Raw genomic sequence first — 461,373 nt, 5'->3', positions numbered from 1 at the left:
TTTTTTAGTGCGTTTGTGATCCCATCATCTTCTATGGAAAACAGTCTGTTGGTGGGTGATTATCTCTTTGTGAGCAGGTTGCATTACGGCACTACCACACCGGTTACACCTTTACAAGTTCCATTAACGCATCAAACGATCTGGGGAACAAAAATTCCGTCATATCTTGAATGGATAAAATTACCTCAATTCAGACTGCCTGGTTTCACAGATGTGAAAAGGGGCGATGTCGTGGTCTTTAATTTACCCGTGGAGCATCCTGATCTGTATCAGAAGTTTAGCTCAGTGCTTCCAGATCTTCATCCTCATCCGGTTGATTTGCGGACCAACTACATAAAACGGTGCGTCGGGCAACCGGGCGATAATTTGCAGATTAAAAACGGTCAGGTTTATGTAAACGGACAGGCCGAGGAGAATCCGGCTCGCATGCAGGGAGAATACTTCGTTTCAACCGGTACCGCAGTGAATGAACTTAACGTTTTTAAAAAGAATGCAGTAACCGAGTATGCTCAGTTTACAGAAACTTTCAACGACAGTATTCCAGGCAATGATGAGTTTGGTTACATCGTGAAAACGACATCCGCGATAGCAGAAAAGCTTAAAGCATTTGACTTTGTAAAACGAATAGAACCGGTGCTGATGCCGGCAAATTTAAAAGAGCCGTATCTTTTTCCGGCATCAGAGTCTTTATCCTGGAATAAAGATCAGTACGGTCCATTGCTGGTTCCAAAAAAAGATCAGACAATTCAGATCACAGCTCAGAATGCAGCGATTTACGCAGATGTAATCAAAAGTTATGAAGGTAATGAAAATGTGTTATTCAAAGATGGACTGATCACCATGGAAGGTAAAATGTTGTCTGAATATACTTTCAAGCAGGATTATTATTTTATGATGGGTGATAACCGGCACAACTCAGCGGACTCAAGATATTGGGGCTTTGTGCCGAAAGATCACATTGTAGGAAAGGCAATATTTGTATGGATGTCTATTGATCCGGATCCTATGGGTTTTTTAACCAAAATCCGCTGGGACCGGATTTTCAGGGTAATTGATTAAGTTCATAGTTTTTGGTTTACAGTTCACAGTCTGCTTATGACCGTGAACTGTAAACTTTAAAACTCTACTCTTCCTGCGAATAGATCAGCGCAGTATATGGAGGAATGTGAAGCGATGCAAATTGCGGGCAATTGTCAAATTCTCCTTCCATTGTTTCCGTATCGTGTACTGCCAGATTAGAAAATTCCGGATCATATTCTGCCTTGTCGCTGTTAAAGCGCAGATGCCATTTACCTGCACGCGGGAAGCCAACCTTGTAATCAGTAAATGCTTCTGTTGAAAAGTTGAGAACGACAACAACACTGTCTTTGGGCCCGCCTTCGTGCCAGCGATGCATGACGATCACTTTTTTGTCGTTGTCGGCGCGAATGATCTCAACATCCTGCCCCTGTAAACCGGCAGTAACACCGAACCAGTTTCTGCGCAAATGAATGATATCGCGATGTAGCATCGCAAAACCATGGAATTCATCATAGCGGGACCAGTCTATCGGATCGCTGTCCGAAAACCATTTGTCTTCCAGTAAGGGTTGTCCCTGGAAAATCATCGGAATACCGGGAGAAGTTAATACAAGTGCCACGCCTAGTGCAGCACGTTTTTTGGAGTACCAGTTGTTTACGTCGCCGTTGGCAATTTCTTCTGCCACGCGCGCCTGCCCGTTGGCAACCTCATCGTGTGATTCTGTATACACAATGCGTTGGAAGGAATCCATGTTGTAGCTGTTGGTGATTGCTTCAACCACCTCGTTCATATCCCTGTCCTGATCATTTTGAGTAATAATGGCATCTCTCACCGTGTGTACAAATTTGGCATCCCACTGTGAGCCGTATCCCAACCCGCCGTTTTCAACAGAGTTGGTGATGAAATCAAGAGAATGCATATCTTCCGCTATCGTGATGCGGTTAGGAAATTGCTCACTTATATCTTTATTGATCCATTGCATAAGTGTCATTCCTTCCTGGATGTCATTTCCCGGATCTCCGTCTGCTTTCACATTTCGTATATACGGAACCATATCCATTCTAAGCCCATCCGCGCGGAAGTCTCTCAGCCACATTAATGCATTGTCATGAATGTATTGCCTTACTTCACCTCTGCCGTAATCCGGGCGAGTATTTCCCCATGGTGTTTCTGAACGCCAGTCGTTGTAAAAGTAAATTCCGCCTCCGTCATTTTCAGACCAGCCGTCGAACTGCCAGAGATCCATGTCCGAAGGGCCGAAGTGATTGTAAACCACATCCATAATTACTGCTATACCAGCTTCATGAGCGGCTTTTATGAATGCCTTTAGTCCATCTGGTCCACCGTAATCGGATTCCACAGCAAAAGGGCTTGCCGGATTATATCCCCACGACCGCGATCCCGGGAATTCAGAACATGGCATTAGCTCAACGGCGTTAAATCCAAGTTCTTTGAGATAGTCTAATTTTTCAATGGCAGTATACAATGTACCCACCTGATCTTGACCGGGAGAATTGAAAGTTCCTACATGGAGCTCGTAAATGACAAGCTCATGCCATGAAGGTATTTGAAATTCAACACCTTGCCAGTCGAAAGAATCATGGTTATAAACAATTCCGTTTCCGGCTGAATTCGTCATTTTTAACGCATAGGGATCATTTCTCATAAAATCTCCGAATGGCGTTTTGAGAGAAAACTTGTATTCGTCGCCCTCTTTGGAGTTCTCTACCAATGCTCCCCAAAATCCGTTATCTTCTTTATTAAGAGGATTTGTATCTTCCTTCCAATCATTGAAACTTCCAACTACTGATACACTTTCTGCATGGGGCGCCCACACGCGGTAAAAAATTCCTTCGGCATGACACGTCGCACCCATCCCGTCAAAATGTTGTAAAACACTGGTTTCATTAATCTCTGAGTTTTCCATATATGGTTTGAAAAAATAATTGTTATTTTTGAAGACTTTCGTAAGCCTATTCGTTGGCAATTGTTATGCCAGAACGTATACCGTTAGTAAATACAAAATTCTTCATCATCAAAATGAAATACACTGCACACCATTTATGTCATCATCAGAAACTGAAAAAATCAGTATACTTGCTCTGATCCATACGCCTTCAGTTGGATCAGTAACCGTTCGCCAGTTGATCAGCTATTGCGGTGGAGCTGAAAATGTATTTAAAGCAGATTATAGGAAACTCATCAAAATCCCGGGTATTGGTGAAAAAGTTGCCCGCTCTATTTTGAAAGGTGAGGCGCTGGCTTTCGCAGAGAAGGAATTCAAGGCATGTTCGGGATCAGAAACGCAACTTCATTTCTTTACTGACGACACCTATCCGGCCAGACTAAAACCCCTTTACGATGCCCCTATTGTGTTGTATTCGCGGGGAGAAATCGATTTTAACGTACGAAGATCGGTCGGTATTGTCGGCACGAGAGGGGTGAGTGAATACGGAAAAGCGGTTACGGAAGCGATTGTCAAAGATCTTGTTCCATTCAATGCACTTATTGTGAGCGGACTTGCCTACGGTGTTGACATCACGGCACATCGGGCGGCAATAAAAAACGACCTTCCGACGATTGGTGTGATGGCAAGTGGACTAGATGTAATCTATCCCTCGGCACATCAGCGCACATCCAAAGAGATGCAGGAGAATGGAGGTATTGTCACTGAAAATGCGCTTGCAACCAAACCCGACTTTATGAGATTTCCTGCTCGTAATCGAATCATTGCTGGTTTAAGTGATGTTACGATCGTGGTGGAATCAGCTAAGAAGGGTGGAAGTCTGATCACAGTTGAGTTTGCCCAAAATTACCACAGAGAGGTGTTTGCCGTTCCGGGGAGTTTGTATAGTCCACAGTCGGAAGGTTGTAACGAGCTGATCAGGGATAATAAAGCCGCCATTTTTACGTCTGTTGCCGATATGACTACTTCCATGGGCTGGGAGCTCAACGACAAAAAGGCGGAGCAGATCGAAGTATTTCCTGATGTAAAAAATCAGGCGTCCTTTGATGGCTTTACCAGAGACGAAGGAGAGGTGCTGTCTATGCTTAAATTGAAAGGAACGATGCAGATTGATGACCTTTCATGGCAAAGTGGAATGCATCTCAATAAACTTGCGGCTTTGCTGCTGAATCTGGAATTTCAGGGCATGGTAAGGTCCATGCCAGGTAAAAAGTACGCGTTGATATGAATACAGAATATTGAGTTACGGTAACAAAATATTATTTATTTTAGAACTTTATTTACAGCTTTCGCCCGCACCAAACAGAGATGAGACCTAAATTTCAGAGTATCAGCGATTCCGTTATTGAAAAGATTAGATCCGGCGAATTGCAGCCGGGGGACAAGATACCGTCTGAGAATGAACTCATCAAAAATTACAATGTAAGTAACACCACCGCTCGAAAAAGTTTGCTGGAAATTGAGAGTCGAGGCTGGGCTAAACGTATAAAAGGGAAGGGTACGTTTGTGCTGAACCGTACGGTAGATCACCATCTGATCAGAACATTGGGTTCTATTTACGCCACGCGCCGTGGTTTTCACGAAAGCCTGCTCGCCGAAGGTTTTAAACCTCATAACCTGGTGCTGGAAAAAACAGTACTTGATGATGGCATATCTTCTGAAATCGGAGGTAAACACTTTATCATTCAGGGGCCGGTTCTTAAAATTCATCAATTGCGATATGCCGACGATGAGATTATCAAGGATGAAACCAAGTATATATCGCTCGGTTTATGTCCCAAAATCAATCGTATGCCTACGGAAATCTCCTATTTCAAGGTTTATGAGAATACGTATCATTTAAGGATTGAAGAAGTAAAGCAGACCTTGAGTGTTGAAATTATGGCGCCAGATTCGGAAGCGAACAACTTTGAATTGTCGAAGTCCACACCCATGTTTATTCTGGATAGCGCGGTGATTTGCCCTGACGATAAAGTGGTGGAAATCGAGAGGTCCTTTTACAGGGGCGACAAATATAAGTTCGCCATCAGCGCCAATCCGGATTACAACGATGTTCACTAAAAATACGAAAAGATAGTTGCGGCTATAATGCTGTGACCGTCTTCATTGGGATGATTCACGGACGCCATCACGTGTTTCAGCTTACCCTGTTTCACAATTTCTTTAAACCGACTGTAAGGGTCGGATAGGCCTGTTCCGTATTTTTCAGCCAGCTCCCTGATCTGCCCGGCATATGGGTCCAGCGGATTTTGAGGATCGCTGATGTCTATTCGCTGGTCAGGGGAGGGTGTAACGAGTATCACTTTAATATTTTTGGACTGTGCCATACGAATCATATTTTCGGTGGCTTCTCTTGTTTTATCCAATCCTGTAAAACGATCATTCAGCGCATAGTCTATAACAATGACGTCAGCGTTGTGAGTCAGAACGTCTTTTTCAAAACGGCTGGCACCCTTCACAGAGTTTTCTCCACCAATAGCTGTAACAATGACGTTGATTACGGCATAAGGATATTTTTGTTTGAGTAATTTCAATACCAGATTGGGATAGGATTCTAAGGTGTGAACCTCGTGTTTATCCCAAAAACCTGCCGGAACCGAATGACCATGGAATACCAGATTGATGGTTCTGTTTTTTGGCCAGACGGCATTCAGTTCCTTTTTTACTTCTTGTAAATAAGCGCTTGTGTCCGCAATTTGAGCATGGATAAATAAAGGAAAGAATAGGCTGAGAAAAAAAGTAAAAACGCCGATGTAGCTGTTGAGGTAGTTTTTAAAATTCGCCATAATTCAGGTTGTTTTGTGCCATTGGTTAATCAAATTAGGTGAAGTTTTGGTGAGCAAATAGAATACTCACCACGATACCACCAGACTTCCGGTTACGTTTTCTACAACGTAGTATTTTCCCAATGCCGGATCACCTTCCTTGAAAGAAATTTGGCCGGTTTTCCAGGGGTAGCCTGCGTTCAGATAAGCGTGAAAGTCCTTGGCTTGAATGTGATCCTCAGCATAAATTCGGACGGTGGCATTTTTTAAGCCATTCACTACAAATCTTTTTGAAATTCCCATTTCTCCGGAATGCAGTTCTTTCAGAGATACAATCCCGCTATTTTGCTCAACAAATACTCTGGATTCCCGATTCCAGGAAGTTGGAAGGTTGTAGACAGAATGACCATCGTTTAGCTTGGTGTCGAAACCGAGTAAGAGCGGAGCACCTTGTGGGAATCTGAATTTATTTTGAATGGTTGTGTTGGGATTGTAACCCGAGAAAATGAATGCGTTGTTGCTCCGGGAAATAGTCAAAACAGGATTTTTCACCGACGGACTCTCTTTTGATATCCCCAGCTTTATTCCGAATTCCGCCAAGGCGTAGCGCAGAAGAAGAGGGCCTGTGAAAAGTTTGGTGGGATCATCAGGAGTGAGCAGTTTTCCACCAGTGAATTTACTCGAATTAGTACCCCGGATATACACTACTTTACCTCCTTTCCAAGAGGCCATTTGCCGAACCCAGGCAACATCGCGAGATTGGTTGGTCTGTGTCATACGGGAAAGAACTTTGCTGGAAACATCTTTTTGGTTTGAAAGCTGCGTTGCTACTCCACCTCCCGAAAAGAGCGCACTATGAAGGATTTTCGCCGGGTAAGGTGTCGTCATTATGTCTCCCGCATAGATGGAAGTGATGTTGAATTCACCCTCAAGAGGGGTAGTGTTCTTTAGATTTAAAAGATCCAGAAATGCTTTTCCTGCATGGTCAGCAGGGCCATATACCATTAATTTGCCTCCATTCTGCACAAACGAAATCAGAGACTTTTCGAGGTCTGAGTCTGCATCAGGAACAATCGTAACCAGAATAGATTCTCTGAATTTATCAGGTTCATTTTTGATGACCTTTTTAAATGATCCTGTCGATACAATCGTATTCAGTGGAAAGCCATTGTTGATAGCCTGACGGATCAGCCAGTCGCCGTAATAGATTTCGGGCAGTCTGTCCTTATACTTATAGGCCCAATCATGATACTCATCAAAAGGATACACCCAAACGAGCGGACCCGGTGCTGTGGGAGAGTCATACCGTGCTTTTAGAATGTGTGGTGTAACTTCATCCGGAACCTGGGTCGGCATGTTGCCATAGGAGTCGTCGATACTTAAAAAATTCAGATGTGAGGGTAATTTTACTTCGCCTTTTGCATTGATCCTCGATACAGACATTGGGAGATAAATGTCGTGTGGTTCACGACCGTAGCGATCGAGCCAGGGACTGTTGATCCACCATGGGTCGTGGGTATAGTATCTGAAAAGATAGCGTTCATCCGGCAATTCTGCCATTCTTGACATATATCCAACCATTTCCAATCCAAAATCACCATCCAACGCTGCCCAGGGCGAATTTGGCGGTGGGAGGATATTTTTGTCCTTGTAAATCGACCTCAGATCCACACCATCTCTGGCAAGATCAGTCCCGGTGGATAAATTCGTTCCTCTTGTTTGGATTTGAACATCAGGACATTCGGCTCGAAAAAATTTCCAGAAGTCGGAAATCTTGGATTTGGTTGCAGCAAGTTTCGCCTGATCAAATCCCTTGCCGTCGAAAATAGCACCGGTGGAAGACCAACCTTCTACGCCGAAACCAAATCCGTTACTCAGCCAGAGAAAATCAAAACCCATGTCATCCAGCAACCTTTGGCTTTGTCTACCCAGAAACGTTCCGAAAGGAGTTCCTTCGGGGATACCGTTAGGAAAACCCGCGTAAGATTCTTTGTCGGCTTTCAGTACCGAATAGCAGCTCACCATCGTGTTGTGTCCCATGGCACTTCCGCCCAGAATCTCAGGATGTCTTTTGTATTTAAAATCAGACTTGGCGAATTCCGGACCCGGATCAAAAGTTTCTCCCACTCTTATCGGCTTGCCTGTTACCTTTCGGCCCTCTTCCTTTAATGCCTGAACTATGAATTTAAGATCACCATAAGTAAACTCGGGAGGATTTTCGAGATACAAATAGGCCCTCTCGTGAATAGAAAGCTCCTTCGGCCCCGAGTTGACTGCATGTTTGGTATTCGGATTTCCTATGTAACGAGCCCATTCCAAAGGTTGCGAAGGTGTTCCTTTGTATTCCAAAATTTCCGAACCGTCGCCCGTCCAGAGCATAACCGAAACGGTATCGGCATGCCGCAGCAGTGCGTGCCATTGTACAAACATTTCTCTGGCTACATTCCGAATATAGGTTTTGTCATTCTTTTTGAAAGGTTTGAGGGAAGCTTCCAGTGTGATGTTATTGAAGTTTTTCCCTTTGAGAAATGAAACTTCCTGCGCGCTAGATTCGCCAGAGAACACGGTCCAGATTAGTATGGCTATTAACAGACAGGAAGATTTACCAAAAAATAAACGTATCATAGAAAAGATTTTTTACAGATATTGACTTTACAATCTAGTATCCCGGGTTCTGTCCTAAATTTGGATTAATATCAATTTCACGTAATGGAATTGGCATGATCATTTCATGGTCTGCGACTGTAAAATTCAAGCCGTTATCCTGAAAATATTTATTCATCACTATCTGAAACCGCCCGGTGCGCACCAGATCAAACCAGCGGTGCCCTTCCAGAAAAAGCTCCACTTTTCGTTCTTTGTCCACTGCCAGTGTAAAGTCTGCTTTAGACAAGCCAGTTATTGATCCCAGTCCGGCTCGGGTTCTTACCATATTGATGTAAGTATGGGCATCGGCAGTATTACTGGTCTCATTTAATGATTCAGCATACATTAGTAGAACATCGGCATAGCGTAGAGACGTGAAATTGATGCCTCCGTCGCCAACGATTCCGGTTGTAAAGTCTACGAATTTTAGTCCAAACAATTCCTTTTCATATTTACCATTAATGAGTTTTACAGAATCTCCAATGGAAGCAACTCTTCTCAAATCACCCTTTTCGTATCCATTTGCCATTTGCCGTGTGGGTAATACGCGGCCGGCACCCTGCATGTTACCCGGAAACATACCGACGTCAAATCGAGAGGGCATAAAAATGGTGGCAAAAGAATTTCCTTCGCCCACATTTCCGGAAAGGTATTTAATTTCAAATATGGACTCCTGTAATTCGTCATTGCCATTAACAAACAATTTTTTGTAATCAGGATTGAGGGAGTAAGTTTTCGAATCGATTACTTCTTTCAATACTGCTCTGGCGAGATCATATTGCTTTGTAGTAAGGTATACCTTGCCAAGCAAAGTTTTTGCAGCACCAACAGAAGCTTGTGATTTACTTAACCCGGTTACACCATTTAACAAAGTGGATGCCTCCGTCAAATCCTTAATGATCTGGCTGTACACCTCAGCTACCGGTTTTCGGGTCATGTCAAAATTCATAATCTCCTCCGGACTTCTGAACGCTACATCTACCATAGGCACATTCCCAAATAAACGTACCAGATAAAAGTAACTGTAAGCTCTAAGGAACAGCGATTCACCTTTGTACTGGTTCTTTTGATCGCTTGTTATATTAACAGCATCCAGTCGCGACAGAATATTATTGGATCTTGCAATTGTGGCAAAGGATGTACTCCAGACAGCGTTCAGATAGTCATTGGCGGCAGTTAAATTCATCTCGTCACACTCCGCCTCAGATACGGTAGGTGAGGTAGACCGTATGTCTGTATTGTCGGTAGTTAGATCTCCGAGGTGAATAATAGAGGTGTTATGCAGAGCCTGAAGACCAGCGTAGTTCCCCACCAGAGCCGTTTCAAAATCCTTGGCATTTTTATAGAATGCATTCTCACTAATCTGATATTCAGGTTGTAAGGTAAGGAAGTCAGAACAGGAAGCTACGGACACTCCCATGAATATATAGATGATGTATTTTTTCATTGCAAAATTTCTTTAAACTTTAAAGAGTTAATTTGATTCCTAATGTGTACGTGCGCGGAAGCGGATAATTGAGATAATCAATTCCTCCATTTACCACATTGTCGCCGCTGACGCTGGATTCCGGATCATAGCCGGGATAATCTGTAAAGGTGAAAACGTTCGCAACATTAGCATAAACATTTAAAGCACTGATTTTTAAATTGCTAGTCAGATTTTTCGGCAGATCGTAAGACAGTTTTATATTTCTTATCCTCGTAAAAGCATTGCTGAACAGGTAGTGAGACGAAGTTCCAAAGCCGAGCGCGTGGTTGCTTCTAATAGACCTAGGCATTATTCCGTCGCCGGGATCAGCCTCTGAGCGCCATCTTCTGTCTGTCAGTATAAGGTTGTTTTGCACGCCGTTATCGCCCAGAAGTGAGGCGCCTGCATCCAGATAAGTGTAAGCGCCATGCGAACCAACCACACCTACATTAAGGCTAAGACTTCCCAGCGTAAAATTGTTATCCATTCCCCAGGTAAAGTCAGGCCATGGAGACCCTACGATTTTCCGGTCGCTTTGGTTGATGACGCCATCGTCGTTAACATCCTCAAATTTGAGATCACCCGCCTGTGTTTTCGGATGCTGAAGAGCGGCACCATCCAGTTCAGCGCTGGTCATGAAAACACCCAGTTTGTTTATCAGGTAAAAGCTCGAAATCGCCTGACCAACTTCTGTGATCTGGTAGGCCGAATTGGCAATTCTTCCGCCTTCGGTGGCTAGCTTTAATACCTTGTTTCGGTTGTGGCTGAATGTAAAATTGCTGGCCCATTCGAAACGTTTCGAGCGCACATTCACCGTTTGCAAACCAAGTTCAAAACCCTTGTTTTCTATGTCACCGATATTTTGTGTAGAACTGTTGAATCCTGACGCCGCAGGCAATTGTACTGCAAGAAGCAGATCTGTTTTGTGGTCACGATAGGCGTCGGCTGTCAGAGTGATTCTGTCTTTAAACAGACTTAGGTCTATGCCAATATTGGTTTGTTTTGATTTTTCCCACGTCAGGTTATCATTGGACAAAGTACTGGGTATCAGACCTGGGTTGAGAGCTCTGTTTTTGACATATCTTGTAGCTGATAACAGTCCGATGTGGGTGTAATCGCCGATCTGGTTGTTTCCGGAAATGCCGTAACTGGCCCTAAGCTTCAGATTGCTTATGAAGTTCAAGTCTTTCATGAAATTTTCCTCTGAAAGATTGTAGCCTACCGAGAAAGACGGGAATGATCCCCAACGGTTGTTTGATCCAAACCGGGAACTACCGTCACGTCGTACCGTTGCAGTGAACATGTACTTGCCAGCATAGGAATACGTAAGTCTGGCCATGGTCGACAAGAGCGCCCATTCGTTGATAGCCTGAGTGCCTGCGTTTACAATTCCGGCTGTGATGAAAGGAACGTATTCAGTTGGGAAATCGGAAGCACCCACCGATACAATATCTCGTCTGTTCTTTTGAGCGGTAAAGCCAATCAACCCATTCACAAAATGTTTGTTGTTGAACACCTTCACATAGGTCAGCGTGTTTTCATTAAGCCAGTTAAGTGATTCGGCGCGTGAGGTACCTGCAGTTGCTGGGTAGTTTAGGGTACCAAAATTTGGCACAGCTGATGAGCGCCACAACTTGATATTGTTTGTACCAAAATTTACGCCGACGGAAGTCTTAAAAGTCAGTTCGTCTGTAATGTTAACTTCAACAAAATTGTTTGTTACTACGTCCATAACCTTCCTGCGGTCATCAGAGCCATCACTCACGGCAAGTACATTGGCAAGAAACCCAAGACCGTCGTTTACGTCTTCCTGATTGAAATAGTAATTCCCATTGCTGTCATATACCGGAATAGTAGGTGACGCTGCCAATGCGTTGGTGAGCAAACCACCAGCTCCATAATGTGATTCGGTATTCGCAAATTTTCCAAAACCATACGATCCGAATGTTGAGGTTCCAATTTTGATGCGTTTTGTAATTTGTGCGTCTACATTAACTCTCAGATTAAACCGGGTATAGTCGGTGTTGATAATGATTCCTTCCTGTGAGAAATATCCTCCTGAAATAAAATATTTAGCTTTTTCATTGCCGCCTGTGGAAGAGACCTGCACATTCCGAACCGGAGCCGTTCTGAAAATTGCATCCTGCCAGTCTGTATCCGTAGTTATGGCATCAGGTGTTCTGAATATTGGTCTTACCCTTGTATTGACACTTCTCAGTTCGTTGGGATCGGTGGCTTTACCTCCTGCATACACCCAGGCATTGTCCCTGCCGTCTGCCAGATAATTGGCATATTGCTTCGAGTTCAGCATTTCCAACTTGTGTGCAACTTCCTGAAACCCGTAAGAGGCATCGACACTAATTTGCGATTTGCCATAGGCTCCGCGTTTTGTAGTGATAATGACCACACCATTTGCTCCGCGAGAACCATATATAGCTGTTGCTGAGGCGTCTTTCAAAATTTCTATGGATTCAATATCCGATGGGTTGATAGAAGCGAGCGGGTTAACGCGGTTGCCTGTATTGCTAGCCATGCCGGCGGAAGAAAAATTATTACCTCCATAATTTCGCATATCGGAACCTCCGCCGCCAGTACCCATTGCAAAGCCATCTATTACATAAAGTGGCTGATTACCACCCGTTATAGAACTCACCCCCCTGATGAGAATATTAACGTTTCCTCCCGGGGCACCGGTGGTTTGGCTGATCTGCACACCCGGTACTTTCCCCTGAAGCATTTGGTCAAAACTACCGGCAGATGGCTGAATGAATTGTTCACTGGAAATTTTGGTAATAGATCCGGTAAGGTCCTTTTTACGAGCAGTTCCGTAACCTACTACGACCACATCCTGAAGTTGTTGCTGGTCGGCCGTCAGACTGACATTGAATAACGATCGATTTTCAACCTGTATCTCCTGAAAATTGTACCCAATAAAACTTACCACAATGGTAGCATTGGAAGAAACTGCCAGTTTGAAATTTCCGTCAATATCAGAAGTTGTTCCGTTGGTTGAACCTTTTTCGGCAATTGTTGCTCCAATAAGTGCCGTGCCATCTGTGCCGGACGTTATTTTTCCGGATATCGTAATCTTTTGCTGGGCAGAAACTCTTCCATTGGACATTACTACACTTAGTGAAGCAAAAAGCAGTAACCTTGCCCATTTTTGAAATAAAATGTGTTTCATTTTGCGTTGATTTTTAGATTAGACTTTTAAACAGGGTTTAGGAAAGGGAGAGAGACAAAGCCCTACTTGTCTTTTTCGTTTTAGCATTACGGGACTTAATTATTCCTGAATTATCACCGCTTCCAGATTCAGATAGGACGCGATTTTCGCAATGGTTTTTGCATGATGTCCGATGCCCAGTGCAAAATGGTGTGTGGGTCCTTCCTTCATCCATCTTTGTAAAAATGTTCTTACGTCTGGTTTGAAATAACCTCTTGTATTGGTGTTTCCGGTAGGAGGAATAGGTCCTTCTACCGACTGACCTTCTGCTATCACAAACTTGAATTTTCCGTCATACGTAGAGTTGATACTCAGCATCGTTATAGGACCTTCCTTGATCTTAAATTCAACACCTGCGCCAAAACCAGGCTTTCCATGGTATTTGGTCAGGCTGCGTAAAACGGGCTTGCCTTCGGCAATGGCTACGTTGTGAGGACCATCATGGCCTACAAGTACAAATCCCTCCTTAAAATCGACCGGATGGAACTCAGCAAAACTGCCGCCTATGCCCAAACGTTCCATTATCAGCATGGCAAAGCAGGTTTTCAGATCAGATTCGCCGCACATTGGAAATCCGGCTCCGGTTAGTAGTGAATTTCCTACGATCAGATTTGACATCACTGTGCGCGTGTCGCTATTGTCAGGACCTTCATAATAATATGCGAGTCCGTCCAGGTTCTTTTCTTCAATAAACTTTTCCAGTGCCACAGTTACTCTTGACGCGGTTTCAAGATCGGAATCCCTGAGTTTTTCTGAAATTGGATCAGAAACAGGCTCGGGTGTATCGAAAAAGTCAAGGATTCTTTCCTTGACGGGCTCAATTTCGTCACGGGTCGCATGCACGTATTGTGTTACAATCTCGTGTGCTTCGCATTGTACAATGTGGGCGCCAAAGTGCGCTGTAAGCATGGTTGAGTCGGAATGCATGTCCAGCATGGCTTCAATAGGATGACCTATATGCCCTATTCGAGAGGTTCGAAGATCATGCAGTACTGCTGCTATCCGGCAGTATTCTTCTATTTCGGCATCTGCCCGCGGATCATCATATAACGTTCCGATAATCATATCCGGCACCTTTTTGCCCATTCTTGCTGCTACACCGGCAAATTCCGGAAGCGAGCAAATGTCATCATTGTAAAGCTGCATGTAGGTTGATGCTCTGGAATAGTCCATGGCCTTGTCAGGTTGCAACGCCACAAGTACAATTGGCACATTGATGTTTCGTATGATCACACCAAAAGTGTTCGATGTTGCGTAGGTGACCATGTCGCAGAAGATCAGATCCAGATTGGCGGCGTTGAGTTTGGGTACCAGATCGTATGCTTTTTGCACATCATCTACCAAACCAAAATCGACTACTTCCGCGTATGATCCGTTTTGGATCTTTTCGACAAAAACAGCCTGTTTTTGAAGCATGGCATCCAGCAAACCGTCAAACTGATCCCAGTATTTGTAATAGGCCACGCCAAACACGCCAATGCGCGGTCTCGTTTGTTTGCGTTTTTTGATAATGTCGGTTTGTGCCACTGCATTCGGGATGAGAATATGGTTTTCCATAAGTTTGATCTATGTTTTTATTAATATTTCTTAACGCACTAAGTAAATTAGGGTAAAATTTTTTACGTTTCTATTTGTGGCTCTGCAAAGTCCTGACGAATGGACTCCTTATTGCTTGAAAATAAAGGCTTTATGTTGGGTATCAGGAAAATAAAACCAATAAAAGCGATGGGGTAGAGCAGTCCTGAGGCTATCCAAAGCGGTTTGTATGAATATTGCTCTATGATTTTACCTATCATAGGATTAAGTAACAAACTGGATATGGCTCCTGCTGTGCCTGATAATCCGACAACCGTTGAGGTCGCTTTCCGGCCAAATACATCTGAAATAGAGGTGATGTAATTGGTAATCCAGAAACCGTGAGCAAACATATAAAGAGCCATTATTGCCACTGCCAGTTCAACGGAATTGACATAAGCTGCCATGGGTACAGCCAAAGTGAGTGTTGCTGCAAAACCCATGATCGTTTTTCTGGCTTTATTGATACTGAAATTCCATTTAATCAATTGATCAGACAAAAAGCCACCGAAAATGTTTGAAATTCCCAGTGCGAGAAATGGAATCCAGAATAGGCTGCCAATACGTTCAAAGGATACACCACGTTCTTCACTCAGATACTTTGGAATCCAGAACATCATGAAATACATGACCGGATCCAACATAAAACGCATTAGAATAAATACCCAGGTTTGCCTTATTTTGAAAAGCTCTCTGAATGATAAGGCTTCTATTTTTGTGCTGACAGATTTAATAGCCTGGTTTGCAATATTAGATTTCCAGGGGATTAATAACCAAATTGCTACCCAGGCAATCCCAACCAAACCTGGTATGACAAACCCTGCACGCCATCCGTAATATTCAGATATCCAAATTGTTAACGGTGGTGCAATAACAGCCCCAATGGCTGATCCGCCTATGGCAATCCCATTTGCAAATCCCCTTTCCTTGGTGTCAAACCAGTCATAGACTGTTTTTGCTGCTCCCGGAAAACAGGCGCCTTCGCCCAGTCCGAGAAGAAATCGGAATGCCAAAAGTTGTGGCAGACTGTTCATGAGTCCGTGGAAAGCGTTAGCTATGGACCAGACGCCAACGGCCACAGCCAAGCCCGTTTTCGCACCAACACGGTCAATAAGCCAGCCTCCCAGTGTGAACATCAATGCGTAGCTGAGTAGGAAACTGGTGTTTACCCAACCGTATTCCACATCTGTGAACTGAAACTCTTCCTGTATTTTGATGATGGCAATCGACAATACCTGCCGGTCCAGAAAGCTCAGACCTGTGGCCATAAAGACCATTAGAACTACAAACCAGCGGATAGAGTTTAGTTTCATATAACTTAACGCACTAACTTATTTTTATTCAAAAATAAATCCATAAAATACAAAAAGCAAGAGATTGGTAATTAATCTTTAAAATTTAATATAAAAACGTGCTGGCAGTGTGTGTAAGAGTTGTAAGGTGATCCTCTAAAAGTTTTTACTGAGCATTTTTTAACTTTTATATTTCAATGTATGTTTCATTAAACGAAAGACTTTAAATTTAAGCTGCGTACCAATTCATCACTTCATGCCCGAGCGGAAAAGCACGATAGAAATTATTAAACAAGGAGAAGGGCTCACAATTGAGTTTAAAAGAATTATTGACAGTCCTTATAAGATTGCAAAGACCATTTCTTCTTTTGCCAATACCTCCGGTGGTGTTTTACTTGTTGGTATTGGAAACGACGGCGCTTTATTGGGTGTGTCTTCGGAACTGAATGAACTTCAAAAATTGGAACGTGCTGCGGGAAAACTGGTGGAGACTCCTTTACATATTCGATTTTCTACTGAAAGCCTGGACGGTAAAAAAATTCTGAGAGTAGAAATTGATGAAAGTCCTGATAAACCACATTACGCGCTGAACGAGAAAAATCAGCGCATCATTTACATTAGAATCAAAGATAAAAGTGTACCGATTCCGAAACTGCTCATACAAGGGGAGGGTGATGCTGATACGGAGAAGTTACTTGCGACCCGTCATGTCAAATCATTGATCAGTTATCTGAAATCTACGGACACAGTCACAGCCCGTGCTTTTTCCAGAATTATCAATACTTCGGAAAAACGTGCAGAAAGAATGCTGAATGACCTGGCTGCCAAACAAATTCTCTTGAAAGTCAATAAAGCCAAACCCGAAACATTCAGCCTTAAATGGTCGGAATGAAAAAGGGACTTGCAACAAAGCGTTGCAAGTCCCTTTTTGTAAAAACCGATATTAGTTGATTCCAACAAGTTCCAGTTCGAAAATAAGATCCTGGCCAGCCAATGGGTGATTGGCATCCAACACAACGTGCTGCTCAGTAACCTCACGGATTACAACAGGGATTACCTGTCCGCCATCCTGATGCATGTTCAACGTTCCACCCACTTCCAAAGGAATGTCAGCAGGAATTTGAGCGCGGTCAAAGTTCACTACCATGTCTTCGTTTACAGGTCCGTATGCTTCTGCGTTTGGAATATGGATTGTCTTTTTCGCTCCGATTTCCATTCCGGTCACGCCGTCGTCAAATCCTTTGATCACCATTCCGCTTCCCAGTTGAAAAGCCAATGGTTCACGCCCTTCTGAAGAGTCAAAAAGTTGTCCGTCAGGAAGAGTTCCTTTGTAATGAACCTGTACATTATCTCCTGCTTGTGCTTGCTTCATTTCAGTTTTATTCTTGATTGGTTAAAAATATCCCGGTTCAGTTTACTTACTTAAACCGGGGGTATACATTGATTAATATGCCCGGGCAAAAACCACACGTTTGGATGATGGTTTACCAGAATAAATGCAAACACCGCTTTCTTCTTCTGCGTTCAATGGAATGCAGCGAATGGTCGCTTTTGTCTCTTCTTTAATTTTTTCTTCGGTTTCTGAGGTTCCATCCCAATGCGCCAGAATGAAGCCTCCTTTTGTATCCAGAACCTTATTAAATTCTTCGAAAGAATCTACCGAAGTGGTATTTTCTTCACGGAATGCAAGCGCCTTGTTGTAGATAGATTCTTGAATATTGTCCAGTAATTCGCTGATAAAACCAGCAATACCTTCCAAAGAAACGGTTTCCTTTGTTTTGGTATCTCTTCTTGCAACTTCCACTGTGCCGTTTTCAAGGTCGCGTGCACCAATTGCCAGTCTGACCGGAACGCCTTTCAATTCATATTCAGCAAATTTATAGCCAGGCTTGTAAGCGTCGTTATCGTCGAATTTTACACTAATGCCTAGTTTTTTAAGCTGTTTTTTGATTTCGTCGGCTTTTTCTGCAATTGCTGCGAGCTGTTCCTCATTTTTATAAATCGGAACGATCACAACCTGAATCGGTGCGAGTTTCGGAGGCAGCACAAGTCCGCTGTCGTCGGAGTGAGCCATGATCAGTGCGCCCATCAGTCTGGTGCTTACACCCCATGAGGTTCCCCAAACGTATTCCAGCTTACCATCCTTATCCTGAAACTTCACATCAAACGCAGTTGCGAAGTTTTGCCCAAGGAAGTGAGAGGTGCCTGCCTGCAACGCTTTGCCATCCTGCATAAGAGCTTCAATACAGTATGTATCTTCGGCTCCTGCAAATCTTTCGTTTGCAGTTTTTATACCTTTTACTACGGGCAGTGCCATCCACTCTTCTGCGAAAGTTGCATATATATCAAGCATCTGTTTAGTCTCTGCAATTGCCTCGGCAGATGTTGAATGTGCCGTATGGCCTTCCTGCCACAAAAATTCAGCAGTTCTCAAAAACAACCTTGTTCTCATCTCCCAGCGTACAACATTTGCCCACTGATTGATCAGAAGAGGCAAGTCACGGTAGGACTGTATCCAATTTTTATAAGTACTCCAGATTACGGTCTCGGATGTTGGTCTTACAATAAGTTCCTCTTCCAGTTTCGCATCCGGATCCACAATAACGCCTTTTCCGTTCGGATCGTTTTTAAGCCTGTAATGTGTAACAACTGCACATTCTTTGGCAAAGCCTTCTACGTGAGAGGCTTCCTTACTCAAATAAGACTTTGGTATGAAAAGTGGAAAATATGCATTCTGATGACCAGTTTCTTTGAACATATCATCAAGAGCACGCTGCATTTTCTCCCAGATGGAGTATCCGTATGGCTTTATAACCATGCAACCTCTTACAGCAGAGTTTTCCGCAAGATCCGCTCTTTTGACTAATTCGTTGTACCATTCGGAGTAGTTTTCACTTCGGGTTGGCAGGGCTTTACTCATTCGTTGTATTATTTTGTAAATGTAATGGAGTATAACACGATACTACGCTCGCTTTTTCAGCATTGCAAAGATAGTTTTTTATGTTAACTTTGGAATTAATGTAACCGCATAGATGTTTATTCGTTGTGTGGAATAGATTTTATACTTATTTTAGCAAGAAAAAAATTAACCCTTTTAAGCCATGATTATGATAAATAGAGCAAAATATTTGTCTTTGCTAGTGCTGCTGGGAGCTTGGGGATGTACTACCAACCAATATGTTTCAAAATCGGGAGGTGGATATGACGATCTGTATGGCTCGGGTTCAGGTACTGGCGTCGTTACAAACGATAGAAATGCATACAGGAACACTGATGAGGATTTTTCCCGTTCAGATAATCCTGACTATTATGCGAGTACTCAGCCTGAAAATGAAGGCACGAGTGACTATTACAACGAATCCTACTTGTCGTCCAGAGGTGTGCAACGTTCACTGTCTGGTAATCAGGTAGGTTACAACGCAGGTTTCGTTGACGGATACAATGAAGCAAACCGGTTCTCACCATACAGTAATGCATTTGGTTTCAACAACGGACTGGGCGGATTTTGGCCTGGTAGCGGTTTCAGTATGAACATCGGTTTCGGAATGGGAAGCATGTTCAGAATGAATCCTTACATGGGTTTTGGAATGGGGTCCATGATGGGTATGGGTTACGGATATTCCCCTTTCGGGTACAATCGCATGATGATGGGTTACAGTCCATTCGGATATGATCCATTTGGTTATGGTGGATGGGGTAGCCCGTTCAACAGCATGTACGGATTTGGAGGAGGCTACGGAATGTATGACAGCTTCTACGGAGGATACGGATACAATCCATGGGCATACAGCCGTCCTGTGATCGTTGTAAATAACGTTGAGAGAAGAGGTGTGAGCCGCACTTACGGACCAAGAGTTGGGGGTTCAAGAAGTAGCGACAGATACAATTCAGGATTTGTTAACAACGGACGCTCAGCTACCTCAACATCTGATAGATCTGCAAGAAGGTCAGGAAGCGGAGATACTTACAGTTCTCCAAGAGCTGCATCACGTTCCTATGATAGAGGTTCAAGCGTTGGAAGTGCAGGAAGAGCTGCCGCAACTGAGGGAAGAACATATTCAAGAGGAACCAACGAAGGCAATAATGTATATTACTCTCGCCCTCGTTCATCGGCAACTAATGCTACAAACGGAAGGGTAGGCTCTGAGTCATATGCTGCGCCACGGTCTACCAGAAGTAGTGGTTCATCCTATTCGGCTCCTACAAGAAGTCAATCGGATTATAGTGCACCTTCACGTACTTACAACACGCCAAGAAGTGAATCTTACAGTGCACCGTCCAGAACATACAGTGCTCCTGCAAGAACAGCTCCGACGCCTAGTTACAGTGCGCCCTCGAGAAGTTACAGTGCTCCTGCAAGTAGCGGAGGCGGTGGAGGCGGAGCTTCCCGATCGTCTTCGAGAGGACCGAGATGATTAAGTAGTTGAGGATATATTTAGAATAATTTAGCCCTGCAAAATGTCATAATTTTGCAGGGTTTTCGTTTAAATTGCAGCATCAAATATTTTTTAAGTTTTACTTTAAGCCATGACAAAATCAATATCCTGTGGAGGGTTTATATTAGGTTTGTTTTTTGCTCTGCCTGCTTTTTCGCAATACGCAGGTGATGTATTCAGGTATTCAGAAGTCAACCAGAATGGTACCGCCCGATTTCAGGGATTGGGGGGTAATCACGCGGCGATAGGAGGCGATGCAAGTTCTCTTTTTGGTAACCCGGCCGGACTAGGATTTTATAGCCGTTCAGAAATTGCGATCAGCCCCGCAGTTACATCTGTCAACAACAAAACCACTTACATCGGAGACGTAAATTCTTCCGGCAAAGGTAATTTCAATATAGCCCATGCATCTGCTATTTTTACCAGCCAGCCGGGTTTCCAGAGAAAATGGAAACGATCATCATTCGGTATCGCCTATTCCAGGCAGCAGTCTTTCCGGGAGGTTTATAACTATACGGGCTATAATACGAAAAGTGCTTATGTGAACAAAGTGGCAGAAGATGTTAACCGTGGAGGAGGCATTTCTACCGCTCAGCTGGAAGCCGATTTCGATGCAGGTACAGCATCAATGGGTCCCCTTGCTTATTCTCTTCCTTCTGCCTATTACAACATGTACCTGATTAACCCGACAGGAGTTAATGGCCCGCCATACGTACCTCTGGATAATTCGAGCGCTTTGGAACAGGTCGGTTCTTACAGTGCAACCGGTGCTAATACGCAGTGGAGCTTGTCTTATGCCGGCAATTATGACGATAAACTTTATGTTGGAGCAACGATTGGTTTCAGCCGGATCAAGTATGACTATGACAGGCTTTTCACAGATATTTATGTGGATAGCCCTGATATCATCGCGGTAGACCAGCAGGACGGACTTAGTGTGCGAGGAAATGGAGCTAATCTTTCGTTCGGTGTAATTTACAAGTTGAATCCATCTTTGCAGTTAGGAGGTGTTTTGACATCTCCGACATGGAGTTCGATTAAAGAAACATTCTCGCAGGGAGTAGGTGCCGATTTCGTTGATGGTAAAATACCTGCCGGTCCGGAAGGCGCTTTAGTTCCTGCTCCGTATGACTTCATCCCCGTTAAGGCAAATGAATTTGTATATCGTATCAGCAGCCCGTTTAAGGGATCGTTTGGTGCAACCTATTTTGTGAAAGGTAATGGATTTATAACAGGTTCACTTGAATACGTTGGATACGGAGCGATGAGAGCAAATACAAGCTATTTAAGTGACGCGGATAATACTGCATTTAAAGATGAAACGGTACAAGAGATTAAAGACGCATATCGCAACACTGTTAACGTTCGTGTGGGTGGCGAATACCGTGCCGGACTTTTTCGAGGTCGTGTTGGAGCTGCCTATATAGCGGATCCCTACTTGGAACGCGCGGATATTGATCGTAGCAAATTGGTGTTTTCAGCTGGTGTGGGTGTACGTAATGATCGCTTTTTTGCTGACGTTGCGGGAACTTTGACGACGTTTAAATCAGCCTATACACCTTACTTCCTGAATAACCCCGCAGATTATTCTTCTGTAATTATTTCTAACAGAACCGTAAATGTAATGCTTACGGTAGGAACCTTCTTTTGAAGTTAAGGTCGTAAAAAGTAAAACCGGAATCTCGATGGGTTCCGGTTTTACTTTTTATAATAGAGAAGAAATTGCCTCAAGTATTTCTCCAACTTCGGTGACACCTGTAATCGTAATGTCCGCTCTGGAATAATATGGCCGTCGATCTTCTATTCTTTTACTTAGTTCTGATTCAAGAGCTACCACGCCTGATAGTATAGGGCGGTCATCTTTTCCATGATTGGAAATACGTTTTGCGAGTTCATTTGCAGGAACATCAAGAAAAATACTTATTCCCGACTTTTTGATAAAATCCATATTATCAAAAAAGCAGGGTGCTCCACCGCCAGAAGCCACCACCAACCTGTTGTTGGGAATGATCTGCTTTAATATCCTGCTTTCTACCTCCCTGAAATAGGCTTCACCTTTTTGTGAAAACAGAGAGGGGATGTCCATGCCCTGATCATGTTCAATCTGTTTGTCAAGATCAATAAAGCGGTATCCCAATTGCCGGGCAAGTTTTTTTCCAAGAGTCGTTTTCCCGGAAGACATCATACCGACAAGAATAATATTTCTCATTTATGCCTTAAATAAATACACCATTATTACTTAACCAGGTCGACCACTTCGGCAGCCTCAGGCGTATCGTTATAGTGCCATTTCCCTTTCACATTGCCATCTTTCAATAACCAAAGGCCGGGATTGGAACGTGAAATTGTTTTAAGCACGGTGGCGTCAACAAAGTAGAAAGGTATTGTCAATTGATGTTCCGTCATGAATTTCTGGATCTCGCCACTGTCTCCCGATGTAAGTACAATAGGTTCAATGCCTTTATTTTTAACCTGACTGATCAGTTTGCTAATATCTGGCAGAGCAGCTGTGTTGATGTCGGTAAAATTCTTGATGATCAGGAACAGCTTGTTTCCTTTGAAAGTCTCTTCTGTAAAGTCGCCTTCATCATTCCAAACCTTGTAATCTGTAATTTTTGGAAGGGCGTCTTCATTGAGAACAACCATTTCTTTAAATACAAAAGTGGTGTCGGACGGGTATTGCTCATATTTGGAAATCTTGCCATCCTTCTCAAAAATGTATTGGTAACGAAGCGGTTCCGACGGTTTCAGTTGTGAAGGAATATTGGCACCCACGCGATAAGGAAGCAAATCTACAAGCGGGAGATGGCGCAAAGCGTAAACGGCTATACCCAGTGACACCACAGTTGAAAGCACCACGATCATGCCGGTCGGCAGCGGTTTTATTTTTTTTCTGTAATAAACCAGAATAAGAATCAGAACGAGTAAAAATATGTCCTTGCCGAACGAGGTCCACGGAGTGAGTTTGATAGCCGCGCCGAAGCAGCCGCAATCTGTTACCTTATTGAAATAAGCGGAGTAGAACGTCAGGAAGGTGAAGAAAACGATGATCAGCAGCAGAAATATGGAGGTTGTTCTTGGTTTGTAAGCAACCAGCAGTGCAATTCCCAGAACTACCTCGGCAGTACATAAAAAAACAGAAAAGTACAGTGCCAGGGGTACCATGGACATGAAGAAATCATGAAACTGAGGCAGATCTGTTGCAAAAACTTCAAAGTACTCTTCGAGTTTGTATTGCGTTCCAACAGGATCGTTAAGCTTGATAATGCCCGAAAAAATAAAGAGTAGTCCGACTACAACCCGGGAAATCTGAGCAAGAATTTTCATTTCAAATATATTTTAACCAACGCTGTTAAGCGTTGATAGCTTATGGTGTTAAGTAAAGTATTAATAACTGCTTTAACAGTCAAATTGTATTGGGAGTCAATTAATTACTGTCAACTCCTAACTGCAATCTGTATACTTAAAATTAATTGGTATGCAACGCATTTGATTTTATGAGGCAGAAGACGGAGTAATTGATCATATCCTGGTATCCTGCTTTCACACCCTCTGACACAAGTGTAAAACCCTGATTGTCTTCTATTTGTTTGATTCTCAATAATTTCATAAGTATGATGTCTGTCATTGAGCTCACGCGCATTTCGCGCCAGGCTTCACCGTAGTCATGATTTTTATTGAAAAGTAATTGCTTCACTTCGTCAACCTGTGCGTTGTACAACTCTGTAAGGCCTTCATTATCAATTTCAGTCTTGCTGTCATCAAGCGAAATCTGTATCAATGCCATTACGCAATAGTTGATAATACCAATGAATTCCCCGGAGATGTCATCATCTACTTTCTGAATTCCTTTTTCCTGGATCGTGCGAATTCTTTGTGCTTTAATGAAGATTTGATCGGTAATGGAAGGTATTCGCAGAATGCGCCAAGATGTTCCGTAATCTTTATTTTTTTTTGTAAAAAGATCTTGGCAATACTGAAGGATTTCCTGATATTCCGCTTCTGTAGATTTCAAGGTATTTAAAATGTTAAAGCCTGGTAGTTTATCAATAATATATTTCAATTAAGAATGGATGCTCACAAGACTTGTATTGTAGAAAAAGTCATTGGTCCATTCCCTTATTTATATGGCGCAAGTTAGTAAAAAAACGATTAACCTGAGGGGAAGGCTTGTTGACCTGTCGGTTCCGTTGGTGATGGGGATTGTAAATTCAACTCCTGATTCTTTTTATAAAGGCAGCAGGATTAATTCTTCCGATGCCGTGGTTGATCGGGTTGGTGTGATGCTGAATGAAGGTGCATCGTTGGTTGACATTGGTGGTTATTCAACTCGTCCGGGTGCGCTTGAAGTTTCGTTAGAGGAAGAAACGGATCGGGTGTTGTCAGTTGTTGTACCACTTGCAAAGTATTTTCCGGAACTTATCATTTCTATTGATACATTTCGTTCTGATGTAGCGCGTGCTGCAATTCAACACGGAGCGCATATTGTAAATGACGTATCCGGAGGCGCATTGGATGAACAAATGTTTGACACCGTTGCTGAGCTTGGTGTCCCGTATATATTGATGCACATGAGGGGCACACCCGAGACTATGTCTCAACTTACAGATTATGACAATCTGGTCGTGGATATAATCAGGGAGTTGAAAGGTAAAATTAACACCCTTAGACAAAATGGAGTGGTGGATGTTCTGGTGGATCCGGGTTTCGGTTTTGCCAAGAATATCTCACAGAACTTTGAGATTCTAAAAAATCTGTCAGAGTTCGCATTATTGGGTTGTCCTGTTCTTGCGGGGCTGTCGCGAAAAGGGACAATTTACAAAACACTTGGTATTGAAGCAGAAGAGGCACTCAACGGAACAACAGTACTTAACACCCTGGCTTTGGAACAAGGCGCGTCTATTTTACGGGTGCATGATGTGAAACCTGCTGTGGAGGCGGTAAAACTATGGATGGCTACTCAACGTATAAATTAAAATAGTAATTTAGTCGCGAAATAATATTGATTTTCTTATGAATGTGGGTTTTTTAAATGTGAACTGGGCAGACATTCTGGATGTTTTTTTGGTCTCGGTTCTTCTTTATCAGGTGTATACGTTGGTTCGAGGGAGTATAGCAAGCCGTGTTTTTTTGGGTTATCTTTTTGTTTATGTATTTTATTTGGTAGTAAAAGGATTGGGTCTGGGTTTGCTCACGGCCATTCTTCAGTATTTTATGGGCGTTGGAGCAGTGGCGTTAATTGTCATCTTTCAACAGGAAATACGCAGGTTTCTGTTAATTATCGGAAAATCTACAATTCACACGAATAATGGATTTCTCAAGAAAATTTTGAGAAACTCTATCCTGGATGTAAAAGCAAAAAACCTGAAAGAAATCGTTGACGCAAGTAAAACCATAGCTGCTAACTTCACAGGAGCGCTGATCGTGGTTAATAAACGTGACGATCTGAGCAAGTTTATAGAAACCGGCGAGTTATTGGACGCGAAAATGTCAAAGCCGTTATTGGTGTCGCTGTTTAATCAGTACAGCGAATTGCACGACGGCGCGATTGTGATTGTAGATGGACGTATAAAGGCAGCGAGATGCGTTTTACCGGTTGCAGATGGTGTGGACGTGCCATCTTCACTTGGGTTTCGCCACAGGGCTGCCATGGGAATGAGCGAAGCTACGGATGCCGTCGTGATTGTGATCTCAGAACAAACCGGGCGGATCTCTGTGGCTGTGGAGGGGGAGTTGCATGGCAATATTCCTATCAATGAATTGCAGGGGCGTCTTGAAGAATACCTCGCGTCGGATGTGCAACGTATGCCAAAATAAAGTATTACATGTTTCTTAAATATATTTTCAGCATTATTTGGCATTTCAAGAAGGTTTTTTTATTTTTGCAAACCGTTTGAGAAAGAAAAAATATCATTAATTATAAAATGGCAAATCATAAATCAGCATTAAAAAGAATTCGCGCTAACGAAACGAAGCGTTTGCGTAATCGTTACCAACACAAGACTACCCGTTCATACATCAAAAAATTGCGTGAAACGACTGATAAGGCTGTTGCTGTAGAAGTTTACAAAACTGTTGCTTCTATGTTGGATCGTTTGGCAAAGAAAAATATTATTCATAAGAAAAAAGCTTCTAACCAAAAGTCGAAATTGGCCAGATTGGTTAATACACTTGCAGTAGCAGCGTAATTTTTCTTTACGAAGAATTGGTAACCCCGGTAAAATTTACCGGGGTTTTCTTGTTTACCAGCAGTCGTCGAAGTGTTATTTTGAAAAAATCTAACCGCTTAAAATTTGCGCTTTACGGTAGTTTCGCCTTAAATTGCATTTTTGCGAAGGCTTCTGAGAGATAATTTTGTGATCTTGTCAGGAGTTTTAGTAGATAGTAACTCGTATTAAACAACGATTATTTTTAACTAAACTTCTTAATTTATGAAAAAAGTCGCAATGTTTGCCGGTTTGGTTGCCATGGGATCTTTACCAGCTTTGGCTCAATCAACAGTCAATTTTAATGCAAAGGGCCTGGTTGTGATATCGGATGCGGACATGTCGGCCTCGGCATATGTTGATGGTAAACTGCTAAGGGATAATGCTGCAAAAGACCAGTTGACAACAATTAAATTTCCACTATTGAGAGGAACGACAGGAGTTGGATCCACACTTATTTCAAATTCTGCTTTGGGTTATGGAAAGTCAATTGCCGTTCCTACGGTAGGCGGTTTGGCTTATGTGTTGGAAAGTAGATTACGACCAGAAGATGGTGTAGCAGAATTTAAGGACCTTAATGGAGAATTCCCTGCCGGTGAAAAATTATATGTCGTTGACATTATCAATATGGCAGGGCCAAAGGCAAAGTTTGGTTTTCCTGTTGGGAAAAAACCTACTTCAATTGATATCAATAAGAATGAGCTGATTATATCAACCACTGAGAAAGGAAAAGAGCTGGTGTTTATAGAAGCAGCAGCAGATGGAAAGCCTGCACGCTTTTTGAACCTGCCTGCGGGAATCGATTCCACCAGCAAAATCAATGACCTTTCGTGGCATCCTTCCGGAGATTTCATTGCATTTACTTTGGATAATGCCAATGAAGTTGGTCTTTATAAGGTAATTAGAGAAGCAGGGAAATTGAAAAACGTTGAGATAGTCGGCAAGCCGGTTAAAGTTGGTGTTGACCCATCGTTCGGAAGATTCTCCGCAGACGGGAAACATTATTTTGTTCTGGATGCAAAAGGCGAGAAGGGCAAAGCATCGGGTGAGGGAGAGGTGTTCGTTGTGGATTTTTCAATGGATGGCTCAATAGAGCACAAAGTGGCCAGTCAGGTCGCAACCGGCGCAAATCCTGGTTCATTTGCAGTGAGTCCTGACGGAACACTGCTTGTAACTGTTAATTCAGGTAAAAGTACTTCTCCATGGACAGAAGCAGGAGCTGGTACCGGAAGTTCGCTCACGTTATTTAAAGTTGCAGCCGACGGTGCTCTTACAAAAGTAGCCAACTATCCATTTGAAGGTATAGCACCGCAAAGTGTGGTTTTTGATAAAGACGGATCCAATATTGCAGTCTCGGTAATGGAGTATCTGGAATATGGAAATGGAAACGGAGGCGTGGAATTCTGGACTGTAACAAAAGGGGAAACCCCGGCTTTGGCCAAACAGCCGGTTAAAGTGAGTGTGGCGAAAGGCGCACACAACCTGCGTGTAATTCCCTGATCCGGGTTAAGAAAGGTGATATTATGTATCCGCGGGCTGGTTCAATGAACCGGTCCGTTTTGTTTTTAAAATACCCATTATAATCAGATATTGAGCGGCAGCATATGTGCTCATTACCCATATTGTATTGAAGGGCACTGAAATTAGAAATCTGTCGATGGCTATAAGAGAATCGGAAAGCATAAAAAACAGGGCTCCGGCGAATACCATTTTGAAGGATGTGCGGGAAACGAAAGATTTTCTGAGCCATGCCATCCATGCCATCGACGCGATGCTCAATGCATAAATGGCAACGGCGGTGCGCATCACCGGATCTGGTAAGTATGGAAATAGAATGACATACAATCCCAAAGCAAAAACCAGAAACAGAAGTGCCGACTTAATATTTGTTCTGACGTAGATAGAAGAACTGATGTCGCTTCTAAATAAAACGATGTAAAGGAGTTGCATCATTAAAAAGCTGCCCAGACCTGGTATGAAAAGATCAACGCCCTGTATCATTAAAAGTATGTCTCCCAAAAGGGCGAATACCAGTGCGGCTAAAAATAGAACCGGTTTTTTTGTACTGGAAATTCTCTGCCTTTTCAGAACAAAGACCAGCAGAGACAAAATGATGAGTGGCTTAAAAATATAAACAAGCCAAACGAGTCCCGCCAAATCCGCGGAGATTTCTGTGACTGCAATGAGTATGTATAAAATTGTGAAAAGATGCTTGCTTTTCATTGGGTTTGAAAGGTTATGGCGGAATAAGATATGCGAAATCCCTATGAATTTCGTATTTTTGCGGCTTCATTCATAAAAAAAATAATTTTAAGATGATTACGGTTCAGAACGTATCGCTCAGATACGGTAAAAGGGTTTTGTTCGATGAAGTGAATATAAAATTTGTCCCGGGCAATTGTTATGGAGTGATTGGTGCGAATGGTGCGGGTAAATCTACATTTTTGAAAATTCTTTCAGGAGAAATTGAGCCACAGACTGGTCTGGTAAGTATGAATCCAGGCGAAAGGATGACCTTTCTGAAACAGGATCAGTTTGAGTTTGATGCCTACACGGTAATGGACACAGTGATTTTGGGGCACGAGCGCCTGTACAAGATCATGAAGGAACGCGAAGCCATATATGAAAAAGAAGATTTTACAGATGAAGACGGCGAGAAGGCGGCAAACCTGGAAGCCGAGTTTGCAGATTTAAACGGTTGGGAAGCGGAAACAGAAGCAGCTCAATTATTAAGCGGACTTGGACTTGGGGACGAACTGCATTCTGCTCTGATGAGTGACCTTAATGGAAGTGATAAAGTACGTGTACTTTTGGCTCAGGCGCTATTCGGTAACCCGGATGTACTGTTACTTGATGAACCTACCAATAACCTTGACGTGGAAACGGTGCTTTGGCTGGAGAACTTCCTTGCTGATTTCAAGAATACGGTCATTGTTGTTTCTCACGACAGGCATTTCCTTGATGAAGTTTGTACGCATGTTGTTGATATTGATTTCAGCAAAGTTCAAATGTTTTCAGGTAACTATTCATTCTGGTATGAATCGAGTCAGCTTGCTTTGAAACAACGGCAGGATGCGAACAGAAAATCGGAGGATAAGCGTAAAGAACTGGAAGACTTCATTCGCAGGTTCAGTGCCAATGCTTCCAAATCCAAGCAGGCTACATCGCGTGCTAAACTTCTGGAAAAACTTACAATTGATGACATCAAGCCTTCGTCAAGAAAGTATCCATACATTGCTTTTAAATCGGAACGTGAAGTTGGAGATCAGTTATTGCGGGTAGAAGGTCTTTCCAAAACTGCGGAAGACGGGACAGTTCTCTTCAAAGATCTGAGCTTCAATGTAAATAAAGGTGATAAAATCGCTTTCGTCAGTCGAAATGTAAATGCAATCAGTGGCTTTTTTGATGTGATCAATGAAATCGAAAAAGCGGATAAAGGTACTTATACCTGGGGCGTAACCATTACCAAATCCTATTTTCCAAAAGATCCGACCGCATTTTTTGATGTGGACTTAAATCTGGTAGACTGGCTTCGTCAGTATTCTGAAGAAAAGGACGAAAGTTTTATCCGCGGTTTCCTTGGCAGAATGCTTTTCTCAGGTGAAGAAGCTTTGAAAAAGGCAAAAGTGTTATCAGGAGGAGAGAAGGTTCGTTGTATGTTGTCAAGAACAATGCTTTCAAGTGCGAATGCATTGGTACTCGATGACCCGACTAACCATTTGGATCTTGAATCAATTACAGCTTTGAACAATGGGCTGATTGATTTCTCAGGTTGTCTTTTGTTCTATTCTCATGATCACCAGTTCGTTCATACCATTGCCAACCGTATCATCGAGATCGGACCAAAAGGTATTTTGGATAAATTGATGAGCTATGACGACTTCCTTAAAGATGAAACTGTGAAAGCGCAACGTCAGAAATTGTACTAACAGCCTTATTTTTAGATATTAAAGTAAAAAAGCTATCGATTTTCGATAGCTTTTTTACTTTAATGAAATTTGAACTACACAATATACTTTTCGTATTGCTTAATTACATCTGCCGGCGGGCCTTCCCACACATTGGGCGTGTTGCCTACATAACCAATATCGTCAATTCCGATTCTGGTGGTGTAAAAGCCGGAAGCTGTCAGATTGCGCATCAACGTGAAAAATGCCACGCCCTGGCTGTAAATAGGCTTGGCCTGCTGAGGATAGGCAATATCATCTACAATCTGTATTTGCTGATCCTTTGTACAAAGGGTAAATATCTTCTTAAACCGTTTGTTTGATTCATTGTCAAGCCATTTCAGACCTCCTCGAAGCGGTGTCTGGTTTTGCGGCATATCCTTTGCAATGAATTCGATAAAAGCTGGTACTCCAGCCTGCGATGCGCTTCCCGACTTTGCGTCCGCCGGAATAATAATATCACAAAGTACTTTAATCGTAGCAAGTTCCGCTACGGTAAAAAACTTCTCCTTCATCAATTTGGCATCGTGAATAGCTTCTTCTTTCTGGCGTCCACCGGGGATTTTGATGGGGGTTTCCGGTGGAATTTGTGTATCTAGTTCGCGTTGCTCGGCCATTGCTACCTGCGGATTGAGAGCTGCAATTCCTAACGAGCTAAGCGTAAGTGCTTTTAATGAATCTCTGCGTTTCATGATTTTGTATTGAGATAACGTTCAGATGATTAAATATTTTTCTTTTTTGTCTGGTCGATAATATAGTCAGATGCTCTCCATGCCAATGCAAGAATTGTCCACGTAGGATTCTTGTCTGCTTGTGACACAAATGAACCACCATCAACCACAAATACATTCTTCGCATCATGCGCTTGAGAGTATTTGTTAAGCGCAGACGTTTTCGGATCATCGCCCATTCTCACAGTTCCCACTTCATGAATGATACGTCCCGGAGCTGCTATACCGTAATTTGTATCGGCACCTGGTTTCACACCACTTGCCACACCGCCTAACGAATGTATAATTTCTTCAAAAGTATCGTGCATGTGTTTGGCCTGTTTGATCTCATAATCAGTCCATTTGTAGTGGAACCTCAAAACAGGAATACCATATTTATCAACAACAGTTGGATCAATCTCCGCATAGTTGTCATAACTTGGAACCGCCTCTCCGCGACCAGCCATTCCTATATATGCACCGTAGAATCTGCGGTAATCTTCTTTTAGCGAAGCTCCGTAGCCACCTGCTTGTTTGGTAACACCTGCTGCTGTTGGGTATTTTCCATTCATACCTTCAATGCCAGAGCCGAATCCATAACTCGGCATACCCATACCGCCACCGTATTCGATGTGGTAACCTCTTGGGAAATCAAGCTTTTTGTTGTCCAGCCACCAGGGCGTGTACACATGCATACCACCTACACCATCCTCGTTGTAACGCTTTCTATCCATCAAATGCGGAATGAATGCTCCTCTTGATGCACCTGTTGAGTCATGAAGGTAACGCCCAACCACACCGCTGGAATTTGCGAGTCCGTTCGGATGTCTTTCTGATTTTGAGTTTAAAAGTAAACGTGCAGATTCTCCTGCACTTGCTGCAAGCACAACTACTTTTGCCTTTATTGTATGTTCAGTAAGCTTTTCACGATCTACATAAGATACGCCTGTTGCTAATCCTGTAACAGGATCGGTCAGCACTTCGCGTGCCATTGCGTTATTGATCAGGGTTACGTTTCCTGTTTTTACAGCAGGAATAACCAATACCGAGGATGACGAGAAATCCGCATACGCCTGACATGCACGGCTACACTGGCTGCAATAGAAACATACCCCGCGTTGATCATTAATCGGTTTGGTTAGAATGGATAACCGGGAAGGTATAACAGGAATGTTTGATTTCTTACCGGCTTTCTGAAGAAACATTTCATGAAGACGCGGCTTTGGTGGTGGAAGGAAAATGCCGTCCGGTTCATTGTCAATATTTTCTACGGTTCCAAATACACCAATCAGCTTATCGACCTGATCATAATATGGCTTGACGTCATCGTATCCAATCGGCCAGTCGTCACCCAGACCGTCAACACTTTTTCTTTTGAAATCTTTTGGCCCAAACCGCAGCGAAATTCTTCCCCAGTGATTCGTACGGCCACCAAGCATACGCGATCGGAACCAGTCGAACTGTGTTCCATTTTTGTGCGTGTAAGGCTCGCCATCAAGTTCCCAGCCTCCCCATGCAGCATCAAAATCTCCAAAAGGACGGTGATTTCCCGCACCTCGTCTCGGCGACTCCCAAGGCCATTTTAATTGGGTAATGTATTTAGGATCAGCAGGATCAAAGTAGCCTCCTGCTTCCAGTAAAGCTACCTTTGCACCAGCCTTTGCAAGCTGATACGCCGCCATGCCACCGCCAGCTCCGGAGCCTATAATACAGACATCGAAAACAGCAGGTTGTTCTTTGATTTGAAACATAATTAAGGGTTCGTTAGAATACTATTAATTCATTAAATATAAACAGAGTTGAAATATCAGATGCTCGATTTGAAATATTTGTAAGCTATTTAAAAACAATCTAAATGAAGCTGCTTTAACTAATACTCCTTAATCGCTAAAACGGTTTAGTTTGGTTAGAAAAATTTAGCAAATTATTGCTGCTGTTCTTGCCACAGATAGCCTGAATGGCCTTTTTTCTTACCTTTGTTTTTTCAACAACAATTTATTTTGGCTACAACAGGTAATGATATCGCGGCTGCAAAGCAGTTTCTTGTAAAAGGAGATTTGGTTGCAATTCCTACCGAAACTGTATACGGACTTGCCGGAAACGCTTTAAGTGAAAAATCGGTGTTGTCTATTTTTGAGACTAAGAATCGTCCTTCATTTGACCCGCTGATCGTTCATACAGATTCTGCTGAAAAATTATCGGATTTCGTGTTTGATTTTGAAGGTCCTGCCAAAGAACTAGCAGCTGCTTTCTGGCCCGGACCGTTAACCCTGCTGCTGCCAAAACGTGACGTCATTCCTGATCTGGTAACTTCCGGACTTGATCATGTGGCTGTAAGAATACCGGATCATGCTCTTACACTTGAATTATTATGTCAATTGGAATTTCCGCTGGCTGCGCCGAGTGCGAATCCATTTGGGTATATAAGCCCCACGAAGGCGTCTCACGTAGAAGCACAACTAGGTGAGAAAATCCCCTACATTCTGGATGGCGGAGAATGTAAGGTAGGCATAGAATCCACCATCGTCGGATTCGTTGATGGCGTTCCGACTATTTACAGACTTGGCGGACTTTCTGTTGAAGATATAGAGAATGTAGTCGGTAAGGTAAATGTACTACCTCACTCTTCTTCCAACCCGCAGGCTCCGGGAATGTTAAAAAGCCATTATGCTCCCAGAAAGCCGTTTTTTCTGAAATCGAGAGAAGAGCTGGAAAACGCAGGGGATGATATCGCCGTAATGGTTTTTCAGAAACCCTTAAATAAATTCAGGCACCATCAGAAAGTTTTGTCTGCTGCCGGAGATGTGAAAGAAGCTGCTCATAATTTATTCACCTTTTTACGGGAACTGGATTTGCTGCCTGTGAGCGAAATATGGACCGAATATGTCCCTGCAAAGGGATTGGGACTAGCTATTAATGACAGACTTCGTCGTGCTGCGGCTTTGTAAGGAGTATGTTTGTAGTAACACGGGTAATAAAGGGTCATTTGAAAAAATGTGGATGGAAGTTCATCAAAAAAACTTCATCTGTTGCCCTGGTGATGGCAGTGTAGAGCCAACGAATAAATTCAGTATTAACCTGTTCTTCCGGCAAATATCCCTGATCAATAAATACAGCACTCCATTGGCCGCCCTGAGACTTGTGCGTTGTAAGTGCATAGGCAAACTTAACCTGTAACGCGTTCAGAAATGGGTCCTTTCGCATGGCTTCCATACGTTCCTTCTTGGATTTAATATCCACATAATCTTCCTGCACAGCATCATAAAGCTTCCGATTATCCTCGTTGGATAGGGAAGGAGAAGCAGAATGAAGGGTATCGAGAATAATCTTGGCGTCAAATTCCGGCTGTTTTTCGTAGTCCGTAAGTCGAAGTATAACGTCGGCAAAGCGAAAGCCATGCATCTCCTGCGTTCTCCGTATTTTTAGTAATTCAACAAAATCACCATTTGCGATAAATCCGGCGGGGGAGTCTTCATCCAATACACTGTAATTATTGCGGACAACCATAAGTCTGTCTCCGGCATCAAGTTCTTCCTCCGAAAAATTGATCATCCGTCGAATGTACTCGTTGTACTGCACAGCTGACTTATTCGATCTGGTGAGGATAATGGTGTTTTCTTCACCAAATTTGTCATAAGCATATCGTAAACCTTCTTCCAGCCTTTCACCCGTCATTTTGAAGACATCACGAAAAGATTTTGTCGTGATTTTAATGGCAGGTTCTTTTTCTGTGAGAAGACTTCTCAGCTCGGTTGCATTATAAAGGATTCCGGATTGCTCGTCTTGACGCATTACCTCTCTGAGCTCTTCCAGAAAAACGGACATGTCATATCGTTTTTCCAGATAATCCCGATCCAATGCAGGGCTAAGTTCCTGACCTACGGGCGGTAACTGAGCCACATCTCCAACAAGCATGAGTTTGTTTCCCGGGTTTTCAAATACATAATCAATCAGGTCGGAGAGTAAGCTTCTGTTACCAAACTCAGCCTCATCGGTAATCATTGATGCCTCATCTACAATAAACAGCGTGTTATCATGATAATTTTTCTGCCTTTGAAAGGACAATGAACCAGAGTGTGAATCCGAAGTCTGCTTGTATATTTTCTTATGGATCGTTAACGCCACTTTATCCGAATACCCCGACATCACCTTTGCAGCACGACCGGTAGGAGCAAGTAGTACGGATTTGTAGCCATAATTTTTGAGAACCTTAATCAACGTGCTGATGATCGTTGTTTTTCCCGTTCCCGCGTAACCTTTTAGCAGAAAGCAATCCCTATACCGTTCCAGCCCTTTTTTCTCAATAAGGAAATTGTCGGTTTGTTTAAAAAATCTGAGCTGGCCTTCCGTAGGTCGGAAGGGGAACTGCTTGGCAAGAAGCTGCGAAGGAAGAGCCCTGTTTGTTTCCATGATAGCGAATCTAAGGCAAGGAAAACTTAAATCAAAGTTTGTCTATGGTTACAAAAATATACAGGGATTTAATTGGACTTTAATGTTGCAAATGTCTATATTAGTTTTCGAGTTAACCTTACACCCAATAACCTGAACATTTATGCAAGTATTTCAAGTAATGGGCAACAAGCCTGTCAATGCGCTTTATTCTGTAACACAGAACAACACCGTTTTTGAGGCACTGGAACTGATGGCCGAAAAGAATATAGGTGCTGTACTGGTACTTGAGGCAGATGAATTGATAGGTATCTTTTCGGAACGGGATTATGCCCGTAAGGTAATTCTTCAGGGCCGCGCTTCCCGTGACACCATTATTAAGGATGTAATGACAAGCAAAGTTATTACAGTCGAAACGGATCAGAAGATTGAGGAATGTATGCAGATTATGTCTGACAAGCACATCCGGCATTTACCTGTGAATCAGAATGGTGAGCTGGTTGGAATCATTTCCATCAACGACATTGTATCCGCTATTATCCGGGAGCAGAAAGACCATATCAAGTCTCTGGAAAGCTATATTTCAGGAAATCCTTATTCCTAGAAACACCTCACTCAGTTAATATTATCTGATATTATATTGTACTTTAACGAAGCCGGATCCTTTAAAAAAGGGTCTGGCTTCATATATTATATTGTCAAATGTAGCGGGTTGTTTATCTTTGCCCCTCCCAAAATGTAAGCCGTTGGAAACACCTGTTGCTGCTGTTAAGGAATTATATGGAAATCAGGTGCGTATCAGAGTTTGCGGTATTTGCATGCGGGACAATAAGATTCTGCTTGTGAATCACAAACTTTACGGCGAGGGATCCGATTTTTGGAGCCCGCCCGGAGGAGGTGTACATTTTGGAGAAACCGTTGTAAAAGCAATGGGTCGTGAATTTGAGGAGGAAACAGGTCTTTTGGCAACGGTAGGAGAGCTCCTTTTTATGAATGAGTTTATTCAGGCTCCTTTACATGCGATCGAGCTTTTTTTCAGGATTGACAGCATAGAAGGAAATCTGACTTTGGGGACGGATCCTGAATTCCAGCAAAATGAACAAATTATTCAGGAAGTAAAATTCTTCGGTTTTGAAGAGTTGCAAAGAATTCCTGGCCGTTCCAAACATCGAATTTTCAATACGTTGAAGCGTTTTGAGGATTTATTTGAAAAAAAAGAGCTACTGTTTCACAGTACATTTAATATATAAGATAAGCTAAATATAATTTTTGTGACGAATTCTGATAACCAATCAATTGAAATTATTCCTACGCTGCTCGTAGGAGATAGCTCATTTGATTCCGACATGATACCGCTTTGCACACTTTGCATTGAAGTGGACGAAAGGCGTATCCGGTTCTGTATTGTCAGAGATGAAAACATGGAATGTATCTGGCTGGAGGATTATAATTTCGAAAAAGCGCTGGATCAAAGTGGTGTTTTTGAGCGACTGAAGAAAATTTTCACAGGGCATTTGCTGTGGTCTTCAAATCATTGGAAAAACGTAAGGATTGCTATTAATTCACACGCATTCAGTTTGATACCACGAATGATTTTCGACAAAGAATCGGTGAAAGATTATCTGGAGTTCGCTTTGGGAGCACCGGTTCCGCAGGACGAACGTGTGCTTTATCATGAGCTTCCTATCGTGAATGCATATAATGTTTTTAGTATTCCGGTTTTGTGGTACGATTGGATGATCAACCACTTTCAGCATTCCAGCATTACGTTTTATCACCTTACCAGCCCGCTTATAATTGGCTCCCTTGTAAGCCATGCCGAACATCAGGAACTCCGGATCGTGTCGGCTTATTTTGAGAAGGATTATTTTACACTGATTGTTAGCCAGGGCAAGCAACTTATTTTATGTAACCGCTTTCGTTTTTCTCAGCCGCAAGAGCTGGTGTATATCATCCTTTTCACGTTGAATCAACTGAACATTCATCAGGAAGAATTAAAGCTGCTCGTTTACGGAGAGATTGCGGCGACATCAGAACTTTACGAAGAACTGTCTAAATTCTTTCCAAACCTGCAAATAGGGGCGGGTCCTTCCACTTTGAAATACAGTCCTCAATGTGGTGAGATTCCAGGTCATCGTTATTTTGGATTGTTTAATACCTATCTTGTATCTTCCTGATCATTCCTATATTGCTGCTGCCGGCTGCCCGGTTTTACCCATTTTAATATTGGCTTTATGAAGCGTATTGCATTATTTCCGGGATCGTTTGATCCGTTCACCAAAGGACATGAAGATATTGTTCTCAGAGGTTTAAGGCTTTTTGATGAAGTGGTGATTGGAATCGGTAATAATGCTACCAAAAAGCGTTACTTCCCATTAGAAGTAATGAAGGAGCTGATTGAGCGGACTTTTGAAGGCCAGAAAAATGTGAAGGTAATTACCTACGATGATCTGACGGCCCATGCTGCCAGGCAACTCGGCGCTACATTTTTACTTCGCGGTTTAAGAAACACGACTGATTTTGAGTACGAAAATGGAATATCTCAGGTAAACAGATACGTTTATGAGGAGATTGAAACCGTTTTTTTAATTACTTCCCCCAACTTGGCTCCAATCAGTTCGAGTATTATTCGTGACCTGCATCGGTATGGTCAGGATGTAGACGATTTCCTTCCCTACTCGCTTTCGGAACTAAATAAACTCAACAAAGAAATGTAAGTGCATACTTTATGGCTCACTGAGGTATAGACTTTTCGAACCGTAGACCATTTTTACGATATTCTCCAACCATTAATTCAACTGCGAGGTTGTAACTATTAATACCCGCTGGTTGGTCATTGGCTTTCAGAAACAGGTCAAACAGAATGTTGCCTGTAAAATAGGGTATAGGATTATCATACTTTTGCCAGAGATCCTCAGCATAGCTTTGGTCACCGATAATTTCCTTGTCTATCCGACTGTAAACGGTCAGATACTTTTCTTCATCAGCATTTTTAAGTGCCTGCAAGGAGGTGTATAGCAACCAGTGATTGGCTGCATATCGAAAATCCGGATTGGGGTGGTGCATGCAAGCCAGATATGCAATGTAATTCGCTTCTTCTTCTGATGCGAAACCAAACTGGTGTGCCATTTCGTGGCATGTAACAAATGGTGCCTGGAATGCCGGCAGAATCTCATTCAGATTTGCTTCCGCAGTAAATGGAAAATATATTCCGCTGATATTGAGGTAAGACATGATTTTCTTATTAAAGCCAAGCTTTAATGATGGAACATCTACGGTTAACTCAGGAGCCGTTTTTGACAGATGCTGATAGCCAAGCGGAGCTCTTTTAAAAACACTATTAAAATTTGTTGGAGTACTGCGAATGGCAGGTAACTGCTGTCGGTAGTGCTTTGCAAGATGAGCCAGGCGAAGGCATAGTGCTTCCAGCTCCGGGGTATTAATATTTGCGGTATTTACTCCGCGAGTGGCCTGATACGGACGACGGTGATAGGCAAATCCCCAGAAGACCATGAAGATCCCGTAAAAAATGGATAGGTATCCAAGTCCTTTTATAAGGGTATTTTTGATGTTAAATCCGTGCCGCTTTCTGATTATTTGTATGACAGCGCGTGATCCTTTTGCCAGAAAGAAAATGAGCAGCACATAAAATAAGATGAGGCCCAGAGAGACATTGAGCCATCCCAGCGTGAACCTGAGTGGAAGCGTTAAGTACCTGAAAATATATGGGATGTAAATGTTTTCGATCCAATCCTGATTTTTAGATAGGAAATGGAAGATTACCAATTGAACGGGAAACAAAAACGCCAGAAAGCGTTCTATCTTCTGGCGTCTGGTTAGCATAAGTGTTATAATGTTATATTTCCTTGACGCCCTGGAGTTTTTTAAGGCTGTCGACCACATATCGGATGGAGCTGAAAGAATTAACCAATATTGCCTGGCCTTCTGCCTGGGTAAGCCAGCTTAATTTTTCAATTTGCTCGTCGGCCTGCGGGGTCATTCCCGAGTCATCTATGCAGTCGAGCACGTACCATTTTGTCTTCTTCAAAATCCTGTTGTTGTTCAGACTGTACGTGTGCCAGGTGGTACAAACTTTATCCCTGATAACAGCCTTTACACCAGTTTCTTCCTCAATTTCTCTTACTGCGGCCTCTTTGGAGTTTTCACCTTTGTCCAGTTTCCCTTTGGGCAAGTCCCACTTTTTCCTTCGGTACATAAAAAGCCATTTACCGTCCTTAACAACCACACCACCAGCAGCCTTAATTACCTTAAAAATCCCTTTGATCTTATCCTCTACTTCTGATTTTTCCCTCGTAGCCATTGTTATCGATAGCAGGTCCGCAGGCATTTCCTTTTCGAGTATGTTGATAGCCTGCACGGAGGTTGCTGCTGTTGCATTCAGAAAGAGCACGTGTCCCGTGAGCAGGTTTTTCTGAAGTTTTGTCAGCCGGAGATCTACAATATGGTCAAATTGCGCTGTTTCCGCCTCAGAAAGTTGATTTGCCCTTACAATTTTGAAAGGACGGTCATCGAAGAAAATAATCATTTAGAAGGTATTATGTGAAATCCCGGGTAAAATTAAGTAAAGAGTTTAGTTTAGACAGTGATTATTATTGATAAATTTGCGCTATTAATAAATTAATCGTTCTTGGAACTCCTAATAATTTTACTTTTAGTGCTTCTCAATGGTATTTTTTCCATGTCAGAGATAGCGCTTGTTTCCTCCCGGAAATCCCGTCTTGAAGCTGCTGCAAGAAACGGAGACTCCAGCGCCAAAGCAGCACTCAACCTGGCAAATTCACCAACACGATTCCTGTCAACTGTACAAATTGGTATTACGCTGATAGGTTTGCTTACCGGTATGTACAGTGGTGATAACATTACCTCGGATTTTGAAGCTTTCATTAACAAAATTGATTTGCTGAGACCATATAGCCACACGCTGGCCGTAGGATCGGTTTTGGTATTCATTACATATTTGTCGCTTGTTTTAGGTGAGCTTGTTCCAAAGCGAATAGGGATGGCCAACCCTGAGGCCATTTCAAAGTTTATGGCGACGCCCATGAACCTGCTTTCGAAAATTACGGCTCCGTTCATCGGTTTGCTTGGATTTTCAAGTGACATGATCATTAAAATTCTTAATATTAAACAAAGTGAGAATTCGGTCACCGAAGAAGAAATCAAAAGCCTGATTCAGGAGGGGACCTCGGGTGGTGTATTTGAAGAAATTGAGCAGGAGATCGTCCACAATGTTTTCCAGCTGGGCGATAGGAAGGTAACTTCGCTCATGACCAACCGCCAGGAAATTATGTGGCTCGACATTGAGGATACGGTGGAAGAGAATAAGGCAAAGATTTTTGAGTCCCGGCATTCGGTTTATCCGGTGTGTCGCGATACTGTGGACGATGTTGTAGGTTTGATTTATGTAAAAGATTTGATTGCCACTGACATAGAGGAGCAGCTGGCTAACATGACTTCCATTATGCGTGAACCGGTGTATCTGCCGGAAAGCAACAGAGCGTATCAGGCTTTGGAAAAATTTAAGGAGCAAAGGGTATACTTCGGAATTATCGTCGATGAGTATGGCGGTTTGCTTGGAGTAATCACCATGCACGATATTATGGATGCGCTCGTAGGTGATATCTCGGAGGATATCGAAGAAGCGTCTGAAATAGTGAAAAGAGAAGATGGCAGCTTTCTGATTGATGCACAACTGCCGTTTGACGATTTCCTTCAATATTTCAGTCTGAATATACAGGAAACCGAACGTAGGACACTTGCTGGTTTTAACACACTGGGAGGGTTTGTGCTGCATATTCTGGAAAATATTCCGAAGGTTGGGGAAAAATTCAGCTGGAAACACTTCGAATTTGAAGTAGTGGATATGGATCGTAGCCGGATTGATAAATTGCTAGTAATTAATAATAAAAAAGAAGATAAGGACGAATAATATGCCAAACAATCAAAATACCAGCAAACGTGTAGCAGAGTTACTTCTGGAAGCACAAGCCATCAAATTAAGTCCTGAAAAGCCCTTTCAGTGGAGTTCGGGTTGGTTATCGCCTATCTATTGCGATAATAGGGTAGCGTTATCTTATCCAGATACACGCACGTTTATCAAGAAAGTGCTTGCTGATCTTATCCGGACGGAATACCCGGATGTGCAGGCGGTGGTAGGAGTTGCTACCGGTGGAATTGCTCAGGGAGCTCTTGTTGCTGATTTGCTGGAATTACCGTTTGCATACGTTCGACCCGAGCCCAAAAAGCACGGCATGGGTAATCAGATTGAGGGGCGTCTTGAAAAAGGTCAATCTGTAATTATTATTGAGGATCTGATATCTACAGGTGGAAGTTCACTCAAAGTGGTGGATGTTTTGCGTGCAGCCGATGTAGAAGTAGCAGGTATGGTCGCCATTTTTACTTATGGCTTTGCGGTTGCCGAACAAAACTTTAATGAAAAGGGTGTAAAGCTCTCAACGATATGTAATTACGACTCATTGATTGAGACCGCGGTTGAGCATGAATATGTTACATCCGAGCAGGTAAGCAGCCTAAGTGCATGGCGTTTAGGTCCTGATACCTGGGGGAAATAATATTTAGCAGCTGTCGGCAGTCTTGTTCAGACAAGCCGACAGCTATTCCAATTAATCAATATTTCTGTGGTTGTATAGCTTTTCATACATCCCACCAAAGGCTTCTTCTTTTACACCATCCGATTTTAGAAATTCGTGCGGAAAGCCGAGTTCAATTTTACTTACCTCATTAAGCCTGGCCATTTGTTCAGCCGGAATTTCAAAAGAAAGACAACCAAGAGAATCCTCTAACTGACTGGCTTTTGACGCTCCTATAATTGGGATCATTACCTGCTGACGCTGACGGGCCCAATTGATCGCTACCTGGGCTGGTGTCGCACCGATTTGCTCCGCAATGTCCACGACGGTCTGCGCAATTTTGCTGCTATGTTTGTTTCTGCGAATGCTATCCTTTGGAACACGCCCCGCTTCTTCACGCAGGTATTTCCCGGTTAATGCTCCGCCACCAATGGCTCCCCACGGCGTTACTGCAAGATCCAGTGCCTTTGCCATTGGTATCAGATCCCGTTCAGGAGTCCGTTGCAGTAAAGAATATTCAAATTGAATGGCTGCGAATGCGTTCCACCCTCTGAAATCAGCAATGGTATTGGCTTGTGAAACGACCCAGGCAGGCGTATCAGAGATACCTACATAATGCACCAGTCCACGAGTTACAAGATCATCCAGTCCACGCATCACTTCTTCAACAGGTGTGGTGTTGTCCCACATATGGACCCAAAGCAGATCAATATATTCAGTATTGAGCCTTTTCAAGCTGGAAAGTACCGAACGCATCATATTTTTACGATGGTTTCCCGCAAAATTCAGATCGTCATTTCTGTCTTTAAGTGTGAATTTGGTTGAAAGTACCCAGTGATCGCGATCTGCCTCGATAAACTCACCAACAAATTTCTCGGAGGAACCTTCGGTGTATCTGTTGGCAGTATCAATGAAGTTACCACCGGCATCCCCGTAAGTATCAAAAATTTTAAAACTCTCATGTTTATCGGCTCCCCAGCCCCAGTCTGTCCCGAAAGTCATCGTGCCAAGGCAAAGTTCCGATACTCTTAAACCTGATCGGCCCAATAATTGATAGCGCATAAATAATGGTTTTTTACTTGTTCACGAACGATTTAACAATGTAAAGTTCTTGTATACCGTTACATTTAATGGTGCAAAGTTATATCCTTACCGGCCAAATGTATTTATATTGTGCCAAAATTCTAATCTTTTTTGAATGCAAAAATGATTGACGTCGCTTACCCCTATTTTGATATAAATTTAAGCTGGCTTTCGAATAACTACCGATTATTGCTGGAAGCTAACGATGAATCGGTGCCGTTGCGTGAACGCCTGCGATTTCTTGGCCTGTATTCGTCTCAAACAGAGGAGTTTTACAGAGTGAGAATAACAAACCTGCTTGCACTTGCAGAAGTAAGCGGAGACATACGAGCCAAGCTCAATATTTTTCCACAATCACTTTTTGAGCATGTGTATGAAACGCTGGAGAATCAGTTGCTTGAATTTAATGAGATACTAACCGGGGGTATACTGCCGTCGTTAATTGAGCAAGGCATTCACATTTATTACAATGAAGCATTTTCACAGGAACATATTTCTTTTGCCAGAAAATTTTTCATAAACAGACTTTTCAGGCATTTGCAGCCCATTTTCCTGGACGGACGAAGGAATTCCAAACTAGTTATATTCGAAAACCGTCAGCTATATCTCGTTGTGAGGCTTAATCGCCCGGACATACAGCCAGAGTCTATTTATGCCACTGTCAATGTACCTTCCGAACCATTTGGCAGGTTTCTGGAGCTACCGGAAATGGATGGAAAAAAGCATGTGGCATTCATGGAAGATGTAATCCGTGAAAATCTCCCGTTGCTGTTCCCAGGCTATCAGATTTTGGAAAGTTATACCCTCAGAGCTGAAAGGGATACAGAACTTGTGATCGAAGATGAATATCCGGTTCAGATATCGCAGCGAATTTTAAAACAGCTTGATAAGCGGAATTTTGTTCAGCCATCTCAATTCTTCTATCAGGCGGGTATGCCCATGGAGATGAGAAGTTACCTTTTCAATAAAGTGGGTATCCCAATGAATGAGTTTCACGAACGTGGTCCTTATTTGTACATGCAGGATCTCTCCACGTTCCCGTCACTTAGTAAAAAACTGGATTATCCATCCCAAAAGCCGCTGCAAAATCCTGACTTTGACGATCGGGTATCAGTGTTCGAAACCATTCAAAAGGGCGATCAACTTTTGCATTTGCCTTACAATTCATACGAACCCATCGCGCGTTTCTTCAATGAGGCGGCAACGGATCCATTTGTGAAGGAAATTCATGTGTCCTTGTACAAAACCAGCCCAAACTCGTTTATTCTTAATTCGCTGATTAGTGCAGCAAGAAACGGGAAACGTGTTATTACATATATAGAACTCAATAGCAAACTCGATATACAGGAAAATCTGCAATGGTCGCGTAGCATGAGGGATGCCGGTGTGAAAATTGTGCTGAGTGAACCTGGCCTTAAAGTGCATGCAAAAATGGCGCTGGTAAAGCGTAAGATGCAAAAAGGGTGGGAGCGCTACGCCTTTCTTAGCACGGGAGGGTTTTATAAGCTTACCAGCAGGGAAATTGTTGACCACGCACTGCTTACGAGCCATCGCGAGCTCACTAACGAACTTGAACTATTGTTTGGATATCTGTTTACCCAGGATGAACCAAAGAAGTATAAGTATCTGCCTTTTAATAATTTGATGGTTACGCAGTTTAATCTGCAAAAAAAACTGCTGGAACTGATTGATCGCGAAATTGCGAATTGCAATGCTGGTCTTAAGTCATTTGTAACGATTAAAGTTAACCAGCTTCAGGATCATATTTTGATCGATAAACTTTATCAGGCGGGTCAGGCCGGCGTGCCTGTCCATGTCATTATCAGTGAGAGCTGTAGTTTGATTTCCGGACTTCCTTCGCTTAGTGATAACATTGTGGTGAGCAGGCATTTGGACCGCTATACCGAAAACACAAGGATATTCCAGTTTGGTAACCGAGGAAATGATGAAATCTATTTGTCCTCCTGTGACTGGACTTACAGAAATCTTCACAGACGGATTGATGTCTGTTTTCCTATCCTGGATGAAAATCTGAAAGGGCAGATCAGGCAAGTCTTGCGAAACTACTTTAACGACAATCAAAAATCAGTTCGGCTGGATCTTTATCAGAACAATCTTCGCATTACCGATGAGACGCGTGTGAAAGTACGCGCGCAGGAAGCGAACTACAAGTTGGCAGAGCGTCTTGAGAAAAACATGCTTGCGAAATAGGGAAAGTACAAATCTTCTGCTGTTAATTTTTTTTATGATGAAATAAAACCAAATTCCCGCTGTACGTTAAGCCAGGGCATTTTGTGGAAATTCATTCCAATAAGAATCATAAGTTTTTTCTTTATTCCTTAAACCTGCTCTTGAGCAGTAAGGTCTATATGATTATATTTGAGACTATATAACTGTGTCTCAACAAATAAAAGGTTATCTGGTATGGGAATTGTAGAGCGTCGCGAGCGATTAAAAATTCAGGTTCGTTCAGACATCATTAAAACAGCAAAGGATATTGCCCGCGAAGATGGCTGGACGGCAGTTTCCATCAGGAAAATTGCTGAGGTCATCGAATACAGTCCTCCTATACTATATGAATATTTTGAAAGTAAAGATAAGTTGCTCGAAGCCGTAAGAATCGAAGGGTTTGATTATTTGCAGGGAGAATTTATCAAGATTAAAGGTCATTTCTCAAATGCAGAAAAACAGCTTGTTGAAGTGGCCCAATGTATCTGGAATTTCGCGGTCGAAAACCCAGAAGTGTTCCAGGTTATGTTTAACATAGAAGGTGCATTCTGCGACTCAAAAAAGGTATATTCCCAGACGATGAACATCAAGGGAAATCCGGTTTGGGAAATGATCTCACGGGTACGGCCTAAGGCAGGCGAACTCGTCACCAAAACCTATTACGAATGGTGGTGCATGACATATGGTTTTATTTCCATCACTATGACAACACAACCTCGTTACGCATTAGCGCAGGCCGAGTCGGTCTACATGGATAGTGTACGACGTTTTATAAAGAGTCTTCTGTAACCGAAGTTGTCGGTTGCTGGCGTACTTCCACTTTGCTTTGGTGATAAACCTGCGAAAATGGAGGTACGCTTCTTACTATCCAGGCATTTCCTCCGATCACTGAATCGTTTCCGATTACGGTTTCTCCGCCAAGAATGGTTGCGTTGGCGTACACAACCACATTGTCTTCAATAGTGGGGTGACGCTTGCGGGATGCCAAAGATTTGGAAACATGCGTAGCACCCAGCGTTACACCCTGATAAAGCTTCACGTTGTTGCCAATGTGGGTAGTTTCGCCAATTACAATACCAGTCCCGTGATCAATAAAGAAAGAGTGACCTATCACGGCATTTGGGTTGATATCTATACCTGTTTGGCTATGAGCGAATTCAGTCAACATGCGAGGTAACAATGGAATTTTAAGGTCTGCCATGATGTGTGCAATCCTGTAAGTTGCTATGGCAAAAAAGCCGGGGTATAGTGCAATCACTTCTTCAATGCTTACCGAGGCAGGATCATTATCAGTTATTGCTTTCGCATCTCTCAACAGCAGTTCATAAATCTCGGGAATTTCCAGAAAGATCTTGTCCAGAATCTCTTCCTTATCGCAGTCAAGTTGAGGCATCAGCGGATCCAACATGCATCCCAGCTTTTGACGAAGGTCACCATAAGCTTGTCTTACATCCTTTGTTTTTTCATTCTGCTGACAATCTTTACTGATTGGAAACAGAAAGTTGATCAATTGTTGAATGAATTTACCTGACTCCTGCCTGGAAGGCAGCTTATAACGGTAAGTTTCATTCTGTTGCGTAAGACGTTCAAAAAACGATTCCAGGTGGTTGGCTGTCATTAATTTACTTTTTATAATACCTCTCCTAAGAGATACTTATGATGGACTGGCATGTTATTTTACCTTTCAACAAATAAACGTACAGAAATGTTGAATTTTTAGTGGTTCGGTTAAAAAATTACAAAAAATTAACTTTTCGCCTTCGTTTTGTCGTATATTGAGATAGTAACTCAACTGGCCTTGCTGCAAAATTACCTATTTAGTTTCTATGACTGGCTTTAAATATTTTCGTTCCGCTTTTTTTGTTTTGACTATTTCTGTTTCGCTTTCGTCTTGTTTTTCAAGATATATTATTTCAGCAAAACAGGTTAGGAAACATTATGCGTCGAAGGAGATAAAACCACAGACTCAGGTAATTAAGAATGACACACTTTCGCTACGGCTGGCAACAGTTGGAGCAGACACGCTTCCAATGCTTTTACTGATACATGGCGCACCAGGCTCCTTATGGGGATATATGAATCTGATGGACGATCCTGATCTTCAAAAGCAGTTTCATATCGTTTCTGTGGATCGGGTTGGGTACGGAATGTCGCGTCTCAAAAAACGAAAATTTGTAACATCGATTGAACAACAGGCCAAGGCACTTTTGCCAGTATTTGCCCTGAATAAATCGAAACAAAAGGTGATTGTACTCGGACGCTCTTACGGGGCACCCATAGCAGCTAAACTTGTGTCAATGGTACCAGATGAAGTAAAAGAGCTGATTATGGTTTCGCCGGTGATAGATCCCGAAAAGGAGAAGTTCTACTGGTTTTCAAAGTGGGGTAAGAATTCATTCATACAACTTTTTCTACCTGGGGCATTTAATACAGCAACCGCAGAAAAGTACAGCCATGCCGATGAGCTGCGAAAGCTTTTGCCAGTTTGGGAGAGTTTGAATGTCCGAACAACTGTAATTCAGGGAGGAAATGACTGGATCGCAGATCCGGGTAACATCGAATTTGCAAAAAAACACATTAAGAGTAAAAAAGCGCAGTACATTTTTCTTTTCAACGCAGGGCATATGATTACACATACGCATGCTGATATGATTAAGGAAATGTTGCTTAGAAGCAGGTTATTTCAGGATAAAATGGCTATTCAGATAAAAGATTAGTTCTGAAATTTTGGAGATGAATTGGTTCCTTTTATAAATATTTAAGAAATTTGGCTTATTAAAGAAAACGACTGATCATCGACCAGCCGTTTTACCGAATTATAATTAACCTATGATAAATTCTTTGTGACATCGGGGTGTTCTCCGATGTTATTTTTTTGCGAGAACAATAAGTTGCCAAATTCAACCACTGTTCTACAAATTCATAAATGCGAAAATCGATCTATTCTACTATTGATGTAAGAATATTTGTAGATCTCAGTTTTAATGACGCAGTTTTTCCGACCCCACCACTAAAAGTTTAAAAAATAGTGCGGAACCAATGTATTTTTTGAATGTGGAAACGGCGGAATTTTTGGCATAAAAAAATCCCGCTGAAAGGCGGGATTGGTACTAAATCTTTGAGCACTTTGGTTTTACCGAAGAATCTTTTTTGACACGGACTCATTATCATTAGAAGCACGGATCATGTACACACCGCTTGCGTAATTTCTCAGGTCAAACTGATGCTCCATATTCATGTCTGCTACACTTGCTTTATGTTCCTGGCGTACGCGTCCTTGTAGATCGATGATCTGCAGAGTAATAATCGCTGGTTTTTTGCTGTATGCTTTTACAGTAACGTAGTCATTGGTAGGAACCGGAAATGCGTCGACAGAGATAGAGACCTCAGGCGAATTGGAACTTGGGATTGAAGTAATCGGGCCTGTGTTTTCTGCATTTTCATAAGGCGGTATCTCCACCGTTTCACCTGGCCTGTCCGTAACATTAATAATTCCTTCTCTGTAAGTTTCAGAAATGCGAACCCCGTTTCTCCATTCATACATGACCATAGCAAAAATATACTGACCTACTTGTGTTGGCGCAGTCCAAACGAGCTGTTTCTTAACCTGGTCAATTTTAAATGTTCCCGAAGCGCTCACTTCATTGGGGTATATAAAGCTATTGTCAACGCTTCTTACTGCGCAGGTTCCTGGTGATGGTTTACTCAATTTTTGGAGGACAAAACTCACACTATCGCCTTCAGCATCCGTAGCCTTAAGGTCTACTACGAAAGGTTGCTTTACTCCGGCGTTGAATGTAAGGCTTGGTAGAATCGGAGTAGAATTTGAAAGCGTTGTATGCAAAACTGTCCAAAGGAAAAGCGCCGTATTTTGAGAATTCTGAAAGTTGAGAATGTTGTTATTCCTGTTATCTACTTGAGTAGAAATCTGATAAATACCCTGTGAACCGTATGTGTGATTGGCGATGTAAGTTCCTAGTGAAGTTCCCGGACTAGCAGGAACTAGTGAAACGCGGCTTACAGTAATGGTTTGGCCATCTCCCGTGCATACGTTTACCTCACTTTGCTGTCCGGTCGCGCCTTGACCATTCACTGTATCAAAATAAAGAAGTACAGAAATCTCGTATGTTTGCCCCGAAAGTTGCCTAGCTCTTATTTCACCACCCTGTAAATGAGTAGCAAAGGCAGATAAACTGGAGAGAAGTGATAAAACTAAACTAACGTATATATTTTTCATGGACATTGAAGGGAAAGCTTTGCAAAAAATCCTTTGATTATTGAACGTCTAAAATGACTGATTTGATATTCAAAAATGAGGAAATAATCACAGAGAAAAGAGAAAAAATGACTGTTAGCTATTTTCTGGCTTCGTCTTTGTAAATCATTATCTGGCTATCGCCATTACCTCGAATATAACCCCGATACATTCCTTCGCTGTTGAATGGCATAGCGATGTTGCCGTTGCGGTCAAGTGCTATTATTCCACCTTCTCCGCCGATAGTTACCAACTTTTTCATCACAACCTCATCAGCAGCATTTTGTAAAGACAAACCTTTGTATTCCATCAGTGCGGAAATGTCATAGGCTACAACCGAGCGGATAAAGTATTCACCATGTCCGGTTGCAGAAACGGCGCACGTAGCATTATTGGCATAAGTTCCCGCTCCGATAATTGGTGCATCACCAACGCGCCCATATCGTTTGTTGGTCATCCCGCCCGTGGAAGTGCCGGCGGCCAGATTGCCGAATTTATCAAGAGAGACACAGCCAACTGTACCAAATTTTTTCCCTTCCGTAAATATCAGATCATTATCGTTGTACCCGGTTTTGGGCTTGTCTTTAAAATCTTTTTTAGGATGTTCGGTATGATCAAGTTCGACCTTTTCAGATTCCTTGGCTTTGAGAAGGGCTTTGTAGCGAGCTTCTGTATAAAAATACGATGGGTCAACAATTTCGAGACCTTGTTCCTTAGCAAAAAGATCGGCTCCTTTTCCAGTCATCATCACATGCGGTGATTTGTCCATCACAGCAATCGCAGCACGAATCGGATTTTTAATTGTTGTAACTCCTGCAATGGCACCCGCTTTAAGATTGCTGCCATCCATAACAGATGCATCCAGCTCATTTTTGCCTTCATTGGTAAATACTGCTCCTTTTCCCGCATTAAACAATGGTGAATCCTCCATCACCATAATAGCCGCTTCTACTGCTTTCAAACTGGTCCCTCCACCTTGGAGCACTTTGTAGCCTTGCTGTAAAGCATTATTCAACACAGACCGATACGCTTTTTCCTGTTCAGCCGTCATGTTAGCTCTGGTAATTGTTCCGGCACCACCATGGATTACGAGCGTGATTTTATCAGAAAAGTCTTGGGCGCAAATGGAATTTGATAGGAAGAGAATACAGGCAAATGTATAGAGCAGTTTCATAGGTTAGTTGTTAATTTCGGTTACTAAATCTACAAACATTCTTTGAAAAGAGGATACTCGAACGGTATGGAAATCGAGATTTCCAATAAGGTTTGGATATAAATCAAAAAAGCCGCCCGGATCTTCCGGGCGGCTCTCGCGTTATTCAGCAAATTACTTTTGCATTTGTGCTTCCACAACGGCAATCGCAACCATGTTAACAATCTCGCGAACAGAACTTCCTAGCTGAAGTACGTGAACCGGTTTTTTCATTCCAAGTAATATCGGCCCGATCGTTTCCAGTTCGGCAGCTTCTTTTAATAAGTTGTATGCAATATTACTTGCTGAAAGATTTGGGAAGATCAATGTATTCGCTCCTCCGTCAACCAAAGAACTAAATGGATGATTTTCTTTCAATAATTCCGTATTGAAAGCAAGGTGAGCCTGCATTTCCCCATCAATAATCATGGATGGATTACGCTTTTTGAGGATTGCTGCAGCAGCACTCATTTTTTCTGCATCCTTACCGCCAGCGCTGCCGTAGTTGGCATAAGTAACAAGCGCAATTCTTGGCTGGATGTTGAACCTCTCTATGGTTCTGGCAGTGAGTTCCGTAATCTCGACAATTTCATCAACTGTTGGATCCAGATTTACAGTAGTATCCGAGAAGAAAAGTGGTCCTTTTGGGGTAAGTAAAATATACATACCCGCAACCTTGTTCACATCATCCTGTTTTCCGATTACGTGTAACGCCGGTCGAATCGTATCAGGATAAGTTCTGGTAAGTCCGGATATCAGTGCATCGGCTTCACCATTCTCAACCATCATAGCACCAAAATAGCTTTTGAAGTAGATTGTACGGCGTGCCTCAATGGGAGTAAGGCCCTTGCGCTGTCTCTTTTCATATAGTTTGGCAGCGTAAACATCCACTTTCGCTTCGTTCTCTTCTGCCCTTGGATCAACGATAACTACATCGCTAAGATCCAGTTTACTTTCTAGAATAAGGTTCTGGATGGTTTCTTTATGTCCAAGCAGAATAGGAATAGCTATGCCTTCATCGCGAACCTGTTGGGCCGCACGTAGCACCTGTATGTTTTCAGCATCGGCAAAAACAACACGTTTCGGGTCTGTTTTAGCTTTGTTCAAAATCACACGTGACAACTGCTCGTTCCTTCCAAGTCTGTTCGAAAGTTCCTGCTCGTAGGCATCCCAATCCGTAATGATTTTCCTTGCTACACCGGTTTCAATGGCTGCCTTGGCAACGGCAGGCGCTACCGTGGTCAATAGGCGTGGATCAACCGGTTTTGGAATGATGTATGTTTTGCCAAATACAATGTTTGTTTCATTGTAAGCAAGGTTAACAATGTCCGGAACAGGTTTTCTTGCCAATTCGGCAAGCGCATGAACGGCAGCGAGTTTCATTTCTTCATTGATCTCCGTTGCCCGTACATCCAGCGCTCCTCTGAAAATGTAAGGAAAGCCAAGTACGTTATTAACCTGATTAGGGTAATCAGAACGACCCGTTGCCATAATTACATCTTCGCGTGCTTCAACGGCATCAGGATAAGGGATTTCAGGATTCGGATTTGCCATTGCCAAAACGATCGGATCTTTTGCCATGGATTTTACCATGTCTTTGGACACAACATCTGCTTTGGAAAGACCAAGGAATAGATCCGAACCAACCATTGCTTCTTCAAGAGAGCTATACTCTTTCTCTGTAGCAAACTGCTGCTTCATTTCATTTAAGTCTGTACGCGAGTTGTTGATATGTCCTTTTGTGTCAAACATCGCGACGTTCTTTGGATCAACACCCAGCGACAGATATAGTTTTGTACAGGAAACTGCTGAAGCACCAGCTCCGGATACAACCACACGTATGTCTTTAATATCTTTTTTAACCAGAACCAATGCGTTTAACATCGCCGCTGCACTTATGATAGCAGTTCCGTGCTGGTCATCGTGCATTACAGGAATGTTCAGTTCTTTTTTCAGACGGGCTTCTATTTCGAAGCACTCGGGTGCTTTGATGTCTTCAAGGTTAACACCTCCAAAAGTAGGTTCAAGAATTTTTACCGTTCTTACGAATTCATCGACATCCTTTGTATTTAGTTCGATGTCAAAAACGTCAATATCTGAGTATATTTTGAAGAGCAAGCCTTTACCTTCCATTACTGGTTTGGAGGCTTCCGGGCCAATGTCGCCCAAGCCAAGTACCGCTGTTCCGTTGCTAATTACGGCGACAAGATTTCCCTTTGCAGTGTATAAATAAGCATTTTCAACATTTTCGGCGATTTCAAGACAAGGCTCGGCAACACCTGGGGAATAGGCAAGGGAGAGGTCTCTCTGCGTGTTTGTCTCCTTAGTTGGAATCACCTGAATTTTACCAGGCCTTCCTTTTGAATGGTAGTAAAGAGCGTCTTCTTTTCTGATCTTTTTGTTCATACCTATAGGACAATTATTTGGCACTAAGGTACAAACATTCGTTTTATGGCATTAACAAAACTGTTAATTTGTCAAGAAATAGATAATATCTGATTATAAGTCCCTAAGCACCTTCTGAGTGGGAGAAACGTCCTTATCATTGAAAGTGTGAGACTTAGCCAGTTTTTTTTTCTCGTTCCTGACTGCTATATGTCTTTTCATATAATAAGCGAACACCATATATGCTCCGAACATGCCTATGTATATGTACAGAGATGCAGTATTGGTAATATTGCCGTGAAAGGCAAAGAACAAAGCAGAGTTGAGGATCGTAACCATCCAAAGGGTGAACGATGCCCAAAAGTGATTAAGGCCACTGTCTATCAGAATGTGGTGCATGTGATTACGGTCAGCTATAAAAGGTGAGCCGCCTTTCACAATTCTCACAATAAAAACGCGAAGTGTATCGAAAATTGGAACGATCAGCAATACCATCACAATGATTGGTGCATTGAAATATGCATTAGGGTCATGAAGGTAGCCAACGTTCAGAGAAAGGAATTCTACCGCAAAAATGGAAAGTAAATAACCCACAATCAGCGAGCCGGTGTCTCCCATAAAGATTTTACTTGTGCGGGAGAAGTTAAATCTTAAAAATCCAAGTAAAGATCCCGACATAGCAAACGCAAGGCATCCGAAAGAGAAGTGGTCGTTAAGAATAAACCAGATTCCGAATCCAAGGCCCGCGATAAGGCTGATTCCACCTGCAAGACCATCAATACCGTCTATAAGGTTAATGGCATTGATAATAGCGATAAAGACAAAAACTGTAAGAGGGATACTTACAATATCCGGAACTGCATCAATACCGAAAATACCGTAAAAATGATCGATCTTAAAGTTGCCCATGGCAACCAGTATCAGAGAAGCAAATATTTGAATGATAAGCTTCTTGGTAGGATCCACCGCCAGAATATCATCTTTTAGCCCAAGGAAAAACAGGATGATAACGCCTGTCATCGATAAGTTGATAATATTGGAGTCGAGCGTATTCTCTGAATGCGGCCAAAGGAAATAGGCGATCAATGACGAAGCGAAAATTGCAATTCCGCCCAGCGTTGGAGTTTCTGTTTGGTGTGAACTTCTAAAACCTGGCTTTGCCGTTAGATGCAAAAGGTTAGATAAATTGATGATAACCGGGATCGAAATAATCGAGAGGAAACATGCAATCAGAAACGATAGTATGCATTGATACACGTCATGGTGAATCATGCTGTTAAAGTTCCCTTCACTTAATATCTGTAGGGGTAATTTTATATCCATTTTATTGATGAATTATCTATATCTCTTTTTTGAGGAGCGCCAATCAAATTATATCAAATTTCCGAAAAATTATAAATATAAAATAGTGTAAAGCCCTGTATTTCAAAATATTTACTAAATGGTAACAAGCTTGGCAAACATTCTCACATAAATTGTAAAACCTTTCTGAGCGGTTTCAGCCACAAGGTATAAAATTGTGGTTTCAGACCATTAACCTTCCAGGCTTTCCTGTCATTTTTGTTAGCACTTATTCTATTCGCCACGGAACTGTTGCTTACGCCACCAGCTCGCATTTTAACCAGTATAAGCGGAACGTATACAAGTTTTATGCCAATCTTATGAACCATCCTAAGCATCAACTCATAATCTGCTGCACTGCCCATATCCAGTCGGAAATTCCCGTGCTGCTCGTACAAAGACCTTCTTAAAAAGAAAGTAGGATGCGGAGGCATCCAGCCATTTGTAAAGGCATTGGGTTTGTATGCTCCCGACTTCCAGTTTCTTTTTATGACATTGTGATCGGCTGCATCTACGTATTGTAAATCTCCGTAAGCGGCATCTGCATTACTTTCTGTCATTGTTGCCACAACACTGGATATCACATTAACTGAGCTGTAAAAGTCATCAGCGTTTAAGATGCCGACAACATCGCCCGTCGCCAGCTGTATACCCTTATTCATGGCGTCGTAAATGCCCTTGTCCCGCTCACTAACAAATTTATCTATTTTATCTCCGTAAGATTTGATAATTTCTATCGTACCATCCGTTGAATTTCCGTCCACAATAATATATTCAACGTTGCCGTAGTCCTGTGCCAAAACAGAATCAATACAGGAGCGGAGCGTCTTGGCACCGTTGAACACAACTGTTATAATGCTTATCTTCAATTTGTTATTTCTCTTCTTTTGACAAAAACTGCCGGATTTCCCTGATAAATGCTGTAAGGCTCCAATTCTCTTGTAGCTACTGAATTAACAGTCAGTACAGCATGAGATCTCACTGTGATACCCGGACAAACCGTTGACTGTGCACCTATCCATGCCCCATTTTCAATATTGATAGGTTTAACAATCAGATCGAACGTGCTTTTAGTAAAATTATGGTTTCCTGTTAGCAGGAGACAGCCCTGCGACAGACAAACATTTGCCCCGATATTCACCATTGTGAGGTTATCTATCCACACTTTTTCACCAATCCATGTGTCATTTTCCACAGATAGAAACCATGGATACTTAATATTGACTTTCGGTTTTATAACCACATTTCTGCCGATTTTAGCCCCGAACAATTCCAATATCAGCTTTTTGACAGACATTGGGAAAGGTATATATGTATTAACAAATACTCTGGAGATGATGTACCATAATAGTTGTTTCAGTTTTCCTCCCGGCTTATACCAGCTGTTATTATACGCGGACAGACTGGTTTGGATTTGCGAGGTCTTTTCCATATTCTGTCTTGAAATGTACAATAATGTCTTGTTTGTTCCTGCCCGCTCTTTGATACACTTCGTAAATCTTGGCATCAACAAGGAACCGGTACCAGAACCCTTGTAAAAAGTGCCATACGAGCCCTTTATTACCATCCAAAAATCCCAGTTTTATGATATATCTGAAAATAAAATATAGGAACGGACGTGTAAAGAGTGGCAGGCCGGCATATTTAATCTTTAAAAAGCGGGTTCGCTGCTCCTGATTACCCCAAAAGTTCGGTGTAACAGTTGGTTTGTCACCAAAGTTATACTTTATATTTAATAAATCTATAACCTCACGAATGGCGTAATTGTTATGTTTTTGCGTCCACCACGTCAGATTATTGAGATTGTGATCGACCAGGTCGTTTTGTAGTTGTGCAGTATTGCCAGCGCTTAGCTTGATATGCTCATCCATCCAGAGTTCTTCGCAAATTCCCAAGCCATTACGCCAGATCCGAAGCAACCAGATAGGGTAGTAGCCGCCGCGCCGGATCCACTGATTCATGAAAAACACACGGCGTTTTACATAGAACCCCGAAATGTCAGCAGGAGTATTGGCCAGGTCGTTATTGAGTTCAACTGCCAGTTCATGTGTAATGTATTCATCTGCATCCATACGCATGAGCCAGGATGTTTTGAACGGGTTATGATCAATTCCGAAGTTGAACTGGAAAGCGTAAGATACCCATGTATTTTGAACAACCACTGCGCCAAGCGACTCCGCTATTGCAACTGTGTTGTCAGAAGAAAATGAGTCCACAATGAAGATTTTATCCGTAACCTGCTGAAGGCTTTTAATGCATCTCTCAATGTGTTGCGACTCATTGTGCGTTAAAATGATGACGGATAAATCAATCATAAGTTACTTATAGGCGAATTTCTGTTCGTTACAGTGTGCTGAATACGGGCACAAAGGTAATCAGATTTTCTTTACTTTCTTGTATTCTTCCAATAACTGATTCGCGACCACTTTGATGTCGAAGTTTTCAGTTACCATGTTGTAGGCATTGTTTGCTATCGTTTGCGCGTAGTCAGAATCTTGTAATATTTTAAGAAGTCCCTCTGCTACTCCATCAGCGTTTAAGGGTGTTAAGTATGCTGCGTTGTACTTTTTAATGTAATCTCCGAAACCAACCCTGTCTGATACAAGCGCTGGTACGCGGGATGTCATAGCTTCCAGTACCGCTATTGAGAAACCCTCGGAATAGGAAGGAAGAACGAATAGGTCGGCATCAGATAGAGCTTCTTTTTTGTCTGTATCCGTTAACATTCCAACCAGCTTCACCTTTCCGGCCAGATTATTGTTTCTGATAAAATCTTCTGTTTCTTTCTGATAACCATCATCCGGGCCCGCCAAAATCAACATCGCATCCGGAACCGACTGATGCACTTTCAGAAATCCGGGTAGTAACAAATCCAGTCCTTTTTTGATATTTAGCCGGCCCATAAAAAGCACAACCTTCTGAGTAGGAGAAATGTTATGTTTTGATCGGAAAATACCTTTGGCAGGCAAACTGCTATACTCTGCCACCTTCATTCCATTGGGCACGATCACCATATTTTTTGGTCGATAGCCTAAATACCTGATCACATCCTGCTCTTCGTCCGTGTTATTGATTTGGATTAGGTCAGCTTTGCCAAGTAATCTTTTCTGATACAGTAAAGTAACAATCTGTTTTTTCCACTTGCTGTGCGCCACAGCCCAGTGATCTAGCAGACCATGAATCGTTACCACCAGAACCGCCTTATTAGGCAACAGGAAAGGTGCAAGGCTTCCAAAGTGCCAAATACCATGCATGTGGATCACATCATATTTATCGATATTGGCTTTGAGATATTGGTACATTTCAATCGAAAACTCCCTGTAATAATTACTTATGGGGGTAGTTCTTGCACATTCTATCAATGTAGCTCCCTCGGGAACCGGATAGCTTTTTTCACCGGGAGTCATCGGGCTGAGTATGTCCACCTGATGGCCGTAACGAAGTACTTCCGTGGTGTGGTCATAAATAATTCTTGCCGGACCGCCTATTGCCCATGTGTAGGCGCATATATTTAAAATTCTCATAGTCTATTAGAAGTGTGGCAGGTAGCTTGGTTCCTTCCTGTTGAAATTATTTAGCGTCATAAATTATGATAGCATTTCACCATTTCAGCGGCTACTTTTTTAGAGGAAAATCGTTCTACCAATTTTTTTGATTCCATCCCCATTTCATTTATTTTGTCAGGATGCTGCATGAAATAGAACAGTGCTTTATCTAAAGTTGGCTGTTTTTTTGGGTTGAATGTAAAACCGTTTACCCCGTTCGATACAAGATCCCCGGCACAGCCACAGGTTTCGGATACAATTACAGGCATGCCGCAAACCATGGCCTCATTCACCACAAGCCCCCACGGCTCAGACAAACTTGGTAGAACCAGTATGTCACTTTTTGCAAGCCAGGAAGGCACCTTATACCATGGGAAACCGCCAGCGAACTGAATGTTACCGGGAAAACTGCTCTTTGCTGCCAGTTCTTGCAGATGTTTTTTCTCAGGGCCTTCACCTACAAACAGCAGATTCCAAAATTCGCCGATGGGCTCTTCGTCCTGTAATTTCATAAAGCTCCCGAGTAACATTTCCAGATTCTTTTCTGGTGCGAGCCGCCCTACAAATACGAATGTGTTGTGTTTGGTATCTGCTTGTGAATTAGGCAATTGCTTTTTCGCCTGATCAAAGTTAGATTTTATAATGTCTTCATCAATCACAGCGGCATTATCAACTGCAATTTTGGAACGGTTTATTCCCAAATTAATAAGATAATCCGCCGAACTTTTACCAAAACAGAAGAAAGCATCCGCCATTCCCACAATCCATTTTTTTATTTTTTCTTTAATTCCTGAACGGTTGTGGTCTGCTGTGGAGGATTCCGATGAAAGCACAATTTTAACGCCTTTCCTCCGGGCGTATACCATTAAAATAACCTGAGCCCAATCAAACCAGCCAGTCACGTTTAAAACTGTTGGTTTAAAGGAATCAAAGGTCCGGATGAGAGCTCGTAGTCTTTCTGAAAAACCAACCTGATCCAGATTTTTTTGAAAAAGAACCTCGTAGGAATATTCGTATGGAAAACTTTTTTCGTCCTGCATACCGCTGCGGCTGGCTTCATGTAAAGCAATGTGTGCAACATGAAACTTGCTGTCGGGGTATTGCAGCTTCATATTGGCGCTTATCTCACTGAAAAGTTTTGATTTATAATGCGCCCATAACTGATTGTGAATAATGAGAACGCGCATTAAGGTTTCGCTTTTAAATATTCAGAGAAAATAGGGTACAAGTTATTGGCAAGAAATACCTGTCCTTCGTTGTTGTAGTGGACCACATCCAGGTTTCGGTAGTATTCCTTTTTAATGCCAAGATCGAATTCATTTACCAGCCGGATGTCCTTTTCCTTCGCGAATTCAATTATTTCATCACCCTGATCATTAAAATGTCCCAGTTCTATTTCGGATGTTTCGGGATGAAGATATATGAACATAGGAATTCCTGCATTTTTTGCCAGATCGTAGATTTGCTGGTAACCCGGGTTAAAACCTATACCTGGCTTCCTGATACCGGCATCGTTAAGCTCAATTTTTTTTATGGTATCTTTTTGGACGGAATCCGGCAGCGTCATTTTTACCTCTTCTTTTTTTCCTATTGTCTCCTCAGTCATATTTTTATCGGAATTGAATGAGGGAAGCAATGCCAGGAAATTATACCAGATCCAATAGCGATATCGATCCCAAACTTCCACCAATGCAACACTATATTGTTTGTCAGGCATTCCTGGATCTATCCCCACCGGACTTTGATGGGACATGATGTCGTGTGCGTCGTGGCTGCTTGTTACGAGGCCAATAACCTTTGCCTTAAAAAGACCATGTTTTTTTAAATAAGCTGCAACATTATCAGGCCCCCAGGAACCGGCAGAAATATTAAGGATCCTTACTTTTTTTCCCAATTCTTTTGTGAAACGCCTTTCCAACATGGTTGACCCGATATTGTCATGATCGGTGAGACTTCCACCGTTGATCACCGAGTCGCCAACCAAAAGAATCACAATGCTGTCCGATGGGGACAACTCCTCACTGCGCATAGAAAGACTATTGGTCAATATACGATTGCCGAATCGGTTTACTTCCTGATTCGGAGCATAGATGTATTCAAAGTCGGGATCATTTATGTATAGCGGAGAATTGCAAAAACCATACACTTTTCTAAGTACAATTTCAGTAACTCCGGCAATTAACAGGATTGCAATTAAAAATCTTAAAAAATATTTCAACATAAATGGTCCCAGGTCTGCGATGTGTGCAGATGCAAATTTAGAATTACTTTTCCCATTTACGATCCTTTAGGCGATCGACAGTATAAATAGTAAAGTATCATAACGATAAAACGGACTTACCGTTTCATAACATTTCAATTAATTCAATACGGTTTCCAAAAGGATCACGAAAAGAAAACCTGTTACGATCCGGAATTTTGCTCAAATATTTTACTGCAATGCCATGGCTTTTAAGCTGATACTCGGCATCTGCTAAACTTGTTACTTCAAAAGCAGGATGCCTTTGCGACAACTGCTGAATTCCTTCTGCGCGGATGTGAAGCTGAATGTCGCCAATTTGAAACCAAATGGCGCGATTGGGAATGGGGTAGCCCAAATCTGTAAGCTCTTCAAGACCAAGGACGTTTCCATAAAATTGCCTTGCATCCTGTTCTGCGCCTTCCGGAATGCAAATCATTACATGATCCAGGCGCTTAAATTCAATATTCATTATTTGTTGTATTTGAAGCTCAAAGCTACTGCCATAATTTGTACAAACCTTGGAATTCGCCAATTTTGAGTGCAGGTTTTAATCCATATTAATATCAATTTTTCGAACCTGATTGAATGCGATCGGATTGTTTTACCAAATCCGTATCCTGTTTCCCGTTCTTCCAGACTGCTTCAATTTTTCGGGTATTCATAATATCTGTGAGCGGATTGGCTTCCAACAGAACAAAGTCAGCTTTCTTACCAATCTCAATGGAGCCGTAATCTTTATCAATCCCTAACACCCTGGCGGCATTCAGCGTGCTTATGCGAATTACATCTAAAGGTTTGATTCCTGCTTGTACCATCAACTCCATTTCGTAGTGTTCCGAGAAACCCTGCGGCCGTATCGGGAAAGCTCCCGAATCTGTACCAAGCGCCACGATGATGCCGGCATCAAAAACTTTCTTCAAATTGATCAGTGCTGTTTTAGCTGCCTTTTTATTCTTTTCATAATCAGGAGAATTTCTGATTTTATCCTGATACGTTTTGTCAGAAATCATTTCATATACGCCTGGTTCAAGAGATCTCTTAAAAAAATCTGACGACATCCATTCCGGCTGGTCAGCGTAGATGTACGCATAATGATCAAGAGTTAGTGTCGGAATGTACGTTACATTCTTCTCCTTCATCAATTTAAGCAATTCATCATCTACTTCCTGATCTCTGATACTGTGACCAATGATGTCTAAACCTGCCATCACAAGCTTTTTGGCATCCTCAACATAGAACAGGTGCGCGGTTACCGAAATATTTCTTTTGTGAGCTTCCGAGATGATGCGTGAATAAATCTCAGGTTTCATTTTTGAAGCTTTTCCACCATGATCATCCACCCACATTTTGACGGTTGTAGGTTTGACTGCGGCAAGGTTATTCATCATGGCAGGTACCTGATCCTCGCTTTCAGGCCTCAACAGAAGATTCATCCACGAACCCGGGTTGCTGTCAGGAACATTAAAACCATATCCGGCTGAAAAAAGCCTGGCACCTGGCAGCAACCCTGCAACAGTGGAATCGCGTAATCCGTTTTCAAAAATGAGCGGACGATCCGTTCCCATCACCAAGACGGAATTGATACCGTAACCTTGATAATGTTCCAGTTGTCTGAGAATATTTTCTCTGGTGTAGTTTTCGGCGCTGGAGGTATTTCCTTTTAATGTGCCAACATGCGTGTGTGCGGAAATGAATGACGGGATCATGGTTTTCCCCTTCATATCAAATTTTCTACTGTCTTTCGATTCCAAACCTTTTCCGATCTTTAAAATACGGTCACCATCAATCAGTACGTCAACTGACTTTTGCGCAGGTTTGCCGGTGCCATCAATCAGGGTTACGTTTTGTATTAAAACCGTTTCCTGTGCAAATCCGGCACTGACCCACAGCGAGAAAAGTATGGAATAGGAGAGTTTCATAATTTAAATGCTATTAAGTTAATTTTAAATGAGCGGTTGAAATAACTGTTCCAATCGGTTTATGACGTGTTTAAAATAAAAAAGACCTGCAAAATGGATCGCAGGTCTTCCGGAATATGAAACTGAAACCTTACGCCCGCTCCGAAAAGTAGTGCAAAGCAGTTTCCTTGTCGCGTTTTATTTGTTCCATCAGCTCAGGTAATCCGTTGAATTTTTGTTCTGGTCTGAGATAATGTAAAAGTTCCAATTGTACGTTCTCTCCATATATTTCCCTGTCAAAATCGAAGAGATTGGCTTCAATGGTTTTGCTGGTCCCGTCTACTGTCGGGCGTGTACCGATATTGAGCATACCATTAAAAACTCCTCCTTTGTAGTTCGCTCTTACTACATACACTCCGTTTTGAGGAATAAGTTTGTACGATTCATCAGGATGTACGTTGGCGGTGGGGAAACCAATGGTTCTGCCAAGTTGCTTGCCTTTTACAACATTACCTGAAATCGTATATGGTCTGCCAAGCAGTTCGTTCGCATCCTCAATTTGCCCGGTTAAAAGTGCTTTTCTGATCCTTGACGAGCTAATTGCCAGGTCTTCGATATCCTGCCGGGGAATCTCTTCAACCTCAAATCCATATTGAGAACAGTTGTCTTTTAAAAACTCAAAACTTCCTTCCCGGTTCTTGCCAAATCGATGATCGTATCCGATTACCAGTTTTTTAGTTCCGATCTTATCTACCAATACCTGTTGAATAAACTCGTTGGAAGTAAGTTCTGAAAATGACCTCGTGAAAGGAATAATGGCAAGATGATTAATACCCAATCGGGCGAAAAGCTCAATTTTCTCCTCAATGGTGGACAACAGCTGTAAGGTTTGCCCGTTTTCGGATACCACAGTACGCGGGTGCGGCCAAAAGGTAAGGACAAGGGTTTCGCCGCCGGACTGCTCACTCAATTCCTGAAGTCTTGAAAGAATTTTTTTATGCCCAATGTGAACTCCGTCAAAAGTGCCGCTGGTAACGACTGCATTGTCGAGTCGCTGAATGGAATCCAGGTTATGGTAAATGTTCATTCGTCAACTGGTAACTTCAACTCAATTCTTTTCTGATAAATGAACTCCGTTAAATCAGCTGCATTTTTTAATTCAAATGCACCGATCCGCGTTCTGCACAAGGCGCTCAGATAAGCACCGCTTTGTGCCAGCTGACCAAAATCCCTCACGATACTGCGAATGTATGTACCTTTTGTACACACAATCCTAAAGTCAATAGATGGGAAATTAGTCGGGTCTATCTCAAATAAAGAAATTTCTACACTTCTCTTTTTGATTTCGGCGGTTTCCCCTCGTCTGGCCTTCTTGTACAATCTTTCACCATCAACCTTCACAGCAGAATAAATCGGCGGAACCTGCTCTATATGTCCAAGAAATTGTTGTCTTGTAGTTTCAAGCAATTCTGGTGTGATGTGATCAACAGGGTACTCGCCATCAAACTCTGTTTCAAGATCGATGGAAGGAGTTGTTTTTCCCAGGACAAAGGTTCCTGTGTATTCCTTTTCCTGAGCCTGATAGGTATCAATTTGCTTGGTCTTTTTTCCTGTACAAAGTATCAACAATCCCGTCGCCAAAGGATCCAGCGTACCGGCATGACCTATTTTGCTGAATTTGCAGGCCCGTTTAAGCTTGTTGGCAACATCAAATGATGTCCAGCTCAAAGGTTTGTTGATCAGTATTACTTCCCCCTCATCGGGTGTATTTATTTCCTTGTTCAATTCTATTTTCTTTTGGTAAAAACATTGTCAATACCGTCATCTTGATGATATTGATAATGCAATAATAGTTTAAAATAATAAACCACAGAGCAGTGCCCTGTGGTTTATTATTCCTGAATGTAAATTCTTAAACAATGTCCAGTTTGTAACCTGAGGCCAGAAGTCCCAGCAAAACCAAACCAAGTATGATGCGATAGTAACCGAAAATTTTAAATCCGTATTTGGTTAAAAAACTGATAAAAAATTTAATAGCCAGCATCGCAACTACAAAAGCGACCAGATTTCCCAGAAGTAAAATCTTGATATCTTCTGCCTGAATTGTGTCGTATGTTTTTAATAATTTGTAACCACCAGCAGCCGCCATAGTAGGAACCGCAAGGAAGAATGAGAACTCCGCCGCCTGTTTTCTTGACAACCCCTGTAACATACCTCCGATAATCGTAGAGGCTGATCTTGAAACCCCCGGTATCATTGCGATACATTGAAAGAAACCTATTTTCAATGCGTCGAAGTAAGATATTTCTCTTTCGGAGGTAGTGTCGTTGGCAATACGATCTATAAAAACGAGAATAATGCCACCAACAAGAAGGGAAACGGCTACTACAATGACGTTTTCCAGCATAGAATCGATCAGATCGTTCAGTAGGAAACCAAGAATTGCGGCCGGAATAAAAGCTACGAAAAGTTTAAAGTAGAATTCAGTGGACTGAAAGAAACGCTTCCAGTAGAGTACAACAACCGAAAGGATTGCGCCAAACTGAATGTTGACTGTAAACATTTTGGTAAATTCCAGATGACTAATCCCCATAAACGAGGACGCGATAATCATGTGGCCTGTGGAAGATACTGGTAAGAACTCGGTAATTCCTTCAATAATTGCTAAAATAATCGCCTGCCAAATACTCATGAATCCGTGGGTTTACGTAAAATAGCCCAAAACTCTATGATGAAGCCGGTAATTGTAATCAGAGGACCTACGGTAAGACCCAAAACGCCGAACCCAAATTCTTCGGTATCAAATGTCATGATTAGGAAACCACCCAAAATTACAGCCAGGCCAACAAGCATGGTGATGTAGTTGGAGGAAGAAAAAGGGAGATTACTTTTACTGTTGCTCATGTCTCTTCGTTGTTATAAAAATGAAAGTCTTTTAGTATAAATCATCCAGCGCCATACGCAGATAACGGGCAAGCGATTGATAGGTACTTGCAATGCCAATGGAAATCCCAAGAATCAAAACCGCACCTACTAGTATAATAATTTTATCGTATTCCTGCAGGATTGCCAGCCCTTCCACATTTCTTACCGCCAATTGTTGTAATCCGATCAATAAACCGCCGGCTACAATGCCGCCAACAAGCCCTTGTGTGGCTCCCCGGAGGACATATGGCCGTTGTATAAATCCATTGGTGGCACCTACCAGCTGCATGCTACGGATGAGAAAGCGCTGAGAATAGATAGCAAGTTTGATTGTGTTGTTAACAAGCAACACGATGATGATCAGCATAATAAGCGCAAAACTGGCGAGGATTACGTATATCTTTGTGACATTACGATTAATGCTGTCGGCCAGATCTTCCTGATAAACAACTTCGTACGTTCCGTTCAACTGTTCAAGATCTTTTTTGATCAGCTGCAATTTTGCTTCTTCAAAATAATCTTCCCCAATCTTTACCCGGTAACTGTCACGAAGCGGATTGTCTTCAAGAAAGGTGGTAAAGTTTTCTTTTGTTCCCTGTATAAATTCTTTTGCGGCCTCTTCCTTAGATACAAAAGTGATGGGTGGAACCTCTGTTGATACCAGAACGTAAGGTTTGGTTTTGATAATGTTCAATACAGAATCTTTACCTGTCTGAGTGATTTCTTTATCCAGAAATACCCTTACCTCAATATTCTGGCGGATAATGGAAACCAGTTTTTTAGATTGTATTACAAGCAGTCCGCAAAAACCAATCAGGAACAATGCCGCCGTGAGACTCATGACAATCATCGCATTTGGGTAACTACCGATCTTCTTCTTTTTAGGCATAAGCGTGTGAAATTTCGCAAGTGGAGGCCGGAAAAATTGTGTTTCCAGACTGACAAGGGCAAAAATAACAATTTAAATGACAATGAATCTTACTTAAGACGATGCTTAACTATTTTTAACTTTAACAAGTTTACTAGTTTCTACGGCCCATCTCATCCCGTATCTTGGCCGCTTTTTCGTAGTCTTCTTTCGAAAGAGCATCGTCGAGCATTCTTTGGAGCTCGTCAAATGAAACGTCGCGGAGTTGCTCTTTCGACGAACCTTTGGAAGGAAGTGTTTCTTTTATAGTCTCCTGATCGTCTTCATCCTCCTCCTCATCTGCCGACGAAGAAATAATGCCCGCCTCCGAAAGGATGGCCTCGTAAGTAAAAATAGGAATGTCGAATCTAAGACCGATGGCGATGGCATCAGATGGCCTTGCATCCACTTCTACCTCACGAAGTCTGTCTGTACAAACGATCTTTGCATAAAAAATCCCTTCTTTGAGATCAGAGATCACAATTTCTTTCAAAGTATAATTCATCCCGTCTGCAAAGGATTTGAAAAGGTCGTGCGTCATGGGTCTGTTTGGCACGATGTTCTCAATCTGAACCGCAATGGCTTGTGCCTCGAACACACCGATAATGATAGGCAGCCTGCGGTTGCCCAATTCCTCACCCAACACCAATGCAAATGATCCCGCCTGAGACTGGCTGGGAGATAGTCCCAGAATTTCTAACTTAATTTTTTTCACGTTTAAACTTTCTGCGCAGACGCAAGTTTTTGTTAACAGCTGTGGTGATATTTTCTTTACTTGGCTGTGAGATCAAAGTCACATCCTAGCTTAAATGGGTCGATATTCTATATTAATATTTGACTGAATTTCAGGATATTAACCAATAAAAAATCTGAACCGTTCCTTCTGGTTTATTTGAAGGCAAGGTTTTAAGGTTGCAAAAATAAATAACCCGTCCTGCATAAAAAAATGCCTGACGGGTTAAGTATGGTTACACCCGAAGGTGGGGTTTGACAAATATGCTTAATTGCTTGATAAATAGACTTATGAGTGATTTTGAAAAAATGAAATTAATTCAAAATCACGTCAGGCAACGTTTATTTTAAGTTTCTTGCAGCCTCAGTCAATTTTGGCAGGATTTCAAACACGTCTCCTACAATTCCATAGTCCGCGGCCTTGAAAAACGGAGCTTCGGGATCTTTGTTAATGACAACAATACACTTTGATCCGTTAACACCGGCAAGGTGCTGAATAGCTCCTGAAATACCACAAGCTATGTATAAGTTGGGAGCAACCTTTATACCAGTTTGCCCGATGTGCTCATGATGCGGGCGCCAGTCCAGATCGGAAACTGGTTTGGAGCAACCTGTAGCAGCACCGAGTGCGGAAGCAAGATCGAGCAAAGGTTGCCATTGGTCAGGACTTTTCATTCCACGCCCGCCAGACACAATGATGTCGGCCTCGGTAAGTGACAATTCCGAAGCAGCCTTTTCAACATTGGTAACCGTCGCTTTAAAGTCAGAATCTCTGAGGTTAGGAGAGAAGGCTTCCACAACTGCCTGTACGGTTGACAAAGCGTTTTCATCTATTTCAACCGCATTCTTTTTAACAACCAATATCTTGATATCCGATTTTATCTCTGTGGTGGCAAATGCCTTACCTGTATAAATGCTTCTTGTAACTTTAAAAGAACCATTGATTTCAGGTAATTCGGTTACGCCGGATACAACTCCTGCCTTTAGTTTCGCAGCTGCGCGAGCAGCAACGGCATCACCAAGGCCTGACTTGGAAATAATAATTACCTTACTTTGTTCCTGATTCACAGCCTGCACCAACGCATCGGCATAAGCTAGACTATTTTCGTGATTCAGTTTCTCTCCCGAAGCATGCAGGACTTTTGTCGCACCGTAATGTCCGGCTTTTTCAAGTTCAGAAGAATCTGCACTACCAAAGGCGAGTACTGTCGCTTCTCCGCCCGTTTTTTCTGCAACTTTGGATCCGTATAAGATCGCTTCCAGAGAAGTCTTTTTTATAACTCCGTTATCTAATTCTATAAATATGAGGACTGACATGATTTAGAAATTTTTAAATGAGTGAATTGATGAATGACTGTTCTTTTCGCAGCAAAACCGTAGGTTTAGCGTGAAAAGCGTTTTGCTACAACACCTTGGCCTCAGTTTGCAGAAGCTTTATAAGTGTTGCTGCTTCGTCCGCCGGTATCATCTTACAAGCGCCCTTTGGCGCTGGTAAAGCATATTTCCCCGGCGTGGTCATTTCATCGACGGATACAGGCTCCAACACCTGCAAAGGTTTTGTACGGGCAGTCATGATACCGCGCATGTTTGGTATTTTCCATTCCGCAATGGGCTCCTGGCATCCAAGCACCAGCGGTAATGATACCGTCAACGTTTCTTTGCCGCCGTCTATTTCCCGTGCAATGGTTGCGGTTGTTCCGTTTATTTCAAGTTTCATCACAGGTGAATAGGAGGGTATTTCGAGCATTTCACCAACCAAACCATGAACGACTCCACTATTGAAATCAATTGATTCCCGACCCATGAGAATCAAATCATAATTATTTTGTTTGGCTACATGCGCAATCTGGCTGGCGGTAAAGTAGGAATCCAGCGGATCGGCGTTGATTCTGATCGCGTCATCTGCACCAATTGCCAGCGCCTTTCGTATTTGAGGATCAGCGTCAGCTTCGCCTACGTGAAGGACAGTAAGTGTCCCGCCTGATTGCTCCTTAAGCTCAACGCCACGTGCTAAAGCATAGTCGTCGTATGGGCCTATGATGTATTGGACGCCGTTTTTATTAAGTTTGGTGTCGTTATCTGTGAAGGTTATTTTAGCTGTCGTATCTGGTACGTTGGTTATACAAACGAGTATTTTCATGATAATTTTTAACTTTTCTGAGAATAACTTTGTCTTTTCACAAATTAAGGAAAATCTTAAATAGTATGCAAGCATAATAATTTCAATGAAACAGTCACTTCTGGATAATTTACTGGCCTTTTATCAGGAAGAGCCAACCGATCCGTTCAACATATATGCGCTCGCACTGGAGTATTCTAAAACTGATGCAGTAAACGCAGCGCGCTTTTTTGATATACTGCTTGCCGAGCATCCGGCGTATCTGCCGACATACTATCATGCTGCGGCTTTTTTTGCTATGCAGGAAAACATTGAGAAAGCCGAAAAGCTGTATAATGATGGCATCGCTTTGGCTTTGAAACAGAACAATTTAAAGACGCATCAGGAGCTTGTGAGGGCTTACAGAGGCTTTTTAGACGAAATTGAGGATTAAACTGTTCAGTCCAAAATTTGCTCCGTACGAGAAAAGCACGTACCTTTACCCCTTATATAGGAAATACTACATGGCGAACTATTTACGGCTAATACATTTATTCTCTCCGCCAGACATAGTTTGATAGTTGTTTTTGAGTTCCTCGCTTAAAGCGTAAAAAATTATTCGTTAATATTTATGGAAAAGGAATCGTTCATTCCACTTGTTGTAAAGTGGGCACAAGCTCATGGTTTTAAGGAAATCCAGGCTAATATGGAAGGGTATGAAACCCCGAAATCTTACGAAAGAGCCGCTGATAATATAAAATTCACACCAGACGTAACTGGGGTGAACATGTTCAACAGGCACTATCTGGAAGTTTCTATGAAAACTGAACAGCTTAGAGGTAGCATTTCCAAGTGGAAACTTCTAAGTGAATTGGCAGGCATGAAAGGTGCTAAGCTATACTTAATGGCACCGAGAGGTCACGTGCGATTTACACGTGAGATGATTGAGCAATACAACATTCCTGCTGAGGTCATTAAGATCGATTAAGGCAGATATAATTTAAATCGGGTGGATGATAATTATCGTCCACCCGATTTTTTTGCTACAAGTAAGTGAGAAGCTCCTTCATGATCAAAGTCATACCTGGTTCCGCCGCCTGTGCTGCCGCAATTATTTTTGACAGTTCTGCTTTTTCCAGCGTTTCAGGAATTCCAATGTCTGTAATGACAGACAAACCGAAGCATCGCATGTTCATCTGTCTTGCTGCTATAACCTCCGGGACCGTACTCATTCCTACCACATCCCCGCCAAGCTGCCGCAATATGCGGTATTCCGAACGTGTTTCAAGCTGAGGACCCGTTACACTGACATATACACCGGTATGAGTAGTAATGCTGTTTGCTTTGGCAATGTCGGCCGCTCGTTCGACAAGAATATTATCGTAAACTTCGCTCATGTCCGGGAAGCGATCCCCAAACTCCGGAAAATGCTGTCCGGTGAGCGGATTCTGAGGCAGGAAAAGGCTGATATGGTCCTTAATGATCATCAGATCGCTAATCTTGTATTCGGGGTTGAGGCTTCCGCAGGCATTGGAAACCAATAGTGTATGAATCCCGAGCCACTTCATAACCCGAACCGGAAATACAACCTGCTGCATGGTATAACCTTCATAGTAATGAAACCTGCCTTGCATGCAAACTACCCTTTTCCCGGACAGTTCTCCAAAAATGAGTTTACCTGAATGAGACTCGACCGTGGACACAGGAAATCCAGGGATGTCGCTGTATGAAATTGAGAAACTTATGTCAATATCCTTTACCAGTGCCCCAAGTCCTGTTCCGAGTATAATTCCAAATTCAGGTTTGAATTGACCTGTTTTGTCCTTTATATACTGACTTGCAGTTTCAATTTGTTCTAAAAGCATTTTTTCTCTTTGTTTGATAAAAATCCCCGCGACTTTCTGTTCGCAGGGTTACTTCCCTTTAAGCTTGTCATTGAGCCAATTGCTCATGATTTCTCGTTCGTCGGCGTAAGTCCAATGTCCCGTGTCCTGATAAAGTTTCAGCTCTTTTGGGGCAGTTGTAACATTATATGCAGCATACATGGAGGTTGGCGGACACGTTTCATCATTGAAGCCCCACATGTAATAACCCGGCACTTTCACCCGTCGTGCAAAATTTACCACGTCGTAATATCCGATCGTATTCAGCTTTTCCTTGGTATTGTTGTATTCAACGCTGTTTTTGTCAAAATAATGAGGCCAGCCACCAGCTCTTCCATGTAAGTAACCAGTAACATCACTCAGCGCAGGATAAAATGCTCCAAGCCATTTAACTCTTGGATCCAGCGCGGCAGTGACAATAGATAACGCGCCACCCTGGCTTCCTCCGGTAACGGCAAGGTTTTGTCCGTCATATTGTGGCAGGCTCGTCAGAAAATCATTTGCTCTCACACATCCCAAGTATACTCTTTTATAATAAAAGCGGTCACGGTTATCGAGATTGTAGGACGGATAGCCATTGAGCAAACCCTGCCCCATATCGGTGTAGACAGAAGGGTCCATAATCACAGATACTCCGTGAATACCTATTTCCAGCGTGATAATCCCCTTTTCTGCCGAGGCTACATCGCCGTAGTAAGGTCGTACACCAGCTCCGGGAACGCGTAGCAGGGCTGGGTATTTTCCCTCTTTCTTAGGCATAGTGAGGATTCCGTATACACGTACATTCGTTCTGTTGTTTTGCAAATTGACATGATATACGTTCACATTTGCGGTGCATCTTTCAGGTAACAAAGTCATTTTTGCATCCATGGGAACTTCCGCGAGTTCCTTTTTTGCAGCTGCCCAAAAAGCGTCAAAGTCTTGCGGATCACTCACGGTTGGCTGAATTTGTAATGGATTAAAGCCTGCCGTAGCAAGTCCGCGGTATTCGGCACCATCTATAACAGCATAAGCAACACAACGAAGAAAACCCGGTGTCTTCATGGTTCCTCCATCGATTGTAATTTTACCATCTGTCGCTGTCTTAGTCTGTTTTATTGTGGGCTCTAACTTTTCAAGTCCGATTTCATAGCGAATGGGAACGTTCTTTACCAAATTGCCATTTCGGATTACAGAGACAGTAAACTGGACCTTTTCACCTGTTTTGTACGTCCAATCCTCGTGGTCGGCAGCTACAATTACATCAACGTAACGTTTGACCGGCTGTGCGTAAACAGTCGAGAATGCTAAAAAGAGAAAAACTTGTAATAGTAGGAAGCGATTTTTCATAGAGTTATTAATAAATCATTTAGATTATACTTGCAGGTAAAGGGAGAAAATAGCTAAATCTTTAAAAAGACTGCAACATTTTTTGCGATTAGCGGTAATTTGCCGGTGTAAATAACTCAGAACCAAATTGTGTTTTGAACTCCAAAAGTAAGATTTGATGATCCGAATTAACAAATTTATAAGTGAAACGGGCTATTGCTCACGCAGAGAGGCCGACAAACTCGTGGAGCAAGGTAAGGTTATACTCAACGGGCGCGTGGCAGTTTTGGGAGATAAAGCGGGTGAAGGTGATGAAGTCACAGTTAATGGTAAATCCTTAAACTTAAAAAGGGCAGGAGTGTATATCGCTTTTAATAAACCAGTTGGAATAACCTGTACAACCGAACGGCAGATAAAGGGAAACATCATCGATTACATTTCACATCCTGAACGTATTTTTCCTATCGGCCGGCTCGACAAACCTTCCGAAGGGCTGATTTTTCTGACCAGTGATGGTGATATTGTAAACAAGATTCTGCGGGCGGGGAATAACCATGAGAAGGAATATGTAGTAACGGTTGACAGGATTATAACTCCTGAGTTCATTCGGAAAATGGGGGCGGGGGTGCCTATTTTAGATACTGTAACCAAGAAGTGCTTTGTTCGTAAAGACAGTAATTATGTATTCACAATCATCCTGACACAGGGGCTTAACAGACAGATCCGCCGCATGTGTGAGTACCTGGGCTACTCTGTAACCAAGTTAGAGCGGGTCAGGATCATGAATGTTACGCTGGACAATATTCCGGTTGGAAAGTGGCGTGACCTTACCAGCGATGAAATGAAATTCATAAATAATGCTGTTGCCGATTCTGTAAAAACAGAAGACGGCTCTTATGTAAATGTCATAGATGACGGGTTATCAGATTAAAACCATCTGTAGATGGTGCTTTGAAGGGGATTTACGGAACTCCATTGTGTTATAGACTTCCCTGTGCTTTCCCATGATTTCTGGTACTTTTCTCTCACTTCCAAAATTTCTTTCGCTTGTAGGCTTGTTGGAATTTCGCCGGGAACGATGAGAAGGGGATTGAGAGATCCATAGCCACTTCCGTTTCTGATTCCTTCAACAGTCCATAACAAACATTCTGATAAAATCAGATACCGACGACCGTCAGGAGCGGGTAAAGACGACTTGGAGGAGATTGGGTTTCCGGGATAACCTGCAATGTGGCTTGTATCTTTGGCTAGTTCCAGAAGTCTGTCAATGTGTGAAGCATTGAACCTGGGTAATTGATATGGATCATGATTGCCTTTTTTAACAAGAGATATGAACTGATCCGTATCAGGATTAGCCGGGTCAAAGCTCTTTTTACAACCCAATGAAAGTAGAATGAGCAGGAAACATAGGTAAAGCTTGTTCATAACGTAGAGGCTCTTTGTGTTCTGAAATGATAGAGCAATATTGCGATGAATTGGTTGGAGAGGCCACGGCAGTTTTTAGGTAGTTTCATTATATTCTGCCAGTCTACGTCTTTCATTTAAAGAAAACCAACAATACTTCCTACCAGCCACTTATGAAATTTTTTCTCCTTGGAATTTTAATTTTCTCTTCCTTTTCGTTGCGCTCTCAATCCCTGTCTGTATGGAATAAAGCGTATGATGCTGAAAATCCTGTTGACTGGTTGGTAAAACCTGTTGAAGGTAAAGCGGCAATATACCAGTCCGCAGACGGAAAGGATATCGTTTTGTACAACAGTCTCTTAAAGAGAAGTTTTCGTGTGGCTCCGGATCTTGCGTGCATCAGTTATAAAAACCAAACGACAAAACAGGAGCTGATCCGTGCGGTGCAGCCAGAGGCTCGTGTTGTGATTAGTGGCAGAAGTTATCCGGTAGGAGGTTTGACAGGACAGAAAGAAAATGGTTATCTGTTGACTGAATGGGTGGATAAAATGACGGCTTCGGATAGCGCTTTTCATTTTATAAACTATTCTGTTTCAGAATTGAAAAATCAGCTGAACTGGAAAACCAATATGTGGACCGGTAACACTCAGTTGCCCACCGGGAAAAGGATAACCTTTCATTTTAAATCTGATTTTGCAGCACTAAAGAATCTGGAAGTACAGGTACATTATGCTTTGTATGATGGATTGCCGCTGCTGAGTAAATGGGTTACGGTTCACAATAACAGTGGAGGTGAAGTACTTGTAGATCAGATTGTAAATGAGATTCTGGCTATAACAGAAGAGGAGAGTGCTGTGGTGGGAAGCCCAGAGAAAATGGCCAAACCCAATGGGATTTACATCGAAAACAATTTTGCCTTTAACAATGCGATGCGTTATCCGCTCAGCGACCAGGCTACACACTGGAAAGTTGATCCAACGTATACATCGCAGGTTAACTATGATTTTCAAACTCCATGCCTGTTGGAAATTCACCCTAAAATACCGATTGGTGTGAAAGTGAAAAGTGGAAATTTTCTGGAATCTGTCAGGACCTACGAGCTTTTGCAGGATTCTTATGACCGTGAACGAAAAGGACTCGCCATACGCCGAATGTACCGGACAATAGCTCCGTGGGTTACCAGTAATCCGATATTCATGCATCTTGTCAGTAAAAATGATCAGGAGGTTAAAACCGCCATTGACCAGTGTGCTGCAACAGGATACGAAGCCCTTATTTTAAGTTTTGGCAGCCATTGCAACATGGAAGACACCACTGGCGTGAACCTGGAAAAATGGAAAGCACTGGCCGACTACGCACATAGTAAAAATATCCAGATCGGAAGTTATTCTCTTTTTAGCTCACGAAAGATTAGTGCTGAGGACGATGTAATTGATCCCAAAACAGGAAAGCCGGGGGGAGCGTTTTTTGGGAATGCGCCTTGCATGGGAAGTAAGTGGGGACTCACGTATCTTGAAAAGCTTAAAATCTTTATGAAATATTCCGGGTTCAATATCTTCGAAAACGATGGGCCGTATCCGGGTGATGTTTGCGCTTCTACAAGTCATCCCGGTCATGATGGACTACATGATTCTCAGTGGAAACAAATGGAATTGCAAAAGGGCTTGTACCGCTGGTGCAATGAAAACGGGATATATGTAAATGCACCGGATTGGTACTTTCTGGATGGAACCAACAAGATTGCTTTGGGGTATCGGGAAGTCAATTTTTCTCTTTCCAGAGATCAGCAGAAGATACTGAACAGGCAGAATATTTTTGATGCAACCTGGGCTGAAACTCCCTCGATGGTGTGGGGATTTGTTCCGCTCACTAAATATCAGGGAGGAGATGCAGATGCTATTTTGGAACCGTTGTCGGAGCATTTGGATGCTTACGAACAGCTGATGATGCAATACTACGGCGCCGGAATTCAGGCATGTTACCGTGGACCAAGGTTGTACGATACGGAGTCGACCCGAAAAACTGTGGTTAATGTGGTAACCTGGTATAAAAAGTATAGGGATATACTCAATTCGGATATTATTCACCTGCGCCGTGCCGATGGGCGTGACTGGGATGGTATTATGCATGTGAACCCGGCTCTGAAAGCAAAGGGGCTGGTTATGTTGTACAATCCCCAAAAGGAAGACGTGACCCGTGAAATCAGCATTCCGGTATACTTCACAGGCAAGCACGATCAGGTCAAGATTCGTGAAAAAGAAGGACATTCAAAGCCGTATAAAGTAAGCAGAAACTACGAGGTTAGTGTATCAATAAATATTCCTGCAAATGGATATACATGGCTGGTTTTAGAGTGAAATGATGCAGGATCTCTATTATTAGCACAAGTACAGTTGTTATTACAACCCATTGGAATGGTTTTTTAAAAGCCTTGGAAAACCATTTCCTATGAGTACTGAAATTTCCAAAATACTTCGCTGGGTCTTATTACTAATAGCCGTTCCGGTAGGCTTCTACCTAGGTAAACCTTTTCTTGCTCCTCTTGTCATAGCAATTGTACTTTCTATGATGCTGGTTCCGGTGATGGACTGGTTAATGAGCAAAAACGTTAAACGTGGCTGGGCCGTAGCTGGCAGCACACTACTTCTGATCTTATTCATGTGCTTCCTGGGAGGCCTTATTACGATTCAGGTCAAAATGATAGCAAAAGATTGGACCGAGATCGAAAAAACATCTCTGAGTCTGCTCGAAGACGCTCAGGCATTTATACAGGATAAGATTGGTGTGGATCCTGACAAACAACTGGAACAGGCCAAGGGAATGCTTGCAAGCCTGGGAAAGGGCGGACCGGCGGCATTGGGGACTGTTGGTACAAGTATAGCCAACGTCATTCTCATTATAGTTTACGTCGTATTGGTTTTATCCCAACGGGAGCGTTTTAAAGAATTTATACTCCTTAATGTTGATCGGTCCGAACAGGAACGCGTTCGCAAAGTTCTTAAAGAAATCAGAAAAACCTCCGGAGGGTATTTTTGGGGAATGTTCAAAGCCATGATCATCCTCGCCATTTTGTACGGAACCGGTTTTATGATCGGGGGAATTAAATACGCACCGTTATTGGCGCTCATTGCAGCTGTATTTTCTTTCATACCCTATTTAGGCAATGCCATCGGTGGAAGTTTGGCTGCCATGCTGGCAATGGTTTCAGGAGGATTTGATAGTGTTTTAGTAGTTGTGGGTGTTATGTTCGCTGCGCAGATGATCGACAATTACGTTACGCAGCCTTACGTCGTTGGCAAGGAAGTTGATCTCAATCCTTTCATGACAATTACCTCGGTAATCGGATTTGGGCTACTTTGGGGCGTTGCCGGAGCTGTAATAGCAATTCCCATATCAGGCATTTTAAGAGTATCTTTTCATCATTTCAAAGAGACAAGATCATTCGCTTTTCTGATGGGTAACGAAAAACCAAATTCTGCCCCGGAAGGTATCAGAGAACAGCGGGATAAAATGAAAAACCTGAATTAATCTGCAAAGGACCCGGAAGCGGACTGATTCTGTTTCCGGGCCTTTATCAAATAATAGTTGTGGGTACCTGCTTACCTGTTGCACAACTGCATTACATTTTTTCCAACTCCATAATTACCGGAAGCACCAGCGCTACCTCTTTTTCCAGTTGTGTTAGCAGTTCATGAACCAGAATGGAATCAAATGTATCAAGATGCTCTAATTCCTGAGCTATTGAGGTTACTGTCGTTAAAAATGCTGACGCAGATGCCCCTTTCAGACGGTGGGCAGTGGATTTAATTGCTATCAGGTCTTTGGATTCATACTGCAGTTTCAAATCTGAAAGGCTCTTGGCAAGAGACTCTCGTGTGAGCGCCAGAAACTCAGCTATAAACTCCTGATCGTACATATAAGTGCTCTTTAACTTCTCAATGTCGAAATGGGCATTTTGAGAAACCAAATCGGGTTGAAACAAATCCTGTCTCGCTAGGTCAGCGGTGGTGGCAAATTTGCTTATAACTGTCCGGATAGAGTCTTCAACAAAGGGTTTGGAGATAAAATCGTCCATGCCGGCTTCCAGGCATTTATCTCTTTCTCCTTTTACGTTTCCGGCGGTAAGAGCCACAATAGGGATGTGGTGATCTTTCATTAATTTCCTGATAGCAAAAGTGGCTTCATATCCATTCATTTCAGGCATTTGCAGATCCATGAAAATCAGATCGGGAATCTGCTTTTTACATATTTCCACTGCTTCCAGACCATTTGCAGCTTCAAGGATGTTGGCCTTGGGAGCTATTTTGCCTATGATTGTTTTTGCCAGGAACATATTAACCGGATTGTCTTCTGCAATTAGAACGGTCAGAGAGTTTGTGTTTATCTCGGTGAGTTCGTCAGTATGCTTCTGAATTTCAATACTTTCTCTTTGAGATAATCGAGACAAACATAAAAAGACGTCATTGAGCTTAATTGGTTTCATGAGCCGGTAATTCACTTTTAGCTCTTCGCATCCCTTGATGACCGTTGCATCATCCGCTGAACTGTTGAGGAGTACAATAGGAAGGTCGTCGGTGTGGCCAGGATATGTGCTTCTGATCTTACGGATCGTTTCCAGACCATCCATGTAAGGCATGTGATAATCCATCAACACAGCATCATACTGAACCGCGGTGTCCAGCGCTTCGAGTGCTTCAAATCCATTCCTGACCTGGTCCGATTCGATTTTGAGTAATTGAAGCATTTTTTCAACAATGAGCCGGTTGTTTTCATTGTCATCTACAATCAAAACTTTCTTGATGGATTCAACATTTTCCCACAAAATGGGCTCTCCGGGTTCCGATTGCATCACGAGGTCGAAAAAGAATGTGCTACCAACACCATGAATACTATTCAGCTGCAGGTAGCTTCCCATCATGGCAAGCAATTTGTTAGAAATTGTGAGACCAAGCCCGGTACCTCCGTATTTTTTTGTTGTAGAGCCATCTTCCTGCAAAAACGCATCAAATATTTTCGCCTGTTTCTCTTCTCTCACTCCAATGCCGGTATCCCGCACAATGAAGCGACACTTTATCAGATCACTAAACTCGGGATCATATTCAAGAATCTCGATTTTAAGTTCAATTTCGCCCGTTTCAGTGAACTTGGCAGCATTACTTAGTAAGTTGATCAGAACTTGTTTGAGGCGTATGTCATCCACCCACACAAACCTGGGCAGATTGGGCGGAATGTTGAGCAGCATTTCCAAACCTTTATTCTGAATTGGAAAAGAAATGATGTCAGCGGATTGGGAAGTAATGTCATAAATGTCACATTTGTCAATGTCCAGTTCCAGCTTACCTGCCTCAATTTTAGAGAAGTCGAGGATGTCATTGATAATGCTGAGCAGCGCATTGGCAGACTGATTCACTATTCCAAGATACTGTTTTTGCGTATCTGTCATCTTGGTTTTGAGGACCAGATCTGTAAATCCAATTATACCATTCAGAGGAGTTCGGATCTCGTGGCTCATATTCGCCAGAAATTCTGACTTGGCTATACTTGCCTGTTCAGATTGAAGTTTTGCCTGTTTAAGCTCTTCCCTCCGTAATGTTGTCTCAGTAATATCCTGCGTAAACATCATGATACCTCCCACAGAGCCATCGAATTGAAACCAGGGCCTCACTTCCCATTTGAGATATTGATCCGAAGACCATCCTATCGGTCGCCATCTTTGTTCGTTACTGGTAATGATTTCGCCGTTCAGGCATCGCTGGTGAATGCTTTTCCAATCCTCACCAATATTTGGAAACACTTCGTAGTGAGAAGCGGCTATAATATCCTGTCCATCAAGTTTATACTCTTCCAACCACTTGCGACTCACAGCGAGGTAACGAATGTCTTTGTCGAGCATAGCAACCGCTGCCGGTGCATGTTCCACAAATGCCAGAAGGCGGGCTCTTTCGTTAAACAGTTCTTTTTCCGCCTTTTTTCTGGCCGAAAGATCAGTCGCAACGCCAAGATATCCGGTGATTTTATCATTGTAGTCCCGTATTGTAGTAACAACCAGTGTAACAGGTACTAAGTTGCCATCTTTTGAGCAGTATGTCCATTCCCTCACTTCCGAAGTTTGCAGCTCTGCTATATGAACAAATATTCTGAAACCTTCGATAGGATAACCGAACTGTGCGGAAAGCTGGGCAGAGCGGAGCTCTAATTCTTCGGAAAGGTGAAGATGGTCTGGTTTATATTTACCAATCATTTCGGCAGAGCTATATCCCAGTAACTTTTCCGCACCTCGATTGAAAACCGTGATTAGTCCATCGACATCGGTAGCGATAATGCTTACTTCCGAAGCAGCGTTTAAAACGTCATCCAGCAATTTTTTGGAATTGACGATTTCCAGCTCCGCACGTTTTTTTTCGTCGATATCCTGAAACATGCCATACAGCTTTTTTCCTATCCCCGCGTCCGATTCAGCATGACCAATTGTGCGGATCCACTTTTGTTTTCCGCTGGCAGTCGTTAGTTCCAGTTCCAGATCAAAACTCTTACCTGTTGAAATAGCGTGAGTTATCGCTTCCGAAATTTTGTGATAACTTTCTTTCTTTCGATAAAAGCCCATGGCAGTTTCCAGGTCAGGCATAAAGTCCCGCTCAACCTCGTGGATTTGCCTCGTTATTTCTGACCAGTAAACCTGATTATTGACCAGATCCACTTCCCAACCGCCAACCCTGGCCATCTGACTGGTTTGAACAACTATTCGCTGAACTTGTTCCAGGTTTTTTGCCAATTTCTGGCTTTCTGTCACGTCCACAGAATTACCCACCACGTAATTCTCTCCATGTTCGTTTTTTATGAGAATGTTATGATAGCTCCATATCCGGTACGAACCGTTTTTATGCCTTGTGGTCATGAGGCCGCTTGCTATACCGTTTGTCTGAATATCTTCCAGGTATTTTACCAGCGTAAGGTGGTGCTTTTCAGGAATGAGGTCAAACAGGCTCATTTTCAAAACCTCTTGTTTGGTATATCCCAGCAGAGTTGCGCCGGCCGTGTTGACTGTGAGAAAATTGGCTCGCATATCATGCGTGCACATCAGTCCTTGCGAATTCTCAAAAAACGAGCGAAAATTATCTTCACTCAGCTTAAGTTTTTCTTCTTTGACCTTTTCCTCAGTTATATCCCGTCCAATGCAAAACAAATTGCCTGTGGATTGTTCAGGGGTAGTCACCCATTGGATGTACACATAATGACCGTCGCGATGGCGTATCCGATGAACTGTGTTGAGAGTTAATTTTCCGTTAACCAGGGCAGAGAGGTCGGAGGTCGTCTTTTCTGCATCATCAGGATGAACAAGATCCAAAAAGTGCCGGCTCAAAATATAATCTTTGTCCCAACCCAGCACTTCGCTAAAAGCTGGATTGATCTTTTTGAAAAACCCGTCCGTTCCGGCAATACAGATGAGGTCATTGGAAAGGTTGAAAAGCCGGTCGAAATTCTTGCGCTCTTCCCGTTTCCGTTGGTCAACGATGAGAGACATCGCCTGTTCTGCCAACAATTTTAAGGCTTGTTTCTGTCCGTCGTTGAGTTTTTTTGCCTCATTGCCAAATACACAAATTGTGCCTAATGCGTATCCGTTCGGGTCAATCAGCGGATACCCCGCGTAGAAGCGTACAAAAGGTTCGTCGGTGACATAAGCGTTGGATTCGAATCGCGCATCAAGCGTGGCATCTTCTACTTCCAGCAAGCGATCATCCATTATCGTGAATCTGCAAAAAGCAAGATCTCTACTGGTTTCCTGTAAATCCAATCCATATCCGGACTTAAACCACTGCCTGGATTCATCAATAAGTGAAACCATTGACATGGGCACGCCACAGATTATGGATGCCAGTTCTGTGAGCCGGTCAAAATCTTTTTCGTGATTTGTATCGAGTATCTGGTAACTGTGCAGGGCTTCGAGCCTTTTAGCTTCGTTATCCGGAAGAGGGGTGAAGTTCATTTCAAGGTTGAGTATTCTAATTGCTATAAATTTCAATATTTTTTTTTAATAAATAAAGAAGCGAATCCTGATAACACAGCCATAGTGATCTGGGATTACAGTAAAAACTATTGTATTAACAGTTTACTAAATGGATTTCAACCAGAACTTAACTCATGGAAATAAGTAACAATCAAACTAACAGACTGGATTCGATCAGTATTTTTCGTGCTGTTACCATGTTTCTCATGATTTTTGTCAATGACTTCTGGACGCTCGAAAACGTGCCAAAGTGGTTACTTCACAGTGCTGCGGAAGAAGATGCAATGGGTTTATCGGATGTTGTATTCCCTGTTTTCCTTTTTATTGTTGGTCTGTCGTTACCTTTTGCGATAGGAAATCGGATCAGTAAAGGTGATAGCAACCGGCAGGTTCTGGTTCACATTATGGAACGCACCCTCGCCCTTTTGCTGATGGGGATATTCATTGTTAATTACGAAAATCTCGCATCTGAGGGAATGTTAATCGGTAAATATGCATGGGAAATATTGATGGTGATTGCGTTCTTTTTGATCTGGAACCAATATCCTAAGCAAACGGAAACAGGAGGTCAATTTAAATTATTAAAACTCACAGGTTATGTCTTGCTGCTATTTTTGGCTGCAATATATAAAGGTGGAGATCAGCAAAACCCTGTCTGGATGAAAACGCATTGGTGGGGAATTCTGGGGCTTATTGGCTGGTCGTATTTAATTTGTGCGGTCACTTATCTTTATTTCAAACACAGTTTAGTCCTTATCGTTATCTCCTGGCTGATACTTGTAACATTCAATCTCGCTGACTTTGCGGGTTGGTTGTCAACCCTTGACAATGTACGAGACACGGTATGGATTGTAGGAAGCGGGGCTATTCCAGCATTTACCATGGCAGGTTTAGTTGCATCCATGTTATACCAACGTTATTATAATAAGCACAATGCAAGAATTTTTATTTCAATCCTCATTCTGCTAGGAATTTTTTGTCTTTTATATGGTTTTGGAACAAGGTCATTCTGGGGTATTTCCAAAATCCGTGCAACACCTGCCTGGCTGGGAATCTGCACCGGCATAAGCTTTATTTTTTACGGAATATTTTTCTGGCTGGTGGAGATTATGAATTTTAAAAAATGGGCGAATGTATTAAAACCAGCCGGAGAAGCTACTTTAACCTGTTATCTCATTCCTTACTTGTGGTATGCAATGGTTACCATTGCTGATATTAGTTTGCCTATATTTTTTCGAACAGGTGTGATTGGTTTGGTGAAGTCCGCGTTGTTTTCAATAACTGTGATTATAGTAACGGGCATTATTAATAGATTCGGTATAAAGTTGAAAATTTGATGTTTTGACTAATTTTTATGATCTAGGACGTAATTTTTGAATTCACAGGTGGTAAATCCCAAACTATTCGTCTTTATTAGAAACAAGTACTTTAAAAAACTGATTAAACATGAATGCAAGACGCGATTTTGTAAAAAAAGGTATAGCTGGAATTGTTGCAGGTGGTGCTTTAAGTATGACGGGCATTAGCACGACGCTTGCGAAAGAGAAAAAGGAAGATTTATTCAAACTGGGAATAGCAGGATACAGTTTTGTTCATTTTAAACTGGACGAAGCGCTTGCCATGATGAAAAAAACGGATGTGCATTATTTGTGTATCAAGGATTTTCATCTTCCATACAAAAGTACGTCCGAAGAAATAGCTGCATTTCACGAGAAATTGAAGCAATCCGGGGTAACCGGTTATGCTGTTGGTCCGATCTATGTGAAAACCACTCAGGATATAGATAACGCCTTCGATTATGCCAAACGTGTTGGTGTAAAACTGATCGTTGGAATTCCGAATCATGCTGACCTTCCTTATCTTGAAAAAAAGGTGAAGGAATATGACATTCGATTTGCGATTCATAACCATGGTCCTGAAGACAAACTCTATCCTAATGCTACTTCTATCAATAATCTAATCAAAGATCTGGATTCAAGAGTTGGTATCTGTTTTGACATGGGACATGACACAAGGGACAATCAGGATGCAGTGGCGGACCTTAACAAGTATAGTAAAAGAATTTTTGATATACACCTGAAAAACGTTACTTCTGCCACAAAAGATGGTACAACCTGTGAGTTGGGCCGGGGAATTATTGATATTCCTGCATTTGTTAAGATGCTGCGCAAGGTCAAATATACAGGTTCGTGCAGCCTTGAATATGAGAAAGATATGAAAGATCCACTGGCCGGTATAGCCGAGTCTGTTGGATATTTTAGAGGAGTTTGTATTGCGAGCTAGTACCAAAATGTGGTTTGGCGTGCGGTAATGTCCTATTTTTGCAGTTTATGCATGCATAACTTCGCATGTACATACTTTTACAATTTGATCATTTTGACACATAACACCTGATAATGATGCTTAGCACCACTCCATTTGACAAGACTGCGGCTTACAAGAGGCTAAAAACCCACCACAAAACAATTTCCCAAAAGGACATAAAGACGCTTTTTGAAGAAGATCCGGACCGTTTCAAGAAATTTTCGATTCGTTTAGGAGACATCGTTCTTGATTACTCCAAAAACAGAATTACTACCCGCACGCGGTCGTACCTGGTACAGCTGGCAGAGGAGGCAGGCCTTGCTGACGCCATTGAACAAATGTTTGAAGGTGGCAAAATAAATGCAACTGAGGGACGCGCTGTATTACATACTGCTTTGAGAAACAGATCCAATTCACCAGTGATGGTAGAGGGAAAAGATGTAATGCCGGATGTGAATGAAGTCCTGGCCAAAATGAAGGAGTTTTCTGGTCGGGTGCGTTCTGGTGCGTGGAAGGGATATAGCGGAAAGGAGATCACAGATATCGTCAATATAGGCATAGGCGGAAGCGATTTGGGCCCAGTAATGGTAACCGAAGCGTTGAAAGCATATAGCAAAAAAGGTCTGAATGTTCATTTCGTATCGAATGTAGATGGCACACACATTGCTGAAACAGTAAAATCATTGGATCCTGAAACGACGCTTTTCATGATTGCTTCTAAAACGTTTACCACACAGGAAACGATGGCGAATGCAATATCTTCCAGAAATTGGTTCCTTGAAAAAGCGAAAGACAGTGAGCACGTTAAGAAGCACTTTGTTGCCATTTCAACGAACAGGAGTGAGGTCGAGAAATTCGGTATTGATCCCGAAAATATGTTTGGTTTTTGGGATTGGGTAGGAGGTCGTTATTCGCTGTGGTCTGCAATTGGTTTATCCATTGCGTGTTTCATAGGCTACCAAAACTTTGAACAGTTGCTGGCTGGTGCGCATGATATGGACAAGCACTTCCGCACCACCAAGTTTGATAAAAATATTCCTGTGATACTTGCATTGCTAGGAGTCTGGTATAACAATTTCTTTGATGCACAATCTCACGCCATTTTACCATACGATCAATACATGCACCGTTTTGCTGCTTATTTCCAACAGGGAGATATGGAAAGTAACGGGAAATATGTAGGACGTGATGGTCAGCCGGTTAATTACCAAACAGGTCCGGTGATCTGGGGTGAACCTGGAACCAACGGTCAGCATGCATTTTATCAGCTGATACATCAGGGAAGCAAGTTAATTCCATGTGATTTTATTGCGCCAGCATCGAGTCATAATCCTTTGGGAGACCATCATAAAATGTTGCTCTCCAATTTCTTTGCGCAAACGGAGGCTCTTATGAATGGAAAAACCTATGATCAGGCGAAGGCCGAGCTTGAGGCCGCCGGCAAAAAGAAGGAGGAAATTGATTTCCTGACTCCGTTTAAAGTTTTCACAGGAAACAAACCCACGAATTCTATTCTGGTAAAGAAAATAACACCACGTGTTCTGGGTAGCCTGATTGCCATGTATGAGCACAAAATATTTGTTCAGGGAATTATCTGGAATATTTTCAGTTTCGATCAGTGGGGTGTTGAATTAGGGAAACAGCTGGCTAACAACATTTATCCGGAATTGCAGAATGACTGGCCGGTTACCAATCACGACAGCTCTACCAATGGCCTGATTAATCAATACAAGCGTTGGAGATAACGATCAATGACTAATATTTTGAAATAATAACCAAATAATACACCAACAGCGTCTGCCACGGCATCCCACCAGTCAAAGGAGCGATCAAATGGCAGAAGCTGTTGGTAAAATTCAAGAGCAAGCCCGTAGGCCATTCCCAATAGGATGTAGAAAAGAACTTTTCCACGGGTGGCTAGCAGCCAGAGAATAATCCACACACAAAAAAGACCAATATGTACAATCTTGTCGAAACCCATCATTGGGGCGGCGGGAATACTTTTGCCTGGAAGCGAACAGGCAATAAGAATTGCGAAGGTCCAGAGCCAGGCTGCCCAATTTCTGGTGGTTAAAAATTTCAGGAGTGAGGCAATCATGAATAAGGTATGATATTTACAGAAGCCGTAAATATAGTGAGTGATGTTTTACTTTCAGATTTCCGCCACGATTATAGAAATCCACGGAACTGATTTGTATGGCATTGGGAACGAATTTGAAACTTCTTTTAATAATTTATGAATTCTGGCAAGGCAAGAGTTTTACTGATTGACGATCATCATATTGTGCTGGAAAGCCTTTCGTTATTGCTTTCTTCTTTTGATGGAATGACTGTTTGCGGCGCATACAGCGACGGACGCGAAGCTGTCGAATACTATCAGGACAACGGTGCGGATATAATCATTACTGATATGCGCATGCCGATCATGAATGGTGTGGAGATATGTGCCGAAGTAAGAAAAATTAATCCGCAGGTTAAGGTTCTGATGCTAACCATGGTAGAAGATGCGAAGCAAATCAGAGAGGCAATAAAAATAGGTGTCAATGGCTATGTGCTGAAAATGGCGGATGCTGATGAGCTTTTACTCGCAATCAAAACGGTACTAGATGGCAAACGGTATTTCAGTGATGAGGTGGTGATTGAACTTGCTGTGGGAAAAGACGAGGCTCTCACTACCAAACCAGGAAGTTTTGCTAAACTGACACTACGGGAGCTCGAAATTCTAAGACTGGTCGGAAAAGAAATGTCCACCAATGAAATTGCTGAAAAACTTTTCATAAGCGTGCCAACCGTAGAAACACATCGCAGGAACCTGATGCAAAAAATAGGGGCGAAGAGTGTTGTCGGGATGGTTTTATTCGCTGTCAAACACGAGTTACTCGACTAGTATTCCAGCGGAATACCGATATAGGACATACCGGAGTTGGCCTTGACAAGTTTTCCATTCACTTTTTTCAAGTTCTCAGCGATCATCTTGTCCAATTCACACAGCTCAGCATTTTCCAGTGTGATGGTGAGCAGAGACTTGTTTATGCTGAAATTGATCCGTACAGCGGATGAGGTGAAAAACTTGGTTAGCTCGATATAAAACATCTTGTAAAAATTGAGAATGTCGTGCCTTTTCTCGCCAGAAATGATGGATGTGTAACCCTTTGGGAGCGGATCGAATTCGTAGTGTATCCCCGCAGGCTTCAAATAGATAAATGCGTTTTTCTGAATGTAAGTCCATAAACTTTCGACGTTGTCCTGATCAGAATCTGTTAACCATATCACTTCACTGATTTGCTCAGAAATACTTTTTGACGTGTCAACGATGCGTTGAAGATACGAGTTGGCATCCTCCCTGCTTTCTTGCGACATAGCAACTTGTCCTAAAAGCTTTAATCCAAAAAGTTCAGAGCCTAAGCTGTCGTTCATATCCCGCGCAATTCGGCTTCGTTCCTTTTCTACCGAAATCCTTTTTTCTGATTCGAGCGTTTGCTCACGAAGCCTATAATTCAGGTAGGCGCGTATCACCAGGAAAGCAATCGCTAAAATTGCCAAAGATACCAAAAGTACAAACCACCAGGTTTGCCAGAAGGGTGGTAAAATGACGATGGAAAGTTTCTGTACTGTTGATACCCACTGCCCGCCCAAATCTGATGCTTGAACCTGAAATTCGTAATTCCCGGCGGGAAGCATGGCATACCTAACCTGGTCCATTGTTCCTGCATATATGGTGTCCTTGTCATAACCTTTAAGCAAATATCTGTAACGGTTTAATCCTCCACTCCGATAGTCAGTAGATGTGAATTTGAGTGTGAAAGAGTTCTCGGAAAATGGCAAACTTATCGCGTGCTGTTCTCCAATATATCTGGTCGCGGTGTCAGGAAAGGTTTGGTCGAAAGACAGCCCTGTAAGATGAACCTTCACATGATCGCTTCTCAGATTCAAAAGTTTTGGTTTAATACGGTCAAGCCCTCTGGTGCTGCCAAAGTACAATTCACCATTTGTGGTTGCAAGCGATGATCTGGAATTATATTCACGGGGTGGTATTTCCTTGATGAAATCAAACCGCTCCGTTTTCGGGTTAAAACGCGTTAGTCCACGATTGGTACTTAACCATAAATTTCCAGCCAGATCCGGCTGTAAGCTATAAATGTATTCATGATGAAGCCCATCTTTCACATGCCAGCTTTTCGCGATTTTATTTTCTTTTATGTTCCATTTTACCAAACCACGATTCGTGCAGGCCCAGAAGAATGGTTCACGAGGATCGGCATAAAGATGAAGCACGTGATAGCCCGATAAAAGTTTGGAAATAGCCTTAAGTTTTCCGTCTACAATCTTAAATACTTCTGTACCGCGGTATCTGTTGGCTATATAAATTAAACCCGAAGTTTTGTCCATGTAGGAGGTGTACCCGCCCACAAACCCGGAGTGGGAGTATTCTACAACCTCCATTTTGGTTGTATCAAAAAGCATCAAACCCTTGTTACTTACCAAAAGAAGGAGGTCTTTGTCTATTGATAGCACATTTGTGACCTCACAAAAAACTGGTAGCTCAAAAGATTTAAACCGATTGGATGTGGTATCATAAAGTGCAAATCCGTTAAGTGTTGCTACCCATATCCTATTATCCGGGTCTTTGAATACATAACGAATGATATTTTGCGGCAAGCCGTCGGCTATGGAATAATGGGTAATTTCTCCGGAATGAGCGTTAAGTCGATTCAGTCCACCAAGCTCAGTACCAATCCAGATGTCGGCGTTCTGATCTTCGGCCAATCCACGGACCGAGTAAGCGCTTAGGTTAGAATCAGGATTCTTTCCATAGGTGTAGTAACTGAAAGCGGAAGCCACGCCGGTAATGATATCCAAACCCTGAGGATCAGTATTCGCGAAGACATCATTATTTTCATCAATAAAAATCTCGCTTACTTCATTAAATTTCAAACTGTTGGGTTCGTCATCTTCATGGTGGATGTGTTGAAGTATTTTGGCATTATCAGGATCGAAAATGAGAATTCCAGCCTGCTCGGTGCCAAGCCATAGCTTCCCGTTCATGTCTTCGGTAATGTCAAGAATGCTATGGTTGCTGGCGCCTGTTGCGGTGTTAAAAACCTTCACAGAATCAGTCATGTAGTCGAGTCGAATAAGTTTGTCGCCTCCAATCCAGACATTCCCTTTTTTATCGGTTGTAATACTTGTGAATGGGGAGATCAATTCCTCGGCATTTGAAGAAACCTCCGTGAAGTAATCAGTAACGTTTTGGGTTAAACGAGAATATCGTTTGATACCTCTTTCATGACCTATAAGCCATAAGTCGCCGTCTGGTGTTTCGGTAAAAAAGTTATTAAACTGTGAACGATTGTAAACCAGCTTGCGGGTAAGCAGTTTAGCTTTATTGTCTTTTAAAGTAAAGAGACCATTCTCAGCCAATAGCAACACATGTCCATTTTTGTCTTTAGCCACATGAATTGAGCCCTTTACCAAAGATGCTGCAATAAAGGGTTTTGTAAATCTGTTCTGTGCTCTGATGTATTTGTAAACTCCCTTGTGAGATCCGATCCAGACATTTCCCTGGCTGTCTTCTGCTATCCCCTGTACATTCGTCGATTCGCCGGATGCTCCGGAAAGAAAAACCTCTATCTTTTTTCCGTCAAACCTGTTAATGCCATCCTGTGAACCCAGCCATAGAAATCCGCGGGAATCTTTGAGCATGTGGTATATCGATCCCTGAGAAAGACCATCTTCCACGCCGATATGCCGGAAACGATACGTTCCCTGGCCATTTACTGATGTTACGATCAGTAATACTATTAATATCGACAAAGCTAGATAACGCATGAGTACTTTTTTATACTGAGATACCTGATTGGTTACTTACCCGATAATTCAGTTCAACGGTATAAATATCTCTTTCAATCGGCGCTAATCCTAGCTGTTTACAGCAAAATCATGGGTTTTTGGAGTGGATATCATGGTTTTCCATGATAGATGCCATCTTAAAATTGCGGACATTTGAATGTTGATAAACAAAGACGGTATACACACATTGATTCCGTTAAAAATATTAAAACCCTCCTCTCATCCGCTCCCTTATTATTGAACATAGTAAGGGAGACGGGTAGAACCTCCTCCGAAACAGCTGAAATTAAAAAACGTGTCAAAGATATCTCTGACACGTTTTAGCATTATTTGGTTTTTAGTTTCAAAAATTTTCAGCCATTATCAGCAAACTCCGGATAAAGAGTCATACCACCGTCGATGTAAAGCGTCTCACCATTTACATAGTCAGACTCATCTGAGGAAAGCCAGGCAACAGCCTTAGCCACATCCTGCGGAGTTCCAATTCTTTTATATGGAATTAACTGCAACAAGCTTTTGTATTTTTCGGGATCAGACCAAACCTCCTTATTAATGGTTGTTTTAATTGCACCCGGGCTCACCGAGTTTACTCTGATCTTATGGGGAGCGAGTTCCTGAGAAATTGATTTCATGAACATCATCACTCCACCCTTTGATGCGGCGTAGTTAACATGACCTGCCCAGGGAATGATGTCATGAACGGAGCTCATTAAAATAATTTTCCCAATTGAAAGTTCGCTATGGTTCGGCTCCGACGATTTGTCTTTTTCCTGAGCTACAAACTGTCTTGCTGCTTCACGGCAACACAAAAATTGACCGGTCAAATTTACATCAATCACTTTTTGCCATTCAGCGAGAGTCATGTCAAGAAAGGCAGCGTCTTTTTGAAGTCCTGCATTGCTGACAAGAATGTCAAGCCTGCCGAACTCATTAATCGTTTTATTAAACATTGCCTTTACTTCCTCTTCATGGCTGACGTCAGCTTTTACCAAAATGGCTGTACCGCCAATCTTTTCAATTTCATCAATGGTTTTTTGACCTTCATCTAAATTTGATGCATAGTTAACCACAACTTTTGCCCCAAGGCTGGCCAGATGTATTGCACATGCTTTTCCAATTCCTGAACTGGATCCGGTTACAATTGCAACCTGATCTTTAAGTTTTAAAAATGAGTCGGTCATATTATTTCGTCAATAGATTTAAGTTTCTTCCAAACCCTGCGGTTTACATTTTTAACTGCCCAATTTTTTGCAATTAAAATTGCCTTGGAAACAGCTTCACGAGGCGACATATTCTTTGTCCGCAGTAGTTCCTGAGCAATCGAAACCGCTTTCTCACGTGTTGTGGGAGATAAATACATCAATTCGGGTAATGCTATTCTAGCGTCCATATATTCGTCCGTGTTTGTAATTGAGTGTTTGGAATGTTGAAGTTTACCTTAAAACCTAAAAACTTAATGCCAGAGTCAGCCTGGCCGTGGCTTCTCTTTTGTTGACAAAAAAGTTACCCACTTTTGATATTTTGGTGTAAAAAAAATCCCCATCTAAATAAGACGAGGATTTTTTTATAGATGATTTCCCTTATTTAACTTCTTCGAAGTTAACATCTGTAACATCTTCGGCTGCATCGCTGCCAGCTGGATTTCCCTGAGGATTTCCTGCTTGTGCACCTGGCTGGCCTTCACCACCCTGAGCATACATCTCCTGGCTTGCTGACTGCCATGCAGTATTCAATTTTTCCATTGCAGCATCTATTCCAGCTACATCCTGGCTGCTGTGAGCAGATTTCAATTCGGTTAGTGCACCTTCGATAGTTGTCTTATTTCCTTCCGAAAGTTTATCTCCGAATTCTTTCAACTGTTTTTCAGTTGAGAAGATCAGACTGTCAGCTGCGTTGATTTTATCAATTTTCTCACGTTCTGCTTTATCAGCCGCTTCGTTTGCTTTCGCTTCTTCACGCATACGGTTGATTTCAGCATCAGTTAATCCGCTTGAAGCTTCAATTCTAATTTTTTGCTCTTTACCAGTTCCTTTATCTTTTGCAGATACGTGAAGGATACCGTTTGCATCAACATCAAATGTTACTTCGATTTGAGGAGTACCACGTTGTGCTGGTGGAATGTCCGACAAGTGGAAACGTCCCAAAGTACGGTTCTGGTTTGCCATCGGGCGCTCTCCTTGTAAGATGTGGATCTCAACAGAAGGCTGATTGTCAGCAGCAGTTGAGAAAGTCTCCGTTTTCTTAGAAGGAATGGTTGTGTTGGCTTCGATCAATTTGGTAGAAACACCACCAAGGGTTTCAATGCCTAATGAAAGAGGAATAACGTCTAGCAAAAGAACGTCTTTCACTTCACCTGTTAATACACCACCCTGTATAGCCGCACCTACTGCAACTGCTTCGTCAGGGTTAACACCCTTCGAAGGTTTTTTACCAAAGAATTTCTCAACTTCTTCCTGAACACGAGGAATACGGGTTGATCCACCTACAAGAATGATTTCGCTGATGTCACTATTTGAATATCCTGCGTTTTTCATTGCTCTCTTGCAAGGTTCCATCATTCTCTGGAACAATGTATCTGCCAATTGCTCGAACTTCGCTTTTGTCAAAGTACGAACAAGGTGTTTTGGAATACCGTCAACAGGGAAGATATATGGCAGGTTGATCTCAGTCTGAGTTGAGCTTGAAAGTTCAACTTTTGCTTTTTCAGCTGCTTCTTTCAAACGTTGCAAAGCCATTGGATCTTTTCTAAGATCAACACCTTCGTCTGTTTTGAACTCGTCAGCAAGCCAGTTGATAATCACCTGGTCAAAGTCGTCACCACCAAGATGTGTATCACCGTCAGTTGATTTTACTTCGAAAACGCCATCACCCAATTCAAGGATTGAAATATCGAAAGTACCACCACCCAAGTCAAACACAGCGATTTTCATATCGATATGTTGCTTGTCAAGGCCATAGGCCAGGGCAGCAGCAGTTGGTTCGTTAATGATACGTTTTACATCCAGACCTGCGATTTGCCCGGCTTCTTTTGTTGCCTGACGTTCCGCATCGTTGAAATAAGCAGGCACTGTAATTACAGCCTCTGTTACTTCTTGCCCAAGATAATCCTCAGCAGTTTGTCTCATTTTCTGCAAGATGAAAGCGGATACCTCCTGCGGAGTGTATAGGCGGTCACCAATAGGAATACGAGGTGTGTTGTTAGGTCCTTTGTCAACGCTGTATGCAACTGTCTTCATTTCGCTGGATACATCGTCATACTTTTTACCCATGAAGCGTTTGATAGAGCTTACAGTATGCTTGGGATTGGTGATTGCCTGACGTTTTGCAGGCGCACCTATCTTGCGTTCGCCATTATCCATAAAGGCAACTACGGACGGTGTAGTACGAGCACCTTCGCTATTTGCTATCACGACAGGTTCGTTACCTTCCATTACAGCCACACAAGAGTTCGTAGTTCCTAGGTCTATGCCAATAATTTTTCCCATTTTTTTATTTTATAAGTTATGTACTATTTGATTTCTAAAAGATGACGTTCTGAAAACCAACTCAGATAACCGTCTTGCAGGTATCTCTTAAAAAGCCCGTACCACAGGAGGATGAATTGATAGGATGTGACAAAGTGTCAGTCTGAAATTGCAACAGGAGTTTCAGATAAGGCACTTCTCCTACAAATTGCTGTTGAGGCTAACTGGCCTCCCGACATCTTGTAGAATACCCTTTTCTAAAACTCCTGTCAATAAAATAATTATAACACTCTTATTTCAAATTACTTGTCCCATGTAAGGATCACTTTGGCTTTCATTACCTGTTTCTACGTGCCCTGCGAAACGAATGGTCTGCTCGACTGGACCTTCAAAACTGACAGTGAAGTCATACCAATTGAAGTTTTTCTGCAAATCCAGCAAAATTGACGTTTCGGACGGCTTAGAAGAAGCTGCTTCCGTAACTTTACTTAGACCGGACGCCTTGTATAAGTTGTCGGTTATTGTGACCTTAGTCTTGCTTTTACTTCCGTTAAACACTTTAACCAGAATATTTCCCGTTGCTTTTCTATTTTTATCTAGTTGATAATCAATAGATATTGATTGATTGTCGGCTTTCCCGGTATACTCTCTCATAAAACCATTCGGACCGTAGACAACCAAATGATATTCACTGTTATCAAAGTCATCAAGTTTCCACTGATCTGATAATTGATCACCGGCTTTAACAGCATAATTTCTCACCTGTACCTGTTCGCCTTTTACGCCATAAGCATAAATCATGAACGGAGCTCCGACAGATCCTTTGCCAAATATGCCATTTCCGGCTTTCAACTTTATCTCAAATGCATTTTTGGCAGTATTTAGTTTTCCATCGGCATAAAGTTCATAAGGTATCGCAGAAGCGGGGCGTGTGCCTTTCTCCTGTTTTGGCATGATGGGAGCTGTAAGGGGATCCTGATTTATTCGTGCAACTTCTTCTGCCGTCAGTACTTTATAATCATTAGGTAATTTGCGAAACTGGGCGTTGTGGATGCTTTCCATAAACTCGACCCTGTCAACGAAGCGGGGCAGGGGAATATCTTTCCCGTCGTATGGCTTGAAGGTGGAAGTAAGGTCTCCGCAAATGGTACGTCTCCATTCGCTTATGTTGGTTTCCTTAATCTCTTTTCCTGATTTGTGGCTTACAAATTTTTCCAGGAATTGAAGAATTGAGGTGTGATCAAAAACTTCTGAACATACACTTCCTCCACGATTCCATGGTGAAGCAACCACAAGAGGAACACGATAACCGAGTCCGATGGGACTTTCCCGTGAGTCTTTCTTGGGTTTCTTTTTCATGTCCTGTTCCAATGTCACGAACTCGATTTTCGTATCGATACCTTCGGAAGTTTTTCCGGAGTTTTCCTTGTATGGATCAGGTACAACGAAGGGAGGAATATGGTCAAAGTAGCCGTCGTTTTCGTCGTAACACAGTATAAATATAGTCTTCTTCCAAATCTCCGGATTTTTTGTAAGGATATCCATGGTTTCAGAAACATACCAGGCGCCGTACCATGGAGCTGTTGGGTGGTCTGAAAAATTTTCAGGGGCTACCAGCCAGGATACTGTCGGAAGTTTGTTTGCCTTCACATCTGCCCTGAACTGATGCAGAATATCTCCCTGGGGAGCCTTAGCTTCATGTATGATGTCTCCATCATTGTAAGAAACCGTTGTAATCTTCCTGTAATCCGGATCTCCAGAGTTTGTTGTGAAAGCTTTTTGATGAATGTTCTTTTGTTTTTGCGAGAGTTTTTCAAAATTTTCCGGGCTCCATCTCACAATTTCTTCCTGTGCGAGTTTGAGAGAAGCTTTTTTATCTGCTACTGTTTTTCCCAGTTTTACAGCATCTTCTCCCGAGGCAGTTTTTAAGTTGTTTTCAGCGGCGGCAATCTCGGCCGGTAATTCCTTGATCCTCTTTTTGAGGTATGTCTGATAACCTGTATGAAAGCGTATCTGGTACTGACTGAACCATTCTATCGGGTTGTCTGTAAAATTGCTGAGCCATGAGTCCTCCTCTCCCTGAAATCCGGTATCAATGCTTAATTCGTTCTGATATATCCGCCAGGAAACGTTAGCGTCTTCCAGTCGTTCAGGAAAAGTTTTCCAGTTCGCCTCCCTGTCATCCGTCACATTTTCGTTTCTGACATTGGCGTAAGAATTCTCATCTGGCTTTTCCCGCAGCGTTCCTGTCCACAAATAAAGCCGGTTTGGTGTAGTTCCGGTTAGCGAGGAACAAAAGTTCTGATCACAAACGGTAAAGGCGTCGGCTAAAGCATAATAAAAAGGAATATCTTCCCGATTATAGAAGCCCTGTGTGAGAGGCATTCTTTTATAATCTTTATGTCCTGCTTGCTTGGCAATCAGCCATTTATCATACTTTCCATTGTTCCGCGCATCTACCTGGTTAGGCCAGGTATGGGGTAGGGAGCCCATCCAGGTTGCCCTGGACTCCTTCATATTCATCCGAAACGGCACATGAGTTTCGCCAAAAGCATTGGTCTGTAGCCAAACAAGGTTTTTATTTGGAAGGCGTATCGCACGCGGATCATTAAAGCCCCGAACACCACGCAAACTTCCGTAGCTATGATCAAACGAACGATTCTCCTGCATGAGGATGACTACATGCTCAGCATCCAGATAGGTAGTTCCGGGGGCGGGATTTATTGCAAGTGCTTTTTGAATCGAATTTGGTAACACACTGAATAAACCGGCGCCACCAGTTAACATAGCAGCCTTTTTTATAAAATCTCTTCTGGAATCCATAAAATATTTAAGAATGATGGGTCGTAGGAATACCTTTATTTTGGGCAAATGTACTATGCTTTATTTTATGAGATTGTTAAATGGTTGGTTTTTGTAAGCAGAAACCTATCAGTTTAAAAACAAAAAACGGGCTGCCACATTTTGGTGTGACAGCCCGCAAAAATTTTCTCTATTATTACTTTCCTCCGAAAAGTCCGCCTAGCAATCCGCCCAGATCAAGCCCGCCTTGTTGCTGCTGGTTGTTCGCAGGAGCAGCACTCTGGCCGCCACCCATGAAACTGCCACCTACGCGCACGAGGTCGTTCATATCAAGTTTGCCGTCGGCCAACGCATAACCGATCTGATTGAAATCGAAACCTGAAGCAGGCGATGCTGCCTGTGTTCCGCCTCCGCCCATCAAGCCACCTAGTATGCTGTTGAAATCAATACTTGAATCTCCTGAATTACTCACTTTGCTTATCAAACCTCCGATTACCCCAGGAAGTACAGAAGCAACGATTCCGCTTGCAGCGCTATTGTTGATACCGAATTTCTGCATAATTGAGCCAATTGCATTGGATGCAATAGATGCTACGATAGGATTGTTCATTAAGCCACCAGCAGTTGCACCGCTGTTACCTGAAAGCAATCCCATTAATCCCTGGATATTTCCGCTTTGAGCCTGTTCCTGCAATCCACCGGTAATGGATCCAAGAAGAGTCTGCATTACATCTTCATTTTGTTCGTTAGGAACGGCTGGGTTCTGAACAATTGCCTGTTGGGAATTTTGCTGGATGAGGCCTAAGAGTTGGTCTAACATTGAAGTAGTTGGTTTATCTGTACGGGTATCAGGACGTGTATTTGTTATAAAAGTAACGAAATCTGAAATGAGCACAAAAAAAATCCCGCCGAAGCGGGATGCTGTTTTATTTTACCTGATCAACGATTGCCTTAAATGCATCGGGATGGTTCATTGCCAAGTCGGCAAGTACTTTCCTGTTTAGCTCAATTCCTTTAGAATTAAGTTTGCCCATCAGAGCAGAGTAAGACAATCCGTGGATACGTGCTCCTGCGTTGATACGCTGAATCCATAGTGCACGGAAGTTACGCTTCTTCTGTTTACGGCCTTTGTATGCGTAAGCCAAACCGCGCTCAACGGCATTTTTGGCAACGGTCCATACATTTTTACGACGGCCGAAATAGCCTTTCGCTAATTTTAATACTTTTTTACGTCTTGCACGTGACGCAACATGATTTACTGAACGTGGCATAAATTTAACTGTTTTTGACGGTCGGCGCTCTTATGAGACTTTAAAGCCTTCTATCGGGTGGAACAAAAAACCGAAGTGGTATTTGATTTTACTGGCATTAAGGTATTACTACCCAAGCATTGCCAATACTTGCTTGTGGTTAGACACATCAATAAGACCTGTTTTAACCAAACCACGCTTACGTTTGTTTGATTTTTTGGTCAGGATGTGACTGTGGAACGCATGTTTGCGTTTGATTTTTCCTGTGCCTGTCAGCGAGAAACGCTTTTTAGCCCCAGAAACGGATTTCATTTTTGGCATGATAAAAATTGAAATAAATTGATAATAATAAAACAGCCCGCAAAATTAGTCATTTTCGGGTAAAATAAAAAACGTGCAAATGACATTAAGTCCAATGCACGTTTTTTGTTTTCATTTATATCAAATCCGATCCATGTAAAATCGGGGAATTTATTTTTTAGCAGGAGCAGGCGCCAGAATGATAGTCATTCTCTTTCCTTCCAGCTTAGGCTCCATTTCCAGCTTACCATATTCAGTAAGTGCTTCTGAAAATTTATTCAAAAGATTCACACCTCTCTCTTTGAACACGATGGTACGGCCAACGAAATGTACGTATGCTTTTACTTTTGAACCTTCTTTAAGGAAATTTATCGCATGCTTAAGTTTGAAGTCAAAATCGTGATCATCCGTATTAGGACCGAAACGGATTTCTTTTATAACAACTTTCTGAGCCTTAGCCTTAATTTCTTTCTGCTTCTTCTTCTGCTCATATTTGAACTTGGAATAATCGACAACCTTGCATACGGGAGGTACGGCAGTTGGTGCAATTTCAACAAGATCCAGATTTTGAGCTTTTGCAATAGCCTTTGCAGTATTAATATCTACAACACCTGCTTCAATATTTTCACCTACGAGGCGAACTTCCTTTGCGGTGATGCGTTCATTTATTTTATAAGGTTCTTCTACAACTCTGAAACGTCCACTTGGGGGTCTTAATGCCATATAACTTGGGATTGGTGATTTTTTGGGTTTTTGGTGAAAATCAAAAAAGTTAACATCATTAGCACAAAAATAGTGCCTTCAATGCGGAATAATAATAAAATTATCTAAAATGATCAAATTATTTTTGCTTCATTCCTGAAATACGCCGCAAATTCGTCCACTGTCATGCTTCCAAGATCGCCTTCGCCCTTCCTGCGTACCGACAATTTTCCTTCTGCCATTTCCTTTTCTCCTACAATGAGCATAAAAGGAACCTTGGTAACTTCTGCATCGCGAATTTTTCTCCCAATCTTCTCATCTCTGTTGTCTACAAATCCGCGAATGTCCTGATCCTGCAACTGAAGGAAAAGTTCTTCCGCGTATTCTGCATACTTTTCAGATATTGGCAAAATAGCAATCTGGTCTGGCGAAAGCCATAGCGGGAACTGACCAGCAGTATTTTCAATCAGTATCGCAATAAAGCGCTCCATAGAACCAAAAGGCGCACGGTGAATCATCACCGGACGGTGTTTCTGATTGTCAGAGCCAGTGTATTCCAGACTGAATCGTTGTGGCAACTGATAGTCGACCTGGATTGTTCCAAGTTGCCATTTTCTACCCAAGGCGTCACGAACCATGAAATCAAGCTTAGGACCATAAAAGGCAGCCTCACCCAATTCAGTAACGGTATTCAAGCCTCTTTCCGCAGCAGCTTCAATAATAGCGCTTTCCGCTTTTTCCCAATCTTCGTCTTTTCCGAAATATTTTTGTTTGTCACTCGGGTCACGCAGCGAAATCTGTGCGCTGTAATCGTCAAATCCAAGAGATTTGAAAACGTGCAGAACCAGATCAATTACCCGGATAAATTCTTCCTTCACCTGATCAGGACGACAGAAAATGTGCGCATCATCCTGAGTAAAGCCGCGTACACGGGTTAATCCATGCAACTCGCCGCTCTGTTCGTATCTGTATACCGTTCCAAACTCCGAATATCGGATTGGGAGATCCTTGTAGGAGCGGGGAGAGGTTTTGTAAATCTCAATATGATGCGGACAGTTCATCGGTTTGAGCATATACTCTTCGCCAATGTTAGGGGTTTTAATAGGCTGGAACGAATCCTTGCCATATTTTTCCCAGTGCCCGGATGTAACGTAAAGGTCTTTGCTACCTATATGAGGCGTAACCACCGGAACGTATCCCGCTCTTGACTGCGCCTTACTCAAAAAGGCTTGAAGACGTTCGCGAAGCATCGCACCCTTAGGCAGCCACAATGGCAAACCCTGTCCAACCTTTTCAGAAAAAGCGAACAGTTCAAGTTCTTTCCCAAGACGACGGTGATCGCGTTTTTTCGCTTCTTCCATCATGGTTACGTATTCTTCCAGCTCCTTTTGCTTTGGAAAAGTAATACCATAAATCCGGGTGAGCATCTTGTTCTCCTGCTTGTTGCGCCAGTATGCACCAGCAACGTTAGTCAGTTTTACAGCCTTTATTATACCGGTATTCGGTATGTGCGGTCCGCGACAGAGATCTGTGAAACCACCTTGCTCGTAAAGCGTAATGGATCCGTCTTCCAGTCCGTCGATCAATTCCAGTTTGTACTCGTCACCTTTCTCAGTGAACAGAGCGATAGCATCCGCTTTGCTGATTGGCTTGCGTACATACTCATTTTTCTGACGAGCCAATTCAAGCATTTTGGCTTCTATTTTAGGGAAATCGTCTGACGAGATCGTGTGTTCTCCAAGATCCACGTCGTAGTAAAATCCTCTTTCAAGAGATGGTCCCGTACCAAATTTCACCCCTGGATACAATGATTCCAGTGCCTCAGCAAGTAAGTGGGCAGATGAATGCCAGAAGGTAGCTTTGCCATCCTCGTCATTCCACGTAAGAAGTTTAACCAGAGAATCTTCCGTGATCTCACGGGAAGGATCCCAAACTTCGCTGTTTACTTTTGCTGCGATAACATTGCGCGCAAGGCCCTCACTGATACTTAATGCAATGCCCATAGCGGTAATACCTTTTGGGTAAAAACGTTCGCTACCGTCGGGCAGGGTAATTTTAACTTGAGACTCGTCTTTCATTCAATCGTGTACTGTAAGCGTTATAATTATTCAGCAGTGTCTTTTATACATTCTAATTGCAGTTCAGAACCGAACTGGTGATAGGTGGTTTGTATAATTGCCTTTTTTTAAAAGCAGACAATATGCAAATCTATTGAATTTTAACCTTTCGTGATGAATCAACAGGGATATTTATAATTCTGCGGGGCTGTATTAAATTGATTTTCACACGGGACGTATCAACGTAACGGTATTGATCCTCATTACTATCATTCGAATAATACGATTCTCCGCTTTCATTTCTCTTCATTCGCCAAATTCCGTTGTGAGCTGCACGGTCATCCGGATCGGAAGCAAGCGTGATACCGTAAAATTCTCTTGCTTTGGGATAATCTCCCGATTTTTCATAGCAAAAACCAAGCAGATTGTGTATCTGAGGATATTCGGGATTTAACTTTAACAATTGGGTAAGTGCAACAATCGCTTTGCCATAATACTTGTTTTTAATGCCTACATCTGCCATTTGCGCAAGAGCATCGCTGTATTTCGGGTTCACTGATATCGCTTTTTGGTAATATATCATGGCAGTATCTGGCTTGGACAGCACATTATATATTTGCCCCCGTTCGAAATAGAGCTCCGCAATCAGGGGAAATCTCTTTATAGCCTTGTTGTTCACAACCAGCGCCTGTCCGAGGTTTTGCAGTTTTCTGTTGATGATAATACTTTGCAAATATGCCCTGAGCATGCGTGGATTGTTATTCATGGCATAATCCATGCTGGTCAGGCTTGCAAGGGAATCGCCCTGTTTTGCTTGTAACATTCCCTGCACGTAATAGGCTGAGGCATCATATGGAGCAAGTTTCATAGCGTGATTGAGATATCTGCCGGCCTCTCTGAAACGATCCTTTGCCTGTAAAAGGTCTGCAAGAAGTACATACAACTCCGGACTGCCCTGTTGCAATACCTCCGCCCGCTCGGCGTCTTCCAGACCCTGATCCAAATCTCCGAGTTCCCTGTTGATTTTCCCCCGCAACAAAAAGTATTCGCCAATATTTTCCTGCTCATCTATTGCTGCACTTATGTCTTCAAGGGCAAGTTTATATTGCTCCTGATCATAGTAAATTCTCGCTCGCTTGAAATAATTGGCATCCAGATCCACACCTCTGTAAATCAGTTCGGAAAGTGATAGCAAGGCGTCTTTTTCCCATTGCGCCCGATTCTTTTTTACGACAGGTGGAATGCGGGTGTTATTACGCGCGTCGCTCTGGCACGATTGAAAAACCGTGGTAATAACAGGCAACGCCAGTAAAATGAGGTGATATATCAGCTTGGTTATTCTCATGCACATCCTTCGGGACGTTCATACATTTGTTGCATGCTCCCGGTCAGAATACAAAATTGGAAAATATGTTAGGATTTTAAATACTTTGATCTGAAAAACGAGAGAATACACCGAGCGGTAATTTTTTTCCGAACGAGTCAGGAATAAAAAGCTCTCCGAACTCGTGATGAATCTGATCTCCGAAATGTGCCTTAATGAGGTTTTCGACGATCAGCGCTGAGAAGCCAAGTGAATAGAGATTAATGATAAAGAAGAAATTTTTCTTCTTTAAAAGTAAAGCACATAGTCTCAGTATCTCGTTAAGATTTTCTTCCAAAAGCCACTTTTCACCATCTGGTCCACGACCATAAGCAGGCGGATCAAGTATGATTCCATTGTACTGATTTCCACGGCGCACTTCCCGCTGCACAAATTTCAGCGCATCTTCAACCACCCAACGGACATTGTCGAGACCGCTTAACTCCATATTTTCCCGGGACCAGCTAATCACCTGTTTCACAGAGTCCACATGGGTGACATCTGCTCCTGACGCCTTCGCAGCCAGTGAAGCAATTCCTGTGTAAGCGAAAAGGTTAAGAACAGAGGGTTTGTCTTCCGGAATTTGTTTTAATTTTTTTGAAATATAATCCCAGTTGGTTGCCTGTTCGGGGAAAACGCCGACATGTTTAAACGAAGAAAGTGCCAGTTTGGCTCTTAAATGGAGTGAGCCGGCTCTGTATTGAAAAGTCCATTTGTCGGGCATATCAGGTTTTGAGATCCATTGTCCTTTTTCCTGAGAATTTTTATCACGTTTAAAAGTAGCATTGGCCTGCTTTTCCCATTCCTGTACAGACAGCGTTTTGTCCCAGATAGCCTGGGGCTCCGGACGGGAAAGGATATAAGGCCCGAACCGTTCGAGTTTTTCAAAGCCGCCTGAGTCTATTAACTGGTAGTCTGTATGTTGTTCCGGAGAAAGTAAAAGCATTTTTTAATTGTAAATTATCAATTGTTAATTGTTAATGGCTTGTAATGAAAAAGTTAATGGATTGTTGACCAATGACCTTTGTAACATAAAGAAATCGACAGAAAGTCAATAGCCAACAGCTATTGGCTAAAAAGATATTTTATTCAGATAGAAAACATTACGTCTTCCGCGTGTTTGAGGATCGCCTGCCGCATTCACAATACGTTGTTCACCCCATGCCAGGTAAAATTTATCGTACCAATAATCAATATCATCGGTGCTGGTTTTACGAACCTTATCACCTTCTACATTGGTATCGTTAGGGATCACTTTATCATTGTCTATCACCTGGCTGCCTTTTATGATTTTACTTCTGATGGCACCGGCATGGCTGTAAACAAGCTGCGTATTTCCATTAAGAGCCGATTGAACCTTGATTTTTTCCCGAAGCTCCATACTCTTCACGTTATCAAAATTGATGCTGTTATCCCAGAGCAATTTTCCGTTCTGGTCTACATCTGCTAGTATTGCGTGGGTATAAGTAAAGCCATCAAAGACTTGTTGATTGAATCCTCGTCCGCCGTACATCGGGTTCCAGAGGTAAGGATTATAAAGTCCCATTCCAAACGGATAGCCAATCATTCCACCATAGCCCATTCCGCCCATCATGTTCGGGTTTTGGTAGCGGTACTCAGGATAAAACACTTCTGCAACGAGCAGGAAGTTATTTCCCTTTGGTACAATGTCGTGAACCAGCAAACGGTAATTCAGTTTTACATCATCACCACTCTCTTTCTTTTTACGAATGCGCCTTTCCATTTTTTCCTGCTGGCGCTCATTCATGAAATTGAAGAAATTCTTAAAATCAGTGAAGCTGTGGTATTGCGTGAATACAACCTCTTCGTTGATAATTTTGCTGATGTACAGTCCCTGCGATGCGGCAGTGCTGCTGCTTTGCATATTCCTGTAACCATAAGTGCCAATAACCATTCTCACAGAGTCGTTCAGAACTTGCAAACGGCCGCTGAGTAACGAATAATCGTCTTCCGGGTCCACGGATACCTGCGTGTATAGCTCGCCGGTTTCTTCGTATGCGCGTGCTACAATTTTCGTTTGACGCCCCTTTTTAACAGCAAAACAGACGTTTACGAGATGATTTACGGTGTCTACTTCAACAGTCTGAATTGCATTAGAGCCCTTTATAGCAGAAGGTAATACGCGCGTTTGCGACGTTGTGAGCAATGTGTGCATGAGAACAGGCTCATTACGAACCATGCCTGCCATGAAAACAGAATAGCCTAATGTTTTAAAATCGGTGATTTCAAAACGATCCAGGGTATTGATCATGAATGTCTCAACAAAGCCTGGTCCCACATTCACCTTCACAATCTGATATAGCGTGCTGCGGAATTTGCTAAAAAGCAGAAAAACCGATTGGCCGTCGTAGGACGAAGCGATGTAATCCAGATTGTCTTCAACAGGTCCGTCTATGGACCAAACCCGTTCCAGATTGCTGTCGAATTTTTGAACGTTGAATGTTCCTTTATCGGGTTTTGAAATCAGCAAAACTCCTTTTTCACCCAAAGGCATGGCCTGATAAGCGGAGTTGTTGTTAGCCAAAGGCAGTTCTATCCGTTTTACACTTTGCGACATCGCCGAGAGTGAAACGAACAGAAAAGTCAAAAGTAAAAAATGAGTCAGAGATAAAGAACGAGGTCTTTTAGTCATGTGCTAATTGCATAATAAAATCAAACTCTTCTGGCTTTACAGGCCCTACTGACAGCCTTGACAGCTTTACCAAAGCCATGTCTTCAAAACGCTTGTCTGCTTTTATTTGTTTTAAAGTCACAGTTTTTGGGAATTTCTCAACCGGAACAAATTCCACAACAACCCAGCGTGGATCGTCAGAAGTAGGATCGGGGTAGTGCTCCTTTGAAACTTTTGCAAGTCCGACAATCTCTTTCCCCTCATTACTATGGTAGAAAAGCGCAAGGTCGCCTTTCTTCATTTCAATCATGTTCAGGCGTGCAGCAAAATTGCGAACACCATCCCACATTGATTTTCCTTCTTTTTCGAAGTCGTCCCAGGAATAAGTATCTGGTTCTGATTTTATAAGCCAGTATTTCATTTGTTTAGTTCTTAGTTTTTAGTAAACAGTACACAGGCAAAGTTCCATGTAGGTTAGCCTTTTTCAATTTGTTTACCAGTCAGTATAATATTGTTTTTCAGTCCGTCGCTGTTCACTGTAAACTTTTTACTCCTTCAACCTAAAATCAAGGAAACTTCGTGAATTTGCTAAAATCCGGCTGGCGCTTTTCTATGAAAGCATTTTTACCCTCTTTTGCCTCTTCGCTCAGATAATACAACAGAGTCGCATTTCCTGCCAATTCCTGTATTCCGGCTTGTCCGTCAAGCTCCGCGTTGAAAGAGCTTTTCAGCATACGTATTGACAACGGACTTTTCTCCTGAATTTTTTTACACCATGCAATGGTCGTTGTTTCAAGGTCTTCCAATGGGACTACTTTATTAACCAATCCCATTTGAAGTGCTTCCTGAGCATCGTACTGGTCACAAAGGAACCATATTTCACGAGCTTTCTTTTGACCTACAACACGTGCAAGATAAGAAGCCCCGAAACCTCCGTCGAAGCTACCAACCTTGGGTCCGGTCTGACCGAAACGTGCATTCTCAGCTGCAATAGACAAGTCGCAAATTACGTGCAGTACGTGTCCGCCGCCAATTGCCCAGCCTGCAACCATCGCAATAACAGCCTTAGGTATTGAGCGAATCATTCTCTGAAGATCAAGTACGTTCAATCGTGGCACATGGTCGTCGCCGATGTAGCCACCATCACCACGAACCGACTGGTCCCCGCCCGAACAGAATGCTTTTCCTCCTTCTCCGGTTAGTATGATCACTTCAATGCGCGGATCTTCGCGGCAAATATGCATCGCATCAATCATCTCAGTTACCGTTTTAGGGGTAAATGCATTGTGCTTATGAGGACGGTTGATGCTGATTTTTGCGATTCCTTCGTGAAGTAAAAATAGAATTTCTTCGTATTCTTTAATGGTTTCCCACTGAACTGAACTGGACATATAAAAGCAATGAATGGATGATTGTATGGATAAGTGAATTTTGTATAAATGAAGTTTCATTTACATTCACTTTCTTAATTAATCCCCGAAATTACTGATTGTTTGTCTTTCCTTCAAAGAGTATTGAATAACTTTCGGCGACGGACAGGATTTGTAAGGTGCTTGCAGCGGTTATTCGGCAGTTGAGGCAACCAATATCCAGAGCCAGAATAAGATCGTAAAAAAGAATGGACAAGGAGTACATAAATTCAAATATCTGGAAAACGGACAAGGTGGAGTTCAGAGGTCAGGCCCGGCCCGATAATCCCTATTTTCAAAAAGCATATGATTTTATAGATCGTTGGCTTGGCGGTCAGCAGGAGCTCGAACTGCAAACTTCCGGATCAACCGGTGTTCCGAAAATTATCTCGGTCACAAGAAAGCAGCTAAGCAGTAGTGCGGCCATGACAGGGAAAACACTGGATTTGGGAAAAGGAACCCGGGCTTTGGTTTGTTTGAATGTAGCTTATGTAGCTGGTGTGATGATGCTTGTAAGGGGAATAGAATTGGGTTGGGAGCTAACTATAATAGAACCAACATCGAATCCGCTAAGAAGTTTTGAAGCAGATATCAAGTTCAATTTTGCCGCCTTGGTTCCCATGCAGTTGTCAGCGTCTCTAGACGACGTTTCAACGGAGAATCGCATAGGGCAATATGGTAAAATATTACTTGGAGGAGCTCCGGTGGGTGTTTCTTTGCTGAAACGGATTCAGAATTTGGAGATTCCTGTATACCAAAGTTATGGAATGACAGAGACAGTTTCTCATGTAGCATTGCGTAAGCTGAATGGAGAAAATGCAACAAACTCTTATCAGTTTTTACCGGGAGTGGAGGCCGGACTTGATGAAAGAAATTGTCTGTTTGTCTCCGGACCGATGACCAACGGAGAACAAATCCAGACAAATGATCTTGTTGAAATGACTTCGCCTGAGTCATTCATCTGGCTTGGACGGGTGGATAATGTGATCAATTCCGGCGGAGTTAAGATTGTTCTGGACACGGTTGATGAAAAGATTGCGGAGGTTTTCTACGAACTCAATTACCGTTATCCGTTTTTTGCCTGGTATCAGGACGATGAAAAATTAGGCCAAAAACTTGTTCTTTTTATCGAAACCGACGTAGTGGAGCTTTCAGAAGAAAGCCTTTTGAATGAAATAAGAAAACATGTTTCAACCTACGAAACACCAAAACATGTTTACTTTGCAAATCGGTTTAAAAAAACGCTGACCGACAAGATAGATAAACGTCGCACTGCGGAAGTGCTTTTAAATAATTTCAATGGATAAAAATCTTCAGATTCCCGGCCTGTATATTGTTCGTTTCCAGTCGGCACCAGTGGTGCCTGCGCCATTTTCTCATTTTTACACACTCGAACTCGACATACATTCGAAAGATGATGTAAAAGTCGATTTTGCTATCAAGTATACAGATCGCGAAGATTTGGATGAGGACGAAATTCTGGACGAAGGGTTTTCGCTGGACGACGATTACAGCTGGAAAGGTGCAGTTCCGGCGCTTTGGATTACAGAATTCCAGACTATTCTGGCTTCTTCAAAAATCATCCGTCAGCGTGAGGAAAAGGAGTTTGAGGATTTTGTGGAAATAGAACTTCTTGAAAATGACAAACGCGTAACGGTTTATCCGGTAGACAAAGAGCGTTGGGCATATTTCTTACAGGAGTTTATGCAGGCGATTTTTGAAGCAAGTGGCAAAGAAAAACCTTTCGAACTTAGTTTCCTGACCATAGATGGCGGTAAGTCAGATTTGATAGAACTCAGAGCAACCTTTGCAGACAAAGCTTTTGCATTGAAGAAAAACGGTGGAAGTGCCGAAAGTCTGAACTGGGCACAGCTGCAAAAAGTGATGGATGTAGTGTACAAAGCTGAGTTTGTTGAAGAAAATGCTACCGAATCCAAACCTTCAAAAAGTGGAAGTTACATTTCTGCCGGTGACGATCTTTGGTATCAATTAGGTGTTGCCGTAGTGGAACCAACTGCAAAAAGTAAAGAATTACCTAAGATTGAGGCTATGTTTCAGTCGCTCGGGAAGAAGTAGATTTCAAGCAAAATAGATTTCACGCAAAGCAAAAGAAGGTTTAGCAAAGAGCGCAAAGTTTTAATAGGCTACACGGAGGTGCACAGAGTTCAAAGGGGAGTTTCACAGAGAAGTTTTTCTTGTATACGGAGGAAATGAGAGCTCTACAATATCCACGCAAAGCGAAAAAGGTTTAGCAAAGAACGCAGAGTTATATTTTGCGCTCTTTGCTTTTTTGTCTTCCCTACTTTGCGTGAAAAAATCACAGCATGTGAGAAATTTCTTTTTGGATTTCATTTACCAAATGCCCGATTCTTTCAACAGATGGTGATGGAACGGGCAACTGGTGGCTCACGAAGGCTTTCACTTCCCATACTTCCAGCACATCCTGCAAGGTTACATGCATATCCACTATGCCTGCCACATCTGAGCTCAAAGTCAATAAACCTCTGTCATTTACTGCCGACTTGCTTTTTCTATATAACACTCCCTGATTGAGAATCACAAATACATAAGAGCCTCCTGTTTTTATCTCATACCAGTTGCGCACAAAGTTTCCAACCAATAAAGCTCCCGGAAAAGCAAAATCAGCTCCGCTTTCGAAAGCACGATAATAACCAGCAGGCAGATTTGGCAATTGAAATGAAGGGAGATTCACCAAAAACAATGGATTGTGGCACTGTGTCAGATATTCACTCTGTTGAATTTGAGAAACCCACTGAATCGTTGGATATTCCTCCTGTTTGACAATAACCTGCTGGCTGGGGCTAAATTGGTTATTAAAAACAGGAATTTGATTTGTTTCAATTTGGTTAGACGCATTCCGACTTCTTAGAACAGGAGGGATTTGATTCACCTGATTTGGCTGTGGGACAGTTTGTCGAAATTCTGTCCTTTGCGATTCTAAGTTGATGTTCTGGGGTGATTCCGGAATTACATTATTTTGAGCCTGATATTTTTCAGATGTTTTTGGCTCGGGCTCCAGGTAAGCGGGTTTCCGGGTAGGTGAGGGCGTCACTCCTGAATGCGAAACCGTCATCGGTCTGGATGCGTTGAAGGGCAGCTTCAGCTCGGGTTTTTCTTTAAGTTTCTGAAAATCGTTTTTTAATAAATTGTCAACAGTGATACCAAATGCCTCAGCCATATTCTCAAGATTAGTGAGATTAGGATTGGCACGGGCTTCTTCATAGGCACCCAGTAGCGATCGTTTTATCTCTATTCGCTGGGCGAATTGTTCCTGAGTCATGCCGTTAAGCTTGCGGAGATATTTTATATTGTTGCTGACAATGCTCATGAAAACGGCCCAAATTTTGAAGTAACATGCTAATTGACAAATTTTTTAGTAAAAAATCAATTCGGGAACCTCATTCGACCGTATTTATTTCAATATTTGGAAGTGTATTTTAAGCTAAACCGGCACATGACAGACCATAGCAAGCTGCTGAATATTTTTAGCAAACAACGCGAAAACCAATACCGGATCGCCGGATCAGATGCAGATGAGCGGATAGCTAAATTGAAAAAACTTCGTCAATTTCTTCTTGATCATATTGACGAAGCTTGTGATGCCACGCGACGGGATTTTGGCAAACCGGAAGCCGAAACGATCATTGGTGAATTGCTGGTTTTAGTAAGTGAGATCAGTTATGCTATTAAAAATCTTAAAAAATGGATGAGGCCGGAACGACAATCGGTTCCATTGACCATGATTGGCACTTCATCCTACATTCAATATGAACCCAAAGGTTGTGTACTTATTATTGCTCCCTGGAACTACCCGATTGCACTGGCGCTAAAACCGCTTGTGTCCGCCATTTCTGCTGGCTGCGTAGCCATCATTAAACCTTCTGAAATGACACCAAATGCATCTGCGTTTGTTCGGAAAGTGGTCGAAAATTTGTTCACAGCAAATGAAGTAGCCGTGATAGAAGGTGACGCAGATACTTCGACTGAATTATTAAAACTACCCTTTAATCACATCTTTTTTACAGGGAGCCCGGGTGTGGGGAAAATAGTGATGAAAGCTGCGGCGGAAAATCTAACATCCGTGACACTGGAATTGGGAGGGAAATCTCCCTCCATTGTAGATGAAACCGCAGACATTTTAGAAACGGCAAAACGGATTGTGTGGGCGAAGTTCTTCAATAATGGGCAAACCTGTATAGCGCCTGATTACGTATTGGTGCAGGATTCCGTTGCTGAAAAATTGGTGGCAGAGATGAAAAACGTGATTGCAACCACGTACAAAAGTTCAGGAAACGGCATTGAAAAATCTGCTTCATACGCCCGCATTGTGAACGAGAAGCATTTCAGCCGATTGTCTGAACTTTTGAATGAGGCAACAAGGCAAGGTGCTGTGATCTCGGAAGGAGGAAAAAGTAATGCTGCTGAAAGGTATATTTCACCAACGATTTTGACCTCTGTTACAAACGGGATGAGAATCATGCAGGAAGAGATTTTTGGTCCTATTTTGCCGGTCGTAATCTTCAAAAATGTATCAGAAGCGATCGAACATGTGAATGCCGGAGAAAAACCACTTGCACTGTATATCCATTCCAAAAGTGCTTCTGCTACCGATCGTATATTGGCAAGTACAAGCTCTGGCAATGCATTGGTGAATGAAGTACTGACGCAATTTGGAAATACAGAAATACCTTTCGGTGGTGTAAACAACAGCGGAATTGGCAAGTCAAATGGCTTTTACGGATTCAAAGAATTTTCTAATGCCAAAGGGGTGATGAAACGAAGATTTGGAACAATGAAATTTCTTTACCCTCCTTACTCGGAACGCCTTGTAAGCTTGTTGAAGAAAGGGTTGAGGTGGGTTTAGGGTATTCGACAGGAGAAAGTTATAATCAATCAAATTCAATAGTAAATGGCGAATATGACCAATCAAACAGATCTTTTTGGAGCCGCTCCGATTCGATGTGAATATTACCCGGTGCTGTTGCCGGATGAAGAAGGGATGGCAGCAGTAACAGCTCTTAATCAGATACTGGTGGAGCACGGAGTGAAACCTTCTCAACTCACAAAGTTGCCTCACATTTCAATTGATGGCGTGATTTGCCCTGAAAATGATGAAAAGGTTACGAATGATATCACGGCATTTCTTGCAACACAAAGTGCCTTGCCGATTGAATTTTCGGAGCTTGGTTATTATCCCGGCAGAGGCGGGGTAACGTTGAAACTCGGGATAAGGAATGCAGAGGTGATCAAAGAATTTAACAGAAATTTTATGGAGGCTATTAATGGTAAAGTAACCAAATTAGACCTGCACCTTACCCTGGCCAGATACGTCAATCCCGAAGTTTTGGAACGTCTTATGCAGATTGATATTGAACTGCCTGATTGTACTTGCCGGAGTGTCGCTATTTATAAGAAAGAGTTCAAAGCCAAGGGGGCTTATGAGGTGGTTGGGAGGGTTGGGTTTGGAGGTTAGTAGAATATCATCTTCACAGTAGTGAAAATGTCTACTAAGAACTTACCCAAAACAAGACCACTTATTAGCAGTGCCCAGTTGGATATTTTGTTTGAGAATCTGTAAGATATAGATGCTCTTAAACTTATGGTAAAAGCCAATAAGCTTGTTATAAAAATACCCAAAATCCAATTATAGATTACAATGTAGGTATCCTTTAACTGAATATCAGTGGAAGATTGTCCAATGTAAAGCCAATAAAGAAACGCAGAAAGGATAAGGGCAATGAGGAGGAATACGTAGGTTTTTTTCATATTTTCATGAAAAGTTTGGTCGTTGTATTTTCGCCTTCGTTTGTGTCTTCACAAACGAAATTAGCGATCACTCTTTAATCGTAGTGCCACCACTCGACCATACACGGTCGCCGGGCGGTCTGGAAACTATAATTAACAGGAACAGAAGTTGAACCTTGCGTAAATGTCTAATAAAAGCAGCTCAGTCCCACTTTGTGCAATACCTTGTTAGCCGTTGTTTTTATTTTTTTGCTATTTTTTCAAATATTTCGTTTAATGCATCTTCCATAACTGTGGCAGTATTTTCACCACTCTGATTTGTCACAATAAATACACCCAAATCGTATTTTGGAATAATGTAAATATAACATTGAGAACGTGGTACTCCTCCATGATGTACATAGAATGTGCCTAATTTTTTGTCATCTGTACTAATGTTCCAGAAATATCCGATACTAAATTCATTATCAAATTTGGCTGTTGTTTTGTGTGATTCCGTAACAATTTTATTGTTTTTCAGCTGAAAAGTAATATACTTAACCATATCAGGTATCGTAGACTTTATACTACCAGATGCCCCCCAAGGTAATTTAGGCATTGGAGAGGTAATTACAGTATTATCGGAATGATAACCAACTGCAAGCTTTTTTAGCTCTTGATTAGACAAACTGATTTTAGTGTTATGCATCGCAATATTTTTAGATAAGTAATCTGTTAATAGTTTTTCAAATGATGTTCTATAAACTTTTTCTAAAATATAAGCCATAAGTTCGGTGCCTGCACTGGAATAAGAATATTTGTAACCCGGTATCGTATCAATTTTTACTTTATGAAGGTCTTTAAAAAAATCTTCTTTTCCATAATTCTTATAAACTTCATTAAGTTTCCTGGGTGTGTTGTGATTTGTGAAATCTTGCAGAATCTTATTTGCCTCAAATGGTAGCATATTGGGAAACCCACTTGTATGGGAAAGCAAATGCTTGATAAGAATCGGTTGGTTCTTAAACTTCAAATTAGGATAATCTTCCGCTAAATATCTTTGAACCTCATCTTCAATACTCAATTTATTTTCAAAAACTGCTTTTGCGACAAGCATTCCAGTAAAAGTTTTGCTCAGTGAACCAATTTCATAAATTGTTTCACTATCGGGGCAGTTGGCCCTCCCTTTTTCTAATTCTCCATAATGACCAATAAACTCTTTTCCTTGATAAACTATTCCAATTGAAGTTGAATGAATCAGAGGCTTTTTAATCATTTTATTTGCTACACTATCAAGTAAAGTTTTGATATTAATGTTTTCTGTTGAAGTAATATTTTTCTCCGTATCTACTTTTAATGATGTCTGTTCCCAACAGAATACAGATGATACTAAGAAAATAAAAAGGGCTATGTTTCTCATATTTTAATCGGTGTATATTTTTTATTTCTACTGAAATTGATTTGATTATTAAAATTTCCTGTTCTGTGGTAAAATAACGGCGACCTCCGTAATATGGGAAATATTTGCAGACGAGCAGTCGTACTTTTGATATTTAATTAAAAATATCAAGACTTAATTGTCATTTAGGGTGATTTTGTTTAATCAGTTATGTATGAAGCTTACTGGCCGAAATTAGATACTCTGACTCAATCCCTCTAATAAAAAAAGCGGTTTGTGAGGACACAAACCGCGGCGAAAACTTGAATGACAGCAACCAGAGACCAACGATACTTGTCATTACCAAGCTCTAATCTGGTTTTATTCTCACTATTTTGTCTCCTCTCATTACAACAAGCTCTGTATTTTTTTGCTTTTTGAACTCAAGAAGTTTTTCATAGGTTTTTTCCAGTCCCACCAAAATTTTATTTCTGAGTTCAACTTGTTTTTCAGCTGTGGTCATGGTAGTATTTTAGATTATTGAATTTTGTACTATCAAAGATATTCAGTTCTTCAAGAGTTGTTTTTTCTGCCAAAAGCTCATGTCTGCCGTGCGAATTGTCAAAGATTAGTGCTCCATCCACAATTGGTAAATACAGTTCAAATAAATTTTGAATTCCTCTCAGGTAACGCCTTTCTATTACTTCTGATTCGATATTGTGACCGCCTTCTAAAACTCTGATCCTCACACGTTCCTTAGCTAATGCCACGTTTTGCAACCAAAAGAAGAGTAGCGTAGTGGTATAGCCTTTATCTTTCGCTTCTTCAATTTTGCTTTTGTAACTCCTTGTAGAAAGTGTTGTTTCAAAAGCAAAGCTTTCATTTGATTTTAAAAGCTCATTTATCCTATTAAGCATTATCCGCCCTGCCTCAAATGACACCTTTTCTGGCTGGAATGGTGATAAACCTTTTGCTATCTCATCAGCATTTACAAATTCCTTGCATTTGATAATTTCAGGTAAGATAGTAAATGAAGCAGTGGTTTTACCTGCTCCATTACAACCTGAAATGATATAAAGATTTTTTTCCACCATCATTTTTGTCTTACCTAATCATACTCACCCATAAATCTCCTTCCTTGCTGCTTTTAAGGTATTAGTCAACAAACCACAAATTGTCATCAAACCAACGCCGCCTGGAACTGGGGTGATGTAGCTTGTTTTTGGAGCAACGTCGGCGAAGTTTACGTCTCCTTTAATGGCAAAACCGCTTTTCTTGGTTGCGTCTTCAACACGGCTGATACCTACGTCAATTACAACGGCGCCTTCTTGCACGTAATCAGCAGTCACGAATTCCGGACGACCCAATGCGGCAACAAGAATGTCTGCTGTTTGGCAAACTTCTTTCAGGTTGGGCGTTTTGCTGTGAGTAATCGTTACAGTGCAGTTTCCCGGGTAGTCGTTGCGCTGCATCAGTATGCTCATGGGCAAACCCACGATCTGGCTGCGACCAATCACGACGCAATGTTTTCCGCTGGTTTCTACGCCGGCACGGATCAGCATTTCCAGAATACCGAACGGTGTTGCGGAAATGTACGCCGGCAAACCTTTACACATTCTGCCAACGTTTATCGGGTGAAATCCGTCGACGTCCTTTTTAGGATCAACGGCTTCCATAATGGTGTTTTCAGAAATATGCTTTGGTAACGGAAGTTGAACGATAAAACCGTCTACATCCGCATTGTTGTTTAGAGACGCCACGGCATCGAGCAATTCAGCTTCGGTAATACTTGCGTCGAATTTCAGCAGGGTAGAAGTGAAGCCAATTTCTTCGCAGCTCCGTATTTTTGATGCTACATAAGTTTCGCTTGCACCGTCCTGACCAACAAGTATAGCCGCCAAATGTGGTTTTTTGCCACCAGAAGCCACCCAGTTTTCAACTTCAACTTTAATTTCGGATTTGATTTGAGAAGATATCGCCTTCCCGTCTAGTAATTGCATTTTATTATGTTCTTGCTTGTATGTTACAGTTTTATTTCTTCAAGATGGTCAGGTGTTTGTCAAGTTTTGTTTCATTCATGTTTGACACTATATAACTAAGCCTGCCCTCCTGACGATCAATGACCATCGCCTTGCTATGAAATTCCTTTCAGTCTGTCCTTCAATATTTCCATTCCTATTGTCGCTTTTTCCTGGATAAAAGTCATATTGGGTTTGAATCTAATATCCGGTTTGGCCGGGTCGATCAGGAAAATGGGTCTGTTTGGTCTAACGTAATTGACGAGTCCGGCTGCCGGATAGACAGCCAGTGAGGTGCCTACAACAACGAATATATCTGCTTCCTCGGCTATCTCCACAGCGACATCCATCATAGGTACTTCTTCTCCAAACCACACAATATGAGGTCGCAACTGGCTACCCAACTCGCACACATCACCGGTTTTCAACTCCCAGGATGTCATTTCATATACCAGTTCAGGATTTTTGGTACTCCTGGATTTGAACAATTCTCCATGCAGATGAACCACATTGGAAGATCCTGCTACTTCGTGCAGATTATCGACGTTCTGAGTGATAATCGTTACCTCATATTCCTTTTCCAGTTCTGCAAGCGCGTAATGTGCCGAATTGGGTTTTACAGAAACGGCCTGCTTTCTTCTTTGGTTGTAAAAATCCAGAACAAGTTCCTGATTTCTGGCCCACGCTTCGGGAGTAGCCACGTCTTCTATGCGGTAATTGTCCCATAAGCCACCATTGTCCCGAAAGGTGCTTATTCCACTTTCAGCACTTATTCCTGCTCCGGTAAGAACCACTAGTTTTTGCATGGTGCTTGCTTGTTTATTTCACGCAAAGTTAAGGAAGTTAAAAGGCAAAGATCGCAAAATACACTTTGCGACCTTTGCCAATCTTATACCCTTTGCGTGAAACCTTATTCTTTAGTCTTCTTAGTAACTTTTTTTGCCGCCGGCTTTTTTGCTGCCGCTTTTTTCGGAGCTGCTTCCTTCTTTGGAGCTGCTTCTTTTTTCGGTGCAGCTGCTTTTGGCGCAGCCTTTTTGAATCCACCTCTACCAGCAGGTTTTTCTGGTTGCTCAGCCGCCAGTTTCAATACATCGTCGTAAGTCAGACTGGATGGCTCTGTTCCTTTTGGAATTTTAAGATTACGTTTCTCAAAAGCAACGTATGGTCCATAGCGGCCATTCAAAACCTTTGCGTTTTCGTTTTCTGCAAATTCCTTAATTGTCCGGTTACTTTCTACAATTCGCTTATCCTCAATAATAGCAATCAGACGATCTTCGGTAACTGCCATTGGGTCATCGTCTTTGGCAAGAGAGTAATATTTACCGCCATGTTTCACGTATGGACCAAATTTCCCAATGTTCACCACTAATTCCGTTTCCTCAAAAAGACCAACAGTTCTTGGGAGTTTGAATAATTCCAGTGCTTCTTCAAGCTTGATTGTTTCCATCAGTTGCCCTTTGAGTAAGCTGGCAAATTTTGGTTTCTCCTCATCTTCTGCGTCGCCGATCTGCACATAAGGGCCGTATTTGCCGATACGCACAGATATTTTCTTACCCGAGTTAGGATCTTCTCCTAATTCACGGGAAGTTAGGGTTCTGTCAAATTCCTCTTCTTTTACCTCTGTTATCCTTTTTTGGAAAGGAGTATAGAAGTTTTTGATCATTTGTTGCCATGCCAGTGTGCCATCGGCAATGTGGTCAAAATCCTTCTCAACGCTGGCTGTAAATGAGTAGTCAACGATTCCTTCAAAGTTGTTGACCAGGAAATCATTCACAACCATTCCGGTACTTGTCGGGAAAAGTTTGGCTTTTTCAGAACCGTAGGTTTCCTTGTTTACTTTGCTTTGTATCTTATCATTTGCAAGAATCATTTCCCTGAACTCACGCTCAATACCGGGACGATCTTCTTTCACAACATATTCTCTTCTTAAAATTGTTGAAATGGTGGGTGCATAAGTGGACGGTCGTCCGATGCCCATTTCTTCCAGCTTTTTTACCAAACTCGCTTCGGTATATCTTGGCGGATTCCTTGTAAAGCGTTCTGTCGCTTTCATGTCTGCAAGATTGAGCAACTGACCAATGTTCAGCGGAGGAAGCATCCCTTTTTGTTCCTCATCGCCTTCGTCATCGCTCGATTCCAGATACACTTTCAGGAACCCTTCAAATTTGATCACCTCACCTTGTGCAACAAGTTCTTCGGAAGTGGTCGAGATTGCGATGGTAGCTGTTGTTCTTTCCAGCTGCGCATCCGACATCTGAGAAGCGATAGCGCGTTTCCAGATCAGCTCGTAAAGACGCTGTTCGTTACGGTCGCTGCTACCGTTCAATGTATGAAAATCGGTTGGACGAATGGCTTCGTGAGCTTCTTGTGCCGACTCCGATTTTGTTTTAAAAATTCTCTTGTTGTAATATTCCTGACCATATTCTTTCACGATCTGGGTTTCTGCTTTTTGCAAAGCTTCTTCCGAAAGATTGGTAGAATCGGTACGCATGTAGGAAATCTTTCCAGCCTCATACAAACGCTGCGCAACAGTCATGGTTTGCGCTACCGAAAAGCTCAGCTTTCTTGAAGCTTCCTGCTGTAATGTAGAAGTAGTAAATGGTGGTGCGGGTGTCTTTTTAGCAGGTTTAACTTCCAGATTTTTGATTGAGAATTCAGCACCAATACACTTTTCCAAAAAGGACATTGCATCAGTTTCAGCAACAAAATTCTTAGGAAGTTCAGCGTTAAGTACTTTCCCGTTCCCCAGGTCAAAATGAGCAGTAATTTTAAAGCTTCCTTTGCTATTAAATGCGTCAATTTCTCTTTCCCGCTCTACTATAATACGTACTGCTACCGATTGTACCCGGCCGGCAGAAAGATTGGTTTTTCCTATCCTGATTTTTTTCCAAAGTACAGGCGAAAGTTCATACCCTACAAGACGGTCGAGTATGCGGCGAGCCTGCTGAGCATCAACCAGATCTACATCAATAATACGAGGTTTCTGGATAGCGTTCTGCAAAGCCGTTTTTGTGATTTCCCGGAACACAATTCTTTTGGTATTGTCTGGCAACCCAAGTGCTTCTTTTAAATGCCAGGATATCGCCTCTCCTTCGCGGTCATCATCCGTTGCGAGCCACACTTCTGCGTCTTTCGCAAGTTTTTTCAGTTCGGCAATCACCTTCACCTTATCAGATGAAATTTCGTAGGATGGCTGAAAACCATTTTCTACATCGACGCCCATGTCATGCTCAGGAAGATCACGTACGTGACCAAAACTGGACTTGACCGTGAAGTCTGCGCCTAAATAATTTTCAATGGTTTTGGCCTTCGCCGGTGACTCAACGATCACCAGATTTTTAGACATAATTTTGAATTTAATGTACCGGGTAGCACTTTGGACGCTCAAATATAGGGCAGAAACAAGCAAAAAATCAAAGTAGTTAGCAAAAGGTGGGTTATAAAATTGTTTTTTAAGGCCTTTTTTGAGCCATTTTTCAAAGGTTATTTCATAATAATCGACACAACAACAGAACAAAAAATACAGGGCTAATGTTAAAATAAGTAGCTAGTGTATAATGATACTAAATAACGGTAATTGCGTATATAACACCTAGGTATATTCTGTAATTTAGTATTTTCGCACGTTTTAATGACAACAGATAATCCCAATTTTGAGTAATGAATATTTATCAGGATTACATCAAAGAAATTGAAGAAAGAAAAACCCAAGGGCTTCACCCGAAGCCAATTGATGGTGCAGAATTGCTAAGCGAAATCATCGCGCAAATTAAAGATTCGGAAAACGAGCATCGGGAAGACTCTCTTAAGTTTTTTATTTACAACACTTTACCAGGAACTACAAGTGCAGCCGGTGCGAAAGCCAGGTTTTTGAAAGAGATCATTCTTGGCGAATCCGTAGTTGCAGAAATAACACCTGCCTTTGCTCTTGAGTTATTATCTCATATGAAAGGCGGACCTTCTATTGGCGTGTTACTTGACCTGGCTCTGGGCGAGAACAAGACAATTGCCAAAGAAGCTGCGGAGGTTCTTAAAACACAGGTTTTCCTTTACGATGCAGATATAGATCGTCTGAAAGTGGCATTCAAAGACGGTAATGAAATTTCAAGGGAGATACTTGAAAGTTACGCAAAGGCTGAGTTCTTTACGAAATTACCAGACGTACCAGAGGAAATTCAGATAGTTACTTTTATTGCCGGCGAGGGAGACATATCTACAGATTTGCTTTCTCCGGGTAACCAGGCTCACTCAAGATCAGATCGTGAACTTCATGGTTTGTGTATGATCACGCCAAAAGCGCAGCAGGAAATCAAAGCTTTACAGGAAGAACATCCTGGCAAAAGCGTGATGCTGATCGCCGAAAAAGGTACGATGGGCGTTGGTTCATCCAGGATGTCAGGTGTCAATAACGTGGCACTTTGGACAGGTAAACAAGCAAGTCCATACATTCCGTTTGTTAATATTGCTCCGATCGTTGGAGGTACAAATGGTATTTCTCCGATTTTCCTTACCACTGTTGACGTTACGGGTGGTATCGGTATTGACCTTAAAAACTGGGTTAAAAAGGTTGACGAAAATGGCGAGATTCTTCGTAACGAAAGCGGTGACCCTATTCTCGAAGAGGTTTACTCGGTTGAAACCGGAACGGTTCTTACCATTAATACGCAAACGAAAAAACTTTACAAAGGGGAGCAGGAACTGATCGATATTTCGAAAGCCCTTACACCTCAGAAAAAGGAATTCATAAGAGCTCGCGGTTCATACGCTATTGTGTTCGGTAAAAAAATCCAGACAATAGCAGCGAAAATTCTAGATATCGAACCTACACTTGTTTTTGCTCCGTCAAAGGAAATCTCAAACGAAGGGCAAGGACTTACAGCGGTAGAAAAAATCTTCAACAGAAATGCTGTTGGTATCACTCCGGGTAAGGTTTTACACGCCGGTTCGGATGTTCGTGTTGAGGTTAATATCGTAGGATCTCAGGATACGACTGGTTTGATGACTGCTCAGGAATTGGAGTCTATGGCTGCTACCACAATCTCACCCATCGTTGACGGTGCATACCAATCTGGTTGCCACACAGCCTCGGTATGGGATAAAAAGGCGCAGGCCAATATTCCTAAACTGATGAAGTTTATGAACGATTTCGGTTTGATCACTGCCCGTGACCCGAAAGGTGAATATCACGCTATGACAGATGTGATTCACAAAGTTCTGAACGATATAACTATTGACGAGTGGGCGATCATCATTGGTGGTGATTCACACACAAGGATGTCCAAAGGTGTTGCTTTTGGAGCTGACTCAGGAACGGTTGCACTTGCACTTGCTACGGGTGAAGCATCTATGCCAATTCCGGAATCTGTCAAAGTAACTTTCAAAGGTGACATGAAGGATCACATGGACTTCCGTGATGTGGTTCACGCGACACAAGCTCAGATGCTTCAGAAGTTTGGCGGAGAGAACGTATTCCAGGGTAGAATCATTGAGGTTCATTTGGGAACACTTCCGGCTGACCAGGCATTTACGTTTACTGACTGGACGGCAGAAATGAAAGCAAAAGCTTCTATCTGTATTTCTGAGGATGACACGCTGATTGAATCACTGGAAATTGCCAAAGGCAGAATCCAGATCATGATCGATAAGGGCATGGAAAATCATACACAGGTTCTTCAGGGATTGATTAATAAAGCGAACAAAAGAATTACTGAGATTAAATCAGGAGAGAAGCCAGCGTTGGTGCCTGATGCGAATGCAAAGTATTATGCTGAGGTCGTTATCGATCTTGATATAATCGTTGAACCGATGATTGCGGATCCTGATGTGAATAATAAGGACGTATCTAAAAGATATACGCACGATACGATTCGTCCGATATCTTTTTACGGAGAGGATAAAAAAGTAGATCTTGGTTTTGTGGGCTCATGTATGGTGCACAAGGGAGATTTAAAAATTGTTTCCCAGATGCTTAAAAACATTGAGGAGCAACAAGGTAAAGTTGAGTTCCATGCTCCGCTTGTAGTGGCAGCACCTACCTATAATATTGTAGAGGAACTCAAAAATGAAGGTGACTGGGATGTATTGCAGAAATATTCTGGTTTCGAATTCAACGACAGTGCTCCGAAAGTTGCTGCTCGGACTGAATACGAAAATATGATGTATCTGGAACGTCCGGGTTGTAACCTTTGTATGGGTAACCAAGAGAAGGCGGCGAAAGGAGATACCGTTTTGGCAACTTCTACACGTCTGTTCCAGGGAAGAGTTGTTGAAGATTCAGACCGTAAAAAAGGAGAATCTCTGCTTGCGTCTACACCAGTTGTTGTGTTGTCTGCAATACTGGGAAGAATTCCTAATTTGGAAGAATACAAAGCTGCGGTAGTGGGTATTGATCTGACTAAGTTCGCGCCTCCTACGAAGCAGTTAAGCAGATAATGATTTGGTTTAGAGTCTTGGTTGATGACTAGTGTTTAACAGATTCTATTCAATGTAATGAATGTCTTGCTGAGCTTGTCGAAGCATTGTCTAATTGCCCTTCGACAGGCTCAGGGTGGCACTCCCTCAGATGTTGCTTATCTCAATAGTAAGTTGTCGTGTTACACGACACTAGACAGATTCTGAACTAGATGAAAATACAGCATTTTATAGCTTTTGGCTCAGTTTTTGATGCGTATGGGTGTATAGACATATAACATAATTACTATGGCGTTTGACTTAGACATGATTAAGGGTGTTTACACCCGAATGCAGGAAAGAGTAGAAGCGGCCCGTAAAGTAGTAGGGCGGCCTTTAACTTTGACAGAAAAGATTTTGTATTCCCACTTGTGGGAAGGCTCACCATCTCAGACTTACGAACGTGGTAAAGCTTATGTAGATTTTGCTCCTGACCGCGTTGCGATGCAGGATGCTACTGCACAAATGGCACTACTTCAATTTATGCAGGCTGGCAGGCCGCAGGTGGCTGTTCCTTCAACGGTTCATTGCGATCACCTTATTCAGGCGGAGGTTGGAGCTGTTCAGGATTTGAAAAATGCTGAGGATAAGAATAAAGAAGTCTACGATTTCCTTTCGTCTGTTTCTGATAAATACGGTTTAGGGTTTTGGAAAGCCGGTGCTGGTATTATTCATCAGGTTGTGCTCGAAAACTACGCATTTCCGGGAGGAATGATGATCGGAACCGATTCACATACTCCTAATGCCGGTGGACTTGGTATGATCGCAATTGGCGTCGGCGGTGCTGATGCGAGTGACGTGATGTCGGGTCTTGCGTGGGAATTGAAAATGCCTCGTTTGATCGGTGTTAAACTGACCGGAAAACTGAGCGGATGGACAGCAGCGAAAGACGTAATTCTTTGGGTTGCAGGTCAGCTTACAGTAAAAGGTGGTACCGGATATGTGGTAGAATATTTTGGCGATGGTGCCGAAAGTCTTTCTGCAACAGGAAAAGGTACAATCTGTAACATGGGTGCTGAAATTGGAGCTACAACTTCAATCTTTGCTTACGATGAGAAAAGTGCTGCTTATCTGAGAGCAACAGAACGTGCAGATGTAGCTGATGCTGCAAATGCCGTTGCGAAATATCTTCGTTCGGATGATGAGGTTTATGCTGATCCTACGTCTTATTACGATCAGGTTATTGAGCTAGACCTATCTACTCTGGAGCCCCATGTGAACGGACCATTTACGCCGGATTTGGCTTGGCCGATTTCTAAATTTGCTACGGCGGTTAGGGAAAACGGATGGCCGGAAGTGCTTTCGGTTGGGCTGATCGGTTCTTGCACCAATTCTTCTTATGAGGACGTTAGCCGTGCTGCTTCTTTGGCACAACAGGCTGTTGATAAAAAATTAAAAGTAACTTCTGAATACACAATCACGCCGGGTTCCGAGCAAGTTCGCTTCACGGTGGAACGCGATGGGTTCCTGGATACTTTTGCGAAAATTGGTGGGGTAGTACTTGCCAACGCCTGCGGACCTTGTATCGGACAATGGGCTCGTCACGGAGCTGAAAAAGGTGAGAAAAACTCAATCATCACTTCTTTCAACCGTAACTTCTCCAAACGTGCTGATGGTAATCCAAATACGCACTCGTTCGTAGCCTCTCCGGAGATTGTTACTGCGATGGCTATTGCCGGTCGTCTTACATTTAATCCGCTTACTGACACGCTGACAAACGTTGACGGTGTTGAAGTGATGCTTGACGAACCAACCGGACTGGAACTTCCTACAAGAGGTTTTGACGTTGAAGATGCAGGTTATCAGGCTCCGGCAGAAGATGGTAGCAAAGTTCAGGTTTTGGTAAGTCCGACATCGGATCGTTTGCAACTTCTTGAACCGTTCCCTGAATGGGAAGGGACTGATCTTAAAGGCTTGAAACTGCTCATTAAGGCAAAAGGAAAATGTACAACTGACCATATTTCTATGGCTGGTCCATGGTTGAAATACAGAGGTCACTTGGATAATATTTCCAATAACATGTTGATTGGCGCGGTGAATTTCTACAACGAAAAAACCAACACAGTCAAAAATCAGCTGGATAACCAATATGCAGGCGTTCCTGATGTGCAACGTGATTACAAAGCGCATGGTATAGGAACAATCGTGGTGGGTGACGAAAACTATGGTGAAGGTTCATCCCGTGAACACGCAGCCATGGAGCCTCGTTTCCTTGGTGTTCGTGCGATTCTGGTAAAATCTTTTGCCCGTATTCACGAAACCAACCTGAAAAAACAAGGTATGCTGGCTTTGACATTTGTCAATCCATCCGACTATGAGAAAATTCAGGAAGATGACAGCGTTGACATCATTGGATTGGAAACTTTTGCAGAAGCAGTCCCATTAACAATTGTACTTCATCACAACGATGGCACAGTTGATGAATTCCCGGTAAACCATACTTACAATGCACAGCAAATCGAATGGTTTAAAGCAGGTTCTGCTCTGAACATTATCCGTAAAACTGTTGGAGCTTAGGTTGAAACAAAATATTTTGATTGCAAAAAACTCCTGGAAACGGGAGTTTTTTTGTTGTTAGGGGAGCAGATACGGGTTTACCAATACTTCTAACATTTCAACAAGTTCTTCATCCATATATTGATAGTTATCCGGAATACCAAGCACGATAATTTTTTTGTCAGCAAGAGGAAGGTTAAACTTTTCATGAAGAATATTACGGTGCTTCTTTTCCATTACGAATACAAGATCTGCCCACACAATTAGTTTTTCAGTTGCTTTTATTCGAGCACTTGAAGAAGTGCCCGCGGATTTGGCATAGTGAGGAAAGACATTAAATATCTTCTCGGCCGTCGGGCTTCTCCACTGGTTTCTACTGCAAATAAATAAGAGGTTCAATATGGCGATATCTTAGTACAAAGGGTGTTGGAAAAAAACAAAGATTATTGAACAACCACTTAAAATATTTTGTGTTGAGCATTCGGGCTAACTTTCCTCAAATACGATTGTACAAAAAATAATATTAGTCCAACTACAATTGAGACGTCAGCCATATTAAAAATACCGGTTTGAATAAAACCCAAATCGATGTGCAGAAAATCGGTGACAGATCCGTGAATAATTCGATCATAAATATTACCAATTCCACCACCAATGGCGAAGCTTAAAGCCAAAGCGCTCATTTTGGTTAAGTTCCTTCTCGTAACCAGGTAAACGATGCCATAACTCAATGCAAGCAGGGGAACAATTGACAGCAGAAAAAATTTAAGAAGATCCGGTAACGCACTACCAATACTCAGGAACGCGCCTGTATTTTCTACTTTCGTAAGTGTGAAATGATTTTTGATCAGACTGATGGTTTCATAGGTTCCAACTTCCTGTCTCACAATTGTTTTTGATATCTGATCGCAGCCTATGTTTGCGATTAGTACCAACATGAAAAAAATGTTATTTACAATTCGTTTTTTATTCATGGTGTGGGTCAAGTTCGCTAAGTCACAACGATGGAAATTGCATTACACAATCGAAGTAAATATAATTAATAAAATCGTCATATTGCCAGTCGGATCCATTCAGAGTGAGGCTCCATTCCGGTCTGTATACCGGAACGGAGCCTCACGAGCAATTTTTATAAGTTTATCTAACTATCACCAACCTTTTTGTTTCCAATTTGTTTCCTGTTTGAAGTTGAATAAGTAAAACTCCTTGTGCAGTATCAGGAATTCGAATTTTCTCATATTGATACCCATTCTTCTTTACAGTTTGTTGATGAAGAAGGTTTCCCAGAATATCCGTGACGGTCAGGTTTGATTCGGTATCCTGCGTGGTGAGGAACTTGACCGTAAATTCAGTGGAGGTGGGATTTGGCGAAACAGTTAGTGATTCTATTTCGCCTTCTACTTCTACTGACTCTTGCGGAGCATACCCAGATGCGATACGTGCGTTTGGTGTATTCCCCGATACGCAAATTTTATCCTGTCTGCATGATGGCCCTGTTAAACTCTGAATTCTAACGACATTGTTTCCGGTAGTAAGTGTAACGGGTATAGTTTCTTCCCTGAACACGATATTCCAGCTATGTGTGGCGGGAATTTGTATGCCCGAATTTTGAGAGGTTCCATTGACAGAGATGCTGATTGTCGGTTTTTCGTTTGCGGCATACCTTAGTTTGATCTGATACACCCCTGCTGTCGGCACATCATTAACAGCATAGTCTACATACTGGTTATTTCCATTCTGATCACCCCTGGTGCTGCCAGCCGATGCATTTGGATCGCTGGAAATAGAGCCGTTTCCATTGGCGAGCTCTGCTTCAAGACAGACTGAAAATGGTTGGGATGGCGTGTTACAGGTAGTTACAGTCACATTTGTTGTTGCGATTTTATCAGGACATCCTGCTTTCGATGCGGTAACTGTGTATGTAAAAGTTCCGTTAGTTGACGGAGCATTTGTATTCACAGAGCTTCCTGAAAGGTTAATTCCGCTCCCAGTCCATTTGTAAGTAACGCCACTGCAATCAGCACCGTTACAGTTTGCTGATAGATTTACCGGAGCAGAACATCCGGCAGAAGCTGGTGTCGCATTCGCTGCAACTGTAAAGTCACAATTGGCTGTGGTATTTCCCTCAACTGTAATCTTAACGTTGGCTGTTTTATTGCTGCACCCATTTTTTGTCGCAGTCAGCGTATAAGTGTACTCACCCGGATTGGTTGGCAACGTAAAGGAGGTTGAAGTTCCAGATGCATTCAGTCCGTTACCCGACCACGTAAATGAAGTTGCGCTACAATCGCTGCCAGTACAATTGGCTTGCAAAACGGCCTGAGAAGCGGGGCTATAATTTTGTTTGTCGCTGGTGGGAGCTATTGCGAAGTTACAGGTTGATGGAGTATCTGTATTCCCTGATACGCAAATTTTATCCTGTCTGCATGATGGCCCTGTTAAACTCTGGATTCTAACGACATTGTTTCCGGCAGTAAGCGTAACGGGTATAGTTTCTTCCCTGAACACGATATTCCAGCTATGCGTGGCAGGAATTTGTATGCCTGAATTTTGAGTGGTTCCATTGACAGAGATGCCGATTGTCGGTTTTGAGTTTGCGGCATACCTTAGTTTGATCTGATATACACCTGCTGCCGGCACATCATTAACAGCATAGTCCACATACTGGTTACTGCCATTCTGATCACCTCTTGTACGATCTGCCGATGCATTTGGATCGCTGGAAATAGAGCCGTTTCCATTGGCGAGCTCAGCTTCCAGGCACACTGAAAATGGTTCGGATGGATTTGTATTGCAGGTAGTTACAGTCACATTTGTTGTTGCGGTTTTATCAGGACATCCTGCTTTCGATGCGGTAACTGTGTATGTAAAAGTTCCGTTAGTTGACGGAGCATTTGTATTTACAGAGCTTCCTGAAAGATTAATTCCGTTCCCAGTCCATTTGTAAGTAACGCCACTGCAATCGGCACCGTTACAGGTTGCTGATAGATTTACCGGGGCAGAACATCCGGGAGAAGCTGGTGTCGCATTTCCTGCAACTGTAAAGTCACAATTGGCTGTGGTATTTCCCTCAACTGTAATCTTAACGTTGGCTGTTTTATTGCTGCACCCATTTTTTGTTGCAGTCAGCGTATATGTGTACTCACCCGGACTGGTTGGCAACGTAAAGGAGGTTGAAGTTCCAGATGCATTCAGTCCGTTACCCGACCATGTAAATGAAGTTGCGCTACAATCGCTGCCAGTACAATTGGCTTGCAAAACGGCCTGAGAAGCGGGGCTATAATTTTGTTTATCGCTGGTGGGAGCTATTGCGAAGTTACAGGTTGATGGAGTATCCGTATTCCCTGATATACAAATTTTATCCTGTCTGCATGATGGGCCTGTTAAACTCTGGATTCTAACGACATTGTTTCCGGCACTAAGTGTAACGGGTATAGTTTCTTCCCGGAACACGATATTCCAGCTATGCGTGGCAAGAATTTGTATGCCTGAATTTTGAGAAACTCCATTGACAGAGATGCTGATTGTCGGTTTTGAGTTTGCGGCATATCTTAGTTTGATCTGATATACACCTGCTGCCGGTACACCATTAACAGCATAGTCCACATACTGGTTACTGCCATTCTGATCACCTCTTGTACGATCTGCCGATGCATTTGGATCGCTGGAAATAGAGCCGTTTCCATTGGCGAGCTCAGCTTCAAGACAGACTGAAAATGGTTCGGATGGATTTGTATTGCAGGTAGTTACAGTCACATTTGTTGTTGCGGTTTTATCAGGACATCCTGCTTTCGATGCGGTAACTGTGTATGTAAAAGTTCCGTTAGTTGACGGAGCATTTGTATTTACAGAGCTTCCTGAAAGATTAATTCCGTTCCCAGTCCATTTGTAAGTAACGCCACTGCAATCAGCACCGTTACAGGTTGCTGATAGATTTACCGGAGCAGAACATCCGGGAGAAGCTGGTGTTGCATTCGCTGCAACTGTAAAGTCACAATTGGCTGTGGTATTTCCCTCAACTGTAATCTTCACATCGGCTGTTTTATTGCTGCACCCATTTTTTGTCGCGGTTAGGGTGTATGTGTACTCACCCGGACTGGTTGGCAACGTAAAGGAGGTTGAAGTTCCAGATACATTCAGTCCGTTACCCGACCATGTAAATGAAGTTGCGCTACAATCGTTTCCAGTACAATTGGCTTGCAAAATAGCCTGAGAAGCGGGGCTATAATTTTGTTTATCGCTGGTGGGAGCTATTGCGAAGTTACAGGTGGAAGTATTAGGTAAGCAGGTTCCTGAAGTTAGCATAGGGCAAAAATAATTGTCCAGCCAGGGCAATCTCTTGTTGATGTAGTTGTGAAGGTAAGTTAAACCAGAGGTCCGATCAGGGCTATTATATTGGTCTGAAGCAACTCGATTCTCCCTCTCATAGGCTAGCGTTGCATTGAGTGTATTGAAGTTGGATGTAAAATTATTTTTTAAATTGTTTTCGGAAAGCAGACTCTGGCGAAGATCAAACCATCTTGTCGCCAGCTTATTGTTGAAGTCCCCAGGATTCAATCTTATTAGTCGTTTAAACAATTCATTGGTTTTTATATCCTGATATTTGTTACTTCTTGAACCATCAGGATTGTATCCCCATGTTGCATCCAAATCCCAGGGGATAAAGAAATATGGTTCTCCCTGGTCGTATCTTCCTAAAAAGTAATTTTTCTCTAAATTATCTTCGGCTTGCATCAGGTTCATGAAAATGTAGTAGTCGATCACATTCTCAATTTTTAATCTATTCCAGATCAGGTTTTTAAAATCACTGTCATTAGACTGTATTACGTCAGTGAGAAAGTCATAATGGTTTTGCCAGGTACTGTAATCCGGATAGTCCAATTCCCAACTTTGCCATGACTCACTGCCTGGGGCAGCCTTCGGTACACCAATCCCGGCGAAAGAGGCAGACAATGACCAGTCGTCCGCTTTGTACAACTCACCTTTTGTTAATCCATTATCCTCTTTTTTTAACTGTAACTGCTTCCTATCCATATCCTCGGTAAATAAATAGATCCCCAGGTAGGAGTTATTTAGGAACACTTCCACATATTTGCTTCTAATCGAAGAAATAGCATTAGGTTCAGTATTGGAATAATACAACTTGTGCATGTTAATCCATAGATTATGAGAAACTGCGTTATTGGCCCGGATTTCCTCATTCCATTGCGCCAAAAGCAACCACCTTTTGTCACTTCTCAGTCCTAGCAAAGAATGGTCTTTGTTTTTTCCTGCATCATCTTTTAGTTGAACACGGTATGATTTCTTTGGAAAGAATGACGAACTGTTACCACGTGTTCTTATTGCCATAGGAGACTGGAACAGCTGGTTGGCATTATCAGCCAGGGACATCGTTCCAGGAATTTCTACTTCTCCATTTATGGCAGTAATATTTTCAACTGTAAGATTTAGTAGTGGAAGATCCGTAAAGTATAGGTCGTATGTAATGCTGTTATAAATGGCAGTATATTTGGAGCCATAATTTAAGGTCGTTACCGTATTAGGCAAGGTGTAAATTTTTCCATTCACTGAGAGTTTGATAGGAATTGTAGGATTTTGAAAAGTTGATAGTGGTTCATTGCAGACTATCATTTTTCGAGATTCATCTACAAAATAACGGGAAGGATCAATGGCGATTTGCGCTTGTAAAAACAAAGGAAGAGCCAAGGCGAATAATAGAAAGGATAGCTTTTTCATTATCGAGATGGTATGTTGCTAAAATGTTTACTGAATTGTAAAATTCTAAGTAAACATATCTATATTTTTAGTAACCACTTATACCATTAACTAAGTCGCCTGATTTAATGATTTGCAATAAAGAGGGAGAGTTAAAAAGAGAAGTTAAGGAGTAGAATGCAAGAACGCTACCGGAGAGTTGGCGAACCGATTTGAACAAGAATGGCTTTTTATCCCTCGTAGAATAATGTCATCAATATTGCGGGAACCATTGATCCATCTGGAGAAGGCGTGGGCACGACAACTTCGGGTACGAATTTAAATCCCATATTTTCATAACACCTGATTGCCGGAGTATTTTCCTCAAACACGAATAAATGTATAAAATTTTCTGGGTTGCGTTTTCTGCTTTCCGTAATCAGATGTTGAATCAATATTTTTCCAATTCCCTTTCCGCGATTTTCTTCACCTCCCACCAGCAGTCTTCCTAGGCGCGGTGAATTTACATCGCCCGTAATCAATTCACCAAATGCGACCGGATGACCTTCGTCGTCGCATAATAAATACGATTGTTTCAGCGGATGGGCGAGTTGATAATCTCTGACCTGCTCAAATTCCAATGGGTAGGACCAATTTCCACCGGCGAAGAGGAACAGCAATTTCGCATCTGTAACCCAACTTTTTAGCACCGGGAAGTCGGAATCGGCGTATTTTCTCAAAAACATAGTTACACTAATTTTTTGTTTTGACCTTTTCTGAACTTAATATTAGCTAAAAGTAATAGATATAAGCCTAAACTGATTAAAAAGCCATTTACTACCACTCCAAATGAATAAAATTATAATCACCGGTGCTTTGTGTTTGTTCAATTTGTTGGCAGTTGCTCAAAAAGTTGCCTATAAAGTATCCTTTCCTAATGTCGTTCATCACGAAGCGCAAATTGCACTGGAAGTAAGTGATTTTTCTCAAAAGGAGTTAATAGCACGCATGAGCAGGTCCTCGCCGGGGCGTTATGCTACACACGAGTATGGTAAAAATGTATATGATGTAAAAGCATTTGATAAATCGGGGAAACCTGTTGCGATAACTCGTCTGGATGGAGATGTATACAAAGTTTCGAATTTGACAGGTTATGTTAAAATTCAATACACCCTTTACGCCAATCATCCTGACGGAACCTATGCCGGAATTGACGATACAAGCATCATGCTCAATGCACCTGCTACCTTCATGTGGGTAAAAGGTTTGGAAAAGGCACCTATTGATGTTCAGTTCAATTTGCCAACCGCTAAGAAGTGGAAGATTGCTACACAATTAAAACCTGGTGCGACTGCCAACGAATTCTCTGCTCCTGATTTACAATATCTGATGGATTCGCCAATAAAAATCGGTGATCTGAATATTAAGAAATGGACATTGGCCGGTAAAGATAAAAAAGACTACAACTTTGACCTTGCTCTGGAAACCGAAGGTTCTGACTCATTGGCGAACATTTTTGCCAAAAAGATAGAGCGGATAACACAAGAAACTCAGCCGATTTTCGGTGAACTTCCGGCGTTTGATTACGGTAAATATACCTTCATCGCAAGTTTTAATCCGTATGTGAAAGGTGACGGAATGGAACATCGCAACAGTACGGTCATTTCGAGAGCCGGAAATTTTGACGCAGGAGATAATCTGCTGAATGTATTTGCTCATGAGTTTTTCCATGCCTGGAATGTGGAGCGTATTCGTCCGCAGAGCCTAGAACCTTTCAATTACGAGAAAAGTAATATGAGTCATGAGCTCTGGTTTGCGGAGGGTTTTACACAATATTATGGCGGTCTGATTCTGAAACGTGCAGGATTCAATTCGTTACCGAGCTTCTGCCAAATGGTATCCTCGCTTGTTAACACAAAAGAAAACACAGCGGGAGCGAAAAGAGTATCTCCTGCGCAGGCGAGCAATCAGGCCATTTTCGTGGATGCCGGAGTGGCTGTCGATAAAACGAATTATGTCAATATTTACACTTCCTATTATCCTTATGGGGCAGCAATCGCACTGGCGCTGGATCTCGAACTTCGTGCTCGCAAACTATCCCTGGATGATTACATGGCGGCTGTGTGGCTTAAATATGGAAAAACAGAAAAGCCGTATGTAATTGCTGATTTGGAAAAAGTACTGGCTGAGCTGACGAAGGATGAGAAATTTGCGACAAGTTTTTTCAAGAACTATGTAAATGGAACCAAGTCATTGGATTACGGTCCGTTAGTTCAAAAGGCAGGCATGACTTTGGCAAAGGAATTTCCCGGACAAGCATGGCTCGGAGATTACCAATATGAAAATGGAAAATCGTTGAGAATTTTATCCAACACACGTTTCGATACGCCATTGTATAAAGCTGGTCTGGATGTAGATGATCACATTGTTGGTATCGACGGGCAATCGGTAACCTCTAAGTCTGACCTGGACAAAATACTGGCTTCACACAAGCCCGGTGATCAGATCAATATAGAGTACAGTCACAGAGGCGTAAGCAAACCGGGTGTTTTGGTATTGGAGGAAAATCCAAGATTGGTGGTTAAAACAAACGAAGAACTTGGGTTGCCTGTAACGGAAGAAATGAAGAAGTTCAGATCAGGGTGGCTGGATAGTAAGATACAGTGATCTTTACAGACGCAGATGTGGCCTTTACATGCTATATCTGCTTTTCAGATAAATATTTCCAGTAACGTTTCGGAACGTGCTGTATGTGCAGCTTCATGTTTTTGCGAGCCGGAATATTGGTACTCCTGAAATAATCTTTCCATAAAAGAGAATACAATTCCTCTTTTGGATCGAGGACATTAGCAGGTAATGCGTTCAGCGCTGAGGACATTTCCTGGGTAAAATCAAACGTAACTTCCTCAACTTTATCAAGGTCATAGTATAAACCATACTTTCTTTTCAGATCAAAAATGATCCATTTCTGGTCTGCGTAACGTTCTCTGAAGTGATCCGAAATAAGTGGTAAAACATTAAAATCGGGATCGATGTGTGCGTAGAAAGTGCCATCTGCCGTTTGCTGAAACCGGATAAATGCTTCCATCCGATGTTTTTCACGATGTACTTTTCTGTCCATTTGAGAAACCGCCAGAACAGAAGCGTTACCATAATTATCAGCAGCTCCGGCCGGACTATCAATAATATAATGCGCAAAATCAAAAAGATCCTGGAATGTCTGGGGTTGCTCGGATAAATAGGCTTTGTAGAATCGCTTCATCCAGTCGGGATCCAGCTTTTGTCGCAAACCTTTCCACACCCGGTTTGCCTTCGTGTCCTCACTCATTACAAAATGACTTTCCTGAAAAGCATCAGGAAGATATAGTTTTTCACTTACCAATCTGACCTGCGATGCCTTACGCTCATAACTGTCAAAAATAGCTGTCAGTATGCCTTCCAACGTACCGTCAAATACATACGTTTCCATCAGAATAGCGAAAGCTGGTTTGCCGGGGTTTTTGAATACTTGCTGTTACTTTCGGACAAGATTAGGTCCTTAATGTGACCAGCTTCGAAATCCCGGAGCTGGATCAGGCTATCCGCATAACGAATAAAATGACGGGCGCGGTTGAATGAAATTCCTAACTTTTTCAGCTGGTCCTTGTGAAGTCTGCCAAACTTCCTTGCCTGAACAATTTTCAGCGCAGAGGTCACACCAATACCCGGAACACGTAGGATCATTCTGTAATCTGCCGTATTGATATCGATAGGAAACTGATCCAGATTTCTTAATGCCCAGCTTAATTTCGGATCAATATCTACATCCAGATTTGGATTTGCTTCATTTAAAATTTCTTCCACCTTAAATCCATAAAAGCGCATGAGCCAATCTGTTTGATATAGTCTGTTTTCTCTGATCAAAGGCGGCTGGCTGCCGATAATGGGCAGTCGTGTGTCATTGCTTATTGGAATGTATCCTGAATAATATACCCGTTTCAGTGAATAGTTCTTATAGAATGCATTAGCCGTATGCATGATTTCCTTGTCCGATTCGGGTGTTGCGCCAATCACCATTTGGGTGCTTTGGCCAGCCGGTACAAACTTGGGCGTGTTTTTGATCAGCGCTTTTTCATCCTTGTATTTAACAATACTGTTCTGAACTAGGGCGAGAGGTCTCTTTACGTCTTCATGAGATTTTTCCGGAGCGAGTAACTTTAATCCGCTTTCAGTCGGCATTTCAAGATTTATACTCATCCTGTCGGCATACAAACCTGCTTCGTGCAACAATTCCGGACTTGCACCGGGAATCGTTTTGAGGTGAATGTAACCATTGAACCTCTTTTCCACACGCAGTTTCTTTACAATGCGAAGAAGGCGTTCCATAGTATAATCGCCATTTTTAAAGATGCCGGAACTCAAAAAAAGACCCTCTATATAATTTCTTCTATAAAAATTCATGGTAAGCTCTACCACCTCGTCTACTGTAAAAGCTGCCCGTTTGATATCATTGCTGCTTCTGGATACGCAAAATGCGCAATCGTAAATGCAATGGTTGGTCAATAGTATTTTTAATAAAGATACACAGCGGCCATCTTCGGTGTAGGTGTGGCATATTCCCGTTCCGTCCGCATCGCCCAAACCTTTGTTGTGATTTTTTCGGTTACTTCCGCTGGACGAGCACGATACATCATACTTTGCGGCATCAGCCAGTATTTCCAATTTCTCACGGATCCTCTCAAACATATATAAGTCTTTCAAAAAATTGAGTAAGCTAAAATAATCAAGTCGGATAAACAGTTATATGAACGCCGGGATAATCTGATAGCGCATATTTCCAATATTTATTTTGGATTATTTCCAAGTAAAGGTACTAAAATCATTCCAATGAATCTGAGTCGGATCGGGATTATTCTACTCCCTGTTTGTTTAATGTGCATATCGCCAAGCAAGGCGCAGGTCAGCAGTTATAAAGGTAAAGTGAGCCAGCAGTTTGTAATGAATAAGGAGTCTGTCATTATTGATCAGTCTACCGGAAAGCGGATCACTTATGCGGCTTATGACGATATTTTAAAGAGAAACCCAGGGAAATACAGAACCCAGCCGGTGTTTGATAAGTATGGTCAGGCTTCTTCATATGCCTTGATCCGAAAGAATTCAGGCGACATTCATGCCAATGGCGGCGTTGTGATGAATTCGGATCTGATGCCGGAAGTAGGGGAGCATCTTCCCCCGTTTGTGATGAAGGGACTGGACGGGAAGGAATATAATTCCGAAAAGTTGAAAGGGAAATATATCCTGCTTGGCTTTTGGGTAAAATTTGAAAAGCCGCTCTACACCCTTGCCAGCACGAAAATTATTTCAAACTTTATTGCCGAAAATGAAAAGAAGGGGATAGAAATCATTTCTCTTGGGACAACGCTGAATACCGAGGAAGAATGTCGTGAAGCTATTCCACGAAGGAACTGCGGATTTGTACCAGTACCCGAATCTTATGGTTTTAATCACAGATATAAAATAGGGGAAACTCCTTATTTTATTTTACTTGATAAAAATGGCATTGTGAAAGCAATGGCGCCGCATACTGAATTTGCTGCAACAATAGGTGAGTTAAGTCTGAAATGACATGCTACCGATCCGTGTTATTTATTTTTGGATAAATTGGAGCATCGTGGACAAGGTGATTTGTTGCTGTTGTTCCCGTGGAATACCGGAGGAACGATCTCCCAGTTGAAAACCATAATATCCAAACTGCGAGTGGTTTGCGCCCTCTATTTTTACAAAGTGGGTACTGACCGGCAATTTATTCTTGTTCGCAATTACATCTTTCTCATCCGCAACGCCATCCCGATCTCCATAAATTTTCAACATTTTAGTGGTTGTGTTGGAAATATCTATGTCTCTCGGATGTGTGGTAGCCAATAATATCGCTTTGTCAATTTGACCAGGGTTTTCATGGACGAACTGAGCTACCATTTTAGCTCCCTGAGAATGACCTGCCAGCAAATATTTTTTATTCTTGTCTTTAAGTAATCCCAAGTCTTTTATCTTCTTGTAGCCGTATTTGGCTTGTCGCCAAGGCATTTTAATCAGATAGGTTTCAATTCCGTTTTCGGCGAGTTTGTGACAAAGCGGCACATATGCTTCCGGAGCAACGAGTGCTCCGGGATAAAACATCAATACCTCAGGACTATTCTTCGCAGGAGAAAAATGAATGAAATCGTCCATGTCTCTTACACTAACCTGCGTGTCGCTTTTAAGATCGTCTTCGTCCACACCATGTGCCTGCATGGAATATAACAGCCAGGCAGTGAAACAGAGACCTAGAAATACCCAAATGCGAATTATTTTTTTAAACGATCCGGATTTCATAACAGCGGTTTTCTCTAATAAGCGATTGTGTTTGGATTCTACTCCGAGCGCAGGCTTTTCACCGGGTCTGTAAGAGCTGCTTTGATAGACTGAAAGGATACTGTAAATAAGGCAACCAATGCAGTTAAGAGCCCGGCAAGCGCGAAAGTCCACCAGGACATACTTGTTCTGTATTCAAAGTTTTGCAGCCATTGAGTCATTCCGTACCACGCCAACGGCATAGCGATAATCATGGCTATGGCTACCAACTTCAAGAAATCTCTCGACAATAAGGCTGTAACGCTGGCGACGGAAGCTCCAAGTACTTTCCTCACTCCAATTTCTTTGGTACGCTGTTGCGCGGTGAAAGTTGCCAGACCAAATAGTCCGAGACAGGCAACAAATATGGTAAGTCCTGAAAATACGCCAAGAATCTGGCCTGTTTTTTGTTCAGCCTTATAAGTGTTGTTATATCGTTCGTCCAGGAAACTGTATTCAAAAGCGTTTTCAGGTTTGAATTTATCCCACTGGGTTTTCATATCAGCAATTACACCATTTACATCCTCAGTTTGCAGTTTGATAATGGTTGTTCCCGCACCTTTTGTGAGTGTCATTACCAATGGCGTTATACGCTCATGAAGCGATCTGAAGTGGAAATCTTTAACTACGCCAATGACCCGGTAGGTACTTTTTTCTCCTTCCGAGCTGAAACGGGAAATGGTGTGATTCAATGCATTTTTCTTCCAACCCAGCATTTTGACGGCTGTTTCGTTCAGAATTACACCGGAAGAGTCATTACCATATTCCTTTGAAAAATTACGCCCATAAGCCATTTCCATTCCCAAAGTTGGAATGTAGCTGGCATCTACTTCGTATCTGAGGGACTTTACCAGTGTATTGGTTTGCTCGTCAGGATACACCAAATAGTTGTTGTTGTATGAATTACCTGCGGGAATATAGCCAGACGTACTTATGCTTGCTATTCTGGTATCTCGCAGAAGTTCATTCTGAAAAGTCTCCTGATTATTTTGAAGCGGCCAGGTTTCCATCACAATTACTTTTTCTTTGTTGTAACCGAGTTTTTTGTTCTGGATGTATCGCAGTTGCTGGTATACTACTGTGGTGCCAATGATGAGCATAATCGAAATGCAAAATTGAACGACCACAAGTCCGCTACGGAGTCCGATGCTACCCTTGTTTGCCGTGAATTTGCCCTTTAAAATCGCAATTGGTTTAAAAGACGAAAGGAAAAACGCTGGATACGAGCCAGCCAGAATACCCACCATCAGACCGAAAAGTAATATGGACGGTATAAGCTGAGGAATGGAGCGTAATTGCAGCGAAAGATCTTTTCCCGACAACTCATTGAATAATGGCAACGCGAGAAGTGCTATGATGACAGCCAAAATAAGCGAAATGGAAGTGAGGAGTATGGATTCAAGTAAAAATTGCCAAACCAACTCCTTTTTCTCCGAACCCATCACCTTGCGGACACCCACTTCCCGTGCCCTTTTGGAAGCGCCGGCGGTCGAAAGATTCATGAAATTGATACAGGCTATCACAAGCATAATGATCGCAACCGCGCCAAAAATGTATACGTATTTGATGTCGCCTGAATTCCCTGTATCGTGTCCGAAGTCGGAGCGCAGGTGAATGTCGGTAAGTGGTTGCAGGTACAATCCCAGGTTGTTTCCCGTTTTACGAAACTCTGCCATGGTAAGCCCCATTGCCTTTTTCAGCTGCGGACCCATGTACTTTTCTACCGTTTGAGGCAGCTTGGCTTCCAGTTTTTTATAGTCGTATCCTTTTTGTAGGAGCAAATAAGTAAAGAATTCCGACTGCATCCATGAGGTGGATTTTGCCTCTTCCAGACCTGTCATCGATGTGAAAATGGCATATCGAAAATGAGAATTGCGAGGCACTTCCTCAATGATACCTGTTACCTTGTATGGCGTGTCGGAACCTTTAAAAGTTAAAACCTGGCCGATCGGATCCGTCTTGCCAAAATACTTCTCTGCTGTCTCCTTGGTCAAAACAACGGTATTGGGCTCAGAAAGTGCATTTTGATCATCTCCTTTAATAATTGGCAGCGTAAACACCTTAAAAAAATTAGGATCTACAAACGCCATGTCATCATCTCTAAACAACTTTTCTCCAATTAAAATTTTTGGCCTTCCCGCCTGACGTATACGCGTGGCTTCGAGGACTTCGGGATAGTCCGCTTTGATTGCAGGCCCTGTCGGAGGCATTACGTGTGATTCATTAATTTTTCCTCCCTGCATGGTTCCTTTGAACACCACACGGACAATCTGATCCGCTTTTTCATTATAGCGATCAAAGCTTAGTTCGTCCAGCACGTAAAGGCTGATCAGCATGCAGGATGCTAAACCGATGGCGAGACCAACAATGTTAATGGCCGAGAAGGCACGGTTGCGCAAAAGGTTACGCCAGGCAATTTTAAAATAATTTTGTAGCATGAGTGCTTGGGGTTACGGGCTTTGGACAACAGGCAAGGAGACGTGTATGTTCTCATGCCCGGTGCCCTATTCCCTCTGCTATTTGGCTAATAGATCGGTTACAAAGTTAAGCAACGTATTTCAGTACATTGCATAACATAGTTCTTTGTATAAAATATTAATGCCAAAGCCGAAAATCCCTTACTCCGCGTTGTGATGGCTGTTTGATGTAAGCTTGCTGTTCGGATTCGGACAGTTTTTGTACGGAAATGGTCGGGGAGAAGCGAGAAATTAGTCGTGGAAAATCTTGAAGATGGCTACCAATCCGTTCCCCTGTTCGAGGTGAACAAAGAAAACGCCGGAGCTGTATGGCTGCATATTTAGTTCCATTTCTGTATTGCTGACGTCGGAGCGGAACAGGATTTTTCCGGTGGTATCAATAAGTCTGAGTTTTCTTACCTGTTTGTTCCTGATGCTGATGTGCAGGCTGTGGCTTACAGGATTTGGATACATGGCAGCCCAGGCAAATTCCGGAAAATGAACCGAGCGGATTTGACTGTAAGCAAACGAGCCATCAGAGTCAACCATTTTGAGTCGGTAATAGTTGATGCCAGATTCTGGCAGATTGTCTGTTGTCTTATATTTTTGTTCCTGGTTTGAGGAACCTGTCGCTTCTGCCTTTGCAATTGAAATCCAGCTTTTGCCATCAACACTTCTTTCAATTACAAAGTGATCGCTATTGTTTTCCGAGGTTGTTACCCAGGAAAGCAAGGTTGTTGATTCTTGTTTTAAAGCTGTGAATTCCGTCAGAGACACAGGAAGTGCTCCCGAATAGTCCACGGTAACGGTTGCCACATTCGATTCCTGGCTGCTTTTATCGCTAACAATATATTTGAATTCATCTTGTCCTGAAAAATCCGTATCCGGTTTGTAGGTAAATTGTCCGTTTGATATCGTTACTGAACCATTTAATGCTTGTGTTTTAATAACAATCGTTTGCGGATCTAAGGCAGTACAGGAAGCTTCATCGTTATGCAGGGCATCAATAGTTACCAGTGTATTACGTGAGCCCTTCACATAATCGTTTACTGCCACTGGTTTTCTAAACTCTATTATGACGGTTACCGAGAGATCCGAAACACAGCCGTCCGTGTTAAGTGCAAGTGCCGTGTAATTACCTTCTTCGGAAACAACCAATTCGGCCCCTGAAAAACCTGGTATAATACTTCCGTCCCTATGCCATTCATAGCCGGTTGCTCCAACAGATTGCGCTTTTAGCCGGACATTGGTTCCATTGCAAATTACAACTTCCTTAGTCCCGCCCTGCCCAAAGGCAAGACGGGAAATCAACATGAGCCCAATAATTGATGCAATGGTTTTCATGAAAGGAGGAATGAAGCCTGATATTCGGAGTGATTTGGACTTATAGAATCGAGATGTCAGGAGATAGTGGTTTGGCCAATGTTTTCCTTATCTCTTGTACACTACTTGTAATTGCAGTAGGCACTTTTATGCTGCTGCCGTTGGATGGGTAGGAGCCAGTTGTTGGCAGGGAGTAAGCAACTTGCGTAACATATTCACCCACTTCTGTAACAATCAGCTTATTTGAGGTAGCTTCTGGAATATTTGTAAGAGTCTCCCCGGTCTTTTTTGCCCACTGATATGTAAAACCAATACCATATTCAGAAAGATTTGTTAGCAGTGAGCCTGTTACGAAAGTGGACGTAAGCTCGGAGCTAATACTTACTGCCTCGCTACAAAAGTTATCCAGATTTGCAGCAATCAACGTTGTAAGTTTTGGCAACACAATAATGGTGTGACTAACGGCTTCTGAATAGCAGCCACCCAGAAGTTGCTCCAAAACACTTAGTTTCAATGTATGCTTGGTTATTGTTGTACCTGCATTCAACAGGCTTCTAGTGAGTACACCACCCGGGAGAATATCTGCTTCAAGAATTTCCTGATTGTCAAGATCCCAGAGATATTTAACGAATCCTGTACCGGGTGTAATGGTGAATGATTCACCGCTCACAACGTAGAGATTTGAGGCCTTTAAACTTGTTGCTCCAAGCACAAGCATTAGAAAAAGGCACAATGAAGTAATCTTAGTTTTCATAAAATAATTGTTAATTGTGATAGATAGGTATGGTAAAAACTTGAATTCAGAATTAGGGTGTAAGACTTATTGCTGGTGACATAGGGGGTGCTTCCACGTTCACAATCACCTTTTTTCGGGTTGATGGTGAGCCGATGGTGCATGCCGCCTTGGTGGCTTCAACATAATATTCTTTTATTACGGGTGTGGTCAGACCGATCAGGTTAAGGGTGTTACCAACAGTTTTAACTACTCCGCCGTAAGCTTCTTCAAACCAGTTAAATCGTAATCCGCCAGTCACCATGCTTGCCTGATTGGAACTGACCAGCAAATTGGCTATGCCAATGTTGGTGCAGGCCGTAACGTTTTCAGACACAGGAGTCTCCGGAATTCTTCTTACATCGTAGACGTACAATGGGCTTCCGGTAGATATGCCCAATCCATTGATGATTACGGCTATTTCAACTCGGTCAAAAATGACAGGAGAGTTATTGCTACCATTGTTTGGCCTGAAATAAACTTCCACCATACCGTTATTTCCAAACAATCCTAACAAATCCAAAGCCAGAAGATTGTCCATAAGGGCGGAATTTCCTACTGACGTAGAACCACTATACGCTTGCACAGTTATTTTTTTGAGCAGGTTGACATCTAATAAGGAACTCCCTTTTGCTAATACAATTCTGACTACATCTCCGGGATTTGCATTACCATTAAAATGAAAGATTTGCTTCAATGTTCCTGTATTGACACCACTGATACTGAACGTCGAATAAGTCGAAGTGGTGGGCTCCCGATCAATAGCCCTTTCCGGATTGAGGATGTTGTTGTTGCCAAGTAATGTTAATCCACTACTTTGTTTGGTTGTTACGTTGGGTAGTCCGCAATCAGCACTGTTAAAAGGATAAGGGTTGGTTAAGTTGGTTGCATTTGGACCGTAAAAAGCACTGTACACCTTTATTTCCATGTTTTGGAGCAAACTGGGGCGCAAGGTTATACGGACTCCTTTAAAATTCAAACTCATTGATACAGCAAGAAATACGGATCCGTCGTCAAGAAAGTGTGTTTGGTATGAAGGTGTGGCAATCGAATTGTTGCTGGCATTGTAGGCATTGATTGATACGCTGCCGGCATAATTCACAGCATTAATATCTGTTCTTATGTAAAAGGTGACCGGGCTGTTAGCGGCACTAATGGTTTGATCGAAAGTAAAATGAATCGCTGCGGATTGCAGTGTACTTGCAGCTTTTAGTATTGCACCGTCATCGTTGGGTTTGTTTAAATATGCTTTGGCTGCGTCGGTAACAACGCCATAACCGGTGAGGGAGTTGCCGTCAACAATGCCGGTGGCATTTGTGGGATAGACTGCATCTGTCGGTTGGGCACAGAGCCGCCTAACCGACAGGGCATTCCACATCAAAACAATCAAAAAGATTGAGCTAATGAACTGCATCAAGATTTGGGTTATAACGTTGAGTGTTGTTGTCTGTGAATTAATTAGTGATGCAATCTTACGTAGAATTATTTGTACCTAAAAGTTATTTTTAATCTGCATGAAATAAAAAAATCAAAAATGCGTTCCATTGTCCGTTTTGGCACTTTTAGTGACATAATTTTTTATCGGAAATATGATTTATTTTTCTAACCGAAAATTTATACTGTTATATTTCTCTATTGGAGATTTTAATTTTATACTTATTTGTAAAACTTTCAATAAATTTTGCATTGTCATTTTCTGAGGAAAATATTTATCTTCTTTCGATTAGTGTATTACTAAGAGGAATAAAATCTATTATGTAGTTGTAATTCTATATTTTAGTAGAATATGAATTCCGCCTCATAAATGTTGTGAATTCAAATAACAGAAGGCACTGTTGAAGGCGCGTGAAGATTAGTGTCAATATTTCCCTTGCAACGGTAAAAAGTCAGATGCTTCAACTTTATTCAGGTATAATTAAGTTAACAGTTAAAGATTTATTCATGAATCGCCGTACAGTATTGAGTGCCATGGCCGTTGCATCCGCAGCTTCTGTTCTGCCAGCGCAGGCAGCTGCAAAAAGTAAACCATTTATTTATTCCCTCAACATGAGCACCTTACGTGGCCATAAGCTGGGATTCAAAAAGGAGTTGGAAGTGGCATCCAAAGCGGGCTACGGGTCCGTTGAGATATGGATCAATACCTTGCAGGATTACTTGAAAGATAGTGGATCGTTGCCAGAAGCAAAGAGGATCATAGATGATTTAGGGCTGAAAGTTGAAGATGCCATCGGCTTTGCTCCATGGATCGTAGATGATCAGCAGACCCGTTCCAAAGCCTTGGAACAACTGAAACTGGAAATGGATCAGTTGGCTGCGATTGGCTGCAAGCGTGTAGCTGCTCCACCCATGGGTGCCACCACTGGCGAGGCTTTGGATCTGGCGGCTGTGGCTGAAAGGTATCGGGCGATATTAGAACTGGGTGATAAAACCGGCGTGGTGCCACATCTGGAACTTTGGGGGTTTTCTAAAAACCTGAGTCGGGTGGGAGAGATTCTTTATGTTGCGGCGGAGGCTTCACATCCTTCCGCCAGGGTGCTCATGGACGTATATCATTTGCACAAAGGCGGCTCAGGCATGGATAGCGTAAAGAATGTGGGGAAACCGCTGGTCGAAATTTTTCACATCAACGATTATCCCGCTGCTCCGCCAAGGGAAGCCATTACAGATGCCGACAGGGTATATGCCGGTGACGGGGTAGCTCCACTCAAAGATCTTTTAAAGGCATTGAAAAATCCAGATAAGCCGATTATACTTTCCTTTGAGGTTTTTAACAAGGATTACTATGGACAAGATCCGCTGCTGGTCGCCAAAACAGGTTTGGAAAAGATGAAGAAAGTTGCGGCTGGGGTTTAACTGAAAATTGTAAAGTTTTTTTTGAGCAATAAAAAAGGAGATAGATAGAGGATTAAATTCTCTGGGTATCTCCTTTTTCACTCTGTGAACCTCCGTGTCACAAACAATTATTCCGTCAACTTACTAATCGGCGTCAGCTCAATTTTCTTAAACTCCACTTCCGAACCTTCCGCCTGCAAAGCCAGCTGTCCTTTTTGCGCAGTTGCATTGTATCCGTAATTCACCAAAACGCCGTTCAGCCAAACTTTGATGGTATTCTTCACGCACTCAATATGCATGGTATTCCATTCGCCAAGTGGTTTTTCCGTTCCGTCCGTCAGGTTGGGGATTCTTCTTAGTTTGTCGCCATTAACACCCCATTTATCTTTTGGACCACGTCGTTTCTCCATGTCGGGAACTGTAATATCTTCCTGTATACACCAAAAATCACCCGCATTTTGATGCATCATTTGCACTTCAATGGATTTGGGAAACATCTCATAAAGGGCTCTCGGTGTAGATACAAACACAAGGGCACCACAGTTGCCGGGTTTTCCTGCAAAACGATATTGAAATGTCCACTTAAAATTCTCGTACTGCGCATCGGTGATAAGATGCCCTCCCGGAGTTCCCAGACTCACCAGTAAGCCATTGCGTACAATAAATGGAGTTTGCATATCAGGCTTTTTATCCATTTCGGGCACATCCACATGCCAGCCTTTCAGGTCTTTGCCGTTAAAAAGGGTTTTGGTTTTTGCCTGTGAAAATGACTGTTCAGGAAATATACTTGCAGCAAAAATGAAGGTTACTATCAGTATGTTTTTGATCACTTTTTTAGTATTTAAGGTTTTAGTAAGAAAAGCAGAATAAGCGTAATACTAATGATGCAACATTTAAATCAGCCCAAAATCCCTGTTTCGTGACCGTCAAAACTCACGACGTTTTTCTCTTCCCAATATTTCTGAATTCCTTCTTCACCTTTCTTGGTAGCCCATTTGTTCAGCTCTTCCCTTTCTCTGTCGTAGTCCATAAACGGGACAGACATACCACAGGACGTTTGAACCACATCAACCTTCACATCAAAAATTTGCCTTGCACCAGGAAGTTCTGGAAAAAGGTCAATGTATTCATTCCATTCCGGGTCGAAAGGATGATACGATTTTCCATGGCCATACAGCCTCAATATCACTGGCTTCCCTTCAAATGCACAGAACATGATGGTGATCCGGTCATTTTCCAGAAGGTGTGTCGCAGTTTCATTTCCGCTTCCTGTCACATTAAGCCACATAACGCGGTTGCCATCAATAATGCGTAACGAATCCATTCCTTTCGGAGATAGGTTTACCGTGCCTGAGCTCATTGCCGTGGCTACAAAGTATATCTTCTGGTTTTGAATAAACGCCTGTAATTCTGGCGAGATATGATCGTATTTCTTTCCCATGATCTTCTTTTAAAACAATAAAAACAAAGATAATTTTGGTTTTTGTCATAACAGGCTTTCTCTCAATATTATTTGCTATCCGGTTCCGAAACTGAAAAGCTTCTGCAATAAAATGCAAAAGACCAGAAGCAACTCCGCCTCTGGTCTTCACTAACGTTCCTTAAAAGCTGGCAGTCGTTCCTGGACTCCTCTGTCTATTTAAACCGTTTACTGTGAACTGCAAAATCTACAAGCTAAACTTAATCCCACCATTGAATACAAAACCATCCAAAGGGGCATAGATATCACGGAAAACCGGATTCGAAATGGAGCCTGTGTAAATGTTGTCGAAACGGGTCTGACGGGCATCGTTGAAGTTTTCGAAATTGATATAAATCGAAAACTTCTCCCAAAGGCGCTCAACCATAAAACCCATGATCATATAATCCTTCCCGGTTTTGCCATCGCTCAGTTTTTGTTTGCTGAAATAATACGCTTCCAGACCGATCTTCCATTTTTCATCCGCCTCGTAAAATAAAACTGAATTGATCCTGTGTTTCGGAGTCAGGAAGTTATCCTGATGTATGCCGTTCTCGCTGATTCTGGCGTCTGTGAATGTGTAACCCAAAAATAGTTTGAAATCGCTGTAACCCAGTTTTACATTCGTTTCGCTACCACGAGTGTCTATATGCCCGTCGATGTTGCGGAAAACGTAAGACTGGTTCGTTTGCTGTTTCAGTATCAGCGGGTCGATCAGATAGGTGTAGAAAAACAACTGGTTCACGCTGAACGACAGTCTGTCGTCTGCAAAGGTCGTCTGATAGTTCACGTCCCAGTTTCCGCCATAACTTTTTTCAAGGCTGTTGGTATTTTTATCTATTCCCAGGACATTCCGGTACTGAATCCGCTCACTTTCTTCCGTAAAAATTGTAGGAGCTTTGTAACCCATCCCGCCACCGAGACGAGAAGTAAGGTTTGGATGAATTTTGAATAAAGCAGATACTCTTGGCAAAAATGCAAATCCATAATCGACCACGTAATCCGTACGAACGCCAGTTTCAAGGTTTAGCCACTTTGAAGCTTTCCAGGTATTCTGAACAAAGGCACCGAATGTGTTCATGTTGTAATTTCGAAGTGCGTTCAAAACTGGTTTGGTCTCCTTGAATTGGTCAGTCCACAAATTAAGTCCGCCTATCCATTCCAGTTTTTCGCCGTGACGTGCGTAAGACGCCTCGGAAAAAGTTGAATACTGCGTTCCGTCAAATTGATAACCAGGGGTATTTAGTTTTCTGTTAAAATAACTAACACTGGTTTTCAGTACAATATGATCACATTCACCAAAGCTGTGGTCGAGTGTAAACTGGGTGCTGAGCCTTTCTGTTTTGTTTCTCTCAAAATAGGTATGACCTTCTGCCGGCTCCTTTTTAATGTAATGCATATCACCGCCGACTCTGTTTTCAAAGGTTGTATTCACCCCAAAATTGATGCTTGTTCTTTCCTTTGGATAGAAAAATATCCTTGGATTAAACGAGAATCTCTCAAATTTCGGAATGGCAGAAAGATCAATTTTTGCAGGATCGTATGCAGCATTGCGGTTATGGGAAGCAAAAATTGTTGTTCCTACTTTGCCAAATCTTTGTCCGTAGAATCCATTAATGTCCAGCCCTTTGGCGCTCGTTCCGTTCAGGTGAAAACGCAATTCACGCTCTTCCTTCGGCGTTTTGGAAATAAGGTTGACCAAACCGGCAATGGCTCCGCCCCCGTATAGCGTGGACGCTGAGCCTTTGATAAGCTCAACCTGTTTCAAATCCAGTGGCGGAATTTGCAACAATCCCAATCCACTCGCAGCTCCGGAGTACAATGGAAATCCGTCTTTGAGAATTTGCGTGTATCTTCCATCCAGACCTTGTATACGTATGCTCGCATTCGCACTGGTGGCAGAGGTTGTCTGTACCTGAATACCAGTACTTTCGCTCAGGATCATTCGGATGTCTCCCGGTTTCATATTGGCTTTTTCATCCAGTTCCTCTCCCGCAATAAATTCAACACGGGTAGGGATGTCACTAATGGTTCGGGAACTTCGTGTTGAAGAAATTACGACTTCCTCCATTTCTTCGGATTCACTTTCCAGAAATATTTCCAGGGTATCTGAAAACGGAACGGTCAGAGTATCCAGACGCTGCTTGTAACCAATGAACCGGGTTTGTAAGGTCTGTTTGCCCGGGCTCACGTTGGTAAGTGTTGCCAAACCGGATAAGTCCGCTGCCGCGCCATTGGTAGAACCTTTCACCAATACAGTTGCTCCCGAAAGAGGCTCCTTGGTTTGTAAATCTTTAACTGAAATTGTAAGCGTATGCTGCGCCTTTGTCACATTGCAAAGCAATATGAACATCAAAGGCAAAATAAGTTTTTGCATTGAATAAGATTTAATGTTAGAAAATAAATGGAAACATTAAACCAGCTTTGGAGGCTGCCAAATGGCATAATAAGGTTCTGTCAGGAATTTTTCCCTGTGTGAAGGTTGAAGTTGTGTTTTGGTCAGAACAGCCTTTACCAGAAAACTGGTGGTAGAAGGAATGTTCACCAATTGACCACAGCAAGCACAAATGCAAAAAGGAGAGCAAATCTCCGTTTCGTGCTGATGGCCGTCGTGCTGCGTTGTTGAAATAGACGTCGATTTGCTGTCACTGTCATTACATTCCAGCCTGTCTCCGCAAGGCAGCAAGGCCAGCAAAAGCAGGTACATGGAAAGTAATATGGTGATCGATTTCAACATCAGATTTTAACTCAACTATTTCTTAAATTTTCTTTCCCTGAATACGAAAAGCATTCAAAATCGCCAACAAAGCTACACCAACATCTGCAAAAACCGCTTCCCAAAGTGTAGCAATTCCGCCTGCGCCGAGTATCATCACCAGCACTTTTACGCCCATAGCCAGACTAATATTTTGGTATACAATGCCTTTGGTTATTTTTCCTGCTTTTATGGCAGACACAATTTTTGATGGCTGATCATTCTGAATAACAATGTCGGCTGTCTCAATCGTTGCATCGGAACCAAGTCCGCCCATCGCAATTCCCACATCGGCCAGGGCAATCACAGGAGCGTCGTTCACGCCATCACCTACAAAAGCAATCTGTTTGCCTTTGTCTTTCAGTTCCTGTACAATAGCCACTTTTCCTTCCGGTAAAAGATCGCCGTAGTATTTGTCAATGCCAAGCCGATCGGCGACTTTTCCGGTAACAACCGTTTTGTCTCCGGAAAGCATAATCGTTTCAATTCCAAGCTTTTTCAGACTGGCAATGGTTTCGGCAGCGTCTTCTTTAACTTCGTCGGCAATGGTAATGTAGCCCGCATATTTTCCATGAACCGCCACAACAACGATCGTTTCGACAATGGCGTCCAGAGAATCAGGAAAGCTGATATTAAAACGTTGTAAAAGTTTAAGATTACCCGCCAAAACCTCACGACCTTCTACTGTTCCCTTCAATCCGTGTCCTGCAATTTCTTCTACGTCAGTAGGTTTGCTCAGATTTATCTCGCCCGCATGTTGCATCACGGCACGTGCCACCGGATGTGTAGAATAGCTTTCCAGCGAAGTAGTGATTCGCAAAAACTCTGTTTTATCCATTTCGGTTTCAACCTGCTGCACTTTAAAAACGCCTTTGGTAAGTGTACCGGTTTTGTCGGTAACCACCGTGTCAATTCTCGTAACAACATCTAAAAAGTTAGAGCCTTTTACCAAAATGCCATTACGTGAAGCGAGTCCGATTCCTCCGAAATAACCTAGCGGAATGGAGATGGTAAGTGCACAAGGACAAGCAATTACCAGGAACACCATGCCTCTGTACAGCCATTCCTGAAAACTATAATTCTCTACAAAAAAGAAGGGCAACAGGATAATCAACAATGCGAGTCCAAAAACTGCCGGAGTGTAAATCTTCGCAAGCCGGCTGATCAGCAATTGGGTAGGGGCTTTTCTGGCGGTAGCTTCCTGCACCATTTCCAGTATACGCGATAATTTCGAATCTCTGAACAGCGCGGTAACCTCTATCTCCACCGTTTTGTCGGAATTGATCATGCCGGCAAGCACCGTTTCATTTTGCTTTTTTGTATCTGGCTTGGGTTCACCTGTCAGTGCAGCTGTATTGAATGTTCCGCTTTCCGAACGTAATATCCCGTCCAAAGCAACTTTTTCTCCGGCTTTTACAAGGATGGTTTCACCAGGTTTTACATCTTCCGGCTTGGCGTTAATTTGCTGATGATCACGTAAAACCGTTACCGAGTCCGGGCGAATATCTAACAGTGCTTTGATTGAACGTTTCGACCGGCTCACCGCCAAATCCTGAAACAGTTCGCCGATTTCGTAGAAAATCATTACGGCTACACCTTCGCTAAACTCTCCGATGTAAAACGCACCGAGCGTGGCGATGGTCATGAGGGTGAACTCGTTGAATAAATCTCCACGCTTCACTTTTCTAAAAGCCAACCCGATCGTTTTGTATCCCGCAAGCAAATAAGCGGTCAGCATCATCACAATTTCCAGCGGCTTGCTGATCACCACATTTGTGCCAAAACTAACAATCAGAAATACCGCCAGAATGGTAAGACTGACCCACAGCGGCCAGCGACTCTGTAACAATCCGGGTCCATCATCACTTCCATGGTCGTGGTCATGATCGTGATCATCATCGTCATGCGAATGATCATGCCCATTATGTTTGTGTTTTTTTACCAAAACATCACTGTGATCGTGGTCACAGCAACTGTGAGCAGTATCCGTATTTTCTTCGTGTCTGTTGAGTTTCATATTATATCTGCTTCCAGCAAAGGCCTGGCTTCTAATTGAATGTACTATCTACCAAAGCCATTACGCTCGTTTGGTGTTGGCAAATGTAGATAAATAACCGGTGCAACAGGGTTACATGTACTGAAAATCAATTAGTTGCAATATCGTTGCGAGATGTAATGATATTGCATTGAGAAATGAATGGATTCAGAATTAAGCTGTTAGGCAGATCAACTTTCTTCAATGAGTTGTCCCAACATTTTTAAACCTGCTTCAATTTCCTTTGTGATCGGCTCCCCAACACTCACCCTGATGTAATTTTTATAGCGGCCATCCGTAGTGAAAATCTGCCCGGGAGCTACACTGACATTGTGTTTTAAAGCTTTGTTGAATAACTCAATGGAATTAATCCTGGCATTCAGTTCAATCCACAACACATATCCGCCTTTTGGCTGGCTGAGTTTGATATCCTTCGGAAAATATTCGGAAATGAGCTGTATGTACCTCAGACACTGTGTGTGAAGTGCTTTACGGAGATTACGCATGTGCAGATCATATCGACCCGTCTCGAAGAAAAGCGCAATCGCCGCTTGCGTCGGTGTCGCTGCCGATACCGTATGCATGAATTTGAGGCTGATCACCTTTTCCAGAAACTTCCCCGGAATGCACCATCCGACACGGTAACCCGGAGCCAGCGTTTTGGAAACCGATGAACATAACATCACAATTCCTTCCTTATCATAACTTTTGCAGGTACGTGGGCGGGTTTTACCAAAATACATTTCGCCGTAAATGTCGTCTTCGATAAGCGGAATGTGGCGACTCCCAAGCATCTCCACCAACTGTTTTTTACGGTGATCCGGCATAAGTGCGCCAGTCGGGTTGCAAAAATTGGGAACAAACAAGCAGGCTTTCACTTCTACTGTCTCCATCGCATTCGCCAGATATTCCAGATCAGCACCATTTTCCGGATCAACCGGAATTTCCAACACTTTCAGTCCCAGGCTCTTCATCACATTAAAAATTCCGAAGTAAGTCGGGCTTTCAATCGCAACCGTATCGCCCGGTTCCGTCACAGCTTTGAGACAAAACACAAGCGCTTCCATGCAGCCCTGCGTAGTCACAATGTCGTTCTCGGTAATTTGCCCATTCCAGTTAAAGGCATGTTTTGCAATCTGTTTTCGCAAGGTCAGGTTGCCTTGTATGTCCTCATACTGGGTGCAGCTGGTCGGGCTTACACGAAGTACTTCCGCCATTGCCTTATTCAGTTTAGCTCCGGGAATCAGCTTTGCAGAAGGGGAGGCAAGTGAAAGCCTGATGATTCCTTCCTGTGTAAGCGTTTTATACACGTGCCTGATCAGATCATCCACACTCGCGGTTTCTGTTTGAACCGGAGCAATGTTGGTAAGTGTTTGCGCCGGGTACTGTGCAGGCGTAAATTTTACAACGTAACCGGATTTTGGCCTTGCTTCAATAAAACCTTTGTTTTCCAGCTCCACATAAGCCTTATAAGCCGTACTGAGGCTTATTCCTTGCTCACGGCTCAGGGCCCTGAGCGACAACAGTTTGTCGCCTGCTTTGAGTATGTTATTTTCTATCTGGCTTGCAAACCGTTCCGCAATCTGTGCATAAAGGAAATCATCTCCTGTGTCAACACCAACCACATTTGTCTTCATCTGTTATGCTTAATAAATCAAAAACTGAATCTGTTTTCTATTTCCGAAAGCTAATAATTTTGCAGGAGAATTTAAATCTTTTGAGCATGAACAGTACAATCAAAGCATATGTCGCACTTGGTTTGGTTTGTTTTTTCTGGGGCACAACCTATCTGGCTGCCCGCATTGGCGTAGCTGGTTTCCCCGCACTCATTTTTATGGGAATCAGAAATGTATTAGCCGGAACACTACTTTTAGGATTTTTAGCGCTCCGAGGATCAAGTAGGGCCTGGACCTGGGCCGACATGAAATTGCAGATCATCCCGGGGCTTTGTATGATCACCTTCGGAACGGGCATTGTGGGATGGGCAGTGAAATACATTCCCAGTGGGCTGGCGGCATTGCTTTGCTCCATGATTCCGGTGCTCACCATTATGATCAATCTGGCTGTCCGAAAAGATCAGAAAATCAACTGGCAGATTTTCGCAGGAATGCTGCTCGGTCTTTGCGGTGTTACACTCATTTTTGGCGATAATCTCGATCTGGTGAATAATCCTGAAACCTTAACCGGAATCATTGTCGTGCTCATATCTGTGGTTTCCTGGTGTTTCGGAGGACTGTATACTCAAATTTACAAGTCCAAATCCGACTCTTTTTTCAATGCCGGGGTACAGATGTTTGCAGGAGGTATTGGTCTTTTCGTGCTCAGCGCATTCAATGAAGATTGGTCACATCTGCCTGCAATGAACCTAACCTCGTTCGCAGCGCTCATCTACCTCATTGTATTCGGATCCATCCTGGCCTTTGCGTCCTATTTGTATGCCATGTCCAAACTGCCCGCCGGTCTTGTTTCCATTTACGCATACATCAATCCGCTGGTCGCAATCCTGCTTGGTTTTTTAATTTTGGGTGAAAAAATCACCTGGTTCACCGTTCTTGCGTTTATCGTAACCATGAGCGGCGTATATATGGTTAGTTTTGGTTATAAAGTGCAAAAAAGAAAATTAGAACTTGTTTAGTCTATTGTTATGACAAATCTGGAATTCGCAACCTTGTACAACAGGGAAGTAAGTAAAGTGATAAGCGAAGTGAATGCTTATTCAACCGAGGAGCAAATGTGGGTTGTTTTGCCCGGAACGATTAATTCTGCTGGTAATCTTGTCCAGCACCTCATAGGTAATCTCAGAACCTACATCGTTCTGGTATTGGGAAAGGTACCTTACGAGAGAGACCGCGACGCCGAATTTGGCAAGCGATTATTCACAAAAAACGAACTCTTGTCCGAATTGCAGCTCGTACAGACAGTTCTTGCAGATACACTTGAAGGCTTGTCTGCCGAAGATTTACTCATCGAATATCCGCATGACATTCGATCTACGTTTACAAACCAGACTGTAAGCATGATTCTGACGCACCTGCTGATTCATCTTGGTTATCATTTGGGGCAAATAAATTACCACAGGCGTTTCGTTTGCGCTTCATAAAATAAAACAATTTGGGCGTGCCCCGAAAAGGGGCCGGGCTATTCACTCCAAGTCCTCGCACGCAAAGGGGCGTGCTCCGGGCTTTCCATTTCTATCCCTCACGCAAAAGTCGCTTAAAATGAATATCTCAAAATGATGAAAATCGAAATAGTAGATTACCAACCCGAATACGCCACCCACTTTGAAAGAATCAACAAAGCATGGCTGGAAGAATATTTCACAATAGAACCCATTGATAAATACGTTTTAGAAAATCCTCAGGAAGCCATTCTGGAACATGGAGGGCATATTCTTTTTGCCAGACACGAGCAACAGATCGTAGGTGCTGCCGCATTAAAGTTTGTAGAACCGGGCGTTTTTGAACTGACCAAAATGGGTGTGGATCAAAATCTGAGAGGGCAGGGTACAGGCAAAATTTTATGCGCAGCCGCAATAGAGAAGGCAAGGGAAATAGGAGCGAGCAAAGTAATTCTTTATTCCAACCGCATTCTGGCCAATGCCATCAACATCTATCTGAAAATAGGATTTAAAGAAATTCCTCTTGATACCGTCTACAAACGGTCGGATATTAAAATGGAACTGATACTAAAACCATGATGGCTTTAAAGAAAAAATGCTTCCTTTTTGGGGAAGCATTTTGCATGAAATGTGTGTGTGTTGCTTAGCAGTAGTGTGTGCCAATATTTTATGTAAAATCAGGCCCGATCAGTCATTGCTATTTTTCGGCTTGCGGCCTACCTTGGTTTTATTACGGATTTTGTCGGGACGCGGACGAATCTCTTTATCCTGAAAATATAGTTTCAAAGATTCAAGAATAATGTCTTTTTGCGTAAGTCCTTCCCAGTAACCATAATCCTTCATGTTTTCCATCAGGATATAATCACAGTCAAACGTAACCTTGGTAGGTGCTGTGTCCACTACTTCCACCGGGATCATGTCTTCCCGTTCTTCCTGAATGTCCGTTACAAGTGGTAGTGGTGCGAAATCAAATTTCCTCTCTTTTGCCATCTTTTTTAGTTATTAATGCGTTCCAAAATTTCTTTGGTGAGCTTGTAATAATCTTCTGCCCCATTGCTGTTCGGCGCGTAATCGAAAATTGTTGTCCCGCTAGCCTGTGCTTCTGAAAGAGCGATGTTGTCACGAATAAAAGAATTCATAAATGCATCACCCAATTGTTCCCTTGTTGCACTGATCAATTCGTGGCTAATCTTCTTTCTAATTTTTGGATTATACCGTGTTGCGAAAACGCCACCAAGATTTGTACTCGGACTGATTTTCTTAATTTCTGCCGAATAAACCAGGAAATTACGCAAACCTTCATAACTCAAAAACTCCGCCTGAAGAGGTACGTAATACTGATGGCAGGAAACCAATGCCAAACGCGTATTTCCATACAGTGCCGGAGGGCAATCGATGATCACAAAATCGTAGCGGTCCTTCACTTTTTCAAGTGCGATGCGCAGGTTAAAAGGAAAAATAGGCGCAGACTTAATCGTGTCTTCCCTATGAATCATTTCGGCCGATCCTGGTAATATGTCGATGTCTCCAACTCTCTTGACAATCTCATCGAACTCGTATTCGCCGGTAATAAAAGATCCGCTATCCTTCTTTAACCCGGCATGTGTAATACCGAAGCTTTTCGTCAGACTTGCCTGTGCATCCAGATCAATTACCAACACACGGGCATTCGCAAATTTGTTAAGACCAGCAGCAATGCTTTGTGCAGAAGTTGTCTTACCAACTCCTCCTTTGTTATTGACAATACTGATGATTTTCATTTAAAAGTATTATAAGTATAAAAAGTTAAACGTTTATTTAATGATCGGTATGTAAATAAACATAAAATAATTTTATCACTTATCTATTTAAATAAAAAGTGTTAAAAGTTTTTAACTGGCATAAATGTAGTAAACTTTTAAAAAGTATTCTAAATATTAAAAGATAAATATTTAAATATTTTACAATGTGCTGATTAATAAATGGTTGTGCGGATGTCAATTTTTAGGTCAGAGTGTATCAGACACGAGTGGCGTAAAAAAATGGATGCACAAAAAAACAGGCTCCAAAGTTGAAACCTGTTTTACTACAATCGATGATATGCTTATGTCAATTGCTGATATTCTAAGATGCTGGAATTGGTGCCTGTTTCTTACTCACGTACTTGTGTATGTTGAACATTAAAAACACTGTAATTACCAGAGCAACAAGTACCACATTACCAAGCAGAGGATAGTTTTCGATATATCCGGTACTGGTTTCAGTAACAATAAGTCCGGCAAGGAATGATCCGACACCGCCGGCTATTTGTTGAACGGACGCGTTTACCCCCATAAAAGCACCCCGATCCTGCGGTTCCGGCACGCCCGTCATGAGCGCGGAAGCAGAGATCATCCTGGCAGTAATTCCAACAAAAAGCACAACATTTAAAAGAAGGATGAGCCAGAATGGGGTCAAACCCAGATTACAATATATATAGGTCATGATGCCGGTAATCACAGAGCCGATCACAAACATTTTGTATTTACCTATTTTGTCGCTTAGCCATCCTATCAGAGGGCTGAACGCCAGCAGACAAATTCCTGTCATGAAGTATAGTAATGGCAGTTCGGAAGCCATATCGATTCCCAGGTTATGAACACCATAAGCGCTGCCAAACGGCATCAACATAAAACCACCTGTTGCCAGCAATGTAGTGGCCGCAAAAGCTCTTCGATATTGCGCCACATAAAGAATGTCCCGAAGCTTGTGAAATGCATTTTGTTGTGTCTGAATTTTTAAATGTCCAGTAATTGGTTTAAGATATATAAATATAAATATTCCAATAATTACACTCATGGCTACAATGGCTAAAAACGGCGCGTGCCAGTCGAAACGACTTGCCAGATATAAGCCAACTGGTATACCTGCGATTTGGCTCATTGCAAATGCGAGCTGCACGAAGCCCATCACGCGTCCGCGGAATTGTAGCGCGAAAAGGTCAGTAATGATGGCGTAACTTATAGAGCTCATCACACCTCCGAAGATACCGGTGACGATCCTTGCCATGAGCAGAAAATGATAATCCGGTGCGATTCCGCAAAGAAGCGTTCCGATAACAAATCCGGTGTAAAAGAAGAGCAGCATTTTTTTTCGGTCAAATTTGTCAGCAAATCCCGCTGCGATTAATCCGGAAGCGCCTGCACTAAATGCATAGGCCGAAACGACCAGTCCGAATTGTTCCGTTGAGATCGATAACTCTTTTAAAAGTATTACACTGAGCGGCTGCAAAACCATAAAATCCAATACAACCGTAAATTGGAGGAAGGCTAAAAGAGCGATAATAAAATATTGATACCTGGTAAGACCAGACGGCACTTGTTCTTGCATGTTTATTTGTTATTCTGATAGTGTAAAGATTGTTTTTTATTATGCTGATTGTGAATTACTTGTGTGGCAACAAAAGGCCGCATGTCAATATGATAAATCATCCGTTTCCCCTCATAAAAGGAGAGGGGAGCAGAATGGCATAGTATACTAACCTAATTTTGAATTTCTGGTTCAGTGATAATGAAGTTTTCTACAACTTTCTTGTTGTATCCCTTATAGCCTCCCTGGAAATCCCGACCTGCAACGTTTATAAAATCGGCCATTCTTGGGGAATTAAGTTGGTTTAGCAAAAAGTTGTAATCACCGTCGTATTTGAGAAAGTACCCTGAATAAACGGTGCAATCCGGATTCTCGGACAGGATGAAATTAGGAAACTTATTCATTGGCGAGAAAATTACTTTTTTACCGAAAGAAGTATCCAGGCCCTGTGCACGCCCAAATGCGTACCAGGCGACCTTATTCGGCTTTCCGTTGTCACGCATCAACAAAGACTGCTTCTCGCCTGATAAGTACTTGTAAGCGAGCGGGAAGAAACTCTCCAAATCACCTTCCGGAATGATTTTATTTTTGCCATCTAAATCCTTTTTGTATGGGAAAAGGATGTATTCAGTGATGGTATCTTCCGATGTTTTCAGCTTCGATCCTTTTATGATTGGCTTTAAAATGGAGCGTTCAATGGTGTAGCTGTCACCTTTTTTATTCGTAACCGAAGCAATACCGTCTTTTTCGCTGTGAATTTTAAAGAGGTACAGGTCGTCGGCAAGGGTGGTAATGCCCACTGAGATCTGGCAGATCTCCCCTAGTTTGACCCCATGAGACATTTCTGACTGAGTGACTGAAAGATGCCATTTGTTTTGGTGTTCCAGCTCAGAAAAGTGAATAAACCTGTGCAGATTGTCAGCATTCTGAGTGCCCACTTCGTATATGAAACCTGGGTTTGCTGATACTCCAAAGATGGTAATTGCAGCATAGGTCCCTGTATTTCCAAAAATGCGGACCGAACCGTAATTGGTTATTTGTTTCAGGCACTTACTGTTGCTGAAATAGGCCCGAAGCGGTCGTCCGGTTTCAGACGTAATGTAAGAATTGGGTGTAATAAATCCACATAATCCATTTTTAGTCAAAAGGTTAGCGGCTAATTGAAAAAAAGCTACATATGCATCCGTTGATCCGGATTGGCAAAACGTGTAGGTATTTCGAATGTGTTTTCTTTGTTCAGCAGGTAAATGCTGTATTCTGATGTAGGGCGGATTGCCAACAATGAGATCGAATTTTCGTTTGGTCCCTAACTCTTTCAAAGCGTCTTTTAGTAGGAGATTCCATTTGATTTTGAAAGGAAGATCTTTCAAAAGTTCATCAAGATTGCTACGGCATAATGCAATGGCATCCGGATCAATGTCCCATCCTGTAATACTAGCTAAACGCTTTTTGAGGTGCTGAACCGGTGTGGTCTCTATAATGTGTTTGGCAATCGGGACAAGAAAACGACCGTCGCCACAGGCGGGATCAAGTATTTTTTTGCTTTCGAAATCAGCTTTGTAAAATCCTGTATCACAGAGAATTTTCTCTACCACAAACAGAGGTGTATATATTTGGCCAAGTAGTTTTTTCTTATCGTAAGTACGTGTTTGTGAGGCCATTTATAGGGACGATAGCGTTGTAGCTCTCGTCTGTTATTCGTAACTGAACTTAGAGTAGCGACTCAAATATACTCGTATAATTCAGTTTTTCAAATGACATACTTTGAAGCCGGGAAGCTTTTGAATATAATTTGTTACCACAGGCGGAGCTATTTCTGAGAACAAGATCTCATAGGTATCCTGGTGAAATGTGAAATAAGTTTTGTCGCTTCTGATCCGCTTTGTACCTGCCTTGTAAAGTTTTCCCAGTTCACCTTTTTCAAGGGATTGCTTATCTATAAAACCAAGCAGGGATGCGGTTGTTCCGTTTTGCTCAGATTGGTGAAAGGAAATACAAAAGTAGTGTGACGTCTTGGATCCTGGCTTGTGAAGCTGTGAAGCCGGAATGTTGAGTACATAATCGGAAGCAAGATTGCCGGAAATCCGCTTCATGGATTTAATATCCAGAGAAAAAACGTCTTCGCCTGCCGAAATCAAAAAATCCTGTCCCCAATCCTGACCGTCGGTTGCACCAAAAGATCGGGTGGGGCGGGGAAGGTGATAGGTGTCGGCAAACACAACTTCGCCGAGACTTCCTGTAAAACGCATCATCCGGGTTCTGGAAAGTTCGGTTTCGTGCTTATCCCAAATGTTGGAGACATGGTGATGGCGAAGTGAGTGCTCAACCAGTTGTCGGGCAAAAAGCCTCTGATTTTCTGTTACAGAGATTTGGACGTACGAGCCATTGCTCAGAATAATTTGCTCCATGCAAATCTAATAGCTAGTAAAGTGAGCACAAAACCTATTAAAATGACGCTAAAAGGAACGTAAGTAAATGCTACTAAGCGGATTCTGTCGAAGAACCACATTACACCAATCAAGGCTGTGATGAGTGTGAGAAAACCCGAAATTTTGCCAAAACCAGGAATTAAGGAGAAAGGTATTTTACTTTTTACCAACATCAGTGACAAAACCATTGAAATGACAGGAAGAAACTGAAGTATGATATTTGCCTGCCAGATGCTTTGCCTTTCGAATAAAAATAAATACATATTCAGAGTTACTGCAAAAACGCCTGGTATACATATGGCATAAACCAGAACTGCATAAACATAACTCCAAAATTTGACTTCACGGCTGCCAGTTGACACTAATCCGATAATCCAGGTTACAATTGGCAATAGTAGAAAGTACAGCGCAACCGGCCAGGGATTTTCCGAAATGTAATTAAAAAGTTGAGATAGAGTCATTGAAACTACAAATAGGGTATAATAAATAAAGGAGAAATGTCGTACGCTAAAAATACTTAGCTGCAACATTTCTCCTCTTCTGTGGTTCAAGATTTTAAAGTGCTAACAAAAATCCAATTGTAAAGTTAGCATCCCAGTCGAATACAAACTGTTTACATTCGGTCGCATCTGTTATGGATTTATAAATGTTAATTCCCGCTTTTGACTTGGCGTTAGTTAATTTACTATATGCAAGTGGTGCGCTAAGCGTTGTAAATCTTTCTTTTCCTTTGCGAACTTCCTTTGCCATCTCAAATGGAACCCCACCAATGATGAAACAAGTATTTCTAAGGTCGGCAGGCACCTGTTTAGCTTTCGCACTCACTTCCTGATACACTTTTGTATCGTCGGTGCCATCCTGAAAGTACTTCGCCCCATAGGTTTCCAGAGCACTTACACGTCCGTTTTTTATCCAGGAAACTTTGGTGTTTCCTGATCCGATATCTACCACAAAGGCTTTGTCTGCATAATCCTGCGGTAGTACCGATTTCAGAGCAAGCTGACCTTCCTGTTCTGCTGTTACCTGGTTCACTACGTAATTGAGCGATTTCAACGCTTTGGTAATCTTCTGTGTCACTTCTGCTTTCGCTGCTCCTGAACTTACTACGAAATGTATTTCTCGCGCGCCAACACCATAATCAAGCATGGTCCCGATATACTTCTTAAGACCAATTCTTACATCTTCGTCCGTAGCCATGTTTTCTGTCACAAGGCTGTTTCCAAACTCCGATTTTTCCAGACTCCACCTTTTTTCGCTGTCTACCTTAATGATAAAGGAATTGAATCCGCTTGCTCCCAATTCTACGACGCCTTTGAGTTTGCCATTCACAGGAGCGGGAGGAGTATAGTTAAAAGCCTGTCTCGGTGTATCTGTAGCTTCTGTGTCACTGCCTGGGCTTTCTGCCGGGCTGGCTGCCTCGCTATTGGTGGTTGCATCTGTCATTGGTGACTGCGCCCGATCTGTCGCCATCTGTTCTATCGCGTTCTGCCCACCCAGATATTTGTAACCGAGAAATAATGCTCCCAGTATCAAAGCGGTTATCATTAGTCTTCCTGCAACTGTCAGTCTTTTCATATTGTTACAAATGTTAATTATGTATAATTTATAAATGTATTTTATTATTTAATTTAGTAAATTAATCCAGAAGTCCCTTATAGCTGGAGTCTTTGGGAGTACCAGTCGTTGTACTGCGGCTTGCCGATGTTTGTGGTGCATCCAGCTGAATCAGTTTAAACTCTCCGTGATTGTAAGCTTCCAGCATCGCCTGACCTTTGTCGGATAATAGACCGTTTTGTACGTCAACGCCGTTGATAAAGTCCAGTGATAGATCCATTGCTCTTTTCATTTCTCCCAATTTCTGGCTCATATCATCCTGAATGTATTCCATGGACTCGTCAAAATAGAATTTCTTGTCGGGATTACCCTTGAAAATACTTACTGCGGTGCGTAAAGCATTGGAGCTCTCCTTTACAATTCTATATTCAGCCTCTTTGAGTTTTACTTTAATTTCTGTCTCTTTGATAATGTAGTCGGCGCTTTTGTTCACTTTTTCCATGAATTCGAGGACGGTTTTCATGTTGCGTTGCAGCGGGAAAAGTTTCTCGTTCATTTCCTGCAATCCCGCGCCTTCAATGGTAGCCAGGGAAGCAGTTTCTTTCATTCCCGGCCTGTCCAGCATGGTGCCGGCTTTGTTTGCTTCTGCAAATTTCTGCTTGATCTGCTCATTGTTTTCATTGATATTCTTATTCAGTTTTACGAGCTGACCAGCAAGGGTGTTGATCTGTCCCTGCATCTTTTCGCGCTTCTCTTTCAGATCGTCGATGTAGATCTTCATAATAGCGATAGGATCAAGCTTGATAATAAGTCCCGTTATTTTTCTCATCAGCGTTTTGAATAGAAAAAATACCGCTGTGCGGACGTCTTTGCTTGTAAACAGGAAAATAAGCACAGCCAGAACAGCCATCAAGAAGCCCAGATACAACGTGTTCTGTGTTACCTCGATAAGAAAAGCGGCGATTTTATTCCAATAGTAAAGGACGCCTGCACCTGCCGCCCCCATAAAAAGAAGCGATGTGACACCCTCGGGCTTGCTCCAATACGAACGCCGTGAAGCATCTTCCTGAGAACCGCCAATTTGACTAAAATCTGGTGTTGCCATAGTTGAGTTTATTTATATTTTAAAATTTGTTAACAGTTAATCGCTTAATTAACAATAGTTTAGCTTTGTGAATTGTGGTTTTTGACGCTACTTAAGATACTTATTGATCTGTTCGAGGTCTGATTTAATTTGTTCAACGAAACTTTTGTAAGTGAGCTCAAAGCTGTCTTTGTTAAGATTTATTTTAGAACTTTGCTCGGTGATCTCACCGGAAATCTGTCCAAGCCTGTTTTTATTTTCCTCCATTTTTTTCTGAAGGTCGGCCATCTGTTGTGTGATAGAGGTGTTGCTGTCTTCCAGTTTTTTATGCTCTTGCTGCAAAGCCCCTACACGATCGTTGATTGCTTTTTCTACATCCTTTAAAAATGCTGCCCGATCCTTATCTAAAATGCCCAGATATTGCCCGGCAGAGGTGGTCAGTATGGCGGTGTCTTTAACGCCTCCCATTGCCTTGAAACTAGCCCATGCTGCCTGGAAAAGCTTATCTTCGGAGAGTCCGAGACCCTCCATGCTCTTGAGTGCCTGCTTGTATTCGAAATAATCCGGTCCGGGGAGATTGGCTTTTTCGAGAAGATCAACAAAATGATCCACAAACTTGCGATCTACCTGGGCTGTACCTGCTAAATTAGATACAGTAGGAGATGGAGCGGGCTGCGGAACTTCTTTGTTTGCAGGGGGCGTTATCGCAGTTTGCTCTTGCTCATCGTTTTCCTTGATAAAAAAGCTAAGGATCTTTCGTCCAATACCTTGTTCAGAATCTGCCATAGTCAGTAATAAGTGTTTAGATTCATCAATATCTTATCTCAATATTACTAAATTCCAAAGGATTTAATGATGTGGGTTAGTTACAGGTGGCAGCCTGCAATGATGGAATGTCGTAGACTTGGATGAGTTTTTCGGCAGACCGTTCCTAATTGTTACTTTTGCGAAAATTTAAAAAGCCGATATTGTCATTGGATGACATGTGTCATGATTCATTTCAGAATTGTTACCGACCTTGCGGACGGGTAAATTAATCAGGAGGCTGAACTTTATATGAGTAGTCAAGATCTTCACGAGATTTAGTAATTAGTATTCATTTGTTCCTATACTTATGTTAAAATTAGGTTTTAATAGTGCCATTCTTGCAGATTTCAGCTTTGAGCACGTAGTCCGTTTTGCAGGAAATCATGGTTTTTCGTGTGTAGAAATGATGTGCTGGCCGGCAGACAATACCGATAGCCGTCGCTATGCGGGTGTCACACATGTAGACGTGCTTAGTTTGACTGATAAAAAAGTAGCAGAGATTAAGTATACACTTAAAGAGGCTCAGATTTCTATCTCAGCACTAGGCTATTATCCAAATCCGTTGGATCCCGATCCAAACCGTTCCGAATTTTACATTGAGCATATAAAAGAGGTTATTCGCGGGGCGGCCAAACTCGGTATTCCTGTGATAACGACCTTTATAGGAAGAAATCCTGCAAAGAGTATAAAGGAAAATCTGGTGCAGTTTGCAGATGTCTGGCCGGCAATTGTAAAGGTTGCAGAGGAAAATAACATTAAACTGGCAATAGAGAATTGCCCGATGTTCTTTACAGATGATGAATGGCCGGGAGGAAAAAACCTGGCGATAAGCCCGGCCGTGTGGGACAGAATGTTTGAAATTATCCCAAATCCTGTATTCGGCCTGAATTATGATCCCTCGCACATGATATGGCAAATGATGGACGAGATAAAGCCAATTTATGCATACAAGGATAGACTGCATCACATTCACTTAAAGGATGCCAAATTGTATAGAGACAAACTGGACAGGGTAGGGATCATGGCTAATCCGTTAGAATATCATTCGCCCAAGTTGCCTGGGCTTGGAGATGTGAACTGGCGTGGCTTTTTCGCAGCGTTAACGGACGTTCGTTACCGCGGTCCTGTGGTGATCGAGGTAGAAGACAAGGCGTATGAAGGCAACGTAGACGATGTTACAACTGCAATACTCACAAGCCGTAATTATTTAAAGCAGTTTTTAGGTTAATTTTTAAAAGGCTAAAATTCAGTTACTTATGAATAAAATTTAACAGTGTTAAGTAATTATAACACTGCAATAAGCAGTCAAATCCCACATATATTGAAATCAGGAACAAAAAACGGGCGTCAGCAAAGTTGCTGACGCCCGTTTTTTGTTGATATTATTATTGAATCAACTTCGCTTTTGAAGAGAGTATTGCTGTGAGTGACGCAAGCAAAGCGACAATTGCAAATGACCAGCGCAGATCGGCGAATTGAGCTACAATACCAATCAACGGAGGTCCGATAAGGAATCCGATGAAGCTGATGGATGAAACCGCTGCAAGTGCCATTCCTGCCGACATGGTGGTTGATCTTCCTGCTGCACTATATACCAAGGGAACGACTGATGAAACTCCAAAACCAACCAGTAAAAACCCGATAGTAGCTGTGATCAGAAATGGGAAGATCACTGCAATTGCCAATCCTGTTCCCATGAGTAGACCACTTATTTGAAGCATCTTCTTTCTTCCGATGCGGTTAGCCAGGTAATCTCCTGCAAAACGTCCGCCTGTCATGGTTCCCATAAAAGCAACGTAACCTAGCATTTTCATTGATTCATCTACATGTACAGCTTCCTGGAAATAAACCCCGCTCCAATCGAACATCGCTCCTTCACAAACCATAGCACAAAATCCAATCAAACCGATTATAAGCAAATCTTTGTCTGGCTTTACAAACATCGGCTGAGCTTCACCTTGTTGCTTTTCGCTATCCGACATGGTGTGTTTGTAAGCAGTAAATATGATTCCAAATGCGATTACTGCAATCACAATGAAATGTATTTGCGGTGGTATGTTCACCGAAATAAACAGATAGCCAATCACTGCGCTAATAAAACCAGCAAGGCTCCATAAGCCGTGAAAGGAAGCCATGATAGATTTGCCGTAAACTTGCTCAACAGCTACTGCCTGTGTGTTGATGGCAATATTGGTCAGGTTTCCCCATAGACCGAAAGCAAAAAGTACTATAACCAATTGCTCTGTACGGGTAACAAAACCAATGAACGCCAGCGTAGTTGAGTAAAGTATGGCACCAATCAGCACCATTTTTTTACTGCCGTAATGCGTAACCATCCATCCGGAAATGGGCAAACTTGCCATTAATCCCAAAGGCAGCGCCAATAGAACAGTACCTAGTCCACCCTCTGTAAGGTGAAGCATGTTTTTAATATCAGGGATTCGGCTTGCCCAGGCAGCAAAGCTCAGGCCCTGCACAAAGAAAAAAGCTGCAACGGCAATACGCAGGTATTTTCTGGAATCTGATGGAGCAAATATTGAATAATTCATAGGAGTGAAATTTTACCGTCTTGTACTTCCGGTGTTAAAATCAGATATTGATATATAATTTTTTTTAGATTCTTTTCGTGTCAGGCTGTGTCGTTAGCTCCCATAAGGTTGATTGAAGAACTTCCAGCTGCAAAATTAACATATACTCAACCATATAGATTCATTTAAATTGTACTTTTTTAATAATATTAGAAAGTACTTGTTGTATATTTTCAAGAATTTTAATTTTTGTAAATAAATAAGATCACAACTACTGATTATGTAAGGAAACAGGCTATCAAATACTACCTTTTTTTGGCTTAAGTTGATCCTATTTGGTGTATTGGTTTTGATTGCAGAAAGGAGTGGAGCTTCAAGAATTTTGATGGGTCGCATAGGGGTTCATTTTTTCTGAATTGTCTGAAAGGAAACAACTCAGAAATCATGAAAAATCGATTTACAAAACTTACACTGACTTGGCTGGTGCTATTTTCAGGTGTTGTACATGCCCAGGAGAATGAAACCATCTTCAGGAAATCTCCAATTCAGCGTTCTGGCGGATACGTTGCGCTATCAAACAAATTCACTTCTATAAATGGCGAGTTTGCAAACATGCCCGGAATTTATGGCGGCTGGTTTATCAATAGGAAATTGATGCTTGGTGTGGGGGCAGCAGCGACAACCAACTACATTCCGGTTCCGTCTTCATTCAGCAATTTTCCTGGCGATAAAATGACCTATCAATATGGACAGTTCGGTTTAATGACCGAATATGTGGTTGCATCTACCAGGAAGGTCCATCTGGCAGTAAATTTGTTGACAGGCAGCGGGTTTACAATGCAGTACGACAGGAGGGATTTTGACGACTGGGATTTTGATGATTACGAAGAGGATCCCAACTTCTTCTTCCTGATGGAGCCCGGCGTTCAGGTGGAGTTTAACTTATTGAAGTGGATGCGTTTCAGTCCGGGAGTTTCTTACAGACGGGCATTTGGAAGTAACAGCAATGGATTATCGGATTCTGATCTTAGCAATATGTCTTACAACCTTACTGTGAAATTTGGTTTTTTCTGATTTGTTGGTTCTTAATATACTGATTACAAGCCAGTATGCTATTGCAAAGCACTGCTCGTTTAAAGCCTGTTCCGGACGCACCGGGGCAGGCTTTTTTTGTAATCAACATCAGGAGAATGATGAGTTTAATTACAGTCATTTTATTCGAAGCAATATTTAAAGTAAATTGAGAATTGAAAATGCTTATCGGTCCTGGGAATTGAGATAATTTACGATTTCTGAACCCTTGGGAACAGAAATTGTAGGGATGTTATAATGATCCCATTATTTAGATTAAACTGTGCGTTAATGAAATCCTTCAACTTTGGGCTGTTGCTCTCAATGATACTGCTTTCATCTTTTGGTGCAAATGCACAGAATAACATTTACGATGTTATTGTGGCGGGGCGTACGATTGGTTCTCTTAAGGTATTTGATAGCCAATCAGATACAGATACAGAAATTCAGAGGATTGAGTCGGATTTTAAAATTTTGTTTTATTCGGGGAAGTTTTCTACACAGGCAAGTTTTGTCCAGGGGAAATTAATGACTGCTGTTTCTGCCCATGAGGTAAACGGGGATGTGAAAGAAAAGACGCATACTAAAAACGTTGCAAAGACTTCTAATTACACCGTTTCATTTTCTGGCGAAGATGGGGAAAAGAAGCCTTCCAAAGAGTTTAATGAGCCAATCCTAAATACGGTGACGAGTCTATATTACAAAGAGCCGATTAATATTACTGAGGTTTACTCCGAGAGATACGGGCAAATGTGTAACGTTAAGAAGGTTTCGGATGGAAATTACAGTGTTTCCCTGCCCGATGGTAAGCAGGGTGTGTATACCTATAAAAACGGGCTTTGCCGGGAAGTTAAGACAGATCTCGCCGGTTTCAAGCTTCGCATTGTTCTGAATCCTGCTAAGAACTCTTTGTATTGATTATCGCAAAAGAGTTTAAAGTGCAACGGTTTTCAGATTCTTAACTTCCGAGTTATTCCTGACTTCTTCTGTAACGGTTTTAAGGAACACATCTCCAACCTTTACATCTCCAAAAATTTCTGTTTTGTTGTCCGCGCTTGCTCCCGATTTAACAGGGATCCAAACCGTTTTGTTTCCTTCTACTTTAATCAGATAAGTACCTTCCGCAGAATTCAACACGGCTGTTTTGGGGACTATGAACGAATCCGTCCCACGACTTAGCGGGATAGAAACTTCGGCAATCATTCCCGGCAGCAACTTTTTATCGTTATTAATCACATCCATTTCCACGCGTTGCGACCTCAGGCGTGTATCCAGTGCTCCTGCCATACGTGATACCTTTGCAGGAAAGTTAACATTAGGCAATGCTTTCACCTTGAAATTTACCTTGCTATCAGGAGTGAGATAGCTATTGTAAGCCTCAGGCACACTCACCACAAGTCTGAGCTTTCGCTGCTCTACAAGTGTGAATAAAGGAAATTCAGAGCCTTTTCCTGATGGCCCGACGAAAGCTCCTGCACTCACATTTCTTGCACTGATTACACCATTGAATGGCGCCCTTATTTCCAGATAGTTGCGGGTATCGCTCACTTCCTTGCTCACCGAGCGCGCGGCTTCCAACTGAGCCAGATCTGAATTTTGTTTGGCAAGGGCCAGATCAAGGTCATTTTGCGAGACGGTACCCGGCGTCTTACTGGTTTCCAAAAGTCTGTCATAACTTGCCTTACTGGCGAGGTAGATAGCTTCCTGGGATTTTAGGCGGGAAGTACTGCTGGCATATTGAGCTGAAAGTTCAGGAGCTTCCATGGTAGCGAGCAGTTGTCCTTGCCGCACTTCCGTGCCTACATCTACATGTAGCTTTTTTACAAAACTGCTCACTTTCGCATAAAGATCCACCTGCTGAAAAGCAATTAATTCTCCTGGTATCTGGAGATTTGATGAAAGTGTGCCCTTTTGAAGTACAAAACCCTCAGTAACAACTTCCTTTGCAGGCTCTTTACTTGCTATTTCTTCTTCCTTTTTTGCTTCACTTTTACCACAGTTTTGCAAGCTGATCATGCAAGTTGCAAGTAGAAAAGCAGATGTTAGTTTTGATGCGTACTTCATTATAATAAGTTTAGGCAGTTTGATATTTTACTGATTTACAGGAACGTAAAATTTGCTTTCTTTATCCTCCGGATCCAGCGATACGCTTTGTGTGGAAGCTTTGCCTTGCGCCCATGCAAATGCAAGCGGTAGGATGAACAAGGCCGCAAATGTGGAAGCAATTAGTCCTCCAACTACTGCACGACCCAAAGGCGAGGATTGATCACCGGCTTCGCCCAATCCGCTTGCCATCGGGATCATACCCATTACCATGGCGACGGCTGTCATAAGAATTGGCCTTAAACGCAAGGAGGCTGACTCTTTCGCCGACGCTATGGCATCCCCGTTATACTTTCGCAATTCTTCCGCATTGGTTACCAGCAGCACTGCGTTAGAAATGGACACACCCACGGACATGATGATTCCCATATAGGATTGCAGGTTGAGTGTTGAACCTGTAATCATAAGCAGTGCCAAAGAACCTAAAATTACAACCGGAACAGTTGCAAGTACAACTGCTGAAACTTTAAATGACTGAAAATTAGCAGCAAGCATCAGGAATATCACTACAATTGCTACGATAAGACCGTTCTGCAAACTATCGAGTGTATCCGTCAAAGTTTGACTAAGACCGATGAGTTCTACGCTTAATCCGCGGGGAAGTTCTCCAAGTGAAGCAATGGCCGACTGTACATCTGCTTTCGCCACACCAAGATCCTTGTCGTTGAGGTTCGCAGTTACAGACAAGATTGGAAGTGCGCCAAGGTTATCATTTTCTCCATATGTGGAATCAGGCGTAATTGTGGCAACGTCATGTAAAATAGGCCGGGTGGAGTTTCTGAGTAGGGGAATTTCTCCGATATCATTAATACTCAGCATTTTGTTCTCCGGTATCTGGACCTGTACCGCATAACTAAATCCACCTTTTTCATCTACCCATATATTTTTATCAGTATACCTGGAAGAAGATGTGGATGCTGTGAGTGATCGCGAAATATCGGTCATGTCCACGCCCAACTGCGCCGCACGAATCCGATCCACTTCAATATTTATGGATGGATATTTGTTCGACTGCCCCAACTGGACGTCACGCAGGTAGGAGATTTCTTTAAGTTTGGCAATAATCTTCCTTGCATATTCTTCATTGAGCTGCTTGTTTCTCCCCGACATTCTTACCTCAATAGGCGTAGGTGAGCCCTGGCTTAATATCTTGTCTGTCAGTTCAATGGGTTCGAATGAAAGTTTAAGATCCGGAACGGTTTCACTTACCCGTTTTCTTATCTTTTCCTTCAATTCATCAAGGTCAGTATGAAAGCCCTCTTTGAAGGCTACCTGAACCACTGCTTCCTGAGGGCCAGCCATCCATAAATAAATAGGACTGATTGAAAATAATCCCGGATGTTGTCCGACATACGCCGAAGTAACAGCCACATTTTCTTTACCTACAAGCTCATTAATAATGTCAATGGTTTTGAGCGTTTTCTGCTCGGTTCGCTCAATTCGGGTACCTTCTGATGCACGAAGTCTTACCTGAAATTGTCCGCCGTTTACCTTTGGCAACACGTCTTTCCCGATATTGGTCACCAAAAGACCAGCTATCGCTGTGGTAACAACCAGATAACCAATTACAATGGGTTTGCGATACGGCATCATACGGTTGATGAAACGTATAAATCGTGTTCTCAATCTTTCAAAAAAACTGATTTTGCCGTTGCTATCTAAATCGGCTTTTTCTGCCAGATGTTGCTTTTGCTCAGCACTGTTTCTTCCAATTCCGGCAGCTACAAACTCTTCGGCATCAGTCATTTCTGTACCATCAGATTTTTTATGATGTTTTACTTTCATGATCCAGTTGGCCATTACCGGTACAAAAGTTTGCGCCAGGAAATAGGAAACGATCATACTGAAACCAATGGCTAACGCGAGCGGAAGAAACAAAGAACCCGGAATGCCGCCCATTGTGAAAGCAGGGGCAAAAACGGCCAGAATACAGAATAGAATAAGCAGTTTAGGAAAAGCAATTTCCTGACAGGCATCCCAAATAGCCAGCGCCTTGGGTTTCCCCATATCGAAATGTTGATGTATGTTCTCAATGGTAACCGTACTTTCATCTACCAGGATACCAATCGCCAAAGCAAGTCCGCTTAGGGTCATGATGTTGATGGTTTGCCCGAAAAGATTTAAAAACAAAACACCCGCAATGATTGAAGTAGGTATGGTCAGGATCACAATAAGTGCGCCTCTTGCGTCGCCAAGGAATAGTAAAACCATTAAGCCTGTGAGGATCGCACCAATGACTCCCTCAGTAAGCAGACTCATAACAGAGTTCATTACATACACCGACTGGTCAAATTCGTAACTTACTTTCACGTCATCGGGTAGTGTACTTTGGATTTTTGGCAAAGCTTTCTTCAAATTCTGAACCACTTCCCAGGTCGATGCGTCCGCACCTTTGGCAATACTGAGGTAAACAGATCTCTTGCCATTGACAAGTCCGTAGCCAGAGGTGATATCAGCTGCATCCTCAACCGTGGCCACATCCCGGAGGTACAGATTCTGAACATTTCCCTTGAACAATGGTATGGTTTCAAAATCCTTTACCGTGCGAATGGTTGTGTTGGTAGGGGTAATATAGTTCTTGTCGCCGATACGAACATTTCCCGAAGGAGCAGTCTGGTTGTTCAACCTGATGGCTTCTACCAACTGATCCACTGTCATGTTGTGCGAACGAAGCAGTTCCGGATCCGCCTTCACTACAATGGTTCGCTGATTTCCCCCAAAAGGTGGCGCAGAAACCAAACCGGGGATCTGGGTAAATGAGGAACGAACATATACGTTTGCCAGATCAAGCAGCTCATTATTGGACCGCGTTTCACTGGACAATACCAACTGACCAACAGGCAGGGTAGAGGCGTCGAACCGGATTATGAACGGCGGATTGGAACCCGGAGGGAATATCGCCTGAAGACGGTTGGTAAATGCGCTGAGCTCGGCAGAGGCCTGTGCCATATTCGTGCCCGGATAAAAACTCAGTTTCATCAGGGTAAGTCCTTGTGTATTTTTGGTTTCAATAGTCTTGATACCGTTCACATACAAAAGAATGTTGACATACTGTTTTCCGAAAAAAGTCTCCATTTGATTGGGAGTATATCCGCCAAACGGGTGAGCAATGTACATCACCGGAAGATCCAGTTTTGGGAAAATATCTACCTTGATGGTTCGCACGGCATTTATCCCAAAGAAAAACAAGGCCGCTACTATCACGATGATGGTGATGGGCTTGCGAAGTGCGAAACGAATTAAATCCATATTACGAGGCTTATATATCAGGGAATAGTCTATGTGATTACCCCAGGGTGTAAGGTTAATGTTGTGTTACATTTTAGAGCTTCATAAACGGAGACAGATCCCCGGCAGCGGCGGCTTTCAGCAGTAATGCCTGCCAAACGTTTATAAAGGCAACGTCACGGCTGGTTTCTGCACGATTGAGTACGTATAAAGCCTGAGTGATGTCTACGATATTGCTGAGTCCGTTCTTATACAACACACTTTTCTGCAAATAAGCATCAGACGCAGATTGTACCTGAATAGGCGCCTCGCGGAAATTGGAAACAGCGTTTCTTATCTTATTTTCGGATAGAATCAGCTGATTTTTAATCTGATTATCGATAACACCATACTCTTCCTGCAAGGCATTTGACACAAATTTTTGCGCCATGACCTGTTGCCTTACGCGTAAAACACTTGTCATGTTCCAGGTTGCCCCTATGCCCAAAAGGTAGTTTGCTCTTACAGGTTTTATACCTTCGAAATAATTCTGCGTGTAGGCGTGCTGATTGGTAGCATAACTTGCAGAAAAACCTGCGCCACGTCCCTGGAAAACACCAAAGAGAGATAAGGTAGGAGCGCTTAATGTTTGAAAATACTTAGCTTGTTGGTTGCTCACGGCAATCCTTTGACTGTAATACTGTAAAAGCGGGTGATTAGAAATTGCTGCCGTATCATCAAGTAATTCCGGTATTTGCTTTATGAACAACGAGTCAAGATTGAACTGCTGGTTTGTAACGCCCATGAGCTGGGCCAGCTTGTTGGCTTGCTCCTGCTCATAATCACGGGCCTGGGTGATGGATATTTTTGCGTTAGATACCTCTGCATTAGCCAGAGATGAATCTACTCCCGGTATCAGGCCGTTTTTAGCTCTGGTGACCACCACGTTTTTCAATGCCTGTGCCCTTTGCAGGTTACTTTCCCATGACCTAATTAATCTCTGAGCTGCAAGCAGATTAAGGTATGCACCTGCAACTCTGACCCCATGCTGGAATTGTTCCTGTTGTAAATCGCTCTCATCCCGTAAAACCATTGATTCCGATACCTTGATTTTCTCGCGAGCACGACCAAAGGCAAAAAAGTCCCAGTTCACATTGGTGAGATACAGCGCACCAAATGCTGAATTCCAGTTCTGATCCGGCAGGGGAAGTCCGGAAGATGCGACAGAAAGCCCCATGCCATACAATGGACCGTTTTGTCCGTTGATGGTGCCGTAGTCCTGTTGAAGGGAGAGATTTAAATTGGGTAAATAATCTCTTTTGCTCTGTATAACAGTCGATTTTGAAGCATTTACATAATTTGCCTTTGCTTTAATAATTCCATAATTTGTTTGGGCAGTACTAATGGCATCCTGAATTGTCAGGGATTGCGCATGCGTAACAAAAGGAAATAAATAAAGAAGGCTCAGCAACCCGGCCACGCTAAGAAAGCCTTGTTTGTGCATATTCTGAAATAATTACGAATACAATGAATTATTAAATGTCAAGAAGATAGTGTGGTTTTATATTTGTCGGTTTTGCTATTTTGAAACAGAACCTGCGGTTTTGCAAAATTATACTTGTAACTGGTAGTAATATGTATGGTTTTCAAACAAAAAACTATAAAATTCAAACAATCATATTTTGTACGTTTCCCGGTATGATTTTGGGGTGATTCCTGTTTGTTTTTTGAAGATGTTGTTAAAATAGGCGGCATATTCAAAGCCCAGGCAATAGGCGACTTCTGTTATACTCCAGTTCGATTGGCGCAAAAGCACCTTCGAATGTTGCATTACTTTTTCTGTAATGTGTTCGGTTGTAGTCCTTCCGGTTACTTCTTTTAAAGCCCTGTTGAGGTGGTTTACATGGACAGACAGTTTTGCTGCATAATCACCCGCAGTTTTTAGTCGAAGTTTATGCTCAGGGGAGTCTATTGGAAATTGTCTGTCAAGCAATTCAAGAAAAAGGGAGGTTAGTCTGGCAGAACCGTCCATGTGCACGTCATTTGCGTGGCCGGGTTCCATTTTCATTGCTTCATGAATAACGAGCTCAAGATAGCTTCTGATAAGCGCGTACTTATGCACATAACCGGAATCCAATTCGGCAGACATCTTTTTAAATAATGTCAACAACTCTCTTTCCTGCATGTCGCTTACGAAAAGCACAGTAATCGAATCACCTCTAAAAACAGGGTATTCGGTCGCATTTTTGAACAGGCTGCCGCTGCGGATAAATTCTTCTGTAAAAAGGCAAAAGTAACCAGTTTGCTCTTCGGATATTGCCTGCCAGGAGTAGGGGACATTACGATTAAAAAATACCAGAGCGTTCTGGTTTATATCAATTTCCTGATCACCATAAAAAAGCTTCCCCTTGCCAAGCAGAAGGGAAATTTTATAAAAATCACGTCGACTATACGAGGTGTAGCGGTTACAAAATTCTCTTGAAAAAACGTTGAAGTGACCGTGCTCCCTGTTACTCAGGTCGGGAAGCTGCGTGAGGCTTTTGGCTGCCGGATGTGTCCGGTAGAAATCTTCTAATGTTTCATTGGTGCCCATTTTATAAAACTATGAAATTCAAATATTGGCAGCAAATACGGATCATTAAAAACGTGTTAAATCGGCTAATCTCTTTTCTGGATGATAGTAATTCTTGCTTAAAACAAAAAGACCGGCACGTGATGTGCCGGTCTTTGTTAACTTGGTTACTTGTCAGATTAGTCGATCGTTGGCAGCGTAGTGCTGTCCTTTGGATTGTAGTAATCTGCAACTTCCGTGTTTGGCTTCGAGACAGTTCCAGTCTGAGGTGTTTTGTAATTACGTGGTGAAACCAGCGGATTAATGTCAACACCTTCTTTCTGATACGTCTTCACAACTACAAGACTGGCAGGACGTGGAGCGTACTTTGGCGTACTGCTCACACTTTTTCCTCTGTTTTGTCTTTTGTAATAGCCTTCCACAGTATTCATGTTGGCTACTCTGACTGACTTATCTTCCTGAACAGTTTTAGCTTTCGCTGCTTTGTTAGGATGCTTGTAATTATGAACTGAAACGCCTGGATCTACAATTGACTGTGCACTTACTGCAACTGTTCCAAAAACGGCTAATATGATTGCTGAGACAAATTTCGACTTTATCATGATCTATGAGTCTTTTCTTGAACATTAAAATTAAATCCTGTTTTCAGGATGTATGCAAGAAACAACTTTTTCCCAGATCACCAAAATGTCCTAAATTGCATGAAAATGTTATAGTTTTCGGTTTGTAGTTCTGAATTTCACCTGTAAAACGTCAATTTTTTAAAATTGAATAAAATCGGCTTTGATTTTTGCTTGGTATTACTGAAAAAGTAGCAAAAGAGCGTTCTTTAGATTTAAAATGCAGATGAAAGAAAATTTAAATTTTAATTACTTTCTATTTTCTTTCTAATCACTTCTTAATATTTGGGCGAATTCGGGATTATTATTTCAATAGTGCATAGGCCGAAGTTCTGATCCCGCTGCATATTCTTTCAATGGGTAAGTCGTTCGAATCTTCACCAAATGGATCCTCAATTTCTTCTGCGATTACTTCAAGACTAGCCAGGATGTAGAACACAAACATGACAAAAGGTATAATCAAAAAATGAAGGCTGAAAACGTATCCGATGGGTAAAGTGAGGCAGTATGAGAAAATGAATTTTTTAATAAAGGAGCTGTACGACAAAGGAATCGGGGTATTCTTAATTCTTTCGCATGCCCCACAGATGTTGGTAAAGGATTCGAGTTCGCTATTTAGCAAGATCACGTGTTCAGGAAGCAATACACCTCTGCGCTGCAGGTCAACCGTTTTTGAAAAGATTGCCGCTGCAATTTGGTTCGGAACGTGATCTTCTATGTTTAGATCCGATCTTTTCATACAATAGGTGTCTTCAAACTCTGCCGACACATATTTGCCACGAAGGTGGTTTTTTAAAGAATAAGCATAATTGGGGATCATACTTTTATAAAAATCCCTTTCCGATTGATGCTCCTGACTCAGCAGTGCGCTTATTTTTAGGGCCAGGTTGCGGCTGTTGTTCATGAGCATGCCCCACTGTTTCCTGCCTTCCCACCAGCGATCGTAGGCAGTGTTGGTTCGGAATACAAGCAGCATTGATATCACGAATCCCAACAGGGAATGCATGATCGATATATTTTTAAGATCCGTTCCGTCGCTTAACTTAAAATAAATCAGCAGGAGGTAGGCCACCAGGCTGGAGTATACGCCAATGGCGATCATCAGCGGGAATAGCTTGCGAAATGTATCGCCCTTCTGGAAATAGAATATATACTTAAACCACTCCTTCGGATTGTAATCGATCATACAAGTTTAACTTTGTCAATAAGTTTAAAAAACTCCTTGAAGCATTTCGCAGTAAGCTGGGCATCTTCCAGTGCATTGTGTGTATCTTCCTCACGTTCAAAGCCGAAATAAGTAGCCACTGATCCCAGGCTCAGGGAGCGGGGAACGGTTTTACCGCTTTTTTCGAGGATTTGAAAGAAAAGATAAGATACCGTGTGCAAGTCCAACATCTTGTTGGAATAGGGCCATTTCATTTTTTCATTCCTATATGCAAACCTCAGAAAGTTAATATCGTTGATAACACTTTGTCCGCAAAGGATCACATTGGAAAGGTTCGGCTTGCCACTGTTGAGTTTCTTAATCCATTTTTCGAACTCTGGTATAACATCGTAAATCATGGGAGCGTCTTCCAGATCATCCAGCGACAATCCGTGTATCTCTTCGGATTTGACAGAGAAGGCTTCCTCGTTTTCCGGATACACATTTTGTAAATAAGTGCCTAGTGAGCGCCATTGATCGTCGAACAATTCTGCACCAAGCTGTATAATTTCATTCCAACCCGGCTCCGGGCCGGTCATTTCAATATCCAGTACGAGGAAAGCCATTAATTTATGAATATGTTATAAAATGGAAATGAATTGGTGTTATCGAACCTCAATCCTATACTTTTGTTGTAAAAGTAAAAAACAATGTGTTTTGCTGTCGTCTCATCATTCTATTTATTTGAAAAATGCCAGTTGATTACAACCAAATACCATCTCCTTGTTTTGTTTTGCAGGAAGAGTTGCTTAGAAAAAATCTGGAACTGATTGATTCTGTTCAAAAACAAGCGGGCTGTACCATTATTTTGGCATTGAAAGGATTTTCAATGTACAGTGCTTTTCCCATTGTGAAAGAATATCTGCGGGGTGCCACAGCAAGCTCGTTGAACGAAATAAAGCTGATCAACGATTTTATGGGATATCAGGCCCATACTTATATGCCAGCTTATCTCGACCAGGAATTTGCAGAAGTATTGGAAAGAAGCAGCCACATCACTTTTAACTCTCTCAGCCAGTGGGAGCGTTTCAGCGAACGCGTTACTCAGTTCAAAGCAAGTAATCCTGACCATGCCTTGTCGTGCGGAATTCGCGTAAATCCTCAATATTCCGAGGTTTCAACTGACATGTATAACCCATGTGTGCCTGGATCACGGCTGGGAGTTACGCGTGACAAACTACCTGATATTTTGCCGGAGGGTGTGGAGGGAATTCACTTTCATACATTGTGTGAAAATGGCTCCGATACCCTTGAACGGACGCTTGCTGCCCTTGAAGAACGTTTTGGCGATCTTTTACATCAGGCCAAATGGCTTAACATGGGAGGTGGCCACCTGATGACAAGGGGGGGGTACGATATTGAAAAACTAATAAATTTAGTTGAAGCAATTAAAGCAAAGTACAATCTGGATGTTATTCTCGAACCTGGATCTGCGATTGCCTGGCGTACAGGAGAGCTTGTAACTACCGTTCTGGATGTGATGGACAGTCAGGGAATTGATGTCGCTATTCTGGATACATCCTTTGCCGCCCACATGCCCGACACACTGGAAATGCCTTACAAGCCTGCCATCGTTGGTGCTGATATGGAGGCTGTTTCAGGAAAACCAACCTACCGGATGGGTGGTATGACCTGCCTTGCAGGAGACTTTATTGGAGACTATTCCTTTGATTCTCCATTAAAGGCTGGCGACAGAATCGTGTTTGAAGACATGATTCACTATACGATGGTTAAAACGACTACTTTTAATGGTGTTAACTTGCCTTCCATTGGTATGTGGACAAAGAACCAGGAATTCAGGCTGATTCGTAGCTTTGGGTATGAAAGCTTTAAAGACAGGCTTTCTTAGTAAGATTCCGATTTCCTGATTTTTGAAATATATATTTTAAGTTTTACACAGGGTGCATTTATTTAAGCTTGACTAACTCCATTCAGGAAGTAAAATACTTAGAGAGCATTACCTTTTGTGATTACTGCGAATGGAGAATTGCGATTTTGACATTAAAACTATGTTGCAGTTTCAGTTGGTTTTTTGACATACAAAAGAATCAGTAGTCAACAAAGTTGCTTCTGCATTCTTTTCAACAGTTGTGGTGTGAGCGTTTTGTAGTGCGCTCCTTAGCAAATAGAATGTATCTACCAAATGCCATCTTTTAGCAAGCCCCACAATTCTCAATTTAATAGTATTTATATCGTATTGATTAGTATTAATCCAATCATGTTTACCCATTAAAAAAATAATTTAAGATGTTAACCGCATAGACTCACAATTCTTTAAGTTGGTATCTGTAAATATTTAAGTAGGAGCGGATAAAAGTCTTTCGTTTTTTCCTGTACCTTTGTATCCCGTAATCATAGAAAAAAAGCAACGTCTCATGGCTTCTAAAGCACGAAAGACCGCTAAGTACATTTTCGTTACGGGCGGTGTAACATCTTCACTTGGCAAAGGAATAATTGCCTCCTCATTGGCTAAATTGCTGCAAGCCAGAGGCCTATCAGTCACAATACAGAAATTTGACCCATACCTGAATATTGATCCAGGCACGATGAATCCTTATGAGCATGGCGAATGTTACGTAACGGACGACGGTGCAGAAACAGATCTTGACCTGGGACATTATGAGCGTTTTTTAAATGTGCGTACTTCACAGGCAAACAACGTAACAACAGGACGGGTTTATCACAATGTGATTACAGCGGAAAGACGTGGTGATTTTCTTGGAAAAACGGTACAGGTTGTTCCGCACATCACCGACGAGCTTAAAAGAAATATGTTGTTGCTGGGTCAAACCGGAGATTATGATATCGTTATCACTGAAATTGGTGGTTGCGTAGGGGACATTGAATCGCTTCCGTTTTTAGAGGCGGTACGTCAGGTGAAATTTGAAATGGAAGAAAAGGACACGCTTGTGATCCATCTTACATTGATCCCATATCTGAATTCAGCGGGAGAGTTAAAAACAAAACCAACTCAGCACTCCGTTCGTATGCTTCAGGAGGCAGGTATTCAGCCTGACATTCTTGTCTGCCGCACAGAACATCCTTTGCCTTATGACATTCGTAAAAAAATTGCGTTGTTCTGTAACGTTCAGATCAATTCGGTAATTGAAGCAATGGACGCAGATACCATTTATGCTGTACCGTTGTTGATGTTGAAAGAAAGGCTGGATCAGCGTGCATTGTATATGCTTGACATTTATAATGACAAAGATCTGGATCTGGATGCATGGAAGACGTTTTTGTCAAGGTTGAAAAATCCTGTTGATTCTATCACCATTGGTTTGGTAGGAAAATACGTGGAGTTGCATGATGCATACAAGTCAATTGTTGAGTCGTTTATTCATGCAGGTGCAGCAAATGAGTGTAAGGTTAATATCGAATGGATTCATTCTGAAAGTCTGACAGAATCGAACGTACTTCAGAAACTGGAAAACCTGGATGGTGTTTTGGTTGCTCCTGGTTTTGGTGAAAGAGGTATCGATGGCAAAATTGCTGCTATACAATACGTACGCGAAAACAATATTCCATTCTTTGGTATTTGTTTGGGTATGCAAATGGCTGTAATTGAATATGCAAGAAACGTAATTGGCTGGGATACTGCACATTCTGTTGAAATGGATGCTGCAACGGAATATCCGGTAATACATTTAATGCAGGATCAGAAAGATGTTTCCAACAAAGGAGGAACGATGCGTTTGGGATCTTATCCATGCAAAATCAAAAAAGACTCACTTGCCAACCGCATTTATGGTAAGGTCAACATCAAAGAAAGACACCGTCACCGGTACGAATTCAACAATGCGTATCTGAAAAACTTTGAAGAAAAAGGTTTACTCGCAACGGGTATCAATCCGGATAACAATCTTGTTGAAATGGTTGAGGTTCCTTCGCATCCTTTCTACATGGGCGTTCAATTTCACCCTGAACTAAAAAGTACGGTAATGAACCCGCATCCTCTGTTTGTCAATTTCGTGAAGGCAGCATTGGTTTATTCTCAGGAAAAGAGGTCAGTTATTTCCTGAATGAGGTAGTAATCGACTGTTTATAAACAGCCAATCAGGAAAATCTTATTACCTTTGCCCTCCGAAAAAGGGTTTACTATTTCAATAATTTAAAGTTTAGAATGGATAAAAATTTTATAATCGGCTTGGTACTCATCATGCTAATGCTGATAGGCTATCAGATGCTGGTTCCAAAACCTGTGGAGCCAACACCGATAGAGCAGGTTAAAACCGAAACAAAAAATAACTCAGTTGCTAGTACAGCTGCTCCCGATACAACTGCTTTACAGTTAAATACAACAGATTCCAGTTCAGTAGCAGAGGTTGCTCCAAAAGAAATTGTTTTTGAAACTCAGGATGCCCGCATTGTTTTTACCAACAAGGGGGGGATTATGAAGGAGGTGATGTTGAAAAAATACAAAACCTATGATCAAAAACCGCTTTATCTTATTGCTGAAAATCACAATAAATTCCAGATAGATTTCCCGACTCAAACAGGTGATGTAAGATTAACAGATCTTTATTTTACTACGGATGCTGAGGGAAAAACGCTTGCTGAGAAAGATTCTGCTGTTGTAACCTATCGTACGACACTGAAAAACAACCAGTTTGTAGAGCAAACCTACGTGGTTCGTGGTTCGGGCTATGTGATTGATTACGGTATCAAGTCGAACGGCGTGGGGCTTGCCAACAAATTCGTTCAGCTTGACTGGAAAAACGACCTTTTGCAGTTAGAAAATGACATGCATAAAAACCGTGAAGTAGTTACCATCAACTATTTCACAGATGAATTGAATAGCCTTTCTGCCAGTCCGACAGCCAATGAGCAGGCTCAGACAGCCGATCCGGTAAAATGGTTTACTATTAAACACAAGTATTTTCTTGCTGGTTTAATTGCTGATAAGCATCCGTTTTCAAATGTTGCACTGAAAGCAGATGTTAATCCTGCCGACTCGGTTGTCGTGAAAACCATGAATGTAGCAGCAGGCATTCCTTTGGCTGCTGTTCAAAAAGGAGAGGCGAACTATCAGTTTTACCTTGGACCTAACGAGTATCACGTAGTTGATAAAGTAAAAGCAGTAGACTTTGATCAGAACGTATATCTGGGATACGCATTTTTGAAACCGATCAACAAATTTGTGTTGGTACCGCTTTTCAACTTCCTGGAAAAATTCATTTCCAATTACGGGTTGTTGATCATCTGTCTGGTATTATTTGTTAAAACATTGCTGATGCCATTGACTTACAAGTCATACATGAGCATGGCAAAAATGAAAATGCTGGCACCGGAGCTGGAAGAAATTCGTCAGAAAAATCCTGATGATATGGCTAAACAACAGCAGGATCAAATGGCACTTTATCAGCAGGTAGGAGTGAGTCCGCTTAGTGGATGTATTCCGGTGCTGGCAACCATGCCGATTTTGTTTTCGTTGTTCTTTCTGTTCCCCAATTTGATTGAACTTCGCCAACAGCACTTTCTGTGGTCCAACGATTTGTCAACTTATGACTCGTTTATAAAACTGCCTTTCACAATTCCTTTCGGAGTAGGAAATCACATCAGTTTGTTTACCATCATGATGACGGTTTCCAGTATCGGATACGCTTACTACAACAACCAGATCACGCCAACTCAGCCTGGTCCTGTGAACATGAAAGTGTTGAGTTACATTATGCCTTTGATGTTCATGTTTGTTCTTAACTCATTTCCAGCCGGTTTGACGTTCTACTACTTTGTTTCCAACGTTGTGACGATTGCTCAGCAATTATTGATCAAGAAGTTTGTAAACGAAGACAAAATTCGCGCTATTCTGGATGAGAATCGTAAGAAAAACGCAAACGGAGAGAAAAAGCAGACCAAATTCCAGAAGTATCTTGAGAAATCTTTGCAAGCCGCAGAAGAGGCTAAAAAGAAACAGGCTGACCTGGAAAAGCGTGTGAAAAAGAAGTAATTACCTTAGTTAAATATATAAATGGGCAATGTTTCAGTTTAGAAACATTGCCCGTTCTTTTTTCGCTACGAACGGTTTTCGTAATTTGTCCGATCAAACGAGTAATATTTACACGCTAATGAAATTTAAGTTTTTAATAACATTCATATTCTCATGCTGCCTTGGTGGAGCGCTCCATGCTCAGAAAGCAACCCTTGCAGAAACAAAATATAAGGCAGGCGTTAACGATTACAGCCAACAGCGTTTTGCAGCGGCAATGGAGAAGCTGTCGCCTCTCACGATTGCAAATCCGGATGTTTCTTATGCAACCGTTGCGCCTTATGCACATTATTATTATTCTCTCTCTGCCTATCAGTTGAAACGATATCGCGAAAGCAAGCAGATGTTGCTGCAACTGGTGAGCAGATATCCCGGCTGGACAAAAATAAACGATGCTTACTACCTGCTTGGTGCTAACAATTTTGCGACGGGGCAGAACAAGGAAGCTATTGAGTTTCTATTAAAGATCAAAGATTCTTCTCTTGCCAAGGACGTACAAACATTGAAACAGTATCATTTAAGCCAATTGAATGATCAGGCCAAATTACGTGAAATACAGAAGTTGTATCCCAATGACAGAGATGTAGCAGTGGTGTTGGTTCAGATGATTGAGAACTCAAAATCATCTTCAAAAACGGACTTGCAATTTGCATCTCAGCTTGAAAAACAATTTAAAATCAGCAGAAGTGAAAAGGCCGCTGTGGTAGAAGATGCTCCCAAGACAACCATTCCGAAAAGCGATAATCAATTGAAGAAAGGTTATTTCGATGTGTCTGTATTGCTGCCATTCAGGTTAGATGAATTTAGCACTTCTAAACGTAGAAGTAATCAGTTTGCCTACGACTATTACCTGGGGATGACTTTGGCAAAGGAAAAATTACGCAGCGAGGGAATCAATGTGAACCTCTGGGCTTACGATATCAGTAATGATCCCAAACCAATGAATGACGTTGTGTCAAATAATGCATTTCAAAAGTCGGATTTGGTTATCGGACCTCTTTATTCGGGTACTTTTGATGTAGCTGCCGATGCTGTTTCAGGATCCGGCATACTTATGCTGAATCCGTTATCGACAGACGCCGGTTTGATGAAAGCCGGGTCGAATATCTATCTCGCTCACCCAGGTATTCCTTATCAGATACAACGCGCGGCGCAATGGATGAAGGTAGCAGCTCCCGGCCAACAGGCGGCTGTATATTATGGCAGCGCGGCCAAAGACTCTATGATGGCATTTTCTTATGCAGAAGAATGGAAAGCCAAGGGAGGCAAGGTGATCGAAATGTTGAAAATAAGAGCGGAGCGCGAATGGCTGGAATCAAAAATCGGTACTTTCGAGGTAAACAAGCCATCTCATATTGCATTGTTTTCAACTGATGTCAATACAGGTTCAATTCTGATTGATGTAATCAACGGACGAAAATTACTCACTACGCCTATCATAGCCACATCGACAAGTTTTAATATGCAGCAGTCGCGGGTTGCGAAATACGGTGCGCGGTTATACTTAATTGAAACGGATTATGTAGACCGTCATAAAGAAGGTATCCGTGAGTTTCAGAAAACTTATTGGAACGCTACAAACACATTTCCTTCTGTATATTCTTATCAGGGATATGATCAGTTGCTGTTTTTTGGTCGCATACTGAATCAGTATAAAGATGACGTGCAACGAGGCATTCGATCCCAGAAGCATGTTGGAGAAGACTATCTTCTGTCAGGCTTTGATTTTACGAAATCCAATGATAACCAAATCTCCCCGGTTTTAAGATATAGCTCGGGAGGGAGATGGGTTCCGGTGAATTGAGGAATAAAGGAGTTAAGGTAGTGAAGGAGTTAAAGAAGTAAGTAGTTAGGGAGTTAAGAATGAAGAATTGAGAATGAAAAAATTAATCAAAGGTTAAACTAGCCTGAATGACTTAAATCCCTCAGCGCAGGGCAACACCCTGGGAGAATTGGATAGTATCGACCGACGAAGGAAAAATAACATATAATGAATATATCGACAAGTCAGGGGCTATTTGAAAAAGCCCAGAAATTTATACCCGGCGGAGTAAATTCTCCCGTACGTGCATTTCGCGCAGTAGGTGGTTCACCTGTTTTTATAAAATCTGCCAAAGGTCCTTATGTATATGATGAGGATGGCAATGAATATATTGAACTGATTAATTCCTGGGGGCCGATGATCCTCGGACATGCTCACGAACTGATTCAGAAAGCGGTATCAGATGCCATACAAAATTCATTTTCATTTGGTGCTCCTACGCGCAGAGAGGTTGAAATTGCCGAGCTAATCGTAAGTATGATGCCTTCGGTTGAAAAGGTTAGAATGGTCAATTCCGGTACAGAAGCGACGATGTCAGCGATCAGAGTGGCGAGAGGTTTCACAGGCCGCGATAAGATTATCAAATTTGAAGGTTGTTACCACGGGCATGGAGACAGTTTTCTGATAGCCGCCGGTAGTGGTGCTATCACCCACGGTTCACCGGATAGTCCGGGTGTAACGAAAGGTGTAGCCAACGATACGCTTACGGCACCATACAATGATCTGGAAGCAGTTCAGCGCTTGGTTGATGGAAATAAAAATCAGATTGCCGCGCTTATTCTGGAACCGGTTGTTGGCAACATGGGTTGTGTTTTGCCGGAAGATGGCTTTTTGCAGGGATTAAGAAAGATATGTGATGAAGAGGGGATTGTGCTCATATTTGATGAGGTGATGACCGGTTTTCGTCTGGCAAAAGGAGGAGCTCAGGAACGTTTCGGAATCACGCCTGACCTTACAACACTGGGTAAAATTATAGGAGGGGGAATGCCCGTTGGTGCTTATGGAGGCCGCGCGGAAATCATGAACTGGGTGTCGCCGCTGGGGCCGGTGTATCAGGCAGGAACGCTCTCGGGCAATCCGATTGCGATGGCCGCCGGACTTACCATGCTTACATATCTGAACGAACACCCGGAAGTGTACACACAACTGGAAACTTCGGGGAATAAATTAACGACAGGTTTCAAAAACTCGGTGACAAAATTAGGCCTTGATTACACGGTGAATCACATTGGCTCTATGTATACGCTGTTTTTTACTAATCAAAAGGTGACTGACTTCCCTTCCGCGAAGTCTTCTGACTTACCAGCATTCGGAAGATACTTCCACTCGATGCTGAATCAGGGAATTTATATGGGACCTTCTCAGTTCGAAAGTATGTTTTTGTCTACGGCATTAGAAGACTCGCATATCAACAGAATTATAGAAGCCAATGAAATTGCTCTGAAAGAAGCACTTAGCCTTTCTTAGTTATGAATACGGCAGCTGTGAGAAAATATTCGGTTATTATTCCTGTCTACAATCGTCCCGACGAGTTGAAGGAGTTATTGGGCTGTCTTGCTGTTCAGACTTTCACAAACTTTGAAGTAATTATCGTAGAGGACGGTTCAAAAGAAACGGCAGAGCATGTTGTTTCCTCATTTCAAAATGAGCTTGATATCCGTTATTTTTTTAAAATAAACGGCGGTCAGGGATTTGCCAGAAACCATGGTTTTGAGCGTGCATCTGGAGATTACTTCATTCTGCTCGACTCTGATGCTTTAATTGAGCCGGGCTATCTTACTATTGTGGATAGCCGGCTCAATTCGAGCTATATTGATTTGTATGGCGGACCCGATACGGATCACCCTTCATTTTCCCCGATTCAGAAAGCAATCAGCTATTCGATGACCTCCTTTTTTACAACCGGGGGCATTCGTGGGAAGAAGAATAACATGGGCGGAACCTTTCACCCCAGGAGTTTTAATATGGGGCTTTCCAGAAAAGTGTGGGAAGCGACAGGTGGTTTTTTGACCAGCAGAATGGGAGAGGATATCCTATTCAGTATTGCTGCAATTCGGCTTGGTTTCAAGTCAGCGTTAATTCCTGAGGCATTTATTTACCATAAAAGAAGAACAAAATTCGCCCAGTTTTACAAGCAGCTTAAATTTTTCGGAAGGGCGCGTATCAATATCGCACGCTTTTATCCTGATGAATTAAAGCTTGTTCACACATTTCCGCTTTTGTTCACTTTGGGTGTGTGTAGTATTCCATTCTGGTATTTTATATTCAAACCATTCTTTTACCTGGGACTGGCCGGATTAACGGTTTACGTTTTGCTGGTGTTTCTGGACGCAATGAAGACAACCGGAAGTTTGAAAGTAGCGATTCTGGGAGTTGCAGCGGCTTTCGTACAGCTTTTTGGATACGGAACCGGGTTTTTGCAGGAAGGATGGACGCGAATCTGGGAGAAAAAATCGCACAGGGAAACAGGTGCCGCGATTGAGTATCCTTCTTGAGAATGAAGAATGAAAAAATGAAGAATTGAGAGTGAAGAATTCCATGCTTCAACTCTTAATTCTTCATTATATTATTTTTTGCAAAAATAAACGATTTCTTCGCCCGGTAAAGCGTAACGTTTAACCTCTTCTTTTGAAAGTTCATCCATCACAAAACGATCTTCGATTACGGTGAATCCACCTTTTTCAAGTTCTCTGCCGTAGTTTCTTCCAAATAATCTCAGGTGGTCATTTTGAAGAAAATACTTTTCTCTTTCTTTCGGATCCGTGATCGTTGCGTCCTCGTATGTGGTTGCATATTTCATATCCTGAGGTGATTGAATCAACGCCCATCCTCCTGGTTTAAGAATACGGTGCAGCTCGCTCATTGCCAATATGTAGTCGTCTACGTGCTCCATTACGTGGTTGCAAAATGCCACATCGAAGGTATTGTCAGGGAAAGGGATTTGGTGAATGTCCATTTTTACCTTTGCCAGAGGTGATTCTATATCGCCGGTGATATAATCGAGATTGTCCATCTTTTCAAACCGATCGATGAAGCAATACTCTGGTGCTACATGAAGCACTTTAAGCTTGTCGGTGAAGAAGTTGGTTTTTCGTCTCAGATAAAGACCCATTAAACGGTGTCTTTCAAGAGAAAGGCAGCCCGGACAAAGTGCATTTTCACGGCTGCTGGTATTTCTTCCATAAGGTAGAAATTTCCGGTACTGGCTGTTACACACAGGACATTCTACTTTATTTCCCAGGTAGAAAATACTCAGAAAACGTGCTGCCCAATGACCCACCAATTGCAGGTAAGGACGGGGAATGTATCTTAAAACTAAACTTATGATGGCTTTCATTAAACCAATTGATTAAAAATTAATAATTTTAGGGTCATTTACAGGAAATAATAAAATAAATGATTCCATCGATAGATCCCAAACCACCAGGCAAAAAGCTTATAAAACGTATGTCAACACGTACAAAATGGATGATTCTTGCTCCATTTGGACTGTTGTTGTTCAGTTTTGGCCTTACTGTTCTCAGCGAAGCAGCGCATCAGCGTCGCATCGGAGAGCCTACGCAGGTATGGGTATTGTTGGGATTGTACAGTCTGATACTTATTAATGGCGGTCTGGTTCTTTTTGGCGAAGCTCTTCGCTTTCGAATTTTGCTGGATGTTCGCCGTGAAACCCGTCGCAGTATGCGGCAGCTTCTCCGTAAGGTAAACTCCAAGACAGTTCGTAAGTTACTCCCCGAAAAGAAAACAAAAAGCCCTACCAAAAGAGATTGACAGGGACTTGTTGGATAACATTGTATCGGAGAGGCTCTTAATTACTTCTTGTTAGCTTCAAACTGAGCTTTTATTGCCTCAACATCGACGTTCCGTACTTCTGGCTTACGTAAAAGGTTTTTAATTTTCGCGGTACGATTATTAGCTACTGCTTTATTTCTGCGACCTTTACGTTTTAATTCCGTAACTCCCATTTTAAAATTATTGTTTTGTGAAAGAGCCGCAAAATTAAGGATTTATGTGTAAATAATGAAGATAATAATCATAAATATTGCCAACCTGCCCTAACTTTACGGTTTTAAACGTCTTCTCAAACGATTTTTTACTCAAAGAGGTTAATTATTGCAGACCAGGAAGGGTTAATAGGACCTTTTTGTACGGGCGAGCTTTGAAGACAAAGATTTTTCGATATAATAATTACAAATGAGTAAACCATCCCTTGCCCGCGGAACCCGTGACTTTGGTCCGGAACAAATGGCAAAGCGCAATTTCATTTTTGAAACAGTTCGGCGCTCTTTTCAACGATATGGCTTTCTGCCTTTGGAAACTCCCGCTTTTGAAAACCTATCGGTATTGATGGGGAAATATGGAGACGAAGGTGATCAATTGCTTTTTAAAATTTTAAATTCCGGTGATTTTACTTCCAAGCTTGAAGACAAGGATTACACCGAAGGATATAAACCGCTTACGTCTAAAATCTCTGAAAAGGGATTGCGCTATGATCTGACTGTGCCATTTGCAAGATATGTTGTCATGAATCGCGGTACGCTGGCGATGCCGTTCAAGCGTTATCAGATACAGCCTGTGTGGCGGGCAGATCGTCCACAGCGAGGTCGTTACCGTGAGTTTTATCAATGTGATGCGGACGTAGTTGGGACAGATTCACTGCTTTGCGAGGCGGAGATTGTTAACCTGTTGCATGATATATTGCCTGCTTTGGGTATTTCTGATTTCACTGTCAAGATCAATAATAGAAAAGTACTGACGGGCATAGCTGATGTAATTGGTGCAGGAGGGATGGAAGGACCGCTTTGTGTAGCGATTGACAAGCTGGATAAAATTGGCAAGGAGAAAGTTGTGGAAGAGCTTGCGGAACGCGGCTTTTCGTCAGACAGCATAACCATGTTGGATCCTATTTTTTCATTATCCAACTCAGAAAAACCTTTTGAAGCGCTAAGAAACTGGCTTAGTGGTTCCGAAATTGGTTTGAAAGGGATTGAGGAGCTTGAAGAGGTCTGGAAAATGGTAGGCTTACTGGGGCTTGTGAATCCTAAAATTGAATTTGACGTAACGCTGGCACGTGGGCTTTCCTATTATACTGGTGCCATTTTTGAGGTTAAAGCAAATAATGTTCAGATCGGTAGTATTTCTGGAGGTGGGCGTTATGATAACCTTACGGGAACTTTTGGTGTGCCTGGAATTTCAGGTGTTGGTATTTCCCTTGGTGTGGACCGTATTTATGATGTGATGGAAGAGCTCAATCTTTTTCCAGAAAATCAGACGACGAGTACGAAAGTGATGATCTCTAACTTTGATAAAGAAGCATTTGAGTTTGGGCTTAGTCTTCTTCCAAAATTTAGAAAGGCCGGTATAAACGCGGAAATGTATCCTGATTCGGTAAAGTTGAAAAAGCAGCTCGATTATGCTGACAGGAAAAACATTGCATTTGTTGTACTTATAGGTTCAGACGAGATACAGTCGGGCAAGCTTACTTTGAAAAATATGAAAACAGGTGAGCAGCAAAAGTTAAGCATTGAAGAAATTATCCCGCTTTTAAGTTGATTTTCGAATAATATAAAACAGAAATATTTACAGGCTCTAAGTCGACCGCTGAAAGCCAATTGCCAAAATCATGAATGATATTTTAAGAATTGCAATACAAAAATCAGGAAGATTGAGTGAAGACTCTCTGAAATTGATCAAGGAATGTGGCATCCGTTTTGATAATGGAGGCGGTAAGTTGAAAACTTCTGCTACGAATTTTCCTGCTGAAATCCTGTTCCTGCGGGATGATGATATTCCGGGTTATGTGGAAGATGGTGTTGCACATTTAGGAATTGTAGGCGAAAATGTTTCGGAGGAGTCGGACAGAGATGTGGAAACGGTGCATAAGCTGGGCTTTTCAAAATGCCGATTGTCGATTGGTGTTCTTCGCGAACATGATTATCAGGGTGTTGCGGATCTGGAAGGAAAGAGTATCGCAACAACTTATCCACGTTTGCTCGGTAAATATCTGGCAGATAATAATGTAAAAGCGCAGATTCACGAGATCAGTGGTTCTGTTGAGATTGCCCCAAGTATCGGACTGGCTGATGCGGTGTGTGATATTGTTAGCTCAGGCAGCACGCTTTTAAGCAACGGATTGAAAGAGGTAGAGACCATTTTCCGTTCTGAGGCTGTGATGATCGCCAGCAAACATCTTTCGGAAGGTCAGCAGGAACTTCTGGATCAATTGCTTTTTCGTATCAAATCGGTTCAGGTTGCTAAAAATAATAAGTATATTTTGTTAAACTGCCCTACATCGGCTGTTGACAATATTATAAAATTCCTGCCAGGAATGCGTTCTCCAACCATTTTGCCTCTGGCAACGGAAGGCTGGTGCTCGTTGCATTCGGTGATTAACGAGAATGAATTTTGGGAAAATATTGAAAAAATAAGATTGGCAGGCGCAGAGGGTATTCTTGTGATACCAATCGAGAAAATGATTCTTTAAGATATGAATATTATTGCATTTCCCGATAGAGCCGAATGGCCGGTGTTATTGGCCAGACCGGTGCAGGATTCACGGGATATTGAGAAGAAGGTGATTCCCATACTCGACCAGGTAAAAACGCAGGGAGATGAGGGACTGAGGGAGCTTGCCAGGAAATTTGACAATACGGAACTTGGCGATCTTGCTTTTGATGAGGCCGATATTAAAAATGCCGGAAGTAAACTGGACGATGAGCTGAAAGCTGCAATTCGTCAGGCCTATGATAACATCTACAAATTCCATAAAGCTCAGGTACAATCTGTTGAAAAAATAGAAACAATGCCTGGCGTGACTTGCTGGCGTCGCAGTGTCGGTATCGAAAAGGTTGGAATTTACATTCCTGGTGGTACTGCTCCGCTTTTCAGTACGGTACTGATGCTGGGTATTCCTGCGCAACTTGCAGGTTGTAAAGAAGTTGTGCTGTGTACGCCATCAGATCATCCGGCTATTTTGTATGCGGCCGGGCTTGTTGGTGTTACCAAGGCTTTTCGTATTGGCGGTGCTCAGGCGATTGCGGCCATGGCTTACGGTACAGAGAGTGTACCGAAGGTTTATAAAATATTTGGTCCTGGTAACCAGTATGTTACAACCGCTAAAATGCTGGTGAGTAAAGAAGGCGTGGCGATAGATATGCCGGCAGGGCCATCGGAAGTTGCGGTATATGCCGATGATACTGCAATACCTTCTTTTGTTGCAGCCGATTTGCTCTCGCAGGCAGAACACGGAGCTGACAGCCAGGTATTGTTGGTTTCTACGAGCAAAAAACTATTGTCGGCGGTGAACCTCACGTTATCGTCTCAGCTGGATAGACTGCCCAGGAAAGATCTTGCAGCTAAATCAATTTCAAATAGCAAAGCGATTTTGGTTGAATCCGAGGAGGAAGCAATCGACTTGCTTAATGAATATGCTGCCGAACATTTGATTCTGAGTGTAGGTAATGCAGAGACTGTTTCTGAAAAAATTGTGAACGCGGGATCTATCTTCTTAGGAAATTATACTCCGGAATCCTGCGGAGACTACGCTTCCGGCACCAATCATACACTGCCTACAAACGGATACGCTAAGGCGTATAGCGGCGTTTCTGTTGATAGTTTTGTTAAAAAAATAACTGTTCAAAATATTACAACCGAGGGAATTAAGGCAATTGGTCCCACTGTGGAAGCCATGGCTGCCGCTGAATCCCTTGATGCACATAAGCGTGCTGTAAGAATACGATTGCAAAGTTTATTGTAAAAAGTTAAAACCCGGAAATATGTCGTATATTTGAGGACATATTTCCGGGTTTTAAAAAGCAATGATATGACAGCAATGATGGTGAACGAACGGTTAGGTGGTTATGGTGTTTTGAAACGCACCATAAAAGATAACTTCGATCTTGCATTTCTTGCAGAAAACGGGGTTCCCAAAGCAGCTATACAGCATCTTGCTGATTCAGCAGGATTGGACGTGAAAGATCTTATAGCGTTGCTTCCGGTAACGCCGAGGAATTTACTTCGTTACGAGGATACCGATTTGCTGAGTAATGTGGTTTCGGATCATCTCATATCCCTGGCTGATCTGATGTCAATAGGAACGCGGGTTTTAGGCAAAGAATATTTTCTTGATTGGCTCAACAGCAAGATACTTGCACTCAGTAATGAAAAACCAATAAATTTTTTGCGGACACATGCTGGGATTGAACTTGTCAAAACGGAACTAGGGCGTATTGAACACGGTATTTTTGCCTGATTTTACATTACGTTCCAAGCTAAAAAACCGATAGCAGATATACATGGAGTTATTCAGAATCACAAGGTCGGAATATCAGAATGATCTGAGTGGGATGGGAGCTTATTATCATGGAGGCAGGTGGAATTCGCCAAGAAATGCAATGGTTTACAGTTGTTCCCGAAGGTCGCTGGCCATGCTGGAAATTCTGGTACACTTGCAACGTCCAACACCACCACCAGACTATGTTGTGGTTGTGATCTATGTGCCTGATGCGATGAAGTTTGCAAAGGGGATTTATGTTATACCGGACTGGCAACTGGAACCGCAATGGACCAGAGAGACGGGAGACACCTGGTTGCAGGAAAAAAGCTCGCTCTTGCTTCGGGTACCGTCAGTGGTAGTGCGTAATGAATCTAATTATCTTATCAATCCCAATCATCCTGAGGCGGAATCGGTTAAGGTAATCAATATCGAACCTTTTGAGTTTGACAGCCGGTTATTCAGGGCTGGATAATCTAATTTAATAATCAGTCCTTTGCGAAGGACCAACAAGTGCGTTAATGAATAATTCTTTCGATTTAAATAAGATATTACGGCCGCATATTCTTAATCTGGCTCCATATTCATCAGCAAGGGATGAGTATACAGGTCATGTTGGGATATTTCTTGATGCAAACGAAAATCCATACGGTTCGGTAACAGACCAGGATTTCAACCGTTATCCGGATCCTTATCAGGCTGATATTAAAAGGAAACTTTCGCCTTTGAAGAACGTCCCGACGGATCAGATTTTTCTGGGAAATGGAAGTGATGAACCAATAGATTTGCTTGTAAGAGCAACGTGTACGCCATCAAAAGACCGTGTGATTATTTTGCCTCCTACGTATGGAATGTATGAGGTAAGTGCATCCATTCATGATGTTTATATTGATAAAGTTCCGCTTTCTGCCGACTACCAGATACGGGTGGATGCTGTGCTTGAAGCCATTACACCAGATACAAAGATCATTTTTATCTGCACACCGAATAATCCTACCGGGAATGTGATGGAGGACAGTGCAATTGAAACCATTCTGAAAAATTTCAATGGTTTGGTTGTTGTAGATGAAGCTTATGTGGATTTTACTGACAAACCTTCCTGGATCGACCGGCTTGCAGAATATCCGAATCTTGTAGTTTTGCAAACTTTTTCAAAATCATGGGGACTTGCGGGCCTGCGGGCAGGCATGTGCTTTGCTTCCACAGAACTTGTAAGGATACTGAACAAGATCAAGGCGCCATATAATATTAGTCAGCCGGCGCAGGCGGCACTGCTTGCGGGGCTTGAATCTGCCGATAAAATGCAGGAGATGGTGAAAGAAATTCTTGAACAAAGAGGGGTTCTATGTACCATGTTAGAAAAATTATCGTTGGTGAATAAAGTATTTCCATCAGATGCCAATTTCCTGCTTGTAAAGTTTGACGATGCAAAATCGGTGATGGAATATCTTTTAAAGGAAACCATTATTGTGCGCGACCGGTCAAAGGTGTTGTTGTGTGAAGGATGCCTTCGCATTACAGTGGGCACAAGGGAAGAAAATGAAACGCTGGTAGCAGCTCTTAAAGCGTACGAGCAAAGGAATGTGATTGTTTAAAGTATAAATAATTAGCACAAAACTTTATTAAAATATCCAACAAACAGTACTAAAATGAAGAAACTGGCACTAACTGTTATTTGTACACTATGCTTTGGCTTTGCTCAGGCGCAATACGACAACTGGGCAGTCGGATTTAAACTTGGTGAACCGACTGGTATCAATATCAGGAAGTATTTTAACAATATTAATGCAATTGATGTCACGGTAGGAACCTACGGTGTTTTTAAAGAAAAATATAGAAGTAACAAAGTGCGTCCCAATGTCGGACTATCAGTGCAAGCTCATTATTTGTGGCACAATCCACTTTTCAATTCAGAGAGTGTTCGTGTATATTATGGTCTGGGTGCACAGGTTAACAGCAGAGGTTATGACAGAATGAGTGGAAACCTCGTGACAGAAAAAGTTAAAGGCGCAATTTCACTTGGAGGGTCTGCTCTTGGAGGCTTTGAATATTTCATTCCAGAAAATAGAATTTCAGTTTTTATAGAGGGAGGAACTTATGTAGAGTTAGTACCTGCTCCGTTTTTTTTCAGTCCTAACATCTCGGGTGGGGTCAGATTCAATTTGTAATAACTGACATTGCCAAGAATGTTATAGTAAATTTCAAAAGAGCAGGCATTCGCCTGCTCTTTTGCGTAAATTGGCATCAGGTTTTACTTACTATTTCCAAAATTAACGCTACGTGTTTAAAGTATACAGTTCATCGGCAGGTTCCGGAAAAACCTATACACTGACGAAGGAATACATCAAACTTGCATTACATTCCAATTCAGATACTTACTTCAGACAAATCCTGGCAGTTACATTTACCAATGCGGCTGCCAATGAGATGAAAGACCGTATTTTGTTGATGTTGAGAACTTTTGCTGCATACAGCCCTGATGCCCAATTGCCACCGATGCTCAGAGATGTTGTACAGGAAATGTACCCGGATACAGTAACCGATGAAGCACTTTTTGAAGGAGCTTGTGAGCTTATTTCAGGTAGGGCACAACTTGTTTTCAGGCAAATACTGCACCGGTATTCCGATTTTTCGGTCATGACGATCGACAAATTCACTCAGCGGCTGATCAGCAGTTTCACCGACGAACTCGGGATTCCTTTTGTATTTGAAACACAACTGGATGGCGATTTGTTGAATGATGCGGTGGACCGGCTGCTGGCCAGAATAGGCCAGGAAGGTGAGGAAGTATTGACAGATATTGTTGAAAAATACTATCGTGAAAATGCGGAAGATGGGAAAAGCTGGGGTGCCTTGCCGGTCAAAATACGTGAGACTTCGGGTACTTTGCTAAGCGAACAAAGCTATCTTCAGATGCAGCGAGTGGCTGGCCTTCGGATGGAAGACTGGATCACGATCCGGAATCAAATGAAGCGGTTTGTTAAAGAGAGAGAGACCAAAGTTACGGATCTGGCGAAAAGAGGATTTGATCTCATACAGGAAGGCTTTTTGGTAGATAAGGATTTTTACCAGGGCGGGCGTGGCATTTATGGTTTCTTCAAGGACCGGTCAGAGGGCAAGAAACTCTGGGCAGAACCTAATTCTTATGCTTACAAAACAATAGGTGAGGAAACCTGGTATGGTGCCAAAACACCTGGAATTACACGTGAAAAAATTGAAGAGATTCGGCCGGATCTCGAAAACTGCTTTCATCAGATTGAGAACATTCGACAGGCAGAAGGAGGAAAAATCACACTTTACAACCTTCTCGAACGTCATATATATAATCTATCGCTGTTAGGTGAGGTACGTAAAGAGTTCGATGCGCTGCTGAAACAGAACAATCAGGTTCATATTTCCGATTTTAATAAGAAAATCCTTGAAATTGTATCACAGGAGCCGGTTCCCTTCATTTTTGAAAGGCTGGGAGAAAAATACAATCATATATTGGTGGATGAGTTTCAGGATACATCCAAGCTGCAATTTGCAAATTTATTACCGCTCATTGAAAATGCCCTGGCCGACGGTTATTTTAATCTGATCGTTGGTGACGCCAAACAATCCATTTACCGTTTCCGTGGCGGGGATATGGACCTTCTGCTACACCTGGCGCAGGATCAGGTAATGCTGCTCACTTCGGTATTGGGTGAAAGTGATTTCAATCAGGAGCGGCTTTGGAGCCTGGACAATTATCTGAAGGTTGACCACCTGCGTACAAACCGCAGAAGTTTCAGAGAAATAACAGATTTTAATAACCGTTTCTTCTCCTTTGTTGCCAATCTGCTCACTCCGGAATATCCGTTGGCAGGAGATGTCTATGACGAAAATTTTCAGCAACAGATACCCGACGGAGTTTCAGAAGGCGGGCATGTGCAAATGGAGTTTTTAGAAATGAACGACAATACCGATGAAGCCTCGGGTAACACACATGACGCTATTGTCAAACGAACTTTGGAACTGGTAGAAGAACTGCGCTCCACAGGATATAACTGGCGGGATGTTGCGATACTGTGCCGGAGAAAATCGGAGGCGACAGCCATTGCCAATGTGCTGAAAGAGGCTGGTTTCCCGCTCATTTCCGACGATGCACTTTTGCTTGCCTATTCCAGGTCAATCCACTTTGTAATATCTTTTATGAAGGTTTTACAAACTTCTGATCATAAACTTGCCCGCTACGAAACAGCATATCTGTTTCATCACGTCATACGAAAACAGAATCCCGGACCGACGGAATATGAAGCGATTCGAAAGGTGTGCAGTGAGCCCGGATTAGATAGTTTTCTGGAATATTTTTCAAGATGGGGGATTTCTCTTACGGCATTCCGTATGCGGCAATTGTCTGTTTTCGAGCTGAGTGAGAAACTGATCCAAACTTTCGGATTATTTGAAGCCCAAACAGACAAGGAATATCTATTTCGCTTTCTGGACGTGGTGCAGGAATTTGGTACGCGGCGAACCAATCATCTCGGCGATTTCCTTGCTTATTGGGATACGGCACGAACTAAACTTTCAATTACCATTCCGGCCGATACGGACGCGCTCAGAATCACTACGATTCACAAATCAAAAGGACTTGAATATCCTGTGGTAATAGTGCCCTATGCAAACTGGAAGTTTACACCCAACGCCAGTCTGGATCGCTTGTGGGTAGATTTAGACGAGGTTGATTATGAGGAGCTTTTCCTGCCGGGGGCACCAGACAGAACGGGTTTAACTGGCAAATTGCGGAGCTCGATGGTTTCAGTCCAGAAGGAGCTGGAAAATACGGTCATCGCTGAGCAGTATGTCAATGAAAAAACAAGGAAACTGGTTGAAACAATGAATTTGCTGTATGTGGCCTTCACAAGACCTATTCAGCGGTTGTATATTCTTGCTAAAAAAGAAAAAAACTGGCAAAGTGCTCCAAACGTAGGTATGTGGCTGCACGATTATTTGAGCCAGCCCGAATTTGTGCCAGGTTGGGAAGAATCGAAGGATTCTTATGTGCTGTATGAAGGAACGGAAGGCTGTCGTCATGCTCATGTGAGGAGCGATTTTGTGCCCTTTATTATGAAAGATATTCTGAGCAATGATCGAACCAATACGCTCAGACTTCGCAGAATGGCCGACCGTATATTCGATATAGAGACTTTTGAACCTAAATATGACCGTCTGCAAAAAGTGAGATATCTGCTTACCAGGCTCAGGAGCTTTTCCGACTTGCCCGAAACGATCACAAGCCTGATGGCAGAGGGGATTTTTACAAGAAATGAGGCGGGAGCCATACGGGAACAGGTAAAATATTTACTGGAAAATCCTTCGTTGAAAGAGCTATATGATGATAGTAACGCGTTAAAAATCAACAAAGATTTGCTGATACCTGGCGGTAAACTGTTGCACATCGACAGAATGGTGCAGCTTGCCGATGGCAATTACGTATTTATGTCGTTTGTAGGAGGAAATGGAAGCGATGAAAACAGGAGACATTTACGAAAACTGGTTCAGGCCTACAAAAATATAGGGAAAGAGTCCAGGGGCGTGATGATTACACTTGAAAATGAAATGGTTGAATGGATATAAAATGCTGATGAGTGCTATTTATGGAAATTGAAATAAGAAAAATACAGGAACGTGATAATGAGAAACTAGCTGGCATTATCAGAAAAACGCTTAAAGAATTTAAGGCTGACAAACCAGGGACAGTCTACTATGATGAAAGCACGGATCGGCTGAGCGAACTTTTCCAGGCAGACAAAAGCGTTTATTATGTAGCGCTGCTTGACGGGGAACTTGCGGGAGGTGCAGGCATATTTCCCACAGAAGGATTGCCGGCCAATACGGTTGAGCTGGTAAAAATGTATTTGAAACCCGAGGCAAGAGGATTAGGACTCGGGAAAACACTGATCTTAAAATGTATCGAAACAGCCCTTGAAAATGGGTATTCCAGAATTTACCTGGAAACCATGGCGGAGCTTGGAAAGGCTGTTCAAACGTACGTCCATCTGGGATTTGAGCAACTGGCCGAACCCATGGGAAGCAGCGGACATCACTCTTGTGAAATATGGATGTTGAAAGAATTAGATTAAATGCCTGCCCATCACTTTCCCAGTCGCTTCATCTCTTCTTCCGTGAAATTCTTCACCTGTTTTTCAAGTTCAAATTTTTCTTTGTTATAATCTCCTGATTTTCCTGGTGGGATGGAGAGGCTATTCCATTCACCTTCTTTTAGTTGTTTGGAATAAAAAACGATCTGGCCCACATGCATGGAGTAGTGAGCCAACTGCCGCTGAATGGCTTCCAGTACGGTATGCCCTTCATTACGTATGTAAATGACGTCTCCAAGCTGGTGCGGCAGCAATGTTTTTAATGCATCAAAAAGACATTCCCAACCCGCTTCCCATTTTCTCATTATATCTTCAAAATCCTGTTCAGGTTGCAGAAATTCAGCATCTCTGTTCCGCCATGGTTTTTCCCCGTCAGCGGTCAGGAAATCTGTAAATCGTGAGATCATGTTCCCGTGCAGGTGATTGATAATAACGGCAATGCTATTTATTTTATCGGCATCAGCAGAATAGAAGATTTGTTCTTTTTCCAGTTGATTCATGGCTTTTTCTGCCAACAATTTATAATACCTGAATAGTTTGATTGTTTCAGCCAGGTATGTTTCTTCAATATTACTTTTCATGAGAATCTAATGACAACATATGATTATACTTTTATTGCGGCACCTATTTTCAAAAACTCCTATATTCTAATGTTAAAATTATATAAAAAAGTTATATCGAATTACTAACTAACTGGTTTGACAAATTTGTAGACAAAATTTTCTAAATCCGGTATGTAATTCTACGTTTAGTGCTCATTTTTAGTGATCTTCGGGGAAAATTCAGACCGTCAGCGTCGTACTCAACGATATTTAAGCATCTATGCGTTTTTCTTTTCAGCAGCAGGTACTAACAGGTATTGCCTTCTCCATTGTCTTGGTGATCATCGTAGGACTAACTTCCTACAACTCGCTGGTCCTTCAACAAAAAAATGCTGAGCTGGTAAACCACACAAGGGAGGTAATGAATACATCAGCCTCGGTCAAAAATTCGCTGCTCACTGCTGAGTCTAATATACGTGGTTTGGCGCTAACCAGAAGCAACTCATTCGAAAATTCTTATCAGCAGGTAACAGAGAATATCTGGAGCGAAGTGGACCAACTCCGCCAGCTCGTAAGTAACAATCCGGAACAAACGGTTCGCCTGGATTCGCTGAGTATGCTGCTCAACAACAAGCTGGATATCATGAACAGCCAGCTGGATATGATCACAAATAAAAATCTGGATCAGGATTCGCTCAGGTTATTTATCCTGCAGGGAAAAATGCTGACCACGAAAATAGACTTTCAATTCAACAGAATTGAAAACACAGAACGTGTTCTTCTGATAGAGCGGGAACAGCAGGCATTAAAAAGTGCTTCCAATGCGAAAATGTTCATTGTTTTGGGGACTGCCGTTTTTATGCTCGTGATTTTTGTAATGTTCTATTTCATCCGCCAAACTTACAACGCCCAGATTTTATCGGAAACACAAACCAATAATCTAAATGCCCGGCTTGAAAAAATAGCAATCGAAGATCGGGAGAAGAACTGGGTTCTGAGTGCGGCAGTAGAAACAAGCGTGGCTATTCGTGGTCAGCCCACCATGTCCGGACTTTTGGTGAGCCTGGCTGCTAAATTGGCGGAACTTACCAATGCTGTTATTGCAGTGATGTATGTAAAATCGGCCTCCGGAAATCAGTTCGAGCTGGAAGTTACACATGGTGTGGAAAACCCCGCTCTGGTGCCGGCAATAGTAAACCCTGGTCAGGGAATTTTAGGTGAGATCATTCTCAATAAAACAGATCTCCGGGAGCTGGATGTAGCACCAGGATATTTGCAGGTAGTTACCGGCGCAGGAAAAGGTGAGCCTGGTAAAGTGTTTATAAAATCACTTGTATTTGAAAATGAGGTAATTGCCTTGATCGAACTGGCGTTTTTACAGGAGCCGTCGACAAGTGTGAAGTCACTTCTAAGTACAATATCCGAAAATATTGCGGTAGCAATCGTGGCCGCAAAGGCAAGAGAAATGATGCTCGAATTACTCGAGAAAACGCAAAGGCAGGCCGAGGAGCTGGAAACGCAGCAGGAAGAACTGAGTACAACCAACGAGCAGCTGACCCGACATACATCATTGTTGCAGGTCTCGGAGGAAGAACTTCGGGTGCAGCAGGAAGAACTGAGACAAATAAATACCGAACTGGAAGAGAAGGCCTTTATGCTTGAAGAGCAAAAAAGTACTCTCGTGGAAGCCCGGAATCAGATTCAGAACAAGGCCGATGAACTGGAAAAAAGCGGGAAATTCAAAAGCGAATTTCTGGCAAATATGAGCCATGAACTTCGGACTCCATTAAATAGCATACTGATCCTTTCCCGCATTTTACAGGAAAATAAAGCGCATCGCCTTAGCGAGGAGGAACAGCGATACGCCTCAGTGATTCATAATTCAGGAAGTGATTTGTTAACGTTAATCAACGACATCCTCGATCTTGCGAAAGTAGAATCCGGAAAGATTGATCTCCATTTTGAGCCTGTAAATGTTGATCTTCTGCTTGTAGAAATCAGAAACACCTTCCAGAAAGTATCCGAAAATAAGGGACTAGTCCTGGATCTGATTAAGGATCCGTCGGTGGATCCGGAAATTTACGTGGATCAGGTAAGGCTTTTACAGATCTTGCGAAATCTGTTATCAAATGCCATCAAATTCACCTCCGCACCTGGGGAAGTTTCACTGCATATTTCCCAGCAGGAGGGCTACTGGTACTTCGCCGTCGCAGATACCGGAATTGGGATCCCGGCTGACAAACAACAGGCTATTTTCGAAGCATTCCAACAGGCGGATGGCTCTACCAGCAGAAAGTATGGCGGAACAGGACTGGGCTTGTCTATCACCAAAGAACTTACCAAGCTGTTTGAAGGAACCATTACTTTGAAAAGCGAACCCAATAAGGGATCCATTTTTACTTTAAAACTTCCTGTTTATAAGGAAATTACAAGTGTTGAAAATGGATATACTCCATCGGAGGGCCTCCCCGAAGAAGTTCAGACTATAAGCCATTACGGTGACACAGAACACCGTTTGCTGCTCATTGAAGATGATCCATTTTTTGCTTCTGACATGGCAAATCGTGCCAGAAACAGCGGATTCGCTACATTGACGGCTGAGACGGGTCAAAAAGGTTTGGAACTCGTGTCCACTTTTAAACCCACCGCAATTATTCTTGACATGCACCTTCCTGATATTTCAGGAGAAGATCTGCTGCATCATTTAAAATCAGACCCTAAAACGAAATTGATACCGGTACACATGGTTTCGGCAGGAGACGGCGGTAGTTTCAATACAGAAGGTGCGATCGGCTTCATGCAAAAGCCTGTCGACAGGAAATCTGCCGAAGGTATATTCACGCTGCTAAAACTGGAAGGGAAGGATCTTCAAAAAAAGAGAATTTTGTTGGTGGAAGACGATGCTTTTCAGAGCAGGTACGTGGGGGATTTTCTCACAGACAATAACATTTTTGTCCTCTACGCTTTCTCTGCCGCCGAGGCGATGAAGGTGCTTACAACCGAAACGGTGCATGGAATCATTCTGGACGTTCGCTTATCCGACGGCAGTGGCCTGGATTTTCTCGATGAGATTAAGAAAATTCCAGCCTATACCAACATTCCCGTTGTTGTAAATACCGCGGAAGATCTCTCGCAGACTGATCTGACAAGGATTATGAAATACGCGCATCCGGTTGTGATGAAAACGAGAAAATCCAACGAGCGTTTGTTGGACGAGGTTAAACTCTTTTTGAAAAAAATCAAACCTGAAAGCCTTGAAGTTCCTGCATTTGAGCAAGGTTTCAGCAATCCGGTTGTGCACTCGGAAAGGGTTTTTCTTGGTAAAAAAGTTTTGCTCGCAGATGACGACATGCGTAACATTTTCGCGCTGAGTGTAGTACTGGAAGAGGCTGGTTTTACTGTTGTGATAGCTTCGAACGGAAGGGAGGCTATTGAGAAATTACAAGAAATGGATGATATAGAACTGGTGCTGATGGACGTAATGATGCCGGAAATGGATGGGATTGAGGCCACTAAAATCATTCGTCAGCAAAGCCAGTGGTCCGGCTTGCCTATTATTGCCGTTACCGCCAAAGCCATGCGTGGCGACCGCGAACAATGTATGGAAGCCGGTGCCAACGATTATATTTCCAAACCTGTGGATGTGGACAAACTGCTTTCACTTCTAAAAGTGTGGCTCCATTCTGCCTGAAAATTATGGTAACTATTGATTACTCAGCGCTGGAAATTCTGATTGCGACCATAAGGGAAAAATCCGGGTTCGACTTCTCGGGTTACACACGTCCATCATTACTAAGGCGTACTCAGTTGTACCTTACCAAACATGCAATGACTATGCAGGAGCTTTTTGCATCTATTGATCAGGGTGGAAAGGTTGTATATGATCTGATTCAGGATTTGACCGTAAATTATTCGGAGATGTTTCGGGACCCCGATTTTTTCGAAATGCTTGTTTCGGAAGTTTTCAGCTATCTGGAATCCTATACAGATCTCCGGATCTGGGTCGCGGGTTGTGCTTCGGGAGAGGAGGCCTTCTCACTGTCGATATTACTCAATGAAGCAAAGCTGGGAAAGCGAACCATCATATACGCAACTGACCTGAGCCAAAAAGTGTTGTCACTGGCAAGAGATGGCGTTTATTCACGATCTGCCATGCGCGGCTTTTCAGAAAAATATCTTTTGGCGGGCGGGAAAACGTCGCTGTCGGATTATTACCATGTTGCTTATGGCAAGGCAGTGATGAATCCTGAATTAAGGAAAAATATCGTTTTTTCGATCCATGACCTTACCGGCGACGGTGTTTTTAATGAATTTCAGCTCATAACGTGTCGTAACGTGATGATTTATTTCACGTTGGAACTACGCAGAAAAGTATTTCAATTGCTTTACAACAGTCTGGCACCACTCGGATTTTTATGCCTGGGAAAGCGCGAAACGTTGCGGTACTCAGGTCTGGAAGATCGTTTCAGAGTGATCAGCGGTTCTTTGAATATCTATCAGAAGATATCATAAATCTGCTGGGCAACACAACTAATTGATTCAAAAATGAGGGTAGTGAAGTACTCTTACTCAACATATGGAGAAAACAAAGATACTGCTTCTGGATGACCGTGAAGAAAATCTGCTGGCTTTGAAAGCCATTCTGAACAGGGATGACATTGCGATTTATGAAACAACTTCGACCAATGAGGCGCTGCGTATTGTTTGGGATAATGAGATTGCGGTTGCCCTTGTGGATGTTCAGATGCCGGGGATGGATGGATTTGAGTTTGCAGAAACGCTGGCTTCAAACCCAAAGACCAGGGAGATTCTGATTGTTTTTGTTACAGCAATTTCAAAAGAAACGACGCATGCTGTGAGGGGTTTGCAATCGGGTGGGATCGATTACCTGTATAAACCTTTGGATCCGTACATTACGAATGCGAAGGTAGATGCCCTCATACGTCTATCGAGAAGCCAGCGTGAGATACGAGCTAAAAACAGGCTATTGGAAAACTACGCGACCATTGTTACCAATTCCCCTGACATTATCGCAACGGTTGAACCGGAGACGGGCCGCATACTCTCTATTAATCCGTCGGTACAAACCATTCTGGGTATTTCTCCTTCCAGCATCATCAACAGCTCCATGCTCGATCTGCTGGTTGATCCTTTAGCTTCCGGACTGAAAGAAATCCTTGTGTCGCGATCGTATCTCGAAGGCAGCACGATTGTGACCGAAGACCAGTTCTACGGCTTGCTTCGTCAACCTGTATGGCTGGAATTACGAATTATGTATAAAAACAGACTTCTTTTTGTCAATCTGCATGACGTTGAAAAGCGAAAGGCGCATGAGCGACAATTGGTGGAAGCGCAGTCGGTAGCCGATAAAGCGAGGAAGGCGAAGGAGTCGTTTCTTGCCAATATGAGTCATGAGATACGCACCCCGCTGAATGGAATTCTTGGTATTGCCAATTTGCTGGAAGCAACTTCGCTGGAAGAATCCCAAAAAAATCTTCTGGAAATGCTTACCCAGTCTTCTGCTTCTTTATTGAATATTCTGAACGACATTCTGGATATATCAAAAATTGATGAAGGCAAGTTCTCTGTTGTGGCGCAGGCTACCGACTTGCGTACAATCAGTAAGGGTATCATGGATCTGATGAAATTCAAGGCGGATGAAAGCGGAATCATCCTGAGCAGTTATGTAGATGCCAATGTTCCTGAATGTTTGCTGGTGGATGGTCTCAGACTCAATCAGATACTGATGAACCTGGTAGGGAACGCGATTAAATTTACACCGGCGGGCTCGGTTGAACTGCGTATAGATCATGAAGGTAAGACAGGAAATGCGCACCAGATTAAGTTCTCTGTCATCGACACAGGCATCGGAATTTCGGAGGCAGGAATGGCCAATATCTTCTTGGAATACGGACAAGCTTCGGAAGACACTTCCCATCATTACGGCGGAACCGGGTTGGGATTAACAATATCTAAAAAGCTTGTGAAGTTAATGGACGCCGAACTTCAGGTGAGTAGTCAACTGCAAAAAGGCAGCCAGTTCTATTTCACATTGATGCTGACAGAAGATAAAAAGGCACCCGGTGCCCGAGTCCAAACACTATTCAATGAATTAAAACCTTTTACGGGTAAAAAAATATTGGTAGCGGAAGACAACAGGGTGAATGCCTTGTTATTAAAAAAATACCTGAACACCTGGGAAATAGAGGCGAAGATGGTTGAGAACGGAAAAGAGGCTATTGACGCGCTTAGCGGGACTGGTTTTGATCTCATTATTCTTGACACCAGGATGCCGGTAATGGATGGGTTTGAGACGGCAAGATACATTCGCAGAGAGATGAAGCTTGAAATTCCGATTTTGTCTCTCTCAGCCACGGTAATGGCAGAGGAAGTAGAAGAAGCTCTGGCCGCAGGTATGAATGATACGTTGTCCAAACCTTTTCAGCCTGTTAAATTGCATGAGAAAATAGGTAATCTCATATAAACAACCGCTTTCTTCTTTGGCTTACAACGATTTTAAGCCTGTAATCGTAATTATTGTTACGGAATTTTCGTTTGAAATAAGTTAAGCAAATTTTACATTGTTCAAGCTAAATGAAAAATAAAAGTAAAGTGTGGACCCTACTGTTACTTGCCGGTTTGGCAGGGTGCAGTTCATCAAAAACAATGACTTACGAGTCGAAATGGAATGCTCCGTTCACTTATGTAGATGAAGTAAAGCCCGATCAGCAGGATCAGAAGTCGAGATTGAAATATGGGATTATCAACGATGATCAGTACGTGTATCTCACGCTCAAAACAAAAGATCCGGTCACGGTACAGAAAATTCTGACCAACGGGTTCAAAATTTCTTTCAGTCCGGAAGGACAGAAGAAGGAAGCCTATTCGTTGCTTTTTCCGGTCATCATGAAAGAAGATCGCAAAGCACTTAAACGCATTGAAACCGATCTGCCTAATAGTTTAGGCCTTAACCTGCTTTTGGATTCCTACAATAAGGAAGCGCTCTGGAAAGATAAAAAAGGACAGCATTCGATCAATCTTGTGATAGGGGAAGGCAGTATCAAATCACACATATCGATGGATAAAAATGGTGAGCTTACCGAGCAGATCGCCATACCATTTAACCTGATGGCAGTGAACCCGTCGCAATCTTCCATGTTAGGTGTGAACATCAAAATTGACGGACAATCGTCTCAATCAGGATTTTCGCCAAGAATTGGTATCGGAATGGGTGGTGGAATTGGTATGGGCGGTGGCATGGGTGTAGGAATTGGAACCGGTGGTGGTAATCGCTATGGGAACGACGACCGCAGCGTAGACATTCGCCTTGAAGTACAGCTTGCCAGAGCGGATTACCGCCAATAGAATTACTATCAGTTCGAAAATGCCTGTTGGTGTATTCACCGGCAGGCATTTTTTTTGTATTACCAATACGATGGAACAGAACTCATTTCTGTTGGAATGTGATGCGGTTTTTGTTTTATTGCAGTTAACACATACTATAATGGTCGTGCAACGGTTTCATTCAAGGAGAAATCAATAAGATTGCAGGCTCAAAATCACAGCTTCGGCTTAGGTTAAAAATTGGATATCGTGAATAAAAGTACAGTAAAGAGATTTTCAAGCTTTCTTCGGTTTCGGCGCAACTTCGCAAAGTATAGTTTACGGAAAGCCCGCAGTTACGAAATTGTCATTTTCTGGCTGAAAAGTGTTTTGTCAAGAGCCCAGTTTTTGATTTTATCAGGTATTCTGGTAGGTTTTACGTGCGGTCTGGCTGGTGTAGTTCTCAAATCCCTGGTACATTATATTCACTACCTGATCACCCATAAAGTTTATTTTGAAGATCAGGTTTTCTTCTATCTCGTATTTCCATTTCTTGGAATAGTCATCACGAGTTTACTGGTTCTGGTTATTTTTAATGGTCAGGACAAAAAGGGAATACCCGTTATTCTTCACGAAATTGCAAAGAATTCCAGTGTGGTATCTTCTGTGAAAATGTACTCACAAATTGTGCAGAGTGCGGTCACGGTTGGCCTTGGAGGCTCGGCCGGTCTGGAAAGTCCCATTGCTGTTACCGGAGCGGCCATCGGTTCAAATTTCGCTCAGACCTACAAACTCAATTACAAGGAACGTACACTGCTGCTAGCTGCGGGTGCAACAGCCGGTATTGCTTCCGCATTTAATGCACCAATTGCAGGTGTCATGTTCGCGTTTGAAATATTACTCACAGGAGTGGTGTTCTCGGATTTTATCCCCCTTGTAGTAGCAGCCGTATGCGGAAGTCTTGTGTCCAAAATACTTCTTCAGGAAGGCGTTTTATTTCAGTTCACTAGCAGGAGCCCCTTCGATTATCGTAACCTGGGCTACTATGTTATCCTTGGTATTTTATGTGGACTTTATGCTCGTTATTTTGTTTTAATTACTAAATACATCGAAGGTTTTTTTCATGAGCTTAAATGGCATCGAATGAAAAAAGCCATGCTTGGAGGTGCAGTCCTTTCGGTACTTTGTGTGCTTTATCCGCCGTTGTTTGGAGAAGGATATGATACTATTAAAGCACTTACAAATGGAGAAGTGAGGAACGTAATGGAGAATAGTTTTTTTCGATTTGTCGGTTATCGTGAATGGGTGGTTCTCGTGTTTCTTACTGTAATATGTTTGTTAAAAGCATTCGCAAGTTCCATCACAATTTATAGTGGAGGTAATGGAGGAAATTTTGCTCCGTCTCTTTTTGCAGGAGGTACGCTGGGATTTGTTTTTGCATTGTTTTGTCAGCAATTAGGAATTGAAGAGGTGCCTGTTGCCAATCTTGTATTGGTGGGTATGGCAGGGGTAATGAGTGGTGTTTTATATGCACCTTTAACAGCTATTTTTCTGATCGCCGAATCCAGTTCAGGTTATGATCTTTTTATACCTTTAATGCTCGTAAGTGTTACCGCTTTTCTGATCGCAAAATGGTTTTCTTCTATTTCTCCCGATTTGCAAAAACTAGCGAATGAAGGTAAGATTTTTACTCGCGAACATGACCGTAATCTTTTGTCGATGTTGCAGACACTGGACCTGATTGACCGCGACATTCAGGTGCTTGATATAAATGGTACTTTTCCTGAATTAGCACATCTTTTAAGAACAGGAAAACGAAACGTAATTGCCGTTACTGATCAGGATAAAAAACTAGCCGGAATTATCTCAATGGACGATCTTCGCCCGTTCTTCTTTGATGAAAATGGATTGTCTGCCGCTACCGTTTCAAGCCTGATGAAAAAGCCTTCTGCTTTGATTTATGAGTTTGATGATGTGGTGTCTGTGGTGCAAAAATTCGACGAAACGGGCTCGTGGAATTTGCCAGTTGTAAAAGCCGACGGGGTATATGTTGGCTTCATCTCCAAGTCCGGCGTGCTCAACCGATACCGGCAATTATTGCAGGCGCATTCAGGATAATAATCTGCGATAAAAGTTCAAGACTGTTATTGCAACTGTCAAGCGTGTGCTTTTCATGCTTCTATCTTTTTTCTAGCCGAAACACTGCTTTAAAACTTTCCCTACACGCAATTCTCAGGAGTATTCCGCCGCGCTTTCCAAAGTTCAGTTCTGGGGTGTCTCTCAGATATAATGTGATTGTAGTTCTGATGGATGAGCCGGAATAATCATTTATCAAGAATAACAAACACTTTATTTCAAGTGTGTTACATTATTTATATATTTGTATAATACTTGAATATTCAAGTATATATCAACTATTAATCAACATTATGTCAAGCATATCTGAGTCTTTAAAATTTTTCCTTAATCTGAATGTCGTACAAGCGATGGCGGTGAAACGCTTTGATACAAAGCTCAGTAGCCATGGAATAAGTCTGAACGATTTCCTTATTCTGTACCACGTTTCTCAGGCTCCTGAAGAGAAGCTGAGAAGGATGGATCTGGCAGAGAAAATCGGCTTGACGGCATCGGGAGTTACGAGAATGCTGTCGCCGCTGGAAAAAATTGGTCTTGTAAGAAGAGAAGCTAACAGCCGTGATGCACGCGTAAGTTATGTGAAACTTGCACCTGCGGGAAGGCGAATTCTTAACGATGCTATGGCAACTGCCGAGTCTGCAAGCGAGCAGATACTAAATTCAGTCAAGACAAAAAAGGCAGAGGATTTCAATAAATTTCTGATCGAACTGGGAGGCACTGCAGAGTAATCTCAGGGAGATGATAACTTGTTCCTTTGGCATTTTAAGTGGCACGATACGTCCTCTGAATATTTTTCTAAATTAGATTTTGTTGATATTTTATCAATTTGGTTATTGTGTATTCCAGGCTGGAATTAAACAGTTCTATGTCGTGTGACATATTAATTATTGTTTTATTGAGTTATTCGTGTTGAATGTCAATTCTATGTTATCTTTTTTTGGCTGGTTAGCATGCGAGATTTTAATGCATGAATTGGCTAATTTTTTAGTTGTTTTATGTAACCCGACTACCTTTGTATTTTTAATTAATTTGGCTTTATATTTTATTAATAGCTTTACGAAAAATGTGATTTATTAATAGGTAAGATTAGCGAAATAATAAGTTATTGTCTTCGAAGTTATATTCTTCTTTGGTAGCTTCAATAAGTCATGTGGAAGTGTCATAAACCATTTCTAATTTATAAACCGGACAATAATTTAACATCTTTTTTAAGGAGTAGTTCTGTTGGAATATCTAGTTTTGTGACTATGTTATTTCTGCCGGCACGATCTAACCTCCTGGCAAAATTTTCCATCATCTATATTTCATTAAAAAGAAATCAATGCATGCAAACAATTTTCACCTGATACGATTTTTAGCCGCGGTGCTGGTAATTTATGGTCATTCGTACCCATTATCAGGGCGCAGCAACTTCGATTATCTGCAAGTGCTTTCGGGTGGTTTATTTCCGTCGGCGCACATGGGCGTATGCATATTTTTTTCGATCAGCGGTTACCTGATTTCAATGAGTCTTGTGAGAAGCACCAATTACGTTCGATTCATTTGGAAACGGTTTATCAGGATCATACCCGGTTTGATCGCTGCCATCTTTGTTACAATATTTTTGATCGGTCCGCTCGCTACTACACTTTCATTACAGGATTATTTTGGCACACCAGAAACCTACCGCTATTTCAGGACAATAAAGTTATTTCCTGTTTATCCCGACACGCTACCCGGAGTCTTTGAAAATTTGCCGGTGACGGGCATAAACGGATCACTTTGGACCTTGGCTTATGAGGTTAGTTGCTATGGTGCTTTATTGGGCGCTCACATCGTTTTAAGAAATAAAACGAAGTATCTGGTGCTGGCCTTGTTTGTAATGCTCTGGTGCTCGTTTTTGTATTGGAGAGAGGCACTGGAGATGAATCCTGTTACTTTGCGGCTAATACATTTGGATCTGGGTCATTTCCTTAACTTCGGGATGTATTTTCTGGCTGGCAGTGTCATCTATTTTTTTCAGAATTATATCCCGTACAAAGGCAGGTGGGCTCTGGCTTTGTTGGCGGCTCAGTTGCTTGTCTTTTGGTGCTCTTCTGTAAAGGGGTATTTTCCACTGGCTGCGGGCGGATTGGTGAGATATCTGCTTGTTCCATATGTCATTCTTTACTTAGGTTTCAAGAAGGGTTGGCTTAATAGGTTTGGTAACTTCGGAGACGTATCGTACGGGTTATATATTTACGCCTTTCCCATTCAGCAGCTTGTTGTGATGTATTTTTTGCCGGAAATGATTTCTGTTTCAAAAATGTTCATTTATTCTTTATTACTAACTTTACCCCTGGGATGGCTTTCATGGAAATTGGTAGAAGAGCCAGCTTTAAAGCTAAAAACATTGTAAAATGAAATTGAAAGTACCTTTTTTTTTGTGTTTGATATTAGTGTTTTTGGCTTTCTGGCAGTGTAAAAATGAACCGCATCCTGTGCTCGCAGGTACTGATACGTGCAGTAGCGTTCCGCTAAGTGATCCCGGGGTTTTTATTAGTAAAATGCCCCAGCCGGTATTTTCCGAGAAGAGTGGACCAATTGCCTACGGAACTAAGGTGTTGTTACATGCCGACAGTTTGCCGGCTCCCGGAGTTTACGAAATGAGTACGGATTTGGGTAAGACCTGGAAGGCATTGGAGTGTACGGTCGTATCATCCGTAGGTGAAATCTGGGGCAGAACAAGATATAAGAATATCGTCTCACCGGTTAGCAAAGTTTCCTATTCAATTTTTTACAAAAAAGTGTTGATAGTAGGAAATAGCATCACACTTCACGGGCAATTGCCGCAGGTTGGCTGGTATGGAAACTGGGGAATGGCTGCTAGTGCCGCTGATAAAGACTATGTACATCTGGTTTCGGCAAAGCTGAAAAAATTGAATCCCAATGTAGAGATACGATTGATGATTGCCGTCGATTTTGAACAGAATTACCGGACATATGATTTTACGAGCTTGAAAAATTTTACAGATTTTGCTCCGGATATGGTGATTATGCGCATTGCTGAAAATACGAATCTGACTACCATTGCAGACTATGAAAACAGATATGACAGACTGATTACAGAGCTTATATCTAAAAGCACGGTATCCAAGGTGATCTGTTCGACAAGTTTTTGGTCAACCACGGAGGAGGCGAGCTGGCGAATCAGAAATATCGCAACGAATCGGGGATATATAGTCGCTGATCTGGAACCGTTGTGGAAAGACAAAGACAATAGCGCACTTGCCAATTTTACGGATACGTCTGTAGGAAGGCACCCGTCAGATAAAGGAATGCAGGCTATTGCTGATATAATCGGTAAACACTTTTAGATCGTAGCAGAGCTATCCTAAAAAATCTGCAGGGCATAATAGAGCGATGTTGAAAGTGTTATCCGGTCACTTTTCCTGATATTTATTAATTTGACCTAGTATATTTGGAGCGAATAAACAAGAGTTCCGAATGCCTGAAAATTTGCAAAATTCTATTGACGTCGCGTTACATGTATATGGGAAACCGCTTATGACAGCGGTGGCAATAAGTTCGTTGCTTGCTCACTCGGGCAAGTGGATAAATAAAATCTATCTGGTTCCGGAGCGCGAACAGCCATACAACGAGGAGTATGATTTCATCGTCGATCAGTTTAAAGATAAAGTTATTTTTTACCGTCCCTGGTTTTATTTTGGGCTGAAACCAGGTAAGGAGCGTTTTTTCTGGCTTAAACAATATCGATGGTCAATCAGATATCAGTACGCATTTGAAAAAAGCAACGCCAGGTATCTGTACTTGATTCACAATGATATGCTGTTCCATGATGACATTTTGGGCTTGTATCTGAAGCAGATCCAAAGTGAGCAATTTGCGGGTGTGGGACCAATAGGGATGTGCTGGAACTGCCCGGCGAGCTACGCAGGTTTATGCGATTCGGATTCGTACAGTTCATACCAACCCAACGAAGAGGAGTTTGCCAGCCTGGTGGATCAGTATCCGGCTCCCAGGAAGCAAGTCTACGATTATTTCAGAGGAGGGAGGGAGGTATGGCCTTTGCCGGAATGCAGGCTCAACGAATGGTCGGCTCTGGTAGATCGCCAGCAGACAGCGCCTTATCAGTGGCCCCACGACAAGGAAATCATGTTTGGCCAAATGTATATGGATACGGCTGTAAGGTGGTTTCATCACATGAACAACAAAGGCCTGAGATTTAAGAATGTGCCCATTGCTGGTTATGCCACACACGTGTGGACGGGGCAGGAGGGAGAACTAAACTCGGGTGTGGATACCTTGAGTAACCATGATCTTTATCTAAGGGCCGAGAATATGTCGTACCAAAAGCTGATCAGCGAATATGGCTTTTCTGAGAAGAGCCTGTCTCGTCACCGGCCCAAATAAGGTGGGCCGGACGTTTTCATATAAATACTTTGAAGGGAACTCCCGGATTGTGTTTAAGCTTCACCAGAGTATCCCTTCAATACTGGCAAGTTCAACCTCTGAGAATTCGGTATTTTCGAGACATTTAAGAGAGTCTTCCAACTGAGAAACACGGCTGGCTCCAATGAGAACAGAGGTAACCCTCGGATCTTTGAGCAGCCAGGAAAGAGCCATTTGTGCTAATGTCTGGCCTCGTTCAGAAGCAATTTCATTGAGTTTTTTTATTTTTTGAATCACTTCCGGTGTAATCTGACCCTCCTGCAGGTAACCGGAAGCTCTTGCCGCACGGGAATCTGTTGGAATCCCTTTCAGATATTTATCAGTGAGCATACCCTGGGCAAGTGGAGAAAAAGGGATACAACCTACGCCGTTCCGTTCAAGTACATCGAGCAAACCACCTTCTACCCAACGTTCCAGCATGGAATATTTAGGCTGATGAATGAGGCACGGAGTGCCGAGGTCTTTCAGGATTGCAATTGCCCTTTCTGCTTCCTCAGCTTTATAGTTGGAGATACCCACGTATAAGGCTTTTCCCTGACGGACAATGAGGTCCAGCGCACCCATCGTTTCTTCCAGGGGAGTATCCGGATCAGGACGGTGGGAATAGAAAATATCGACATAATCCAGCTGCATGCGTTTCAAACTTTGATCAATGCTTGCAAACAGCGACTTTTTCGAACCCCATTCTCCATATGGCCCCGGCCACATCAGGTATCCGGCTTTGGATGAAATAATCAGTTCGTCGCGATACCCGCCAAAATCCTTTTTTATCAGCTGACCAAAATTTTCTTCGGCAGAGCCCGGAGGGGGACCGTAATTATTGGCCAGATCGAAATGGGTTATTCCTCTGTCAAATGCGGTACGCAGTATTTCCCGATAGTTTTCAAAAACATCGACACCACCGAAATTATGCCACAAACCAAGCGAAATAGCAGGTAGTTTTAGACCACTCTTGCCACATCTGCGGTAAGTCATTCTCTCGTAACGTTCGGGGTCTGGCTGGTAGTTCATATTTGCAAATCGGTTATTTGAAAGGTAAAGTACACATTGTATTGCATGCGATCAATCAAATCAAAACCAAAATCCGATTTGAAATGCAATCCGTGGTTTCTCTTCGCTTTTTTCCTTTGGAATAAATGCGCCAACCGCCAGGGTCAGAATGTCAACAGGTGCGAGCCAGATCCCACCACCATAGTTGAGGTGAAGCTTCTGTGAATCGTAATCATCCATCCAAACTCTTCCATAATCGAAACTGCCAAATACGCCGTAGGTGAGCGGGAGTGTAGGGTTGTAGCTACTTCCCAGCCGGACCCGCAGGTCGGTGTCGTGCCAGATACTGCTTTTTCCATAGAATCTTTCGGTCCGGTATCCTCTCAAACCCTGTTTTCCTCCAATTGTTGGCATTTGAAAAAATTCATAACCCTCACCAAAATTGATTCCTGTCCCGACTTGCGTTGCGAGAATAAAATTTTCCTTCACGTCAAGCGCTTTGTAGAATGAAAAGTTGGCGCGCCATGCCCCAAAGTGGTAGTTGGTTTTAAGATTGGTTGTCCAGTGCAGGTCGGAGTTGAAACGAATACCCGAATGCGGAGCAAAAAAGTTGTCAACACTGCTGAAATTAAACAGCAATTTAGCACCGGTGTAATACTTGGTACCAAAAATCTCATCATCCAGCCCGTTTTCAGCCGAGGTTATGAATCGGCCGGCAGTTTTTTCAAGATGATTTGTTTCAAAATACGGGCCAAGTGCAATAAAACCACTATTGCCCGCAAATCGTTTTTTTATAGCCGGAAACACATGAAAAGCACTTTGTCGTACTCTGTAAAAATTAGGGTCGTCAACAGGTCGCTCCGTTTCGTTTCCGATACCCGCGTAATTGAAAGCATAACTTGGACCACGGTAGTAGGTGTCCAGATAGAAATCAAACTTTTTAAATGCGTTTATGAAGTCGCCCGTATAATTCACTTTGAAGGCTTTGGTATGAAAGGCATAACTTCCGCCAAAGGTCTGCACCGAAGCATAGGGTTCCTTTTTAAATCCATATTTGGTCATGTGTACACTTCCTCCAAGGAAAAGTCCGTCATCCGGATTGAAACCAAGTATTGGAATGGGCAGCGTTATGTCATAGTTGCTATCGCTGCTTCGCCGGACATAAACGTTGTATCGGTATGCCGAGGACCGTTTATCGCTGGTTTCCGGGCCAGGAATTACCGTGTTTTTTTTGAGATCATCATACACAATGGTTTTTTTGCCTCCTGAACGAACGTTTGAACTATCCGAAAACACATCCTTTCCCAAGCCTCCGATTGCCCGGATTTTTATTCCCTTGGAAACATCACCGCGAATAATGAACTCATCATCATCTCCATTGCCATACAGATTTACCGCTTTCGTTACATCCGATTCGAAAACCCTGTGATAGGTTTGCTGTTTCTGCCGGCCATTTTTACCTGTTTCAAAAACCGTCACGCTGGTCTGACCATTATCCAGACGTTCTACCACAAAACGTTCTTTCTCTTCCGTACCGATTACATTCACAGACCGGCTCACAAATTCGTAGTGCTTCCGGGCAATTTCCATCAGGTTGTCCCTTCTTGTTTTGATATTGGCAGAAATCGCACCTGAGGACATTCTTTTTGCCTCAGCCGGCCAATCCTCGAAGGCACCGGCAATAACGTCGTCAGTAAGGTTTTTTTGGATGAAAACGACCTGTTCCTGCCATTGTTCCCAGGAAAGTTCATTCAGAAAAGTGCGATCTACAAGTCTTGCGCTCCATGTTGTCCACTTCACACTGCTGATTTCCGGATTAAAACTTTGCAGCTGTCGGAGGAAGGGCAGAGTCAATCGTGCGACTCCGGTCACCACACCATCATACAACGAAAAAGCCTGATCCCGATCTCTTGGAATCGGTCTGTACAAATTTCCTCCGTCATCCTGCTTCACTGACGCCCATGCCCACTGGTCGTCGTGACGGTCCCAGTCTCCGATCAGGAAGTCAAAAAGCCGTGTTCTGATCATCCATTGTTCATCTACTTTATTCTTGTTGTTTTCAAGTATCGCTTCAACCACTTCGGGGGTGCTCAGGATTTTATCGGCATTACCAAAAAACGGAGCATCTTTCCATTTTTTTCCATTGGGTCTTTCTTCAAACAAATTCATTGTACCTCCAAATACAGGATTGTAAATATCCAGTCCGGGTTGAGCGGGTACGTAATACAATTTTGGATTGGTATGGTAAACGCTGATCGCATCGGCCAGAACGGGCATGGAAAGCGGTGCAAAAGGGTTCGTTGACAGGAAATTGTCTTCTACCAAAAATTTGGCCGCTACCATTTTGTTAAACGGGAAGGGCAAGAAACGGGTCACGTCTTTGGTTAGTCCGCGTAACACATACTCTTTACCATCTGCACTTTTGAGTCGCAATGAGTTTGTCTGGTTGCCGCCGCCTTGCTTCACAGGTGTGAGCCCACCTTTGGTAATGTTCAAATCCAGAACGGGAAACTTGTATTCTTTAAGATACAGATTGCGGTTGTGTTTCCCGAACACGTAATTGTGAAATTTGCCCACAGGTTTTATCTCCGTTTTACTCACCAGCTGGCTCACCGAATCACGATGCATTTCATATTCGGCAAAAGCAGTGGCTTGATCCGGAGGCGAAACTGTACTTTTGTCCTTTATCTTTTTCTGAAAAATCACCTTTGCATCTTTGCCGTCGGAACTTACTTCCCAGTATTTTACCCAGGTTTCGTCTCCTTCGTAAAAGTTGAGTGTACTGAATCCCAGCGCAGTTGTGGCAAACTGTGATCCTTTCCCCATACCCACGGGACTGTTTTTGGAGCCACTGCCGCTCACAATAAATTGTTGGCCTTCGTTTTCTATGAATTGAAGTGTGTGCTCGTGTCCGCTGGCAAAAATGAAATTTCCGTTTTTTTTCGCACCAGCCAGCATGGCCGTTCTAAGATCTTTGTAATGTTTGTTGGCCATATCCTGCCGGGAGCCAATTGTTGCCCTGAACAAGGCACTCAGCGTACCCAATCCTGGGAGTGGAATGTATAGTTTGGGATTCATTTCTGTCAGCGGGAACAAGTGCTGTTTCAGTGTGAATCTGCCTCCATGCGGACCGTAGGTATAAGGCGGATGGTGCATGGCGATTACCACATTTTTGTTCCGGTACTTCCTGATCACGTTTTCAAAAACAAATTTGAAATGCTCCCTGTTTTTGATCTCGCAGCCGTCATTCACGCCTGAATCTTTGTCCCAGTCGGTCAGCCACCATTGTGAGTCCACGACAATAATGACCACATTATCATTCAATTCTACCACTTCAGGGCCCGAGCAGCCATTTAAAGGAAGAAAATAATCTTCGTAATCGTCCTTGTTTGTTTTTCCGCGGCGCTGGTTCAGATACTTCTGAATGTACTTTTCCTGACGTTTTACACCTTTCACGCCCCAACCACGCCAATCATGATTTCCCGGCAAAAAAACCGGGTGACCTTTAAAATCGTGAAGTGTTTCCAGCTGGGAGTTAATCCGGTATTCAGCAACTTTGCGGTTTGCGGAATCCTCGGAAGGCGGCATGCCATACTCATAAATGTTATCTCCCATAAACAGCGCCGAGCTGTTTTTTGACTCTTTTGAGAGTCTGCCTTTGAGGTATTCCAAAACCGGTGCCGGGTGTTCGGGTGAATCGTTCCCGGCATCACCAATCAGATACATGGTGTGTTTAAGCGTCGATTCTGCTGGAAGTTCCTGTGTTTTCCATTGCGTTGCCTGCGGTGTATACTGTGTTTTGTAACTGGCGCATGAAGCGAAAATTGTAATAAAAATAAGTACAGTTATATATCTATATATCAATCTCATGATTAAAGGGTATTGAAATTATTGCCCGTATAGTCAATTCCCATCCTGTTACAAAAACCAGGATGGGAATAGGTATTGAAGTGGAACAGGTGACTATTACTTTCCTGTCCGCTTAAATTTAAGAATATTCCCTTCCGACAGATCGTCGCCTTCATTTGAAATGTACATATTGCCTTCTTTGTCAAAAGCGATTCCTTCCGGTTGTGTAAACATGTTGGAGCTGAGTGCAACCACATCTGTAACTTTCCAATTGCCATCGGCGATAACAAGCATTTTATTCACAGCCGATACCATGTACCACTTACCGTTTATCGGATTCAGAGCAAGAGCAGATGGCCGGAACCCCCTTTCGACCTTGCCCGTAATGGCTCTGATCTGATCTACATCAATACTGAAAGTCCGGACGTTTTCGGGCGTTTTTAAATCAATAATATATCCTGTAACACTCTTTTTGGAATCGTCTGCCACGCAGTTTTTACAAAGTATATAAATGCTCCCGTTTTTCTCGTCGCCGTACATTCCTTCATATTCACCTTTGGAAACCAGCTTTTTGTATTCCTTCACATTCTCGGCTTCTTCAAAGGCCGTTTCTGCAAGAGGAAAGGAATAGAGCATGCCGTTGCTTTTCAAAATAAATACTTCATCCCCGATTATCGTCAGATCCTCAAAGTCGCCTTTTTTTGCAAACCGTGTGTGCTTTTGGACTTTCACATCCCAGCCAAGGCGAAATACTTTTCCGTCCTCATCCTGAACCGCATAAACTGTATCGTTTTGTCCTTTGTTAAATGTAATTCCCGATATTTCAAACAAACTCTCTGGCATGTTGAATTTATCAGGATTATGAAGATCGTATTCAGTGTACTTATCCTTCGGTTTGTCTGCTGGTGTGCAGCTGGTTAGCGTAAATGCAACCAATAAAGCGGTAACCAGCGGTTGAATATTTTTAATCATGTTATTTAATATTGATTACTGATGATGGTTATCAGCTTTTTAAATTATTGATATGTGCTCGCCTGGTCGTGTCGAACTGAGTGGTCATTATATTCATAAAAGAACAATGTAACCGGGTCGCCGGTGCGGTCGAAATCAGATCCATGATATAAATTATTGCTAATCAATTATTTACAAAAAGCGTCAATGTTAGCCCGGTGAAAAGCATGAAACGTCTATCCAATTGCAACTAGGAAGCGCGACCGTAAAAAACCGATGCAATAACAAAGGCGATCACGGACGCCACAATTCCAAACATAAACACGTTGTAAGCCACGCGCAGCAACCGGTATTTTCGCCCTAACACCATTCCCTGTGAATAGACATCTTTCGTAAGACTTCCATATAGAAACTCCCTGTCGTTCATCATTCTTTGCATGCCATTGGAATAATCGTTGTACGACATCCGGTAAAAATTTCCGAAAAAAAGTAGATTCACGTTTTTGGTATCAATGTCTTCCTGCGTGAATGTCCCGTGCGGAATAGTGGGGCGCGTCGCCAGGATGGAAAACACCATGGTGATCACGCATATTGTAAGCAGGATCATTGTCGGAAGAATCAGGTAAGCATTATCTTCCAGCTTCCTGATCAAAATACTGAGAAGCACCGAGATAATGATCGAAGTAGTCGTGATCATGATATGTGCCTTATTATCAGCCATATCGCTAAGTCTCTGGTGGTTGTTGGAGCTGATCCTGAACATGGTCTCAATCCCTTTATCGGGACGGTCCGATTTTACTTTTTTACCTTCTGACGGTTCGGCCACCAGCATTGGTTGCTGCTCAGGAATTGACTCGTTTATTACAGCAGGCTTTTGCTCATTTCCATCCTCGTCTCTTTTTGCTTTCAGTTTAGCCAGGTTCTTGCTTTTCTGTTTATCAAGTAATTCGCGGCAATAGGCAGTCTTAAACGTATGGTTTTCCAAAAGCTCAATTGTGCTTTCCCGCCACACCGCTTTGTCAATCTTTTTATCACAGCGCTGTTCAGCTTCCTTTCGCATGAGTTTGTTACGCTCGGCAAACTCCTTCGTTCCAAAATGAAACAGATCCGCATCACATACAATCTCTTCAAGTAGATTCCTGGGTTTTTGCGGGACAACCGTCGCCAGAATGCAACCTTTCACCTGGCTGATAATTTCTGCCGGTATACCGTCTTCTGTCAGAAATTCCGCTGCCAGTTCTGCACCACGCTGCTCGTGCCCTCTTGCTTCTCCAGAATTATACCCGGTATCATGAAACCAGGCCGCAGCACTCACAATGAAAGTGTCTTTCTCATCAAGCTGATAAAAATCCGCTATTCGGGTCGCATTAGCTACAACGGATTCCGTATGGGCAAGGTTATGATAAGTCAGTTCGGAAATGGTTTTATTAGCTAAAAACTGATTGACATAATGCCTGACCTTATCGAGCCGATGGTTGTAATTCATACTTTAAATGATGTTCGGTTTGGAAATTGAAATACTTACTGCCATTCTGAGTCTACGTTCACACCAATGCGAAGGGCTTTGAGACCATTTACACCCTGTAATTCTTCAAGATCCAGGAATTCAAGATCGTCCAACAGCGTATTTTTTTCCTGTAAATATCTGATATAATCTACATATTCCTCGGCCGATTTATTGTTAAAATAAACCAGTGCTATTTTGCCGGGTTGGGTGAGACGCTCTCCCGTATCTCTTACATGAACTTTGTCAATCCGCTTTTTGATCACCTGATAACGGATGTTATAGGCACCTTCTACGTCAAAACGTCTTTCGTCATCGCGAAAGCTGATATCAATGGTTCCCGAATTGATGAAGATGAGCTGCGTTGTCAGCAACGGCTTGGGCATATCGGGCAGCAGCGAGTGCGTGATGCGCGCAATGGCCGCCATAGAAGTGAGCTGCCAGAGTCTTATATTTTTCAGATAAAGATTACTGAACGCTTTTTCCGGCTCAATGGACTGGCCAATGTAAATGTCGTATTCTATGCCATCTGTTCTGAACTTTTCAAAATAGGTTGGGTACGACTGCTGAATTTCTGTTTTAAAAAGATCCAGATATAGGTTCACCGAGGAATTGATCGTCTGCATAGACGTTTCCAAAGCACGCCTGTTTTGGTAAGCTTCGCCATTCGCTTCGTCAGTCAGTCCGAAATACCGGTCTATTGCAATCGCAATTTCATCTTCCTCATCCTCCGCTTCGTCAATACCTGCGTATGCGGGAAGCCTGGACTGTTTTCCTGCATGGTTTTCTCGGAAATGTCTGAGAAAGGGATGTACTTCATTGTCAAAGAACTCACGAATTTTCATTTCATCGTTGTCCGTACTTTCATCCGTGATCCAGGCAAGCATTTTTTTACATTTGAATGCCATTTCATCCGCTAGTCCGAACCCTTGTTTTCTTTTTAAAACGGCGAAGGTATCGATGAGTACGGAGAACTGTAAACGAAGGTCTTCCCGGAGCGCTATGTTCCTTTCATTTGTAGAATTTCGGATGTCGATGGCACCGTATAGCGGATAAACGTCCTTAAAACCAATGCTTTCAATCGCAGCACCAGTCGACTTTTCCGCTTTATCCCGGATGTAGTGCCAGGCTGCATCCCTGAATTTCCATTGAACTGCGGGCTGTAAAGAGGTGAATTTATCGCGGATCACATTATCAATACTGCTATTGAATTCGATGATGTTGTTTTGAAATATCTGTGCAATCAGCGATAACGCCGGATCAATTCTGGATAAAACCTTTTCATCAATGGCTCCTTCGCGTAGTGAAAATAATTCCAGCACACCGGTTACTTTGTTATCGAAATACACCGGTACTATGGCGTAAGATTCCACTCCATAACCTTTAAGTGTTTTTACAAAAGGATGTTTGAGATCTTCTTCCCCAATTTTCCTCATGAAAATCACCTTGGGATCTGCAAAATAGCTTTCGGCAACAGAGAGATATAGCTCCTCGGAGACATCAGCAACAGTGGTAGCGTTGGTAACCTGACTTTGTAGAATTATATTTCGATTGAATATCAGTTTGTTATTTACTTTCAAAACTGGTGTAAGTCCAAATTCAATATCGGAACTTTCCACCAAGGTTTTCAGCGTGTCCGTAATGTGCTTATGGTACGTTTTTGAATCAAAGTTGTTCCGGTCAAGTATCGTACTTTTCAGATTTTCAACTGCGTGCTCCTGCGTCACATCTGTGAGCGTAAGAACTGAAATTCCCTCAAAACGAAACAGCGACAACGGCAACAGAGTGAGGAGTTCAGATATATCTGTGCTCTCCTGTAACTGTCTGCGGATCGTGTCGGCATCCAGCTCAGGCAACGGGCCCTTCAGGATTACATCTATAAACCGGGTATCGATATTGATCCGGTAAAATTTTTGAAGCCTCGACTTCCCCTCTTTCAGTGAAACGAGCATATCTCCGTAATGCGCCACCGGGAAATCGTAAAATTTCTCGAAGATCATGGAGTAGATCATCATCACTTTTTGCCTCACCGATCCCTGATGGACACTTTCCAGATCGCACCTCAAATTACCAGTGGAGCTCTCTGTCAACAGATCATAAAAGGCATCTGTACCAAAAAATATGGTAGGATTGATGGGTGCGCTGAGTGCCCAGAGGATACTTTTCTCGTCGGCGATCGGTGGAATAAGCATACCATAAACAAGATCGAGCTGAGCTTTATAATGGCCTATATCAGGAGTTGCGATCGGATTCAGAAATGCGGGATCTGCAAGCAGGCTGTCCAGCACCATTTCAAAAAACTTTTTTCTGACAGTCGTTTCAGTGCTTATTCTTTCCCTCAGGTGCTCTATATATTTTTTGAAGGAAATGGCAGTGTCGATCTGCATCATTTCCAAAGGAGAATCTTTGGTAACGTCTATAATGAAAGATTTCATTGGTCTTGTGGTCTTCTAACTTTTGTAAAATTCAGGCAATAAACAGGTTGTATGTAAGTGGTTGGCCATAATTTAATTACTACGTCGGTCAGGAACATACGTTTTCCTTGTTGATTAAAACTGCAACAATATTTAAAACGATAGAATTCACTACAAATCTCTCAAAATCAAAGAAATTTACACCAATTATTAGATCCGCCATAATCCTGACATATTTTAAGGTAAGGTTTTTATTTGTGAAAAACGGTTACAATTTTAAAATGACAGATTTCACCAACATCGAATACCTGAAAACAGGAAATATTCGCCAGCGGCATGCTCATAATTTGCTAACCAAAAATCGTATTCTATCACTTTTGCGGGAGTTTGACCCGCTGCTTGTGGGTACCATCCCGATAGGCATTGATTTGCCTGACAGTGACCTTGATATTGTTTGTTGCGCTGAAGACAAAGATTACTTTCTTCAAAAAGTCAGCAAACTTTTTGGCAACACCAAGGATTTTAGAATAAGTCATCGGGCTGTTCATGAAGCAGTTGTAGCAAATTTTTGGATCGATGGTTTTGAACTTGAAATATTTGGGCAAAACATTCCAACCCGGCAGCAAAATGGGTATTGCCACATGTTGATGGAATATCGTCTGCTGGTTGAACTTGGAGAAGAGTTTCGAAATGAAATTGTCAATCTGAAAAAGAAAGGCTACAAAACTGAACCAGCTTTTGCAAAAGCACTCGGACTGGAAGGCGATCCATACGAGGCTGTACTAACATTTGATCCGCAAGACATCATCAGGGCCGGTTGGCATTCATAAGGAGTTTGTTCTACAAATATTGGGGGAAAATAAGTACTTTGCTTTTTCATTCTTGCAACCAAGGACCAACACAGCAGACGTTTAAATACATGGATTATTTTCTGGTTTCGTTTTTTCTGATCCAACACATTCGTATTACGCTTCATACCAAGGAGAAAATGCCGTATTGGGATAAGATTTTGGATTATGCCAAATATGTCTCAATAGCCTTGATGAGTACCTATTACGTTGCAAGTACTCCAGATTGGTATGGCTGGGTTTGGCATCCATTCATGATCTTGCTGATCTTTACAATTTATAAAAACGAAGAATTCTATTCTGTAAGAGGGGTTGTGCAGTCGATCATTCCTTTTGTAGCAGTATCAATTCTAAGTGATCTGGTGAGGACCATTGCACCGGCTTTCCATGGCGAGTATGACGATTACTTTACTGCGATCAGGTTTTTTGCATTTGCACTGTGTTTCATTATCTGGTTTTATGCGAGAAAGCAACAAAAAATTCTGTTGAAAGAAAGGGAAGAAAGATTGCAGGAAGAGAAAGAAAGTAAGGCTCAGAAAGAATCGCTGGAATACCTCGTAGCGGAAAGAACCTATGAACTCACATTGCAAAAAGAGGAGCTTCAGAAAGCGATTGAGGAACTGAAATCTACACAAAACCAGCTGATACAGAGCGAAAAGATGGCTTCACTTGGTGAGTTGACAGCCGGTATTGCCCACGAAATACAGAATCCGCTCAATTTTGTAAATAATTTCTCGGAAGTATCGGTGGAGCTTTGTCAGGAACTGGAAGAAGAGATTGATAAAACGACCATCGGAGAAAGAGATAAGGAATATATCAAGGAAATTATTAGTGATCTGAGCCAGAACCAACAAAAGATCACGCATCACGGCAAACGTGCAGATTCCATTGTGAAAGGAATGTTGCAGCACTCCAGAGCTTCTTCGGGTGAAATGGAAGCCGTTGATGTCAATGCCTTGGCTGATGAATACATGCGGCTTGCGTATCATGGTTTACGTGCGAAAAATAAAGAATTCAATTCGGCACTGGTAACGGATTTTGACGCATCCATTGGGAAAGTGAAAGTGCTGCCACAAGATTTAGGACGTGTTTTTCTGAATTTGTTCACCAATGCTTTTTATGCTGTTGCCGAAAAGAAAAGAAAATTGGCAGAGACAGATCCGAATTCGGATTACAAACCGGAGGTGAAAATCTCGACAAAAAAATTTGCTGATAAGCTTTACATCCGTGTATCGGATAACGGAACCGGGATGCCGGAGCATGTAATAGCGAAAATCTTCCAGCCGTTTTTTACTACCAAACCAACCGGACAGGGAACCGGACTCGGGCTTTCCATGAGTTACGATATTGTTACAAATGGTCATGGCGGTACACTGGATGTAGATTCAATTGCTGGTGAAAGGACGGAATTCAGGATTACTTTGCCGGTTGGGGAAGAATAAGGAATTAAGAATGAAAAGTTAAGAATTGAGAGAATAGAATATGAAAATACTGGTAGTTGACGACGAGGAAGATGTGAAATCGCTTTTTGAACAGAAATTCAGAAAGGAAATACGTAGTAATGTTTTTGAATTTTCATTTGCTTTTTCAGGAGAAGAGGCACTTGCTTATCTGGCAAAGCATCCTTCGGAAGTAGTGATGATCCTATCGGACATCAATATGCCGGGAATGAGCGGAATCGAACTTCTGAAATCCATACGTACTGATTTTCCCGCGGCTCCGCCACAGGTGATGATGATAACAGCTTATGGCGACAGTAAAAATCATGATGAAGCTATGAAACTGGGAGCGGACGATTTTCTTACCAAACCTGTCAATTTTGTTGAGTTGAAAGAGAAATTGCTGTTGGTGAATAATTGAAATACGAGGTCGCTACCGGCCTGAGAGATTGTGTGAAAAAACCTTATGAAAGCTAAAATACTTGTAGTTGACGACGAAGCTGACCTTCAATTGCTGATCAAACAGAAGTTCAGAAGACAGATTCGTGAACAGGAATACGAATTCATTTTTGCCGAAAATGGCGTAAAAGCATTGGAAACGCTGGAAGCAAATCCAGACGTAGATATGGTGCTGAGCGATATCAACATGCCGGAAATGGACGGCCTAACGCTGCTGATCAGGCTGGGAGAGGTTAGTCCGCTGCTCAAATCGGTAATCGTGTCTGCCTATGGTGATATGGACAATATTCGCACCGCCATGAACCGCGGAGCGTACGATTTCCTTACAAAACCGATTGATTTCAAGGATCTGGAGGTGACGATGGAAAAGACCCTTAAATACGTAGCTCAGCTGAAAGAAACGCTTAAAGCCGTTCGCGAAAATGATATTTTGAGAATGTACGTCGACTCTTCTGTGCTTCAGTTCATGACCCAGGATACTTTTGGCAAATCACTGATGGTGAGCGAAAACATTGAAGCTACCGTTGTCTTTATGGATATGTGTGGCTTCACTTCCATTTCGGAAAAAGAGCCGGCAGATCACGTCGTGAGACTGATCAATAAGTATTTTGATGTAATGGTTAAGGAAATTATTGCGCAGGGAGGCTTGGTCGATAAGTTTATGGGCGATGCAGTTATGGCCGTTTTTCGTGGTGAGTATCATCTCGACCGGGCGGTGGAATCCAGTCTGGCTGTACGAAACCAGATTAATAATTTTGAAGAGAAATTATCTGATCAGTCGGAATACTTTCCCAAGGTGGCGATCGGGATCAATTCCGGGGAAATGGTGTCGGGTAACATTGGTTCGGCGGCACTTAAAAGGTTGGATTACACGGTTATAGGCGATGTGGTGAACGTTGCGCAACGTCTGCAATCCATTGCGAAACCGGGGCAGGTCGTTGTGCCAGAGTCTTCCTATCTTCAAATAAAGGAGGCCTTCAAATGTAATCTGATCGAAGAGGTTAGTCTTAAAAATAAGGCGAAACCGGTTCGGGTTTATGAAGTTGTGGAATAGTGAGAAATCCGGTCTGAACGATTTTTATCGGGCCGCGCAGGTCGGTTTGAACGGTAGTAAGGAAATAAAATGTAAATTTTCTGAGTAATGAACACAGCCGCAGCTGGGGAGTTTATTCTGGCAAAGTTGGAGAAAGATCTGCCGCAGGATCTTTTTTATCATGGCGTTCACCATGTTCTGGATGTGACATGGGCAGCGCTTTCCATTGCGGCTCAGGAATCGGTTACGGATTCCGAATCACTCGATCTGCTTAGAACCGCCGCCCTGTATCATGACAGCGGATTCATCTACAAATACAAAGATCATGAAGAGGAAGGCTGTCGGATTGCATCGGAAGTCCTTCCTGGTTTTGGATATACAGCCGATCAGATCCAAATGATTTGCGGTATGATTATGGCCACAAAAATCCCCCAAAATCCTAAAACACATTTGGAAGAAATCCTTTGTGACGCCGATCTGGATTACCTTGGTCGGGACGATTTCAAAGCAATTGGCGATACACTTTTTAAGGAGCTAACCCACCGCGGATTGGTGGCCGACCTGCAAACCTGGAACGCCAGACAGATAGAATTTCTAAGCGCTCATGAATACAAGACAGATACTTCCCGAAGGAATAGAGGCAATGTCAAGCAAAAGCATTTACAGGAATTAATGGTATTTAGTAAAGTGAAAAATGACGCTTAAAGCAGTTGTGATGCTGAGTAACTATTTCGTGCTCGACAAGCTCTTTGAGAATGACATGATCTGTGTCAGGTTGAGCGGAGTCGAAACCCGGGCGACCAAATTAGGATCATTGATAATCAGTACTTTATAAATGTGTCAATGGCAGCGGAGCGGCAGCCGGTCCGGTCGAAGCACGGGCTGTGATGTAAGTGACTTATTAGTAATAATTTATACTTGTTTGCTCGCACTTCGACTCCGTTACCGTCAACGTATTTTTCAAATGGTTGGTTAGTAGGAGCTTACATAGTTCCCCGGATTTCGACTCCGCTCAATCTGACAAGCATTTTAGGCGTCATCGCACCGGCGACCCGGTTGTACTCAATCTGACAAGCATTTCTATTTGACGCTCAACAGTCTCATTTTTTCGTTCTGCACCCTGATCCGCTGGCAAAGTATACGAAGTACATTTCTAAGAATTTCGTCACGTTCTTCCATCAGTTCAAAGAAGTCTTCCTGATCGATACGAAATAATAATACATCGGATTCCGCGATGGTTGTAGCCGATCTTGGTTCCGTGTCCAGCAGTGCAAGTTCACCAAATATTTCTCCTTTGTCGAAAAGGGCAAGCTGTTTTGCTCCATCGTAAATGCCAACTTCACCCGCATAAATAATGTACATGCTATCACCCAGGTCTCCTTTTGCAAATATTTCCTGCGATTCCGCATACGTCACTTCTTTCATAATAGGAGCAATAGAACTCAGTACATTTTCGGGCGTATGAGAAAACAGCTGAGTATTTTTTAAGACGATGATCCGTTCCATTTCGGAAATTTGTGCGGCGGCTTCTGCGTGTTTCATATCTTTTTCAGGGGTAATGTCAAATTGGGAAGTTGGTTGAGAAACGTCTGATTTTAGTCTGGCCGTTTCTCGGATCAGACTAACAGCATTGTTCAGAAGGCTTGAAGACAGCACCGACCCGTTGGGCAGCTTTTGTATTGCCAGTGCAATCGTCCATACCGTAAAACCGCGTGTTTGCTCGCTAAGTATGGTGTCGACAAAAGTAGTTTGCTCATTTTCTTCACCAATGTACTGCCGAAGAACTTCGCGCTTTCTGGCAATGTTGATGTCTTCAAATAAAGCATGCAGAACGGGATACAGCGTACGTGGCAAAAGACTCTCAATCATTTCAAGAGAATTGGCTCTTTTTTCTTTGGATGCATGCCTTATTCCTTTCCACGCATTTTGAACAGACTCTTTGTCATAGAGCATCATGAAAATATAAAACAACCTTTGACTGGTTAGATTCAATTCATATTCGAGCGCATTCTGCCAGGTGATATCGTCACCGGCAGTTTCAATTTCTCCCAGAAGCCGATAAGATTTGAGAATCTCAACATTGATGAAATTTGTCGCAAGTTGCTTCTGTTCAGTAGTTAATGAATAATTTGACAGAGATTTTAGCGCAGATAAATGTAAAGAACTATTAATATGATTTAAATGTATTGAACTTTTATTTAGATATATACTTTCTAAAAGATCAAATAGGGTTTGTTGCAGAAAAGCAGACTGATTTTTTTCAGCAACTCTGACCAGATCGTTGATCTTTTTGCCGGAGTGATCGGAGTCAAGCCATTGATTTAATACATAATTTCCGGCATCTCCTGATTTAATAAGTGCATTTATAACCGACCTGGATAGGAAGCCCGACAGGTATGGTTTGATATCCTCGGTTAGTGTTTGCGGCGATTGGGAAATCAGGACTTCCATCGCCTGTGCTTTTACGGTGTCGGAGCTATTGGAAAGTAATTGTTTTATTGCCGATTCATGCGTCTCTATTCCGATAATACTCAGGCATGAGAGAGCAATTTTCTGAGATGCTTCATTTGAAGAAGCCAGTAATCTGCGCAATGTGCCATGAACCAGCGACAGGGATTTGCCGGCTTCCCAGCAACCAATGATCGCACCCTTTACAATATCAGGATCGGCGTGAGCAAGGTATCGCGAGAGCTTTTCGTCCGAGAGCTTTGAAGATGAAATGCGCACTGCAAGAGTTTGACAGGCTGTGTCGGGTTCAGACTCGATGTAAAGGAAAAAGAACGGACTCAGTTCTGGTTTTTCCATGGCCGAAAGTGCTTCAAGTGCCTTGAATCGCACCTGTACAAACGGATTTTTAAGTAAAGAGTCCATGCTCTGTCTTAAAGTAGGTTCACTGTTTCGTGCAAGCCAGTCAATTGCGTTAATCACCTCTTCTTTTCGTTCACTTTTGAGGTTTTCTGTAATGATCGGCAGTGCTTCGGCAGGAGCGGGGAGCTCTCCGCTCCTTATAAATCTTTTACTTATAGCACTCTTTAATTCGAGCGTATAGGCACGATATGCCTTGCGGAAAATGAAGAGGGCGGCAAGGGCAAATAGCAGGGAAAGGTCAAAAGTAAGGCTGATATCCGAGAGCTTGTTGGTGTATATAAGCCAGAGCAGAACACCGGCGATTAACATACCCAGAGGCTCGTAAAATCCCTTGGCAAGGGTATGTCCTTTCAAACGGTTTTTGGTTGACAATGGCTGGAATAAAACCAAAAATACCGGATCAAAAATGGTTCTGCGGACAATTTCGAACAGGAGGTAAGCCGCACAATAATAAACCAGAAGTGAAGGCTCGTCTTTTCTGAAATAGGACGACACCAGCAAGCCCAGAGAAACCAGAACGGTAGTCAGGGGCAGTAGATAGAGCGTGTATTTCACACCAAAACGTTCTACTGTTTTACCAGAAAAAAGAACCTTTACAAACGTGCTGACCAGATATGTGCCTGTTAGCAATGAACCAACAAAGACAATGACGTCGTGCTGGCTGTGAAATTTGTATTTGACATTTACAAAAAAATGATACTCGATCCAGGTTGCAGCGGCTGCCACAGCCACCATTCCAAGGCATAATGCCGTAAGCAATTTGTTGCCTCCAAAGTATTTCTGAACCAGTTTGGAATCAGAAAAGATGGTTTGGCGCGGTCTGGCGTGATGCGGGTTCGGGATTTCGGTATGTCTGAATGTGAGAATTTGTGTATAAAAAGCCAGTGCGAAAAATACCAGGGAGATCATCAGCAGGATCATCAGTACTGATGGGGAATGTATAAGCACGGCTAAAACAGCACCGAGGGCTTTGGCAGGCATATCTCCCGAGCCAATCACACTGAATAGCCTTTTACTCTGGCGCACATCGAACACCAGTGCGGAAAGTCCCCAGAATTCAAGATTGATCAGCAGATATATCACTCTATAACCCACCATAATGGCAATAGCTGTGGCAATTCCATGACCAAGCCAAAGTAGAATCATCACCGCCAGAACCATAAACAGCGATGCAAGCATGGTACCGAGGCTCAGCCTTCGCAGCACAAGATGGTGCTCGTAATATTCGTAAATTTTTCCGGCGGCCATTACCGTAAGCGCTGCTGCGATGTAGGCTATTGGCAATGAATATTCGGGGTGATTTTCTAATAAAAGAACATTGGCTGAAACATAAACAAGGGTTGTTCCTACGTTTATGAAAAAGTTATGCAGGAAAAAAAGTAATGTCTGTTTATTTATCTTGGCTAAAATCCCGCTCTTGATGGATGTCATATAGTTTAAAATGCTGTCGTCATTACCGTAAAATAAGCACTAATTCTTCCTTTTAAAAACTCAAAGAGATATCTGAGAGGAAAAATCATGTGTTAGCCACGAATAACCAAAACGGAGGGAGAAAATGAAAGCCATAAACTGTGTGACTCAACGGCCTGCTTCCAGCTCAGGTAGCTTATCATCATCAGATCCTGTTGTTGCAGGAAATCCTTTTCCAGGGCTTTTTCGCTGTGCAGTGTTACTCGGCCCGGAGCCGATTCTTCCATTTTACCTACCGCCTCTTGTAGTGATGTGAGTTGATTCAGCAAACCCGAAGGATCCATAATTGTAATTTGGATGTCAGGATTGGCCGCCATTCTGATAGCAAAATTGAGCAGGAATATGTCATCAGGCGCGAATAGGGGAATAAACACCTGCTCGGTTTTAGTCATATTTTTCTCAATAAACAATGCGACGGGCACCTTCACGGATTTGATCACATGACTGGTTCGCTCATCGAAAATATCTTTATGAAACAGTTTCTCCTTTCCCGTAATGGTATCAAATAGCCTTACCGGACTGATAATTTTGGTGGTGATTCCCAGCACTTTACCAAGAATAGTGCCTTCAAAAACACTATGCCCAATTCCCATCAGCAACAGGTCGTAGCCACCCGTGTTTGCAGTTTCGATAATATCGTGTTCAATATCCTGAGAAGGCTTAAATAAGGTAGTGACAGGCAATTGCAGTTTGTCGGCCTCTTCGATAATTGGCTTGAAAGTCTCATACTGGTATTCCTCTGTATTTACCTGGTTGAGATAGCTGCTTGGCGAAAGATGCAATGCAGTCATCTTCTTATCTGAATCGGGACTGAGAAAGTAGTTTGCCAGCCGCAGCATTTTTCTTCCTCCAAAAGGACTGGCAAAAGCCATCAAAATAGAAAATCCCAATTTCGGCATCACATCGTTTCCCCCTTCGGATTTTGTTTCCGGCATCAACTTATCAATGAGATCCAGCGCCGGACCTGTCATACAAGTAGTAGCAAGTGCCATGATCACCATCATAGCGAAGATTTCGGGAGAAAGAACGCCAATGTCATAGCCGATATTCAGTACAACGAGTTCCATAAGCCCGCGGGTGTTCATGAGTGAGCCTATAATAAGACTATCACGCCAGCTCTGTTGTACAAATCGGGCTGCAAGTGCGCTGCCGACAAATTTCCCAATGACAGCAGCTGCAATAATCCAGCCTGTTATCTGCCATAAATAGGGATCATTGATCAGTCCGATTTGTGTTCTTAATCCTGTAAAAACAAAGAATAACGGTAGCAACAATACCATCGAAACGTCTTCCACTTTTTCAATGAATATATTTCTGAAATTGGTATTGTCAGGCATGATCACACCAGCCATAAAAGCGCCGAAAAGTGCATGAATACCAATTACCTCGGTGCAATAGGCAGAACCCATGAGCATCAGGAAAAAGACCCCGACAACAGGTTTTGTCAGTCCTTCCTTGTAGCTGTAATGATCGCCGATTCTTTTGAGAAAGGGTTTTACCACGTTCAGCATAAAGAAAACGTAGGCCAGGGCAAGCAGAATGGTATAAACGGAGCTTACGAATGAACCAGCCTTTACAATGGCTATAACGGCAGCCAAAATGCACCATGCCGTGATGTCGTCAGTGGCGGCGCAGGTAATCACCATCATGCCGAGTTTGGTTTTGGACAACCCACGCTCCTGTACTATACGTGCGAGCACCGGGAAGGCAGTGATACTCAGCGCAATACCAATAAATAAAGCGAAGGAAAGGAAATTGATGCCTTCGGGAGCAAAGTCCTGGTACATAAACAGGGCAAGACCGACTCCTAGTGCAAATGGCAATATAATGCTGGCGTGACTGATAACGATTGCCTCCTGTGCTTTGGTTTTCAGGATTTTAAGATCGAGCTCCATGCCTATGATAAACATAAATAGGATCAGCCCGATCTGGCTCAGGAATTGAAGATTACCAAGGGATTTTAGGGGAAAAAGGAATCCAGAAAATTCGGGAAAGAAAATACCGACTACCGAAGGACCAAGAAATATACCTGCCGCGATTTCACCGATAACCGACGGCTGCCCGATCGTTTTACAAAACCAGCCAAATATCCGCGCAGTGAGAATGATGGTGATGATTTGAAGTAAAAGGATGGCAAGCGGATTGGTAAGATCGTGGAAAAGCGTATCGGTAAACTGGTCAAATGAAGAAAGGTTTTGTCCTTTTTTGTTTAATGCAATTTCAGGATTTTCGAGTAATTGTCCCTGGGTGATAAACCAGTAAAGCAGTCCCGAAAGTGCTCCGATTGTAATTGTGTAGAATAGTACGTTGCGTATGTTCTTCATAAATTAGTGGGGAGTGAAGTTCGCAAAATACTAAAATTATGAATTGGAGCAGCATTTTGGGCTTTATGGTTTGGTTAAGGATGCGTATTGCAAACGATATCGAAAGTTTTAAGGTAGATTATCAGCACTCATTCAACCGAACAAAATGGCAGATTTTTTTATAATAAAAGTTTGAAGTATAAAGTTGTTAATTTTATATTCTATTAATATAAAAACACTCCATAATATGGGAAAATTTACGTTGGCAATTATGGTGCTGGTGGGCGCCGTTTCGGGTGTTCAGGCCCAAACTAAACAGGACACCCTTGAAATCAAGAGAGCAGCTCTGGCTTATATTGAAGCACAACATGTTCCAAATCCGAAACTCATGGAAAGCGCCTTGCATCCCCGTATGGTTAAGAGATCTGTTTTTAAGAACAAGGCAACGAAAAAAGAATTTGTTTCTGAATATTTTACCGAGAACATGATCATTCTAGCGGAGAGCTACAATGTCAAGGGTGACAAATTCCCAAAGAATCCCAGAAAAGAGGTCAAACTGTTAGATGTTTCAGCTCTGACGGCCTCAGTAAAGTTAATTGCCGATACCTGGATCGATTACATGCACCTGGTTAAAGTGAATGGTGAGTGGAAAATCATCAATGTTTTGTGGCAGTACAATGACGTAGCTGAACATCAATAGAACCTTTTTGTAACTCAATTTTGAGTTAAATAATGGTTGAGAGGCTGCAAAATTTCCGAAGACAGCAATAAAAAATACCCCGTTTTCAAGTCCCAATGCGGGTACGGGAAAACGGGGTGAATAGGGTTACTTTACCTTCTGTTACTTCGTAACCTTCAATTTGCCCTGCATCAGCGAATAATGTCCCGGGAAGGTACATACATACTGATACGTTCCTGTTTGCTTCGGAGCTGTGAAGTATAATGCTTCTGATTTTTCCGGCTCTACAATGTTGCTGTGAAATAAGACATCCGGCGTGTTTGGAACATAATGCATCTCAGATCCTTTCAAACCCAAATTAAGGCCGGCTTCACCAACGGCATTCACAGTACCTGGCTTGGTAATTACCAGGTTGTGCAGCATATCATCGTTGTTATTGAATACGATTTTTATCCGGCTACCTGCTTTTACCTGAATTTCAGAAACGTCAAATTTCAGTCCGGGTACAGTTCCGATTATAATTACCTGATCAGGTCCGTTTGTCCAGCTTGCAGGCATTTCCGCCGTGCGTTTTGCTGTTGGAGCAGCATTCGTTTCGGGTGCCGGAGCGGTGTGTACACTGTGATCCATACCTGCTTTTACCGTAGTTGTAAATTGAGAACTGTTTGCCGGCGTACCCGCAGCGATCTCGTTTAATGTATAATATCCGTTTCCGTGAAGCAAATTGCTGCCTTCCGCGCTGCGGACGCCGTCTGCCTTGATCTCATGCACATAACCCTTACGCAATACCGCCGGATCAACAACCAAACGCACTTTAAGACCGTCTTCTGAAACAATAATTCCTTTCAAAGGAACTTCATCCGTATTGACAATCGGGCTTCCGTAGGTATGGTGGTACTTGTAGGTGAAGCTGCTAAGTTTGTAAGCATCCTGCTCGGCAGCGGATTTTTTATCAATAGGGCTTGTAAAAGTGATCTCAAAACCGTCCGGCATAGAACGCACCGTTTTCATCTCGAAAGGCATTTTTCCAGTCCAGACCAACCGCTGAATACCAAATTCAGATTTACCGGTAGCAGACCATCCACGACTGGTTTGTCCCACGAAAATAGAACCGTCAAGTCCCCATTCAAGTCGTAAAATTCCGGACATAAATCCTTCACGGAATGGAAAAACCGTTCCCTGCCATACACCATTCACTTTTTCGAGATCCACGCGTGAAATGATGCTGTGCCCTTGGTCACCTACGAACATCTGTCCTGCAAAAGGTCCGAACGCGCCATTTGTAGCATCTTCTACAAAACCGGCAGTGGATATCCCGATGATGGTGTGTGGAAACCAGATAGCAGGTGCTTTGAGGCCAGGAGTACGTTTTGCAACATCGTACAGTGGTTCGCCCGTATCGGGTATATCCTCCGGTTTTAGCTTAACCGGTGATCCTTCTTCACCGCTCCACCTTAGCCCGGCAGGGTTTCCTGCGAAGTCTCCTTTTTCAAGATGGGTCATGCGTCCCGAGCCGACCCAGTCCCCCTGGTTCTCTGTGTAAAAGATATCTCCTTTGTACGAACCAAATGCAGATGGAGAGCGCAAACCTGTCGCGAAGGGAGTCAGCTTCCCATCATCGCCCAATTTCAGCATCCAGCCTCTCCATTTCGATTGGCTCGCTCCACGTCCCACCCAGTCGAGGTTAAGTGTAACAAGCATTTCACCATTTGGAAGTTTTACGGGACCGTAGGAGTACTGGTGATAATTGCCGGACAACGGCCATTTTGCAAACGAATCGTAAACGTCTGCAACGCCGTCATTGTCGGTGTCTACGAGGCGTGTTACTTCACCTCGTTGCGAGATCAGGAAGTCTTTTCCACGGTAAAGCAATCCCAACGGCTCGTGGAGCCCGGATGCAAAACGTTTGAAAGAGGGGCGTCCATCTCCTTTCAAATACGGGTTCGAGATCATCCAGACCTCACCCCGGCGTGTGGATGCGGCTAAGCGCCCGTCGGGCAAAGCCTGCAAGCCACCGACTTCCATTTTGATATTTTCAGGAATTGGTATGGTAATAATTCTGTAATAATCATCTTCTTTTTTCTGTGCAAATTGAGCCTGCGCGCCAAAATAGCCTAAGGAGATGAGTGTTGTTAAAAGTATATTTTTCATTGGTCAGGTATCAAATAAAGTCGGAAATTTTAAAACTGCAATGCTTACCAGAACATGGTGTAAGAAGTTGCACCGGATATGGGCAGGATCAGTTCTTTTCCTTCACCGGAAGGGCGTATCATTGCTCCTGCTTTTTTATCAAGCTGGACATAATAGCGGTTATCAATCTGATAAAGACCTTTTTCAACTAAAACAATGTCTTTCCCACTGCCTAATAAAGCGTAAATATTTCCTTTGGGAGTACCCTCCACCTGAAAACTTCTTGTAATTCCGTTACTTCCGGAAACCATCTTATCACTTATGGTTGCTCCACCAATTGCATAGCGGAATGCAGGTATGCCTTGTCCGTCCAGTTTATAACCAAGGAAATTAATGTCCGATGAGTCTTTCCATGCAGCCCTTGCATTTTCAAGAACTGCCAGACTGCTTTTTCCGGAAACAGGCACCGTAAGACCGGCAGGAAACAAAAGTTGTGGCTCACCGCGTTCGTACCACATTTCGGTAACGTTGGCAAATTGTCCTCTCCAGGCCTGCAATAGTGCGCCCCGACTAAGATCAACGGTATAGTTCCAACCTTGCGGGCTACCAACAGAGATACAGTGCGTACGTTTGTTTTTCTCACCATCAAGCAGGATAAAAGAGCGAACCATTTCCGGCCTCATGTCCGGAGTAACACTGATGTAAGGTTTTGGTTCAGGTTCTGGTAGTGAAGACAAAACGTGCAGATCGTATGGACGGATTCCGGCTTTTTCCACCCTGAGACCCAACGCTGGCTGTCTCCATGGAAAACGGGAGTAGTGTAGTTTGAATTTATGCTTTCCTTGCGTCAGTGCAACCGTGCCGGAGTGATTTTCCTGCGAAGAACTTTCTCCTGTGTTGATCACATTTTTTCCATCCACATCAAGCGAAAATACATTTCCCTGATAGATCGTTGTAAAAATGTAATCTCCTGCTTCTGTGGCTTCAATGTCTCCTTCGTAAAACAGGTGAAACTCACGCATCCCGTTGGTAACTTCCTGGGTAAGTGTAGTTGCCTTGCCTTCGTGGCTAAGTTTTTCGTATGTTTTGCTGTCCCATTTGTCGGAAAATACTTTGTAAGTAAGGTTTTCCAGGATAACCGGTTTGCGACTAGCCAGCAATTGATAGCCAATATTTCGGAAAGCGATTGTTCCTTTTTTTACTTCAAACGATATAGGTTCTGTTGTAACAGGATTGGTCAGAGGCAGATACACCGTTTCGAGAACAGTGACTCCGTTTAATGAAAGCTTATTTAATCTGGCTGAATTTGGCAACTGAGGAACGGCAGCATCGTAAGCCAGTTCGAGAGATTGCCATAGTCCCGGGGCTTTTGCGGCATTTTGAATTGGAAACTGACCAATGTAGCCCGAGGTTAACGAATTAGTCTCATTACCGCCACCGTTGTCCGAAATCAGTACCTTTTGGTTTCCAGGAAGTATCACATACCCCTCAGCACCTGGCGACACCATGAATTCAACAGAAAGACGAAGGTCGCCGGCTTTAACTTTTGAGGTGATGCTGCTGCCCGGAGTTCCCACCAAAATACCTTCTCCGGGTGTTAGTGTAGCTTTCGAAGTGCTTACCGGGTTAATGGAGAAACCCGACTGCACAGACCAATTTGACGCTTTCTTTTCGAATGCACTCAGGTCTTTAAGCGGTAGAGGAGTATAGTTGCCTTTGCCGTTTTGCCCCATTACAGCGAGGGGGGACGCCAGTAAAAGCAAGGAAAACTTGCGAATAAATGTTTGCATTGAGAAGTATTAAGTGTAAAGTTTACAATTATAAGCGAAGTTCGCACTTTTTTCTACTAATATATCGTGAATATTTAGGAATTTTTAAAAGAAACCGACTGGTAGCAGAAATCCTGGATTTGAATGCAATGCCAAACACTTGGTGTAAAACGAACAAAGGCCATCCCGAAGATGACCTTTGCTAAGTTTTCTGAATGTTTTAATGAGCTTCAAGCCAGTTGGCACCAATTCCGATCCCGGTTTCCATTTTGACTGGTAATGGGATGGCGGTTCGCATCAGTTCATCTACTTTTTCTTTTAAGAGGACGATCTCATCCCGATGCGCATCAAAAACCAATTCATCATGCACTTGTAATATCATGCGTGATTTCAACTTTTCATTTTCAATAAAATCATGAATATTGATCATAGCTACTTTGATCATGTCTGCCGCAGAACCCTGAATAGGTGCATTTATGGCATTTCGTTCCGCATAACCACGGTTGGTTTGGTTGCGGGAGTTGATATCCGGCACGTATCGTCTTCTTCCCAGAATAGTCTCCACGTATTCACGCTCGCGGGCGTCATTCACAACTTGATCCATGTATCCTTTTACAGCCGGGAATTCTTCGAAATAGGCCTTGATAATCTCTGCGGCTTCGCCTCTCGGAATGGCCAGTCTTTGACTAAGACCAAATGCGGAAATTCCATAGATGATACCAAAATTTACCATTTTGGATTTCCGGCGCATGTCTGACGTTACTTCTTCCAGTGGCACCTTAAACACTTTACTGGCCGTTGTGGAGTGAATATCCCTTCCCTGATTAAACGCTTCGATCATACTTTCATCCCTGCTGAACGCAGCCATGATCCTCAGCTCAATTTGCGAGTAATCCGCCGACAGTATCTGGAAATCATCGTTGTCGGGAACGAACGCTTTTCTGATCTCGCGTCCTCTTGGCGTTCTGATTGGAATATTTTGAAGATTCGGATTGGTAGAGCTCAGCCTTCCTGTTGCTGCTACTGCCTGGTTGTAAGAGGTATGAATTCTGCCCGTGCGCGGACTAACCAATGTTGGCAACGCATCTACATAGGTAGATTTCAACTTTTGCAATTCCCGGTAATCCAGTATTTTCCTTGCAATTGCATGATCATTTTCAAGGTCTGACAGGATTTCCTCACCGGTTGCGTATTGTCCTGTTTTTGTCTTTTTCGGTTTGTCAATCAGTTTCATCTGATCAAACAGTATTTCACCCAATTGTTTGGGGGAGCTGATATTGAAAGGCTGCCCAGCTATCTCAAATATTTCAGATTCAGTTTGGCGTATATCGCTTTCAAGCACGGCTGACATTTCTTTCAGTGCATTAATGTCGAGTCTTACACCCTTGCTTTCCATCCCCGCCAAAACAGTAACCAAAGGCATTTCAACGGATTGAAACAATTTCTCTGCATTTACTTTCGGTAATTGCGATCGGAAAATCGTATTCAGCTGTAATGTAATATCTGCATCTTCGCCGGCATACTGCGTAATCTCAGGAATGCCCACATCGCGCATGGTGCTTTGTTTAACACCTTTTTTACCAATGAGAGAAGTGATGGATACAGGCTCGTAATTAAGGTACGACGCTGCCAGGATATCCATACCATGTCGCTTGTCAGGTTGAAGCAAATAATGGGCAAGCATGGTATCGCTGAGTTTCCCCTTCACTTCAATGCCATAATTTTTCAGGACCAAAAGGTCATATTTAATATTCTGACCAATTTTTTCAATGGTTTCGTTTTCAAATACGCCCCTGAACCTTTCTACAATTTCCTGAGCAAGCGTCTGATCAGCAGGAACAGGAATATAAAAAGCTTCGCCCGCAAGGTATGCAAATGAAATACCCACAAGTTCGGCATCCACCGCATCTAAGGAAGTTGTTTCTGTATCAAAACAAATGGCCTCCTGTAAACTAAGATAATGAGCCAGGCTCGTCATCAGTTCAGGTGTGTCCACGGTGTGGTATCTGTGCAGTGTATTGTCTATAGTCCGTTTGGTTACCGAATGTTCACCCTCATTTTCCGGATCATACGGCACCACATTCGGATCTGAAATATTTTCGCTGATAATTGCCGGCTGCTGTCCGATTTCTTCGGTTGGATTACCAAACAAGTCCATCTGTCCGGTTTTGTTTACCGGTTTGGCCTTGGCAGGCGCAGGAGTGAGGGTTGGTTGTGCAGTGCCCAATACGCGTTGCCGGAGTGTCTTAAATTCCAGCTCATCAAATAAGGAGATGATCTTTTCAGTATTTGGAGCGCAAACCGTGAGATCCTCCGCATCAAACGGAACCGGAACATTGATATCGATCGTGGCCAGCTGTTTGCTCAGGATCGCCTGGTCTCCAAATTCCCGGATCTTTTCCCCCAGTTTGCCTTTGATCTCATGGGCGTGCGCCAGCATGTTTTCGAGCGTGTCGTATTCAGCTATTAACTTCTGTGCAGTTTTTTCTCCAACGCCTGGTATACCCGGAATGTTATCGACTGCATCACCCATCAGACCAAGAATATCAATCACCTGATCGATCCGTTTTATCTGCCAGCGATCCAGGATTTCCTGAACACCCAGCTTCTCTGCACCCTTGCCCATGAACGCCGGTTTATACATGTGCACGTACTCTTCCACCAACTGGCCATAGTCCTTATCGGGCGTCATCATGTATACCTCGAAGCCTTCTCTTGATGCTTCCTTGGCAATGGTCCCGATGATATCATCGGCTTCAAAACCGTCCAGTACAAGGATCGGAATACACATCGCTTCGAGTAACTTTTTTACCAGAGGAATAGCTACTGTGATGTCTTCCGGCTGTGCTTCACGCTGGGCTTTGTATGCCTCATATTGTACATGTCTGAACGTGGGAGCAGAGGTGTCAAAGGCCACACCGATGTGGGTCGGTTTTTCTTTTTGCAGGACTTCCAGAAGCGTATTGGTAAACCCAAAAACGGCGCTGGTATTTAAGCCCTTTGAAGTGATTCTTGGAGCCTTGATAAATGCAAAGTGTGCGCGGTAAATCAACGCCATTGCGTCGAGCAGGAAAAGCTTGTGAACGGGTTTATCCATGAGAACTGTTAATTTCGAAGTTCAAATATAATGGTTGCGCAGGACGATTCAGATTTACATATCAATTTTGTAGTGAATGAAATATAATAAGTATTATTTTAATTAAACATTTTATACATTTATAAAGTATTTCATGTATAAAATGAATTATATTTTATAAACTATATTTTAAAATTAAATGTATTGTACTTATTAAAATAATTAAACTTTAACAGAATACTTTACATTTAATTAAAAAGTTTGTTTTTAGCCTCTGTGAGAATTATTTAGGGAGATTTAGTTGTTGTGATTTTTTAGTATTAACCAATTTTAGAGTGAAGCAAACATATAAGTGGCCGGTGGCTGTGCCGCCGCTAGCAGAACAAAAGGCATATGAAACCGGGATGCACGGGGATCTTAGGAATGATGAATACTACTGGATGGGTGATTTTTTTAGAACCGGGCCGGATAGCGATCTGGTCGTAAATCACCTTAAGGCGGAGAATGAATATACAGAAACGATGATGGCAGGGACAAATAAGTTTCAGTCAGATCTGTTTTCTGAGATGAAATCCCGCATCAAAGAAACGGATGAATCGGTGCCTGTTTTTAGTAACGGATACTACTATTACACAAGAAGCGAAGAGGGGCAACAGTACTTCAAATATTGCAGAAAAAAGGGATCACTTTCGGCACCTGAGGAGATGCTGCTGGATGTGGATGCGATGGCGGAAGGTCACTCTTATTACTCCGTTTCCGGCTTCAATATTAGCCCTGATAACAGACTCCTAGCCTATGGTGTCGACACGGTTTCGAGGCGGCAATATACCATCCATGTCAAGGATCTCGAAACAGGGGAATTACTCTCCGATTCGATATTTCCGACGAGCGGTGGTTCGGAATGGGGCAACGACAATCAGACCCTGTTCTACACGGCTACCAATCCTAAAACCCTGTTGAGTGAAAAGATAAAACGACATAAACTTGGTACGGATGAGACGCTGGATGTAGTGGTTTATACCGAGCTTGACAACAGCAATTACATCGGTGTTGGTAAGACAAAATCGGAGCAATTTATCGTGATCGCTTCTTCCGCGACGATGTCATCTGAGTATATGATTTTGAATGCCGACACACCGGAAGGTGATTTCACTGTATTTCAGCCGAGGATGAAAGATGTGCTGTATGACATCGAACATCAAAATGATAAATTCCTGATCGTAACCAATAAGGATGCGCTCAATTTCCGGTTGATGGAAACACCGCTTGACAAAACCGGTGTAGAGAACTGGAAAGAGGTAATAGCAAACCGTGAAGATGTTTTGCTTGAAGGAATTGATGTTTTCAGGGACTTCCTGGTTGTGACTGAAAGGAAAAATGGCTTGCTGCAACTTAGAATCAGGAATAACGGAAGCGGGGAGGAGCATTATGTTGATTTCGGTGAACCAGCTTATGCAGCCTACACAGGATCCAATCCGGAGTTCAATACTACTTCGTTGCGTTACATCTATACATCGCTTACAACGCCTAATTCGGTGTACGATTATGATATGCAGACCAAAGCGAAGGAATTAAAGAAGCGGCAGGAAGTTGTGGGAGGATACGAGCCGGCTAACTACGTGACCGAAAGACTTTACGCTACCTCACACGATGGGCAGCAGATTCCAATCTCGCTGGTGTATAAAAGCGGATTTGACAAAAATGGCGAATCCCCTTTACTGCTTTACGCCTACGGGTCTTATGGAAACAGCATGGATGCGGGTTTCAGCTCCAACAGGCTTAGTTTGCTGAACCGCGGTTTCGTCTTTGCCATCGCACACGTGCGGGGTGGACAGGAAATGGGGCGCCAATGGTATGAAGATGGCAAATTGTTTAAAAAGAAGAATACGTTTGACGATTTTATTGCCTGCGGAGAATATCTGATCGCTGAAAACTATACCTCCAAGGCGCATCTATACGCCGAAGGAGGAAGTGCAGGGGGGCTGCTGATGGGCGCTATTGCCAATATTCGTCCGGATTTATGGAATGGAATTATTGCTGATGTTCCGTTTGTAGACGTGGTAACCACGATGTTAGACGAATCAATTCCGCTGACAACCAATGAGTTTGATGAATGGGGAAATCCGAAAGAAAAGGAATTTTATGATTACATGAAATCTTATTCTCCTTACGATAACGTCGGGGCGAAGGACTATCCGAATATGTTGGTCACTACCGGTTTACACGATAGCCAGGTACAATATTTTGAACCAGCTAAATGGGTAGCAAGGCTGCGTGTGCACAAGACGGACAACAATATACTTTTGCTTAAAACAAACATGGAAGCAGGCCATGGAGGAGCATCAGGAAGATTTGAGTACTTGAAAGAAATTGCGCTGCAATACGCATTTCTTTTCGCCTTGGAAGGAATTACTAACTAGCTAATAGCTGTTGGCAACTAGCTCTTGGCCATTAGGAGTCGATGTCATAATCAATTTATCTCCGATACCGAGATTTAAATAAAAAAGCAAAGACCGCACATATAACTTTGCGGTCTTTGCTTTTCACTTCTTTTCAACTTTGCGTGAAATTACCCGGCATTAAATCTGCCCCAGAGACTGTTCAATATCCGCGATGATATCGTCAATGTGCTCAATTCCAACTGAAAGACGAAGCTGAGTAGGCAATACGCCGGCTGCAATTTGCTCTGATTCTGATAGCTGAGAGTGCGTTGTCGACGCAGGGTGGATGATCAGTGTTTTTGCATCACCTACGTTTGCAAGATTACTGATCAGTTCCAACTTGTCAACGAATGCTTCTGCAACCTTTTTGTCTCCCTTAACAGCAAAAGATAATACACCTCCGAATCCTCTTGTAAGGTATTTCTTCGCAAGATTGTGATACTTATTGCCTTCAAGACCAATGTAATTTACACTCTCAACCTTTGGGTGGGTTTCAAGCCATTTAGCAAGTTTCAGTGCATTTTCGGCGATTCTTTCAACCCGAAGCGATAGTGTTTCCACACCTTGCAGGAAGAGGAAGGAATTGAAAGGAGATAGGGAAGGCCCCCAGTCGCGTAAACCTTCAACGCGCGCTCTGATGATGAACTGAATATTTCCAAACGGTCCCCCAATACCAAACACATCATTAAATACCAGTCCATGATAGCTTGGTGAAGGCTCGGTGAACTGTGGGAATTTACCATTTCCCCAATTGTAAGTTCCCGCATCCACAATCACACCACCTATGGAAGTCCCGTGCCCGCCGATCCACTTGGTGGCTGACTGAACAACAACGTGTGCGCCGTGCTTAATAGGTTGGAATATTGCTCCTGCTGCTCCAAAAGTGTTATCCACGATCAGGGGCAGGTCGTGCTTATTGGCGAGTGCTGCAAAAGCCTCAAAGTCCGGAACGCTGTAACTAGGGTTACCGATAGTTTCCAGATAGATGAATTTTGTTTTCTCATCAATCAGTTTTTCAAAGCTCGACACATCATCGCCATCAGCAAATCGTGCCTCAACGCCTATATTCTTGAATGAATTTTTAAACTGATTAAAAGATCCGCCATATAGGAATGAAGTAGTAACGAAGTTATCTCCGACGGAAGTAATATTATTGATAGCGATAAACTGGGCAGAATGTCCTGATGCGGTTGCCAGAGCTGCAACACCGCCTTCAAGCGCGGCAATGCGTTTTTCGAAAACATCGTTGGTCGGATTCATGATCCGGGTGTATATGTTGCCAAACTCTTTTAAAGCGAACAGGTTAGCAGCATGCTCAGCGTTATTGAAAACGTAGGATGTAGTCTGGTAAAGAGGTACTGCACGAGAATTAGTCACAGGATCGGGCTGTTGTCCGGCATGCAGTTGCAAGGTTTCAAATTTCATTTTCGTGAGAATGTTTAAGTAAATAGATGCTAAAAGTAACCATATTTCTATAAAGTATATAGAAATTATAGTCTTTTATTTTAAGTATAATTTATAAAATAATACCAATATTAGGCATCATTTCCGTCTTAATGGCATTATATCCCTATAATTTTTAAAAGATTGTCTACCTGATCTTGTAATAATAAAACAGTCTGGTCATCCTGAACAATGCCGTCGGAATTAATTTTTGATTTTACATTTGGAATGGCCAGAGATGACTTCTCGTTGCGTGATGTCCCCAAGGCTGTGAGTGTGAGCAGGAGAGAGGCCAGTGCTTTTTCACCTCCCGAATTGAGTGGCGACGCACTGATAGCAGCCACCGGTTTTTCATTAAATTCACCAGTTGACACGGTCCAGTCAAGCGCATTTTTCAATGTTCCGGGCACACCGAATGCGTATTCCGGTGTGCATATGATTACCCCCGCAGCTTTTCCGATTTTTTCCTTCATCGACTTTACGGAATCACTTTCTAAATCTCCCGGACTGAATGGCGGAATAAGATGAAGTTCGCCAAACAGATCGAAACTTACGTGTGCGGGCAGAAGTTTCGCAAGGTTTTTGAGAATAATAGTATTTGTTGAACTTTCACGAAGGCTGCCAGAAATTCCGAGTATCCTTATCTTTTCCATCTGTTTACTTCTTAATGTTGTAATTTCTTACCTATATCACTTATTAATTCCTGCACATGGTCTTTTAGAGACGAAGGCTCCAAAATGGTTGCATTGGGGGCGATCATGAGATACCAACGTGCAAAAATTGGCAGGGATTCGGTGAGAAAGGTCATTTCCAGATATTTGTCGGTCAATTTCTCAGACACAAAACCATAGTAATATTTCTGATGACCAATGTATCTCATTACGGATTTATCTATCTTAATCACAACAAGTTGCAGATTTTCCTTTTCCCTGAATTGGTTCAAAAAGTCATCAAGCGGAGCGTGTTTGTAGCGAAATGATTGCTCTGAGATTTCAATATTCGTAATTCTGTCCGATCTGAAGTTTCTGTACGCGTTTCTCAGATGGCAGAAAGCGATGGTATACCAGTAATTTGTTTCATGATAAATACCAACCGGTTCTATCAGCCGATCACCTGGCTCTGTTACACCCATGGCGGTGTAGCTAATTTTTGCAACCTTCTTTTCGGAAATACTTTTTAGCAAAGAGTCGAGTGTGTGGCTGTTGGCAGAGTTAAACGCATAGTTATTTCGTCTTACCTGAATGTGATTTTCCAAAGATTCCACCATTGTCTTATCGCTGTTTTTCAGCACAGACTTGATCTTAAACATGGCGGACTGATATTGAGACATGGTTTGCAGATCCGTATATTTTTCCATTAGCTTTTCAGCTGTAATGAAAGTACGGGCTTCCTCTTTTGTAAACATAATCGGCGGCAAACGATAGCCATCCATGATCGAATAACCAACGCCAGCCTCTCCCATGATGGGCACACCAGCCTCTGCCAGCGTGTTCATATCTCTGTACACCGTCCGCAAACTGATTTCAAACCTGTCGGCCAGGTCCTGGGCTTTTACAACCCTGCGTGATTGAAGTTGTATAAGAATTGCGGTAATACGGTCAAAACGGTTCATTCAGGCTAATCTGGTTTGCGGGAAAAGACATTCTCCTGCAACAAAATTAGCACTAAGCCGTCACTTCTTTTAATTTAAACTCCTCAGAAATTAATTCAAATGATCGTATTCTGTCTTCCGCCGTTGCTGCCATAGTAGATATGATGATTTCATCTACCTCAAAATCCGTTGCAAGTCTGGTAAGTTGTTCCTTCACCGAGTCTGGTGTTCCCGAAATGATGCGTCCGCTATTGTACCGGATACGTTCTAATTCGCCCATGTTAAATTGATATTTCTGGACTTGTTCGGCATCGGGGAAAGGTCCAAACTTACCGCGCTCAAATTCTACAAGTACGTAATCCATCATCTTTCGCATTGCCAACGCCTTCTCCTCGGTTTCGCCGCAAAGAACGAATACTGACAATAGAGCCTGTGGCTGGGCATATTGATCCGACGGACGAAAATTTTTGCGATACGTATCAACAACTTGCGGGGTTACGAAGCCATTAATGAATTTGGCCACAGCAAGCCCCATGCCATATTTGGCGGCAATATTGCTACTGCCTCCGCTAGAACTTAAAATCCATTGCATAGGGATCGTTGGCGACTGCGGGGTGGCATAGATAAAGCCACGCTCGGTGCCGGCTGTATCTCTGAAAAAGTGCTGCAAATGATCTAGCTGCCTTAGATAGCTGCTTTCGCTAAAATCGTTGGAAGGATTTAATAAAGAAGATGTGATACGGTCTGTGCCTGGCGCGCGACCCATACCAAGGTCTATACGTCCGGGGAATAGAGTCTCAAGCATCCGAAAATTTTCTGCTACTTTCAGTGCACTGTGGTTGGGAAGCATTATGCCGCCGGAACCGATCCGAATCCGGGAGGTAACGTCGCCCAATTTCACCATCAGGACTTCGGGAGTGGATCCGGCAATAAATGTAGAATTGTGATGTTCGGAAACCCAAAAACGATTGTAACCAAGCTCCTCAGCAACTTTGACAGTTTCTATTGTTTCCTGAATCGCTTGTGAGACCGTAGTGCCTTGTCTTACAATGGATTGGTCTAGAATGCCTAGTTTTATATTTGTCATGTATGTTGTACTTTCTTTCAAGGACAACACGAACATCTTGTTTTATATTCCCGACAGGAGAGCAATTTTGGCTATCATCCGGTATAGTGAATTGATTATAAACGAAGTTAAGCTCGACGGTTTTATTCAAGACGCTCCCAGTAAGTACTTTTTCCAAACAAAGAAACGCCGACGTAGCTACGTATCTCCAATTTCTTATTTTTCATCTTGATGATGCAACTATATGTTTTCCCACTTTTAGAATCGTACAAGGTTCCACGGTCCCACAATCCATTTGTAAAAGCGAAATTATTTAGTATTGTAGCGTCTATAAGATTTCTGCCTTTGTGCTTTTCGTCGGGATTCTTGCCGTCTTTTTTGGAAGTTTGTCCGTCCGCTTCAAGTAGGTTTGCAGCCCATGTCACCTTCCCGAAATAGGAATTTCCAGTTTTGTAAATCTCGATTTTTTCATCCTTTTCCTCATTCAGCCATTCACCTAGAATTTGATCAGCCTCGTTATTCTGCGCAAAAATAAGCAGAGGTAAAAGGAATATAATAATGGATAAAACTAATTTCTGCATGGTTGGGTATAATTGTGTCCGTCTTATTGATGAATTTTTAGTGTGAGAATATTTCAAATTTTAACCTAAATACAATTTTTAAAATTTAGACTCGCAGAAATCTAAATGGCTGTTTAAATGTATTAAGTCCTATAATTTATCAGTGTATAATTTTCTTATCAACGTTAATATTTGATTTTATTTGTACTATTCCAATTTTATAATATTGGTCGTACTTAAAAAAGTTCAATCATACGGTTTTCTATGCTGCAATATACAACAGATATCAGCAATATTCTAAACAGAACTATTTCAAGATCAATGATGGAATCCCTGATCTGATGGAAATCTTGAGAGGAGGGAAGCGCTTGCACTTGTTAATCTACCGGTCTTGTCATTCTTATTTCTAATTGTTCAAGAATGTATGGCCAGGCTTTTGTGTGAACCAGCCGTTGTGCTTCATTGGAAAATCCCTTGTGCGTAAGTGTGAGAAGCGTGCCAATTTCACTGGGAATTAAGTTGATGGTAATAACCGTTTCCGTTCCATTCGTTTCTTCGGTAATCCAGGTGAACTCAATCAGCTTGTCCGGTTCCATTCTCAAAAAACGGCCATAGTGTGGAATCCGGGATCCGTTGGCATATGTTTCAAAGAAATAAGGCGTATTTGGTTTTCCTTGTGATATGAAGGATCCCGGTGAGGCAAACCATAAATCCAGTTGAGAAATCCATGCATGATACAACTGGTTTGCAGACAAACTCATTTTTCGTTCAAAACTGGTTTGCATAGGTCTTGAACTTAGATCAGGCGGACAAATTATTTCAACTATTGCTTCCATGTGATGAGGTTTTGAGGTCCATGAATTCTTTTCCAATTTTCTTCTTGTTAGACTTTCCCAAGTTCCAATGCAGATCAGATACCACCAAAACTGTGCCCTGATCGCTTTTTTGGATTTTTCTGGTCATGAATTACCATTTTTAGCGACCTTTGAAAATTAGCTGGCTGAACTCGGGGTTTACTACCGAACATAACGAAACGATTTTGAAAATATATAAAGGATTAGCGGAGGCTACGGTCACTGCGCTTCGAGACATTTTTGTTAAAAATCGCCAGGCTGACCGCGTGGTAGAACAATTGTTGAAATCGAATAAAAAATGGGGTGCAAGGGACAGGTCATTCATTGCAGAGAACACTTACGAAATTGTAAGGTGGTGGCGTCTTGCTAAATACGTAGCAGGTGTTGACCGGGCAACGGATATTGAAGAATTCTGGATGATTTTTGGCGCATGGCAAATCGTCAAGCCTTTACATTTGGGTGGAGAAGTATCTGGTGATTTGCCTGAATGGCCGGAATTTAATGAAATAATTAAGCAGCATGTGCTGGATTTATACAAGCAAGCTTTGCAGGTTAGAAAAATCGCAGAATCCATTCCTGACTGGCTTGATGAGACCGGAGAAAAGGAGCTCGGCGATAAATGGGACACAGAGCTGGGTGCCTTGAATAAGCAGGCACCGTTAGTGTTAAGGGTGAACACATTAAAAAGTGATATAGCGACTGTCAGGCAGGTTCTTGGCGAGGAAGAAACGCAGGTTTTATCTCAGGTACCCAATGCCCTCACGTTAAAAAAACGAAAAAATGTATCAGGGATTGATGCTTATAAACTTGGCTTTTTTGAAGTTCAGGATGCTGGTTCTCAACTAATTGCTCCATATCTGGATGTAAAACCCGGCATGAGCGTTGTAGATGCGTGCGCAGGAGCAGGCGGAAAAACGTTACATCTGGCGGCCTTACTGGAAAACTCTGGATCTGTGCTGGCGATGGATATTGAGGGAGATAAACTCACAGAATTACAACGGCGTGCAACGCGCAATGGTGTGGTGAACCTGGATACGCTCCTAATTACATCGGACGAAGTCATTGACCGCCTATCCGAAACCGCGGATCGATTGCTGCTGGACGTACCGTGTTCTGGTCTGGGTGTTTTAAGGCGTAATCCTGACAGCAAATGGAAGCTAAAACCTCAATTCATTGAAACAATCAAAAATGTGCAGTGGCATATTTTATCTACGTACAGCCAGATGGTCAAGAAGGGTGGGAAGATGGTTTATGCTACCTGCAGTATACTTCCATCCGAATCCGAGGAACAGGTTGCGAAGTTTGTGAAGAAAAATGGCAAGCAGTGGAAGTTGATTTCAGAGCACAGAACATCCGTTGCTAATGATGGTTTCGATGGTTTTTATATGGCCCTTTTGCAAAAGAAATAGGGATATCATATTGTAAAAGTTATATTAAGTGTCTTTGATTGGTGATTGTAGCGTAAGCTTGTTCGAAAAACTGAGTTGTTTATAATTGGCTTATTACTAGTTATTTAATATTTATTTTCATTGATTAGAAAAAAATTTGTCAGATGTTATATAATCTAACTTAGTTAGATTTAATTGTAATAAATACTGTTAAATGCATATAAAATATTTATATTTAATTAGTTATGTGAATCTTGTATCCAAGATGGAGTTTGGCTGGTGATATATTTTATAGAAACCTTTTGATATGTAAGGTTGGTCATGGTTATTGCTTTTGTGCAATCCATAGCAGGCTACTAATGATGAGCTTATCCTGAATTTCGTTGGAAAACGTTTGGGATAAGGAGCGATTTGTTCCACCCTCGTAATCTATATCATTGTGCCCCATGTTGAAATAAACCATTTTGTAATTTCGATTGGTCCATACAACCGGGTAATCTCCCGAATGCCATATCTCATGAGGTTTTGGCCCGGTTCCAAGTGGGAAACTGCTGGGATCTATATAAGCAAGAATTTTGATGTCTGCGTTCTTGCGCAGATCGTTTTCCCATCTATACCATTCATTAGGTGTTGCGGTAAATATGTCGGGAATGCCTTGTAAAGCAGGATGGTTTTTGTTTTCAATTCGCAACGTTGCCGATGTTGGGCGCCAGGTATTGCTTTTGTACTGACCTGACCCCAAAAAGATGTTGTGGTACCAATCCCAATTGTTGGGAAATGAAGAATTGGCAAGACAAAAGGCTGAAAAATGAAAACCAAGCCAACCACCACCGTTTTTCATATAGTTTTCAAAGGCAATGCGCTGGTCTGGGGATTCCGGACGGGTATCCAGGAATATAAGCACGTCATAGTTTTGGATATAAGACGTATTCAGCATTGCCCAGTCGCTGGTGGCTTCATAGCTGAACTTGTGCACTTTCCCGATCCTGGTAAACCAGTCATTGGCTTCTGTGACGAAACTGATGTGTGCAGCATCATTTTTCCCTGTGTAAAAGGCCAAAACCTTAAATTTGGTATTTTGGGCGCTTAGCTCAAAAGACAAAATGATCAGCAACAATAGATGAAACGCAAATCGGGAGATGTGTAGAGAATGATGGGGACTGTTCATTGTGATATGATTGATTTAGCTTTTCATTTTTGCAGTCGTGCCCGTATGAAAATAGATATGAAACATGATGTATAAAACACGAATGTTTTAAAACACTACTTACTTTTACAAAATCTGTTTAGTACCGTTAATGTAAGAATATGAATTTCGCTTTGATTTCGAACCTAGCCGCTGTTTCAGAAAAGCAGGTCAGGAACACAATACAATTGTTTGAGGAGGGCGCAACGCTGCCATTTATTGCCCGATACCGTAAAGAGGCAACGGGCGGGTTGGATGAAGTGCAGATTGGTGCTATTAAAGAGGCTTGGCAAAAGCAGCAGGAAGTGGAAAAGCGACGCGAGGCAATCCTGAAAAGTATTGAAGAGCAAGGGAAGCTTACTGTTGAGCTCAAAAAGCAGATAGAGGGCGTCTATTCGATGGTCGAATTGGAAGATTTATATTTGCCCTACAAACAGAAACGAAAAACAAGAGCTTCCATTGCGATAGAAAAGGGCTTGGAGCCATTGGCAAGGCTGATATTTACAGGCAAAGAAAACGACCCGGAAAAGGGTGCAAAAGTTTTTGTGAAAGGACAGGTTGGCTCAGTGGATGATGCATTGCAGGGGGCAAGAGATATCATTGCTGAATGGGTTAACGAAAATCAGGACGCAAGAGGACGTATCCGGAATCTTTTCCAACGCAGTGCGATCATTACTTCGAAAGTAAAGAAGAAAAAGGAAGAAGACGGGGCTAAATACCGCGATTATTTTGAATTTTCAGAGCCACTTTCGCGGATTCCGTCTCATAGGTTGCTGGCTTTGAGAAGAGGTGAGGAGGAGGGTTTTCTGAGTGTCGACATCTCGCCGGACGAAGATCAGGCACTGCAAAGTTTGGACAGGATCTTTGTCAGAGGAAGTGATGCCTGCAAGGATCAGTTGGAGCTGGCAATTGAGGACGGTTACAAGCGTTTGCTTAAACCGTCCATTGAAACCGAATTCTCTAACTTATCGAAGGAAAAGGCGGATGTGGCGGCTATCCAGATTTTCACTGAAAATCTGAGGCAGTTGTTACTCGCGTCTCCACTCGGTCAGAAAAATGTTATCGCTATTGACCCTGGTTATAGAACCGGCTGTAAAGTTGTGGTTCTTGACGGACAGGGTAATCTGCTGGCAGACAAAGTCATTTACCCGTTCGACAGAGCGCAGGATTCGGCAGCTACGTTAAGCGGACTCATCGAAAAATATGGGATAGAGGCAGTAGCTGTGGGTAATGGGACAGCCGGCAGAGAAACAGAAGATTTTGTCAGGAAATTATTGGAAGGTGCGAAGCTTACCGATAGCGTCGGACTATTTATGGTCAGTGAGCAGGGGGCGTCCATTTATTCGGCTTCAGATGTGGCGCGTGAAGAATTTCCAGATAAAGATGTAACCGTCAGAGGCTCTGTTTCTATTGGAAGGAGATTAATGGATCCCCTTGCTGAGCTGGTAAAGATTGATCCCAAATCGATCGGTGTGGGGCAGTACCAGCATGATGTGGACCAAAATTCATTGAAGAATGCTTTGGACACAGTCGTAGAAAGTTGCGTGAATTCCGTAGGCGTAAATCTCAACACGTCAAGTAAGCATTTGCTGCGGTATGTTTCGGGGCTGGGACCAGTTCTGGCGCAAAATATCGTAGATTTTCGTGCTAAAAACGGGAATTTCAAATCCAGGCAGCAATTGTTAAAAGTGCCGAGGCTCGGAGCAAAGGCTTTCGAACAGGCAGCCGGCTTTTTGAGGATTGAAAATGGAACTAACCCGTTGGATAACAGTGCTGTACATCCGGAAAGTTATCCAATCGTAGAACGGATGGCAAAGGATGTAAACGCAAACGTTAAAGATTTACTTCAAAAATCCGAACTGAGAAAGCAGCTGGATCCAACCAGATACATCAGTTCGTCAATCGGGCTGCCAACTTTAAAAGATATTTTGCAGGAATTAGAAAAGCCATCAAGAGATCCGAGAACTCCGGTAAAGAAATTTGAGTTTGACAGCTCAGTAAGGAAGCCGGAAGATCTGCGTGTAGGAATGCTTTTGCCTGGCATCGTAACCAACATCACGGCATTTGGAGCTTTTGTCGATATCGGCGTGAAGCAGGATGGGCTAGTTCACCTTTCGCAAATGGCCGACAGGTTTGTGAAAGACCCGAACGAAATTGTGAAACTTCAGCAAATTGTAAACGTAAAAGTGACCGAGGTGGACTTAGGCAGAAAGAGAATTGCCCTCAGCATGAAAGGAATTTGATGACGGCACGATAATTTCTAAGACCTTGGCAGCGCTATTCACATTCTTACAAAGCAACCGTCATGCGGGAATTATATTTTAAGCAGCAATTGCCTGTTTCACTGGATGAGGCCTGGTCATTTTTTTCTAACCCGGCTAATTTGCAGGCAATAACACCGCCTCACATGGGCTTCACTGTAACTTCCCGTTATCATGGGGAAAAGATGTATGCCGGTCAGATTATACGTTATATTGTGAAGCCCATACTGGGTATTCCCCTGAAATGGTGTACTGAAATTACGCGGGTTGAACCCAAAAAGTATTTTGTAGATGAGCAACGGTTTGGCCCATATGCATTTTGGCATCACCAGCATCATTTCACCGAGGTGAATGGCGGCGTTTTGATGGAGGATATCCTTAATTATAAAGTTCCTTTGGGTATTTTGGGTAATGTCGTCGATGCGTTATTCATTCAAAGGGAAGTCGATTCAATTTTTAAATATCGGAGAGAAATTCTTACCAGGAAATTTGTGTAAAATTCAGGCAACAATCGTTTCTGCGTTGTTGCCTGAAACTTTTTCTAGCGTCTGAGGCTGGAAGTTTCCTCTACTATTTGTTTAATAGCCTTTGATACGTTCATCCAGTTATCCTCTGCTTTCACAACTTCTGCGTCATCTTCAAGGTTGTCCTGGGTAATTGTAAGCGTTGTTTCGTCATCGTAATGTGAAACATGATATGTCACGTGTGCATAATTGTCTTCGAAATCCTCGGTTCCGGACAAGGAGCTCCAATAGCTATAACTAAGAACCCTTTCCGGATTGATTTCAAGTATGGTTCCCTTATCGATGTATGGCTTGCCTTGCCATTCTCCATTAAAAGTGATAGGACTTCCGAGCTTCCAATCTGTCACCGTATCAGTACCGTGAAAGTAACGTTTGATGATAGACGGATTAACCAGCGCTTCCCATACTTCGGCGGGAGTTGCATGAATGGATGTGGAAGTTGTGGCAATTAGTTTGCGATTCATATGAAATGGGTTTATGGTTTATCACCAATTTACAGAAAAATCATGCCATAACCCAATCAAAACATTCGCTGCTTCGCAAGAAAAGAGGGGAACTTGAAGTCGAAAACCGCTTTGGTTATTCCCCGATTTGGACGGATGTCATGGTAAGTGATCCCATTACAGCGACATCATTAAAAAGGGATGCGTGTTCTGTTTTCGTCTGCAATCCGAGTGTGTACATGAGCGGAAAATAGTGGCCTGGAGTCGGTATGGCGTAACGTGCGCCCGGGCCAAGTTGCTCGTACTCTATCAGGGGTTTATGGTTACCATCCTCAATAAGGTCTTTCATTTTTAACTTTAATTCCAGCGCCCAATCATAGCCATATTCAGGCTCGCTGGCTTTATCCCAGGCTATCATCCGCAGGTTATGTATCAGGTTTCCACTTCCGACAATAAGCACACCTTTCCTTCTCAACGAACTTAATTCATTTGCCAATGTATAGTGATAACCGGCAGGTTTGTCATAGTCGATACTCAATTGCAATATTGGAATATTCGCATTTGGATACATATGCCTCACTACTGTCCAGGTTCCATGATCCAGTCCCCAGTCATGATCCAAGCCTACATTTGTGCTTTTAATTAGCCGCGAAGTTTCAAGCGCCAGATCCGGACTGCCAGGCGCCGGATATTTAACGTCGAACAACTCCTGCGGAAAACCACGAAAGTCATGAATTGTCTGTGGCGACTCCATCGCTGTAATTTTCGTCCCTTTTGTAAGCCAATGTGCCGATATAACAATCACTGCCGATGGCATTGGGATATTCTCTCCCAGTCGCTTCCACTCATCGGTAAAAAGATTATTCTCAATACCATTCATTGGAGAACCATGTCCAAGAAACAGAGCTGGCATCAGGTCGGAGTAGGGCAATGCACTTCCGAAATTTCTCAAATGCTTTAAATTCATATCTAAGTTGTTGATTATCATTCTTACTTATAAAAAGTACAATACATTTAATATTAAATGATGTATCATACTTTTTATACTTTAAATAAAACAATAAGTTTAATGTGAATTATAAATACATCACATGTTATTAATTTAGATACTTTTATACTAATGATATATTATATACTTTACATAAATACTAAAAGTATAATACTTTATAATAATTTAGTAATAATATAAAGTATGTGGTGTATTATTAATATCCAACTGTAAATCTCTGTTTAACGAATTTTGGGGATTCCAGCTCGTCGACAATTGCAACGGCGAGATCCTCAGCAGCAATGACACTTTTTCCTTTATCATCAAATACCGGATTGTCTAATCCCGTACGATAAGTGCCTTTCTTGAAGTGGGAAGTGCCTGGATGCATTTCGATCGCCGGACTTAAAAAAGTCCAATCAAGATGTGTGTCTTTTTTTAAAATATTGAGGTAGTCTCTCGCTGCACCTGCACCAGCTTTATACGCTTCCGGAAACTTGGGAGTGTCCACAAGTTGCAATCCCGGAGCCACTTCCAGGCTTCCAGCACCACCGATTACAAGGAGCCTTTTTACGCCTGCTTTCGTCACACCTGATTGTATGGTTTGCGACACCGTTAAAAACTGGTTGTATAGGTCAGGATTAGTCCATCCGGCATTGTAAGCACTTACCACAGCATCGTGACCTTTTAACACGTCAATCAATTCTTCTTCTTTGGACACGTCAGCTTTTACTGCATTTACATGTTCATTCGAAGTGTCGATTTTCGTGATATCACGTGCGATAGCAGTTACCTGATGTCCGCGCTTTGTAAGTTCTGTAAGAACCAGGGCTCCGACAAAACCAGTGGCTCCAATTAGGGCTATTTTCATTGTTATGAGATTTATGGATTATAAAAATTAATTCTGTTAAAACTGTGCACTAAACTCGGCCAGTGTTTTCCGCGCCAGGCTATTCACCAATGCTTTCTCCGACTCCTCGTATAGGTCGTCCAGATACTGGTTAATTTGTCGTCCCACCGGGCAGGCTGGATTTGGAGAGTTGATAGACTTTCCAAGTAAATCTTTGTCCCTTACCGCACGATATATATCTGCCATAAGGATATCTTTTGCACTTTTTGCCAGGCGGCTGCCACCCGATTTTCCTTCTTTGCTGTTAACCAAACCTTTTTCGCGTAAATTGATCAACTCTTTGCGCACAAGCACCGGATTTATGTTGATGCTCCCGGCCAGATATTCGGAAGAAACCCACTCGTCTGTGGCTGTTGCCAGCAGGCTTAATATGTGAACAGATACTGCAAATTTACCGCCCATTATACTGTAATTATTTTTGTTACAGTAATAGTACAATGCTTTTGATTACTTAGTTCCGTTAAATTTAAAAAGGCAAAAAAAACGGATTGCCATTTGTTGACAATCCGTAGGCTTGTAGCATGAAATATTAGTATGCGCTAGCATCGCCCCGGTATTTGCCTGTTAGAAATCCACCGGCAAGAACATCGTAATTGATGGCACCCGGATTGTGTTAGGTGCAAATTTTTTTCAGCTGTTTTCAAAATTTTGTCTCTCATCTAAATTGTATTTTTACTGTAATGACTGATAGGAAGGTAGTCCGTTTGTCTTAATTGCAGCGAGAGATTCAATCAGTCTTTCAGGAGACAGGTTTGAAGCTCCAATCCAACGAATTTTTCCGGATTTTATCAATTCAGAATAGGCACTGAGCGTCTCTTCTACCGGCGTGCTTTCATCATCGCAATTTGTCTGATACAAATAAATGCAATCTGTTTTAGCCATCTCATAAAAGTGCCCACGGTTTTGAGAAGGTATGACTTGTTCAAATCTTTTTTGCCTTGCCTCATGTCTACACCAATCTTGCTACCCATAATTACATCATTCCGATTCCCTTAAAACTTCATCCAGCTGCCATTATTTCTTCGGATTCACCACCGATGTATCCCTTAACCAACCAGGGAATTGGCATCTGCTGTATCAATAAAATTGAAGCTTGCATCAACATACCTTCGGAAATCTGGTAAGATTTTTGTGTATCAATGGTCCAACCAAAAACATTTTCACCGGTTTTAAGGGGTGCAATCTCCAAATAAATAGTTTTAACTTCCTTTTATTCAGATGATTTACTTTAAATACTTTATACTTTTAATTTTTTATTAAAAATATTATAATATTATATGTAAAGTGCTTTTAATTAGTAATATACATTTCAAATAATTTATATTTATTATACTTATTAATAGTAGTTATATTTTAGTATATAATGGACATTTAAAATGTTTAGTATGTAACAAACATATTAAATGTATTATACATTAAAATATTATGGCAAGTATTAACTATATCGTTTTTCTGTTTCTGGTCTATTGCATAAAATTATATTGATTTACAAAACGGAGCAGAATTGAAAAGTAAGCGGTGTGTGTAAGTTGAGAAGGGGTGGCGCCCTAGTCTTCGATCATGGATGATCCGAAAATAAGACATGCCATAATCAAGCTTCAGGCGATTAAAGCGGGCTTGGTATACAATCCGAGCAACTTCAGCAACTGGCAGCGTGTAGCTGAATGGGTATAACTAGTACTTTTGGAAGAATAGAACTTTGAAATTTATCTGTCATCCAGTCACTAAATCCGGAAAGTTTAGGGAGTCTTACCAGCCCATGCCCGAACATGCTCATGCCTGCTGATGTCGGGCCAGAAAAAAGCATATTGAAATGAGTTTGTAATATGTATAGAACGTTATGGTTATAATCTTCAACCATTCGATGTGCCTGCTGGTTTCGTTTGTAGCTCTGATTTTGCAGTTTAGGTAGCGGGAAGAATACAGTTTGTGTCCAGCCTCAGGTTTGAATCGAAGGCTGGAGTATAAGTTTTTAAAATTAGTTTAAGGATTATTTTATGATGGTAAGGCCGCCTTTAAAAGTCCTGTTGGTATATTCAATCAGGTAGTAGTATTGCCCGGCTGTAACGTCATCAGGGCACCAGTTTTGCCCCACCTCTCTTGTGAAATATACCTGTTTGCCCCATCGGTTATAGATAGCAACTTGCTTGAAAAAGTTTTCACAGTTGCCCAAAGGTAAGTTGTCAAGTACCAGGCAGTCGTTTTTACCATCGTTATTTGGAGTGATTACATTGGGAATTTCGGGCATCTCAAAACCATCTTCATCGATTACGGTTACAAGTACCGTAGTTGTATCGCTTGCTGCTCCACAGTTTTTATCCTGTGTTACGAAATCGATTGTAAAAACCTGCTGCTTTTCTCCCTGCATGATGGAGCACTCGGGCGACCATAAATACGGGCTGGTTAGCATTTGAGTTCCCGACTTGTTTTCAAAGCTCATTCCCATTTTTTGCATATCAAACCCACGACCCGAAGCTGTCAGGGTAATGTTATTGGTATCAGGATCAGTAGCGGTAACATCGAATTGAATGGAGCCGGATTTACCTATCGTATACGAAACAGCCACTTGTCCGAGGTTGGTGGACACGGAAGGCGGGTTGTTTGGTGATTCGTCAACGATGAAATAAATGGGTTTTGAAACTGGCAATGGGTTACCCTCGCAACGCATGTCTTCCAAAACAAAATCGACGATCAGTGTATCGCCTTTACGCGCATTACAGGGAGGTGTCCAGGTGAAATTTTGCTGAATCGCCTCTTTCCCGGTAACTGGCCGGAAAGTCATTCCCTGCGATGTCATGGAGAAGTCCTGGCCTCGGGCTGATAATTCGAGGTCATCTTTATCCTTATCTTTCCCAAAAACAGTGAAACTGACTGGTTTACCAACCGTGACATAAACATAATCTCCCGGCAATGATGTGGTGATTGCAGGAGGCGTATTCAGGCTGTTCTCGCGGCGGATGTAAATCGTCAAAGTGTCCATCAACGGCACCGGACAGCTGTTATCCTCAGCAATGAGTTCAATTCTTATCGGCCGATTGTCATAGGTAACGAAACATTCATCCAGGCATATATCGAAACGCATGGTGTCATTGGAAACAGTCGTTCTGAATTCTGCGGGTAGGAGGGTAAAATAGTCTTTTGAGTTGTTTACTGCTCTTCCCTGAACTCGGATTAAGTCATTAACGGTAGAATCCACGATCATGATTTCGAAGCAATTCGGATCATCTTTCTTCATCGTGATGATTTCATTTCCTGAATAAAAAGTACTTTTCCCTTTGGGCCGGAACAACAGGTTAGGAGATTCCATTTTGGGACAGTCGACCACTTTTAGCTGGAAGTCACGTGTGAGTGAGCCAATTTTTACTTTATTTCTATATTCGTCCACCTGAACCGTGAATACATAAAGCCCTGTACTTCCCGGGGTGACAGACAGTATGCCGGTTTTGTTGTTGACAGTCAGAGGTTTTGGTCCCGGAATAATGTTGGAAACCGAAATGCCGTCGATGAAATTGAGACGCGGATAACTGGAAGATCCTCGTCCCTGCGCACTGGGAACGTCTTTGGTCGAATACCCCTGCATAGGCGTTACGAGGCTGTAAACCAGACTGTCTCCATCGACATCTGTTCCTCCGAAATCGAAGGTAAAAGGAGAATTAACACATGCATAATCGCCCTGTATGGCCGGAAAAACCGGAGAGGAGTTACTGAATGCGGTGTTGTTACGTACCAGCGGAGGGAATTCGAGATAGAATAAACTTCCGGCATCTCCGGGATCTTTAATATTGGTAATGGTTCCATTCCGGCAGCATCGATCCCATATCATATAGTAGCCCTGTGGATCGTTGAAGTCATTGATATTGAGCATCACATCGGAGGCATAAGTAATCATATATGTCTCCAGGGATGAGATTCCGCAAGCCGGGTTGGTGTAATTCACCGATTTTCGTTCTATTTTTGGGGCCTGAAGATAGCCCATAGAAGCATTATCTCTTTTTCGGAATACGTAGATGACCGCCGTCGGGTCTTCCGCGCCGGGATTCCCATTGATCGCGTCGAAGTACATGGTAAGCCCCATTCGATAATTGTAGATGGAACCTTTGTTTTCGGTGATAAATAGCTGGCCGCCGACAATGTGTGTTGCGTTGGCTTGGAAAAAGGTAAACAGAATCAGAAATAAGAGTATAAACTTATTTTTCATGACCAGGAAAAGGAAGTAAAGATTGTCCGGATAAGTATTCGGTTAAGTATTATAAAAAAGAAATATGTCTAAGAATAACAAATATCAATACGTTGAAATTACGGATTTCGCGGCAGAAGGCAAATGTATATTTAAATCAGAAGACGGCGTAATTTTTGTAGAAGGAAATGTTGCTCCTGGTGACATAGTAGATCTCGAAGTTGTCCGGACCAAGAAAAAACTGAAAGAAGCTGTTGTTACCAAAGTTCATTCAAAATCTGCTTTAAGGACGGATCCATACTGTCTGCATCATCTGGTTTGCGGTGGGTGTAAATGGCAGCACATTGCTTACGAGCATCAACTGCGCTTTAAAAGACAACAGGTTGTTGACCATTTTGAACGCATTGGTAAAATTAAGGACGTTACCATCAATGAAATTGTTGCAGCACCGGCAACCGAATACTATCGTAACAAGCTCGAATTTACTTTTTCTAACTGGCGCTGGCTTACGAAGGAACAGATGGAGTCGGGGGAGCAGTTTACCAAACACGCCCTTGGCTTTCACGTACCTAAAAGATTTGATAAGATATTCACAGTTGATCATTGTCATTTACAGCCTGATCCGTCGAACACGATCAGAAATTCCCTTCACCATTTTGGGGAGTTGCATGGTATTCCTTATTACGATGTACGTTTTAATGTAGGCACACTCAGGAACGTAATTATCCGTACAGCCAATTCTGGTGATGTCATGGTAATTGTTCAGTTTGGTGAGCAAAATGATGAAGCTATTGAAAAAGTGATGGAGTATCTGCACAAAACGCATCGGGAGATTACGTCTTTGAATTACATTGTTAATCTCAAAGGAAATGATTCTTATCAGGATCAGGAAGTAATCCATTATGCAGGAGAGACAACGATCAGAGAAACGATGGAAGATCTAACCTTTCTGGTAGGACCTAAATCTTTTTATCAGACGAATTCAGCCCAGGCTTACACACTCTTCAACATTACCCGTGAATTTGCAGGGCTCACCGGCAACGAATCTGTCTACGATTTGTACACCGGAACAGGAACGATTGCAAATTTTGTGGCGCGGCGGGCAAAGAAAGTTGTGGGAGTGGAATATGTGGAAGCTGCCGTTGCGGATGCGAGAATCAATTCGCAGATTAATGGAATTACCAACACCTCGTTTTTTGCTGGTGATATGCGCCGCATCATGAACGAAGACTTTTTAAGAAAACACGGTCGCCCGGATGTGATTATTACAGATCCTCCGAGAGCAGGAATGGACCAGCCAGTGGTTGAAACTATTTTGAAAGCGGCGCCGGACCGAATCGTATATGTGAGCTGTAACACGGCTACACAGGCGCGAGACCTTGCACTGATGTCGGATGAGTATGAAGTTACAAAGGTGCAGCCGGTGGACATGTTTCCGAATACACATCATGTAGAAAATATAGCTCTTTTGGTGAAAAGGGCATAAAGGAGCGGGGCAAAGGAGGTGGGAAATATCCACATGCTCTTTGCCCCGTTCTCATTAAAAAGGAACGTCGTTATCAGGGCCTTTGTAGTCGAAATTACTCAGGTCGTTTGCACGGCTTCTTAAAGTGCCGCTTGCCGGAGGTGCTGAGGCACTTTCAAATGAAGCAATAGGATTACTGGTAACAATTGGCCTGTCCATGGCGTATGGCACAGGAGCAAACTGAGAATCTATATCTGCAAACTTTGTGTACTTGCCAATAAATCTTAATTGAATTGTATCAAGTGATCCTGCCCGGTTCTTAGCCAGGATTACTTCGCCGATACCTGCCACAGAGTTTCCCGCTTCGTCTTCTGTAATTCCGTAATATTCAGGACGGTAAAGGAAAATTACCATATCCGCATCCTGTTCAATAGACCCGGATTCACGTAAATCAGATAGTTGGGGCCTTTTCTCACCACCACGTGTTTCAACGGCGCGGCTTAGCTGGGACAGTGCGATTACAGGGACATCCAGCTCTTTTGCCAGATTTTTAAGTGATCTTGAAATCATTGCAATTTCCTGTTCACGGTTACCGGCTCCCTTTCCACCTGTGTCGCCAGTCATGAGCTGAAGATAGTCAATAACGATCATCTGAATGTCGTGCTGCGCTTTCAACCTTCGCGACTTTGCGCGTAATTCGAGAATGGAAAGGGCAGGAGTATCGTCAATAAATATGGGGGCATTGGTGAGCTTGTGGATCCTGTGGTGCAGCTGTTCCCACTCGTGAGGAGCAAGGCTACCCTTACGGATCTTTTCACTATCAATTTCAGCTTCTGCTGATATAAGACGATTCACCAGCTGAACTGAGGACATTTCCAGAGAAAATATAGCCACAGGCATGTTGAAATCAACTGCCGCATTACGCAGAGAGGAAACAACGAAGGCCGTTTTACCCATACCAGGACGGGCGGCCAGAATCATTAATTCTGTTTTCTGCCAACCGGAAGTGAGCCTGTCAAGTGCACTGAAGCCTGATGGCACTCCGGTGAGTCCGTCAGTATTATTCTTCTTCTGATCAAGTTCTTCTAATGCCTGACGCATTAAAGAACCCATATCGGAATAGTTTTTCTTGATATTGGATTCAGAAATTTGAAACAGGGATTGTTCTGTTTTGTCAAGCAGCCTGAAAACGTCTGTAGTGTCTTCAAATGCTTCTTTAAGTATCTCAGAAGATATTTTGATCAGCTCCCTTTTGATTGCAGCCTGAGAAATGATACGGGCATGGAATTCGATGTTGGCGGCAGAATTGACCTTTGAGGTCAGCTCCATGATGTAAGCGGCACCGCCTATAATTTCAAGTTCACCGGTACTTCTGAGTTTTGAAGTAACAGTCAGCATGTCGATCGGTTCAGAGTCAGCAAAAAGTGTGATAATTGCTGTGTAAATTCTCTGATGCGATTCTTTATAGAAACTATCCGGCTTAAGAATATCGGCAACGGCCGTGAGTGCATCTTTTTCTATCAGAAGTGCTCCCAGTATTGCTTCTTCCACCTCGATAGCCTGAGGCGGGAGTTTCCCAAAGGTTTGGTCTGTCCCGTTTGTGCGTGTCGAAGCTGGCTTACGGGCTGCAAATGCCTGTTTGGAGCCAGTTTTAGAATAGTTGTTTGCTGAATTGTTGTTTTCCATGTTATCACAAAATTAAGCATTGGAAGGCATGGAGAAAAGAAGTATTTTTTTTGAAAGGAAGAGAATTTGAGCAAATAAAGTGGGTGTACTGATACTGAATTAGTTGACAAATATTTGAATGGGATCGGGAGTCAAATTAAAACTTGTAAGAGATTCGATGAATCTTAATTTCGTAAATCTTGGTTATTATTACTAAATTTTAGAACATTTAATAAAACACTAAACCTACAATTCATTTGCTGGAAAAAATCATAACGCTCGAAGACGTTTCAATGGTCGATTTTCTTGGAATTCATAATTCTAACATCAAAGAAGTAGCGGCCGCTTTCCCGGAAAGTAAAATTATATCGAGGGGCAACGAGATCAGGATACAGGGTACTGCACCTGAAATAATGCGCATTACTGATGTTATGGATTCACTATTGGCCCATTATCAGAAATACGGAAAAATTACGAATGAAAATGTAAAGGTTTATCTGAATGGCTTGACATTGCCCGCTTCTTCCGGGAAAAAAAACGCGGAGGATGATGACGATGTGATCATTTATGGTAACAAAGGACTTGTGGTGAAGGCTAAAACGGCCAACCAGAAGTTACTTGTTGAACAGGCTGCTAAATATGATCTGGTGTTCGCTGTTGGCCCGGCAGGAACGGGTAAAACCTATACAGCCGTTGCCATAGCGGTGAGGGCATTGAAAAATAAAGAAGTAAGAAAAATTATAATAACCCGTCCGGCGGTGGAGGCAGGAGAAAATCTAGGATTTTTGCCTGGGGACCTGAAAGAAAAAATAGATCCGTATCTGCGTCCAATTTATGATGCGCTGGATGATATGATTGCTCCTGAAAAGTTGAAATTGTATCTGGAAAGCAGAGTAATTGAAATTGCTCCGCTAGCCTACATGCGTGGAAGAACGCTTAACAATGCGTTTATTTTGCTGGACGAGGCTCAGAATACGACTCCGATGCAGATGAAAATGTTCCTGACCCGGATGGGACCAAGTTCAAAGGCCATTATAACAGGAGACAAGTCACAAATAGATTTGCCAAAAAATCTGAGATCAGGTTTGATCGATTCCCTTGCTGTTTTGAAGGGAATCAAAGGAATCAGTTTTGTTGAGCTGGATGGATCCGATGTGGTGCGTCACCGCCTGGTAAGAGATATTTTGGCAGCTTATGAAAAATCGGAGCAGTAAATGGCTTTTTAAGTCAGTCATGCTTTTAATGCTCGCTATCACAGCAAATGCGCAGCGTTCGGATTCTGATCTGAAACGCTGCGCAACTGCTGAGCTTGATTCTATAAGAACAGGTCAAAACCCTGAGCTGCTGCTAAGGAGGCAGAAAGCTGAGGAGGTTATTCAGGAACACATACACCGGCATAATGCAAGAATCCGGACCTCGGCAGAAGCTGTTATTACAATACCTGTGGTGGTCCATATCGTACACAATCGTTCGGATAATCGCATTGGAGGCTTAGGTAACAGTAATATCTCGGAAGAACAGATACAAAGTCAAATCGATGTTCTTAATGAGGATTATTCAAACACCTCAGGCCGCAAAGGGTTCTACACTGATTCACTTTCGGTTGATACAGGGATTCGTTTCCGGCTCGCAGGAATTGTCAGAAATTCTACCCGACAGGAGAATTTTGATTACAGAACTGCTGATAAACAGCTCGCTGCATTATCGCCACCCTGGGCAACGAACCGATATCTGAATATCTGGGTCTGTAACTTTTCGAGCGAATATCTTGGCATGGCTCAGATGCCATCCATTGCCGAAGCCAACGGATCAACTCCTGGCCTGAGAGTGGGAGACGAGGAGGATTCTGATCCGCTGACCGATGGCGCAATTATTGACTGGCGATACTTTGGCAGGGACTTGTCTGGCGAAACAAGCGGAATATACAATTTGGGACGAACCACCACGCACGAAGTAGGTCACTGGCTGGGATTGTTACACATTTGGGGAAACAGAACTTGTGGTACCGATTATTGTGATGATACGCCCCGGGCGCGTGACAGGAATTTGAGTACCGACCTCAATTGTGAAGCTAAATATTCCAACTGCGACGGTCCGTTGTCCAGAGATATGATTGAAAATTACATGGATTATTCTCCTGATGCATGTATGAGTGTTTTTACCAACGATCAGAAAAACAGGATGCACGCAGTGCTGGCGGTAAGTCCAAGACGTGCTCAGCTGGTTGAACATATAGGACGAAGTGAATCCAATTTAGTAGTTGATCTTTATCCCAATCCTGTTGAAGGATATCTCAATACAAATATATACAGCCCCGGGTATGCTGGATTTGAAATCAGTGTATTTAATAATTCAGGGGTGGAAATGTTAAAAGGTGCTTACAATCAGACTTATATCAACGTGAAGAACTTTCCTGCCGGTGTTTATTTTTTAAAAGTAACTACCGACAAAGAAACTGTTACTAAACGTTTTTTGGTCCGATAAAATCTATGCTGCCGCGCGCGCCTTTTATTACTCTTGTACTGTTTTTCATTTCAGGAATTCTTTTTGGAGAATACCTCATGCCGAAGACCACCTGGACATTTCCGGTAGTAGCGGTATCATTGGCTCTGAGTGTTTTCGCCTCAGTTTGGTTTTACCTGATGCGTAAAAATGCTGTTGGTTACAGTGTTACAGTATTTTTTGTGCTCGCCGGAATGACCTCCTTCATGATACACGATCAAAATTTGCAGTATGATCTGGAAGTGGTGGATTTGAGTCAATGCGATGCCTATCAGGCTATTGTGAAATCATTGCCTGAGAAACGCACAAAAACAATTCGACTGGAAATTGCCATACAAAAATTTCGGTTTCAGGGAATCTGGAAAAATCATCAGGTAAAAGCCCTGGTTAGCATTCCGCTTGATGCCGATGCCATTCCTGAGCCGGGACAGATGCTCACCGTTTCAGGGGCTCCCGAGCGTCCTATGTTTCCTCTGAATCCTGACGAATTTGATTACAGGAGGTATTTATGGAACAAGGGGATTGTGTGGACCGACTACCTTTCAGAAGGATCCTATCACATTTCAAAAGAGGAAAATCATTCCTCAGGCATAGCCATCTGGACCACAGCCGTATCTCAGTGGGCAGATAAGACTTTCAGAAAGCACATTCAGGACGATGCGTCTTACGGTCTTGTGAAGGCAATGTTACTTGGCAGGAGGGACGACCTTCGTGCTGATCAGGTCGACGACTATACCACCTCCGGAACCGTTCATATTTTGTCGGTATCAGGGATGCATGTCGCCATAATTTTCATGGTTCTGTCTAAAATATTGGGTTGGCTGAAAAGACTTAGAGGTGGTAGGTTCCTTTACCTCATTATTTTAACCACCTTGTTGTCATTTTATGCCCTCGTTACTGGTTTGCCGCCGTCAGTACAAAGAGCTACTGCCATGTGTATTGTTTTTATCATTGCGGAGACTTTTGGCCGTAAACAAATGTCGGTCAATACACTGGCTATATCCGCCCTGTTCATTCTGGCTGTTGATCCGCACGCCTTGTTCGATCTGGGTTTCCAGCTCTCATTTTTAGCAATGATGGGTATTTTCCTGCTGTATCGGCCTCTGGAAGGTATTTGGCAGCCATCGAATTTTGCGCTGAAATATATCTGGCAAATTACTGCACTTTCGTTCGCAGCTCAATTGGCAACATTTCCTTTAAGTTTATATTACTTTCATCAGTTCCCATTCTATTTCTGGCTGGTGAATCCATTCGTGATCTTTTTCACCAACATACTTCTGCCGGCTTCTATGGTGATGCTCCTTACCAGCGTAATTCCGGTTATATGGTTGCAAAATATTTCCGACGGTATTGTTCAATGGTCGGCGTATTTAACAAACATTTCTGTTGCGATACCTAAGTTGATGCCAGGTTATCTGGTCCATAATCTATACCTGGATGTAGTGGAGGTTTGCTTACTGTATGCTTTTATGTTTGGACTTTGGTATGCTTACCAAAGTAGAACATTCCGTACGATTCGCTTGTCAGTTGCTTTGGGAGTAATGTTTGTCTTTTATGGATTGTCTCAAAGTTTGCAACTTTACTATTCACCTCGGGCCATGATCCACGCTGTGCCGAAGCATTCTGTTATCAGTTTTAAAGAAGGTGATAAGTTGTTCATCGTAAGCGACTCGTCATTTGTGTCGGATCCGGATGCGTATAATTTCAGAATAAAAAATTATGCGGTAAGCCAGGGTGTTCTCGAAACCGTTTATCTGGCAGGAGGGAAGCATTATAGCGGGAAGGAATTTTCTATGCGTGCAGTCGCTGGGGGCGAAATGATTGCCTGGAACGGGAAAGTTTTAAGGCGCGGTTTTCAGGTCTCAGCAGCACTAGATTATGCACTGATATCAGAAGGGAATCCTCCTGAACAGCCGCCGCTTTCTACCAACACAACTTTCCTTCTCGGAGGAGAAATCAAGGGCGGAAAATCTGTTAAATGGGAGAATTACCTCTTAGCGCACCATCAGCCGTACCACGATCTGAAAAAGGGTGCGTTGTTATTGCGTTGAGTATATTTTAGCCAGCTCCGATGTAATCTTGCGGTCCCAGGCTGCCTGGGCTCCTGCATTTAGTCCATGGCCGGTTTCTCCATCATAAGCTTCCTGTTCCCGGTTCATTTCACGGAAGGTTTCGATAAACTGATATTGAATTTCACTGTCAAAATCTTCAATGGTAAGTTCTGCCTTTTCCAGATTTTGCTTAAACCGTTCAACTACAATTCTTGTAACATCGAAATGAAGCTGTTCGTGTCGTAAAGTGCTTGCTGTCCGGGATTCCGCACGACCCCAGGACATGCTTTTTACCATAAATATTTTGAGACCAACCTCTACCACAAGATCATCACCCTTTGGATAGGAACGACCTTCGTATGCAAAACTTGTAAAAACCGCGGCGGCGTACCTGCTTCCGGGTTTTCTGTTCTGTCCTTTAAAATCAGCCCATATCAAAGGCCTTTTCGGATCGTAGAAAACGGTGTCCTGCTGATTGCTACCCCTTGTTTCTTTGAAGACAAGTATCAGATTCCTGGCCAGCGATGGCACTTTACCTTTGTTGTTGGTCATCCACGTGTTAAAATGTATGATTGCCTGGTTGAGAATCTGTTCGGAGATTTTTTCGTAAGCCTGATCTGTTTCCGGCCTTGTGTAATTAGCGGTGGTCTGGAAATTGGTAAGTTCCACAGGCTGCATATTGCGATACCACCTGAATGTCACACTCAGGCTCATTTCGCCGGTAATCCTGTTTGAGCCGGTCTTCTTTTCACTTATCCTGAAATCCTTCACAGTGATATACAGAGGAAGATAGGTTTCATTATTTTTAGGTGCGGCAAATGACCAGTACGATAGCAGACTTCTTTCCGCAGGCGATGACAGAGCAAGGTTTACCTCCCGACCGGCACTTACCACCCTTCCAATAGAAGCGCCTGGTTCCTTTCGTTTGTCCTCGACCTCCTGCACAAAGAATTTGTAGGATTTTAACAGCGACGGAGCTGGTTTTGGAAGATTTAAAATAATTCTGGCTGGTTGGGAATGGACATACCCGTAACTCAACATTAGAATCAGGAATACCAGCTTACTTTTCATTTTATATGTTAATGTATATTGAATCCAAACCGTCCTTTTTCTAAGTTTGTACCTAATTTTCAGGACAACATCGTAATGACATTACCTACAACGAATTTAAAGCCGGAATTTGATGACATCTTCATGGAATTGGCAAAAAATCTGGCTCAGCGTTCACATTGCATTAAAGCGCAGGTAGGAGCAGTGCTTACCAAGGATACAAGGATCATATCAATTGGTTACAACGGCCCACCGGCAGGAACTCATAATTGCGATGAGGAGTTCCCCGAACACGGTTGTCCCCGGGATGCCAAAGGAAGTTGTTCATTAGCACTGCATGCAGAGCAAAATGCTATTCTTTTTGCAGTAAAAAATGGTTCGAATATAGAGGGTTCAACTTTGTTTGTCACACTGGCACCATGTATTTCATGCGCAAGGGTGATTTATACAATGAAAATAAAAAAAGTAATATTTCTTAATTCCTATGCAGCTTATAAAGGAATTGCAGTGGAAGAAGGAGTAGAATTCCTGAAACGATTTGGCGTTGAGGTAGAGCAGTATAAGGTTGCGGGGTTATGAAGTCAAGAAGTTAAAAGTAGGTAGGAAGGTAGATGTAGTTAAGAAGGTAAAGTCCCTTGTTGGATCTTGATTTCGAGCAGAAATTTCACATTCACGCTCTGAGCGCCAGGTAACTTCTATAACTTCTTAACTACTTTAACTCTAAATTTTTAGTGATGATGCACGCCACCTTCTCCGTGAACGTGACCGTGGCTTATCTCTTCTGCCGTTGCAGCTCTGATGGAAAGTATCTGACCCTCAAAATGCATTTCCTTACCGGCAAGGGGATGATTGAAATTCATGATTACAACATCGTCTTTTACCTCAACGACCTGTCCGTGCATACGTTCACCATCTTCGTTGGTCATTGGTATAATGTTTCCAACCTGCAATAATTCAGACTGATCAACGTCTTCCATCTGAAAAACTTCTTTTGGAAGATCAACAACCGCCTCCGGATCGTATTCGCCATAGCCATCCTCAGCGCCGACAGTAAAGTCGAAAGTATCGCCAACAACAAGCCCTTCAATTTGATTTTCAAATCCTTCGGGAAGACCGCTGATGCCCTGGATGAAATACATCGGATCCTGTTCCGTTACTACTTCCACCACGTCCATTTCGCCGTCCGTATCCGGAATGCGCAGACTATATGTTAACGCTACTACGTTATTTTTTTCGACTTTCATTTGCTTGTCTGGTTAAAATATTGATTGTTGTAAAATAATTGTTCCCGGAGGTCGTCCTGAAACCATTAAAGAAGCAAACGTACGGCAATTTTGCCAAAATGTCAGACTTATGAATTTTTTAGCACACTTATTGCTTTCTGGAAACAAGGATGGAGTTGTGATGGGAAACTTTGTCGGAGACTTCGTAAAAGGGCGGCTTACTGATGACAAGACCCAAAACTGGAATCCGGATTATGTGATCGGCCTTAAACTACATAGATTCATTGATTCATATACGGATACGCACCCGGTGGTACGGGAAGCCAAGAAAAAAGTGGCGGAACAACATGGAAGATTATCCGGAATTATCATTGATATTTATTTTGATTACTTTTTAGCTAAATTTTTTCCTGACTTTTGTACTGAAACGCTTTGGGAATATTCGCACAGAATGTATTCAATGATCGAAAAAAACGACTATCTGGTTCCTGAAAGCATGGTTCCTATGGCCAGGGCCATGATCCGGCAGGATTGGCTTAATAGTTACAATACCTTTGAAGGTATTGCGCTGACTTTTCACAGAATGTCTCGGAGAACAGGTTTTATGGAACCGATTTACAACGCTACTGACGAATTAAGGAGAAACGAAGTATTTTATGAAGAAAAATTCAGGATCTTCTTTCCCGAATTGAAAAGAGAAAGCGACAGGTTCGTTCGGGAAAATGAATGAATTAAGGCGATTTGATATAAAGAATTAATAAAATAGAGATTTACCATGGCGCAGACGCCTGACGTTGTATTAAAAGAGATAAAAGCAAAAAAGTACAAACCCCTGTATTTTCTTCACGGGGACGAATCCTTCCACATCGAAACCATTGCCGAAGAACTGGAAAAACGCATTGTACCGGAATCGGAAAAAGGGTTTAATCAGTTTGTATTGTACGGGAAAGATACTGACGTTGCCGGCGTGCTCAGTTATGCCAGGAGGTACCCGTTTATGGCTGAACGTCAGCTTGTACTGGTAAAGGATGCGAACAAACTTGGAGGTATTGAACAGAAAGAACAACAGGCACGACTGGAAGATTATGCTTTAAATCCGCTTTCAAGTACGGTGCTTGTGCTTTGCTATCAGGCCAATGCAGACGAGCGCAAGTCTTTCATCAAGGCTTTCAACACGCATGGAAGTGTTGTTCAGTCCAAGAAAATGTACGACAATAAGTTACCGGAATGGGTATCCGCATTTTGTCAGGCGGAGGGAGTTAAAATAAGTCCGAAAGCGGTTCAGATGATCGTTGACAATATTGGCAATGACCTGAAAAGGCTGACAAACGAGATCAGAAAAATCATGGTTAATTTGAAACCTGATCAGGGAATCGATGCAGAAGCGGTGGAGAGGTTTGTGGGAATAAGTAAAGAATACAATGTATTTGAATTTCAAAAAGCACTGGCAACCCGGGATGTACTGAAAGCAAATAAAATCGCATCTTATTTTTCAGCAAATTCGAAAGACAATCCTTTGGCTCCGATACTGATCATCTTGTACAACTTTTATTCCAAAGTGCTTTTGTATCACGCCAGCAAGGATAAGTCGGAAAAGGGCATAGCAAGCGAGCTGGGAATAAACCCTTTTTTTGTTAAAGATTATGCCGCTGCTGCCCGGAGTTATCCCATAGGAAAAGCTGCTATGGTAATACATTATCTGAGAGAAGCGGACAGCCGTATGAAAGGGCTCGATGGCGTTTCTGTTCCGGAAGGAGAATTGCTTAAAGAGCTGGTTTTTAAGATAGTACATTAGCTCATTGCAATTTGCTATGAGCTAATGGCACTCAGGCCAGGACAGAATCGTCTTTTCGCTCTCCAATTTGCTGGCGCCACATTGCGTAGTACAATCCTTTTTCGCCTATGAGCGACGTGTGGCTGCCCGTTTCTACAATTTTGCCTTTCTCCAATACGTATATCCGGTCTGCATGCATAATCGTTGATAACCGGTGGGCAATCATTACAGTAATATGCTGACGCTGATCCGTTATCGTTCTAATCGTGTTTGATATCTCTTCCTCAGTAAGTGAGTCCAATGCAGACGTTGCTTCATCGAAGATCATCAGATTCGGGTTTCGGAGCAACGCACGTGCGATAGACAAACGTTGACGTTCACCTCCCGACAGTTTAAGTCCGCCCTCACCAATGACCGTTTCAATACCATTTTCAGCTCGGGATAAAAGATTATAGCAAGCTGATTTCTGCAATACGTCTGTAATCAGTTCGTCCGTAGCGGCAGGGTTTACGAATAGTAAATTTTCTTTGATCGTTCCAGAAAACAATTGCGTATCCTGCGTAACAAAGCCGATTTTATGACGCATTTCGTCAAAATCAATTTTGCTTCCATCTATATCGTTGTAATACACCGCTCCATTATTGGGGTGATACAAACCTACAAGTAACTTCACCAACGTTGTTTTGCCAGAACCTGACGGTCCCACAAATGCGATCGTCTCACCACGGTTTACGTTAAACGAAATATCTTCCAAAGCAGGTCGGGTTGCAGACTGATGTTGAAAACGGGCATGTTCGAATCGCAAGGACTTGATTTCCTGTATAATTTCCGGGTTGGTCGGTTTGTGTTCCACAGGTCGTGCAAGAAGTGTTTGCAGGTTGCCCAGCGACGCTTCTGCTTCTCTATATGACAAAATCACGTTGCCTAATTCCTGTAAAGGTCCAAAAATGAAAAACGAATAAAACTGCATCATCATCATTTGACCAACGGTAATCTGATCGCGGAAAACAAAAAACAAGAGTGCAAACATGATACACTGTTGAAGGAAATTCACGAAAGTCCCCTGTATAAAACTGATAGAGCGAATGCTTTTGACCTTTTTCAGTTCCAATTTAAGAATCTTAAAAGTGGTCGTATTCAGTCTTGATATTTCTTGCGAAGTAAGCCCAAGGCTTTTAATCAGCTCAATATTTCGAAGAGATTCGGTGGTGGAGCCGGCAAGGGCCGTTGTTTCATTGATAATGTTTTTCTGAATGCTTTTGATTTTTCGGCTCAAAACACTAGTAAGGAAGGCTAGAACAACAGATCCAACCAAATAAATAAGCGGAAGCATGGGGCTGAGCTTAAAAGCAACTACAACCACAAACACAATACCGACCAGTGTCGCAAAAAGTACGTTTACGAAGTTGGTTATAAACTTTTCACAATCTGCGCGCACCTTTTGTAATACCGAAAGTGTTTCGCCGCTCCTTTGATCTTCGAAATCCTGGAAAGGCAACCGTAGCGCATGTTTGAGACCATCGGTATAAAGGTTTGCACCGAATTTTTGAATAACCACATTCACTACATAATCCTGAAACGCCTTTGCAATGCGCGAAACCATTGCTGTGCCAATGATAAGAAGCAATCCAATGAGAATTCCTTTATAAAATTCATTGTCACGCCCGTTGTCTCGGAAATACTTCGCTTTGTTTGCGAAAGGGTCAATAAGGTAATTCCCGAGTATGTAAGGATTGAGCAGCGAAAAAATCTGATTGATGGCCGCAAGTACCAGGGCAAGAAGAATTAGTGCCTTGTAGCGGCTCAGGTAATGTATTAATAATTTCATGTTGTGGTGATGAGTGAAGATTTCGCATGGAAACCTGCTATTGGTGTTAAACCGAAAGTTTTGAAATTTAATTCTTTGAGCCAACAAAAAAAGGCACTCGGTGTGAGCGCCTTTTAAAATGTAGCGGGGAGCAGAATCGAACTGCCGACCTTAGGGTTATGAATCCTACGCTCTAACCATCTGAGCTACCCCGCCGTAATTGTGGTGCAAAAGTATGTTAAAAATATTTCTTGTGCAATCTCTTTTGCTAAATTGCGATGAAAAAAAATATTTGGGTAAAAAGCAGAGACAATATTGCTGCTTTTTATAACTGAATTATGCTATATTACAACTTTTAAAATCAGTCGATAAAGCATTTGCTGGTCAGGTTAAACCCTATTACTTTTTGATAGTATGGAAAAATATAAATTTGTAACCGAGTTTGAATTACGATCATCGCCAAAAGTGTTGTTTCCATATATATCGACTCCGTCGGGTCTGGAACAGTGGTATGCCGAGAAGGTGACTGTTTTGCCTGACCATCGTTATGATTTCCAGTGGGACGGCGACAGTCACATTGCCAGACAGACAAGTTTGCGTGTGAATAAAGCCGTAAAATTTGAATTTGAGAACACAAGTGAAGACGACCTGGATAATGATCATGTGGAACTTAAATTGGAGGTTAGCGAGTTAACCCAGACAACCTTTCTACGGATTGTAGATTATTCAGGAAATAGGGATGAGGCGGAGCTGGATTCATTGTGGGACGGCTTTATTGTTAATTTGAGAGAAATAGTAGGGAGTTGATGAAAAAGCTTGATAAGCTTATTTTAATGTCCTTTTGGGGGCCTTTTATAATTACAATGTCGGTTGTGGTTTTCGTGTTTTTGATGCGGATCATGATCTTTTATATTGACGACTTCGTTTCCAAAGACCTCGGTCTGATGGATTATGCACAGTTGTTCTTCTTTTTTAGTCTCATAACTGTTCCCACTGCACTACCGTTGGCCATGCTGCTGTCTTCGCTCATGGCTTTCGGAAACCTTGGTGAGTTTTTTGAGCTCACAGCCATCAAAAGCGCGGGTATTTCTATTGTTCGTGCTATGGCTCCACTGTTCATTGTGGCAGTCGGTATCAGTATTTTCTCTTTCTATTTCAATGATCGGGTGTCTCCCTGGGCCAACTTGAAAGGCTATAGTCTGCTATATGACATCAAGACGACCAAAGCTACGTTGAAAATCAAGGATGGTATATTTTACAATGATCTTCCCGGTTACAGCATCAAGGTTGATAAAAAGGAAGAAAATGGCAAGCTGATCGGAATGGTCATTTACAAGCATTCCAACAGATCCTATGAAATCGGAAATACCGAGATTATTCTTGCAGACTCAGGTCGGATGTACTCCATTAATGACAATCGGTATCTAGTGATTGAATTATATAACGGTACGCATTACACAGAAGTGGTAGGGTCCGGAGCTTCGACCTCCTATATTTCTTCACCGTCTGCTTCCACAGCTGTTGTTAATAATTTTCAGCGGAATGATTTTAAACATTTTAAAATGACTGAAAGTTTATCATCGTTCGGGATGAAACGAACCGATGAAGGACAGTTTAAGTATCACGAGTTTATGAAAAATATCGGAGATCTTACTGCCACAGCAGACTCATTAAGAAATAGTTACGATCAGACCAAAAAGGATCTTATCCCGAACAGTCAGCAGTATTATACATACAATTACAAGACTAAGTACGACAGCACCTTAAAGGCAGGTAAGTGGATTGACTCGCTCCTGGCGAGATCAGTTAACGACAGTTTGAAGAAGGAGATTTTTACCGGTGCTAAAAATTCGTCGTCCAGCATGCTGAGTTATGCCAATTCTCAGGCGGACTATCTCCAGACAAAACTTAAAGATGCGAATAAATATGACCTTGAAAAACATCACAAATATACACAGGCGTTATCGTGCCTGATCATGTTCCTGATTGGTGCACCGCTGGGAGCTATCATCAAAAAAGGTGGATTTGGTGTTCCTGTTCTGATTTCGATCCTGTTTTTTATCCTGCTTTATGTCCTCACCAACCAGGGCGATAAGTGGGTAAAGGAGGGTTTTCTGGCTGTTCCGGTGGGAGCGTGGCTTGCTAATACAATCCTTTTATTTACAGGGCTCTACTTCGTGGACCGCGCGAGAAGCGATTCCCGACTGTTTGAGAAAGACGTTTATGTAATGTTTGTGAAGAGAATGAAGGCCAGGTGGGTGAGTAGATTTGGTAAAAAGGAACTTATACCATCATAGTTAAATTATATTTTTATTACAAAGATAATTCTGTAATTTTGCAACCTTATTTGCAGCAGGGTGCTGTAAAATATTTATTAAAAATTTAATCTGTCGTTACAATCATGTATTTAACCGCGGAATGGAAGAGAGAGATCTTCGAAACTAAGGGATTTAAAAAAGAAGGCGGAGACACTGGATCTGCTGAATCTCAAATTGCGTTGTTTACTTACCGTATCAATTATTTGAACGAGCACTTAAAAACGCACAAAAAAGACAACGATACCAGATTAGGCTTGCTTAAAATGGTAGGAAAGCGTAGAAGATTGTTAGACTATCTTTTCAAAAACGACATTACCCGCTACCGTGCGATTATTGCCGAATTGAACATACGTAAGTAGTTATGGATCAGGGAACTTCTACTAAGATAGTTCCCTGATTTTTTGCAGGAATTTATCAAGCAACTTTCGGAACGTAATTCGGCGTTTCAGCAGCATTCAAACAACATATATTTATGCTATTTAATATAGTTAACAAAACTATACCTCTGCCAGATGGCCGGGAAATCACAATTGAAACAGGAAAATTAGCGAAACAAGCCGATGGTTCGGTGGTAGTAAGACTGGGTAATACCATGATCCTGGCTACTGTAGTTGCTAACAAAGACATAAAAGAGGGACTTGATTTTTTACCACTTTCGGTTGATTATCAGGAAAAATTTGCTTCTGCTGGTAGAATACCTGGAAGCTTTATGCGTCGTGAAGGAAAACTTTCTGACCACGAAGTATTGGTTAGCCGTTTGGTTGACCGCGTATTGCGTCCGTTATTTCCGGATGATTACCACGCAGAAACTCAGGTTAACCTGGTTTTGATCTCTGCTGATCCAGAGGCTTTACCGGATGCACTTGCTGCACTTGCTGCATCAGCTGCTTTAATGGTTTCTGACATTCCTTTCGCAGGACCAGTATCAGAAGTTCGTGTTGCTAAAATCGACGGAAAATATGTTGTCAATCCAGGTGCAACTGAATTGGAAAAAGCAACACTTGAATTGATGGTAGGCGCAACGTACAAAGACATTGCGATGGTGGAAGGTGAAATGGACGAAGTTTCTGAGGACGAAGTTATCGAAGCTTTGAAAGTTGCACACGACGTGATCAAACTGCAATGTCTTGCTTTGAAAGAGTTTGAAGCAGAAGCAGGCAAAACTGTAAAAAGAGAATATATTGGTGACGAGCAGGATGCTGAACTTGAAGCAAGAATAAGAACATTTTCTTACGACAAAGTTTACGCTGTAACGCAATTAGGCTCTCAAAATAAAAATGTTCGTAAAGACGGATTCAAAGCTGTTTGGACTGCATTCACTGAAAGCATCACCGAAGAAGAGGTTGTAAACCTGGCATTGGCTAAGCGTTATTTCAACGATATCGTTTGGGAAGCATCACGTCGTTTGGTTTTGGATGAAAGAAAACGTCTGGATGGTCGTCGCTTGGACGAAGTTAGACCTATCGCTTCGGAGGTTGATTTCCTTCCTAACGCACACGGATCGGCATTGTTCACCCGTGGAGAAACTCAGTCGCTGACAACAGTTACCTTGGGTACAAAAAATGATGAGCAGATTATTGATACACCATTGAAATACGGTTACAGTAAATTCTTGCTTCACTACAACTTTCCTGGATTTTCAACCGGCGAGGTAAAGCCAAACCGCGGACCTGGTCGTAGAGAAGTAGGGCATGGTAACCTGGCTTTGCGTGCATTGAAAAAAGTGCTTCCTGCCGTAGAAGATAATCCTTACACAATTCGTATTGTATCTGATATCCTTGAATCAAACGGATCTTCGTCAATGGCGACTGTTTGTGCTGGTTCATTGGCTCTTATGGATTCTGGTTTGAAAATTAAGGCACCTGTTTCGGGTATCGCAATGGGCCTTATATCTGATGAGGCAACTGGTAAATACGCAGTATTGTCGGATATTCTGGGTGATGAAGATCATCTTGGAGATATGGACTTTAAGGTAACTGGTACCGAAAAAGGTATTACTGCCTGCCAAATGGATATGAAAGTAAATGGTCTTTCGTTTGAAGTTTTAACTGAGGCGTTGCTTCAGGCAAAAGCCGGAAGGTTACATATTCTGGGCGAAATGAATAAAACTATAAAAGAAAGTCGTCAGGAACTGAAACCTCACACGCCTCGCGCCGTCATAATCAAGATTGACCGCGAAATGATTGGAGCGGTAATCGGGCCGGGTGGTAAAGTTGTTCAGGATATTCAGAAAGAATCCGGAGCTACTGTTTCTATCGAAGAAAAAGATGGTGCCGGCTTCGTAAGTATATTCTCTGCTGATAAGACTTCAATGGATAAAGCAGTTGCACGTATTAAAGGGATCATTCTGGTACCGGAAGTAGGTGAAGTTTATTCAGGAAAGGTTAAGTCAATTATGCCGTTTGGCGCATTTGTTGAGTTCCTGCCAGGTAAAGATGGATTGCTTCATATTTCTGAGGTTAAGTGGGAAAGACTTGAAACAATGGATGGCGTACTTGAAGTTGGTGAGGAGATTCAGGTGAAACTGGTAGAGGTAGACAAGAAAACAGGGAAGTATCGTTTGTCACGTAAGGTTTTACTTCCTAAGCCAGAGAACAAAAACGCGTAAAACGGTGTTTTTCTAAACGAGGGCATTACATGATGCCGTTATTTATACATATTAATATAAGAATGTAGATGAGACAGCTAAAGATCAGTAAGCAAATTACCAACCGTGAAAGTCAGTCATTAGATAAATATTTGCAGGAAATCGGTAAGGTGGATTTGTTAACGCCGGATGAGGAGGTGACGTTAGCTCAAAAAATAAGGGATGGTGATCAGCTCGCACTGGAAAGACTGACAAAAGCGAATCTTCGTTTTGTAGTTTCTGTTGCTAAACAATATCAAAATCAAGGTCTTTCATTGGGAGATTTGATCAATGAAGGTAATTTGGGTTTGATTAAAGCTGCTCAGCGTTTTGACGAAACACGTGGTTTTAAGTTTATTTCATACGCTGTATGGTGGATCCGCCAGTCTATTCTTCAGGCATTGGCAGAGCAGTCACGTATCGTGCGCCTTCCGCTGAACAGGGTAGGTTCTCTGAATAAAATTTCAAAGACTTTCTCTGAACTTGAACAGAAATTTGAGCGTGAGCCTTCTCCGGAAGAACTTGCGGAAGTATTGGAAATATCATCTTCGGAAGTAGTTGATACCATGAAAATTTCCGGAAGACACGTATCTATGGATGCTCCTTTCGTTCAGGGTGAAGAAAACAGCCTTTTGGATGTTTTAGAAAATGATCTTGAAGACAAACCAGATAGCGGTCTTGTAAATGAGTCTCTGCGCAAAGAAGTACAAAGAGCACTTTGCACGCTTACTCAAAGAGAGGCAGATGTAATTGCACTTTATTTCGGATTAAACGGAGAACATGCAATGACACTGGAAGAAATTGGAGAGAAATTCAATCTTACCCGCGAGCGTGTTCGTCAAATTAAAGAAAAAGCCATCAGAAGATTACGTCATGTATCCAGAAGCAAAGCTTTAAAGACTTATCTTGGATAATACGAGTTCAATAAATGAAATTAAAATAGCCTCTCTTGGAGGCTATTTTTGTATAAAAGCAAAATGGCAGTTTTACAACCACTAGTTGACCTCGCAGCGATTTGTTATTTGCACGGGGTACGTCATGTAGTTCTTTCACCCGGATCCAGAAGTGCCGCTTTAACACTGGCTTTCTCACGCCACAAGGACTTTGAAATGCATCCGGTGATGGATGAGCGATCCGCTGGCTTTATAGCGCTGGGTATCGCACAACAAACCGGTGTGCCGGTTGTATTGATTTGTACATCCGGCAGCGCGGCATATAATTTCGCTCCCGCCATTGCAGAAGCTTTCTTTCAGCAGATACCGCTACTCGTTTTGACTGCCGACAGGCCGAAAGAATGGACACATCAATTCGATGGACAAACGATTTATCAGACTGAAATATATGGAAAGCATGTAAAGAAATTTTTTGAATTTCCTTCGGATTATGCTCATTCTGACGCTATTTGGGCCATTAACCGGATCAGCAATGAGGCAGTTAATCTGGCAGGAAACCTTCCTTTTGGTCCTGTTCACATCAATGTACCTATACGGGAGCCATTTTATCCTCTGGATACTGACAGCCTTCTGGCCCCTACCAATCTAAGAATAACCGTCCAAACGGTACCTGAGCCCGCTCTGACAATAGATGACTGGAATGTGCTTCTGGATGAATGGGACGATTCTGGGAGGATATTGATAGTGGGTGGTCAACATCAGAGGTGCGAAAAATTAAATCATGCTCTTTCTAAAATTACAGAGGAGCTGGATGTGCCGGTGGTTGCAGATAGCATTGCCAACCTTTCCGGAAGTGAATTGTTCATACATCATCATGATCTGATACTTGCGTCTAATAAAAATCAGGAGGAGCTCGTTCCCGACTTGCTGATAACCTACGGACTATCTATGATGTCCAAAGAATTAAAAACATTTCTGAGGGATAATCCTGCCAGGAAACACTGGCACATTGGCAATGATGGTGTCTGGGCGGATCCTTTAAAATCTGTCACGCGTCAAATCGCTGTAAACGCGTCGTGGTTTTTTGAAACCATTTTCGAAAAGATTGATTATCAGTTATTTGTTCAAAATGCGGACGCTGAAAACGATCCATCATATATGGATAACTGGCGCAAAAAAGAACAGTCAGCTTGTCGGGAACAGGAAGATTTTTTAACTAACCTAACGTCGTTAACTGATTTATCAGCTATAAATAGCGTTATTTCCAACCTGTCCGGATCAAATCAACTACACGTTGGCAATAGTATGCCGATCCGATACGTGAATGCCTTGGGTAGAACCGACAAGCTTGCTGGCTTATTCTGTAACCGGGGAACCAGTGGTATCGACGGTTCTTTGAGCACTGCAATAGGAGCTGCGTTGGTCAATAATGTGCCTACTACGCTAATTATTGGAGATGTATCGTTTCTCTATGATCGAAACGGACTGTTGTTAAAAACACTTCCGTCAAATTTAAAAATTGTTGTAATTAACAATGGAGGCGGGAATATCTTTCGGATGATTGATGGTCCAGCAAGGCAACCTGAGTTAGAGGATTATTTCGAAACAAAACATAGTTTCACCGCAAGAAGAACGGCAGAAGATGCAGGGTTGGTATACATGTCAGCATCTTCGCCTGACTCCTTGGAGCATTCGTTACATGAGTTTAATCTTTTAGAGCAAGCGGGATTACTCGAAGTATTTACCGATCCGGAAGAGAACAGACTTACATGGAAAAAATTTAAAAGCATTACGAGTGACTGATATCATTTGCAGTTTTTTTCAAACTCGGCGATGGCAATAGGGTCTTTTAAAACGATTCCCTGTTTCCATATTTTGCAGGCTGCAACCTTATCATTTTTTTCCAGAAGTAGTTTTCCTGTCAAGCCATACAGTTCGTCAACAGGTTCGGCAATGTCTATGGCTTTTTTGAACTCAATGAGCGCCTTGTCGGCTTGTCCTGACTTTTGGTAGTATATTCCCATATTCCTCAGGGCATAACCATTGCGTGGATCAATATCCAGAGACCTGTCTATCAACTTCGAGGCTTCTTCTAATTTCCCGAGTTTCAGGTAAGCGTAACCTTTATTGTTCAGGGCAAACGCATTGGCAGGATTTAAATTTAATATTCGATCAAACATATTGACCGCATCGTCCAATTTGTTTTCATGAATCGCTATAAGTCCCAGATTGTTTAATGCCTCAATTTGGGATGGGCGAATAGCCAATGCATCCTTGAAGTCCTTTTGAGCTAAAACGATGTCCCCCTGTTTGTAATAGATTGCCCCTCTGTTAACAAGCGCCTCAACATTGGCTTTATCCAGTTGAAGAGCCCTGTCGTAATCCGAAATAGATAGGGAGGGCTGGCCCTTTGCATCCGACAGGTTACCTCGAACCAGAAAGAATCTGGACGAATCTTTGTATTCTTTCTCGATTACCCTGAGATCATTATCTGCATCGATCAGTTTTCCTAAAACAAGGGCCGTTTCCGCACGTACCAAATTTGCCTGTACGAAGCTAGGATCAACCTTGATTGCTTCTGTTAAAACCTCATAGGCATCAGCAGGCCGGTTTAACTTGAGCAGGCATAAACCTTTGTTAAGATATGCGTCCGAAAACTCGGGATTTTTATCGATGGCCTCGTCGTATAATCTCAAAGCTTCGGTATAATTCTTTTGTACGAAAGATTGGTTTGCCTTTAAAAAGAAGTCAGCAGCATCCTTTTTGCTTTGTTCTGAACATGACAAAATTGTTAGTACTATTAATATTAGTAAATATGGTCTTAAAAATGAGAAATTCATTACAGTTTCGAAATGATTACTTTTGGTAAAATTTATTACAATGAGATACATTAAAGATATAACAAACAGCAGGTTCAAAATTGGTGTTTATCAATGGAACAATAAATATATCATCAAGATTGAAAACGGGATGTATGAGCAAACATACAAAATCGACCAATACGAGGTGGCAAATGTGGAAGAAATAGAAAAGTGCATAGATGAAGTTTTTCTTGGCGTAGTAGCCAAAACCTTTGATACTATGGAGGGGGATTTTACCCAAACCTTGTTAAGAAATGAGGTAATATTTTGAAAAGTGTAGTAGAGAAAAACTACCTTCGCATACTACGTATACGGTTTTAAGATGGTTTTCGTTAGATACCTGATCCGTTTTTACGTAAAAGTGGCTTTGCAACTTGACTCTTAGATATTTATATGGTTAAAAATATTAAATCGTTTCAACAATCCATCAAATCAACCCCTATGCTTTTTAAACATGGCACTTATACCCTTGGGTTATATTTAGCTTTTGGTGCTTCCTCGGCTATTGCTCAGAGTACTCTGGGTTTTACCGAACCTGAGGCGCACTTTCGAAATGGTCTTGAATACTATGAGAAGTCGAATTTTGTAGCCGCCCGTCAGGAATTTGGCGAATATATAAACACACAGGATAAATTACTCAGTACAAGTGATTACAATAAGGTTACAGCGGAATATTATATAGCCGTAACGGGGTTGTATCTGAACTATCCGGAAGCGGAGGTACAGGTAGATCGCTTTGTTAAGAATCACAGAGAACATCCCAAGGCCCAGCAGATTTATGGTGATTTGGGTAAGTATTATTATGAAGGTGGAGAATACGAAAAGGCCATCACATACCTTGAGAAAGCTGTAAAGTTGCCAGGAGGTGGTGCCAAAAAAACTGAGAATACCTATCAGCTTGCCATGTCCTATTACAACACAAAGCAACCTGATGCGGCTTTACCATTATTTAACCAGGTGAAGACAGATGCAGCTTTTGCTAACGCTGGTGATGCTTCTTTTTACGCAGGGGTGATTAATTATCAGAAAAACAACTTTGATGAAGCTTATCAGGACTTCTCGCGAGTGGAGAACCATCCGTATTATAAAAATGAAGTTCCTAACTGGATTATATCATCTTTATATCAGCAAAAGAAATACGATCAACTGTTACAGTATGGAGAAAGGACACTGACACAGCAACGAGGAAATACTAAACTGGATGATGTAGCGCTTTACGTCGCTGAGGTGTATTATGAGAAGGGGGACTATCCAGCTGCCGTAAAGGCGTATGAGCGTTACAATAAAATGAAGTCGGGTACCATACCTCCTGCGATTGCATTGCATTATGGTCATTCATTGTTTAGGACCAATAACTACGACGGCACAATTCAGGCGTTAAAGAATGTTGGAGCGGGCAAGGATTCTGTTTCGCAGTATGCTTCATATTTGTTGGGTATCAGCTATTTAAAGACTAATAATTCAAGTTATGCTTTAACGTCATTCGGTAATGCTGCTAAGCTAAACCATAACGAAGTTGTACGAGAAGAGGCCTCTTACAATCACGCCAAAATTCAACTTGAAACCGGTAATAACAATGAAGCAATAAAGGAATTCAATGCCTTCATGAGCCAGTTTCCCCAGAGCAAACATATTGAAGAAGCAACCGAATTAGTAGCCGAGGGTTATGCGGGTGCAAGTAATAATGCAGGTGCAATAAAGTACATTGAGGGGCTCTCAAAGCGGAATGCTAAAATTAATGGGACGTATCAGAGGTTGACATATAACCAGGGTGTCGTTGAATTTAATCAGCAAAAATTTGATCCGGCCATCGTGTTGTTTGACAAGTCGATCAAATTCCCGATTGACGAGCAAATATTCATTGCAGCCAGTTTCTACAAAGCAGAGTCTGTTTACGGATTGAAGAAAGTGGATGAAGCAGTGGCGCTTTATAACCAGATTACTAAAAATCCCAAAGCGGGAATTTACGCCAGGAAGAGTTTGTATGCGTTGGGATACGTTTATTACAACCAGAAAAAATATAGTCAGGCACTGGGTTACTTTAAGGATTTTGTGAGTAATCTGGAAGGAATAGATAGCCAGATTATTGAAGACGCCCATGCCCGTTTAGCTGATTGTTATCTTGCTGCTAAAAATTATGAGGAGGCTATTCGTACGTATGAGAAAGTGGCGAATAACGGAAAAACTGATAAGGATTATGCTATTTACCAAAAGGCAAGGGCTTATGTTTACATGAATCGTGAACAGGAAGCGCGCAGGCAGTTTGAATTATTGATCAGTTCTTTCCCTTCTTCGCGATATCTGGATGATGCTTACTTCCAGATTGCCGATATTGATTTTAAAAATCAGAGTTATTCTGCGGCAGTGAAGGGATATACCAGGATGATCAATGAAAAACCTAAGAGCTATCTGATACCGGCGGCCTTATTACGCAGAGCACAGTCGTACTATAACTTGCAGGTTTATGAGCAGGCTATTGTAGATTTTAAGAAAATCCTGACAGAATATTCCGATTCTCCTTCGGCTAGCAGTGCATTGGAAGGTATTCAGGAAAGTTACACCGCTGTCGGTCGTCCGGAAGAGTTTACTCAGGTACTTGGCGTGGTTCGTAAAAACAATCCGGGCAATGAAAAGCTGGAAGAAGTAGAGTTTGACAACGTAAGAAATCTTTATTATGCAGAGAAGTATGAAAATGCAAAAAATGCGTTATTGGAATTCCTGAACAGTTACCCGTCCAGCAAACATCAATATGACGCACGTTATTTTGTAGGTTCATCATTTGATAAGACCGGGAAGGTTAATGAAGCGCTTCAATATTTTGGTAAAGTAGTCCAGGAGAACCGGTCAACATTTGTGGCAGCAGCAGCGCAAAGATCGGCTGAATTGGAAATTGAACGAGGAAATTATAATAATGCGGTTTCCAATTTCAGGGTCTTGCTACGCAATGCTGAAAGTAAGAAAGAACAGGCACAGGCATGGATCGGCTTAATGGATAATTACTACACCCTTAAAAGCTACGATTCTACGCTGTATTATGCACGAGAGGTAATAACTGCGGGTAATATTATTCCGGGCGGACTGGGTAAGGCGCAGCTGTATCTCGGTAAAGTGCCTTATGATAAAGGTGATTTGACCAAGGCTGCTGAGGAATTCAAAAAAGTCGCTGCTACGTCTAAGGATGAATACGGTGCCGAGGCGAGTTATTGGAACGCGTCTATTCTTTACAAAAACAAGAAGTATAAGGAAGCGGAAAATGCGATTATTGAAATGGGTAAGAACTTCGAAGGTTATGATTACTGGAGGGTTCGGTCGTTTATTTTGCTGGCGGAGGTTTACGTTGGGTTGAACGAGATGGGGCAGGCTAAGGCAACGCTCAATTCGATCATTGACAATTCAGATGACAAAGAAGCCGTAGAACTGGCCAAGCAAAAGCTGGCTCAGATAACGAAATAGAATGATTAACCCTGTTTAAGCATAACAGTAACAAATATTATTTATGATGAATTCAAGCGTATTACGTGGATCAATATTTCTTCTGACCCTTGGTTTTTCAACGAACTTCGCTCTTGCACAAAGAGGTGAGATTGAAAGCCAGACCTATGAGATTGTTAAAGAAAAAAGTATTGAATTTGCCCCGGCGAACCGCATATTTGACAAAGTGCAACCGGTGCAGGCTTCCACTGGTCAAAAGAAAGTTTCGTATGAAATTTTGGATCCTAATATCAGTATTTCCTCGCCCAAACTGACGCCTGCGGTTGGGGTATCTTCTGATGAGAAGGAAAGATCGGAGATGCCCGGTGTGTTAAACAATTACATTAAACTGGGTGCGGGAAATTACGGAAGATTTCTGGGTGAAGCTTTTGTAGGCGCCAGAACTTCCGAAGACCTTGTTTTTACTTCTCAGGTCAAACATCTTTCCGCTGCAAATGGTCCGGTGGATGGTAAGAATTCCGCTAATGCTGCTACCAACTTGAGAGTAGGTGGAAAATACATCCGGAGTACTTATAAAGTGGAAGCCAATGTAGAGTATGATAGAAAAAACTATTATTTCTACGGTTACCAGCCACAGCCCGAAGGTGTTACAGTGAACAGGGACAGTTTACGCCAGACGGTAAATCAGTTTGGGATCAATCTTGGTTTCGAAAATACTGATGCTTCTGTGGCGGTGGATTACTCTGTTAAAACGAGTCTTAATACATTGTCGGACCGGTACAATGCCTCTGAACTGGATTGGGGAACCAAGTTAATGGCATCTGTGCCAATCTCAGAGTCGTTTTATGCGTTACTGGATGCAGATGCTTTCATTTCGCAACGGGTCGACAGGTTGACGTACAACAGGAATTTGTTCCGGGTAAAGCCTACCTTCAAGTACACTACAGATGTATTTACTGTAACCGCCGGACTTAACGCTGTTAACGAAACAGACAGTCAGCTTAATATCAATAAAACCAAGGCATTTCCTATTATTAATTTCGACGTGATTCCTTTCACAGGTCTGCACATCTTTGCAGGTTATAACGGAGATATTGTAAGAAATACTTTGAAAAGTATGTTGAGCGAAAATCAGTGGCTTGGTCCCAATGTGCTCATTGTCAATACTGAAAAAACTGCGGATATTTATGCAGGTGTGAAGGGAGAAACAGGAGATGGTTTCAACTATGAAGGTAAGGTATCTTATTCTAGGTACCGTAATTTTTACAGTTTCAATAATTCACTATCGGATACTTCCAAGTTTTCGGCGATATACGATCCAGGCAAAACAAAGGTGCTGACCATTTCCGGACAAGCAGGGTATAATTTTAACGACTTATTCAAAACATCCCTGAAAGTGAACTTCTTTGATTATTCCGTTGGCGTAGTTGAAGAACCGTGGCACAGGCCTGATCTCACGTTAAACTGGTTTAACGCATTAACAATTAGTAAAAAGCTGTTTGTAACTGCTGATTTTTACATGCTGCGAGGGATCAAAGCGAAAAACTTTCAGTCGGGAATTGTTACAAAAATGCCCGTTGTAGCTGACCTGAACTTAAAGATTGATTACCTGTTAACCAAGAACTTCTCTGCGTTTGTATCCATCAACAATGTGTTCGGGAAAGAGTACCAGAGATACCAGTACTATCCCCAACAGGGATTAAACTTTATTGGTGGATTATCTTTTTCTTTTTAACTTCGCCAGGTACAATCGGATAAAAGCTCCATGATAGCTGTTGAAACTGTAATAAAAAAAATGGTCAGTGATTATGAATTCGTGATCATTCCTGGCTTTGGCGCCTTGCTTTCAAGGCAGGTTCCGGCCTTCTATGATAAGGATTCAGGGATATTCGCACCACCTGTTAAAAAGCTCGCATTCAATGAGTTTTTAAAGCTGGATGACGGTTTTTTAGCTAATTACATTTCCAGAGAAGAAAAGATAGCTCATACTGATGCGGTCACACGTATCAGGCAATATACTGATAATTTGAAGTCTGCCCTCACAGCGAAAGGAGAAACCAGTATTGAAGGGGTAGGTAGCTTTAACACCAATGGTGAAGGGAAACTGGTATTTGAGCCAAGTATTGCAAATTGCTTTAAGGATGATTGGTATGGGTTTTCCAAAGTCTCAGTCCAGCCGATTCAGCTGAAAGAGACCGTCAAAATTGAGGCCCCTCAGCTTTCTTTAAAAGAAAGTGACGTTGAAGTACTTGAACTTAATTCGCGCAGTAAGGTGACTGTGAACTGGTTAAAGTGGGGATCCGCTGCTGCCCTTGCAGGTTTGATGTTCTATGTCAGCGTTTTTCTTATCACTTCCGGCAATGTCAGCAACAAAAGTACACTCAATCCTTTTGATTTTTCAGACGAAAAGAGTGAAACAACTGTTGTAGATCAGCCTGAGAAAATAGTAGTTGCAGAAGAAAAAGTGCCTGTTCCTGTAGTGGTTGAGAAGACTCCTGAAGTTATTAAGAGTGCGGTGGCGGCAAGTCCGGAAGTTAGTGAGGCGGTGTCTGTGAAGCCGGTTGTGAAAGCAGATCAGGGAAAAAGATTTTATTTGATTGCAGGGACTTTCAATGGCAATAGAAGGGCTAATATTTTGCTGGCAGATTTACAGCAGAAAGGATTTTCGAAAGCCTTGGTATTGCCAGCGAGAGAGGGAAGCAAGAAAGTAAAGGTTGCAGTTCAGGGATTTGAGCAGGAAAGTGAAGCTTATGCTGCATCTGCCAAACTAAAATCCGTAATAGGAGAACCGGGCTGGGTTTTGGAGTTGAAATAATAAGCAAGGAAAATATATTCCAGATCAAAGAGGAGGCCGATGGCTTCCTCTTTGCGTTTTATACGAAAGTTTTTAATTTTACGTTGTTGAGAAAAATAACCGACACTAAAACAATGATTGCATTACAGGCAGAAGACCGTCAGAGAATAGCCGTTTCCTGGGCCCTGTCCATAGGAATTACTGTGGCAATGCTTGGCATATTCTTTTTTATACGTCTCAACAGTTCTTTGCCTAAGGTCGAACCCCTCGAACTTTTCGTTGAAGTTAATTATGGAACGAGCAAAGTTGGTAAAGGCGACATACAGACGTACAATAAACCAAATGATTCCAAGGTTGCTGAAAATATGAAGGCTGATGCCGACGAGGTTAAAAAGGTGAAGTCGGTTGCTACTCCTAAGCCTACGCCACCGACACCTCCGAAGGTGGAGTCGGTAAAGCCAACTAAAACAGTAGCTGAGCGACCGGTAATTACTTCCAAAGCTGAGAGCCCTGTTGAGGCGCCCGAAAAGACGGAAACAAAAAAATCTACGGGAAGCGCAACTTCGTCTGCTCCTGTTGTTAAACCTGCACCCGAAAAAGCGGTTAACAAAGATGCCTTGTTTACAAAGTCTTCGGGAAGCAAATCCGGAAGTAATGGTACCAACGGAACCAAAACTGGTGTCGGTGGGAATAACAATGGAGATGATGCCGAAGGTGTTGGAGACAAAGGATCCAAATCAGGAAGTTTATTTGCAAAAACATATAAAGGAGAAGGAAGCGGAGGCGGAACTAATGTAGGACTTAGCTTGTCTGGCTGGGGAATGTCTCGTAAACCTGTTGTTGATGATAATTCCGACGTGACAGGCGATATCACTTTTAAGATTACCGTTGACAAGAACGGTCGCGTAAAGAGCATCATAACGCAAAATACTACGGTTACAGACTATGCTGTTGTCAATAAATACAAGAGCGCAGTGCGGGCATTAACGTTTGTACCGAAATCTTCAAATGTACCAGATGAATCGACAGGTACGATTACGTTTAAAATACGATCACAGTAAATTCAATGAATTATCAGGAAACAATAGATTACCTGTACAGTAGATTACCTGTTTTTCAGAATATTGGGGCCCGTGCTTATAAGCCGGGCCTTAATACTACGCGGGAACTTTGCAATCTATTAGGTAACCCTCAGGATAAGTATCAAACAATACATGTAGCTGGCACCAATGGAAAGGGTAGTACATCCCACATGCTCGCGGCCATTCTACAAAAAGCGGGGTACCGTGTCGGATTGTATACATCACCCCATTTGAAATCGTTTACTGAGCGTATCAAGGTGAATGGTCAGGAAGTTGATGAAGCTTTCATTGTAGAGTTTACATCTGATAATTTATCTAACATTGATAATTTAAGACCATCTTTCTTTGAGGTTACTGTCGCAATGGCGTTTTCTTATTTCGCTAAGGAGCAGGTGGATGTAGCTGTGATAGAAGTTGGAATGGGAGGCAGGTTGGATTCCACCAACATAATTACGCCAATATTGTCTGTAATTACGAATGTGAGTTTTGATCATACGCAGTTTCTGGGAGATACACTCGTAAAGATCGCAGGTGAGAAAGCGGGCATTATCAAGGAAAATGTACCGGTTGTGGTGAGTGAATATCAGGATGAGATTGCTTCCGTGTTTGAAAATATAGCGCATGGGTTGAAAGCTCCACTGTATTTCGCCTCTCAAACCGTCTCCACAGAAAGTTTAAACACCAGCAAAGGCAAGCTGGTCGTAAATGTAACAGACGCTGGTGATCCTGGCTTTTCTTATGATAGTCTAACCATAGACTTGTCTGGGTCATATCAGTTTCAAAACGTTCGGGGAGTGCTTAAATCAGTCGAAGTTTTGAAATCCCAAGGTTTTTCTATTTCAGACAATTCTGTTTACGAAGCCCTGGCACACGTGGTCGACCTTACTGGTCTGAAAGGTCGTTGGCAAAAATTAGGCGATAATCCTGTCATTTATTGCGATACAGCCCATAACGTAGCAGGCCTTTCGCAAGCTATTTCTCAATTTAATAGTCTTAGTGGAAACAAACGCAGATTTGTCATTGGATTTGTGGGAGACAAGGATATTAGTACAATGCTAAGTCTGTTTCCAGCGGATGCAGATTTTTATTTTACCCAGCCATCCAATTCAAGAGCACTCCCCGTTTCTGACTTACAAATACTCGCTTCCAATTATGGCTTAAAAGGAAACGTTTTTGAGAATGTAAGTGACGCCATACAGGCAGCCATAAATGATTCAAATAGTGATGATTGCATTTACGTAGGTGGTAGTACGTTCGTGGTTGCAGATATAGACGGTTTATAGTTTCAGTAATACAGATAATTAATAATGTCAAGAAGGAAGTTATCGCATTATGAATTTAGTGCAAAAGCAAGAAATGTAATTGAAGCAGGAAAGCCGCTTTACACCACAGTTAAGGGAAAGTGGAACGAGCTCTATTTCAATAATAACAATCCAGTCGTTTTGGAATTGGCCTGTGGTAAAGGTGAATATACGATAGGTTTGGGAAAGGTATTTCCTGACAAGAATTTTATCGGAATGGATATTAAAGGTGACCGTATTGCACGCGGAAGCCTTGCGGCAAGCGAGAGTAATCTGGATAACGTGGCTTTTTTGCGTGCAGGCATTCAATATTCTGACGAGTTCTTCGAAGAAAGAGAGCTTGATGAAATATGGTTGATCCACCCGGATCCGCAGGTGCGGGATAGAGATGAGAATAAAAGGCTAACCAATCCTAAATTTCTCGAAATGTATTCTCGCTTCTTGAAGAATAAAGGAATGTTCTTTCTAAAAACGGACAGTACTTTTTTGTATGAATACAGTTTAGAAACTATTGGAGCGTCTCCAGGCTTTGAAATTTTGGAACATACGGATGATCTTTACAACTCTACGCTTCTTGCAGAACATCATGGCGTGAAGACACACTATGAAAATATCTTTGTAGGAAAAGGTTATTCGATCAAGTACATTAAAGCAAGGCTTAAATACTAAACAAAGAAAAACGGGCTGCCAGATGTAAATCTGATAGCCCGTTTTCATTTACTTAGAAAAAACCTTATTTGATAAGTTTCGCGAAGTAATAAACTGTACGTACAAGCTGAGATACATAAGACATCTCGTTGTCATACCAGCTAACTGTTCTAACGATTTGAGTATCACCAACTTTCTGAACTCTTGTTTGAGTTGCATCGAAAAGTGATCCGTAGCTGATACCGATGATATCGCTGCTTACGATTTCGTCTTCTGTGTAACCATAGCTTTCGTTCGCTGCATCTTTCATAGCTGCATTGATCTCCTCAACAGTTGTTTCTTTACCAAGAATAACTGTCAATTCAGTTAATGAACCTGTAAGTGTTGGTACACGTTGCGCAGAACCGTCAAGTTTACCTTTCAATGAAGGAAGAACCAAACCGATTGCTTTTGCAGCACCAGTACTGTTAGGGACAATGTTTTGAGCAGCTGCACGAGCTCTTCTCAAATCACCTTTTGGGTGCGGAGAATCCTGTGTATTCTGATCGTTGGTATAAGCGTGGATGGTTGTCATCAAACCATTAACGATACCGTATTTTTCTTCCAAAACCTGCGCCATAGGAGCAAGGCAGTTGGTTGTACATGATGCACCACTGATGATGGTTTCAGAACCGTCAAGAATGTTGTGGTTAACGTTATATACAATTGTTTTAAGATCGCCAGTAGCAGGAGCGGAGATAACAACTTTCTTAGCTCCGGCAGTGATATGAGCAGACGCCGATTCTTTGCTGGTGAAGAATCCAGTACATTCCAATACCACATCAACTTCATGTGATCCCCATGGAATTTGAGCTGGATCTCTCTGAGCGTATATTACTATGTTCTCTCCGTTAACAACGATTGAATTGTCTGTAGATTTAACATCTGCATCAAAGCGGCCTTGTGCTGTGTCGTATTTAAGAAGGTGGGATAAAACCTTAGGACTGGTTAGATCGTTTATTGCCACGATCTCGATGCCTTCCATATTGTAGATTTGACGATAGACAAGGCGACCGATGCGCCCAAAGCCATTAATTGCAACTTTTACTGTAGACATGTCTTGTTTGATTTTGTTATTTCTTAACGGCAAATTTAAGAAAAAGGAATGGGATGTCAAAAGAATAGAGAGGAGGTATATCTTACAGTATTACATTATATTTACTACTAAAATTAGCAAATTGTAAGTAGTAATGTAGTTTTACGCCGAATTTGATGACTTTTATTTGTCTGGTTCTTTGGCTATCTTTATAGAATGGCAAGGATTTTGTAGTGTTACTTATCAGACTCCCGACACCATTTGCATGGACCTGTTCATTGTTAAGCTAACTGGAAAAAGGACGTGTATGAGGGCTCGGTTTGGATTGAAAGTATCGCTTATCTGACATTTTTGTTAAGCGGCAAAAGCTAACAAATAATATCCTTTCTCCTTGCGTAAGTAATCTAATTTTCAATTCGTTAAATATATTACATTAAACATTTTAATTAACATGAACTTCGCAAGTAAGATTGAAGAGGTGTGGTCAAATCGTGAATTACTTAAAGACCCTTCAGTTGTTTCTCTCATTGGTGATATCATAGAAGAAGTAGATAAAGGGCGGCTACGTGTGGCTGAGCCGCAGGCTGACGGAAGCTGGTTAGTAAATGAAGCACTAAAAAAGGCGATCATACTTTATTTCCCAATTCAGCAAATGAAAGTTACTGAGGTTGGGATTTTTGAGTATCACGATAAAATGAAACTAAAAACTGGCTACGATCAGCTTGGAGTTAGAGTTGTACCGCCAGCTGTGGCTCGTTATGGTGCTTACATTTCTAAGGGAGTAATTCTAATGCCTTCGTACGTTAACATTGGTGCATATGTAGATGAAGGTACAATGGTTGATACCTGGGCAACTGTCGGAAGCTGCGCACAAATTGGTAAGAATGTTCATCTAAGTGGTGGTGTAGGCATTGGCGGTGTTTTGGAACCAGTTCAGGCATCTCCGGTCATTATAGAAGATGGTGCTTTCATAGGATCAAGATGTATCGTTGTAGAAGGTGCAAGAGTCGGCAAACGTGCTGTTTTGGGGGCTGGTGTCACAATTACCGGTAGTTCTAAAATAATTGATGTTACCGGAGACTCTCCTGTTGAGTACAAGGGATTCGTCCCGGAAGATTCGGTTGTTATCCCTGGTAGCATTCCTAAGGAATTTGCGTCAGGTATATATCACGTACCATGTGCATTGATAATTGGCAAGCGCAAACCAAGTACGGATTTGAAGACATCCTTGAATGATGCCCTTCGGGACAATCAGGTAGCGGTTTAGTTTAATATATTTTCGTATGAAGTAAAGCAGCGTCATTTTGGCGCTGCTTTTTTGATGTACAATGTTAAATGTATTAAAGTATAATGTTAAATCAATAATTTAGATTGATATACTTTTGATAATTTACATTAGTTTATTTTTATTGAATATTATAAATTACTAAGTTTGTCAACTATTGTGGTTGTAACAGGGTTGATTTAATATACTAATGGATCTGAGTGAGAAAATTAAATTGATATTGAACGGGAAGAATATTTCGCCTTCAATCTTTGCAGATGAGATCGGAATACAGCGTTCTAGTATGTCGCACATTTTGGCTGGAAGAAATAAGCCAAGTTTGGACATTGTGCAGAAAATAGTTAAAAGATTTCCAGAACTGGGAGTAAACTGGATTTTGGATGAGCAAGAATTGCCTATGGTTTCGGAAGCTGTAACTTCTTATCAGTCAGTTCCAGAACCTGCTTTAGCAAGCGAAAAAAAGGTCAATAATGCTGCTCCACAATCAACCACAAAAAATGAAACGCCAGAACCAGTTGTACAGGAAAGTGTCGTAGGCAGAGAACAACAGCCCACAACAGAAAAGACGGTCACGAAGGTAATGATGTTTTATTCGGATGGAACCTTCGAAGAGTTTAAATCTGCAATTCGATAAAATCTTGTGTAATGGCCATTATCGCAATACAAGTATTTCACCTTTGTAGCTTGTTGCGTCAGCCTCAATGATATATGGGTATGATCCTGCCGGAACGAGCTGGTTCTTGAAGGTTCCGTTCCAGGGTAGGTTGTAGCCTTGTGAAGAGAAAATCACCTGTCCCCATCGGTTATATATCCGTATGTGTTGAATTTGATCTTTGGAATTAAAGATTTCAAATGTGTCATTGATGCCATCGTTGTTGGGTGAAAATGCTGATGGAATGTGCATTACATCACGTACTTTCACTAATACCACTCGTTTTGTAGTGCAGTCATTAACCGATGTGACAGTAACTGTGTAGTAAGTTTTTTCTTGTGGACTCACGGAAATATTCTTTGTGTGTGGATCGCCTGTTAGCGTGTTTGATGAGGTCCAGGTAAAAGATAGATAGGTATCATCAATATTTATGGTTGGAACTAGCTCAGCATCGGTCCCCTTCATAATCGTCAGGCTGTCGGGAAGACTAATTACAATTTTTTCCAATGGTATAGTTAGTGTATCATGTCCTATACAACCCGTATTTTTATTCTCAGCTAACAGCTGATAAAGTCCTGGTTCATTGATGCTAACAGATGGAGTATTGCCTGCAAAGGAATTGTTATTTAACGTCCAGGAATACGTTAATTCATTGGTATTCAATGGGGTATTTGCAGTCAAAATAGTGGTTTCATCTGTACACAGAATATCTTTTGCTGTTGATATAGAAATTTCCGGAAGTGCACTAATGTACACGCGGATGGCCGCCGAAGTTGTATCACGGGTGCACTTTTTACTATAGCTCTTAATGACTGTGTAGGAGCCGGTGTCAGTAACTGCAATGGTAGCATGTGTTGCTCCTGGGATGTTTAGGCCGTTTAGTTGCCATTGATAATACCAGTCTGGATCAACAGAAGTTTCGAGCGTCGTTGTTGTTCCAGGGCAAATACTTACTTCGGTAACAGATTTGTTTTCCTGCATTATAATTGGAGGTTCGGGGGCATCATCGGTGCAGTCAATAACAAGCAATTGAAAGTCCCGTCTCACTACACCAATACGTTTGCCGTTTTTGAATTCTTCGCATTGAATGGCAAAAACATATAGCCCTATGTAATCTGAATTTACTCTAAGCATACCGTTTTGATCGATGCTAAGAGGACTGCTCCCCGGAATTACATTTGCAAGAGATGTACCGGGAGTCCATTCCACAGACGGATAATCACTTTTCGTGGAGCTATTGCCATTGGGTTGTCGCGTATTTGTATGTCCTCGTAATGGTGTGGTGAGCGAATACCTAAGCTGATCCCCATCGGCATCGGTAGCGGACATGTTCATTGTGAAGTTTTTCTTGTTACAAATATATTGGCCATTTGGCAACGTAAATTCGGGAGATGAGTTGTTGGTTATAACCGGCGGGAATTCCAGATAAAATACCATCCCGCTCGAACCTGGCTCCATAATATTGTTGATATCCGAATTACGACAACAGCGTTCCCATACAAGATAGTAGCCATCTGGCTCATTGTATTTTTGTGGACTCAATACAACAGTTCCATGATAGACTCCCACCACCGTATTCAGTGACCTATATGTCGCACAAGCCTTATTTTGATATTCAATGTTGGAGCTTGATGTGAGGTCCACCGTAACCTGTTCCATGAGGGCACGGGTGCGTTTGTTGTAGATGTATAATGTTGCTGAGGGATCTCTATTGCCACCACTGTTGCCGACTGGAATAGTTAAATTGTTTTGGTCCCAGTATTGTATAAGGGATATTTCAAAACGATTATTACCCAAACCGTTCATTCTGAGCTCGCCACCCACGATGTGATTACTTAAAACCGGGGAAGTGATAAGTAAAAGACAATACATTAAAAGTTTTTTCATACGTTGATATACCAGAAATTATTATTTCCTAGGTATTGTAAATTTATAATAATTTGTATTACTATATTAATTTTGTTCATTTTAATTTATTGAGAATATGGTAGTTATACCTGCTTTCAAAAGTAGATCGAGCTACTATGAAATGATCGTTTGCTTCAACACCAGTAATGTTAATGTATCGCACTAACCATGCTCGTGGCTCATTCCACAGTTATTAAGGAAGTATACCGACAGGGGGATTGGGCTTATAGAAGTATAATCGGAGGAATTGTGGCTTGGCAAGATATGGATTAGGCCCTCCAGCAACGAATTGATGAACATAAACCTACTCACCACTCTCAACCGTGTTACTGCAATCAACTGAAACATTCTGGCTTTGGCAATTACTGGGGAGACTGCATCCATTGATGGTCCATTTTCCAATAAGCTTATTATTGGTAGCACTTGTCCTTGAAATTATTGACTGGAAAAACAAGTCCGACAAGCTTAAAGAGGCGACCAAAATATTAGTTTGGATCGGTGCTGGAAGCGCTTTGATAGCCGTGGCTTTTGGCTGGCTTCTGGCAAATGAGGGAGATTATGGAGGCGATGACCTGGAAATCCACCGCTGGGCAGGAATGGCCACCGCTGCACTGTCGGTACTTAGTGCATATCTAATCGGAAGAAAGCATGTTTCGGCTTTTCGGTCAACATTATTCTTAACTGTATTTGGAGTATCGTTTGCAGGACATTATGGAGCGATGCTTACACATGGCGACGATTATTTGACAAGTGTTTTGCCCTCATCAGATTCAAAATTATCTCCTGACGCGCAGGATGCAGATTTTGTACTTACCAATGCCGGTGCATTAAATGATCAGCAATTGCAGGATCTGAATGTGGAGGTTAGGACTATTCTGGCTCACAACTGTTACAGTTGTCACGGAGAAGCCAAGATGAAAGGTGATCTTCGGCTTGATAGCAAGGAGGCAATTATGAAAGGTGGAGAAAATGGAGTGGTTGTGGTACCCGATCATCCGGATAAAAGTGAGCTTATCAGACGCATATCGTTACCAAAAGGGCATAAGGAAGCCATGCCGACTAAGGGAAAGAGATTGACTGAAAAGGAAGTTAATGTGCTTAAATTCTGGATTGAAAAAGGTGCGAAATGGCCTGATGGTAAAGAAAAGAGCATATATAGAGTTGCGGCGTTGGAACCCCGCATGCCTGTAATTCCCAATGCGAGTGGAGATATTATTCTTCCGGTAGACAGATTTGTGAATGTATATTTTCAAAAGAATCAGATTACGTGGAAACCGGTTGTTGACGACCGAACTTACATACGCCGGGTTTATCTGGATATTGTCGGATTGCTCCCTGCACCAGAAAGGGTTGAAGCCTTCGCTGCCGACGGCCGTCCTGACAAGCGTGAATTGCTCGCCAAAGAACTACTGAGTCGTAATGATGACTACGCACAACATTGGTTATCGTTTTGGAATGATGCACTCAGAAATGATTATTCCGGAACGGGTTACATCACTGGTGGAAGATTTGATATCACGAAATGGCTCTATACAGCTTTGGAGACAAACAAACCATACAATGGATTCGTCAGAGAATTGATTAGTCCGGTTAAAGGTTCTGAGGGTTTTATCAAAGGGATCAAATGGAGGGGAACGATAAACAGTAGTCAGAGAACCGAAATGCAGGCGGCTCAAAATGTGTCTCAGGTTCTGCTGGGCCTCAATTTGAAATGCGCTTCTTGTCATGATAGCTTCATTAGTGACTGGAAACTGGAAGATGCCTACGCTTTTGCAAACATCTTTGCTGATACGCTTCTGGAAATAAATCGATGTGACAAACCGACAGGAAAAATCGCTGGTACCAGAAATCTGTTTCCGGAACTTGGGGAAATAAGCATTAATGAAAGTACTGAGAAACGGTTGCGACAACTGGCGGACCTACTGGTGCAGCCGAAGGATGGGCGACTATACCGAACGGTAGTGAACAGGATATGGGCGCAGTTACTGGGACGTGGAATTGTTGAGCCTGTTGATATGATGGACAATATGCCTTGGAGTCAGGATTTGCTTGATTGGCTTGCTGCGGATTTTGTAGCAAATGGATATGATATGAAAAAACTCATCTACACGATTGTTACTTCCAAAACCTATCAGCTTCCTTCAACCTCTGTAAAAGAAGCTGAAGATATCATGGCAAGCACTTATAAATTTACGGGCATGGTACGCCGTAGATTAACAGCCGAGCAATTTGCCGATGCCATCAGTTTGTCCTTCAATCCGATATACGGAGATACATCAATTGTATCCAAATTACTTCCGGAACGCGTAAATACAAAGCTTCCTTTCGCACGTGCGGCATTGGTTAAAAATGATCCTTTTCTCACCGCACTTGGTCGGCCAAACAGAGAAACTGTGAGCACCAGCCGAACCTCGCAAGCCAATCTTTTGCAGGCGTTGGAATTGACCAACGGAGATAAATTTACACAGACATTGAAGCGAGGCGCAAAAGAATGGAAGGCTAAATATCCTACCTCCGATTCTCTTGTTACTGCCCTTTATAGAAACGCACTTGGTCGAAATCCTTTACTCAAAGAGCTTACCACTGCCCGGAAAATTTTGGGTAGTAAACCCGATGAAGAGGGTATCCAGGATCTGGTTTGGGCACTTGCCCTCATACCGGAATTTCAGCTTATTTATTAACCATATTATACTTTTAATTAGTATTTAAAATTTTATAAGTTTTAGACTAATGATAATTATAGTAAGTATTATTTCTTGTTACAAATAGATTGTTTAATATGTATTTAAAATATTAAAAGTATTAATAATAATATACATATTAAATGTATAGTTAATATATAAAGTGATTTGTAAGTAACTGATTTTTAAAAGTTTAAGTTTTGGCTGATATGACAACAAGATGGAATAGGAGGGAGTTTTTGCAAAAAGCCAGTGCTGCTACTATGGCTGCCCTGGCGGCAGGTGCTCCATTGTCAAATATTTTGTCGAGCTGTAAGGCTGGATCTTCTTCAAGTGCAGACACCGTGATCCTGCTTTGGATGGCTGGTGGAATGGCTCATACAGAAACTTTTGATCCAAAACGTTTCACTCCCTTTGAGAAAGGAATGGAAGGGAATCGCGTTTTGAGTACATTCAAATCCATGCCAACTGTGCTTGATGGAATCCACTTTTCAGACGGTCTGCAATCCATAGGAGGGGTGATGGATAAGGGGACACTCATCCGCTCATACGTTGCGGCGGACATGGGGCACATCCTGCATTCGCGTCATCAGTACCATTGGCATACCTGTTATGAACCGCCTCAAACCGTCGCTGCGCCTCATCTAGGCTCCTGGATTGCGAAGGAACTTGGACCGAAAAATCCTGTGATTCCTGCCTTCATAGACATTGGCCAGCGCTTCACAGTAGGCGAGGCTGAGGAGCTGAAAGCGTTTCATACTGCCGGGTTTCTTGGTAACGAATTCGGACCTTTTTTTATACCCGATCCAAGTCAGGGATTGGATAGTGTGAGACCGCCGGTGGGCATGGATGCCAAACGTTTTGAGAGAAGAAATCAACTCTATAACGAATTAATTAATAACAGTCCGGTCGGAGAATTTGGCAGCGATTATCAGCGTGAGTCGCTCAAACGTTCCATGGAGCAGGCGTATGCATTGCTGAATTCCCCAGAATCGAAAGCCTTCGATTTAAGTACCGAGCCAAAGGCAAGTTATGACATTTACAATACTGGTAAGTTCGGGCTGGGCTGCCTGCTTGCACGACGGCTGACTGAGCAAGGAGCGCGCTTCATCAGCGTTACTACCGAATACGAACCCTTCAAAGGGTGGGATACGCATGAGAACGGCAATACCAGATTGGTTGAAATGAAGAAGCAAATTGACGGACCGATTGCACAGCTGATTAAAGATCTGGATAAACAGGGAATGCTTGACAGAACCATGGTGGTTTTGGCAAGCGAGTTCAGCCGGGATATGATGGTGGAAGGCCGACCGGATGCAAAAGTGCTGGAACAGGTCGCCCAACCGGATATTTTATCGGATATGAAATTCTACGGTATGCACCGCCATTTCACCGATGGATGTTCGATGCTGATGTTCGGTGGAGGAATTAAAAAAGGATTTGTTTACGGAAAAACTGCTGATGAGCGACCTTGTAAAACCATAGAAAATCCTATTAAAATAGACCAGGTTCACCAGACAATTTACCACGCTCTGGGTATACCGGAGGATACCCAATACGAAGTTGAAAAACGACCTTTTTACACAACTCCTGATGGAAAAGGCAAGCCAGTGATGGAGCTGCTTTCCTAGCATAACTCTATTTTAAAAAAATCCCGGACAAGCTTTTGTTGCCGGGATTTTTTTTGTGCATATACAGCTATAATTTATATTATTCAAATACATCAAACTATAAATATTTATTTTATTAAAAAGAATCTTGATTAATAAATATTTTGACAAAACCGGACAGAGCAGGATAGTCCGGTTTTTTATTAGCCATACTATTGCTGTATAATTAATAAAAGGTAAAATTATATTCTAGAAACAGAGTTGTCACTTATGAGAGATATTCAGTTCTGTAATCAAAGCTTCTTGTATTTCCCTGTAAGGCCTGTTCCATATAGGTCACCGATATAGAACACCTGGAATTTGCACAAATATCCTTTCACCGCTTCACTTCAATAGCATATTGTGTCCGAAGGATATTTGCATTATACAGATAAAAATTATTCCTAAACCTTTATTTAAATCTTTTACGCTAAATCAACGCCTATGTAAAATTTGAACTTTCTCATAGCCCCGTCGAAACGGGGGAACAAATTCAAAAGTTAATCTCAATTATACTAAACCTCGAAAAAACTATGATTAAATCTGGACAATTATCCTCCATTGAGGCGAAAAGCAGGACTGGAAAAAGCGGGTGGATCGCTCTGATGACCGCTCTGGCTTTAAGTGCTTCTGTTTATAACAGCGCTAGTGCTAAATCGATTTATTATTTAGAATCTAATATTAAAGCAGACAGAACTGTAACCGGAAAACTAACTGACGAAAATGGGGATGGCATACCAGGCGTTAGTATCGTTGTGAAGGGTACTACCACCGGAACAGTCTCTTCGGTAGACGGCGCTTATTCTATATCTGTACCTGATGCTGGTGCAACCCTTATTTTTTCTTCTGTTGGATACATCTCCCAAGAAATACTGCTAGGTAGCCGTTCAAACGTTGATGTTAAACTCGTAACAGATTCAAAAGCACTTAGTGAGGTTGTTGTTGTTGGGTATGGTAGCCAGCTAAAAAAGGAAGTCACTGGTTCAGTGCAGACGGTTGGCGCAGCGGATATCAAGGATTTGCCGGTTACGCAGGTAACTCAAAAATTACAGGGACGTTTGGCGGGAGTGCAGATCAATCAGGCAACTGGTAAGCCAGGGCAGGGTATGTCTGTACGTATACGTGGTCAGGTATCTGTTTCTGCAGGTAGTGATCCTTTGTACGTTATTGATGGATTTCCGATTACCGGGAACATCGGAGCCTTAAATCCTGATGAAATCGAGGACATCACAATTCTTAAAGATGCTGCGTCTACCTCTCTGTATGGATCCCGAGCTGCGAACGGGGTAGTACTTATTACCACGAAAAAAGGAAAACCTGGTGAAACGAATGTGAGCCTGAACTCTTATTACGGTTTCCAAAAGGTTCCAAAAAAGGGTAGGGTAGAGATGTTGAATGCGGAAGAGTTTGCTCAATTCAAAAAAGAGTATTACGAGGACATGAACCAAGCGGTTCCGGAAGAGTTTAAAAATCCTTCAGATTATGCTGGTAAGGATAATGACTGGTATGGTGCGTTGCTAAGAACTGCTCCTATCCAAAGTCACAACCTTACGATTACCTCTAACAAGGAGAATCTGAAAACGTCACTGATTGCAGGGGTTCTAAATCAGGATGGAGTGGTAATCAATAACAACTACAAACGCTATTCGCTTCGTTTGAACACGGAGTATGATATTAATAAATATGTAAAAGTTGGTATCAACATTGCGCCACAGTACGTGTATGACAATACACCAAGAACGGATGGAGATAGAGGAACAGGTATTCTTTTCAATGCGTTGCATACCTGGCCGGTAATGCCCATTCGTGATGCAAATGGTGATTTGACGAAGTTTAATGAATTTCCGAGCAGTACAGGTAATATTTTCAAGTATCCAAACTGGGTTCGTGCTGCCAATGAACTCGTCAACGAGAATAGGAATACTAAACTGTTAGGTAACACTTATTTGGTGATTAGTCCGATCAAAGGTCTTACGCTTAAAACTACCCTGAATATTGAGTATGAAACCAATAAGTTCTTCTTTTTTAACCCGTCTACTGCAACTAGTTCCATCAACGTTGCAGTTCCAACGACTGCCGCAACAACCCGTCAGAGTTTAGTAAACAGTGGTTGGCTAAACGAAAACCTGGCTACTTACACAAGGAGTTTTGGAGATCATAATTTCGAGTTGCTGGCAGGTTTTACGCAACAGCGTTATCGCCAGGAATTTGAAACAATTAATGCCAATACTTATACCGATGACCGATTACCAACCATCCAGGGAGCTCTAAATATTAATCGCCCGGGTACAATAAATGCAATTAACGCATGGTCGCTTACTTCCTATCTTTCTCGCTTATCGTATAACTTTAAGGGTAAGTACCTTTTTACAGCCTCCATGCGTGCTGACGGCTCATCCCGGTTCGGTGCTGACAATCTGTGGGGTACTTTTCCTGCGGTTTCTGCAGGTTGGATTATGTCGGATGAAGCTTTCTTTGAAAGCCTGCCACAGGTGTCGATAGCAAAAATACGTGCCAGTTATGGAATGATTGGTAACAATAACATAGGAAACTATACCCAGTATGCCTTGGTGAATAGTACAGCCAATGCTGTGTTCGGTTCCACTGTTGCACCGGGTGCCTTTGTTACTTCTCTGGCTAATCGGAATTTGAGTTGGGAAACCACTAAACAATTTGATATTGGCTTAGATCTGGGTTTGTATAATGATAGAATTCAATTTGTTTACGACTACTATACAAAGCGTACAACCAATCTCCTGTACAATGTACAAATACCTCAGGAATCAGGTTTCGGAGGTTACAACGATAATATTGGAGAAATTAAATTCTGGGGTCATGAATTCTCTCTGACTACTCGTAATTTGGAAGGAGAGTTGAAATGGAAAACCAGTGCCAACATCTCATTCAACCGCAACAAGGTAATGGAACTTGCGCCCGGTATTGATCGTGTATACGGAACCTTCCATATCACTCAGGTAGGTCAGCCATTCGGGCAGTTCTATGGCTTGGTAAAAGAAGGTTTCTACAAAAATGCCGAAGAACTTAAAAACTCACCCGTAGCACCAGGACAGTCGGCCATTGGTACGATCAAATTCAGAGACGTGAACAATGATGGTAAAATTTCATACGGAGGTGATCAGGACGACCGTACCATTATTGGTAGCCCATTTCCTAAATTCACTTATGGTTTGACCAATGAATTTAGTTACAAAAACTGGGATTTGTCGATCACTGGTTCGGGTTCACAGGGTAATCAACTTTGGGTGAGACACCTTTACAGTACAGCCAATCTGGATGGCGTATTCAACATGGTAGCTGGTGTAAAAGATCGCTTTCGGGTGAAAAATGGCCCGATTGATCCTGTTACGAATACAAGCTCCGCTACAACAGTTATCTCCGAAGGGAGCGGTATGTATGGTGCCACTAATAACGGGGGTACATATACAGGAATTGAGCGGGATTGGAATAGCTCTCACTTCTTGGCTGATGCTTCTTTCTTTACGATCAAGAACATAACACTTGGATACGATATAGGTAAGGTTGGTAAAGTGTTTAAATCTGCCAGGGTTTATGGCTCTATTCAGAACGTGTATATTTTCACGAAGTACTGGGGAGGTCCTAATCCCGAAACGAGTGGTAACGGAGCAGGTAATAATGATGGTGGTAACCTAAGTCAGGGAGTTGACTTCTCCAATTATCCGGTACCTCGTACTTGGACAATGGGGATCAACCTTAACTTTTAAATTACACCAGAGATCAATTCCAAATTAAACTCAAATTAGAAATGAAAGCAAAATATATAGCGGCCTGGCTTTTAGTAGTTGGCCTCAGCGGATGCCGAGAAAATTTTTTGAACGTATTACCAGAAACATCTTTAAGCACAGACGTCTTTTTTTTAAATGAAATAGATTTCCAGCAAGCAGTGAATGCTGCATACGTACCTCTGAGAGGTATTTACAATGGTCCTGCCTGGATACTAGAAGAGATGCATTCTGACAATTCGTATTATGCACGTAATACCTTGTACGGTGCAGTGGATGCCACAGAAAACGTAGCAAATTTTGCTGTTCCCACTACCAACGGCATTACAGCAAATGGCAATGTGTTGGCCCAGTATCGCCAAAATTACCAGATCATTGCACGTACCAATCAAATTCTGGCCTCTATTGATAAAGTGGATTTTGCTGCTGCTTCAAAAAGTAACCTCAAAGGACAGGCACTGTTTCTAAGAGCATTTGCTTATTTTGATCTGGTTCGCATCTTTGGCAAAGTACCTATGCACTTAATACCGGTAACTGGTCGTGAAGATGCTGCTCTACCACTGTCTACTACGGATGAACTTTATAAACAAATTGAAAAAGATGCTCTTGAGGCTATTTCTTTACTCCCTAACAAAGCGAAGCAGGAAGCCGGCCGCGTGACCTCAGGTGCTGCTAAAACGTTATTGGCAAATTTATATCTGACGCAAAAGAAATGGGCGCAAGTTCAGCCACTCATGGAAGATGTAGTGAAAAATGACGGATATACCCTAATGCCGGATTATAACAATGCATTTTCGTTTACTGAAACAAATAAAAACAATCAGGAATCTGTTTTTGAGGTGCAATATAAAGAGGGATCAGAAGGATATAACGGAAGTGTGATTTATAGCTTTATTCCTTCTCCAATAACTGCTGCGGAATTGAAACCGATTACAGGTACTTCAAATACGCAAGGGACTTCACAGGAAAGTAACAATATCCCAACCCCGGATATCATTGCGGCTTTTGAAGTAGGTGATAAGAGGAAAGATGTGAATATTGGGTACGTAACACTTAGTAGCAGTTTGGCCGAAAATAAGACTTATCCGTATATTAAAAAATATGCCAGAACTCATTCATTGCATGGTAATACAGGTCAAAACTGGCCGGTATATCGCTACGCCGAAGTGTTACTTTTCCTTGCTGAGTCGCTGAACGAACTGGGGAAACCCGGGGAGGCTGCAACTTATCTGAATCAGGTTCGTAGCAGAGCTGGATTGGCAGCAACGAAAGCTGCTTCCCAGGCCGAAATGCGGGAGGCTATTTTTAAGGAAAGAAGGGTAGAATTGGCTTTTGAGAACAAACGATGGTTTGATTTGACGCGTACTGGTCGTGTGAAAGAAATCATTAGTGCTTATGGTGAGCGTGTCAAAGCCAATCCGGCTGCATATTATTTCCCCAAAGGTCATGCGGCACCAAGTAATGCTTTTACTAATTTGGATGACTACTATGGCCTTCCCGCCGATGAATCTGCACTAACTCCGCATTTCTAAAAGTTGAGTTTGAAGTCTGATTGTATTGATTAACCAGAGAGCTTTAGAGCAATTACAAGCCTAGGATCTCTGGTTAATTTTGTTAGAATTTACTTAAAAATCCAGAAGTCCAGACACAACAGGATAGTGACCTAACATAATACACTTATAATTGTATCCATTATACTTTCCCAAGTTTTATTTTGTTTTATTTGAGAATAGTGCTTGTGAAAAGGAAAGATTCTCTCGGTTGTTATCACCAAATTCTGTTATAAATCTTAATTACTTAAACTCTGAACTGTAAAATGTACACAAAGAAAAAATGGTTAAAACTATCAACCTCGCTAGCCGTAATCGTGGCCGTTGGAGTTGGTAGTGGGGTGCTGTTGAGTAACCGGTCCGCAAAACATCAGCCACCGGGATCCTCAAAGGTGGACAAAATAAAATTACCCGAAGGCTTCAAAGCAGAGCATTTGTATAGCCCTTCCGAAGAAAAGAACGGATCCTGGGTGTCGATGGCATTCGATGACAAAGGAAGAATGATTACCTCTGATCAGTACGGTGGGCTTTTTAGGCTGGAACTACCGGCCATTGGCTCAGACGAAAAACCAAAGGTAGAAACGCTGAGGGTAGAGGGAGACACAGCAAAAGTTGCTATGGGCTACGCTCACGGTTTGCTATATGCTTTCAATAGCTTGTATGTAATGATTAACAACCGTGAAAATCCCAAATTTCCCAAGGGAAGTGGATTATACAGGTTGCAGGACACCGACAATAACGATCAGTATGATAAAATCACTTTAATAAAACCTTTGAAAGGTGAGGGCGAACACGGTCCACACAGCATTGTACTATCACCTGACAAAAAATCGCTTTACGTTGTCGCTGGTAATTTTACGGATCTGCCTAAGATGGATATCTATCGGTTACTGCCTAACTGGAAAAATGATAACCTTTTTCCGTTCATTAAGGATCCGCGAGGACACGCCGGTGACCGACATGCGCCTGGTGGATGGATAGCGAAAACGGATCCTGAGGGAAAAAGCTGGGAGCTGGTGAGTGCGGGTTATCGTAATGCATACGACATCGCTTTCAATGAAGCAGGGGATCTTTTCATTTATGATTCAGATATGGAGTGGGATTTTGGTACACCCTGGTATCGTCCAACAAGAGTTTGTCATGCAACAAGTGCCGGTGATTACGGATGGAGAACAGGTTCTGCCAATACTTCCCCGTCATTTGCCGATTTCCTTTCGCCTGTGATGAATATAGGGCAGGGATCTCCAACAAACCTTATTTATCTGGATAAAGCCAGATTTCCTGCAAAATATAAAAATACGCTATTGGCTTTTGACTGGAGTTTTGGTATAGTGCACGGATTACATCTCAAACCACAAGGATCGACATACACGGCTGACCATCAGGAATTTTTATCCGGAGCACCTCTTCCTTTAACTGATGGCGCAATTGGTCCGGATGGAGCTCTATATTTCCTTACTGGGGGGCGTCGTCTGGAATCCGATCTTTATCGGGTTTACTACGAAGACTATAAGAATATTCCTGCGGGCGCAAATACAGTGACGCCAGTAATTACAACTGAACATAAGCAGCGTACGGAACTGGAAAAATTCCATGTTAAAGCAGATCCTAAAGCTGTTGCAACAGCATGGCCTTATCTAAAAAGTGCAGATAGATTTTTACGTTTTGCGGCCCGGCTAGCAATTGAACATCAACCTGTTACCGAATGGCAGGATAAAGTGTATGCTGAAAAAGATCCGCAGACATTAATTTACGCCTCTATAGCACTGGCACGTAACGGGGACTCAACTAAAATAGGAGCGCCAATTTTGAAAGGTCTTTCAAAAATTGACTACACGAAACTGGACGATTTGCAAAAACAGGCATTGCTACGTGCGGTTGAGATCACACTGTACCGAACAGGACAGCCCGACGAAGCAACCAAACAAGCCGTAATTTCATACCTCAATCCTAAGTTTCCGTCTGCTAGTGCTTTGCAAAACCGTTTCCTTAGTAAGATTCTGATTACTCTTGAGGCACCAAAGGCAGTCGAAAAAACGATTTCTCTGATCGAGAAAAATGAGAAATTTGATGATAAAGACAATGAAATGGTAACTGCTTCGGCCGATCTGATTTTGAGAAATCCACAGTATGGTTTGGATTTAGCTGGTTTGTTGGAAAAGATGCCGCCACAGCAGCAGATGTTTTATGCAATGATGCTGAGTAGTGCTAAAACCGGCTGGACTCCAGAACTGCGAGAAAAATATTTCAAATGGTATCATAAAGCATTTAGTTATCAGGGTGGTCGCAGTTACATTGGTTTCATTGACAAAGCCCGCCAGCTGGCTTTGAAAAATGTACCGAAAGATAAGGTGGAATATTATAACAAATTATCTGGTGCTGAGTTACTTACGGGTTCTGGTAATGATCTTGCCAAGTTGTATTCTCCAAAAGGTCCTGGTCGCAGCTGGAAACTGAATGACGCAGTTACGGCAGTACAGGACAGTCTTTCAAATAGTGATTTCGAACGCGGCAAAATGATTTACTCAGCCGTTCTTTGCAATCGCTGCCATACGATACAGGGCGAGGGGGCTGATGTAGGACCAGATTTAACGCAATTAGGAACTCGTTTCTCGGCAAAAGATATGTTGGAAGCAATCATCGAGCCAGATAAGACGATCTCGGATCAATTCGGTTCAATTGCATACACACTTAAAAGTGGAGAATCGGTTGTTGGCCGCCAGTTGAACGAAGATGCCAATTTCTATTACATTGCGCAAAATCCTTTTGATTCTAAAACGGTAAGAAAACTAAGCAAGAAACAGGTAGTTTCAAGTAAGCTTTCCACGGTTTCTGTGATGTTGCCTGGACTAATTAATGGTCTTAATCCTACTGAATTAAGGGATCTCGTCGCTTATCTTATGTCTGGGGGAAATAAGAATAATCCTATTTACTCAGAAAAAGCAGGTACTGGAAAAAAGACGGGAAGATAAGAATTATAGAGTAGAATCGCATTAAATATTCTTAATAAAGTGGTGCCGTAGCATTGACATATAGTCAGGTACGGCACCACTTTTGTTTGGATTGCAGTGAAGAAAAAATCAATAAAGTTTAAATATTTGAAGCTTTTTATATAAAATTTTTATAGCTTCGAATGCTTTATTTTAACTGTTTGTATGACATTTCATTTATTTTCAATACGTTGATTTGCAGTACGTTACTTAGTTTTAAATATAAAAGGGTAGGGGCTATCCAGATTTATTGAACCATATATTAACTTAAAACGGTACAGAAAAATGACCTTGGTTTCCAGTAGAAGGGAAGTATTAAAAAGTATAGTGGTCGGCGCAGTTGCTCTTCCGCCTTTGACGTTGAGCTCTGTGTTTGCAAAAAATAATGAGGTACTTGGTCAAAATTTAAATGGAAAAATCAACCATTCAGTTTGTAGATGGTGTTACAGTAAAATTCCACTTGAAACTCTGGCACAAGAGGCAAAAAAAATTGGTATAACATCCATTGAATTGTGTGGACCAGAGGAGTGGCCAGTTCTAAAGAAGAACGGATTGACTTGTGCATTACCTTGGGGAGAAGGAGCGACGAGAAGTTTGGATAAGGGATTTTGTGATCCGGCAAACCATGAAGCATTGATAAGAGATTTCACAGATGTGATTCCCAAAGTGCAGGCTGCCGGATATGACAAGATAATATGTTTCTCCGGAAACCGTCGGGGAATGAGCGATATTGATGGGATGAGAAATTGTGCAATGGGAATTAGAAAATTGTTGCCTCTTGCGGAAAAACACAACGTCACGTTGGTAATGGAATTGCTTAATAGCAAGGTAGACCATAGAGATTACATGTGTGACAAAACTTCCTGGGGAGCCGGGTTGTGTGAAATGGTAAGTTCCGATAAGTTCAAGTTACTTTATGATATTTACCATATGCAAATTATGGAAGGCGACGTAATTGCAACCATCCGGAAGTATCATAAGTACATTGCTCATTATCACACTGGCGGTGTACCAGGAAGAAATGAAATTGACGAAAGCCAGGAACTTTATTATCCGGCTATTATGAAGGCAATTGTCGAAACCGGATACAAAGGGTATGTTGGACAGGAATTTGTACCAAGCCGGAAAGACGATATTGCTTCATTGAGTCAAGCTGTAAAAATTTGTGACATAGCATAAACCTTAAAACAATGAAATCAAAATACAGCAGACGGAATGTAATGAAAAGTATTGCGGCGCTTTCTGGAGTTGCGGTAGTCCCACATTCTCTATCAGCAGCAATAACGAGAGCGGAAACTATTTTAGGTCCTGAATTGAAAGGGAAAATTAATCATTCGGTATGCAAGTGGTGTTATGGAAAAATACCCCTTGATACCTTTGCTCAGGAATGTAAGAAAATGGGGATAAAATCCATTGAACTTCTTGGACCTGACGAATGGCCGGTTCTTAAAAAATACGGATTGACCTGTGCCTTGCCGAATGGTGCTGGAATGGGAATTGAAAAAGGTTTTAATGATCCGGCAAATCACGACGAGCTGGTGAAAAGTTACGAGGAGCTTTTTCCGAAATTGCAGGCCGCTGGTTATACAACAGTTATCTGTTTTTCGGGAAATCGCCGTGGTATGTCAGATATCGATGGAATGAGAAATTGTGCGGTCGGATTGAAACGCCTGATACCGTCAGCTGAAAAATACAACATTACATTAATCATGGAATTGCTTAACAGTAAAGTTAATCACCGGGATTACATGTGTGATCGTACGGAATGGGGAGCCGGACTTTGTGAAATGATTGGTTCGGAAAAATTCAAATTACTCTATGACATTTACCATATGCAAATTATGGAAGGTGATGTAATTGCAACCATCAAAGAATACCACAAATATATTGGGCATTATCACACGGGTGGTGTTCCGGGAAGAAATGAAATTGATGAAACACAGGAACTTTATTATCCTGCCATCATGAAAGCAATTGTTGAAACTGGTTACAAAGGCTTTGTGGCTCAGGAGTTTATACCAAAACGTGCTGATCAGTTGGCATCCTTAAAACAAGGTGTTGAGATTTGTGATGTAGCCTGAAAGTTTTAATGCAAAAATGGCTACAATTTAGATTTAGGTCTAAATTGTAGCCATTTTTTGTGCACTTTTAATAAAAAGACCATTAGATCAATTTTAGCTAAGCGATTCAAATAGGTTAAAATTTACCCTTAAATAATTGAAAACTAATATTTTAAGGGCGATTTTGATAGAATTGATAGCCGCGAGAATTGAACAGAAATTTATTTCTGCATAATGGTTCGGTTTGATTTAATCTCATTGAGTTCGTATTACGAATACTTAAGAAAATGTGGATATTAGTTTGTTGTATAATTTATATTATGTTAAATAGATTTTCGTAAATGAGAGGAGCGCCAATCCGGTGCTCCTCTCATTCTATGCTTCTAAAAAATATTAGTCAATGCAGGTAATTCCTTTACCTTCAAGTTGAGCGATAATGTTGGTTGCATTTTCAAGTGCTTCTTTTGCTTCTGCCTCATCTTTTGCCTTGATAGCTTTTTCAAAGAATGGCTTTGATTTTTTGAAACGACCACAAACACGTCCTTCAATTTCTTTACCGCGTGCCTGGTAATCTGTCATGTTCATATTATCAACTTCCTTTTTCAGCTGAACCGCTTCGTTGAAGTAAACTGCTCCAAGGTTGTACAATGCATCGTAATTGTTTGCATCAATTTCCAAAACCTTTTTATAGTTAGCAACTGATTCAGTAGCCGCCGTTGCCTGCTTCGCTTTCAAGTCAGCCAACTCTTTTTCAAGAGCAGCATTGTCGTTACCTTTTGCAGATTCCTGAGCTTCTTTAATTTTTGCCTCAGTGTCAGCAATTGCAGCCAGTGATTCTTTTTTCTTTGTATTCACATCTTCCAACTGACGCTTAAGATCTGCAGTCGGTTTCTTTTTGATCAACGCAGAAATACGCTTAACCTCACCATCGAAAACTTCTACTTTACCTTTTTCACTGTCAATGGTTTTCTTAAGGTTATCCACCTTAGATGTTCCTGAGCCCAGCTTGTCCTGAATTTCCTTGATTTTGCTAAGCGTTTTTGTATTTGTGTTGTCATACAAAATTGCAAGGTTCACGAGGTTCTGAACATTCGTAGGATCTGATTTGCTCAAAGCTGTCAACTCATTGATGGCTTGATCTTCTTTTCCTGATGCTAGCAAAATGTTAACCACTTCCGATTTTAGGTCCTTGTTACCTGGCGATTTTTCCAATCCTTTGTTCAGGATTTCAATCGACTTGTCGAAGTTATTATCAGCGCGGTATAATTGGGCCAAACCGTAGAATACGCTTGGATCTTTTCCACCATTAGCAATGTAATTTTCGAACTGCGTTTTTGCTTCGTCTTTCTTATCGATCTGTTGTGCAGCAATACCACCGTACAACGCCGCAGTTGTATCTTTCTTGTTAATCGTCTGAGCCAGTTGGAACATTTCCAAAGCGCCTGTAAGATTTTTAGTCTGATACTTTTCAGCACCTTGCTTTACAAATGCATTGAAAAGAGATGTACCTTCTCCTCCACTCAAAATATTTGTTGCTTCCTTGGATGACTTCCCAGGCTCACCTTTTTTCGTCAAATCAAGTTCAACTACTTTTTTGTAAGATTCAAGGGCAGTTTTTGCAGCACTGGAATCTACTTCCGAACCTGACATTGCTATATTTTCATATAGTTTTGCTCTTTCCATCCAGAAAGCAGCTTTGGCACTATTTTTAGGATCGCTTACATCTTTATCACTTTTCTCTTTATCCTTACGAAATTGATCTACCATCGCCTTATTGATAGCGTCCTGCGAAAATGCAGATAAGCTACAAAGGGTAAGTGCAGACACAAAAAACATTTTTTTCATAGATCTTAACTTTTATTGTGATTGGTTAATTCGAAAAGCTAAATATAAATTAATAAATACAAATTCTACAAAAATCATACCTATTCTGCGGCATCCTCTTCGTCAGAATCATCTTCACCTTCCTCCTCATCCACTTCTTCCTCGTCGACAATTTCCTCTAAATCGTCATCCTCAGAGACAATAATATCAGGTGATTTTTCAGCAACGATTACATTTCCATCTTCATCCAATTCTTCGGCCTGCTTTTCATCCGGATCTTTCAGGATACGCGTCACAGAAGTAATTTCATCAGAACTACTTAGTCTGATCAGTTTCACTCCCTGAGTATTTCTTCCAGCCTGACGAATATCAAGAACGCTCATTCTGATCGCAATACCATTTCTGGTTATAATCATCAAATCGTCTTGTTCAGTTACCTCACGAATTGCTACCAGTTTACCAACTTTCTCGGTTGCATTCATGGTTGAAACTCCTTTTCCTCCACGTTTAGTTACACGGTAACTATCTATGTTAGAGCGTTTTCCGAATCCATTCTCAGAAACAACAAGTAACTGCGCATCTTCGCGATTGATACATACCATTCCGATTACCTTGTTCTCAGGATCAGTCAGGTTAATACCTCTCACACCAGCGGCTGTTCTTCCCATTGGCCTCACTCCTTTTTCATTGAACCTTACCGCACGTCCCGCACTCGATGCGATAACGATATCGTTGTCACCATTAGTAAGTGCAACATTCAACAAGCGGTCGCCTTCATGAATTGAGATCGCAATGATACCATTGGTACGAGGACGAGAGTATGCTTCAAGCAAAGTTTTCTTAATTGTACCTTGCTCAGTACACATAATGAGGTAATTATTCTTGATGTAATCCTCATTAGTCAACGTTTTAACGTTGATCACTGAACGTATGGAATCTCCATTTTCAAGGCTGATCAAATTCTGTATTGGTCGGCCTTTGGAAATTTTGCTTCCTTCGGGAACTTCGTAAACCTTCATCCAGAACAACTTACCGTATTCGGTAAAGATCAACAGGTAGTTAAGCATGGTTGCAGAGAACAAATGCTCCGTAAAATCAGAGTCTTTTGTTTTTACACCACGAGAACCTACTCCACCTCTTGTTTGTGTACGGTATTCGGCTAACGGAGTACGTTTGATATAACCTTCATGAGAAATTGTGATAAGCATTTCTTCATCAGGAATCATGTCTTCGTCACTGAATTCTTCGGCAGCAAACTCAATCTGAGTGCGGCGTTCGTCTCCGTAGCGATCTTTAATTTCTCCTAATTCAGTTTTAATGATCTCATATTTCCTCCATTCATTGGCAAGAATATCTCTCAAATCAGTAATCAGAGCCATGATTTCCTCATACTCTTTTACAATTTTTTCTCTTTCAAGGCCTGTAAGACGTTGTAAACGAAGTTCAAGAATTGCTTTTGACTGAATTTCGCTAAGTGCGAATTGCTCCATCAAACCAACTTTCGCAGTTTCAGGATCACGTGCGCTTCTGATCAGATTGATTACTGCATCCAGATTATCCAGTGCAATAAGTAAACCTTCAAGAATGTGAGCACGTTTTTCGGCTTCGCGAAGTTCGTATTCTGTACGACGTGTGATTACAACAATGCGGTGTTCTACGTAATGCTTGATCAGATCTTTCAGATTCAGCATTACCGGACGGCCTTTTACAAGAGCAACGTTGTTTACCCCAAATGAAGATTGAAGTGGCGTATACTTGTAAAGGTGATTTAGAACGATGTTAGGAATTGCATCTTTTTTCAAATCAAAAACGATACGCATTCCGTCTCTATCCGATTCATCGCGGATGTCGGAGATTCCGTCAAGTTTCTTATCATTAATAAGTCCTGCGATTCTTTCGATCATCGCAGCCTTATTGGTCATGTAAGGAATTTCGGTAATGATGATCTGCTCTTTACCCGTTTTAGAAACTTCAAAATTCGCTTTTGAACGAATAACAATGCTTCCCCTACCGGTTTCCATAGCAGATCTTACACCCTGGTAGCCATATATCGTTCCACCAGTTGGGAAATCAGGAGCTTTTACATGCTCCATCAATTCAGGAATGGTAATATCAGTGTTGTCGATATATGCCAACACGCCATTTACAACCTCGGTAAGGTTATGAGGTGCCATGTTTGTTGCCATACCTACTGCAATACCAGACGAACCATTAACTAAAAGGTTCGGAAATTTTGCTGGCAAGACCGAAGGCTCAGACAACGAGTCATCAAAGTTGGGTTGAAAGTCAACAGTGTCTTTACCCAAATCGTTTAATAATTCATCAGCCAGTCTTTTCAAACGAGCCTCTGTATACCGCATTGCGGCTGGGTTGTCACCATCAACGGAACCAAAGTTTCCCTGACCGTCTACCAATGGATAACGTAATGACCAAGGTTGGGCCATACGTACCATAGTATTGTAAACAGATGAGTCACCATGAGGGTGATACTTACCTAAAACTTCACCTACTATACGTGCAGACTTTTTATGAGATCTGTTGTAGTTGACCCCTAAATCGGACATACCGAATAATACGCGGCGATGGACAGGTTTTAAACCATCTCTTACATCGGGAAGCGCACGGGAAATAATAACGGACATCGAATAATCGATATACGCTCCACGCATTTCGTCCTCAATATTGATGGGGATAATGTTTTCACCAGGAGATTCTGCCATAAATAATCAGAAAAGAATCGAAATTTAAGTGAGAAGTTGATTTTATACCAAGCCTCACATGATTAATCCAAATTGTACAATTTAAAACTCAAATTTCGTCATTTTTGACCACTCTAACAAACTATCTTTAAAGCTATTCTCAGGGCATTTTTGTATCAATATGATATACCGCATCTTACGATTTTATGATTTGAAAAAAACTTAAAGTCATTAACTACATTAAATTTTTGGCGTTACCTTCTTATTATTGAAAGTTCACATCGTTAATCCCTAGCCAATGCCGTTATTACTGACCTTTCTGGCAATCGTTTGTCTTATATTATTAATTGCCTGGTTAAAAATCGACACATTTATTTCCTTCCTCCTGGTATCCATTGGTCTTGGACTCGCCAGTAGTCTGGACGTTGCCACCATTGGAAAAGCGATACAAAAAGGCGTTGGCGGAACCCTGGGTGATCTGGTTTTAATAGTAGGCTTTGGTGCGATGCTGGGTAAAATGGTAGCAGACAGCGGAGCTGCGCAGCGTATTACAGATGCCCTCATCGGGATTTTTGGAAAGAAATACATACAATGGGGAATGGCTCTGGCAGGTTTCGTGATTGGTATACCCCTGTTTTACAATGCAGGTTTTGTAATTGTGATTCCGCTCATTTTCATGATCAGTGCTACTGCACGCTTGCCTTTGTTATATATAGGTATTCCCATGTTGTCGGCACTTTCGGTTGCGCATGGTTATCTGCCTCCGCACCCCTCGCCTGCTGCCATTGCCAGTCAGCTCAATGCCGATTTGGGTAAAACGTTATTCTACGGACTGATTGTTTCCATTCCTGCCATTGCAATTGCAGGACCTATTTTTGGTTCAACTTTAAAGCGGTTTCAGCCAAAACCTGATGAAGACCTTTTCAATGTAAAGCCAAGACCAACATCTGAATTACCTGGTTTGGGAATCAGTATAGTAACTGCTCTTCTACCTGTTTTTTTATTAACAAGTATGTCGGCAGTGAAAAATGTGATGCCAGGTAATGCCTTCGTTGCTTTGTTGGCAGAGCCCTATTTCGGAATGCTGATTTCCGTTTTGTTCGCAGCCTATGCGTTGGGAATACGCCGTGGGATGAATATGAAAGCGGTGACCAAATCTATGGAAGAAGCTTTTAAGGGAGTATCTGTTATTCTGCTGATCATCGCAGGAGCTGGTGTTTTTAAGGAAATGATGACCGCAGGCGGCGTGAGTAACTACATTGCGGAAAGTCTGAAAAATGTGGATATTTCTCCTTTGCTTCTGAGCTGGGGAATTGCGGCAATCATTCGTGTTTGTGTTGGCTCAGCTACCGTTGCCGGGCTTACAACGGTAGGAATACTTTCTCCACTTTTAATACATTCCACCGTGCCTCCCGAATTGCTGGTACTGGCCATTGGTTCAGGCAGTTTGATGTTTTCTCACCTTAATGACGGTGGCTTCTGGCTCTTCAAAGAATATTTCAATCTTAGTATCAAAGACACGCTTCTTACATGGTCTGTTATGGAAACAATTGTTTCGGTGATGGGTTTGATTGGGGTTTTACTGTTAAATTTGTTCATTTAGCAGCGCCTAGATAATTTATGCTGCGTGAAGATATCATTGATCATTATAAATTAACCTTATGAATCCTGAATCCAGTTTTGAAAAACTTGGCCTTACCTTGCCACCAGCACCTGCGCCAAAAGGTGTATACAAACCATATCTGATAGTAGATGATCGCTGGCTTTATGTTTCCGGTCACGGTACGGTGCAAAATGACGGTACACTCATCATCGGACGAATTGGCCAGGACATGGATATAGAGGCTGGGAAACAAGCGGCTGAACAAGTTGGGCTCACTATATTGTCAACCATAAAAACGAACCTTGGCACTCTGAACCGGGTAAAAAAGGTGATCAAAATTTTGGGAATGGTGAATTGTACCGCTGATTTCGAAAGACATCCTTACATTATAAATGGATGTAGTGAACTATTCGCCAAAATTTGGGGAGAAGAAAATGGAATTGGTGTGAGAAGCGCCGTCGGAATGGGTTCGTTGCCGGACAATATTCCGGTGGAAATTGAAGCGATGTTCGAATTACATTAAGCAGCGTAGCATCAACTCATGTTTCAAATTCTTCACTCCTAATTCTTCATTGTTAAATGTGGTATAAGCTCAACAATCCTGAAAAAGTATTTTCGCCTTCGCTCCTGTTTTACAAAGACAGGATCGAAAGTAATATTGACAGAATGATCAATGTTGCTGGCGATGTGAACCGTTTGGTGCCGCATGTGAAGACACACAAAACCGCCGAGATTGTCAAATTACAGCTTCAAAAAGGTATCTCCAAATTCAAATGTGCAACAATAGCGGAAGCTGAAATGCTTGCAGAAGCCGGTGGGAAATGGATTCTTATCGCTTATCAAATGGTTGGGCCTAACATCGGTCGGCTACTTGAATTAAAGACCAAGTTTCCAGACTCTGTGTTTTCTTCATTGATTGACAATGAAAAGTCTGCGCAGATGCTCGAAGAGGCCGGTGTTGCTACTAGTTCTATTTTTAATGTCTTCATTGATGTAAATAATGGCATGAACCGCTCCGGCCATCAGGCAGACCACACTTTGTTATCCTTGTTTCATTTCTTAAAAGGTTTATCACAGGTTCATGTTTCGGGTGCTCATATTTACGATGGCCATATCAGAAACCCTGAGTTTTCCGAGCGAAAAGCAGCCAGTGACGAGGCGTTTGAACTAACGCTTCCCTTGCTGGATCTTATGACCAAGAACGCGGATAAAGATGTTATGGTTATTGCAGGTGGTTCGCCTTCGTTCAACATACATACCTTGCGTTCCGATGTCTTTCTCAGTCCCGGAACAAACATACTTTGGGATTGGGGTTACGGCTCCCGTTTTCAGGATCAGCCATTTTTACACGCCGCGCTTATTCTTACCAGAGTTGTTTCAAAACCTGCAGTCGGAATAGTAACGATTGACCTGGGCCACAAGAGTGTGGCAGCCGAAAATCCTATTGATAGCCGCTTCCAACTTTTAAATCTGAATAATTACGAGGTTATCAGTCAAAGTGAAGAGCATGGTGTTTTGCAGGTTGGTAATCAGGAATGGGAAAAAATAGAAATTGGGGATATCTACTATGCCCTTCCCTATCATATATGTCCAAGTGTTGCCCTTCACGATTATGCGTCGGTTATAGAAAATGGTGAGGTTACCGACGAATGGAGAATCATAGCCAGAAATAGAAAAATTACGATTTAAACCACCCATTTATATGTTTCTTTTTGATGCGCATCTTGATCTTTCCATGAACGCCCTGGAATGGAACCGTGACCTTACTAAAGGGCTATCGGAGATACGGGACAGGGAAAAGAACTTGTCCGACAAACCCGATCGTGGTAAAGGTGTGGTGTGTTTTCCAGAGATGCGGAAAGGTAATATAGGTATGTGTGTAGCAACCCAGATCGGGAGATTTGTGGAGCCGCAAAGCACACTTCCCGGATGGCATTCACAGGCGCAGGCCTGGGCTCAGACCCAGGGTCAGGTTGCCTGGTATAAGGCGATGGAAGAAGCCGGAGAGATGGTGCAAATACGTGATTTAGTCACCCTAAATAATCACTTGGCTCTTTGGCAAAACGCATCTTCCACTGAGGGGTTACCAATTGGTTACATTCTAAGCCTGGAAGGCGCCGATTCACTTCCGAGTGTTTCTCACCTCCAAATCGCTTATGATTACGGATTACGTGCACTCGGCCCGGCCCATTACGGGCCAGGTGTGTACGCCTTTGGCACTGATTCCGATCAACCTTTATCTGACAAAGGTAAAGAACTGATCAGGGAAATGGAACGCCTGGGAATTATCCTGGATGCAACACATTTGTGCGACAGTGCTTTCTGGGATGCAATGGAAGTATACAATGGTCCTGTGTGGGCCAGCCATAATCTTGTAAGGGAACTTGTGCCTCATAACAGGCAATTTTCTGACGAAATGCTCAAAGAACTGATTAAGAGAAATGCTGTGATTGGAATGGCTTTCGATGCATGGATGATGATTCCGGGTTGGGTTCGCGGGAAGTCCACACCAGAAAACACCGGACTGAAAATTGAACATATTGTCAATCACATTGACTATATATGTCAACTGGCGGGAAACACAAACCATGTCGGTATTGGCTCGGATCTGGACGGAGCCTTTGGTAAAGAGCAGGCGCCGGGAGACCTGGAATCTATCGCTGATTTGCAAACTGTTGGTTCTATACTTAGAGAGCGCGGATATAAGGAGGAGGACATTGAACAAATCATGTGGAAAAACTGGGTTGATTTCTTAAATCGTAGTTGGAAATAGACCGGTAATTGAACTTTCTTGCTTCAAAAAATGGTCAATCTTGCCTCCTGCACTTCGACAGATAATATTTAACATTGCCTTAATACAATTATCATCAAAGCTTCGCAACTTTCCGGATCGTTACGCGGTTATAGCATTCAGCCAGCATAGAGAACACAAAATAATCATTGTTTTTTATTTGGAATGATTATAAATTATCTTCATCTTTGATAGGTAAAGCAGACAGTAAGAATCAGAATTGACCGACATAAATTAATGAGCTCGATATATAAAATTTCCTTTCGTACCAATCTAAAAAACAGCCGGTCGTTCCAAAGACTGCATGATTGCCTCAAACGATTAAATGTAAAACACTGGGCTTATGATTTTCAGGATTTGCTCCTGACATTGACCTCTGACCTATCCGATTTTACAAAGATTGAGGCAGCGCTAAGTTCCGCAGGTTGCAAGTGTCATTTCGTGAAGTTAGAAAATCTGAATGAAGGACATTCTCTTTCCCTGACGTGAAATTTGACGTTATAAAACGAGAAACGGGCCATTTTAAATGGCCCGTTTCTCGTAAATTAAATTAATCATTCAGGAATGGTGGAAACCATAAAGCTTAAAAAGTGAAAGACCTCTTCCTGATTTTTGATGTGATTACGAGCGGCAGATAAATCGTCACCGATTTTGATGGTATAGGAAGTGTCCGGCAATGCCTCGAACATATCTTCATCAGTCGTATCGTCACCAATAGCGAGAATGAAGTCGTAATCACTGCCATCTACAAAGCTTCTTGCCGCGGTTCCTTTATTAAATGCGGTCTTTTTAACCTCCACAACTTTGTTCCCGTCAATAATCTGAAGATTAAGTTCTGGCTGTATGAAATTCTTCAATTGCCATGATAATTCCTGAGCTCTTCTTGAAGCATATTCTTTATCATCCGCTGTCCGGTAGTGCCATGCAAGTGACGTTTCTTTTTCTTCGACAAAAGCACCCGGACATCTCTTGGCATACATATTCAGAATTGGTTTGATACTATCTTTCCAGTTTTCCTCGTAACTCTCATTCAAAGTCCATTCTTCGCTTCCTTTGGTTTTAATTAAAGCACCATGCTCAGCAATAATATGCACCGGAAGATCCCGGAAGTGCGTGTCAAGAAAACGACGGTCACGGCCACTGATGATGACAACGGTGTCGCGCTTGGCTATTTCCATAATCAGCTTTTTTACATCTTCTGATACAATTGCCTTCGACGGGTCGGCAACAATTGGTGCCAGCGTACCATCATAATCAAAAAACAATATTCTTTTGGAAGAGGCTTCATAAGCTTTTCTTATATTATCTATTCCTTTGTTGGTCAAAAAAACTTGCTTTAACCTTTCGTGTTCTTGTTCTAACATAAGCATTTGGGTAAAAAAATCATTTGTCCATGCGAATACATCATAATCACGGATGCGTTCCCGCATGGCACTCATTCGTTTTTCCTGTTCTTCGGGGATCATCGCAAAGGCCTCGCTGATAGCATCTGCTATTCCCTGATTATCGAGCGGATTTATAATCAGCGCCTCCCCCAATTCTGCCGCCGCGCCGGCCATTTCGCTTAAAATTAGTACGCCCTGCGAATCCTTTCTACTGGCGACATATTCTTTACAAACCAGGTTCATGCCGTCCCGCACAGGTGTGATCAGCGCAACATCACTTGCAGTGTACATTCCGACAAGTTCATGGTAAGTCATCGAGCGATACTGGTAGATGATCGGTTGCCAATATATATTGCCGTAATTGGCATTAATGGCTCCAACCGTCTGATCGATTTCCATTTTCATATGTTGGTATTGCTCAATGGTATCCCGGGAAGGCACAACCACCATCACGAAGGAGACACGTTCGTGCCATTCAGGATGTTGTTCCAGAAATCGCGTGAATCCTTGCAACCGATGCAAAATCCCCTTTGAATAATCGAGACGATCGACGGAAAATATAATTTTCTCTTTCAGAGATTCACGAGCCTCTTCTCTGGCTCTGATCACTTCTGGCTCATCGTATGCTTCATTGAATTTTTGGAAATCAATACTGATCGGAAACGAGTCGACTTTGACAATACGATTGCTCATATTGATATAATGGAGCTTGTTTCCGTAGCCAGAAACAAGTCTGGCTGCTTTCAGGAAATATTCTACATAATCATTGGTATGAAATCCTACAACATCAGCACCGAGTATTCCATCTACAATCGCCTTACGCCACTTTACAGGGAACATCCGGAACAATTCATAAGATGGGAAAGGGATGTGAAAAAAGAATCCAATCTTGTTGTCAGGATATTTTTGTCTGATAAGATCTGGCAGAAGCATCAGCTGATAATCCTGGACCCAGACAACATCTCCTGGTTGGATCACTTCATCCAGTTTATCAAAAAACAACTGGTTGGCAGTCTTGTATGCTTCGAAATAAGCATCGTCGAAACGGGCAAGAGATGGGAAGTAATGGCACAACGGCCAGACTAAATTATTGCAAAATCCCTCATAGTAGTTTTCATTTACATCGTCCGGAATAAAAACAGGGTGAGCCTGAAAGGACTCATTGGCCAACGACTGACCTTCTAGTTCTTCCTTGGTGTTTTCACTGAAACCAATCCATTGGATTTTTTCTTCAGAAGAAAAGACAGAATCCTCCTGGTCGCTTACCAGAGAAAGTACGGCTGATACAAGTCCTCCTGAATTTTGCACCAGGTGAGATTGATCATCTTCGCGAACAATTTTAAAAGGTAGTCGATAGGCAACGATAATTAGTCTTCCTGAATTTTTAGTGTTTTTTAATTCTTTCATAGTTTTCAAAGCATCCGAATTCCGGCCGCGTTTGATTAGTAATGGAATAAAAAGTCCTGCAAATACATATCTTGTAATTGCTCTTTTAATTCTTGGAAATTCATTTAATAACTGACCTGCACAAATCATGCCAATAAGTATACATTGGCTGTATCTTACAATAAAACAAGCGAATTGTTACAGTTTAGTAGTTTTCGGAGACGTATGCATTAGATATACAACCAATGAGCTCGAAAGTATGCAGAGCTCCGGGGTATTCCTGACTCTATATTGCCCTTTGATAATCCTACAATTATTTCGTTAGTATTACAGGCTCAACCCTATAACCCTGATTACGAAGTAACATTATCAAGCCAGTTTTGTAATAAAGATGACTTAGCCCTACCGCGATGAGACATGGTCTTTTATTGATATTCTCTACAATTTTAGGGATCCAGTTTTTGTTCCTCTGTTCCATAGGGACGAAGTCGAAGTCGGTTGAAGTCTGAAGACTTAAATCGCTCTCATTTAGCTTGTAGTCGAACTCCATCTTCTTGTATCTGCTTGTTGCGTCATCCACATCCTGCATTTGATAGATATTCCAGCCAGGCTTGTCACTATTTTTGATATACCCCAGTGCTCTCCCTAAATATTGTTTTGCATGGTCTATTTGTGATGAGTCAAAATCAGAAATAGGTATTCTATCCAGACGGTCTCCCTCTCTGCCCAATTCTACATAAATATCGAACAGTTCTTTATCCATGAGTTTTGTTACTGCGGTTGAGTTCTCACTGTTAGAAGCCAGGGTAGTCAGTATGGCACCTTCCATCTCAGCGATTGTCAAATTCTCTGCATCAATATTATTTTTGATTCCTTCGCCAACTCTGGCGACAAAAAATGAATCAAGAGTGCGAAACTGATGCTTGTCGAGTAAAGGTAACGCCTTTAGCACTTCACGGATGTGTGGCTTTATGGGAACTTGATGCGTTGTAAATGCTTCGTTTAAAATAAACTCTGTACTATCGATAACTTTTTTCATCTCCGAATATTCCAAAATCCATTTAGCATCCGTCAAATGGAATGTTCCCAGAATGTAGGATGGCTTGGAGCAATCCGGACCAGTTATTTTCCAAAGGACAGTTGCCGGACTAGACCTTTCCAATTGAAAACGGTCATTTCCGGTTGCAGCGATGAATACCAAAGTACAAATAACTACAAGGAGTATAGGAAATGTAAAGCGTTTCATTAGATCTGATGAAGGTAATATTCGGATGAGTTGAGTAAGAAATTTGGCAATGCCTGATATTGCTAATACAAAATTTCCTCTTTTTTGAATTTTTTCAAAAAAACATCGTCTGAAGGGCATAAAAAAACCTGACAAGATATGCCAGGTTTTCAGAGCCTCCAGTCGGGATCGAACCAACGACCTACTGATTACAAGTCAGTAGTGCTATCCTGAAACACAAACACTAATTCGTTTATTTACAATACTTTATCTCAAAATTTTCATTTTAAAATTTGTCTTAAAATTGAATTCCGCATACATTTCCGCATACATTTATAAATCTTGGATTATTTTCAATTTTAGCTCTTGGAATTCCTTCTCGGAGATCACTCCTTGCTTTTTCCATGCGATCACTTTTTCCAGGTCAGATAGATAACTGGTTTTATTCTTTACTGACGATGCCTTAGTTTCCGAACTTACCAATGCGCCTTTTTTGCGAGGCATGAGATCAGTAAAGTGTGAGGTGGGAACGTCAAAATAACGTGAGAGTGAATTTATGGATTCGTTGGATAGTGAGAGTAGATTTCCATTTTCGACTCTTGAGATCAGAGTCATAGATATTCCAGATGCAACAGCCAAATCTTGTTGGGTCAAACTTTGGCTGAGCCTTAATTTTTTGAGCCTTTTGCCTAGCGTGTCTACTTCTGGTTCATCGTCGTCGTCTCGTAGTTCTTCAGGGTCTAAGTCCAGAACCTTTGCTACTATATATAAGCTCTTTTCTCTTATACCACCACCAGATAACCAAAGTCGAACAGCTTCTCTGGTGAAGTTTCCTTTTCTGGCAAATTCTGTTACCGTTAAGCCAGCATCATCAAGAGCTTTTTGAAGTTTCTCAGCAGAAGTCATAATTTGAATATAAAATTTAATTAAAGTTTTTATTAAAGTTTACTTGTATTGCAAAATATTAAATATACATTTGCATATACATAAGCGATACATGCAAATATACATATTATTTGTATCGCTAGACTACTACTATATATTAAATATAGGTTGGTACTTATTAAACGGTAAATAATGAGTAAATCTTTTTCAGAGGTAGTGAAGTCGGTCGTTGATCAGGTGAAAACTACAAAAGGGGGTGTAAAGAAATTGATTGAGGCAACAGGTAAATCAGCTGGCCTGATTACTCACTGGAAAACTGGTAGATATATTCCTACCCTTAGGGTACAGGTTGAATTTATTACCAAGTCGAATAATTTGATCCAAGAGCTAAGGAAAGAAGAAAAGGACAATTTGGAAAAATATGAAGAAATAAGTAACTCAATTACAGCTTGATATGGAAATTGATTTGGTTCGCAAAATTGTCGCTGAGGAGGTTGCTAAGTATAACGATGTCTATCTGAGTGTTGAAGAAGCAATGGAGTTGTTAAAGTCAACCAGCAAAAAAAGTTTTTATGAGCAAAGTAAAAAATTTACTAGGTACAAGCCACTAGGTAGAATTATTTTTAAGAAAAGTGAGATAATTGAACATATAGAGCGTCATAAGGTTGAACCACTCCCCTCTTCGTTGGAAAAAGTTTCTACTCAACGCCAACCAAGGATTATTTTTACCTCATCTAAAAGTTCAAGAAAATGAATATTGTAAACAGTGAATTCATAGACAAATTACAAATAAGTCAAGATGCGCAGGATGTATTAAGAGGATTGTTTACACAAATAAACATTACTGATAATGTTAGCCATATTAGAGATTTTAGATCACTTGATCTAAATAAATCATGCTCTGATAATAAACTAAGTCCTATGGCAATTTTTCTTTCAGTTAATGAATTGCTTGAAGAAGGTTTGTTGGAAATTGACACAGATTGTCTTCCCGGGGACTGGATTGTAAATATTTTGATTGATAATCTTCTTTCAAGGGCAAAGGATGATATCCAGAATCACATTAAGCAAATGGGAGATTTATACAATGTTATTTCGGTCGCTTACCAAGAGAGCCTGAATAATACTCAGTAATGAGTGAATGAGGAGGGGAATTTCTACATGCCGGAGGGCTTCCTTCGGCACTGTTTCCAAAGTTAAATTAAGCCAATTTTATATATGTCAACTACCAAAGTACTCACTCTGGACAGCCTTGTTGTGTCCAATTATAAAAAGCTGAGGCATCAAGAGACACATTTTTTCACTCCTGAATGTACCATAATCGGACCAAATGGCTCTGGTAAGTCCACACATTGGGATGTCTGGCACTGGTTATGGACTGGATATGATCTGGAAGGTCGTTTCAATCATGAGGTAAAGCCTTGGCTTACCGATGCCAGAAATACGGAGGAACGTGTAGTCGTTTCCGTTACTGGAAATATTACTTACGATGGTGAGAAAATATCACTTCGTCGGGAGCTGCATGAGCTATGGAAACCTGAATCTGACGAGGATCCCACAGAGAAATATGATAGCGATACGACGAAGTATTGGATAAATGATTCGCCGATCAAAACCAAAAAGGAATGGGAAGCCCGGTTGAATGCGATCTATCCCCTTTCAGCATTTTCAGCTGTGACTAATCCGGATGCGTTTCTTCGGATGAAACCAGAAGATATGCGTAAAGTGGTGATTGACTTAGTTGGTGGAGATATTACAAATGAGGAGATTATTGCAACCAATCCGGATTATACCAAACTGGTTACGAACACTCTTAAAACCAGAACGATTGATGGTTACAAAAAAGAAATTAATGACAATATCTCTGCCGGAAAAAAAGAGCAGGATGCGCTACCTGAGCAAATAAAATCCAAGCAAAACGAAGTTGCAAAATTGATTTCTGACAACGATTTTAACCAAATCGAAAATTCGATATCTATCAAGAAAGAAGTGCTGGCTGCTACTGAGGCTGAATTAGAAGGTTTGAAATCTTCTGACGAGGGTAAAGGCAAGATTGTAAGAGAACAGGAGATAGCGGATCTGAAAGCTGACCTCCAACGTTTCAGCCAGAATTTCAAAACGGAAGTCACTAATGGTAATTCTGAGCTGCTGACAAATAAAGCGTCAATCCAGCGTCAGATTGATTCAAAGCAAACAGATCTGACAAATGTTAATAAGGATATTACCAGATCGACTTCAAAAATTGCTGATCTGAATAACAAGAGGGTTTCTTTGAGATCTGATTTTGAAAAGTTAAATGTCCTTGAATTTCCAAGTCCTGAACAGGTTGTGGCTGGTGATCATGAACATGGGCCAGAGTGCCAGACTTGTAAACGGGGATTCTCAAATGAAGAATATGCCAGCTTTGAAGGTGTTTTGCGCGCTGCATTCAATGAGAAGAAAAAAACAGATAAAGCTAAGATTCGAGAAGAGGGTCAGGCTGTTACTGGTGAAATAGCTTTCGAGGAGAGTGTTCTTGAATTAGCCGAAAAATCAAAAAACACAATCCAGAAAGAAATTGACGATCTGACTGTTCAAATAAACGCTATCAAGTTGGATGAACGCAAGCCTGAGGATCAAGCGGAATACATTGAACAGTCCGCTATTATTAAAGCAAAAAAAGAGGAGCTGGAAAAATTTGATACCTCTGCTTATGATGCTTCTATAAAAGAAGTAGAAACCAAAATATCAGGGATCAAAACCGAAATATCGGATCTGACCAGATCGCTTGGCAAGAAAGATTCAATTGAAGTTATCAAGAAAAGCATTGCAGAACTGGAAGCCAATATTGAAAAGGTAAATGCGAAGGTTTTGGACTGGAAAAAGGCGAAATCCTTCTTTGAAAAATTCCTTAAAGATCGAGCAAGCATTCTGGAAGGTCGCGTGAATGGAATGTTTGAGCACATGAAATTCACCATGTTCAGATTCTTGAATGATGGTACACCGGAAGTGACCTGTATCCCAACTTATCAAGGTGTCTCCTATCCTAACGTAAACACAGGATTCTTACCGATGCTTTACGTAGATGTTGCAAATGCTTTCACTAAGAGGTACGGAACGACATTACCTATATTCCTGGATAACATGGAATCAGTTGGCAAGCGTCCGGAAACAGAATGCCAAGTAATCAATATCGTGTACCCAAAATATGATCCAGATGTGAAAACCATTGAGGTCATTGAGGGAGAGTATAAACCTAAAAAGTCAAAATAATGAGTACCCAATTACAGACAACTCCACCCGCTGGCACAACTCCACCAGTTAAGGCTACAAAGTTGGATAGATTCAAAGTAGCAATGAAGTCTGAATCTATTCAAGAGCAAATGTCAAATGCTCTGAAAGAAAATAAGGATTCATTCATTGCATCCATGATTGATCTTGTATCTGGCGATAGCAAGCTAATGCAATGTGATCCAGCAGCATTGATTGCCGAAGCTCTTAAAGCAGCTGTTCTGAAACTTCCAGTGATAAAGTCACTTGGTTACGCATGGATCATTCCCTACAAAAAGAAGAAGAAAAACGATCAAGGTCAATGGATTGAATATCTGCAACCTTCCTTCCAGCTTGGCTATAAGGGCTACATCCAGCTGGCACTGAGGTCAAAATCTGTGAAGCATATCAATACACGGGCAGTTTATGAAGGTCAGTTTATTGATGAGGATTATCTGACTGGTGCTTTTAAATTTCAGCACAAAAAAACCAGTGATGTAATAGTTGGATACATGGCTCACGTTGAGTTGCACGATGGTTTTTCTAAAACTCTTTACAGCACAGTTGATCAGATCAAAGATCACGCAGCAAAGTACAGTAAATCATACGATCCAAAAGATGCAAAGAATATTTGGGTAGTAGAATTTGACGATATGGCATTGAAAACCGTATTAACGGATCTGTTGAGCAAATGGGTAACATTATCTGCCGAGTTGCAAATTGCTTTGAGTCAGGATCGGGAGAATGACCAAAAATCATTTGTTGATGAAGATGGTAAGGTTCGTAGCGAGGATGCAAACTTAACATCAGTCACATTTGATGATGTTGATATCGTTGGCAGCAAGGTGACTCAGGATCTACCACCAGCCACAGAGAAAGAAACAGTACCAATTACAGTTAATCCGAATCCGGTTACAGCTCCCAGGCAAAATGCAGCTACTCCACCGGCAGCGGAGGAAGAGGAAGTGGATGATAACGAAGCTGGGTTCTAATGCAGCTAATCGTATTAGGATCCGGAAGTCTTGGAAACGGATACGTTCTAAAAGCCAGTACCGGGGAAACGTTAGTGATTGAGGCAGGTTGCCACCTATCTAAATTGGAAGAGGCAATGAATTGGGATTTTTCCGGTATCGCTGGCTGCATTATCAGCCATAGGCACATGGATCATGCACAGTGGGCAAAGGATTACAAAAAAGCAGGTTTGAGAATGTACATGAATCAAGATACGATGGATCACTGGCAAGTTGAAGGAACGCTTCTGGCAAGTACCCAACAGTTGATGATTGGGAACTTCAAAGTCAAACCTCTGGAAGTAGCGCACGATGTTGAATGTTTAGCTTTCCTAATTGATCATCCAGAAATGGGTCGCATGTTCTTCATCACAGATTCCAGCTATTGCCAATGGAATTTGAGTGCTGCCAAGATTCAGAACTGGATGGTTGAGGCAAATTACGATTTCCCAACACTCGAACAGGTCAGACAAGCTGGAATGATCGACAAAGATAGATATGACCGAATTCTGAACGGCCATTTCAGTATCCAAAATTGCAAAGACTTTCTGGCTGCAAATGATCTTTCTCATACAGTGAGAATTGTACTACTTCATGCGTCACGTCAGAATGGGAATACTGTGCAATTTAAGAGGGAAATTGAAGATCAAACAGGCAAGGACGTATTCATCGCGAAGGCAGGATTAGTAATACCAAGTTTCGGACCAACCCCATTTTAATTATGAGAAATACAAAAAGTGATATTGTAGATAAGATGCTTGAAAAAGATCTTGTAGGTATGGATAAGCCAAAGATCACCAAGGTGGTTAACACTCTTCTGGAAGTTCTCAAAGGAGAACTGGTTGCAGGAAATAGCGTAACGTTCAAACATTTTGGATGCTTCAAACCATTGTACAAAAAGGCGAACGAAGGTGCAAACTTCCATAATCCAGGAACTAGAGTTATCATTCCAGGCAGATACAGAGTGTCCTTCACGGCAGCTGATAGTTTCCATGAAAAAGTCAACATTGGCAATAGAGAATTAGAATAATGGAATTAACAGGAACAGTCATTGATTTTCTACCAGAAGTATCAGGACAAGGCAAAAACGGAACTTGGCGCAAACAGGAATTCATACTTGAAATTCCTGGACAATATTCCAAAAAAGTATGTGTTGCCCTTTGGGGTGACAAGATTGATCAGTCTGGCTTGCAGTTAAATGATTCAATTACCGCTTCGATTGAAGTAGAAAGCCGTGAATACAATTCACGCTGGTACACAGAAGTGAAAGCATGGAAGATTGCTCGCAATGGTTATAACTATCAGCAGAATCCTGCTCTGGATGAACAACCACCTGTTGCTGATTTTCCTGATGCGGATGATTCAGATGATCTTCCATTCTGATAAAATGAAAAGGTGGCGGAATTGGTAGACGCTGAAAGTGAAGTCTCTTATAGATTGGTTGGCATTGTCAGTAGCCGTAAAATTAAAATCACATATTCTGACCTGAGTTTCTGGAAGTGTCCAGTATAAAAACAATCCCAAAACTCCAATCATGTAGGTTCAAGTCCTACCCTTTTCACAACATCAATGCAGTAGCTAAATGATGATTCAGCGCGCAATTACAGGGATGAGGGGCTGATCACTCCGAACCGACGAACGAGGTTTTCCGGTGAGCCGTATCACCGGAATTTTAAAACCTTCTATTAACCAAAACAGAAAATAGCAATGACACATGAAGAAGTTATCCAAAGGTTAGAATATGCCTTAGCAGAAGTTAAAGATAAAAAAATTGAAGGAGTAGCATTTTTCATTGCCGTTGATCTGGATGAAAACACTAGACAGATAGCGTCCGCACTGGATATGTCGAGCCATGATCTGATGGAAGCACACAAGGCTATTACTTCGATTTTGGCTGAGGATATTGCAAAAAGGAATCCCGCAATACAGCCAGTGCTAGATATGCTGCAAGATATGACGGGCGATAGAAGCCAAAATATGAAAATAAAACCAATGCCGACAGTGTCAAATTTTGAAATAAAAGCCCAGGAGGCCAGACAAAAAGGAATGACGCTGGAAGAATTTGAAGCCAGCCTTCTGGCAGGAGAGTAGTTTAATAAGTATCCATTTTATAAATGTTTAATGTATGGCAAGTTGGTATAAATCAGTAATCCAATACCTTAAGGAAGATAGTGCAGGAGCATTACAGACAATTAAGGAGTCTTATCTTTTCGATGCAGTTTCTTTTGCAGAAGCAGAAGCAAGATGTTATAAAAAGATTGTTACAGGAGCAAGCGATTTTTCTGTAATTGAAATTTCACGAGTTAAACTGGCAGATTTGTTTGTTTATGCTGATGGAGATAAATGGTATAAAGCCAAGGTAGTTTTTTTCTCTGTTGATGAGAAAAGTGGAAAGGATAAAAAAGTAACAAATTTTATATTAGTTAATGCGGACTACATCGATCAGGCATTACAACGTATAACGGAAAGCATGAGAAACTTTTTAATTCCTTACGAAACGACGGATATCAATTTGACCCCGATATTGGAAGTATATCCTTATACATCTGATGAAAATTTTGATGAAATACGTCATAAATTGAAACCAATAGATGAGTTAACTTCATTTTAATAGTCTTTTGTAGTGTGTGTAGATAGTTCGGATTAGCCCGGACTACTTGGTTCGGGTTAATTTTCTCTTTCAAACTCTATCAAAATGCAGCAACTCGCCAACGAGCGTTTCGTGATACTGCTGTGGTACGTTGCAGTACTTGTGGCTATCTATTTCGCAATAAGAATCATTAGAAGTTTTTTCAACTAATGGACGACAATTCGATCCTCACCACCACAAAATATAAGGGATACCGGCTTGCGGATGTACCGGAATCATTCCTTCGCTTTCAGTACGAAAGTAAAAGCAGCAAAATCAAAGGGGAGCTTCGGAAGTACATCGAAAGGAAATTTTACAACTCAATCCCATAATGGTTGACTAAGCGTATATAATAAGCCGTTAGGAATGAAAACGTGTGATGAATTAGGTTGTAACTATGCCGTATGGGGGCGGGGTAAGTGTAAAGGACATCAACGTTTGTTGCCCCCAAAACCGAAAAAGGAAAAGGTAGAATATCCACGGATGAAGCCGAAGGTGGCAAAAGAAAAGAAACCTAAACCAATTTCTAAAACCAGTAAAAAGTATGCAAAAGAATTATCGATTTACCACAGGGATCGTATTCCGTTTCTTGAAGCTAATCCGATTTGCCAGTTTCCTGGGTGTGGTTGCCCATCAACTGATCTACACCATGCCGGAGGACGAGGGAAAAACCTGAATGTGAAAAAACTTTGGCGAGCCTTGTGCAGACCTCACCATGATTGGGCGGAGAATAACCCGGTAGAAGCCAAAAAAATAAATTTATCTGTCAGCCGATTAGCGAAGTGAGAAAATGATTACAAAAATAGACCATGAAGTACGCAAGGCGCTTGGAATATCAGTGATTGCCTACTGCGTTGCGGATTACGTTCACAGATCAAAGCTGGATACAACTGCTGAGGGGATAGCTGGATACTTGGAACTATCTATACTGGATACTTGGGAAATAATAGAAAGTTTGAAACCATCAAAATTGATTGAGATCGGACAAAGGTCTGGAAAGTGCTCGGTTACTGCCAAATGGAAAGAAGCGGTAAAACCAGCTCCCAAAAATAAAGAGCGTGCCGGTGATCCTCTTAACCATGAATTAAGACTTATGATTGAAGAAATCAAGCCTGGTTATTACTGGATGGGTTATACGGATTATCACCACGCTGACTTGATGCTCGCTAACCTTCGCCATAAGTTCAGGATCAAATATCACCGTGAAGGTTCGAACGAGGAAATTTTAGCATCAGTTAAAAGGGTGCTCAGTTCCCTGCCAAAACTTGACTTCTGGAAGAGCGTTTGGGATGTGAAAAAGCTGGCCAATAATCTTGATTCTATCATTGGAAAGATCATTGAATTGTCTGAGAAAGAATCAAAAGGTAAGATCGTGGAATCGGCTCAATCAATCAAACAAGCAAGTTCGGAGTTCGTCCCAAAAACAAATTTCTAATGTCAAATTTACAGATTTACGGTGCCAGTGGTATTCCAGTAGAGGTTGAAAAGCAACTTCAACCGGTTGATCGGAAGATTGTTTCTCTTGCCAGGATTGACAGATCCCATAATCCAAAAATGAGTGAACAATCGGCTGGCCAATGGAAAGAGTTAATTGATAACATCCTTCTGAAAGCACAGGTTAAACTTTCATTGAAGCCAAAAACGAAAGAGGAAAATACACTTCTCATGGCGTGTATCAATGAGGATCTTGGAACTAAGTTTGGTCCACTGACGAGATTGGAAGTGTATGCTGCCTTGGATGCTGGTTTGGATGGTAGATTCTTGAAAGAGGGTGAATCACACGTATTCTTCAATCCTTCAAATTTAGTACAGTGGATCAAAGCATGGATAGTTGAAGTAAAACAGCCTGTAATGAGCCGTGTGAGTTCTTTGAAGGTTGTTTCAGAGGAAATCCCTGCACCGTCAGAACGTGAGCAAATGATTAATGCATTTCGGTTCTTTATACAAGCCGTCAAAAGTTCGAGAGAATCCGTCTCAATATATCAGGACTATGGTGGAATTGTTTTCTCGCTTCTTACAAAATTGGAGCTTATTGATCCGGTGTCGAAAGAGGATATTGAGGCAGTAGCAGTTCACCAGCTACATGAAGCCCAAATAGAAAGAGATAAATCCAAAATCAGAAATCTAAAACAGGTTCTTTCTGATATGGATTCCAGTCCAATAAGTGCAGTAAATAGTGTAAAGTCAATTGCAGAGCGTAAAGCAATTGAAAATAAAATCCGGATGATCATTTCCTGGGAAGAAGAGGATATCGTGGATTATCTGACATTGGTAAATGACACACTTAACGAATACTTTAAATCACTACTACAATGAGCCTATTCACAATTGATTATTTCGAACTTCTGTTTTTGGCAGAAGTTTGCATCCCTCCTACTCCAATTGCAAGAGCTATGTTCTGGGAGCGATTGTGTGGTGAATACCACGACAAAATGAAGCCTGAGGAAAGAAGGGGAATGTATGAAGCACTCAAACCACGATTGAAACCAGAAAATGAGGACTGTCAGCTTTTCGAAGCCAGATTTAATCCAGAAAATCAGTACCTCGTTGAAACACAGTTTGAGGATATAGCAAGAGAAATCGAGTGCTTCAAATTCAAGGATAATTTTCATACCAGTAAGGGGTGCTCAATAATTCCAGAATACATAATCAGCATCAAACCAAACTTTAACACACAATGAGAAAACTAGTAATATCTCCGAATAATCTACCCCAAAAGTTGCCACTGAACACCTTTCTTTTGGCGCTTATTCTGCTTCATCTTATTGGAGCTGCTGGCTGGCTCATTGGTGCGGTTGCCATGGTTATGGCCGTGTACTGCGTGTCAGAGCTTCTTCGCAAGGATGAGGAAATTGAACTGGATGTATTTAAGCACGACAATAAGGCTATCAATAAACATCACGTACCTGAAAACAAAGAAGTAAATCATGAGTAAACTTAAAATACTTGCACTGGATCAAGCAGAAAAGACAGGTTGGTGCTGCGGAACAGACCTATACGGTGAGTGGAATTTTAAAGTTCTCCGCGATGAATCTTCCGGAATGAAACTGATTCGCCTCCGTAGCAAATTACAGGAGCTGCACGAGGCTCATAATTTTAACCTTATAGTTCATGAGCGTACTGGTGGCCGGTTCAAAGACGATATCGCGAGTTCAGCGAAAATGGTTTCAGTGATTCAGGTTTTTTGTGAGGATAATGGTATTGATTTTACCGCGGTTTCTGCAACGGAGATTAAAGAATTCGCAACCGGTTCTGGCAAAGCAAAGAAAGAGGATATGGTTAAAGCTGCCAAAGAAAAGTACGGCTTTACTGGCACTTCCGATAATATAGCAGATGCAATTCATCTGTATCACCTCGCACAAGAACGGTACAATAAGTACGTATAAAACCATAAACCATGCAAGCTAAACAACAATTATTCGCACGCCTAAATGGCGGCAAGCGTTCACGCGTACAGCAAGTCGCAGCCGAATCCCGTGAGGAGTTAAAGCAAGCCAAAGAGAAAGAGGTCTTCATTGATCGTGGCAAAGTAATAAAAGTCAACCGTGCTGCTTATAGCAAGGAGCAAACTGAGGCAGTGTTTCATTGTCTTGCTCACATAGTTGCAATCCGTGACGCGCAATTCAAGTTGAAAGGAACTGAGTTCTATTCGGCCAGTTTGGAACGCGAAATGGATAAAATTTCATCGACAAAGTTGATGCCAATTTTCAAGCAAAATCCTCCTGGATATATAGCAGATACCACAATGGCAATGGCAGAAGTATTCTCTCAAATGTGCGACTTCTCTTTCCAATTGTCTTTGCAGCCTGAAAAGGTTCAGGAACGCTTCGAAAAGGAGTACAAGAATTTACTTATTAGTTGTGGCATCACGATATCCAAGTAATCATGCCAATAGATTACTCAAGATACCCGCCTGGCTGGAAGAAAGAAATTGTTCCGGCAGTTCTCAAACGAGCCAATAACAAATGTGAGTGCTGTGGATTGGAAAATGGCTCAACCGCTTATTCAATCAAGCTGGATGTCAAGGATGACAATGGCCGGTACAAAAAACGAACCATCTGGTTTCGATCAAAGGAGGATGCAGAACGAGAATGTGATCCTTACTATGAAGTGAAACCAGTTAAAGTAGTTCTCACTGTCGCTCACCTGGATCACGACGAAACCAATTGGGATGTTTCTCTGGATCGGCTCAAAGCAATGTGTCAGTTGTGTCATTTACGATACGACAGTAAAGAAAAATTTAGGCGATACGCTACCAAATATCAATAATCAAAATGGAAACAATAACACTTCATTCCACAGTCCCGGAATCTCTGGGAGAGTTTCACCTGAGTAATAAGGAATATTGCCAGTACTTATACTACCCGATAAAGCTCGCCGGCAGTTTCATACTTGAAATGGAACCAAGATTGCAATTCCTGAATCACTTGGTAACTTCAGCGCTTCTCAATGAAAACAAAGGCAAGGATTTTGACTGGTTGAAAAAGCAGTACGTCTATCTCACTGTAAAGCAAACTCTGGTTCCTAAAGGTATTGATCAGAATCGTCCAGGTTTTCATTCCGACGGCTTCGGAACAAATGATGTCCAGTATATCTGGTTTGATAAATTCCCTACTGAATTCATGATAGGTAATTATACGGTACCAGTTGATGATGTCGAATCAATGAGAGAATTTGAAAAGTTTGGAAACTGGATTTCTGCTATGAGAAAAAGTGATGGAACTTGGCACCAAAAAGAAAAAAATGGATTCTTCCACCAGCCATCACCATTCCACCTGTACCGGATAGATCAGAATCATATCCACAGAACCGTACCTGCACCAGAAACTGACGTTCGACTTTTTGTGAAGCTCACAATCAGTGAACATCGCTACGCCCAGGAAGGAAACAGCCACAATTACGGCCTGAACTACGATTGGGAAATGACACATCGCAAAACAGATCGCAATCAACCTCACCAGAAATAACCATGATAACAATTCATAAGTACATTCTTCCTATGCTGGAAGAAACAGAAACAGAAATGCCAGCTGGCGCCCGGGTGATTAGAGCTGAAATGAATGAAGGTTTCGTTAGTTGTTGGGCAATGGTATCAACCGATGCTGTGATGGTTAAAAAGAAATTTCGGCTTTACAAAACAGGTCAAGAAATCACAGCCGATACTAACAAGTTGAAGTATATCGGCATTGCAAACGTCCATGTGGGAATGGATCTGGGTATGCACGTTTTTGAAGTAATGTCATAGAGCGTATAAAGTAAAGAGTTAGTGAATGATCAAGTACGAAGATCTGGCAGTGGGTGACAAGATAGTGATCATCCACTACTGTCCAAAATCTCTGAATTCAATAATCGAAATACCTGCTAGAATAACCAAGGTAGGTGATTCTCAACAGCGCTGCATTCGGGTAGACAGCGAGTACCAGAAAAATCAATTAGTGTATGTCAAAGACATCAAGCATGAAGAAAAACGGAATGGGTTCTCACCAGAGCCATAATATGACTACGGATGAATGGCTAACTCCTCCGGAAATTGTCAAAGCTCTTGCTCCAATTGATTTGGATCCTTGTGCGCCAATTATTCAACCATGGAAGATAGCCGATAAGTGTTTTACAATTATCGATGATGGTCTGAATCAACCTTGGGAGGGATTCGTGTACTGCAATCCTCCTTATGGAAAAATGGCAGCAAAGTGGCTTGAAAAGTTAGCAAATCATGATAATGGTATTGCCCTAATTTTTGCCAGAACAGAAACAGAAATGTTTTTTGATTGGGTGTGGCCATACGCAGATTCACTTCTTTTCATAAAAGGTAGATTGACTTTTTGGAAAGTAGATGGTACGCCAGCACCATATAACGGTGGTGCTCCTTCGGTGATGGTTGCTTATGGTAAACATGCAAGAGCAAGATTAATCAAATCTGGAATTCCCGGACAATTATTAAATCTGAGATAATGGAACTTAAAGAAATCAAATCCGTAACGCTGTACAAGTTTTCGGATAACCAGAGCAAGCAAATTGGGATCTACGTCGAGCCAACAGGACCAGGTACAGGCAGGCTGATCATATCTACTCAATACAGAATCTTCCAGCGCTATTTCGACGGTTGCAATCCTGATATCCACACATTTCTTACAAAACAAACATTGGAGTCCATAGTTGGTGGATTATGTGATGAAGATCGGGATTACGATTACCTGATGAAATACCTCAAAGATGTCTGGCCGCTGTTCGTGGCGCAAATCAAAAATTCAACAATCAATTCTTAACAATCAAATTTCACAATCATGCAAAACGAAGAGAAAAAAGAATTTTGGGCCTTAATTTCTCTGATGGGTCACGTGACGCTGGCCGGCCATTTATCTGAGTACACAATGGGGGGGTGCTCATTTTTGAAACTTACAGTTCCCGAAACATCCAAACAACCTGAATGGACACGTCTTTTTAAAGACAATTCTGTCTACAGTATTGATCCTGTTACGGAGGAAGTAGCCAGGTACAAAGCAGAGCGATTGGATATTGCACCAATGTCCATATGGGAAGCAGACACTATGCTAAAAAAGCATCTTGAAGCAACAGGAAAAGTGATCATTCGTAAATCGGATCTTCCAGAAAGTTTTGCTTTGCCAGAGTCAGGTACGCATAACACGGAATTTAACGATGACGACGACGAAGGTCCATTTTAATCACTCGAACTGTTCGGAAATACCGGACAGTTCACATCACCAAACCAAAATTTTGCAATCATGAAAATTAATGTAACCGTAGATCTTGATGATTTCTTTTCAGAGGATAATGAAACATCATTCAGCGAAGAAATAAAGAATGATATCTCATATCGTGTCAAAAGTGAGCTTTATGGAATCTTTAAAAAGGAAATGCAGGATAAGTTCAACACTGGAATTATTGAGGAAATAAGAGCACATAAGGATGTTCTATTTGCGGAGACTATTGCTAAGATGATCCTTGAAAACAAAATCAAAAAGCAATATAGTACAGATGAAATGATCCCTGTTGCGCAGTGGATTAATGAAGAATTGGAACGATCAACACTTAACGATCGGAACGTAAATGAAATTCTATCGAAGCTGGTCAAAAGTACTGTTGAGCAGATAAGCGCCGAATTGAAAAACAGGTATGACCTTCTTTTTGCCTCTCAAATAGTTACTAAGCTCAATGCGAACGGGTTTCTGAAAGAGGATGTAGCCAAAATTTTGTTAAGCATTCCATCTTAAATAACCACTTCTATGAATTTTAAACTGATAAACCTTCCAAAATACGATGCACAGGTATTCTGTGGAAGAGACCTGGATGATGATGATGGAGAACTTGTGGAAATCAGAGCAGTCGTGAACACATTGGACGGTGATGATTTCTATCAGGAAAAAATCTTTGTTGATAGTGCATTCCATGCCAAAGTTTTCGTGGCTGGCTTTAACGGCAAGAAAGCCGCGCAATGGTTGGATGAACAAATTGAATCATGCGAATAGACAACGAACTCCTCCTGGAAGCTGTGAACACTTTCGGGAGGGACAATCAGATTAACATCATTGAAGAGGAATGTATTGAGCTGGCCACAGCCATTATCAAGATGCGCCGGAAGCTCACAGTGTCTTCAATGGAAAATCTGATCGACGAGCTGGCAGACGTGGCCATAGTAATGGGTTACGCTCCTATCCTATTTGATGAAGCTGCTATTCAGGAAAGAATCGACTTCAAACTTGAACGGCTTCGAATGAGAATCAATTCACGCAAGTCAAAAACTTGCTCAATCAACAACCAACAAAATGAAGAAACTATTTAGAATACTTTTTTGGCCATTTAAAACGGTGGGAATACTATTCGTTTGGTTCATTTTCCTTCTAATGTACAGCATAATAGCATTCTTTTCGTGGGTATATGATGATGAAGATTATCCTCAATACAGAAAGGATCTGGCTGATTTCTTAAAAATTAACCCGTTCAAAGACTGATGATACTACCATTCAGCCAGAAGTATAAGGATGGAACTCCGAACTACTTCCCCGAGAAAATAATAAACTCACTCAATTTGCCAAGAAATGAAAAGGCGAAAGTATTTCAATTGCTTTGCGATCACCACCGGCCAAATCAAGATGAATTCCTTGCTGGATCCTGCAATCCATTATGGAAGCACGAACCCAAGGTACACACCTTCCGAGAGGATAAGAACGAGCGATGGAAGCCAGGTCGTAAAATTCACTTTGTAGTTAATTGCAGAACCACCAGCATGTACACCTTTATCGAGGCCACATGCAAGTCCACGCAGAAAATTGAGATCATCCTTTCCGGATTAATTTCCAGACTACCTGAGATAATTGTGGATGGTCGCACACTTGACAAAGCAGAAACATGGCGGCTCCTAAAAAATGATGGCTTTGGCGGAGACCATTCACTGGACCACTTCAATTCGTGGTTTACGAAACCATTTTCTGGGAAGATTGTGCATTGGACAGACCTGAGATACTGATATGAGTTACCTGGAATACATCCTGAAATGGATCGAAAATGATCAGAACTACGAGAAGTTCATCACCATATTGGTATTGACAGTTTTGGGCCTTGCAGCAATAGCAGAAGCAGTTTTTGACAAAAAGAAATCATGAGAAGATTAGTTGATATTTTGGTTGATGCCTCAGATGGCAAAATACCTTCGCACGAGGAATGTTATTGGGCGCTGTTGATGCTCAAATCTGTGAACCACTTTCAGAAACGAGATCTTGAGGGTATTGAGGAAAGGTACCTTAAGTTTAAAGAAGATCCTTCTGATAAAAACCTGAAACTTCTATCAACGACATTAGGAATGCGGTTGGCTGGATTAGGAGAGAAAGCCCACAGAACAATGAGAACGGATCCACTTACTTATCTGGGTGATTCTGGTAATCCTTTTACTGAGGAGAACAAAGCGTGGAGTGATATGGGAGATAAAATTTTAAGTAAAGCCTTAAAGAAAATCGATGAAAAGAAAGATCATTAAGTGGTTTCAGGATATTCTGGGAATAACTGAACTGAAAGAGAAGTTGATTGAATGTGATCGTCAGATGGCAGTAATTGCATTGAAAAATGTAGGACTGAAAATGGAGCTTAAGGAGCTTAAAAGTACACTCGATGTTGGTGTAGATTATCATAGTGTAAGATCTCCAAGCTGGGCAATCGTCTGTGTGAATGGGAAGGCAGACTACATTAAATTGTTCACATTCAATCCTGGTTATGCAGACGAGATTAAAAGGTTTCTCAAAAACTTTGAGCCACAAAATATCACGATTGATCGCCCAATGGGATTACCCAAAGACATATTCATTAGAAAATAATGGCCGACTTCGTACTTGATAAAAGCGATCCGAATTACCGCGAACATTACAACCAGTTGATGTTTGCTCTGAATTCTAACAGCCCTCTAATTGTCCACATCAAACGTAAAACAAAAAAAAGGTCAATCCAACAAGGAAAGTATTACTTCGGTGTAGTTCTAAAGTATATAGAAGAGGAAACTGGATTGCATCCACTTGTGCTACATTTTTTATTTAAAGCTGAGTTCATCCCTTGGGTGGTTTTTGAAGATGATTTTGAATTGTCAACAAAGGATTTGGATATAGAACAAATGTGGGATTACATCGAGTTGGTCAGGAATTTCGCTGAAACGTTTTTACACGTAACTATTCCGGATCCATATTCCGTTCATAGGTAACAAATAAAGCCCGGGCAGAACGTCCGGGCTTTTTTCATGATACGTATTTTTGTTTGCTTATCCACCAACCTCAGGTGCTCTTGTTGCTGCCGTACTAGTACTTGGAATATATGACGTTTCGGTACCACCTAATTCCATTTGAGCGCACCCCATATAGAAGCTACCTGTAATTCCTAATGCAGAACCATTCATATCTACTAATTTAACTCTAAAGTTAACAGCAGTTGACTGTGTTAATATTCCTGATGTAGTTAAACGAACAATTCCATTGGGCAATGTTCTCACAGAAAAGGAATTAAGTGTAAATTGACCTACTGCTTGGTTAGTGCCTATGCTATTTGTAGTGAAATTATACCAACATTGTAATTGATTTGCATTTCCATTTCCGTTATCATACAATAAAAAATAAACCCAATCGCCAACTCCTTTTTTTAGATCAGCCGATACTGTATAAGTACCTCCGTTAGTTACGGATATTAACTGCAAAACAGAAGAAGATTGTGTAGTTTGATCCACTTTCGACATGTCAATAAGTCCACTTGCACCTACCGTAGAATTTTGAGTTATTGTTGTGCCTGATCCTTTTACCCATGTAGGTGTGGCTACTGCATTTGAGAATAATAACAAATTTGTTGCACCATTTCTTTCAAAAAACGCACCTTCTAATGCCAGAGTTGTAGGATTGTATTGAATCCTCGGAACATTAATTGCAGCAATTTTTCGGAGGCCAGCAGAGTTGTAATAAGTCGCAACACTGTTTCTCGAAAATCCTCGATTTTGCGAGGTCATTCCAAATAAATAGCTCATAATTTACGCTGATAAGTTTCCAACCAATAACCACTCGTTTGTACCTATTTTTTTCAACGTTGCAGCCGAGTACTGGCCGGCAAGTTTTAAGTTTCCGGCAAACGATCTAATTGTTACACCAGCTGCTCCAACAACGGTAACTTGCCCAACTCCAACTTGAGAAAGATCAATTTCAGCTCCAACGGGATAAGCAACAGTAGCATTTGTAGGAACGGTAAGTGTGATAGCAGCTGAGTTGTTTAGCGTTACATGCAATCCCTGGTCTGCAAGTACTAAGGAGTAAGCGGTTCCTGTTTGTGCGTTGATTTTTCTAAAACCAATATCATTAGTTAAAGAATCACTTAAAAGTTTTTTTACAGCTCCATAATCAGGAATCCATCTATCATTTACTATACCTGCTGCTGCATAATTACCTGCATACTGTAAACCAAATAAGTTTTGAGTATCTGTTATTATAATCCTATTAAGATTATTAAAATTAAGTGATTGTGATTTCCCATCTGAATAGACACGATAAATCTCTATGCTACTATTGTTTGTTTTTACACTGTGTTGATTACCAGTTGTATCTAATGTTGATATTTCGTTTCCTGATGCACTTACAACAATTTGTGATGATATACTATCAAAAGCGGACCCAGCGATATAGCTCATATATATACTACTACTACCTGCTTGAAGGTTGGTAGTAATAAAGTTGACTTCATCACCTGTTGAATTGGTACTTGTAAATGAACCTGTTCCTTGGTCGTTATACTGAGTAAGATGGTTAGAAAAGACTTGATTATTATACCAAACTTTAGATCCTGTAAGATTATATTGATCTGTATCAATAGTTACATAATTAGTTATTTCACCTTTATCGCCAACTTTACTAATAGACGCAACCATTCTATTATTAGTCCATAGTGCTGGATTAGATATTTCAGGGGTAGAATAGTCAAGGAGTTCTATACTTAGTCTTATGGTAGTGCTACCATAACTGGTTGCTTCCTTAATTTTAAACGCGGTAAAAATCAATGGATCGTATTCATTATATAAATAAAGAATACTTTTCACATCCGAAGTCCCCTCTCCTGCAAATAACCACCAAGGTGCAATATCAATCCCGTTGATAGCTACCTTATTAACATACATGAAAGTTGCAAGGTTTAAATCGGGATTATCAACCCGAATTTGACCTTGTGCAGGTGAGTATTCTGGTGATATGTCAGAATAGACATAGGTGCCACCACCAGTAACAGGTGCCCGAAATGTTCGGAACCATTCTAATTCAGTTCCAATAAACCCAGCAGCAACGGCAAGTTGGTAAGCGGACTTTCCATCAGCACCCACAAGAGACAATATCCATTCGCTTAATGTTCCGGCATAGCCATCTGCAACGGCAAGCTCGTATGCTGATTCTCCATCTTCACCATCTTGGCCAGCCAACGATTGCAGCCACTCAACAAGGGTACCAGCAAATCCATCTTCCACTGCCAAATCAAATGCTGACTTCCCATCATCACCAGGATCGCCCGGAGCGCCCGGAGCACCAGGAGCACCTTTCAAGTCTGCAATAGCAATCAGATCAATCCATTCAGGATCGCCAACATATCGCCACTGAATGTGTGTTTCCCCTTCATGGAGTTCTACTTGCTTTCCATTAAGTCCTCCTGATTCGAGTGCATTTTTAAGTGCTCTTTTTGCTTTATTAAGGGCACACATCGCGTTCGAAATAGCATTAATTAAATCTGCCGACATTTTTGAAACTGGTTTATATGTTGATTTTGGACTTTGATTTTAAATGATGTTGGCGTATTCCTTTTTTGCATCAAAGCAAGGGCAATACTTTATCCATTCGAAGTATTCAATGATACCATTCTTGTTTTTGTCTGGTGAGAAGTCGCGGTGCCCCTGTATGATCGCTTTGGGGAACATCTTCTTCCATTTTTTCAGGTATCGAAGGATTGTTGCCTTTTGCTCAGGCGTTCGATTATCTACTGGCTTTCCTTTTTTATCAACTCCACCGATGTAGGCGATATTGATAATTTGACTATTGAAGCCAGCCACACCATTCGAAATTTGATCAATTGGCACCAATTCGTGCGCGGTTCCATCAGCTTCTACAATCACGTGATAACCTTTCTTTGACCAACCAAGGCTTTTTTTCCAATATTGCTCTATTGCAGGTACTTTCTGGTTTTGTGGCCCAGCTGAACAGTGTACCACCAAATAATTAACATTTCTCATTTGAATAGCCCTTTCCGTTTGGGATTAATCACCTGGACATTCACTTTTCGAGTAGTATCTGAGGTGAGCGCCTTTGCTATCTCCTTTCCAAGTGTCCGAATATCCTGACCATTTAGATTGACCAAAACTTCATTATCTCCTACGACTTTGACGTAAATCGTGTCCTTGTTTTGTTCACTAGAATCCACCACCACGGCAAGCGAATCCTTCAACTCGATTGTCTCATGTTGAAGAATATTAACCTCGTTTTTTAGGTTGTTGATTACAGAAACATTTGCTTGCTGATTCTGAATAAAAACCTGTTTTGTTCTATCATATCTGGATTTTCCAGATATTAATAAGGTAGCAGCACAGACCGTGACCACAATCCAGAATTTGCTTTTGAATTCCATATCAGTTCTCATTTCTGTGTGAATGATTTGACCTGCCAATCAGATCAATTTCTCTTGTGTGACAATCCCTTAAAAGGGTGTCATACTTATCTTGCAGTGCAATGTTTTTGGCTTTTTCTTTCTGATTTTCATTGAACAGGTACCATAACACGAATGATACAATTGCACCAGTTGTAATTTGTTCTCCGATAAATGGTAATGCTACGGGTTCAACTTGTGCCAAAATTTGTGCAATCATCACGCTCACTATCATATACTTACTATTTTTTTGTTACTAACCCGTGAACCACTTTTATTAGGATTGCTGCCCCTACTCCGGTACCGAACCAAGTCAGCTTGTTACCATCCCCTTTTTTACGCTGAGTAATAGTGTGCAGCACAATTTTTGGAGGCACCACTTTGGCTTCCATTTTCGCCTTATTTATCCCTTGCATGAAAAGAATGAACTGGTATTGCCGATCCGAAATAGCCACCCCTGAATCGTAAGGGAATGGCTCATTTCGGTAGTGGTATGTCACCTCACCTGTTTCCTGAGCAAATGCCTGAAAAGACAGAAATAGCAGAATTGCGATAAGTGCTTTCATTTGCGTTTTCTTTTTAGTGCATCAATGGATGGGAACTGATAAACCAGTCCCGGGTTTAGTTTTAACGCAAGGGTTTTGAGTGAATCCAGCGTCTCATTTACGTCCACCAGCTGGGTGAGGTAAACCATTTTCTCTTCCTGGCATATCATCTGAGCCCTCCCTCTGGCCGTGGTGTCCATTACGAAAACTTTGACCTGTTCTGTCAGGACTTTGTTTTTATTTTCCAGGTTATCGTTTCGCCAGAGCAACGCGCCAAATGCCAATACGATAAATACAGAAATAAGGATTACCGGATTGTTTTTTAAGAAACTGAATAGCTTTATCATAATGATACGATGTCGGTGAATGAATTACAGCTTGTACTATTTTTATCACGGATCCATACTCGGTACTCCGATCCTGTCACCAGCCCGTCGAACGCAATGCCTATCCCAGCTCCGGGTTCAGGTGCGTAGTCTTGAATCCAGTTGACAGTGTTGTAGTCAGATGCACTTTTCAGTTGGATACCGAATTCATATTGGCCAGTAAGTCCTCCTGTCCATTGATTCACATAAATTCTACCTCCTGAACCAGTGGTAGCATCAAGAATATTAATGGTGCATAATTTTTCCGATCCGGTGTATTCGGTAGCCGGTTCAGTAAATGGATTACATGAAGTTTTGAAAGCCCAAACGGTTCCTCCAGATCCTCCACAATCGCCATTCATACGGAAGGAAATTTTATCACCGTCAGCGAGCCTGATCAAACCATAAGTTTTAGCTGGCTGATAAGAGCAATTACCCGGAACAACACAACTATTCGGCAGCGGGCCAGCACAGAATGTATCATGCCATACGACATTGTTGACAAGAGCCTGAAATCTGTCAGGGAACTGTTCTGTGTCCCATTCCCAATAAATGTCCTCAGTTGCGCCGGTATTGTTAATCCAATAATATTCAGCAGATCCACCAATTTCAGCGGCCTGATATGTGGCTGCACAAATGTTTGGAATTGGTGTGCCTGTTGGCGGCTCAACCGTTTCACATTCTATCGGTGTGATTGTTTGTGTAACCTCGAAAAATCTTTGACAAGTTGGCCCATTGTAACCGCGAAGAATCACAAATCTGCTACCATTGCCGAATACTGGTGTATCAAGCGGTACCGTCAAAGTTGGTCCTGTTACCAGGTGATCACTTGTCTGGCAATCGCCACAATTGGCAAAATCCAATTCATTATAGCAGAGCTTAACCCTTGTGATATTTTCGATGTTGAATAACTCAAATCTGGCAGGAATAAGCTCACCTTCTTCTGTACACGTAGGTGCAATGTAATTGGCAGCAAAGCGAGGTGTGGCTAAATTGGTAAGATTGATTTGTTGCTCATCCTGGCAACAACCTTCCATGCCAATAACTTTAACAGTGGCATCTATTGGATAATTACCGTCAACGATGGGAAGATTGATCGTAAAAGTGTTGCTGGTTGTTTCTACCAGAGCAATGTAAGGTGATGTAGGTAAGTTCGGATCTTCAATTTCCTGACCTTCGGAATCCAGGAGATAAACTTTCACCTCATAGGTGTTCTGAGCTACCTCAGTGAGATAGCTCAGATCATCTACGCTTACATCTATACGAATGCTGTTCATCGAGGAATTAAGAATTTCAGGATTCCTGGTAATCTTGGCCCCCAGTATGTTGGATTGTGGCCAGCGCCGTTGTCGATCACAGTCTTCCAATTCGTGGAATTGTAACCTTTGCCCTGCATAATGGAATCTACCTGACCTTGCGGTACTAAATAGTTGGCATCGAGTGATTCTGTTCCTGAGTCGAAGTACACTTTCTTACTTCCGCTTGGTGCGGGGAAGTAATTCTGGATATAACTCACAACATCATCAGTCAAAAGGTTGGCTTCTGCGTCAAGCAAAGTCCCTTGGTAGTGGGTAGAAACACAGGCAGCTCTACCGAACACATCTGACCTTTCACCGAATGCGTAGGCAGCAAATAGCCCGCCCATACTTGCTCCAAGGATAACTGTGTTGGCGTGATCTGTTAGTGTTGAATAAGTTGAATCAATGTAAGGTTTCAACTCATTGATCATCCAAGCCAGCTGCTCATCAGCAAGTGGGCCTCCACCATTGTTGGTGGATATTGTTCCCTGATCTGCTGGAGACATTGAGAAAAATGGCTTGTTTGGCAATAAAGTCCTCATTCTATATTGAGTATCTATTGCAACGACTATACAGTCCTTTATTTCCTGGGAGTTAATCAGGTTTTGTGTCCGCGTATCAAATTCCCAACTTCCGTCCGGATAGCCATTTTTTGCGAACAGGGTGTAAGAGTCGTTCGCGTATACAACAGCGTATTCTTTGGTGTTACTGTAGTTTGCCGGTAGCCAGACCTCACCAATTCTGCCACCTAAATTAAAATTTTCAAATCTTGCAGGAGTTGATGTTCCTTCAACAAACGGAGTTACGCCACCAAAAAAGTCATCATCGGTGATCTTCACATACTTTGTCCACGGATCAATATTCCATAGGTAACTATCGCCAGTGCGGTAATCAGGAACAACGTCCACAGTTAAAGTATTGGCAGAATTAATAACAGGACGTACATACGGTTTGCCAATATGAGTTTGATGAAGATCTTGAAGGTGATTTCTCATCTTCGCAATCTCAGCCGGGAAGAATGCCATGGCAAAATCAATCGAATGACATCCACGGTTGTAAAGATCCGTCATAGTGCTCTTCATTAGGTTGAGATCCAGTGGACGATCTTGTGATGGTATTCTAGGGTCATCAAAGAATGAAGTATCCAAATCGTTTGCGTCGAGTTCGGCTATGCTGTGGCCATTGGGGAACGTGCCAAGGTTGATTGCATTTACCATTAATTTCTCCTTGTGAGCGTATATTCCCTCACCAGCTGACCCATACATGCCATCTGAATTTGCGGCGATGAAGTTGAAGTTCGGATTGTTGGTTGAAGGCATTTGGCCGCCGTCGAAAGCTGCGTAGTAATACAGAACTTTCAGATTCGATACAGATCTTACCGCATTAGCAAAATTATCAAAGTACTTACGCATACTGTACGTAAGGAATCGCCCGAACTCTAATCCCAACGGGTGATTAAAATCCGGATGTGGCCAAGGTATTCCATTGATTGTTGGTGGATGTCCAGGAGTTGTAAGTCCACGCGCCGCTACCCAGGCATTGAATCGGGTCAAGCTATCAGGAGACAAGTCAGTCATTTGTGAGTTTGCCCCTTGGCCATTATTTGGCGCTGCGTAAACCAACTCTTCAGTGTGACCGCCGGCCAAAATCAAATGTCCAGCACGCGAATACGTAGCTAATTTAGTAGCTAACGCTTTAGCAGTATTTGCTATAATTGCATTGGTTCTGTCACATCCGTAAGACGGTGATATCTCTTGGCTAATTGATGGACCCGTCGCCAATTTATCACCCAACGCACCACGTTGTTTTTCATCTTCATGAATCATAGGATCATCATCCCTTCTCAAAGCCCAAAACTTATAAGAAAGTGAAAGTCCCCTTTCATTACAGAAATCAATATTCTTTTGAATAATGTCGTTTCTGTAATTTCCTTCCGTTGGTTCATACAGGTACCATTGAATACATACAGAGATTCCGGTAATTCCCCAGCCCCAATCGTATTGAAAAGCTTCTATCCTTTCAACCCAACTTTCCATTAAACCAGATGGAGTATTTGGATCCAGACCATTCCCGGTCGTATTCATCAAAAGCTCGAATATTCCATTCTCTGGATTGCCGCCTCCACCAGTTGGAGTTACAAAAACCTTGGATGATACACAGCAATTTGTGTCATTGTCCCGGTATATTTTCGCCTTCGCCGTAAGTGCATTCGCATTGGTTATTCCTAAAATTTCAAATGAAAATTCATTAGAAGTTGTAGTTACCTGATGCGTGCTTACATTAGGAATACTGCTGTGGTTTAAGGGCTGATCTTGTAGGTCAAAAAACTTAACTACAAATTGATACTTGTTGGTATCAATCTGCACGAGTTCTGACAATGAATCAACCTTTACTGATATTTGAAGTTTGCCCATTACAATAATTTTATTTCAGTGATTGTACCTGTTTCCTTGCATGCTTGTTTTGGCCCTGGGAATGCTTGTGAGTCAAATCCAGTACAGCTGGTAGCCTTGAACTCCAAAGTGTATTCTTCGTCGTGAAGATCTTCAAGTAGATTCAGCGTAACGACATTGCTTGTATGCCGTACTTTTTCTTCATGGATAAGCCTTCCGTTTTTGTTTTTAATTTTCAACTCAGAGACAAAAACATTTTTGCCGTGAAATGTCACAACAACCTGACGTGAACCAAATACTGATATTTCCCGAATCTCTGGACCTTCGTCGCATTTCGGCGGCAATGGAGTTTCTGGATCTACTGGATCAACTGGCTTAGGATCCACTGGTACTTCAGTTTCTTCTCCAATTTCTGACCTCACGATTGCCCGGATCCAGTTTTTTACCGCGGCCATCAGCTCGCGTATGAGTTTCATGATTACGTCTTCCTCTTCCATGATTATCTGGTTACATGTTTTTTAATGAATTCTATATCACAATGCAGTGCTTTGAAGTATTGCTTAATGATCTTCAGTTCTGCACATATATCGCAACTTGGCAGTATGGTGATCTCCACTGTTGTTTCTCCCACCTTAGTAGTTCCGCAAAATGCTTCATACTTAAATCCTCCAACTCCTGTGAAGTTTAGAGCTGGAGTAAAAGTGTACTGGCCAGTCGTTGGATTGAAATTTGACACTGTTCCATTGAACTCACTTCCTGCCACGAGAGCAAAAGAAACTGGCTCTGTACAGGTGAAAGTGTCGTTATCTTCAATCGTCCCTGAAATTGGCGTGTTGATTGGCGTAGTTTCCCTATCAGGATTAAGAATCGAACCGGCCACTGTAATGCGCACTGTTGCAGTGTCAATTACAATTCCATTGCAAAGTAGGTTGTACCGGAACTGAGCCTGTCCAATAAAACCAACTGCCGGTAAGAAGGTGTACGCTCCGGTTACAGTATTGAAATCTGTAACTGATCCATTTTGTGCGGATCCTGATATAACCTGATACGTAACAGGACCGTCACAGGTAGCAGTATCGTTTGTGCTTACATTTCCATTGACGGGTTCATCCCGATAAGTGGTATTGGTATCATCCACCGCATCGCCTCCAAAGAATGAGAGCTTCACAGTCGCTGTATCCATTGGAACAGCATCTCCCAATGTCAGGCCACATAGAATTCGATATTGATATTGTGCGGGCCCAACGTAATTTGCATTTACTGGTGTGAAGGTCGCAGCACCGGTATTCTGATCGAATGCCGAAACTGTACCGTTTTGCGCTGAACCGGCAACTAACTCATAGAAGGTATTACCAACTGTACATTTTACGTCATTGGTCGAAACATTGTGAACGATCGGTGTTCCTTTTGGTCCAGAAAATGAATCGTCGATAGCATCAGCCGTTCCGGAAGCCAAATTCACAGTGATATTAACAGGAGTTGATTCCTGGCAACCCGGTAGGTTTGATACGCTTGCGTAAGTGAACACAACAGAAGTCCCCGGGCAATTGGCTGGAATGTCAATGCGCAGGTTGCTTATGTCAGCCAAAGCGATTGTCTGTTCGTCAGCAACCGCAGCACCATTCAACTTTAATGTTCCACATGCAGGCAGCGACTTGATTTTGTAGCTGGCAACATTACAGTTGGTTGGCGCTCCACCCGACAAAGGAGGAATCACATTGTTCAGCGTTCCTTTGTTTGCGTTGCTCGTCTTAGGATCAGCTGTCAACTGGCATGGAGATATTGTGGCATTTGCAACCGCTGTGATTTGACCACCGAGCTTAACCTGAATTGCATAATTTCCAGGCGTTGTTGGCAACGTCCATGTGGAATCGATCCCGGCAACAGATGGATCGGGTGTAATTGATCCACCATTAGTTGGAAGGGTGTAATCAACTGTCTTTTCAGCTGTATAGAACGAGGTGCCGTTTTTCTTAACGATGTAAGATCCCGGTGTCGATTCTATCTCAATAATATCACCATTGGCGAATGTGCCAAATGGTTGCTCTTCTGCATCACCGATATAGTCGATAAGGTACAACTCTCCGGTACTAAAAATGGCTTCCAGGTAACCGAACCGAACTGTTGAGTATGCAGTATCATCAATTATTTCTATTTTAATTTCACTCGTGGGCGAGTACAAATTATTAGAGAAGTAAATTGAGTTTTCAACAGGATCTGCCTTCCAATCCCCATTTGTTGAAGTGAGTGTACCTAATGAACCCGTCTGTTTGAAAAATTCATTGACATTAAGAGGGGTTCCGTTAACGCTGAGATTGAACACTTCATCCCCTTCCCTTCCGCCAATAAATACACGAATCCTATCCTTGTAAGTAGCTTTGATTGGTGAAGTGTTGTTACAAGTACTTGCGTTAGATGTGGTCAGAACCAGATCAATAGGCAATGTAATTACAGCAATACTGTCGTCAGCAGAACAGTTAGATTTTAGCCTAACGCTATCGCCGCCCTTTAAGAATACTCCGGCAGGTAAAAACACGTTGAAATATCCAAATCCGAAGAATTGGGGTGCTGCAATTGGATATTCAGTGCCGTCTATTACAAGAGATAGAGAATTTGGGATGTAATCACCTTCACCATCTGTCCAACAACCGTCGCCTACACGTTCATTGGTGATTAGCAAATCACCTTCGATACTTTGTCGTGTTATGTATGTTGCCATTATCCTCTTATGATTATTCTGATTGTTTTCAATAGATTACTAATGAGTAAATCCCTGGTTTTGCCGGAAGCCTGAAAACCGGAACCTGAATACTCGTATACTTTCAAGCTCCTGTTGTACACACTCGCTTCTTTTATCGCTTCCTGACGGTCAGTGTCCGTCAGGATGAGTCTTAATTCTTCCATGGTTAATCGTCAATAAGTGTTACAGATAAAATTTCAAGTGTGCAGCACGCGCCAAAACAAGGATTTGGGATTCTCACATTTTTCGTTTCGTAGCAATCTTCTGATCCATTGTACATTCTCACAAAGAAGTCTCTGAATTCCTGATCTGGTAAGAATCCGATGTTGTCAAGAGCTACGATTGGTCCCGAACCTGTTACAGCTGGTGATCCATCATAATTTGGGGTGCAAGTCCAGCCGGCATCAACACATATCTGGAATTTGTTTGCGTTCGCACGGTTGATTATTCGGAGCTGCCCATCATTGTTGGATTCAGTTCCTGTGCAAGTTCCAGCACTGAATTCAAGATCAAACGTTGGCTTCACGCAGGCAGTAGAACACGTTTTTCCAGGAACGATCTGCGCGTCTGTCGTGTAACATTCGCTGGAATTGAATAGCCTGAAAGAATACGTTTTGTTTTCAGCATGACCAGGCAAATTCAGGATGCTAATTGTAGATCCAACCACATCTGTTGCTCCTGCATAATCAGGACCAGTGTAAGTACTTCCTTCTGAGTAACCCCATTTATAAGCACCTACAACTCCATCAATGGTGATTCTCGCATCATTATTTACAGTGTTTCCTGCGCATGTTGCCTCAGTTGCAAACTTGTTGGTGAAGGTTGGGGAGCTTTCGCATTCACCATTGCAAATAGAAGGTGCAACATTCACCGTAACATCCTGTACACAATTATCACTACCGTTGAATTGACGAATAGTTACCGGCAATGTGGTTGATTGACCAGGAAGGTTTATTATCAAAATTTCCGAACCTGCCAGTTGAACTGCATCTGCATAACTTGGCCCGGAATACACTGTTCCTATTGAATGACCATATCTTGTTGTCTTTCCTACACCTGTCAATTTTACGCTGGCATTATTCTGAATTTCAGAACCTTCGCAGGTAGCTGGATTTGAAACCATTCCAGAATATAGTGGAAGCTCACATTCTGTACTTACGAAACACGGATTGTGGAACCTGAATGACATGTCAGAGAAGCACTCAGCTTTCAGATTGTACATTCTTACAGAGTAATCCTTATACTGTTGACCGATCGTGAATGAAATACTACCGAACAATTCTATTGGCCCGGTTCCCGTAATCGGAGTAGCGGCATTATAGTTTGGGGTGCAAGAGAATGTAGAATCCTGGCACACCTGAAAACGTGTTCCGTTATTGTACAGGGAAAGCATAAGTTTCCCATTTGGATTGGTTGCTCCTTCAGTCCCTGAGCAAGTAGGATCGATCTTTGAAAGTGCGAAAGTTGGTGTAGTACATTCACCACCACTACCACCACAAGAAATACTTGAGTCACGCCAATCGAAATTGCCACAACCATCTTGTCTCTTTGTGAATATTTTGTTGCTACGGCATTCAGTTTCTTGTGGAACTACATCCACCCAATTTGGAGTACATCCACCAGAGCACGGAGTCGTTGTGGTTCTCCACCCGAATATTCCACAAGAATTGTGAGTACGAATTCGCTCAAAACCGTTGTAACACTCTTTTAATTGTGGTTCTATATCCTCCCATTTCTCTGTGCATCCGCCAACATTGCACGGCATTCCTGAATCTCTCCAATCAGTATTACCACAACCATCCTTTCTTTTTATAAAAGTTCGGTTTGAACGACACTCTGTAACTTGTGGAGATTCATCAACCCAGTTTGGAGTGCAGGCAACATTCACTGTTACCAATACATTCTGAATGCAGGACATATTACCAGCCTCGCGTGCAAAAAGACGATGCTGACCGTTTGGTAGGATGAACGTTGGATTTAATTGCCATAGAATAGCATCCTTACTAAATTCGATTATACCTTCACCATTTATTGGATTGAGTGTAACAGTATTGCCAGATATAATCGGATTGGCAAGTTGTAGACGACATTTGGGTTTAGCTCCAAGAATATCTCGAAGAGTATCAACCAACTCTTCGCATACATTACGTTTTGGCGCACAACGCACGATTACTGTCTCCTTTTCAATGCAATCAAAGCATGGAGGAGGTGGACAGCAGCATTTTTGTTGGTGGCATTTATTGCATCCCATTATATTCCGAATTTATCGTGTAGGTAACATTCCTTCTGTTTTAGCTGGCTTGTATTCCAGTATGGTAGGAATGTATGAATGAACATTATCTCAAAAAGCGCATCCTCAGTGCCCTTCGATGATTTTCCTTGTTTCGCCAAAGCAACAGCTTCGCAATCCATCTTACATGCAGATTTCTCAATTCGTGTCCGGAGGTTTGTGGCTGATATTACTCTCATGGTTTTATGCTATCCAGAAAGTTGTCAATCTGCCTGATACTGGAAGCAATACAGTCACATCCACAGTGAGGTGAGTGTGTCTGTAGTAGACTCAGCTTTGTCCAGGCCAGCGAAAATTCACGCATAGTTTGGAGGCGCTTCTCTTCGCTTTTAAAGAAGTCATAAGCACCACATTCATTTGGCAAAGTTAGTTTATGAGCGATCTCAATGAACTTTCTTTCCTGGGCACATACCGAAACGATTTGTTTTACTTTCAATCCGATTGACTTATCCCGACTGGTGAGTGGATCCCATACGAATATCTCCTGCCGAACGATTATGCATCCAGAAGGGAAACCCGTAAGGAATCCATGACAATCTGCTTCGAGCTTGGGGCTATCATCGCAGTCCTCGCATCCACAAGGAACGGGGCCACAATCGTTGCAGTCGGAATTTGAAGCGGTATTGATAGGGATATCACCAGCGTGGATGATCCAGTCTGGTTTAGTCTGATTGTAGGAAGAAATCAATTCGTATGCCTGACCTTTTCCAAAATCAAGCGTCACAATTGTCTTTGTGACCTCTTCTGCGTTTGGATTCAAACCACCATAACCACCTAAATTCTCATTCGAGTATTTGGGCGTTGTATCCTTAAAAACAAAGGAATTACATTCGTTTTGAGTGATTTGAAAATCCGGGAAAATCATTGATTGTCTTTTTTTTATGAAAGTACCTAGTTACCACAATGAGCTTATTGTGTCATATTAATTTTTTCAGGCAACTCTCCTACCCATTTTCAAGTATGTAGATGTTTCTGAATGATATTCAGTTTCGTTGTAATTTTGCCCCAGCATTATGTATGTACCCTGATTGATCTTATTCTCATTAAGAATGGTCACAATGCTATCTTTCGTGAGGTGTAACAGGAGAAGAACTAAGTGAAAAGCAGAACCAATATCTGTGTTTGTAGCACCTCCCCAAATTAATAAGGATTCGAGTATTGGAACACAAGTGCAATTCTGGTATCTGCCATCATTGAAGTACTGATTACCAAGGTAGGTCAACTCATTCTTGATTTTTGGTGTCACCTTGATGCCCGGATCCTCGTCAATGAAATACAATCGTTGGAGATCCTTCTTTTCCGTCCTCAAGAAGATGATAAAGCCGTCAGCATTGTACTCATACAGTGTTTGCTTGATATTCCAGAAGAGCATCCCTTTGTAAAATTCTTCATAAGCCACAGTCATATCAGCATCATTCCCAAGATATAAACCGACTGGCATATCAGAACGAATTGGATACATAGTTGGCTGCCGGTATATTACCATGGCATTTCTGGAAGCATCCTTATCTACTTTCTTGTTTGGGTTTCTGGATTTATACCTATCATCAATTGCAGCGATATGAAGGTTTTCGTACAGTTGGTTTGGTAAACCTTCCATATTGATCAACCAGTCACCGTCTCCTGTTTCAGTAAATTTTACCACACCAGTGGATCTGCCATTAACATCCTTTTCATAGTACAAAATACCGCGGCGCCATAAGGTGTCGAGGTAGTTTGTTTTAACCTTACTGATCTGATTATTAATGGTTGCCGAGTTGTAAGCTAATTGAAGGTTCGGGATAAATGCCTCTTCGGGAGTCAATGGGTATTCCATCAACAGCTGCTGGTATGTTACCGGATCATCCAGTTTTTCGTCACGTTTTGCCTGGATAGTTTCCAAAGCCTTTTCGACCAACGATCTTCCTGTATGATAATCAATATGATCTCGTAAAACCTTCGTTGAAGGGGTAAAGTGGCATGTAGCTTTGAATATCTTGGGACTCTCAAAAATATCCTTGTAGGCGGTGGTTTTATTAATAATTAAGTTGGATGTACCACCAATCAGTGTCATCCCCCATCTTGACTTTCCAGAAGCAATACAGGGTTCATTTTCATTTATGTAGTTTTTAAGAGAATCACCTTTCCATAGACCGGCTTCAACTGCAATCATAAGGTGCATCCTATCACCTTTGTACACCCCAGCACTCTCTGTACCAATAACATGGAACATGCATCTGTTGTGTAATCTTTTGATTTTATTGCCTTTGATCTTCTCCCCAACACTAAATAAGTCAGAGCTGTTATTGACAATCGTCAGCTGTTTGCCTTTCCATCTTCTGAACATCGGGTGCAGAGCTTCCCAACTGGTTTGGAACGCAACAGACTCTCTGCCTACCTGATCTGGATTTGGGTACGCATTCCCGATCGGGTTTTCTGGCTCAAAAACAAAGGTGTATAATCCTACTCCCAATAAACTAAGAGTGGTCCAGGCAATACCCCGAGGTTTTGCTTCAACGTGGTTTCTGGCTTGCGATAGTTTTCCGTTGGGTAGTCTTCTGGCCTTGTTGCCCCAAATGATGTTGAATATTTCTTCATCATTATCTCGATACAACGGAGGTACATTGTCCCAGACTTCGGTTTCTGGATCCTGCAATTTCACTTTTACGAAATTGAGGTAGAAATATAAGTAGCCATTTAAATAGTGACCATCTGGCGCAATCCAGCCATATAAGCATCGATTTATTTGCTCCTGCCACCATTTGAACGCGTCATTGTTTCTGTCAAGAGGAGGACAATCCGGCACCGTTTCACGCAAAACCGGACGGTACAATATCTGAACCGAAATTGTTGAGTAATCAATAACTTCCGGAATTTGATCAATGACGATATCCTCTACTAAATCTTCCACTGTTATGCCACTATTTTAGCCAAAAAGTAAATCTTCTCAGAAGTGCCATTTTCAAATTCAACAAGAACTCCTTTTTGAACATTCTGACTATTTTGACCAGATGCAATTACACCTTCGGCCAGCTGACCAGGTGTGTATTTTACAAGTACGCTATCTCCAATGTCTCGTGGTGTTGAACATCCGCAATCCGCAGTCATGCTGGTGATCTTCGGGCATTCGGGTGTCTTTATGAAATACACATCAACTGTAACACCTGATTTTCTCGTTCCAATATTAAGGGTGGTTGTTCTCGTTGCTGGATTATAGTCTCTGAAATTTTGCATGGTTTTTATGATTTATATATTCTAACGGCTTATTATATACGCCACTAGAAATTCATGTAACTTTTCAATTCATTCCATTTTTTTCGACCTACAAAAGGAGGATAGCATTTCTTCAATCCTCTCATTTGGCAGTCTGTTTCCTTACCTGCGCTGCACCCTTTACTCGAAAAGAAAAGAGATGGTGTATCGCATGTACAGCAAAGGCAACTTCCGTTGAAGTAGCAAATCTTCGCATCGTGATCTCTTCGTCTTTCGAATTGCTCAATGATGTGTTTTCGTAAAATCCATTTGAATCTATTGGATCTGTATGCCATCAATCGGAAATTTCCCTGCAAGTAGTACCAGGCATCCAAAGGCGATTTTCGTAAATGGGATATTGTTTCTTTAAGTGTCATAGTTTGTTTATTCGATGGCTATAAGGGATGAAAGCCCCTGAACAAGTCCAGGAGCTTTCGAGGCCATAACCATGCAAGGAAAAGGCTTTATCTTAGCATCCTACACAACCTCCTGCACCTTCCACCTCAGGACATCCATCTGGTTGATTGCAAGGAAGGTCATCTGCGCCACAAGCACCTGTATTTACTACGTCAGCAACAGCTGGTTCAACCACTTCCGGAGCTACTGGAAGTATTGCTGATTTGCTTGTCAGTGTGTAGTAAGATTTGCCATCAGCATGGATTACTCGGCTGATAGAAATTATTTGTTCAGTGTAATCGGCGCGCACTGCTTCAAGAGCTGCCTCATCCCCTGCATCCGTACGGATGATACAGTATTTGTAAATTGGGAAATCATCGCAATCTGTTGATACCAGTACTTTGTTGTACTCAGTAGTACCCGTAAGAATATTTTTCAAACGTGTGAATGCAGTGTTACTTGCTGCAATCGCCGGATCAAACAGGATGATCGCATGAGTCAGAACCAATTTAAACGGATAAATTTCGCTTGTTGGATTACTGGTTACAGAACCAACACCTTCATCGAAAGGACGTTTATCCCAAAACCACATCTCTAATCCTGCCAGGCATTTGTTAGGATCACAAGCACCAAGAATTTCTTTAGGGAACCAGTCCTTTGTCGATTTTGCAGTGAAACTTTGCTGATAGTTCGGAACAATTACGTCCGGTGGAGTCAATCCTTCAAAACCAACAATTCTAAAGTCTTTGCCGGCAATTTTGGATTCCAATTCAAGAAACCAATCAGTACCAACATTTACGACTGTTGCAACGGCTGGTGAATTTTTATTCTTATTGATCAGCGCGGCAAGTTTGCGTAGTTTCTGGCAGCAAGTTTCAACACAACCACACTGGAAGTAAACTTCGAACGGCTCAACCCAACGGTCTTCTTCGTTCATAGGAAACTCACAGCTTGATTCGTTGTAAAGTTCGATATAAACCCTTTCGCCATTTTCTCCACAGTTTGGTTCGCAACATTTGAAGCGCACCTTCTTTTTCAGTGAAGGATTGCAGCAACGAATTTTTGTTCCAGCTCCACCTTTTAAAATGCTATCAATGTCAAGTGACCAGACTCCTAGTGTACTTGGGCCATTGTATCCAATTCCTTTTCCTGAATCAAACGATTGTCCCCCCTCGAAGGAAAGAACTCCGGCTCTTAAAACAGGAACTAAAGGTGAGCTACCATCATAGTATACTGCAATATTGGGAGCATAACCGCAGTCACCAATTTCTCTTCGTGGGCCTCCGTAAGATGAATCTCTCATTTTTATTATTATTAATAATTGTTAAATCGCACTTGTTTGAATCTCCTGCGCCATCCCTTGGAATCTACCGTAGTTCTCAATACTCAATTCGTATTTTTTGACGGCAATGTCAATAATTTCATATTGTTGAGTTTCCTCTTCCTCTGTGAATCCATTTCTGTCAGTCAACAAGCCAAATGGCTCAGGAGCTTTTAAGTAATGAACCGTTAAGTTCTGAGGCACCGTGGTACTATGTACTTCCAGATAAGCACCGCTTCCATCATTACCTTCAACATACATCGGTTCAGTGTCGTCTGGTTGATTCCATGGATCCTGACCTATTGCATTCATATTGTCAATGGTTCGTGGCACAATAGGGAGAGTGTATGTCGTTTGCTTACCATTACAAGCAAAAGTGTAGTCACCATGGACTGCCGTTTTGTACAGAAGTCTGTCTGGTGCTACATCCTTAAATCTCACTATTTTAGTCGATCCGAAATCTTTCTCCCGGATGAAAGGCCACAAGTCTGACCTTACTGATTCTGTTACTTCGAAGTCCTTGAACTTTAACTTCATCCATTCCAATCTTGCTTCTTCATACCTTCTTTTGAAATCAGGTGGTGTTTCGTGCGGACTGTTGGACTTATCCCATTTTACCTGGGCATATTTGTACAGTTCAAGATTGGTTAGTTTAGCCATTCATTATAGATTAGCTCTTTCTTTGAAATCTTCGTATTGCTTTGGATTTTTTACAAAATGTTCCGCAAGCTCAGTTTTCGTGAACTGTGGCGTAGGTATTCCAGGGAAGTTGTACCTAGTTGTAGCACCCTGTCCGGTACGTTCAAAGAAACCTTCATCAACCAGCTTTGGAATGTTAGTCTTTATCTCAGCAAGTAAAACATCCGGATCAATCGAACCATCAAATTTTTGCGCTGCTACCGATCCGGTCTGAGTTTTAAATTCAGCCAAATTTGAAGTTTCAATTGAAGGAACATACTTCATTGGTTGTGGATCCTTGTCATAAACAAGTCTCTCAAGAGTTGTTCTTTCCGCATGATCACCTTCCAAATAGAAAGCTGCCTTATCGATATTCTCAGCATAAATCTTCCCGTCTTTACGTTTTACCGTACCGTCCAAGTCAATCGACATCAAACCTCTTTCAACGCAGGAATCAATCAATGAAAGCACTTCGAAAGAACGATCTTCATACACATAATCACCTTTGGTTTTGAACTTCAAAGGATCAGTTTTAGCCAGAATAGTGAGCGTGTTGAAAACATACTTCTCTGTAATGCCATTAACTGGACCGATAATACGTCTGTACAGTTTTGCCAAAAGAGGAATGTTCTTTTCGTTCTTACGAATAAAGGTTTCAACTTCAAACGATATGGCAGACAATTGCAATTCTTCCTCAATTTCAACTTCTGGATCGGAGATAGAAATATCTTTTTTCCAATCAGGATTTTGAGTTAGAAAGAGATTCAGCATCGCAAAATTGTGCTGATCAATTGGGTTTGATTTATCGAAGGTGATCAGGCCATTGATAGACAATGGAGCTACCTGAGCCATTTCGTCCTGGAAGTGCTTCATCTCAAGAGCGCCATCTTTACCAGGATATACAAAAGATCCGAACTCCACAGAATTCTGGGAGCCAGCTTCCATTACCCTTAACGGGAATTCGGATCCTACGGTTACAGTTACTAATCCACTCATAGTTGTATTGTTTGCATGGTTTGTTATTACTATTTACTAGCTGAGTGACAGCTTACATACCCCACGAGGGTCAATGTATGGCGCAGTTTGCCATAGTGCGTGGTATTCGTCACCATCAACCAGAGACTGCACTTGATAACGTGAACTGTTTCTGATCACTTCTTCAAAAGTTGCTTCTGTCATTGACATTGCTTGCGCACCTGAGAATCCGTTTCCGGCACCAGTGATACCACGGCTCACACCAAATACGAAACCTCTGTTTACCTTCTGGTTGCCGAATCCTTGACCTTCTTTTGCAAATAGTTTTGCAATTTTTGATTTTGGACGACCACCAATTTCGCTAGTTGCTGAGAAGAAGAAGATGTCATTCGAACGAGGACTTCCCTTCATACCATCATAAGTGGTAAGGTCATAGTCTCCGTTTGAAAGCAGCATGTTTTTACCGATGTCGTAGATGTAAAGTGAATTACCAAGAGCATCAACATATTTCTCAACTTTGAATCCAACAACGATCGCATCATCTTTATCCGGAGATATTGTGATACGTACAGGAGAATTCGCAAGTCCACCCTGTTTCAGTACATTACGCAACCATTGCGCTCCATTTCCACGACACATAGCAAAATACTTATTGCTTGTACCTGGCATGTAGAACAACGTCTGAAGGATACGGTCAATCTTCTGGATACCGTTCAGGTAATTATCCTTATAAGAGTGCGTCCATTTGAAGGAAGCCTGATCAAGCTGCTGCATGATACCAGCATAACTTGGACGTTCTGGATAAGAAGAGTTGTTGTTACGGCCACCAATTTCAAAGGTGTTTGGGTTGAAGTTGGCAGTAGAATAAAGGATCTGGTTTTCCATAGAAGCCAAAACCTGACGGAACCATTTGCGTGGAAGTCCAGTATTATACTCTTCTTCGCTGCTGCCATCCAAAGCACGTGAAGCCACGGTGATCATTTCATCCGACATATAATCACCAGTAATTGGCAATTTGTAACGGGTAATAGGCAACGGGTTGTAGAATGTGTTGGATTGGTTTGCGTCCCCAGACAGTAAGTTAGAATCCGGAGAAGCCTCACCTTTGGAGTTACCAAAACGGTGGTTAATTGGAGCACCAACTTCAAACAGTCTTCCGCTGAAAATTTCACCTGGAAGTCCACTCATTTGAAGTGTATATTCCGCTTTACCGTCAACCAATACACGTCTGGAAATAACACGAGCAAAACCGCGTTCGTCACGAAGGTGAACGTTTTCATCTGCATCCAATACAGGCCCTTGTAAGGTTACCTGAACGTGAGCATTTGCAGGAATATCGTCCGGCACTTTGCTATTGTCAACTACACGTAAAGGTTCACGTTTCTCGCAGATCTCCTTAATTTTTATGTAGTTGGAAGCAATACCAACAGTTTTCATTTGGAACATAGGATCACTATGCTCACCGATTGCCATGTTTTCACCAAAACCAAAACCAAGCATAGACATGATTGATCCTGGATTTTCGGACATCACGATAGATGTGAATATGTTGCTATCAAGTAACATATCGTTCTTGAAAGGCATATCCAGAACCAATTTACGTGGTCTGCGCTTTACGGTTTGACTTAATAATGGGTTCGCCATGATTATTAATTGTTTTTAAAGAATTTCTGTGCTTCGCTTGTGGAACCGTAGTTCCGGCCTCTGATATCCAGTAGATTGATCCATTCAGCAAGTGCTTTTGGATCGGACATAATGGCCATCATAATCTCTTTTTGAGCTGCCTCTTTTGGGGTTGGAGGAGTTTGCTCATGCCACTCTTTGTTTTTACCAGCGCTGATATAATTGGCTATGTGAGCACCAAGCTCTTCACCCAATTCTACCCCACCCGGTTTGAAGGTTTTTAACTCGGCTGTAAGGTTTGCTTTGAACTCATTTAGCTTTATAAGTTCTTGGCTAGCATGTCTCTGAGCGTCATGGTATGCATTCTGAACTGCATTTTTGTAACCATTCATAATCTCACCGTAGCGAGCTTTACCTTTGGCGTTCAGTTCATCTTCATCGAAGTACTGATCAACTCGGGCCTTTAGATTTTCTTCAAAATTTGGATCATCCTGGTCCAGTCTACTTTTGATGTTTTCAGAAATCAAGAATCTGGAAGGGTATCTTCCTTCAACTACATCCTCCAATATTTTGAAGTTTGGCTGTTGATCGAGGTATTCCCAAATTGACTGTCTTGTGAATAATTCGTTTTCAAATGCATCCCTTGTATTGATATGGGAGAAGCTTGAACCCAGTTCTTCAATAGCACGCTTGGTGTAGTCCGTTTTATCGTCCTCCGTTTTCTCGAATTTTTTTTCAAGTATTTCCTGATATTCCTTCATGTATTCAGGAGTAGCAGGTTTTGCAGGTGATTCAACTTTTGATTTTGTATCAATACCGGTAGGCTCGCCAGCATTCATAATATTTTTGAGCTGAGAAATATCCCTCTCGCTAATATTTGATTTTTCGACTGGTGAATAATCTGTTTCTGTCCCAATCCCAAAAGCGGAATTAAGTGCAGCTAAATCTGGCATACCTTCCATAATTTGATAGTTTTTTGCATGGTTTAATGCCCAAACTTATCCGGTATTACAGGTGTGATTATTGTGTCATATTAATTTTTTTATTATAATTTTGAATAGCATTATATTAAGTAGTTGGAAAAATGGACACAGATCAATCAATGGAGGATGTGAGAGAATTGAAAGAATCTATTCAGTTGATAGAGAACGGTATGGAGGAATTATTCTACACGCTTATTGCGCAGAGGGTTAGAAGAAAATCAATTGAAGAAATTGTAGAAATCTCAGTTTTGGATTTTTTCAAAATAGGCAGAATTGCCTTTCATGGAAAGTCTTTTTTGAGGCGTGGACAGCCTGCTAATATTCCAGAGGAGGAAAAGAATATCTTGGAAGCAAGAAAGTGGTTTGTAAGTATTATGCGCTACATCCTTTTGAAAAATACATTTTCACTAAAGTTAAATTATCCATTCTATCACCCGAATATTGAACAGCGACACCGGGCTGATTTTTTGGGATCTATAAATCCAAAAACCCAGAAGGACTACGATAATCGTAAAGTCTTTCTGGGTCTCGGGCAACTAATTAAGAGGACTTGCCTGGAAGAGGGCGTATTTGACGAAAGAATTGATCAACTATAATTGCATCACAGCATTCCAGTTATTTTCCAAATAGTGTACAACTCCTTTACCCGGCTCATAGTCCGGGTATATTTTTTTGAAGTCTTCTGTGGCCGCGGCGTAAGTTTGGTTTTCAATTAAATCCATTTTAGCCATGTACGCAAGAGCAATGGACGGACCTCTCGAATGACCTTGATTACAGTGAATAAGAACCTCTTTCGTCTTGGATGATTTTTCAAGAAAACGAAACGCTGCGCGAAACATCGGATCCCCAAATTTCGGGCTGAGGGGGAATGCTGCGTCGATTATGTTGAGGTAAAGGTGATTGTCCTTCTCAGATACCAGATACTCTGGATGATCCTTGTCAAGATTACCTGTATATCCAACTCCTGCGCAGTGGCATGGAATCTTACATGCATGTATTACAGCAAAGTTTCCATCAACTACCGACCGGCAATCGTGCTCGGTCCCTACATTAATTCCTTCTGAAACATTAAGCATGGTTTTTAGTTTAAGTTAGTCCTCAAAATCATCATCATAAAATTCATCATCTTCAAATTCTTCCTCAAAGTCCAAATCCTCATCTAATGTTATATCGGAAGCCTTTAAACCTTTTGGGGGCTTCAATCCATTCTTGATTCTTTTTACAATAGGATCAGTCCAAGTTTTCGGAGGTCCACCAAATACTCCAAATACTTTGGAGAAGTTGTAAACAGCATCCGAAATATTTTTATCGTTTTCCTTTTCCGATTTATCGTCCCAAATATTTGAAGTAAGTCCATAAATACCTTGAGTGAGGCTCCAAGCTTGAACAATTACATCTGATCCAGGAATATCAAAAATTTCATCAGTCCACTGTTCGTTATCTATGGTTGATATCATATATTGAGCAACTTGAGAAAATAAACCTGGTGCGAGACCTGTACCATATCTCGCTACATCCCACATGAATTTCTCTTGGTAGTATCCTTCTTCCTTATCCTCTTCCCCAGCCAACCAGCCCCGCAATACACTAACTCCCATATTCGCAGAAGCCATCCACATAGTATTGATAAGTAAGTTAGAGACAAGAGCACCAGTCATTCTGTTTTGCAACAATTTTTTATCCGCTGCACTAGCAGTGTCCTTGTATTTATAATATTCGATAGTTGCACCGGATAATTGGTTCCATAACTTTTGAGTCTGACCACTATACATTGCAAGAACTTTATTACCGAATGAAGGATTTCGCTGCATCATGGTTAAATCAGCAGGATCACTCATCTGATTGGTGAGATATAGCGTTTCTGTGACAGCCTTGGCAATTTTATCCTGAATATGATCATCAGTTATAGATTCACCAGGCCTTAATTCGTCCAATGCTTGTTGTTCCGCAGCAACCTTATATCCAAGTATAACCGCGCGGTCCAATCTCCTTATATTAGCCATGCCGTATTCTTCAAACATAGAATCAAAATAATTCCAAATCTGTTTTACTCTCTTACGGCCGGCACTTGTAAATCTCAAAGAACCCAAATTTCCGGTTTCAGTGTACTGGCTTTGTCCGTAAATTGTGCGTTGAATAACAGTAGCCCAGCGTTTTCTGTGGTTATCCAATTTATCACCAGTCAGACCCTCTCCTAATAGATCGCGAATCAATCCAGCCTCAGCAGTATCGAAACCTCCTGGAATTTTCAATCCTTTGCCAGTTGCCTCAACAATAGTTCCTCCGGCAAGCCTGTCTGAGGTTGATCCTCTAAATGAAAGATTAGCCATGGTTGACCAAATTTTCCTGTTACCAAACATGTACTTGTTATCAATGTAGCCAAGTCCCATTGCTGAGAACCATGTTCCAATCTGTTTTGTGGAGATACCAAGGTTACTCCGGAATATATTACCTGTGTACTTATGCATCAGGTAAAGTAAGGGACGTAACACTTCCTCGTTTTTGGAAATATCAAATTGAGATTGGCGATAATTTTGAAGGTTTTCTATTGTTCCATTCAAAATATCATTCAATCTTGTCTTCATCTTTCCATCATAATCTGTAATAATGGACTGTTGGAGGTTTTTTAAGTTGTGAACCAATTTAGTGCTGCCCAAAATATGGCTCACCGATTCTTTGTAATAATCGAAGCTATCGAGTACATCACTTCCATAAATTGCATCTGGCCGTGCCGTTCTTTCGTTGAGCAATTTTGCATCTTCTAGGTTTGGCGAAAAAGCATTTACTCTGTTTTGAGCGCTTACATTCGAAACGGTTTGGATTGGCGAGTAGTCATTGATTACAACAAATGGAGTATCTGGATTTATCGATTCATCGTTTTCCTTTTGAATCATATCGCGAACAGCTTTGTCATTGAAGGCAGCACGAACCTTTTTATAAGCTGCACGAACGTCAGCTGGACCGCTGGACATAAGATAATCTTCCATTCGATCCATTTCAGATTGATGGAACAATCCATATTGTTTGCCATCTTTCACCAACTCCAATTCACCTTTTGAATTGGCTTCCATCATTACATCCTTTTTGAAATGTACACCTTTGTGAACAGATTCAACTTTACCTTCATTTTTCCAAAATAATGTTGAATCATCAGGATCAATATCGTACTGGCTATCAATAACAGCAGAAGTGTGGTTTTCGACTCTTTCCACTCCTGACGAATCTTTTACCTTTTTTGTATTATAGGCATCACCCATGCTACGTTGAGACTGGTGATTTGCAACTATATCCATCACCACCGAAATAGGCAAAGAAACATTCCTTGTTACTGAACTTCCCTTAGATCTGTCCCATTGAATCACACTTACTGGAAGTTTCTCAGCTGTTTCAAGCGTGCTGGCATCTTTGTGAATTGAGTATTTACCAAGATCACGGCGAACATCTTCATAAACCCTTCCCATAATATTCATGGCATGATTCCGGTTGTCAGATGCGGCTCGTTTCACATCATGGATAAGGGATTTCAATAACCCATCTTTACCATCTATGGTTTTAACGAAGGTTTCAATATTATTCAGCCGGTCAAAACCAGAATCAATCAACCATTGGGCCGCCTTATAAAAGACATTTCCTGTTGATCTTAGTTTTTCAAGCCATTGTTCAGTTTGAAGGATTGTCTCAGATACTCGTCCATGTTTGCCACTTTTCCCCTTCAAAGGAATAAGTACCATTTTACCATCACCCGTAAAGAAAGAATTATTTTCTTTTGAAATATCTCTGGTCCAAACATCGTCATTCCTTACCTGGGATTTTACACCTGTTATCGGATCAACAACCGTTTCAAATTTCGCACCGATATACTTCCATCCATATCGCTCAGCTATTTCATTAATAATTTTCTGATCGGCTTTCGAAAGTCCTTTTTCTACAATAGTTGTAGTCACCGCACCGCCGGTTACAGTTTTCTTTATCTTATCTTTTTCCAGTTTTCTGAAAACGCCAGCATTAATCAGCTCCTTTCTGGCAGCATTTTGTAATTCTGTGTTCGTTCCTATTGTTTCTCCGGATCCTGGAGCTGCAAATACAGTTGGCGTGTGGTGGAAAAGAATGTCTCCTATACCACTTGTGTTAGATTGTGAATCACTTTCAATATTTTGATTGTCAGGATCTGTATTACTAAAAAATGGTTCACCATTGTTTTTTAATGCACCTTCGAGTAACTTTGTCATAGATATAGATTCTGGATTATTAGTGGGCTGGCCTCCCGAAAGGGCGCCTTCCTTCCGGTTTTGATTCCGGCGTTCTAATTCAGGATCTATATCACTACTAGATATAGAGTTTGATGGCATTAGTGGGCTGGCAAGATTCGTTCTGTCTTCCTTCCGGTTTTGATTCCGGCGTTCTGCTATCAGCTCTATATCTTGTACTTCATAAGTATAAAATCTATCTCCTTCTTTCAGGACAGTCTTAACGGTGGTTTTTACTCGGTATATATCATCATTACTTTTTATCGCTCCGTATAGCCTTTGGATTAAAGGAATATTGCCGTCACCTGATCTATCTGCATACGATTCTCCCAGTACACTGTTTTGTAAAAGTTCAGGCAAAACACTTATGGAGTTAATATGAAGCTTATGGCTGACTGATTTTCCTAATGCGGATGCACTTAGTGACTTATCAATGCTGGTTCTACTGACGGTAATAATCTCTCCTGTGTCTTTATTACTAAATCCTTTACCGATTAGATTTTCCTTTGCAAAATCTTTTGCATCTGCAATGTTTTTAAAAGTGGTTTTTACTTCTAATACAGGAGTGTTTTTTGAAGACAAATTTTGCTCTAAACCTTTTTCGATTAAATTTTCACTCAAAATGTTTAGAATATCATCACTATTGATCTGTGATATTGTTTCACCAGAAAGCAATTCAGAAACAACACCACTGGTAAATTCGTCTAATGTAAGTTCTGCAATTTGCTGAGAAGTTAACTTTCTAAAACCAAGGTAATCTTTGATGTTGTCAAACAGCTGGAACATCCAATCTTTGAAAGATTTCTTTCTGGTTGGTGTAACAAAAGATTCTCCCTTATCACCAATAGCGGTAGCCAGAGCTTCGTCCAGTAATTGCTCCTGTGTAAGTCCCTGGTAATTTGGATCGTTTTGAAGTCTTTTGAAATATGAACTGTCCCGCACCAGAGCCATCCCTTTTGCATGTAGCTCAGGATTGTTCATCTTGGCCCACATATTCCAAATGTGCCCAAATTCGTGGATGGCTGTATTCGTATTAAGCGTTTCCGGATTCAGGTTAATGGATCCGTCCACTGGATTGATATAACCGTAAGGAAGATTATCCTTTGTGAATACCTGTCTGGCTGTTGGGATTGAATTCAAATTGTCCAGGTACTCCTGTTGAGTCTGGGCAATATTTACTTTTATTTTCGGGAAAGCCTTGGCAATCTGCGCTAATACACGTCTGGTGGTCTCAGGATCGGTCTGGCCGGCTGTCGTTCTTGAGAATGGAACATAATCAGGATCTTCATTGGATTTCCTGACGTTCTTTAAGAACTCATCTTCCTCAATATCATCGGGATTAGTGTTATTTTCATCCGGAACAAAGTCTGGATCAACTGCCTCTTCGGGCAATGCATTAAGTCTGTCAGTAAGTTCTTTCAGTCCTGGGTATGATAGGATTGTCTCTTCAATCGCATCTTTATAGTCAGATGTTTGAAACTGCTCTCCAAAGTTGGTTTCTTCCCAAAGTTTGTGAGCCAATTCATCAACAGTAAGGCCATAATCGGCAGTACTGGATACCATATTTTGACGTTCAGTATTACCAGTACCTTTGAAAAGTGTATTTACATCTTTGGTGTTTACTTGACCGTTGGAAACAAAATACTGGTAAACTTCTTCGTAAATATTGGCAGGGAATTTAGCAAGAGCTTGAAGTCTTTCTGGGTCTTTAATTTTTCGTTTATCCTTCCTGATTCCTTTTTGCTTGCTCTTTACCTCAGTAACTGGTTTTTCTAAATCTCCCTCAGTTTCCGCAGTTCGTTCCTGGCCATCACTGCCGTCATTGGGTTGTACATCAGTTTCTTCGTATAAGTTACTAATTGCTTTCTCTCTTTGTCCGTGGCCTTGTGCAAGTTCTCCAAGGCGTCCGATAATTGTGTCAGTGAGTCCGGTGACGCTTTCTGTGCTTTCATCGCTTTCCGATGTCTGCTCTGAACCATGTTCAGAAAGTCCAGATCCTCGTCGTACCTCTGCCTCTTTTGCCTCAATATCGCTAATAACCTCTCCGCGTTGTCTCTCTTCAGTGTATTCAGATTCGACTGAATATGGCTCTTCGGTAGAGTCGTCAGTTCCTTGTCCGTCAGTATCTTCATTTTTTGTTTGCTGATTTTCAGATGAAGTTAATTCTTCCGAATCATTTTTCAAATTTTCTTTTGAAGGTCTCAGTTCAGGTGCTTCTTGATACGATTTTTCATCAGCCAGAATTGTTAAATCCTTTTCTATTGCTGCAATCATATCGTCAATCTGACTCAGAGTATATTCTCGCTTGTTTGATTTTCTGGTTGATTGCCATTTTTTACGTAAACCAAGTAATTCGGATATTGCCGAATCGATCCTAACTGGATCAAGGTTTTGTTCTCCCTGTTCAATATATTCGATTGTTTCAATACTTGAATCAGATGCCGAATATTCATTCTCTACCGAAAATGGGCGGTTCAGTTTTTCTTGCTGAGCTAAGATTGTTCCTTCTTGCGGATCTACATCGCCTTGATCCTTAATTTCTGGTTGAGTCGATGATTGAGTATCTAATTGTGTACTTATCGGTGCCAAACCAACGGCAGCATTGAACTGATCTCTGGTCATTGGTAATATGCCTTCCGCAGCAGCTCCGGGCTGGCTTGCAATTTGATTGTAAAAATCAAGATTACTTCCCAATTGAGTTTCCAGATCGGCAGCCATAGCAGGGTCCGAACTGGCAGCAACAACAAACGCTTTTGTTTCGTCAATCAGATCGATTGAATCCAGAGACAAAGAGAATGGTTGGCTGATATCCCTTGCTGTCGTTGTAGCACCAGATTGTAAATTACTTGCAGTTTCTTTGAATAATCTCAAATCATCAATTGGCTTGATATCATACAGATCTCTTTCTACCGGTGTATAATCTTTCCCAGCAGACAGTTGCTGACTGACACTTACTTGATTAGGATTTGGTGTTACAATCAATTTCTTTACTGAATTGTTGTTTTCATCTTTAAAGACGACGGTACCATCCGATAAAGTAGTTTCAATGGTCGGCTCAAATTCACTTTCAGGAAAAAAATTGCTTGAAAGAAAATCACGACCAATTTTTTTTCTGGCATTGTCAGTGCTACTTATTTCCGGAATAGCCTGTTTAATTACATTTTCTGTGCTAAGAATATTGGCTTCAACTTCTTCCTGAGCTGCATACTTGCCGGATATGGTATTCATTTCACCAAGTCCGTCTGCCATTTGCGCTTTTGTAACTTCGAGCTTTGTTATGGCAACCGGCGATCCACCACTGGAAATAAGGTTGTCGATTTCAGATTGGATTTCACCAATCCCTGAAATTGCCTGAGTAATTGCACCAAGTTTCTCAGAGTTTTGATTTCTGGTATCTGTTACATGAAACATGGCTAACCGATCCTCTGCTGAGAAGCCAGGTAAATCTTTGAAATCGAAGAAAGTATCGTAAAGCTGTGAAGCTTTATTCTGAACTGCATTAAATTTCTCTTGATCAAACTGTCCCTGAGAATTATTGAACTGACCATTTCTGGTGGCGACTTCCATCAGTTTATTTACACGGGAACTGGTTTTTAATTCATCCAGTGTTATAGAAGGATTGGCAGTAAGTTGCTCTTTTATATCAGCATTGATGTATGCTCCAAGTGTTTCGTTGAGTTCTTTTGAATTCGGTGCAAACTGACCAATAACACCACCAAGAAAACCGCCGAGTAGTGCGCCGTAGGTTGCATTTCCAAGAGTCTCTAACGCATTCGTCTGGAATTGACCATTACCTTCAAGTGTTCCATCCGCTGTGGAAATTGCGTTATAGCCCCTTTGTCCTCCATAACTTGCCCATTCCTGCAAAAATTCGGTAGCCATTTCTGTTCCACCTGCTTGCGCAGCCTTCTTCATGCCATTTTTAACAACGGCTTTGTATGCAGCAACAGTACTTTTATCTTTCAGCTCATCAACTGTTTCTTTAAAAGTTTTTGTAACTACATCTTCAAAAACTTCACGCGTAATTCCTTTTTTTGCCAATTCAGAAATTGCTCTGGCACTTTTATCGGCAGCGACTCTTTTAATTACTTCTTTTCCTGCTTTTCCTTTCAGTGAGTTGAGTATCCCAATATCTCCAACCATTTCTAAGGCACCTTGTACTAGACTGGTTCCAGTTGAATAAGCGATAGCCTCCATGCCTGTAAGGCCGGCTTTGGATGCTTCATCGCTATTTTGAGAATACATCTGTGAGAAGTTCATCAAGAATCCTACTTTTTTGTTGGGAGCTAAAAGGCTTAACATACTTCCTAATCCACCTCCTACCCCAGCCATCCATTTCTTAGGATCACTATCAAAACTCAGTTCAAATTCCCCTTTTTCGTTTTCGAAAGAAATTGGATTCCGACTTGTTTCTTTATCAACTTCGGCTTTTATTCCATCAAAAAAAGCTGATATTTTTTTATCAGCTACCGCCTTTCTGACATTTGCAGTTTTGGCATTATTAAGCAATTCTTCATTTTCGCCGGGAATGAGTTCGCCTAATTTATCACCCGTGGTTGCAATATCTACAATAACTTTACCAGTCCCTTCTGCGAGATTGAGTATTGAATTGTACAGAGGAGCTAAAAATGCGCGTGTATACGAACTTCTATCCTCTTTTATTGTCGATACGTTTTTTGCAGGAGCCTGTTGTTGAATGGAAGGGTTTTCTGAAACTTCAACATTTTGAATTCTTGTTTCCCTTCGGTCAGAGATATCTTGCTGACGACTTTGAATAGATCGATTAACGTCATCAAGAATACTTTTGTATTTTGTTGTGCCGCCTACCTGATCAAACATTGTGAAGGCTTTTTGAATAGCATCTGCTTTGGTCTCACCACCAATCGAAATACGCTCATTCAATTCGCTTTGCCACTTCGCTGGGTCAATACCACGTTGGGACATTACTCTCTTAACATCATCAGGAACATTAACAGATTTAATGTTTCCAAAATAATCATATCCTTGACTTTCAGTTTGTTGTTTGCCCATTTTTAGTTTTCGTAATCCCAATCTGCAATTTCTACCGAGGGTGCTGAATTGAATATTTCATTTGTCTGTTTCTGGCCACCAATTTGTTTCGACAAGTCAAAATTTAACATTTCATTGTTCCAGATATCCGGAAGGCCGGTGTAGCCTTTGATTCTGTAAAATTCTACACCCTTTCCATTTTTATCCTTTTTGACTTCGGTTTTTAGTCCATTAACAGCATCCTTAGGAGCATCGTCTTTCCTAATGAGAACTTCGTAATACTTCCATGCTCTTTTGGGTGGACCGCCTTGTGTAGTGCTGGCAACTTTATCTCCACCATCCAGGTAGATATAGGGATCGCTTTTAATTACTGTATGTTTTATTTTGCCCAGATCTACATATTTTGGAGATCCATCGGTAGTGAGAATGCCAGGTATTTCACCAGTGTACCTTTTCTTTCCATTAACCACTCTTTCGGTTATTCCAACACTTTCGTTGGCAGCTTCACTACCTCTGGAGAAATCATACTTGGTCATTTTAATCGTTGCTTTGCCAGCATTCTTCTCAAAAAGATCAGATACTTTAATACCTAAATTTGGTATTGCCGAATCAATAATGTTTGTGGTTTTATCGAAACTTACTAATTCATTTACAGTTAAAGGATTACCCAAAGTTCTTTCATTGTAAGTCTTAGCATTATTGACCTTATCAGCTTCCTCATTCTGCGCTTTTGCGAGATTGGCGGCAGTGCTGGCAGCACGGCTTGCAATTGCTGATTCCTTGTCCATAACACCAAGATCAAACATTTGCTTATCTTCAATGGAGTACTTTTTGTATCCAACATTCTTATTTTTGTAATCCCGGAACCAGAGATCCTGTGCGGCTCTATCACCTTTTTCTGATCTCAAATAACCAAGAACATCCTCCGCAGGAACGGAAGCGAGTTGATCATACTTGCTTCCATAAGGATTGTCCAACTTTCCAAAATGGTCAATCACGCTGCTTTTGGGATCGTAACTACCATCAAAATTGAAGGTGGGCGCTGCACCGGAATAGTAATTCAACATTTCCTGTTCAGCTGTAACATAAGAACCATCTGGACCTAATTTCCCAATAAGGTTGTGGTTTTTCTTAATGGCTTCCTTTGCCATAGCGATCATTTCCTTATTCTGTTGGGCAGCATTGTATAGGTCGGATGATTGCAATTGTGATGTTGTATTTTGCAGCCAATTCATTCCTTCAACATCAATGAATTTCTGAGTATCACCATTGTATTCAGTTTCAATCCGCTTGGCAACTTCTTTCTCACGATCAAGAACCCAACTTTTTATTCTACGCTGGTCTGGACCTTCAAACGGAAGAGATTTCAACTGAGCCAACGTTTGTTGAGAAAGCTGAATTTTCCGTTCCTGTTCTTGCTGGTCAACTCTTGCCTGTTCAGTTAAAGCCATTGCATATTGCAACTCCCTGTCCTTCTGCGCCGACATTTGAGCATAAGAAGTAGGTGGAGCAAGCGCTCTCAACAATGATGAAGAATTGTTGTAATAACCTCCGATCGGCATGATATTATCTTGGTAATATGTTACTAAATCTGCTTTGCAACGGGTTGTTGGTTGTGGTCGACAAAGGAATTGAGCCTGGTGTTGCCGTTGCGGGAGTTGTAGGAACTATCAATGACTGTTTGAAATTTTCAGCCTGTAATTTCATCAACTCAGTATACCGCTTTTCACGCTCCAACTGTGCTGTTTGTAATTCATTGTACAATGTATCTGGCCCGTAAGATTCACGATACATTTGCTCTTGCCACATCTTCTGGCTTGCATCCTGCGCCATAGCAAGGCCGGCTTGCTTTGTCTCCATAGCATTGGCATAATCTTGCTGGAACATTTGCTGATCAATTCCCATATCAGTCATTACCATGTTCTGGTAACGTCCGAAGTTTTGGCGACGAAGAGCAACGTCCTGTTGTGCTGCCTTTAAATAGCTGTTGTCTAAATTCTGGGACAGACTATTCATGGAAGCGAGCACAGCACCTTGGTTTCCTCCATTGCCTACGACGCTACGAATTGTACCAACCCCCTGAGCATAGTTATTGACCAATCCTTGATTCACCGCAGCTTGCTCTTCCGGGCTGAATCCCTGATCTTTTTGTGAATACACCTCATTCCTCATTTTTTCGTACTCAGGTGTTGGAACCCATTTAGGAATGGGATTCGACGCGAGCAAAGCACCTGTAACACCAGTAAGTGCATTCAATCCCTGTCTAATATTACTCTGACGAGTAAAGCGATCATCCCTTGATTCTTGGTCAGTTTGATTCGACACAGGAAACGGGCTTTCTAACGTGGAAGCACTTTCACCACTTTTGTTCCATGCGGAAGCAAACGCGGACATATTATCATCATTTACTCCTCCCAAATCTTTTCCAGTTTTTGGATCAATGTTATTGAGAATCGTCAGTTTGCCTGTTTTCGGGTCAGTAATCGTGTTTACATCTACAGATGGGTCAACATATACTGCGTTTCCTTTTTTATCATAACCACCGATCTTCCTTAATGGCTGTATTTCAGGCAAGAACTTATCTAATCCAATTGACTTAACAATCTGTTGAGTGTCGCCGGATACGGGATCTTTGATGTCAATTCCTGAAACTGATATTTTTCTATAGTTATTAGGATCCTTGTTAAAGGCCTCGAATGACTTCAATACAGTTTCGTCAAGCTGGTCAAATTTTGCACCTGTTACGTTTCCAGATTTATCTTTCGTTACTCCATAAGTTGGCAACGTAGATAATTTCTTTTTTCTGGCCCAATCGTTGTACATCCTTTTGGCAGCAATCAGATCAGAGGTTGAAATTTCATCTTTATTGTAGGAAGTTCCCACCTGCATGGAGTCTGAAAAGACTTGTGGTGTATTTGATGGATTACTTTTCACTTCATCAGAACCTGACAAAGTAGAACTCTTATCTAATCTTCGTGCAGCTCTTCTATCTTGAATTGAAGTGTTAGGGATAATCACAGCACCACTTTGTTGACTTTCCTTAATAGTCGGTATTACAGGAGTTCTTGACGTTGATACGGTCTCTGTCTTTTTCGCAGAAGCTACAAACTCAATACTTTCTGGAAATGCACCATTACTAAATCCTGAGCTTTTGATTCCTGAATCACTTTTTGGTCTTATACCGTAATTGTTATTTTTCGGATTTCCAATTCTATAAGTGTCAAATTTGTCGGAAGTTATATTACTTAATTGCTTCTCTCTATTGGTTAATCCTGCTATTGATTTTTTTGCATCAAGTATTTTTTCAGATACTTTGTCTGTATCAGGTAAATTTAATAGCCAATTTTTTATTGGGGTATCTACATTTGCTCTATTAAATTGATCAGTAACATATTTTATACTTTTTGCTACATTTTCTTTCTCTTTCTCAATCTTTAAGAGCTCATTTTCTTTTAACTCTGCAATCTTTAGGAGCTTGATTTTTTCTGCACGTTGAGTTTCTGATATAGTCTCTGATTTATGGATTGATTCAGCCTCCTTTCTCAATCTTGCAGCATCATCCTTGCTCTTTTTTAATTTGGCTTCAAGTCCATTCAATAATTTAGTCAAATCCTCAGGTGAAGATTGCCCACCCTCCGCATAAGCCTGATAAGCCACATTCGACCTACCACCAAAATCAGCATGAGTGCCTAATTCTGCAAATACATGTTCACCAATCAGACGCTTCTTAGCTTCCACATCCCGGTCTGAGTGCATTACTCCTTTCAGAATAAGATTACTCTCCTGGTCAAGTATTCTTTCGCCGTAACGACCTTCACCCCACTTCATAACATTCAGAATATCAAACAAGCCAGTCTGGTACGCAAGTCCTTTATCAATCATGAAGTAGTCCTCAGTCTTGTCGCGCTTCCCGTACAATTTGTAATCCTTAGGATTTTCAACCTCAACACTTTCGCCGCCGATCTTAAAGACTCGACGGCCCTTTACTTTTTTCCAGTTAAATCCGGATTAGTTGATTGTCCGCCACTTTTGAAGAAAACGAAAGGACTGATATTTTTCACAGGTTTTTTCTTTGGGAAAGTAACAGATGTTCCCTTGCCTGGATCAAGTAGAGTTCCTTTATTTTTCTGAACAGTAAAACCTTCTGGATTAACACTTGGAACACTGTTGTAGAATGCTCCTACTCTGGTTTTACCTACAACCTTAGCATCACCAGAGCCATATCCTGATCCTGAAAAAGTAGCCTTACTATTTATTTTGGCAAGCAATCCTTCGCGTGCTGATCCTTTGAATGCATCTGGACTGATTGGCAGCATACCGTGCAATCCAGCACCAACGATCATATTAAAATTTAAGCTATTTACAGTCTCGTTGTTATCCAATTGATAAAATTCTCGGATTGCGTTCACTTCCCGATCGCCGAAAACTTCTGCTGGTGCCGACTGTCCACCACCTTCGAAGAAAACATAAGGGGTAGAAACGCCACCCTTTCTAAATTTCTTGGTTGCCATAGTATTGTTTTGTTTTAAAATGTTGACTGAATTGGCAGCTCTTCCCGCATTGTTTGCTGCCGATTTTAATGGTCTGAAATAATATTGACTGAGTATAGAACTGGCCTCTTCAGGTGTAGAGAATTGTGAAGCTCTCTGAATATCCTTTCTCTGGTTTGCTTCATCAACAAGAAAGTCAAGCTGACCAAACAAATCATCCACCGGCTTTCCGTGTGTTTTCATGTAATTGAAAAGAGCAGTTTTTCTACCCTTACCAGGTGTAGGATCTCTCCATCCTGCAATTCCATAGCCGGTTCCATTATCGTGAACCTTGGAAGGATCCAGTCCGGATTCTTGCATCAGATTCCCCAAAAACGCAGCGGCAACAGTTGGGGTCAGTCCTTTGTTTTTAGTGAGGTACTGGTAAGCTTCACCAGACTTACCCATCACGCCGGCCACGTTCCGTGAAGGTGCTGCAACCCTTGTGGCATCTGGTTGCATTACCCGACTTGCGCTGTTTTGCTCAGTTTCAAAATTTAAAAAGTTTCTCACCTTCGCTTCATCCTTAGAAACAAAATCACGCCAAGCTGCCGTAGGTTCACCACCATTTGCGAACATTTGGCTGTATGCTGCTCCGCTATTCTGACTGAAAATATTATAAGGTATCGTAGAAGGTAATCCCTTTTTTGAAGATTTGTCACCCAGAGAGAAGATACCATCCCCTATTTGTCCGGTCATTGAACTATCTTTTGATAAAATCGAATTACCAGCCTCATTCAAATATCTCCCTCTCGAATAGTTATTAAAATCTGAGTTTGGGAAATTAGCTTTAGTTCTTTGATCAATTACAGGAAATTGGCTATTTTGAGAATTATTAGCGAATCCGAATATCTTCCCCAATGTACTATTTTTATCAAATTCTACTCCATTTGCCTGACCAACCATTCCAGCAATAGTACCTGCGACATTCCCCAAAGCGTTAACTACGCCATCGTTTCGTTGCTCGGAATTCGTAGTTTGTCTGTAAAATGACTGTGTATCAGTTCCATTCATGATTTTATCACCCCACGAATTTAGTCCGGTATTTATCAAATTTCCTGCTTTTACTCCAAGGCCTGTTGCTAACCCATTCGTAAACCATCCTGCAACAGCACCAAGAACAACTGGTAAACCTATATCTGCTACTTTACCCCAGGTATTAGACGTTCCATCAGAATTGGCTCCACTTATAGCGAGCTTAGTTTTACCCCACCAATTAGATTCAAAGGTTCGAGGCTTTGGTTGCATTGGTGAGTTGTAAATCTGTGTATTGAAAAGTGCCATTTTTATTTCATTAATTTTCTAACGCCTTGCATTATACGCTTGTTGGTTTTTATCAGTACTGGATATGATGTGAAAGTCGGAACAGGGTATCGATACTTGTTATAGCCACCTGTTGGTCAATACCATCTATATCCTGCTGAGAATTATCTATGACAATTTCCAGCCTGAGAACTTTGCCTCTTAGCCTTTCCTTTAAACCTTCCCAATCGTATTCATGCAATGGTAGTTTTAAACTACTCTCTCTGTAATCAGCACGATCATCTGGATAAACAAGCGCGCCGGATACCTTTTCAGTGAGAATTAGATTGTGCGAATTCTCTTTGCATTTGCCAATAATTTCAGATATTCTTCTGAAACCTTCTTCGTTTACATTGATAACAGCATTGTCGTACACCTTCTCAGCATTCGGTTGAGGGTTAACTTCAATTATAATTCTAGTTGGATGATACTGTTCGTACCATTGTCCATACTTACCGTGGTTGTGGATGTAAACCTGATTTTCTTTTCCTACTTCCGGTCTGGTACTAAGCAAGTAACGACCATTGTTGAAGTAAATATAAGGAGTAAAAGGTTGAAATCCATGAAAGAGGTTTTGATTGAGATTGTAATGAATTGTGAACGATTTTAATTCATTGATACGATCATCGATATTTCCTGGCACCTGCATTGGGATCTGGTGGTGGAACGTGATTAGCACATCTTCATTCTCTTTATCAACGGCAGCCACAATATCCACAAAAATTCCATTTTCAGGATCGTGTTCAATGCTTCTGTCGAAGTAAATGGTTTTGGCCATGATCGGATCGTTCAATCCGTCTTCTTCGCTTTCCTTTTTCAATCCAGCCTGTGAGAATACAAGAATCTTACCATTTCTGGCATCGGTAAAACCAAGCTGGTTCTCTCGGGCCCAAGCGCTGTTTGGATGTTGAGTACCGTAGGTTTTGGAATAGTATTGAACGCCAGAGAACACGTCCGCGCTCTTTACAAAAATATCTCCCGTATCGGAAGGGATCATAGTTTTCAGATTTGTTTGCAGAAGCCCAAAACCACTTTCCTGAATACAATACAGGTAATTGAAAGCCTGAACAAATCTCTGGATTGAGCCATGTTCTCCTATCGCATCACCGTAATCATACACAAGACGTTGCCGGTAGGAATCTTCCAGCTCACCATAAACCTTCTTAGGTGACCACCAAATCGTACTTGGTCGACTGGTTACGATCTTAACGTCCGCAGGTTTAGGTGTATAAAATTTGGCGGTTTCTTGCAATAAAAGTACTTCGTTGTAGGACCAATCCTCTGGCTGAATCGGTTTGATCCCATTAGATAAGTGCTTGTTTTCTCCTGTACATGAAGTTCGCATTGGCATCACAGCATTAGCTGCAAACTTTCTACCGTAGAGTAAAGAAAGATTGTATTTTGACTCAATCGGAGCAATAAGAGATACTGAGTAATCAGGATAGGCATTACTGAACTGAACGCAATTTTGATAATCAGGGTATAGCCTCGTAAAGTCAAAAAGTGTGTTGTAGCAATCTCCTCCCCAAACTTCAATATTATTAAAAACGTAATCCTTAACGGTTCCGTTTGCATTGAAAGTCTTAGCAGCTTTGTTCAGAATCTCTTCGGTAATCGGCTGAAAGTGTCCGGTTGAGAAATACCTTCTCTTTTCAAGTGAACTTTCATCATTATCGGTGTAGTAAACATCAGGTGTTACTTTCCAGTTGACAATAGAGAAACTTGCTTTTGAATTCGGGCTTTCAATGGAATCCACCAATTTCCAATCCATTAGTTTCAGGATAACGGAATTTGGTTGCTGAGTTGCTTTCCATTGACCTTGTGAACCTAGTCCATTATGAGGAAAGAATGCCTGTACGTGAACTCTGTAATCATTCTGATCAGAAGTCTCTGGATCAAATTTTGGATAAATATGAACAGAACTCTGATCATGAATCATAGCCAGTTTAATTCGTGATTGAGAACCGATTTTCGCACGCGAATTCTTTATTTTTACCATCTCGTCAGCAAAGTCAATCGGCGATGTCTTGTATAACTTACTGTAATGGTGACTTGAAAATATATCAACTGTCTCGGAATATGCTTTATGAACAAACCCAACCTTTTCAAATTTACCCTTGGTTAATTCTTCTGATAATTTTTCTTCTATTAGGATGTCCGGGCTGTGGTAATTGAAGAAGGATCCTGCGCTAAACGCTGGCCATGATAAATGATGTTCCTTGTTTTGTAAATAAGTCGATCCATCAATTCCAGCGAAATATCGATGAGCGTCTGGTATATCTAATGGAGTAGGATTTACGCTGTAATTGTTATTCCAAAATATCATAGGATGAACATAAGCGTCATTTTGTGTCACCGTAGAACCGTTTGGGCTTATATTACAGTTGAATATCAACCCCTGATTAGCGATTCTTTTAATTCGTTCAGTACGTACAATCATAAATCCAGACACATTCAACTTACCGAACTTATCATAAAGAATTTTACTCGGTAAACTTATGTTTGAGAGCATAGCTCCCATAATCCGAAGATCGAAACTCCCATCTGGATTTTGCCGGCTCAATGTCCAGTCTGTTACATTTCCTTCCGGATCTTTCGTATCATACTGGTTTGGAAACGTGTAATCCGTAATATGCTGAGCAAACAATGGATTACCTTTTCGATCAATTACAACAAGAGCAAATGGCTGAGTTTCGCCTCGAAAAAAACCTTTGTAAAGAAAGTTAAAGAGCTGCCCTTTGTAGTTGACGTAATCCTTTTTTACTCCTGCTCCGTAAGTCTCGTTATCTCCGGTAAAGTTGCTTAAAGTGAAGCTAGGTATCTCTGTGGTAGAATTAGTAATTGGATCGTTATCATCTCTCCCAGAAACCGGATTGAATTTTGCCGTAAATTTTGGCTCCCTCGTACTGTCTGGATTGTAGTATCGTGCAATCGGTTTCACCTTCACTTGGGACAAATCCAAAGTCATATCTGGCAGCAACTCAATGTTTCCATCCCACATACGGTTCTCCTGCTGCGCAATGGTACCAACAGACATTTGCGTTTCAAAGCGCTGATTTAATTCTGCCTTTGTGATTGCAGTGCCCGTATGGCCAATTATATCAACGGTCATTTCCGATCCGGTAATATCTAAGGTTTTATATTCGGTTGCCTCCTGAAAAGCTATTGATGTAGTATGATAAATGTAACCCACAACAATCTTATCCCAACGGGTGTCGATTCCCGTTAGCTGCCAGCGGAGTCCTTCATCTGTCATGATGTTGGATTCTCCCATAGTTCGGTTGTGGTGATTGCTCTGGTATCCAACTATTTCATCATAAGTAATGCCAGCAGTAACCACAGAACCGTCCATTTTTTGGTCAGTTACAAATACCGATCTTGAATCTGGACTCCAAACAGAAGAGTGACTATTATCTGAAAGATATTTGATAACCAACTGGTATTGCCCGGACTTGCATCTTCCTACAATTCTTTCCTGAAATTTCAATCTTGGAAAAACAAGATCCATGCGTTCATCAAAGGCATGAACTGACATTGATTTCGGATAAACAGAAATTGCGTCACATCCCTGCTTATGAATGGGTTTTGCTTGTTTATCGAAGAATAAAGCAAGGTTTATCACCCGTTTCTGGTTGTGTCCATCGGTCCAGTAAAACCTGCGTGTGAATTCATTTTCGTAAACATAGAATCCATGGGCATAATATCTCTGCTTGAAATTCAGCTTATCACCATTCGGATCAAATCTATCATTGAATAACGTGGTGTATTTTACATGATTTGCGCCAAAAATATTGTCATTTAGATCAAAAATGCCAATTTCACTATTAATACCATTGGTAAGAAGCATCAAAGTGCCTTCATTGGAATTAATTGATCCAATCAATTTGTATCCGTCGCAAAGAGCGATTTCAAAACGGTTTCCGCGCGCATTTACGATTGCCAAAGAAACTCCGTTTTTGACATTTTCTTCCAGGGTTTTTGATGGATCATTGGTGCTGTTCCATAGCAATCTAGCGGAAATCGCAAATCGATAGGTGCTATTTTGCTGAATGTGGCGATCCATATCACCTTTCATTCCACCCAGAAATGTATTCGTGAATACTTGCTTTTGTGACATTACAATACTCTTCTTAAGGTTCTATAATCTGCGGCGCCATACTCATTGGCCATTCCTCTTGCTTCAAATATTGACATGTCTGCGATCTGCTTCATGATCGGACGCTCCTGCCAACGTGGGTGTTGTGGGTTATTCAGGACGTTTATTCCCTCGTATATTGCATGATCATAACAGGATTTGTAGATCACCTCAGGAATCATCAATTCACCATCCTCGTCTTTGTAAAACATGTATGCTGCCATATACAAAGTCCCGTTCGGAAACCGTGGAAACTTCAATTCAAAAGGTGATTTATAAAATGCCAGACTATTGTTCATTCTCTGACCGTGCCTTAATCTGAATCCATGAGTGAATATTCCTGGTGATTGAGAAACATCCAGCACCTCCACCACTTCGGAAGGAATTCGGTATTTTCCATCCCTTACCTCAATTTCAATATCATCTCGATACTCACAAATCAGATCGTAACCGATTTTTCGGAACACGTACCGAACCTGCTGCATCACAGAAAGTCTTATCTCCTCTGCCGACGCTTTTTGGATAACTTTATTAACCTCAGCTAATAGGTAGTCAATACTGTACGCTTGCATTTATTAAGGGGTTTGTGTTGTTACAAACTGGTTTCCATCTTGGGAATTTCCTCGCAAATCCCTCATTTGTGTTGTGTTCAAAAGTAAAGGCGTGAACTGTTGTTTCACTTTTGCTTTTATTATGGATTTCATGTATTCTGCCACATTCCATTCAGCATTCCACACATCGAAACAAAGTCCATTTGAGTTGGTTGGACTTTCAGGAATACCCATCACAGTGATTTCACACATTGCCTTATAGTCGGTCGGAAGTCTGACGTACAGGTTGTTTCCAGAAAGGAAATAACTTGGCTTTGTGAGCACGCTATCAGTGGCATTGATCTCCTGTATGTTATTTGTAGTAGTGAAGGGTAAGTCCATATCTGTGTTACCAACATACTTGATGTAACTCTGGCCGCGCCATTCCATCATTTTGGGAAGTGTCGCTTTCTTAAACTTCCCTCCGGTTTTTGTACACTTGCAATAGAAATCAGTATTATCCTTCAATGGAATACACGGGAAAATCTGAACACGCTGCGCATTTGGCTCAATACCCAATGCCATGTTCAATTTATCTTCCTCCCATTGAGCCAATCCATACTGGTGCTTAATCTCACTTTCAATGAGCCGGATTGGATATACGTTGTCGTCGGTTGTGATACCACCGGACATTTCATTCTTTATCTCATACGCAAGCGCGCGAAGTGAGCCTTTACTTACCGTTGGATATCTACGTATTGACATATTAATCTTCGTCTTCTTCTTCTAAACCGATACCTCCGTCCTTATTCATTATAAAATCATTGAGTGAAGCCACAACCTGGACTTTCATCGTGCTGGCAATTTCATCTGCAATTTCTTTCTGGTTTTTTTGAAGTGTTTTAATGTTAGCAAGCAAAAGGTTTTGGGCTTGTGCCTGCGCTTTCAATTCACTCGTGTTACCGGTTTTCCATGAAATATTTGCCTGTATCTTTAGCTCGGCAATTTGTTCTTCATAATAGCTGTGCAATTCCAATTGAGGTACCTTGGCAAGTGCATTAATTGTCTTTATTGCTGCCATGATGAAGGGATTTTTATACATATCCCGGTGCCGTGACTTTTTATTATCTACGAACTTCCCTTTACTCAGATCGTACAAATCATCTGAATAGACATCGTCGTATACAAACTTGTCTCGTAGTTCCAGATCCAGTTCGTTCTTGTAAGGACTACCATCCCAGCCAAACAATACAGTATAGTGAAGTCCATGGATTCCATAATGCTTATAACATTCCCGTAGCTCCCTGACCATTAACATTTGGTCCAGTGCGAACATGGATATTCCGGTATCTGGATTTATAGCAATCTTCATAATTAATAATTTTTGGGTCCCTCAAAAAAATCCTCAATTGACGGCATATCCTGCTGATCTTGAAGTTTCAGCCATAGAGCATCCGACTTTTCCGAATCCAGCACCGGAAGAGATGGATCTGTCTCAGGTTTCTTTGTACCTCTTTTATTGGAAAATCTTCGGTATGACTTTGCCATTATCGTTCAGGTTGACGTTCAAATTCCTGAGCTATTCTTTCCTGCAAAGAAGCCTTATGAGTTTCCTGATCCATTATGAGATCATGGTTGACGAATTTTTCTTCCATTTGCTGGTTGTATTTGATGTCAGAAAGATTTCCCTTGTGGTCCTCAGAGCTGGCTCGCTCTTGCATATCCATTCTCTTAACTTCAATCATACCCTGGTTTCTGGTTTCCTGAACGGCAATTGGCACCTGCATTTTCTGAGCTTCAAACTGTGCAGCCTGTTGTTGTGCAGCCTGTTGAGCCTCCTGCTGTTTAGCCATCATTACGCCGATCCGTTCTTTGTTTTCACGGAATATCGCCATGGCTTCATTCGGATTGTCAGTGATCAAAATGTTGATCAAAGGTTCAATCATATCTATACCGCCAGAAGCCAAAACTGAGGTTACAGCCTGATCAATCTTGTTCTTCTTATTTGCAAGATCAATTCCAGATTCCAGGAAGATGTCAAAATCAGCAAGGATCAAGTCCGGACTCAATCGAAGCAATTCCTTCTCACCGTTCGAAAGAGTTACGTTGATAATATCCTCACGTGCAAAAACGAATTTGGCAACATCCGCACAGCGTTGAAGCACCTGGTTCATAAACAGAGAATGCTCCCAGAACTTCATTTGCTTCAATAAGCTCTGATTGGCAATGTTCAATTGTGTTTCTTTGGCACCAGAATACTTCTGTGCTACCCCCTGAGCTTGCGGTGATGAACCGATCATGTTTTCGTACAGCATCTTCATCATTCCAATCATGGCCATGATGTTCTGGACTTCCTCTATGTTGTTTCCAAGTTTGAGAATATCCAAATGCTTGGAAGCTGCCTGGCTCGCACCATTCATTTTTGATGAATTGTACAGCGCTACACCTGATCTGCGGGCATTGTACATAAATGACATTGGATCAAGTCCCGATGCCGTATCTATCAATAAAGCAGAACTCAATCCAATCCCGATTGTTATTTCCTCTACCCTATTGAACATGATGTTAGTCAGGTAAGCGAAAGTATATCCAACAAGTGCAAATGATTTATCGTAGCTGATCTGTGCCACTATGGGAAGTCCTACATAAGAACCGCGTCCTTTTCTTTCGGGAGTATACTCATATCTACCTACATTTATTAAAGTTCCGTGGCCAAGCCTGGTGGCTTCCCATAGTTCACTCTTAGGTTTATCTACAACAAATGCACCCTTTGGAGCTTTCTCGTCAATTCCAAGTTCCGTAAATGAAGGGATTAGATCGCGGCTGTAATCATTTTTAAGCCACTTCTCCCAATTCGTTTTGTTAATTTGTTTTCCGTCAAATTCCACCACGTATCTGGTAGGAACGATCATTTTGAAGTAATTTTTTTGCTCCAAAACTGAATAATTCAAAGCGTCAACCGTTTTTTGAAACGGGTAAAAACACGAATTCATGTAATTAAATCGACTCCAAGTTACTGGCTGGTAAGTCGGATCATTCTCATACATGTCGCTGGTACTGCGGTTCGCCCTGTGGAAGTATTCTGAGAAATAATTCCTATCAGGATCGTAATTTCCTAACCCCATACCTCCCTCACGTATCCTTTCCATTGCATCCAATATGCCTCTGGCCCCTGTCCCGGTGTTCAGCTGCATACCGTACTTATTCATAATTTCTGTGAATGATAAATAATCAATCGCAGAGGCAGCTATCACTGCGTCATCTTCAAGTGTTTTTACCCTTTTTGAAGCAATCCAAGATACCTGGTGCGGTTGCAAGTGCTTGAATCTCACATCTCCATTAATCACCTCGATCATCGCGAACTCCGCATTTACATCAAATTTGGTATCGAAAGCATCGCGGCTTAATTCCAGAAAGTTATGTCGGTAGTTTATATCTTGAAGTAGCTTGTAAATGATGTTTTCCATCTTTTCATGCTCATTCAAGCGATCGAATATCTCTTTTTTCGATCCGGTCATATTGACCTTAGGATCCTTAGCGAATCCAATATCAACGCCTTGTTCTCCAAGAAATTCAGCAAAAAGGTTTGTAACAAGTTTCGCACCGGTTTTTGATCTTTTTTTGATCATATCATGGCTGAACTGATTACTTACATTTTTGCTGGAGAATTTAAATGGATGAGAAGTGACCTCTCCAAGTAAGTGACTTTTCGACGCGTAGTAGAAGTGATTGTCTCTGATCGGAATTGCGCCACGCTCCCCGTATGTATTCTCGGCAGTATGGTATTCCTTTTGATTTAACTTGCCTTTTACAGCATCTATCAAATAAGGCTGATTGTCGTTATCGAAATTATATAACGTATTGCCATTCAGTAACATATAATCACTTATGTTCCTTATTTTATCAAAGAATGCGGTCTGGTTTGTTTCATATTCCTTTTTCCAAAGGATTACTGGCTCCTCAATTCGTTTTGCTTCCCGACTACCTTTTACCGGACGATTCCACCGGAACGGGTTACTATTCTCATGAAACTGATTAGCCAGTGACGGAATTGCTGTGTGATTCATTATATAATGCCATGTATGCCAAGACAATATTAATAAAAATGAACACAAAAAACTACATGTAACTTGCAAATGTAAAGTTTACTTGCTACGTTTGTCACGTTCAATTTCAAATGTTAATGGTGACGCAGTAGTATTTGAAATCTTCTTTGAAGGTCGTTTTAGATTGCGTCACCAATTTATTTCGGCCTTTTTTCAATATCTGGTTTTTCGTCATATCAATCAGAACTTGTTTAAGCCGATCATTTGAAAAAGTGGTTGGCTTTTTTATGTTCTATGAAATCTAACATCTACATATCCCTTGCATTGAAAGCGCTTGAAGCGCCGGATAAGGGAATGTACTTTCTAAGTTTCTTGAAGGTGAGAACCGTGGCCCGGAAAAGAGCCGGCACTTTCACTGAGCAGATGTTCATGGATGTGGCAAACCTCAACAAGCGTACAGCTCGCACTCATTTGATAAAAATGATCCTGGGGAAGTATGTTGAGAAGGTTGGAATTGACAAATACAAGATTTGCACTCAGCGGAGCCAATTCGACGGTTACACCACTGAATACATATATCAGATTTCGGACGAAGTTCTCCTGGCTTACAGCTGGCGAAACATTGCGTCGTTCCGAAGTCTGCTTGCAGAGATTATTATTTCCAGAAATAGGAAACACAGGCAGTCAGCACGGAAGAACACGAAGTACAACAAGTCACAACTGAATCTAATAGACGGAGGATTCGATCTCAGAGTGAGTTTGGCGTATGGAAAAGCATTGACCGGACTATCTATGTCCACTCTTTCCAAATACAGAAAACGACAGACGGTTTCGGATTACCAATACAATCTATTCGTGTATCCAGATGCCGAAGAAGCTATGCAGATGAATGAAGTTCAGGAGAAGATTCAAAGCCTGAAAGGAAAGCATTTCGTGCATAGAGGTAAGTTAGTTATAAGTGAGATCTCAATAAGGCTTGAAAAGACAGTCTATGGGGAAGAATTTATTATTAAGCCATCCAGAATAAAATCATCAAAACAAGCTCGGAAGAATACCTCCGGTATTCTGTTCCATAAACCATGCATCGTATGAACAACGCACTTAAAAACAGAATTGTAAGGAAAATCTTAATCACAAAAGCATTTGGCCACTATGAGTCAGAGGAGGTTCTATATGAGTTTCCAAACCGCGAGAATGTATTCTATTCCCATGAAAGCCCGCGGTTTGATAAAAAGTCAGAGGATAATGATCTGAAAATTATCAATCTGGCTTCCTACGGCCGATACCTGGCAGACAAGTACATCTGGATTGATCCAATCCGTCACTGTAAAAGTCCTCTGTTTCTTTCCTATCTGAAAATTGGCAGGAAGAATAAAGCTAAAAAGTTTCTGGAACGACACGATCAAATAGTTGCAGGTCAAATCGCTCCGGATCTAGCTGTAAAGCCAAAACGTCCACGGAAGGTAGCCCCAGTCAAAATAGTGTATTGATTATGAAACCAGAACTCACCTTAGAACTAAAAGCAAAATTCATCGCTCTGTATTTCGGGCAAGATGTTTGGCGAAACGATAACAGTCTCTTTTGTAATTCAGTTGTAAATGGCCGTCGATTCACAGAAGGAGTTGACGCGAATGATTACTTGTTGCTTCGGCCACTTTCACAGATCAGCGACGAAGAGGCCATTGAGGTTGCGAAAATTGTCTGCAAAAGACACAATAGGCATTATAAGACATCTGAAATTGACTACCAGATCAATAAAAAGAGAAAGTTCGATATTGAATTGATTGTGAAAGGCCATCCTAGGTACATCGTTCAAATTGATAGTGACGGGGTTGGATTTGTTGATTACTATTTAGGAGGAGCGGGAAGAATAAACTATTACACTCCTGGGCAATTTGAATCAACCGATTACCTCCGATCAATCGGTATAGCCATCCATTTTTTGGGATATTCAGTAGACGAATTGGAAAGCGCCGGCTGGATAAAATTGAAATAATGAAACTACCACATTCAGAAAAGCTACTGATTATGAAACTACCAACCTCAGATAGGATTTACAAGCACTTCACTCATATGCGGAGTGTAGCTGTCCGAGAACTGGACAAAGCAGATAAGGACGACAAGGAACTAAGAGCAATGATCTGCGGGAAACTTGCAGTCTTCGCTGAACTAGAAATGTGGTTTAATAATCAGGCAAAGAAACTATGATACAAATATTCAAATACGAAGAAAGATCAATTCAATTCGAGGTGATTGATGGTAAGGTTATGGCCAATGCTACGGCAATGTGTCAGGCATTCGGGAAGCGCCCAAATGACTGGTTAAACCTTGCCGGTACAAAACGTTACATGGAGGCCGTTACCAGAAAAAATGGTAACGCTGATATTGAGTTAGTTACAACAAAAACGGGAGGTGATGTACAAGGTACTTGGATTCACGAACGCTTGATTCTAAAACTGGCTCAATGGCTGGATGTTGATTTTGAACTTTGGTGTGACGAGCGAATCGCTGAATTACTAAAAACCGGTAATGTTAGCATCCAAAAACCTTTGAGCCCGCTTGATTTTCTTCAAATGCAGCTTGATTTGATGAAAGCTACCGAAACACGTTTCGATAAAGTTGAGTCGAAAATTGAAATTCTTGAAGCTCAAAACAAACAACGTCCTTCTTTTTTCACAATTGCTGGATACGCTTCGCTTCATAAAATTCCAGTTGGGTTAAAGCTGGCTACTTCACTTGGTCGTAAAGCCTCAGTTATTTGTAAGAAGCGAGGTATAACACCAGACAGAATTGAAGATCCAAGGTTTGGTGTAGTTGGCTCCTATCCTACCGATGTGCTGGAAGAAGTTTTCAGTCAGGATATTACTTACCCTGTTAAAATCTAACGCATGAAGAAGCTAATTAATCAAACCCGGTACCGATGCGACTTCTGCCGGAAAGAATACTGTACGGAAGCTGCAACTGCAAGGCATGAGCACCGATGCGGATCCAATCCACAAAATGAATTTGCTTGTGGATGCTGTGTTTTTCTGAAAGAGGTTGAGAAGGAAATTGAATCTGAATACACAGATTATAATGGGGAGCCGATAATCAGAAAGAAGCGAGGTTTTTTCTGCCTCTCCAAGCAGCAGCGGTTGTATCCAGTAAGCGCCGAAAGAAAAGGATTGGTGGATAAATATCCCGAAACCTTTGAAGGTGAAGAGATCATGCCAAAGGAATGTAGCAGCTGGGATTTCTCTAAACGAGCCGTTATGCCGGAATTACCCACAGGAGTAGTTGAGTACACTAAATAAACTAAAACCATAGAAATCATGACAGCACAGGAAGCAAGGGAAAAATCAGAAGAAACAATCAAGTTTATCGAAGGTGGTCAATTGGAAAGATTAATGGAGCGAATAGGAAATGCAGTTAATCATGGCTATTTGTCTATCGATTCTCGTGAATCACTGACACCGGATACTATTAACAAGTTATCTGAAATGGGTTACAAAACCGAGAAACGAAATGTAACCAATCCTTACCTATCATATAAAGGAGATTTAATTTCATGGTGATTTAATTGACAAATCGTGCACAAAAAAATAGGAATAACAGGAGGCACCTTAAACACATTTTCAAACATGAAGTCAAACGAGAAAGAAATTGCTAAGGAGATATTACTATCCGAGATTGGTTGCCTTATTCTCCGGGATGTAAACCTACGAATTGAAGTCAGATCGCACGTTCGCAAGCTGAACCAGACATTGATCAACCGCTTATCAAAAGACGAGTATCAATCCTTCCTTTCCTGCAAAAACACTATTACCACATTAGCTGATAAGTTGCTTGCTTGTAAGGATGCTGAAATGGTGACCAGGGTCTTGGCATTCATACAAAGGCTCAATGCTGGTGAAATATACGAAGCTGTTGAAGGTGTACCCACTATTGTCGAATAAATCCTGACACCATGCCAATAATCAAAATAAACTCTACAACCAGAATCTCCAAAGAGGGAAAGACCGCCCAGATTCAGGTTTTTGAAAATGGAAAGTGGATCAGGAAAGCGCATAGAACGCTGGACGGTACGGAGCACTGGCCCACGGTGCAGGAAGAATTGATCAACTCAATATAAAACCGAAACCATGAGAGTAATTGAAGAAGGTAAAATACCAGAAAAGGAAACCAAGAAAAGGTGCTCACAGTGCAAGACGAGATTTGCCTACACTCCTGCGGATGTGCAATCCGATCGGGATGGTAAGTACGTGGTTTGTCCGGGATGCAAAACGTTCATAGATGTCACTCCGCCATTTACCGGTTATCATTAAACAACATTACCATGAAAATCATTAAAGAAGGAAAACTCGATGGAGAAAAACCGAAGATTACCACTTGTTGGAAATGCAAGGCTGAATTGGAGTATACAATTTTTGATACAAAGTCTGGCAGAAACGAATTGTACATAGAATGTCCATGCTGTAAATCCTTTATTGATGTATGAAAACAATAGAAATTGAAAAGACGGTCAAGGTTAAGGAGAAAGTTGAGATTGTCAATGCTGTGAATAATTTCCCTTTGTTTAAGATTGCTATGGCCGATATCCTTGACTACAAATGTGAGTTATGCGGAGAATTGGTAAATAAAAGGGAACGGAAATCAGATACTTGTCATCCATTGGTTTATAAAACCTGCACTGTCCTGGAATTATCAAACGAGGATATATTATTTGTTCACACTCATTGCTATCAACAGCTACCATGAAAACAGCGAGACAAATAGCTTATAAATATGCACCTCCATTTGGCAACGGACCAATAGCGTTAGAGATCAACAGTAATCTAAAATCTGAGATAGAACAGTATGGGAGAGAAGTCGCTCAAGACGCTTTAAATCTGGCTGCGGAGAATGCAGAAGTAGAGTTCGAAACGAATAATGATTATCCGTTCGGTAAGATTATCGAAGGTGCTATTGTAGATAGACAATCAATTTTAAACACTGAAATCATTTTACCATGAGAACATTCTTACAACACCTGCAAGCGAAATACGGCACCGAGGATGATATGGATTACATCTTGCCACGATTAACCGAATTGGAAATTAAGTCCTGTGTAAAGGCTTACACCAGGGAGGCGATCATTAAACACCTGAATCGGGCTGCCGAGAATGCGACTTTTGATCTTGATAGAAGCATTGGACCATATCCGGTTCCAACTATTAACAAAGATTCCATAATCAAAACAGAAATTATATTGTCCTGATGGAAAAGAAAGTGCTATTCAATGTATTGGAATCAATACGGAAGGGAGGGACAGGAAGTGAAGCCGCTCCTGATAACGGCTACTTAACTGCCCTTAATGAAATAGGAATGATCAATCGAGGATGGGATACTGAATTAACCACCCTTGGTAGGGAAACTTTGGAATGGCTGAGAAATTCAATTCAAAAATGACGAAAGAGGAAAAAGAAAAAGCCGGCGTCCTCAAACGATTTATGATTGAGCACTTCCCGTTTACTGCCCTTCGTAAATCTGGATTCTTTAAAGCTGAAATGAAAGGAGATTACGAGGCCCAGGCTGCGCGCGTCTGTCAATTTTTCGGATACGAAACGGTCTATGAGTATGGTGCCATTGAAATCAGTTGCCATTTATCAAAGGTGAAGCCAGCTCCGGATGATCCATTTGTTACAGTTTTACCAAGTATTTACGAATAGATATGATATCACCAGAAATAGAAAAAATAGTTGAGCTTACTCGTTACGCTCCTATCTCAGAAGAAGGTAGGCTTAAAGTAGCGAAACAAATTCACGCGTTATACAATCCAGAAAGGAAGCCATTCTCAGAAATGGTGAACAATGATGTTCACTTTCGCCACTACTATAATGAATCCATGATTGCTATGGGTGAAGATGCCAATGATAAGGATTATGAAAGATTCAAGGAAGGATTTATTCGAGCCAAGGGGAATGGTGTTGAATCTATCAACTTTGTATTTAAATTGGCTGACTTAGCGAGAAGCATGGGGTATGATATGGATCCAGAAAAACAAAAATAGTGAACGCAACTGCATTCACTATTCCCAGAAAACCCTTCTATACAGCAGTAAGTCTGCTTAAAGTATTAGGACGGTTATTTTAAAAAAAGTAACTTATTTGTTATGAAAATATCATCCAGACAAACCAGGCTTTTTTACTTCGTGAAAGCCGCCCACGGCGAACAGAAACGAAAGTATACGAATCTGCCTTACTGGACTCACCTCTGGTCTGTTGCGGAAATTGTAAGTGGATATCCAGATATTGAAATGGGAATTGAGATTGCTCTTTGCCATGATTTGCTGGAAGATACACCGTGTACGTCAAAAGAGCTAGATGAATACCTTTTGGATAATGGTTATCATGACTGGCAGGACCGAATGAAGATTGTTCGAGATGTCTCTCACCTTACAGATGAATACACATCCGAGACGTACCCTGAACTGAACAGGGCCACAAGGAAAAATCTGGAAGCGAAGCGACTTATTGGAATTACACCAAATGCTCAGTCTGTAAAGTACGCTGACATTATTGATAACACCAGTTCCATTGTCCAGTATGATCTTGGATTTGCAAAAGTTTACTTGCAAGAAATTTCAGCCAAAATCTATAAAATGGATAAGGGAAACCCGGATCTTTATAAGCGCTGCTTGGAAACGGTAGAAAATGCAGTAAACAATCTTGTTGAAAGGTAAATTTGTTTCTAATCGATATGGTAAAGGTTTTGTTTTGGTCGATTGTGATAATTGGAGGTTTGGTTTATATTTTCTCCAAAATTATTATGTGGTATAATGATCTAGAAAAATGAACTACTATGACCCAAGAAAGAGCACGCTGCGTAAGCTGAAAATATCTGCCATTATCGTATTCCCGATTATTATCATTGCGGCCATTCTGGAATACTTCGGGTTGATCACAAGGTAGAGTCTAGCCACTTTGCGTGCTCTTTTTTCACCTCGTCGTGATCAATCAGGTTTTCTGGATGAAAACTCTCAGTGTAGGACGTTTCAAGATCCTGAATCTGTTCTGGTGTCAGCTCGTTCCACAATTCTCCTGTATCTGGTTCTTCTGGCATAATATGTTACAAATACCTTGATTCTCTGGCTGGTTTATCGTAACCAGAATCATATAGAGTGATATAAAACTTTCCGTCTAGCTCTTCGATTTTCTCTTTATCAAAAGTCAGGTCTTTTCTTTTAAATAATTCCAAGTGCTTGGTCATAAAAGCGGCAGCGTCCGCAACCGTTTCACCAGCATCCGGAATAAGCTCCTGTCTCGCACCATCCTGCCACTGCTGATGGTCAAAGTTTGTTTCAAATGATTTCATATTAGAATAGTGATGCTTGTTTTGGTTCAAGTGGTGTTGCTTTTAGCTCAATGTGGCTTCGATCCCAAAAGGCCATATGTGGAACTTTTGGATCCAACCATTTTTCGTACTCGTCGGGGTTAAGCACGACTAGCATGCGTTCACCATTGTTATGAACCTCCTTCATCAGAGTGTTAGCCTCGGTTGTAACAATTGTATAACAGTAAGTAATAAGTCCAGTTGAAGGATCTTTCCATTCCGTGAATAAGCCGGCTGCACAAAAAACACTATCATCTGGTTTCGTTACCAAATACTTGGTCTTAGCGCTTTTATTCGCATCAGGATTTGCCCATTGCCATTCGTACATTCCATCCATGGCCACAAGGCAGCGGTTGCCAATTTTCTTTTTGTAGCTGGCTTTTTCTTCAAGTTCTTCAATTCTGGCATTCAAACATCCAGCGCGCGCTTTTTTTGCTTCTGGTGAATTCTTATCTTTTCTATTGTAGGTAAGATAATCGGCAAGTAATCCCCACTCATACATATGTATAGTCTTCCGATCGTCAAATCGTACAACTGGTGTTTGAGGGAAAGTGAATCCATTCACCTCCTTATATGGTGTGAAAGTGTCTGCTTCAAGGAACTCTGCTTTCATTCGCTTTGCGACAGAGATGGCGTCAGCGGTAAGTTTGGTGTGATAGCACATAATATGTTAAATCAATTGTAATGGCACTGACAATTTCCCTTCTTTGACTAGTTTATCCCAATATTTCTCCGCTGTTATTTCTGCCTTAATGAAGTCTTTTGCCCAAAATGTACCCGCTAACCATTCGTATTCATCTGTGACACCGTGCGATGGCTCCATTAGTCGCGTGACATATCCACTGTATGGGCTTTCGTATCCACAGCTTTCAAACAACATCCCATCCTTCATTGATACTGTAAATGGTCGCACGGTGGAGGTAAGTTGTTCTTTGTATTGATCCAACTCAACTTGTAATTCATCTTCTGAAACTTGGGTAACCTCGGGTCTCACATCAGGAGAAGAAAGATATTTTGCTAGTTTTTGCGCAAGTTTCTCATCAGTAAAGGCAGCGTGTTGCACGGAGACTGCGCGCTCAATATTCAGCTCACTTCTAAAAGCTCGAATAGATTCAATAGTTTCTCTCACCACATTAAATCCAAGCTTGATAGCTTCATCTTCAGATTCCCTGATACCTACTAAATCATCATTTAGCGTTTCGTCATCTAGTGGCATAGGCTTTTGTCCTGGTGTATAAACAAGCCAAACTTTATTCTCCATTTTGTTGCTTGATTAAATTCAGCTGATTTCTGGCATTCTCAATCGCATCTTCCAGTTCAAACGCCCAAAAGGTACCTGTGAAAGTATCGTGCTGAGGGGAATAAACAGGATCCGACAGTAAGACGCTTCCTATTTCCAGACCATTATCAATCTCAAATATTGTACCATCACCTAGTAGCGCGATATCCCAGGCACTGAGTCCCGCTTCCAGCTGTGGGAGGTACTTATCAATATCGATGGGGATTTCGCCATTTATTTCAGTAGGGTCACTGTGGCTACCTATTCGTTTCGAAAGCTCAATGGCGTTCTCCAAAGTGGAAAAGCTGGCCACTGGCTCATCGAAATGCTCCACGCCAGAGTATACGAAATATCCTTTACTCATCGCTATTCAGTTATATGGTAATTTGTTCCAAAAGTTACGAGAACAAATTTTATAATTACAAATTATCTATAATTTTATGCCATGAGCATACAAGAGCACGAACAAGAGCTGGCAGACCTTGCCATTTATTTCCAGACAGCGAAATTTCCAGCTGTTCCTTTCAAATTGAATAAATACATTGTCGTGCATGATCCGGCACTTTTAATAAGTGGTGATATAAGTAGGATTCAGATGTTTAAGGGAAATGACACAGTGCGGGATTCCCTTTTCAAACACCTACGCGAATTGAAAGCCATTTGTGAGGAAACTACTTCGCATGAATAGTAATTATCTCATCTAATCGCGTGGTGTACCTGGGAGATAATCTTTCCTGTTTCATTTTCCAGGTACGCCCAAGGTCTTGTGAAGCCAATTTAATTTTGGGTGAGCCAATTGCTTTATTCAACTTATCAACCACGGCAAATATTGCTGCATGTCGTGGATCCGAATTCTCAAACAGCATCCGCTGTGCAGAATCCGCAGGCGTAATATCCAAAACGATTACACCAGCTTTCTTATACCCATATCCTTTCCTGAATATTTTCTTTAATCCGTACTCAGCGAAGTGAGCTATTTCCATGCTGGAATTCGTGGGGTATGGGAGCTTCACAACGATGTTCCGGGCGTACTGAGCCTGGTCCGTGCGAAATGAATTCGTGTGTACAAACACCATTAGTGCATTGCAGCAAGAATCCTGTTTCCGGAGTTTGGCTGCGCATGTAACAGAGAATGTCACAACACGCTCACGGATATCCTCGTATTCTGTGTAATTTTTATCAAAGGATCTGGTGGTTGCAATATTCTGCTTCTTCTTTTCCTCTTCCAAATCCAATGTGCGCTCACCTGCCAATTCCTTTTTCAAGCGGAGTCCGACTATGGACATATGCTTTTGAACCCAGTGGTCACTCATCTGAGTGAACTGCAATGCATTGTTTACACCTAATGCCTGCAATCTCTTGGCGTGCTGCCGGCCAATTCCCCATACATCCCCTATCTCGGTCCAGCGAATGGCTTTTTCCAGTTTGTAAGGATCACTGATCACATATACTCCACCGGTGGCGTTCTGAAATTTCTTAGCAATTTTATTTGCGACCTTGGCCAGCGCTTTTGTCGGAGCAAAACCCACAGATATTGGAATACCGGTTCCCTGCGTCACGACTCGACGCATCTCCTCCCCGATCTTCTGTAAGTCAAAATGTTTGAACCCGTCAAACCGAAGAAATGCTTCATCAATCGAATAAACCTCCACGTCCGGGCAGTACGTTGCCAATATGTTCATCACCCTTGCGCTCATGTCTCCATAAAGAGCATAGTTGGAACTAAACACTTTCACACCCTCCTTCTCAAACGTTTTTTCGAATTCAAATGCCGGCGCTCCCATCTTTATACCCAACGCTTTCGCTTCATTGGATCTCGCAATTACACAACCATCATTGTTCGATAGAACCACGATTGGCACGCCATTCAACTCAGGTCTAAAAACCCGTTCACAACTGGCGTAGAAGTTATTTGCATCGACAAGGGCGAACATACATTGGTTGTTTAATGGTTGGCACACAAATGAATTTTTTGTAACTTTAATTCTAATAAATACACTCTCATCAATATGTTGACTGAAGCCACCAATGAAAGCGAAGAGGTATGGAAATCTATACCAGGATATGAAGGCATTTACGAAGTATCAAATCATGGACGTGTACGTTCATTAGATCGTAATACGATTGCGTTTATGCCAGGTGTTGGTAATTACACACGGTTTTTTAAAGGCAAAATCCTCAAACAATCACATTTTATTGGAAGCAAAAGCTCTCCTGGTTATTGGTGTGTGGGATTAAGGCCGTTAAATGGTGTCCGTCTCCCATGCCTTGTACATCGCCTCGTGGCAATGACATTCATTCCAAATCCTGAGAACAAACCAACAGTCAACCATAAAGACGGTAATGGCAAAAACAATCACCTGTCCAATTTGGAATGGTGCACTAGAATGGAAAATAATCAGCACGCCATTCAAACAGGACTGCATGACCCGCACTACACAAAAGATAGACCTCGTGGAGAAAGAACCAACACGGCTAAGTTGACTGCTGATCAGGTTAAAGTGATTAAAAAGCTTTTGCCCACCCATACCTTGAAGGAAATTGGTGCAATGTATGGAGTTACTAACCATGCTATTTTTAGAATTAAAAAAGGCTTGAATTGGAAACACATTCAATAATCTCAGTTTTTTAGTAAACATCTTACAAGTATTTAATTGCGTTGATCACCACACCCCAAATGATCATGTCATTATCCTCGGTGACCTGGATCGGCGGGTACTTGTCATTCTCGGCGATCAGCCAACACGTTTTCTTGTCAAAGGTGATGCGCTTGACTGTGAAATCGCCATCAATAAAACATACAACGATGCTCCCCTGCTTAGCCTTTAAGCTTTTGTCAATTATCATCAAATCGCCATCGTCAATGCCTGCTCCTTTCATCGAGTCGCCTTTGACTCGTCCGAAGAAAGTAGATGATGGATTTTGAATAAGCTCCTTGGTTAGATCGATGTTCAAGTCAATGAAGTCGGCGGCCGGTGAAGGGAATCCAGCGCTAATTCCAGGAATAAACGGCAAGATGCGCGCTTCCTGATCCCCTACGGGGTATATGTCCAAGTGGACACTGGTGTATAAAGGTATTGCTCCCATCTGCTATATGGTTTTTCGTCCCTACAAAGGTGAACGAATTGCAACCACATTGTCAAGAAAAATATGGATTATTTCCTATATAGTGGAATATGTCCAATTTTCAACTTGTGTTTGGGTGAAGTTTTAAATTCCCATTCAAGCATATTCAAGTATACTTCTATCTTTGGAGGAGTTCATGTTTAAAAATTACATAATCCGTAAAAATATGGCGAAAAGACCATCGTCCACAAGTAACTACGCGTTCGATTTAGAATTTCTAAACGAAGAGCTTATAACCTATTTTCAACAGCATCGTAAAAGTGAGAGTCCTGATTCTCTATTGTACAAAGGTTTCAATATGAGTATTTTATTCTACTCAACAACTATGGTTGAAGGCGCTTTGTGGAGATTTTTGAAATTTTTGATTAACCATTATAGTGGGCGGCAGGATTTAAATACTGAACGAAACATGGTGATACAAGAATTTAATAGCATAAATGCCCCAAAAGATATTATCAAGACCAGGATAAAACAGATACAGAGATTTAGTGGCCTTGACTTATCTAACGATATGACTAATCCTTATTATAAAGACATAATCGTTCTTCCAGCTATTAGGAATGTAATAGCTCATGGAGGTGTGATAGCCCTAAGTCAGATTGAAAAAAATCCAGGCTTTTTTAAGTTTCAGAAAACTGATCTACTGGAAGTATTAATGAGATCAGATTCCATACCGGAAAAAGTACTGCATAGAATTGGAGAAGGCGATTTGCCAACAATTACAGGGGCTTTTCTAGGCGATAAAAATGTAGACTATTTTTCAGAAAGGTCTATTTCTTTTAAAAAGTTATTGGAACAGGAAAAAGTAACGATGACGAGTTAAAATATTTGGATAAACAATAGATAAGCCCGACCATTATGATCGGGCTTTTTTATTGAGCCTCCAGTCGGGATCGAACCAACGACCTATTGATTACAAGTCAATTGCTCTACCAGCTGAGCTATGGAGGCCTTTTACTGGCCAATATCGGTTGTTTTTCCGTTATCGTGGCGCAAAAGTATGTCCGGGAAGTTTATGATGCAAGCGTTTGGTAAAAAATAGTTTATTAACAATAAATTCTATTGAGTACCGGGCGATATAATTCCTGTACTGATATTTCCGTTTTCATACTAACAAGGTTTTAGCGCTGACAATATCAAATTCAAATTTATCCATCGTGGAAAACGATCTGGAAGTCCGGCGCTTGCTGCCGAATATCTGGGTAATCTCGATGTGGTTCTTTTTCTGCACCTGCCCGGTGATGTCATAGAATCTCCCATCGATCTCAGTGATCACGTGGTTCAAATCAAACCATGCCTTTGCTTCCGGAAAGACTGTCCGTAATATCTTGAACAGATTCAGGCAGCTTCCGAACAGAAATATGTTCTTCATCTCACTGTGGCTCCCACGTATTTCAGCGATCAATCGGAGTATCTGACGGTGTTTCACTGACTTCATTCGTGATCATCTTTTTCTGCATTGATATTCAATGATTTCAGAACATCCCTCACCCTGGAAATTTCGAAGTGGAAATGCTCAGTTTCCTTTGTCTCCATGGATAAATAGTATACTATTGAGGTTTCGCGAACCCTAAAACCAGTTACAAGCCGTTCGTATTGATCAATATCAGTCTTTAAATAAACCGTTTCTCCGATATCAAATTTGTTTTCTAAAAGCATCATTCAGGCTGTTGATTAGGATCTAAAATGGTTCTTTCTGAAATTCTCATGTATGAAGAATCACCATGCTCAGCGATTATATTGATTGACCGAGTGGCATTTTTTATTACTCCTTCGACCGATCCATTAATTCCTTCACTACTATAACATTTGAAATTCTGCCTGTATAAATACCATTTACCCTCAAACTGAAACCGGTAATATGTATCAAGGTGTGCGAACATTAACCCACTTGAATCCTCCCTTTCTGTTAAATCATATTCTGGCCAAATATTCATGATTGTCTGTCCTTTTTTGGTAAATTCTTTAATCTCACTGCGGAGCTGCTGCAACTCTTCCCGGGCCTCGCGAATTACACCGAATGTAATCTTTGCCATAAACCAGATACATCCAATTGAAACCGGTATAAGGATGATCAGCGATAAATACTGTTGGTAGGTCATGGTAAGTCAATAATCAGTTGAAATTGAATATTCCCTTTTCTACTAAAATTCTATTGAGATCTTGATTTCGATAATTATCTCTGACTTTTTGCTTGTATCGTTCAGCATTCCCACTTCTCTTAAAAATTCGCTGAGAAATCCAGTACTTTCGTTTGATGTCTCCATTGGATTCATGACAGTCTGTGCAGCTATCTGGAACGTCAGCAACAACTACAAGAATGTTTCCGGCGGGTAGATTACAAGTCCCTGTTAATATGTGCCTCTGCATGGTGATTCAAAAAAATGTGTCAGGTGATTTACCAGCTTTTCTGATTTCCCATTGCTTAATTTTCAACAAGCAATGCCAAGGGCTTTGATAATACCAGTATTGCTCACCTACTCCCACTTTTTCCTGTTGTGTCCAAAATCGTATTGAATACATTTGCATCGCGCGCCGAAAATTGAAATCCCACAGGAAGGAAAGTATCACCATGAGCGAAATGAATACATAGAATATCAATCCCAATGAACTGTAAAATAAAAGGTCGAACGTATAGCCCAGGCCTATGAAGAGATACTTCATTTCTTTTTGGGTTCTTCTTCGAGATATATTTGTTCTGGTGAAGGCGGAACAATTCGGCTTTTTTCAACGTATGGTAGTGACGAAAATTCCCTACCAATTTCTTCCAACGCGTCCTGGTCCTTCTTTGAAGCATAATCACTAAGATCCTTGAATGGAATACCTGAGATAGTCTCTTCCTGCTTCGGATCAAGATATGCAGTATCGCTAACAATCGGAGCTTTGGGCCCGTTGTCGTAAATAACTCTTCCAGTCCTACGAGCTGTTTCCGTTAAAGATCTCGCATAATCCTCCATCGTATTTTCAGGCTTCGCTGATTCCGGTAGCTGGATATCCAAATTGTCCTCCTGTGCAGTTTTATTTATCGTTTCTTGAATAAGAATTAAGAAGTCCAATAATGGCATTGTTGTTTGATACTTGTCCCCATTCTCGTCTATAATAACATAACCCTTATTTCTGTTATCCTTGGAAATGCTTATTATTTTACTGAAAATATTGGTTGCGAAGCATTGATGATAACCTTCATCAACTTGCTTAGCTGTATATAGCTCCAATGGTGTACTCAGCTCAACCTTATATATTTTTTCAGTTGTCATCAGTGGAGAATCTTTCACCAACGGAGCACCTGTATCATAAAGATCTTTCGACTTCTCAAACTCCTGTTTCGCAAGATTATGAACCTCGCGATGAATTACATTGCTTATCGGACCAGAAAACGTCGGCTCAGGAAGCCAATCTGATATACTCCGAAACATCGAAACTTTCTTTACCAATGAATCTTCACGCAACCGTGGGGCATCCGGAAAATCTCTCGTATCAACAACACTCCCATCCTCACCAATCCCAGCCTGGCCGGAAACTAAGAGATATAGTGCGACAGCACTCGATTTTTTCGGCGCTGCCTCACCCGTCTCTTCCTCCTTAAAATCAGCACAACACTCAGCAACCATCAGCTCCAATTCATCAGGCGTTTTGTCTGTCGTATATTGCAAACCGTTTGCCGAAAGCACCAAACCTACTCCTGGGTCAGCAGCCGTACTCCCAATTGAATCAATACTGTAAAGACGAATAACCGTCCATACAGACGATCCATACTCCTTAACATTCACAACCAGCGGCCGCTTCATTACCATTCCTTCCATACTATTTCCTCTTTTGTAAAGATTTTAAACTGTCAACATCCTTCTTCAACTGAGTCATATACTTGTATATATCACTCTGTGAATGTATAATCGAAACCAATGTATCCGTGCGAGCATCCAGCTGGTCACTCACCTCATGAACATACAACCGCGTTGCCTGGACCTTACGGGTTAAATTGAACACTATGATCACCAGAATCCAAAACATAGCTATAAAGCCGATCAGTATTAACCGCCAACCCCATTTCTCCTCTTTCATATCAGCTTATTGATGAATTGAAAGGATTGTTATGCTTTTTGTACGCCTCAATCGATCGATACATCTCTGTCAATGCCAATATCTCATTCGGCTCCACAGGATTCCTACTATCAATCTTCTCCTCAATCAATTTCGCATACTTCTCATACACCTTACGTACCGGCCCAGAATCGTCAAACGACAACTCCGTAATCCCTGAATTACTCCCTGAATCCATAATATTCTCAGCATGTTTTGTTTACGACAAATATATATAAACACAAGCAAACTTTAATATATTAATTATATCTAAATCTACATATAATCTGTATTTCGAGCTACATAGCTCCAATCCGAACAAAATATAACTTTTGTAACCCAAAGGACACTTTCAGAACTTGTTTGTAACTCCATGTTTGATGGGGACGAATCTCCCAGTGTGAGGGCCGCGCGTGGGCAGAACCGGACGCTTTTTTCATACCCCCCGGTCAAGCCAAAAGCCGAGGTCGGAAAAAGGAATCCATTAAAACGGCAACAGGGAAAGCTAATGTTGTTTTGATGATTAATAAAAGGAAGGCTATTGATAACCAAGGGGTATAGAGTATGCTCCTGTTTTCAAATAATACCAGCAGCAGCCACGGCATTTTAATAAATACTGTTTGCAATTCCATAAACACCCGTTCGAGGTATTGCAATAGAGCACTACGTTTGCACACAGAGAACAAACCAAGGCAACAGGACAGGCACAGACAGCAGAACGAATACCAGAGTGCCGAACAGGCAACGATCATCGATGCGACCAGCTAAACAACAAGAAAGCCCACCGACAACGCCTGCGAGCTTTACAACTATTAACCAAATTTATCAACCTTGTTGTACTAATCAATGATCAAGTGCCGCCAAAACAGACATAAACACTTTTTTTTGTTGTATTATTCTTATTCTACCGTCTGACGTTTGCTTGTACGATCCAATCTAAGGCAATTGTACAGGAAATCTATTCCGCAGGAGAGAATGCGGCAGGATCAAGATAATCTAACCTGTTACCCTTCCATGCAAACACAGGATTCACTAAATACTGTGATGTCCTGTTTGGCACTTTGAATAATAGACCCTGTTTGACGCAACGCTCTAAACCTCTGAAAGTTACAGAGGTGTACTTATCCTTTGTAAATTTCCTCATTTCAGATAAGTCTACCGGAATAGGGATATTATTAGCCTTTAACATTCCCAATACATAGAAGTAATATTTAAAATCCTTTGAAAGTAAGTCCTGAAAACACAACATTAGGCGCATTGAATCTACCTGCACAGGTTCAGTGTCATCTACTAAGGTTTCGACACGCCTAAACACCGAAAAAGGGCTATAGTCGGGGTGATTTGCATAATCTTTTGGATTGATATTTAATTCAAACACGCCTAGTCCGTCATATTTGCGCTTGATGTTTCCCATCTATAACTATTTGTTATCGTTTTTGGTCATTTTTGCTCGTTTTAGTCATTTTTAGGCTCAAAACTTGCGTTTTTATCTAAAAACTATCACAGCCCCTACAAAATTACACTTCTAAGCTATGGATCGGTTGTGTAGTTCCATATGTTACAGAATGGTTACAAGCATTCAGAACATTGCATCTATTTCTATTCCCTTCGATAATAGAGTTGTTGAGAATTTGTCAAGAAAATACGAAAATATTTTTATATGATTATTCTAAGTTATTAGTACGTTATTGAAGCACAAATTAACTTTAACTTAGACAAAAGAAAGACTTTAATGAAAACATGTAATTTGTATAAAATATTTTGTTAAAGTTAGCTTGCATGTATGCCTGATTAGACATATATTTACATAACAATTAAGAATAACACTTTACTACAACGGGGTTTTACCCTGAGTGGAAGAGGTATGTTCTGACCAGGGGGTTATCCCGTGCGAAAGGCGAAAACTAGCATTGATGAAGTTCTTTGACGTATTGACCGTGTAGCGGAAAGATTAGCAGACTTGATATAAGCCCTACGAACTAGGCATTCTGACTAATCAGGAAATTAAAATAGCCTGTGTATATCCTTATCGGTGGTGGACTTAAAACCGGTTTCAGGTTGCCCGTGTGCGTTACGGGCGGTATAAATGCAACGTGTGTGCCCTTCGGGGTTTGTGTCCTTTCCTTTTCTGTTGGTGGTGGGACTGAAAAAAACAGATTTACTTATTTATCTGTCCTTCTGGGGTTTGCGGTTCGAATCCGTAGCAGGTGCAAAGATTATCACAATTTAGATTTTCGATTATGAATACAATGGTACTACCTGTGCCTTTGCGGTTGAAGGGTAAAAACAAGACGGACGAACAAATTATAAACTTTCACGAACTGCAAAAAGGTGAGGTTTTCAAGTTTGAAGGAACAAAAAAGGTCTTTGAGTGTGATGGACGTACAAAAACGGAAATTACATACTTTCCTCACGATAATGTCTGGGGCGATTACAGACAAACAAAAAAGACTTCAAAACGTAGGGTATTGATCAACTTTGAATATTAGGAATGGCAACTACATATGAATTTTTTGAAGATGGCGCGGTCTGGAAATTTTCAGAACGTGACTACAGTTACGTTGGTACTCACTCGATTGATATATACGATTACGACAAAAAGGTATATCATACTGAGTTTAGAGAGGCATTTGTACGGTTTAAAGATGGTGAACAACCTGTATTTGAATGGCTGGTAGTTCCTCTTTCTATTTCTCGCTTTGAAAAATGCGGTAACGTGGTTACTGAGATTGAGAAAGGTGTTTATTCAGTAAAAGGTGAGTATACAGATTTAAGGCTGGTATTCAATTTTGAAACTGAAACGGTGGGAATTGTACACTTGAATAATTTTCTAATTGGTCAAACAAACGTATCATTTTCTGAGGTGTTGAACTCGTAAAATATGAAAAAGTACTATCTGTTCTGCCTACTCTGCGCTGTGTGCGTGGTGTGGGCTGCTGCTGAATTAAATTATAGTGGTGCGGTGTGGCTGGCTTCTATGTCAGACGGTTCAGATTCTGGCATTGAGTGGGCTATGGCTTCACGTGGGTTTGAAGTGTGCGCAATGGATGCGGTTGAGCCTACAACGTGGGCAAAAGTTAAAGCGTTATTCACCTTCTAAATTTTCTGATTATGAGCGCAATTTCTGTAATAAACGAACATAAGGAGCAAAAAGTAAGTGCTCTAATTGCTGAATGTGGTGTTTTCTTTGCATTCAGCAAAAAGCAATTTGAAGAAAACAAAACGCCATTACAGGATGGTGAAAAATATCGGGAAGTGTTAGGCGGTGGTTTTGTTCCTAGCTCTAAGTATGAGCGATTAAGAACTGGTTTGGACGAAATAGAAAACTGGTACAATACTACTATTAAAGATGGTGGTTTGTTGGATGCTCAAATTTTGTATGAGCTATGTAATCATGAATGTTTTTATACCGGTGAGTGGCACTCATTAGCGAATGACTTTGGCTTTAAGGTAGAGGACGTTCGGCGGGTATTTTATGGGAATCATGAACAATACGCATAATGAAACATCTAATTACGGATTCTACCGGCTTGCTGTATCTGGATGGTAATTGGAATGCTGAAGTGTGGGTTTTTCGTTGGGTTGAAAAAAAATCAGAATGCATACTTTTTGCAAATTATGATTATGCTGAATACTTCGCCGATAATAACAAACAAGCTCGTGAATTTCTGGCTGAACATGTGGAAAAATTAGGTTTAACGAAACTCATAAAACCTTATGAAACGGGCAAAATTTGACAAACTGTCTGCCGTTGAACAATCAGCGATTAGGGAGCTAATACGGGATACTCCAACGGCGGTAAATACGAAATCGAAGGAAGAAATTAAAAGGCATTCTGATTTGCCTCTGTTCTCCTCTGGTGATCAACAAACAAAGCTTTTCTAATTATGAAAAAATTGTCTGAATGCTCAAATATGGACGAATATATTTTGGCGAATTTTCCGGTTACTGAGGTGCATATTTCAACAATACGTCAAGGTGATACGATTCTGCACACGGACGGTAAAGTTAGAACGGTTTGCAATTCTAATATATCTCGGGGTGGCTTCGGTGATACCCTTTTCAATGATTCTTACAAAAGCGGGTATCAGCTCGTAAAAAAGGTAATGATATGAAACTGTACTTTCGTTTCCTTGAGGCGTGCGCTTGCTTTGTTGTAGGTGGTGCGCTGGTTGCTCTCTGTATCGTGTTAGATGCGATTGCAAAGTAAAAGCCGGTAACTAGTACCGGCTCTGCTCTTGAAGCTCACTTAACATTATTTCTTTGTCCCTTCAACGTAGAGACTTTTCTTAATGCCATAGTCAGCCAAAACCTGCTTTATTAGTTGGACCGATATTCTATTTTTTGAAAAAGTACCAACTTCTGTTGGTTCACCGTCAACATAGATCTTTATTTGATCTCCGTCTTTTTTTAGAAGGAATGGCCAGCTATATCTATAAAATCTGCCATCGAAATCCACATCGATATGATCAATATTTATCTTGGTGACTTCCATCTTAGCGTAATCACCATCACCGTAACGCGGATTACTAACGCCGTCTGAAATCTCACTAGTGACAGTGTACTGACCTGCCATTAAGCCCGCCATGTCTGCCGGAATGTTATCGGAATCCGAATCTTTACATGACAATAATAATAAAACTAAAAGGAAGGATACGAGCTTTTTCATTTGGTTTGTTTGTTTATTGACAATTACATTTATAGTCTATTATAAAATCGTGAAAGCGTTCTCCGTATGTTCTACGGCCTGCACTGCCAGTGTAAAACGCATTCCAATTCTGAGCGGGAATATCACAGTACAAATATTCCTTTGAATTAATATGGTAATCGTCGGTAAACATTTCAGCAACTACGAAAAGTCTACCTTCCAGACTATACAATTTTACTTTTTTTAACCAATCGTCGGTGCTTGACATTTCAGATTTAATTACAACCTTCTCGTAATTACCCCGACCCTTTACAGCGTTTAGGGCTTCTTGACAAGATGGTTTACCCATTCCGTCAACGGTTCTTTTTAACTGCTGCGCTTGTTGGTTGTAGAGTTGATTTAAATATTCCTGCTCTCTATTGTTCTGCTCAATCATCATTTGTAATTCTCTGTCTTTTTGTCTGGACATAGCATTGTAATCAAAAGAAGGGCTTCCGGCTCGTAATAGTGAACTGTTATTATATGTCTGTGTTCGTCTTGTTTGAGCGTTGATTGAAAGTGAAAACAGGATGAAAAGAGAAAGTAAAGTTGATTTTAGCATGTTATGATTATTTTTTAATATATCCTTCTCTTATCCAGAGTATTACAAATAATAAAACTATTAATCCTATTAGTGAGTAGAAAGAAGATAAAAAATGATCAGCTGAAAAGATGCCAGTTTTGTAGTAATACCCATCAAAACTATCACCGTTCCAATCTGTTTCTTCAAATTTTTCATCCTGGAAGAACCTACCCAATAGTAAGGATACTAACGGTGTTAAAATTGACATTAACCTTTTGTTTCCAATTGATAACTTTTTCCAAAATAATATAATTCTATCCATCCTGTATTAGTACGTTTATCGCTTAGACGCATATCCCATAAAATCGTAACGCCTTATACCATAAAGTAAATAAATTATTTTTTTTCTTGCTTGGCAATTTATTATTCGGTACTTTTGAAGTGCCTAATGACATACACAGGGAGCGATCCCTGAAATAATCTTTCTGGGTTTTTTTATGCCCAAAAAGTTCTAAATAGCCAATATACGGGCTGTTTCTTCCGGAAGGTTTGAAAACCTTCAGATTCCCCTGTGGATGTCTTAGGCACGGATTGGAGCAGCCCGTATTTTGTTTGCTCCGTAACAAATCAATCGCCTAAGACATGTTACAATCAACCCACACCACCAGTGCACCAGCTGCACCAATCGCCAAAACAAGAAAGCCACGTGCAAAAGCTCCCCGCAAAATGAACAGGTGGGGTAAGTTGCACTTCGAATTAGATCAGGCCGAAGTAAAAGAAATGCAGGTCGACAGATTAAATGAGATTCTGAACGGTTTCTTTGATGGTTACGGCTCTAACTCATTGCAAAGCATTGAAGTAGTTGTAAATTCAATTCCTCCGGCTGATATGGATCAGTTTACGCTAAACCATGCTCTTATAGTTTCTAAAATTGGGCTTTTCCTTGCTCAACTGCATGAAAACTGGAATAAGCTAAATTCCTAAAAACAACCAACCACTAATCAACATTAATTTTTGAATTCATGGAAACATTAATTTCGTTTCATGGGCAAGAACTGCCCGTACGTAAAGACAAAGACGGGAATGTGTGCTTAACTGATCTTTGGAAGTTGGCAGGATCTGACGATAATAAAAAAGTCCAAAAATGGATGAGACAAGAACAGGCAATTGGATTTTGCCGCGCTCTTATGGGACTTTTAAAAGTGGATTTGAAATCCCTTTTAAAAACGAAGGCTGGAAAAAATGGTGCTACGTGGGCACACCCGCAAATAGCGTTAGAATATGCACAATATCTTGACCCAAATTTAGGTGTCGTTGTCAACCAGAATTTTCTCGAACGGATAGAAGAAGAGAAAAACCCCGACTTGATCGGCGAACGCTACCTTAAAACTTGGAAGAAAAAGGGTAAATCTGACGATTGGTCTGTAAAGCGATTGAAAGGCATATCAACCCGTAATCAATTTACTTCGGCATTAAAAGCACACGGGGTTGAGCGTGACGGTTACCGCAATTGTACTAACGCTATCTATAACCCATTGTATGGGGGAACTTCCAATGTTGTTAGAGAAAAGAAAGGATTAACAGAAAAGGACAATATCAGGGACAATCTATCAGATATTGAATTGACTGCAATCGACCTAGCGGAAATGCTTGCTACGGAGAACATCAAGAAAAACAATCTTCGAGGAAATGCCCAATGTGAATTAGCGGCAACAAAAGCCGGGCAATCAGTAGCCAGCGCCATCTTACAAAATAGATCAAAGTAAAAGAATTCAACCTTTACTCCCCCTACTGAACTACTTCACAAAAAAAAGCCGGACAGGTCTCAAGCTGTCCGGCTGTCAATAAAAAAAATCACTAACCATTAAATTCTTCTATAAAATGGAAACGATTACACAAGCCAACGAAAAAAAATCAACTCGAGTATATAAAGGTTGGGATGGATGGCAGGCAGAAACCAAAGAAACGGTGAACGGTCAAACATGGCAGATTACAACTTCCAAACGTGCAAACGGTCTAATTGCATGCTCCTGCTACCCTATTACGGTTCTCGAAGACAGTGTAACCGTGTCAGTATCTCAAATGATGGGCGAAACCATTACCCTATTCAGTGAAAAAGGAACGGGTACGGAAAAGAAAATTAGAGAAGTTCACCAAAGAGGGATTTTAGAATTTGATACCTGTGATAAGGTCCAAAACAGAGTTAAGAAGTACGAAATCAAAGTAGGGCAAGTACTGCAAGCATATTCTGGAGGTCAATATTCTGATGATGGTCATAAGTATGCTATCGTTTCAATGAATGACCGGACAGCAAAAATCGTTGGTCTTGAAACATTGTCAATCAGACATACAGAAACCTATGCACTAAAAAGCATAGAGAATATTTTCGGAATAGGTACCTATTATTTACCTGGGGAATTTCTGGAAACTGACGAACTTTTGGACTTAATGAATCGAGCAAATGAGAAAGAGCAAGCCGACGAAAGAGAAAAGTTTGCTAAAAAAACTACCGTGAATGCTGAACGTGCTGCAAAAATCGAAATCGGTGCAAAGGTTTTACCGGCTCTTCCTGAAGGTGTAGTTTCTGTAATTGTTGCTGAACTTCGACAGGACGAAAGTGATTCAATGACCGATTATTTTGCACACAGTACGAGTAAAGTTCTATACTTGGCTTTCTCTGGCCATAAGAAAGATTTGTTTGCAGAAATGCGTAAAGCGTGCCTAAACTCAGACGTTAAAGAAATCAAGGCATATGCAGCGGTTCCAACTGTTGACAGAAACGGAGAACCAAAAACAGATAATAATGCTGACTGGTGGCACCCTGCCGACGAACACAGAGAAAAGTATTCAATGGGTGACGGTTATTACTTGGGGGCTTCTGCTTACTCTGGATGGGTCATTAAGAAAGAAACTTACGGTTTCAATCTTGAAGCTTTGCAAATAGCTATTGCGGAAGGTCGGTTTTTTGTGCCTATGGCAAGCGATAACCCAAAGGATGGAGAAACTAACGTAGCTGTGACCGTTTCGGTCTCTGGTGTTACAATTTCTGATTACTCCGAAAAAGCAATAGTAGTACGTGGTGAAACAAAGCAGATCAAAGAAGAATTAAAAGCGCTCGGCGGTCGGTTTAATTTCCGGCTAACTGGTGGTGCTGGCTGGATCTTCTCAAAGCGAGATGAGCAAAAGGTAAAAGCATTGCTCGGATTGTAATATTCCAAAAAATCGGGTGCCGTATATACTGGTACGGCATCAGGTTTTTTCCATCAAAAAAAGTAACGCAATTATGCTACTATCTGATATTATCAAATTCCTTGAGGCGCAAGGTCACCACTCGATCAGCGCGCAAGCTGACAGGCACGGCTTTACATACTTCTTTTCCGTTCTGGGTAATGGTGAGGAAAAGCAATATTTTAAATGGGATCTGAACGGCTCTGAACTGTTTCAAGTCGGTTCTGCAATGATGGTCTAACCTTCCAAAAAACTAACGATCGTGAACATTCATCAGGCTATAAATCTAAAATCCAATGTTTGGGATTCGGATAAAATGAAAATTGAAAAATCCATTGAGTACAGGAATGAGATAAAAAACTCACTCGATCCAGAAAAAAGACTAAATGGATATTTGTTCACTATGCCATACTGTTATCGCATAAAAAAACTAACAAACCAACATGACAACATTTAAAGTACTTTCAGAAGGCAAGGAAATTGCTACACTGAGGGATAAAAACCAGACGGACGAAATAGCTTTGTCCAGAAAACTAAAAGCACTCTACGCATGCATCTTGAATGTCCCTGATGCTAACCTATCCATTCAGGTATGGGATGGTAAGACTATTCTATTTTTTGTGTAAAAAACTAACACCATGTACAGGACAAAAAGAAAGCTCGGGTTCTTCGTGCTTATCGGGAAACCTTTGTCTGTGTCGGTTTCAACCGATGCACCTCACCAAACTTTTGCAATAGTTTTTGAATGCTGCGGAAGTATAGTTTACAATCATTATCTGAATTGACATGAGTACCCAGTATGTTAGTTATCTCCGTGTGTCTCGAAAAAAGCAAGGCAGGTCGGGATTAGGGCTTGCTGCTCAACGTGATTACGTTTCCTATTTCAGCAAAATTGACGGTGCGGAGATAGTGAAAGAATTTGTTGAAGTTGAAGGTGGTGGGGATGTTACCAAAAGACCAGTTTTAAAAGATGCTATTAAAATGTGTTGTGATCTAAAGTGCTTCCTGATAGTTGCGAAAGTTGACCGTCTCTCAAGATCCACTCCTGATGGTTTGGCAATCTTGGAAGAATTGAATGGTAGGTTAATTTGCTGCGATATTCCGGGCGGGCCCGTGGATGAATTTATGCTTACAATGTACCTTGCCTTTGCTGCAAGAGAATTGCTTTTGATCCGCTTGAGAACCAAGGCAGCATTGAAGGCTAAACGTGACTCTGGTTTCAAACTCGGCAAACCTGAGAACTTGAATCTCAATCACCGTGCAAAAGGCTCAGATCAGGCTGCGAAAAAAACTAACGAATTCCGGACTGATCGGAAACTCACCAGTATGGTGGAATCCTGCGTCCGGGATGGCATGGATTATGACCAGTTGGCACAAGAGCTGAATTCGCACGGATTTCTCACCTATCGCCAGAGACCCTACAATTACTACTCCGCAATGCGTCTGGTAAAAGCAACCATAAAAAACTAACTATTCACTTTCTAAATTTCAAAATCATGCCAAATCACATTCAAAACAGACTTAGGATAATTGCTTCGGAAGAAAAAGTAAAAGAAGTATTGACATTCTTATGCGGAGAAAATAAGGAAGGGGAAAAGCTGACCATTGATTTTAATAAAATAAAACCAATGCCTGAAACTTTGAACATTGAGTCAGGATCGGAAGGGTCTAAATCTCATTTTATGTTATTCGGTAATTCAAAAGGTAATCACTGGCACCAACCAATTGAGGATGTACAATCATACCTGTTACAAATGACCCCAGAAAAACGGCTTGCTTTTGTTCAACTTGGATTGCAGTACCAAGAAAACAAGGAAAAATATGGTCATACCACATGGTATGGCTGGGCTGTTGATAATTGGGGGACTAAATGGAATGCTTATAATATTCCAGATGAGAGAGATAGTGATGATACTATTTTCTTTCAAACTGCATGGAGTGCTCCTGTTGCTTTAATGAAAGAACTTTCAAAGAAATTTCCAGAAGTGACGATTCAGTTTGACTATTCGGATGAAGATTCTTCATCAAATACCGGTATAGTTACAATTGAGGATGGAGAAATTACAGACTCTAACTTCCCGGACAGCGGAAGCACAGAAGGTTATGAGTTGTATTTCGAACTTCACCCAGGCAGTGAGGAATATTATGAATTTGTTGACGGAGAATACAGATACAACGAAGAGGAGTATGAATCGGAAGACTAACGAACCATGAGGAGACAAACTAACACCGGCTGCGCTCTACCCCTACTCATTATTGCTTGCGTATGGGGTATTGCGTTTTACTTTTTTATCAAAAATTTCTTATAACAACTATGGCAAAAGAACTCGTATTCTTACAGATCGGTGAGTATCGCTCACCAGAAAACTTTCTTGGAAAAATTGACCTATTGATTCAATATCCTTTAAATGAAAAAACAACAGTGTTGACAGTTTTAGCATTATTAGAAGAGAACTTAGACAGAGCGGGTATTGAAGATGAAGTTTTAGATAAACATGTTGAGGAGAATTACCCAGATATAAAGAATGGTGATCTTTTCATGGATCACCACGGCTTCAAACCGGAGCCAGGTATTAGGTTATATGCTATCTTTGATCTCAAGACTATTTCGGATTAGAACCATGAGTGATAAAATTAAAGTATTATATGAGCATAATCAGAAAGCCTACGACGCAGCGGTTGAGAAGCTTAAAACTACAAATCGTACCTGTATCATCCATCCCACAGGAACCGGAAAGAGCTTAATAATTGCTGAGTTTATCAACAAAAATCCTGATAGTAAGCATCTTTTGCTAGCTCCTTCCAATCATATCAAGGATGAAATTGCAAAGCATACAGGCGTTGATTTCACTTTTGCTACCTATCATGGGCTTTTAGGTTCAAATAGTTCTAAGATCGTATCTAATAAAAATTTCGATTTCATTTACCTGGACGAATTCCACCGAATCGGTGCAGATCAATGGGGTAAGAAAACAATCGAATTGATTGATCAAAATGTTGAAGCAAAAATCATTGGCACATCGGCCACACATATCCGATATTTGGATGATCAACGGAACATGGCGACTGAGTTGTTTGGTGACAATATAGCCTCACATATTACACTAGCACAAGCTATCAGTGAAGGCATTTTAAAAACTCCAACCTTTGTTACAGCGCTATACTCTCTTGCAGAAGAATCAAAAAGCCTGATTAGAAAAATAAAGGAATCTGATCATTCTGATAAAAAGGGGCTTATAGATAAATTAGAAAGCAGTATTATTGATTGGGAGAATTCCGGTGGTATTGACAGTATTATCAAAAAACATCTTCCTAGGGAACGTAATCGCATTATTGTGTTTTGTAAAGATCGTACTCACATGCATCAAGCAAAAGACTTACTGATCCCTTCCTTCAATAATATATGTAATGATGTAGAGACTATTGAAGTATATTCCGACTTCGGGTTAAAACAAAATAAACTCGCTTTGCAAAACTTCGAAGCAGATTCTACCACAACCAAAATACTCTTCACAATTGATAAGCTCAACGAAGGGTTGCACGTAGAAGGTGCAAATACAGTTATTCTAATGAGAGGAACTGTTTCACCAATAATTTACTTCCAACAAATTGGTCGTGGTTTCTCAGTTGGTCAATCTCAAAATCCATTGATATTTGATTTTGTAAACAATTTTGCCTCCATCCGGATAAATGAATTGAAATCAGAATTTCAATCACACGTAGATTTTGTCCATAAAACTAGAAACTTGGAATCAATAACCGATACCATTTCTATCAATTTTATTGACAAAGTAAAAGACTGGAAGGATGTATTTCAAGAAATCGAAATTTCGATTGATAATTGGGAAGTGAACCTTTCTAAGCTCAAAACCTTCATTTTCGAAAACGGTAGATTTCCTGCTCTAAAAGAAGGGAAAATTGGTAGATGGGTGAGTACTCAACGGCAAGCTTTCAAAAAAGGCACACTTTTAGACGACAAAATAAAGCTTCTTGAAGAAATCGGAATCGTTTGGGATTTGTTAGATTCTCAATTCTTGGAGGCGTTAGAAGAACTCAAAACCTTCGTTGTGAAAAACAACAGATTTCCATTGCCTGAGGAAGGTAAACTTGGAAGTTGGGTGAGTAAAAGGAGACAAAAATACAAAAAGGGAAAACTATCAGAAGATAAAATCAAACTTTTAGAAGAAATTGGAATTACATGGGATTTATTTGATTCGAAATTCTTGGAGTCTTTTGAAGAGCTCAAAAATTTTGTTTCCGAAAATGGTATGTTTCCAGTTCGTAGAGATGGGAAATTGGGAAGATGGGTAAATAGTAGGCGATATGAATACAAGCGGAAAAAACTATCAGAAGATAAAATCAAACTTTTAGAAGAAATAGGCTTCGATTTTAAAGCCAAAGAATAGTAATAAATTATCAAATTAATCCACGAAAGGCTTCTTCATAGGAGCCTTTTTTTTATTGTCAAATCAACTAACTATCGAACCATGATCACACCTGAATTAAAGCTCCTCGTTATTGAGGAAGCTACAAAGCTGAAAGAGCACGCTACTGCTGAGGAGATAGGCGAACTAAATCTGGATAGGTTAAATCCACATTTTCCTGACACCTGTATTTATGGGCAAATGACAGGTTGGTGTTATAATGAAAGAGCAATAGAGCTGCTGAATTTATGCGCCACACCTTTCAGCAAAATGATTGTTGAATATATACCTGCCGAGGTTGAAGCATTTAGAGTTGGCAGTAGAGTAATGAGTTGTTTTTCACCAATTGAATGCTACATATTCAGAAATGGATCGAAAAACGAAACCCTGATTCAGTTCCTCAAAGGTGAGAAAGATTCACTAACTCCTGAAATGCTGTAACTGATCTGTTGCAGTAAAAAACTAACGCTTATTAAAATTAGCGATGAAGTTGGTATTGAAATAGGCTGCGGAATTTGTCAAGACATTAAACAAAAAGTCAAATGAACACCATACCAGAAATAACCCAAAGAGAATTCGAGATCCTTGCTCACAGTTTGGGAGTAGCGCTTTCAACAGCTAAAAGGTCAGGTAGAAAATCGGATAAACGCCTACTTCCAGAAGAATTTTACCGGAACCGGTTTATCGCCAGTCCTACCCACAACGATTACCCTACTTTGATAATTCTTAAAGGAAAAGGCTTTATGAATGTAGGAGAGAATTACAATTCCAGAAATGATCTTCTTTTCTACGTGACCGATCTGGGAAAATTCAAGTTCAGGCAAGAGTTTAAAACATTCATCAACTCGTAATAGTATGAAATACGAATTCAAAGGAACACCTGGTCCTTGGAAAGTATCAAAGGTTGGCAGCGCCGTTGTGGCATGCTCTACACCAGATAATCCAATCGGAGGTCGTCACCATTTAGATCATTCTGATCATTATGGAGGGTATCTAGTTGCGGAATCCATACCAGATAAAGATGCCAGCCTTATCGCAGCTGCTCCTGATCTACTCAAAGTAGCAATTGATTATCTTGAAATGAGAGATAGACTGTTACATACGATGCATGATACCGAATCATTTGAATCAAAATTCAGATTGGCTATTCACAAAGCGTTAAATATTCAAGAATAGCTATGGAAACAATACAAGGAAAAACTCTTGAAGAGTGGATTGAATCTGAAACGAGTTTTAAAAAGGTATCACTTTGGGGACAATCTACTGAATTCGTACCTGTAATTTGTTCAACAATTTTAGGTGATGGTTTACAACTTGTCTACTTAGGTAGTACGGGGCAACGACCATTATACTGGCTAATCCGTATTGATAGTGAAACTGACATTAATGCTGATGACTTCGATCATGAACAATTAATTTGCACAGTAGAAGATGATTTTGGCCGGCATCCAGGCTGCATACTCGATGAGGTGGAATTTGAAAAACACAGGTCTGATATTCGATACGATTTGGAAGGTTATGATTCGTTTGAAGAGTATGAAGCCGATTGTGATTACCCACACTTGTGGTGGGATGGCGGTCATTGGGGACTTGTTGTAAACTTTGGAGACGGGGAAATTGGAGAATAATTCATAAAAAAATGAACAGAATCAACACAGATAAACAGTACCGCATTGTTTCGATGAAACATACATTAAAAAATGACAGATTTATTACGCTTTGGGGGCCGAACGATGCCGGTTACCATTGGTCAAAAGAAATGTCAGGTATTTATGAAGGTTATGTACCAGGATATCACGAGTCTGAGCGAAACATGCCAATTACTGAGGAATTCGCAAACATTCTTTTTAAGCCTGTCAACTACGAAGGAAAAGAAAAACACATGATTCTAAACACAATCTCCAATACCAACAAACTTGGTTTGAAATGGGTAAAAGGAAAATTGGTCAAAGAATCCTCACTCCCAAAATAATCCATGGAAACAAAACTAATCTCAATGGTCGATTTCATTTTGGATATCGACTGGCTCACCACGACTGCATTTTGTGAAAAGTACAATGCTCCATTACCAATGCCAGCAGATGGTGTTATGGGGTTGCTTACCATTGATGCAATCAAACACAGGATGTTCCTGGACTACGCCAAATTTCTCAACCGAAAACTTACCATTGATATGTTTGAAGGAGAGAAGCGGATTTTCACAACTGGACAGTACAACGACTTGCAGCCTTCTACTTCGTGGAATTATTATAGCATTGGAGGTAAAAGGATTTTTCAAGACAATAATACAGGCGTGAACAATGAACTCGGTTTAAAAATCGGGGATCTTGTAAAGCTGGATATTACTTACATCAAAAGATAACTATGGAAGAACCAACTATTGTAAAACTAGCCAAAGTGGTACTGGAAAAGCGTGGATACATCGTAACCAAACGTCTTACACCAGAAGAATATGAAGAGCTGGATCAGAAGCTCGCTGACTTTGAAAAAAGCAACCGGCAGTTCCCGGACGAATTGTTTCAACCAAAATCATCAACATGAAAAAGATAAGGAATTACCCACGTTTAGATGGTGGACAGTATCGGTATGTGAAATATCCCATTCAAATAACGGAATCAATTCTCCTTTCAGCTAAGGAACAAAAGTTACCTGTTGGAAAGAAAATGAAAATTGGTCAGTGGATGGCAGTGGATGTTTTGGAAGAAGGTTATCGAATAAATCCATTTGCGATTACAACCGACAGCGAAGATTATTGTCAGAAAGGTTGTGACATTCATAACAAATACCACGGCTGGACTTTAAAGCAGGTTATTAAAATCATTGACATTTCGATGAATAACTCCCTTTCTAAATGAAAACAATATTCGATTTTTTGAAAGAAGTCTCTGAGGAAATGGGCTTCAATCCGTGGGTTGATAGTTCCGATGTTGAACCTACCCGAAAAGTTATTGAAGAAGCTGCCAATCGTTTCGCTGCCCAACCAAAAGCTAAAGAACATTCTGGTGTGGATCTTAACCACCTGAGAATGCAGATTGCCTTCAGATTGGATGATGTGACAAAAACTCTAAATCAAAGCATACGAGAAACTAAGGGAATAACTCATTGGGGCAACGATAAGCACATGTTTTCTGAGCACGCTATCGTCGTCGATCCAGAGGAGCTGGATGAAGATATGGATGAGCTGCGTTCACTTGTCTGGACACTGCTCTGTTGTATGGATGGGGATAATCCTGATTTCCGTCCGGTGTATGAAGATGTTGATCAAAATGGTGGGCTGTCAGAATTTAATCCTGAGAAAGAATGAAACGTCTGAAAACTGGCATTAAAGAAGCAATTAAAGCTCATGGAAAGTACAGGCCTTTTCGAATTGATGAGATTTCAGTCGATAGCGCGCAAACACTCGGTGAAATGATTTCAGAGGTCGAGTATATGACAATCGTAGTGGCTGTTAAAAAAGTTAAGAAAAAAGCGATTTCAAAATAACACCGTTTCCTGGACAGTTGCGGAGTAGGAAGCCTGTTGAGAGAAGATCCTCCGGGCTTCCATTTTTTTAAAGAAATTAGTATTTTTGGGTATGGATAAAGAAACGGAAAAACAAAAAGTTGGTGAGTTTCTTAAAGCTCAACGTTTGGCAGCAGGATTCTCACAGAATAAACTTGCTAGTCGAATTGGTGTAAATCAAGCCTACTACTCCAAAATTGAGAATGGAAAGATGTGTCCTGAATCCATAGTCTTATTCAGGATAGCGGAAGCCCTTGGCAGTGAACTCATTTTTACAAAAAAGTGATGAATACATATCTACAGTATTAAACCTCCAGATCACTCTGGAGGTTTTTTTATGCCTTTACTTTCTTGGGCTTTGGCATTAAGTTTCTCAGCTGTCTCTTTACAACCTGATCTGGGAAATCTTCCAGATAGTTCATCGTCGTTGTAATGCTGGCGTGACCAATCATCTTGCTCACCGTTATCAGGTCTGTACCGCTATGCTTCATAATTGTTGAAAATGAATGTCTGGCTACTAACGTATTTAGCTTTCCTTTTATACCGGCTTGCTTGGCAAGTACCTTCATCCTTGCGTTGACATTACGAATGAAGTTTTTTATGATCCTGTGTTGCTGGTGTGGGGTCTGGTCGTGATTTATAATCTTAAACACGAACTGTTCACCATCTCCGGTGTCTGGATTACCCCACCGTTTAATAATGTCAACTGCGACTTCGTTCATGAAAACCTGTATTGGACTGAGATTGTGCTTCCTTGTGAGTCTGGTTTTCCTGCGCACAAATTGGAATTCTCCCTGTTCCATACTCTTCCACTGCAATCTGGCTATATCTGCCATGTTTGCACCATTTCCCATATAGGAAAATAACCACATATCCTTTGCGTACCCTTGCCCTTCGGTAGTCGGCTTGTGCAGCATAAGAGTCTCAATATCTCCCAAAGGACGGGCTTTCTTTACGTTTTTACTCTTCGGGATCAAATGGCCATGCAAACCAAATGGATAAATGTCCTTCGATATTTCCTTATCTTTAATAGCAATGTTAAAAACGGTACGAATATTCCTCATGTAAATCCCAATTGTATTTGGACTCGCAGCGGTATTCAGTTTACCTTCTTTCTTGGCAGCCTTGCCAAACTTACTCATCCAATTTTCATACTCTTCAAGAAACTTTGAATCGATGTGCTTAAACTCTATCGGATCTCCAAACTCCTTATAGTTTGCATACCTGGCTAACGATGATTTTGTATCAATGAAAGAATCACCAGTACCAAACCGTTCCTCCTTGTACATGGCATCCTTTTGTGCTTGCAGATATTCGAATACAAGGATTTGTTTCTTTTCATACAGAGAAATATCAGATCCATCCACCGGTGTCAGGTCTGGATTGAAATCAGCAAGATTAGTGCGAAAGTCTGCGAAGTTGAATTTATCACCCAGATCGTTGATCACCTCCTGAGCACGTCTCAGGTATCCGCACATTGTTTTGCTTCCACAGTCCGAGATATAAGTTTCACCATATAGAATTTCCCATACCCTGATTTCCTCCTGATATTTTGGTTTGTCTTTGGGCTTAATCTGTAGTCCGTTCAGGTGATCCCTGAGAAACAAAACATAATCTTCTGGGAAGATCATACCTGTTGCAAACGTCCTGCATTGCCTCTGGTGCCGGACTGACCACAGAACTGAATAACTGTCAGTCTTGCTTTTACTTTTGTCGAAATAGATTGTTACTGTTGCCATATTTTCAATTGGTTAAATCAGCATACATTTCCGCATACATCAATGCGTATTGTACTGGATTGTGCTAGATTGTACTGGATTGTAATGGAAACGTTGAGAAAAGAACATAAAAAAACACTTAGCAAATCTTGCTAAGTGTTTGATTTTCAGAGCCTCCAGTCGGGATCGAACCAACGACCTACTGATTACAAGTCAGTTGCTCTACCAGCTGAGCTATGGAGGCCTTTTAATATTTTGATACCGTTGTTGTTCCGTTATCGTGGTGCAAAAGTATGGTAACGGAATAAGAAACGCAAGCGTTTGAAAAGCTTTTTTTAATATCTTTTTTTCGCACTTATATAGCCTCCTGAATTATAGATAGTTGGTGCTTTAATTCTTCCAGCTGGCCCAGGGCACTATTTATCTTTCTTTCAAATTCTGCTTTCAAACGATCAGAGGTTTTTGATTTTGCAAAAAACTCGATATTGTTTTGCCACAATGAAATGTCATTTTCAAGTTGCGTAACCTTACGGCGGATATCGCTTTCTTTTCTGAACAGATTTCTATTGCTATCACCTCCGTCACGAACAAGCTCAACTTCACTTTCCAGTACAGCCTGTTCCTTTTCTTTTGTAGAAAGCTGACCAATCGCGCTTACATAGGTATTAATTGCCCCAATGTAACGCTTTTGAATCGACTGCATGTCTTTTTTAGGAACAAATCCGACGGACGACCATTCTGATTTGAAAGCCGTCAGAAGATTCAGGGAAGATTCGTCTTTACTGCTTGCAGCCGCTTCGATTCTCTCAATAAGATCTGTTTTCTTTTTCAGATTTTCTTCAAACTCTTCTTCTACCTCCTTGTTCTTAGCGCGTTTCTGATTAAAATAAGCATCGCAGGCCGCCTTGAAACGATCATATATGGTGTCTTTATACTTCTCCGGAACCTGCCCTATTCCCTTCCACTTTTTCTGGAGTTCTATAATTTTTTGTGTGTTTGAAGCAGTATCCTCACCGGTTGCCAATATACTTTCAGCCTCGGTGCACAGTTGATTTTTTAATTCAAGATTTTGCTCTCTTTTGCTTTCCAACTGACGGAAGAACTCTCCCTTGTTGTTGAAGAACGTTTTAAGACTAGCCCAAAATTTCTTACTCAATTCCTTACCTTCTTCACGAGGCATAATTCCTTTCAATGCCACCCACTGATCCTGGAATGCCATGATCTCTTTCGTTTTGGCATTCCACTCTTTAATACTACCCGAACTGTAAGTGGTAAAAGGAACTATGAGTTCGTAGATTTTAGACTTCTGATCATAATTTTCCTGCATCGATTTTTTTTGCTCAGCAAACTGCCCGCGTTGTGCATCATACAATACGTCCAGAGCTACTTTGAATCGTTGCCAAAGTTTTTCCTGATCTTCTTTTGGAGCAGGTCCCAAATGTTTGTACTCCTCGAATATGTGATTCGCTTCATTCAGAATTTCACGGGACATTGGGCGGTTTTCAAGTGATTTACCCAATTCCTCTACTTTATCGCAAAGCTCGGCTTTCAAATCAGCGTTGCGTCTGCGATCGAGTTCCTTCAGTTCAAAATAGATGTTTCTGTTACTGAAATAGCGGTCGATAAGTGCGTTATAAGTAGCCCAAAGCGTACCATTGTGAGGTGAGGCAATATTACCAGCCGTTTTCCACTCTTCCTGTATCTTTTTAAACTCTTCCCAACTGGATTTTAATCCGGAAGCGTCCGTTTCTTTGCTTCCTTCTTCATCCAACAAAGTACGTAAACGCTGTAAAAGGGCCGTTTTGACGTTGAAGTTTTTTTCTTTCTCTTTTTCCTGACCTTGATAATAGGAGTTCTTGAGTCCTCTTATTTCTCTGCTCAGGGCGTCAATACGTTGCGTATCTGCGTCATATTTAAACTCAAATCCATCTTCTTCTCCATTATCTGCTACAAAGGCTTTAAGTGCAGCTTCACGGTCAGACAACTTAATTTGATCCAAAACCGGACGTACTTCACGAACCACTGCTTCGGCTTTTTTCAACAATGCTGGCTTGGAACCCTCACCCTGAACAGCAGCGAGCTCATTTTCGAGCAACTTCACTAGTTGTTCTTTGGACAGCTGGCTGTAATCCACGTCCGGTGTGTGTTCTTCTTCATGTTCCTCTGCCAACTCATTGTTAAGATCAACTTCGAGGGTATCAATCGTTTTTTGTGTCAGGTCTTCCTGCTCGTTGCTTTCGACCCCTTCGTTTTGTTCTTGTGCCATCGTAATTCGTGTTTCGTAAGTCCGTATCTTATTGATTACAAATCTAACAATCTTTCCAATGAATTGGCTAATTTTGGCCCCCTAACATTGAACATATTACAAGAAATGAATCATAAAATTGCCAATATCAGAAGTGAGTATACTTTGAAGGGGCTGCATGAATCGGATCTGGGCTCAAATCCACTCCTGCAATTTTCTAAATGGTTTGAAGAAGCGCTGGCTTCGGGCCTTGAAGAGCCAAACGCAATGGTGCTTGGAACCATTCATCATCAGTTTCCAACTTCCCGTATCGTTCTGCTAAAAGATCTGGATTCCGGTTTTAAATTCTTTACAAATTATATGAGTTCTAAGGGCCGTGATATTGAAAAGAATCCTCGTGTTTCTTTGACCTTTTTCTGGAAAGAACTAGAGCGTCAAGTTCGGATTGAAGGAATTGCTGAGAAAACTTCTGAGGTAGAATCGGATGAATATTTTCAAACCAGACCGCGCGGCAGCCAGATTGGCGCCTGGGTTTCCAAACAGAGTTCCGTAATTGAAAACAGAGAGGTTTTGGAAAAAGCAACTCAGGAAATGGAGATGAAATTTGCCGGTGTACCCGTTACACGGCCGGAACATTGGGGAGGATATCGGGTGATTCCACAGTATGTTGAATTTTGGCAGGGCCGCCCCAGCCGCTTGCACGATCGCCTGGCTTATATTAAGGTTAATGAAGATTACTGGAAAATTGAAAGGCTATCGCCCTGAATAGTGTTTGAGGTATTTCAGTGTTTCTGAAATACCTCAAACATTTTATTAAAGCTCGGTTATATCATATTGTAAGTTTACGAGTCCTTCCTTACCATCCTCAAATGACTTATAATCAGGAATAATATTGATGTTTGTAAGACCAAACTTACCAGATTCTTCCAGATTTTTCATCGCTTGGACTATTTTTAGCTTATTGAATAATTCATTTGGTTGAATGTTAATAAGATCTAAAACCTTCTGCTCTGGTACTTTTTTGTTTCCTGTAACAGTTACTTTACCAATACGCCCTTTCTGCCCTTCATAAAGTTCTATTTTAAGAGCAATCTCATTGTCACTTACAGTCGTCGTTGGTTCTGCTCTAAAAAACAGGTAGCCGTTATTCATGTATAAAGAAGTAACGTCATTATCATGAGCTTTGGCTAGTCTGTCAGCAACATGCAATGAATCATAACTATCTCCTACTTTAATTCCGAGCACCTTGGTCAATTCGTCACTCGTATATTTTGTGTTGCCCACCCAGGTAATTTTCGCAATTTTCAGGTCTGCTGTTTTGTCGGAGTTTGTTTGAACCTTTCCCAGCTTAGTTGTTTGGATGGATGCTTCGGGTTGGGTAGTAAAGGAGCTCAGGGCAATAAGCGAACCCATTATGGGCAGAACAGATAAGAATTTTAGCTTTTGCATAGGATTGGATTGTGGTTTGGTTAGCATTGTTATACGATGAAAAATTTCTGAGTCGGAGAAAGTATGAACCAGCGAATATTTGCCGGATTGAGTGGCGAGTTTGATAAGCAGTTCACCATATCCGGCAGATGTCGATTTATCAATATTTAGCTCATGGTCTACCAGATATTCATGAACCTGCCTGATTTCCTTCGACAAGTAATAAACACAGGGATTAAACCAGAATACAATTGTTGCAACTTCATAAAAGATAACATCATAACTGTGTTTCTGAACGATGTGAATACGTTCATGAAACATAATCTGCTGCATTTCCCAATCGTTCAACAGGCTTGTTTTTTCATTCAGGAAAATGTTTTTGAAAAACGAGAATGTAGGAAGTTTGTCTTGTGAAAAGACTTGAATGTCGTTGCTTGTATCTACGAGTATGGAGTTTCTTTTCAGTTTAGAGAGTTTGGCAAGCGACATTAGTAACCCAACAATTTTGTAAAAAACTCCCATAAGATATACAGTTGCTAAAAGACGAACAGACCACGTTTGCCAATCCATAGAAGCTACCGTAACATTGCTAGTTGAAGTATTTACTGAGGTTGTATTGAATTTGAGAGGCAAATCGAAAAGATACGTTTCGCCAGCAGTTGTGTCGAACAAGAGGTTCGTCAAAAAGGATGGTGATGGAAGTACTGGAATTACCAAACATGCGAGCATACCTAAAAGCAGATAGGCGCGATTCCACTCAAAAAAGGTCAGCTTTTCAAGCAACAATTTATAGCAGGCTGCCAGTAGAATAATGGCCACCGAAGCCTGAAAAAGCCAGATCGAAAAGCTAGTTAGCATCGCTTTCTTTGTTTAGATTATTCTCTTTGTCATCCAGCATTTGCAGCATTTTTTGTATTTCCTGCTGACCAACATTTTCTTCCTTAACCATGAAGGATAGTACTTTCTCTGGCTCCCCTTCAAAATAATTGGCGACGAAATTTTTGAAGGTAAAACTCCTGTAAGCTAGTTTCGAGATAGCCGGGAAATATTCGTGCGTCTTACCGTATGCCTTGTAATCCACAAACCCCTTCTTTTCAAGAATACGCACCAGAGAGGATATGGTGTTGTATGGCGGTTGCGGCTCCCCCATTCTGTCGATGATATCCTTCACAAATCCCCGCTTTATGTCCCAAAGGATTTGCATCACTTTCTCTTCTGTTTTTGTCAATGTTTCCATAATTCAAATGTATAACGTATTTTTCAGTTACACAACTTATTTTTAAGTTTTATAACGTTAAAATACGTTAATGTTGATGATATAGCGTTATAACCAACTGATAAACAACAAAAAAGCGCCCTGAACTGAATCAGGACGCTCGAATATTATGTAACAAGAGATTCTTATTTTCTTTCGCTAATTGGAACGAAGTCTCTTTTAGGAGCTCCTACATATACCTGGCGTGGACGACCGATTGGCTCTTTGTTGGTCCGCATTTCCTTCCATTGCGCGATCCATCCTGGCAGACGGCCAATCGCGAACATCACGGTGAACATATTCGTAGGGATTCCCAATGCCCTGTAAATAATCCCTGAGTAGAAATCCACGTTTGGATACAATTTGCGGGATACAAAGTACTCGTCTTCAAGAGCAGCTTTTTCCAGTTTTTGAGCAATTTCCAAAACAGGATCGTTGATACCCAGTTTGTTTAAAACGTCATCGGCTGCTTTTTTGATGATTCTGGCGCGAGGGTCAAAGTTTTTGTAAACTCTGTGACCGAAGCCAAACAGACGGAAACCGCTTGTTTTGTCCTTCGCCATATCAATGTACTTCTGTGTATCTCCGCCATCGTTTTTGATTGCTTCCAGCATCTCAATCACTTCCTGATTAGCACCACCGTGAAGTGGTCCCCACAGCGCACTGATTCCGGATGAAATAGAAGAATAAATATTAGCATGCGAAGAACCAACCAATCTTACAGTCGAGGTAGAACAATTTTGCTCGTGGTCTGCATGAAGGATCAACAGCTTGTTAAGAGCTGCCGCCACAACCGGATCTACATCATAATTCGCAACCGGCAGAGAGAACATCATGTTCAGGAAATTTGAACAATAGTCAAGTCCATTTTGAGGATAATTAACGGGATGTCCCTGTGATTTTTTGTATGACCATGTCGCGATCGTAGGCAATTTGGCTAGAAGGCGTATGATGTGTAACTGAGTAACTTCTTCTAAATCCTGATCGGCGTTCTCCGGATAAAAGGCGCTCATGGCACTTACCAACGATGAAAGAACGCCCATTGGATGCGCATTCACAGGAAACCCTTCGAAAATTTTACGCATATCCTCGTTAACAAGAGTATGTGTTTTTATCTCATGTTCGAAGTCTGCAAACTGTTGTGTGGTAGGCAATTCTCCGTATATGAGCAAGTAAGCAACTTCAAGGAAAGAAGATTTTTCGGCCAACTCTTCTATTGAATAACCCCTGTAATTCAGAACTCCCTCTTCTCCGTCCAAAAACGTGATTGCACTTTTTGTTGCACCTGTATTTTTGTATCCGGCATCAATGGTAATATACCCGGTCTGATCACGCAATTTTGCTATATCTATCGCTTTTTCCTGTTCACTACCTTCTATAATTGGGAATTGGTAATTTTTACCATCAAGGGTCAATTCAGCTATTTGGGACATATTAATAAGAATAAAATAAAAAGGTTAGTATAAAAAAATGTTGATGATGAGCTTGCCCGACAAAGAAATAATATGCGTGACATTTACTTATTCAACAAAATTAATTTTGTGTTAAATCTAATTCTGGACGAATTATTGTCCGTTATACACAAGTCGCAATATCTTAAAAAACAATGTACTTTCTATTATTATCTCTGTTTTATTTGTAAAAAATCAAGATTCAAGCAACTTTATTTCACAATATAAAGGATTAATAATAATATTCTATTGACAATTACAAAACCGCAACTTAATGACAATTACGGTCCTCAATTCATAATTTCACTTCTGCTGAGCTTTCCTTCGGCCTGTTAAAGTTGTCGATAAAAGCTTTAACGAGGAATCGGCCATACATTCCGCCAAGTATTACCGGCAGTAAATGAGCGCCATAGATGAATGCCTTCCCGGTTATTCGATAAGAAAAGGTAGAAAAGGTATTGTAAACATAAGCCAGCCAAGCGAGAGAAACAATTAAAAGCAGTGAAAAACATATGATTTGTACCTTAACCGCCGTGAAATGCCTGATTACTTCACAGATCAATAGTGACACTCCCACCACCAGAAAAACGGTCATCAAAGAACTTGAAAAGTTCTTTATATAGACGTGCTTGTAAACCAGTATTCCCAGCCGACCAATCAGATTGGGATGTGAAAGCAAATATGCGTCGGTTACACTAACCAGAAGAAGTAATAGTAAACTGCTTATTCTCTTGTTCATTGGGGGGTAAACTAATTTTTTACTTAAAGTACTTTAATGAATTTTTTTGTTGCTTCTTCATAATGTTTGACGACAAATGACGCTTGTTTCCCTGCATCCTTATCGTAATTGAGCCAATTTATGACAAAACCATCCTTCTCCATTTTTCTGAAAAAGGTCATCTGACGCTTTGCGAAACGATGTATCTCCGTTTCCAGTTTGAGTTTCATTTCGTTGTAGGTCATTTCACCAGTGAGGTACAAGGTTAAAAATTTGTACTCCAGACCGTAATATATCAGTTGCTCAGGTGAAATTCCTCTTGCCAGCAAGGCTTGTACTTCTTCTACCAGCCCATTTTCCAGTCTGTCTGTTAGTCTTTTGCTGATCCTTTCCCTGCGCACTTCAACCGGTGAGTCCAGACCATATATGATCGCCTCATACCCGGGTTTCGGGTTTGACATTTCCAGATTTTTTTCGGGATGCTCTGTCAGGAATTGCGAAATTTCGATCGCCCTGATAAGCCTTTTTCTGGTTGTGGTGTCAGCCAGATCCTTATAGGCAGTGTCAAACTTTGCAAAACTTTGCCGGAGTTCATCAACTGTCAAAATTTCCAACGATCCCCGTAAAGCATCGTTAACAGGAATTTCCGAAAAGGCATGCCCCGATAATACAGCGTGAAGGTAAAAGCCTGTTCCTCCACAGACCACCGCCGTTGCACCTCGTTGGCCAATTTCCTGATATGCAATTTTAAAATCTTTTTGAAACTGATTGACATTGTACTTATCCCCTGCATCTCTGATATCGATTAAATGATATGGCACCCGGTGGCCATTGACAGTGTACTCATGCAAGTCCTTTCCGGTACCAATGTCCATATCGCGGTATATCTGCCGGGAGTCCGCACTGATCACTTCCCCATTGATTAGGGAACATACTTGTGTTGCAAGACTGGTCTTGCCGGAAGCGGTTGGACCAAGGATGATTAACAATGGTTTCAAGTCAATTTTGCTGATTAATTGATTTTACAAATTTACGGCTGCCGGCATTTGTGACTTCGGTCAGATCCTTTGCCGGATCATAAGTTGTGTAGCGGGAATGCGAACCCTCATCTACCCAAAAAGACATTGGCGGTTTGTCGGAGATTGCTTCGAAGCCCAGCTTGCGGTACGATGCGCCGTCTGACCATTCCAGGTCGGCATAGGTCATGATGTCATCTGGCTTAAAATCTCTCTCAAAAGCGGAAAGAAGCTTATTTAATCCACCAACTACCGTCGTGTCTCCTAGATTGGCAAATCGGATCAATTCGAAAGACCGAAAAGGCTTACTGTTCTTCTCAAAAATCCTTACATGGCTAAAAGTGGCTACCGCAACGAGCAGGTCTGTTTCCGGGTACCCAAGTTCGAAACCGGTAGGCAGCAATCTGAAATACCTTGCCGGAAGATATAATCCGTACCGATATTTTGATGAAACGTTTCCCTGTAAATGATTTCGGGAAAGAAATTCGTCTGTCGTTTTCTTGTCGATTCGGGAGACATGTGTAACTCTACCTGGTATTCTTACGGATTTGCCCAGGATAGCGTGGATACGCGATATGACAATTTGAGGAGCCCTCTCCCACTGGTCTTGCCAAAGCAATATTGCCTTCCTTCCGAGTGCTCTTAATTGGGTCAACTTTTCGAAATGCCAATGGTAGTCATTTCCCAAACCATGTATCTTCCAGGTATGCAGGTCGATCAAGATGATTTCGAGAATCGATACTTCTGATTTTGAAACGATTAATTGGTAGAAGAGTTCAGTCTCTTGTTTGATAATCTTGCAGTCAAATCCAGCCAAAATTATTGCTTCTTTTACCTGCGTAGGAAAAGAACCGGCTTCATTAAATTGGAACTGCGGTTGACTCACAAATAGGTTTCGGTAAAAATTATATCAGTTGTTGTGACAAATGTAAAGCTCTTTATCCAAATGGTGCTAAAAAGAAAACGGATGTCGTTTCTGACATCCGTTTAAGTACCAAAAATAATTGGTTTTACTTTCCTCCCAGACCGAAAATAAGACCGACGTTTACTCCGCCAAATTTCGAAGTGGATTCAAAGTCTACATTGCTTGCGCCTCCTGTGGTTGCACTGTTATCTTTGTTACCAAACACAAAGTGGTAAATACCTTCTACCTGGATTCCCATGTTGCCGAAAGCAAACACCAGACCTGCTCTTGGTGCCGCTCCAAAGTTGCTGTGTTTCTGTGATTCAAAAATGGTGTTGCCGTTGTATTTCGCATCATATCCCGAGAAATACACGCCGGCGTCACCACCTATGTACGGTCTGATTGCTCCTGTTGTAAAAAAATAATCAACTGTACCTGTGACAGGAATTACAGAGCCTGTTGTTTCGAGGGTTTGTCCGGCGAATGTGTATTTGCTTCCGTCTGCATAAATTTTCCCTGCCACACCAAGGGCTAATTGCGGTGATGCAAAAACCCGTAGGTTAAGTCCACCTCCTGCTATCGTTTTTGAATCTTCAACATTGGACTTGGCAACACCGCCCTGTACTCCCAAAGAGAACTGGGCAAATCCTGCGGTAGCAATTCCCAACATGAGCGTTGCAATAAAAGTCGTCCTTAATAACTGGTTTTTCATTTTTTGAAACTGTTTGGTTGATGTTTAAAAATCTTCTAGAAAAATCACTCCCAAATTAGAATGTAGTTTAGAGTTGAGATCAATTGATTGAATTGTAATTAGTTACACAAAATTCCAACTTTTGTGCTCTCATGCCCGGCATATTTTTCTGAGTAAATAATTCCTCAAATTCGCCTTTGCAGGATGAGTTTCAGGGCAAAATCTATCTTATGTATGGCATTCGCCGACAGGTTGACGGAAGCAGGTCACCGCGACGCATTATTTTTATATTAAAAATATAGGAGAAGCGTGCGGATCCGCTGAGCAAGACTTATATTCACATAATCTATAACCTTTAACTTTTATAATATATGGAGCTGAATCCAAAGGAAACCGCACTTGTACTGATCGAATTTCAGAATGACTTTACAACAGAGGGCGGCATATTTTATGGTGCCGTTAAAGGAGTAATGGAGTCGTCAAACATGCTGGCCAATACGGTTGAAACTGTAAAAGCAGTGCGGGAAGCAGGTGTGAACGTGGTGTATGTACCCATTTCGTTCACGGAAGATTACCATGAAGTTACGCCAACACCTTACGGAATTATGAAAGGCGTGGTTGACAATGGCGCGTTCAAGAAAAACACATGGGGTACAGAATTTGCAGACGTACTTACACCTGAGCAGGGAGACATCATTATCGAGGGTAAAAGAAGTTTTTGTGGATTTGCAAGTACCAATCTTGACTTTGTTTTACGGAGCAGGGGAATTAAGAACGTAGTATTGGCGGGTTATCTCACCAATTGTTGTGTTGAATCTACCATGAGAACGGCCTATGACAAGGGCTACAATGTGATCTCGCTCACCGATTGCTGCGCAACGCTGAGCCAGGAAGAACACGACAATGCCATCAAAAACGATTTCCCAATGTTCAGTCAGCCTATGGTTCATACGGATTTTATAGCCGTTTTAAACAACGAAACGGCTCTTGAACTTAAAGGCAAGGGTTACGAGTAATATGTAAAACATAAACCGGGAACGATGAAATTTTTGAAATTCCTTCTTGTTATTTTGTTGACGCTGACCGTTTATAACGTAAATGCTCAGAATTTTACAGCCGACCTTCGTAAGCTCAACTCAGATATAAATGCGGCTAAAAAGGCTGGTAAGCTCACTGAGGTGGAATATGGAAAGCTGAAAAATGAGCAGGAAATTATCAAACTCGCCATAGAGAAGGCAAATGCAGATAACGTGATGACACCTGCTGAAAAGAATAAGATTCATTCAAAAATTATCCGTTCCAAAAAGCGGCTGGTCAAATACAAAACCAACCGGGAGATATACTGAGGCATTCTTACAGCTCAGTTAAAAGCACTTCGACAAGCTCAGTGTGGCAGTTATATACTGTCCTGAACTTGTCGAAGTTTTTACAAATGGTTACACACCGAAATGGAATCAATAATCTTTTTTTCCGTCTTTTTTAGCCTTTTTCTCGGCACGTTTTTCTTTCAGATTTTTTTCCGGCTCTTTTTTTGTACTGCCCTTGTCCAGATTTTTACCCTTTGCCATGACTATCGATTTTAATGTTAATGATGTAAAATAACTTAATAAGAATCATATTTGGTATCAGCTGATTGATATTTTTACATTTCAATGCACAATCGCTCACCCAGCAGCTCTGGCATTTCTATTTCGATGTGATCCAATCCATGATGGTATTGGCACGAGCACCGGTTTCCCCATTGCTGGAACTGGTCCCCTCCCCTCTCAACTCCTTCACAATCTGCTCAATGAGTGACTGTTGAACATGTTCTGGATAGGGAATATTAAATACTTCGGTGCCATTCTCGGTTTTGACGATGATGTCAAACTTCTCAAAGAACGAGAATATAATCTGCCCTTTTGAGCCGATAATTTTTGCTTCATCTTCACGCTGCTCTTTGTTTACCGTGTAACACCAGCTGCCATTTCCCAGCACGCCCGATTCAAATTCCCAGTTGGCAACGGTTATGTCATCTGCATCATAAAGACCAGCTTGGTTTGCTGAAATACCGTTTGCGGTTTTTATCGGTCCAAACACATATTCAAGAAAATCGAACTGATGTGAGGCGAGGTCATGGAAATGCCCGCCTCCTGAAATGGTAGGATCCACCCTCCACCTCGGCTTAGCAGTTGCACCAACTTCTTCTTCGTAGGGTTGCCATTGCAAGCAAATATTTACAAATCGCACATCGCCAATAGTCTTGCTGTCAACCAGTTCCTTTACTTTTTGAAAGTATGGAAGCGCACGCCTGTAATAAGCTACAAACAGGGGCACGCCCGTTTCCCTGCTTACGGCAATCATTCGTTCACATTCGGCAGCATTTCTGGCCATAGGCTTTTCGACATATACGGGCTTACCGGCGCGCATCGCTTTGATCGCATATTCCTCGTGCGAATCGGGAGGTGTGGCAACATATACAGCATTAATGTCAGGATCATTGATTAATGCGTCCGCATCGGCATACCACTTTGGCGTACCGTGTCTGAACGCATAATCTTCCGCTTTTAATGCATTCCTTCTCATCACGGCAATCAACTCTGAATTTGCTACTTTATTGAAAGCGGGCCCGCTCTTGACTTCGGTAACATTACCACAGCCGATAATTCCCCATTTGATCTGATCCATAACAACTGAATATTTTTTTGAACTATTAGGTAAGCATTATTATTATTTATTCTAATGGATTTGCTTTAATTTATATAAAAAACAGAACTGCCGATGACGAGCCAGCCAAACAATCCGCTGCACGGAAAAACACTTGAGGTAATACTAAACGAACTTGTGGATTACTACGGATGGGAGCAAATGGGATATCACATCAACATCAACAGTTTCAGGTTTGAACCAAGTGTGAAATCCAGCCTTAAATTTCTTAGGAAAACACCTTGGGCACGTCAGAAAGTGGAGGAATTGTACGTGAAAATGTTGGAACGAAAATAGTATAAAATTTCCGGGCCTACATATTATTGAACTTCATCACTCAACATATACTTTGTTATGTCTTTTGTTGACTATTATAAAACGCTGGGATTAGATAAAACAGCTTCCGATAAGGATATCAAGAATGCGTATCGCAAACTGGCCAGAAAGTTTCACCCGGATCTGAATCCGGATGACAAGGATGCGCAAAAGAAATTTCAAGAACTCAATGAAGCCAATGAGGTACTGAGCGATCCGGAAAAGAGAAAAAAGTATGATCAGTATGGTAAAGACTGGCAGCATGGCGAAGAATATGAACGAGCCCGGCAGTCGCGCGCACGTACACAGTCCCAGGAAGGATCGTGGTACGCAGGAAATGAAGGCGGCGGGTTTTCTGATTTTTTTGAATCGATGTTCGGTTCCTCCGGCGGATTTGGTGGCGGCAAGCAGACAAGATTTAAGGGACAGGACTACAAAGCAGAATTGCAGCTGAACCTTGCCGATGCCTATGCCACTCATAAACAGACATTAACTGTAAACGGTAAAAACATCAGGATCACCGTGCCTGCCGGAATTGAAAACGGACAAACAATAAAGATTGCAGGCCACGGTGGTCCGGGATCAAACGGCGGCCCGAATGGAGATTTGTATATTACTTTTTCAGTTGCGAACGACGAAAAGTACCGGAGATCAGGGAACGATATTCACATCAAAGAGGATCTGAACTTGTACACAGCCGTGCTGGGAGGAGAATTGGTAGTGGAAACCCTAAGTGGAAAAGTGAAACTTCCCGTGAAACCGGAAACACAAAATGGAGCTACGGTGAGGCTAAAAGGAAAGGGCTTCCCGGTGTATAAGCAGGAAGGAAGTTTTGGTGATTTGTACGTGACATTCAATATAAAAATCCCTACGGACCTCACTGACAGACAAAAAGAACTGTTTACTGAATTATCAAAATCCTAAATCTGACAATTATGGAAACTGATCAGTTGATAGCCACCGAAAGGTTTTGTACCTATTATAATGTAAACTTCTCTTTCGTAGAATCGTTACAGGAAATAGGACTTGTTGATTCTATTACCATCGAGGAAACGCAATACCTTCGCGTTCCTCATCTCAATGAAATTGAACGTATGGTCAGGCTGCATGATGAACTTGACATTAATAGAGAGGGCATTGAAGCAGTTCATATTCTCCTTCACAGGATCAACGAAATGAAGAATGAAATTCAGGTTTTAAAAAACAGACTTCGTTTTTACGAAGGGTGAATAGCAAAACACTTTGCGTGATTCCTAACAATAATTTACCCCACCTTAACAAACTTTAAAGTGGGGTAAATTGAATTCAATATCCTATTTAAATGGCGGATTACCAGCCGAAATTCTGCACCAATTGTCGGTTCACATCTATTTCGTTGATTGGAATAGGCATCAGATAATGTCTGTACTCAAAGACACGGGTTTGCAACGGTACCTTCTTGTAGAAAACAGCTAAACCTGCTTCCTGGCTATTTACGTTCAAACCAGTTGCCACCAGTTCATTGGAAGCTGGCCTTGCGTTCATACCATGCACTGCACCACGGTCTGTTTGTTCCGCAATCAGCCAGCGTCTCACATCCCAGAATCGATGCGCTTCGAATGCGAACTCTACCCTTTTTTCATTTCTGACGCGGGCTCTGAAACCTTCAAGCGTATTGTCGGAAGCGATAACCGGCAGCCCCGGCATACTTACACGTCCACGTACTTTGTTTACTGCCTCAAAAGCTGCTGCGTTTGGGCCTCCATTGTATTCGTTCAATGCCTCAGCATACGCAAGATAGAACTCGGCTAGTCTGAAGATCGGGTAATTCCGGCGTGCATCCGGTGAGGTGTTCCAGTTACCAATATTTACCGCAGGATCCATCCATTTTCTAATGGTGTAGCCACTGATAGCAGTTGTTCCTCCCCCCTGCATCGGCCATCCATTGGATCCATTTGCCTGCCCGGCACCCCACCATGCCAAACGAATTGGCACTTGGGTAGCCGCCGATGCCCATAAGCTGTTTTGGAACGAAACGGTAGCATAAAAGCGCGGATCACGGTCCTTGTACCTGTTGGAGATATTGGTTAGTGTTACCGTCGCTGCTGTGCCGTCGGCGCCAACCATGGGTCCTGTCCAGAACCCGGTTTCGGTGTACCCCGAAGTTGGATCTGTAATCGGCTTGCCGTTCTTCATTTCATAGCTTTCCACAAGCTCTTCCAGAGGACTGTAATTGGACCAGCCACGGAAAGCTCCACCATATGGCAAATGATTTTGCTCGATCATTTTGGTGTTCGGATGGTTATACGGCAAAATTGTTTCCTGCCAATCGCGGGTGTAGAACAATTTTTCATAATTGTTGATAGCATCCGTAGAGGTGAACAGCTTGTAATCCAAATCCAGAACTCTTTTAGCTGCATCCGCTGCTAACTTCCATTTCTCTTTATTATAGGTCTGAGGAAAAAGCACTTTGCCATCCGGATTTTTTATGCCTGCATATTTTGCATTGCCGTTAAATAACGGGCTGGCTGCAAACAAGAGTGTACGTGCAGCCAATGCTAGTGCAGCACCTTTGTTGGCTCTGCCCAACTCTGCATCGGGATGGTGATCAGGTAGTTGCGTTGCTATTTCGTTACATTCGGCAACGATGAAGGACACAACTTCGTCCACTGAGTTTCTTGCAACTGCATATTCGTCAGGATTGGTGTAATCCAGCGACTTTGTGATCAGCGGGACAGCACCATACATTCTGAACAAGTCGAAATAGAACATTGCTCTCAGAAAGCGTGCTTCGGCCATGTATTGAGGAATCAAAACATCGTACTTGGCTTTCTGTTCTGCCGGAATGGGAACGGAACTGATCTTTTCCAGAAAAATATTAGCCTTCCGAACATCCTCATATCTGCCTTCCCAGTTGCCGAAAGGATTGTTTCCGGCAGTCCATGCACCCATGTTGTATTGGTCAGAAGATGAACCAGCGTACCAGTGGAACACGGCTTCGTCCGTTGCACAGGCTAGTTCGCTGATCACCGTTCCGCCAGATAAACCAGAAGGCAGTTTGCCATAAATGTGAGCCAGAGCTGCGTTAGCACTGTTAATATTGGTCCAGATCTTGTCCTCGGTTACAAGCTCGGAAGGAACCACGTCCAGATATTGCTCGCAAGATGTGGAACAGCTTATGAGGGCTCCTATGATAAATATTTTAGAAATATATTTTTTCATGTTGATTTCTATAATTACAGTTTACAGACCGATTGTCAGACCAGAGTTAAATACACGTTGCTGAGGATAGTTTCTTGAATTGTCAGGAATCTCAGGATCGAAGACTTTGATTTTGTCCCATGTAATCAGGTTGATCGCATTCACGAAAAGACGCACATTTTTCAATCCAACTTTTGCAGCAACCGTTTTAGGTAAAGTGAAACCCATTTCAACGTTTTTCAGACGTACATAATCTCTGGAAACCAGCCAATGCGTAGATGCACGGTTGTTGTTAACATTGTTTGCAGAAGATAGACGAGGGTATTTAGCCGATGGGTTTTCAGGAGTCCAGTAGTTGTCTTTCACATCCTCCATCACACCTACATCCCCACTGAAAGGCCATACCACATCACCCGTGAGCCATACACTGCCTCCAAATGCTCCTTGCAACAAAACACTGACGTCAAACAGCTTATTATTGTAGCCAAAAGAGAATCCTGCCATTGTAGTTGGTAAGGTTACTTTGCCGTTGTATGCTACGTCGAGGTCATTGATCACATTGTCACCATTCATGTCCTGGTATTTGATATCACCTGGAATGATGGTACCAAACTGAGACTGGCTCGGACTGCTGTCAATATCTTCCTGGCTTTGGAAATATCCAAGAGCGATGTGCGAAAGCTGCTCATTGATACTTCTTCCGGTTCTTCTTGCATAAGGACGATCAGCATAACTTGGCTCGTCCATCTGAATAATTTTGTTTCGTGCAAAAGAGACATTACCCTTCACGAAATAGCTCCCGCCTGTACCCAATCCTTTTCTTAATTGGGCTTCCAGTTCAAATCCTTTGTTTTCAACTTCTCCCAAATTCAGGAAAGGAAGGCTGGTAATACCCGTAGTTCCCGGAATCGTACCTGGCTGTGCAAGAATGTTCTTTCTGCGTTCGTAAAATACATCCCCGGAGAATGTAAGCTCATCATTGAAAAAGCCTGCATCAATACCAAAATTGTATTTAAGGGCTTTCTCCCAGGTTACATTCGTTGCGCCAAGCAAATCCTCCGCAGCGCCTGGATAGCGAACGCCATTGTAATCCCGGCCGAAAGTATAACCATCTACACTTTGCGACCAGGTGCTTTGATACAGGAACCGGCGCTGACCAATTTTATCATTACCCACGGCACCAACAGAACCACGGAATTTCATCAGACTGACAAAAGGAACGCTGGTTTTGAAAAACGACTCGTTTGATAAAACCCATGATGCGGAAGCTGATGGGAAGAAGTCATAGCGACGACCTGCCGGGAAGTTTTCAGATCCGTTGTAACCAAAATTGATCTCTCCAAAATACCTGTCATCATAAGCGTAAGTAGCGCGCCCAACGTATCCATTGTATTTGAAAGGCAACCCTGCAATTGCATTTGCAGGTCCGCCCCCAATAGCATCAAAGAAACTTTGCTGGTTGTACAACAACATCCCTGTTACATTATGCTTCTTTCCAAAAGTACGGTCATAGTTGACGTAAAACTCCATCCACGTACGGCGGTTGCTGTTGGCACTTACTTCATATCCAAGTGTATTGGTACCTTCCATGATACGGCGGTAAGTACCCTTCGACAGGTCCATTTCTTCCTCATCAGCCAGAGAATACTGATATGTCCACATGTTTTTCTTCCTGGCTACATTACGAAAGCTATAAGCATCAAACGACAAACGACCTTTTACGCTAAGTCCCTCTGTAATGAAAGGCAATTTGAGTGTGAAACCTGTGGTAGCCTGCAATGTGTTTTCGAAATTGCGCTGATAACCCTGCTGTGTAATTCGCCCATAAGGATTGAAAGCCTTCGAATCCAAACCTGAGATACTGCCGTCGGGATTGGTAACCGGATAAAGCCAGGGCTGCATCGCCTGAAGGTTTCCGAAAATTTCACCAGCTCCAATTGAGGGAAAATTGTTATCTCGAACAATGCTACCCAGATTGAGCTCCATATCCAGATAACGGTTGATATTCAAATCAATATTTGAGCGGAAGTTGTAACGGTTAGACCTTGCTTGAATATCGTACTCAGAAATCTCATTCGCATGATTATACAAACCGTTCTGACGCAGGTAAGACAATGACACAAAGTGTTTTACAGTGGTGTTTCCACCAGAAATGTTGATATTCGCCTGAGACATCGTCGACGATGGACGGATCATCTCTTTCATCCAGTTCACATTCGGATAAAGGTATTCGTAAGAAGGCTTGCTCCGGTCTCTGAACTTACCCAGATACTCATCTGTATACAAAGTCGCATTCTTATTATCGTTGATCAGCGCTGTTCTGTACAGCGAAAGTGCATCGTAGGAATCCAGGTATTCCGGCAAACGCGTCGGGGCCTGAACCCCGTGCTGCATGGTTACAGAGATACTTGTCTTTCCATCTACCCCGCGTCGCGTTGTTACCAGCACCACACCGTTCGCTCCCCTTACCCCATATACGGCAGTGGAAGATGCATCTTTCAGGATCGTAACAGATGCAACTTCGTTGGCATCTATACTACCAAACGATCGCTCTACACCATCGACAAGAATCAACGGATTCTGACTTCCCGAGAAGGTAGCCATACCCCGGATCCACAATTGAGCACCATCGTAACCCGGCTCCCCGCTGTTTTGAAGCGTAGTTAATCCCGGTAGTCGGCCCGCCAAAGCGTTACTTAAATTGGCAACAGGGCTCTGGGTCAGCTCCTTTGTTCCCACAGAAGAAATCGCCCCTGTAACTGTCAGCTTTTTTTGAGTACCATACCCCACCACCACAAATTCATTGAGGTCATTATTTTGTTCAAGTAGCGTGATGGTGACCTGACGACCCGTCGTGGCTTTAACGTGCTGTGTAACAAAGCCAATGAAGCTAACGACTAAACTATCCCGCTCAGATGCGCCTATGGAAAATTTACCATTAACATCAGAGGTTGTGCCCCTGGTAGTACCTTTAACCTGAACGGTTGCTCCTACAATGGGAGATTTGTCAATTGCCAGTACCTGACCGCTGACATTACCATTTTGCCCAAAGGTTTGAGACGAAATGACAAGACAACAAAATAGAATAAGTAAATTTTTCATGCATTGAAGTAGAATTAAGTGAAAAAAATAATCAGATTTTCTAAGGTCTGACGAGAGAAGCATCTCCGTTTAGCCTTCTTTAATTAACCAGTACTCATGAGTGGGCAAAGCAGTGCCTGTTCAGCGACTTTTGGTCGCCTGCAAATGAGTATCGATAGTTCACTGAAATAAAATTGAGAATGTAGGTCTCACTGATACCTTACCTGTAATAAATCAGGTTTCATTCTGCTCTTACATCACCGCTCCATTACGGTCATCTGGCATAAGATAAAAAATGTCAAAATGTTAATATCGGTAAATATTTTAGAGAGCTCAACCACTCTTCGCATCTGAGACACTCTATTCTTTGTGGAATCTACCCGGTACCAACAACCTGTGCTGATGTACATCAACACAGTTCACTCATGTAAAACAATACCTATTATTCCAATGCAAACGCTTGCATGAGCATGTATTAGAGATAATAAGTATCGTGCTTCCTCCGGCCGGACTCAGCTGTGCTATTAATTATTTTGGAAAGTTAGGAGGACTGAGCGGCAAATTCTTGTTGAAAATTGATATCTACTTTACCAATATTAACATGTACCTAATAAAATGGGGAGTTATCAAAGAAATGGCATTTTTAATATGGCTAAATAACCTATCGGACAAAGGAAATAATGCATTTACGGGATAAATAGACCGTTTTGTTTTAAGAGAATATGGGCAAATTATGCGGTGAATTGTCGCCCTCTTGGGATCACAGACAAGCGGTTAAAGAAAGGCTTTGGAGATCGGGACTGTCTGAAAATTTGGTAGTATTCTGAAAAATTGTCTGTCACCAGACTGCTGGAATGAGCTGTGAATAACTCCGAATTTTCCAAGCCATAGATCGAAAGTTCTTAGAATGTCCATTTTATGGTGTGGAGCGAATGACTGATTTTCTCTGCAGCTTGGGATATTACGTAGACGTAAAACGAGTAAGAGGACTCTAAACACTTATGAGCTAAAACTTGGTTTGCGCCACCTCCATCTTTTGGATATCCTCTCTGATAGAAATCATCTTTCCAGAAACACCCAAGACAAATTTCATTCCTTTGTATCTTCATCTAGTGTTTTACAGCCGCCATACGGACATGTATATTTGTCCATACACAACTTAACTTCTTTTTTTGAGAGAATTCCAAAGCTCATTCTCCTTTCGTAATGCGTTCCGTAACCAGAGAAATCGTGCCATCAAGAACAGCAAGCCACCGGCGATGAAAAGATAGGCGGCATAAGCGAGCCAAGATAGCCCCCAGGGCGGCAGTACACGGATATGCATTTTGCGAGTTATCTTCATCCCGTAAAAATCCTTGTTTGCCGCCTGCGCACTCAGTACGTACTCGCCGGATGGCAGGGGGGCTAAAAGGATGGCTACCCTCCGTATGTACTTACAAAATGAATAGATTGAAGGCCGCTGTGAGCTTGATAACAAAGAAACATAAAAGCAATTGATGGAAACTTTACACAAAAAAGACAAAGAAGGAACAAAGAAGAAGCTAATCCAGGCAGCCGGAGAAATTTTCATGGCCAAGGGTTACCAAGGTCTAAAAGCTGCGCCGATCGCCTATCTTGCGGGTGTAAGTAAGACTTTGATCTACCGTTATTTCGGGACTGTCGAGGAGCTTTTTAAAGCCTATCTGGCTCAAAAGGACTTTTGGCTATCCATGGAAGGTCAGGTGGAAGAACTCCTCGATGCCAGCCGACACGATTTTGGGAAACAGCTTGCCCAACAAGTGTTGGAAGCGCAAATCGCCTATTTTTACCAGAATAAAGAAATGCAGGAAATTATGCGGTGGCAGATCGCTGAGCCCAACCAACTTGCCATAACTTTGGCCAATTCCCGCGAACTGCTGGGCGAAGAATTGTTGAGCCTGAGCGATCCTTACTTCAAAGATTCAGGGGTTAATTTCCGTGCCTTACTTGCCGTGATCGTGCCCGGAATTTACTATCTCGTACTGAATGCGAAGGTGAATGGCAGCACATTTTGCGGGATTAATATTAATAAGAGAGAGGATATGGAGGAGGTTCAAAAGGCTGTAAAACAGGTTATCGATTGGTGTTACGAGAAAGCCGACTCCTGAAAATGAAAGCTATATTTCACAAGGGAATAAATAAGCTGGAATAAAATAATTGTGCATGTTACGGTTTGGCAAAAAAAGTAAACATAAATTTCATCGATTTTTAAAAATCGATGAAATTTATGAATTTCTTGATCGACGCCTATCCGTTTGTTTGTGATTTACCGGAGTATAACTGCGCTGGATTTGTCAATAAACTGGCTTTCAGCGATGTGATGATCATCGATAGCTTCCTGGAAAATCACAAAGATCTACCCTACACTTCTGAGCCAGATGCAGCAACCGGCGTTTCTATAAAAGCTAATATTTTGCTCAATGTCAACCGGCCGATCAATTCGGTAGCGGGGAAAAACATAGTGATCAATCGCGTTGGTGACAGGTTAACATTTACAGCAATTCCGACGACAGAGCCTCAGGTTTCAGTTAATTCTACAATATCGATCACCACCAACAGAACGAGCGACCTGGCAGGTATAGCTGGCTATTATGGTTGATCGACAAAGGCGCTTTCCCATAACCGGACTGGCAGAAGCACCCTGCTTTAGTGCCGCCTTTGACTACATAACAAATAAGCATTTTGCGATGGAACATTTTAATGAATTTAACTTAAACAACTCCTATGAAACGAAATTTTCTATTATTGACGATTGCCCTTGCTTCCGGGTTTGCAACGTACGCGCAGACTAAAATAAAGGATGGTACCGTCGTCAGCCCGGCGTTGCCAAATGTAAATGCTGTCCTAGAATTAGAAAGCACTAACAAAGGGCTATTGCTTCCAAGGGTAACTTTGGAGCAGACATCAGCGGCCAGTCCTCTGAATGCACATGTTGCTGGTATGGTAGTATATAATACCGCTACGGCCGGCGATGTGGTGCCAGGCTACTATTACAATGACGGCAGCCAGTGGGTTAAAGCGTCCGGGAGTGCGGGTACCAGCAGCGAACCCTGGAATGTTCAGGGAAGCAGCACGCCAGCAAGCGCTAATAGTGAGAATATTTATCAGACAGGGAATGTTTCGATCGGGAAAAATTCGTCGGCTGTGGGATCCAGTACCCTTCAGGTGTATGGTTCGGTATCGACACCGATAAGATCTGTAACGCAAAGTACTACTCTGACAGAAGAAGACTACACGGTTGTGTGCCGCCAGTCGTCCGCCATAATCATCAGCTTACCTGACCCAACCACATGCGCAGGCCGGATGTATTATATCATCAATAATGGAACGCAGGCAGTCACAACAAATTACGCTTTTGAGGTGGCGTCGGGCGTCAGTCAGAGCACGATTCCTGTTGCCGTTAATGGTATCAATAGTCCTAACCCCAACTTCGGACAGAAATATTTGTTGCAAAGTGACGGGACACAGTGGGTGCTGATTTCTCTGGGATAAAATGGTTTGCTATCAGCAACAAATCGATTTAGTCAATCTCCCAGCAGAAAAAACCTAAACAAGCATGAAACCACAAAATATTTGGGCACGTCTTATTGCAATTATTTTTGTCACTCTCCTTTTAAATATACCAATCATATCATTTGCACAAACCGGGGCAGGCAGTGCAACGGTAGACAACAGTGTTCGTACTTCGTCGATTGGAGAGACAACCTTTGAATACTCAGAAACGCTTTATCTGGGTCCGAATGCAGTTTGGAATATTAGCGGAACGCACATCATATACAGCAAATATATATGGATAGCCCCTACCGCGGTTATTGAATACAACGGTGTTGGTTCGATCGTTATCGCCAACCCGGATGAGAATCCGTTTTACCCTGATATGACCGGCCCTACCACCATTGATGGTAACAATGGTAGCCCAATAGGTGCGATTGTAAAGCATCAGAATCCCAATAATATCATTCTGGCGGACATTCAGGACCCCGGATACGGTACAGCGAACCCTTTGGGCTCCCTGGCCGCGGGCCTTCACTTTCAAAATGATTTCATTTTCGAAGTCGATGGAGGTGATATCTTACTGAACGGAAATGATTTAACCACCAGTGGGCTTGGCCAATTACAGGGTTTTGGCCCCAATCGAATGGTAAGTACGGGGAACAGCGTCACAGGGCACTTGATCAGGCTGAATTCAGCAGCTGTTTCCACAACCTATTTCCCCGTGGGCATAGCCGAAGGGGATTACACACCCGCGTATATAACCGGGGCTAATGACTATCACGTTGCTGTGACGGACTATCCGGGCTCTGGATTGCCCATTAGCGAGCCACAAGAAGGGATGGACCGGGCATGGCATATTTACGGCGGGGAAGCCTCCGGTATAGGACTGCAGCACAATTCCCCTGACACAGATGGGAGTATGTATGTTGACGCTGATGCGTTTATAACCCGCTATCAGGGTGGCACGGCATGGACTACCGGGCTCTCCGAGCAAATTGCTACCGGCATTCACTACAATAACGGGGCAACGGCTGCAGGAATTCCCTCAATAGCGACAGCAGATGGCGCGTGGTTGACGAAGGCAAGTGCAGAAACACCTTTGCCTGTCACCCTGGCTGCATTTAAAGCGACACGGGAAGGCGGTACTGTTTTACTACACTGGGAGACTACCAGTGAGAGAAATAATAGGCAGTTTGATATTGAGCGTAGCAGCAACGGGAAATCCTGGAGCCGGCTGGGATCGGTAATGCCTGCCTTGCTAAATGGCAATAGCGATACAAGGCTGACATACCAATTCATAGATTCTCAATCTCTTAATGGTTTGAATTATTATCGTCTCAAACAGATTGACCTGGATGGCTCGTATTCGTATAGTCAGATTCGAACGGTTCAAATGGACGGGGCAATGTCATTGAAGGTTTATCCTAACCCAGCGATTTCGAATATACAACTGATGGGCTTGAAGGGAAATGCCGGTGTTTGTGTTTTTGATAACTTAGGGCGCCAGGTATTAAACCTGGACAATGTCAGGGCAGGTCAGTCATTATCAATCAACAAGCTCCAAGCGGGGCTCTATCACCTTTTAGTGACAGAGCAAAGTGGGGCTATATCACATCTGAGGTTTGTGAAGTGAGGCTTGACTGACATTGATCCTTTATTAACTTCATATCAGTAGCTGCCGGTCAAACACATATTTTTTATAACGTTGAGTAATCAGTCACTCTGGCGGCGCTGCCGCCAGAGTGACTTAAGTATACAGCTGCGACTATAGGTTTAACGAAAATAATAAAACCCCGCTCTTCTATTATTTTCGGTTACTATAGGCTTCAATGCATGTACCTGGATGATTCTCATTCTATTTACCATTCATCCTGGTCGCAGCATGTATCTCTCCTGTTTTGTAATCCTGAAGTAAACCAATAACCTCCCATTCTCCAGCGGTAAATCCATTTGGAAGCGAAATGTCAACCTGCCCAGTCCCTGTATTACTGAGCTTGATAGAGTTGAACCTGTTTACGACCTGAACGTGCCGCAATGTACGTCCACCATTTTCACCGCGTTTGATTTGACGAATTGCGTTCTTTTGAACGATTGCTATCGTTAGGTTAACATTCTTGTTTCCAGATGCCTCATATGTAAGGGTCATTTTCCCTGCTTCTGGTTTTCCAGTTAATTTCAATAAGCTGGTCGGGGCTCCTTGCAGGCTATTATGGAGAACATTCGTTAAGGCTGCCTGGTCCGACCCGACAAATTCAGTTTTGCCGTTGACGACTACTTGTGGTGTGTAGACTTGCGCATTTAGCTTTTTGGCGTACCAATATTGGCGTTTGGTGTGTTCGGGACTGCTGAAAACGTCCCTCCATCCCTGGTGATCCCAGTAGTCAATGTGGTAAGCAAGGATGTAAATCGGTTTGTCACCGGCTTGCTTCTGAACATTTCCAAGTAACTCATCAGCGCGCGGGCAGCTGGAACAGCCTTCGGATGTGAATAATTCCAGGACTACGAAGCCGTCACCTTTTGCGTTTCTTTTATCAGTTGGTTTCTTAATTGCGGCTCCGCTGGAAAGCGTTACCATGAATAACAAGCTAACTGCCAGCGCCAAAATGCTTTTTGTCTTTTCCATAAGTTTTGATTTTTAATTGTGATCCAAACCTATGGTCTACCGGTGCTAAAAACGAGAAAATTCAGGTTGAATAGGACGATTGAAACCGCCAATCAGACATGACGGTCGTGAAAATTTTAAGTGCTAACGGTTCTCCATCCACGCAAGAAACGATGGCGTTTTCTCCTTGTTGATCAGCAGTTGATCAGGCGTTTCTATAACAAGCTTAACATATAGTTTTCGCATAAAATAATGCTCAATTTCCTTGATCGCAGAAAAGTTGACCAGATACTGCCGGTTCATCCGGAAAAATTGCTTCTGGCTCACAGACGCTGCGATCTGATCGAGAGATTGGCTCAGTGAAAATTCTTGCCCATCGAAACACATGATCATTGATGTTTCATTCCGAATGTAGAAAAAGGCGATCTGTGCGGTTTGGACTGTCGTGTATTTCTGATGTTTGAACACCAAAAAACTGGTTTTCTCCGCTTGCGGAGCCATCCTGTTCAGTAACTCGCTCAGGTCAGGAATTACTTTTTGCTGGAAAAAGTTTTTCAGGTCGTCGACTTTGTTGAGTGCGCTTTCAATGTTTTCTTTCGCGAATGGTTTCAGTACGTAATCCACGCCATTCCGTTTGAAGGCTTCGAGCGAATACTCATCGAAAGCGGTACAAAAAACGACCGGACAAACGATCTCCACGGATTTGAAAATCTCAAAACTTAGTCCGTCGGCCAATTGAATGTCCATGAAAATCAAGTCTGGCTGCGGTTCCGCCGAAAGTGCTTCAACCGATTCTTCGACGCTCTGATACGGACCGGTGATTTTGGCTGCCGGACGCAGTTGTCGGAGCATGTTTTCAAGGGATCTGGCTGTTTTCAGCTCGTCCTCAATGATTACGATGTTCATAAATGACAGGAAGTTTAACCTTAAATAGGTCTTGGTCGTTAATTACCTCCACCTTTTTATTTAATAAATGACTGTATTTGAGCTCAATGTTTTTCAATCCCACGCCCAGGGAATCTTCCTTGTTCTTTTTGAGCTGAACCCGATTTTCAACAACAATGCTTTCACCCTCCAAGAAAATGCGGATCTGTAAAGGCCGGGTTAGTGAGACAATGTTGTGTTTGAGGCAGTTTTCAACCAGTAATTGTAATGTAAATGGTGGGATTAACGTATCTGTAACGGCATCATCAAGTTTGTTTTGGAAAATAAATCCATCTTCAAACCTGGCCTTTTGCAGAAAAATATACGCATTCAGAATCTCCATTTCTTCTTTCAAAGGAATCAGATCCAGCTTGCGGCTTTCCAGCGTGTAGCGGTAAAAGTTGGCGAGTTTTAATATAAAATCCACCGATTGCTGATCGCCGGTTTCGACCATTGCTTTAAGCGTATTCAGGCTATTGAACAAAAAATGCGGGTTCACCTGCTGTTTCAAGAGGTCATATTGCGCACTTAGGTTATCGTTTCGAAACCGCTCCAATTCCATGCTCACATGCTGGTTTTCATAATTCTGTTGCAGCATATTCAGGAACATATAAAACACAAGATTGATCAAAATCCCTCGCACTTCCACCATTAGCATGGCAGGACCGAAATCAATATGCGAAAGGATAAGCTGTTGAATATAAGCCAGTCCAAGCATAATGACAAGACCAAATGCTAGTGAGTTGAGCAATTTAGAATATGATATTTGCTGTCCCTGCGGCCGGTTGCTTTTTTGCGAAAGCATGTAAATATTGAAATACCACATAATCACAGCAAACGCAGCCGTAATACCCGCATTCACAGCCGCTTCCAATGGCACAAACTGGTTCGAAGCCAACTGAGGTACCGAGGAAAGCAAACCGATCACAATGGAACTGGTCCAAATGATTTTGTTTGAGACTTTGAAAGCTGCTTTTGTTACCATATCAAATAAGTCGGTCAATGTGCGATTCCAGTTTCATTAAGGAAAAACGGCGGCTCGTTGGGAAGTTATAAATTTGATCCGCTCTTCCTTTTCCGGTCGGTCGTCACCAGGCTGATAACCTTTCTCGCTCTGGAAATCATAGTCAAAAGCAAATCGCGCCTCATTTCTTTGTACAACTTTCAAATGCTCTATGGAATAAATGTCTCCATTCATATTGGTACCGTACCATTGAGGCATTGGTTTTTGTTTCCAGGTTACCAATGTATAGTGTGCGCCAATGTTTGGTTTGGACAGTGAATCAGAAGCAGCTTGCAGGGCAAGCTCATTTCCATACAGCATTGAAATAGTGCCCTTCTTGTTATTAATGATAGATTTAATCACCATCTGATTTCCGGCATCATACAGGTATTCCGGTGCCAGATGAGCAGTGTTGCGGTCGTCGCAGGACAGCATTAAAAGTACCAGCGCAATGATACATAGTGAAATGGTGGATTTCATTTTGATAGAATTTATTTGGTCGGGATGTTGAATACAAAATCATTTTCAGGTGCCAGCAGCCGGTGACAATTGGCGCAAGTCTGCTCGAACAGGATGGTTTTGCCAGAGGGTTTCAGATCAAGTCCATCGAATTTGGCAAATCCCCATCCTTCGGTTGCGCTGTATTTCTTGCTGTCTTTGATCATGAACTGTGCATTTTGAAAGTTGCCGGGCAACACATTTCCTTCTTTATCCTCCGCCTGCTTTCCCCAAACAACCTTTACAATTCGTGCTCCGTCGGGAAAAGGAAGCTGGCGATTTTCAATGGCTTTCACCATAATGTCGTTTCCGTAGACGATCCGCATGCTGCCACCGTCGAATTTGTCGGTAAGGCTGATAATCTTCCAGTTTTTGTAGTCCGCGGAATAGGGAATCCCATTTAAGGAAACCGGCATTTTTTCAGCTAAAACTTTTTGAATTGAAGAAGTTTTAGCAACAATCCTGGCTGTATCAACCTTATGCCGTCCGGGAAGCGTGTTCACATATTGTTTCAAAACCGCCAGCTCAGATTCAGACACCTTGCCACCCGGATGCGCCAGCTGGTAACGTTTCAAAGGCATTTTCTCCTGCTCGATCGCATTCACCATTTCCCAAAGCAACAATTCCTGTACACCCACCGGATTCTTATCCCATTCCGAAAAATTAAACCGCGAGCGCGCCTCATTAACATCATGCGCAACCAGGAAAGACGCCGGCGCAATCTTATCAAACCATTCCACTTTTGCTTCATTGGAATGGCAATCATAACAAGCCCGCTCCAATATCTGCTTCACATCGGTCGGAACCGAAATCTCGGTCGTCACAGGCGGGTTTTCAATGGAAGGTGAGCTTACCTGCAGTCCCAAAAAGATCACAACGACCATGATCGCCGCACCTTTGTAAAATGTTAACCCCAGTTTTTTCATTTTAATGTAATTATCTGACTACCAAAGCTCAAATTTATATTGGATCACTTCCATTCCTGAGCTACAAAGCCCTAAGTCAGACAAAGTTTACTGTGAATAAGACATTGATAAAGGTGAGTTAGACAGCGAAAAACTTAAACTCGGACAATTGTTTTACGCTTTGTCTAATTCACCCTCCTAATCGTCCGGTTCGAGGTCATTCTGATATCGCTGCACTTCAAAACACCGCAATTTCGCCTCTGAACTTAAAAACAAAACGATCATGAAAACTTCAAAAGTTATCTATTGGACAGGCGCAGCATTGACTTCATTATGGTTTGGTGCAAGTGGCTTTTTTGAACTGACCAAAAATCCTCTGGTTTGGGAAATCACGCAGCAACTCGGCTATCCTGCCCATTTCATTTATATTCTGGGCGTAGCCAAACTTTCCGGTGTGGCCGTGCTGCTGACTCCCAACCGATTGTTAAGATTAAAAGAATGGGTTTTCGCAGGTGTGTTCTTTGACATCATCTTTGCATTCTTTTCAAAACTGGCCGTCCTCAGCTTGCCCTCCACCATTGACGCAGTCATTGCATTTGTAATGGTTACCGTCACTTATGCAATGTTCAGAAAGCTGTATCCCGCTACTTACAGCAGGATTTAGTTCGTACTAAAAGCAGTAGAGGTTAGAACCAGTCAAGTCAAAAACACGAGGCGATGACTGGTTTTTTTGCATTTATTCGCTTTGATCTTTCATTACTTTTTCCCGGTGCTGTTTCCCCCAACTAATCATTTCCAAAATGATTCCACCAAACGACATGCAGTAATCCGTTTCCGTATACTCAACTAAAACGGGCGTATCGGGCGTGACGGTGCGTTTAATCAGTTGATTGGCTTCCATATCCTTTAATTCCTTGGACAACATCCTCGTCGTGATACCGGGAATACTTCTTTGAATATCCCGAAAACGCCTGTTGCCATTGCATATTGAATTGATAATTAAGAGCCTCCATTTTCCACCAATGACGTACATGGTATCCTGCAGTGCCTGAACTTCCTGCTTCTGGTTTCTCGGATCTGACAGGATTTCTCCCGCCTTCCTGATCTGTTCTTCATTCATTATGCTGCTTCTTTTCGGTGCCAATCATTACGATGAACATGCAAAGAGCACAGGCGGTTCCCACCTGTGCTTTGCTTCAATGAATGCAAATTCCCTAAATTGTCAAAGACTCATACCGCCGTCCATAACGATTTCTGCGCCTGTAATAAAGCTCGAAGCGTCTCCGGAAAAGTAGGTTACCATTTTAGCAACATCGTCGGCACTTCCGATTTTTTTCAGCGGAATGCGCTCGATCATCCAGTCGTCCAATGCCAGGCGGGCTGCCGGATCCAAGCCCATTTTATTCAAAATTTCAGTCTGCGTCGGGCCGGGACTGATTGCATTCACCCGGATCTTCCGCGGTGCCAGTTCAATCGCCGCAATTTTCATTATCGCATTCAACGCCGCCTTACTGGAGGTGTAAATGGAAGAATTAGCGCCATTCATGCCGACAACATTGGACGACAAAAACACGACTGAAGCGCCCTCATTCAGGATCGGAATGAATCTGCTGAGCGTAAAATAGGCCCCTTTGAAATTTACGTCAATGACATAATCGAAGTCATTTTCCGTCGCGGTTTCAATTCCCGCGCCACCTAGCACACCTGCATTGATGAACAAGATATCAAGTTTACCAAATTGTTCGCTAACCCGTTTTACCAGCGCTTCGATATCTGCAACTTTACTCTGATCGCTCACAAAACCAGTTACACCAAGGTCAGCTGCTGCTTCCTGTATTACATTTTCTCGTCGGCCCGTAATGATTACATCTGCCCCCTGCGCTTTCAATTCTTTTGCAGCCGCATAACCAATGCCGCTATTCCCGCCAGTGACCAGGGCATTTTTCCCTCTTAAATTTTCCATTTGTCTCTTGAATTATTTTTTTGACAAAGGTAAATAGTATTTGGTATCATTATTATACCAGTATACTCTGTGATATCAGCTCACCATTTAACTTTGTACAATTCTGTTTTTCAATATGCGACATTAAACTGGAAAATTCGGAGCCATGGATCACCGCATTTCGGTAGTTAATTACATTGGAAGAAATTGACCGTTTAAATGAATCGTTGTTAGCTGTTTAACTCTTAATGACTAATGATCTATTAATGGTCAAACTGTCCGAATTTTCCACCAAGAGTTTGAAGTCTTTTTTAACAAGGACGATTTCGCAGTGTTTTGCAGTTGGTTTTTGTTAAAATCTTTTTGAGATGATAACAATCGCTGAATCGGATCAAAAAGTCAGCCTGCTTTGTGGGTAACTTTTGTATGGCGATGTGTATACCAAGTTTCACTGCGGCCATTTTAAAGCATGGCAACATCAGCCGGATATCGTCGCAAGCCAGAATGTACATTTTTCTTCTTCGAAAGGACACATTCACTCCTTGGAGAGGTGTTTGATAAAAATGGATGGAGATAACCCGGTGTGCGTTTTGAATACCGCTGTAAACTGACTGTGAGAAGAAAATCCTGACATAGCGGCAAGTGCGCTGATCTTATACTGTCTCCACTGTGGATGTGCTTTCAGCATTTCAATTACAAAGTCTATGCGAAGCGCGTTGATATAGGAATTAAAGTCGGTATTCTTATGCTTCTTAATGAGGTAAGACAGATACTTGGTATTTGTCTCCATCCAGGAAGCCAGTGAAGGAAGAGAAAAACTATTCTCTAAGAAGATCTCGGATTTTTCAAATTCATTTAGTTTTATTAGCAAATAGTGTTCTGTTTCAGCAGGCATCAATTTTCGTTGGATGTCACTTGGATCTGTTTATTTATCGTCTTTCACAGGCAAAATCGAGGTATCTTCCGCTAATTGAAGTGCCATCATTGAACCAAGGGTATTTTGCTCCTCTCCCTGCTGGCTTTTCCTGTTGTTCTGTTGCTCGAGAATCTGTTTAACCCTGGCCAGTTCTGTCTTTTGCTTTCTCCTATACATTATAAAAAAAGCAATACAGGCTAACAACAAAACGACGCTTATCAGAATAGCAATATTCTTTTGACCGTTTATCATGGCCATTCTCACCCCTTCCTGTTCCACCTCAGAATACATCCCATCGAGTAATCCGGCCCGTTTATCTAATAGTATCCCCGTAACTGAATCTTTTTTTTCGCGGGCAGTGACCAGTCCATTCTGATCCTTCACCCTTGCATAATATTGCTTAGAAAGATCGTACACGGATTCTTGTATCTGCAAATATTGAGATTCATCGGCAATTTTCTGTGCTTTATCCAGGTAACCTTTGACCTCTCGTAAATCCCCCTTTTCCAATAATGTTTCTGCAATTCCTTTGTAAACAAGACAGGTTACATATCCGACCGGCACAGCGGAGCTCAAGGCGATTGCCTTGCGGTAATGTATAAGCGCTGAATCGTAACTGGCCAAAAGGCGGTAATTATCCCCTAAGAGCCGCTCATTATTCAATAGGTTAAGTCCCCTGTTCTTTTTTAATTTATTGATACTCTGTGCTGCCTGCTGCAAATATCCGATTGCCTGCTTATGGTTTCCCTGGTCCATATTTGCAAATGAAAGTTCTTGCAACATCAACCCCCGGGTACTGTTTGCCTGCTCTGGATCTTTGATATAAGGAATAATTTTCAGCGCTTTTTCAGAGTAACTTTTAGACTTTTCATAGAGCTCTATCATGCGGTACAGCCCTGCTAAATAACTATTTGCTTTTGCCTGCCAGGTGTAATCACCTGTTTCGGTGGCAAGCTGCTCTGCTTTTAAAACATACTCAATCGATTTGTTCAGATCTTCTTTTTGCTGGTAAAGTCTGGCAATGAGAATCAGGCTTCTAATCTGCAGCAAAGGCTTGTTCGAAGCACTGTATAATGAATCCGCGCTGACCAGTGCAGCGTCTAAATTTTTTTGTGCCGTTTCTGTGGAAATTCTATCATAAGTCTTTTCAAAAACAGCGACATCCTGCCCTTTAGACAAAAAGTTAATTGTTAAAAGTAAAAGTGCCACTCTAACGTGTACAAAGCCTTTCATTTACATTCAGTTAAAATAATAATTCTGTTCTGGACAGCTGAGTGTCCATACCTCGAGGCCTCATATGATTCCACACGACAAGTTCGGTTCCCTTAGGTATTGATGCCTTTGGACGCAAAGTATATAAATAAAAACGGCCCTCAAAATAGTGAGGGCCGTCATGTTAGAACACAATCCGTCTATTCAATAGACACCATTCCCTTTGTTTAATTAGGGCCTTGCTTTCTTGCATTCAACTGCTACTGTGAAAGACCGGATTACATGGGTAACTATTTATTGTTTCACGAATTTCACACTTTTAGCAAAACCAGTCCCTCGTACCGTCATGATATATAATCCGGGCGATAAGCTTGCTGTATCTAGCTCGTAATCCTTTGCATAATTCTTACCCGATGGAAGGGATATAACAGAGCGCCCTGACCCATCAATAATTTCTATACTGAATGCTTCGTTGTTTATAGTCGGCAGAGCCTGCAATCTTAATGTTCCGACTGTCGGGTTCGGGTATACGGCCAGAATATCCTTCGGATTCTCCAATTTTATTGATCGGATTCTCGAGTACTCAAATTTACCGTCATAATCAATTTGCTTTAAACGGAAATAATAGGTGCCCGTCGACAGATCAGAAATGGTGTATTGATACCTGCGCTCACTTTTTGAATTACCTGAACCGTCCACAACTCCTACTTGTATAAACTTTCTCGAATCCAGGCTCATCTCTATTTCAAATCCCTTATTGTTGGTTTCCGACGATGTTTCCCAGGTAAGCATCGCCATGTTCTCAGCAACTATTTTTGCGTTAAACGATATTAATGTTACTGGCATCGGTGAGCCAATGGTGAAATCAGCGTTGGAGATATCAAAGAAAATGTTTGGCGTATTACCCAGGGTAGTGCTGGCACTGGGTGCGATTTTGATCCTTGCCTTGTTCGTATTGATCAGCGGTAAAGTGACCACAGCTGTTCCATTGTTGGATATAGCCGTCGCCAGCGTTGTTGGAAAGCTCAACCCGCCATCGGTTGAAAGGAAAATGTCGACCAATGTGCAATTAACCGGTGCGCCAGCCGTGCCGTTGACACTCCAGTTGACATTCATCGTCCCTCCGAGCGGGTAGCTGCCAATTGGCCCAAGCAAACTGCCCGGTATATCATTTGTGATCAAAAACGGCCCCGAACTGCCATTGACATTGACCGTTACTGCCGCGGAACTCACACCACTGTCATTATCCCGAACGGTAAGTTTGTGCGTTGTGATCACACCGACCGAAGGTAATTTATCACCGACGGCATAGTTTGATCCGTCCAGAATCGAAGTCAACCTCGGGTAATACCGGGTCCCCGGCTGGCTACTGGCGGTAGTGGATACTGGCGCGTAAGTCCTGAAAAATGGAGGTCGTGAACGATCAGATAGCGTAGCGTCTGTAAGTGCGGCTTTGTCCGTTTCGTCGCTGATATTTGTCCCTTCCCACGAGTAGCTCAGTACATCTGATGCGTCGGCATCTGTTGCTGCCCCATTAAGTACGAAAGGAGTGGATTTCGGGATTGTCCAGCTGGATTGCATGGCGTTGATGACCGGAACCGTATTACCCGTCGCTGTGGATGTGTAGCAGGAAATTGTTTCAATGAAAGCATTGGCCTGGTCATAGCTGACAGCATGAAAATTCAGAATTGGCGTATAACCGGCTTCATAATCATCATTACCAACCAGCCCAGTTCCTGCGTCATCGTTATTACAGGTATACCCGTAACTCATAATGGTTGTACCTGATCCGGGTTCCACGGAGGTATCGTAAGCCCGGGTGGTGCAGACAGGCACATTACTGTTATAACTATGGCTCATATCGAACTGATGCCCGATCTCATGCTGGATCAGTTGCTGGTCAAACACATCGGCATAAGATCCGTCACCAACTCCCGAAGTCCCCCGACCTTTCGACGAGGGGTCGCAAACAGACCCGCGGGCAGCAACACCACCACCTGAGCTTCCCTCATATCCCAGCACGTGGCCGATGTCATAACCGTTGGTGCCAAATTTAAGGTCAAGATTGGCCCGATTCTCGTCGAGCATTAAGATCTGATCGGAGTTGGTGTATGGGTCAGTAAGTGGATCGGTGTAAACGAGCGTTTGGTCGCTAACCAGTACAAACGATACACTTAACTCTTTTCTGTATACGGCGTTCATGTTGTTGACATAGTTGGTCAGTGCGTTATAGGCCAATGCTGCTGTTCCTCCTTTGTTCGCCGTAAACTCGGCATCCGCTGCCATCGCCAACCGGAAGGTTCTTAACGTTGTGCCCGTTTCTGCTACCGCCGTGCCCCTTTTGTTCTTTCCGTCTGTTTTTGATGGGGCAGCGTGACTTTCGCCATCAATTGTCCCACAGCGGTTACCGGATGTTTTCGCAGAATCGCTTTTCGGACTGATCGCATCGCGCGAAAAGTAGCTTCTGTATGTATTATCGCCATGATCAGTGTTGGTCTTTTCGAAGTACACCGCATCATTTTCAACGCCAAGGATAATTGCGTTAAACCCAGTAGAGGTGAGATTAATGCGGACCGAGTACTCCTTGTGCGTAGTTCCTTTGCCAGCATAGGTCTTTATTTCGGGATGTTTGGCAGCAACTTCCGGCGCAAGAATGGGTGATTCAAAAAGGGCAAAAATCTCCGATGTACCGTTGGGCAGTGGGATTTCAAGCACAAGGCCCTGAGCTGACTTACTTTTAAATTCCAACGGGGCACTTAGAAGATAACTTCTCAGTTCGCTTGTTTTTAAATGATAATGTGAAAGCCGTGCGATTTTTTTGACATCGGTTCGGACAGTCCGCGCATTGGCATTGGCGGGTGAGAAAAAGCCCGTTTGGGCATCCGCATTCTGGACAGCCAGTAGTGACAGGATGGCGATAAGGTTGTGGTACAGCTTCATTTTCATGTAGTAGTTTTTAAATTAGGCAAAAACGATTAAAGTGAACTATTTCAATAGAATCTATTGTGCTTTAATAAAAGCAGGTGCATTGGGTTTAGTAAGGGTCAGCAGGAAGCCGTGAGAATTCGAAACCAGTGTTAATGTCTTCTCTACCCGACCGTTGAATGTCTCTTCCTTCTGATTGTATCATCTCTGCGTCACCAGAGCTTTTTTCCTTTTGGCAAGGTTACGTGCTGGCTCTAAGTTAAGCACTTCTCCCAGCATGATCACATTCTGCGTATTGGTTTTCCGGAGTATATTCTTTTTTATTGTACTGATCGTGGAAGCTTTCCGGTTGGTCTCTCTGGCGATCTTACTAACGGAACACCCTTCCAGGAGCCTCCCGGCTACATCCAATTCATTCTCTGTCAACGCGATCGTCTCTCTGTCGGTTGCGAGCGCGAGACCTAACAACTGCTCCAGGCCATCGGGGCAGATATATTTACTCCCGGACAGAACTTTGTTTATACTGGTTTCAAATTCTTCCAAAGGATCCATCGAGGTTACATAGCCGTCAAATCCACTGTTCGCGTAGTTACGCAGATTTCTGAACGGATTTCTGCCGGAAACATTTTCCAAAACAAGTATACGTGATTTAGAATATCGCTTAGAGACGGACCGCAGACGTAAGAGATTTTCAGAGACGGAATCCAGCTGGGAAAGACATAGAATGACCATATCCACCGCCAATGGTTGTCCGGACCGATCGTGCACAAGCTCAATCACGTCAGTAACTTGTGCATTTTCTATTTTTTCACTGATGATTTTGGCGAGACCCCTCCGCTCTAAGGCGGCCTTGCCGATAATGACAATATGCATAACGTTAAGAATTAAATTTGGTTCGGGGTTAAGGAACCGTTTAAAAGGGCCTATATTTCAGTCAGAACTATCCGCATTCGGACCGGAGCAGAATTTCATCTTCATCGCTCCGGTCTGTATACGTTGGTATTAGTATTTTAACGGGTTACCAATATCTGGCTCACCTTCATTGTTTTGTCCTTATAAATCAACCTGACCAGGTATTTTCCAGCTGGAAGTGCATTGATGTTGATTTCATTGCCAACTACCTCGCCAGCATTAAGAGCAAGTTTGCCGTTGGAATAATAGATAAGTACACTTTTTATCCCCGAAGCATAATCGCTAGCAATGAATAGTTTGTCCGATGTAGGATTTGGGAATACATACGACACAGCTTTTTGTCCCTCTTTTACATGAATGTTTCTAATCGAGCTGTATGCAAATTTACCGTCAAGGTCAACCATTTTTAGACGGTAGTAATTAATGTCTGCACTGGGAGATACGTCTGTCAGGTTGTAGTTTGTTAAGCCGTTTTTATTGCCAGACGCAGGTACAACACCGATCTGATTCCAGGAACGAGCATCAGCGCTGCGCTCTACTTCAAAGTCCCGGGAATTGCTTTCTTGTGAAGTACTCCAGGTAAGTTGAACGCTGCTGTTTTCGAACAGAACTTTGAAATGAATGAGTGTAACAGGAAGGGCCATACCATCAACGATACCCAAATCAGCAGATAGGTTCGTCTGTCCCGCTGTGAGGGTGTAAACGTGTGTTGTGCTTGCGCCATTCAATAGTGGCTCACCATCGCTGTTTTTTGCATCATCCGAACCTGATTTAGATAGAGACAACACAAATCCAGAAGGAAGGTTGCTGAACTTTATTTTATAAGGTCCCGGAGTAAGGTCATTAAACAGATAATTGCCGTCCTGATCGGTAATTATTACTGTCTGTTGCATACCTGACGTAATCGGATCACGATCTATTGAATTGCCATTTCCATCCAGCAACTCTACAGTCACGCCCGCAACACCCGCTTCGCCATCATCCTGAATACCATTGTTAAGGTTCGTTCCCGGACCATTATCCTTCCATACTCTGTCACCGATACTGGCCAGTTCACATGAGTTTCCGGGCTGAATGCTCGGAACGGCAAAAGCATCCGAAGGATTTCCCGAATTCTGATCGAGGCCATGTGCTACGGCAGCACCAGTCGGGCCAACACCCATTCTCGTGTTTACATCATAAAATTCCAGTGTTGCATTATTTATGCCACCGTCGCCACTCGTTGAGCTTATCCCGTTCTTGACAACAATCGTTCCGCCCAGTCCGCTCACAAGCTTATTGATCGTAAAATCACCATTGTCATTCTCAAAGTAGCCACTGATATTTGTCGGGCAATTAATAATTACGGGACCATTAATACTGGTACAGGATCCGTCTGCAAACACTGCCGAAAACGCCCCCTTGTCGCCGATCATAAAACTGCATGGCTGTGAGTCAGCACCTGGAATCCCAGTTGTTTCACAAGTGGTACTCACCTTGCCTGCATTTAGCCAGCCAAGTGAGTGCAGATCGAAATTCCTTTTTATGTTAAGCACACCCGTCGCACTATTGGTAGGATTGGAAGCTTCGGCCACCTCTAGGTTATTAAAATTCATCGTACCCTCATTCGTAAAGTCTGAGCGTGCTCCAAATTTAAAACCGGTTCCGGTAAGATGATTTAGAATGCCTCCTGCCTTATTATTAATTTCGAGCGTACTATTCCCGTTGGCGACAAAAGTAACTCCAAAGTTGTTTGTAAAATTCAGAGTACCCGAGTTGTTAATAACAAGATTGCCATTGGAACCTGCTGTATTTGTATTCACCGTTGCTCCTACCTCAATATTATACGTCACTAGGCTGTTATAATTAAGATCCGATGGCATTGTCCAGGTTACACCCGATGCTACATTTATCACATCGCCTGCACCCAGGTTATTAAAAGTGGTATTGATAACACTCGCGGTGATACATATGATATCCGCAGCACCAGTGGTATTGACAGTGACATTATCGGTCGACACAGTGATCGTACAAGTCTGAGCAGCACTTTTGAATGAGATGGATATCGCAGCAAGTAATCCGGTCAATAGAAGAAATGTAAACGTTTTTTGATTCATAAAATAAAATGGAAACTGTAATAATTGAATGTTTTTCAGATTGATATTTGTTTTAAATAGTGTGGTCAGTGTTCTTTTGTCATTGATGGTACATTGAAACTTCTTCAAGAATTGAGAGCCAGTAGCACTGGCTATGGCATTTGCTTACGTAAGGTTACCGGAAAGCTTAAAAGATTATTAGCCTTGTTTTTTTCAGCCACCTTGTTCAATGGATCCAGCTCCACCTCGACCAGATAGTCACCGTTTCTGGTTCCTTTTGGTATAGTCAAAAACTGTCCCTCGTACATCATGCCGTATGTATCATACGCCCCCACGGATATCCCTTGTTTGTTGGACTGACAGGAACTGTATCCCCCAAGACCATAATTTGCCAGACTGCCCGCTCCATAGTTGATGTTCTCAAACCGGCAAACGTTATCGTTTTCATTGCAGATGCCCGAGTCAAACAAGCAATAGCTTATTTTCGAAGATTGGGAAACAACCGGCCCGCGTTTTACTTTACCTTTTCTTCTTTTTTTAAGCTTTACCAGACGAAATTCCACCCAGTCATCAACATGGTAATGGTTATGTCCGGGTTTATCGTCATAGTAGTTTGAGTTTGTTGCCACATCAGTGAAAGTCAGTTTCTTGTTCTCAGACAGTGAGTAAATGCGCTGATACAGGATTTGCCTAGCCTTTTTGCCATCCGGACAAATGGTAGTACTGTCCACTATAGTGTCTGCGCACCGCCATTCGTGTAACCCAAAAACCTCCATGGGGCCGTCTCCTAAATTTGCAATCGATATGGCCAGCTTCAGATGACCAGGATAATTGGGGTCATCCTGTGGATACTCCTTGATTTGGCTTTCTGTAAAAAAAGGTAGGGTTACTAGGTCTGGTAACAAAGCACTGCCCGTTTCTGCCAGCCTGCAAAGCGCAGGTGTTTCAAAAGAACAACCACCTAGGCCCGAGTTAGGATTGGGACTGGCTGAAAATTCAAGATTAAAATAATTGAGAACACCTTTTTCCCCGGCAGCCAGGTCCTGAACAAGCAGATACCATTTACCATTAGGATTCTGGCCATTGTTCAGAAAAGATATGCGACCATCCGGAATAAATTCCCCTGCAAAGGGTGCTTTACCGGTATGAACATAGCCGTTGAACCCATTGCTCCTAAAGCAAGTATTCATATAATTCTGTCCGGATTCTGATCCATTTCTGTTTGTAAGCCAGATCGAAGTACCATCAGGACTCAGCAGTTCGATCTTTAAATCAGAGGTTCTTAAATGATCAATATTCAGGCAGACCTTTGCCAGACCAAAAGAGGAATCTATTTTTAACGGGAGGCCACTTACTGTAATAGGGATTGAGTCAATTCTGAAGACCCCTTCAAAGTCCCTTATTTTGGCTCCTGGCGTATTGAAGTACTGCGCATGAGTTAAATTTTGATTTGATAAAAAGAATACGAAAAAAAAAGAAAGTCTATTAAATACTAGTAGATGCATAAATCTATACTTCATAATTCACTTTTATATCTACCCGCTGAAAGCAGCGTAGAACCAATGGCTTTTGCCGATATGCCTCCGAATATGGAGCGTTTAGTTTGTTAAGTTAAATCCAAGAATTAAAAGCAACTGTTCTTCAGTCGGGAAAATATGCTCAGCGTACCTATACCGTCGGACTGGATGATTTTGGCCTAACAAAATACCTTCTAAAAGGCGAAGTCCGCTTCGCATTAGTGGTTGTCTTTCAATACTACCTCCACCAGCAGCGAAATTTTGTGTTGATACGTTACCCTCAATGCATGCAACATAGACAGTCACTCAACAGCTTTTTATAGAAAATATGGATATCTCTGCTACCTATCTGGAAACAGAGAGCGAAGCAAAAGTGTGTATAGTGTGAGGTGTATTTTAATAACCGCTGTAGGTAAGCGCAATGTCATTATCCTAATGATCGGAATAAGATCTATGCAAACCATAATGATCTACTACCGGCCGCTGATTG

The 461,373-nt window shown here is 41.9% G+C and carries 414 protein-coding genes and 3 tRNA genes (1 of these 417 only partly in view); 200 read left to right on the top strand and 217 right to left on the bottom strand.

The window, feature by feature from the left end; genetic code table 11:
* Positions 1-1,059, top strand: the 3' portion of a protein-coding gene (gene lepB / locus LZG71_RS04105; RefSeq protein ID WP_233817269.1) for a signal peptidase I. The gene continues 120 nt to the left of window position 1, outside the view; 1,059 of the gene's 1,179 nt are visible here — the last part of the coding sequence; its start codon lies beyond the left edge, outside the window; its stop codon occupies positions 1,057-1,059.
* Between the two features lie 64 nt (positions 1,060-1,123).
* Here lepB and LZG71_RS04100 read toward each other — a convergent pair whose 3' ends face one another.
* Positions 1,124-2,947, bottom strand: coding sequence for an alpha-amylase family glycosyl hydrolase (locus tag LZG71_RS04100; protein ID WP_233817267.1), 1,824 nt, complete (start codon positions 2,945-2,947; stop codon positions 1,124-1,126).
* Positions 2,948-3,083: 136 nt separating this feature from the next.
* On the opposite strand from LZG71_RS04100, the gene dprA reads away from it, so the two are divergent.
* A complete protein-coding gene (gene dprA, locus LZG71_RS04095; protein WP_233817265.1) occupies positions 3,084-4,214 on the top strand; it encodes a DNA-processing protein DprA in 1,131 nt (376 codons plus the stop codon).
* An 80-nt stretch (positions 4,215-4,294) separates the two neighbouring features.
* Entirely contained in the window at positions 4,295-5,047 is a 753-nt protein-coding gene (locus LZG71_RS04090; RefSeq protein WP_233817263.1) for a GntR family transcriptional regulator, read from the top strand.
* Here the strand turns inward: LZG71_RS04090 and LZG71_RS04085 are convergent.
* The 6 genes from LZG71_RS04085 to LZG71_RS04060 form a co-directional block, all read right to left on the bottom strand.
* Positions 5,044-5,772 carry a GDSL-type esterase/lipase family protein gene (locus LZG71_RS04085; protein WP_233817261.1) on the bottom strand — a complete coding sequence of 243 codons (729 nt, stop codon included), beginning with the start codon at positions 5,770-5,772 and terminating at the stop codon, positions 5,044-5,046. The two genes, LZG71_RS04090 and LZG71_RS04085, sit on opposite strands and share 4 nt — an antisense overlap.
* A 66-nt stretch (positions 5,773-5,838) precedes the next feature.
* Complete coding sequence (locus LZG71_RS04080) at positions 5,839-8,376, bottom strand: hypothetical protein (RefSeq protein ID WP_233817259.1); 2,538 nt, start codon at positions 8,374-8,376, stop codon at positions 5,839-5,841.
* Positions 8,377-8,410: 34 nt separating this feature from the next.
* A complete protein-coding gene (locus LZG71_RS04075) occupies positions 8,411-9,844 on the bottom strand; it encodes a RagB/SusD family nutrient uptake outer membrane protein (RefSeq protein ID WP_233817257.1) in 1,434 nt (477 codons plus the stop codon).
* Positions 9,845-9,863: 19 nt separating this feature from the next.
* A complete protein-coding gene (locus tag LZG71_RS04070) occupies positions 9,864-13,049 on the bottom strand; it encodes a TonB-dependent receptor (protein WP_233817255.1) in 3,186 nt (1,061 codons plus the stop codon).
* A gap of 99 nt (positions 13,050-13,148) precedes the next feature.
* Complete coding sequence (locus LZG71_RS04065) at positions 13,149-14,645, bottom strand: L-fucose/L-arabinose isomerase family protein (protein ID WP_233817253.1); 1,497 nt, start codon at positions 14,643-14,645, stop codon at positions 13,149-13,151.
* Between the two features lie 62 nt (positions 14,646-14,707).
* Positions 14,708-15,976 carry an MFS transporter gene (locus LZG71_RS04060; protein ID WP_233817251.1) on the bottom strand — a complete coding sequence of 423 codons (1,269 nt, stop codon included), beginning with the start codon at positions 15,974-15,976 and terminating at the stop codon, positions 14,708-14,710.
* A 235-nt stretch (positions 15,977-16,211) separates the two neighbouring features.
* On the opposite strand from LZG71_RS04060, the gene LZG71_RS04055 reads away from it, so the two are divergent.
* The gene (locus LZG71_RS04055; RefSeq protein WP_233817249.1) at positions 16,212-16,847 is read left to right on the top strand and encodes a helix-turn-helix domain-containing protein; all 636 of its coding nucleotides are present in this window, start codon (positions 16,212-16,214) and stop codon (positions 16,845-16,847) included.
* Positions 16,848-16,898: 51 nt separating this feature from the next.
* Here the strand turns inward: LZG71_RS04055 and LZG71_RS04050 are convergent, their stop codons facing one another.
* On the bottom strand, positions 16,899-17,327 hold the full coding sequence (locus LZG71_RS04050) for a peptidylprolyl isomerase (protein WP_233817247.1): 429 nt from the start codon (positions 17,325-17,327) through the stop codon (positions 16,899-16,901).
* Positions 17,328-17,399: 72 nt separating this feature from the next.
* Positions 17,400-18,875, bottom strand: a complete 1,476-nt coding sequence (gene proS, locus LZG71_RS04045) for a proline--tRNA ligase (protein WP_233817245.1) — start codon at positions 18,873-18,875, stop codon at positions 17,400-17,402.
* Positions 18,876-19,056: 181 nt separating this feature from the next.
* Here proS and LZG71_RS04040 point away from each other — a divergent pair, with 181 nt between their 5' ends.
* The gene (locus LZG71_RS04040; RefSeq protein WP_233817243.1) at positions 19,057-20,370 is read left to right on the top strand and encodes a hypothetical protein; all 1,314 of its coding nucleotides are present in this window, start codon (positions 19,057-19,059) and stop codon (positions 20,368-20,370) included.
* Positions 20,371-20,482: 112 nt separating this feature from the next.
* The gene (locus tag LZG71_RS04035) at positions 20,483-22,042 is read left to right on the top strand and encodes a hypothetical protein (RefSeq protein ID WP_233817241.1); all 1,560 of its coding nucleotides are present in this window, start codon (positions 20,483-20,485) and stop codon (positions 22,040-22,042) included.
* 54 nt (positions 22,043-22,096) lie between these two features.
* On the opposite strand, the gene LZG71_RS04030 is transcribed toward LZG71_RS04035, so the two are convergent.
* The 3 genes from LZG71_RS04030 to LZG71_RS04020 all read right to left on the bottom strand — a co-directional run bounded on the left by LZG71_RS04030 (position 22,097) and on the right by LZG71_RS04020 (position 24,406).
* A complete protein-coding gene (locus LZG71_RS04030; RefSeq protein ID WP_233817238.1) occupies positions 22,097-22,600 on the bottom strand; it encodes a shikimate kinase in 504 nt (167 codons plus the stop codon).
* A 26-nt stretch (positions 22,601-22,626) separates the two neighbouring features.
* Positions 22,627-23,718 (bottom strand): BT_3928 family protein, encoded by a 1,092-nt coding sequence (locus LZG71_RS04025; RefSeq protein ID WP_233817236.1) that lies wholly within the window; start codon positions 23,716-23,718, stop codon positions 22,627-22,629.
* Between the two features lie 142 nt (positions 23,719-23,860).
* Positions 23,861-24,406 (bottom strand): DUF1599 domain-containing protein, encoded by a 546-nt coding sequence (locus LZG71_RS04020; RefSeq protein WP_233817234.1) that lies wholly within the window; start codon positions 24,404-24,406, stop codon positions 23,861-23,863.
* 112 nt (positions 24,407-24,518) lie between these two features.
* Between LZG71_RS04020 and folP the strand changes: the two genes are divergently transcribed.
* The 4 genes from folP (at position 24,519) to LZG71_RS04000 (ending at position 28,097) form a co-directional block, all read left to right on the top strand.
* Positions 24,519-25,367, top strand: a complete 849-nt coding sequence (gene folP, locus LZG71_RS04015; RefSeq protein ID WP_233817232.1) for a dihydropteroate synthase — start codon at positions 24,519-24,521, stop codon at positions 25,365-25,367.
* A gap of 37 nt (positions 25,368-25,404) precedes the next feature.
* The gene (gene cdaA / locus LZG71_RS04010; RefSeq protein ID WP_233817230.1) at positions 25,405-26,208 is read left to right on the top strand and encodes a diadenylate cyclase CdaA; all 804 of its coding nucleotides are present in this window, start codon (positions 25,405-25,407) and stop codon (positions 26,206-26,208) included.
* A gap of 107 nt (positions 26,209-26,315) precedes the next feature.
* Entirely contained in the window at positions 26,316-26,579 is a 264-nt protein-coding gene (gene rpsT / locus LZG71_RS04005; RefSeq protein WP_233817228.1) for a 30S ribosomal protein S20, read from the top strand.
* Positions 26,580-26,822: 243 nt separating this feature from the next.
* Positions 26,823-28,097, top strand: coding sequence for a lactonase family protein (locus LZG71_RS04000; RefSeq protein ID WP_233817226.1), 1,275 nt, complete (start codon positions 26,823-26,825; stop codon positions 28,095-28,097).
* Positions 28,098-28,118: 21 nt separating this feature from the next.
* On the opposite strand, the gene LZG71_RS03995 is transcribed toward LZG71_RS04000, so the two are convergent.
* Positions 28,119-28,820 (bottom strand): lysoplasmalogenase, encoded by a 702-nt coding sequence (locus LZG71_RS03995; protein ID WP_233817224.1) that lies wholly within the window; start codon positions 28,818-28,820, stop codon positions 28,119-28,121.
* A gap of 92 nt (positions 28,821-28,912) precedes the next feature.
* Between LZG71_RS03995 and LZG71_RS03990 the strand changes: the two genes are divergently transcribed.
* The gene (locus LZG71_RS03990; protein ID WP_233817222.1) at positions 28,913-30,526 is read left to right on the top strand and encodes an ABC-F family ATP-binding cassette domain-containing protein; all 1,614 of its coding nucleotides are present in this window, start codon (positions 28,913-28,915) and stop codon (positions 30,524-30,526) included.
* A 74-nt stretch (positions 30,527-30,600) separates the two neighbouring features.
* Here LZG71_RS03990 and LZG71_RS03985 read toward each other — a convergent pair whose 3' ends face one another.
* The gene (locus LZG71_RS03985) at positions 30,601-31,236 is read right to left on the bottom strand and encodes a gluconate 2-dehydrogenase subunit 3 family protein (protein ID WP_233817220.1); all 636 of its coding nucleotides are present in this window, start codon (positions 31,234-31,236) and stop codon (positions 30,601-30,603) included.
* Positions 31,237-31,265: 29 nt separating this feature from the next.
* On the bottom strand, positions 31,266-33,005 hold the full coding sequence (locus LZG71_RS03980) for a GMC family oxidoreductase (RefSeq protein WP_233817218.1): 1,740 nt from the start codon (positions 33,003-33,005) through the stop codon (positions 31,266-31,268).
* A 249-nt stretch (positions 33,006-33,254) separates the two neighbouring features.
* On the opposite strand from LZG71_RS03980, the gene LZG71_RS03975 reads away from it, so the two are divergent.
* On the top strand, positions 33,255-34,202 hold the full coding sequence (locus tag LZG71_RS03975) for an L-threonylcarbamoyladenylate synthase (RefSeq protein WP_233817216.1): 948 nt from the start codon (positions 33,255-33,257) through the stop codon (positions 34,200-34,202).
* A 34-nt stretch (positions 34,203-34,236) separates the two neighbouring features.
* Here the strand turns inward: LZG71_RS03975 and LZG71_RS03970 are convergent, their stop codons facing one another.
* Complete coding sequence (locus tag LZG71_RS03970; RefSeq protein WP_233817214.1) at positions 34,237-35,664, bottom strand: ATP-dependent RecD-like DNA helicase; 1,428 nt, start codon at positions 35,662-35,664, stop codon at positions 34,237-34,239.
* Positions 35,665-35,806: 142 nt separating this feature from the next.
* Between LZG71_RS03970 and LZG71_RS03965 the strand changes: the two genes are divergently transcribed.
* From LZG71_RS03965 to coaD, 4 genes are all read left to right on the top strand, one after another.
* Positions 35,807-36,247, top strand: a complete 441-nt coding sequence (locus LZG71_RS03965) for a CBS domain-containing protein (RefSeq protein ID WP_233817212.1) — start codon at positions 35,807-35,809, stop codon at positions 36,245-36,247.
* A 142-nt stretch (positions 36,248-36,389) separates the two neighbouring features.
* Positions 36,390-36,893, top strand: coding sequence for an NUDIX hydrolase (locus LZG71_RS03960; RefSeq protein WP_233817210.1), 504 nt, complete (start codon positions 36,390-36,392; stop codon positions 36,891-36,893).
* A gap of 21 nt (positions 36,894-36,914) precedes the next feature.
* Entirely contained in the window at positions 36,915-37,820 is a 906-nt protein-coding gene (locus LZG71_RS03955; protein WP_233817208.1) for a DUF3822 family protein, read from the top strand.
* A 57-nt stretch (positions 37,821-37,877) separates the two neighbouring features.
* On the top strand, positions 37,878-38,360 hold the full coding sequence (gene coaD / locus LZG71_RS03950) for a pantetheine-phosphate adenylyltransferase (protein ID WP_233817206.1): 483 nt from the start codon (positions 37,878-37,880) through the stop codon (positions 38,358-38,360).
* 16 nt (positions 38,361-38,376) lie between these two features.
* Here coaD and LZG71_RS03945 read toward each other — a convergent pair whose 3' ends face one another.
* Both LZG71_RS03945 and LZG71_RS03940 read right to left on the bottom strand, forming a co-directional pair.
* Positions 38,377-39,486, bottom strand: a complete 1,110-nt coding sequence (locus LZG71_RS03945; RefSeq protein WP_233817204.1) for a DUF3810 domain-containing protein — start codon at positions 39,484-39,486, stop codon at positions 38,377-38,379.
* Positions 39,487-39,499: 13 nt separating this feature from the next.
* Positions 39,500-40,189, bottom strand: a complete 690-nt coding sequence (locus LZG71_RS03940) for an NUDIX hydrolase (protein WP_233817202.1) — start codon at positions 40,187-40,189, stop codon at positions 39,500-39,502.
* Between the two features lie 102 nt (positions 40,190-40,291).
* Here LZG71_RS03940 and LZG71_RS03935 point away from each other — a divergent pair, with 102 nt between their 5' ends.
* Both LZG71_RS03935 and pyrE read left to right on the top strand, forming a co-directional pair.
* On the top strand, positions 40,292-41,593 hold the full coding sequence (locus tag LZG71_RS03935; RefSeq protein ID WP_409013599.1) for a hemolysin family protein: 1,302 nt from the start codon (positions 40,292-40,294) through the stop codon (positions 41,591-41,593).
* A gap of 1 nt (position 41,594) precedes the next feature.
* Complete coding sequence (gene pyrE / locus LZG71_RS03930; protein WP_233817198.1) at positions 41,595-42,236, top strand: orotate phosphoribosyltransferase; 642 nt, start codon at positions 41,595-41,597, stop codon at positions 42,234-42,236.
* Positions 42,237-42,287: 51 nt separating this feature from the next.
* On the opposite strand, the gene LZG71_RS03925 is transcribed toward pyrE, so the two are convergent.
* Complete coding sequence (locus LZG71_RS03925) at positions 42,288-43,316, bottom strand: aldo/keto reductase (RefSeq protein WP_233817196.1); 1,029 nt, start codon at positions 43,314-43,316, stop codon at positions 42,288-42,290.
* Between the two features lie 132 nt (positions 43,317-43,448).
* Between LZG71_RS03925 and ppk1 the strand changes: the two genes are divergently transcribed.
* Both ppk1 and LZG71_RS03915 read left to right on the top strand, forming a co-directional pair.
* Positions 43,449-45,548 (top strand): polyphosphate kinase 1, encoded by a 2,100-nt coding sequence (ppk1, locus tag LZG71_RS03920; protein ID WP_233817194.1) that lies wholly within the window; start codon positions 43,449-43,451, stop codon positions 45,546-45,548.
* 213 nt (positions 45,549-45,761) lie between these two features.
* Positions 45,762-46,355: a TetR/AcrR family transcriptional regulator gene (locus tag LZG71_RS03915; protein WP_233817192.1), complete on the top strand. Its 594-nt coding sequence runs from the start codon at positions 45,762-45,764 to the stop codon at positions 46,353-46,355.
* Here LZG71_RS03915 and epsC read toward each other — a convergent pair.
* Positions 46,336-47,184 (bottom strand): serine O-acetyltransferase EpsC, encoded by an 849-nt coding sequence (gene epsC, locus LZG71_RS03910; protein WP_233817190.1) that lies wholly within the window; start codon positions 47,182-47,184, stop codon positions 46,336-46,338. The genes LZG71_RS03915 and epsC overlap by 20 nt on opposite strands.
* 208 nt (positions 47,185-47,392) lie before the next feature.
* On the opposite strand from epsC, the gene LZG71_RS03905 reads away from it, so the two are divergent.
* Positions 47,393-48,283 carry an alpha/beta fold hydrolase gene (locus tag LZG71_RS03905; protein ID WP_233817187.1) on the top strand — a complete coding sequence of 297 codons (891 nt, stop codon included), beginning with the start codon at positions 47,393-47,395 and terminating at the stop codon, positions 48,281-48,283.
* A 416-nt stretch (positions 48,284-48,699) separates the two neighbouring features.
* Here LZG71_RS03905 and LZG71_RS03900 read toward each other — a convergent pair whose 3' ends face one another.
* The 20 genes from LZG71_RS03900 to LZG71_RS03805 all read right to left on the bottom strand — a co-directional run bounded on the left by LZG71_RS03900 (position 48,700) and on the right by LZG71_RS03805 (position 69,128).
* Positions 48,700-49,803: a T9SS type A sorting domain-containing protein gene (locus LZG71_RS03900; RefSeq protein WP_233817185.1), complete on the bottom strand. Its 1,104-nt coding sequence runs from the start codon at positions 49,801-49,803 to the stop codon at positions 48,700-48,702.
* Between the two features lie 118 nt (positions 49,804-49,921).
* A complete protein-coding gene (locus LZG71_RS03895) occupies positions 49,922-50,995 on the bottom strand; it encodes an isoaspartyl peptidase/L-asparaginase family protein (protein ID WP_233817183.1) in 1,074 nt (357 codons plus the stop codon).
* Positions 50,996-51,148: 153 nt separating this feature from the next.
* Positions 51,149-53,419, bottom strand: a complete 2,271-nt coding sequence (locus LZG71_RS03890; RefSeq protein WP_233817181.1) for an NADP-dependent malic enzyme — start codon at positions 53,417-53,419, stop codon at positions 51,149-51,151.
* Positions 53,420-53,512: 93 nt separating this feature from the next.
* Positions 53,513-54,721: an MraY family glycosyltransferase gene (locus tag LZG71_RS03885; protein ID WP_233817179.1), complete on the bottom strand. Its 1,209-nt coding sequence runs from the start codon at positions 54,719-54,721 to the stop codon at positions 53,513-53,515.
* 143 nt (positions 54,722-54,864) lie between these two features.
* Positions 54,865-55,608, bottom strand: coding sequence for a glycosyltransferase family 2 protein (locus LZG71_RS03880; protein ID WP_233817177.1), 744 nt, complete (start codon positions 55,606-55,608; stop codon positions 54,865-54,867).
* On the bottom strand, positions 55,605-56,171 hold the full coding sequence (locus LZG71_RS03875; RefSeq protein ID WP_233817175.1) for a WcaF family extracellular polysaccharide biosynthesis acetyltransferase: 567 nt from the start codon (positions 56,169-56,171) through the stop codon (positions 55,605-55,607). Before LZG71_RS03875 ends, LZG71_RS03880 begins: the two co-directional genes overlap by 4 nt.
* Positions 56,128-57,054, bottom strand: coding sequence for a glycosyltransferase family 2 protein (locus LZG71_RS03870; RefSeq protein ID WP_233817173.1), 927 nt, complete (start codon positions 57,052-57,054; stop codon positions 56,128-56,130). The genes LZG71_RS03875 and LZG71_RS03870 overlap by 44 nt, the downstream gene beginning before the upstream one ends.
* Positions 57,055-57,114: 60 nt before the next feature.
* Positions 57,115-58,263 (bottom strand): glycosyltransferase, encoded by a 1,149-nt coding sequence (locus LZG71_RS03865; RefSeq protein ID WP_233817171.1) that lies wholly within the window; start codon positions 58,261-58,263, stop codon positions 57,115-57,117.
* A gap of 56 nt (positions 58,264-58,319) precedes the next feature.
* The gene (locus LZG71_RS03860; protein ID WP_233817169.1) at positions 58,320-59,471 is read right to left on the bottom strand and encodes a glycosyltransferase family 4 protein; all 1,152 of its coding nucleotides are present in this window, start codon (positions 59,469-59,471) and stop codon (positions 58,320-58,322) included.
* The gene (locus LZG71_RS03855) at positions 59,471-60,505 is read right to left on the bottom strand and encodes a hypothetical protein (RefSeq protein ID WP_233817168.1); all 1,035 of its coding nucleotides are present in this window, start codon (positions 60,503-60,505) and stop codon (positions 59,471-59,473) included. The genes LZG71_RS03860 and LZG71_RS03855 overlap by 1 nt, the downstream gene beginning before the upstream one ends.
* A gap of 124 nt (positions 60,506-60,629) precedes the next feature.
* Positions 60,630-60,995, bottom strand: a complete 366-nt coding sequence (locus tag LZG71_RS03850) for a VOC family protein (protein WP_233817166.1) — start codon at positions 60,993-60,995, stop codon at positions 60,630-60,632.
* Between the two features lie 94 nt (positions 60,996-61,089).
* The gene (locus tag LZG71_RS03845; protein WP_233817164.1) at positions 61,090-62,445 is read right to left on the bottom strand and encodes an amidohydrolase family protein; all 1,356 of its coding nucleotides are present in this window, start codon (positions 62,443-62,445) and stop codon (positions 61,090-61,092) included.
* Positions 62,446-62,575: 130 nt separating this feature from the next.
* The gene (locus LZG71_RS03840) at positions 62,576-63,511 is read right to left on the bottom strand and encodes a bifunctional riboflavin kinase/FAD synthetase (protein WP_233817161.1); all 936 of its coding nucleotides are present in this window, start codon (positions 63,509-63,511) and stop codon (positions 62,576-62,578) included.
* On the bottom strand, positions 63,508-64,209 hold the full coding sequence (gene truB, locus LZG71_RS03835) for a tRNA pseudouridine(55) synthase TruB (protein WP_233817159.1): 702 nt from the start codon (positions 64,207-64,209) through the stop codon (positions 63,508-63,510). Before truB ends, LZG71_RS03840 begins: the two co-directional genes overlap by 4 nt.
* Before the next feature lie 127 nt (positions 64,210-64,336).
* On the bottom strand, positions 64,337-65,116 hold the full coding sequence (locus tag LZG71_RS03830; RefSeq protein WP_233817157.1) for an undecaprenyl-diphosphate phosphatase: 780 nt from the start codon (positions 65,114-65,116) through the stop codon (positions 64,337-64,339).
* On the bottom strand, positions 65,113-65,328 hold the full coding sequence (locus tag LZG71_RS03825) for a DUF3098 domain-containing protein (protein WP_233817155.1): 216 nt from the start codon (positions 65,326-65,328) through the stop codon (positions 65,113-65,115). The genes LZG71_RS03830 and LZG71_RS03825 overlap by 4 nt, the downstream gene beginning before the upstream one ends.
* Positions 65,329-65,359: 31 nt before the next feature.
* Positions 65,360-66,238, bottom strand: coding sequence for an ABC transporter permease (locus LZG71_RS03820; protein WP_233817152.1), 879 nt, complete (start codon positions 66,236-66,238; stop codon positions 65,360-65,362).
* A 133-nt stretch (positions 66,239-66,371) separates the two neighbouring features.
* Positions 66,372-66,971: a bifunctional nuclease family protein gene (locus LZG71_RS03815; protein WP_233817150.1), complete on the bottom strand. Its 600-nt coding sequence runs from the start codon at positions 66,969-66,971 to the stop codon at positions 66,372-66,374.
* A 359-nt stretch (positions 66,972-67,330) separates the two neighbouring features.
* On the bottom strand, positions 67,331-68,305 hold the full coding sequence (locus LZG71_RS03810; RefSeq protein WP_233817148.1) for an electron transfer flavoprotein subunit alpha/FixB family protein: 975 nt from the start codon (positions 68,303-68,305) through the stop codon (positions 67,331-67,333).
* A gap of 85 nt (positions 68,306-68,390) precedes the next feature.
* Positions 68,391-69,128, bottom strand: a complete 738-nt coding sequence (locus LZG71_RS03805; protein ID WP_233817146.1) for an electron transfer flavoprotein subunit beta/FixA family protein — start codon at positions 69,126-69,128, stop codon at positions 68,391-68,393.
* A gap of 85 nt (positions 69,129-69,213) precedes the next feature.
* Between LZG71_RS03805 and LZG71_RS03800 the strand changes: the two genes are divergently transcribed.
* Positions 69,214-69,540 (top strand): tetratricopeptide repeat protein, encoded by a 327-nt coding sequence (locus tag LZG71_RS03800; RefSeq protein ID WP_233817144.1) that lies wholly within the window; start codon positions 69,214-69,216, stop codon positions 69,538-69,540.
* Positions 69,541-69,717: 177 nt separating this feature from the next.
* A complete protein-coding gene (locus LZG71_RS03795; protein WP_233817142.1) occupies positions 69,718-70,074 on the top strand; it encodes a hypothetical protein in 357 nt (118 codons plus the stop codon).
* A 55-nt stretch (positions 70,075-70,129) separates the two neighbouring features.
* On the opposite strand, the gene LZG71_RS03790 is transcribed toward LZG71_RS03795, so the two are convergent.
* Both LZG71_RS03790 and LZG71_RS03785 read right to left on the bottom strand, forming a co-directional pair.
* On the bottom strand, positions 70,130-70,951 hold the full coding sequence (locus LZG71_RS03790; RefSeq protein ID WP_233817140.1) for a purine-nucleoside phosphorylase: 822 nt from the start codon (positions 70,949-70,951) through the stop codon (positions 70,130-70,132).
* Positions 70,952-70,999: 48 nt separating this feature from the next.
* Entirely contained in the window at positions 71,000-72,298 is a 1,299-nt protein-coding gene (locus LZG71_RS03785; RefSeq protein WP_233817138.1) for an acetylxylan esterase, read from the bottom strand.
* A gap of 157 nt (positions 72,299-72,455) precedes the next feature.
* Here LZG71_RS03785 and rluF point away from each other — a divergent pair, with 157 nt between their 5' ends.
* Complete coding sequence (gene rluF, locus LZG71_RS03780; protein ID WP_233817136.1) at positions 72,456-73,208, top strand: 23S rRNA pseudouridine(2604) synthase RluF; 753 nt, start codon at positions 72,456-72,458, stop codon at positions 73,206-73,208.
* Here the strand turns inward: rluF and LZG71_RS03775 are convergent.
* Positions 73,205-73,702, bottom strand: coding sequence for a DUF4943 family protein (locus LZG71_RS03775; protein ID WP_233817134.1), 498 nt, complete (start codon positions 73,700-73,702; stop codon positions 73,205-73,207). The two genes, rluF and LZG71_RS03775, sit on opposite strands and share 4 nt — an antisense overlap.
* 152 nt (positions 73,703-73,854) lie before the next feature.
* On the opposite strand from LZG71_RS03775, the gene LZG71_RS03770 reads away from it, so the two are divergent.
* Positions 73,855-76,038: an alpha-galactosidase gene (locus LZG71_RS03770; RefSeq protein ID WP_233817132.1), complete on the top strand. Its 2,184-nt coding sequence runs from the start codon at positions 73,855-73,857 to the stop codon at positions 76,036-76,038.
* 91 nt (positions 76,039-76,129) lie between these two features.
* Complete coding sequence (locus tag LZG71_RS03765; RefSeq protein WP_233817131.1) at positions 76,130-77,209, top strand: AI-2E family transporter; 1,080 nt, start codon at positions 76,130-76,132, stop codon at positions 77,207-77,209.
* A 91-nt stretch (positions 77,210-77,300) separates the two neighbouring features.
* Here the strand turns inward: LZG71_RS03765 and LZG71_RS03760 are convergent, their stop codons facing one another.
* Positions 77,301-81,665 (bottom strand): PAS domain S-box protein, encoded by a 4,365-nt coding sequence (locus LZG71_RS03760; RefSeq protein ID WP_233817129.1) that lies wholly within the window; start codon positions 81,663-81,665, stop codon positions 77,301-77,303.
* Positions 81,666-81,820: 155 nt separating this feature from the next.
* Between LZG71_RS03760 and LZG71_RS03755 the strand changes: the two genes are divergently transcribed.
* The 3 genes from LZG71_RS03755 to pgi all read left to right on the top strand — a co-directional run bounded on the left by LZG71_RS03755 (position 81,821) and on the right by pgi (position 85,735).
* Entirely contained in the window at positions 81,821-83,023 is a 1,203-nt protein-coding gene (locus LZG71_RS03755; protein ID WP_233817126.1) for a DUF5009 domain-containing protein, read from the top strand.
* Between the two features lie 109 nt (positions 83,024-83,132).
* Positions 83,133-83,969 carry a sugar phosphate isomerase/epimerase gene (locus tag LZG71_RS03750; protein WP_233817124.1) on the top strand — a complete coding sequence of 279 codons (837 nt, stop codon included), beginning with the start codon at positions 83,133-83,135 and terminating at the stop codon, positions 83,967-83,969.
* Positions 83,970-84,085: 116 nt separating this feature from the next.
* Positions 84,086-85,735, top strand: coding sequence for a glucose-6-phosphate isomerase (gene pgi, locus LZG71_RS03745; RefSeq protein WP_233817301.1), 1,650 nt, complete (start codon positions 84,086-84,088; stop codon positions 85,733-85,735).
* On the opposite strand, the gene LZG71_RS03740 is transcribed toward pgi, so the two are convergent.
* The gene (locus LZG71_RS03740) at positions 85,714-86,088 is read right to left on the bottom strand and encodes a VanZ family protein (RefSeq protein WP_233817122.1); all 375 of its coding nucleotides are present in this window, start codon (positions 86,086-86,088) and stop codon (positions 85,714-85,716) included. The genes pgi and LZG71_RS03740 overlap by 22 nt on opposite strands.
* Before the next feature lie 138 nt (positions 86,089-86,226).
* Here LZG71_RS03740 and LZG71_RS03735 point away from each other — a divergent pair, with 138 nt between their 5' ends.
* Positions 86,227-86,877: a response regulator transcription factor gene (locus LZG71_RS03735; protein WP_233817120.1), complete on the top strand. Its 651-nt coding sequence runs from the start codon at positions 86,227-86,229 to the stop codon at positions 86,875-86,877.
* On the opposite strand, the gene LZG71_RS03730 is transcribed toward LZG71_RS03735, so the two are convergent.
* From LZG71_RS03730 to menB, 15 genes are all read right to left on the bottom strand, one after another.
* Entirely contained in the window at positions 86,874-89,819 is a 2,946-nt protein-coding gene (locus LZG71_RS03730; RefSeq protein ID WP_233817118.1) for a two-component regulator propeller domain-containing protein, read from the bottom strand. The genes LZG71_RS03735 and LZG71_RS03730 overlap by 4 nt on opposite strands.
* Positions 89,820-90,193: 374 nt before the next feature.
* Positions 90,194-91,021 carry an SDR family oxidoreductase gene (locus LZG71_RS03725; RefSeq protein ID WP_233817116.1) on the bottom strand — a complete coding sequence of 276 codons (828 nt, stop codon included), beginning with the start codon at positions 91,019-91,021 and terminating at the stop codon, positions 90,194-90,196.
* Positions 91,018-91,230: a hypothetical protein gene (locus tag LZG71_RS03720; RefSeq protein ID WP_233817114.1), complete on the bottom strand. Its 213-nt coding sequence runs from the start codon at positions 91,228-91,230 to the stop codon at positions 91,018-91,020. The genes LZG71_RS03725 and LZG71_RS03720 overlap by 4 nt, the downstream gene beginning before the upstream one ends.
* Before the next feature lie 190 nt (positions 91,231-91,420).
* Positions 91,421-93,325, bottom strand: a complete 1,905-nt coding sequence (gene dnaK / locus LZG71_RS03715; RefSeq protein WP_233817112.1) for a molecular chaperone DnaK — start codon at positions 93,323-93,325, stop codon at positions 91,421-91,423.
* 276 nt (positions 93,326-93,601) lie between these two features.
* Positions 93,602-96,127: a phosphocholine-specific phospholipase C gene (locus tag LZG71_RS03710; protein WP_233817110.1), complete on the bottom strand. Its 2,526-nt coding sequence runs from the start codon at positions 96,125-96,127 to the stop codon at positions 93,602-93,604.
* 175 nt (positions 96,128-96,302) lie between these two features.
* On the bottom strand, positions 96,303-96,926 hold the full coding sequence (locus LZG71_RS03705) for a hypothetical protein (RefSeq protein ID WP_233817108.1): 624 nt from the start codon (positions 96,924-96,926) through the stop codon (positions 96,303-96,305).
* Positions 96,927-97,032: 106 nt separating this feature from the next.
* The gene (gene rplT, locus LZG71_RS03700) at positions 97,033-97,377 is read right to left on the bottom strand and encodes a 50S ribosomal protein L20 (protein WP_233817106.1); all 345 of its coding nucleotides are present in this window, start codon (positions 97,375-97,377) and stop codon (positions 97,033-97,035) included.
* A gap of 108 nt (positions 97,378-97,485) precedes the next feature.
* Positions 97,486-97,677, bottom strand: a complete 192-nt coding sequence (gene rpmI / locus LZG71_RS03695) for a 50S ribosomal protein L35 (protein WP_233817104.1) — start codon at positions 97,675-97,677, stop codon at positions 97,486-97,488.
* A 150-nt stretch (positions 97,678-97,827) separates the two neighbouring features.
* Complete coding sequence (gene infC, locus LZG71_RS03690) at positions 97,828-98,379, bottom strand: translation initiation factor IF-3 (protein WP_233817102.1); 552 nt, start codon at positions 98,377-98,379, stop codon at positions 97,828-97,830.
* Between the two features lie 113 nt (positions 98,380-98,492).
* The gene (gene thrS / locus LZG71_RS03685; RefSeq protein ID WP_233817100.1) at positions 98,493-100,436 is read right to left on the bottom strand and encodes a threonine--tRNA ligase; all 1,944 of its coding nucleotides are present in this window, start codon (positions 100,434-100,436) and stop codon (positions 98,493-98,495) included.
* 130 nt (positions 100,437-100,566) lie between these two features.
* Positions 100,567-101,760 (bottom strand): lipopolysaccharide assembly protein LapB, encoded by a 1,194-nt coding sequence (locus tag LZG71_RS03680; RefSeq protein ID WP_233817098.1) that lies wholly within the window; start codon positions 101,758-101,760, stop codon positions 100,567-100,569.
* A gap of 76 nt (positions 101,761-101,836) precedes the next feature.
* Positions 101,837-102,724 carry a class I SAM-dependent methyltransferase gene (locus tag LZG71_RS03675; protein WP_233817096.1) on the bottom strand — a complete coding sequence of 296 codons (888 nt, stop codon included), beginning with the start codon at positions 102,722-102,724 and terminating at the stop codon, positions 101,837-101,839.
* Positions 102,725-102,850: 126 nt separating this feature from the next.
* Entirely contained in the window at positions 102,851-104,431 is a 1,581-nt protein-coding gene (locus LZG71_RS03670) for a hypothetical protein (protein ID WP_233817094.1), read from the bottom strand.
* Positions 104,424-104,831, bottom strand: a complete 408-nt coding sequence (locus tag LZG71_RS03665; RefSeq protein WP_233817092.1) for an EVE domain-containing protein — start codon at positions 104,829-104,831, stop codon at positions 104,424-104,426. The genes LZG71_RS03670 and LZG71_RS03665 overlap by 8 nt, the downstream gene beginning before the upstream one ends.
* Positions 104,832-104,976: 145 nt before the next feature.
* Entirely contained in the window at positions 104,977-105,801 is an 825-nt protein-coding gene (gene menB / locus LZG71_RS03660) for a 1,4-dihydroxy-2-naphthoyl-CoA synthase (protein ID WP_233817090.1), read from the bottom strand.
* A 227-nt stretch (positions 105,802-106,028) separates the two neighbouring features.
* Between menB and LZG71_RS03655 the strand changes: the two genes are divergently transcribed.
* Together LZG71_RS03655 and LZG71_RS03650 are read left to right on the top strand one after the other, a co-directional pair.
* Positions 106,029-107,126, top strand: a complete 1,098-nt coding sequence (locus LZG71_RS03655; protein ID WP_233817088.1) for an AMP-binding protein — start codon at positions 106,029-106,031, stop codon at positions 107,124-107,126.
* Positions 107,119-107,895 carry a hypothetical protein gene (locus LZG71_RS03650; protein WP_233817086.1) on the top strand — a complete coding sequence of 259 codons (777 nt, stop codon included), beginning with the start codon at positions 107,119-107,121 and terminating at the stop codon, positions 107,893-107,895. The genes LZG71_RS03655 and LZG71_RS03650 overlap by 8 nt, the downstream gene beginning before the upstream one ends.
* A gap of 241 nt (positions 107,896-108,136) precedes the next feature.
* Here LZG71_RS03650 and LZG71_RS03645 read toward each other — a convergent pair whose 3' ends face one another.
* Entirely contained in the window at positions 108,137-109,168 is a 1,032-nt protein-coding gene (locus LZG71_RS03645) for a helix-turn-helix transcriptional regulator (RefSeq protein ID WP_233817084.1), read from the bottom strand.
* 126 nt (positions 109,169-109,294) lie between these two features.
* Between LZG71_RS03645 and LZG71_RS03640 the strand changes: the two genes are divergently transcribed.
* The gene (locus tag LZG71_RS03640; protein ID WP_233817081.1) at positions 109,295-110,704 is read left to right on the top strand and encodes an aldehyde dehydrogenase family protein; all 1,410 of its coding nucleotides are present in this window, start codon (positions 109,295-109,297) and stop codon (positions 110,702-110,704) included.
* A 54-nt stretch (positions 110,705-110,758) separates the two neighbouring features.
* Positions 110,759-111,313 (top strand): 2'-5' RNA ligase family protein, encoded by a 555-nt coding sequence (locus LZG71_RS03635; protein WP_233817079.1) that lies wholly within the window; start codon positions 110,759-110,761, stop codon positions 111,311-111,313.
* Positions 111,314-111,826: 513 nt separating this feature from the next.
* Here the strand turns inward: LZG71_RS03635 and LZG71_RS03630 are convergent.
* From LZG71_RS03630 to topA, 6 genes are all read right to left on the bottom strand, one after another.
* Entirely contained in the window at positions 111,827-112,984 is a 1,158-nt protein-coding gene (locus LZG71_RS03630) for a serine hydrolase (protein ID WP_233817077.1), read from the bottom strand.
* Between the two features lie 328 nt (positions 112,985-113,312).
* Complete coding sequence (locus LZG71_RS03625) at positions 113,313-113,465, bottom strand: hypothetical protein (protein WP_233817076.1); 153 nt, start codon at positions 113,463-113,465, stop codon at positions 113,313-113,315.
* Positions 113,452-114,039, bottom strand: a complete 588-nt coding sequence (locus LZG71_RS03620) for a zeta toxin family protein (RefSeq protein WP_233817074.1) — start codon at positions 114,037-114,039, stop codon at positions 113,452-113,454. Before LZG71_RS03620 ends, LZG71_RS03625 begins: the two co-directional genes overlap by 14 nt.
* Before the next feature lie 21 nt (positions 114,040-114,060).
* Complete coding sequence (locus tag LZG71_RS03615) at positions 114,061-114,942, bottom strand: bifunctional 5,10-methylenetetrahydrofolate dehydrogenase/5,10-methenyltetrahydrofolate cyclohydrolase (protein ID WP_233817072.1); 882 nt, start codon at positions 114,940-114,942, stop codon at positions 114,061-114,063.
* Between the two features lie 134 nt (positions 114,943-115,076).
* Positions 115,077-115,766 (bottom strand): NAD-dependent deacylase, encoded by a 690-nt coding sequence (locus LZG71_RS03610; RefSeq protein ID WP_233817070.1) that lies wholly within the window; start codon positions 115,764-115,766, stop codon positions 115,077-115,079.
* 104 nt (positions 115,767-115,870) lie between these two features.
* Positions 115,871-118,306: a type I DNA topoisomerase gene (topA, locus tag LZG71_RS03605; RefSeq protein ID WP_233817068.1), complete on the bottom strand. Its 2,436-nt coding sequence runs from the start codon at positions 118,304-118,306 to the stop codon at positions 115,871-115,873.
* Between the two features lie 314 nt (positions 118,307-118,620).
* Here topA and LZG71_RS03600 point away from each other — a divergent pair, with 314 nt between their 5' ends.
* Together LZG71_RS03600 and LZG71_RS03595 are read left to right on the top strand one after the other, a co-directional pair.
* On the top strand, positions 118,621-121,392 hold the full coding sequence (locus LZG71_RS03600; protein WP_233817066.1) for a bifunctional aconitate hydratase 2/2-methylisocitrate dehydratase: 2,772 nt from the start codon (positions 118,621-118,623) through the stop codon (positions 121,390-121,392).
* A 267-nt stretch (positions 121,393-121,659) separates the two neighbouring features.
* Positions 121,660-123,927, top strand: a complete 2,268-nt coding sequence (locus LZG71_RS03595; RefSeq protein ID WP_233817064.1) for an aconitate hydratase — start codon at positions 121,660-121,662, stop codon at positions 123,925-123,927.
* A 57-nt stretch (positions 123,928-123,984) separates the two neighbouring features.
* On the opposite strand, the gene LZG71_RS03590 is transcribed toward LZG71_RS03595, so the two are convergent.
* The 4 genes from LZG71_RS03590 to LZG71_RS03575 all read right to left on the bottom strand — a co-directional run bounded on the left by LZG71_RS03590 (position 123,985) and on the right by LZG71_RS03575 (position 130,346).
* Positions 123,985-124,305: a low molecular weight protein tyrosine phosphatase family protein gene (locus LZG71_RS03590; protein WP_233817062.1), complete on the bottom strand. Its 321-nt coding sequence runs from the start codon at positions 124,303-124,305 to the stop codon at positions 123,985-123,987.
* A 59-nt stretch (positions 124,306-124,364) separates the two neighbouring features.
* A complete protein-coding gene (lspA, locus tag LZG71_RS03585) occupies positions 124,365-124,880 on the bottom strand; it encodes a signal peptidase II (RefSeq protein WP_255712677.1) in 516 nt (171 codons plus the stop codon).
* A gap of 163 nt (positions 124,881-125,043) precedes the next feature.
* The gene (locus tag LZG71_RS03580; RefSeq protein WP_233817058.1) at positions 125,044-129,642 is read right to left on the bottom strand and encodes a CotH kinase family protein; all 4,599 of its coding nucleotides are present in this window, start codon (positions 129,640-129,642) and stop codon (positions 125,044-125,046) included.
* Between the two features lie 209 nt (positions 129,643-129,851).
* Complete coding sequence (locus LZG71_RS03575; RefSeq protein ID WP_233817056.1) at positions 129,852-130,346, bottom strand: GNAT family N-acetyltransferase; 495 nt, start codon at positions 130,344-130,346, stop codon at positions 129,852-129,854.
* Positions 130,347-130,449: 103 nt separating this feature from the next.
* On the opposite strand from LZG71_RS03575, the gene LZG71_RS03570 reads away from it, so the two are divergent.
* Complete coding sequence (locus tag LZG71_RS03570; protein ID WP_233817054.1) at positions 130,450-132,267, top strand: M61 family metallopeptidase; 1,818 nt, start codon at positions 130,450-130,452, stop codon at positions 132,265-132,267.
* Between the two features lie 31 nt (positions 132,268-132,298).
* Here the strand turns inward: LZG71_RS03570 and LZG71_RS03565 are convergent, their stop codons facing one another.
* Together LZG71_RS03565 and LZG71_RS03560 are read right to left on the bottom strand one after the other, a co-directional pair.
* The gene (locus tag LZG71_RS03565) at positions 132,299-133,069 is read right to left on the bottom strand and encodes a TIGR03915 family putative DNA repair protein (protein WP_233817052.1); all 771 of its coding nucleotides are present in this window, start codon (positions 133,067-133,069) and stop codon (positions 132,299-132,301) included.
* Positions 133,069-134,325, bottom strand: a complete 1,257-nt coding sequence (locus LZG71_RS03560) for a putative DNA modification/repair radical SAM protein (protein WP_233817050.1) — start codon at positions 134,323-134,325, stop codon at positions 133,069-133,071. Before LZG71_RS03560 ends, LZG71_RS03565 begins: the two co-directional genes overlap by 1 nt.
* 141 nt (positions 134,326-134,466) lie before the next feature.
* Between LZG71_RS03560 and LZG71_RS03555 the strand changes: the two genes are divergently transcribed.
* Positions 134,467-135,204 carry a thioredoxin-like domain-containing protein gene (locus tag LZG71_RS03555; protein ID WP_233817048.1) on the top strand — a complete coding sequence of 246 codons (738 nt, stop codon included), beginning with the start codon at positions 134,467-134,469 and terminating at the stop codon, positions 135,202-135,204.
* 21 nt (positions 135,205-135,225) lie between these two features.
* On the opposite strand, the gene LZG71_RS03550 is transcribed toward LZG71_RS03555, so the two are convergent.
* From LZG71_RS03550 to LZG71_RS03530, 5 genes are all read right to left on the bottom strand, one after another.
* Complete coding sequence (locus tag LZG71_RS03550; RefSeq protein WP_233817045.1) at positions 135,226-135,951, bottom strand: alpha/beta hydrolase; 726 nt, start codon at positions 135,949-135,951, stop codon at positions 135,226-135,228.
* A gap of 38 nt (positions 135,952-135,989) precedes the next feature.
* On the bottom strand, positions 135,990-138,407 hold the full coding sequence (locus tag LZG71_RS03545) for an ABC transporter permease (protein WP_233817043.1): 2,418 nt from the start codon (positions 138,405-138,407) through the stop codon (positions 135,990-135,992).
* 270 nt (positions 138,408-138,677) lie between these two features.
* Positions 138,678-139,769, bottom strand: a complete 1,092-nt coding sequence (locus LZG71_RS03540) for an Ig-like domain-containing protein (RefSeq protein ID WP_233817041.1) — start codon at positions 139,767-139,769, stop codon at positions 138,678-138,680.
* A 40-nt stretch (positions 139,770-139,809) separates the two neighbouring features.
* Positions 139,810-140,502: a hypothetical protein gene (locus LZG71_RS03535; RefSeq protein WP_233817039.1), complete on the bottom strand. Its 693-nt coding sequence runs from the start codon at positions 140,500-140,502 to the stop codon at positions 139,810-139,812.
* A 52-nt stretch (positions 140,503-140,554) separates the two neighbouring features.
* Positions 140,555-141,934 (bottom strand): hypothetical protein, encoded by a 1,380-nt coding sequence (locus tag LZG71_RS03530; protein ID WP_233817037.1) that lies wholly within the window; start codon positions 141,932-141,934, stop codon positions 140,555-140,557.
* Between the two features lie 527 nt (positions 141,935-142,461).
* Here LZG71_RS03530 and LZG71_RS03525 point away from each other — a divergent pair.
* Positions 142,462-143,373, top strand: coding sequence for a sugar phosphate isomerase/epimerase (locus LZG71_RS03525; protein WP_233817035.1), 912 nt, complete (start codon positions 142,462-142,464; stop codon positions 143,371-143,373).
* Positions 143,374-143,480: 107 nt separating this feature from the next.
* Here LZG71_RS03525 and LZG71_RS03520 read toward each other — a convergent pair whose 3' ends face one another.
* The 6 genes from LZG71_RS03520 to LZG71_RS03495 form a co-directional block, all read right to left on the bottom strand.
* Positions 143,481-144,152, bottom strand: coding sequence for a DUF1080 domain-containing protein (locus LZG71_RS03520; RefSeq protein ID WP_233817300.1), 672 nt, complete (start codon positions 144,150-144,152; stop codon positions 143,481-143,483).
* Positions 144,153-144,250: 98 nt separating this feature from the next.
* The gene (locus tag LZG71_RS03515; protein ID WP_233817033.1) at positions 144,251-144,793 is read right to left on the bottom strand and encodes a pyridoxamine 5'-phosphate oxidase family protein; all 543 of its coding nucleotides are present in this window, start codon (positions 144,791-144,793) and stop codon (positions 144,251-144,253) included.
* A 226-nt stretch (positions 144,794-145,019) separates the two neighbouring features.
* Complete coding sequence (locus tag LZG71_RS03510; RefSeq protein ID WP_233817031.1) at positions 145,020-147,188, bottom strand: TonB-dependent receptor; 2,169 nt, start codon at positions 147,186-147,188, stop codon at positions 145,020-145,022.
* Between the two features lie 36 nt (positions 147,189-147,224).
* Positions 147,225-147,548 (bottom strand): DUF6660 family protein, encoded by a 324-nt coding sequence (locus LZG71_RS03505; RefSeq protein WP_233817029.1) that lies wholly within the window; start codon positions 147,546-147,548, stop codon positions 147,225-147,227.
* A gap of 22 nt (positions 147,549-147,570) precedes the next feature.
* Positions 147,571-149,583 (bottom strand): heavy metal translocating P-type ATPase, encoded by a 2,013-nt coding sequence (locus tag LZG71_RS03500; protein ID WP_233817027.1) that lies wholly within the window; start codon positions 149,581-149,583, stop codon positions 147,571-147,573.
* Between the two features lie 209 nt (positions 149,584-149,792).
* Positions 149,793-151,238, bottom strand: coding sequence for a PLP-dependent aminotransferase family protein (locus tag LZG71_RS03495; RefSeq protein ID WP_233817025.1), 1,446 nt, complete (start codon positions 151,236-151,238; stop codon positions 149,793-149,795).
* 86 nt (positions 151,239-151,324) lie between these two features.
* On the opposite strand from LZG71_RS03495, the gene LZG71_RS03490 reads away from it, so the two are divergent.
* From LZG71_RS03490 to LZG71_RS03480, 3 genes are all read left to right on the top strand, one after another.
* On the top strand, positions 151,325-152,236 hold the full coding sequence (locus tag LZG71_RS03490) for an EamA family transporter (protein WP_233817022.1): 912 nt from the start codon (positions 151,325-151,327) through the stop codon (positions 152,234-152,236).
* A 9-nt stretch (positions 152,237-152,245) separates the two neighbouring features.
* On the top strand, positions 152,246-152,701 hold the full coding sequence (locus LZG71_RS03485) for a DinB family protein (protein WP_233817020.1): 456 nt from the start codon (positions 152,246-152,248) through the stop codon (positions 152,699-152,701).
* 132 nt (positions 152,702-152,833) lie between these two features.
* Complete coding sequence (locus LZG71_RS03480) at positions 152,834-153,298, top strand: GNAT family N-acetyltransferase (RefSeq protein ID WP_233817018.1); 465 nt, start codon at positions 152,834-152,836, stop codon at positions 153,296-153,298.
* Positions 153,299-153,406: 108 nt separating this feature from the next.
* On the opposite strand, the gene LZG71_RS03475 is transcribed toward LZG71_RS03480, so the two are convergent.
* The 9 genes from LZG71_RS03475 to LZG71_RS03435 form a co-directional block, all read right to left on the bottom strand.
* Positions 153,407-153,709, bottom strand: a complete 303-nt coding sequence (locus LZG71_RS03475) for a hypothetical protein (RefSeq protein WP_233817016.1) — start codon at positions 153,707-153,709, stop codon at positions 153,407-153,409.
* A gap of 5 nt (positions 153,710-153,714) precedes the next feature.
* Entirely contained in the window at positions 153,715-154,479 is a 765-nt protein-coding gene (locus tag LZG71_RS03470) for a ParA family protein (protein ID WP_233817014.1), read from the bottom strand.
* A 343-nt stretch (positions 154,480-154,822) separates the two neighbouring features.
* Positions 154,823-156,067 carry an MFS transporter gene (locus LZG71_RS03465; RefSeq protein ID WP_233817012.1) on the bottom strand — a complete coding sequence of 415 codons (1,245 nt, stop codon included), beginning with the start codon at positions 156,065-156,067 and terminating at the stop codon, positions 154,823-154,825.
* A gap of 152 nt (positions 156,068-156,219) precedes the next feature.
* Positions 156,220-157,707, bottom strand: a complete 1,488-nt coding sequence (locus LZG71_RS03460; protein ID WP_233817010.1) for a class I SAM-dependent DNA methyltransferase — start codon at positions 157,705-157,707, stop codon at positions 156,220-156,222.
* An 81-nt stretch (positions 157,708-157,788) separates the two neighbouring features.
* Complete coding sequence (locus LZG71_RS03455) at positions 157,789-158,454, bottom strand: hypothetical protein (protein ID WP_233817008.1); 666 nt, start codon at positions 158,452-158,454, stop codon at positions 157,789-157,791.
* Positions 158,436-158,936, bottom strand: a complete 501-nt coding sequence (locus tag LZG71_RS03450; protein ID WP_233817006.1) for a hypothetical protein — start codon at positions 158,934-158,936, stop codon at positions 158,436-158,438. The genes LZG71_RS03455 and LZG71_RS03450 overlap by 19 nt, the downstream gene beginning before the upstream one ends.
* Before the next feature lie 94 nt (positions 158,937-159,030).
* Positions 159,031-160,050, bottom strand: coding sequence for a hypothetical protein (locus LZG71_RS03445; RefSeq protein ID WP_233817004.1), 1,020 nt, complete (start codon positions 160,048-160,050; stop codon positions 159,031-159,033).
* Positions 160,051-160,111: 61 nt separating this feature from the next.
* A complete protein-coding gene (locus tag LZG71_RS03440) occupies positions 160,112-161,134 on the bottom strand; it encodes a hypothetical protein (protein WP_233817002.1) in 1,023 nt (340 codons plus the stop codon).
* Between the two features lie 87 nt (positions 161,135-161,221).
* A complete protein-coding gene (locus LZG71_RS03435; RefSeq protein ID WP_233817000.1) occupies positions 161,222-161,899 on the bottom strand; it encodes a hypothetical protein in 678 nt (225 codons plus the stop codon).
* Positions 161,900-162,227: 328 nt separating this feature from the next.
* Between LZG71_RS03435 and LZG71_RS03430 the strand changes: the two genes are divergently transcribed.
* Complete coding sequence (locus LZG71_RS03430) at positions 162,228-163,148, top strand: sugar phosphate isomerase/epimerase (protein ID WP_233816998.1); 921 nt, start codon at positions 162,228-162,230, stop codon at positions 163,146-163,148.
* Between the two features lie 157 nt (positions 163,149-163,305).
* On the opposite strand, the gene LZG71_RS03425 is transcribed toward LZG71_RS03430, so the two are convergent.
* On the bottom strand, positions 163,306-164,469 hold the full coding sequence (locus tag LZG71_RS03425) for an MFS transporter (protein ID WP_233816996.1): 1,164 nt from the start codon (positions 164,467-164,469) through the stop codon (positions 163,306-163,308).
* A gap of 423 nt (positions 164,470-164,892) precedes the next feature.
* On the opposite strand from LZG71_RS03425, the gene LZG71_RS03420 reads away from it, so the two are divergent.
* Both LZG71_RS03420 and LZG71_RS03415 read left to right on the top strand, forming a co-directional pair.
* Positions 164,893-165,522 carry a hypothetical protein gene (locus LZG71_RS03420; RefSeq protein ID WP_233816994.1) on the top strand — a complete coding sequence of 210 codons (630 nt, stop codon included), beginning with the start codon at positions 164,893-164,895 and terminating at the stop codon, positions 165,520-165,522.
* Positions 165,523-165,810: 288 nt separating this feature from the next.
* Positions 165,811-166,437, top strand: a complete 627-nt coding sequence (locus LZG71_RS03415) for a DUF6134 family protein (protein WP_233816992.1) — start codon at positions 165,811-165,813, stop codon at positions 166,435-166,437.
* 15 nt (positions 166,438-166,452) lie between these two features.
* On the opposite strand, the gene LZG71_RS03410 is transcribed toward LZG71_RS03415, so the two are convergent.
* From LZG71_RS03410 to LZG71_RS03380, 7 genes are all read right to left on the bottom strand, one after another.
* On the bottom strand, positions 166,453-167,583 hold the full coding sequence (locus LZG71_RS03410) for an efflux RND transporter periplasmic adaptor subunit (RefSeq protein ID WP_233816990.1): 1,131 nt from the start codon (positions 167,581-167,583) through the stop codon (positions 166,453-166,455).
* A 27-nt stretch (positions 167,584-167,610) separates the two neighbouring features.
* Positions 167,611-170,871: an efflux RND transporter permease subunit gene (locus LZG71_RS03405; RefSeq protein WP_233816988.1), complete on the bottom strand. Its 3,261-nt coding sequence runs from the start codon at positions 170,869-170,871 to the stop codon at positions 167,611-167,613.
* A gap of 73 nt (positions 170,872-170,944) precedes the next feature.
* Positions 170,945-172,333 carry a TolC family protein gene (locus LZG71_RS03400; protein WP_233816986.1) on the bottom strand — a complete coding sequence of 463 codons (1,389 nt, stop codon included), beginning with the start codon at positions 172,331-172,333 and terminating at the stop codon, positions 170,945-170,947.
* 171 nt (positions 172,334-172,504) lie between these two features.
* Positions 172,505-173,422 (bottom strand): AraC family transcriptional regulator, encoded by a 918-nt coding sequence (locus LZG71_RS03395; protein ID WP_233816984.1) that lies wholly within the window; start codon positions 173,420-173,422, stop codon positions 172,505-172,507.
* 158 nt (positions 173,423-173,580) lie between these two features.
* Positions 173,581-174,003, bottom strand: coding sequence for a hypothetical protein (locus tag LZG71_RS03390; RefSeq protein ID WP_233816982.1), 423 nt, complete (start codon positions 174,001-174,003; stop codon positions 173,581-173,583).
* A gap of 322 nt (positions 174,004-174,325) precedes the next feature.
* Positions 174,326-175,207 (bottom strand): bestrophin family protein, encoded by an 882-nt coding sequence (locus LZG71_RS03385; RefSeq protein ID WP_233816980.1) that lies wholly within the window; start codon positions 175,205-175,207, stop codon positions 174,326-174,328.
* Positions 175,204-175,791 (bottom strand): 3'-5' exonuclease, encoded by a 588-nt coding sequence (locus tag LZG71_RS03380; RefSeq protein WP_233816978.1) that lies wholly within the window; start codon positions 175,789-175,791, stop codon positions 175,204-175,206. Before LZG71_RS03380 ends, LZG71_RS03385 begins: the two co-directional genes overlap by 4 nt.
* 125 nt (positions 175,792-175,916) lie before the next feature.
* Here LZG71_RS03380 and nspC point away from each other — a divergent pair, with 125 nt between their 5' ends.
* The 6 genes from nspC to LZG71_RS03350 all read left to right on the top strand — a co-directional run bounded on the left by nspC (position 175,917) and on the right by LZG71_RS03350 (position 185,531).
* Entirely contained in the window at positions 175,917-177,074 is a 1,158-nt protein-coding gene (nspC, locus tag LZG71_RS03375; protein WP_233816976.1) for a carboxynorspermidine decarboxylase, read from the top strand.
* 526 nt (positions 177,075-177,600) lie between these two features.
* Positions 177,601-179,247 (top strand): CTP synthase, encoded by a 1,647-nt coding sequence (locus LZG71_RS03370; protein WP_233816974.1) that lies wholly within the window; start codon positions 177,601-177,603, stop codon positions 179,245-179,247.
* Positions 179,248-179,348: 101 nt separating this feature from the next.
* On the top strand, positions 179,349-181,175 hold the full coding sequence (gene yidC, locus LZG71_RS03365) for a membrane protein insertase YidC (RefSeq protein ID WP_233816972.1): 1,827 nt from the start codon (positions 179,349-179,351) through the stop codon (positions 181,173-181,175).
* A 28-nt stretch (positions 181,176-181,203) separates the two neighbouring features.
* Positions 181,204-183,018: an ABC transporter substrate-binding protein gene (locus LZG71_RS03360; RefSeq protein WP_233816970.1), complete on the top strand. Its 1,815-nt coding sequence runs from the start codon at positions 181,204-181,206 to the stop codon at positions 183,016-183,018.
* A 186-nt stretch (positions 183,019-183,204) separates the two neighbouring features.
* Positions 183,205-184,503, top strand: a complete 1,299-nt coding sequence (gene hemL / locus LZG71_RS03355) for a glutamate-1-semialdehyde 2,1-aminomutase (protein WP_233816968.1) — start codon at positions 183,205-183,207, stop codon at positions 184,501-184,503.
* A gap of 2 nt (positions 184,504-184,505) precedes the next feature.
* A complete protein-coding gene (locus tag LZG71_RS03350; RefSeq protein WP_233816966.1) occupies positions 184,506-185,531 on the top strand; it encodes a glycosyltransferase family 2 protein in 1,026 nt (341 codons plus the stop codon).
* 71 nt (positions 185,532-185,602) lie between these two features.
* Here LZG71_RS03350 and LZG71_RS03345 read toward each other — a convergent pair whose 3' ends face one another.
* A complete protein-coding gene (locus LZG71_RS03345) occupies positions 185,603-186,373 on the bottom strand; it encodes a class I SAM-dependent methyltransferase (RefSeq protein WP_233816965.1) in 771 nt (256 codons plus the stop codon).
* A 110-nt stretch (positions 186,374-186,483) separates the two neighbouring features.
* Here LZG71_RS03345 and LZG71_RS03340 point away from each other — a divergent pair, with 110 nt between their 5' ends.
* The 10 genes from LZG71_RS03340 (at position 186,484) to LZG71_RS03295 (ending at position 197,412) form a co-directional block, all read left to right on the top strand.
* On the top strand, positions 186,484-186,807 hold the full coding sequence (locus LZG71_RS03340) for a hypothetical protein (RefSeq protein WP_233816964.1): 324 nt from the start codon (positions 186,484-186,486) through the stop codon (positions 186,805-186,807).
* A 423-nt stretch (positions 186,808-187,230) separates the two neighbouring features.
* Positions 187,231-188,589, top strand: a complete 1,359-nt coding sequence (hisS, locus tag LZG71_RS03335; RefSeq protein ID WP_233816963.1) for a histidine--tRNA ligase — start codon at positions 187,231-187,233, stop codon at positions 188,587-188,589.
* Positions 188,590-188,659: 70 nt separating this feature from the next.
* A complete protein-coding gene (gene hisG, locus LZG71_RS03330) occupies positions 188,660-189,520 on the top strand; it encodes an ATP phosphoribosyltransferase (RefSeq protein WP_233816962.1) in 861 nt (286 codons plus the stop codon).
* A gap of 3 nt (positions 189,521-189,523) precedes the next feature.
* Entirely contained in the window at positions 189,524-190,792 is a 1,269-nt protein-coding gene (hisD, locus tag LZG71_RS03325; RefSeq protein WP_233816961.1) for a histidinol dehydrogenase, read from the top strand.
* A gap of 66 nt (positions 190,793-190,858) precedes the next feature.
* On the top strand, positions 190,859-191,287 hold the full coding sequence (locus LZG71_RS03320; RefSeq protein WP_233816960.1) for an antitoxin Xre/MbcA/ParS toxin-binding domain-containing protein: 429 nt from the start codon (positions 190,859-190,861) through the stop codon (positions 191,285-191,287).
* A 43-nt stretch (positions 191,288-191,330) separates the two neighbouring features.
* Positions 191,331-191,783, top strand: coding sequence for an RES family NAD+ phosphorylase (locus tag LZG71_RS03315; RefSeq protein WP_233816958.1), 453 nt, complete (start codon positions 191,331-191,333; stop codon positions 191,781-191,783).
* A gap of 46 nt (positions 191,784-191,829) precedes the next feature.
* Positions 191,830-192,903 (top strand): histidinol-phosphate transaminase, encoded by a 1,074-nt coding sequence (gene hisC, locus LZG71_RS03310; protein WP_233816956.1) that lies wholly within the window; start codon positions 191,830-191,832, stop codon positions 192,901-192,903.
* A 54-nt stretch (positions 192,904-192,957) separates the two neighbouring features.
* The gene (locus LZG71_RS03305; protein ID WP_233816954.1) at positions 192,958-193,476 is read left to right on the top strand and encodes a hypothetical protein; all 519 of its coding nucleotides are present in this window, start codon (positions 192,958-192,960) and stop codon (positions 193,474-193,476) included.
* Positions 193,477-193,588: 112 nt separating this feature from the next.
* Entirely contained in the window at positions 193,589-196,906 is a 3,318-nt protein-coding gene (locus tag LZG71_RS30590; RefSeq protein WP_233816952.1) for an exodeoxyribonuclease V subunit beta, read from the top strand.
* 20 nt (positions 196,907-196,926) lie between these two features.
* On the top strand, positions 196,927-197,412 hold the full coding sequence (locus tag LZG71_RS03295; RefSeq protein WP_233816950.1) for a GNAT family N-acetyltransferase: 486 nt from the start codon (positions 196,927-196,929) through the stop codon (positions 197,410-197,412).
* 11 nt (positions 197,413-197,423) lie between these two features.
* Here LZG71_RS03295 and LZG71_RS03290 read toward each other — a convergent pair whose 3' ends face one another.
* Positions 197,424-198,011: a DUF1572 family protein gene (locus tag LZG71_RS03290; protein ID WP_233816948.1), complete on the bottom strand. Its 588-nt coding sequence runs from the start codon at positions 198,009-198,011 to the stop codon at positions 197,424-197,426.
* A gap of 241 nt (positions 198,012-198,252) precedes the next feature.
* On the opposite strand from LZG71_RS03290, the gene LZG71_RS03285 reads away from it, so the two are divergent.
* From LZG71_RS03285 to LZG71_RS03245, 9 genes are all read left to right on the top strand, one after another.
* Positions 198,253-201,663: a response regulator gene (locus LZG71_RS03285; protein ID WP_233816946.1), complete on the top strand. Its 3,411-nt coding sequence runs from the start codon at positions 198,253-198,255 to the stop codon at positions 201,661-201,663.
* Between the two features lie 5 nt (positions 201,664-201,668).
* On the top strand, positions 201,669-202,484 hold the full coding sequence (locus LZG71_RS03280) for a protein-glutamate O-methyltransferase CheR (protein ID WP_233816944.1): 816 nt from the start codon (positions 201,669-201,671) through the stop codon (positions 202,482-202,484).
* Between the two features lie 64 nt (positions 202,485-202,548).
* Positions 202,549-204,456, top strand: coding sequence for a response regulator (locus tag LZG71_RS03275; RefSeq protein WP_233816942.1), 1,908 nt, complete (start codon positions 202,549-202,551; stop codon positions 204,454-204,456).
* Positions 204,457-204,566: 110 nt separating this feature from the next.
* Entirely contained in the window at positions 204,567-205,337 is a 771-nt protein-coding gene (locus LZG71_RS03270) for a hypothetical protein (RefSeq protein WP_233816940.1), read from the top strand.
* 228 nt (positions 205,338-205,565) lie between these two features.
* Entirely contained in the window at positions 205,566-207,413 is a 1,848-nt protein-coding gene (locus LZG71_RS03265) for a chloride channel protein (protein WP_233816938.1), read from the top strand.
* Between the two features lie 311 nt (positions 207,414-207,724).
* Positions 207,725-208,159, top strand: coding sequence for a MarR family winged helix-turn-helix transcriptional regulator (locus LZG71_RS03260; RefSeq protein WP_233816936.1), 435 nt, complete (start codon positions 207,725-207,727; stop codon positions 208,157-208,159).
* Positions 208,160-208,752: 593 nt separating this feature from the next.
* Positions 208,753-209,808 (top strand): acyltransferase, encoded by a 1,056-nt coding sequence (locus LZG71_RS03255; RefSeq protein ID WP_233816934.1) that lies wholly within the window; start codon positions 208,753-208,755, stop codon positions 209,806-209,808.
* A gap of 1 nt (position 209,809) precedes the next feature.
* Positions 209,810-210,766 (top strand): SGNH/GDSL hydrolase family protein, encoded by a 957-nt coding sequence (locus LZG71_RS03250; RefSeq protein ID WP_233816932.1) that lies wholly within the window; start codon positions 209,810-209,812, stop codon positions 210,764-210,766.
* A 130-nt stretch (positions 210,767-210,896) separates the two neighbouring features.
* Positions 210,897-211,823: a hypothetical protein gene (locus LZG71_RS03245; protein WP_233816930.1), complete on the top strand. Its 927-nt coding sequence runs from the start codon at positions 210,897-210,899 to the stop codon at positions 211,821-211,823.
* Between the two features lie 60 nt (positions 211,824-211,883).
* Here LZG71_RS03245 and mgrA read toward each other — a convergent pair whose 3' ends face one another.
* The 5 genes from mgrA to LZG71_RS03220 all read right to left on the bottom strand — a co-directional run bounded on the left by mgrA (position 211,884) and on the right by LZG71_RS03220 (position 221,591).
* A complete protein-coding gene (gene mgrA, locus LZG71_RS03240) occupies positions 211,884-212,873 on the bottom strand; it encodes an L-glyceraldehyde 3-phosphate reductase (RefSeq protein ID WP_233816928.1) in 990 nt (329 codons plus the stop codon).
* 60 nt (positions 212,874-212,933) lie between these two features.
* Positions 212,934-216,722, bottom strand: a complete 3,789-nt coding sequence (locus tag LZG71_RS03235; protein ID WP_233816926.1) for a metallophosphoesterase — start codon at positions 216,720-216,722, stop codon at positions 212,934-212,936.
* Positions 216,723-216,818: 96 nt separating this feature from the next.
* On the bottom strand, positions 216,819-217,673 hold the full coding sequence (locus tag LZG71_RS03230; protein ID WP_233816924.1) for an SdiA-regulated domain-containing protein: 855 nt from the start codon (positions 217,671-217,673) through the stop codon (positions 216,819-216,821).
* A gap of 229 nt (positions 217,674-217,902) precedes the next feature.
* Positions 217,903-219,138 carry a Pycsar system effector family protein gene (locus LZG71_RS03225; protein WP_233816922.1) on the bottom strand — a complete coding sequence of 412 codons (1,236 nt, stop codon included), beginning with the start codon at positions 219,136-219,138 and terminating at the stop codon, positions 217,903-217,905.
* Positions 219,139-219,173: 35 nt separating this feature from the next.
* A complete protein-coding gene (locus LZG71_RS03220) occupies positions 219,174-221,591 on the bottom strand; it encodes a GAF domain-containing protein (RefSeq protein WP_233816920.1) in 2,418 nt (805 codons plus the stop codon).
* Between the two features lie 260 nt (positions 221,592-221,851).
* Here LZG71_RS03220 and LZG71_RS03215 point away from each other — a divergent pair, with 260 nt between their 5' ends.
* From LZG71_RS03215 to LZG71_RS03195, 5 genes are all read left to right on the top strand, one after another.
* Positions 221,852-222,400, top strand: coding sequence for a DUF4269 domain-containing protein (locus LZG71_RS03215; RefSeq protein WP_233816918.1), 549 nt, complete (start codon positions 221,852-221,854; stop codon positions 222,398-222,400).
* 89 nt (positions 222,401-222,489) lie between these two features.
* The gene (locus LZG71_RS03210) at positions 222,490-223,860 is read left to right on the top strand and encodes a sensor histidine kinase (protein WP_233816916.1); all 1,371 of its coding nucleotides are present in this window, start codon (positions 222,490-222,492) and stop codon (positions 223,858-223,860) included.
* Positions 223,861-223,900: 40 nt separating this feature from the next.
* The gene (locus LZG71_RS03205) at positions 223,901-224,278 is read left to right on the top strand and encodes a response regulator (RefSeq protein ID WP_233816914.1); all 378 of its coding nucleotides are present in this window, start codon (positions 223,901-223,903) and stop codon (positions 224,276-224,278) included.
* A gap of 45 nt (positions 224,279-224,323) precedes the next feature.
* A complete protein-coding gene (locus tag LZG71_RS03200) occupies positions 224,324-225,370 on the top strand; it encodes an adenylate/guanylate cyclase domain-containing response regulator (protein ID WP_233816912.1) in 1,047 nt (348 codons plus the stop codon).
* Between the two features lie 87 nt (positions 225,371-225,457).
* On the top strand, positions 225,458-226,054 hold the full coding sequence (locus LZG71_RS03195) for an HD domain-containing protein (protein WP_233816910.1): 597 nt from the start codon (positions 225,458-225,460) through the stop codon (positions 226,052-226,054).
* 375 nt (positions 226,055-226,429) lie between these two features.
* Here the strand turns inward: LZG71_RS03195 and LZG71_RS03190 are convergent, their stop codons facing one another.
* Together LZG71_RS03190 and LZG71_RS03185 are read right to left on the bottom strand one after the other, a co-directional pair.
* A complete protein-coding gene (locus tag LZG71_RS03190) occupies positions 226,430-229,648 on the bottom strand; it encodes a cyclic nucleotide-binding domain-containing protein (protein ID WP_233816908.1) in 3,219 nt (1,072 codons plus the stop codon).
* 92 nt (positions 229,649-229,740) lie between these two features.
* The gene (locus LZG71_RS03185; RefSeq protein ID WP_233816906.1) at positions 229,741-232,011 is read right to left on the bottom strand and encodes a cation:proton antiporter; all 2,271 of its coding nucleotides are present in this window, start codon (positions 232,009-232,011) and stop codon (positions 229,741-229,743) included.
* A 226-nt stretch (positions 232,012-232,237) separates the two neighbouring features.
* On the opposite strand from LZG71_RS03185, the gene LZG71_RS03180 reads away from it, so the two are divergent.
* Positions 232,238-232,690 (top strand): nuclear transport factor 2 family protein, encoded by a 453-nt coding sequence (locus LZG71_RS03180; protein WP_233816904.1) that lies wholly within the window; start codon positions 232,238-232,240, stop codon positions 232,688-232,690.
* Positions 232,691-232,831: 141 nt separating this feature from the next.
* On the opposite strand, the gene LZG71_RS03175 is transcribed toward LZG71_RS03180, so the two are convergent.
* The 3 genes from LZG71_RS03175 to polA all read right to left on the bottom strand — a co-directional run bounded on the left by LZG71_RS03175 (position 232,832) and on the right by polA (position 239,665).
* Positions 232,832-234,820: a plastocyanin/azurin family copper-binding protein gene (locus LZG71_RS03175; RefSeq protein ID WP_233816902.1), complete on the bottom strand. Its 1,989-nt coding sequence runs from the start codon at positions 234,818-234,820 to the stop codon at positions 232,832-232,834.
* 44 nt (positions 234,821-234,864) lie between these two features.
* Positions 234,865-236,589 carry a family 16 glycoside hydrolase gene (locus LZG71_RS03170; RefSeq protein WP_233816900.1) on the bottom strand — a complete coding sequence of 575 codons (1,725 nt, stop codon included), beginning with the start codon at positions 236,587-236,589 and terminating at the stop codon, positions 234,865-234,867.
* A 199-nt stretch (positions 236,590-236,788) separates the two neighbouring features.
* Positions 236,789-239,665 carry a DNA polymerase I gene (gene polA / locus LZG71_RS03165; RefSeq protein ID WP_233816899.1) on the bottom strand — a complete coding sequence of 959 codons (2,877 nt, stop codon included), beginning with the start codon at positions 239,663-239,665 and terminating at the stop codon, positions 236,789-236,791.
* 314 nt (positions 239,666-239,979) lie between these two features.
* Between polA and LZG71_RS03160 the strand changes: the two genes are divergently transcribed.
* Positions 239,980-242,064 (top strand): S9 family peptidase, encoded by a 2,085-nt coding sequence (locus LZG71_RS03160; protein WP_310587702.1) that lies wholly within the window; start codon positions 239,980-239,982, stop codon positions 242,062-242,064.
* A gap of 159 nt (positions 242,065-242,223) precedes the next feature.
* On the opposite strand, the gene LZG71_RS03155 is transcribed toward LZG71_RS03160, so the two are convergent.
* From LZG71_RS03155 to LZG71_RS03125, 7 genes are all read right to left on the bottom strand, one after another.
* Positions 242,224-243,510, bottom strand: a complete 1,287-nt coding sequence (locus tag LZG71_RS03155; protein ID WP_233816897.1) for an O-acetylhomoserine aminocarboxypropyltransferase/cysteine synthase family protein — start codon at positions 243,508-243,510, stop codon at positions 242,224-242,226.
* A gap of 137 nt (positions 243,511-243,647) precedes the next feature.
* Positions 243,648-244,181, bottom strand: a complete 534-nt coding sequence (locus tag LZG71_RS03150; RefSeq protein ID WP_233816895.1) for an NADPH-dependent FMN reductase — start codon at positions 244,179-244,181, stop codon at positions 243,648-243,650.
* Between the two features lie 11 nt (positions 244,182-244,192).
* A complete protein-coding gene (locus LZG71_RS03145; protein ID WP_233816893.1) occupies positions 244,193-245,140 on the bottom strand; it encodes a YafY family protein in 948 nt (315 codons plus the stop codon).
* 52 nt (positions 245,141-245,192) lie between these two features.
* Complete coding sequence (locus LZG71_RS03140; RefSeq protein ID WP_233816891.1) at positions 245,193-246,206, bottom strand: LLM class flavin-dependent oxidoreductase; 1,014 nt, start codon at positions 246,204-246,206, stop codon at positions 245,193-245,195.
* Positions 246,207-246,328: 122 nt separating this feature from the next.
* Positions 246,329-246,766, bottom strand: coding sequence for a DUF2147 domain-containing protein (locus LZG71_RS03135; protein ID WP_233816889.1), 438 nt, complete (start codon positions 246,764-246,766; stop codon positions 246,329-246,331).
* Between the two features lie 356 nt (positions 246,767-247,122).
* A complete protein-coding gene (locus LZG71_RS03130) occupies positions 247,123-247,581 on the bottom strand; it encodes an SRPBCC domain-containing protein (protein ID WP_233816887.1) in 459 nt (152 codons plus the stop codon).
* Positions 247,565-247,708, bottom strand: a complete 144-nt coding sequence (locus tag LZG71_RS03125; protein ID WP_233816885.1) for a hypothetical protein — start codon at positions 247,706-247,708, stop codon at positions 247,565-247,567. Before LZG71_RS03125 ends, LZG71_RS03130 begins: the two co-directional genes overlap by 17 nt.
* A 76-nt stretch (positions 247,709-247,784) precedes the next feature.
* Here LZG71_RS03125 and LZG71_RS03120 point away from each other — a divergent pair, with 76 nt between their 5' ends.
* Positions 247,785-249,008 carry an RsmB/NOP family class I SAM-dependent RNA methyltransferase gene (locus tag LZG71_RS03120; RefSeq protein ID WP_233816883.1) on the top strand — a complete coding sequence of 408 codons (1,224 nt, stop codon included), beginning with the start codon at positions 247,785-247,787 and terminating at the stop codon, positions 249,006-249,008.
* 304 nt (positions 249,009-249,312) lie between these two features.
* On the opposite strand, the gene LZG71_RS03115 is transcribed toward LZG71_RS03120, so the two are convergent.
* Positions 249,313-250,155, bottom strand: a complete 843-nt coding sequence (locus tag LZG71_RS03115; protein WP_233816881.1) for a ThuA domain-containing protein — start codon at positions 250,153-250,155, stop codon at positions 249,313-249,315.
* Between the two features lie 140 nt (positions 250,156-250,295).
* Between LZG71_RS03115 and LZG71_RS03110 the strand changes: the two genes are divergently transcribed.
* Together LZG71_RS03110 and LZG71_RS03105 are read left to right on the top strand one after the other, a co-directional pair.
* The gene (locus tag LZG71_RS03110) at positions 250,296-252,416 is read left to right on the top strand and encodes a Tex family protein (RefSeq protein ID WP_233816879.1); all 2,121 of its coding nucleotides are present in this window, start codon (positions 250,296-250,298) and stop codon (positions 252,414-252,416) included.
* A 62-nt stretch (positions 252,417-252,478) separates the two neighbouring features.
* Positions 252,479-252,931 carry an SRPBCC family protein gene (locus LZG71_RS03105; protein ID WP_233816877.1) on the top strand — a complete coding sequence of 151 codons (453 nt, stop codon included), beginning with the start codon at positions 252,479-252,481 and terminating at the stop codon, positions 252,929-252,931.
* 44 nt (positions 252,932-252,975) lie between these two features.
* Here LZG71_RS03105 and LZG71_RS03100 read toward each other — a convergent pair whose 3' ends face one another.
* The 7 genes from LZG71_RS03100 to LZG71_RS03070 form a co-directional block, all read right to left on the bottom strand.
* Entirely contained in the window at positions 252,976-253,422 is a 447-nt protein-coding gene (locus LZG71_RS03100; RefSeq protein WP_233816875.1) for an SRPBCC domain-containing protein, read from the bottom strand.
* A 115-nt stretch (positions 253,423-253,537) separates the two neighbouring features.
* Positions 253,538-254,368, bottom strand: a complete 831-nt coding sequence (gene ygiD / locus LZG71_RS03095; RefSeq protein ID WP_233816873.1) for a 4,5-DOPA dioxygenase extradiol — start codon at positions 254,366-254,368, stop codon at positions 253,538-253,540.
* A 238-nt stretch (positions 254,369-254,606) separates the two neighbouring features.
* Positions 254,607-255,260, bottom strand: a complete 654-nt coding sequence (locus LZG71_RS03090) for an NAD(P)-dependent oxidoreductase (protein ID WP_233816872.1) — start codon at positions 255,258-255,260, stop codon at positions 254,607-254,609.
* A gap of 36 nt (positions 255,261-255,296) precedes the next feature.
* Positions 255,297-255,701 carry an Rrf2 family transcriptional regulator gene (locus tag LZG71_RS03085; protein WP_233816870.1) on the bottom strand — a complete coding sequence of 135 codons (405 nt, stop codon included), beginning with the start codon at positions 255,699-255,701 and terminating at the stop codon, positions 255,297-255,299.
* A gap of 270 nt (positions 255,702-255,971) precedes the next feature.
* Positions 255,972-256,181: an aldo/keto reductase gene (locus LZG71_RS03080; RefSeq protein WP_255712668.1), complete on the bottom strand. Its 210-nt coding sequence runs from the start codon at positions 256,179-256,181 to the stop codon at positions 255,972-255,974.
* A gap of 118 nt (positions 256,182-256,299) precedes the next feature.
* Positions 256,300-256,488 carry a hypothetical protein gene (locus LZG71_RS03075; protein WP_233816866.1) on the bottom strand — a complete coding sequence of 63 codons (189 nt, stop codon included), beginning with the start codon at positions 256,486-256,488 and terminating at the stop codon, positions 256,300-256,302.
* A gap of 801 nt (positions 256,489-257,289) precedes the next feature.
* Entirely contained in the window at positions 257,290-259,497 is a 2,208-nt protein-coding gene (locus LZG71_RS03070; protein WP_233816864.1) for a gliding motility-associated C-terminal domain-containing protein, read from the bottom strand.
* A gap of 64 nt (positions 259,498-259,561) precedes the next feature.
* Here LZG71_RS03070 and rlmD point away from each other — a divergent pair, with 64 nt between their 5' ends.
* Positions 259,562-260,962: a 23S rRNA (uracil(1939)-C(5))-methyltransferase RlmD gene (gene rlmD / locus LZG71_RS03065; protein WP_233816862.1), complete on the top strand. Its 1,401-nt coding sequence runs from the start codon at positions 259,562-259,564 to the stop codon at positions 260,960-260,962.
* Between the two features lie 54 nt (positions 260,963-261,016).
* On the opposite strand, the gene dnaB is transcribed toward rlmD, so the two are convergent.
* Entirely contained in the window at positions 261,017-262,627 is a 1,611-nt protein-coding gene (gene dnaB / locus LZG71_RS03060) for a replicative DNA helicase (RefSeq protein ID WP_233816860.1), read from the bottom strand.
* Between the two features lie 236 nt (positions 262,628-262,863).
* Here dnaB and LZG71_RS03055 point away from each other — a divergent pair, with 236 nt between their 5' ends.
* Genes LZG71_RS03055 through LZG71_RS03045 form a run of 3 tightly spaced genes read left to right on the top strand, consistent with a single transcriptional unit; the run spans position 262,864 to position 267,159 of the window.
* Entirely contained in the window at positions 262,864-263,820 is a 957-nt protein-coding gene (locus LZG71_RS03055) for a PhoH family protein (RefSeq protein ID WP_233816859.1), read from the top strand.
* Between the two features lie 28 nt (positions 263,821-263,848).
* The gene (locus LZG71_RS03050) at positions 263,849-265,090 is read left to right on the top strand and encodes a M43 family zinc metalloprotease (RefSeq protein ID WP_233816857.1); all 1,242 of its coding nucleotides are present in this window, start codon (positions 263,849-263,851) and stop codon (positions 265,088-265,090) included.
* A 5-nt stretch (positions 265,091-265,095) separates the two neighbouring features.
* Positions 265,096-267,159, top strand: a complete 2,064-nt coding sequence (locus LZG71_RS03045) for a ComEC/Rec2 family competence protein (protein WP_233816855.1) — start codon at positions 265,096-265,098, stop codon at positions 267,157-267,159.
* On the opposite strand, the gene LZG71_RS03040 is transcribed toward LZG71_RS03045, so the two are convergent.
* A complete protein-coding gene (locus tag LZG71_RS03040) occupies positions 267,148-268,230 on the bottom strand; it encodes a hypothetical protein (protein WP_233816853.1) in 1,083 nt (360 codons plus the stop codon). The two genes, LZG71_RS03045 and LZG71_RS03040, sit on opposite strands and share 12 nt — an antisense overlap.
* Before the next feature lie 75 nt (positions 268,231-268,305).
* Here LZG71_RS03040 and LZG71_RS03035 point away from each other — a divergent pair, with 75 nt between their 5' ends.
* A complete protein-coding gene (locus LZG71_RS03035; RefSeq protein WP_233816852.1) occupies positions 268,306-268,788 on the top strand; it encodes a dCMP deaminase family protein in 483 nt (160 codons plus the stop codon).
* 149 nt (positions 268,789-268,937) lie between these two features.
* On the opposite strand, the gene LZG71_RS03030 is transcribed toward LZG71_RS03035, so the two are convergent.
* Entirely contained in the window at positions 268,938-269,453 is a 516-nt protein-coding gene (locus LZG71_RS03030) for a peptidylprolyl isomerase (RefSeq protein ID WP_233816849.1), read from the bottom strand.
* A gap of 109 nt (positions 269,454-269,562) precedes the next feature.
* On the opposite strand from LZG71_RS03030, the gene LZG71_RS03025 reads away from it, so the two are divergent.
* Both LZG71_RS03025 and holA read left to right on the top strand, forming a co-directional pair.
* Positions 269,563-270,162 (top strand): ACP phosphodiesterase, encoded by a 600-nt coding sequence (locus LZG71_RS03025; RefSeq protein WP_233816847.1) that lies wholly within the window; start codon positions 269,563-269,565, stop codon positions 270,160-270,162.
* A 45-nt stretch (positions 270,163-270,207) separates the two neighbouring features.
* The gene (holA, locus tag LZG71_RS03020) at positions 270,208-271,227 is read left to right on the top strand and encodes a DNA polymerase III subunit delta (protein ID WP_233816845.1); all 1,020 of its coding nucleotides are present in this window, start codon (positions 270,208-270,210) and stop codon (positions 271,225-271,227) included.
* Positions 271,228-271,258: 31 nt separating this feature from the next.
* Here holA and LZG71_RS03015 read toward each other — a convergent pair whose 3' ends face one another.
* A complete protein-coding gene (locus LZG71_RS03015; RefSeq protein WP_233816843.1) occupies positions 271,259-273,034 on the bottom strand; it encodes an ABC transporter ATP-binding protein in 1,776 nt (591 codons plus the stop codon).
* 121 nt (positions 273,035-273,155) lie between these two features.
* Positions 273,156-273,229: transfer RNA gene (locus LZG71_RS03010), tRNA-Met, on the bottom strand.
* Between the two features lie 198 nt (positions 273,230-273,427).
* Between LZG71_RS03010 and LZG71_RS03005 the strand changes: the two genes are divergently transcribed.
* From LZG71_RS03005 to menD, 6 genes are all read left to right on the top strand, one after another.
* Positions 273,428-273,820, top strand: coding sequence for an START-like domain-containing protein (locus LZG71_RS03005; protein WP_233816841.1), 393 nt, complete (start codon positions 273,428-273,430; stop codon positions 273,818-273,820).
* Positions 273,820-275,310, top strand: coding sequence for an LptF/LptG family permease (locus LZG71_RS03000; RefSeq protein ID WP_233816839.1), 1,491 nt, complete (start codon positions 273,820-273,822; stop codon positions 275,308-275,310). Before LZG71_RS03005 ends, LZG71_RS03000 begins: the two co-directional genes overlap by 1 nt.
* A gap of 104 nt (positions 275,311-275,414) precedes the next feature.
* Positions 275,415-275,690 (top strand): 30S ribosomal protein S15, encoded by a 276-nt coding sequence (gene rpsO / locus LZG71_RS02995; RefSeq protein WP_233816837.1) that lies wholly within the window; start codon positions 275,415-275,417, stop codon positions 275,688-275,690.
* A 113-nt stretch (positions 275,691-275,803) separates the two neighbouring features.
* Complete coding sequence (locus LZG71_RS02990) at positions 275,804-277,939, top strand: polyribonucleotide nucleotidyltransferase (protein ID WP_233816835.1); 2,136 nt, start codon at positions 275,804-275,806, stop codon at positions 277,937-277,939.
* A 68-nt stretch (positions 277,940-278,007) separates the two neighbouring features.
* The gene (locus LZG71_RS02985; RefSeq protein WP_131957614.1) at positions 278,008-278,871 is read left to right on the top strand and encodes an RNA polymerase sigma factor RpoD/SigA; all 864 of its coding nucleotides are present in this window, start codon (positions 278,008-278,010) and stop codon (positions 278,869-278,871) included.
* Between the two features lie 63 nt (positions 278,872-278,934).
* Complete coding sequence (gene menD / locus LZG71_RS02980; protein WP_233816833.1) at positions 278,935-280,653, top strand: 2-succinyl-5-enolpyruvyl-6-hydroxy-3-cyclohexene-1-carboxylic-acid synthase; 1,719 nt, start codon at positions 278,935-278,937, stop codon at positions 280,651-280,653.
* 2 nt (positions 280,654-280,655) lie between these two features.
* Here the strand turns inward: menD and LZG71_RS02975 are convergent, their stop codons facing one another.
* Positions 280,656-281,636, bottom strand: a complete 981-nt coding sequence (locus tag LZG71_RS02975; protein WP_233816831.1) for a tetratricopeptide repeat protein — start codon at positions 281,634-281,636, stop codon at positions 280,656-280,658.
* A gap of 94 nt (positions 281,637-281,730) precedes the next feature.
* On the opposite strand from LZG71_RS02975, the gene LZG71_RS02970 reads away from it, so the two are divergent.
* The 7 genes from LZG71_RS02970 to trmB all read left to right on the top strand — a co-directional run bounded on the left by LZG71_RS02970 (position 281,731) and on the right by trmB (position 290,989).
* Entirely contained in the window at positions 281,731-281,982 is a 252-nt protein-coding gene (locus LZG71_RS02970; protein WP_233816829.1) for a hypothetical protein, read from the top strand.
* 170 nt (positions 281,983-282,152) lie between these two features.
* Positions 282,153-285,164 (top strand): tetratricopeptide repeat protein, encoded by a 3,012-nt coding sequence (locus tag LZG71_RS02965; RefSeq protein ID WP_233816827.1) that lies wholly within the window; start codon positions 282,153-282,155, stop codon positions 285,162-285,164.
* A gap of 43 nt (positions 285,165-285,207) precedes the next feature.
* Positions 285,208-286,878, top strand: coding sequence for a TonB-dependent receptor (locus LZG71_RS02960; protein ID WP_233816825.1), 1,671 nt, complete (start codon positions 285,208-285,210; stop codon positions 286,876-286,878).
* A 30-nt stretch (positions 286,879-286,908) separates the two neighbouring features.
* Complete coding sequence (locus tag LZG71_RS02955) at positions 286,909-287,958, top strand: SPOR domain-containing protein (RefSeq protein ID WP_233816823.1); 1,050 nt, start codon at positions 286,909-286,911, stop codon at positions 287,956-287,958.
* A gap of 113 nt (positions 287,959-288,071) precedes the next feature.
* Complete coding sequence (locus tag LZG71_RS02950) at positions 288,072-288,998, top strand: hypothetical protein (RefSeq protein ID WP_233816821.1); 927 nt, start codon at positions 288,072-288,074, stop codon at positions 288,996-288,998.
* A gap of 5 nt (positions 288,999-289,003) precedes the next feature.
* On the top strand, positions 289,004-290,302 hold the full coding sequence (locus LZG71_RS02945; RefSeq protein WP_233816819.1) for a folylpolyglutamate synthase/dihydrofolate synthase family protein: 1,299 nt from the start codon (positions 289,004-289,006) through the stop codon (positions 290,300-290,302).
* A 24-nt stretch (positions 290,303-290,326) separates the two neighbouring features.
* Complete coding sequence (trmB, locus tag LZG71_RS02940) at positions 290,327-290,989, top strand: tRNA (guanosine(46)-N7)-methyltransferase TrmB (RefSeq protein WP_233816817.1); 663 nt, start codon at positions 290,327-290,329, stop codon at positions 290,987-290,989.
* A 64-nt stretch (positions 290,990-291,053) separates the two neighbouring features.
* Here trmB and gap read toward each other — a convergent pair whose 3' ends face one another.
* Complete coding sequence (gene gap / locus LZG71_RS02935; protein WP_233816815.1) at positions 291,054-292,064, bottom strand: type I glyceraldehyde-3-phosphate dehydrogenase; 1,011 nt, start codon at positions 292,062-292,064, stop codon at positions 291,054-291,056.
* A 430-nt stretch (positions 292,065-292,494) separates the two neighbouring features.
* Here gap and LZG71_RS02930 point away from each other — a divergent pair, with 430 nt between their 5' ends.
* Positions 292,495-293,310 (top strand): 2,3,4,5-tetrahydropyridine-2,6-dicarboxylate N-succinyltransferase, encoded by an 816-nt coding sequence (locus LZG71_RS02930; RefSeq protein WP_233816813.1) that lies wholly within the window; start codon positions 292,495-292,497, stop codon positions 293,308-293,310.
* Positions 293,311-293,518: 208 nt separating this feature from the next.
* Positions 293,519-293,962 (top strand): helix-turn-helix transcriptional regulator, encoded by a 444-nt coding sequence (locus LZG71_RS02925; protein WP_409013598.1) that lies wholly within the window; start codon positions 293,519-293,521, stop codon positions 293,960-293,962.
* A gap of 18 nt (positions 293,963-293,980) precedes the next feature.
* On the opposite strand, the gene LZG71_RS02920 is transcribed toward LZG71_RS02925, so the two are convergent.
* The gene (locus LZG71_RS02920; protein ID WP_233816809.1) at positions 293,981-295,867 is read right to left on the bottom strand and encodes a gliding motility-associated C-terminal domain-containing protein; all 1,887 of its coding nucleotides are present in this window, start codon (positions 295,865-295,867) and stop codon (positions 293,981-293,983) included.
* A gap of 407 nt (positions 295,868-296,274) precedes the next feature.
* Here LZG71_RS02920 and LZG71_RS02915 point away from each other — a divergent pair, with 407 nt between their 5' ends.
* The 7 genes from LZG71_RS02915 (at position 296,275) to LZG71_RS02885 (ending at position 310,600) form a co-directional block, all read left to right on the top strand.
* Positions 296,275-298,569: a DUF1549 domain-containing protein gene (locus tag LZG71_RS02915; protein ID WP_409013600.1), complete on the top strand. Its 2,295-nt coding sequence runs from the start codon at positions 296,275-296,277 to the stop codon at positions 298,567-298,569.
* A 209-nt stretch (positions 298,570-298,778) separates the two neighbouring features.
* Positions 298,779-300,200 carry a DUF1501 domain-containing protein gene (locus tag LZG71_RS02910; RefSeq protein WP_233816807.1) on the top strand — a complete coding sequence of 474 codons (1,422 nt, stop codon included), beginning with the start codon at positions 298,779-298,781 and terminating at the stop codon, positions 300,198-300,200.
* Positions 300,201-300,751: 551 nt separating this feature from the next.
* Positions 300,752-303,961, top strand: coding sequence for a TonB-dependent receptor (locus LZG71_RS02905; RefSeq protein WP_233816805.1), 3,210 nt, complete (start codon positions 300,752-300,754; stop codon positions 303,959-303,961).
* Positions 303,962-304,002: 41 nt separating this feature from the next.
* Positions 304,003-305,511, top strand: a complete 1,509-nt coding sequence (locus tag LZG71_RS02900) for a RagB/SusD family nutrient uptake outer membrane protein (protein ID WP_233816803.1) — start codon at positions 304,003-304,005, stop codon at positions 305,509-305,511.
* Positions 305,512-305,795: 284 nt separating this feature from the next.
* The gene (locus LZG71_RS02895) at positions 305,796-308,501 is read left to right on the top strand and encodes a c-type cytochrome (RefSeq protein WP_233816801.1); all 2,706 of its coding nucleotides are present in this window, start codon (positions 305,796-305,798) and stop codon (positions 308,499-308,501) included.
* A 303-nt stretch (positions 308,502-308,804) separates the two neighbouring features.
* Positions 308,805-309,698 (top strand): hydroxypyruvate isomerase family protein, encoded by an 894-nt coding sequence (locus LZG71_RS02890; protein WP_233816799.1) that lies wholly within the window; start codon positions 308,805-308,807, stop codon positions 309,696-309,698.
* 11 nt (positions 309,699-309,709) lie between these two features.
* A complete protein-coding gene (locus tag LZG71_RS02885; protein ID WP_233816798.1) occupies positions 309,710-310,600 on the top strand; it encodes a hydroxypyruvate isomerase family protein in 891 nt (296 codons plus the stop codon).
* 372 nt (positions 310,601-310,972) lie between these two features.
* Here LZG71_RS02885 and LZG71_RS02880 read toward each other — a convergent pair whose 3' ends face one another.
* Together LZG71_RS02880 and gyrA are read right to left on the bottom strand one after the other, a co-directional pair.
* Complete coding sequence (locus LZG71_RS02880; protein ID WP_233816796.1) at positions 310,973-312,424, bottom strand: tetratricopeptide repeat protein; 1,452 nt, start codon at positions 312,422-312,424, stop codon at positions 310,973-310,975.
* Positions 312,425-312,504: 80 nt separating this feature from the next.
* Positions 312,505-315,123 carry a DNA gyrase subunit A gene (gene gyrA, locus LZG71_RS02875; protein ID WP_233816794.1) on the bottom strand — a complete coding sequence of 873 codons (2,619 nt, stop codon included), beginning with the start codon at positions 315,121-315,123 and terminating at the stop codon, positions 312,505-312,507.
* A 277-nt stretch (positions 315,124-315,400) separates the two neighbouring features.
* Here gyrA and LZG71_RS02870 point away from each other — a divergent pair, with 277 nt between their 5' ends.
* From LZG71_RS02870 to LZG71_RS02855, 4 genes are read left to right on the top strand one after another with little or no spacing between them, the layout of a single operon-like run.
* Complete coding sequence (locus tag LZG71_RS02870) at positions 315,401-316,705, top strand: gluconate:H+ symporter (RefSeq protein WP_233816792.1); 1,305 nt, start codon at positions 315,401-315,403, stop codon at positions 316,703-316,705.
* A gap of 58 nt (positions 316,706-316,763) precedes the next feature.
* Positions 316,764-317,228, top strand: a complete 465-nt coding sequence (locus LZG71_RS02865) for a RidA family protein (protein WP_233816790.1) — start codon at positions 316,764-316,766, stop codon at positions 317,226-317,228.
* A 56-nt stretch (positions 317,229-317,284) separates the two neighbouring features.
* Entirely contained in the window at positions 317,285-318,394 is a 1,110-nt protein-coding gene (locus LZG71_RS02860; RefSeq protein ID WP_233816788.1) for a D-TA family PLP-dependent enzyme, read from the top strand.
* Positions 318,395-318,407: 13 nt separating this feature from the next.
* Positions 318,408-319,478 carry a dipeptidase gene (locus tag LZG71_RS02855; protein WP_233816786.1) on the top strand — a complete coding sequence of 357 codons (1,071 nt, stop codon included), beginning with the start codon at positions 318,408-318,410 and terminating at the stop codon, positions 319,476-319,478.
* A gap of 572 nt (positions 319,479-320,050) precedes the next feature.
* On the opposite strand, the gene LZG71_RS02850 is transcribed toward LZG71_RS02855, so the two are convergent.
* The 3 genes from LZG71_RS02850 to LZG71_RS02840 all read right to left on the bottom strand — a co-directional run bounded on the left by LZG71_RS02850 (position 320,051) and on the right by LZG71_RS02840 (position 324,398).
* Positions 320,051-322,288 carry a bifunctional alpha,alpha-trehalose-phosphate synthase (UDP-forming)/trehalose-phosphatase gene (locus LZG71_RS02850; RefSeq protein WP_233816784.1) on the bottom strand — a complete coding sequence of 746 codons (2,238 nt, stop codon included), beginning with the start codon at positions 322,286-322,288 and terminating at the stop codon, positions 320,051-320,053.
* Between the two features lie 292 nt (positions 322,289-322,580).
* Complete coding sequence (locus LZG71_RS02845; RefSeq protein WP_233816782.1) at positions 322,581-323,513, bottom strand: TraB/GumN family protein; 933 nt, start codon at positions 323,511-323,513, stop codon at positions 322,581-322,583.
* 312 nt (positions 323,514-323,825) lie between these two features.
* Complete coding sequence (locus LZG71_RS02840) at positions 323,826-324,398, bottom strand: helix-turn-helix transcriptional regulator (protein ID WP_233816780.1); 573 nt, start codon at positions 324,396-324,398, stop codon at positions 323,826-323,828.
* Between the two features lie 171 nt (positions 324,399-324,569).
* Between LZG71_RS02840 and LZG71_RS02835 the strand changes: the two genes are divergently transcribed.
* The 31 genes from LZG71_RS02835 (at position 324,570) to LZG71_RS02690 (ending at position 340,591) form a co-directional block, all read left to right on the top strand.
* Positions 324,570-324,830: a hypothetical protein gene (locus LZG71_RS02835; protein ID WP_233816778.1), complete on the top strand. Its 261-nt coding sequence runs from the start codon at positions 324,570-324,572 to the stop codon at positions 324,828-324,830.
* A gap of 1 nt (position 324,831) precedes the next feature.
* Positions 324,832-325,131 carry a helix-turn-helix domain-containing protein gene (locus LZG71_RS02830; protein WP_233816776.1) on the top strand — a complete coding sequence of 100 codons (300 nt, stop codon included), beginning with the start codon at positions 324,832-324,834 and terminating at the stop codon, positions 325,129-325,131.
* Complete coding sequence (locus LZG71_RS02825; protein ID WP_233816774.1) at positions 325,128-325,511, top strand: hypothetical protein; 384 nt, start codon at positions 325,128-325,130, stop codon at positions 325,509-325,511. The genes LZG71_RS02830 and LZG71_RS02825 overlap by 4 nt, the downstream gene beginning before the upstream one ends.
* A gap of 84 nt (positions 325,512-325,595) precedes the next feature.
* Complete coding sequence (locus tag LZG71_RS02820) at positions 325,596-327,629, top strand: hypothetical protein (protein WP_233816773.1); 2,034 nt, start codon at positions 325,596-325,598, stop codon at positions 327,627-327,629.
* The gene (locus LZG71_RS02815) at positions 327,629-328,618 is read left to right on the top strand and encodes a recombinase RecT (protein WP_233816771.1); all 990 of its coding nucleotides are present in this window, start codon (positions 327,629-327,631) and stop codon (positions 328,616-328,618) included. The genes LZG71_RS02820 and LZG71_RS02815 overlap by 1 nt, the downstream gene beginning before the upstream one ends.
* On the top strand, positions 328,618-329,355 hold the full coding sequence (locus LZG71_RS02810; protein ID WP_233816769.1) for a hypothetical protein: 738 nt from the start codon (positions 328,618-328,620) through the stop codon (positions 329,353-329,355). The genes LZG71_RS02815 and LZG71_RS02810 overlap by 1 nt, the downstream gene beginning before the upstream one ends.
* Positions 329,356-329,357: 2 nt before the next feature.
* Positions 329,358-329,666: an HU family DNA-binding protein gene (locus LZG71_RS02805; RefSeq protein ID WP_233816767.1), complete on the top strand. Its 309-nt coding sequence runs from the start codon at positions 329,358-329,360 to the stop codon at positions 329,664-329,666.
* Entirely contained in the window at positions 329,666-330,019 is a 354-nt protein-coding gene (locus LZG71_RS02800; protein WP_233816765.1) for a DUF3127 domain-containing protein, read from the top strand. The genes LZG71_RS02805 and LZG71_RS02800 overlap by 1 nt, the downstream gene beginning before the upstream one ends.
* Before the next feature lie 324 nt (positions 330,020-330,343).
* Positions 330,344-330,727 carry a hypothetical protein gene (locus tag LZG71_RS02795; RefSeq protein WP_233816763.1) on the top strand — a complete coding sequence of 128 codons (384 nt, stop codon included), beginning with the start codon at positions 330,344-330,346 and terminating at the stop codon, positions 330,725-330,727.
* Between the two features lie 34 nt (positions 330,728-330,761).
* On the top strand, positions 330,762-331,247 hold the full coding sequence (locus LZG71_RS02790; protein ID WP_233816761.1) for a DUF4494 domain-containing protein: 486 nt from the start codon (positions 330,762-330,764) through the stop codon (positions 331,245-331,247).
* Between the two features lie 188 nt (positions 331,248-331,435).
* Positions 331,436-331,597, top strand: coding sequence for a hypothetical protein (locus LZG71_RS02785; RefSeq protein WP_233816759.1), 162 nt, complete (start codon positions 331,436-331,438; stop codon positions 331,595-331,597).
* Between the two features lie 34 nt (positions 331,598-331,631).
* Entirely contained in the window at positions 331,632-332,051 is a 420-nt protein-coding gene (locus LZG71_RS02780; RefSeq protein WP_233816757.1) for a hypothetical protein, read from the top strand.
* A gap of 4 nt (positions 332,052-332,055) precedes the next feature.
* Entirely contained in the window at positions 332,056-332,700 is a 645-nt protein-coding gene (locus tag LZG71_RS02775; RefSeq protein ID WP_233816755.1) for a hypothetical protein, read from the top strand.
* Positions 332,700-333,581: a hypothetical protein gene (locus tag LZG71_RS02770; protein WP_233816753.1), complete on the top strand. Its 882-nt coding sequence runs from the start codon at positions 332,700-332,702 to the stop codon at positions 333,579-333,581. The genes LZG71_RS02775 and LZG71_RS02770 overlap by 1 nt, the downstream gene beginning before the upstream one ends.
* Positions 333,578-333,946 (top strand): hypothetical protein, encoded by a 369-nt coding sequence (locus LZG71_RS02765; protein ID WP_233816751.1) that lies wholly within the window; start codon positions 333,578-333,580, stop codon positions 333,944-333,946. Before LZG71_RS02770 ends, LZG71_RS02765 begins: the two co-directional genes overlap by 4 nt.
* The gene (locus LZG71_RS02760; RefSeq protein WP_233816749.1) at positions 333,943-334,200 is read left to right on the top strand and encodes a hypothetical protein; all 258 of its coding nucleotides are present in this window, start codon (positions 333,943-333,945) and stop codon (positions 334,198-334,200) included. The genes LZG71_RS02765 and LZG71_RS02760 overlap by 4 nt, the downstream gene beginning before the upstream one ends.
* The gene (locus LZG71_RS02755) at positions 334,193-334,651 is read left to right on the top strand and encodes a hypothetical protein (protein WP_233816747.1); all 459 of its coding nucleotides are present in this window, start codon (positions 334,193-334,195) and stop codon (positions 334,649-334,651) included. The genes LZG71_RS02760 and LZG71_RS02755 overlap by 8 nt, the downstream gene beginning before the upstream one ends.
* 11 nt (positions 334,652-334,662) lie before the next feature.
* Entirely contained in the window at positions 334,663-335,148 is a 486-nt protein-coding gene (locus tag LZG71_RS02750) for a hypothetical protein (protein ID WP_233816746.1), read from the top strand.
* Between the two features lie 2 nt (positions 335,149-335,150).
* Entirely contained in the window at positions 335,151-335,534 is a 384-nt protein-coding gene (locus LZG71_RS02745; RefSeq protein ID WP_233816744.1) for a hypothetical protein, read from the top strand.
* Positions 335,535-335,539: 5 nt separating this feature from the next.
* Complete coding sequence (locus tag LZG71_RS02740; RefSeq protein WP_233816742.1) at positions 335,540-336,232, top strand: hypothetical protein; 693 nt, start codon at positions 335,540-335,542, stop codon at positions 336,230-336,232.
* Between the two features lie 2 nt (positions 336,233-336,234).
* Positions 336,235-336,510 carry a hypothetical protein gene (locus LZG71_RS02735; RefSeq protein WP_233816740.1) on the top strand — a complete coding sequence of 92 codons (276 nt, stop codon included), beginning with the start codon at positions 336,235-336,237 and terminating at the stop codon, positions 336,508-336,510.
* A 194-nt stretch (positions 336,511-336,704) separates the two neighbouring features.
* Positions 336,705-337,217, top strand: a complete 513-nt coding sequence (locus LZG71_RS02730; RefSeq protein WP_233816738.1) for a phage N-6-adenine-methyltransferase — start codon at positions 336,705-336,707, stop codon at positions 337,215-337,217.
* Positions 337,217-337,531, top strand: coding sequence for a hypothetical protein (locus LZG71_RS02725; RefSeq protein WP_233816736.1), 315 nt, complete (start codon positions 337,217-337,219; stop codon positions 337,529-337,531). The genes LZG71_RS02730 and LZG71_RS02725 overlap by 1 nt, the downstream gene beginning before the upstream one ends.
* 18 nt (positions 337,532-337,549) lie before the next feature.
* Positions 337,550-337,948: a hypothetical protein gene (locus LZG71_RS02720; protein WP_233816734.1), complete on the top strand. Its 399-nt coding sequence runs from the start codon at positions 337,550-337,552 to the stop codon at positions 337,946-337,948.
* 60 nt (positions 337,949-338,008) lie between these two features.
* Positions 338,009-338,497, top strand: a complete 489-nt coding sequence (locus LZG71_RS02715) for a hypothetical protein (protein ID WP_233816733.1) — start codon at positions 338,009-338,011, stop codon at positions 338,495-338,497.
* Between the two features lie 12 nt (positions 338,498-338,509).
* Positions 338,510-338,752, top strand: a complete 243-nt coding sequence (locus LZG71_RS02710; protein ID WP_233816730.1) for a hypothetical protein — start codon at positions 338,510-338,512, stop codon at positions 338,750-338,752.
* Positions 338,743-339,066 carry a hypothetical protein gene (locus tag LZG71_RS02705; protein WP_233816729.1) on the top strand — a complete coding sequence of 108 codons (324 nt, stop codon included), beginning with the start codon at positions 338,743-338,745 and terminating at the stop codon, positions 339,064-339,066. The genes LZG71_RS02710 and LZG71_RS02705 overlap by 10 nt, the downstream gene beginning before the upstream one ends.
* Before the next feature lie 168 nt (positions 339,067-339,234).
* Complete coding sequence (locus tag LZG71_RS02700; protein WP_233816727.1) at positions 339,235-339,750, top strand: hypothetical protein; 516 nt, start codon at positions 339,235-339,237, stop codon at positions 339,748-339,750.
* A 1-nt stretch (position 339,751) separates the two neighbouring features.
* Positions 339,752-339,886: a hypothetical protein gene (locus LZG71_RS30430; protein ID WP_255712664.1), complete on the top strand. Its 135-nt coding sequence runs from the start codon at positions 339,752-339,754 to the stop codon at positions 339,884-339,886.
* Complete coding sequence (locus LZG71_RS02695; RefSeq protein ID WP_233816725.1) at positions 339,883-340,257, top strand: hypothetical protein; 375 nt, start codon at positions 339,883-339,885, stop codon at positions 340,255-340,257. Before LZG71_RS30430 ends, LZG71_RS02695 begins: the two co-directional genes overlap by 4 nt.
* Positions 340,238-340,591, top strand: coding sequence for a hypothetical protein (locus tag LZG71_RS02690; protein ID WP_233816723.1), 354 nt, complete (start codon positions 340,238-340,240; stop codon positions 340,589-340,591). The genes LZG71_RS02695 and LZG71_RS02690 overlap by 20 nt, the downstream gene beginning before the upstream one ends.
* A gap of 434 nt (positions 340,592-341,025) precedes the next feature.
* Here LZG71_RS02690 and LZG71_RS02685 read toward each other — a convergent pair whose 3' ends face one another.
* From LZG71_RS02685 to LZG71_RS02585, 21 genes are all read right to left on the bottom strand, one after another.
* Complete coding sequence (locus LZG71_RS02685) at positions 341,026-341,775, bottom strand: hypothetical protein (RefSeq protein WP_233816721.1); 750 nt, start codon at positions 341,773-341,775, stop codon at positions 341,026-341,028.
* Positions 341,776-341,778: 3 nt separating this feature from the next.
* Entirely contained in the window at positions 341,779-343,518 is a 1,740-nt protein-coding gene (locus LZG71_RS02680) for a hypothetical protein (protein WP_233816719.1), read from the bottom strand.
* Positions 343,519-343,557: 39 nt separating this feature from the next.
* Positions 343,558-344,007 carry an N-acetylmuramoyl-L-alanine amidase gene (locus LZG71_RS02675; protein WP_233816717.1) on the bottom strand — a complete coding sequence of 150 codons (450 nt, stop codon included), beginning with the start codon at positions 344,005-344,007 and terminating at the stop codon, positions 343,558-343,560.
* Positions 344,004-344,411: a hypothetical protein gene (locus LZG71_RS02670; protein WP_233816715.1), complete on the bottom strand. Its 408-nt coding sequence runs from the start codon at positions 344,409-344,411 to the stop codon at positions 344,004-344,006. The genes LZG71_RS02675 and LZG71_RS02670 overlap by 4 nt, the downstream gene beginning before the upstream one ends.
* Positions 344,401-344,652: a hypothetical protein gene (locus LZG71_RS02665; protein ID WP_233816713.1), complete on the bottom strand. Its 252-nt coding sequence runs from the start codon at positions 344,650-344,652 to the stop codon at positions 344,401-344,403. The genes LZG71_RS02670 and LZG71_RS02665 overlap by 11 nt, the downstream gene beginning before the upstream one ends.
* Positions 344,653-344,659: 7 nt before the next feature.
* Positions 344,660-344,983 carry a hypothetical protein gene (locus LZG71_RS02660; RefSeq protein WP_233816711.1) on the bottom strand — a complete coding sequence of 108 codons (324 nt, stop codon included), beginning with the start codon at positions 344,981-344,983 and terminating at the stop codon, positions 344,660-344,662.
* A complete protein-coding gene (locus LZG71_RS02655; RefSeq protein ID WP_233816709.1) occupies positions 344,980-345,309 on the bottom strand; it encodes a hypothetical protein in 330 nt (109 codons plus the stop codon). The genes LZG71_RS02660 and LZG71_RS02655 overlap by 4 nt, the downstream gene beginning before the upstream one ends.
* Positions 345,306-346,604, bottom strand: coding sequence for a hypothetical protein (locus LZG71_RS02650; RefSeq protein WP_233816707.1), 1,299 nt, complete (start codon positions 346,602-346,604; stop codon positions 345,306-345,308). Before LZG71_RS02650 ends, LZG71_RS02655 begins: the two co-directional genes overlap by 4 nt.
* The gene (locus tag LZG71_RS02645; RefSeq protein WP_233816705.1) at positions 346,601-349,039 is read right to left on the bottom strand and encodes an alpha/beta hydrolase; all 2,439 of its coding nucleotides are present in this window, start codon (positions 349,037-349,039) and stop codon (positions 346,601-346,603) included. The genes LZG71_RS02650 and LZG71_RS02645 overlap by 4 nt, the downstream gene beginning before the upstream one ends.
* Positions 349,039-349,515 carry a hypothetical protein gene (locus LZG71_RS02640; protein WP_233816703.1) on the bottom strand — a complete coding sequence of 159 codons (477 nt, stop codon included), beginning with the start codon at positions 349,513-349,515 and terminating at the stop codon, positions 349,039-349,041. Before LZG71_RS02640 ends, LZG71_RS02645 begins: the two co-directional genes overlap by 1 nt.
* A 2-nt stretch (positions 349,516-349,517) precedes the next feature.
* Positions 349,518-351,737 (bottom strand): hypothetical protein, encoded by a 2,220-nt coding sequence (locus LZG71_RS02635; RefSeq protein WP_233816701.1) that lies wholly within the window; start codon positions 351,735-351,737, stop codon positions 349,518-349,520.
* Positions 351,737-351,922 carry a hypothetical protein gene (locus tag LZG71_RS02630; protein ID WP_233816699.1) on the bottom strand — a complete coding sequence of 62 codons (186 nt, stop codon included), beginning with the start codon at positions 351,920-351,922 and terminating at the stop codon, positions 351,737-351,739. Before LZG71_RS02630 ends, LZG71_RS02635 begins: the two co-directional genes overlap by 1 nt.
* Before the next feature lie 2 nt (positions 351,923-351,924).
* The gene (locus tag LZG71_RS02625) at positions 351,925-353,925 is read right to left on the bottom strand and encodes a hypothetical protein (RefSeq protein WP_233816697.1); all 2,001 of its coding nucleotides are present in this window, start codon (positions 353,923-353,925) and stop codon (positions 351,925-351,927) included.
* Between the two features lie 298 nt (positions 353,926-354,223).
* Positions 354,224-354,913 (bottom strand): hypothetical protein, encoded by a 690-nt coding sequence (locus LZG71_RS02620; protein ID WP_233816695.1) that lies wholly within the window; start codon positions 354,911-354,913, stop codon positions 354,224-354,226.
* A 66-nt stretch (positions 354,914-354,979) separates the two neighbouring features.
* Entirely contained in the window at positions 354,980-356,938 is a 1,959-nt protein-coding gene (locus LZG71_RS02615; RefSeq protein ID WP_233816693.1) for a hypothetical protein, read from the bottom strand.
* Between the two features lie 2 nt (positions 356,939-356,940).
* Positions 356,941-357,261: a hypothetical protein gene (locus LZG71_RS02610; RefSeq protein ID WP_233816691.1), complete on the bottom strand. Its 321-nt coding sequence runs from the start codon at positions 357,259-357,261 to the stop codon at positions 356,941-356,943.
* A 487-nt stretch (positions 357,262-357,748) separates the two neighbouring features.
* Positions 357,749-358,978 carry a hypothetical protein gene (locus LZG71_RS02605; protein WP_233816689.1) on the bottom strand — a complete coding sequence of 410 codons (1,230 nt, stop codon included), beginning with the start codon at positions 358,976-358,978 and terminating at the stop codon, positions 357,749-357,751.
* Between the two features lie 21 nt (positions 358,979-358,999).
* Complete coding sequence (locus tag LZG71_RS02600) at positions 359,000-359,656, bottom strand: hypothetical protein (protein WP_233816687.1); 657 nt, start codon at positions 359,654-359,656, stop codon at positions 359,000-359,002.
* Positions 359,657-359,659: 3 nt separating this feature from the next.
* Positions 359,660-360,670 (bottom strand): hypothetical protein, encoded by a 1,011-nt coding sequence (locus LZG71_RS02595; protein ID WP_233816685.1) that lies wholly within the window; start codon positions 360,668-360,670, stop codon positions 359,660-359,662.
* Between the two features lie 36 nt (positions 360,671-360,706).
* Positions 360,707-362,293, bottom strand: a complete 1,587-nt coding sequence (locus LZG71_RS02590; protein ID WP_233816684.1) for a hypothetical protein — start codon at positions 362,291-362,293, stop codon at positions 360,707-360,709.
* Between the two features lie 5 nt (positions 362,294-362,298).
* Entirely contained in the window at positions 362,299-363,225 is a 927-nt protein-coding gene (locus LZG71_RS02585) for a hypothetical protein (RefSeq protein WP_233816682.1), read from the bottom strand.
* A gap of 131 nt (positions 363,226-363,356) precedes the next feature.
* On the opposite strand from LZG71_RS02585, the gene LZG71_RS02580 reads away from it, so the two are divergent.
* Entirely contained in the window at positions 363,357-363,851 is a 495-nt protein-coding gene (locus LZG71_RS02580) for a hypothetical protein (protein ID WP_233816680.1), read from the top strand.
* Here LZG71_RS02580 and LZG71_RS02575 read toward each other — a convergent pair.
* The 11 genes from LZG71_RS02575 to LZG71_RS02525 all read right to left on the bottom strand — a co-directional run bounded on the left by LZG71_RS02575 (position 363,846) and on the right by LZG71_RS02525 (position 387,075).
* On the bottom strand, positions 363,846-364,331 hold the full coding sequence (locus LZG71_RS02575; protein ID WP_233816678.1) for a hypothetical protein: 486 nt from the start codon (positions 364,329-364,331) through the stop codon (positions 363,846-363,848). The two genes, LZG71_RS02580 and LZG71_RS02575, sit on opposite strands and share 6 nt — an antisense overlap.
* A gap of 15 nt (positions 364,332-364,346) precedes the next feature.
* Entirely contained in the window at positions 364,347-372,533 is an 8,187-nt protein-coding gene (locus LZG71_RS02570) for a hypothetical protein (RefSeq protein ID WP_233816676.1), read from the bottom strand.
* Between the two features lie 2 nt (positions 372,534-372,535).
* A complete protein-coding gene (locus tag LZG71_RS02565) occupies positions 372,536-374,074 on the bottom strand; it encodes a hypothetical protein (protein WP_233816673.1) in 1,539 nt (512 codons plus the stop codon).
* A gap of 4 nt (positions 374,075-374,078) precedes the next feature.
* The gene (locus tag LZG71_RS02560) at positions 374,079-376,394 is read right to left on the bottom strand and encodes a hypothetical protein (RefSeq protein WP_233816671.1); all 2,316 of its coding nucleotides are present in this window, start codon (positions 376,392-376,394) and stop codon (positions 374,079-374,081) included.
* A gap of 101 nt (positions 376,395-376,495) precedes the next feature.
* The gene (locus LZG71_RS02555) at positions 376,496-378,289 is read right to left on the bottom strand and encodes a phage tail tip lysozyme (RefSeq protein ID WP_233816669.1); all 1,794 of its coding nucleotides are present in this window, start codon (positions 378,287-378,289) and stop codon (positions 376,496-376,498) included.
* Positions 378,290-378,377: 88 nt separating this feature from the next.
* Positions 378,378-382,460, bottom strand: coding sequence for a hypothetical protein (locus tag LZG71_RS02550; RefSeq protein WP_233816667.1), 4,083 nt, complete (start codon positions 382,458-382,460; stop codon positions 378,378-378,380).
* A complete protein-coding gene (locus LZG71_RS02545; protein ID WP_233816665.1) occupies positions 382,460-383,050 on the bottom strand; it encodes a hypothetical protein in 591 nt (196 codons plus the stop codon). The genes LZG71_RS02550 and LZG71_RS02545 overlap by 1 nt, the downstream gene beginning before the upstream one ends.
* Positions 383,051-383,053: 3 nt before the next feature.
* On the bottom strand, positions 383,054-383,773 hold the full coding sequence (locus LZG71_RS02540; protein WP_233816663.1) for a hypothetical protein: 720 nt from the start codon (positions 383,771-383,773) through the stop codon (positions 383,054-383,056).
* A gap of 1 nt (position 383,774) precedes the next feature.
* A complete protein-coding gene (locus LZG71_RS02535; RefSeq protein WP_233816661.1) occupies positions 383,775-384,380 on the bottom strand; it encodes a hypothetical protein in 606 nt (201 codons plus the stop codon).
* A gap of 2 nt (positions 384,381-384,382) precedes the next feature.
* Positions 384,383-384,556 (bottom strand): hypothetical protein, encoded by a 174-nt coding sequence (locus LZG71_RS02530; RefSeq protein ID WP_233816659.1) that lies wholly within the window; start codon positions 384,554-384,556, stop codon positions 384,383-384,385.
* On the bottom strand, positions 384,556-387,075 hold the full coding sequence (locus tag LZG71_RS02525; RefSeq protein ID WP_233816657.1) for a hypothetical protein: 2,520 nt from the start codon (positions 387,073-387,075) through the stop codon (positions 384,556-384,558). Before LZG71_RS02525 ends, LZG71_RS02530 begins: the two co-directional genes overlap by 1 nt.
* Positions 387,076-387,348: 273 nt before the next feature.
* Between LZG71_RS02525 and LZG71_RS02520 the strand changes: the two genes are divergently transcribed.
* The 16 genes from LZG71_RS02520 (at position 387,349) to LZG71_RS02445 (ending at position 393,754) form a co-directional block, all read left to right on the top strand.
* On the top strand, positions 387,349-388,146 hold the full coding sequence (locus LZG71_RS02520; RefSeq protein WP_233816655.1) for a hypothetical protein: 798 nt from the start codon (positions 387,349-387,351) through the stop codon (positions 388,144-388,146).
* Positions 388,143-388,544: a hypothetical protein gene (locus LZG71_RS02515; RefSeq protein ID WP_233816653.1), complete on the top strand. Its 402-nt coding sequence runs from the start codon at positions 388,143-388,145 to the stop codon at positions 388,542-388,544. Before LZG71_RS02520 ends, LZG71_RS02515 begins: the two co-directional genes overlap by 4 nt.
* Before the next feature lie 2 nt (positions 388,545-388,546).
* On the top strand, positions 388,547-389,050 hold the full coding sequence (locus tag LZG71_RS02510; RefSeq protein ID WP_233816651.1) for a hypothetical protein: 504 nt from the start codon (positions 388,547-388,549) through the stop codon (positions 389,048-389,050).
* 208 nt (positions 389,051-389,258) lie between these two features.
* Entirely contained in the window at positions 389,259-389,939 is a 681-nt protein-coding gene (locus LZG71_RS02505; RefSeq protein ID WP_233816649.1) for a KilA-N domain-containing protein, read from the top strand.
* A 3-nt stretch (positions 389,940-389,942) separates the two neighbouring features.
* Positions 389,943-390,347 carry a hypothetical protein gene (locus tag LZG71_RS02500; RefSeq protein ID WP_233816647.1) on the top strand — a complete coding sequence of 135 codons (405 nt, stop codon included), beginning with the start codon at positions 389,943-389,945 and terminating at the stop codon, positions 390,345-390,347.
* A gap of 18 nt (positions 390,348-390,365) precedes the next feature.
* Positions 390,366-390,608: a hypothetical protein gene (locus tag LZG71_RS02495; protein ID WP_233816645.1), complete on the top strand. Its 243-nt coding sequence runs from the start codon at positions 390,366-390,368 to the stop codon at positions 390,606-390,608.
* Positions 390,609-390,674: 66 nt separating this feature from the next.
* A complete protein-coding gene (locus tag LZG71_RS02490) occupies positions 390,675-390,989 on the top strand; it encodes a hypothetical protein (RefSeq protein ID WP_233816643.1) in 315 nt (104 codons plus the stop codon).
* Positions 390,990-391,000: 11 nt separating this feature from the next.
* Entirely contained in the window at positions 391,001-391,165 is a 165-nt protein-coding gene (locus LZG71_RS02485) for a hypothetical protein (protein ID WP_233816641.1), read from the top strand.
* Between the two features lie 10 nt (positions 391,166-391,175).
* Entirely contained in the window at positions 391,176-391,358 is a 183-nt protein-coding gene (locus tag LZG71_RS02480; RefSeq protein ID WP_233816639.1) for a hypothetical protein, read from the top strand.
* Positions 391,359-391,527: 169 nt separating this feature from the next.
* The gene (locus LZG71_RS02475; protein ID WP_233816637.1) at positions 391,528-391,791 is read left to right on the top strand and encodes a hypothetical protein; all 264 of its coding nucleotides are present in this window, start codon (positions 391,528-391,530) and stop codon (positions 391,789-391,791) included.
* Positions 391,788-392,045, top strand: a complete 258-nt coding sequence (locus LZG71_RS02470) for a hypothetical protein (RefSeq protein ID WP_233816635.1) — start codon at positions 391,788-391,790, stop codon at positions 392,043-392,045. The genes LZG71_RS02475 and LZG71_RS02470 overlap by 4 nt, the downstream gene beginning before the upstream one ends.
* The gene (locus tag LZG71_RS02465; RefSeq protein ID WP_233816633.1) at positions 392,042-392,290 is read left to right on the top strand and encodes a hypothetical protein; all 249 of its coding nucleotides are present in this window, start codon (positions 392,042-392,044) and stop codon (positions 392,288-392,290) included. Before LZG71_RS02470 ends, LZG71_RS02465 begins: the two co-directional genes overlap by 4 nt.
* On the top strand, positions 392,290-392,481 hold the full coding sequence (locus LZG71_RS02460; RefSeq protein ID WP_233816631.1) for a hypothetical protein: 192 nt from the start codon (positions 392,290-392,292) through the stop codon (positions 392,479-392,481). Before LZG71_RS02465 ends, LZG71_RS02460 begins: the two co-directional genes overlap by 1 nt.
* Complete coding sequence (locus LZG71_RS02455) at positions 392,478-392,741, top strand: hypothetical protein (RefSeq protein ID WP_233816629.1); 264 nt, start codon at positions 392,478-392,480, stop codon at positions 392,739-392,741. The genes LZG71_RS02460 and LZG71_RS02455 overlap by 4 nt, the downstream gene beginning before the upstream one ends.
* Before the next feature lie 2 nt (positions 392,742-392,743).
* Positions 392,744-393,082, top strand: coding sequence for a hypothetical protein (locus LZG71_RS02450; protein WP_233816627.1), 339 nt, complete (start codon positions 392,744-392,746; stop codon positions 393,080-393,082).
* Between the two features lie 102 nt (positions 393,083-393,184).
* A complete protein-coding gene (locus tag LZG71_RS02445; RefSeq protein ID WP_233816625.1) occupies positions 393,185-393,754 on the top strand; it encodes an HD domain-containing protein in 570 nt (189 codons plus the stop codon).
* Between the two features lie 218 nt (positions 393,755-393,972).
* Here the strand turns inward: LZG71_RS02445 and LZG71_RS02440 are convergent, their stop codons facing one another.
* From LZG71_RS02440 to LZG71_RS02420, 5 genes are read right to left on the bottom strand one after another with little or no spacing between them, the layout of a single operon-like run.
* Positions 393,973-394,134, bottom strand: a complete 162-nt coding sequence (locus LZG71_RS02440) for a hypothetical protein (RefSeq protein WP_233816623.1) — start codon at positions 394,132-394,134, stop codon at positions 393,973-393,975.
* 6 nt (positions 394,135-394,140) lie between these two features.
* Complete coding sequence (locus tag LZG71_RS02435) at positions 394,141-394,386, bottom strand: hypothetical protein (protein ID WP_233816621.1); 246 nt, start codon at positions 394,384-394,386, stop codon at positions 394,141-394,143.
* 1 nt (position 394,387) lies between these two features.
* Positions 394,388-395,068 carry an SOS response-associated peptidase gene (locus LZG71_RS02430; protein WP_233816619.1) on the bottom strand — a complete coding sequence of 227 codons (681 nt, stop codon included), beginning with the start codon at positions 395,066-395,068 and terminating at the stop codon, positions 394,388-394,390.
* A 6-nt stretch (positions 395,069-395,074) separates the two neighbouring features.
* Positions 395,075-395,665 (bottom strand): hypothetical protein, encoded by a 591-nt coding sequence (locus LZG71_RS02425; RefSeq protein WP_233816617.1) that lies wholly within the window; start codon positions 395,663-395,665, stop codon positions 395,075-395,077.
* The gene (locus LZG71_RS02420) at positions 395,655-396,047 is read right to left on the bottom strand and encodes a hypothetical protein (RefSeq protein WP_233816615.1); all 393 of its coding nucleotides are present in this window, start codon (positions 396,045-396,047) and stop codon (positions 395,655-395,657) included. The genes LZG71_RS02425 and LZG71_RS02420 overlap by 11 nt, the downstream gene beginning before the upstream one ends.
* Positions 396,048-396,128: 81 nt before the next feature.
* Between LZG71_RS02420 and LZG71_RS02415 the strand changes: the two genes are divergently transcribed.
* Positions 396,129-396,371: a DUF6965 family protein gene (locus LZG71_RS02415; protein WP_233816613.1), complete on the top strand. Its 243-nt coding sequence runs from the start codon at positions 396,129-396,131 to the stop codon at positions 396,369-396,371.
* Here the strand turns inward: LZG71_RS02415 and LZG71_RS02410 are convergent.
* The gene (locus tag LZG71_RS02410) at positions 396,355-397,617 is read right to left on the bottom strand and encodes a Y-family DNA polymerase (RefSeq protein WP_233816611.1); all 1,263 of its coding nucleotides are present in this window, start codon (positions 397,615-397,617) and stop codon (positions 396,355-396,357) included. The two genes, LZG71_RS02415 and LZG71_RS02410, sit on opposite strands and share 17 nt — an antisense overlap.
* A gap of 75 nt (positions 397,618-397,692) precedes the next feature.
* Here LZG71_RS02410 and LZG71_RS02405 point away from each other — a divergent pair, with 75 nt between their 5' ends.
* Complete coding sequence (locus tag LZG71_RS02405; RefSeq protein WP_233816609.1) at positions 397,693-398,301, top strand: NUMOD4 domain-containing protein; 609 nt, start codon at positions 397,693-397,695, stop codon at positions 398,299-398,301.
* Positions 398,302-398,323: 22 nt separating this feature from the next.
* On the opposite strand, the gene LZG71_RS02400 is transcribed toward LZG71_RS02405, so the two are convergent.
* Positions 398,324-398,770: a LexA family transcriptional regulator gene (locus LZG71_RS02400; RefSeq protein ID WP_233816607.1), complete on the bottom strand. Its 447-nt coding sequence runs from the start codon at positions 398,768-398,770 to the stop codon at positions 398,324-398,326.
* 205 nt (positions 398,771-398,975) lie between these two features.
* Between LZG71_RS02400 and LZG71_RS02395 the strand changes: the two genes are divergently transcribed.
* Positions 398,976-399,632, top strand: coding sequence for a hypothetical protein (locus LZG71_RS02395; protein ID WP_233816605.1), 657 nt, complete (start codon positions 398,976-398,978; stop codon positions 399,630-399,632).
* A 55-nt stretch (positions 399,633-399,687) separates the two neighbouring features.
* On the opposite strand, the gene LZG71_RS02390 is transcribed toward LZG71_RS02395, so the two are convergent.
* The 8 genes from LZG71_RS02390 to LZG71_RS02355 all read right to left on the bottom strand — a co-directional run bounded on the left by LZG71_RS02390 (position 399,688) and on the right by LZG71_RS02355 (position 404,303).
* Positions 399,688-399,760: transfer RNA gene (locus tag LZG71_RS02390), tRNA-Thr, on the bottom strand.
* 154 nt (positions 399,761-399,914) lie between these two features.
* Positions 399,915-400,247, bottom strand: coding sequence for a hypothetical protein (locus tag LZG71_RS02385; protein WP_233816603.1), 333 nt, complete (start codon positions 400,245-400,247; stop codon positions 399,915-399,917).
* Positions 400,244-400,471, bottom strand: a complete 228-nt coding sequence (locus LZG71_RS02380) for a hypothetical protein (protein WP_233816601.1) — start codon at positions 400,469-400,471, stop codon at positions 400,244-400,246. The genes LZG71_RS02385 and LZG71_RS02380 overlap by 4 nt, the downstream gene beginning before the upstream one ends.
* Entirely contained in the window at positions 400,468-400,845 is a 378-nt protein-coding gene (locus tag LZG71_RS02375; protein WP_233816599.1) for a hypothetical protein, read from the bottom strand. Before LZG71_RS02375 ends, LZG71_RS02380 begins: the two co-directional genes overlap by 4 nt.
* Before the next feature lie 624 nt (positions 400,846-401,469).
* On the bottom strand, positions 401,470-402,612 hold the full coding sequence (locus LZG71_RS02370; protein WP_233816597.1) for a hypothetical protein: 1,143 nt from the start codon (positions 402,610-402,612) through the stop codon (positions 401,470-401,472).
* A 1-nt stretch (position 402,613) separates the two neighbouring features.
* Complete coding sequence (locus tag LZG71_RS02365) at positions 402,614-402,871, bottom strand: hypothetical protein (protein ID WP_233816595.1); 258 nt, start codon at positions 402,869-402,871, stop codon at positions 402,614-402,616.
* Between the two features lies 1 nt (position 402,872).
* Positions 402,873-403,088, bottom strand: coding sequence for a hypothetical protein (locus tag LZG71_RS02360; RefSeq protein WP_233816593.1), 216 nt, complete (start codon positions 403,086-403,088; stop codon positions 402,873-402,875).
* 759 nt (positions 403,089-403,847) lie between these two features.
* Positions 403,848-404,303 (bottom strand): hypothetical protein, encoded by a 456-nt coding sequence (locus LZG71_RS02355; protein ID WP_233816591.1) that lies wholly within the window; start codon positions 404,301-404,303, stop codon positions 403,848-403,850.
* 826 nt (positions 404,304-405,129) lie between these two features.
* Here LZG71_RS02355 and LZG71_RS02350 point away from each other — a divergent pair.
* The 5 genes from LZG71_RS02350 to LZG71_RS02330 are packed head-to-tail and all read left to right on the top strand — an operon-like array spanning position 405,130 to position 406,626.
* Positions 405,130-405,378: a hypothetical protein gene (locus tag LZG71_RS02350; RefSeq protein WP_233816589.1), complete on the top strand. Its 249-nt coding sequence runs from the start codon at positions 405,130-405,132 to the stop codon at positions 405,376-405,378.
* A 2-nt stretch (positions 405,379-405,380) separates the two neighbouring features.
* Complete coding sequence (locus LZG71_RS02345) at positions 405,381-405,767, top strand: hypothetical protein (RefSeq protein WP_233816587.1); 387 nt, start codon at positions 405,381-405,383, stop codon at positions 405,765-405,767.
* A 3-nt stretch (positions 405,768-405,770) separates the two neighbouring features.
* Positions 405,771-405,989, top strand: coding sequence for a hypothetical protein (locus LZG71_RS02340; RefSeq protein WP_233816585.1), 219 nt, complete (start codon positions 405,771-405,773; stop codon positions 405,987-405,989).
* Positions 405,990-406,000: 11 nt separating this feature from the next.
* Complete coding sequence (locus LZG71_RS02335) at positions 406,001-406,390, top strand: hypothetical protein (protein ID WP_233816583.1); 390 nt, start codon at positions 406,001-406,003, stop codon at positions 406,388-406,390.
* Positions 406,390-406,626: a hypothetical protein gene (locus LZG71_RS02330; protein WP_233816581.1), complete on the top strand. Its 237-nt coding sequence runs from the start codon at positions 406,390-406,392 to the stop codon at positions 406,624-406,626. The genes LZG71_RS02335 and LZG71_RS02330 overlap by 1 nt, the downstream gene beginning before the upstream one ends.
* 518 nt (positions 406,627-407,144) lie before the next feature.
* Here LZG71_RS02330 and LZG71_RS02325 read toward each other — a convergent pair.
* Genes LZG71_RS02325 through LZG71_RS02315 form a run of 3 tightly spaced genes read right to left on the bottom strand, consistent with a single transcriptional unit; the run spans position 407,145 to position 408,421 of the window.
* Complete coding sequence (locus LZG71_RS02325; RefSeq protein ID WP_233816579.1) at positions 407,145-407,558, bottom strand: hypothetical protein; 414 nt, start codon at positions 407,556-407,558, stop codon at positions 407,145-407,147.
* A 13-nt stretch (positions 407,559-407,571) separates the two neighbouring features.
* On the bottom strand, positions 407,572-408,138 hold the full coding sequence (locus LZG71_RS02320; protein ID WP_233816577.1) for a hypothetical protein: 567 nt from the start codon (positions 408,136-408,138) through the stop codon (positions 407,572-407,574).
* Positions 408,139-408,145: 7 nt separating this feature from the next.
* Positions 408,146-408,421 (bottom strand): hypothetical protein, encoded by a 276-nt coding sequence (locus LZG71_RS02315; protein ID WP_233816575.1) that lies wholly within the window; start codon positions 408,419-408,421, stop codon positions 408,146-408,148.
* A gap of 320 nt (positions 408,422-408,741) precedes the next feature.
* On the opposite strand from LZG71_RS02315, the gene LZG71_RS02310 reads away from it, so the two are divergent.
* The 20 genes from LZG71_RS02310 (at position 408,742) to LZG71_RS02215 (ending at position 419,538) form a co-directional block, all read left to right on the top strand.
* Positions 408,742-409,083, top strand: a complete 342-nt coding sequence (locus LZG71_RS02310; protein WP_233816573.1) for a hypothetical protein — start codon at positions 408,742-408,744, stop codon at positions 409,081-409,083.
* A gap of 38 nt (positions 409,084-409,121) precedes the next feature.
* The gene (locus LZG71_RS02305) at positions 409,122-409,865 is read left to right on the top strand and encodes a KilA-N domain-containing protein (RefSeq protein ID WP_233816571.1); all 744 of its coding nucleotides are present in this window, start codon (positions 409,122-409,124) and stop codon (positions 409,863-409,865) included.
* Between the two features lie 115 nt (positions 409,866-409,980).
* Positions 409,981-411,309, top strand: coding sequence for a hypothetical protein (locus LZG71_RS02300; RefSeq protein WP_233816569.1), 1,329 nt, complete (start codon positions 409,981-409,983; stop codon positions 411,307-411,309).
* A gap of 73 nt (positions 411,310-411,382) precedes the next feature.
* On the top strand, positions 411,383-411,568 hold the full coding sequence (locus LZG71_RS02295; RefSeq protein ID WP_233816567.1) for a hypothetical protein: 186 nt from the start codon (positions 411,383-411,385) through the stop codon (positions 411,566-411,568).
* Positions 411,569-411,770: 202 nt separating this feature from the next.
* Positions 411,771-411,953, top strand: a complete 183-nt coding sequence (locus tag LZG71_RS02290; RefSeq protein WP_233816565.1) for a hypothetical protein — start codon at positions 411,771-411,773, stop codon at positions 411,951-411,953.
* Positions 411,954-412,113: 160 nt separating this feature from the next.
* On the top strand, positions 412,114-412,797 hold the full coding sequence (locus LZG71_RS02285; RefSeq protein ID WP_233816564.1) for a recombinase family protein: 684 nt from the start codon (positions 412,114-412,116) through the stop codon (positions 412,795-412,797).
* 26 nt (positions 412,798-412,823) lie between these two features.
* Positions 412,824-413,531, top strand: a complete 708-nt coding sequence (locus tag LZG71_RS02280) for a hypothetical protein (RefSeq protein WP_233816562.1) — start codon at positions 412,824-412,826, stop codon at positions 413,529-413,531.
* A gap of 110 nt (positions 413,532-413,641) precedes the next feature.
* Positions 413,642-413,944 carry a hypothetical protein gene (locus tag LZG71_RS02275; RefSeq protein WP_233816561.1) on the top strand — a complete coding sequence of 101 codons (303 nt, stop codon included), beginning with the start codon at positions 413,642-413,644 and terminating at the stop codon, positions 413,942-413,944.
* A gap of 4 nt (positions 413,945-413,948) precedes the next feature.
* Positions 413,949-415,733 (top strand): Helicase associated domain protein, encoded by a 1,785-nt coding sequence (locus LZG71_RS02270; RefSeq protein WP_233816559.1) that lies wholly within the window; start codon positions 413,949-413,951, stop codon positions 415,731-415,733.
* An 81-nt stretch (positions 415,734-415,814) separates the two neighbouring features.
* Positions 415,815-416,192 (top strand): hypothetical protein, encoded by a 378-nt coding sequence (locus LZG71_RS02265; protein WP_233816557.1) that lies wholly within the window; start codon positions 415,815-415,817, stop codon positions 416,190-416,192.
* Positions 416,193-416,293: 101 nt separating this feature from the next.
* The gene (locus LZG71_RS02260) at positions 416,294-416,602 is read left to right on the top strand and encodes a hypothetical protein (RefSeq protein ID WP_233816555.1); all 309 of its coding nucleotides are present in this window, start codon (positions 416,294-416,296) and stop codon (positions 416,600-416,602) included.
* Between the two features lie 4 nt (positions 416,603-416,606).
* Positions 416,607-416,927: a hypothetical protein gene (locus tag LZG71_RS02255; RefSeq protein ID WP_233816553.1), complete on the top strand. Its 321-nt coding sequence runs from the start codon at positions 416,607-416,609 to the stop codon at positions 416,925-416,927.
* 2 nt (positions 416,928-416,929) lie between these two features.
* A complete protein-coding gene (locus LZG71_RS02250; RefSeq protein WP_233816551.1) occupies positions 416,930-417,379 on the top strand; it encodes a hypothetical protein in 450 nt (149 codons plus the stop codon).
* Between the two features lie 11 nt (positions 417,380-417,390).
* Positions 417,391-417,723 carry a hypothetical protein gene (locus tag LZG71_RS02245; protein ID WP_233816549.1) on the top strand — a complete coding sequence of 111 codons (333 nt, stop codon included), beginning with the start codon at positions 417,391-417,393 and terminating at the stop codon, positions 417,721-417,723.
* Between the two features lie 3 nt (positions 417,724-417,726).
* Complete coding sequence (locus LZG71_RS02240; protein WP_233816547.1) at positions 417,727-418,113, top strand: gp58-like family protein; 387 nt, start codon at positions 417,727-417,729, stop codon at positions 418,111-418,113.
* A 2-nt stretch (positions 418,114-418,115) separates the two neighbouring features.
* Entirely contained in the window at positions 418,116-418,292 is a 177-nt protein-coding gene (locus LZG71_RS02235) for a hypothetical protein (protein WP_233816545.1), read from the top strand.
* Positions 418,289-418,606 (top strand): hypothetical protein, encoded by a 318-nt coding sequence (locus LZG71_RS02230; protein WP_233816543.1) that lies wholly within the window; start codon positions 418,289-418,291, stop codon positions 418,604-418,606. Before LZG71_RS02235 ends, LZG71_RS02230 begins: the two co-directional genes overlap by 4 nt.
* Positions 418,603-419,055, top strand: a complete 453-nt coding sequence (locus LZG71_RS02225; protein WP_233816541.1) for a hypothetical protein — start codon at positions 418,603-418,605, stop codon at positions 419,053-419,055. Before LZG71_RS02230 ends, LZG71_RS02225 begins: the two co-directional genes overlap by 4 nt.
* Entirely contained in the window at positions 419,052-419,234 is a 183-nt protein-coding gene (locus tag LZG71_RS02220) for a hypothetical protein (RefSeq protein WP_233816539.1), read from the top strand. The genes LZG71_RS02225 and LZG71_RS02220 overlap by 4 nt, the downstream gene beginning before the upstream one ends.
* Before the next feature lie 91 nt (positions 419,235-419,325).
* Positions 419,326-419,538, top strand: coding sequence for a helix-turn-helix domain-containing protein (locus LZG71_RS02215; protein WP_233816538.1), 213 nt, complete (start codon positions 419,326-419,328; stop codon positions 419,536-419,538).
* Between the two features lie 49 nt (positions 419,539-419,587).
* On the opposite strand, the gene LZG71_RS02210 is transcribed toward LZG71_RS02215, so the two are convergent.
* The 3 genes from LZG71_RS02210 to LZG71_RS02200 form a co-directional block, all read right to left on the bottom strand.
* Positions 419,588-420,991 (bottom strand): site-specific integrase, encoded by a 1,404-nt coding sequence (locus tag LZG71_RS02210; protein ID WP_233816536.1) that lies wholly within the window; start codon positions 420,989-420,991, stop codon positions 419,588-419,590.
* Positions 420,992-421,141: 150 nt separating this feature from the next.
* Positions 421,142-421,214: transfer RNA gene (locus LZG71_RS02205), tRNA-Thr, on the bottom strand.
* Positions 421,215-421,325: 111 nt separating this feature from the next.
* On the bottom strand, positions 421,326-423,236 hold the full coding sequence (locus tag LZG71_RS02200; protein WP_233816534.1) for a DUF349 domain-containing protein: 1,911 nt from the start codon (positions 423,234-423,236) through the stop codon (positions 421,326-421,328).
* Between the two features lie 105 nt (positions 423,237-423,341).
* Between LZG71_RS02200 and pdxH the strand changes: the two genes are divergently transcribed.
* On the top strand, positions 423,342-423,980 hold the full coding sequence (gene pdxH / locus LZG71_RS02195; protein WP_233816532.1) for a pyridoxamine 5'-phosphate oxidase: 639 nt from the start codon (positions 423,342-423,344) through the stop codon (positions 423,978-423,980).
* A 48-nt stretch (positions 423,981-424,028) separates the two neighbouring features.
* On the opposite strand, the gene LZG71_RS02190 is transcribed toward pdxH, so the two are convergent.
* The 7 genes from LZG71_RS02190 to LZG71_RS02160 form a co-directional block, all read right to left on the bottom strand.
* Positions 424,029-425,501, bottom strand: a complete 1,473-nt coding sequence (locus LZG71_RS02190; protein WP_233816530.1) for a M56 family metallopeptidase — start codon at positions 425,499-425,501, stop codon at positions 424,029-424,031.
* Positions 425,491-425,880, bottom strand: a complete 390-nt coding sequence (locus tag LZG71_RS02185) for a BlaI/MecI/CopY family transcriptional regulator (RefSeq protein ID WP_233816528.1) — start codon at positions 425,878-425,880, stop codon at positions 425,491-425,493. Before LZG71_RS02185 ends, LZG71_RS02190 begins: the two co-directional genes overlap by 11 nt.
* A 164-nt stretch (positions 425,881-426,044) precedes the next feature.
* A complete protein-coding gene (locus LZG71_RS02180; RefSeq protein WP_233816526.1) occupies positions 426,045-427,331 on the bottom strand; it encodes a citrate synthase in 1,287 nt (428 codons plus the stop codon).
* A gap of 313 nt (positions 427,332-427,644) precedes the next feature.
* A complete protein-coding gene (locus LZG71_RS02175; protein WP_233816524.1) occupies positions 427,645-428,088 on the bottom strand; it encodes a hypothetical protein in 444 nt (147 codons plus the stop codon).
* Positions 428,089-428,111: 23 nt separating this feature from the next.
* Positions 428,112-429,065, bottom strand: coding sequence for a tRNA (adenosine(37)-N6)-dimethylallyltransferase MiaA (gene miaA, locus LZG71_RS02170; protein WP_233816522.1), 954 nt, complete (start codon positions 429,063-429,065; stop codon positions 428,112-428,114).
* 1 nt (position 429,066) lies between these two features.
* Complete coding sequence (locus LZG71_RS02165) at positions 429,067-429,969, bottom strand: hypothetical protein (RefSeq protein ID WP_233816520.1); 903 nt, start codon at positions 429,967-429,969, stop codon at positions 429,067-429,069.
* A 124-nt stretch (positions 429,970-430,093) separates the two neighbouring features.
* Positions 430,094-430,699, bottom strand: coding sequence for a hypothetical protein (locus LZG71_RS02160; RefSeq protein ID WP_233816518.1), 606 nt, complete (start codon positions 430,697-430,699; stop codon positions 430,094-430,096).
* A gap of 350 nt (positions 430,700-431,049) precedes the next feature.
* Between LZG71_RS02160 and LZG71_RS02155 the strand changes: the two genes are divergently transcribed.
* On the top strand, positions 431,050-431,694 hold the full coding sequence (locus tag LZG71_RS02155; protein WP_233816516.1) for a cysteine hydrolase: 645 nt from the start codon (positions 431,050-431,052) through the stop codon (positions 431,692-431,694).
* Positions 431,695-431,718: 24 nt separating this feature from the next.
* Complete coding sequence (locus tag LZG71_RS02150; RefSeq protein ID WP_233816515.1) at positions 431,719-432,024, top strand: hypothetical protein; 306 nt, start codon at positions 431,719-431,721, stop codon at positions 432,022-432,024.
* 340 nt (positions 432,025-432,364) lie between these two features.
* Here LZG71_RS02150 and LZG71_RS02145 read toward each other — a convergent pair whose 3' ends face one another.
* Positions 432,365-433,345, bottom strand: coding sequence for a Gfo/Idh/MocA family protein (locus tag LZG71_RS02145; RefSeq protein WP_233816512.1), 981 nt, complete (start codon positions 433,343-433,345; stop codon positions 432,365-432,367).
* A 93-nt stretch (positions 433,346-433,438) separates the two neighbouring features.
* Here LZG71_RS02145 and LZG71_RS02140 point away from each other — a divergent pair, with 93 nt between their 5' ends.
* Genes LZG71_RS02140 through LZG71_RS02130 form a run of 3 tightly spaced genes read left to right on the top strand, consistent with a single transcriptional unit; the run spans position 433,439 to position 434,907 of the window.
* Entirely contained in the window at positions 433,439-433,660 is a 222-nt protein-coding gene (locus LZG71_RS02140; protein WP_233816510.1) for a VF530 family DNA-binding protein, read from the top strand.
* Between the two features lie 57 nt (positions 433,661-433,717).
* Complete coding sequence (locus LZG71_RS02135) at positions 433,718-434,602, top strand: DnaJ C-terminal domain-containing protein (protein WP_233816508.1); 885 nt, start codon at positions 433,718-433,720, stop codon at positions 434,600-434,602.
* Positions 434,603-434,613: 11 nt separating this feature from the next.
* Positions 434,614-434,907, top strand: coding sequence for a chaperone modulator CbpM (locus tag LZG71_RS02130; protein WP_233816506.1), 294 nt, complete (start codon positions 434,614-434,616; stop codon positions 434,905-434,907).
* Between the two features lie 100 nt (positions 434,908-435,007).
* On the opposite strand, the gene LZG71_RS02125 is transcribed toward LZG71_RS02130, so the two are convergent.
* Together LZG71_RS02125 and LZG71_RS02120 are read right to left on the bottom strand one after the other, a co-directional pair.
* Positions 435,008-436,879: a RagB/SusD family nutrient uptake outer membrane protein gene (locus tag LZG71_RS02125; RefSeq protein WP_233816504.1), complete on the bottom strand. Its 1,872-nt coding sequence runs from the start codon at positions 436,877-436,879 to the stop codon at positions 435,008-435,010.
* A 21-nt stretch (positions 436,880-436,900) separates the two neighbouring features.
* On the bottom strand, positions 436,901-439,960 hold the full coding sequence (locus LZG71_RS02120) for a TonB-dependent receptor (RefSeq protein ID WP_233816502.1): 3,060 nt from the start codon (positions 439,958-439,960) through the stop codon (positions 436,901-436,903).
* Positions 439,961-441,435: 1,475 nt separating this feature from the next.
* Here LZG71_RS02120 and LZG71_RS02115 point away from each other — a divergent pair.
* From LZG71_RS02115 to LZG71_RS02100, 4 genes are all read left to right on the top strand, one after another.
* On the top strand, positions 441,436-442,065 hold the full coding sequence (locus LZG71_RS02115; RefSeq protein ID WP_233816500.1) for a TetR/AcrR family transcriptional regulator: 630 nt from the start codon (positions 441,436-441,438) through the stop codon (positions 442,063-442,065).
* A gap of 119 nt (positions 442,066-442,184) precedes the next feature.
* Complete coding sequence (locus LZG71_RS02110; protein WP_233816498.1) at positions 442,185-442,556, top strand: hypothetical protein; 372 nt, start codon at positions 442,185-442,187, stop codon at positions 442,554-442,556.
* 125 nt (positions 442,557-442,681) lie between these two features.
* Positions 442,682-443,449, top strand: coding sequence for a hypothetical protein (locus tag LZG71_RS02105; RefSeq protein WP_233816496.1), 768 nt, complete (start codon positions 442,682-442,684; stop codon positions 443,447-443,449).
* A gap of 64 nt (positions 443,450-443,513) precedes the next feature.
* Positions 443,514-445,085 (top strand): T9SS type A sorting domain-containing protein, encoded by a 1,572-nt coding sequence (locus tag LZG71_RS02100; protein ID WP_233816494.1) that lies wholly within the window; start codon positions 443,514-443,516, stop codon positions 445,083-445,085.
* Positions 445,086-445,307: 222 nt separating this feature from the next.
* On the opposite strand, the gene LZG71_RS02095 is transcribed toward LZG71_RS02100, so the two are convergent.
* From LZG71_RS02095 to LZG71_RS02075, 5 genes are all read right to left on the bottom strand, one after another.
* Complete coding sequence (locus LZG71_RS02095) at positions 445,308-446,075, bottom strand: thioredoxin family protein (protein WP_233816492.1); 768 nt, start codon at positions 446,073-446,075, stop codon at positions 445,308-445,310.
* A 123-nt stretch (positions 446,076-446,198) separates the two neighbouring features.
* A complete protein-coding gene (locus LZG71_RS02090) occupies positions 446,199-446,960 on the bottom strand; it encodes a LytTR family DNA-binding domain-containing protein (RefSeq protein ID WP_233816490.1) in 762 nt (253 codons plus the stop codon).
* Positions 446,941-447,963 (bottom strand): sensor histidine kinase, encoded by a 1,023-nt coding sequence (locus tag LZG71_RS02085; protein WP_233816488.1) that lies wholly within the window; start codon positions 447,961-447,963, stop codon positions 446,941-446,943. The genes LZG71_RS02090 and LZG71_RS02085 overlap by 20 nt, the downstream gene beginning before the upstream one ends.
* Positions 447,964-447,999: 36 nt before the next feature.
* On the bottom strand, positions 448,000-448,461 hold the full coding sequence (locus tag LZG71_RS02080; RefSeq protein ID WP_233816485.1) for a hypothetical protein: 462 nt from the start codon (positions 448,459-448,461) through the stop codon (positions 448,000-448,002).
* Between the two features lie 11 nt (positions 448,462-448,472).
* Complete coding sequence (locus LZG71_RS02075; protein WP_233816483.1) at positions 448,473-449,405, bottom strand: heme-binding domain-containing protein; 933 nt, start codon at positions 449,403-449,405, stop codon at positions 448,473-448,475.
* Between the two features lie 262 nt (positions 449,406-449,667).
* Here LZG71_RS02075 and LZG71_RS02070 point away from each other — a divergent pair, with 262 nt between their 5' ends.
* The gene (locus tag LZG71_RS02070) at positions 449,668-450,048 is read left to right on the top strand and encodes a DoxX family protein (RefSeq protein WP_233816481.1); all 381 of its coding nucleotides are present in this window, start codon (positions 449,668-449,670) and stop codon (positions 450,046-450,048) included.
* 72 nt (positions 450,049-450,120) lie between these two features.
* Here the strand turns inward: LZG71_RS02070 and LZG71_RS02065 are convergent, their stop codons facing one another.
* From LZG71_RS02065 to LZG71_RS02030, 8 genes are all read right to left on the bottom strand, one after another.
* Positions 450,121-450,504 carry a helix-turn-helix domain-containing protein gene (locus tag LZG71_RS02065; protein WP_233816479.1) on the bottom strand — a complete coding sequence of 128 codons (384 nt, stop codon included), beginning with the start codon at positions 450,502-450,504 and terminating at the stop codon, positions 450,121-450,123.
* Between the two features lie 102 nt (positions 450,505-450,606).
* A complete protein-coding gene (locus tag LZG71_RS02060) occupies positions 450,607-451,347 on the bottom strand; it encodes an SDR family oxidoreductase (protein WP_233816477.1) in 741 nt (246 codons plus the stop codon).
* A 514-nt stretch (positions 451,348-451,861) separates the two neighbouring features.
* Positions 451,862-452,197: an AraC family transcriptional regulator gene (locus tag LZG71_RS02055; RefSeq protein ID WP_233816475.1), complete on the bottom strand. Its 336-nt coding sequence runs from the start codon at positions 452,195-452,197 to the stop codon at positions 451,862-451,864.
* 54 nt (positions 452,198-452,251) lie between these two features.
* Entirely contained in the window at positions 452,252-453,475 is a 1,224-nt protein-coding gene (locus LZG71_RS02050) for a tetratricopeptide repeat protein (protein WP_233816473.1), read from the bottom strand.
* Positions 453,476-453,748: 273 nt separating this feature from the next.
* Complete coding sequence (locus LZG71_RS02045; RefSeq protein ID WP_233816471.1) at positions 453,749-456,400, bottom strand: reprolysin-like metallopeptidase; 2,652 nt, start codon at positions 456,398-456,400, stop codon at positions 453,749-453,751.
* A 180-nt stretch (positions 456,401-456,580) separates the two neighbouring features.
* A complete protein-coding gene (locus tag LZG71_RS02040; RefSeq protein WP_233816469.1) occupies positions 456,581-457,252 on the bottom strand; it encodes a LuxR C-terminal-related transcriptional regulator in 672 nt (223 codons plus the stop codon).
* A gap of 137 nt (positions 457,253-457,389) precedes the next feature.
* Entirely contained in the window at positions 457,390-459,387 is a 1,998-nt protein-coding gene (locus LZG71_RS02035) for an SdrD B-like domain-containing protein (RefSeq protein WP_233816467.1), read from the bottom strand.
* Positions 459,388-459,518: 131 nt separating this feature from the next.
* Entirely contained in the window at positions 459,519-460,871 is a 1,353-nt protein-coding gene (locus LZG71_RS02030; protein WP_233816465.1) for a proprotein convertase P-domain-containing protein, read from the bottom strand.
* Positions 460,872-461,373: the final 502 nt, after the last annotated feature.

It is taken from the genome of Dyadobacter sp. CY312 (assembly GCF_021390535.1).
Taxonomy (GTDB): domain Bacteria; phylum Bacteroidota; class Bacteroidia; order Cytophagales; family Spirosomataceae; genus Dyadobacter.
The sequence above is the reverse complement of the archived record's forward strand: the minus strand, read 5'-3'. Positions and strand labels throughout refer to the sequence as shown.

Excerpts from the sequence above, each read along its gene's own strand:
- LZG71_RS04100 (WP_233817267.1), bottom strand. The coding sequence starts at position 2,947 with ATGGAAAACTCAGAGATTAATGAAACCAGTGTTTTACAACATTTTGAC.
- dprA (WP_233817265.1), top strand. The coding sequence starts at position 3,084 with ATGTCATCATCAGAAACTGAAAAAATCAGTATACTTGCTCTGATCCAT.
- LZG71_RS04090 (WP_233817263.1), top strand. The coding sequence starts at position 4,295 with ATGAGACCTAAATTTCAGAGTATCAGCGATTCCGTTATTGAAAAGATT.
- LZG71_RS04085 (WP_233817261.1), bottom strand. The coding sequence starts at position 5,772 with ATGGCGAATTTTAAAAACTACCTCAACAGCTACATCGGCGTTTTTACT.
- LZG71_RS04080 (WP_233817259.1), bottom strand. The coding sequence starts at position 8,376 with ATGATACGTTTATTTTTTGGTAAATCTTCCTGTCTGTTAATAGCCATA.
- LZG71_RS04075 (WP_233817257.1), bottom strand. The coding sequence starts at position 9,844 with ATGAAAAAATACATCATCTATATATTCATGGGAGTGTCCGTAGCTTCC.
- LZG71_RS04070 (WP_233817255.1), bottom strand. The coding sequence starts at position 13,049 with ATGAAACACATTTTATTTCAAAAATGGGCAAGGTTACTGCTTTTTGCT.
- LZG71_RS04065 (WP_233817253.1), bottom strand. The coding sequence starts at position 14,645 with ATGGAAAACCATATTCTCATCCCGAATGCAGTGGCACAAACCGACATT.
- LZG71_RS04060 (WP_233817251.1), bottom strand. The coding sequence starts at position 15,976 with ATGAAACTAAACTCTATCCGCTGGTTTGTAGTTCTAATGGTCTTTATG.
- LZG71_RS04055 (WP_233817249.1), top strand. The coding sequence starts at position 16,212 with ATGCCCGAGCGGAAAAGCACGATAGAAATTATTAAACAAGGAGAAGGG.
- LZG71_RS04050 (WP_233817247.1), bottom strand. The coding sequence starts at position 17,327 with ATGAAGCAAGCACAAGCAGGAGATAATGTACAGGTTCATTACAAAGGA.
- proS (WP_233817245.1), bottom strand. The coding sequence starts at position 18,875 with ATGAGTAAAGCCCTGCCAACCCGAAGTGAAAACTACTCCGAATGGTAC.
- LZG71_RS04040 (WP_233817243.1), top strand. The coding sequence starts at position 19,057 with ATGATTATGATAAATAGAGCAAAATATTTGTCTTTGCTAGTGCTGCTG.
- LZG71_RS04035 (WP_233817241.1), top strand. The coding sequence starts at position 20,483 with ATGACAAAATCAATATCCTGTGGAGGGTTTATATTAGGTTTGTTTTTT.
- LZG71_RS04030 (WP_233817238.1), bottom strand. The coding sequence starts at position 22,600 with ATGAGAAATATTATTCTTGTCGGTATGATGTCTTCCGGGAAAACGACT.
- LZG71_RS04025 (WP_233817236.1), bottom strand. The coding sequence starts at position 23,718 with ATGAAAATTCTTGCTCAGATTTCCCGGGTTGTAGTCGGACTACTCTTT.
- folP (WP_233817232.1), top strand. The coding sequence starts at position 24,519 with ATGGCGCAAGTTAGTAAAAAAACGATTAACCTGAGGGGAAGGCTTGTT.
- cdaA (WP_233817230.1), top strand. The coding sequence starts at position 25,405 with ATGAATGTGGGTTTTTTAAATGTGAACTGGGCAGACATTCTGGATGTT.
- rpsT (WP_233817228.1), top strand. The coding sequence starts at position 26,316 with ATGGCAAATCATAAATCAGCATTAAAAAGAATTCGCGCTAACGAAACG.
- LZG71_RS04000 (WP_233817226.1), top strand. The coding sequence starts at position 26,823 with ATGAAAAAAGTCGCAATGTTTGCCGGTTTGGTTGCCATGGGATCTTTA.
- LZG71_RS03995 (WP_233817224.1), bottom strand. The coding sequence starts at position 28,820 with ATGAAAAGCAAGCATCTTTTCACAATTTTATACATACTCATTGCAGTC.
- LZG71_RS03990 (WP_233817222.1), top strand. The coding sequence starts at position 28,913 with ATGATTACGGTTCAGAACGTATCGCTCAGATACGGTAAAAGGGTTTTG.
- LZG71_RS03985 (WP_233817220.1), bottom strand. The coding sequence starts at position 31,236 with ATGAAACGCAGAGATTCATTAAAAGCACTTACGCTTAGCTCGTTAGGA.
- LZG71_RS03980 (WP_233817218.1), bottom strand. The coding sequence starts at position 33,005 with ATGTTTCAAATCAAAGAACAACCTGCTGTTTTCGATGTCTGTATTATA.
- LZG71_RS03970 (WP_233817214.1), bottom strand. The coding sequence starts at position 35,664 with ATGGAAACAAACAGGGCTCTTCCTTCGCAGCTTCTTGCCAAGCAGTTC.
- LZG71_RS03965 (WP_233817212.1), top strand. The coding sequence starts at position 35,807 with ATGCAAGTATTTCAAGTAATGGGCAACAAGCCTGTCAATGCGCTTTAT.
- coaD (WP_233817206.1), top strand. The coding sequence starts at position 37,878 with ATGAAGCGTATTGCATTATTTCCGGGATCGTTTGATCCGTTCACCAAA.
- LZG71_RS03945 (WP_233817204.1), bottom strand. The coding sequence starts at position 39,486 with ATGCTAACCAGACGCCAGAAGATAGAACGCTTTCTGGCGTTTTTGTTT.
- LZG71_RS03940 (WP_233817202.1), bottom strand. The coding sequence starts at position 40,189 with ATGATTATTTTCTTCGATGACCGTCCTTTCAAAATTGTAAGGGCAAAT.
- pyrE (WP_233817198.1), top strand. The coding sequence starts at position 41,595 with ATGCCAAACAATCAAAATACCAGCAAACGTGTAGCAGAGTTACTTCTG.
- LZG71_RS03925 (WP_233817196.1), bottom strand. The coding sequence starts at position 43,316 with ATGCGCTATCAATTATTGGGCCGATCAGGTTTAAGAGTATCGGAACTT.
- LZG71_RS03915 (WP_233817192.1), top strand. The coding sequence starts at position 45,762 with ATGGGAATTGTAGAGCGTCGCGAGCGATTAAAAATTCAGGTTCGTTCA.
- epsC (WP_233817190.1), bottom strand. The coding sequence starts at position 47,184 with ATGACAGCCAACCACCTGGAATCGTTTTTTGAACGTCTTACGCAACAG.
- LZG71_RS03905 (WP_233817187.1), top strand. The coding sequence starts at position 47,393 with ATGACTGGCTTTAAATATTTTCGTTCCGCTTTTTTTGTTTTGACTATT.
- LZG71_RS03900 (WP_233817185.1), bottom strand. The coding sequence starts at position 49,803 with ATGAAAAATATATACGTTAGTTTAGTTTTATCACTTCTCTCCAGTTTA.
- LZG71_RS03895 (WP_233817183.1), bottom strand. The coding sequence starts at position 50,995 with ATGAAACTGCTCTATACATTTGCCTGTATTCTCTTCCTATCAAATTCC.
- LZG71_RS03890 (WP_233817181.1), bottom strand. The coding sequence starts at position 53,419 with ATGAACAAAAAGATCAGAAAAGAAGACGCTCTTTACTACCATTCAAAA.
- LZG71_RS03885 (WP_233817179.1), bottom strand. The coding sequence starts at position 54,721 with ATGGATATAAAATTACCCCTACAGATATTAAGTGAAGGGAACTTTAAC.
- LZG71_RS03875 (WP_233817175.1), bottom strand. The coding sequence starts at position 56,171 with ATGGAAAAGACCTCGCAAATCCAAACCAGTCTGTCCGCGTATAATAAC.
- LZG71_RS03870 (WP_233817173.1), bottom strand. The coding sequence starts at position 57,054 with ATGATTGATTTATCCGTCATCATTTTAACGCACAATGAGTCGCAACAC.
- LZG71_RS03865 (WP_233817171.1), bottom strand. The coding sequence starts at position 58,263 with ATGAGAATTTTAAATATATGCGCCTACACATGGGCAATAGGCGGTCCG.
- LZG71_RS03860 (WP_233817169.1), bottom strand. The coding sequence starts at position 59,471 with ATGCGCGTTCTCATTATTCACAATCAGTTATGGGCGCATTATAAATCA.
- LZG71_RS03855 (WP_233817168.1), bottom strand. The coding sequence starts at position 60,505 with ATGTTGAAATATTTTTTAAGATTTTTAATTGCAATCCTGTTAATTGCC.
- LZG71_RS03850 (WP_233817166.1), bottom strand. The coding sequence starts at position 60,995 with ATGAATATTGAATTTAAGCGCCTGGATCATGTAATGATTTGCATTCCG.
- LZG71_RS03845 (WP_233817164.1), bottom strand. The coding sequence starts at position 62,445 with ATGAAACTCTCCTATTCCATACTTTTCTCGCTGTGGGTCAGTGCCGGA.
- LZG71_RS03840 (WP_233817161.1), bottom strand. The coding sequence starts at position 63,511 with ATGAACATTTACCATAACCTGGATTCCATTCAGCGACTCGACAATGCA.
- LZG71_RS03830 (WP_233817157.1), bottom strand. The coding sequence starts at position 65,116 with ATGAGTATTTGGCAGGCGATTATTTTAGCAATTATTGAAGGAATTACC.
- LZG71_RS03825 (WP_233817155.1), bottom strand. The coding sequence starts at position 65,328 with ATGAGCAACAGTAAAAGTAATCTCCCTTTTTCTTCCTCCAACTACATC.
- LZG71_RS03820 (WP_233817152.1), bottom strand. The coding sequence starts at position 66,238 with ATGCCTAAAAAGAAGAAGATCGGTAGTTACCCAAATGCGATGATTGTC.
- LZG71_RS03810 (WP_233817148.1), bottom strand. The coding sequence starts at position 68,305 with ATGTCAGTCCTCATATTTATAGAATTAGATAACGGAGTTATAAAAAAG.
- LZG71_RS03805 (WP_233817146.1), bottom strand. The coding sequence starts at position 69,128 with ATGAAAATACTCGTTTGTATAACCAACGTACCAGATACGACAGCTAAA.
- LZG71_RS03800 (WP_233817144.1), top strand. The coding sequence starts at position 69,214 with ATGAAACAGTCACTTCTGGATAATTTACTGGCCTTTTATCAGGAAGAG.
- LZG71_RS03795 (WP_233817142.1), top strand. The coding sequence starts at position 69,718 with ATGGAAAAGGAATCGTTCATTCCACTTGTTGTAAAGTGGGCACAAGCT.
- LZG71_RS03790 (WP_233817140.1), bottom strand. The coding sequence starts at position 70,951 with ATGCTTTTAGAACAAATTGAAACTGCAAGTCAGTATATAAAGGACAAA.
- LZG71_RS03785 (WP_233817138.1), bottom strand. The coding sequence starts at position 72,298 with ATGAAAAATCGCTTCCTACTATTACAAGTTTTTCTCTTTTTAGCATTC.
- rluF (WP_233817136.1), top strand. The coding sequence starts at position 72,456 with ATGATCCGAATTAACAAATTTATAAGTGAAACGGGCTATTGCTCACGC.
- LZG71_RS03775 (WP_233817134.1), bottom strand. The coding sequence starts at position 73,702 with ATGAACAAGCTTTACCTATGTTTCCTGCTCATTCTACTTTCATTGGGT.
- LZG71_RS03770 (WP_233817132.1), top strand. The coding sequence starts at position 73,855 with ATGAAATTTTTTCTCCTTGGAATTTTAATTTTCTCTTCCTTTTCGTTG.
- LZG71_RS03765 (WP_233817131.1), top strand. The coding sequence starts at position 76,130 with ATGAGTACTGAAATTTCCAAAATACTTCGCTGGGTCTTATTACTAATA.
- LZG71_RS03760 (WP_233817129.1), bottom strand. The coding sequence starts at position 81,665 with ATGAACTTCACCCCTCTTCCGGATAACGAAGCTAAAAGGCTCGAAGCC.
- LZG71_RS03755 (WP_233817126.1), top strand. The coding sequence starts at position 81,821 with ATGGAAATAAGTAACAATCAAACTAACAGACTGGATTCGATCAGTATT.
- LZG71_RS03750 (WP_233817124.1), top strand. The coding sequence starts at position 83,133 with ATGAATGCAAGACGCGATTTTGTAAAAAAAGGTATAGCTGGAATTGTT.
- pgi (WP_233817301.1), top strand. The coding sequence starts at position 84,086 with ATGCTTAGCACCACTCCATTTGACAAGACTGCGGCTTACAAGAGGCTA.
- LZG71_RS03740 (WP_233817122.1), bottom strand. The coding sequence starts at position 86,088 with ATGATTGCCTCACTCCTGAAATTTTTAACCACCAGAAATTGGGCAGCC.
- LZG71_RS03735 (WP_233817120.1), top strand. The coding sequence starts at position 86,227 with ATGAATTCTGGCAAGGCAAGAGTTTTACTGATTGACGATCATCATATT.
- LZG71_RS03730 (WP_233817118.1), bottom strand. The coding sequence starts at position 89,819 with ATGCGTTATCTAGCTTTGTCGATATTAATAGTATTACTGATCGTAACA.
- LZG71_RS03725 (WP_233817116.1), bottom strand. The coding sequence starts at position 91,021 with ATGACCGACTCATTTTTAAAACTTAAAGATCAGGTTGCAATTGTAACC.
- LZG71_RS03720 (WP_233817114.1), bottom strand. The coding sequence starts at position 91,230 with ATGGACGCTAGAATAGCATTACCCGAATTGATGTATTTATCTCCCACA.
- dnaK (WP_233817112.1), bottom strand. The coding sequence starts at position 93,325 with ATGGGAAAAATTATTGGCATAGACCTAGGAACTACGAACTCTTGTGTG.
- LZG71_RS03710 (WP_233817110.1), bottom strand. The coding sequence starts at position 96,127 with ATGGATTCCAGAAGAGATTTTATAAAAAAGGCTGCTATGTTAACTGGT.
- LZG71_RS03705 (WP_233817108.1), bottom strand. The coding sequence starts at position 96,926 with ATGTTAGACCAACTCTTAGGCCTCATCCAGCAAAATTCCCAACAGGCA.
- rplT (WP_233817106.1), bottom strand. The coding sequence starts at position 97,377 with ATGCCACGTTCAGTAAATCATGTTGCGTCACGTGCAAGACGTAAAAAA.
- rpmI (WP_233817104.1), bottom strand. The coding sequence starts at position 97,677 with ATGCCAAAAATGAAATCCGTTTCTGGGGCTAAAAAGCGTTTCTCGCTG.
- infC (WP_233817102.1), bottom strand. The coding sequence starts at position 98,379 with ATGGCATTAAGACCCCCAAGTGGACGTTTCAGAGTTGTAGAAGAACCT.
- thrS (WP_233817100.1), bottom strand. The coding sequence starts at position 100,436 with ATGAAAGACGAGTCTCAAGTTAAAATTACCCTGCCCGACGGTAGCGAA.
- LZG71_RS03680 (WP_233817098.1), bottom strand. The coding sequence starts at position 101,760 with ATGAGAATAACCAAGCTGATATATCACCTCATTTTACTGGCGTTGCCT.
- LZG71_RS03675 (WP_233817096.1), bottom strand. The coding sequence starts at position 102,724 with ATGCTTTTACTTTCTCCGGAACAACATACAGACTACCAGTTAATAGAC.
- LZG71_RS03670 (WP_233817094.1), bottom strand. The coding sequence starts at position 104,431 with ATGACTAAAAGACCTCGTTCTTTATCTCTGACTCATTTTTTACTTTTG.
- LZG71_RS03665 (WP_233817092.1), bottom strand. The coding sequence starts at position 104,831 with ATGAAATACTGGCTTATAAAATCAGAACCAGATACTTATTCCTGGGAC.
- menB (WP_233817090.1), bottom strand. The coding sequence starts at position 105,801 with ATGTCCAGTTCAGTTCAGTGGGAAACCATTAAAGAATACGAAGAAATT.
- LZG71_RS03655 (WP_233817088.1), top strand. The coding sequence starts at position 106,029 with ATGGACAAGGAGTACATAAATTCAAATATCTGGAAAACGGACAAGGTG.
- LZG71_RS03650 (WP_233817086.1), top strand. The coding sequence starts at position 107,119 with ATGGATAAAAATCTTCAGATTCCCGGCCTGTATATTGTTCGTTTCCAG.
- LZG71_RS03645 (WP_233817084.1), bottom strand. The coding sequence starts at position 109,168 with ATGAGCATTGTCAGCAACAATATAAAATATCTCCGCAAGCTTAACGGC.
- LZG71_RS03640 (WP_233817081.1), top strand. The coding sequence starts at position 109,295 with ATGACAGACCATAGCAAGCTGCTGAATATTTTTAGCAAACAACGCGAA.
- LZG71_RS03635 (WP_233817079.1), top strand. The coding sequence starts at position 110,759 with ATGACCAATCAAACAGATCTTTTTGGAGCCGCTCCGATTCGATGTGAA.
- LZG71_RS03630 (WP_233817077.1), bottom strand. The coding sequence starts at position 112,984 with ATGAGAAACATAGCCCTTTTTATTTTCTTAGTATCATCTGTATTCTGT.
- LZG71_RS03625 (WP_233817076.1), bottom strand. The coding sequence starts at position 113,465 with ATGACCACAGCTGAAAAACAAGTTGAACTCAGAAATAAAATTTTGGTG.
- LZG71_RS03620 (WP_233817074.1), bottom strand. The coding sequence starts at position 114,039 with ATGATGGTGGAAAAAAATCTTTATATCATTTCAGGTTGTAATGGAGCA.
- LZG71_RS03615 (WP_233817072.1), bottom strand. The coding sequence starts at position 114,942 with ATGCAATTACTAGACGGGAAGGCGATATCTTCTCAAATCAAATCCGAA.
- LZG71_RS03610 (WP_233817070.1), bottom strand. The coding sequence starts at position 115,766 with ATGCAAAAACTAGTGGTTCTTACCGGAGCAGGAATAAGTGCTGAAAGT.
- topA (WP_233817068.1), bottom strand. The coding sequence starts at position 118,306 with ATGTCTAAAAATCTGGTGATCGTTGAGTCACCGGCGAAGGCCAAAACC.
- LZG71_RS03600 (WP_233817066.1), top strand. The coding sequence starts at position 118,621 with ATGAATATTTATCAGGATTACATCAAAGAAATTGAAGAAAGAAAAACC.
- LZG71_RS03595 (WP_233817064.1), top strand. The coding sequence starts at position 121,660 with ATGGCGTTTGACTTAGACATGATTAAGGGTGTTTACACCCGAATGCAG.
- lspA (WP_255712677.1), bottom strand. The coding sequence starts at position 124,880 with ATGAATAAAAAACGAATTGTAAATAACATTTTTTTCATGTTGGTACTA.
- LZG71_RS03580 (WP_233817058.1), bottom strand. The coding sequence starts at position 129,642 with ATGAAAAAGCTATCCTTTCTATTATTCGCCTTGGCTCTTCCTTTGTTT.
- LZG71_RS03575 (WP_233817056.1), bottom strand. The coding sequence starts at position 130,346 with ATGTTTTTGAGAAAATACGCCGATTCCGACTTCCCGGTGCTAAAAAGT.
- LZG71_RS03570 (WP_233817054.1), top strand. The coding sequence starts at position 130,450 with ATGAATAAAATTATAATCACCGGTGCTTTGTGTTTGTTCAATTTGTTG.
- LZG71_RS03565 (WP_233817052.1), bottom strand. The coding sequence starts at position 133,069 with ATGGAAACGTATGTATTTGACGGTACGTTGGAAGGCATACTGACAGCT.
- LZG71_RS03560 (WP_233817050.1), bottom strand. The coding sequence starts at position 134,325 with ATGTTTGAGAGGATCCGTGAGAAATTGGAAATACTGGCTGATGCCGCA.
- LZG71_RS03555 (WP_233817048.1), top strand. The coding sequence starts at position 134,467 with ATGAATCTGAGTCGGATCGGGATTATTCTACTCCCTGTTTGTTTAATG.
- LZG71_RS03550 (WP_233817045.1), bottom strand. The coding sequence starts at position 135,951 with ATGAAATCCGGATCGTTTAAAAAAATAATTCGCATTTGGGTATTTCTA.
- LZG71_RS03545 (WP_233817043.1), bottom strand. The coding sequence starts at position 138,407 with ATGCTACAAAATTATTTTAAAATTGCCTGGCGTAACCTTTTGCGCAAC.
- LZG71_RS03540 (WP_233817041.1), bottom strand. The coding sequence starts at position 139,769 with ATGAAAACCATTGCATCAATTATTGGGCTCATGTTGATTTCCCGTCTT.
- LZG71_RS03535 (WP_233817039.1), bottom strand. The coding sequence starts at position 140,502 with ATGAAAACTAAGATTACTTCATTGTGCCTTTTTCTAATGCTTGTGCTT.
- LZG71_RS03530 (WP_233817037.1), bottom strand. The coding sequence starts at position 141,934 with ATGCAGTTCATTAGCTCAATCTTTTTGATTGTTTTGATGTGGAATGCC.
- LZG71_RS03525 (WP_233817035.1), top strand. The coding sequence starts at position 142,462 with ATGAATCGCCGTACAGTATTGAGTGCCATGGCCGTTGCATCCGCAGCT.
- LZG71_RS03515 (WP_233817033.1), bottom strand. The coding sequence starts at position 144,793 with ATGGGAAAGAAATACGATCATATCTCGCCAGAATTACAGGCGTTTATT.
- LZG71_RS03510 (WP_233817031.1), bottom strand. The coding sequence starts at position 147,188 with ATGCAAAAACTTATTTTGCCTTTGATGTTCATATTGCTTTGCAATGTG.
- LZG71_RS03505 (WP_233817029.1), bottom strand. The coding sequence starts at position 147,548 with ATGTTGAAATCGATCACCATATTACTTTCCATGTACCTGCTTTTGCTG.
- LZG71_RS03500 (WP_233817027.1), bottom strand. The coding sequence starts at position 149,583 with ATGAAACTCAACAGACACGAAGAAAATACGGATACTGCTCACAGTTGC.
- LZG71_RS03495 (WP_233817025.1), bottom strand. The coding sequence starts at position 151,238 with ATGAAGACAAATGTGGTTGGTGTTGACACAGGAGATGATTTCCTTTAT.
- LZG71_RS03490 (WP_233817022.1), top strand. The coding sequence starts at position 151,325 with ATGAACAGTACAATCAAAGCATATGTCGCACTTGGTTTGGTTTGTTTT.
- LZG71_RS03485 (WP_233817020.1), top strand. The coding sequence starts at position 152,246 with ATGACAAATCTGGAATTCGCAACCTTGTACAACAGGGAAGTAAGTAAA.
- LZG71_RS03480 (WP_233817018.1), top strand. The coding sequence starts at position 152,834 with ATGATGAAAATCGAAATAGTAGATTACCAACCCGAATACGCCACCCAC.
- LZG71_RS03475 (WP_233817016.1), bottom strand. The coding sequence starts at position 153,709 with ATGGCAAAAGAGAGGAAATTTGATTTCGCACCACTACCACTTGTAACG.
- LZG71_RS03470 (WP_233817014.1), bottom strand. The coding sequence starts at position 154,479 with ATGAAAATCATCAGTATTGTCAATAACAAAGGAGGAGTTGGTAAGACA.
- LZG71_RS03465 (WP_233817012.1), bottom strand. The coding sequence starts at position 156,067 with ATGCAAGAACAAGTGCCGTCTGGTCTTACCAGGTATCAATATTTTATT.
- LZG71_RS03460 (WP_233817010.1), bottom strand. The coding sequence starts at position 157,707 with ATGGCCTCACAAACACGTACTTACGATAAGAAAAAACTACTTGGCCAA.
- LZG71_RS03455 (WP_233817008.1), bottom strand. The coding sequence starts at position 158,454 with ATGGAGCAAATTATTCTGAGCAATGGCTCGTACGTCCAAATCTCTGTA.
- LZG71_RS03450 (WP_233817006.1), bottom strand. The coding sequence starts at position 158,936 with ATGACTCTATCTCAACTTTTTAATTACATTTCGGAAAATCCCTGGCCG.
- LZG71_RS03445 (WP_233817004.1), bottom strand. The coding sequence starts at position 160,050 with ATGAAAAGACTGACAGTTGCAGGAAGACTAATGATAACCGCTTTGATA.
- LZG71_RS03440 (WP_233817002.1), bottom strand. The coding sequence starts at position 161,134 with ATGGCAACACCAGATTTTAGTCAAATTGGCGGTTCTCAGGAAGATGCT.
- LZG71_RS03435 (WP_233817000.1), bottom strand. The coding sequence starts at position 161,899 with ATGGCAGATTCTGAACAAGGTATTGGACGAAAGATCCTTAGCTTTTTT.
- LZG71_RS03430 (WP_233816998.1), top strand. The coding sequence starts at position 162,228 with ATGTTAAAATTAGGTTTTAATAGTGCCATTCTTGCAGATTTCAGCTTT.
- LZG71_RS03425 (WP_233816996.1), bottom strand. The coding sequence starts at position 164,469 with ATGAATTATTCAATATTTGCTCCATCAGATTCCAGAAAATACCTGCGT.
- LZG71_RS03420 (WP_233816994.1), top strand. The coding sequence starts at position 164,893 with ATGAAAAATCGATTTACAAAACTTACACTGACTTGGCTGGTGCTATTT.
- LZG71_RS03415 (WP_233816992.1), top strand. The coding sequence starts at position 165,811 with ATGAAATCCTTCAACTTTGGGCTGTTGCTCTCAATGATACTGCTTTCA.
- LZG71_RS03410 (WP_233816990.1), bottom strand. The coding sequence starts at position 167,583 with ATGAAGTACGCATCAAAACTAACATCTGCTTTTCTACTTGCAACTTGC.
- LZG71_RS03405 (WP_233816988.1), bottom strand. The coding sequence starts at position 170,871 with ATGGATTTAATTCGTTTCGCACTTCGCAAGCCCATCACCATCATCGTG.
- LZG71_RS03400 (WP_233816986.1), bottom strand. The coding sequence starts at position 172,333 with ATGCACAAACAAGGCTTTCTTAGCGTGGCCGGGTTGCTGAGCCTTCTT.
- LZG71_RS03395 (WP_233816984.1), bottom strand. The coding sequence starts at position 173,422 with ATGGGCACCAATGAAACATTAGAAGATTTCTACCGGACACATCCGGCA.
- LZG71_RS03390 (WP_233816982.1), bottom strand. The coding sequence starts at position 174,003 with ATGATAAAGTCGAAATTTGTCTCAGCAATCATATTAGCCGTTTTTGGA.
- LZG71_RS03385 (WP_233816980.1), bottom strand. The coding sequence starts at position 175,207 with ATGATCGATTACAATCCGAAGGAGTGGTTTAAGTATATATTCTATTTC.
- LZG71_RS03380 (WP_233816978.1), bottom strand. The coding sequence starts at position 175,791 with ATGGCTTTCCTCGTACTGGATATTGAAATGACCGGCCCGGAGCCGGGT.
- nspC (WP_233816976.1), top strand. The coding sequence starts at position 175,917 with ATGCCAGTTGATTACAACCAAATACCATCTCCTTGTTTTGTTTTGCAG.
- LZG71_RS03370 (WP_233816974.1), top strand. The coding sequence starts at position 177,601 with ATGGCTTCTAAAGCACGAAAGACCGCTAAGTACATTTTCGTTACGGGC.
- yidC (WP_233816972.1), top strand. The coding sequence starts at position 179,349 with ATGGATAAAAATTTTATAATCGGCTTGGTACTCATCATGCTAATGCTG.
- LZG71_RS03360 (WP_233816970.1), top strand. The coding sequence starts at position 181,204 with ATGTTTCAGTTTAGAAACATTGCCCGTTCTTTTTTCGCTACGAACGGT.
- hemL (WP_233816968.1), top strand. The coding sequence starts at position 183,205 with ATGAATATATCGACAAGTCAGGGGCTATTTGAAAAAGCCCAGAAATTT.
- LZG71_RS03350 (WP_233816966.1), top strand. The coding sequence starts at position 184,506 with ATGAATACGGCAGCTGTGAGAAAATATTCGGTTATTATTCCTGTCTAC.
- LZG71_RS03345 (WP_233816965.1), bottom strand. The coding sequence starts at position 186,373 with ATGAAAGCCATCATAAGTTTAGTTTTAAGATACATTCCCCGTCCTTAC.
- LZG71_RS03340 (WP_233816964.1), top strand. The coding sequence starts at position 186,484 with ATGTCAACACGTACAAAATGGATGATTCTTGCTCCATTTGGACTGTTG.
- hisS (WP_233816963.1), top strand. The coding sequence starts at position 187,231 with ATGAGTAAACCATCCCTTGCCCGCGGAACCCGTGACTTTGGTCCGGAA.
- hisG (WP_233816962.1), top strand. The coding sequence starts at position 188,660 with ATGAATGATATTTTAAGAATTGCAATACAAAAATCAGGAAGATTGAGT.
- hisD (WP_233816961.1), top strand. The coding sequence starts at position 189,524 with ATGAATATTATTGCATTTCCCGATAGAGCCGAATGGCCGGTGTTATTG.
- LZG71_RS03320 (WP_233816960.1), top strand. The coding sequence starts at position 190,859 with ATGACAGCAATGATGGTGAACGAACGGTTAGGTGGTTATGGTGTTTTG.
- LZG71_RS03315 (WP_233816958.1), top strand. The coding sequence starts at position 191,331 with ATGGAGTTATTCAGAATCACAAGGTCGGAATATCAGAATGATCTGAGT.
- hisC (WP_233816956.1), top strand. The coding sequence starts at position 191,830 with ATGAATAATTCTTTCGATTTAAATAAGATATTACGGCCGCATATTCTT.
- LZG71_RS03305 (WP_233816954.1), top strand. The coding sequence starts at position 192,958 with ATGAAGAAACTGGCACTAACTGTTATTTGTACACTATGCTTTGGCTTT.
- LZG71_RS03295 (WP_233816950.1), top strand. The coding sequence starts at position 196,927 with ATGGAAATTGAAATAAGAAAAATACAGGAACGTGATAATGAGAAACTA.
- LZG71_RS03290 (WP_233816948.1), bottom strand. The coding sequence starts at position 198,011 with ATGAAAAGTAATATTGAAGAAACATACCTGGCTGAAACAATCAAACTA.
- LZG71_RS03285 (WP_233816946.1), top strand. The coding sequence starts at position 198,253 with ATGCGTTTTTCTTTTCAGCAGCAGGTACTAACAGGTATTGCCTTCTCC.
- LZG71_RS03280 (WP_233816944.1), top strand. The coding sequence starts at position 201,669 with ATGGTAACTATTGATTACTCAGCGCTGGAAATTCTGATTGCGACCATA.
- LZG71_RS03275 (WP_233816942.1), top strand. The coding sequence starts at position 202,549 with ATGGAGAAAACAAAGATACTGCTTCTGGATGACCGTGAAGAAAATCTG.
- LZG71_RS03270 (WP_233816940.1), top strand. The coding sequence starts at position 204,567 with ATGAAAAATAAAAGTAAAGTGTGGACCCTACTGTTACTTGCCGGTTTG.
- LZG71_RS03260 (WP_233816936.1), top strand. The coding sequence starts at position 207,725 with ATGTCAAGCATATCTGAGTCTTTAAAATTTTTCCTTAATCTGAATGTC.
- LZG71_RS03255 (WP_233816934.1), top strand. The coding sequence starts at position 208,753 with ATGCATGCAAACAATTTTCACCTGATACGATTTTTAGCCGCGGTGCTG.
- LZG71_RS03250 (WP_233816932.1), top strand. The coding sequence starts at position 209,810 with ATGAAATTGAAAGTACCTTTTTTTTTGTGTTTGATATTAGTGTTTTTG.
- LZG71_RS03245 (WP_233816930.1), top strand. The coding sequence starts at position 210,897 with ATGCCTGAAAATTTGCAAAATTCTATTGACGTCGCGTTACATGTATAT.
- mgrA (WP_233816928.1), bottom strand. The coding sequence starts at position 212,873 with ATGAACTACCAGCCAGACCCCGAACGTTACGAGAGAATGACTTACCGC.
- LZG71_RS03235 (WP_233816926.1), bottom strand. The coding sequence starts at position 216,722 with ATGAGATTGATATATAGATATATAACTGTACTTATTTTTATTACAATT.
- LZG71_RS03230 (WP_233816924.1), bottom strand. The coding sequence starts at position 217,673 with ATGATTAAAAATATTCAACCGCTGGTTACCGCTTTATTGGTTGCATTT.
- LZG71_RS03225 (WP_233816922.1), bottom strand. The coding sequence starts at position 219,138 with ATGAATTACAACCATCGGCTCGATAAGGTCAGGCATTATGTCAATCAG.
- LZG71_RS03220 (WP_233816920.1), bottom strand. The coding sequence starts at position 221,591 with ATGAAATCTTTCATTATAGACGTTACCAAAGATTCTCCTTTGGAAATG.
- LZG71_RS03215 (WP_233816918.1), top strand. The coding sequence starts at position 221,852 with ATGACAGATTTCACCAACATCGAATACCTGAAAACAGGAAATATTCGC.
- LZG71_RS03210 (WP_233816916.1), top strand. The coding sequence starts at position 222,490 with ATGGATTATTTTCTGGTTTCGTTTTTTCTGATCCAACACATTCGTATT.
- LZG71_RS03205 (WP_233816914.1), top strand. The coding sequence starts at position 223,901 with ATGAAAATACTGGTAGTTGACGACGAGGAAGATGTGAAATCGCTTTTT.
- LZG71_RS03200 (WP_233816912.1), top strand. The coding sequence starts at position 224,324 with ATGAAAGCTAAAATACTTGTAGTTGACGACGAAGCTGACCTTCAATTG.
- LZG71_RS03195 (WP_233816910.1), top strand. The coding sequence starts at position 225,458 with ATGAACACAGCCGCAGCTGGGGAGTTTATTCTGGCAAAGTTGGAGAAA.
- LZG71_RS03190 (WP_233816908.1), bottom strand. The coding sequence starts at position 229,648 with ATGACATCCATCAAGAGCGGGATTTTAGCCAAGATAAATAAACAGACA.
- LZG71_RS03185 (WP_233816906.1), bottom strand. The coding sequence starts at position 232,011 with ATGAAGAACATACGCAACGTACTATTCTACACAATTACAATCGGAGCA.
- LZG71_RS03180 (WP_233816904.1), top strand. The coding sequence starts at position 232,238 with ATGGGAAAATTTACGTTGGCAATTATGGTGCTGGTGGGCGCCGTTTCG.
- LZG71_RS03175 (WP_233816902.1), bottom strand. The coding sequence starts at position 234,820 with ATGAAAAATATACTTTTAACAACACTCATCTCCTTAGGCTATTTTGGC.
- LZG71_RS03170 (WP_233816900.1), bottom strand. The coding sequence starts at position 236,589 with ATGCAAACATTTATTCGCAAGTTTTCCTTGCTTTTACTGGCGTCCCCC.
- polA (WP_233816899.1), bottom strand. The coding sequence starts at position 239,665 with ATGGATAAACCCGTTCACAAGCTTTTCCTGCTCGACGCAATGGCGTTG.
- LZG71_RS03155 (WP_233816897.1), bottom strand. The coding sequence starts at position 243,510 with ATGAAATTTGAAACCTTGCAACTGCATGCCGGACAACAGCCCGATCCT.
- LZG71_RS03150 (WP_233816895.1), bottom strand. The coding sequence starts at position 244,181 with ATGGAAAAGATAAGGATACTCGGAATTTCTGGCAGCCTTCGTGAAAGT.
- LZG71_RS03145 (WP_233816893.1), bottom strand. The coding sequence starts at position 245,140 with ATGAACCGTTTTGACCGTATTACCGCAATTCTTATACAACTTCAATCA.
- LZG71_RS03140 (WP_233816891.1), bottom strand. The coding sequence starts at position 246,206 with ATGACAAATATAAAACTAGGCATTCTAGACCAATCCATTGTAAGACAA.
- LZG71_RS03135 (WP_233816889.1), bottom strand. The coding sequence starts at position 246,766 with ATGCAGAAATTAGTTTTATCCATTATTATATTCCTTTTACCTCTGCTT.
- LZG71_RS03130 (WP_233816887.1), bottom strand. The coding sequence starts at position 247,581 with ATGGAAGCAATAGTTGAAATAATTTGTCCGCCTGATCTAAGTTCAAGA.
- LZG71_RS03125 (WP_233816885.1), bottom strand. The coding sequence starts at position 247,708 with ATGACCAGAAAAATCCAAAAAAGCGATCAGGGCACAGTTTTGGTGGTA.
- LZG71_RS03115 (WP_233816881.1), bottom strand. The coding sequence starts at position 250,155 with ATGAACAGTCCCCATCATTCTCTACACATCTCCCGATTTGCGTTTCAT.
- LZG71_RS03110 (WP_233816879.1), top strand. The coding sequence starts at position 250,296 with ATGAATTTCGCTTTGATTTCGAACCTAGCCGCTGTTTCAGAAAAGCAG.
- LZG71_RS03105 (WP_233816877.1), top strand. The coding sequence starts at position 252,479 with ATGCGGGAATTATATTTTAAGCAGCAATTGCCTGTTTCACTGGATGAG.
- LZG71_RS03100 (WP_233816875.1), bottom strand. The coding sequence starts at position 253,422 with ATGAATCGCAAACTAATTGCCACAACTTCCACATCCATTCATGCAACT.
- ygiD (WP_233816873.1), bottom strand. The coding sequence starts at position 254,368 with ATGAATTTAAAGCATTTGAGAAATTTCGGAAGTGCATTGCCCTACTCC.
- LZG71_RS03090 (WP_233816872.1), bottom strand. The coding sequence starts at position 255,260 with ATGAAAATAGCCCTAATTGGAGCCACTGGTTTTGTCGGAGCCCTGGTT.
- LZG71_RS03085 (WP_233816870.1), bottom strand. The coding sequence starts at position 255,701 with ATGGGCGGTAAATTTGCAGTATCTGTTCACATATTAAGCCTGCTGGCA.
- LZG71_RS03080 (WP_255712668.1), bottom strand. The coding sequence starts at position 256,181 with ATGGCTAAAACAGATTGCATTTATTTGTATCAGACAAATTGCGATGAT.
- LZG71_RS03070 (WP_233816864.1), bottom strand. The coding sequence starts at position 259,497 with ATGAAAAATAAGTTTATACTCTTATTTCTGATTCTGTTTACCTTTTTC.
- rlmD (WP_233816862.1), top strand. The coding sequence starts at position 259,562 with ATGTCTAAGAATAACAAATATCAATACGTTGAAATTACGGATTTCGCG.
- dnaB (WP_233816860.1), bottom strand. The coding sequence starts at position 262,627 with ATGGAAAACAACAATTCAGCAAACAACTATTCTAAAACTGGCTCCAAA.
- LZG71_RS03050 (WP_233816857.1), top strand. The coding sequence starts at position 263,849 with ATGCTCGCTATCACAGCAAATGCGCAGCGTTCGGATTCTGATCTGAAA.
- LZG71_RS03045 (WP_233816855.1), top strand. The coding sequence starts at position 265,096 with ATGCTGCCGCGCGCGCCTTTTATTACTCTTGTACTGTTTTTCATTTCA.
- LZG71_RS03040 (WP_233816853.1), bottom strand. The coding sequence starts at position 268,230 with ATGAAAAGTAAGCTGGTATTCCTGATTCTAATGTTGAGTTACGGGTAT.
- LZG71_RS03035 (WP_233816852.1), top strand. The coding sequence starts at position 268,306 with ATGACATTACCTACAACGAATTTAAAGCCGGAATTTGATGACATCTTC.
- LZG71_RS03030 (WP_233816849.1), bottom strand. The coding sequence starts at position 269,453 with ATGAAAGTCGAAAAAAATAACGTAGTAGCGTTAACATATAGTCTGCGC.
- LZG71_RS03025 (WP_233816847.1), top strand. The coding sequence starts at position 269,563 with ATGAATTTTTTAGCACACTTATTGCTTTCTGGAAACAAGGATGGAGTT.
- holA (WP_233816845.1), top strand. The coding sequence starts at position 270,208 with ATGGCGCAGACGCCTGACGTTGTATTAAAAGAGATAAAAGCAAAAAAG.
- LZG71_RS03015 (WP_233816843.1), bottom strand. The coding sequence starts at position 273,034 with ATGAAATTATTAATACATTACCTGAGCCGCTACAAGGCACTAATTCTT.
- LZG71_RS03005 (WP_233816841.1), top strand. The coding sequence starts at position 273,428 with ATGGAAAAATATAAATTTGTAACCGAGTTTGAATTACGATCATCGCCA.
- LZG71_RS03000 (WP_233816839.1), top strand. The coding sequence starts at position 273,820 with ATGAAAAAGCTTGATAAGCTTATTTTAATGTCCTTTTGGGGGCCTTTT.
- rpsO (WP_233816837.1), top strand. The coding sequence starts at position 275,415 with ATGTATTTAACCGCGGAATGGAAGAGAGAGATCTTCGAAACTAAGGGA.
- LZG71_RS02990 (WP_233816835.1), top strand. The coding sequence starts at position 275,804 with ATGCTATTTAATATAGTTAACAAAACTATACCTCTGCCAGATGGCCGG.
- LZG71_RS02985 (WP_131957614.1), top strand. The coding sequence starts at position 278,008 with ATGAGACAGCTAAAGATCAGTAAGCAAATTACCAACCGTGAAAGTCAG.
- menD (WP_233816833.1), top strand. The coding sequence starts at position 278,935 with ATGGCAGTTTTACAACCACTAGTTGACCTCGCAGCGATTTGTTATTTG.
- LZG71_RS02970 (WP_233816829.1), top strand. The coding sequence starts at position 281,731 with ATGAGATACATTAAAGATATAACAAACAGCAGGTTCAAAATTGGTGTT.
- LZG71_RS02965 (WP_233816827.1), top strand. The coding sequence starts at position 282,153 with ATGCTTTTTAAACATGGCACTTATACCCTTGGGTTATATTTAGCTTTT.
- LZG71_RS02960 (WP_233816825.1), top strand. The coding sequence starts at position 285,208 with ATGATGAATTCAAGCGTATTACGTGGATCAATATTTCTTCTGACCCTT.
- LZG71_RS02955 (WP_233816823.1), top strand. The coding sequence starts at position 286,909 with ATGATAGCTGTTGAAACTGTAATAAAAAAAATGGTCAGTGATTATGAA.
- LZG71_RS02950 (WP_233816821.1), top strand. The coding sequence starts at position 288,072 with ATGATTGCATTACAGGCAGAAGACCGTCAGAGAATAGCCGTTTCCTGG.
- LZG71_RS02945 (WP_233816819.1), top strand. The coding sequence starts at position 289,004 with ATGAATTATCAGGAAACAATAGATTACCTGTACAGTAGATTACCTGTT.
- trmB (WP_233816817.1), top strand. The coding sequence starts at position 290,327 with ATGTCAAGAAGGAAGTTATCGCATTATGAATTTAGTGCAAAAGCAAGA.
- gap (WP_233816815.1), bottom strand. The coding sequence starts at position 292,064 with ATGTCTACAGTAAAAGTTGCAATTAATGGCTTTGGGCGCATCGGTCGC.
- LZG71_RS02930 (WP_233816813.1), top strand. The coding sequence starts at position 292,495 with ATGAACTTCGCAAGTAAGATTGAAGAGGTGTGGTCAAATCGTGAATTA.
- LZG71_RS02925 (WP_409013598.1), top strand. The coding sequence starts at position 293,519 with ATGGATCTGAGTGAGAAAATTAAATTGATATTGAACGGGAAGAATATT.
- LZG71_RS02920 (WP_233816809.1), bottom strand. The coding sequence starts at position 295,867 with ATGAAAAAACTTTTAATGTATTGTCTTTTACTTATCACTTCCCCGGTT.
- LZG71_RS02915 (WP_409013600.1), top strand. The coding sequence starts at position 296,275 with ATGGTCCATTTTCCAATAAGCTTATTATTGGTAGCACTTGTCCTTGAA.
- LZG71_RS02910 (WP_233816807.1), top strand. The coding sequence starts at position 298,779 with ATGACAACAAGATGGAATAGGAGGGAGTTTTTGCAAAAAGCCAGTGCT.
- LZG71_RS02905 (WP_233816805.1), top strand. The coding sequence starts at position 300,752 with ATGATTAAATCTGGACAATTATCCTCCATTGAGGCGAAAAGCAGGACT.
- LZG71_RS02900 (WP_233816803.1), top strand. The coding sequence starts at position 304,003 with ATGAAAGCAAAATATATAGCGGCCTGGCTTTTAGTAGTTGGCCTCAGC.
- LZG71_RS02895 (WP_233816801.1), top strand. The coding sequence starts at position 305,796 with ATGTACACAAAGAAAAAATGGTTAAAACTATCAACCTCGCTAGCCGTA.
- LZG71_RS02890 (WP_233816799.1), top strand. The coding sequence starts at position 308,805 with ATGACCTTGGTTTCCAGTAGAAGGGAAGTATTAAAAAGTATAGTGGTC.
- LZG71_RS02885 (WP_233816798.1), top strand. The coding sequence starts at position 309,710 with ATGAAATCAAAATACAGCAGACGGAATGTAATGAAAAGTATTGCGGCG.
- LZG71_RS02880 (WP_233816796.1), bottom strand. The coding sequence starts at position 312,424 with ATGAAAAAAATGTTTTTTGTGTCTGCACTTACCCTTTGTAGCTTATCT.
- gyrA (WP_233816794.1), bottom strand. The coding sequence starts at position 315,123 with ATGGCAGAATCTCCTGGTGAAAACATTATCCCCATCAATATTGAGGAC.
- LZG71_RS02870 (WP_233816792.1), top strand. The coding sequence starts at position 315,401 with ATGCCGTTATTACTGACCTTTCTGGCAATCGTTTGTCTTATATTATTA.
- LZG71_RS02865 (WP_233816790.1), top strand. The coding sequence starts at position 316,764 with ATGAATCCTGAATCCAGTTTTGAAAAACTTGGCCTTACCTTGCCACCA.
- LZG71_RS02860 (WP_233816788.1), top strand. The coding sequence starts at position 317,285 with ATGTGGTATAAGCTCAACAATCCTGAAAAAGTATTTTCGCCTTCGCTC.
- LZG71_RS02855 (WP_233816786.1), top strand. The coding sequence starts at position 318,408 with ATGTTTCTTTTTGATGCGCATCTTGATCTTTCCATGAACGCCCTGGAA.
- LZG71_RS02850 (WP_233816784.1), bottom strand. The coding sequence starts at position 322,288 with ATGAAAGAATTAAAAAACACTAAAAATTCAGGAAGACTAATTATCGTT.
- LZG71_RS02845 (WP_233816782.1), bottom strand. The coding sequence starts at position 323,513 with ATGAAACGCTTTACATTTCCTATACTCCTTGTAGTTATTTGTACTTTG.
- LZG71_RS02840 (WP_233816780.1), bottom strand. The coding sequence starts at position 324,398 with ATGACTTCTGCTGAGAAACTTCAAAAAGCTCTTGATGATGCTGGCTTA.
- LZG71_RS02835 (WP_233816778.1), top strand. The coding sequence starts at position 324,570 with ATGAGTAAATCTTTTTCAGAGGTAGTGAAGTCGGTCGTTGATCAGGTG.
- LZG71_RS02830 (WP_233816776.1), top strand. The coding sequence starts at position 324,832 with ATGGAAATTGATTTGGTTCGCAAAATTGTCGCTGAGGAGGTTGCTAAG.
- LZG71_RS02825 (WP_233816774.1), top strand. The coding sequence starts at position 325,128 with ATGAATATTGTAAACAGTGAATTCATAGACAAATTACAAATAAGTCAA.
- LZG71_RS02820 (WP_233816773.1), top strand. The coding sequence starts at position 325,596 with ATGTCAACTACCAAAGTACTCACTCTGGACAGCCTTGTTGTGTCCAAT.
- LZG71_RS02815 (WP_233816771.1), top strand. The coding sequence starts at position 327,629 with ATGAGTACCCAATTACAGACAACTCCACCCGCTGGCACAACTCCACCA.
- LZG71_RS02810 (WP_233816769.1), top strand. The coding sequence starts at position 328,618 with ATGCAGCTAATCGTATTAGGATCCGGAAGTCTTGGAAACGGATACGTT.
- LZG71_RS02805 (WP_233816767.1), top strand. The coding sequence starts at position 329,358 with ATGAGAAATACAAAAAGTGATATTGTAGATAAGATGCTTGAAAAAGAT.
- LZG71_RS02800 (WP_233816765.1), top strand. The coding sequence starts at position 329,666 with ATGGAATTAACAGGAACAGTCATTGATTTTCTACCAGAAGTATCAGGA.
- LZG71_RS02795 (WP_233816763.1), top strand. The coding sequence starts at position 330,344 with ATGACACATGAAGAAGTTATCCAAAGGTTAGAATATGCCTTAGCAGAA.
- LZG71_RS02790 (WP_233816761.1), top strand. The coding sequence starts at position 330,762 with ATGGCAAGTTGGTATAAATCAGTAATCCAATACCTTAAGGAAGATAGT.
- LZG71_RS02785 (WP_233816759.1), top strand. The coding sequence starts at position 331,436 with ATGGACGACAATTCGATCCTCACCACCACAAAATATAAGGGATACCGG.
- LZG71_RS02780 (WP_233816757.1), top strand. The coding sequence starts at position 331,632 with ATGAAAACGTGTGATGAATTAGGTTGTAACTATGCCGTATGGGGGCGG.
- LZG71_RS02775 (WP_233816755.1), top strand. The coding sequence starts at position 332,056 with ATGATTACAAAAATAGACCATGAAGTACGCAAGGCGCTTGGAATATCA.
- LZG71_RS02770 (WP_233816753.1), top strand. The coding sequence starts at position 332,700 with ATGTCAAATTTACAGATTTACGGTGCCAGTGGTATTCCAGTAGAGGTT.
- LZG71_RS02765 (WP_233816751.1), top strand. The coding sequence starts at position 333,578 with ATGAGCCTATTCACAATTGATTATTTCGAACTTCTGTTTTTGGCAGAA.
- LZG71_RS02760 (WP_233816749.1), top strand. The coding sequence starts at position 333,943 with ATGAGAAAACTAGTAATATCTCCGAATAATCTACCCCAAAAGTTGCCA.
- LZG71_RS02755 (WP_233816747.1), top strand. The coding sequence starts at position 334,193 with ATGAGTAAACTTAAAATACTTGCACTGGATCAAGCAGAAAAGACAGGT.
- LZG71_RS02750 (WP_233816746.1), top strand. The coding sequence starts at position 334,663 with ATGCAAGCTAAACAACAATTATTCGCACGCCTAAATGGCGGCAAGCGT.
- LZG71_RS02745 (WP_233816744.1), top strand. The coding sequence starts at position 335,151 with ATGCCAATAGATTACTCAAGATACCCGCCTGGCTGGAAGAAAGAAATT.
- LZG71_RS02740 (WP_233816742.1), top strand. The coding sequence starts at position 335,540 with ATGGAAACAATAACACTTCATTCCACAGTCCCGGAATCTCTGGGAGAG.
- LZG71_RS02735 (WP_233816740.1), top strand. The coding sequence starts at position 336,235 with ATGATAACAATTCATAAGTACATTCTTCCTATGCTGGAAGAAACAGAA.
- LZG71_RS02730 (WP_233816738.1), top strand. The coding sequence starts at position 336,705 with ATGTCAAAGACATCAAGCATGAAGAAAAACGGAATGGGTTCTCACCAG.
- LZG71_RS02725 (WP_233816736.1), top strand. The coding sequence starts at position 337,217 with ATGGAACTTAAAGAAATCAAATCCGTAACGCTGTACAAGTTTTCGGAT.
- LZG71_RS02720 (WP_233816734.1), top strand. The coding sequence starts at position 337,550 with ATGCAAAACGAAGAGAAAAAAGAATTTTGGGCCTTAATTTCTCTGATG.
- LZG71_RS02715 (WP_233816733.1), top strand. The coding sequence starts at position 338,009 with ATGAAAATTAATGTAACCGTAGATCTTGATGATTTCTTTTCAGAGGAT.
- LZG71_RS02710 (WP_233816730.1), top strand. The coding sequence starts at position 338,510 with ATGAATTTTAAACTGATAAACCTTCCAAAATACGATGCACAGGTATTC.
- LZG71_RS02705 (WP_233816729.1), top strand. The coding sequence starts at position 338,743 with ATGCGAATAGACAACGAACTCCTCCTGGAAGCTGTGAACACTTTCGGG.
- LZG71_RS02700 (WP_233816727.1), top strand. The coding sequence starts at position 339,235 with ATGATACTACCATTCAGCCAGAAGTATAAGGATGGAACTCCGAACTAC.
- LZG71_RS30430 (WP_255712664.1), top strand. The coding sequence starts at position 339,752 with ATGAGTTACCTGGAATACATCCTGAAATGGATCGAAAATGATCAGAAC.
- LZG71_RS02695 (WP_233816725.1), top strand. The coding sequence starts at position 339,883 with ATGAGAAGATTAGTTGATATTTTGGTTGATGCCTCAGATGGCAAAATA.
- LZG71_RS02690 (WP_233816723.1), top strand. The coding sequence starts at position 340,238 with ATGAAAAGAAAGATCATTAAGTGGTTTCAGGATATTCTGGGAATAACT.
- LZG71_RS02685 (WP_233816721.1), bottom strand. The coding sequence starts at position 341,775 with ATGAGCTATTTATTTGGAATGACCTCGCAAAATCGAGGATTTTCGAGA.
- LZG71_RS02680 (WP_233816719.1), bottom strand. The coding sequence starts at position 343,518 with ATGTCGGCAGATTTAATTAATGCTATTTCGAACGCGATGTGTGCCCTT.
- LZG71_RS02675 (WP_233816717.1), bottom strand. The coding sequence starts at position 344,007 with ATGAGAAATGTTAATTATTTGGTGGTACACTGTTCAGCTGGGCCACAA.
- LZG71_RS02670 (WP_233816715.1), bottom strand. The coding sequence starts at position 344,411 with ATGAGAACTGATATGGAATTCAAAAGCAAATTCTGGATTGTGGTCACG.
- LZG71_RS02665 (WP_233816713.1), bottom strand. The coding sequence starts at position 344,652 with ATGATAGTGAGCGTGATGATTGCACAAATTTTGGCACAAGTTGAACCC.
- LZG71_RS02660 (WP_233816711.1), bottom strand. The coding sequence starts at position 344,983 with ATGAAAGCACTTATCGCAATTCTGCTATTTCTGTCTTTTCAGGCATTT.
- LZG71_RS02655 (WP_233816709.1), bottom strand. The coding sequence starts at position 345,309 with ATGATAAAGCTATTCAGTTTCTTAAAAAACAATCCGGTAATCCTTATT.
- LZG71_RS02650 (WP_233816707.1), bottom strand. The coding sequence starts at position 346,604 with ATGAACAGCATTCGTATAGATGTAAGCGTAGATGATCTGAGCTATCTC.
- LZG71_RS02645 (WP_233816705.1), bottom strand. The coding sequence starts at position 349,039 with ATGGGCAAACTTCAAATATCAGTAAAGGTTGATTCATTGTCAGAACTC.
- LZG71_RS02640 (WP_233816703.1), bottom strand. The coding sequence starts at position 349,515 with ATGGAAGAGGAAGACGTAATCATGAAACTCATACGCGAGCTGATGGCC.
- LZG71_RS02635 (WP_233816701.1), bottom strand. The coding sequence starts at position 351,737 with ATGGCAACATACATAACACGACAAAGTATCGAAGGTGATTTGCTAATC.
- LZG71_RS02630 (WP_233816699.1), bottom strand. The coding sequence starts at position 351,922 with ATGGAAGAATTAAGACTCATCCTGACGGACACTGACCGTCAGGAAGCG.
- LZG71_RS02620 (WP_233816695.1), bottom strand. The coding sequence starts at position 354,913 with ATGATTTTCCCGGATTTTCAAATCACTCAAAACGAATGTAATTCCTTT.
- LZG71_RS02610 (WP_233816691.1), bottom strand. The coding sequence starts at position 357,261 with ATGCAAAATTTCAGAGACTATAATCCAGCAACGAGAACAACCACCCTT.
- LZG71_RS02605 (WP_233816689.1), bottom strand. The coding sequence starts at position 358,978 with ATGAGAGATTCATCTTACGGAGGCCCACGAAGAGAAATTGGTGACTGC.
- LZG71_RS02600 (WP_233816687.1), bottom strand. The coding sequence starts at position 359,656 with ATGGCTAAACTAACCAATCTTGAACTGTACAAATATGCCCAGGTAAAA.
- LZG71_RS02595 (WP_233816685.1), bottom strand. The coding sequence starts at position 360,670 with ATGAGTGGATTAGTAACTGTAACCGTAGGATCCGAATTCCCGTTAAGG.
- LZG71_RS02590 (WP_233816684.1), bottom strand. The coding sequence starts at position 362,293 with ATGGCGAACCCATTATTAAGTCAAACCGTAAAGCGCAGACCACGTAAA.
- LZG71_RS02585 (WP_233816682.1), bottom strand. The coding sequence starts at position 363,225 with ATGCCAGATTTAGCTGCACTTAATTCCGCTTTTGGGATTGGGACAGAA.
- LZG71_RS02580 (WP_233816680.1), top strand. The coding sequence starts at position 363,357 with ATGGACACAGATCAATCAATGGAGGATGTGAGAGAATTGAAAGAATCT.
- LZG71_RS02575 (WP_233816678.1), bottom strand. The coding sequence starts at position 364,331 with ATGCTTAATGTTTCAGAAGGAATTAATGTAGGGACCGAGCACGATTGC.
- LZG71_RS02570 (WP_233816676.1), bottom strand. The coding sequence starts at position 372,533 with ATGGGCAAACAACAAACTGAAAGTCAAGGATATGATTATTTTGGAAAC.
- LZG71_RS02565 (WP_233816673.1), bottom strand. The coding sequence starts at position 374,074 with ATGCCGATCGGAGGTTATTACAACAATTCTTCATCATTGTTGAGAGCG.
- LZG71_RS02560 (WP_233816671.1), bottom strand. The coding sequence starts at position 376,394 with ATGATTGATAAAGGACTTGCGTACCAGACTGGCTTGTTTGATATTCTG.
- LZG71_RS02555 (WP_233816669.1), bottom strand. The coding sequence starts at position 378,289 with ATGCAACCAAAGCCTCGAACCTTTGAATCTAATTGGTGGGGTAAAACT.
- LZG71_RS02550 (WP_233816667.1), bottom strand. The coding sequence starts at position 382,460 with ATGTCACAAAAGCAAGTATTCACGAATACATTTCTGGGTGGAATGAAA.
- LZG71_RS02545 (WP_233816665.1), bottom strand. The coding sequence starts at position 383,050 with ATGCAAGCGTACAGTATTGACTACCTATTAGCTGAGGTTAATAAAGTT.
- LZG71_RS02540 (WP_233816663.1), bottom strand. The coding sequence starts at position 383,773 with ATGTCAATACGTAGATATCCAACGGTAAGTAAAGGCTCACTTCGCGCG.
- LZG71_RS02535 (WP_233816661.1), bottom strand. The coding sequence starts at position 384,380 with ATGAAGATTGCTATAAATCCAGATACCGGAATATCCATGTTCGCACTG.
- LZG71_RS02530 (WP_233816659.1), bottom strand. The coding sequence starts at position 384,556 with ATGGCAAAGTCATACCGAAGATTTTCCAATAAAAGAGGTACAAAGAAA.
- LZG71_RS02525 (WP_233816657.1), bottom strand. The coding sequence starts at position 387,075 with ATGAATCACACAGCAATTCCGTCACTGGCTAATCAGTTTCATGAGAAT.
- LZG71_RS02520 (WP_233816655.1), top strand. The coding sequence starts at position 387,349 with ATGAAATCTAACATCTACATATCCCTTGCATTGAAAGCGCTTGAAGCG.
- LZG71_RS02515 (WP_233816653.1), top strand. The coding sequence starts at position 388,143 with ATGAACAACGCACTTAAAAACAGAATTGTAAGGAAAATCTTAATCACA.
- LZG71_RS02510 (WP_233816651.1), top strand. The coding sequence starts at position 388,547 with ATGAAACCAGAACTCACCTTAGAACTAAAAGCAAAATTCATCGCTCTG.
- LZG71_RS02505 (WP_233816649.1), top strand. The coding sequence starts at position 389,259 with ATGATACAAATATTCAAATACGAAGAAAGATCAATTCAATTCGAGGTG.
- LZG71_RS02500 (WP_233816647.1), top strand. The coding sequence starts at position 389,943 with ATGAAGAAGCTAATTAATCAAACCCGGTACCGATGCGACTTCTGCCGG.
- LZG71_RS02495 (WP_233816645.1), top strand. The coding sequence starts at position 390,366 with ATGACAGCACAGGAAGCAAGGGAAAAATCAGAAGAAACAATCAAGTTT.
- LZG71_RS02490 (WP_233816643.1), top strand. The coding sequence starts at position 390,675 with ATGAAGTCAAACGAGAAAGAAATTGCTAAGGAGATATTACTATCCGAG.
- LZG71_RS02485 (WP_233816641.1), top strand. The coding sequence starts at position 391,001 with ATGCCAATAATCAAAATAAACTCTACAACCAGAATCTCCAAAGAGGGA.
- LZG71_RS02480 (WP_233816639.1), top strand. The coding sequence starts at position 391,176 with ATGAGAGTAATTGAAGAAGGTAAAATACCAGAAAAGGAAACCAAGAAA.
- LZG71_RS02475 (WP_233816637.1), top strand. The coding sequence starts at position 391,528 with ATGAAAACAATAGAAATTGAAAAGACGGTCAAGGTTAAGGAGAAAGTT.
- LZG71_RS02470 (WP_233816635.1), top strand. The coding sequence starts at position 391,788 with ATGAAAACAGCGAGACAAATAGCTTATAAATATGCACCTCCATTTGGC.
- LZG71_RS02465 (WP_233816633.1), top strand. The coding sequence starts at position 392,042 with ATGAGAACATTCTTACAACACCTGCAAGCGAAATACGGCACCGAGGAT.
- LZG71_RS02460 (WP_233816631.1), top strand. The coding sequence starts at position 392,290 with ATGGAAAAGAAAGTGCTATTCAATGTATTGGAATCAATACGGAAGGGA.
- LZG71_RS02455 (WP_233816629.1), top strand. The coding sequence starts at position 392,478 with ATGACGAAAGAGGAAAAAGAAAAAGCCGGCGTCCTCAAACGATTTATG.
- LZG71_RS02450 (WP_233816627.1), top strand. The coding sequence starts at position 392,744 with ATGATATCACCAGAAATAGAAAAAATAGTTGAGCTTACTCGTTACGCT.
- LZG71_RS02445 (WP_233816625.1), top strand. The coding sequence starts at position 393,185 with ATGAAAATATCATCCAGACAAACCAGGCTTTTTTACTTCGTGAAAGCC.
- LZG71_RS02440 (WP_233816623.1), bottom strand. The coding sequence starts at position 394,134 with ATGCCAGAAGAACCAGATACAGGAGAATTGTGGAACGAGCTGACACCA.
- LZG71_RS02435 (WP_233816621.1), bottom strand. The coding sequence starts at position 394,386 with ATGAAATCATTTGAAACAAACTTTGACCATCAGCAGTGGCAGGATGGT.
- LZG71_RS02430 (WP_233816619.1), bottom strand. The coding sequence starts at position 395,068 with ATGTGCTATCACACCAAACTTACCGCTGACGCCATCTCTGTCGCAAAG.
- LZG71_RS02425 (WP_233816617.1), bottom strand. The coding sequence starts at position 395,665 with ATGGAGAATAAAGTTTGGCTTGTTTATACACCAGGACAAAAGCCTATG.
- LZG71_RS02420 (WP_233816615.1), bottom strand. The coding sequence starts at position 396,047 with ATGAGTAAAGGATATTTCGTATACTCTGGCGTGGAGCATTTCGATGAG.
- LZG71_RS02415 (WP_233816613.1), top strand. The coding sequence starts at position 396,129 with ATGAGCATACAAGAGCACGAACAAGAGCTGGCAGACCTTGCCATTTAT.
- LZG71_RS02410 (WP_233816611.1), bottom strand. The coding sequence starts at position 397,617 with ATGTTCGCCCTTGTCGATGCAAATAACTTCTACGCCAGTTGTGAACGG.
- LZG71_RS02405 (WP_233816609.1), top strand. The coding sequence starts at position 397,693 with ATGTTGACTGAAGCCACCAATGAAAGCGAAGAGGTATGGAAATCTATA.
- LZG71_RS02400 (WP_233816607.1), bottom strand. The coding sequence starts at position 398,770 with ATGGGAGCAATACCTTTATACACCAGTGTCCACTTGGACATATACCCC.
- LZG71_RS02395 (WP_233816605.1), top strand. The coding sequence starts at position 398,976 with ATGGCGAAAAGACCATCGTCCACAAGTAACTACGCGTTCGATTTAGAA.
- LZG71_RS02385 (WP_233816603.1), bottom strand. The coding sequence starts at position 400,247 with ATGAAGTCAGTGAAACACCGTCAGATACTCCGATTGATCGCTGAAATA.
- LZG71_RS02380 (WP_233816601.1), bottom strand. The coding sequence starts at position 400,471 with ATGATGCTTTTAGAAAACAAATTTGATATCGGAGAAACGGTTTATTTA.
- LZG71_RS02375 (WP_233816599.1), bottom strand. The coding sequence starts at position 400,845 with ATGGCAAAGATTACATTCGGTGTAATTCGCGAGGCCCGGGAAGAGTTG.
- LZG71_RS02370 (WP_233816597.1), bottom strand. The coding sequence starts at position 402,612 with ATGGAAGGAATGGTAATGAAGCGGCCGCTGGTTGTGAATGTTAAGGAG.
- LZG71_RS02365 (WP_233816595.1), bottom strand. The coding sequence starts at position 402,871 with ATGAAAGAGGAGAAATGGGGTTGGCGGTTAATACTGATCGGCTTTATA.
- LZG71_RS02360 (WP_233816593.1), bottom strand. The coding sequence starts at position 403,088 with ATGGATTCAGGGAGTAATTCAGGGATTACGGAGTTGTCGTTTGACGAT.
- LZG71_RS02355 (WP_233816591.1), bottom strand. The coding sequence starts at position 404,303 with ATGGGAAACATCAAGCGCAAATATGACGGACTAGGCGTGTTTGAATTA.
- LZG71_RS02350 (WP_233816589.1), top strand. The coding sequence starts at position 405,130 with ATGAATACAATGGTACTACCTGTGCCTTTGCGGTTGAAGGGTAAAAAC.
- LZG71_RS02345 (WP_233816587.1), top strand. The coding sequence starts at position 405,381 with ATGGCAACTACATATGAATTTTTTGAAGATGGCGCGGTCTGGAAATTT.
- LZG71_RS02340 (WP_233816585.1), top strand. The coding sequence starts at position 405,771 with ATGAAAAAGTACTATCTGTTCTGCCTACTCTGCGCTGTGTGCGTGGTG.
- LZG71_RS02335 (WP_233816583.1), top strand. The coding sequence starts at position 406,001 with ATGAGCGCAATTTCTGTAATAAACGAACATAAGGAGCAAAAAGTAAGT.
- LZG71_RS02330 (WP_233816581.1), top strand. The coding sequence starts at position 406,390 with ATGAAACATCTAATTACGGATTCTACCGGCTTGCTGTATCTGGATGGT.
- LZG71_RS02325 (WP_233816579.1), bottom strand. The coding sequence starts at position 407,558 with ATGAAAAAGCTCGTATCCTTCCTTTTAGTTTTATTATTATTGTCATGT.
- LZG71_RS02320 (WP_233816577.1), bottom strand. The coding sequence starts at position 408,138 with ATGCTAAAATCAACTTTACTTTCTCTTTTCATCCTGTTTTCACTTTCA.
- LZG71_RS02315 (WP_233816575.1), bottom strand. The coding sequence starts at position 408,421 with ATGGATAGAATTATATTATTTTGGAAAAAGTTATCAATTGGAAACAAA.
- LZG71_RS02310 (WP_233816573.1), top strand. The coding sequence starts at position 408,742 with ATGTTACAATCAACCCACACCACCAGTGCACCAGCTGCACCAATCGCC.
- LZG71_RS02305 (WP_233816571.1), top strand. The coding sequence starts at position 409,122 with ATGGAAACATTAATTTCGTTTCATGGGCAAGAACTGCCCGTACGTAAA.
- LZG71_RS02300 (WP_233816569.1), top strand. The coding sequence starts at position 409,981 with ATGGAAACGATTACACAAGCCAACGAAAAAAAATCAACTCGAGTATAT.
- LZG71_RS02295 (WP_233816567.1), top strand. The coding sequence starts at position 411,383 with ATGCTACTATCTGATATTATCAAATTCCTTGAGGCGCAAGGTCACCAC.
- LZG71_RS02290 (WP_233816565.1), top strand. The coding sequence starts at position 411,771 with ATGACAACATTTAAAGTACTTTCAGAAGGCAAGGAAATTGCTACACTG.
- LZG71_RS02285 (WP_233816564.1), top strand. The coding sequence starts at position 412,114 with ATGAGTACCCAGTATGTTAGTTATCTCCGTGTGTCTCGAAAAAAGCAA.
- LZG71_RS02280 (WP_233816562.1), top strand. The coding sequence starts at position 412,824 with ATGCCAAATCACATTCAAAACAGACTTAGGATAATTGCTTCGGAAGAA.
- LZG71_RS02275 (WP_233816561.1), top strand. The coding sequence starts at position 413,642 with ATGGCAAAAGAACTCGTATTCTTACAGATCGGTGAGTATCGCTCACCA.
- LZG71_RS02270 (WP_233816559.1), top strand. The coding sequence starts at position 413,949 with ATGAGTGATAAAATTAAAGTATTATATGAGCATAATCAGAAAGCCTAC.
- LZG71_RS02265 (WP_233816557.1), top strand. The coding sequence starts at position 415,815 with ATGATCACACCTGAATTAAAGCTCCTCGTTATTGAGGAAGCTACAAAG.
- LZG71_RS02260 (WP_233816555.1), top strand. The coding sequence starts at position 416,294 with ATGAACACCATACCAGAAATAACCCAAAGAGAATTCGAGATCCTTGCT.
- LZG71_RS02255 (WP_233816553.1), top strand. The coding sequence starts at position 416,607 with ATGAAATACGAATTCAAAGGAACACCTGGTCCTTGGAAAGTATCAAAG.
- LZG71_RS02250 (WP_233816551.1), top strand. The coding sequence starts at position 416,930 with ATGGAAACAATACAAGGAAAAACTCTTGAAGAGTGGATTGAATCTGAA.
- LZG71_RS02245 (WP_233816549.1), top strand. The coding sequence starts at position 417,391 with ATGAACAGAATCAACACAGATAAACAGTACCGCATTGTTTCGATGAAA.
- LZG71_RS02240 (WP_233816547.1), top strand. The coding sequence starts at position 417,727 with ATGGAAACAAAACTAATCTCAATGGTCGATTTCATTTTGGATATCGAC.
- LZG71_RS02235 (WP_233816545.1), top strand. The coding sequence starts at position 418,116 with ATGGAAGAACCAACTATTGTAAAACTAGCCAAAGTGGTACTGGAAAAG.
- LZG71_RS02230 (WP_233816543.1), top strand. The coding sequence starts at position 418,289 with ATGAAAAAGATAAGGAATTACCCACGTTTAGATGGTGGACAGTATCGG.
- LZG71_RS02225 (WP_233816541.1), top strand. The coding sequence starts at position 418,603 with ATGAAAACAATATTCGATTTTTTGAAAGAAGTCTCTGAGGAAATGGGC.
- LZG71_RS02220 (WP_233816539.1), top strand. The coding sequence starts at position 419,052 with ATGAAACGTCTGAAAACTGGCATTAAAGAAGCAATTAAAGCTCATGGA.
- LZG71_RS02215 (WP_233816538.1), top strand. The coding sequence starts at position 419,326 with ATGGATAAAGAAACGGAAAAACAAAAAGTTGGTGAGTTTCTTAAAGCT.
- LZG71_RS02210 (WP_233816536.1), bottom strand. The coding sequence starts at position 420,991 with ATGGCAACAGTAACAATCTATTTCGACAAAAGTAAAAGCAAGACTGAC.
- LZG71_RS02200 (WP_233816534.1), bottom strand. The coding sequence starts at position 423,236 with ATGGCACAAGAACAAAACGAAGGGGTCGAAAGCAACGAGCAGGAAGAC.
- pdxH (WP_233816532.1), top strand. The coding sequence starts at position 423,342 with ATGAATCATAAAATTGCCAATATCAGAAGTGAGTATACTTTGAAGGGG.
- LZG71_RS02190 (WP_233816530.1), bottom strand. The coding sequence starts at position 425,501 with ATGCTAACTAGCTTTTCGATCTGGCTTTTTCAGGCTTCGGTGGCCATT.
- LZG71_RS02185 (WP_233816528.1), bottom strand. The coding sequence starts at position 425,880 with ATGGAAACATTGACAAAAACAGAAGAGAAAGTGATGCAAATCCTTTGG.
- LZG71_RS02180 (WP_233816526.1), bottom strand. The coding sequence starts at position 427,331 with ATGTCCCAAATAGCTGAATTGACCCTTGATGGTAAAAATTACCAATTC.
- LZG71_RS02175 (WP_233816524.1), bottom strand. The coding sequence starts at position 428,088 with ATGAACAAGAGAATAAGCAGTTTACTATTACTTCTTCTGGTTAGTGTA.
- LZG71_RS02160 (WP_233816518.1), bottom strand. The coding sequence starts at position 430,699 with ATGAAAAACCAGTTATTAAGGACGACTTTTATTGCAACGCTCATGTTG.
- LZG71_RS02155 (WP_233816516.1), top strand. The coding sequence starts at position 431,050 with ATGGAGCTGAATCCAAAGGAAACCGCACTTGTACTGATCGAATTTCAG.
- LZG71_RS02150 (WP_233816515.1), top strand. The coding sequence starts at position 431,719 with ATGAAATTTTTGAAATTCCTTCTTGTTATTTTGTTGACGCTGACCGTT.
- LZG71_RS02145 (WP_233816512.1), bottom strand. The coding sequence starts at position 433,345 with ATGGATCAGATCAAATGGGGAATTATCGGCTGTGGTAATGTTACCGAA.
- LZG71_RS02140 (WP_233816510.1), top strand. The coding sequence starts at position 433,439 with ATGACGAGCCAGCCAAACAATCCGCTGCACGGAAAAACACTTGAGGTA.
- LZG71_RS02135 (WP_233816508.1), top strand. The coding sequence starts at position 433,718 with ATGTCTTTTGTTGACTATTATAAAACGCTGGGATTAGATAAAACAGCT.
- LZG71_RS02130 (WP_233816506.1), top strand. The coding sequence starts at position 434,614 with ATGGAAACTGATCAGTTGATAGCCACCGAAAGGTTTTGTACCTATTAT.
- LZG71_RS02125 (WP_233816504.1), bottom strand. The coding sequence starts at position 436,879 with ATGAAAAAATATATTTCTAAAATATTTATCATAGGAGCCCTCATAAGC.
- LZG71_RS02120 (WP_233816502.1), bottom strand. The coding sequence starts at position 439,960 with ATGAAAAATTTACTTATTCTATTTTGTTGTCTTGTCATTTCGTCTCAA.
- LZG71_RS02115 (WP_233816500.1), top strand. The coding sequence starts at position 441,436 with ATGGAAACTTTACACAAAAAAGACAAAGAAGGAACAAAGAAGAAGCTA.
- LZG71_RS02110 (WP_233816498.1), top strand. The coding sequence starts at position 442,185 with ATGAATTTCTTGATCGACGCCTATCCGTTTGTTTGTGATTTACCGGAG.
- LZG71_RS02105 (WP_233816496.1), top strand. The coding sequence starts at position 442,682 with ATGAAACGAAATTTTCTATTATTGACGATTGCCCTTGCTTCCGGGTTT.
- LZG71_RS02100 (WP_233816494.1), top strand. The coding sequence starts at position 443,514 with ATGAAACCACAAAATATTTGGGCACGTCTTATTGCAATTATTTTTGTC.
- LZG71_RS02095 (WP_233816492.1), bottom strand. The coding sequence starts at position 446,075 with ATGGAAAAGACAAAAAGCATTTTGGCGCTGGCAGTTAGCTTGTTATTC.
- LZG71_RS02090 (WP_233816490.1), bottom strand. The coding sequence starts at position 446,960 with ATGAACATCGTAATCATTGAGGACGAGCTGAAAACAGCCAGATCCCTT.
- LZG71_RS02085 (WP_233816488.1), bottom strand. The coding sequence starts at position 447,963 with ATGGTAACAAAAGCAGCTTTCAAAGTCTCAAACAAAATCATTTGGACC.
- LZG71_RS02080 (WP_233816485.1), bottom strand. The coding sequence starts at position 448,461 with ATGAAATCCACCATTTCACTATGTATCATTGCGCTGGTACTTTTAATG.
- LZG71_RS02075 (WP_233816483.1), bottom strand. The coding sequence starts at position 449,405 with ATGAAAAAACTGGGGTTAACATTTTACAAAGGTGCGGCGATCATGGTC.
- LZG71_RS02070 (WP_233816481.1), top strand. The coding sequence starts at position 449,668 with ATGAAAACTTCAAAAGTTATCTATTGGACAGGCGCAGCATTGACTTCA.
- LZG71_RS02065 (WP_233816479.1), bottom strand. The coding sequence starts at position 450,504 with ATGAATGAAGAACAGATCAGGAAGGCGGGAGAAATCCTGTCAGATCCG.
- LZG71_RS02060 (WP_233816477.1), bottom strand. The coding sequence starts at position 451,347 with ATGGAAAATTTAAGAGGGAAAAATGCCCTGGTCACTGGCGGGAATAGC.
- LZG71_RS02050 (WP_233816473.1), bottom strand. The coding sequence starts at position 453,475 with ATGAAAGGCTTTGTACACGTTAGAGTGGCACTTTTACTTTTAACAATT.
- LZG71_RS02045 (WP_233816471.1), bottom strand. The coding sequence starts at position 456,400 with ATGAAAATGAAGCTGTACCACAACCTTATCGCCATCCTGTCACTACTG.
- LZG71_RS02040 (WP_233816469.1), bottom strand. The coding sequence starts at position 457,252 with ATGCATATTGTCATTATCGGCAAGGCCGCCTTAGAGCGGAGGGGTCTC.
- LZG71_RS02035 (WP_233816467.1), bottom strand. The coding sequence starts at position 459,387 with ATGAATCAAAAAACGTTTACATTTCTTCTATTGACCGGATTACTTGCT.
- LZG71_RS02030 (WP_233816465.1), bottom strand. The coding sequence starts at position 460,871 with ATGCATCTACTAGTATTTAATAGACTTTCTTTTTTTTTCGTATTCTTT.